This is a genomic window from Mesorhizobium sp. B2-4-13, assembly GCF_006658535.1.
Classification (GTDB): Bacteria; Pseudomonadota; Alphaproteobacteria; order Rhizobiales; family Rhizobiaceae; genus Mesorhizobium; species Mesorhizobium australicum.
On record NZ_VFVB01000001.1, the window covers coordinates 111,117 to 563,869 of the forward strand.

Annotated in this window: 414 protein-coding genes, 3 tRNA genes, 1 other RNA gene, 6 pseudogenes and 1 riboswitch (2 of these 425 cut by a window edge); of the genes and pseudogenes, 181 read left to right on the forward strand and 243 right to left on the reverse strand. The window is 63.7% G+C overall.

Annotated features, from left to right (window positions below; genetic code table 11):
- The 4 genes in view from def to truA are tightly spaced (at most 23 nt apart) and all read left to right on the forward strand, a layout consistent with a single transcriptional unit that may run on beyond the window.
- Positions 1-390, forward strand: partial view of a peptide deformylase gene (def, locus tag FJ936_RS00600; protein WP_141905996.1) — the 3' portion only. Its footprint begins 141 nt before the window's first position; only the last 390 of its 531 coding nucleotides appear in the window; its start codon lies off the left edge, out of view; the stop codon is at positions 388-390.
- Between the two features lie 4 nt (positions 391-394).
- Positions 395-1,348: a methionyl-tRNA formyltransferase gene (fmt, locus tag FJ936_RS00605; protein ID WP_140660150.1), complete on the forward strand. Its 954-nt coding sequence runs from the start codon at positions 395-397 to the stop codon at positions 1,346-1,348.
- Positions 1,345-1,851: an N-acetyltransferase gene (locus FJ936_RS00610; RefSeq protein WP_141905997.1), complete on the forward strand. Its 507-nt coding sequence runs from the start codon at positions 1,345-1,347 to the stop codon at positions 1,849-1,851. The genes fmt and FJ936_RS00610 overlap by 4 nt, the downstream gene beginning before the upstream one ends.
- A gap of 23 nt (positions 1,852-1,874) precedes the next feature.
- Positions 1,875-2,627 (forward strand): tRNA pseudouridine(38-40) synthase TruA, encoded by a 753-nt coding sequence (gene truA, locus FJ936_RS00615; protein WP_141905998.1) that lies wholly within the window; start codon positions 1,875-1,877, stop codon positions 2,625-2,627.
- A gap of 32 nt (positions 2,628-2,659) precedes the next feature.
- Here the strand turns inward: truA and FJ936_RS00620 are convergent, their stop codons facing one another.
- Both FJ936_RS00620 and dapE read right to left on the reverse strand, forming a co-directional pair.
- Entirely contained in the window at positions 2,660-3,292 is a 633-nt protein-coding gene (locus FJ936_RS00620) for a hypothetical protein (RefSeq protein WP_015314433.1), read from the reverse strand.
- Between the two features lie 5 nt (positions 3,293-3,297).
- Positions 3,298-4,491: a succinyl-diaminopimelate desuccinylase gene (dapE, locus tag FJ936_RS00625; protein WP_015314432.1), complete on the reverse strand. Its 1,194-nt coding sequence runs from the start codon at positions 4,489-4,491 to the stop codon at positions 3,298-3,300.
- A 125-nt stretch (positions 4,492-4,616) separates the two neighbouring features.
- On the opposite strand from dapE, the gene FJ936_RS00630 reads away from it, so the two are divergent.
- Positions 4,617-5,660 (forward strand): 2-dehydropantoate 2-reductase, encoded by a 1,044-nt coding sequence (locus tag FJ936_RS00630; RefSeq protein WP_141905999.1) that lies wholly within the window; start codon positions 4,617-4,619, stop codon positions 5,658-5,660.
- On the opposite strand, the gene FJ936_RS00635 is transcribed toward FJ936_RS00630, so the two are convergent.
- From FJ936_RS00635 to dapD, 4 genes are all read right to left on the reverse strand, one after another.
- Positions 5,560-6,336, reverse strand: coding sequence for a hypothetical protein (locus FJ936_RS00635; protein WP_140824198.1), 777 nt, complete (start codon positions 6,334-6,336; stop codon positions 5,560-5,562). The genes FJ936_RS00630 and FJ936_RS00635 overlap by 101 nt on opposite strands.
- A 68-nt stretch (positions 6,337-6,404) precedes the next feature.
- Positions 6,405-6,788 carry a DUF805 domain-containing protein gene (locus tag FJ936_RS00640; RefSeq protein ID WP_027143826.1) on the reverse strand — a complete coding sequence of 128 codons (384 nt, stop codon included), beginning with the start codon at positions 6,786-6,788 and terminating at the stop codon, positions 6,405-6,407.
- Complete coding sequence (locus tag FJ936_RS00645; RefSeq protein WP_140711703.1) at positions 6,781-7,143, reverse strand: DUF805 domain-containing protein; 363 nt, start codon at positions 7,141-7,143, stop codon at positions 6,781-6,783. The genes FJ936_RS00640 and FJ936_RS00645 overlap by 8 nt, the downstream gene beginning before the upstream one ends.
- Positions 7,144-7,214: 71 nt before the next feature.
- Positions 7,215-8,069, reverse strand: coding sequence for a 2,3,4,5-tetrahydropyridine-2,6-dicarboxylate N-succinyltransferase (gene dapD, locus FJ936_RS00650; RefSeq protein ID WP_015314427.1), 855 nt, complete (start codon positions 8,067-8,069; stop codon positions 7,215-7,217).
- 142 nt (positions 8,070-8,211) lie between these two features.
- Between dapD and FJ936_RS00655 the strand changes: the two genes are divergently transcribed.
- Positions 8,212-9,060, forward strand: a complete 849-nt coding sequence (locus FJ936_RS00655; protein WP_015314426.1) for an LOG family protein — start codon at positions 8,212-8,214, stop codon at positions 9,058-9,060.
- Positions 9,061-9,144: 84 nt separating this feature from the next.
- On the opposite strand, the gene FJ936_RS00660 is transcribed toward FJ936_RS00655, so the two are convergent.
- A complete protein-coding gene (locus FJ936_RS00660) occupies positions 9,145-9,846 on the reverse strand; it encodes a pyrimidine 5'-nucleotidase (RefSeq protein ID WP_141906000.1) in 702 nt (233 codons plus the stop codon).
- A 163-nt stretch (positions 9,847-10,009) separates the two neighbouring features.
- Between FJ936_RS00660 and FJ936_RS00665 the strand changes: the two genes are divergently transcribed.
- From FJ936_RS00665 to FJ936_RS00675, 3 genes are all read left to right on the forward strand, one after another.
- Complete coding sequence (locus tag FJ936_RS00665) at positions 10,010-10,771, forward strand: GGDEF domain-containing protein (RefSeq protein ID WP_140615443.1); 762 nt, start codon at positions 10,010-10,012, stop codon at positions 10,769-10,771.
- A 184-nt stretch (positions 10,772-10,955) separates the two neighbouring features.
- Entirely contained in the window at positions 10,956-11,141 is a 186-nt protein-coding gene (locus FJ936_RS00670) for a hypothetical protein (RefSeq protein WP_140615216.1), read from the forward strand.
- Positions 11,138-12,577: a GMC family oxidoreductase gene (locus FJ936_RS00675; protein ID WP_141906001.1), complete on the forward strand. Its 1,440-nt coding sequence runs from the start codon at positions 11,138-11,140 to the stop codon at positions 12,575-12,577. Before FJ936_RS00670 ends, FJ936_RS00675 begins: the two co-directional genes overlap by 4 nt.
- A gap of 225 nt (positions 12,578-12,802) precedes the next feature.
- Here FJ936_RS00675 and FJ936_RS00685 read toward each other — a convergent pair whose 3' ends face one another.
- The 3 genes from FJ936_RS00685 to FJ936_RS00695 all read right to left on the reverse strand — a co-directional run bounded on the left by FJ936_RS00685 (position 12,803) and on the right by FJ936_RS00695 (position 15,916).
- Complete coding sequence (locus FJ936_RS00685) at positions 12,803-13,771, reverse strand: amino acid ABC transporter permease (RefSeq protein ID WP_141906002.1); 969 nt, start codon at positions 13,769-13,771, stop codon at positions 12,803-12,805.
- Positions 13,768-15,072, reverse strand: coding sequence for an FAD-binding oxidoreductase (locus FJ936_RS00690; protein WP_141906003.1), 1,305 nt, complete (start codon positions 15,070-15,072; stop codon positions 13,768-13,770). The genes FJ936_RS00685 and FJ936_RS00690 overlap by 4 nt, the downstream gene beginning before the upstream one ends.
- Before the next feature lie 79 nt (positions 15,073-15,151).
- Complete coding sequence (locus FJ936_RS00695) at positions 15,152-15,916, reverse strand: transporter substrate-binding domain-containing protein (RefSeq protein ID WP_246671829.1); 765 nt, start codon at positions 15,914-15,916, stop codon at positions 15,152-15,154.
- 423 nt (positions 15,917-16,339) lie between these two features.
- Here FJ936_RS00695 and FJ936_RS00700 point away from each other — a divergent pair, with 423 nt between their 5' ends.
- Positions 16,340-16,786, forward strand: coding sequence for an Lrp/AsnC family transcriptional regulator (locus FJ936_RS00700; protein WP_210161497.1), 447 nt, complete (start codon positions 16,340-16,342; stop codon positions 16,784-16,786).
- 69 nt (positions 16,787-16,855) lie between these two features.
- Here FJ936_RS00700 and phhA read toward each other — a convergent pair whose 3' ends face one another.
- On the reverse strand, positions 16,856-17,692 hold the full coding sequence (phhA, locus tag FJ936_RS00705) for a phenylalanine 4-monooxygenase (protein ID WP_141906004.1): 837 nt from the start codon (positions 17,690-17,692) through the stop codon (positions 16,856-16,858).
- A gap of 134 nt (positions 17,693-17,826) precedes the next feature.
- Between phhA and FJ936_RS00710 the strand changes: the two genes are divergently transcribed.
- Together FJ936_RS00710 and bchE are read left to right on the forward strand one after the other, a co-directional pair.
- Positions 17,827-18,303: an Lrp/AsnC family transcriptional regulator gene (locus FJ936_RS00710; RefSeq protein WP_015314412.1), complete on the forward strand. Its 477-nt coding sequence runs from the start codon at positions 17,827-17,829 to the stop codon at positions 18,301-18,303.
- Between the two features lie 110 nt (positions 18,304-18,413).
- On the forward strand, positions 18,414-19,979 hold the full coding sequence (gene bchE, locus FJ936_RS00715) for a magnesium-protoporphyrin IX monomethyl ester anaerobic oxidative cyclase (protein WP_141906005.1): 1,566 nt from the start codon (positions 18,414-18,416) through the stop codon (positions 19,977-19,979).
- Positions 19,980-19,988: 9 nt separating this feature from the next.
- On the opposite strand, the gene argB is transcribed toward bchE, so the two are convergent.
- Together argB and FJ936_RS00725 are read right to left on the reverse strand one after the other, a co-directional pair.
- The gene (gene argB / locus FJ936_RS00720; protein ID WP_023772298.1) at positions 19,989-20,882 is read right to left on the reverse strand and encodes an acetylglutamate kinase; all 894 of its coding nucleotides are present in this window, start codon (positions 20,880-20,882) and stop codon (positions 19,989-19,991) included.
- A 155-nt stretch (positions 20,883-21,037) separates the two neighbouring features.
- Positions 21,038-22,537 (reverse strand): amidase, encoded by a 1,500-nt coding sequence (locus tag FJ936_RS00725; protein ID WP_141906006.1) that lies wholly within the window; start codon positions 22,535-22,537, stop codon positions 21,038-21,040.
- Positions 22,538-22,674: 137 nt separating this feature from the next.
- Here FJ936_RS00725 and FJ936_RS00730 point away from each other — a divergent pair, with 137 nt between their 5' ends.
- The 4 genes from FJ936_RS00730 to msrB all read left to right on the forward strand — a co-directional run bounded on the left by FJ936_RS00730 (position 22,675) and on the right by msrB (position 25,443).
- Positions 22,675-23,214: a sigma-70 family RNA polymerase sigma factor gene (locus tag FJ936_RS00730; protein ID WP_140615195.1), complete on the forward strand. Its 540-nt coding sequence runs from the start codon at positions 22,675-22,677 to the stop codon at positions 23,212-23,214.
- Entirely contained in the window at positions 23,211-23,933 is a 723-nt protein-coding gene (locus FJ936_RS00735) for an anti-sigma factor (protein WP_141906140.1), read from the forward strand. Before FJ936_RS00730 ends, FJ936_RS00735 begins: the two co-directional genes overlap by 4 nt.
- A 223-nt stretch (positions 23,934-24,156) precedes the next feature.
- Positions 24,157-24,714 (forward strand): fasciclin domain-containing protein, encoded by a 558-nt coding sequence (locus tag FJ936_RS00740; RefSeq protein ID WP_141906007.1) that lies wholly within the window; start codon positions 24,157-24,159, stop codon positions 24,712-24,714.
- A gap of 225 nt (positions 24,715-24,939) precedes the next feature.
- A complete protein-coding gene (gene msrB, locus FJ936_RS00745; RefSeq protein WP_141906008.1) occupies positions 24,940-25,443 on the forward strand; it encodes a peptide-methionine (R)-S-oxide reductase MsrB in 504 nt (167 codons plus the stop codon).
- Between the two features lie 117 nt (positions 25,444-25,560).
- Here msrB and FJ936_RS00750 read toward each other — a convergent pair whose 3' ends face one another.
- Together FJ936_RS00750 and FJ936_RS00755 are read right to left on the reverse strand one after the other, a co-directional pair.
- Positions 25,561-27,117, reverse strand: coding sequence for a DHA2 family efflux MFS transporter permease subunit (locus FJ936_RS00750; RefSeq protein ID WP_246680403.1), 1,557 nt, complete (start codon positions 27,115-27,117; stop codon positions 25,561-25,563).
- A gap of 124 nt (positions 27,118-27,241) precedes the next feature.
- Positions 27,242-28,429 (reverse strand): HlyD family secretion protein, encoded by a 1,188-nt coding sequence (locus tag FJ936_RS00755; protein ID WP_015314402.1) that lies wholly within the window; start codon positions 28,427-28,429, stop codon positions 27,242-27,244.
- A 127-nt stretch (positions 28,430-28,556) separates the two neighbouring features.
- Between FJ936_RS00755 and FJ936_RS00760 the strand changes: the two genes are divergently transcribed.
- On the forward strand, positions 28,557-29,291 hold the full coding sequence (locus FJ936_RS00760) for a TetR/AcrR family transcriptional regulator (protein WP_140615188.1): 735 nt from the start codon (positions 28,557-28,559) through the stop codon (positions 29,289-29,291).
- A 95-nt stretch (positions 29,292-29,386) separates the two neighbouring features.
- Here FJ936_RS00760 and yihA read toward each other — a convergent pair whose 3' ends face one another.
- The 3 genes from yihA to FJ936_RS00775 form a co-directional block, all read right to left on the reverse strand.
- Complete coding sequence (gene yihA, locus FJ936_RS00765) at positions 29,387-30,043, reverse strand: ribosome biogenesis GTP-binding protein YihA/YsxC (RefSeq protein WP_140711676.1); 657 nt, start codon at positions 30,041-30,043, stop codon at positions 29,387-29,389.
- Positions 30,040-30,678 carry a CatB-related O-acetyltransferase gene (locus FJ936_RS00770; protein ID WP_181172867.1) on the reverse strand — a complete coding sequence of 213 codons (639 nt, stop codon included), beginning with the start codon at positions 30,676-30,678 and terminating at the stop codon, positions 30,040-30,042. Before FJ936_RS00770 ends, yihA begins: the two co-directional genes overlap by 4 nt.
- A gap of 122 nt (positions 30,679-30,800) precedes the next feature.
- Entirely contained in the window at positions 30,801-31,142 is a 342-nt protein-coding gene (locus tag FJ936_RS00775; protein WP_246677784.1) for a hypothetical protein, read from the reverse strand.
- 150 nt (positions 31,143-31,292) lie between these two features.
- On the opposite strand from FJ936_RS00775, the gene FJ936_RS00780 reads away from it, so the two are divergent.
- Genes FJ936_RS00780 through FJ936_RS00790 form a run of 3 tightly spaced genes read left to right on the forward strand, consistent with a single transcriptional unit; the run spans position 31,293 to position 34,586 of the window.
- Positions 31,293-31,757: a MarR family transcriptional regulator gene (locus FJ936_RS00780; RefSeq protein ID WP_141906010.1), complete on the forward strand. Its 465-nt coding sequence runs from the start codon at positions 31,293-31,295 to the stop codon at positions 31,755-31,757.
- Positions 31,750-33,042: an HlyD family secretion protein gene (locus FJ936_RS00785; RefSeq protein ID WP_141906011.1), complete on the forward strand. Its 1,293-nt coding sequence runs from the start codon at positions 31,750-31,752 to the stop codon at positions 33,040-33,042. Before FJ936_RS00780 ends, FJ936_RS00785 begins: the two co-directional genes overlap by 8 nt.
- Positions 33,039-34,586, forward strand: a complete 1,548-nt coding sequence (locus tag FJ936_RS00790; RefSeq protein ID WP_141906012.1) for a DHA2 family efflux MFS transporter permease subunit — start codon at positions 33,039-33,041, stop codon at positions 34,584-34,586. The genes FJ936_RS00785 and FJ936_RS00790 overlap by 4 nt, the downstream gene beginning before the upstream one ends.
- 207 nt (positions 34,587-34,793) lie before the next feature.
- Here the strand turns inward: FJ936_RS00790 and FJ936_RS00795 are convergent, their stop codons facing one another.
- From FJ936_RS00795 to rpmH, 6 genes are all read right to left on the reverse strand, one after another.
- Entirely contained in the window at positions 34,794-35,354 is a 561-nt protein-coding gene (locus FJ936_RS00795) for a fasciclin domain-containing protein (RefSeq protein ID WP_141906013.1), read from the reverse strand.
- Positions 35,355-35,564: 210 nt separating this feature from the next.
- Positions 35,565-37,535: a protein-L-isoaspartate(D-aspartate) O-methyltransferase gene (locus FJ936_RS00800; protein ID WP_141906014.1), complete on the reverse strand. Its 1,971-nt coding sequence runs from the start codon at positions 37,533-37,535 to the stop codon at positions 35,565-35,567.
- Positions 37,536-37,670: 135 nt separating this feature from the next.
- The gene (locus tag FJ936_RS00805) at positions 37,671-37,889 is read right to left on the reverse strand and encodes a hypothetical protein (protein ID WP_015314392.1); all 219 of its coding nucleotides are present in this window, start codon (positions 37,887-37,889) and stop codon (positions 37,671-37,673) included.
- Between the two features lie 401 nt (positions 37,890-38,290).
- The gene (yidC, locus tag FJ936_RS00810) at positions 38,291-40,111 is read right to left on the reverse strand and encodes a membrane protein insertase YidC (protein ID WP_015314391.1); all 1,821 of its coding nucleotides are present in this window, start codon (positions 40,109-40,111) and stop codon (positions 38,291-38,293) included.
- 14 nt (positions 40,112-40,125) lie between these two features.
- The gene (gene rnpA / locus FJ936_RS00815) at positions 40,126-40,479 is read right to left on the reverse strand and encodes a ribonuclease P protein component (protein ID WP_015314390.1); all 354 of its coding nucleotides are present in this window, start codon (positions 40,477-40,479) and stop codon (positions 40,126-40,128) included.
- Between the two features lie 14 nt (positions 40,480-40,493).
- Positions 40,494-40,628, reverse strand: a complete 135-nt coding sequence (rpmH, locus tag FJ936_RS00820; RefSeq protein ID WP_008833937.1) for a 50S ribosomal protein L34 — start codon at positions 40,626-40,628, stop codon at positions 40,494-40,496.
- A 277-nt stretch (positions 40,629-40,905) separates the two neighbouring features.
- Between rpmH and FJ936_RS00825 the strand changes: the two genes are divergently transcribed.
- Both FJ936_RS00825 and FJ936_RS00830 read left to right on the forward strand, forming a co-directional pair.
- The gene (locus tag FJ936_RS00825) at positions 40,906-42,393 is read left to right on the forward strand and encodes a HAMP domain-containing sensor histidine kinase (RefSeq protein ID WP_140660125.1); all 1,488 of its coding nucleotides are present in this window, start codon (positions 40,906-40,908) and stop codon (positions 42,391-42,393) included.
- A gap of 258 nt (positions 42,394-42,651) precedes the next feature.
- Positions 42,652-42,728, forward strand: a tRNA-Arg gene (locus tag FJ936_RS00830).
- A 70-nt stretch (positions 42,729-42,798) separates the two neighbouring features.
- On the opposite strand, the gene FJ936_RS00835 is transcribed toward FJ936_RS00830, so the two are convergent.
- From FJ936_RS00835 to FJ936_RS00855, 5 genes are all read right to left on the reverse strand, one after another.
- Positions 42,799-44,457 (reverse strand): FAD-binding dehydrogenase, encoded by a 1,659-nt coding sequence (locus FJ936_RS00835; RefSeq protein ID WP_141906015.1) that lies wholly within the window; start codon positions 44,455-44,457, stop codon positions 42,799-42,801.
- A 39-nt stretch (positions 44,458-44,496) separates the two neighbouring features.
- Positions 44,497-45,483: a Gfo/Idh/MocA family oxidoreductase gene (locus FJ936_RS00840; protein WP_141906016.1), complete on the reverse strand. Its 987-nt coding sequence runs from the start codon at positions 45,481-45,483 to the stop codon at positions 44,497-44,499.
- 124 nt (positions 45,484-45,607) lie between these two features.
- Positions 45,608-46,183, reverse strand: coding sequence for a YceI family protein (locus FJ936_RS00845; protein WP_140615166.1), 576 nt, complete (start codon positions 46,181-46,183; stop codon positions 45,608-45,610).
- Positions 46,184-46,252: 69 nt separating this feature from the next.
- Entirely contained in the window at positions 46,253-46,825 is a 573-nt protein-coding gene (locus FJ936_RS00850; RefSeq protein WP_141906017.1) for a cytochrome b, read from the reverse strand.
- 59 nt (positions 46,826-46,884) lie between these two features.
- Positions 46,885-47,775, reverse strand: coding sequence for a LysR family transcriptional regulator (locus tag FJ936_RS00855; RefSeq protein ID WP_140789872.1), 891 nt, complete (start codon positions 47,773-47,775; stop codon positions 46,885-46,887).
- Between the two features lie 96 nt (positions 47,776-47,871).
- Here FJ936_RS00855 and FJ936_RS00860 point away from each other — a divergent pair, with 96 nt between their 5' ends.
- Complete coding sequence (locus tag FJ936_RS00860) at positions 47,872-48,867, forward strand: aldo/keto reductase (RefSeq protein ID WP_140789870.1); 996 nt, start codon at positions 47,872-47,874, stop codon at positions 48,865-48,867.
- Positions 48,868-49,108: 241 nt separating this feature from the next.
- Here the strand turns inward: FJ936_RS00860 and FJ936_RS00865 are convergent, their stop codons facing one another.
- The 7 genes from FJ936_RS00865 to infC form a co-directional block, all read right to left on the reverse strand.
- A complete protein-coding gene (locus tag FJ936_RS00865) occupies positions 49,109-49,711 on the reverse strand; it encodes a nucleotidyltransferase family protein (RefSeq protein ID WP_015314382.1) in 603 nt (200 codons plus the stop codon).
- 38 nt (positions 49,712-49,749) lie between these two features.
- A complete protein-coding gene (gene pheT / locus FJ936_RS00870) occupies positions 49,750-52,158 on the reverse strand; it encodes a phenylalanine--tRNA ligase subunit beta (RefSeq protein WP_140788530.1) in 2,409 nt (802 codons plus the stop codon).
- Between the two features lie 43 nt (positions 52,159-52,201).
- The gene (gene pheS / locus FJ936_RS00875; protein WP_224525363.1) at positions 52,202-53,254 is read right to left on the reverse strand and encodes a phenylalanine--tRNA ligase subunit alpha; all 1,053 of its coding nucleotides are present in this window, start codon (positions 53,252-53,254) and stop codon (positions 52,202-52,204) included.
- A gap of 300 nt (positions 53,255-53,554) precedes the next feature.
- A complete protein-coding gene (gene rplT / locus FJ936_RS00880) occupies positions 53,555-53,956 on the reverse strand; it encodes a 50S ribosomal protein L20 (RefSeq protein WP_006201247.1) in 402 nt (133 codons plus the stop codon).
- 88 nt (positions 53,957-54,044) lie between these two features.
- Entirely contained in the window at positions 54,045-54,248 is a 204-nt protein-coding gene (gene rpmI / locus FJ936_RS00885) for a 50S ribosomal protein L35 (RefSeq protein WP_006201248.1), read from the reverse strand.
- A gap of 183 nt (positions 54,249-54,431) precedes the next feature.
- The gene (locus FJ936_RS00890; protein ID WP_140788532.1) at positions 54,432-55,079 is read right to left on the reverse strand and encodes an isoprenylcysteine carboxylmethyltransferase family protein; all 648 of its coding nucleotides are present in this window, start codon (positions 55,077-55,079) and stop codon (positions 54,432-54,434) included.
- A 163-nt stretch (positions 55,080-55,242) separates the two neighbouring features.
- A complete protein-coding gene (infC, locus tag FJ936_RS00895; protein WP_023772325.1) occupies positions 55,243-55,779 on the reverse strand; it encodes a translation initiation factor IF-3 in 537 nt (178 codons plus the stop codon).
- A 222-nt stretch (positions 55,780-56,001) separates the two neighbouring features.
- Here infC and FJ936_RS00900 point away from each other — a divergent pair, with 222 nt between their 5' ends.
- The 4 genes from FJ936_RS00900 (at position 56,002) to FJ936_RS00915 (ending at position 59,390) form a co-directional block, all read left to right on the forward strand.
- Positions 56,002-56,787, forward strand: coding sequence for an alpha/beta hydrolase (locus FJ936_RS00900; RefSeq protein WP_140719148.1), 786 nt, complete (start codon positions 56,002-56,004; stop codon positions 56,785-56,787).
- Positions 56,788-56,789: 2 nt separating this feature from the next.
- Positions 56,790-57,932, forward strand: coding sequence for a benzoate/H(+) symporter BenE family transporter (locus tag FJ936_RS00905; RefSeq protein ID WP_140788635.1), 1,143 nt, complete (start codon positions 56,790-56,792; stop codon positions 57,930-57,932).
- A gap of 117 nt (positions 57,933-58,049) precedes the next feature.
- Positions 58,050-58,532, forward strand: coding sequence for a DUF2852 domain-containing protein (locus FJ936_RS00910; protein WP_127873324.1), 483 nt, complete (start codon positions 58,050-58,052; stop codon positions 58,530-58,532).
- Between the two features lie 99 nt (positions 58,533-58,631).
- A complete protein-coding gene (locus FJ936_RS00915; protein WP_015314374.1) occupies positions 58,632-59,390 on the forward strand; it encodes a M48 family metallopeptidase in 759 nt (252 codons plus the stop codon).
- 6 nt (positions 59,391-59,396) lie between these two features.
- Here the strand turns inward: FJ936_RS00915 and FJ936_RS00920 are convergent, their stop codons facing one another.
- Positions 59,397-59,615, reverse strand: a complete 219-nt coding sequence (locus FJ936_RS00920; RefSeq protein WP_041163587.1) for a hypothetical protein — start codon at positions 59,613-59,615, stop codon at positions 59,397-59,399.
- Positions 59,616-59,728: 113 nt separating this feature from the next.
- Between FJ936_RS00920 and FJ936_RS00925 the strand changes: the two genes are divergently transcribed.
- From FJ936_RS00925 to FJ936_RS00945, 5 genes are all read left to right on the forward strand, one after another.
- On the forward strand, positions 59,729-60,388 hold the full coding sequence (locus tag FJ936_RS00925; RefSeq protein ID WP_140788534.1) for a phosphoribosylanthranilate isomerase: 660 nt from the start codon (positions 59,729-59,731) through the stop codon (positions 60,386-60,388).
- 90 nt (positions 60,389-60,478) lie between these two features.
- Complete coding sequence (trpB, locus tag FJ936_RS00930; RefSeq protein ID WP_140615145.1) at positions 60,479-61,729, forward strand: tryptophan synthase subunit beta; 1,251 nt, start codon at positions 60,479-60,481, stop codon at positions 61,727-61,729.
- A gap of 61 nt (positions 61,730-61,790) precedes the next feature.
- Positions 61,791-62,630: a tryptophan synthase subunit alpha gene (gene trpA, locus FJ936_RS00935; protein ID WP_140660114.1), complete on the forward strand. Its 840-nt coding sequence runs from the start codon at positions 61,791-61,793 to the stop codon at positions 62,628-62,630.
- A gap of 48 nt (positions 62,631-62,678) precedes the next feature.
- A complete protein-coding gene (accD, locus tag FJ936_RS00940; RefSeq protein WP_015314369.1) occupies positions 62,679-63,605 on the forward strand; it encodes an acetyl-CoA carboxylase, carboxyltransferase subunit beta in 927 nt (308 codons plus the stop codon).
- Between the two features lie 165 nt (positions 63,606-63,770).
- Entirely contained in the window at positions 63,771-65,096 is a 1,326-nt protein-coding gene (locus FJ936_RS00945; RefSeq protein ID WP_140788536.1) for a folylpolyglutamate synthase/dihydrofolate synthase family protein, read from the forward strand.
- A 179-nt stretch (positions 65,097-65,275) separates the two neighbouring features.
- Here the strand turns inward: FJ936_RS00945 and FJ936_RS00950 are convergent, their stop codons facing one another.
- From FJ936_RS00950 to FJ936_RS01015, 13 genes are all read right to left on the reverse strand, one after another.
- Positions 65,276-65,566 carry a cupin domain-containing protein gene (locus FJ936_RS00950; RefSeq protein WP_140788538.1) on the reverse strand — a complete coding sequence of 97 codons (291 nt, stop codon included), beginning with the start codon at positions 65,564-65,566 and terminating at the stop codon, positions 65,276-65,278.
- Between the two features lie 131 nt (positions 65,567-65,697).
- Positions 65,698-66,021, reverse strand: coding sequence for a thioredoxin (trxA, locus tag FJ936_RS00955; protein WP_015314366.1), 324 nt, complete (start codon positions 66,019-66,021; stop codon positions 65,698-65,700).
- Positions 66,022-66,095: 74 nt separating this feature from the next.
- Complete coding sequence (gene addA, locus FJ936_RS00960) at positions 66,096-69,602, reverse strand: double-strand break repair helicase AddA (RefSeq protein WP_141906018.1); 3,507 nt, start codon at positions 69,600-69,602, stop codon at positions 66,096-66,098.
- Complete coding sequence (gene addB / locus FJ936_RS00965) at positions 69,599-72,733, reverse strand: double-strand break repair protein AddB (protein ID WP_141906019.1); 3,135 nt, start codon at positions 72,731-72,733, stop codon at positions 69,599-69,601. Before addB ends, addA begins: the two co-directional genes overlap by 4 nt.
- Positions 72,730-73,458 carry a nucleotidyltransferase family protein gene (locus FJ936_RS00970; protein ID WP_141906020.1) on the reverse strand — a complete coding sequence of 243 codons (729 nt, stop codon included), beginning with the start codon at positions 73,456-73,458 and terminating at the stop codon, positions 72,730-72,732. The genes addB and FJ936_RS00970 overlap by 4 nt, the downstream gene beginning before the upstream one ends.
- The gene (gene tsaE, locus FJ936_RS00975; RefSeq protein WP_140788546.1) at positions 73,455-74,966 is read right to left on the reverse strand and encodes a tRNA (adenosine(37)-N6)-threonylcarbamoyltransferase complex ATPase subunit type 1 TsaE; all 1,512 of its coding nucleotides are present in this window, start codon (positions 74,964-74,966) and stop codon (positions 73,455-73,457) included. The genes FJ936_RS00970 and tsaE overlap by 4 nt, the downstream gene beginning before the upstream one ends.
- Positions 74,967-74,974: 8 nt before the next feature.
- Complete coding sequence (locus FJ936_RS00980; RefSeq protein ID WP_140788548.1) at positions 74,975-77,515, reverse strand: PAS domain-containing sensor histidine kinase; 2,541 nt, start codon at positions 77,513-77,515, stop codon at positions 74,975-74,977.
- Positions 77,516-77,703: 188 nt separating this feature from the next.
- On the reverse strand, positions 77,704-79,104 hold the full coding sequence (gene ahcY, locus FJ936_RS00985; RefSeq protein WP_015314360.1) for an adenosylhomocysteinase: 1,401 nt from the start codon (positions 79,102-79,104) through the stop codon (positions 77,704-77,706).
- A gap of 192 nt (positions 79,105-79,296) precedes the next feature.
- Positions 79,297-79,593, reverse strand: coding sequence for an HPr family phosphocarrier protein (locus tag FJ936_RS00990; RefSeq protein ID WP_015314359.1), 297 nt, complete (start codon positions 79,591-79,593; stop codon positions 79,297-79,299).
- Positions 79,590-79,991 (reverse strand): PTS sugar transporter subunit IIA, encoded by a 402-nt coding sequence (locus tag FJ936_RS00995; RefSeq protein ID WP_010912939.1) that lies wholly within the window; start codon positions 79,989-79,991, stop codon positions 79,590-79,592. The genes FJ936_RS00990 and FJ936_RS00995 overlap by 4 nt, the downstream gene beginning before the upstream one ends.
- A 164-nt stretch (positions 79,992-80,155) precedes the next feature.
- A complete protein-coding gene (locus tag FJ936_RS01005; RefSeq protein WP_141906021.1) occupies positions 80,156-80,602 on the reverse strand; it encodes an HPr kinase/phosphorylase in 447 nt (148 codons plus the stop codon).
- A 24-nt stretch (positions 80,603-80,626) separates the two neighbouring features.
- Positions 80,627-82,411 (reverse strand): sensor histidine kinase, encoded by a 1,785-nt coding sequence (locus tag FJ936_RS01010; RefSeq protein WP_015314357.1) that lies wholly within the window; start codon positions 82,409-82,411, stop codon positions 80,627-80,629.
- An 83-nt stretch (positions 82,412-82,494) separates the two neighbouring features.
- Positions 82,495-83,196, reverse strand: coding sequence for a response regulator transcription factor (locus FJ936_RS01015; RefSeq protein WP_010912942.1), 702 nt, complete (start codon positions 83,194-83,196; stop codon positions 82,495-82,497).
- A 344-nt stretch (positions 83,197-83,540) separates the two neighbouring features.
- On the opposite strand from FJ936_RS01015, the gene FJ936_RS01020 reads away from it, so the two are divergent.
- Positions 83,541-85,151 (forward strand): phosphoenolpyruvate carboxykinase, encoded by a 1,611-nt coding sequence (locus FJ936_RS01020; protein ID WP_141906022.1) that lies wholly within the window; start codon positions 83,541-83,543, stop codon positions 85,149-85,151.
- A gap of 23 nt (positions 85,152-85,174) precedes the next feature.
- Here FJ936_RS01020 and FJ936_RS01025 read toward each other — a convergent pair whose 3' ends face one another.
- On the reverse strand, positions 85,175-86,002 hold the full coding sequence (locus FJ936_RS01025; protein WP_141906023.1) for an oxidoreductase: 828 nt from the start codon (positions 86,000-86,002) through the stop codon (positions 85,175-85,177).
- 80 nt (positions 86,003-86,082) lie between these two features.
- On the opposite strand from FJ936_RS01025, the gene FJ936_RS01030 reads away from it, so the two are divergent.
- The 3 genes from FJ936_RS01030 (at position 86,083) to lysM (ending at position 88,089) form a co-directional block, all read left to right on the forward strand.
- Positions 86,083-87,009 (forward strand): AraC family transcriptional regulator, encoded by a 927-nt coding sequence (locus FJ936_RS01030; protein WP_141906024.1) that lies wholly within the window; start codon positions 86,083-86,085, stop codon positions 87,007-87,009.
- 80 nt (positions 87,010-87,089) lie between these two features.
- Positions 87,090-87,527: an alternative ribosome rescue aminoacyl-tRNA hydrolase ArfB gene (gene arfB, locus FJ936_RS01035; RefSeq protein WP_140615117.1), complete on the forward strand. Its 438-nt coding sequence runs from the start codon at positions 87,090-87,092 to the stop codon at positions 87,525-87,527.
- A gap of 91 nt (positions 87,528-87,618) precedes the next feature.
- A complete protein-coding gene (lysM, locus tag FJ936_RS01040; protein WP_140660102.1) occupies positions 87,619-88,089 on the forward strand; it encodes a peptidoglycan-binding protein LysM in 471 nt (156 codons plus the stop codon).
- 70 nt (positions 88,090-88,159) lie between these two features.
- Here the strand turns inward: lysM and FJ936_RS01045 are convergent, their stop codons facing one another.
- Positions 88,160-90,358 (reverse strand): TonB-dependent siderophore receptor, encoded by a 2,199-nt coding sequence (locus FJ936_RS01045; RefSeq protein WP_141906025.1) that lies wholly within the window; start codon positions 90,356-90,358, stop codon positions 88,160-88,162.
- A 237-nt stretch (positions 90,359-90,595) separates the two neighbouring features.
- On the opposite strand from FJ936_RS01045, the gene FJ936_RS01050 reads away from it, so the two are divergent.
- Complete coding sequence (locus tag FJ936_RS01050; protein ID WP_141906026.1) at positions 90,596-91,225, forward strand: alpha-ketoglutarate-dependent dioxygenase AlkB; 630 nt, start codon at positions 90,596-90,598, stop codon at positions 91,223-91,225.
- Between the two features lie 59 nt (positions 91,226-91,284).
- Here the strand turns inward: FJ936_RS01050 and FJ936_RS01055 are convergent, their stop codons facing one another.
- The 7 genes from FJ936_RS01055 to FJ936_RS01085 form a co-directional block, all read right to left on the reverse strand.
- Positions 91,285-92,769, reverse strand: a complete 1,485-nt coding sequence (locus FJ936_RS01055) for a nucleotidyltransferase family protein (RefSeq protein ID WP_141906027.1) — start codon at positions 92,767-92,769, stop codon at positions 91,285-91,287.
- Positions 92,769-93,446, reverse strand: a complete 678-nt coding sequence (locus FJ936_RS01060) for a glycosyltransferase family A protein (protein WP_015314348.1) — start codon at positions 93,444-93,446, stop codon at positions 92,769-92,771. Before FJ936_RS01060 ends, FJ936_RS01055 begins: the two co-directional genes overlap by 1 nt.
- 1 nt (position 93,447) lies before the next feature.
- The gene (locus FJ936_RS01065; protein ID WP_015314347.1) at positions 93,448-94,200 is read right to left on the reverse strand and encodes a glycosyltransferase family A protein; all 753 of its coding nucleotides are present in this window, start codon (positions 94,198-94,200) and stop codon (positions 93,448-93,450) included.
- Entirely contained in the window at positions 94,197-95,246 is a 1,050-nt protein-coding gene (locus FJ936_RS01070; RefSeq protein WP_140711626.1) for a serine kinase, read from the reverse strand. The genes FJ936_RS01065 and FJ936_RS01070 overlap by 4 nt, the downstream gene beginning before the upstream one ends.
- A 32-nt stretch (positions 95,247-95,278) precedes the next feature.
- Positions 95,279-95,710, reverse strand: coding sequence for a PqqD family peptide modification chaperone (locus FJ936_RS01075; protein WP_140615104.1), 432 nt, complete (start codon positions 95,708-95,710; stop codon positions 95,279-95,281).
- Positions 95,711-95,851: 141 nt separating this feature from the next.
- Positions 95,852-96,952 (reverse strand): hybrid-cluster NAD(P)-dependent oxidoreductase, encoded by a 1,101-nt coding sequence (locus FJ936_RS01080; RefSeq protein ID WP_141906028.1) that lies wholly within the window; start codon positions 96,950-96,952, stop codon positions 95,852-95,854.
- Positions 96,953-97,029: 77 nt separating this feature from the next.
- On the reverse strand, positions 97,030-98,277 hold the full coding sequence (locus FJ936_RS01085; protein ID WP_140788561.1) for an aromatic ring-hydroxylating dioxygenase subunit alpha: 1,248 nt from the start codon (positions 98,275-98,277) through the stop codon (positions 97,030-97,032).
- A gap of 112 nt (positions 98,278-98,389) precedes the next feature.
- Positions 98,390-98,592, reverse strand: a riboswitch (cobalamin riboswitch).
- A gap of 493 nt (positions 98,593-99,085) precedes the next feature.
- Here FJ936_RS01085 and FJ936_RS01090 point away from each other — a divergent pair.
- From FJ936_RS01090 to FJ936_RS01105, 4 genes are all read left to right on the forward strand, one after another.
- Positions 99,086-99,286, forward strand: a complete 201-nt coding sequence (locus tag FJ936_RS01090; protein WP_015314343.1) for a DUF680 domain-containing protein — start codon at positions 99,086-99,088, stop codon at positions 99,284-99,286.
- Between the two features lie 69 nt (positions 99,287-99,355).
- The gene (locus FJ936_RS01095; protein ID WP_015314342.1) at positions 99,356-99,562 is read left to right on the forward strand and encodes a DUF680 domain-containing protein; all 207 of its coding nucleotides are present in this window, start codon (positions 99,356-99,358) and stop codon (positions 99,560-99,562) included.
- 69 nt (positions 99,563-99,631) lie between these two features.
- Complete coding sequence (locus tag FJ936_RS01100; protein WP_015314342.1) at positions 99,632-99,838, forward strand: DUF680 domain-containing protein; 207 nt, start codon at positions 99,632-99,634, stop codon at positions 99,836-99,838.
- 70 nt (positions 99,839-99,908) lie between these two features.
- Positions 99,909-100,157, forward strand: a complete 249-nt coding sequence (locus tag FJ936_RS01105) for a DUF680 domain-containing protein (RefSeq protein ID WP_015314341.1) — start codon at positions 99,909-99,911, stop codon at positions 100,155-100,157.
- Between the two features lie 74 nt (positions 100,158-100,231).
- Here the strand turns inward: FJ936_RS01105 and ugpC are convergent, their stop codons facing one another.
- The 5 genes from ugpC to FJ936_RS01130 form a co-directional block, all read right to left on the reverse strand.
- Entirely contained in the window at positions 100,232-101,344 is a 1,113-nt protein-coding gene (gene ugpC / locus FJ936_RS01110) for a sn-glycerol-3-phosphate ABC transporter ATP-binding protein UgpC (protein ID WP_015314340.1), read from the reverse strand.
- 29 nt (positions 101,345-101,373) lie between these two features.
- Entirely contained in the window at positions 101,374-103,038 is a 1,665-nt protein-coding gene (locus tag FJ936_RS01115; protein ID WP_015314339.1) for an alpha-glucosidase, read from the reverse strand.
- Between the two features lie 4 nt (positions 103,039-103,042).
- On the reverse strand, positions 103,043-104,197 hold the full coding sequence (locus FJ936_RS01120) for a carbohydrate ABC transporter permease (RefSeq protein ID WP_140788562.1): 1,155 nt from the start codon (positions 104,195-104,197) through the stop codon (positions 103,043-103,045).
- Position 104,198: 1 nt separating this feature from the next.
- Positions 104,199-105,212, reverse strand: coding sequence for a sugar ABC transporter permease (locus tag FJ936_RS01125; protein WP_015314337.1), 1,014 nt, complete (start codon positions 105,210-105,212; stop codon positions 104,199-104,201).
- A gap of 173 nt (positions 105,213-105,385) precedes the next feature.
- The gene (locus FJ936_RS01130; protein ID WP_140615090.1) at positions 105,386-106,741 is read right to left on the reverse strand and encodes an ABC transporter substrate-binding protein; all 1,356 of its coding nucleotides are present in this window, start codon (positions 106,739-106,741) and stop codon (positions 105,386-105,388) included.
- A gap of 364 nt (positions 106,742-107,105) precedes the next feature.
- Here FJ936_RS01130 and FJ936_RS01135 point away from each other — a divergent pair, with 364 nt between their 5' ends.
- Positions 107,106-108,128, forward strand: a complete 1,023-nt coding sequence (locus tag FJ936_RS01135; RefSeq protein ID WP_140788564.1) for a substrate-binding domain-containing protein — start codon at positions 107,106-107,108, stop codon at positions 108,126-108,128.
- 58 nt (positions 108,129-108,186) lie between these two features.
- Here FJ936_RS01135 and FJ936_RS01140 read toward each other — a convergent pair whose 3' ends face one another.
- Complete coding sequence (locus FJ936_RS01140; RefSeq protein WP_140788566.1) at positions 108,187-109,095, reverse strand: LysR family transcriptional regulator; 909 nt, start codon at positions 109,093-109,095, stop codon at positions 108,187-108,189.
- A gap of 99 nt (positions 109,096-109,194) precedes the next feature.
- Between FJ936_RS01140 and FJ936_RS01145 the strand changes: the two genes are divergently transcribed.
- Positions 109,195-109,728 (forward strand): hypothetical protein, encoded by a 534-nt coding sequence (locus tag FJ936_RS01145; RefSeq protein ID WP_141906029.1) that lies wholly within the window; start codon positions 109,195-109,197, stop codon positions 109,726-109,728.
- Here FJ936_RS01145 and FJ936_RS01150 read toward each other — a convergent pair.
- The 16 genes and pseudogenes from FJ936_RS01150 to puuE form a co-directional block, all read right to left on the reverse strand.
- On the reverse strand, positions 109,700-111,139 hold the full coding sequence (locus tag FJ936_RS01150) for a S8 family serine peptidase (RefSeq protein ID WP_140788569.1): 1,440 nt from the start codon (positions 111,137-111,139) through the stop codon (positions 109,700-109,702). The two genes, FJ936_RS01145 and FJ936_RS01150, sit on opposite strands and share 29 nt — an antisense overlap.
- Positions 111,129-111,797, reverse strand: coding sequence for an anti-sigma factor (locus FJ936_RS01155; RefSeq protein ID WP_140788571.1), 669 nt, complete (start codon positions 111,795-111,797; stop codon positions 111,129-111,131). Before FJ936_RS01155 ends, FJ936_RS01150 begins: the two co-directional genes overlap by 11 nt.
- Positions 111,794-112,360 carry a sigma-70 family RNA polymerase sigma factor gene (locus FJ936_RS01160; protein WP_140788572.1) on the reverse strand — a complete coding sequence of 189 codons (567 nt, stop codon included), beginning with the start codon at positions 112,358-112,360 and terminating at the stop codon, positions 111,794-111,796. The genes FJ936_RS01155 and FJ936_RS01160 overlap by 4 nt, the downstream gene beginning before the upstream one ends.
- Positions 112,361-112,540: 180 nt before the next feature.
- The gene (locus tag FJ936_RS01165) at positions 112,541-113,380 is read right to left on the reverse strand and encodes an alkaline phosphatase family protein (protein WP_140788574.1); all 840 of its coding nucleotides are present in this window, start codon (positions 113,378-113,380) and stop codon (positions 112,541-112,543) included.
- Between the two features lie 83 nt (positions 113,381-113,463).
- The gene (locus tag FJ936_RS01170) at positions 113,464-115,050 is read right to left on the reverse strand and encodes an ABC transporter substrate-binding protein (RefSeq protein ID WP_140660084.1); all 1,587 of its coding nucleotides are present in this window, start codon (positions 115,048-115,050) and stop codon (positions 113,464-113,466) included.
- Positions 115,051-115,271: 221 nt separating this feature from the next.
- Positions 115,272-116,930 carry an ABC transporter ATP-binding protein gene (locus FJ936_RS01175; protein ID WP_140615074.1) on the reverse strand — a complete coding sequence of 553 codons (1,659 nt, stop codon included), beginning with the start codon at positions 116,928-116,930 and terminating at the stop codon, positions 115,272-115,274.
- Positions 116,927-117,751, reverse strand: a complete 825-nt coding sequence (locus FJ936_RS01180; RefSeq protein WP_015314327.1) for an ABC transporter permease — start codon at positions 117,749-117,751, stop codon at positions 116,927-116,929. The genes FJ936_RS01175 and FJ936_RS01180 overlap by 4 nt, the downstream gene beginning before the upstream one ends.
- A 10-nt stretch (positions 117,752-117,761) precedes the next feature.
- Complete coding sequence (locus tag FJ936_RS01185) at positions 117,762-118,721, reverse strand: ABC transporter permease (protein WP_015314326.1); 960 nt, start codon at positions 118,719-118,721, stop codon at positions 117,762-117,764.
- A 16-nt stretch (positions 118,722-118,737) separates the two neighbouring features.
- On the reverse strand, positions 118,738-120,324 hold the full coding sequence (locus tag FJ936_RS01190; RefSeq protein WP_141906030.1) for an ABC transporter substrate-binding protein: 1,587 nt from the start codon (positions 120,322-120,324) through the stop codon (positions 118,738-118,740).
- A gap of 154 nt (positions 120,325-120,478) precedes the next feature.
- The gene (locus FJ936_RS01195) at positions 120,479-122,464 is read right to left on the reverse strand and encodes a CocE/NonD family hydrolase (protein WP_140788576.1); all 1,986 of its coding nucleotides are present in this window, start codon (positions 122,462-122,464) and stop codon (positions 120,479-120,481) included.
- Between the two features lie 79 nt (positions 122,465-122,543).
- Positions 122,544-122,900 carry a type II toxin-antitoxin system MqsA family antitoxin gene (locus FJ936_RS01200; protein WP_246680390.1) on the reverse strand — a complete coding sequence of 119 codons (357 nt, stop codon included), beginning with the start codon at positions 122,898-122,900 and terminating at the stop codon, positions 122,544-122,546.
- Positions 122,901-122,965: 65 nt separating this feature from the next.
- Positions 122,966-123,244 (reverse strand): annotated as a pseudogene (locus FJ936_RS01205) (type II toxin-antitoxin system MqsR family toxin); the annotation flags it as partial.
- 84 nt (positions 123,245-123,328) lie between these two features.
- Positions 123,329-123,922 (reverse strand): nucleoside deaminase, encoded by a 594-nt coding sequence (locus FJ936_RS01210; protein WP_141906031.1) that lies wholly within the window; start codon positions 123,920-123,922, stop codon positions 123,329-123,331.
- Positions 123,922-124,425, reverse strand: a complete 504-nt coding sequence (locus FJ936_RS01215; RefSeq protein ID WP_015314321.1) for an ureidoglycolate lyase — start codon at positions 124,423-124,425, stop codon at positions 123,922-123,924. Before FJ936_RS01215 ends, FJ936_RS01210 begins: the two co-directional genes overlap by 1 nt.
- The gene (locus tag FJ936_RS01220) at positions 124,422-125,285 is read right to left on the reverse strand and encodes a bifunctional allantoicase/(S)-ureidoglycine aminohydrolase (protein WP_140714382.1); all 864 of its coding nucleotides are present in this window, start codon (positions 125,283-125,285) and stop codon (positions 124,422-124,424) included. The genes FJ936_RS01215 and FJ936_RS01220 overlap by 4 nt, the downstream gene beginning before the upstream one ends.
- A gap of 10 nt (positions 125,286-125,295) precedes the next feature.
- On the reverse strand, positions 125,296-126,714 hold the full coding sequence (puuE, locus tag FJ936_RS01225; protein WP_140615062.1) for an allantoinase PuuE: 1,419 nt from the start codon (positions 126,712-126,714) through the stop codon (positions 125,296-125,298).
- A 204-nt stretch (positions 126,715-126,918) separates the two neighbouring features.
- Between puuE and uraH the strand changes: the two genes are divergently transcribed.
- The 4 genes from uraH to xdhC all read left to right on the forward strand — a co-directional run bounded on the left by uraH (position 126,919) and on the right by xdhC (position 132,215).
- Positions 126,919-127,293, forward strand: a complete 375-nt coding sequence (uraH, locus tag FJ936_RS01230; RefSeq protein ID WP_015314318.1) for a hydroxyisourate hydrolase — start codon at positions 126,919-126,921, stop codon at positions 127,291-127,293.
- A 3-nt stretch (positions 127,294-127,296) separates the two neighbouring features.
- Positions 127,297-128,778 carry a xanthine dehydrogenase small subunit gene (xdhA, locus tag FJ936_RS01235; RefSeq protein ID WP_140788582.1) on the forward strand — a complete coding sequence of 494 codons (1,482 nt, stop codon included), beginning with the start codon at positions 127,297-127,299 and terminating at the stop codon, positions 128,776-128,778.
- Complete coding sequence (gene xdhB / locus FJ936_RS01240; RefSeq protein WP_141906032.1) at positions 128,778-131,141, forward strand: xanthine dehydrogenase molybdopterin binding subunit; 2,364 nt, start codon at positions 128,778-128,780, stop codon at positions 131,139-131,141. The genes xdhA and xdhB overlap by 1 nt, the downstream gene beginning before the upstream one ends.
- A gap of 63 nt (positions 131,142-131,204) precedes the next feature.
- Entirely contained in the window at positions 131,205-132,215 is a 1,011-nt protein-coding gene (xdhC, locus tag FJ936_RS01245; RefSeq protein WP_141906033.1) for a xanthine dehydrogenase accessory protein XdhC, read from the forward strand.
- Here xdhC and FJ936_RS01250 read toward each other — a convergent pair.
- The 3 genes and pseudogenes from FJ936_RS01250 to FJ936_RS01260 all read right to left on the reverse strand — a co-directional run bounded on the left by FJ936_RS01250 (position 132,212) and on the right by FJ936_RS01260 (position 135,458).
- Positions 132,212-133,459, reverse strand: a pseudogene (locus tag FJ936_RS01250) (LLM class flavin-dependent oxidoreductase). The gene xdhC and the pseudogene FJ936_RS01250 sit on opposite strands and share 4 nt — an antisense overlap.
- Positions 133,456-134,448 (reverse strand): LLM class flavin-dependent oxidoreductase, encoded by a 993-nt coding sequence (locus tag FJ936_RS01255; RefSeq protein ID WP_141906034.1) that lies wholly within the window; start codon positions 134,446-134,448, stop codon positions 133,456-133,458. The pseudogene FJ936_RS01250 and the gene FJ936_RS01255 overlap by 4 nt, the downstream one beginning before the upstream one ends.
- Before the next feature lie 89 nt (positions 134,449-134,537).
- On the reverse strand, positions 134,538-135,458 hold the full coding sequence (locus FJ936_RS01260) for a LysR family transcriptional regulator (RefSeq protein WP_015314312.1): 921 nt from the start codon (positions 135,456-135,458) through the stop codon (positions 134,538-134,540).
- A 132-nt stretch (positions 135,459-135,590) separates the two neighbouring features.
- Here FJ936_RS01260 and FJ936_RS01265 point away from each other — a divergent pair, with 132 nt between their 5' ends.
- The 4 genes from FJ936_RS01265 (at position 135,591) to FJ936_RS01285 (ending at position 140,154) form a co-directional block, all read left to right on the forward strand.
- Positions 135,591-136,808 carry a urate hydroxylase PuuD gene (locus FJ936_RS01265; RefSeq protein ID WP_015314311.1) on the forward strand — a complete coding sequence of 406 codons (1,218 nt, stop codon included), beginning with the start codon at positions 135,591-135,593 and terminating at the stop codon, positions 136,806-136,808.
- A gap of 2 nt (positions 136,809-136,810) precedes the next feature.
- Positions 136,811-138,124: a guanine deaminase gene (gene guaD / locus FJ936_RS01270; protein ID WP_141906035.1), complete on the forward strand. Its 1,314-nt coding sequence runs from the start codon at positions 136,811-136,813 to the stop codon at positions 138,122-138,124.
- A 76-nt stretch (positions 138,125-138,200) separates the two neighbouring features.
- Positions 138,201-138,707: a heme-degrading domain-containing protein gene (locus tag FJ936_RS01275; protein WP_140714373.1), complete on the forward strand. Its 507-nt coding sequence runs from the start codon at positions 138,201-138,203 to the stop codon at positions 138,705-138,707.
- Between the two features lie 181 nt (positions 138,708-138,888).
- Positions 138,889-140,154 carry a glycerate kinase gene (locus FJ936_RS01285; protein ID WP_141906036.1) on the forward strand — a complete coding sequence of 422 codons (1,266 nt, stop codon included), beginning with the start codon at positions 138,889-138,891 and terminating at the stop codon, positions 140,152-140,154.
- Positions 140,155-140,163: 9 nt separating this feature from the next.
- Here the strand turns inward: FJ936_RS01285 and FJ936_RS01290 are convergent, their stop codons facing one another.
- The 4 genes from FJ936_RS01290 to FJ936_RS01305 form a co-directional block, all read right to left on the reverse strand.
- The gene (locus FJ936_RS01290; RefSeq protein WP_141906037.1) at positions 140,164-141,633 is read right to left on the reverse strand and encodes a UdgX family uracil-DNA binding protein; all 1,470 of its coding nucleotides are present in this window, start codon (positions 141,631-141,633) and stop codon (positions 140,164-140,166) included.
- Between the two features lie 2 nt (positions 141,634-141,635).
- Positions 141,636-142,871, reverse strand: coding sequence for a putative DNA modification/repair radical SAM protein (locus tag FJ936_RS01295; RefSeq protein WP_140714367.1), 1,236 nt, complete (start codon positions 142,869-142,871; stop codon positions 141,636-141,638).
- 84 nt (positions 142,872-142,955) lie between these two features.
- Positions 142,956-144,341: a glutamine synthetase family protein gene (locus FJ936_RS01300; RefSeq protein WP_141906038.1), complete on the reverse strand. Its 1,386-nt coding sequence runs from the start codon at positions 144,339-144,341 to the stop codon at positions 142,956-142,958.
- 32 nt (positions 144,342-144,373) lie between these two features.
- A complete protein-coding gene (locus tag FJ936_RS01305; protein ID WP_140788594.1) occupies positions 144,374-145,753 on the reverse strand; it encodes an aspartate aminotransferase family protein in 1,380 nt (459 codons plus the stop codon).
- Positions 145,754-145,910: 157 nt separating this feature from the next.
- On the opposite strand from FJ936_RS01305, the gene FJ936_RS01310 reads away from it, so the two are divergent.
- Positions 145,911-146,363, forward strand: coding sequence for a hypothetical protein (locus FJ936_RS01310; RefSeq protein WP_140788596.1), 453 nt, complete (start codon positions 145,911-145,913; stop codon positions 146,361-146,363).
- 13 nt (positions 146,364-146,376) lie between these two features.
- Here FJ936_RS01310 and FJ936_RS01315 read toward each other — a convergent pair whose 3' ends face one another.
- The 4 genes from FJ936_RS01315 to FJ936_RS01330 all read right to left on the reverse strand — a co-directional run bounded on the left by FJ936_RS01315 (position 146,377) and on the right by FJ936_RS01330 (position 149,377).
- Positions 146,377-147,351, reverse strand: coding sequence for a WD40 repeat domain-containing protein (locus FJ936_RS01315; RefSeq protein ID WP_140723408.1), 975 nt, complete (start codon positions 147,349-147,351; stop codon positions 146,377-146,379).
- 101 nt (positions 147,352-147,452) lie between these two features.
- On the reverse strand, positions 147,453-147,980 hold the full coding sequence (locus tag FJ936_RS01320; protein WP_140788597.1) for a GNAT family N-acetyltransferase: 528 nt from the start codon (positions 147,978-147,980) through the stop codon (positions 147,453-147,455).
- Positions 147,977-148,255 carry a DUF1778 domain-containing protein gene (locus FJ936_RS01325; protein ID WP_015314300.1) on the reverse strand — a complete coding sequence of 93 codons (279 nt, stop codon included), beginning with the start codon at positions 148,253-148,255 and terminating at the stop codon, positions 147,977-147,979. Before FJ936_RS01325 ends, FJ936_RS01320 begins: the two co-directional genes overlap by 4 nt.
- A gap of 78 nt (positions 148,256-148,333) precedes the next feature.
- Positions 148,334-149,377, reverse strand: a complete 1,044-nt coding sequence (locus FJ936_RS01330) for a GTP-binding protein (protein ID WP_140788599.1) — start codon at positions 149,375-149,377, stop codon at positions 148,334-148,336.
- Positions 149,378-149,512: 135 nt separating this feature from the next.
- On the opposite strand from FJ936_RS01330, the gene FJ936_RS01335 reads away from it, so the two are divergent.
- Together FJ936_RS01335 and FJ936_RS01340 are read left to right on the forward strand one after the other, a co-directional pair.
- The gene (locus FJ936_RS01335) at positions 149,513-149,797 is read left to right on the forward strand and encodes a hypothetical protein (protein ID WP_140615028.1); all 285 of its coding nucleotides are present in this window, start codon (positions 149,513-149,515) and stop codon (positions 149,795-149,797) included.
- Positions 149,798-149,799: 2 nt separating this feature from the next.
- On the forward strand, positions 149,800-150,270 hold the full coding sequence (locus FJ936_RS01340; protein WP_015314298.1) for a MarR family transcriptional regulator: 471 nt from the start codon (positions 149,800-149,802) through the stop codon (positions 150,268-150,270).
- 12 nt (positions 150,271-150,282) lie between these two features.
- Here FJ936_RS01340 and FJ936_RS01345 read toward each other — a convergent pair whose 3' ends face one another.
- The gene (locus FJ936_RS01345; RefSeq protein WP_140788601.1) at positions 150,283-151,152 is read right to left on the reverse strand and encodes an AraC family transcriptional regulator; all 870 of its coding nucleotides are present in this window, start codon (positions 151,150-151,152) and stop codon (positions 150,283-150,285) included.
- A 54-nt stretch (positions 151,153-151,206) separates the two neighbouring features.
- On the opposite strand from FJ936_RS01345, the gene FJ936_RS01350 reads away from it, so the two are divergent.
- From FJ936_RS01350 to FJ936_RS01370, 5 genes are all read left to right on the forward strand, one after another.
- Positions 151,207-151,614: a DUF2000 family protein gene (locus tag FJ936_RS01350; protein ID WP_140788603.1), complete on the forward strand. Its 408-nt coding sequence runs from the start codon at positions 151,207-151,209 to the stop codon at positions 151,612-151,614.
- 194 nt (positions 151,615-151,808) lie between these two features.
- A complete protein-coding gene (locus tag FJ936_RS01355) occupies positions 151,809-152,693 on the forward strand; it encodes a DMT family transporter (protein ID WP_041163585.1) in 885 nt (294 codons plus the stop codon).
- A gap of 66 nt (positions 152,694-152,759) precedes the next feature.
- On the forward strand, positions 152,760-153,782 hold the full coding sequence (locus FJ936_RS01360; RefSeq protein ID WP_141906039.1) for a LacI family DNA-binding transcriptional regulator: 1,023 nt from the start codon (positions 152,760-152,762) through the stop codon (positions 153,780-153,782).
- The gene (locus FJ936_RS01365; protein ID WP_140788607.1) at positions 153,779-154,762 is read left to right on the forward strand and encodes a 2-hydroxyacid dehydrogenase; all 984 of its coding nucleotides are present in this window, start codon (positions 153,779-153,781) and stop codon (positions 154,760-154,762) included. Before FJ936_RS01360 ends, FJ936_RS01365 begins: the two co-directional genes overlap by 4 nt.
- Before the next feature lie 76 nt (positions 154,763-154,838).
- Positions 154,839-155,246 (forward strand): hypothetical protein, encoded by a 408-nt coding sequence (locus tag FJ936_RS01370; RefSeq protein ID WP_140788609.1) that lies wholly within the window; start codon positions 154,839-154,841, stop codon positions 155,244-155,246.
- Here the strand turns inward: FJ936_RS01370 and FJ936_RS01375 are convergent, their stop codons facing one another.
- A complete protein-coding gene (locus tag FJ936_RS01375) occupies positions 155,247-156,038 on the reverse strand; it encodes a gamma-glutamyl-gamma-aminobutyrate hydrolase family protein (protein WP_224622904.1) in 792 nt (263 codons plus the stop codon). It abuts the gene before it with no gap.
- A 245-nt stretch (positions 156,039-156,283) separates the two neighbouring features.
- Between FJ936_RS01375 and FJ936_RS01380 the strand changes: the two genes are divergently transcribed.
- Positions 156,284-157,393, forward strand: a complete 1,110-nt coding sequence (locus FJ936_RS01380) for a TRAP transporter substrate-binding protein (protein ID WP_027142806.1) — start codon at positions 156,284-156,286, stop codon at positions 157,391-157,393.
- Positions 157,394-157,497: 104 nt separating this feature from the next.
- Here FJ936_RS01380 and FJ936_RS01385 read toward each other — a convergent pair whose 3' ends face one another.
- The 4 genes from FJ936_RS01385 to FJ936_RS01400 all read right to left on the reverse strand — a co-directional run bounded on the left by FJ936_RS01385 (position 157,498) and on the right by FJ936_RS01400 (position 161,998).
- Positions 157,498-158,526 carry a zinc-dependent alcohol dehydrogenase family protein gene (locus FJ936_RS01385; RefSeq protein WP_140788613.1) on the reverse strand — a complete coding sequence of 343 codons (1,029 nt, stop codon included), beginning with the start codon at positions 158,524-158,526 and terminating at the stop codon, positions 157,498-157,500.
- A 13-nt stretch (positions 158,527-158,539) separates the two neighbouring features.
- On the reverse strand, positions 158,540-160,327 hold the full coding sequence (locus tag FJ936_RS01390) for a TRAP transporter large permease subunit (protein ID WP_140788637.1): 1,788 nt from the start codon (positions 160,325-160,327) through the stop codon (positions 158,540-158,542).
- Positions 160,327-160,911, reverse strand: a complete 585-nt coding sequence (locus FJ936_RS01395; protein ID WP_015314287.1) for a TRAP transporter small permease subunit — start codon at positions 160,909-160,911, stop codon at positions 160,327-160,329. Before FJ936_RS01395 ends, FJ936_RS01390 begins: the two co-directional genes overlap by 1 nt.
- 181 nt (positions 160,912-161,092) lie before the next feature.
- The gene (locus FJ936_RS01400) at positions 161,093-161,998 is read right to left on the reverse strand and encodes a branched-chain amino acid ABC transporter permease (protein WP_140660062.1); all 906 of its coding nucleotides are present in this window, start codon (positions 161,996-161,998) and stop codon (positions 161,093-161,095) included.
- A 137-nt stretch (positions 161,999-162,135) separates the two neighbouring features.
- On the opposite strand from FJ936_RS01400, the gene FJ936_RS01405 reads away from it, so the two are divergent.
- The 10 genes from FJ936_RS01405 (at position 162,136) to FJ936_RS01450 (ending at position 174,435) form a co-directional block, all read left to right on the forward strand.
- Positions 162,136-162,744, forward strand: a complete 609-nt coding sequence (locus tag FJ936_RS01405; RefSeq protein ID WP_140723386.1) for a CGNR zinc finger domain-containing protein — start codon at positions 162,136-162,138, stop codon at positions 162,742-162,744.
- On the forward strand, positions 162,737-163,270 hold the full coding sequence (locus FJ936_RS01410) for a hypothetical protein (RefSeq protein WP_246671896.1): 534 nt from the start codon (positions 162,737-162,739) through the stop codon (positions 163,268-163,270). Before FJ936_RS01405 ends, FJ936_RS01410 begins: the two co-directional genes overlap by 8 nt.
- A gap of 217 nt (positions 163,271-163,487) precedes the next feature.
- Entirely contained in the window at positions 163,488-166,973 is a 3,486-nt protein-coding gene (locus tag FJ936_RS01415) for an indolepyruvate ferredoxin oxidoreductase family protein (RefSeq protein ID WP_140788618.1), read from the forward strand.
- A 138-nt stretch (positions 166,974-167,111) separates the two neighbouring features.
- Positions 167,112-169,427, forward strand: a complete 2,316-nt coding sequence (locus tag FJ936_RS01420; RefSeq protein WP_015314282.1) for an EAL domain-containing protein — start codon at positions 167,112-167,114, stop codon at positions 169,425-169,427.
- Positions 169,428-169,881: 454 nt separating this feature from the next.
- The gene (locus tag FJ936_RS01425) at positions 169,882-170,571 is read left to right on the forward strand and encodes an acyl-homoserine-lactone synthase (protein WP_224718899.1); all 690 of its coding nucleotides are present in this window, start codon (positions 169,882-169,884) and stop codon (positions 170,569-170,571) included.
- Positions 170,572-170,714: 143 nt separating this feature from the next.
- Positions 170,715-170,864 (forward strand): DUF3096 domain-containing protein, encoded by a 150-nt coding sequence (locus FJ936_RS01430; RefSeq protein WP_015314280.1) that lies wholly within the window; start codon positions 170,715-170,717, stop codon positions 170,862-170,864.
- 161 nt (positions 170,865-171,025) lie between these two features.
- Positions 171,026-171,250 (forward strand): aa3-type cytochrome c oxidase subunit IV, encoded by a 225-nt coding sequence (locus tag FJ936_RS01435; RefSeq protein WP_015314279.1) that lies wholly within the window; start codon positions 171,026-171,028, stop codon positions 171,248-171,250.
- A gap of 86 nt (positions 171,251-171,336) precedes the next feature.
- On the forward strand, positions 171,337-172,611 hold the full coding sequence (locus tag FJ936_RS01440) for a Re/Si-specific NAD(P)(+) transhydrogenase subunit alpha (RefSeq protein ID WP_140788628.1): 1,275 nt from the start codon (positions 171,337-171,339) through the stop codon (positions 172,609-172,611).
- Entirely contained in the window at positions 172,608-173,036 is a 429-nt protein-coding gene (locus FJ936_RS01445) for a proton-translocating transhydrogenase family protein (RefSeq protein WP_174361964.1), read from the forward strand. The genes FJ936_RS01440 and FJ936_RS01445 overlap by 4 nt, the downstream gene beginning before the upstream one ends.
- Before the next feature lies 1 nt (position 173,037).
- Complete coding sequence (locus FJ936_RS01450) at positions 173,038-174,435, forward strand: NAD(P)(+) transhydrogenase (Re/Si-specific) subunit beta (RefSeq protein ID WP_140788630.1); 1,398 nt, start codon at positions 173,038-173,040, stop codon at positions 174,433-174,435.
- A gap of 74 nt (positions 174,436-174,509) precedes the next feature.
- Here FJ936_RS01450 and FJ936_RS01455 read toward each other — a convergent pair whose 3' ends face one another.
- From FJ936_RS01455 to FJ936_RS01470, 4 genes are all read right to left on the reverse strand, one after another.
- Positions 174,510-175,427 (reverse strand): membrane protein, encoded by a 918-nt coding sequence (locus tag FJ936_RS01455; protein ID WP_015314275.1) that lies wholly within the window; start codon positions 175,425-175,427, stop codon positions 174,510-174,512.
- 9 nt (positions 175,428-175,436) lie between these two features.
- Positions 175,437-175,613 carry a hypothetical protein gene (locus FJ936_RS30410; protein ID WP_181171140.1) on the reverse strand — a complete coding sequence of 59 codons (177 nt, stop codon included), beginning with the start codon at positions 175,611-175,613 and terminating at the stop codon, positions 175,437-175,439.
- A gap of 29 nt (positions 175,614-175,642) precedes the next feature.
- Positions 175,643-178,114 carry a DNA topoisomerase (ATP-hydrolyzing) subunit B gene (gyrB, locus tag FJ936_RS01460; protein ID WP_140615003.1) on the reverse strand — a complete coding sequence of 824 codons (2,472 nt, stop codon included), beginning with the start codon at positions 178,112-178,114 and terminating at the stop codon, positions 175,643-175,645.
- Positions 178,115-178,600: 486 nt separating this feature from the next.
- The gene (locus FJ936_RS01470; RefSeq protein ID WP_141906040.1) at positions 178,601-179,170 is read right to left on the reverse strand and encodes an NADPH-dependent FMN reductase; all 570 of its coding nucleotides are present in this window, start codon (positions 179,168-179,170) and stop codon (positions 178,601-178,603) included.
- A gap of 212 nt (positions 179,171-179,382) precedes the next feature.
- On the opposite strand from FJ936_RS01470, the gene FJ936_RS01475 reads away from it, so the two are divergent.
- Positions 179,383-180,756, forward strand: coding sequence for a cytochrome P450 (locus FJ936_RS01475; RefSeq protein WP_141906041.1), 1,374 nt, complete (start codon positions 179,383-179,385; stop codon positions 180,754-180,756).
- Positions 180,757-180,769: 13 nt separating this feature from the next.
- Here FJ936_RS01475 and FJ936_RS01480 read toward each other — a convergent pair whose 3' ends face one another.
- The 7 genes from FJ936_RS01480 to FJ936_RS01510 all read right to left on the reverse strand — a co-directional run bounded on the left by FJ936_RS01480 (position 180,770) and on the right by FJ936_RS01510 (position 186,997).
- Positions 180,770-181,747 (reverse strand): complex I NDUFA9 subunit family protein, encoded by a 978-nt coding sequence (locus FJ936_RS01480; protein ID WP_141906042.1) that lies wholly within the window; start codon positions 181,745-181,747, stop codon positions 180,770-180,772.
- A 268-nt stretch (positions 181,748-182,015) separates the two neighbouring features.
- The gene (locus tag FJ936_RS01485) at positions 182,016-182,297 is read right to left on the reverse strand and encodes a hypothetical protein (protein WP_141906043.1); all 282 of its coding nucleotides are present in this window, start codon (positions 182,295-182,297) and stop codon (positions 182,016-182,018) included.
- A 243-nt stretch (positions 182,298-182,540) separates the two neighbouring features.
- Entirely contained in the window at positions 182,541-183,542 is a 1,002-nt protein-coding gene (locus FJ936_RS01490) for an Ldh family oxidoreductase (protein ID WP_141906044.1), read from the reverse strand.
- Positions 183,543-183,649: 107 nt separating this feature from the next.
- Positions 183,650-184,459 (reverse strand): ABC transporter permease, encoded by an 810-nt coding sequence (locus FJ936_RS01495; RefSeq protein ID WP_141906045.1) that lies wholly within the window; start codon positions 184,457-184,459, stop codon positions 183,650-183,652.
- Positions 184,459-185,124 (reverse strand): ABC transporter permease, encoded by a 666-nt coding sequence (locus FJ936_RS01500; RefSeq protein ID WP_041163582.1) that lies wholly within the window; start codon positions 185,122-185,124, stop codon positions 184,459-184,461. The genes FJ936_RS01495 and FJ936_RS01500 overlap by 1 nt, the downstream gene beginning before the upstream one ends.
- 204 nt (positions 185,125-185,328) lie before the next feature.
- Positions 185,329-186,126 (reverse strand): transporter substrate-binding domain-containing protein, encoded by a 798-nt coding sequence (locus tag FJ936_RS01505; protein ID WP_140614991.1) that lies wholly within the window; start codon positions 186,124-186,126, stop codon positions 185,329-185,331.
- A 55-nt stretch (positions 186,127-186,181) separates the two neighbouring features.
- Complete coding sequence (locus FJ936_RS01510) at positions 186,182-186,997, reverse strand: ABC transporter ATP-binding protein (protein WP_015314265.1); 816 nt, start codon at positions 186,995-186,997, stop codon at positions 186,182-186,184.
- A 214-nt stretch (positions 186,998-187,211) separates the two neighbouring features.
- Here FJ936_RS01510 and FJ936_RS01515 point away from each other — a divergent pair, with 214 nt between their 5' ends.
- The 4 genes from FJ936_RS01515 to FJ936_RS01530 all read left to right on the forward strand — a co-directional run bounded on the left by FJ936_RS01515 (position 187,212) and on the right by FJ936_RS01530 (position 191,326).
- A complete protein-coding gene (locus tag FJ936_RS01515; protein ID WP_140614989.1) occupies positions 187,212-188,084 on the forward strand; it encodes a dimethylarginine dimethylaminohydrolase family protein in 873 nt (290 codons plus the stop codon).
- Complete coding sequence (locus tag FJ936_RS01520) at positions 188,054-188,725, forward strand: TetR family transcriptional regulator C-terminal domain-containing protein (RefSeq protein WP_015314263.1); 672 nt, start codon at positions 188,054-188,056, stop codon at positions 188,723-188,725. The genes FJ936_RS01515 and FJ936_RS01520 overlap by 31 nt, the downstream gene beginning before the upstream one ends.
- A gap of 80 nt (positions 188,726-188,805) precedes the next feature.
- Positions 188,806-190,386 (forward strand): 5-guanidino-2-oxopentanoate decarboxylase, encoded by a 1,581-nt coding sequence (locus tag FJ936_RS01525; protein ID WP_141906046.1) that lies wholly within the window; start codon positions 188,806-188,808, stop codon positions 190,384-190,386.
- Between the two features lie 232 nt (positions 190,387-190,618).
- Complete coding sequence (locus tag FJ936_RS01530; protein WP_140614983.1) at positions 190,619-191,326, forward strand: SDR family NAD(P)-dependent oxidoreductase; 708 nt, start codon at positions 190,619-190,621, stop codon at positions 191,324-191,326.
- On the opposite strand, the gene FJ936_RS01535 is transcribed toward FJ936_RS01530, so the two are convergent.
- The 4 genes from FJ936_RS01535 to aroA all read right to left on the reverse strand — a co-directional run bounded on the left by FJ936_RS01535 (position 191,311) and on the right by aroA (position 197,373).
- Positions 191,311-193,179, reverse strand: coding sequence for a hypothetical protein (locus FJ936_RS01535; protein WP_141906047.1), 1,869 nt, complete (start codon positions 193,177-193,179; stop codon positions 191,311-191,313). The two genes, FJ936_RS01530 and FJ936_RS01535, sit on opposite strands and share 16 nt — an antisense overlap.
- Positions 193,180-193,310: 131 nt before the next feature.
- Entirely contained in the window at positions 193,311-195,008 is a 1,698-nt protein-coding gene (gene rpsA, locus FJ936_RS01540) for a 30S ribosomal protein S1 (protein ID WP_015314259.1), read from the reverse strand.
- 206 nt (positions 195,009-195,214) lie between these two features.
- Positions 195,215-195,865, reverse strand: a complete 651-nt coding sequence (gene cmk / locus FJ936_RS01545) for a (d)CMP kinase (protein ID WP_140614979.1) — start codon at positions 195,863-195,865, stop codon at positions 195,215-195,217.
- A 146-nt stretch (positions 195,866-196,011) separates the two neighbouring features.
- Entirely contained in the window at positions 196,012-197,373 is a 1,362-nt protein-coding gene (gene aroA / locus FJ936_RS01550) for a 3-phosphoshikimate 1-carboxyvinyltransferase (protein WP_140614977.1), read from the reverse strand.
- Between the two features lie 206 nt (positions 197,374-197,579).
- Here aroA and FJ936_RS01555 point away from each other — a divergent pair, with 206 nt between their 5' ends.
- Both FJ936_RS01555 and FJ936_RS01560 read left to right on the forward strand, forming a co-directional pair.
- Positions 197,580-197,969 carry a TIGR02300 family protein gene (locus tag FJ936_RS01555; RefSeq protein ID WP_015314256.1) on the forward strand — a complete coding sequence of 130 codons (390 nt, stop codon included), beginning with the start codon at positions 197,580-197,582 and terminating at the stop codon, positions 197,967-197,969.
- A gap of 173 nt (positions 197,970-198,142) precedes the next feature.
- Positions 198,143-198,218: transfer RNA gene (locus FJ936_RS01560), tRNA-Ala, on the forward strand.
- Between the two features lie 83 nt (positions 198,219-198,301).
- Here FJ936_RS01560 and FJ936_RS01565 read toward each other — a convergent pair.
- The 4 genes from FJ936_RS01565 to FJ936_RS01580 form a co-directional block, all read right to left on the reverse strand.
- Positions 198,302-198,529, reverse strand: a complete 228-nt coding sequence (locus FJ936_RS01565) for a hypothetical protein (RefSeq protein WP_140723339.1) — start codon at positions 198,527-198,529, stop codon at positions 198,302-198,304.
- An 8-nt stretch (positions 198,530-198,537) separates the two neighbouring features.
- Positions 198,538-198,783, reverse strand: a complete 246-nt coding sequence (locus tag FJ936_RS01570; protein ID WP_140723336.1) for a hypothetical protein — start codon at positions 198,781-198,783, stop codon at positions 198,538-198,540.
- A gap of 83 nt (positions 198,784-198,866) precedes the next feature.
- Positions 198,867-199,568 carry a Crp/Fnr family transcriptional regulator gene (locus FJ936_RS01575; RefSeq protein ID WP_140791568.1) on the reverse strand — a complete coding sequence of 234 codons (702 nt, stop codon included), beginning with the start codon at positions 199,566-199,568 and terminating at the stop codon, positions 198,867-198,869.
- Between the two features lie 190 nt (positions 199,569-199,758).
- Positions 199,759-200,433, reverse strand: coding sequence for a GntR family transcriptional regulator (locus FJ936_RS01580; protein ID WP_140791571.1), 675 nt, complete (start codon positions 200,431-200,433; stop codon positions 199,759-199,761).
- A 393-nt stretch (positions 200,434-200,826) separates the two neighbouring features.
- On the opposite strand from FJ936_RS01580, the gene ssuD reads away from it, so the two are divergent.
- The 10 genes from ssuD (at position 200,827) to FJ936_RS01630 (ending at position 211,907) form a co-directional block, all read left to right on the forward strand.
- Complete coding sequence (gene ssuD / locus FJ936_RS01585) at positions 200,827-201,999, forward strand: FMNH2-dependent alkanesulfonate monooxygenase (protein WP_140791573.1); 1,173 nt, start codon at positions 200,827-200,829, stop codon at positions 201,997-201,999.
- Positions 201,996-203,453: an FAD/NAD(P)-binding protein gene (locus FJ936_RS01590; RefSeq protein WP_140791575.1), complete on the forward strand. Its 1,458-nt coding sequence runs from the start codon at positions 201,996-201,998 to the stop codon at positions 203,451-203,453. Before ssuD ends, FJ936_RS01590 begins: the two co-directional genes overlap by 4 nt.
- 159 nt (positions 203,454-203,612) lie before the next feature.
- Complete coding sequence (gene sfnG / locus FJ936_RS01595; RefSeq protein WP_140714317.1) at positions 203,613-204,716, forward strand: dimethylsulfone monooxygenase SfnG; 1,104 nt, start codon at positions 203,613-203,615, stop codon at positions 204,714-204,716.
- Between the two features lie 124 nt (positions 204,717-204,840).
- Entirely contained in the window at positions 204,841-205,767 is a 927-nt protein-coding gene (locus tag FJ936_RS01600) for an ABC transporter ATP-binding protein (RefSeq protein ID WP_140791577.1), read from the forward strand.
- The gene (locus FJ936_RS01605) at positions 205,764-206,663 is read left to right on the forward strand and encodes a branched-chain amino acid ABC transporter permease (RefSeq protein WP_015314248.1); all 900 of its coding nucleotides are present in this window, start codon (positions 205,764-205,766) and stop codon (positions 206,661-206,663) included. The genes FJ936_RS01600 and FJ936_RS01605 overlap by 4 nt, the downstream gene beginning before the upstream one ends.
- 3 nt (positions 206,664-206,666) lie before the next feature.
- Positions 206,667-207,707, forward strand: coding sequence for a branched-chain amino acid ABC transporter permease (locus FJ936_RS01610; RefSeq protein ID WP_141906048.1), 1,041 nt, complete (start codon positions 206,667-206,669; stop codon positions 207,705-207,707).
- A gap of 78 nt (positions 207,708-207,785) precedes the next feature.
- Entirely contained in the window at positions 207,786-209,123 is a 1,338-nt protein-coding gene (locus tag FJ936_RS01615) for an ABC transporter substrate-binding protein (protein ID WP_141906049.1), read from the forward strand.
- Positions 209,124-209,190: 67 nt separating this feature from the next.
- Positions 209,191-209,982 (forward strand): ABC transporter ATP-binding protein, encoded by a 792-nt coding sequence (locus tag FJ936_RS01620; RefSeq protein WP_140821618.1) that lies wholly within the window; start codon positions 209,191-209,193, stop codon positions 209,980-209,982.
- A 24-nt stretch (positions 209,983-210,006) separates the two neighbouring features.
- Positions 210,007-211,254, forward strand: coding sequence for an SfnB family sulfur acquisition oxidoreductase (locus FJ936_RS01625; RefSeq protein WP_141906050.1), 1,248 nt, complete (start codon positions 210,007-210,009; stop codon positions 211,252-211,254).
- A 167-nt stretch (positions 211,255-211,421) separates the two neighbouring features.
- Positions 211,422-211,907, forward strand: a complete 486-nt coding sequence (locus tag FJ936_RS01630) for a hypothetical protein (protein WP_015314243.1) — start codon at positions 211,422-211,424, stop codon at positions 211,905-211,907.
- Between the two features lie 81 nt (positions 211,908-211,988).
- Here the strand turns inward: FJ936_RS01630 and FJ936_RS01635 are convergent, their stop codons facing one another.
- A complete protein-coding gene (locus FJ936_RS01635; RefSeq protein ID WP_181171369.1) occupies positions 211,989-212,648 on the reverse strand; it encodes a TetR/AcrR family transcriptional regulator in 660 nt (219 codons plus the stop codon).
- Positions 212,649-212,919: 271 nt separating this feature from the next.
- On the opposite strand from FJ936_RS01635, the gene FJ936_RS01640 reads away from it, so the two are divergent.
- Together FJ936_RS01640 and FJ936_RS01645 are read left to right on the forward strand one after the other, a co-directional pair.
- A complete protein-coding gene (locus FJ936_RS01640; protein ID WP_141906052.1) occupies positions 212,920-214,359 on the forward strand; it encodes an aldehyde dehydrogenase family protein in 1,440 nt (479 codons plus the stop codon).
- Between the two features lie 64 nt (positions 214,360-214,423).
- Positions 214,424-214,999 (forward strand): DUF1349 domain-containing protein, encoded by a 576-nt coding sequence (locus FJ936_RS01645; RefSeq protein WP_140614951.1) that lies wholly within the window; start codon positions 214,424-214,426, stop codon positions 214,997-214,999.
- Between the two features lie 153 nt (positions 215,000-215,152).
- Here FJ936_RS01645 and FJ936_RS01650 read toward each other — a convergent pair whose 3' ends face one another.
- The 5 genes from FJ936_RS01650 to FJ936_RS01670 all read right to left on the reverse strand — a co-directional run bounded on the left by FJ936_RS01650 (position 215,153) and on the right by FJ936_RS01670 (position 221,765).
- Positions 215,153-216,412, reverse strand: coding sequence for a glycosyltransferase family 4 protein (locus tag FJ936_RS01650; RefSeq protein ID WP_246680391.1), 1,260 nt, complete (start codon positions 216,410-216,412; stop codon positions 215,153-215,155).
- 205 nt (positions 216,413-216,617) lie between these two features.
- Entirely contained in the window at positions 216,618-218,147 is a 1,530-nt protein-coding gene (locus tag FJ936_RS01655) for a mercuric reductase (protein ID WP_141906053.1), read from the reverse strand.
- Positions 218,137-219,477 (reverse strand): glucoamylase family protein, encoded by a 1,341-nt coding sequence (locus tag FJ936_RS01660; RefSeq protein ID WP_141906054.1) that lies wholly within the window; start codon positions 219,475-219,477, stop codon positions 218,137-218,139. The genes FJ936_RS01655 and FJ936_RS01660 overlap by 11 nt, the downstream gene beginning before the upstream one ends.
- The gene (locus FJ936_RS01665) at positions 219,470-220,954 is read right to left on the reverse strand and encodes a glycosyl hydrolase (protein WP_140723306.1); all 1,485 of its coding nucleotides are present in this window, start codon (positions 220,952-220,954) and stop codon (positions 219,470-219,472) included. The genes FJ936_RS01660 and FJ936_RS01665 overlap by 8 nt, the downstream gene beginning before the upstream one ends.
- Positions 220,955-221,012: 58 nt before the next feature.
- A complete protein-coding gene (locus FJ936_RS01670) occupies positions 221,013-221,765 on the reverse strand; it encodes an SDR family NAD(P)-dependent oxidoreductase (protein WP_141906055.1) in 753 nt (250 codons plus the stop codon).
- Positions 221,766-222,227: 462 nt separating this feature from the next.
- Between FJ936_RS01670 and FJ936_RS01675 the strand changes: the two genes are divergently transcribed.
- Positions 222,228-223,526: an O-antigen ligase gene (locus FJ936_RS01675; RefSeq protein ID WP_140791599.1), complete on the forward strand. Its 1,299-nt coding sequence runs from the start codon at positions 222,228-222,230 to the stop codon at positions 223,524-223,526.
- A gap of 193 nt (positions 223,527-223,719) precedes the next feature.
- Here FJ936_RS01675 and FJ936_RS01680 read toward each other — a convergent pair whose 3' ends face one another.
- Both FJ936_RS01680 and FJ936_RS01685 read right to left on the reverse strand, forming a co-directional pair.
- Positions 223,720-224,976: a polysaccharide biosynthesis/export family protein gene (locus FJ936_RS01680; RefSeq protein WP_041163581.1), complete on the reverse strand. Its 1,257-nt coding sequence runs from the start codon at positions 224,974-224,976 to the stop codon at positions 223,720-223,722.
- Between the two features lie 85 nt (positions 224,977-225,061).
- Positions 225,062-225,739, reverse strand: coding sequence for a sugar transferase (locus tag FJ936_RS01685; protein ID WP_015314232.1), 678 nt, complete (start codon positions 225,737-225,739; stop codon positions 225,062-225,064).
- 599 nt (positions 225,740-226,338) lie between these two features.
- Between FJ936_RS01685 and FJ936_RS01690 the strand changes: the two genes are divergently transcribed.
- Positions 226,339-226,614: a hypothetical protein gene (locus FJ936_RS01690; protein WP_015314231.1), complete on the forward strand. Its 276-nt coding sequence runs from the start codon at positions 226,339-226,341 to the stop codon at positions 226,612-226,614.
- 22 nt (positions 226,615-226,636) lie between these two features.
- Here the strand turns inward: FJ936_RS01690 and FJ936_RS01695 are convergent, their stop codons facing one another.
- The 6 genes from FJ936_RS01695 to FJ936_RS01720 form a co-directional block, all read right to left on the reverse strand.
- Complete coding sequence (locus FJ936_RS01695; protein WP_140791601.1) at positions 226,637-228,481, reverse strand: ABC transporter ATP-binding protein; 1,845 nt, start codon at positions 228,479-228,481, stop codon at positions 226,637-226,639.
- A complete protein-coding gene (locus FJ936_RS01700; protein WP_140791603.1) occupies positions 228,474-229,451 on the reverse strand; it encodes a serine kinase in 978 nt (325 codons plus the stop codon). Before FJ936_RS01700 ends, FJ936_RS01695 begins: the two co-directional genes overlap by 8 nt.
- Entirely contained in the window at positions 229,448-231,370 is a 1,923-nt protein-coding gene (locus tag FJ936_RS01705) for a lasso peptide isopeptide bond-forming cyclase (RefSeq protein WP_140791605.1), read from the reverse strand. The genes FJ936_RS01700 and FJ936_RS01705 overlap by 4 nt, the downstream gene beginning before the upstream one ends.
- Positions 231,367-231,759 (reverse strand): lasso peptide biosynthesis B2 protein, encoded by a 393-nt coding sequence (locus FJ936_RS01710; protein ID WP_224584338.1) that lies wholly within the window; start codon positions 231,757-231,759, stop codon positions 231,367-231,369. The genes FJ936_RS01705 and FJ936_RS01710 overlap by 4 nt, the downstream gene beginning before the upstream one ends.
- A 108-nt stretch (positions 231,760-231,867) precedes the next feature.
- Positions 231,868-232,167, reverse strand: a complete 300-nt coding sequence (locus tag FJ936_RS01715; RefSeq protein WP_015314226.1) for a PqqD family protein — start codon at positions 232,165-232,167, stop codon at positions 231,868-231,870.
- A 135-nt stretch (positions 232,168-232,302) separates the two neighbouring features.
- Positions 232,303-232,455 carry a lasso peptide gene (locus FJ936_RS01720; RefSeq protein ID WP_015314225.1) on the reverse strand — a complete coding sequence of 51 codons (153 nt, stop codon included), beginning with the start codon at positions 232,453-232,455 and terminating at the stop codon, positions 232,303-232,305.
- A gap of 505 nt (positions 232,456-232,960) precedes the next feature.
- On the opposite strand from FJ936_RS01720, the gene FJ936_RS01725 reads away from it, so the two are divergent.
- From FJ936_RS01725 to FJ936_RS01760, 8 genes are all read left to right on the forward strand, one after another.
- Positions 232,961-234,091, forward strand: a complete 1,131-nt coding sequence (locus FJ936_RS01725) for a nucleotidyltransferase family protein (RefSeq protein WP_140614938.1) — start codon at positions 232,961-232,963, stop codon at positions 234,089-234,091.
- A 64-nt stretch (positions 234,092-234,155) separates the two neighbouring features.
- Entirely contained in the window at positions 234,156-235,178 is a 1,023-nt protein-coding gene (locus FJ936_RS01730) for a glycosyltransferase family 2 protein (protein WP_141906056.1), read from the forward strand.
- A 291-nt stretch (positions 235,179-235,469) separates the two neighbouring features.
- Positions 235,470-235,871 (forward strand): hypothetical protein, encoded by a 402-nt coding sequence (locus FJ936_RS01735; protein ID WP_015314222.1) that lies wholly within the window; start codon positions 235,470-235,472, stop codon positions 235,869-235,871.
- Positions 235,872-236,014: 143 nt separating this feature from the next.
- Positions 236,015-236,881 carry a family 16 glycosylhydrolase gene (locus FJ936_RS01740; RefSeq protein ID WP_141906142.1) on the forward strand — a complete coding sequence of 289 codons (867 nt, stop codon included), beginning with the start codon at positions 236,015-236,017 and terminating at the stop codon, positions 236,879-236,881.
- 50 nt (positions 236,882-236,931) lie between these two features.
- Positions 236,932-238,263, forward strand: a complete 1,332-nt coding sequence (locus tag FJ936_RS01745; protein ID WP_015314220.1) for a UDP-glucose/GDP-mannose dehydrogenase family protein — start codon at positions 236,932-236,934, stop codon at positions 238,261-238,263.
- A gap of 65 nt (positions 238,264-238,328) precedes the next feature.
- A complete protein-coding gene (locus FJ936_RS01750) occupies positions 238,329-239,771 on the forward strand; it encodes a GMC family oxidoreductase (protein WP_140821602.1) in 1,443 nt (480 codons plus the stop codon).
- 18 nt (positions 239,772-239,789) lie between these two features.
- A complete protein-coding gene (locus FJ936_RS01755) occupies positions 239,790-240,239 on the forward strand; it encodes a hypothetical protein (RefSeq protein WP_015314218.1) in 450 nt (149 codons plus the stop codon).
- Between the two features lie 67 nt (positions 240,240-240,306).
- Positions 240,307-241,386 (forward strand): glycosyltransferase, encoded by a 1,080-nt coding sequence (locus FJ936_RS01760; RefSeq protein WP_141906057.1) that lies wholly within the window; start codon positions 240,307-240,309, stop codon positions 241,384-241,386.
- 27 nt (positions 241,387-241,413) lie between these two features.
- Here FJ936_RS01760 and FJ936_RS01765 read toward each other — a convergent pair whose 3' ends face one another.
- Both FJ936_RS01765 and FJ936_RS01770 read right to left on the reverse strand, forming a co-directional pair.
- The gene (locus FJ936_RS01765; RefSeq protein ID WP_140660023.1) at positions 241,414-242,436 is read right to left on the reverse strand and encodes a phosphoribosyltransferase family protein; all 1,023 of its coding nucleotides are present in this window, start codon (positions 242,434-242,436) and stop codon (positions 241,414-241,416) included.
- Positions 242,437-242,490: 54 nt separating this feature from the next.
- Positions 242,491-243,987: a lipopolysaccharide biosynthesis protein gene (locus FJ936_RS01770; RefSeq protein WP_140614933.1), complete on the reverse strand. Its 1,497-nt coding sequence runs from the start codon at positions 243,985-243,987 to the stop codon at positions 242,491-242,493.
- Positions 243,988-244,172: 185 nt separating this feature from the next.
- Here FJ936_RS01770 and FJ936_RS01775 point away from each other — a divergent pair, with 185 nt between their 5' ends.
- The 6 genes from FJ936_RS01775 to FJ936_RS01800 all read left to right on the forward strand — a co-directional run bounded on the left by FJ936_RS01775 (position 244,173) and on the right by FJ936_RS01800 (position 251,762).
- On the forward strand, positions 244,173-245,345 hold the full coding sequence (locus FJ936_RS01775; RefSeq protein ID WP_141906058.1) for a glycosyltransferase family 4 protein: 1,173 nt from the start codon (positions 244,173-244,175) through the stop codon (positions 245,343-245,345).
- 15 nt (positions 245,346-245,360) lie between these two features.
- Positions 245,361-246,350 carry a glycosyltransferase family 2 protein gene (locus FJ936_RS01780; protein WP_141906059.1) on the forward strand — a complete coding sequence of 330 codons (990 nt, stop codon included), beginning with the start codon at positions 245,361-245,363 and terminating at the stop codon, positions 246,348-246,350.
- Complete coding sequence (locus tag FJ936_RS01785; protein ID WP_141906060.1) at positions 246,350-247,300, forward strand: glycosyltransferase family 2 protein; 951 nt, start codon at positions 246,350-246,352, stop codon at positions 247,298-247,300. The genes FJ936_RS01780 and FJ936_RS01785 overlap by 1 nt, the downstream gene beginning before the upstream one ends.
- Positions 247,290-248,258: a glycosyltransferase family 2 protein gene (locus FJ936_RS01790; protein WP_141906061.1), complete on the forward strand. Its 969-nt coding sequence runs from the start codon at positions 247,290-247,292 to the stop codon at positions 248,256-248,258. Before FJ936_RS01785 ends, FJ936_RS01790 begins: the two co-directional genes overlap by 11 nt.
- 74 nt (positions 248,259-248,332) lie before the next feature.
- Positions 248,333-249,229: a UTP--glucose-1-phosphate uridylyltransferase gene (locus FJ936_RS01795; RefSeq protein WP_023772481.1), complete on the forward strand. Its 897-nt coding sequence runs from the start codon at positions 248,333-248,335 to the stop codon at positions 249,227-249,229.
- 148 nt (positions 249,230-249,377) lie between these two features.
- Positions 249,378-251,762, forward strand: a complete 2,385-nt coding sequence (locus FJ936_RS01800; protein ID WP_015314209.1) for a polysaccharide biosynthesis tyrosine autokinase — start codon at positions 249,378-249,380, stop codon at positions 251,760-251,762.
- Between the two features lie 129 nt (positions 251,763-251,891).
- Here the strand turns inward: FJ936_RS01800 and FJ936_RS01805 are convergent, their stop codons facing one another.
- Both FJ936_RS01805 and FJ936_RS01810 read right to left on the reverse strand, forming a co-directional pair.
- On the reverse strand, positions 251,892-252,974 hold the full coding sequence (locus FJ936_RS01805; protein WP_140660514.1) for an acyltransferase: 1,083 nt from the start codon (positions 252,972-252,974) through the stop codon (positions 251,892-251,894).
- 146 nt (positions 252,975-253,120) lie between these two features.
- Positions 253,121-255,028, reverse strand: coding sequence for a propionyl-CoA synthetase (locus tag FJ936_RS01810; RefSeq protein WP_141906062.1), 1,908 nt, complete (start codon positions 255,026-255,028; stop codon positions 253,121-253,123).
- Positions 255,029-255,795: 767 nt separating this feature from the next.
- On the opposite strand from FJ936_RS01810, the gene FJ936_RS01815 reads away from it, so the two are divergent.
- From FJ936_RS01815 to FJ936_RS01825, 3 genes are read left to right on the forward strand one after another with little or no spacing between them, the layout of a single operon-like run.
- Positions 255,796-256,098 carry a PqqD family protein gene (locus tag FJ936_RS01815; protein WP_140660516.1) on the forward strand — a complete coding sequence of 101 codons (303 nt, stop codon included), beginning with the start codon at positions 255,796-255,798 and terminating at the stop codon, positions 256,096-256,098.
- Positions 256,098-256,535 (forward strand): lasso peptide biosynthesis B2 protein, encoded by a 438-nt coding sequence (locus tag FJ936_RS01820; RefSeq protein ID WP_140793534.1) that lies wholly within the window; start codon positions 256,098-256,100, stop codon positions 256,533-256,535. The genes FJ936_RS01815 and FJ936_RS01820 overlap by 1 nt, the downstream gene beginning before the upstream one ends.
- Positions 256,532-257,518, forward strand: coding sequence for a serine kinase (locus tag FJ936_RS01825; protein WP_140793533.1), 987 nt, complete (start codon positions 256,532-256,534; stop codon positions 257,516-257,518). The genes FJ936_RS01820 and FJ936_RS01825 overlap by 4 nt, the downstream gene beginning before the upstream one ends.
- 9 nt (positions 257,519-257,527) lie before the next feature.
- Here FJ936_RS01825 and FJ936_RS01830 read toward each other — a convergent pair whose 3' ends face one another.
- The 15 genes from FJ936_RS01830 to FJ936_RS01900 all read right to left on the reverse strand — a co-directional run bounded on the left by FJ936_RS01830 (position 257,528) and on the right by FJ936_RS01900 (position 271,621).
- Positions 257,528-258,532 (reverse strand): nucleotidyltransferase family protein, encoded by a 1,005-nt coding sequence (locus FJ936_RS01830; RefSeq protein WP_181171515.1) that lies wholly within the window; start codon positions 258,530-258,532, stop codon positions 257,528-257,530.
- A 70-nt stretch (positions 258,533-258,602) separates the two neighbouring features.
- Complete coding sequence (dhaK, locus tag FJ936_RS01835) at positions 258,603-259,589, reverse strand: dihydroxyacetone kinase subunit DhaK (RefSeq protein WP_140793529.1); 987 nt, start codon at positions 259,587-259,589, stop codon at positions 258,603-258,605.
- A 38-nt stretch (positions 259,590-259,627) separates the two neighbouring features.
- On the reverse strand, positions 259,628-260,050 hold the full coding sequence (locus tag FJ936_RS01840; protein ID WP_140714266.1) for a hypothetical protein: 423 nt from the start codon (positions 260,048-260,050) through the stop codon (positions 259,628-259,630).
- 11 nt (positions 260,051-260,061) lie between these two features.
- Positions 260,062-261,636: a phosphoenolpyruvate--protein phosphotransferase gene (gene ptsP / locus FJ936_RS01845; RefSeq protein ID WP_141906063.1), complete on the reverse strand. Its 1,575-nt coding sequence runs from the start codon at positions 261,634-261,636 to the stop codon at positions 260,062-260,064.
- A gap of 41 nt (positions 261,637-261,677) precedes the next feature.
- Positions 261,678-261,980, reverse strand: a complete 303-nt coding sequence (locus FJ936_RS01850; RefSeq protein WP_015314199.1) for an HPr family phosphocarrier protein — start codon at positions 261,978-261,980, stop codon at positions 261,678-261,680.
- Positions 261,981-262,001: 21 nt separating this feature from the next.
- Entirely contained in the window at positions 262,002-262,391 is a 390-nt protein-coding gene (gene dhaM / locus FJ936_RS01855; protein WP_015314198.1) for a dihydroxyacetone kinase phosphoryl donor subunit DhaM, read from the reverse strand.
- The gene (dhaL, locus tag FJ936_RS01860; protein ID WP_140614922.1) at positions 262,388-262,990 is read right to left on the reverse strand and encodes a dihydroxyacetone kinase subunit DhaL; all 603 of its coding nucleotides are present in this window, start codon (positions 262,988-262,990) and stop codon (positions 262,388-262,390) included. Before dhaL ends, dhaM begins: the two co-directional genes overlap by 4 nt.
- A gap of 72 nt (positions 262,991-263,062) precedes the next feature.
- Positions 263,063-264,706 (reverse strand): dihydroxyacetone kinase subunit DhaK, encoded by a 1,644-nt coding sequence (locus tag FJ936_RS01865; RefSeq protein WP_140793525.1) that lies wholly within the window; start codon positions 264,704-264,706, stop codon positions 263,063-263,065.
- Between the two features lie 69 nt (positions 264,707-264,775).
- The gene (locus FJ936_RS01870; protein WP_140723247.1) at positions 264,776-265,789 is read right to left on the reverse strand and encodes an ABC transporter ATP-binding protein; all 1,014 of its coding nucleotides are present in this window, start codon (positions 265,787-265,789) and stop codon (positions 264,776-264,778) included.
- Positions 265,782-266,894 (reverse strand): ABC transporter ATP-binding protein, encoded by a 1,113-nt coding sequence (locus tag FJ936_RS01875; RefSeq protein ID WP_140714262.1) that lies wholly within the window; start codon positions 266,892-266,894, stop codon positions 265,782-265,784. The genes FJ936_RS01870 and FJ936_RS01875 overlap by 8 nt, the downstream gene beginning before the upstream one ends.
- Positions 266,895-266,896: 2 nt before the next feature.
- A complete protein-coding gene (locus FJ936_RS01880; RefSeq protein ID WP_140660525.1) occupies positions 266,897-267,100 on the reverse strand; it encodes a hypothetical protein in 204 nt (67 codons plus the stop codon).
- Positions 267,101-267,317: 217 nt separating this feature from the next.
- Positions 267,318-268,268, reverse strand: a complete 951-nt coding sequence (locus FJ936_RS01885; RefSeq protein WP_015314192.1) for a carbohydrate ABC transporter permease — start codon at positions 268,266-268,268, stop codon at positions 267,318-267,320.
- Complete coding sequence (locus FJ936_RS01890; protein WP_041163577.1) at positions 268,265-269,212, reverse strand: sugar ABC transporter permease; 948 nt, start codon at positions 269,210-269,212, stop codon at positions 268,265-268,267. The genes FJ936_RS01885 and FJ936_RS01890 overlap by 4 nt, the downstream gene beginning before the upstream one ends.
- 123 nt (positions 269,213-269,335) lie before the next feature.
- Positions 269,336-270,667, reverse strand: a complete 1,332-nt coding sequence (locus FJ936_RS01895; protein ID WP_015314190.1) for an extracellular solute-binding protein — start codon at positions 270,665-270,667, stop codon at positions 269,336-269,338.
- Between the two features lie 264 nt (positions 270,668-270,931).
- Entirely contained in the window at positions 270,932-271,621 is a 690-nt protein-coding gene (locus tag FJ936_RS01900) for a PIG-L deacetylase family protein (RefSeq protein ID WP_140786927.1), read from the reverse strand.
- Positions 271,622-271,645: 24 nt separating this feature from the next.
- Between FJ936_RS01900 and FJ936_RS01905 the strand changes: the two genes are divergently transcribed.
- The 5 genes from FJ936_RS01905 to nhaA all read left to right on the forward strand — a co-directional run bounded on the left by FJ936_RS01905 (position 271,646) and on the right by nhaA (position 278,469).
- Complete coding sequence (locus FJ936_RS01905) at positions 271,646-272,536, forward strand: DMT family transporter (protein WP_140786928.1); 891 nt, start codon at positions 271,646-271,648, stop codon at positions 272,534-272,536.
- Between the two features lie 57 nt (positions 272,537-272,593).
- Positions 272,594-275,059 (forward strand): ATP-dependent helicase HrpB, encoded by a 2,466-nt coding sequence (hrpB, locus tag FJ936_RS01910; protein ID WP_140786930.1) that lies wholly within the window; start codon positions 272,594-272,596, stop codon positions 275,057-275,059.
- Positions 275,060-275,085: 26 nt separating this feature from the next.
- Positions 275,086-276,417 (forward strand): ActS/PrrB/RegB family redox-sensitive histidine kinase, encoded by a 1,332-nt coding sequence (locus FJ936_RS01915; RefSeq protein ID WP_140614913.1) that lies wholly within the window; start codon positions 275,086-275,088, stop codon positions 276,415-276,417.
- A gap of 64 nt (positions 276,418-276,481) precedes the next feature.
- On the forward strand, positions 276,482-277,045 hold the full coding sequence (locus FJ936_RS01920) for an ActR/PrrA/RegA family redox response regulator transcription factor (RefSeq protein ID WP_015314185.1): 564 nt from the start codon (positions 276,482-276,484) through the stop codon (positions 277,043-277,045).
- Positions 277,046-277,275: 230 nt separating this feature from the next.
- Positions 277,276-278,469, forward strand: a complete 1,194-nt coding sequence (gene nhaA / locus FJ936_RS01925) for a Na+/H+ antiporter NhaA (RefSeq protein ID WP_140786932.1) — start codon at positions 277,276-277,278, stop codon at positions 278,467-278,469.
- Positions 278,470-278,516: 47 nt separating this feature from the next.
- Here nhaA and FJ936_RS01930 read toward each other — a convergent pair whose 3' ends face one another.
- From FJ936_RS01930 to cueR, 3 genes and pseudogenes are all read right to left on the reverse strand, one after another.
- Positions 278,517-279,017 carry an MmcB family DNA repair protein gene (locus tag FJ936_RS01930; protein WP_015314183.1) on the reverse strand — a complete coding sequence of 167 codons (501 nt, stop codon included), beginning with the start codon at positions 279,015-279,017 and terminating at the stop codon, positions 278,517-278,519.
- Between the two features lie 330 nt (positions 279,018-279,347).
- Positions 279,348-279,817: pseudogene (locus FJ936_RS01935) on the reverse strand (nucleoside deaminase).
- A 108-nt stretch (positions 279,818-279,925) separates the two neighbouring features.
- Positions 279,926-280,411: a Cu(I)-responsive transcriptional regulator gene (cueR, locus tag FJ936_RS01940; RefSeq protein WP_140786934.1), complete on the reverse strand. Its 486-nt coding sequence runs from the start codon at positions 280,409-280,411 to the stop codon at positions 279,926-279,928.
- A 225-nt stretch (positions 280,412-280,636) separates the two neighbouring features.
- Here cueR and FJ936_RS01945 point away from each other — a divergent pair, with 225 nt between their 5' ends.
- A complete protein-coding gene (locus FJ936_RS01945) occupies positions 280,637-281,254 on the forward strand; it encodes a L,D-transpeptidase (protein WP_015314176.1) in 618 nt (205 codons plus the stop codon).
- A gap of 159 nt (positions 281,255-281,413) precedes the next feature.
- On the opposite strand, the gene FJ936_RS01950 is transcribed toward FJ936_RS01945, so the two are convergent.
- From FJ936_RS01950 to FJ936_RS01980, 7 genes are all read right to left on the reverse strand, one after another.
- A complete protein-coding gene (locus FJ936_RS01950; RefSeq protein ID WP_015314175.1) occupies positions 281,414-281,983 on the reverse strand; it encodes a NifU family protein in 570 nt (189 codons plus the stop codon).
- A 269-nt stretch (positions 281,984-282,252) separates the two neighbouring features.
- On the reverse strand, positions 282,253-282,744 hold the full coding sequence (locus FJ936_RS01955) for a universal stress protein (RefSeq protein WP_010913128.1): 492 nt from the start codon (positions 282,742-282,744) through the stop codon (positions 282,253-282,255).
- Positions 282,745-282,846: 102 nt separating this feature from the next.
- The gene (trpS, locus tag FJ936_RS01960; RefSeq protein WP_015314174.1) at positions 282,847-283,914 is read right to left on the reverse strand and encodes a tryptophan--tRNA ligase; all 1,068 of its coding nucleotides are present in this window, start codon (positions 283,912-283,914) and stop codon (positions 282,847-282,849) included.
- Between the two features lie 173 nt (positions 283,915-284,087).
- Positions 284,088-285,695, reverse strand: coding sequence for a murein biosynthesis integral membrane protein MurJ (gene murJ, locus FJ936_RS01965; protein ID WP_140786936.1), 1,608 nt, complete (start codon positions 285,693-285,695; stop codon positions 284,088-284,090).
- A 46-nt stretch (positions 285,696-285,741) separates the two neighbouring features.
- Entirely contained in the window at positions 285,742-288,543 is a 2,802-nt protein-coding gene (locus FJ936_RS01970; protein ID WP_140786938.1) for a [protein-PII] uridylyltransferase, read from the reverse strand.
- Positions 288,544-288,632: 89 nt separating this feature from the next.
- The gene (locus tag FJ936_RS01975; RefSeq protein WP_140786940.1) at positions 288,633-289,436 is read right to left on the reverse strand and encodes a glycosyltransferase family 25 protein; all 804 of its coding nucleotides are present in this window, start codon (positions 289,434-289,436) and stop codon (positions 288,633-288,635) included.
- Between the two features lie 323 nt (positions 289,437-289,759).
- The gene (locus FJ936_RS01980; RefSeq protein WP_140786942.1) at positions 289,760-290,572 is read right to left on the reverse strand and encodes a glycosyltransferase family 25 protein; all 813 of its coding nucleotides are present in this window, start codon (positions 290,570-290,572) and stop codon (positions 289,760-289,762) included.
- 201 nt (positions 290,573-290,773) lie between these two features.
- On the opposite strand from FJ936_RS01980, the gene FJ936_RS01985 reads away from it, so the two are divergent.
- The 3 genes from FJ936_RS01985 (at position 290,774) to FJ936_RS01995 (ending at position 294,666) form a co-directional block, all read left to right on the forward strand.
- The gene (locus tag FJ936_RS01985; RefSeq protein ID WP_141906064.1) at positions 290,774-293,287 is read left to right on the forward strand and encodes a heavy metal translocating P-type ATPase; all 2,514 of its coding nucleotides are present in this window, start codon (positions 290,774-290,776) and stop codon (positions 293,285-293,287) included.
- A gap of 43 nt (positions 293,288-293,330) precedes the next feature.
- Positions 293,331-293,723 (forward strand): DUF305 domain-containing protein, encoded by a 393-nt coding sequence (locus tag FJ936_RS01990; RefSeq protein WP_140786946.1) that lies wholly within the window; start codon positions 293,331-293,333, stop codon positions 293,721-293,723.
- Between the two features lie 97 nt (positions 293,724-293,820).
- Complete coding sequence (locus FJ936_RS01995; protein WP_140786948.1) at positions 293,821-294,666, forward strand: aldo/keto reductase; 846 nt, start codon at positions 293,821-293,823, stop codon at positions 294,664-294,666.
- Here FJ936_RS01995 and mutS read toward each other — a convergent pair whose 3' ends face one another.
- Entirely contained in the window at positions 294,667-297,399 is a 2,733-nt protein-coding gene (gene mutS / locus FJ936_RS02000; RefSeq protein ID WP_140786950.1) for a DNA mismatch repair protein MutS, read from the reverse strand.
- 160 nt (positions 297,400-297,559) lie between these two features.
- Between mutS and FJ936_RS02005 the strand changes: the two genes are divergently transcribed.
- Positions 297,560-298,753, forward strand: a complete 1,194-nt coding sequence (locus tag FJ936_RS02005) for a glycosyltransferase (protein WP_140786952.1) — start codon at positions 297,560-297,562, stop codon at positions 298,751-298,753.
- A 132-nt stretch (positions 298,754-298,885) separates the two neighbouring features.
- Positions 298,886-301,165, forward strand: coding sequence for an NADP-dependent malic enzyme (locus FJ936_RS02010; RefSeq protein WP_015314164.1), 2,280 nt, complete (start codon positions 298,886-298,888; stop codon positions 301,163-301,165).
- A gap of 25 nt (positions 301,166-301,190) precedes the next feature.
- On the opposite strand, the gene FJ936_RS02015 is transcribed toward FJ936_RS02010, so the two are convergent.
- Positions 301,191-301,394 (reverse strand): hypothetical protein, encoded by a 204-nt coding sequence (locus FJ936_RS02015; RefSeq protein WP_140786954.1) that lies wholly within the window; start codon positions 301,392-301,394, stop codon positions 301,191-301,193.
- A gap of 39 nt (positions 301,395-301,433) precedes the next feature.
- Here FJ936_RS02015 and FJ936_RS02020 point away from each other — a divergent pair.
- Positions 301,434-301,630 (forward strand): annotated as a pseudogene (locus tag FJ936_RS02020) (arginase family protein); the annotation flags it as partial.
- An 11-nt stretch (positions 301,631-301,641) separates the two neighbouring features.
- Here FJ936_RS02020 and FJ936_RS02025 read toward each other — a convergent pair.
- Positions 301,642-302,358 (reverse strand): antitoxin Xre/MbcA/ParS toxin-binding domain-containing protein, encoded by a 717-nt coding sequence (locus FJ936_RS02025; RefSeq protein WP_140660543.1) that lies wholly within the window; start codon positions 302,356-302,358, stop codon positions 301,642-301,644.
- Between the two features lie 272 nt (positions 302,359-302,630).
- Positions 302,631-303,623, reverse strand: coding sequence for an adenosine kinase (locus FJ936_RS02030; RefSeq protein ID WP_140786956.1), 993 nt, complete (start codon positions 303,621-303,623; stop codon positions 302,631-302,633).
- Between the two features lie 199 nt (positions 303,624-303,822).
- Here FJ936_RS02030 and FJ936_RS02035 point away from each other — a divergent pair, with 199 nt between their 5' ends.
- Together FJ936_RS02035 and FJ936_RS02040 are read left to right on the forward strand one after the other, a co-directional pair.
- A complete protein-coding gene (locus tag FJ936_RS02035; protein ID WP_140787266.1) occupies positions 303,823-304,725 on the forward strand; it encodes an EamA family transporter in 903 nt (300 codons plus the stop codon).
- A gap of 119 nt (positions 304,726-304,844) precedes the next feature.
- Positions 304,845-305,570: a sulfate transporter family protein gene (locus tag FJ936_RS02040; protein ID WP_140786957.1), complete on the forward strand. Its 726-nt coding sequence runs from the start codon at positions 304,845-304,847 to the stop codon at positions 305,568-305,570.
- Here FJ936_RS02040 and FJ936_RS02045 read toward each other — a convergent pair.
- From FJ936_RS02045 to FJ936_RS02065, 5 genes and pseudogenes are all read right to left on the reverse strand, one after another.
- Positions 305,562-306,560: a proline racemase family protein gene (locus FJ936_RS02045; RefSeq protein WP_140786959.1), complete on the reverse strand. Its 999-nt coding sequence runs from the start codon at positions 306,558-306,560 to the stop codon at positions 305,562-305,564. The genes FJ936_RS02040 and FJ936_RS02045 overlap by 9 nt on opposite strands.
- A 15-nt stretch (positions 306,561-306,575) precedes the next feature.
- The gene (locus FJ936_RS02050; RefSeq protein WP_140786961.1) at positions 306,576-307,379 is read right to left on the reverse strand and encodes an oxaloacetate decarboxylase; all 804 of its coding nucleotides are present in this window, start codon (positions 307,377-307,379) and stop codon (positions 306,576-306,578) included.
- A gap of 340 nt (positions 307,380-307,719) precedes the next feature.
- Positions 307,720-308,158: pseudogene (locus FJ936_RS02055) on the reverse strand (HAD-IA family hydrolase).
- Positions 308,159-308,213: 55 nt separating this feature from the next.
- On the reverse strand, positions 308,214-308,699 hold the full coding sequence (dut, locus tag FJ936_RS02060; protein WP_140723192.1) for a dUTP diphosphatase: 486 nt from the start codon (positions 308,697-308,699) through the stop codon (positions 308,214-308,216).
- A gap of 85 nt (positions 308,700-308,784) precedes the next feature.
- Positions 308,785-309,255 (reverse strand): Lrp/AsnC family transcriptional regulator, encoded by a 471-nt coding sequence (locus tag FJ936_RS02065; RefSeq protein ID WP_140660549.1) that lies wholly within the window; start codon positions 309,253-309,255, stop codon positions 308,785-308,787.
- Positions 309,256-309,369: 114 nt separating this feature from the next.
- Here FJ936_RS02065 and FJ936_RS02070 point away from each other — a divergent pair, with 114 nt between their 5' ends.
- Entirely contained in the window at positions 309,370-309,618 is a 249-nt protein-coding gene (locus FJ936_RS02070; protein WP_015314154.1) for a DUF6356 family protein, read from the forward strand.
- A 15-nt stretch (positions 309,619-309,633) separates the two neighbouring features.
- Positions 309,634-310,434, forward strand: coding sequence for a class II glutamine amidotransferase (locus FJ936_RS02075; RefSeq protein WP_140786967.1), 801 nt, complete (start codon positions 309,634-309,636; stop codon positions 310,432-310,434).
- 330 nt (positions 310,435-310,764) lie between these two features.
- Here FJ936_RS02075 and FJ936_RS02090 read toward each other — a convergent pair whose 3' ends face one another.
- Positions 310,765-311,838: an FAD-binding oxidoreductase gene (locus FJ936_RS02090; protein WP_140614887.1), complete on the reverse strand. Its 1,074-nt coding sequence runs from the start codon at positions 311,836-311,838 to the stop codon at positions 310,765-310,767.
- A 99-nt stretch (positions 311,839-311,937) separates the two neighbouring features.
- Here FJ936_RS02090 and FJ936_RS02095 point away from each other — a divergent pair.
- Together FJ936_RS02095 and FJ936_RS02100 are read left to right on the forward strand one after the other, a co-directional pair.
- Positions 311,938-312,060, forward strand: a pseudogene (locus FJ936_RS02095) (alpha/beta fold hydrolase); the annotation flags it as partial.
- Positions 312,061-312,220: 160 nt separating this feature from the next.
- Positions 312,221-313,813 carry a peptide chain release factor 3 gene (locus FJ936_RS02100; RefSeq protein WP_140614886.1) on the forward strand — a complete coding sequence of 531 codons (1,593 nt, stop codon included), beginning with the start codon at positions 312,221-312,223 and terminating at the stop codon, positions 313,811-313,813.
- Positions 313,814-313,901: 88 nt separating this feature from the next.
- Here the strand turns inward: FJ936_RS02100 and FJ936_RS02105 are convergent, their stop codons facing one another.
- A complete protein-coding gene (locus FJ936_RS02105) occupies positions 313,902-314,372 on the reverse strand; it encodes a VOC family protein (RefSeq protein WP_015314150.1) in 471 nt (156 codons plus the stop codon).
- A 268-nt stretch (positions 314,373-314,640) separates the two neighbouring features.
- On the opposite strand from FJ936_RS02105, the gene ilvD reads away from it, so the two are divergent.
- Positions 314,641-316,485 (forward strand): dihydroxy-acid dehydratase, encoded by a 1,845-nt coding sequence (gene ilvD, locus FJ936_RS02110; RefSeq protein ID WP_140723177.1) that lies wholly within the window; start codon positions 314,641-314,643, stop codon positions 316,483-316,485.
- A 76-nt stretch (positions 316,486-316,561) separates the two neighbouring features.
- Here ilvD and FJ936_RS02115 read toward each other — a convergent pair whose 3' ends face one another.
- Positions 316,562-318,316 carry an ABC transporter ATP-binding protein gene (locus tag FJ936_RS02115; protein WP_140786969.1) on the reverse strand — a complete coding sequence of 585 codons (1,755 nt, stop codon included), beginning with the start codon at positions 318,314-318,316 and terminating at the stop codon, positions 316,562-316,564.
- A 151-nt stretch (positions 318,317-318,467) separates the two neighbouring features.
- Between FJ936_RS02115 and FJ936_RS02120 the strand changes: the two genes are divergently transcribed.
- Complete coding sequence (locus tag FJ936_RS02120) at positions 318,468-319,748, forward strand: amidohydrolase family protein (RefSeq protein ID WP_140786971.1); 1,281 nt, start codon at positions 318,468-318,470, stop codon at positions 319,746-319,748.
- Positions 319,749-319,856: 108 nt separating this feature from the next.
- Positions 319,857-320,780, forward strand: coding sequence for a DMT family transporter (locus FJ936_RS02125; protein WP_140786973.1), 924 nt, complete (start codon positions 319,857-319,859; stop codon positions 320,778-320,780).
- Positions 320,781-320,798: 18 nt separating this feature from the next.
- On the opposite strand, the gene FJ936_RS02130 is transcribed toward FJ936_RS02125, so the two are convergent.
- Positions 320,799-321,701 carry a phosphotransferase family protein gene (locus FJ936_RS02130; protein WP_140714202.1) on the reverse strand — a complete coding sequence of 301 codons (903 nt, stop codon included), beginning with the start codon at positions 321,699-321,701 and terminating at the stop codon, positions 320,799-320,801.
- 91 nt (positions 321,702-321,792) lie between these two features.
- Between FJ936_RS02130 and FJ936_RS02135 the strand changes: the two genes are divergently transcribed.
- Complete coding sequence (locus tag FJ936_RS02135) at positions 321,793-322,425, forward strand: class I SAM-dependent methyltransferase (protein WP_140614880.1); 633 nt, start codon at positions 321,793-321,795, stop codon at positions 322,423-322,425.
- Here the strand turns inward: FJ936_RS02135 and FJ936_RS02140 are convergent.
- The 3 genes from FJ936_RS02140 to FJ936_RS02150 form a co-directional block, all read right to left on the reverse strand.
- Positions 322,422-324,875: an FAD-dependent oxidoreductase gene (locus FJ936_RS02140; RefSeq protein ID WP_140660559.1), complete on the reverse strand. Its 2,454-nt coding sequence runs from the start codon at positions 324,873-324,875 to the stop codon at positions 322,422-322,424. The genes FJ936_RS02135 and FJ936_RS02140 overlap by 4 nt on opposite strands.
- A complete protein-coding gene (locus FJ936_RS02145) occupies positions 324,872-325,759 on the reverse strand; it encodes a phosphotransferase family protein (protein ID WP_141906065.1) in 888 nt (295 codons plus the stop codon). The genes FJ936_RS02140 and FJ936_RS02145 overlap by 4 nt, the downstream gene beginning before the upstream one ends.
- A 75-nt stretch (positions 325,760-325,834) precedes the next feature.
- A complete protein-coding gene (locus tag FJ936_RS02150) occupies positions 325,835-326,161 on the reverse strand; it encodes a hypothetical protein (RefSeq protein ID WP_141906066.1) in 327 nt (108 codons plus the stop codon).
- A 16-nt stretch (positions 326,162-326,177) separates the two neighbouring features.
- Here FJ936_RS02150 and FJ936_RS02155 point away from each other — a divergent pair, with 16 nt between their 5' ends.
- Entirely contained in the window at positions 326,178-326,945 is a 768-nt protein-coding gene (locus tag FJ936_RS02155) for a DeoR/GlpR family DNA-binding transcription regulator (RefSeq protein ID WP_140614877.1), read from the forward strand.
- Here the strand turns inward: FJ936_RS02155 and FJ936_RS02160 are convergent.
- The 4 genes from FJ936_RS02160 to FJ936_RS02175 all read right to left on the reverse strand — a co-directional run bounded on the left by FJ936_RS02160 (position 326,942) and on the right by FJ936_RS02175 (position 330,396).
- Positions 326,942-327,841, reverse strand: a complete 900-nt coding sequence (locus FJ936_RS02160) for an NAD(P)/FAD-dependent oxidoreductase (protein WP_141906067.1) — start codon at positions 327,839-327,841, stop codon at positions 326,942-326,944. The genes FJ936_RS02155 and FJ936_RS02160 overlap by 4 nt on opposite strands.
- The gene (locus FJ936_RS02165; RefSeq protein ID WP_141906068.1) at positions 327,831-328,280 is read right to left on the reverse strand and encodes an Rrf2 family transcriptional regulator; all 450 of its coding nucleotides are present in this window, start codon (positions 328,278-328,280) and stop codon (positions 327,831-327,833) included. The genes FJ936_RS02160 and FJ936_RS02165 overlap by 11 nt, the downstream gene beginning before the upstream one ends.
- Before the next feature lie 69 nt (positions 328,281-328,349).
- Positions 328,350-329,711 carry a HAMP domain-containing sensor histidine kinase gene (locus tag FJ936_RS02170; RefSeq protein ID WP_141906069.1) on the reverse strand — a complete coding sequence of 454 codons (1,362 nt, stop codon included), beginning with the start codon at positions 329,709-329,711 and terminating at the stop codon, positions 328,350-328,352.
- 10 nt (positions 329,712-329,721) lie between these two features.
- Positions 329,722-330,396, reverse strand: coding sequence for a response regulator transcription factor (locus tag FJ936_RS02175; RefSeq protein WP_141906070.1), 675 nt, complete (start codon positions 330,394-330,396; stop codon positions 329,722-329,724).
- Between the two features lie 300 nt (positions 330,397-330,696).
- Here FJ936_RS02175 and FJ936_RS02180 point away from each other — a divergent pair, with 300 nt between their 5' ends.
- The 3 genes from FJ936_RS02180 to FJ936_RS02190 all read left to right on the forward strand — a co-directional run bounded on the left by FJ936_RS02180 (position 330,697) and on the right by FJ936_RS02190 (position 332,925).
- Positions 330,697-331,296 carry an rRNA adenine N-6-methyltransferase family protein gene (locus FJ936_RS02180; protein ID WP_015314136.1) on the forward strand — a complete coding sequence of 200 codons (600 nt, stop codon included), beginning with the start codon at positions 330,697-330,699 and terminating at the stop codon, positions 331,294-331,296.
- Entirely contained in the window at positions 331,293-331,910 is a 618-nt protein-coding gene (locus FJ936_RS02185) for a DedA family protein (RefSeq protein ID WP_141906071.1), read from the forward strand. Before FJ936_RS02180 ends, FJ936_RS02185 begins: the two co-directional genes overlap by 4 nt.
- 109 nt (positions 331,911-332,019) lie before the next feature.
- On the forward strand, positions 332,020-332,925 hold the full coding sequence (locus tag FJ936_RS02190; RefSeq protein WP_015314134.1) for a LysR substrate-binding domain-containing protein: 906 nt from the start codon (positions 332,020-332,022) through the stop codon (positions 332,923-332,925).
- Here FJ936_RS02190 and FJ936_RS02195 read toward each other — a convergent pair.
- The gene (locus FJ936_RS02195; protein WP_015314133.1) at positions 332,922-333,413 is read right to left on the reverse strand and encodes a helix-turn-helix domain-containing protein; all 492 of its coding nucleotides are present in this window, start codon (positions 333,411-333,413) and stop codon (positions 332,922-332,924) included. The genes FJ936_RS02190 and FJ936_RS02195 overlap by 4 nt on opposite strands.
- A 76-nt stretch (positions 333,414-333,489) precedes the next feature.
- On the opposite strand from FJ936_RS02195, the gene FJ936_RS02200 reads away from it, so the two are divergent.
- The 6 genes from FJ936_RS02200 (at position 333,490) to FJ936_RS02230 (ending at position 340,213) form a co-directional block, all read left to right on the forward strand.
- Complete coding sequence (locus FJ936_RS02200) at positions 333,490-334,335, forward strand: class I SAM-dependent methyltransferase (protein ID WP_141906072.1); 846 nt, start codon at positions 333,490-333,492, stop codon at positions 334,333-334,335.
- Positions 334,336-334,542: 207 nt separating this feature from the next.
- Positions 334,543-335,697, forward strand: a complete 1,155-nt coding sequence (locus FJ936_RS02205) for an ABC transporter substrate-binding protein (RefSeq protein ID WP_141906073.1) — start codon at positions 334,543-334,545, stop codon at positions 335,695-335,697.
- Positions 335,698-335,942: 245 nt separating this feature from the next.
- Positions 335,943-336,941 (forward strand): ABC transporter ATP-binding protein, encoded by a 999-nt coding sequence (locus FJ936_RS02215; protein WP_141906074.1) that lies wholly within the window; start codon positions 335,943-335,945, stop codon positions 336,939-336,941.
- A gap of 14 nt (positions 336,942-336,955) precedes the next feature.
- A complete protein-coding gene (locus FJ936_RS02220) occupies positions 336,956-337,906 on the forward strand; it encodes an ABC transporter permease (protein WP_181171021.1) in 951 nt (316 codons plus the stop codon).
- Positions 337,896-338,711, forward strand: a complete 816-nt coding sequence (locus FJ936_RS02225; RefSeq protein ID WP_140723137.1) for an ABC transporter permease — start codon at positions 337,896-337,898, stop codon at positions 338,709-338,711. The genes FJ936_RS02220 and FJ936_RS02225 overlap by 11 nt, the downstream gene beginning before the upstream one ends.
- 74 nt (positions 338,712-338,785) lie before the next feature.
- Positions 338,786-340,213: a gamma-aminobutyraldehyde dehydrogenase gene (locus tag FJ936_RS02230; protein WP_140786986.1), complete on the forward strand. Its 1,428-nt coding sequence runs from the start codon at positions 338,786-338,788 to the stop codon at positions 340,211-340,213.
- A gap of 179 nt (positions 340,214-340,392) precedes the next feature.
- On the opposite strand, the gene FJ936_RS02235 is transcribed toward FJ936_RS02230, so the two are convergent.
- From FJ936_RS02235 to FJ936_RS02285, 11 genes are all read right to left on the reverse strand, one after another.
- A complete protein-coding gene (locus FJ936_RS02235) occupies positions 340,393-340,707 on the reverse strand; it encodes a hypothetical protein (RefSeq protein WP_015314126.1) in 315 nt (104 codons plus the stop codon).
- A gap of 43 nt (positions 340,708-340,750) precedes the next feature.
- The gene (locus tag FJ936_RS02240; protein WP_015314125.1) at positions 340,751-341,113 is read right to left on the reverse strand and encodes a nuclear transport factor 2 family protein; all 363 of its coding nucleotides are present in this window, start codon (positions 341,111-341,113) and stop codon (positions 340,751-340,753) included.
- Positions 341,114-341,195: 82 nt separating this feature from the next.
- Positions 341,196-341,675 carry a carboxymuconolactone decarboxylase family protein gene (locus tag FJ936_RS02245; RefSeq protein ID WP_140660571.1) on the reverse strand — a complete coding sequence of 160 codons (480 nt, stop codon included), beginning with the start codon at positions 341,673-341,675 and terminating at the stop codon, positions 341,196-341,198.
- Positions 341,676-341,784: 109 nt separating this feature from the next.
- Positions 341,785-343,338: an alpha/beta fold hydrolase gene (locus FJ936_RS02250; protein WP_141906075.1), complete on the reverse strand. Its 1,554-nt coding sequence runs from the start codon at positions 343,336-343,338 to the stop codon at positions 341,785-341,787.
- Positions 343,339-343,448: 110 nt separating this feature from the next.
- Positions 343,449-343,760: a formate dehydrogenase subunit delta gene (locus tag FJ936_RS02255; RefSeq protein WP_015314122.1), complete on the reverse strand. Its 312-nt coding sequence runs from the start codon at positions 343,758-343,760 to the stop codon at positions 343,449-343,451.
- Positions 343,750-344,580 carry a formate dehydrogenase accessory sulfurtransferase FdhD gene (fdhD, locus tag FJ936_RS02260; protein ID WP_140714171.1) on the reverse strand — a complete coding sequence of 277 codons (831 nt, stop codon included), beginning with the start codon at positions 344,578-344,580 and terminating at the stop codon, positions 343,750-343,752. Before fdhD ends, FJ936_RS02255 begins: the two co-directional genes overlap by 11 nt.
- 2 nt (positions 344,581-344,582) lie before the next feature.
- The gene (gene fdhF / locus FJ936_RS02265) at positions 344,583-347,495 is read right to left on the reverse strand and encodes a formate dehydrogenase subunit alpha (RefSeq protein ID WP_140786988.1); all 2,913 of its coding nucleotides are present in this window, start codon (positions 347,493-347,495) and stop codon (positions 344,583-344,585) included.
- Positions 347,496-347,505: 10 nt separating this feature from the next.
- Positions 347,506-349,062: an NADH-quinone oxidoreductase subunit NuoF gene (locus FJ936_RS02270; RefSeq protein WP_140786990.1), complete on the reverse strand. Its 1,557-nt coding sequence runs from the start codon at positions 349,060-349,062 to the stop codon at positions 347,506-347,508.
- A complete protein-coding gene (locus FJ936_RS02275) occupies positions 349,059-349,538 on the reverse strand; it encodes a formate dehydrogenase subunit gamma (protein WP_023783362.1) in 480 nt (159 codons plus the stop codon). Before FJ936_RS02275 ends, FJ936_RS02270 begins: the two co-directional genes overlap by 4 nt.
- Positions 349,539-349,672: 134 nt before the next feature.
- Positions 349,673-350,572: a LysR family transcriptional regulator gene (locus FJ936_RS02280; RefSeq protein ID WP_015314117.1), complete on the reverse strand. Its 900-nt coding sequence runs from the start codon at positions 350,570-350,572 to the stop codon at positions 349,673-349,675.
- A 146-nt stretch (positions 350,573-350,718) separates the two neighbouring features.
- A complete protein-coding gene (locus tag FJ936_RS02285; RefSeq protein WP_140660575.1) occupies positions 350,719-351,096 on the reverse strand; it encodes a VOC family protein in 378 nt (125 codons plus the stop codon).
- Between the two features lie 146 nt (positions 351,097-351,242).
- On the opposite strand from FJ936_RS02285, the gene FJ936_RS02290 reads away from it, so the two are divergent.
- Positions 351,243-352,421 carry an Mrp/NBP35 family ATP-binding protein gene (locus tag FJ936_RS02290; RefSeq protein ID WP_140786993.1) on the forward strand — a complete coding sequence of 393 codons (1,179 nt, stop codon included), beginning with the start codon at positions 351,243-351,245 and terminating at the stop codon, positions 352,419-352,421.
- An 18-nt stretch (positions 352,422-352,439) separates the two neighbouring features.
- On the opposite strand, the gene FJ936_RS02295 is transcribed toward FJ936_RS02290, so the two are convergent.
- Complete coding sequence (locus FJ936_RS02295) at positions 352,440-352,889, reverse strand: carbon monoxide dehydrogenase subunit G (RefSeq protein ID WP_140786995.1); 450 nt, start codon at positions 352,887-352,889, stop codon at positions 352,440-352,442.
- A 151-nt stretch (positions 352,890-353,040) separates the two neighbouring features.
- Between FJ936_RS02295 and FJ936_RS02300 the strand changes: the two genes are divergently transcribed.
- The 4 genes from FJ936_RS02300 (at position 353,041) to FJ936_RS02315 (ending at position 357,846) form a co-directional block, all read left to right on the forward strand.
- Positions 353,041-354,846: an IlvD/Edd family dehydratase gene (locus tag FJ936_RS02300; RefSeq protein ID WP_015314113.1), complete on the forward strand. Its 1,806-nt coding sequence runs from the start codon at positions 353,041-353,043 to the stop codon at positions 354,844-354,846.
- 228 nt (positions 354,847-355,074) lie between these two features.
- Positions 355,075-355,893: a sulfurtransferase/chromate resistance protein gene (locus tag FJ936_RS02305; RefSeq protein ID WP_140786997.1), complete on the forward strand. Its 819-nt coding sequence runs from the start codon at positions 355,075-355,077 to the stop codon at positions 355,891-355,893.
- Positions 355,890-357,281: a chromate efflux transporter gene (chrA, locus tag FJ936_RS02310; RefSeq protein ID WP_140786999.1), complete on the forward strand. Its 1,392-nt coding sequence runs from the start codon at positions 355,890-355,892 to the stop codon at positions 357,279-357,281. Before FJ936_RS02305 ends, chrA begins: the two co-directional genes overlap by 4 nt.
- Before the next feature lie 244 nt (positions 357,282-357,525).
- Positions 357,526-357,846, forward strand: a complete 321-nt coding sequence (locus FJ936_RS02315) for a hypothetical protein (RefSeq protein WP_348642575.1) — start codon at positions 357,526-357,528, stop codon at positions 357,844-357,846.
- 27 nt (positions 357,847-357,873) lie between these two features.
- Here the strand turns inward: FJ936_RS02315 and FJ936_RS02320 are convergent, their stop codons facing one another.
- The 3 genes from FJ936_RS02320 to FJ936_RS02330 form a co-directional block, all read right to left on the reverse strand.
- Complete coding sequence (locus FJ936_RS02320; RefSeq protein ID WP_140614851.1) at positions 357,874-359,103, reverse strand: aromatic ring-hydroxylating dioxygenase subunit alpha; 1,230 nt, start codon at positions 359,101-359,103, stop codon at positions 357,874-357,876.
- Positions 359,104-359,161: 58 nt separating this feature from the next.
- Positions 359,162-360,745, reverse strand: coding sequence for a trimethylamine methyltransferase family protein (locus tag FJ936_RS02325; protein ID WP_141906076.1), 1,584 nt, complete (start codon positions 360,743-360,745; stop codon positions 359,162-359,164).
- 191 nt (positions 360,746-360,936) lie between these two features.
- On the reverse strand, positions 360,937-362,430 hold the full coding sequence (locus tag FJ936_RS02330; RefSeq protein ID WP_015314107.1) for a PLP-dependent aminotransferase family protein: 1,494 nt from the start codon (positions 362,428-362,430) through the stop codon (positions 360,937-360,939).
- Positions 362,431-362,734: 304 nt separating this feature from the next.
- Here FJ936_RS02330 and pgi point away from each other — a divergent pair, with 304 nt between their 5' ends.
- Both pgi and FJ936_RS02340 read left to right on the forward strand, forming a co-directional pair.
- Positions 362,735-364,411: a glucose-6-phosphate isomerase gene (gene pgi / locus FJ936_RS02335; RefSeq protein ID WP_181763085.1), complete on the forward strand. Its 1,677-nt coding sequence runs from the start codon at positions 362,735-362,737 to the stop codon at positions 364,409-364,411.
- A gap of 5 nt (positions 364,412-364,416) precedes the next feature.
- Entirely contained in the window at positions 364,417-365,139 is a 723-nt protein-coding gene (locus FJ936_RS02340) for an HAD family hydrolase (RefSeq protein WP_015314105.1), read from the forward strand.
- Here the strand turns inward: FJ936_RS02340 and FJ936_RS02345 are convergent.
- Together FJ936_RS02345 and FJ936_RS02350 are read right to left on the reverse strand one after the other, a co-directional pair.
- Positions 365,123-365,776, reverse strand: a complete 654-nt coding sequence (locus FJ936_RS02345; protein WP_246680405.1) for a 50S ribosomal protein L11 methyltransferase — start codon at positions 365,774-365,776, stop codon at positions 365,123-365,125. The genes FJ936_RS02340 and FJ936_RS02345 overlap by 17 nt on opposite strands.
- Before the next feature lie 71 nt (positions 365,777-365,847).
- Positions 365,848-367,872 carry a long-chain fatty acid--CoA ligase gene (locus tag FJ936_RS02350; protein ID WP_140787008.1) on the reverse strand — a complete coding sequence of 675 codons (2,025 nt, stop codon included), beginning with the start codon at positions 367,870-367,872 and terminating at the stop codon, positions 365,848-365,850.
- Between the two features lie 465 nt (positions 367,873-368,337).
- On the opposite strand from FJ936_RS02350, the gene FJ936_RS02355 reads away from it, so the two are divergent.
- From FJ936_RS02355 to FJ936_RS02375, 5 genes are all read left to right on the forward strand, one after another.
- Entirely contained in the window at positions 368,338-369,930 is a 1,593-nt protein-coding gene (locus FJ936_RS02355) for an ABC transporter substrate-binding protein (RefSeq protein ID WP_015314102.1), read from the forward strand.
- 50 nt (positions 369,931-369,980) lie between these two features.
- Entirely contained in the window at positions 369,981-370,988 is a 1,008-nt protein-coding gene (locus FJ936_RS02360) for an ABC transporter permease subunit (protein ID WP_015314101.1), read from the forward strand.
- Between the two features lie 70 nt (positions 370,989-371,058).
- Positions 371,059-371,913 (forward strand): ABC transporter permease subunit, encoded by an 855-nt coding sequence (locus FJ936_RS02365; protein WP_174361976.1) that lies wholly within the window; start codon positions 371,059-371,061, stop codon positions 371,911-371,913.
- Between the two features lie 2 nt (positions 371,914-371,915).
- A complete protein-coding gene (locus tag FJ936_RS02370) occupies positions 371,916-372,773 on the forward strand; it encodes an ABC transporter ATP-binding protein (RefSeq protein ID WP_015314099.1) in 858 nt (285 codons plus the stop codon).
- The gene (locus FJ936_RS02375) at positions 372,770-373,600 is read left to right on the forward strand and encodes a dipeptide ABC transporter ATP-binding protein (RefSeq protein WP_140614844.1); all 831 of its coding nucleotides are present in this window, start codon (positions 372,770-372,772) and stop codon (positions 373,598-373,600) included. The genes FJ936_RS02370 and FJ936_RS02375 overlap by 4 nt, the downstream gene beginning before the upstream one ends.
- 266 nt (positions 373,601-373,866) lie before the next feature.
- Here FJ936_RS02375 and FJ936_RS02385 read toward each other — a convergent pair whose 3' ends face one another.
- From FJ936_RS02385 to FJ936_RS02400, 4 genes are all read right to left on the reverse strand, one after another.
- Complete coding sequence (locus FJ936_RS02385) at positions 373,867-375,129, reverse strand: cysteine desulfurase-like protein (RefSeq protein WP_181170998.1); 1,263 nt, start codon at positions 375,127-375,129, stop codon at positions 373,867-373,869.
- A gap of 38 nt (positions 375,130-375,167) precedes the next feature.
- Positions 375,168-375,842 carry an amino acid ABC transporter permease gene (locus FJ936_RS02390; RefSeq protein ID WP_015314096.1) on the reverse strand — a complete coding sequence of 225 codons (675 nt, stop codon included), beginning with the start codon at positions 375,840-375,842 and terminating at the stop codon, positions 375,168-375,170.
- Positions 375,843-376,003: 161 nt separating this feature from the next.
- Positions 376,004-376,801 carry an ABC transporter substrate-binding protein gene (locus FJ936_RS02395; RefSeq protein WP_140787013.1) on the reverse strand — a complete coding sequence of 266 codons (798 nt, stop codon included), beginning with the start codon at positions 376,799-376,801 and terminating at the stop codon, positions 376,004-376,006.
- 429 nt (positions 376,802-377,230) lie between these two features.
- Positions 377,231-378,007 (reverse strand): HpcH/HpaI aldolase/citrate lyase family protein, encoded by a 777-nt coding sequence (locus FJ936_RS02400; protein ID WP_140787015.1) that lies wholly within the window; start codon positions 378,005-378,007, stop codon positions 377,231-377,233.
- 121 nt (positions 378,008-378,128) lie between these two features.
- On the opposite strand from FJ936_RS02400, the gene FJ936_RS02405 reads away from it, so the two are divergent.
- A complete protein-coding gene (locus FJ936_RS02405; protein WP_141906079.1) occupies positions 378,129-379,220 on the forward strand; it encodes an LLM class flavin-dependent oxidoreductase in 1,092 nt (363 codons plus the stop codon).
- Between the two features lie 242 nt (positions 379,221-379,462).
- Here FJ936_RS02405 and FJ936_RS02410 read toward each other — a convergent pair whose 3' ends face one another.
- From FJ936_RS02410 to FJ936_RS02475, 13 genes are all read right to left on the reverse strand, one after another.
- On the reverse strand, positions 379,463-379,858 hold the full coding sequence (locus FJ936_RS02410) for a RidA family protein (RefSeq protein WP_135916832.1): 396 nt from the start codon (positions 379,856-379,858) through the stop codon (positions 379,463-379,465).
- 76 nt (positions 379,859-379,934) lie between these two features.
- Entirely contained in the window at positions 379,935-381,083 is a 1,149-nt protein-coding gene (locus FJ936_RS02415; RefSeq protein WP_140787020.1) for an acyl-CoA dehydrogenase family protein, read from the reverse strand.
- 207 nt (positions 381,084-381,290) lie between these two features.
- Complete coding sequence (locus FJ936_RS02425) at positions 381,291-382,103, reverse strand: enoyl-CoA hydratase family protein (protein WP_140723091.1); 813 nt, start codon at positions 382,101-382,103, stop codon at positions 381,291-381,293.
- Positions 382,100-382,570 (reverse strand): MarR family transcriptional regulator, encoded by a 471-nt coding sequence (locus FJ936_RS02430; RefSeq protein WP_015314089.1) that lies wholly within the window; start codon positions 382,568-382,570, stop codon positions 382,100-382,102. The genes FJ936_RS02425 and FJ936_RS02430 overlap by 4 nt, the downstream gene beginning before the upstream one ends.
- Complete coding sequence (locus FJ936_RS02435; RefSeq protein ID WP_140714137.1) at positions 382,564-383,322, reverse strand: SDR family NAD(P)-dependent oxidoreductase; 759 nt, start codon at positions 383,320-383,322, stop codon at positions 382,564-382,566. Before FJ936_RS02435 ends, FJ936_RS02430 begins: the two co-directional genes overlap by 7 nt.
- A gap of 370 nt (positions 383,323-383,692) precedes the next feature.
- A complete protein-coding gene (locus FJ936_RS02440; protein ID WP_140787024.1) occupies positions 383,693-385,987 on the reverse strand; it encodes a bifunctional salicylyl-CoA 5-hydroxylase/oxidoreductase in 2,295 nt (764 codons plus the stop codon).
- A gap of 142 nt (positions 385,988-386,129) precedes the next feature.
- Positions 386,130-386,729, reverse strand: a complete 600-nt coding sequence (locus tag FJ936_RS02445; RefSeq protein ID WP_140660593.1) for a VOC family protein — start codon at positions 386,727-386,729, stop codon at positions 386,130-386,132.
- Between the two features lie 80 nt (positions 386,730-386,809).
- Entirely contained in the window at positions 386,810-387,643 is an 834-nt protein-coding gene (locus FJ936_RS02450; protein ID WP_140787026.1) for an ATP-binding cassette domain-containing protein, read from the reverse strand.
- Positions 387,636-388,514: an ABC transporter ATP-binding protein gene (locus FJ936_RS02455; RefSeq protein WP_140787030.1), complete on the reverse strand. Its 879-nt coding sequence runs from the start codon at positions 388,512-388,514 to the stop codon at positions 387,636-387,638. Before FJ936_RS02455 ends, FJ936_RS02450 begins: the two co-directional genes overlap by 8 nt.
- Positions 388,511-389,359, reverse strand: coding sequence for an ABC transporter permease (locus tag FJ936_RS02460; protein ID WP_141906080.1), 849 nt, complete (start codon positions 389,357-389,359; stop codon positions 388,511-388,513). Before FJ936_RS02460 ends, FJ936_RS02455 begins: the two co-directional genes overlap by 4 nt.
- Positions 389,352-390,359, reverse strand: a complete 1,008-nt coding sequence (locus FJ936_RS02465; protein ID WP_140787034.1) for an ABC transporter permease — start codon at positions 390,357-390,359, stop codon at positions 389,352-389,354. Before FJ936_RS02465 ends, FJ936_RS02460 begins: the two co-directional genes overlap by 8 nt.
- A gap of 88 nt (positions 390,360-390,447) precedes the next feature.
- Positions 390,448-391,977: an ABC transporter substrate-binding protein gene (locus FJ936_RS02470; protein ID WP_141906081.1), complete on the reverse strand. Its 1,530-nt coding sequence runs from the start codon at positions 391,975-391,977 to the stop codon at positions 390,448-390,450.
- Between the two features lie 112 nt (positions 391,978-392,089).
- Entirely contained in the window at positions 392,090-393,664 is a 1,575-nt protein-coding gene (locus FJ936_RS02475) for an NAD(P)/FAD-dependent oxidoreductase (RefSeq protein WP_140787040.1), read from the reverse strand.
- Positions 393,665-393,782: 118 nt separating this feature from the next.
- Here FJ936_RS02475 and FJ936_RS02480 point away from each other — a divergent pair, with 118 nt between their 5' ends.
- The 6 genes from FJ936_RS02480 to FJ936_RS02505 all read left to right on the forward strand — a co-directional run bounded on the left by FJ936_RS02480 (position 393,783) and on the right by FJ936_RS02505 (position 404,303).
- A complete protein-coding gene (locus tag FJ936_RS02480; RefSeq protein WP_140660600.1) occupies positions 393,783-394,574 on the forward strand; it encodes a cyclase family protein in 792 nt (263 codons plus the stop codon).
- A gap of 151 nt (positions 394,575-394,725) precedes the next feature.
- Positions 394,726-396,297 carry an NAD(P)/FAD-dependent oxidoreductase gene (locus FJ936_RS02485; RefSeq protein ID WP_140787043.1) on the forward strand — a complete coding sequence of 524 codons (1,572 nt, stop codon included), beginning with the start codon at positions 394,726-394,728 and terminating at the stop codon, positions 396,295-396,297.
- Positions 396,297-396,779, forward strand: coding sequence for a MarR family transcriptional regulator (locus tag FJ936_RS02490; RefSeq protein ID WP_140714119.1), 483 nt, complete (start codon positions 396,297-396,299; stop codon positions 396,777-396,779). The genes FJ936_RS02485 and FJ936_RS02490 overlap by 1 nt, the downstream gene beginning before the upstream one ends.
- A gap of 44 nt (positions 396,780-396,823) precedes the next feature.
- Positions 396,824-398,977, forward strand: coding sequence for an indolepyruvate ferredoxin oxidoreductase subunit alpha (locus tag FJ936_RS02495; RefSeq protein WP_140787047.1), 2,154 nt, complete (start codon positions 396,824-396,826; stop codon positions 398,975-398,977).
- Positions 398,970-400,547, forward strand: coding sequence for an indolepyruvate oxidoreductase subunit beta family protein (locus FJ936_RS02500; protein ID WP_140787050.1), 1,578 nt, complete (start codon positions 398,970-398,972; stop codon positions 400,545-400,547). The genes FJ936_RS02495 and FJ936_RS02500 overlap by 8 nt, the downstream gene beginning before the upstream one ends.
- A gap of 345 nt (positions 400,548-400,892) precedes the next feature.
- A complete protein-coding gene (locus tag FJ936_RS02505) occupies positions 400,893-404,303 on the forward strand; it encodes an acyl-[ACP]--phospholipid O-acyltransferase (RefSeq protein ID WP_140787054.1) in 3,411 nt (1,136 codons plus the stop codon).
- Between the two features lie 53 nt (positions 404,304-404,356).
- Here FJ936_RS02505 and FJ936_RS02510 read toward each other — a convergent pair whose 3' ends face one another.
- From FJ936_RS02510 to FJ936_RS02555, 10 genes are all read right to left on the reverse strand, one after another.
- Positions 404,357-405,595 carry a DUF1501 domain-containing protein gene (locus FJ936_RS02510; RefSeq protein ID WP_140787056.1) on the reverse strand — a complete coding sequence of 413 codons (1,239 nt, stop codon included), beginning with the start codon at positions 405,593-405,595 and terminating at the stop codon, positions 404,357-404,359.
- A 46-nt stretch (positions 405,596-405,641) separates the two neighbouring features.
- Positions 405,642-407,156: a DUF1800 family protein gene (locus FJ936_RS02515; RefSeq protein WP_141906082.1), complete on the reverse strand. Its 1,515-nt coding sequence runs from the start codon at positions 407,154-407,156 to the stop codon at positions 405,642-405,644.
- A 118-nt stretch (positions 407,157-407,274) separates the two neighbouring features.
- Positions 407,275-407,556, reverse strand: a complete 282-nt coding sequence (locus FJ936_RS02520) for a hypothetical protein (RefSeq protein ID WP_140787061.1) — start codon at positions 407,554-407,556, stop codon at positions 407,275-407,277.
- A 108-nt stretch (positions 407,557-407,664) separates the two neighbouring features.
- Complete coding sequence (locus FJ936_RS02525; protein WP_140787063.1) at positions 407,665-408,120, reverse strand: periplasmic heavy metal sensor; 456 nt, start codon at positions 408,118-408,120, stop codon at positions 407,665-407,667.
- Complete coding sequence (locus FJ936_RS02530) at positions 408,117-408,569, reverse strand: hypothetical protein (protein WP_140787065.1); 453 nt, start codon at positions 408,567-408,569, stop codon at positions 408,117-408,119. The genes FJ936_RS02525 and FJ936_RS02530 overlap by 4 nt, the downstream gene beginning before the upstream one ends.
- Positions 408,570-408,595: 26 nt before the next feature.
- The gene (locus tag FJ936_RS02535; protein ID WP_140714101.1) at positions 408,596-409,138 is read right to left on the reverse strand and encodes an RNA polymerase sigma factor; all 543 of its coding nucleotides are present in this window, start codon (positions 409,136-409,138) and stop codon (positions 408,596-408,598) included.
- Positions 409,139-409,183: 45 nt separating this feature from the next.
- Positions 409,184-409,654 carry an acid-shock protein gene (locus tag FJ936_RS02540; RefSeq protein ID WP_246680393.1) on the reverse strand — a complete coding sequence of 157 codons (471 nt, stop codon included), beginning with the start codon at positions 409,652-409,654 and terminating at the stop codon, positions 409,184-409,186.
- Positions 409,655-409,818: 164 nt separating this feature from the next.
- Positions 409,819-410,007, reverse strand: a complete 189-nt coding sequence (locus FJ936_RS02545; RefSeq protein ID WP_015314066.1) for a DUF2158 domain-containing protein — start codon at positions 410,005-410,007, stop codon at positions 409,819-409,821.
- A 148-nt stretch (positions 410,008-410,155) separates the two neighbouring features.
- Positions 410,156-410,365 (reverse strand): hypothetical protein, encoded by a 210-nt coding sequence (locus tag FJ936_RS02550; RefSeq protein ID WP_015314065.1) that lies wholly within the window; start codon positions 410,363-410,365, stop codon positions 410,156-410,158.
- A gap of 307 nt (positions 410,366-410,672) precedes the next feature.
- A tRNA-Thr gene (locus FJ936_RS02555) sits at positions 410,673-410,748 on the reverse strand.
- A 289-nt stretch (positions 410,749-411,037) separates the two neighbouring features.
- On the opposite strand from FJ936_RS02555, the gene FJ936_RS02560 reads away from it, so the two are divergent.
- Complete coding sequence (locus FJ936_RS02560) at positions 411,038-412,183, forward strand: hypothetical protein (RefSeq protein ID WP_140787070.1); 1,146 nt, start codon at positions 411,038-411,040, stop codon at positions 412,181-412,183.
- Between the two features lie 34 nt (positions 412,184-412,217).
- Here the strand turns inward: FJ936_RS02560 and FJ936_RS02565 are convergent, their stop codons facing one another.
- Both FJ936_RS02565 and FJ936_RS02570 read right to left on the reverse strand, forming a co-directional pair.
- Positions 412,218-413,819: a cisplatin damage response ATP-dependent DNA ligase gene (locus FJ936_RS02565; RefSeq protein WP_140787268.1), complete on the reverse strand. Its 1,602-nt coding sequence runs from the start codon at positions 413,817-413,819 to the stop codon at positions 412,218-412,220.
- Between the two features lie 4 nt (positions 413,820-413,823).
- On the reverse strand, positions 413,824-414,834 hold the full coding sequence (locus tag FJ936_RS02570; RefSeq protein ID WP_140787073.1) for a ligase-associated DNA damage response exonuclease: 1,011 nt from the start codon (positions 414,832-414,834) through the stop codon (positions 413,824-413,826).
- Between the two features lie 150 nt (positions 414,835-414,984).
- On the opposite strand from FJ936_RS02570, the gene FJ936_RS02575 reads away from it, so the two are divergent.
- The 3 genes from FJ936_RS02575 to FJ936_RS02585 all read left to right on the forward strand — a co-directional run bounded on the left by FJ936_RS02575 (position 414,985) and on the right by FJ936_RS02585 (position 416,817).
- Positions 414,985-415,905: a methyltransferase domain-containing protein gene (locus tag FJ936_RS02575; RefSeq protein ID WP_140787075.1), complete on the forward strand. Its 921-nt coding sequence runs from the start codon at positions 414,985-414,987 to the stop codon at positions 415,903-415,905.
- 100 nt (positions 415,906-416,005) lie between these two features.
- Positions 416,006-416,365, forward strand: coding sequence for a hypothetical protein (locus FJ936_RS02580; RefSeq protein ID WP_140787077.1), 360 nt, complete (start codon positions 416,006-416,008; stop codon positions 416,363-416,365).
- Positions 416,365-416,817 carry an AAA family ATPase gene (locus FJ936_RS02585; protein ID WP_246680394.1) on the forward strand — a complete coding sequence of 151 codons (453 nt, stop codon included), beginning with the start codon at positions 416,365-416,367 and terminating at the stop codon, positions 416,815-416,817. The genes FJ936_RS02580 and FJ936_RS02585 overlap by 1 nt, the downstream gene beginning before the upstream one ends.
- 203 nt (positions 416,818-417,020) lie before the next feature.
- Here FJ936_RS02585 and FJ936_RS02590 read toward each other — a convergent pair whose 3' ends face one another.
- From FJ936_RS02590 to FJ936_RS02625, 7 genes are all read right to left on the reverse strand, one after another.
- The gene (locus tag FJ936_RS02590) at positions 417,021-417,962 is read right to left on the reverse strand and encodes a glyoxylate/hydroxypyruvate reductase A (RefSeq protein WP_140787079.1); all 942 of its coding nucleotides are present in this window, start codon (positions 417,960-417,962) and stop codon (positions 417,021-417,023) included.
- Positions 417,963-417,992: 30 nt separating this feature from the next.
- Positions 417,993-419,624, reverse strand: coding sequence for an ABC transporter ATP-binding protein (locus tag FJ936_RS02595; RefSeq protein WP_015314057.1), 1,632 nt, complete (start codon positions 419,622-419,624; stop codon positions 417,993-417,995).
- The gene (locus FJ936_RS02600; RefSeq protein WP_140787081.1) at positions 419,621-420,766 is read right to left on the reverse strand and encodes an ABC transporter permease; all 1,146 of its coding nucleotides are present in this window, start codon (positions 420,764-420,766) and stop codon (positions 419,621-419,623) included. Before FJ936_RS02600 ends, FJ936_RS02595 begins: the two co-directional genes overlap by 4 nt.
- Positions 420,766-421,860, reverse strand: a complete 1,095-nt coding sequence (locus tag FJ936_RS02605; RefSeq protein ID WP_015314055.1) for a microcin C ABC transporter permease YejB — start codon at positions 421,858-421,860, stop codon at positions 420,766-420,768. Before FJ936_RS02605 ends, FJ936_RS02600 begins: the two co-directional genes overlap by 1 nt.
- A gap of 279 nt (positions 421,861-422,139) precedes the next feature.
- A complete protein-coding gene (locus tag FJ936_RS02615) occupies positions 422,140-424,008 on the reverse strand; it encodes an extracellular solute-binding protein (RefSeq protein ID WP_140787083.1) in 1,869 nt (622 codons plus the stop codon).
- Positions 424,008-425,882 carry an extracellular solute-binding protein gene (locus tag FJ936_RS02620; RefSeq protein ID WP_140787085.1) on the reverse strand — a complete coding sequence of 625 codons (1,875 nt, stop codon included), beginning with the start codon at positions 425,880-425,882 and terminating at the stop codon, positions 424,008-424,010. The genes FJ936_RS02615 and FJ936_RS02620 overlap by 1 nt, the downstream gene beginning before the upstream one ends.
- Positions 425,883-426,046: 164 nt before the next feature.
- Positions 426,047-426,685: a cytochrome c family protein gene (locus FJ936_RS02625; protein ID WP_140787087.1), complete on the reverse strand. Its 639-nt coding sequence runs from the start codon at positions 426,683-426,685 to the stop codon at positions 426,047-426,049.
- A 192-nt stretch (positions 426,686-426,877) separates the two neighbouring features.
- Between FJ936_RS02625 and FJ936_RS02630 the strand changes: the two genes are divergently transcribed.
- Both FJ936_RS02630 and FJ936_RS02635 read left to right on the forward strand, forming a co-directional pair.
- Entirely contained in the window at positions 426,878-427,606 is a 729-nt protein-coding gene (locus FJ936_RS02630; protein WP_140660621.1) for a 3-deoxy-manno-octulosonate cytidylyltransferase, read from the forward strand.
- A gap of 9 nt (positions 427,607-427,615) precedes the next feature.
- Entirely contained in the window at positions 427,616-428,479 is an 864-nt protein-coding gene (locus tag FJ936_RS02635; RefSeq protein ID WP_015314050.1) for a prephenate dehydratase, read from the forward strand.
- 1 nt (position 428,480) lies between these two features.
- On the opposite strand, the gene FJ936_RS02640 is transcribed toward FJ936_RS02635, so the two are convergent.
- The 3 genes from FJ936_RS02640 to FJ936_RS02650 are packed head-to-tail and all read right to left on the reverse strand — an operon-like array spanning position 428,481 to position 430,219.
- On the reverse strand, positions 428,481-428,780 hold the full coding sequence (locus FJ936_RS02640) for a Dabb family protein (RefSeq protein WP_140787089.1): 300 nt from the start codon (positions 428,778-428,780) through the stop codon (positions 428,481-428,483).
- Between the two features lie 23 nt (positions 428,781-428,803).
- Entirely contained in the window at positions 428,804-429,748 is a 945-nt protein-coding gene (nudC, locus tag FJ936_RS02645) for an NAD(+) diphosphatase (protein ID WP_140787091.1), read from the reverse strand.
- A gap of 51 nt (positions 429,749-429,799) precedes the next feature.
- Positions 429,800-430,219, reverse strand: coding sequence for an HIT family protein (locus tag FJ936_RS02650; RefSeq protein ID WP_015314047.1), 420 nt, complete (start codon positions 430,217-430,219; stop codon positions 429,800-429,802).
- A 144-nt stretch (positions 430,220-430,363) separates the two neighbouring features.
- Between FJ936_RS02650 and ffs the strand changes: the two genes are divergently transcribed.
- From ffs to FJ936_RS02710, 12 genes are all read left to right on the forward strand, one after another.
- Positions 430,364-430,460, forward strand: an RNA gene (ffs, locus tag FJ936_RS02655) — signal recognition particle sRNA small type.
- 104 nt (positions 430,461-430,564) lie between these two features.
- Positions 430,565-432,424, forward strand: coding sequence for a DNA polymerase III subunit gamma/tau (locus FJ936_RS02660; protein ID WP_140787093.1), 1,860 nt, complete (start codon positions 430,565-430,567; stop codon positions 432,422-432,424).
- 31 nt (positions 432,425-432,455) lie between these two features.
- A complete protein-coding gene (locus tag FJ936_RS02665) occupies positions 432,456-432,779 on the forward strand; it encodes a YbaB/EbfC family nucleoid-associated protein (protein ID WP_015314045.1) in 324 nt (107 codons plus the stop codon).
- 83 nt (positions 432,780-432,862) lie between these two features.
- Entirely contained in the window at positions 432,863-433,270 is a 408-nt protein-coding gene (locus tag FJ936_RS02670) for a hypothetical protein (RefSeq protein ID WP_140614800.1), read from the forward strand.
- A gap of 250 nt (positions 433,271-433,520) precedes the next feature.
- Positions 433,521-434,528 (forward strand): cell wall hydrolase, encoded by a 1,008-nt coding sequence (locus FJ936_RS02675; RefSeq protein WP_140787095.1) that lies wholly within the window; start codon positions 433,521-433,523, stop codon positions 434,526-434,528.
- Between the two features lie 78 nt (positions 434,529-434,606).
- Complete coding sequence (gene recR, locus FJ936_RS02680; RefSeq protein WP_015314042.1) at positions 434,607-435,212, forward strand: recombination mediator RecR; 606 nt, start codon at positions 434,607-434,609, stop codon at positions 435,210-435,212.
- 13 nt (positions 435,213-435,225) lie between these two features.
- Complete coding sequence (locus FJ936_RS02685; protein WP_140787097.1) at positions 435,226-436,485, forward strand: lytic murein transglycosylase; 1,260 nt, start codon at positions 435,226-435,228, stop codon at positions 436,483-436,485.
- Positions 436,486-436,745: 260 nt separating this feature from the next.
- Entirely contained in the window at positions 436,746-438,389 is a 1,644-nt protein-coding gene (locus FJ936_RS02690) for an ABC transporter substrate-binding protein (protein ID WP_140787099.1), read from the forward strand.
- A 19-nt stretch (positions 438,390-438,408) separates the two neighbouring features.
- The gene (locus FJ936_RS02695) at positions 438,409-439,470 is read left to right on the forward strand and encodes an ABC transporter permease (protein ID WP_140787101.1); all 1,062 of its coding nucleotides are present in this window, start codon (positions 438,409-438,411) and stop codon (positions 439,468-439,470) included.
- Positions 439,467-440,387, forward strand: coding sequence for a nickel transporter permease (gene nikC / locus FJ936_RS02700; RefSeq protein WP_140787103.1), 921 nt, complete (start codon positions 439,467-439,469; stop codon positions 440,385-440,387). Before FJ936_RS02695 ends, nikC begins: the two co-directional genes overlap by 4 nt.
- Positions 440,384-441,247, forward strand: coding sequence for an ABC transporter ATP-binding protein (locus FJ936_RS02705; protein WP_140614795.1), 864 nt, complete (start codon positions 440,384-440,386; stop codon positions 441,245-441,247). Before nikC ends, FJ936_RS02705 begins: the two co-directional genes overlap by 4 nt.
- Positions 441,244-442,005: an ABC transporter ATP-binding protein gene (locus FJ936_RS02710; RefSeq protein WP_140787105.1), complete on the forward strand. Its 762-nt coding sequence runs from the start codon at positions 441,244-441,246 to the stop codon at positions 442,003-442,005. The genes FJ936_RS02705 and FJ936_RS02710 overlap by 4 nt, the downstream gene beginning before the upstream one ends.
- Before the next feature lie 40 nt (positions 442,006-442,045).
- Here FJ936_RS02710 and FJ936_RS02715 read toward each other — a convergent pair whose 3' ends face one another.
- From FJ936_RS02715 to FJ936_RS02725, 3 genes are read right to left on the reverse strand one after another with little or no spacing between them, the layout of a single operon-like run.
- The gene (locus FJ936_RS02715) at positions 442,046-445,135 is read right to left on the reverse strand and encodes an efflux RND transporter permease subunit (protein WP_140787107.1); all 3,090 of its coding nucleotides are present in this window, start codon (positions 445,133-445,135) and stop codon (positions 442,046-442,048) included.
- Complete coding sequence (locus tag FJ936_RS02720; protein WP_141906083.1) at positions 445,132-446,202, reverse strand: efflux RND transporter periplasmic adaptor subunit; 1,071 nt, start codon at positions 446,200-446,202, stop codon at positions 445,132-445,134. The genes FJ936_RS02715 and FJ936_RS02720 overlap by 4 nt, the downstream gene beginning before the upstream one ends.
- Positions 446,199-447,182 (reverse strand): efflux RND transporter periplasmic adaptor subunit, encoded by a 984-nt coding sequence (locus FJ936_RS02725; RefSeq protein WP_246680395.1) that lies wholly within the window; start codon positions 447,180-447,182, stop codon positions 446,199-446,201. The genes FJ936_RS02720 and FJ936_RS02725 overlap by 4 nt, the downstream gene beginning before the upstream one ends.
- Here FJ936_RS02725 and FJ936_RS30770 point away from each other — a divergent pair.
- Together FJ936_RS30770 and FJ936_RS02730 are read left to right on the forward strand one after the other, a co-directional pair.
- The gene (locus FJ936_RS30770) at positions 447,181-447,504 is read left to right on the forward strand and encodes a hypothetical protein (protein WP_224593542.1); all 324 of its coding nucleotides are present in this window, start codon (positions 447,181-447,183) and stop codon (positions 447,502-447,504) included. The two genes, FJ936_RS02725 and FJ936_RS30770, sit on opposite strands and share 2 nt — an antisense overlap.
- Before the next feature lie 59 nt (positions 447,505-447,563).
- Positions 447,564-448,841: a 4-aminobutyrate--2-oxoglutarate transaminase gene (locus tag FJ936_RS02730; protein WP_015314032.1), complete on the forward strand. Its 1,278-nt coding sequence runs from the start codon at positions 447,564-447,566 to the stop codon at positions 448,839-448,841.
- A gap of 23 nt (positions 448,842-448,864) precedes the next feature.
- Here the strand turns inward: FJ936_RS02730 and FJ936_RS02735 are convergent, their stop codons facing one another.
- The 3 genes from FJ936_RS02735 to FJ936_RS02745 form a co-directional block, all read right to left on the reverse strand.
- Complete coding sequence (locus tag FJ936_RS02735) at positions 448,865-449,176, reverse strand: type II toxin-antitoxin system RelE/ParE family toxin (RefSeq protein ID WP_246680396.1); 312 nt, start codon at positions 449,174-449,176, stop codon at positions 448,865-448,867.
- Positions 449,176-449,433, reverse strand: coding sequence for a type II toxin-antitoxin system ParD family antitoxin (locus FJ936_RS02740; RefSeq protein ID WP_140787113.1), 258 nt, complete (start codon positions 449,431-449,433; stop codon positions 449,176-449,178). The genes FJ936_RS02735 and FJ936_RS02740 overlap by 1 nt, the downstream gene beginning before the upstream one ends.
- A gap of 79 nt (positions 449,434-449,512) precedes the next feature.
- Positions 449,513-450,766 (reverse strand): FAD-dependent oxidoreductase, encoded by a 1,254-nt coding sequence (locus FJ936_RS02745; RefSeq protein WP_140787115.1) that lies wholly within the window; start codon positions 450,764-450,766, stop codon positions 449,513-449,515.
- A gap of 432 nt (positions 450,767-451,198) precedes the next feature.
- Between FJ936_RS02745 and FJ936_RS02750 the strand changes: the two genes are divergently transcribed.
- Complete coding sequence (locus FJ936_RS02750; RefSeq protein WP_140787117.1) at positions 451,199-452,488, forward strand: imelysin family protein; 1,290 nt, start codon at positions 451,199-451,201, stop codon at positions 452,486-452,488.
- 48 nt (positions 452,489-452,536) lie between these two features.
- Positions 452,537-452,753 carry the 5' portion of a (2Fe-2S)-binding protein gene (locus FJ936_RS02755; RefSeq protein ID WP_140614790.1) on the forward strand. It continues 95 nt past the right edge of the window, so the window shows 217 of its 312 coding nt (coding positions 1-217); its start codon is at positions 452,537-452,539; its stop codon lies off the right edge, out of view.

The following is a 452,753-nucleotide window of genomic DNA, read 5'->3' on the forward strand; positions in this document are numbered from 1 at the left end:
GCGGCAATCCAGGTCGGCGAGCCTCTGCGCATGCTGGTGATCGATCTCGCCAAGGAAGACGAAACCTCGGCGCCACACGTCTTCATCAACCCGGAAATTCTCGAAAGCGCCGACGCGCGGTCCGTCTACGAGGAAGGCTGTCTGTCGATCCCTGATTACTATGCCGAGGTCGAGCGCCCGGCTTCGGTGAGGGTCAAATATCTGGACCGTGACGGCAAGCTGCAGGAGATCGAGGCCGAGGGGCTGATGGCAACCTGCCTGCAGCACGAAATCGACCACCTCAACGGCGTGCTGTTCATCGACCACATCTCGAAGCTGAAGCGCGACATGGTGGTGAAGAAGTTCAAGAAGCTCGCCAGGGACAAGGCGCCAGGCAAGCTGGTGGGATAGGGCAATGCCCCTTCGCGTCATCTTCATGGGCACGCCGGAGTTTTCGGTGCCGACGCTGCGCGCCATCGCCGAGGCTGGCCACGAGATTTCAGCCGTCTACACGCAGCCACCGCGCGCCGCCGGCCGGCGCGGGTTGGAACTGACGCCGTCACCGGTGCAGCGCGAGGCCGGGCGGCTTGGCATCGAGGCGCGAACACCGGCATCGTTGAAAAGCGAGGCCGAGCAGGCCGCTTTTGCCGACCTCGGCGGCGATATCGCCGTGGTCGTCGCCTATGGATTGCTGTTGCCCAAGGCAATTCTTGACGCACCCCGGCTTGGCTGCGTCAACGGCCACGCATCGCTTTTGCCGCGCTGGCGTGGCGCCGCGCCGATCCAGCGCGCCATCATGGCTGGAGATACCGAGACCGGCATGATGGTGATGCGCATGGAGGCGGGGCTGGATACCGGCCCGGTGGGACTGGTTGAAAAATGCGCCATCGGCCCCGATATGACAGCCGGCGATCTGCATGATCGGTTGATGAGTGTCGGCGCTGCCCTGATGGTGGAAGCGTTGGCGCGGCTGGAACAGAACACCCTGGCATTTACCGCGCAGGCGGCCGAAGGGGTGACTTACGCCAGGAAAATCGATAAATCCGAGACGCGCGTGGAGTGGACACGGCCCGCGGCCGAGGTTCACAATCACATTCGTGGCCTGTCGCCGTTTCCCGGCGCCTGGTCCGAGATTGAAATTGGCGGCCGTATGGAACGGCTGAAACTGCTTCGCTCGACGCTATCCGAAGGCGTGTCGCCTTCGGAAGATTTGGGCGAGTCGGGAGGAATTCTCGATGACCGGCTGACAGTCGCCTGCGGAAAAGGCGCGGTCAGGCTGGTCGAAGTTCAACGTGCGGGCGGAAAGCCCGCCGCCGCGTCGGAATTCCTGCGCGGAGCCAAGATCGAAAAAGGACTGAAATTCTCATGAGCATGATGTCGATACGCGCGGCGACGCCGCGGGACCGCGAGGCCATCCGCCTCGTCGAGGAACACGCTTTCGGCCAGCAGACGGAGGCCGGACTGGTCGACGCGTTGGTGACCGGCGGTGACGCCGTCGTCGAACTGGTGGCGGAAGAGGACGGCCAGGCCGTCGGCCATATCCTGTTTTCGCGGCTGTTCGTGCAGAACGGCGGCAAGAGCTTTGCCGCCGTGGCGCTTGCGCCGCTGGCGGTGGAGCCTTCCTTTCACGGCTCCGGCATCGGCGGCGCCTTGATCCGCGAGGCTCATATCCGGCTCAAGGACGCCGGCGAGACACTGGCCGTCGTGCTGGGCGATCCGGCCTATTACGGCCGTTTCGGCTATAGCCACGCCCGCGCAGAAAAGTTCGAAAGCGAATACCAGGGCGAGGCGCTGCAGGCGCTGGCCTGGGGCGAAGCTCCCGAATCCGGCAGGCTGGTCTACGCCTCCGCCTTCACCGCTCTCGCCGCCTAGGCGGGGGCGTATAGCCGACCGGCATGCCGCGTTTTCGCCTCGATATCGAATATGACGGCAGCCTGTTTGCCGGCTGGCAGCATCAGGCCGACCAGCCTTCGGTGCAGCAGGCGATCGAGCAGGCGATCGAGAAATTCTGCGGCGAGGCGATCCGGCTGCGGGCCGCCGGCCGCACCGATGCCGGCGTGCACGCGACCGCGCAGGTGGCGCATGTCGACCTTGCCAAGGCGTGGCCCGACGACAAGGTGCGCGATGCCATCAATGCACACCTGCAGGCGGCCGGCGCGCGCATCGTCATCCTGAAGGCCATGATCGTCCCGGACGATTTCGATGCCCGTTTCTCCGCCATCGGCCGGCACTATCTCTACCGCATCCTCAACCGGCGGGCGCCCTCGGCGCTGGACAAGGGTAAGGTGTGGTGGGTGCCGAAGCGGCTCGATGCCGCCGCCATGCACGAGGCGGCGAAGCTCCTGCTCGGCCGGCACGACTTCACCACCTTCCGCTCGACGCAGTGCCAGGCTAACAGCCCGATCAGGACATTGGAGCGGCTCGATGTGAGCCGGGCGGGCGATGATCTGATCGAGGTGAGGGCATCGGCACGATCCTTCCTGCACAACCAGGTGCGCTCGATGGTCGGCTCGCTGAAGCGGGTCGGCGACGGCGGCTGGACATCGGGCGACCTCAAGGCGGCGCTCGAGGCGCGAAACCGCGCCGCCTGCGGCCAAGTGGCGCCGCCCGACGGGCTTTTTCTCATTGGCGTCGATTATCCCGGGTAGAACCCTGGTTCTCCCGGGTAGAACCCCTGGTTCTATCCAGGATAAAGCCCGGAAAGGCTCTGGGCTCCGACATCGTCCGGCACGGAGATGCCAAGCAGCATCTGCAGCCCGAACAGCACCAGCAGCGAAGCGACGAACATGCCGACGAAAACGGCGGTGCCGAAGGCAGCGCCCCTGCCGATCGTCGCGTTGGTCATGCGCCAGGTCAGCACCATCGACAGGGAAAATAACAGCAGCGACACAAGGCTCGAGACCTGGCTTGCCGAGGACAGGAAAAGCCTGATCAGCGCCGAAGGCAGCATCAGCCAGGCGGTGATCGCCGAGGCCCAGTTGCTGGCCACGACATAGTGGACGAAGCGCCCGCCGATGCCGGCGCGCCGCGCCACCAAGGCGAGCGCCACCAGCGGCAGTACCCAGGAGCCGATATCGACTGTCGCCAGTCGCACCAGCATGCTGAAGCGGCCGGCGAAGGCATCGGGATCGCCGATCTCGTTGGCGATGCCGACCCAGCCGACGATCAGCGCCGGTGCCGCGACGATGATGGCGAAGAACGAATTCCAGAAGCCGTCGGCCGTGAGGTCGAGCAGGCGCAGGCCGTCGGCCTTGCCGAGCATCAGCCGCCAGGCGCCGGTCAGCGAAGCTTGGGTTTCGTCCGCCGAAAGCATGCTGATCAGCCCTGTCCGAACCAGTCGTCGATGAAGCGCTGGTAGATCCGCGTCAGCGTTTCCAGATCGGCGATGGCCACGCGCTCGTCGACCATGTGCATGGTCTTGCCGACCAGGCCGAATTCGACCACCGGGCAATAATCCTTGATGAAGCGCGCATCCGATGTGCCGCCGGAGGTGGATAGCGCCGGCTTTTTGCCGACCACCGCCTTGACCGAGCCGCTCAGCGTCTCGACCAGCCTGTCGTCGCGGGTCAGGAAGACGTGGCTCGGCCGGTCGCGCCAGACCAGCTCATAGTCGACTGGCGTCTTCTTGCCCGGCCGGTATTTCTTGCGCCCAGCCGCCTGATCGAGGCGGTTGTGGATTTCCGCCTGGACCGTCTCGGCCGTCCAGCTGTCGTTGAAGCGGATGTTGAAGGTGGCGGTTGCCTTGGCGGGAATGACGTTGGTGGCCGGGTTGCCGACATCGATGGAGGTCACCTCGAGGTTGGTCGGCTGGAAATCCTTGGTTCCCTTGTCGAAGACGGGATGCAGCAAGGCGTCCACCAGGCTCATCAGGCCGCGCACCGGGTTGTCGGCAAGCTGCGGATAAGCGGCATGGCCCTGGCGGCCATTGACGGTGATGCTACCCGACATCGAGCCGCGCCTGCCGATCTTGATCATGTCGCCGAGCGTGTCCGGATTGGTCGGCTCGCCGACGATCGAGGCGTCCCATTTCTCGCCTTTGGACGCGGCCCATTCGAGCAGCTTGACCGTGCCGTTGATGGCAGGCCCTTCCTCGTCGCCGGTGATCAGCAGCGAGACCGAGCCCTTCGGGCCACCATTCGCCTCGACGTGGCGCGCCACCGCGGCGATGAAGCAGGCAATGCCGCCCTTCATGTCGACCGCGCCGCGGCCGTACATTTCGCCGTTGGCGATGTCGGCGGCGAAAGGCGGATGCGTCCAGGCGGCTTCGTCGCCGACCGGCACCACGTCGGTATGACCCGCGAACATCAGATGCGGGCCATTGCCGGAGCGCCGTGCATAGAGGTTCTCGATGTCGGGCGTGCCGTCTTCGGAGAACACCGGCCGATCGACCAGGAAGCCGAGCGGCTTCAGCATCGCCTCCAGCGCGCTCAGCGCGCCGCCTTCGGCTGGTGTCACCGAGGCACAGCGGATGAGAGAGGCAAGGTTTGCGGCGGGGTCAGTCGGCAGCGTCATGGCAAAAGCGATAGTCGAAAGCGAATGGCCTGTCACGGCCAGACATAGGGCCAAGCCGATGGCCGACGATACCGCCGACATTATGGTTTTCATGTCGTATAGTTCTGGCTGATGCGGAGTAAGAGATGGCAAACGGCGAAAAAAGGATCGTCATTGCCGGCGCCGGCAGCATTGGCTGTTATGCCGGCGGCTGCGTGGCGCTCGCCGGGCGGCAGGTTGTCCTGCTTGCCAGGCCGCGCATCGAGGCAGCGCTGCGGCAGGGCGGATTGCGCGTCAGCGACCTCGAGGGCCGCGATCGCCTGATCAAGCCGGCAGAGCTTGCCGTCACCACCGATCCGGCCGCGGCCTTGCCGGAGGCCGATGTGATCCTGGTCACCGTCAAGAGTGGCGCGACGCGGGAAATGGCGGCACTCGTCAAAGCCCATGCCCGTCCCGATGCCGTGGTGGTGAGCCTGCAGAACGGCGTCGACAACGCTGACAGGCTGCGCGCGGCACTTGGCCAGCGAACGGTGCTGGCTGGCATGGTGCCGTTCAATGTCGTGCAATCAGCCGATGGAGAGCTGCCGTTGCGCGTCCACCGCGCCAGCGACGGCAAGGTTATGGTCGAAGAAGGCAATGCCGGCCTTGCCGATCTTCTCGACACCGAAGGCCTGGCTGTCGAAACGCGTGGCGATATGAAGGCCGTGCTGTGGGGCAAGCTTCTGATGAACCTGAACAATGCGCTGGTGGCGCTGTCAGGCCTGCCGCTGGCAACTGAACTCGCTGACCGGCGCTGGCGGCTGATCCTGGCCAGCCAGATCGACGAGGCCTTGCTGGCGATGAAAGCCTCCGGCATCGAGCCGGCGCGGATCGCCGGCCTGCGCCCGACGCTGCTGCCGAAGGTGCTCAGGTTGCCCGACTGGCTGTTCAAGCTCCTGGCCCGGCGCATGCTGGCGATCGATCTCGAGGCGCGCTCGTCGATGTGGGACGATCTGCAGCGTGGCCGGTCGACCGAGATCGACGACTTGCAGGGCGCTGTTTTGCGGCTCGCTGAAAAAGCCGGTACGCCGGCGCCGACGGTCCAGCTTATCAGCGCGCTGGTGCGCGCGGCGGAAGCCGAGCGGCTTGGCTCGCCAAGCCTGGTGCCGGGGAAGGTTGTGGCGCCGCCGTCCGGCCGTCGATCAACGTGATCTTCTGCCAGATCTTGCGCGACAGGTTGGACGCCAGGTTCTCGATGTCGTTGACGCCGTCGATGACGACGGCGTCATTGACGGATTGGGCGAACAGCGCCGCGATCTTGCCGGTGATCGACAGCATTTCGGAGCAATAGTCGAGATAGCGCGCGAGATCCGCGGCATTGGTGAGACGGGCCGGCGAATGCGCCGTCGGCTTGAAGCTGGCCGACAGCGCCGCCGGATCCTTGGTCAACTGGTGCATGTCGATGACATGGATCAGCGATCTGAGGCCGTGCAACTGGCGAAACACCTGCTTGCGCTTGATGCGCTCCTCGGTGCGGATCAGGGCCAGGAAGCCGAGCACGGCGAGGATGATCATGTTGATCGTGGCTTCGATGCCTTGCACCGACTGGACCGCGTCGTCGGCCTGGGAGATGTGAATGAGCGGCAGGATGGTGCCGACGAACAGGAAGATCAGCGCGCCCGCGATGACGGCGGCGACGATGATGCCACGCAGCCACCAGATAGGCGCTTCCAGGGCCTTGGCGGCCTTGGCCAGATCGCGCGACAGCGACACAAGTTCGGCGGCAACGCCGCGCAACCCGGCCTCCGGAAAACGGTCGGCCACACGCCCTTCCAGCCGCTCGGCGGTTTCGATGATCAGTTTCGGATCAAGCGTGCGGTAGCGCATGGCGATCCGATCGGCCCCCTAGGGCATGATGCCGAAAGTGTGAAGCGGTTTTCCGACGACGTCATGCTCTATTTCTTTGATTCTGCCGGCTCGTTGGTGCGCCGGCCATAACGGTTGGGTCCAGGCTGCCCTGGAAACAGGCACAACACAAGGAAGGCGACGATCGAGACGACCGGCACGAACAGGATCAGCGCTGCGATACCCGGCTTGTCGAGGTCGTGCAGCCGCTTCACCGCCAGCGCGATGTTCGACCACAGCGAGGCGATGAAGGCGATGAAGAAGATGAACGACCACATGTTGCTCTCGGCCGAACCCTCCGGCACCAGCGTGAAGCGGTACAGCGGAAATGCCTGGATGATGGCGACGAGCAACCCGCCGAGAAAATAGGCCGCGCGGCTGACGCGGCCCGAGGTCTTGAAGAAAAGCCAGTTGAGATCCGATCTTTCAGGCAAGCGGGTCCGATCCATATTGATTGGCACCCCTGGTGCCTTCGAGAATGCCGAGTTCGACCAGCAGCCAGATGCCACCGATGACGGGTACGAAGCCGATCAGCGTCCACCAGCCCGACTTGTTGCGGTCGTGCCAGCGTTTGGCATAGAGGGCAATCGCGAAATAGATCGATGCCAGCGCGAAGAGGATGCCGATGATGCCGATCTGGGCACCGCTGGCCGTGGTGAAACGCGTGCCGAGGATCGCATCGAGAATGAAAGCAATAATGCCGATAACGATGAATACGCCGATGCCGGCCCAGAACTTGCCCCGGTTGATGCGGCCATCAAAGCTTGTGAGCAGATATTTCCAGTCCATGTCACCCCTCCAGTTGAACCAGCGCGACCGATTGTCGCGCCGGCGGAAGGTGCGCCTGCCCGGCGGAAAGATCAATCGCGCAGCAATTCGTTGATCGAGGTTTTGGACCGGGTCTTGGCGTCGACCCGCTTGACGATGACGGCGCAGTAGAGACCTGGGCCCGGCTCGTTGTTTGGAAATGCCTTGCCCGGTAGCGAGCCGGCGACGACCACGGAATTCGGCGGCACCTCGCCATAGAAGATCTCGCCGGTGGCGCGGTCGACGATCTTGGTCGACTGGCCGATGAAGACGCCCATGCCCAGAACGGAGCCTTCGCGCACGATGCAGCCCTCGACCACTTCGGAACGCGCCCCGATGAAGCAATTGTCCTCGATGATGGTGGGGCCGGCCTGCATCGGCTCCAGCACGCCGCCGATGCCGACGCCGCCCGAAAGGTGCACGTTCTTGCCGATCTGGGCGCAGGAGCCGACCGAGGCCCAGGTATCGACCATGGTGCCGCTATCGACATAGGCGCCGACATTGACGAAGGACGGCATCAAAACCGCGCCCGGCGCGACATAGGCCGAACGGCGCACGATCGACGACGGCACGGCGCGGAAGCCCGCCTTCTCGAAATCGACGGCGCCCCACCCGTCGAACTTGGACGCCACCTTGTCCCACCACACGGCCTCGCCGGGGCCGCCCTTGATGATCTCCATCGGATTGAGCCGGAAGGAGAGCAGCACCGCCTTCTTCAGCCACTGGTTGACATGCCACTTGCCGTCGGCCTGCCGCTCGGCGACGCGGGCGGTGCCGCGGTCGAGCAGGTCGAGTGCCGACTGGATGGCGTCGCGCACCTCGCCGCGGGTCGCGGTCGAAATGGCGTCGCGTTCCTCGAAGGCCCTGTCGATGGTCTTTTCGAGGCTCGCCAGATCGGGCTTCGACATGAATTTGCTCCATTACCAAGCTGTTAAGGGCTGCGCCTTAACCTGTTTAAAAGTCGCGCGGACCCTATGTTAAGGTGGAATGGGGGTCAATCGCGCCAGCGTCATGGGACGGCGCAAGTAAAGGAATGGACGGGTGGATTCGATGACTCCCATGGAAAAGGCGGGATGGACGCCGCTGCCGCACTCGGATGAGGATCTGGAGCGGTCGAAAAGCGTGCCGGACACGCCGCAAACGCGGGCCGAGACCTACCGCCTGGCCTGGAACGATCCCGACTTCATGACCCGGCGCGAGCTGCGCGCCGTCAGGCTGCAACTGGAACTGCTGAAGCCGGAAATGATCCTCGCCGAGCGCGGCATTCGTTCGACCGTGATCCTGTTCGGCGGCGCGCGCCTGCCGGAGCCCGGCGGCGAGGCCTGGGCGGCCAAGAACGAGATGCAGAAGAAGAACCTTGAGGAAAACAGCAAATATTACGAGGAGGCGCGCAAATTCGCCCGCCTCTGCTCGCAGCAGTCGGCCACGTCATATTATCGCGAATATGTGGTGGTGACCGGTGGCGGTCCGGGCGTCATGGAAGCGGGAAACCGCGGCGCCGACGATGTCGGCGCGCCGTCGATCGGACTCAACATCGTGCTGCCGCACGAGCAGGCGCCGAACCCCTATGTGACGCCGGAGCTCTGTTTCAACTTCCACTATTTCGCGATCCGCAAGATGCACTTCGTCATGCGCGCCAAGGCCGTGGCGGTGTTTCCCGGCGGCTTCGGCACGATGGACGAGTTCTTCGAGACGCTGACGCTGATCCAGACCGGGCGCATGGAGCGCGTGCCGGTGATCCTGTTCGGCAAGTCCTTCTGGAAGCGGGCAATCGACCTCGACTTCCTCGCCGAGCAGGGCACGATCAGCCCGGGCGACCAGGACATCATCGATTTCGTCGACACAGCCGACGAAGCCTGGGGCATCATCAGCCGCTTCTACAAGCTAGGGAGTGAGTGAGTGAGTAGGCAGTAGGAATTAGTGAGTAGGGATTAGTCAGTAGTGAGCGAGCGAAAGGTGTGCTCCTCCACTACTCACTACTCACTACTCACTACTCACTATTCCCGTCAAAAATTCCGCGAGATCGTCGGTGACGTAGTCGACGTCTTCCTGCGCCGGGTCGCGTTCCCAGATTTCCGAGAAGGTCGGCTCGAAATTGCGCGGCACCACGAGAACCGTGGTCATGCCCAGCGACTTCGGCACGGCCAGGTTGCGGGCGAGGTCCTCGAACATCACCGCATTGTGGCCGGTGACGGCGTGCAGTTCGGCGAACTTCTCGTAGGTCTGGCGCGCCGGCTTGGGATTGAGGCCGGCAGCGACGATATCGAAAATGTCGTCGAAATGGTCGAGGATGCCAAGTTGGCGCGCGGTGCGCTCGGCATGCCTGCGGTCGCCATTGGTGAAGATGAACTTGCGGCCGGGAAGCTGGCGGATGGCGGTGCCGAGAACAGGATCGGGCACCAGCCACGAATAGTCGATGTCATGGACCTTCTCCAGAAAGTCGTCGGGATCGATGCCGTGGCGCGTCATCAGTCCGTTCAGCGTCGTGCCGTATTCGCGATAGAGCTCCTTCTGCAGCTTGCGCGCCTCCTCGCGCGGCAGCGCCAGCAGTTCCCCGACATAGGCGGTCATCTTGACGTCGATCTGCGAGAACAGATTCGAGTGATGCGGGTAGAGCGTGTTGTCGAGGTCGAACACCCAGTCGGTGACATGGGCGAAGCGGGCGGGATCGGGAAGCGTGGTCATGCGCTCCTTATGGCATGAAACAGGGATTCTGAAAGGGACTTTATCCACAACTTATGCGCGTCGAGAGTGGCGGAAATGGCCCCACGATTCAAATTTTAGCCATCCCGGAAAGGTGGCCTTCAGGGCTTGCTGGCACAGAGACAAGTCCTGTGGGGAGCCCGCGATGAACAGCATTATTCTCAAATCCGCCGCCATCGCCTTCGCCTCCGTCGCTGCCTCGCTCCTGCTGACATTGATCATAGTCCCAGCGATGGGATTCCCGGTCACGCGCACGATCTGGCTGACGTCGACGGTCTGTCCGCTGGTCCTTGCCTGGACGGCATGCGCCGGCACGTTCTGGCAGAGCGACAGGTTGAAAAATGCCCATCGCGAATTGGCCCGTGCCCATGCCCAACTCGCCGCGGCGCACCGCCGCCTGGCGGAAAAGGCGAGCCGCGACGACATGACCGGCATGCTCAACCGGGAAAGCTTCTTTGCCGCGTTGGACGGCTCCCGGCGCAAGTCCGACCGCGGCGCGCTGCTGATCATCGACGCCGATCATTTCAAGAAGATCAATGACAATTTCGGTCACCTGACCGGGGACGACGCGCTGCTGTTGATCGCCAGCGCCATCGAGCGCGGCGTGCGCAGCGGCGACGTGCTCGGCCGGATCGGCGGCGAGGAGTTCGGCGCGTTTCTGACCGGAGCCACGGAACAGGAGGCCAAGCGCGTTGCCGAACGGATCCGTCGCGAGGTCGAACTGATCCGCTTCCGACCCGTCGATGAGCGAACCATTCCGTTGACCGTTAGCATCGGCGGCACCGTGTGCGGCGAGGATGTCAACGTATCGGACCTGATGCGCGCCGCGGACCGGCGCCTCTACCAGGCCAAGCATGCGGGCCGCAACCTGACGATCCTCGATACCGACATTTCCGAAGCCGCATGAGCGGGTTGGCCAGCACACCCGGCCGGTTAAGAAATCTCTAACCCTGTTTGCATCCGGTTGTGCCGCTTGTCAGGCTTTTTACCGCCTTGAGGCCATGCTTGGCACGATACTGGCTTCCGTGACGATGCGTGTGCCGTTCGGGGAATGTCATACGCGCATCGAAGTCCCAGCCGAGAGGCCTGTCATGAGTTTCCTGATCAAAAAAATGTCGCGCCGCACGCTCGTGCAGGCGCTGATCGCCCTGCCTGCCCTGTCCTTGTTCCGCAAGCTGCCTGATGCCGACGCCACCCATGCCGGTTCATCCCGGGCCAATCCCGACGAGATCGTCGAGGTCAATGGCTGGATCCTGAAGCGGAGCGACCTGGCATGATCTTCGACAGCTACGACGCGTATCGCGCCGCCAATTTCGCGCCAAAGGTCTGTGTCCTTGGTTCCGGCCCCGCCGGCACCACGATCGCCAGGAAACTTGGCGCGGCCGGCATCCCGGTCGTGGTGCTGGAAGCCGGCTCGCGGGAATTCAGCGACGAGTCGCAGGATTTCTACCGCGGCACCACGGTCGGCGATTCCTACTTCGATCTCGATATCACGCGGTTGCGGTTCATGGGCGGCAGTTCCAATCACTGGGCCGGTTGGTGTCGCGTGCTCGACAAACAGGATTTCGAGCCGAAAGCCTGGGCACCCGACACCGGCTGGCCTATCCGGCGCGCCGACATCGAACCCTATCTTGCGGAAGTGCGCGATATCCTCGACCTTCCAGATTTCCGGCCAGATGTGCCGATCTCGGACGACATTCGCTGGGTGCAGCTGATCAAGAGCCCGGCGGTCCGGTTTGCAGAAAAGTTCGGCGACCAACTCGACCAGAGCAAAAACATCGCCGTCGTGCTCAACACCTACGCCACCGAGCTTGCCGGAGATGGCAAACGCGTGACTGGCGCCAGATTATGGTCCAACGGGCAGGACGCCGGCTCGTTCAGCGCCGACTATTTCATCGTCTGCACCGGCGGACTGGAGAATTCCCGGCTGCTTTTGTGGTCCAACCGGCGCTCCAACGGCGGCGTCGTGCCGAACGCGACGGCGCTTGGCCGCTACTGGATGGAGCATCCGACCTTCGAGGGCGGCAATGCCATCCTGGCCGACGACGGCGCGTTCGAGGTCGATGCCGTCAAGGAGGCCTTCTTCTCGCCGATGGCTGCCGCGATGGAACGGCTCAAGATCATGAATTTCGGCATCAGGCTGATCGAGACTCCCTATCCGGGCGTCAAGAGCCTGATCGCTGATCTTGCCTGTACGGCGCCGCACATGGCGGAATGGGTGTCGGGCAAGCTCGACCAGAACCTGCGTTGCGCCGCTCAGCTTTATGTCGCCTGGGAACAGGCGCCGCTAGCTTCGAACCAGATCGAGCTGTCGAAGACCGAGGTCGACCATGCCGGCGTGCCGCGCATCGAACTGCACTGGAAGAAATCGGAACTGGAACGCCGCACCCTTCTCGAAGGCTTGAGGCTGTTCGGCACGACGCTTGCCCAGAAGAACCTGGGCCGGGTGCGCATTGCCGACTGGATCTCGAAGGGCGATGATTATCCGACCAACGAAGAGACGGCGGGCCACCATCATATGGGCGGCACGCGCATGGGCACCGACGTCACCAGGAGCGTGGTGGACGCCAACTGCAAGGTGCATGGCATGGACAATCTCTATGTCGGCGGCTCTTCGGTCTTTTGCGCGTCGGGACAAGCCAACCCAACGACGACAATCACCGCGCTCGCCTGCCGGCTGGGTGAGCATCTGAGCAAGGTGATCACGGTCTGAGCGCAGTCGTCGTCCTGCTCGGATCACCACCTGTTCTGCCGACGCCAAGGATGGCGCCGGGAGAGGCTCAAAAGCCATAGAGGGCGATGCGCACCAGCACGGCGGCGGCTGCGAGCGACACCAGCCGGCGCTTCGTCACCGCCGCGCTCGACCTGCAGCGCGACCAGCTTGTGCGGCTGAAGGCCGAGGCACCGCAGCCGCGCTGATTTTAGGCGTCAAACCTACCTAGCGGTCCGATCGGCCGAAGCGCCGTTCGAGATAGGCCTGGCCGAATTCCAGCGCGATCGACAGGATCCAATAGATCATCGAGGCGGTGATCAGCATCTCGATATGGCGGAACTCCGTCTGGCCCATCGTGCGGGCGAGATACATGATCTCCCAGACGCCGACGACCGACACCAGCGAGGAATCCTTCAGCATGGCGATGAACTGGTTGCCGGTCGGCGGGATGATGACGCGCATGGCCTGCGGCAGGATGACCAGCGCCATGGTCTGGCCGGGGCTCAGGCCGAGCGCCGTGGCGCCTTCGCTTTGGCCGCGCGGGATGCTTTCGATGCCGGCGCGGAAGATCTCGGTCATGTAGGCGCCATAACACAGCGACAGGGCCACGATGCCGGCCGGCACCGCGCCGATCACATAGCCGACCTGCGGCAGGCCGAGATAGATGATGTAGATCTGCATCAGCAACGGCAGGCCGCGAAACAGCGACGTGTAGAAGGTGGCCAGCCCGTAGACGATGCCGTTGCCGGTCAGTTTGGCGATGGCCCCGATAAGCGCGATGGTCGTTGCGATGAGAATCGAGATCGCCGAAATGTAAAGCGTCGTGGTGACGCCCTGGGTGATCAGGAAGCCAACCTTCCTGGCAATGAAGGCAAAGGAGAGGTCGAAGGAATAGAAGAACAGCATCAGCAGCGCGAACAGCTCGATCCAGACGCCGGCGATCTGCTGGCGTCGGGGCAGGAGCAGCAGCAGCTTGCAATTCACCAGAACCAGGAGCGCGATCAACACGGCCGAGAGGGCGCGCGACAAGGCTGGATTGGCCTGCAACCAGTCGGATGCAAGCGGCATCACCGAGCCGATCCAGCTCGACTTGATGCCCATGGCGTAGAGGGCCGCGGCCAGCAGCGCGGGAAAAAGCGCGGCCGCCGCGTGGCGGGCAAGCCCTGGATGGGAGAGCATCAGCCTGCCGATCATGCCGTCACCTTGTCTTTGGTGGTGGCGCGGCGTTCCCGCCACCAGTCCTGCGCCTGCAGTTTCCAGTAGGTGAGCTGCGCGGCGGCAAGGCCACCGGCGCCGCCGGCCCAGCTCAGTCCGAATGGCGCGAACTGCCGATACCGGTCCGAAGCGCCCAGAATGCCCTCGGCGACTACTTTTCCGGCGATCGCCGTGGTGTTGAGGCCATGGCCACCAAAAGCGGTGCAGTACCAGACGCCTGATTGCAGCTCCCCGATCTGGGGCATCAGATGTCGGGCATAGGACATCAGCCCCGACCAGGCCAATTCGGTCTTGAGGCCGGCGAGCTGCGGATAGGTGCCAACCATTTCGCGGCGCAATTCGCGCCCCAGCGCGTCGGCGGAAGCGGCACGCGTGGTGATGCGCCCGCCCCACAAAAGGCGATTGCCGCTCTCGACCAGACGATAATAGTCGCCGGCCCGCCTGTTGTCGCCGACGGCATCGGTGGTGGCGACGGCTTGCGCGATGAGGCGGGGAGCCGCCTCGGAAACCATCACATAGGTCGCGATGGGCAGAAAGGCGCGGTAGAGCTGGCCGAACACCGGGCCGGTATAGCCGCCGGTCGCGAGCACGATCTGGGGCGCCCGAAGCGTGCCCTGGCTCGTGCGCAGCATCTTTTGCGGTCCCGACAGGTCGCATTGCACGACCTCGGAACTCTCATGGATCTTGCCGCCCAGCCGCTCGATCTCGTCGGCCAGGCAACGCAGATAGTTGAGCGGATGGATGTGAAAGGCGTTCGGGTCGCGCAGGCCCTGGTGGTAGCGAGCCGACTTCAGCACCGCGCGCACGTCTTCGCCGCGCAGATATTGAAGCTCGTAACCGTGGTCGCGTGCCATCTGGTCGGCATAGGCCTTCAGCGCATCGCCGCCGTCGTAGCGCAAGACGCTGAGCAGGCCGGCACGCGGCTGGGCGGCCGATATTCCGAGCGCTTCGATGGTGTCGCGCACGAATTCCATGCCTTCGATCGACAGCCGGTGCAGGTCGCGCGCTGCCTCCTCGCCGACACGTGCGGCGATAGTGTCGCCGCCGGTGGCGAAGCCGGGCGTGACGAAGCCGCCATTGCGTCCCGAAGCGCCGAAACCGACGACCTGGGCTTCCAGCACGACGACGTGCAATCCGGCGCGCGCCAGCTGCAGCGCTGTCGTCAGCCCGGCCAATCCGGCGCCGACGACGGCCACGTCACATCGCGTCTCGCCTTTGAGCGGGGGCCGCGTCTTCCGGTCGGTCAGGGTGCGGGCGTAATAGGTGTCCGGATAGGCCATCGACGACTTTGCGGTGAGGGGCATTCATGAGGTGGGGTGACGCCCGCCGGCTGCCGAGGAGGCAGCCGGCGGCATGACATTACTTGGCGCTGTAGTCCTTGCCGTACCACTTCGTGGTCAGCGCGGCGAGCGTGCCGTCCGTCTTCATTTCGGTGATGATGCCCCCGACCTTCGCGGTCCACTCGGGATCCTTCTTCTCGGCGATGACGACGAGCGGCTCGCGGAAGGCGTACTCGCCTTCCAGGATCTTCACGGGATAGCCGTTCTTGATGGCGTTCTGCGCCGTCTGTTCCGGCGCGATCACGGCATTCAGGCGCACGCCGTCGCCAAGCCGCAGGTCATCGAAGGGAAGCATGGAATCGGCGTAGGTGCGGATCTCGCCCGGCTCGAGCTTGTATTCGATGGGAGCCAGGCCAGGCGCGTCGATTTCGAGCTTGCGGCGGATGAAATCCTCCGAGGTGGTGGCAGTCTCGACGCCGATGATCTTGCCGTTGAGATCGGCGACCGACTTCGCGCCGCTGTCCTTGTGCAGGACATAGACGTAGGGGCTGTAATAATAGATGCCGACAAAGTCGATCACCTTGGAGCGGGCTTTTGTCGGCGTGACCGATCCGACGCCAAGGTCGTAGCGTCCCTGCCAGCGCCCGCCGGTCAGCGTCGCCCAGTCGGGCGTTTCGAACGAGACGTCGACACCAAGCCGCTTGCCGATCTCGCGCGAGACATCGATGTCGAAACCGGCGAGTTCGTTGCTGTCGTTGAGAAAGCTCTGCGGCGGCCAGGCCGCGTTGGTGGCGATGACCATCGCCTTTTTCGACGTGACGCGGTCCAAGGTTTCACCGGCCATGGCTGCCGTCGTGATGGCGAATGTCGCGGCGGCAAGAACGGCTAAATCGAGCAGTTTTTTCAAAGTTATCCCTCCCTTGTGGTTGAACTGATAGGTTGAGTGACCGACATCGAACCTCAGCGCTTTAGCGACGGGTTCAACCCGATCGGTTTCGGGTTTTGCCCATCACAGCCGAAGCTGATTCCCCCTGATGGACCGGCGTTCGTGACCCCAGACAGTCAGGTCGCAAAAAGAAGGGTTCCACCCGGCGAAATGCGGGATAATGGCGATCGCGCAGTCATTGCGTCCCTTGAGACGACAAAGTGCCGGATATGTTCGCCTTGTTCCGTTCGCCGCTGCCAGTATTGCGGATTGTCGCGGGGGCTGTTCAGCCGATAGGATCGCGCGGTGGTTACTAAGCGGATCTAGCGAGAGGTTTTGTTTGTGGAATTGACCGAGAAGGATCGTCAGTTGCTCGCGCTGATGCAGAAGAATGCGCGTGAGCCGGTCGCGTCACTGGCACGACAGCTCGGCGTGTCGCGGACAGCGCTGCAGGAGCGGATCCAGAAGCTGGAGGCCGGCGGCATCATCGAAGGCTATACCGTGCGGCTGGCCAAGACGGTGGCCCAGAACGCCGTCCACTGTTTTACCCTCGCCGCCCTGAACAACAAGAGCTATCCGGACGTCTCCAGAAGGATCAAGGCGATGCCCTCGATCCAGGCGGTCTATGCCATAACCGGTGAATGGGATCTGATCATCCATCTTGCCGCCGAGACGCTCGAGAAGCTGAACCGGGAGGTGAATGCCCTGAATGAAATCAGCGGCGTCGTCAAAACCGCTTCCCATGTGGTGATGGAGACGAAGTTCAACCGGACCATCTACGCTCTGTAGGAATGGCGGGATGTCCCGGCGGCGGAGGAGAACTCGGCCAGCCGGGACGTTGTGCCCATGCCGCCGAAATTACACCGTCGCCGGGTCGAGCGCTGGTTGGCCCTTGCGGCGCGCGACGATCGCTTCGAAATCCGCCGCCTGGAAGGCATCGCGCAAGGCGTCGAAGGACGGCAACACGAAATAGGCGCGCTGGAACTTGTCGATCTCGTAGCCGGTGCGCATCACCGTTTCCAGATCGAACGGTACATGGTGGGCGTCCTTGCTCTCGACAGCGAACTGCAACTCGGTGAACGACGACATCAGGCCGGCGCCAAACGCCTTCAGCTTCTGGCCGTCCTCCTGCATCAGGCCATATTCAGCCGTGTACCAGTAGAGCCGGGTGATCATCTCGTCGCCGCCCAGCGCAATAATGTCGCCGGCCTTCTTGCCATACATCTGCATGAAATCGGCAAACACCGGCTGCGACAGGACCGGCACATGGCCGAAGAAGTCATGGAACATGTCCGGCTCGACGATGTAGTCGAGTTCCTGCCTGGTCCGCAGCCAGTTGGTGACCGGGAAGCGGCGGTTGGCGAGGTGGTCGAAGAAAGGTGCGGCCGGGATGAGGCCCGGCACGGCGACGATTTCCCAGCCGGTCAGCTTGCGCAGTTTGGTGCTGACGTCCTCGAAATCGGGGATGCGGTCGAGCAGGCCGAGCTTCTCGACACCGTCGAGATAGGAGTGATGGGCGAGCTTTTGCGTCAGCTTGGTCTGGCGGTCGCACAGCGTGCGCCACACCGCCTGCTCCTCGGTCGAATAGTCATAAGCCTGCGCCACGGTGAAATCCGCGCGGCACACCGAATAGTCCCCGCGCAACCCTTGCGCCGCGCAGTCGCGGGCGTATTCGGCAACGCTCATCGTCGTCATGGGTTTTCTCCTCGCATCAATGGTTGACGTGCCGCAAGGCTAACCCGATCTGCCGAGGCAATTCGGTTTTGATGGTGGCTCCTCCGCCACATTCGAGATACTATTCACTCACAATTCGCATCGGATGAGTGAAAATGCCTCAATTCGACGATTTCGAGATCAAGATGCTGGATGTCCTGCAACGCAACGGTCGCAAACCCGTTTCCGAGCTGGCGCAGGAGGTCGGCCTCTCCACCACGCCCTGCGCCCGGCGCTTCGAGGCGCTGCAGGAAGCCGGCATCATCAAGGGCTTTGCCGCGGTGATCAGCCGCCGCGCCGTCGGCCTGATGGTCGAGGTATTCATCCAGGTGCGCCTCGTCAGCCACAGCGACGGCTCGCCCGAGAGCTTCATTGCAGCCGTTCAGCGCATGGACGAGGTTTCGTCGTGCTGGACCATGACCGGCGACCACGACTTTTTGCTGCATGTCATGGTGCCATCGGTCGACGAGCTCAACGCCTTCGTCATGCATAGGCTGATGCGGCTCGACGGCGTGCGCGACGTCCACACGCAGCTGGTGCTGCAGAACATCAAGGGACCCGGCCACGTGCCGCTCGCCCATCTCAGGCGGTGATGCGCATCCGCGTTTCTGCGGAAAAGCTGCAAGCAAACTGCTGAGCTCGGCCCTTTCGGTGGCCAGCTCTACAACCAGCATGCACGGACCATTCCTCCCGGAGGTCCGCCATGAAAATCGTCCTGATCAATCCGCCGCACACCGCCATCGGCAGCCGCGTGCCGGACGATCACTTGCCGCCGCTTGGCCTGCTGGCGATCGGCGGCCCGCTGCTCGATGCCGGTCATCAGGTGCGGCTCGTCGATGCCGAGTTCGGGCCGATGCCGCTCGCCTCGGTTGTCGCGGAGGCCCTGAAGGACTGTCCCGACTTCGTTCTGATAGGCCATTCCGGCTCGACCTCGGCACATCCGACCGCCTTGTTGATCGCCGGGATGATCAAGGCGCGCGCGCCGGCGACGATCATCCTCTATGGCGGCGTCTTCCCTACCTATCACTGGCGTGACATCCTGGCGTCAACCGACGCCTTCGACTTCATCGTGCGCGGCGAGGGCGAGGCGACCGTGGTGGCGCTGGTCGAGGCGCTGGAGATGCGCCAGCCGCCGGCAAGCGTGGCCGGCATCGCCTGCCGCGACGATCTTGACCGTCCCTTCGCCACGCAAGCGGCGATGACCATCGCCGACCTCGACGCCTACCGCGTCGGCTGGGAGCTGATCGACCACCGCAGATACAGCTACTGGGGAGGCAAGCGTGCGGTGGTCATGCAGTTTTCGCGCGGCTGCCCGCATCTGTGCAATTATTGCGGCCAGCGCGGCTTCTGGACCCGCTGGCGGCATCGCGACCCAGTCAAGTTCGCCAAGGAGATCGCCTGGCTGCACCGCGGGCATGGCGTCGAACTGATCAACCTGGCGGATGAAAATCCGACAGTTTCTAAAAAGGCCTGGCGCGCCTTTCTCGAAGCCTTGATTGCCGAGGATGTGCCGGTGCTGATCGTCGGCTCGACTCGCGCCGACGATATCGTGCGCGATGCCGACATGCTGCACCTCTACCGCCAGGCCGGTGTCATCCGCTGGCTGCTCGGCATGGAAAACACCGACGAGCAGACGCTGCAATTGATCCGCAAGGGCGGCAGTACCTCGTCCGACCGCGAAGCGATACGGCTGCTGCGGAAGCACGGCATCCTGTCCATGGCGACCTGGGTGGCCGGCTTCGAGGATGAGGGATTTCGCGATCTGTGGCGCGGCTTTCGCCAGCTCCTCGCCTATGACCCCGACCAGATCCAGGCGCTCTATGTGACGCCGCATCGCTGGACGCCGTTTTTCCGCATCGCGCGGGACCGAAAGGTCATCCAGAGGGATGCCCGCCTGTGGGATTACAAGCACCAGGTGCTGCACATGACCCGGCTGAAGCCGTGGATGCTGTTCTTCTCGGTCAAGCTGATTGAGCTCGCCGTGCAGTCGAGGCCGAAGGCGCTGGCGCGCATCCTGTTCCACCCCGATCCCGAGCAGCGGCATTCGATGCGCTGGTACACGCAGATGGGCCGCCGCGTCTGGTTCCGCGAGGTCTGGGGTTTTCTGGTGACCGACCGCCGTGTGAAAGGCGGCCCGACGCTCGCCGAATTCTGGGGCGCACCGCAGGACACTGAGGAGGAATCGATGGTTGTCCGGCGGCCGGTTACAAAGCCGGAGCTTCCCGCGCCCGTAAATCGCCGCCTGCCAGGCAGAAGATTAGCCGGCTGAAAAGAAGCATTATGGCACGATCAGTGTGCCGGCGCCGTGTTCGGTGAAAAGTTCGAGCAGCACCGAATGCGGCGTCTTGCCGTTGAGGATGACAACGCCTTCGACGCCACGCTCGATCGCCTCGATGCAGGTCTCGACCTTGGGGATCATGCCGCCGGAAACCGTGCCGTCCTTGATCAGCGCCTTGGCCTCGGCGACCGTCAACTCGTCGATCAGCTTCTTGTCCTTGTCGAGCACGCCCGGCACGTCGGTGAGGAACAGCAGGCGCGAGGCCTTGCATGCGCCGGCGATGGCGCCGGCGAAAGTGTCGGCGTTGATGTTGTAGGTATGGCCATCGCGGCCGGGCGCGACCGGCGCCAGCACGGGGATCATTTCGGAGCGCGCCAGAAGGTCTAGCAGCGTGCGGTCGACCTCGACCGGCTCGCCGACAAAGCCGAGATCGAGCACGCGCTCGATGTTGGAATCGGGGTCGATCATCGTCTTGCGCGCCTTTTCGGCGAACACCATATTGCCGTCCTTGCCGCACAGGCCGATCGCCCATTCGCCCTCGGCGTTGATCAGCGCGACGATCTCCTTGTTGATCGACCCGGCCAGCACCATCTCGACGATCTCGACCGTCTTCTGGTCGGTGACGCGCAAGCCGCCCTCGAACTTGGATTCGATGCCCATCTTGGCCAGCATGGCGCCGATCTGCGGTCCGCCGCCATGGACGACGATCGGGTTGACGCCGGACTGCTTGAGCAGCGCGATGTCGCGGGCGAAGGCCTTGCCGAGTTCGAGATCGCCCATGGCATGGCCGCCATATTTCACCACGACCGTCTTGTGCTCGTAGCGCTGCATGTAGGGCAGCGCGCGCGACAAGAGGGCGGCCTGCATTTCGGCGGTGGCGGCGACGTCCGTCATCGGCGTGGTTCCCTGGTATTTGGTTTTATGCATGTCGTTGTCCCAAACCGCTGGGCACTTTTGGGCGACATGCATCAGGTAAGGACGGCGGCGTCTTAGCCGGAATTGACGCGAGCCGCAAATGGCATTGCTGTCATAGTCGGTTCACGGTGTCGTCATTGTGACGGCACCATCAGCGGCGCCCGCCGCGTCAGCCAGCCCGCGATTTTCTCCATCTGCGCGGCGAGCGACAAAAGCGTTTCCTCGTCGCCCGGCCGGCCGGCGGCCTGGATGCCGAGCGGCAGGCCAGCGTCCGTGACATGGACGGGGAGCGCGATCGACGGCTGGCCGCTGACATTGTGGATCGCCGGCCAATGCGTGAACCAAAGGCTCTTGTCCATCAACTGGCCGAACAGCGGTTTGATCCTGAGCAGCGCGGTGAGGTGAAGCTTGTCGAGCAGGTTTTCGATCAGTTCATCGGCGCCTTTCGGATCCATGGCGCCGCAGGCGAGCGGCGGGTGCGCGATAACAGGCATCAGAACCGCATCATAGCGCGCGGTCTCCGTGATCAGTTGCCTCGAGGTGGCATGCAGGCGCTGCAGGCCGGCATAGGTTTCGCCGGCCGAGATCATCTCGCCCAACCGGCCGAGCACGCGCGTGGCGCGCTCGATATCGCCCGTCACCGAGCGGCCGACGCGCAGCGCTTCACCCCGCAACGAGCCGGCGACGGCGGAAGCGACCGTCGTGCAGAAATCGGCGAAGAAATCGCGGCCGATAAAAGGCAGATCGATGTCCTCGACCGAATGGCCGCCCTCGCGGGCAAGCGCCACGGCAATGTGGAGCGCCTTCAGCGTCTCGGCCGAAATCGGCAGGCCCAGCGGCGACTTGCGGTACACCGCCAGCGTGAGCTTGCCGGGATCCCGCGCGGCAGCGGCGGCGAACGAGCCCTTTGGCGGCCGCGCGGCATAAGGCGCGAGCGTATCGGGACCATGGGTGAGGTCGAGCAGCAGCGCGCAGTCGCGCACCGAGCGGGTGACGGCGTGATCGACGACCATGCCGTACCAGCTTTCGCTCACCAGCGGCGACAGCGGGACACGGCCGCGCGAGGTCTTGAGGCCGACAAGGCCGCTGCAGGCCGAAGGCACGCGGATCGAGCCGCCGCCATCCGACGCATGCGCCACCGGCACGACGCCGGCGGCGACCAGGGCTGCCGAACCGCCCGACGAGCCGCCGGTGGTGTGGCCGGTATTCCAGGGATTGCGGGTGACGCCAAAGGCCTTGGATTCCGTCATCAGCCGCAGCCCGTGCTCGGGTGACGTCGAGGTGACGATCGGAATCAGCCCGGCGGCGAGATAGCGCTCGGTCATCACCGAGTTGAAATCGGGTACCCAGGCCGGAATGCGGCTGCCGCCATGCGAGGGCACGCCCTTGATGGCGATGCCGAGATCCTTGATGGCGAAGGGGACCCCGGCCAGCGGCAGCGAACGGTCGATGCTCTTTGCCCGGGTCCGTGCCGCCTCGTAGAGCGGCTCGGCCGTGGCATTGATTTCGGGGCGGGTGGCCTCGGCACGGGCGATCGCCGCTTCGGTCAACTCGATCGCCGACAGTTCGCCCTTGCGCACCAGACCGGCAAGGCCGGTTGCGTCTTCTTCCCAAAGGATTCGTTCGACCGACATGTGCGCTCCCCCATTGCCGCCAAGCTAGTCAGCGGCAATTCCCTTGGCAATCGCAGCCTGCGCCCGGACGCCGAACTTTAGGTGCACAGCATATTTCCGGCGTTGCAAATACAGCGCAATTGCCTAATTTGGCGCGCATGACGCCGCAGGACATTACCAAGCTGATCGTCCGGACTTCGATGAAGGATCGGGCAGCGTTCGATCTGCTTTACCGGCACACCAGTGCGAAACTTTTCGGCGTATGCCTTCGTGTATTGAACGACCGGGGAGATGCTGAAGAAGCGCTGCAGGAAGTCTTCGTCAAGATATGGACGAAGGCGGATCGCTTTGCTGTCTCCGATCTGAGCCCGATCTCCTGGCTGGTGGCAATCGCGCGCAACCATGCGATCGATCGCATCCGAGCGCGGCGCAAGCCCGCCGCCGATATCGATGCCGCGCTCGACGTGGCCGATCCGGCGCCGGGACCTGAAGCGATGGTGGTGGCGGGCGACGAGACCGAGCGGATCCATCATTGTCTCGATGAATTGGAGAAGGACCGGGCGGCGGCCGTCCGGGGCGCCTATCTCAAGGGCGAAAGCTACGCCGAACTGGCGGAACGCCACGGCGTGCCGTTGAACACGATGCGCACCTGGCTGCGCCGCAGCCTGATGAAACTCAGGGAATGTCTGGAAAGATGACGCTGGCAGAGGACAACGGACCGGAACGTGGAGGCGACGACCTGTTTGCCGCCGAATACGTTCTTGGCGTGCTGCCGGTCGAAGAGCGGCAGATAGCCTCCAGGCGCATCGACGCCGAGACCGATTTCGCGCGGCTGGTCGACGGCTGGGAAGTTCGCCTGTCGCCGCTGGGCGCGGCCTATCTTGAAATCGAGCCGCCGGCTTCGGTGAAGCCGGTGATCGACCGCCGGTTGTTTTCATCCGCCGCCACCACGCCTGCCGAGCCGCGCGCCGGCCTGTGGTCCAGCCTCGCCTTCTGGCGCGGCCTTGCGGTGGCAGCTGTTGCCGCGCTGGCGCTCTACGTCGCAGTTCCCTATGTCAACCGGCCGGCTGAACAGCCGCAGGCGCGACTCGTCGCTTCGCTGGCCGCCGACGGCAGTGACGTCAAATATCTCGCCGTCTATGATTCCGAACGGCATGAAGTCAGCCTTTCGCATGTTTCCGGCGCGCTCGCCGCCGGCAAGGACTTCGAACTCTGGATGATCGAGGGCAAGAACGCGCCGGTCTCGATGGGCGTCATCCCGGCGGGTGCGACGGCGCATATTGGCGTCTCGCCCACCACGCAGCGGAAACTCGCGCAGGGCGCCGTGCTGGCCGTCAGCCTCGAACCCGCCGGCGGTTCGCCGACCGGGCAGCCCACCGGGCCGGTGGTTGCCGCGGGCGATTTGAAGGGCATCTGATCGAGCCTTCGCACTGGCGGCGCCTGGATAGAACAGGCTCAGTCTATATTCCATCGCATATGTCTAAAATGGACCGGTAAGCCGGCGAATGCCGAGGCGGAAATTTCTTCCGCAGCGAAAAATAAATAAAATCAGCGAAATATTCTGAAACTCACGCATCTGTGTTCCGTATCTCCTCGCGTCCCCAAAAATGGGAAGAGAAAACCCGAGGAGTTTTAATACAATGCGTAGATTCGCCACCTTTTTGCTCGCCGGTACGATCGCTGTTTCCGCGCTTGCCACGGCTGCTTATGCTGAAAACCCGATGGTCGGCGGCGCCGCCATGTTTGCCAACAAGACCATCGTCGACAATGCCGTCAATTCGAAGGATCACACGACGCTGGTCGCCGCCGTCAAGGCGGCCGGACTTGTCGAGACCTTGCAGGGCGCCGGCCCGTTCACCGTCTTCGCGCCGACCAACGAAGCCTTCGCCGCGCTGCCGGCCGGCACGGTCGAGACGCTGCTCAAGCCCGAGAACAAGGACAAGCTCGTCAAGATCCTGACCTGCCATGTGATCGGCGCCAAGGCGATGGCGGCTGATGTGATGTCCATGGCCAAGGCCGATGGCGGCACGCACAAGGTCAAGACGGTCGGCGGCTGCGAGCTGTCGCTGAAGGCCGACGGTGGCAAGGTCACCGTCACCGACGAGAACGGCAATGTCGCCAATGTGACCATCGCCGATGTCGAACAGTCCAACGGCGTCATCCACGTCATCGACAAGGTTCTGCTCCCGAAGATGTGATCGGGCGGAAGATGTAACGAGGCGCTTGTCGCGGACGAACCTGCTGCAAGAGCTCTCCGTCGATCGCGCCGTCTCGCTCCCGTGATCCGCAATCGACACGCGTGCTCCGCGCCGCCCACCATCGAAAGTGGACGGCGCGGAGTGTTGTTTGGGGCAACCGTCACCGGCTTTTGACTTTCGGGCGGCGGCATAGTTTGGCAAAACAGACGACAGGAGGAACTGGTCATGAACCGTCGCGACTTTCTTTTGAGCGGTGCCGCCGCTATCGGCGTCATCGGGGCAGCGGCAGCGATGCTGCGCATGGGCAGCCCGGAGGCCGCGCAGGCCGCCGAAAAATTCGAGGTCGCCAAGACCGAGGACGAGTGGAAAGCCATCCTGTCGCCGGCCGCCTTCAACGTCCTGCGCAAGGAAGGCACCGAATATCCAGGCACCAGCCCGCTGCTCAACGAATACCGCAAGGGCATCTTCGCCTGCGCCGGCTGCGACCTGCCGGTCTATCCCTCGGAGACGAAATTCGATTCCGGCACCGGCTGGCCGAGCTTCTGGCAGGAGATCGCCAATGGCATCGGCAAGACCGAGGACCGGTCGCTGGGCATGACCCGCACCGAAGTGCATTGCCGCCGCTGCGGCGGCCATCTCGGCCATGTCTTCGACGACGGTCCGGCGCCGACCGGCCTGCGCCATTGCATCAACGGCGTGGCGCTGACCTTCAAGCCCGCCACCGCCTGAGGACCCAAAGGCAATAAAAAACTCCGGGCTTTGCGGCCCGGAGTTTTTTGCGTGGGTCGGAGCTTTCGGGCGTGGACTGGAGGAGCTTCCCGAAAACCGCTGCCACGATTCCTTGCTTCAGTGCCCGCCGCCTCCGCCGCCACCGGGCGCGGTCGGCTTCTTGATCAGCATGGTGAAGAACCCAAGCGTCCCGAACAGCACCGTCAGCAGATAGAACACATCCATGAAGGACAGCAGCGCCGCCTGCTGGTGGACCATGCCCGACAGCTTGGAGATCGCGGCACTGGTGGCGTCGAGGCCGGTGGTCTGCTCGAAATTGAGCGTCATGTTCTGCAGCTTGGTCTGCGCGGCGGCACTGCCCCACTGCACATGCTCGGAGAGCCGGGCATAGTGGAAGGCATTACGGTCGATCAGCACGGTGTTGATGAGGGCGAGGCCGACGGCGCCGCCGAGGTTGCGGGTCAGATTGAACAGTCCCGACGCATTCTTCAACCGGTCCGGCGGCAAGGTGCCGAGCGCGATGTTGTTGATCGGCACCATGCACAGCATCATCGAACAGCCGCGCAGGATCTGCGGAATGAGCAGCTCGTAAAAGTCCCAGTCGGCGGTCAGGTGCGTCATCCACCAAGTACCGGTGGCGAAGCCGAACAGGCCGATCATCATCATCAGCCGCAGGTCCATCTTGCTCGACAGGATGCCGGATATGGGCGCGGTGACGAACATGGCCAGGCCGCTGACGAACAGCGCTTCGCCGATCATCATCGAATCGTAGCCGCGGATGCGTCCGAGGAAGACCGGATAGAGATAGGTCAGGCCATAGAGACCGATGCCGATGACGAAGGAAAACAGCGAGCCGAAGGCGAAGTTGATGTTGCTGAACGCCTTGAGGTCGACGATCGGCTCCTCGGCGGTGAAGACGCGCCAGAAGAAGATCACCGCGCCGATGGTCATGACGATGGCGCAGATGAAGACGGCCTGGTCTTGCAGCCAGTCATTGTTCGGGCCTTCTTCAAGCACGTATTCCATGCAGCCGAGGAAGGCCGCCATGCCGGCAAGGCCCCACCAGTCGAACTTCGAGAACAGCTTGAGATTGGGCTTGTCGAAATCGATCAGCGACCAGGCCGCGGTCGCCACCAGGATGCCGGGCACGACATTGACCAGGAACAGCCAGTGCCAGGAAAAAGCATGGCTGATATAGCCGCCGACGGTCGGGCCGATGGTCGGCGCCAGCGTCGCCACCAGGCCGATCATCGGCGAGACGATGGCGCGGCGCGAGGGCGGGAAAATGGTGAAGGCAGCGGCGAAAACGCTCGGGATCATGCCGCCGCCGATGAAGCCCTGCACGGCGCGGTAGACGATCATCTGGTCGATGTTGGTGGCGGTCGCGGCAAGGGCACTCGCCGCGGTGAAGCCCGCCGCCGCGACGGTGAACAGCACGCGCGTCGACAGCATGCGGCTGAGGAAGCCCGACAGCGGGATCATGACCACCTCGGCGATCAGGTAAGCCGTCTGCACCCACGGGATCTCGTCGGAGCTGGCGCTGAGGCCGGCCTGGATTTCGGCCAGCGAGGCCGAAACGATCTGGATGTCGAGGATCGCCATGAACATGCCGAACACCATCGCCAGGAAAGCGATGACGCGGCGTGTCGAAATCGTGTCGGGGGCAGCCGGCATTGCCGGCGGCGATCCTGCGGTGATGGTTGCGGTTGCCATTTCCTGGCCCTCCTTGGGGCCTCGTTGAGGCAGGCCGGGCGGCTCGGTGCTTCAGTCAGCCACCAAGCCGCCCTCCGAAAAGCGATCAGTTACTGGTGGCGGCAGGCGCGGTACGGCTGTCGACGGCGACGACGACGCTCAGGCCCGCGCGCAGCTTGCCGGTCTTCAGCGCATCGGCCGGCACGTCGATGCGGACCGGGACGCGTTGCACCACCTTGGTGAAGTTGCCGGTGGCGTTTTCCGGCGGCAACAGCGAGAACACCGCGCCCGAGGCCGGCGCCAGCGAGGAGACGGTTCCCTGAATGGGCTGGCCGTCGATGGCGTCGACCGAGATGTTGACCTTTTCGCCGGGCACGAGCCTGGCAAGCTGCGTCTCCTTGAAGTTGGCGACGATGTAAAGCTTGTCCATAGGCACGACCACGGCGAGCTTTTGGCCGGGGCTGACCAGATCGCCCTGTTCGACGGAGCGGTTGCCGACGACGCCGTCATAAGGCGCCTTGAGCACCGTGAAGGAGAGGTCGCGCGCGGCCTTGTCGCGGCCGAGCTGCAGGGATGCCAGCGTGCTGGCGGATTCCGCGCGCTGTGCCTCGAGCACACCGATATTGGCCTGCGCGGCGGCGATCTGTGCGTCGGCGCCGACGAGCGCGGCATTGGCCTGGTCGAGCGCGGTCTGGGCGTCGTCCAGCTGTGCCTGCGTGCCGACATGGGTCTTGACCAGTTGCGCGGCGCGCTGCTGGGCCCGGCCGGCATTGTCGGCGGCGGCCCGATCGGCGACCTTCTGCGCCTGCGCCTGCTGAAGCGAGGCCTGCGCGGCCTTGGTCTGCGCGTCGATGCGGTCGAGCGTCTTGGCCAGCGTGGCGATCTGCGCCTCGGCCTGGGCGACGGCGATCTTGTAGTCGCCGGCGTCGATCGTCAGCAATGGATCGCCGGCCTTGACCTGCTGGTTCTCGCTGACGAGGACCTGGTCGACATAGCCCGAAATTTTTGGCGAGACGAACGCCATGTCGGCCTGGACATAGGCGTCGTCGGTGGAGATCATGAAGCGGCCCGTGGTCCAGTAGTCATAGCCATACCAGGCGCCGCCGCTCAGAAGGGCAAGGCCGATGATCGGCAGCAGGAAGGAGCGCACCGAGCGCTTTTTCTTGGCCGGCGCTTCCGCCGGCGGCGGTGCGACGACCGGCTGGAGGGGAATTTCCGGAGCTTCCGTCGCCGGCGCGACCTTGGCGTTGGGGAAAGGGCGGACTTCGGCTGATGTTGACGCGGTCGAGGACATGACATCTCTCTAAAGTTATAATACTGAACCGTTCGGTTCGATCAGGCCGTTGACATAGCGCGTAAAGAAGACCATATCAAGAGGCAATCGAACCGATTGGTTCGAATTATTTCGAGGTCCGACTTTTATGGTTGAGATTGTACGCAACAGCGAAACCGATCCGTGCGAAGACCTGCTGGACGGTCTGCGCCGCGGCCGCCCGGCCGCTGGACAGGACCCGGTCAAGCGCAGCCAGATCATCGATGGCGCCCGTCGTGTCTTCATCGAAAAGGGCTTCGAGGCCGCCTCGATGAACGACATCACCCGCGAGGCCGGGGTCTCGAAGGGCACCATCTACGTCTACTTCGCCAACAAGGAAGAGCTGTTCGAAGCGCTGATCGAGGAAGAGCGCGGCACCATCTTCAAGAACATGTACGACATGCTCGACCGCGCCGACGACTTGCGCCAGACGCTGGTGAAGTTCGGCAAGGTTCTGTCGATGAAGATCACCTCGGCCAGGGTCATCCAGGCGCAACGCACGGTGATCGGCGCCTCCGACAGAATACCCGATATGGGCGCTCGCTTTTACGAACGCGGACCCAAGCGCGGCCATGACAAGGTGGTGACGTTCCTCAACGCCGCCATCGAGCGCGGCCTGCTGGAGATCGACGATGTCGACCTCGCCGCCTATCAGTTCACCGAACTGTGCCTGGCCGGTCTTTTCCGGCAGTGCATCTTCGCCTATCGCACCAAGGCCCCGACCCAGGACGAGATCGACCACATCGTCAGGTCGGGCGTCAACATGTTCCTGAAGGCCTACGGCACCGAAAGGCTGGCAGAGGAAGAAAGCCACGAGATGATTGCAATCGAGGCGAAACCTTAGAAGCAATCCAGGAAATTGCGTGCAGGTTTCCGTCCGAATGCGAGAAAACAGGGAGATAGAGCTGCCCGTTCTGATGGCCGACCTATCCCAGCTTTTTACCCGCCATTGGCGGCGAGCACGATCGCGGCCTGCAATTCCTCCAAGCCTTCGCCTTTTTCCGATGACGTCGCCAGCACGAACGGGAACGCCGCGGGACGCTTCTTGATCTTGGCCAGCGTCTCCTCGATCAGCCGCGGCACGCCGGCGGCCTTGATCTTGTCGGTCTTGGTCAGCACGATCTGGTAGGACACCGCCGCCTTGTCGAGCAGCGACAGCACTTCGTCGTCCTTGGCCTTGATGCCGTGGCGGGCATCGATCAGCACATAGACCCGCTTCAGCGTGACCCGACCCTTGAGATAATCGAAGACCAGCTTGGTCCACTCGTCCACCTTCTCCTTGGGCGCGGTGGCATAGCCGTAGCCCGGCATGTCGACCAGCGCCATTGGCGGCAGGTCGGTGCCCTCGCCCGAAAATCCATCCGGCACGAAATAGTTGAGCTCCTGCGTGCGCCCCGGCGTATTGGAGGTGCGCGCCAGGCCCTTCTGGTTGACCAGCGCATTGATCAGCGACGACTTGCCGACATTGGAGCGGCCGGCAAAGGCGATCTCGGGCGGCCCTTCCGGCGGCAGGAACTTCATGGCCGGCACGCCGCGGATGAAGATCCACCCGCGCGTGAACAGGTCGGTGCTGATCGCGGTGTTGGGAACGTTCAAGCTGCTGCCTCCAGAAGAGAAATATCGGCGCCTCTGATGGCGTCGAGGTTGCGGCCGATCTTGTCCACCGGCCAATCCCACCATGCCACCGCCAGCAGCCGCCGGATCGTCCTGTCGTCGAAACGCATCTTGACCACTTTCGCGGCGTTGCCGGCGACGATCGCATAGGGCGGCACATCGTGCGTCACCACCGATTTGGCGGCGACGATGGCGCCATGGCCGATTTCCACGCCGGGCAGGATCACAGCCTCCATGCCGATCCAGACATCGCTGCCGACCATTGTGTCGCCGCGCACTTCCTTCGACCACGTGGCTGGGTCAAAACCGTTTTCCCAGCCATGACCGAAGATGTTGAACGGATAGGTTGAAAAGCCGGACATCGCGTGGTTGGCGCCATTCATGATGAAGCGCGCGCCTTCGGCTATGGCGCAGAACTTGCCGATGATGAGCTTGTCGCCGATGAAGGGATAGTGATGCAGCACGCATTTTTCGGCGAACTTGTCCGGCCCGTCGGGGTCGTCATAATAGGTGAAGTCGCCGATCTCGATATTCGGCACTGTCACCAGAGGCTTCAGGAAGCCGACGCGTGTGTGCATCGGGATCGGGTGCTTGATGCCGGGGTTGGGTCCGTCCATGTCGAAGTCCGTCCAGGAAGTGACAGCCACGTGGATCCGCAATCCGCGCGCCTGGTCAAAATAACGTGATCCGCCCTATAGCACCAATCGGCTGACGAGCGAGCCTTCCTTGCTCGCCATGCTCATTTGTTGCCGCGGCAGATCACGATCGGATTGGACAGCGCGCTGTCGAACCCACTGCCCTGATAGACCTGAACGTTCGACGCTCCGGGCGGCAGCATGAAGCTGCCTTCGACGACCTTCTGATCGCCCGCCATCGTGTGGAGATCCCAGCTAAACGTGCAGAACTGCGGCGGCGCCTTGGATTCGACGTGGCTGCAGTTGAGCTGCGCGCCGCCCAGCATGGCGGCGCCGCCACAGCTGACGGCATCCTTGGCAGCCGCGGCGCCGGGGCACCCAACGAGAGCCGTGACGGCCGCGATCCCAATCCAATTCATCGCCAAAATCCTTGCCGGCAAATCCACATCGCCAGGCGCCCTTCGCGGTGCCGTGGCCCATGCGTTTTTTCCTGCCCGAGGCCTAATCGGTCTTGCGCGGGGCGTCCAGCAGGATTATGTGCATGATGATAATAAGCATGCTCACGAAAAATTGTCCATCGATCCCGATCTCCCGCCATGCCCTCTTCCCCCAATATCAGCTTCGTGCTGCACGACGTTGCGCGCCTGCTTCGCAAGCGGTTCGAACAGCGGTCGCGCGCTTCGGGGCTGACCCGCGCCCAGTGGCAGGTGCTGGCGTACCTTTCGCTGCATGAAGGCATCCACCAGAACAAGCTCGCCGACCTTATCGAGATCGTGCCGATCACGCTCGCCCGGCTGCTCGACAAGATGGAGGAGCGCGGCTTCATCGAGCGCCGGCCCGATCCCGCCGACCGCAGGGCCTGGCTGCTTTACCTGAAGCCGCAGGCCCGTCCGCTGCTCGAGATCATGCGCGGCAACGGCCAGAAAACTCGAGACGAGGCCTTCGCCGGCCTTTCTCCTGAGACACAGCAGCGTCTGCTGCAAACCCTAAGCTTGATCAAATCCAATCTGCTCGCGGCTTGCACCCAGCCGGCCGTCGACCGGGAGAAAATACATGGCTGACTCAACATATCCCAAAAAGCCCGCTGGAGACGAGACGCCAGCGGGTCGAAGCGACCAGATCATCCAGCTCGACAATGAGCGGGAGCAGCGGCGGGCCAACGTCGTCATCGACAATGACGAGCTGGAAACGCCGGTTGCCCTGCAGCCTGCGGCACTCGAGGCTCCGGCCAAGGAGCCGCAGCCACGGCAGGCCCCCGCTGCCGTCGCCCCTCCTGTTCCGGCCAAACCGAAGCGCAGCCTGACACGGCCGGTCCTTTTTGCCTTGCTTCCGGTCGCGCTCGTCGTCGGTGGCTATTACTACGTCACCGGCGGCCAGATCATGACGACCGACAATGCCTATATCCAGGCCCAGTCGCTCGGCGTCTCCACTGACGTCTCCGGCACGGTGCAGGAGATCGACGTGCATGAGAACCAGGCCGTGAAGAAGGGCGACGTTCTGTTTCGCCTGCGTCCGGCCTCCTTCGAGACCGCTCTCGCCGCCGCCCAGGCCCAGCTCGGCACCGTGCGCAACCAGGTGCTGACCCTGGAGGCGAGCTACCAGCAGTCGCTGTCGCAGATCGAGCAGGCGCAAGCCGACATCCCCTATTATGAGGCCGCCTTCCAGCGGCAGCAGGATCTGCTCAAGACCTCCACCGCCTCGAAGGCGTCTTTCGACAGCGCCCAGCACGACCTCGTCGCCGCGCGCCAGAAAGTGTCCGTCGCCAAGGCGCAGGCGCAGGCCACGCTGGCCCAGCTCGGCGGCGACGCCAACCAGCCGGTCGAGAAGAACCCCTTCTACCTGCAGGCCAAGTCGGGCGTCGACGATGCGCAGCGCAACCTCGGCGATTCCGTGGTCAAGGCGCCGTTCGACGGCATCGTCACCAATGTCGACGCACTGCAGGTCGGCAGGTACCTGCCGGCTTCGCAGCCGGCGTTCAGCCTGGTCTCGTCGACCGACCTGTGGATCGCGGCCGAGCCGAAGGAAACCGAGCTGACCTATGTCAGGCCGGGGCAGACGGCGACGATCAGCGTCGACACCTATCCGGGCGCCGTGTGGCACGGCACCGTTGCCTCGATCAGCCCCGCCTCCTCGTCGAGCTTCTCGCTGCTGCCGGCGCAGAACACCACCGGCAACTGGGTCAAGGTCGTGCAGCGCATCCCGATGCGCGTGACGATCGATGGTATCGACAGCAAGCCGCCGCTGCGCGGCGGCATGAGCGCGGTGGTCGACGTCGAGACGGGCCATGCACGCGGCCTGCCCGACTTTGTCACCAATCTCATCGGCCTGTTCGGACAAAAGTCATGACCAGCGCGTCCGCGACAGCTGCCACGCCGGTGGTCGCCAATCGCGGCGCCATCACTGCCTGCGTGATCCTGGCCGTCATCATGCAGGCGCTGGACACCACCATCGCCAATGTCGCGCTGCCTTACATCCAGGGCAGCGTCTCGGCCAGCGCCGACCAGATCAACTGGGTTTTGACCTCCTACATCGTGGCGGCGGCGGTAATGACGCCGCCTTCGGGCTACCTCGCCAACCGCTTCGGCCGCAAGCGCATCCTCCTGACCTCGATCACCGGCTTCGTCGTTGCCTCGGTGCTGTGCGGCTTCGCACAATCGCTGCCGCAAATCGTCGGCTTTCGCCTGCTGCAGGGCCTGTTCGGCGCGGCCCTGGTGCCGCTCTCGCAGAGTATCCTGCTCGATATCTACAGTGTGGAAGAGCGCGGCTCCGCCATGGCGCTGTTCGGCATTTCGGTGATGGTCGGGCCGGTGCTGGGACCGGTCATCGGCGGCTGGCTGACCGAAAATGTCAGCTGGCGCTGGGTGTTCTACATTAACGTGCCGATCGGCGCGCTGGCCTTCGCCGGCGTGTCGCTGTACGTCCTGGAAACCAAGCTGGACTTCAAGGCGAGGCTGGATTGGCTAGGTTTCGGCATGCTCAGCATCACCATCGCCGCCTTGCAGATGTTTCTTGATCGCGGCGAGCAGCTCAACTGGTTCTCGTCATCCGAGATCATCGTCGAGGCGGTGATCTGCGCATCGGCCTTCTACATCTTCCTCGTCCACACCTTCACCGGCCGCAACACCTTCGTCAATCCGAGGCTGTTCCTGGACCGGAATTTCGCCGTCGGCATGATCTTCATCTTCATCATCGGCATCACCTACTTGGCCTCGCTGGCGCTGATGACGCCCTATCTGCAGACGCTGATGGGTTACCCCGTGGTGACGGCCGGCATCGTCATGGGGCCGCGCGGGCTTGGCACGATGGCCTGCATGTTCCTGGTCGGTCGGCTGATCGGCAAGGTCGACACGCGCTGGCTGCTGCTCATCGGCCTGCTGATCACCGCCTGGGCGATGTACGACATGACCGGCTGGACGCCCGACGTTTCGCAATGGACCATCATCTCCACCGGGTTCATCCAGGGGGCGGGGCTCGGCTTCCTGTTCGTGCCGCTGACCACCATAACCTTCGCCACGCTGGCGCCGGAGCGGCGCGCGGAAGGAACCGGCCTCTACAATCTGTCGCGCAACATCGGCTCCAGCGTCGGCATATCGGTGGTCACCGCGCTCCTGACGCAGAATGTGCAGATCAACCACGCCAACATCGCCACCTATGTGACGCCCTTCAACCAGGCGTTCAACGATCCGGCGATCTTCCAGGCGATGAACCCCTACACCGCCGCCGGTCGCGCCGCGCTCGACGGCGTGGTGACGCTGCAGGCGACCGTTATCAGCTACATGAACGACTTCAAGCTGATGATGCTCCTGTCGCTGGCCGCCATCCCGCTGGTGCTCCTGCTGCGCAAACCGGGAACGCCGGCCAAGATCGACCACAGCGCTGTCCTGGAATGAGGCGGTGGAAGCGGTCGGAAGTTGAGCGCCGCTGACGCCCATTCGCCCTCACAGGACGCAAAAAGAAACCGGGGTCCTGTGAGGGACGACAGGACCCCGGCCTCGCCGATACGGCTTCCCAAGAAACATGGCACCTCGTCACGAGGCGGGGATGGCGGACCGAGAAAGCCCCAACGGCCTGCCAACGCCCCCTTTCGCCGGAAGCCGTTACTTCGGCAACAGCACCTTGTTGACGACGTGAATGACGCCGTTCGACTGGTTGACGTCGGCGATCGTCACCTTCGCCTCGCCTCCGGACTCGTCCATGATGTAGAGCTTGCCTTTCTTGATCTCGGCCGTGAGCGTGTCGCCCGAGACGGCCTTCATCTCGTATTTGCCGCCCATCGCCTTGGCCTTCTTCATCATCTCGGCACCTGAAATCTTGCCAGCCACGACATGCGCGGTCAGCACCTTGGTGAGCTTGTCCTTGTTCTCGGGCTTGAGCAGCGTATCGACGGTGCCGGCCGGCAGAGCGGCGAACGCCTCGTTGGTCGGGGCAAACACGGTGAACGGACCCGCGCTTTGCAACGTGTCGACCAGGCCGGCGGCCTTGACGGCGCCGACCAGCGTCGTGTGATCCTTCGACTTGACCGCGTTCTGCACGATGTTCTTGGTGGCGTACATCGGCGCGCCGCCGACATTCGGGTTCTTGGCGTGGGCTGGGGCGGCAATCGCCATGCCGGCGACAAGGGCTGATACGGCGATGGTCCTGAATGTGGGCAAGCGCATGTGGTCTTCCTCCGGGTGAGGGCTGATCGGAATTGATAGCCTTTGGAAACGCACAAGCAGTCACGCCGCGCGAGTGCTCGCAGTTTCGCCGATCACGGGAACGTGAACGGAGCCCTGCTCAAAGAAATACCTGGACGCACCAAGCTTTCGACAGGCCTCGCCATCGAGGACAGGCCGACCCGTCAGGCGCTGGAAGTGAGTCCCGGGCATTCAGATGCCGAAGGGAAATGTATCCGGTACCTTGCCGATGCTGTCGGCCGGCTTGCTGAGCGGCGTGACCGCGGACGTTCGATCGAACCAGACGAAGGCATCGAACTGGCGGGAGACGGACGAGTCCATGTAATGGCTGAGCCGTTCAGTCTCCGGCCTGTAGATGACGCCGATATAGCGTTCCGGCATCGGCGCCGCCAGATCGGCGCCGAGCTGGCCATGGCGCTCAAAATCCAGCAGGAACGATGGTTTGCCGCTTTCGTGACACAGCCGCTCGAAGCTGCCCGGCATCGAGGGATTTACGTCCTTTACCTCCATCTCACGGTCCCAATCCGAGGCACAGGCGACAGTACCGGTATCCGTCCCGAAGCCGATCAGCGCCGTCTGGGCACCGAAGCGCTCCCGGCAGAGCTGGCCGATGTTCAACTCGTCACGGACAGTGCCCATGTCGGTATGCCGCGCGTCCCCGATATGGGAGTTATGCGCCCACACCACGGCCTTCGACTCCGGCCCATGCGCTTCGAGAAGTTGATCGAGCGTTTCGAACATGTGCCGATCGCGGAGATTCCAGGTCTCGGCGCCACCATAATACATCACGCGGTAGTAGCGCTCGGCCGACGCGACCAGACGTGCACTCTGCTTGGCGTCGAGGAGATCGCCGTCGCCCTCCGTCATGGATCGCTCGAACAGGTCCATGCACTGTCGCACAACCGCCTCTTCGCAGGTTCTGTAGCCCGGCCGCAACGCCGCGCGTCCGTAGGTGGTGGGCTCGTTCTGCCAGGGCATTAGACAGCCATAGCGCTCGCGCGCGACGGCGGCCGCTTCGGGATCGACCTTGTCGAGGTAGGCAAGCACCGTGGAGATCGAGCCGCTCATATTGTAGAGATCGAGCCCATAGAAACCTGCTTTCCGCGTATGATCGGGCACACCCCGGTTGTATTCACGCAGCCAGCCGATGAATTCGGACACCTCGGCGTTGCGCCACATCCAGGTCGGGAAGCGCTGGAAGAGTGGCTGCGCATCCGACTGCCGCTCCCCTCCGCGAACATATCGATTGATCTGCGCCGCATCCGGCCAATCCGCCTCGACGGCCACGATTGTGAAGCCGTGTCGCTGGAGAAGGCGTCGGGTGACAGCCGCACGGGCACGATAAAATTCCGAAGTGCCGTGGCTCGCCTCCCCGAGCAGGACGACGCGCCGGCTGCCGAACCGGTCGAACATTGCGCCGAAGGCCGGATTGTCGATCTGCGGCAAATCTTCGGCCGCCCGGGCAATTTGCTGCGGCAATGGAGGAGCGCGCGCCTCGCGCACCGACGCGTTTTCGTCGTGCCCGCCATGCTCGCCGATCAGCGGCACGAACATGACACCACCGAGGTCCTCTTCCTCGAACTTGTTTGCAGCAATCCGCGTGACGCGAACGAGCCGCTGGGAGTAGAGGTCTTCACCGACCGGGATGATCAGCCTGCCGCCGATCTCCAACTGCTCCTGTAAGCCGAGGGGGATGGACGTTCCGGCGGCCGCGACGACGATGGCGTCAAACGGCGCCTTTTCCTGCCAGCCTTTTGTGCCGTCGCCGACCCGGACCTCGATATTTCGATACCCGGCGGCATTGAGCCGCCGCTCCGCCTGCCGCGCGAGCGATCGATGCCGCTCGATGGTGAAGACGTGTTCAGCAAGTTCGGCCAGCACAGCCGCCGCGTAGCCCGAGCCGGTGCCGATTTCCAGCACGCGATCGGTCGCCTCGATCTCGGCCGTCTCCGCCATTTTCGCCACCATGAAAGGTTGCGAGATCGTCTGTCCGCTGCCGATCGGCAGCGGACTGTCCTCATAGGCGAATTCTTCGAAACCCTCGTCGACGAATTGCTCTCGCGCAACCCGGCGTACCGCATTCAGAACCCGCCTGTCATGCACTCCACGGCGCGCGATGTGCGCCTCCACCATCCGATGCCTGGCGTGCTCGAAATCCAGCATGAGAGCCTCCAATCAGGCGATTGATCGGATCGACGTGATGTCATCTGAAGAGCGAAGGCGTTTCGGTGGCATTCGCTCTCCCTGCTCCGGCAGACCATCCGGTCTTCCTCGGTAGCCCACGTCGATCGCGCAGGCTTATTGGTTGGTTCGCCCGGTCTGCCGGGGATTGACGCCGCCTTGCGGCGTGGTGTCGTTATCGACATCTCCCTTGAAAGTGTTCTCGCCGTCCAGTTCCTCGTCCTCGTCGAGAAGATTGCCTCCCTTGATCGTGCCCCTGGAGGCGCCGATTCCGGGATTCTGCTTCAAATCCTTGTTGGTGGGCTTGGCCGTCTTTGGGTGAATGTTGCTGCTCATCGGAATGCCTCTCTGCAAGTTGCATGTGATGAGGTCGATCCGCTGCACTGCCTTGAATTTGGATGGGCGCGCCGACCTGATCCTCTCACGCGGGAGCTTAGGAAGCCTTTTGCGCGAACTCTTGAACGCCGGATAAGTTCCATGCGGAACAATCCGGCAGCGGCGAGGGCCGGCTGATTTGCCGGCAATGACGGAGACCAGGAATTGCCGACTCGGTGCCTGTTTTATCGCGTGCCGGACCACCGCATCGCTGAAACTAAAAGGCTGGGCCCTGTAGAACACAGGACCCAGCCGTCAACTGTAGAACACAGGACCCAGCCGTCAAATCTGTTTGCTTGCCGAGACCGTCCAACTTTATGGCTCAGTCGCTGGGGCGGGCTCTCTTGCCAAAGAGGCGCCGGCTATTCCGCCGGTGACGGTTTCTTGCGGAACAGCGCCACCAGATTGTCCCACAGCTCGATCTTGGCGCCCTGGCGCTTCATGATCACGCCCTGCTGCAGGATCGACAGCGTGTTGTTCCAGGCCCAGTAGATGACGAGACCGGCCGGAAAGCCCGCCATCATGAAGGTGAAGATGACCGGCATCCAGGTGAAGATCGCAGCTTGCGTCGGGTCCGGCGGCGTCGGGTTCATGCGCATCTGCAGGAACATGGTGACGCCCATGATCAGCGGCCACACACCGATCATCAGCATATGCGGCAGCGTGACCGGAACCAGCCCGAACAGGTTGAAGATCGAGGTCGGATCGGGCGCGGCCAGATCCTGGATCCAGCCGAAGAACGGCGCGTGCCGCATCTCGATGGTGATGTAGAGCACCTTGTAGAGGGAGAAGAAGACCGGGATCTGCAGCGCCACCGGCCAGCAGCCGGCGAGCGGATTGATCTTCTCGGTCTTGTACAGCTCCATCATCGCCTGCTGCTGCTTCATCTTGTCGTCCGCGTATTTCTCGCGGATCTCGAGCATCTTGGGCTGCACCTTCTTCATGTTCGCCATCGACGCGTAGGACTTGTTGGCGAGCGGGAAGAAAATGGCCTTCACGATGACGGTGGTGGCCAGGATCGCCAGGCCGAAATTGCCGAGGAACTTGTAGAGCGTGTCGATCAGCCAGAACATCGGCTTGGTGATGAAGTGGAACCAGCCCCAGTCGATCAAAAGGTCGAACCGCTTGATATGGCGCTCTTCGGCATAGGCGTTGATCTTGCCGACTTCCTTGGCGCCGGCGAAGATTTCGGTCTCGACGGTCGCCGACTGGCCGGCCTCGACATTGATCGGGTCGGTCAGGAAGTCGGACTGGTAACGGTGGCGGCCATCCTCGAAATACGCATAGCGCGGCTGGAACGGCTGCTTCTCGGTCGGCACCAGCGTGACGGCCCAATATTTGTCGGTGATGCCGAGCCAGCCGTCGGTCGACTTGCCGGGCTGGTACTGCTTGTCCTTCTCGACCGACGCGTATTTGTGCTCCTGCAGGCCTTCCGTGCCGGTGAAGCCGATCAGGCCTTCATGCAGCACATAGGTGCTGGCGACGGCCGGCTTGTCGTAGCGCGTGACACGGCCATAGTTGAACAGCGAAACCGCGCTCGAGCCGGAATTCTGCACCGTGTCCGACACCGTGAACATGTAGTTTGCGTCGACGGAGAAGGTGCGCTTGAAGGTCAGGCCCTTGTCATTGGTGTAGGTGAGCGTCACCGGCGTCGACGGGGTCAGCGTCGGATTGCCGTCCACGCTCCACACCGTCTCCGCACCCGGCACCGCGCCGGTCTTGTCGTTGCCGACAAAGCCGATCTCGGCGAAATAGCCGGTGGGCAGCGCCTGCGGGTTGAGCAGCTCGATCTCGGGTGAATTCTTGTCGACGGTCTCGGTGTAGTGCTTGAGCTTGAGGTCGTCGAGCCGCGCGCCGGTCAAATTGATCGAGCCCTCGAGGCTCGGCGTGTCGATCTTGACGCGCTTGGATGCCGCCAGCGCCTGATCGCGGCCGGCCACGGTGACCACGTCACCACCGGGCGCGTTGGGAATGGCGCCCGGGGTGGTCGCGCCTGGGGCCGGTGTCGATGCGCCCGGATTGGCCGCATCGGCCGCCTTCTTCTGTTCCTCGACGCGCTGCTGCTCGATCTTGGCGGCCTCGCGCTGCGCCTCGCTGCGCGGCAGCACGTAGAAGTACTGCCATACCGCCAGGATCAGCACCGACAGGGCGATGGTGATGAAGAAGTTCCGGTTGTTTTCCATCGAGAGCCCTTGGCCTATCGTGTTCCGCGAAGTCGGCGGGAGAGTTCGGCCTTCAACTGGCCGAAAGGGGCGCGCAGCGCATCATCGCGCCCGACGATGACATAATCATTGCCGGGCACCATGTCATCTGCGGCATGGACGCGGACGGCTTCTTTCAGCCGGCGCCTGACGCGGTTGCGCACAACGGCGTTGCCGACCTTCTTGGTGACGGTGTAGCCGACGCGCGGCACCCCGCCATCGCCGCGGTCGAGGACCTCGACGAGGAAAAACCGTCCGCGTCGCTTTTCACCACGACGGACGGCCAGGAATTCCGCGCGTTTCAGAAGCCGCTCGGGATTTTGCCCCACTGGCTTGCCGGTTGCGGGCAACGATCTCGTCTCGCTTAGGCGCTGAGCCGCTTGCGGCCGCGGTTGCGGCGAGCTGCGACGACGCCACGGCCACCCTTGGTGGCCATGCGGGCACGGAAGCCGTGCCGGCGTTTGCGGACGAGTTTGGACGGTTGGTAGGTACGCTTCATTTGTTTTAATACCGCGGGGTGCGGCCCTTCTTGATTCTGTCACTTTGTAACAGGAGCTTTGCCGGGCCGGTTTTGGCGCGATCGAAACCGCGCCGGGACGAATGGCCCGAGCGTGAGCGGGCTTATAGAAAGAAGGGTTTTGGAAGTCAATCCGGCGTCGGCGCCCTAAAGACGCACCTGTTTTGGAGCATCTATTTTTCCGACCAAGGGAGAAATTGGCAAAAAAGCCGTAATCGCCTAATCTTGGCTGATCAAGTGATTGTGAAGATCGAGTCGCATGAACGAAGCCAGCCAAGCAGGGGAAGGGACCGGACCGGCGTCAGCCGCTGTCCGCACGGTACCGCTGTCGCGTGGTCTGTCGACGAAGCTGCTGCTGCTCACCATCGTTTTCGTGCTTTTGGCCGAAGTGCTCATCTTCCTGCCCTGGATCGCCAGTTACCGGCTGAGCTGGCTCAAGGAGAGGCTGAGCACGGCCGCAGCCGTGTCGATCGTGCTGGTGCAGGGCGAGTCGACCTCGCTGTCGCGTACGGCCCAGAATGACGTGCTGATGGCGATCGGCGCCAAGGCGATCGCGGTGCGCGACGGCGGCGTGTCGCGGCTTCTGGTGGTGGCCGACATGCCGCCGCAGGTCGACGAACACATCGATCTCGCCAGCGTCGGCATGATCAAGGGCATGACCGGCGCGCTGGATACGCTGTTTTTCGGCGGCGACAGGATGCTGCGCGTCTTCGGGCCGGTCGGCGACAGCGACAAGGAGTTCGAGCTGATCATGCCGGACTATTCGCTCCGCAAGGCCATGCTCATCTATTCGCGCAACGTCGCTTTCGTCTCGCTATTGATCTCGCTGTTCACGGCCATGCTGGTCTATGCCGCGATCGACCTGATCATGATCGGGCCGATCCGTACCATGACGCGCTCCATGCTCTCCTTCTCGGAAGCTCCCGACGACCCTGGACGGATCATCCGCCCCGCTGCTCGTTCCGACGAGATCGGAGTGGCCGAGCGCGAACTGTCGCAGATGCAGGAGCGGCTGCAAAAGATGCTGGCCGAGCAGAAGCATCTGGCCGACCTCGGTCTCGCGGTGTCGAAGATCAACCACGACATGCGCAACATCCTGGCCTCCGCCCAGCTGATGTCGGACCGCCTTCGCCTGGTCAAGGATCCGACCGTGCAGGCCTTTGCGCCGAAGCTTCTGCGCGCGCTCGACCGCGCCGTCTCCTATTCGGAGGGCGTGCTTCATTACGGCCGCACGCAGGAGCCGCCGCCGTCGCGCCGCAGGGTGAGGCTGCGCCAACTGGTCGAGGACGTGCACGGCCTGCTCGACATCGAGCAGGGCATCGAGTTCATCAACGCGGTCGAGATGGCTTTCGAGGTGGATGCCGATTCCGACCAGCTCTTCCGGGTGCTCACCAATCTTTGCCGCAACTCGGTGCAGGCGATGGCGGCCGATACCGAAAGCGCCGTGGTGCGGCGGCTGGCGGTCTCGGCCGAGCGCATGGGCAGCGTAAGCCGCATCGCCGTCACCGACACCGGCCCTGGCCTGCCGCCCAAGGCGCGCGAAAACCTGTTCGCGGCCTTCCGCGGCTCGGCGCGCAGCGGCGGCACCGGCCTTGGCCTGGCGATCGCGCATGAACTGATCAGGGCGCATGGCGGCACGGTGGAACTGGTCGAATCGATCGGCGGGCGCACCACATTCGCCGTCACCATCCCCGACCAGCCGGTGCGGCTCGACCAGGCCCGTGGCAGCCTGCGCCGCCCGGCCTGACGGCTTCCGTGCCGTTTCCCGAGATTACCACCTTGCGGACCCGTCGCTCTCTCCAACAGTTCCCGATCGCCAGGATCAGGCCAGTCACAGCGGCTCAAATGGCCGGGATGAGCGCCGGCATCGCCGCATGACAGGCTTGCGACAAAACTTTTGCCGGATCGGCTTGCTTTTCGCGAATTCAGTCGTTAGGGAACTGCACACATTCGCGGCCGGTCTTTCGGACCGGATCGCGGGGCCGTCGAAAACATGGCCTGATGCGCGCCCGTAGCTCAGCTGGATAGAGCACCAGACTACGAATCTGGGGGTCAGGAGTTCGAATCTCTTCGGGCGCGCCAAATCTCCTAAGCCGCGGTTTATTGGGTCGATGGCAGCGGCTCAGCCAAATGCCGGCAGCACGCCGCTGTCTCACCCCACTGAGCGTGCCGCCGCCCGGCCGGCGCTGCGGCCCGAGAAGATACAGCCGCCCAGGAATGTGCCTTCGAGCGCCGCGTAGCCATGCACGCCGCCGCCGCCGAAGCCCGCCACTTCACCGACCGCATAGAGGCCCGGCACCGGCTGGCCGCCGGCATCGAGCACGCGGCTGTCGAGATCGGTCTGCAGGCCGCCCAGCGTCTTGCGGGTCAGGATGTTGAGGCGCACCGCGATCAGCGGTCCGTTCGCCGGGTCGAGCATCTTGTGCGGCTTTGCCGTGCGGATCAGGCGGTCGCCGAGATAGGCGCGCGCGCCGCGCAGCGCGGTGATCTGCATGTCCTTGGAGAACGGATTGTCGAGTTGCATGTCGCGGGCGCGGATCTCGCGTTCGACCGTTGCGACGTCAAGCAGCGGTTCGCCGCCGGCCAGCGCGTTCATGCGCGCGACCAGTTTCGAAAGATCGGCCTCGACGATGAAGTCCTCGCCCTTTTCCATGAACGCCTTGACCGGGCCGGGGATGCCGCTCGTGGCGCGGCCGAGCACCTGGCGCCAGCTTTTTCCCGTCAGGTCCGGGTTCTGCTCCGAGCCCGATAGCGCGAATTCCTTCTGGATGATCTTTTTCGTCAGGATGAACCAGGAATAATCGAAGCCGGTGCTCATGATGTGGCTGAGCGTGCCCAGCGTGTCGAAGCCGGGATAGAGTGGCACCGGCAGGCGTTTTCCCCGGGCATCGAGCCACAGCGAGGATGGGCCGGGCAGGATGCGGATCGCATGGTCTGTCCAGATCGGCGCCCAGTTCTTGACGCCCTCGACATAGTGCCACATGCGGTCGCGGTTGATGACCCTGCCGCCGGCGTGTTCCGATATGGCCAGCATGCGGCCGTCGACATGGTCCGGCACGCCGGTGATCATGCGCTGCGGCGCGTTGCCCAGCCGCTTGGGCCAGTTTTCCCGCACCAGCCGATGGTTGGCGCCAATGCCGCCGGAGGCGACGATCACCGCCTGCGCTTGCAATGCGAAACCGCCTGATACGTCGCGCGGGCTCTTGTGGCCGCGCTCGACAGGACTCGGTTGCAGGATGTCGCCCTGTACGCCGGTCACGGCTGCACCCGTCCGCGTCAGGGCATTGACCCGGTGACGAAACCTGAAGTCGATCAATCCCCGCTTTTGCGCCTCGCGCACGCGCAGCACGAAAGGCTCGAGCACGCCGGGACCGGTGCCCCAGGTGATGTGGAAGCGCGGTACCGAATTGCCATGGCCGATGGCGTTGCCGCCGCCGCGCTCGGCCCAGCCGACGACAGGAAAGAATTTCAGGCCGCGCTCGATCAGCCAGGAGCGCTTCTCGCCGGCGGCGAAGCCGACATAGGCCTCGGCCCATTTGCGTGGCCAGTGGTCTTCCGGCCGGTCGAAGGCGGCGGTGCCCATCCAGTCCTCGAGCGCCAGGTCATGGGAGTCGCGGATGCGCATGCGCCGCTGCTCCTGTGAATCGACGAGGAAAAGCCCGCCGAAGGACCAGAACGCCTGGCCGCCCAGCGATTGCTCCGGCTCCTGGTCGACGATGATGATTTTCTTGCCCGCTTCCGCAAGCTCGGCGGCGGCAACCAGCCCGGCAAGGCCGGCGCCGACAATGATCACATCCGCGTCGTCAGCCATTTTTCCTCCCCAGGATTAGCCGGCTATGTAATGCGGGTTTCAGACGGTCTCCCAGCCGCCTGTGTCGCCGGCGCGGAAGATGGCGTCGATGACTTTCTGGTTGAGCACGGATTCTTCCAGCGTGAAGACGCGCTCCTTGCCGCCAAGAGCTGCCCGCGCGAAGGTCTCGACCTCGAGCCTGTATTGCTGCGTGCCGGGGAAGCGGAACACCTGGGCCTCGGTGTGGTTCTGGTTGTGCAGTTCGACGCGGTGATGGTCGTAGAGCCCGGCATTGAAGGGCGAGAACAGTTCGATGAAACCCTTCTCGCCGTGGAACACCATCACCTGCCGCGCCGCCATCTGCGTCGACAGGTAGAAGGACAGTTCGAAATCGCCGAAATCGGCGCGGATCGAGGAATAGATGTCGGTGCCGAATGTCTTGTCGCGCTCGATCGTCGCCTGTACGCGCAGCGGCTCCTTGCCGGTCGAGAAGCGTGTCGACACGGTCGGGTAGACGCCGATGTCGGGCAGCGCGCCGCCGCCGAGATCGAGCTTGTTGCGCATGTTGTTGGGATCGACATTGTAGTAGGAAAACGCGCCCTGCACATGGCGCAGCCGTCCGATGGCCCCGCTGGCGATGAGATCGCGCACCTTGATCCACTGCGGGTGGTAGATGACCATGAAGGCTTCGCAGACCAGCACCTTCTTCTCGTCGCGCAGCTTGATCAACGGCGCGATGTCCTTGGCATCGAGTGCCAGCGGCTTTTCGACCAGCACATGCTTGCCCGCTTCGATGGCTTTTGCAGTCCATTCGACATGCTGCGAGGTCGGCAACGGGATGTAGACGCCATCGACCTCGTTGGAAGCGAGCAACTCCTCATAGGAGCCGAAGGCATGGCGCGCGCCAAAGCGGTCGCCCAATGCCTTGGCCTTCGACAGGTCGCGGCTGGCGATCGCCGACAGCACGCCGTTCTCCGCTTCGACGATTGCCGGCAACAGCTGCTCGCGGCCGATCTTGGCCGTCGACAACACACCCCATCGGAACATCACGCTTCTCCCTATAGATTACAGGCAAGGAGGTTTGCCTGAAATCGCTGGAAAAGCCAATGCAGGTCGCTCGGTTCCTCGCCCCACGAAAGCGGGCAAGGAACCCAGGTACCTCAGCCGCGCGCTAGCCCCTTTTCCCGGTCAGCGTCATGTCGAAATCGACGACGTTGGAATAGAGCGGCGTGCCGACATCCATGCCGTAGCGCGAGCGCAGCACCTTGCCGGTGACATGGAATTTGATCGTCCCGCCCTTCAACCCGTCGAGCTCGGCGGTGAATTTTTCCGGAAACGTCTTGCCGCGCGCCGTCAGCCTGCCGGTGACAAGGGCCGACGTGTCGCCGGTGCGGGTCACGCTGGTCGAGCGGAACTGGATTTCGGGACTGTTGGTCGCGTCGAACACCGCGTCGGAGCGCAGGAACGCATCGATGCGGCCTTGGCCGGTGCCGACGCTTTCGGGATAGATGGTCAGGTCGACTTTCGAGCGGCCGACATCATTGTTGTCGATGCGGATCATGCCCTTGAAACGGGCAAAGGCGCCGTCGAACCCGCCGCCGCCGGCCTTGCCGATGGTGAAGCGGATCGCGGAGCCAGTTTGGCTGATCGTATAGCTGCCGGCGGCATCGCCGAGCACGACCGCCGCATAAACAGGCATGGCAAGGCAGGCGGCGATAGCCGCCAATCCGAGGATTCGCGCACGCATTGGGTTGTTCCTTGTTAGGAGGAAGCGCTCTCTGGCGTCCTCACCCCACAAACGAGACCAAGGCGCCTTCTATTCCCCGGCTGACGAAGGCGTGATCATACGCGCGAGCACCCCGTCGCGGAGCAGGAAACGGTGGCGCAGGGCAGCCGCGACATGCAGGGCGACAAGCGCCGCGCCGGCATAGGCGAGATACCAGTGTGCCGACGTCCAAAAGCTTTCGGCGGCATCGGATTCGCCGAGCGGCAGGTTCGGCATGACGAACAGGTTGAACGGCATGCTGGGAATCTCCAGCGTCGAGACCGACACCAGCGCCCAACCCGACAGGGGCAGGGCGACCTGGAAGGCATAAAGCGCCAGATGCGCCAGCGGCGCCGAGCGGCGCTCCAGGGCGCCGACAGAAGGCGGCAAGGGCGGTGCCGCATTGCCGAGCCGCCAGGCGATACGCAGGATGATGAGCCCCAGCAGCAGGAAGCCCAGGGATTTGTGCAGCTGGATCAATTCGAAGGCCGTGCGTTGGCTCGGGGTCCTGACCATGACGAAGCCGAGCATGAACTGGCCGATGAAGATAATCCCGATCAGCCAGTGGAGGACGATGGTTGCCCATCCATAGCGGGTCGCGGTGTTGGTGATTGAAGCCTGCATGCGAGGCGAACGTTGGCGCGGCCAGCTTTCTTCCCCTTGCCGACGAGGAGGAGAGTTGCCTACCCACCCACCTTGAAGAAATCGACGAAAGCCCTCAGCGCCGGCCGCATCTGGCGGCGGCCCGGATAATAGACGAAGAATCCGTCAAAGGGTGGGCACCAGTCCTCCAGCACGCGGATCAGCCGTCCCTCGGCAAGCGGCGCGCGGACATAGTCCTCGAAAACGAAGGCGAGCCCGGCGCCGTCGACCGCGGCCTGGGCGATCAGATGGTCCTCGTCGAGGATCAGCGGCCCCTGCACCGCGATCTCGACCTCCTCGCCGTCCTTTTCGAATTCCCAGCGGTAAAGGATGCCGCTGGAGAAGCGGAAGCGGATGCAGCGATGCTCGGCAAGGTCGCGCGGATGGCGCGGCCGGGGCATGGTCTCGAAATAGGATGGCGCGCCCACCACCGCGCCGCGAATGTCCGGCCCGATGCGCACCGCGATCATGTCGCGCTGCAGGCTCTCGCCGAGCCTGACCCCAGCATCGAAACCGCCTGCCACAACGTCGGTGAAGCGATCCTCGATGATGATCTCCAGCACGATGTCGGGATAGGCCGATGCAAAGGCGCTGAGCCGTGGCGTCAGCACCAGATGCGCTGACGTGCGCGGCACGCTGAGCCGCAAGTTCCCGGCGGGCCGGTCGCGCGCCTCGACAGCCGTCTCCAGCGCCAGGTCGATCTCGGAAAGCGCCGGGCGCAATCGCTCCAGCAATTGCGCGCCTTCCTCGGTCGGAGCGACACTGCGCGTGCTGCGCGCCAAAAGGCGCACGCCAAGCCGTGCCTCCAGGCTGGAGACCGCGTGGCTCACGGCGGAGGGAGCTATCGCCAGTTCCCTGGCCGCACCGCGAAAACTGCCGCATTGGGCAACAGCTGCCAGCACCGCGAGCTGTGAGAGATGTGCTCGATTCATTGATCTATTTCATGGAACGACCCGTACGAAGAAGAGCCGATTATCGAACGTGCTGCAAGGCGTTATTTCCTAAGCATCACAACAAGGAGATGCGCGATGAAAACCCGCAAGCTAGGAACTGAACTCGAAGTCTTCCCGGTCGGCCTCGGTTGCATGGGCATGAGCTTTGCCTATGGCGGCCAGCCGGAAGCCGAGGCGATCGCCACCTTGCACCGCGCCGTCGAGATCGGGGTCAACTTCTTCGACACGGCCGAGGTCTACGGCCCCTACGAGAACGAGATCCTGCTGGGCAAGGCGCTGAAATCGGTTCGCGATAAGGTGACGATCGCGACCAAATTCGGCTTCAAGATCCTGGAGGAAGGCACCGGCATGGATCGCATGGCCGGTGTCGACAGCCGTCCCGAGCACGTCAAGGCCGTCGCCGAGGCGTCGCTGAAGCGGCTCGGCACCGATGTCATCGACCTCTACTACCAGCACCGCGTCGACCCGGACGTGCCGATCGAGGATACGGTCGGCGCCATGGCCGAACTGGTGCGCGAGGGCAAGGTGCGGGCGCTTGGCCTGTCGGAGGCAAGTGCGGCCACCATCCGCCGGGCACACGCAGTGCACCCGATATCAGCAGTGCAGAGCGAATACTCGCTGTGGAGCCGCGACCCGGAAGACGAGACATTCGCCGTCTGCCGCGAGTTGGGCATTGGCTTCGTGCCCTACAGCCCGCTCGGCCGCGGCCTGCTCACCGGCACCATCGCAAAGCCGGAGACCCTGAGCGACCACGATTGGCGCCGCACCTTGCCGCGCTTCCAGGCCGACGCCATGGAAGCCAATGCCAAGGTGATCGCCACGCTGGAAAGGATGGCGGTGGAGAAGGGCGTCACCTCGGCGCAACTGGCGCTGGCCTGGGTGCTGCACCAGGGCGACTTCATCGTGCCGATCCCGGGTGCGCGAAAAATCCGCCATCTGGAGCAGAATACGGCGGCGGCTGACATCGTGCTCAGCGCGGCAGAGGTCGCGGCGATCGGCGATGCGCTGTCGCCCGACAAGGTTATGGGCAAGCGCTATACGGAGGAGTTGCTCGCGCTGGTGAATGGGTGAAGGTGGAAAAGGGCGCGCCCTTTTATGCAGCGAATTAAAGGGCGTTGGCGCGAGGCACCCCCCTCTGTCCTGCCGGACATCTCCCCCGCAAGGGGGGAGATCAGATGTCAATTCGGCTTTCGCCAGTCTTCCACGCTGCAGGAAGGGCGTAGCGAGTGAAACTGCCAATCTCCCCCCTTGCGGGGGAGATGTCCGGCAGGACAGAGGGGGGTGCCTCGCGCCAACCTGAAACTCTGTTAGCTCACCACGGCACCACCGTAATCTCCGGCCAATACGCCCGCGCTCGCGCGCCCTTCTCCTCATGCGTCTTCCGGTTATCCATCAGCCGGCTGGGCGTAATTCGAAACGAAAAAAGGTCGTCGAGCCCGAACGGCGCCACGAGGTCCAGCTGCCCGTCGGCGTCGTAGCGCACCCCGACCGCATGCGTCTTCGAGGCAAAATAGCTGACGGATTGGCTGGCACTCGTATAGCGCGGGCACGGCTGCCCGAACTTTTGCGGATACCACAGATGCACGCGCGCCTGGTTGCGTACTTCCACCGGCAGTGGCAGTCCTTCGAAATGCCTGGCGGCCCGTTGGATCACCGCGTCTTCGGCCTCGTAGGACAGGTCGGAGTCGTCGAAATAAAACAGGTCGACATCCCTGATGCCGTAGCCCGATGGCTTGCCGGTCAGGTGGTTCCAGACGCTGTTGTAAAGCGCGCCGGAAACCACCAGCCAATCCGGCAGCGCAAGCGCGCGCACCCTCGCCAGCGTTTCGGCAAGCAGCGGGTCAGCCGCGACGATGTCGAGAAAAGCCGTACGCTGTTTCTCGAAGGAGAGCCCAGAATAGCGCAGATGGTCCATCGCCCCTTGGAGAGCGATTCGCCATCCGCTCGCAAGTCTCAGCCGCGCAGCACGCCGCCCGTCTGCTTGCCGACATTCTCGACGATGCGCTTGGCCAGCGCCTCGAAATCCTCGTCGGTCAACGTCTTCTCGACCGGCTGGATCGAGACTTCGATGGCGATCGACTTCTTGCCTTCGCCCAGCGACGCACCTTCGAACACGTCGAAGACCGAGACAGCCGTGATCAGCTTCTTGTCGGCGGCAAGCGCGGCACGTACCAGCGTGCCGGCCTCGACTCCCTTGTCGACGACGAAGGCGAAGTCGCGCTTCACCGCCTGGAAAGCGGACAGGTCCAGCCTGGGCTTGGTCTTGGTCGGCTTGGCCTTCGGCTCGGGCACGGCATCGACGAACACCTCGAAGCCGCAGAGCGGCCCCGAGACATCGAGCCCTTCCAGCGTCTTCGGATGGAACTCGCCGAACGTGCCGAGCACGGTCTTCGGGCCAAGCTTGATCGTTCCGGAACGGCCGGGATGGTACCAGGCGGGTCCGCCGGCCTCGATCTGCAGCCGGTCGACCGGTGCGCCACAGGCTTCGAGTGCGGCGATCGCATCCGCCTTGGCGTCGAACACGCCGACCGGGCCCGAATTGCCGGCCCAGTTGCGGCCGGAGCCGTCGAGCTTTGCCGTGCCGCGGCGCACGCCGGCGGCGACGCGCCGCTGCTGGTCGGCGCCGTCGCCCTCATAGGTGCCCGAGACCTCGAACAGCGCCACGTCGCCGATGCCCTTGTCAGCGTTGCGCTGCGCGGCCGAAATCAGCCCCGGCAGCAGCGAGGGCCGCATGTCGGACATGTCGGCGGCGATTGGGTTGGCAAGCTTCAGCGCCGTCTGGCCGCCGCCGAACAGTTCGGCGTGTTTGGCCGGGATGAACGACCAGGTAACGGCCTCCATCATGCCGCGCACCGCAAGCGAACGCTTGGCGGCACGGGTGCGGATCTGCAGCGTCGTCAGGATCTTGCCGTTGACCACGTCATGCGCGCCGAGCGGCTGCGGCGCGATGTTGTCGACGCCATGGATGCGCATGACCTCCTCGACCAGATCGGCCTTGCCGTCGACATCGGGCCGCCAGGACGGCACGGTCACGTCGACGACGTCGCCCGATCCCTGCGCGTGGAAGCCGAGACGCGACAAGATGTCGAGGCTCTCCGACCTTGGCACCTCGATACCGGTCAGCCGTTTCACTTCCGATAGCGGGAGCGACACGATCTTCGGCTGATGCCCGGCATAGCCGGCCACCTCGGCCTCGGTCGGCGTGCCGCCGCAGAAATCGATCACCAGCTTGGTCGCCAGTTCGATGCCCGGCACCATGAATTCAGGGTCGACACCGCGCTCGAAGCGATAGCGTGCGTCGGTGATGATGCCGAGCGTGCGGCCGGTGCGGGCCGTGGTGATTGGGTCCCAAAGAGCGGATTCGATCAGTACGTCCGTCGTGTTCTCGTCACAGCCGGAGTGTTCGCCACCCATGATGCCGGCAATGGACTCGACGCCATTGTCGTCCGCGATCACGCACATCTCCGGCGTCAGCGTGTATTCGCGCCCGTCGAGCGCCTGCACCTTTTCGCCATTCTTGGCGCGGCGCACCACGAGGTTGCCGGCGACCTTGGCGGCATCGAAGACATGCAGCGGCCGTCCGCGGTCGAAGGTGACGTAATTGGTGATGTCGACCAGCGCGCTGATCGGCCTCAGCCCAATGGCGATCAGCCGCTGCTGCAGCCATTTCGGCGAGGGTCCGTTCTTGACATCCTTGACCAGCCTGAGGGCGAAGCCGGGGCAAAGCTCCGGCGCTTCGATCGTCACCTTCACCGGGCACATGCCGTTGCCGACATGCGGCATGATCGCCCCGCCGACGAGGCGGCCAAGCCCGCTCGCCGCCAGATCCCGGGCGATGCCGTAGACGCTGGTGGCGTCGGGCCGGTTCGGCGTCAGATTGATCTCGATGACCGGATCGTCGAGATGCGCATAGGACGCAAAGCTGGTGCCGACCGGCGCATCCTCGGGCAGGTCGATGATGCCATTGTGCTCGTCGGACAGTTCCAGCTCGCGCTCGGAACACATCATGCCATGGCTTTCGACGCCACGGATCTTGCCGACCGTCAGCGTCACGTCGATGCCGGGGACATAGGTGCCGGGCGCGGCGAAGGCGCCGATTAGGCCGGCGCGGGCGTTGGGCGCGCCGCAGACGACCTGCACCGGCGGCTTGCCGTCGCCGGTATCGACGGTCAGCACCCGCAGCCGGTCGGCGTCGGGATGCTGCACCGCCGTCAGCACCTTGGCGATGACGAAGGGCTTCAGCCCCGCCTTGTCGTCGACATGCTCGACCTCGAGGCCGATCGAGGTCAGCCGCTCGACGATTTTGGCCAGCGTGGCGTCGGTTTCAAGGTGATCCTTGAGCCAGGAGAGGGTGAATTTCATTGGGCTGTTCCGTGGTAGCTGGCAGCAGGAGTCTTCAGGGCCGTCACGCGCTCAAGCCTCCGAACAACGTCGGCATGTCGAGCGGCCGGAAGCCGTAATGCGACAGCCAGCGCACATCCGCGTCGAAGAAGGCGCGCAGGTCGGGCATGCCGTATTTCAGCATGGCGATGCGGTCGATGCCCATACCCCAGGCAAAGCCCTGGTACTCGTCTGGATCGAGCCCGCCGGCCCTGAGCACATTGGGGTGCACCATGCCGCAGCCCAGGATCTCCATCCAGTCGGAGCCTTCGCCGAAGCGCACTTCGCCGGGCCTGGAGCGGTCGCACTGGATATCGACCTCGAGGCTCGGCTCGGTGAACGGGAAGAAGGACGGGCGAAAGCGCATCTTGACCTGCGGCACTTCGAAGAAGGCCTTGCAGAACTCTTCCAGCACCCACTTCATGTTGGCGACGTTGGCCGATTTATCGATCACCAGCCCTTCGACCTGATGGAACATCGGCGAGTGGGTGGCGTCGGAATCCTGGCGATAGGTCTTGCCCGGAATGACAATGCGGATCGGCGGCTTTTGCTTCTCCATGGTGCGGATCTGCACCGGCGAGGTATGAGTGCGCAAAAGCTTGCGCTCGCCCTTCTCGTCCGGCTGGAAGAAGAAGGTGTCGTGCATCTCGCGTGCCGGGTGGCCCTCCGGAAAATTCAGCGCGGTGAAATTATAGTAGTCGGTCTCGATATCGGGACCTTCGGCGATGGCGAAGCCGAGATCGCCGAAGATCGCGGCGATTTCGTCGATGACCTGGCTGATCGGATGGATGCGGCCGCGCTCGGCCGGCGACTGTCGCACCGGCAGCGTCACGTCGACCTTCTCAGCCGCCAGACGGGCGGCGATCGCCACATCCCTCAGTTCAGCCTTGCGGGCCGTCAGCGCCTCGGTGACACGGTTCTTGAGGCCGTTGATGGCCGGGCCCTTCACCTGCCGGTCCTCGGCGCTCATCGCGCCAAGCGTCTTCAGCATTTCCGAGATTGAGCCCTTCTTGCCAAGCGCCGAAACGCGCACCGCCTCGATCGACGTCTCGTCGGCGGCCGAGGCGATGTCAGCCATCAGGGTATTTTCGAGTGCATCAAGGCCAATGGTTGCGTCGTTCACGATCAAACTCGCTGCGTTGGAAGTCGGCTTAAGTGAAAGTCACTTTAAAAGTGAAATTTCAGGCAGAGACAAAAGAACCCGCGCCAGCCGTGCCAGCGCGGGTTCCCCAAATCAGAATTTCGAATGCTTGGGAAGCGCTGGGCTCGGAGCCCGATCCCGAAAAGTTGCAGACTTTTCGGAAAAGATCGCGCTCCCCGCTAATTTCCCTGGAGCATGATGTTGTCCAAAAAGTCAGAAACTTTTTGGCATCATGCTCTAGGCGACAGCGCTTTCAAAAGCATTCGGAGTGGTGTTCTTGAGGTACTCAAGAGCAACCTTGGCCTTGGCCACCAGGGCGGCGAAAGCCTGCGGCTCGTGGATGGCCATGTCGGACAGGATCTTGCGATCGATCTCGATGCCGGCCTTGTTCAAACCGTCGATGAAGCGGCCATAGGTCAGGCCATGCTCGTGCGTCGCGGCGTTGATGCGCTGGATCCACAGCGCGCGGAACGAGCGCTTGCGGTTCTTGCGGTCGCGGTAAGCGTACTGCAGCGACTTTTCCACCGCCTGCTTGGCGATGCGGATGGTGTTCTTGCGGCGGCCGTAGAAGCCTTTCGCGGCTTTCAGAACCTTCTTGTGCTTGGCGTGCGAGGTGACGCCTCTCTTTACGCGTGCCATGTCATGATCTCCTTAAAAGCAATTCCAGGTGCCTGGCGGCGTTCCGTTCGAAATTGCGTAAAACTGATGCGTGTCCGGACCGAATGCCTTAGAGGCCGTTCGGCAGAAAATTCTTGATGACCTTCTTGCCATCCGGTTCAGCCAGAACCATCGTGCCGCGGGCATTTCGAATGAACTTGTTGGAACGCTTGATCATGCCGTGACGCTTGCCGGCCGCAGCCGACAGGACTTTACCCGTACCTGTGATCTTGAACCGCTTCTTGGCGGCCGATTTGGTCTTCATCTTGGGCATTTTGCTACTCCGTATTGTTGGCGCACGATCGCGCTTCTTGTTCGCCCGGGCCGACCAAAGCCCGAAAGCAAATGAAACCGCCACGGCATGCCCTGCCGGGCGGTTTTCTTGGAACGGCGGTGCTATAGATCAAAGATGGCGCGGGCGCAACACCCTCAGCACCGTGCGACGCACTGTCCCCGGTCAGGGCAGCCTAAACCAGACCGGCAGCATGCCCGACAACTGCGCGCCGTCGATCAGTTCGAAAGCCGGCAGCGCGATCAGGAACACCAGCCCGTCGAGCAGTGTGGTCAAAAGCAGGCGCGGCTTGAAGCTGCCGGTGTCGCCTTCCTGGTAGAGCGAAAGCTTGGGGAAGAAGCGCGGCACGCGTGCCAGATAGTCGGCATAGGGTGTGCCGAGCGCTTCCTTGAGGAACTTCTCCTCGCGCAGGATGACGATATGGAAGGCGCCAGCGCACAGAACCGCGAAAAGGATGATGCCGGAGAACGAGCCGATCTGCGCGCCGACGCCGGCGGCGGCCACGGTCGAGAACACGTAGAGCGGGTTGCGGGTGATCGAGTAGGGCCCGCCGGTCACCACCTCGGAGGATTTGCGCCCGCCTATATAGAGCGTCGCCCAGAGGCGCCCGACGATGCCGAGGAAAATCAAGAGCACGCCGAACATCTCGATCGTTTCGTGCACCGGCGTGTCCGGCGGGAAGGTCGACTGGCCGAACAGCAGCGCCAGAAACAGCACCACCACGAGCACGGCAAGCACCAGCCGGCGCATCTGCTGGTAGTTGCCCAGCCCGTGTTTGACGTCCTTGACGTCCGAAACCTTGTCGTTGGCCATGCGGGAATCCGATCGTCGAAGAGCTTTGCCGGCGATCGCAGCTTTGAGCTAAGAAATAAGGCGTCCCGCCGATCGCCGGGACGCCCTGTAGCACAATTCAGGCGGATTTAGAGCGCGATGTCCGGGCCTGACGTCATCGTGATCCAAGTGGGTTCCGCAAACCTTAGCGCGGCGCCAGCACCATCATCATCTGGCGACCTTCGAGCTTCGGCTCGGCTTCCACCTTGGCGATGGTCGCCACCTCCTCGCGCACCTTGTTCAGAAGCTGCATGCCGAGTTCCATATGCGCCATCTCGCGGCCGCGGAAGCGCAGCGTCAGCTTGACCTTGTCGCCTTCCTCGAAGAAGCGGCGCACCGCCTTCATCTTGGTTTCGTAGTCATGGCTGTCGATGTTCGGGCGCATCTTGATCTCCTTGATCTCGATGACCTTCTGGTTCTTGCGCGCCTCGGCCGCCTTCTTCTGGTTGGCGTATTTCAACTTGCCGAGATCGAGGATTTTTACGACGGGGGGGACCGCGTTGGGCGATATTTCGACGAGATCGAGCCCGGCCTCTTCGGCGAGCAGCAATGCGTCGTTGATGGAAATATCGCCGCGATTCTGGCCGTCGGCGTCGATAAGCTGGACCCGGGGAACCCGGATGTCACGATTGGAGCGCGGCCCATCCTTGGTCGGCGCCGCTGCTTTGAAAGGTCTGCGAATGGTCGTGGTCTCCTTGGCCGTTTCGTTCGGGATTTGTCGGTCTTGATACGTGGACGCGCCAATGTGGTGAGCGCGCGGGCGGAGTCAATAGCACAGCATTGACAGAAAATCACCCTGATCGCTGGCCTGCACCAAACAAAGAAACAGCGCGAGTACTTTTCGCCACGCCTCCGGCTGTGCCACAAGGACCGCGTGCCAAAAGACGGGCCTGAGGAAAAAACCATGATCGCCACGCCCCCATCCTCTCTGGCTCCAACTTTTCTGGATGTCGACGGATCTGATATCGCGGTGCGCCATTCAGCCGGCTCGACGCCCGGCATCGTCTGGCTCGGCGGCTACAAGTCGGACATGCTGGGCACGAAGGCCGAGACGCTGTCGGACTGGGCGGCACGGGAAGGCCGGGCCTTCCTGCGGCACGACTATTCCGGTCATGGCGAATCCGGTGGCGCCTTCGCCGACGGCACGATCTCGAAATGGCTTGCGCAAAGCCTGGCCGTCTTCCGGCATTTCGCCAAAGGCGATCAGATCCTGGTCGGCTCGTCGATGGGCGCCTGGATCGCGCTGCGCATGGTGCAGGAATTGCGCAAGGCGGGCGACGCAAACGTCGTCGGCCTGGTGCTGCTGGCCCCGGCGCCGGATTTTACCAGCGACCTGATCGAGCCGGTGCTGACCAAGCCACAGAAGCGCGATCTCGCCGAAAAGGGCTTCTTCGCGGAACCCTCGGATTATTCCCCCGAGCCTTACGTCTACACCCGCGCCCTGATCGAGGATGGGCGCGATAACCGGGTGATGACCGGGCCGATCGACACGCATTGCCCGGTTCACATCCTGCAGGGACTGGCCGACGCCGACGTGCCGTCGAGCCATGCCTTGAGGCTGGTCAGTCTGCTGCCGGCCGACGATGTCACGCTGTCGCTGATCCCTGACGGCGACCACCGCCTGTCGCGGCCGCAGGATCTCGACATGCTGGTGCGGGCGGTCGGCGATATGGCCAGGCGAGGCCAGTGACGATGCGCCTGTCCATCCCGATCTCCGCCTTCGTCGCGGCCATCGTCGGTTTCGGCGGCACGCTGGCCATCGTCATTGCCGCCGCCAAGGCGGTCGGCGCGACGCAGGTCGAGACGGCAAGCGGTGTGACGGCGATCTGCCTGGCCATGACCGTCGAGTGCCTGTGGCTGTCATGGCGCACGAAAATGCCTGTCATCACCGCCTGGTCGACGCCAGGCCTTGCACTGGTCGCCGCCTCGAGCGGCTTCTCGATGGGCGAGGCCGTCGGCGCCTATATCGTCACGGGCGTGCTGCTGGTCGCTACCGGCCTGTTTGGGCCGCTGACCCGGCTGATATCGAGAATACCGGCTTCGGTCGCCTCCGGCATGCTGGCCGGCATCGTCGTCACCTTCGCCATCAATGCCATGAAGGCCATTCCGGCGGACCCTTGGCTCATCCTGCCGCTGATCGCGGCATTCTTCGTCATCCGGCTGTTCAATCCGGCGCTGTCGGTGCTGGCGGTGCTGGTTGGCGGTGGCCTTGCCGCCTTCCTTACGGGCCGTGTCGGCGGCCTGCCCGCGCCCGAACTGTCGACACTGACGTTTATCGCTCCCCATTTCACCGCCAAGGCGATCATCGGCCTGGCGCTGCCGCTCTACCTCGTCACCATGGCTTCGCAGAACCTGTCGGGGCTGGCGGTACTGCGGGCGGCCGGCTACCACCCTGAACCTGGCCCGCTGATCGGCGTCACCGGCCTGTTTTCGCTCCTGTCGGCACCATTCGGTGCCGGAACCACCAATCTGGCCGCGATCTCGGCGGCCATCTGCACCGGCCCTGACGTCCATCCCGATCCCGCCGAGCGCTGGAAGACCGGGCCGTTCTACGCGCTTGCCTACCTCGTCTTCGCGATTTTCGGGGCCTCGCTGGTGGCGATCTTCGCCGTCCTGCCGCAGAGCCTGATCGTGCTGGTGGCGGGACTTGCGCTGATGGGGTCGCTCGCCAACGCGCTGGCGATCGCGCTGAAGGACGAGGGCGAGCGCATGGCCGCAACCGTCACCTTCGTCGTCACCGCCTCCGGGCTGACGCTGTTCGGTGTCGGCGCCGCATTCTGGGGCCTGATCGCCGGGTTGGTCGTGCTTTTCCTCGATATACTCAAAAAGCGATAATCATTTCAGGCCCTTGTTCGGTTTTGGCGGACATTGTCTTGAATCGCCGTTTTCGCCTTCCCATTTCGATTCCACGCAGCCGGTTCTGGCTGTCTCCAACCGAAGGAATGGGAGAAAATGAACACATCTGCATTGATCCGTCCGGCCTGGACGCCGGCGACCATCGCGTTGATGGTGATCGGTTTCATGGTGTTCTGGCCGCTCGGCTTCGCCATGCTCGCCTACATCATCTGGGGCGACCGGCTCGAGGGCTTCAAGCGTGACGTCAACCGCGCGACCGACGGCATCTTCGCCGGCTGCCGCCGTGGCTCCGACAAGGCCGCGCGCTGGGGCAACGGCTCCGCCCGCACCGGCAACGTCGCTTTCGACGACTGGCGCGAAAAGGAGCTTGAGCGTCTGAACGAAGAGCGCCGCAAGCTCGACGAGATGCTGACGCAGTTCGACGAGTATGCCCGCGAATTGCGCCGCGCCAAGGATCAGGACGAGTTCGACCGGTTCATGGCCAACCGCAACAAGTCGACAGCGCCGGCCAAGACCGATCCGAGCACCGGAACGACCCCCACCAAGCGTGGCAAAGGCTCGAACCTGCTCGACGACTGAAGCCCGGCGACAGGGCCAAGGTATGATGACGGCGTCGCGCGAGCGGCGCCGTTTCTTTTTTGTTCTATTCGTTCTCCTCGAATCGCGTATCGTCCCGCCATGACCATCGGGTTCTTCCGCAATCTGACGAAGCCCAAACCCACGCCTGTGGTGGAGCGGGAATATTGCGTCGCCGGCCGCACGCTGCCGCTCAAGATCGTCGAGAGCGCCAGGGCGAAGCGTCTGACGCTGCGCATCGATTCCGGCGGACAGGGCCTGCGCATAACCGTGCCGCCGGGCCTGCGCCGCGGCGAAGTGGACAGGTTCCTCGACCGCCACCAGGACTGGCTGGAACAGCGGCTGGCCAAGGTGCCGACACGGCCGCAGGTGCGTCCGGGCATAAAGATTCCGGTGCGCGGCGTGGCCCACCGTATCGTGCATGAGCCGTCAAAGCGCGGCACTGTCACCATATCGCGCGACGACCGTGGCCCGCTGCTGATCGTGCATGGCGACCGCATCCATCTGCCGCGTCGCATCGCCGATTTTTTGAAGCGCGAGGCCAAGAAGGAAATCGAAAAGCTGGTCGTCAAGCATACGGAGGCGCTTGGCAAGCGCGCCAAGGCGATCCGCTACAAGGACACCTCCAGCCGCTGGGGCTCCTGCACTTCGGAAGGCAATCTGTCCTTTTCCTGGCGCATCATGATGGCGCCGCAGCCTGTCATAAACTACCTCGTCGCGCATGAGGTGGCGCATCTCAAGGAGATGAACCACGGGCCGAAATTCTGGAAACTATGCGAAAAGCTCTGCCCCGACACCGATCGCTGCAAGGATTGGCTGAAGCGCAATGGCGGCGCCCTGCAGGCGATTGTGTTCGAGTAGGGCGCCTCAATCATCATTCGCCGCATTGAGCTCATCCGGCCGCAACCCTTCGTCGCCATGGTGCGGCCAGGGTAGAAAGTTCCGGTCGAAAGCTTCGCCGCCGAAATAATCCAGCGCTCGATGCGCCTCGGCGCCATTGAAGGCGGCCCTGTCCATGAGGTGCGCTATGACCTCGCGCGCCTGCGCGATCTTCTGCTTCAGTTCGGCAACGGTCTGGTCGGCCATGGCTGTGCTCCCGCCTTGCATGCTGTCCAATCCATAGGTAGCGCCTTTGGCCTTGCCGGCAAACAGCATGCTTTTTCTCGACTCTTGGCGCTTTTCGTGCCAATTCCCGCGCCATGGCGCTCGACATCAAGATCTGCGGCTTGAAGACCGACCAGGCAATGGCCGCGGCCCTGGCCGGCGGCGCCAGCCATGTCGGGTTCATTTTCTTTCCAAAAAGCCCGCGTTATGTTGAGCCGGCCGAAGCCGGCCGTTTGCGCGAAGCGGCTCGTGGCAAGGCCTTGGCGATTGCCGTCACCGTCGATGCCAGAGACGCCTTCCTCGACGAAATCGTCGAAAGGCTGCAGCCCGACATGCTGCAACTGCACGGCTCCGAAACCCCCGAGCGAGTGGCTGAACTGAAAGCCCGCCATGGGCTGCCGGTGATGAAGGCGTTGCCGCTCAGCGAGGCCGCCGATCTCGAACGGTTAAAGCCGTTTGTCGGCATCGCCGACCGGTTTCTGTTCGACGCCAAGCCGCCAAAGGGCTCGGAACTGCCGGGCGGCAATGGCGTCGCCTTCGACTGGCGCATTCTCGCCGGCCTTGACGCCGGGATCGATTACATGCTTTCCGGTGGGCTCAACGCCGCCAACATCGGCGATGCCCTTAGGCTTGCCAATCCGCCCGCGATCGACATTTCGTCAGGCGTGGAAAGCGCCTCGGGCGTCAAGGATCCGGCGCTGATCGAACAGTTTTTCCGGGCCGTCAGGGCCGCGCGGGACGACCGCGCTGCCTGAACAAAATTTCGAACCCTGAGCATGTCCCGGAAAAGTGGGAACCGGTTTTCCGACAGGACATGCTCAAAGTACAGATCCAGGAGATCGGCGATGAACAAGCCGGCGACACCCAATTCCTTCCGCACCGGACCCGACGAACAGGGCATGTTCGGCATTTTCGGCGGTCGTTTCGTTGCCGAAACGCTGATGCCGCTGATCCTCGACTTGGAAAAAAACTGGAACGAGGTCAAGAACGATCCGGAATTCAGGGCCGAACTGACCGGTCTTTCGACCCATTATGCCGGACGGCCGTCGAAGCTCTACTTCGCCGAGGGCCTGACCAGGCATCTTCGTGAGGTTTCCTCGGCGAAGGGCCTCGGGGGCGGCGCGAAAGTCTATTTCAAGCGCGAGGATTTGAACCATACCGGTTCGCACAAGATCAACAACTGCCTGGGCCAGATCCTGTTGGCCAAGCGGATGGGCAAGAAGCGCATCATCGCGGAGACCGGTGCTGGCCAGCATGGCGTGGCGTCCGCGACCGTCGCGGCCCGCTTCGGTTTTCCCTGCGTCGTCTATATGGGCGCGACCGACGTTGCCCGGCAGAGCCCCAACGTCTTCCGCATGAAGCTGCTCGGCGCCGAAGTGCGGCCCGTCACCGCCGGCCACGGCACGCTGAAGGACGCCATGAACGAAGCCCTTCGTGATTGGGTGACCAATGTCGAGGACACCTATTATTTGATCGGCACCGCGGCTGGCCCGCACCCCTATCCGGAACTGGTGCGCGATTTCCAGTCGGTGATCGGAACCGAGGCGCGCGCGCAGATCCTCGAACAGGAGGGGCGGCTGCCCGACACCATCATCGCCGCCGTCGGCGGCGGGTCCAATGCCATCGGCATGTTCCATCCCTTCCTCGATGACAAGGAAGTTCGGATCATCGGCATCGAAGCCGGCGGGCGCGGCCTCGACGGCATCGAGCATTGCGCCTCGATGAATGCCGGCTCCCCCGGCGTGCTGCACGGCAACCGCACCTATCTCCTGCAGAATGCCGACGGCCAGATCATGGACGGCCATTCGATTTCGGCCGGCCTCGATTATCCCGGCGTCGGCCCGGAGCATTCCTGGCTGCGCGACTCCGGGCGTGTCGACTATGTGCCGATCCTTGACGACGAGGCGCTCGAGGCCTTCAAGCTGACGACCCGCGTCGAAGGCATCATCCCGGCGCTGGAATCCGCGCACGCCATCGCCCATGCGGTCAAGATCGTGCCCGCCATGGACAAGGACCAGATCGTCATTGTCAACCTGTCCGGCCGTGGCGACAAGGACGTGCACACGGTGGCCTCGATGCTGGGCATGGAGATCTAGGCCCTTTGGACCGTTCGACCTGGGAGTTGATTATGAGCAAAATTCGTCCAAAGGGCCTGACATGACAACCCGCATCGACCGCCGCATGACGAAGCTGAAGGCCGAAGGCCGCCCGGCCCTCGTCACCTATTTCATGGGTGGCGACCCCGACTATGCAACCTCGCTGTCGATCATGAAGGCGCTGCCCGGCGCCGGCTCCGACGTCATCGAGCTCGGCATGCCGTTTTCCGACCCGATGGCCGACGGCCCGGCGATCCAGGCGGCGGGCCTCAGGGCGCTCAAAGGCGGCCAGACGCTGGTCAAGACGCTGAAGATGGCGTCGGACTTCCGCGCCGGCGACGATGAAACGCCGATCGTGCTGATGGGCTACTACAATCCGATCTACATCTACGGCGTCGACCGTTTCCTGAAGGACGCGATCGCCAGCGGCATCGACGGGCTGATCGTCGTCGACCTGCCGCCGGAGATGGATGAGGAACTCTGCATCCCGGCGCTGAAGGCTGGCATCAATTTCATCCGGCTGGCGACGCCGACCACCGACGACAAGCGCCTGCCCAAGGTGCTGCAGAACACATCCGGCTTCGTCTACTACGTGTCCATGACCGGCATCACCGGCTCGGCGCTTGCCGACACCGGCAAGGTCGCCACAGCGGTCCAGCGCATCAAGGGTCACACCAACCTGCCGGTCTGCGTCGGGTTCGGCGTCAAGACCGCCGAACAGGCGCGCGTGATCGGGGCCAACGCCGACGGCGTGGTCGTCGGCACGGCGATCGTCAACGCGGTCGCGAACGTGCTGGGGCCGAACGGTGAAAAGACCGCCGATCCGGCGGAGGCAGTCGCCACGCTGGTCAGCGGCCTTGCGCAAGGCGTGCGTTCGGCCCGCCTTGCTGCCGCCGAATAGTTTCCCTACGTCTTTACCCAACTCTTCGTCAGGACAGGAGCCGAAGCGATGAACTGGATCACCAATTACGTTCGCCCGAAGATCAATTCGATGCTCGGCCGGCGCACCGACATGCCCGAGAATCTCTGGATCAAGGATCCCGAGACTGGCGAGATGGTGTTCCACAAGGACCTGGAATCCAACCAGTTCGTCATCCCGTCTTCCGGCCATCACATGAAGATCTCGGCCAAGGAGCGGCTGAAATTCTTCTTCGATGACGGCAAGTACGAGACCCTGGACAATCCCAAGGTCATGCAGGATCCGCTGAAGTTCCGCGACGAGAAACGCTATGTCGACCGGCTGAAGGACGCCAAGGCCAAGACCGGCCTGGAAGACGCCATCATCAATGCGCTGGGGACCGTCGAGGGCTTGCCGGTGGTGGTGACGGTGCAGGATTTCGCTTTCATGGGCGGTTCGCTCGGCATGGCTGCGGGTGATGCCATCGTGCATGGCTTCGAGGTCGCCTTGCAGCGCAAGCGGCCGTTGATCCTGTTCGCCGCCTCCGGCGGCGCGCGCATGCAGGAAGGTATTTTGTCCCTCATGCAATTGCCGCGCACCACGGTTGGTGTCGATAGGCTGAAGGAAGCCGGCCTGCCCTACATCGTCGTGCTTACCAACCCGACCACCGGCGGCGTCACCGCTTCCTATGCCATGCTGGGCGACGTGCACATCGCCGAGCCCGGCGCGCTGATCGGTTTTGCCGGGCCGCGTGTCATCGAACAGACCATCCGCGAGAAGTTGCCGGACGGCTTCCAGCGCTCCGAATATCTGATGGAGCATGGCATGGTCGACATGGTGGTGTCGCGGCTGGAGCTGCGCGAGACCATCGCCCGCCTGTTGAAGATGCTGCTCAAGATGCCGGAAGAGCAGAAGCCTCTGGAACCGGAAATCTTGCCGCCGGCCGTGGTTGCCGCCGAAGTCCGGCCGCAAGCTTGACGCTACATCGACATGACGCGAGACTGGCCTGACGCGAGACTGGCCTGACGCGACATTGGCCGCCGCGAACAGCGATTGCGCGGCATCCGTTGCACGCTGTAGCCTTTTGATAGCCGTGGTCTTTGCGGGAGCGATTCTGGCTCCAGGCCATGCACGGGATTTGCCATGACGACGCTTGCCGCGGACCGCGAAATCGAAGCCCTGATGGCGCTTCACCCGAAGGGCTTCGACCTTTCGCTCGACCGCATCACGCGGCTGTTGGAACGGTTGGGCAATCCGCAGGACCTGCTGCCGCCGGTCATCCACATCGCTGGCACCAACGGCAAGGGTTCCTGCGCCGCCTTCTCGCGGGCGCTGCTGGAAGCCTCCGGCCGGCTCGTCCATGTCCACACCTCGCCACATCTGGTCAGCTGGCACGAGCGCTACAGGCTGGCAGCCGAAGGCGGGGGCAGGCTGGTCGACGACGACATCTTCGCGGAGGCCATTGCCCGCGTTGCCAAGGCCAATGCAGGCCAGAAGATCACCGTCTTCGAAATTCTCACCGCCGTCACCTTCATCCTGTTTTCGGAACATCCGGCCGATGTCGCGATCATCGAGGTCGGTCTTGGCGGCCGTTTCGATGCCACCAATGTCATCGCGCGGCCCGCCGTGTCGGTGATCATGCCGGTGTCGATGGACCATGAGGCCTATCTCGGCGATCGCGTCGAACTGATCGCCGCCGAAAAGGCCGGGATCATGAAGCGTGGCTGCCCGGTGGTCATCGGCGCGCAGGAAAGCGAGACGGCGCTGCAGGTGCTGATCGACGCCGCCGAGCGGCTGGAATGCCCGACCCTCGTCTACGGGCAGGATTTTCTCGCCTTCGAGGAAAATGGCCGCATGGTCTACCAGGACGATGATGGGTTGATGGATCTGCCGCCGCCGCGGCTGCCCGGTCGCCACCAGTTCGCCAATGCGGCCGCCGCGATCGCCGCGGTCAAGGCGGCCGGCTTCGAGATCAGCCACCGCGCCGCCGAGAAGGCAATGACCAATGTCGCCTGGCCGGGCCGCATGCAGAAGCTGGCGCAGGGCCGGCTGGCGGAACTGGCGCCGAAGGGCGCCGACATCTGGCTCGACGGCGGCCATAATCCCGGCGCCGGCGTCGTCGTCGCCGAAGCGCTGGCCGAGCAGGAAGAAAAGAACCCGCGTCCGCTCTTCCTCATTTCGGGCATGATCAACACCAAGGACCAGGCCGGCTATTTCCGCGCCTTCAAGGGCCTCGTCCGGCATGTTTACACCGTGCCGGTGAGCATGAGCGATGCCGGTGTGCCGAATGACGAACTGGCGATCCGTGCCACGGAAGCCGGGCTGACGGCCGAGCCGGTAAGCTCCGTCGCCAGCGCCCTGATGCTGCTGCGCGACACCTGGGACGGCCCGACGCCGCGCATCCTGATCGGCGGGTCGCTCTACCTGGCCGGCGCGGTTCTCGCCGAGAACGGCACGCCCCCAACCTGAGGCCGCCCATTGCCTCGTTATCCCAGGGCGTAGCGAGGAGCGAAGCGAAGCAGCGGTGCGGAATTTCCTTCAGCTGCATTCGTCGAGGGCCGTCACGGCATGGATACCAAGGTCTTCGCGACGGAGCTTCGCTCCTGCTTCGCCCTGGTATGACGAAGTTAAGGAGGCTTCGGTCAACGTCAGGATTGCCGTTTCAGCTCAATCTCGATAAAAGCGTACTCGCCCTCATTGGCGCTGACGACGTCGTGTTCCACTCCCTCCTTGCGGAAATACGGCGCGCCTTTCTTCATCTCGGCGAAGGTTTCGCCGTCCTTGGTCACCAGCTTCAGCTTGCCGTCCATCAGTGGCACCACGACATAGTCGTGGCCGTGGCGATGCCAGCCGGTGTTGTCGCCCGGCTGGAAGCGGTACTCGGTGACGATGACGCGTTCGTTGTCGATGAAGACGGTGGCCTTGGCGGATCCGGTCATTTCTCTCTCCCTGCTTCTGCTGCCAACAGAGGACATGGAGTGGCCCGATGTGAGGGCCAGAGCGGCGCACCGATGACGCCAACAAAAAGCCCGGCGCGATGGCCGGGCTCAATGCTTCGAATCAGATGGCATCAGGCGAGATTGCCGTTGACCCAGTGCGACAGTGCGGTCTTGGGCGCGGCGCCAACCTTGATGTCGGCCACTTCGCCGCCCTTGAAGATCATCAGCGTCGGGATCGAGCGCACGCCAAACTGGGCGGCAAGCTCGGGATTCTCGTCGATATTCAGCTTGGCGATCTTGACCTTGGCGCCGAGCTCGGTGGCGATGTCCTCAAGCGCCGGTGCGATCATCTTGCAAGGGCCACACCATTCCGCCCAGAAATCAACCACAACTGGCACCTGGGCATTAAGCACGTCAGCCTGGAAATTGTTCTTGTCGACCTTGACGGTGGTCATGCTGAAATCCTTTCGAAATTTTTCGTCCCACCAAATGTGGTGGTTGTCGCGCCCTTCTTCAAGCAGTTCTTGTGTCACGCTCCCGTGAGTCGGGCAAGGGCGTCGTCCATGGCCCGGGACGGCAGTTCGATCAGCCTTGGCGCTTCGGTGAACAGCAGGGCTGCCTTGACCTCCCGTCCGGGATAAAGCGGCTGCAGCAGGGCGCGATAGAGCGCGAGCTGAAGCAGATAGGCCGGCGGGACTTCCGCCAGGGAGGCGGGTGCGGGCCGGTTGGTCTTGTAGTCGACGATCGAGACCGCATTCGGGGTCACCGCCAGCCGATCGATCTTGCCCGAAATGGAGCGGATTTTGCCCTTGACCTCCAGGCTGCCCATGATCGCGACCTCGGCGCGCGAGGAGGGCGCGAACAGCTGACCGAGGCCAGGGTCGGCAAGGATGGCGATGACCGATGCCAGGGCCTTTTCACGCTCGTCCTCGGACCACGCCGCACCCGTTCGGGAGAGATAACGCTTCGCAGCGTCCACCCGTGCGTCCTCGGCGATGCCGGGCAGCATCTGCAGCAGTTTGTGCAGTGCGAGCCCGCGCAGCACGGCAAAACCTGGCTCGGCAGCGGCGTCCAGCACCGGCGACGCCTTGTCGACCACCGCTTCCTTGCCTTCCTCGATCAGCGCCGAGGCGCCCGACGGCGACAGGGGACGCGGCAGGTCCTCGAAAGGCGGCAAGGGCCTGAACAGGGTCGTCGGCAAGGGTCCGAAAGCATCGGCCTGCCGTGCCTGTTCGCCCGGACTTGGCGCAACCGGCGGCAGTTTGGTGATGTGGAAACGGTAGACAGGCTCCCCGCCGGCAGGATGCGGACGCTGTTCGCTTTCGGGCGCGCCGCTCAGCGCGCGGCTGACGATCGAATGCCATGTGCCGGCGTTCGGCGCCCGCTTGCCGTGATAGCCGCAGACGATAAGCCGGTCCTCGGCGCGCGTCATGCCGACATAGAGCAGCCGGCGGTACTCGTCGTCGGCGAGTTCGCGGGCGCGAGCGGCGGCCGTCTTCGAGAAGCCGTTGGCGACGTCGCTGGCCGAACGCCAGAGATAGCCCCTGCCGTCCCAATGTCGGCCAGAGCCGTCGAAAGGCATCAGGCGCGGTAAATGCTGGTCGCTGAACGGAGCGGAACCGCCGTCGACCAGGAACACCACGGGCGCCTCAAGGCCCTTGGCCGCGTGCACGGTCATGACCCGGACCTCGTCACGGGTCTGATCCATCTCGCGCTTGATCTCGGGGCCGGCGTTTTCCAGTGTCGACAGGAAGGCTTCCAGCCCGGGCAGGCCAGTCCGCTCTTCGGCAAGGCAGAAGCTCAGGAACTCATCGAGGATATCGCCGGCTTCCGGCCCGAGCCGCGCGATCATCTTGCGGCGTACGCCATCGCGCGCCAGCAGGGCGGCATAGAATTCGAACACCGGCTTGAAGGCGGCCTCGTCAGCCCAGCCGTCGAGTTGCGCGACCACCGCCGCGAGCGTTTCGCTTCCGCCGGCATGCTGGCGTAGCGATGCCGCCAGCGACACGCCGGACGGCCGTTGCGCGGCGAGCGTGAACAGTGTCTCTTCCGGCAGGTCGAAGACCGGGCTGCGCAGCAGAGCGGCGAGTGACAAGTCGTCCTGCGGCTGGATCAAAAGGTGGCCGAGCGCGATCAGGTCCTTGACGGCAATATGGCCCGACAGGCTCAGCCGGTCGGCGCCGGCAACCGGGATGTCGCGGCGCTTGAGCGCGCGGGTCAGCGCGTGGACGAAGCTGTCGCGCTTGCGCACCAGCACCAGCACGTCGCCCGGCCGCAGCCGCTTGCCACGCCCCTCGATGATTTCGCCCTTGCCGATCCAGCCGGCAATGGTGACCGCGACGTTCTCGGCGACCCGCACCGCCGGCGCATGGGCATGGTCGATCGCTTGCGCCCAGTCGTCGGGCTCGTCGACGGCCTCGGCACCGATCGACGGCCAGACCTCGACATAGCCTGGCGCATCGGTGCGGATCGCCTTGTGGTTCAGTGGATCGGGATCGTGGCTGATGCCGCGCCGCACGATGGGATCGGCAAAGACCCGGTCGACGGCGGCCAGCACATCGTCCGTGGAGCGGAACGACCAGGTCAGCTTGAGGTCGGCGAAGGACGCTTCGGCATCGCGCACACGCCCGGCGAATAACAACCGGCTGTCGGCGAAGGAGTCGGGTGCCGCACCCTGGAAGGAGTAGATCGACTGCTTCTCGTCGCCGACGGCAAAGACCGTGCGGTGGACCCGCTCGCGGGCGCCGAAGCCGGCAAAGAATTCTTCCGCCAGCCGCTTCACCACCTCCCATTGATCCGGGCTGGTGTCCTGCGCCTCGTCGAGCAGGATGTGATCTATGCCCTGGTCGAGCTTGTATTGCACCCATGGGCCGGCATCGGGCCGCGCCAAAAGATTCACCGTGCGGGTGATCAGGTCGTTGAAATCGAGAAAGCCGCGGCCGCGCTTCAGCACTTCGTAGCGTGCGATCAGCCAGTCGGCGATGGTCAGGGCCGCGCGGGTGCCCTCCAGCATCCGGAATAGCGCCAGCCGGTCGACAGTCTCCATGATGGCGCTGGCGGCCGACACATAGCGCTCGGCCAGCTCAGGCAGCCGGTCGGTGAGCGCCTTTTTGAACGCCTTTGCCGGATCATAAGGATCGCCGTCGGTCTTGAGGAAGGCTCTTGCAAGCAACTGCAGCCGGCGGAGAGGGTCGCTCTCGGCGAAGGCCTGGCGCGCATAGGGCAGGATGTTGTTCAACACCGACCTGGCGTCGGTGGCTTCGGCTGCCTGGGCAAAGCCGGCAAAATAGTCCGGCAGGAAACCAGGCAGCGGCCATACAGATGCCGCTATGCCTTCGGCGGTCTGGCCGGGCTGGAAATGGAATTCATCGAACAGCGGCTGGAAGCCGTCACGCCCGACAGCATCGAGGAAATGGCGCAACCCGTCACGCTTGCGCACGATCTCGCCAAGCAAGGCGTCGAGACCGGCTTCACCGCCGCGTTCCAGGACAGTGGCGAAGGCCTCCGCCAAAGTCCTGTCGCCGGCGGCGGAGATCATCTCGCGGCGCGCAGCGGCAAAAAGCGAGGCCTCCATCTGGCTGTCGAGCATTTCGAAATGGGCGGGGATGTTGGCTTCCAGGGGGAACTGATGCAGAACGGATTCGCAGAAGGCGTGAATGGTCTGGATTTTCAACCCGCCAGGCGTCTCCAGCGCCTCGGCGAACAGGCGGCGGGCACGGCGCATGGTGTCGCGATCGGCCCGGCGCCCTTCCAGCGCCTCTATTCTGGCGGCCAGCTCCAGATCACCCAGCGATGTCCATTCCGACAGCGTGGAGAAAACCCGGTTCGACATGTTGGCGGCCGCGGCGCGCGTATAGGTCAGGCACAATATCTTCGAGGGATCGGTGCCGTTGAGCAGCAGCCGGATGACGCGCTGGGCCAGCACGTGCGTCTTGCCCGATCCCGCATTGGCCGACACCCAGGCCGAATTGCCGGGATCGGCGGCCCGGGCTTGGCTTGAAGCCGTATCGCTCGGGATCGGATAGGCTTTCTTCATGCCTCCCCTCCCTCATCCCCGGCGTCGCCGCCGGCGGACCATTCGAGCACGCGGGCGAGGTGGTCGTAATCGCCATCGGTTTCGCCTTCGCGAAACGGTAGCGCGCGCGACAGATAGCCGGTCGCCGGGTCGGCATAATGGATCAGCAGTTTTTCCAGCCGCGCCCAGGCCTCTTCGGCAAGATCGGCGGCGGTGCGTGGTTGGCGGTTGTGTTCGAGTATGGACTCCTCGAACACCTCGCCATTCGGCTTCAACCTGATGAAGGCCAGTTGCGACGGTTCGCGCGTGCCCAAATCCTTGAATGCGCCACGCCTGAGCAGCGCCCCTTCCAACGCCAGTTGCGGCGCCAGTAGCGTATGGGCCTGTGCCTTGGAAGGCGAGGAACCCGTCTTGTAGTCCAGAATGTCCGCCATGCCGCCGGCCAGCAGGTCGACACGGTCGGCATAGCCGGACAGCGTTACGCCGGACTGTCCGACCACAGTCTTGCCGGCGCGCTCCTCGGCATGCCGCTGGATGACCGCGTCGGCGCGCGTTCGCTCCCATTCGATGATGTTGGCGGCGAGCTTTTCGAACCGCGGCCACCACACCGCCTCGACATCGGCCGGAAGCGCCGCCTCGGCAAAACAGGCGCGGCCGGCGGCGATGAGGCCGGCCAATGCGTCCAGCGCGCGCGGGTCGGCCACCTCGGACGAAAACAGATGCAGGATGGCGTGAAACAGCGTGCCGCGCTCCGCCGCACCCGGATCGCGGACGAGCGGATCGAGCGGCGTCAGGCCAAGGATCCTCCGGGCATAGACAGCGTAGGGGTCGCGGCGCAGCGTCTCGACCTCGGTGACGGAGAAATGCGTCGGGCGAACCGAAAGCGGCGGCTTCGGTTGCGGTCGTGGCGCGAAATCCCGCTTCGGTCCCGTGTCGAGCGCGCGCGCCCAGGCAAGCAGCTCATCGCCGCGCCGGCGCAGTGCCGCCGCCTGATCGTTGCCGATGAAGGTGAGCAGCCGCTGCAACCAGCGCGACGGCACGGCAGGTGCGTCGCCGGCACGCGCCGAGCGGGCCAGCACCACATGTCTCGCGCCCATGGCCATCTGGAAATCATGCGCGGCAAGCCCGATGCGCCGCTCCGGCGGTTCCAGGTCGATGCCGGTCTTCATCAGCCGCGACATGAAGCGGTCGCTCTCCGGCTTGCGCGGCCAGACCCCTTCGTTGAGCCCGCCGATGACCAGCGTGTCGACATCCTGCAGCCGCGCCTCCAGCGCACCCCAGATGGCGATGTTCCTGTCGGTGCCTTGCGCTGGCTTGACGGTCTCGGGCGCGATCAGCGCCTCCATCACATCGGGCCATTCGATTGCCGCGAACGACAGCGGCGCCGAAGCCGCGACCAGCCCGCGCAGCAGTTCGGCGAGCTTTTCGCCGGCATCGCCGGCGTAGAGTTCGCCAAGACCACCGTCGGCGGAACGGCCGAGATTTTCCAGGGCAGCGACGCTGGCTTCGACCAGCGCGGCAAGGCCGGCCTCCGCCTGGCCGCGAAAGATCGAAAGCGGCGCCAGCGCGTCAGCCAGGCGTGCGAGAAGGGTCCGCGCAACCTCAATGGAGCGCACGGTCAGGCGGGCAAACCAGAACGGCGGCCGGCTGCCGTCGCCTAGCCCGGTGAGGCGGGCCTCGAAAAGATCCGGCAGCGAAGCGATGTCAGGGCGGCCGGTGCCGCCGCGCAGCGCCACCAGTTCGACCAATTCCGCCGCGTGGCGCACGTTGACCCGTTCCAGACCCAGGCCAAGCAGGGGATGCTTGAGCAGCGACAACAGGCCGACCGGATCGCCCGGCCGGAACACCGCTTCGAGCGCCAGCCTGAGCAGGCTGGCCGCCGGCGTGTTGGACAGCGGCGTGCCGCCGGAATCGTCGGCAACGACACCGAAGCGCTTGAGCTCGACCGAGACGCGGCGTGCCAGCGCGCGGTCGCCGGTCACGAGAGCGGCCCTTTGGCCGGGTTCTTCCACTGCCTGCTTGAGCGCGACGGCGATCGCGACGGCTTCGTCGCGCTCGCTTGCCGCCTCCAGCAGCGTCACGTCGGCGAAGGCGCCGGCAATATCGGACGCTGAAAACCCGTTTCGTGTTTCCGCCCATAATTCCGTGGTCTCGGCCGGCCGCAGCGCCTCGCCGACAAGGGCGGCGCGGCGCGCGAGCTTCGGCTCGGCCGCATCGATCTCCTCGACATCGCCGCGCAGCACGCCGATCTTGCCGATCAGCTTTGCCAGGCCGTATTGCGGATGGCCCAGTACGGCTGGACGCGCGCCGGGAGCGACGAGAGCCTGGAAGGAGGCTTCGTCGAGCATCTGGTCCAGGCCGGGCAGCACGATGGCACCGCCGGACAGGCCGGCGATGGTCGCAAGCAGTTCCGCCGTGGCGGGTATGGAGCCGGTGGACCCCGCGGCTATGACCGGCCCGGCGGGTGGATTGCGCCGCAGCCGCGCGGCCTCGGCACGGATCAAGGCGCTGCGATGCGCGGCTGGGTTGGAGCGGTCGCTCTCTGCGAGGAATTTCGGCCAGGCATCGGTGACGATGCCGAGGAATTCGAGCGTGACCTGCCACCATCCGGCAAGGTTGCCGCTGACGAGGCCGGCAAGTTTGGCCCAATCGGTGCCTTCCGTCTCGATCTCGTCCATCAGTCCGGCCAGATCGCGCGCCAGCCAGATCGCGTCGGCGGTGGAGGCCGGGACGACGATCTCCTCGGCGAAGAGGGCCGCGACATGGGCGGGCAACCGGCGTTTCCACGCCCGCACCAGCGGCGTCAGTAGCAACAGTCTCTCGGTGGCGGGGATCGCGGGCGCGAGATCGATTGCCGCCGTTGGATCGGTCTCGAATGCGGCCTCATCCTCGTCGAATTCGCCGAGCGGCCGGATCACCGGCAGGATCGCCGAACCGCCGCCGCCACGCGCCTTCAGGCTGTCGACGAAGACGCCGCGCAAGGCATGAGCGGCCCGGCGCGTCGGCACATAGATGGTAACATCGGCCAAAGCGAGGGGGTCACCGTCGAACCGAAAGCCGGGGACAAGGCGGCCGTCAAGCAGCGCCTCGGCCAGCGTCGGCAGAAACGGCGCTCCGGAGGGAATGGAGAAAACGCGGCTTGAGCCGCTCATTGCGATCCGATGAGTGCGCCGGCCACTGCGTCTTCGGCGAGCGGAATGGCATCGGGCGTGCCGACGGTTATCCAGTGGCCATGCATCGGCATGCCGAACAGGCGGCCGGCGGCAATCGCCTTGTCGAAATAGGCATTGAGCGAATGCGGTTCGGCGGGTGCGTTTTTGAACAGGCGCGGATGGATGATCGCGGCGCCGGCATAGATCAGGCCAGCGGGATCGCCTTTCGAACGCCGCAGGGCGCCATCCGGCGCCACCAGGAAATCGGTGCTGCCACAGTGCCCTGTCGCGTGATGGAGATCCGCCAGCATCAGCAGAATATCCATTTTCGTGGCGTCCCATGCAAGGGCAAGCCGCCCGAGATTGAGCGGGCCGTGGTCGATCCAGAATGTATCGGCGTTGAGAATGTAGAACGGCTCCTGGCCGAGTTCCGGCAGCGCCTTGACGATGCCGCCGGCGGAATCGAGCAGCCGGTCGCTCTCATCGGAAATGACGATGCGCGGCGCGCGGCGCGCGGCCACATGAGCGACGATCTGGTCGGGAAGGTAATGGACATTGACCACCGCCTTGCCGACGCCGGCCGCCGCCAGGCTGTCGAGGCCCCAGTCGAGCAGCGTCTTGCCGGCGATCCTGACCAGCGGCTTGGGGATAGCGTCGGTGATCGGCCGCATGCGCTTGCCGAGCCCCGCGGCAAGTACGATGGCGGTGTCCGGTTTCGTTGTCACAGCGCTCGTTCCTCCAGCAGCCCGTGCGCGTTGTAGAAATCCCGCAGGTCGGCGAGCGCGGGATGCGACAGCGCCCGCCTGAGATAATCGCGGATGCGCGGCAGGTGCCTGAGATAATAGGGCTTGCCATCACGTTTTTCGAGGCGCACGAAAATGCCCAGAATCTTGGAATTGCGCTGCGCGGCCATGATTGCATAGGCTTCGAGGAAGCGTGTTTCGTCGAAGCCGCCCGCGGCATGACGCGCGGCGACATAGGCGTCGAGCGTCCGCTTCTCGATCTCGGGTGCCATTGTGACGCGAGCGTCCATGGCGAGCGAGGCGACGTCATAGGCGCAAGGCCCGATCAGCGCGTCCTGGACGTCGACGATGCCGAGCCGGTCGAGGCCGGACCGCTCGCCGCGCCAGATGATGTTAGGCGAGTGGAAGTCGCGCAGCATCAGCGTGTATTCGCTGCCTTGCAGCCGGTCGAGAAGCGCGTTCCATGTCTTGTGGTAGCCGGAACGCAGCGCCTCGCTTGCCTGCTCGCCCGCTATCGCCGGCACATACCAGTCGATCAGCAGGTCGGCCTCGATCAGCATGGCGTCGCGATCGAAGGGCGGCACGTCATGAACGACGCCGGGAGCCGCCTCCATGCGGTGAGGCCAGGCCTTGCCGTGCATCACGGCAAGCAGTTCGGCCGCCGCCTCGTAGCGTTCGGCGACCGGCTCGCCATTGCCGTCGAGGAAACCTTCCGAGCCCAGATGCTCGAGCAGCAGGAAACCCTGGTCGAGATCCTGCGCGTCGATCCTGGGCACCGCGACCCCGGCGGCCAACAGCGCACGGTCGATGGCGACGAAGGCGGACACCGATTGCGCCGTATGGGCAATCACGGCATACGGTTTGCCGTCGCGCACGGGCGGGCCGAGTACCAGCCGCGGCGAGTTCATCAGCACGCGCGGCGCCTCGCCGGCAAGCGTTACGATCTCGTAGGAGCGGGCCGAGGCATCGCCGATGAAATGCCGGCGCCGCGCTTGCCCCCAGCCGGCGCTCTCCAGAAAGCCGCGCATGGCCAGCGAGCGCGCGACACGGTCGAAGGTAACGCCTTGCCCCGACAGTCGGGCCAGCCGGCCCTCGCCATGCTGGACGAGCTCGATCAGCACCGTCGCTTTGGGCAGATAGCCGTCAGCCCGTTCCGGCCATTCGATCAGGGCGGCACCTTGCGCCAGCGCCTCCTCGAAGCCGAGTTCGTCGAGCTCGGCCGCCGAGGACAGGCGGTAGAGATCGAAATGGTGAACCGGCACGCGGGTATCGTAGCTCTGTACCAGCGTGAAGGTCGGGCTCGGCACTTCGAGACCGGCATCGTCGGCCAGTGCCCGGATCAGTGCCCTTGCCAGCGTCGACTTGCCGGCGCCGAGATCGCCCTTGAGCGCCAGCACGTCGCCCACGCGCAGCGCCAACGCCAGATCCTCGCCCAGCCGCGCTGTCTGGGTCTCGTCGGCGAGCAAACGCTCCAGCACCGGTTCCGTCATCGAGCGCGCTACTCGGCCGCTGCGCGGATGCCCGGCATGTCGGGAAAGGTGCAGATGACGGTCGTGCCCTTGTCCTTGCCGGTTTCGATGCGAACGGCGCCGCCATGCAGTTCGACAAAGCTCTTGACGATCGACAGGCCGAGGCCAGCGCCGCGCCGGCGCCCGCCATTGGCGCGCGGTTCGAAGCGGCGGAACACCGAATCGAGCACATCGGGCGGCATCCCGGGTCCGTCGTCGTGAACCGAGAACTCGACCCCGTCCGCCAGCTGGCGGCAGGCCAGCCGGATGGTGCTGGCCTCCGGCGCGTAGTTGGCGGCGTTGCTGAGCAGGTTATAGAGGATCTGGCGGATGCGCGTTTCGTCGCCATGGAACGTCTTCGGCGCCGCGGCGGCATCGACCGCGAGCCGGATCGAATGCTCCTCCAGCCGGTCGGCGACAAGCTCGGCGGCAGCCGCGATGGTGCGGTCGACATGCACCTCGGAAATGTCGAGCTGCATGATGCCGGCATCGACGGTCGCCAGGTCGAGTATGTCGTTGACGATGGTCAGCAGCACCGAGGAGGACGAGCCGACATGTTCGACATACTCGCGCTGCTTCTGCGTCAGCGGGCCGGTCGCCGGCAGCGACAGCAGCTCGGTGAAGCCGATGATGTTGGTCAGCGGCGAACGCAGTTCGTAGGACACATGCTGGACGAAGTCGTTCTTGAGCTGGTCCGATTTCTCCAGCGCCTCGTTCCTGTCCTTGAGCGCACGTTCGACATGAACGCTGTCCGTGACGTCGACGAAGGTCATCATCACCTGCCCGTTGGGCAGCGGAATCACGGCGTAGCGCAGCACGGTGCCATTGTTGAGCTCGGTCTGGCCGTGGCGCTCGCGGCGCTCGTCGTCGAAGCCGGTGATGGCGGCGACAAAGCCGGGCCAGGGGCTCTCGACCGCCTGCCGATCTGAGAGCTCGCGTATGGTCGATACGTGCACATTGGGCTTGGCGACTTCCGTGCCCAACCCCCACAGCGTGGCAAAGGCCGGGTTCGACAGCCGCAGCCGGCCGTCGGGGCCGAACACCGCCACGCCTTCGGCCAGATTGTCGAGCGTTTCGCCCTGGACCCGGACCGCGGTGCGGTAGCGGCTTTCGAGATCCATTTTCTCAGTCAGGTTCTCGAACACCCAGGTGACGCCGCCCTTGGGTTGCGGGTTGGCGACGACGCGGATGGTCTTGCCGTCCGGCAGGTGCCACCAGTGTTCCTGCGATTCGACCGCTCGATAGGCGCCGAGCAGGCCTTCCTTCCAGCGGCGCCATTCCGGCTGTTCGGCGATCTTGCCTTCGCTGCGCAGCCGGTCGAGCAAAAGGGCGTTGTCGGGCGCGCTGTGCAGGAAGCCGCTGTCGAGCCCCCACAGTTTCTGGAAAGCCTGGTTGAAGAAGCGCAGCTTCTCGTTCGTGTCGAAGATGGCGACTGCCGTGTTGAGCTGATCGAGCGTATCGGCATGGCTGCGCACGGTCCGCTCATATTCGCCGCGGATGACCTCGATGGCGCTGGTGTCGCAGGCAAGGCCGGCCGAACCGTCGGCGCCGGCAAAGTCGGTCACGGCAAACACGCGGCGGTCGCCTTCGATCACCGTCGAAAGCGATTGCTCGAACACCGGATGCGATTTGTGCTGGGCGGCGATGGCCTCGCGGGCCTGGCCGCCGAGGAATTCCTGGGCGTCACGCACGGCGGCTTCAGCGTTCTCGGCTTCGACCGCGTCGGCATAGGCCCGGTTGACCCATTTCAGCCGGCCATGCTCGTCACGCAGCCATGCCGGCATCTTCAGCGCCTCGAGCAGGCCGATCATCGTGTCATGGTCGGCGGCCAGCCGCTGGTTGTCGATCTTGAGCCGGGCCTGGCTGCGCTGTGTCTCGGACAGCGAGACAAACCGCACCAGCACATGGGCCGCGCTCTTTCGGCCATGCACTTCCAACGGAGCGCCGGCCTGCGATTCCACCACCAGGTCGAACGCCCTGCCTTTTTCCCGCAAACCCGTCACGGCATGTTCGAGTGCCGCCGCCGAGCGCGGCATCAGCCAGCGCCCAAAGGCTAGGAATGCGGCCCGTTCCTCCGGCGCTCCGCTTTCGGTCGGCAATGTGCCGATGAGCTCGGGTTTCTTGTTTTCCGAGGCCCAGACCACCACACGCTGGTCGCGCAGATTGAGCAGCGCTTCCGAACGTCGCAACGCCGCGCTGATATCGGCGACGCGGCTTCTCAGCTCGACATTTTCCGCCGAGGTGCGCGCGCGTTCGCGAATGAGAACGATGGCCGACAGGAATGCCGCTCCCATCACTCCGGCAAAGACGGCTAGCTGCATGACCTCGATCGTGCTGACCGAAAGGCTGGCCGCCACTTCGGCGCCTTGGGCGCATGCAACCCCACCAAGCAGCGGACCGGCAAGTGTGGAGCCGGCAAGCAGCAGCCCCGCGCGGCCACGCCACGAAGGGCGCCGCGAGCCAGTGGTCTCCGAATCCTGATGGCCGCCGGAAACGGCCTGTCCCGCGTGAAGCGGGTTTTCCCCCGGCATGTCTTGGTCCTCTTCGCCGCCTGAATGCAAGACCGCCCTGACGCGTGCGCCGGTCCTCGCCCCTGGACCCGCGAATCACAACAATAGCGCCTGCTGGAATCGGCGTGAAGAATCATTCGGCGCAAAAATAATGCCGGGCGAAAAGTCAATCGCCCGGCATCAATATCTTGTAGCAAATTCGGCTTTGGTTAATAGCGGTAGTGTTCCGGCTTGAACGGCCCCTGCGGCGTGACGCCGATATAGGCGGCCTGCTCGCCCGACAGCTCGGTCAGGCGGGCGCCGAGCTTGTCGAGATGCAGGCGTGCGACCTTCTCGTCGAGATGCTTGGGCAGCACATAGACCTGGTTCTGGTACTGCTCGCCCTTGGTGAACAACTCGATCTGCGCCAGCACCTGGTTGGTGAAGGAGGCCGACATGACGAAGCTCGGGTGGCCGGTGGCGTTGCCGAGATTGAGCAGGCGGCCTTCCGACAGGAGGATCATGCGCTTGCCGTCCGGGAAGGTGATCATGTCGACCTGCGGCTTGACGTTGGTCCACTTCAGATTGCGCAGCGACGCAACCTGGATCTCGTTGTCGAAATGGCCGATGTTGCCGACGATCACCATGTCCTTCATCGAGCGCATGTGGTCGAGGGTAACCACATCCTTGTTGCCGGTGGTGGTGATGACGATGTCGGCGGTCGGCGCCGCATCTTCCAGCGTGACCACTTCAAAGCCGTCCATCGCCGCCTGCAGTGCGCAGATCGGATCGACCTCGGTGACCTTGACGCGGGCGCCCGCGCCCTTGAGCGAGGCGGACGAACCCTTGCCGACGTCGCCATAACCGCAGACGACCGCGACCTTGCCGGCCATCATCGTGTCGGTGCCGCGGCGGATACCGTCGACCAGCGATTCCTTGCAGCCATATTTGTTGTCGAATTTCGACTTGGTGACCGAATCGTTGACGTTGATGGCCGGGAAGGGCAGCAGGCCCTTCTTCTGCAACTGGTAGAGCCGGTTGACGCCGGTCGTCGTCTCTTCGGTGACGCCGCGGATCGCTTCCTTCTGCTTGGTGAAGAAACCCGGCGAAGCCTTCAGGCGCTTCTTGACCTGGGCGTAGAAATATTCCTCTTCCTCGCTCTGCGGATTGGACAGCACGTCCTCGCCGGCTTCGGCGCGGGCGCCGATCAGGATGTACATGGTGGCGTCGCCGCCGTCATCGAGGATCATGTTGGAGAGGCCGCCATCGGCCCACTGGAAGATCCTGTCGGTGTAGTCCCAGTACTGTTCGAGGCTCTCGCCCTTGACGGCGAAGACCGGAATGCCGGTCTCGGCGATGGCCGCGGCGGCATGGTCCTGGGTCGAGAAGATGTTGCAGGAAGCCCAGCGGATGTCGGCGCCGAGCGCCTTCAGCGTCTCGATCAGCACCGCCGTCTGGATCGTCATGTGCAGCGAGCCGGTGATGCGCGCGCCCTTGAGCGGCTTCTTGGCGCCGAATTCCTCGCGGCAGGCCATCAGGCCCGGCATTTCGGTTTCGGCGATATCGAGTTCCTTGCGGCCCCAGCCGGCAAGAGAGATGTCGGCGACCACATAGTCCTTGCTACCCGTCATGGCAGTGCTCCGATGCGAATTGTCTTGCTGTGAATTGATCGTTTGGCTTGCGAATTGGTTGCGGATGCGCCCGCGCCGGTCGGCGCGTCGAAGGGCGCGAATTGCCGGCCTGACTAGCAGATCGGGCTTCGCACGACAATGGGATATAAAGAAATCTTTATTCGTGCATGTCTCGGATGGCTGACTTCCGGGTCAGCACTCCTCGCCGAAACGGGAGGCGACGAGCTGCTCCAGCGCGTCCATGACCTCGAGCGCCTCCGGGCCGCTGGCGGTGACGCGGATCGAGTATCCAGGGCTGGCCGCCAGCATCATCAGGCCCATGATCGAGGTGCCGCCGACCTTGACGCCGTCCTTCTCGACATGGACCGAAGCGTTGAAACCGCTGGCAAGCTGGACGAATTTCGCCGAGGCGCGCGCATGCAGGCCGCGCTGGTTGACGATCGGAAACTCCCTGACGATCTGGTCCTTGTCAGGCGACAGCGTACTCATTTGCTGCTCAAAAGCTGGCTGGCGACGTTGATATATTTGCGCCCCGCGGCTTGCGCTTCATCGAGCGCGGCCGCCATGTTGTCGCCCTTGCGGATCGACGACAGCTTGATCAGCATCGGCAGGTTCATGCCGGCGATCACCTCGGTGCGGCCGGACTCCATTACCGAGATGGCAAGGTTGGACGGCGTGCCGCCGAACATGTCCGTCAACACGATTACACCCGCCCCCGTATCGACACGGGCGACGGCGTCGACGATGTCGCGGCGACGCTGTTCCATATCGTCGTCGGCACCGATCGCCACGGTTTCGAAATTGTCTTGTGGCCCGACGACATGTTCGACGGCATGTCTGAACTCGGTGGCCAGTTGACCGTGCGTTACAAGCACGAGTCCGATCATTCTTTGGTGGCTCCCGTCATCGCCGCTTCACAGGCGCATTTTATGCTCGCCAGCCAATCCAGGCGGCGGGAGCGCTATCTTGTCGACGCGCGGCCCGTTGACAAGCCCAAAATTGCGCCGGCCCACGCCATTTTGACGCATTGCAGCAAAAAACCCAGCGCGGATCATAGAAAAGGCGGGATCGACAGCCGCGCCATCACGGCGAGCAAGGCGGCCGCGACATTGCGCTCGGCCAGATCGATGCGCGCCACCGCGCAGCCGGCGATGTCGTCGCTTGCATCCTCCTGGAAGCGTGCGATTTCGCCGGCCGGCAACAGGCGCACATGCAGATCGACGACGCAGGCCGGTTCGAACGGCAGGGACCGTGGCCCATGTCCCGGCACCTCGGCAAGGCCTTCGATGGTGCCGGGCGCACGGCACACCAGCCGCCCGGCATGGGCTTCGACGAAGAGCTGATCGTCGCCGACGAGCCGTGAGAACAATCCGCGTTGCAGGCAATGGCTGATCAGCGTCAGAGCCAGCGTTGTCTTGCCCGACCCGGATGAGCCGCTGATGAGAATGCCGCTCTCGCCGATCAGCAGCGCCGTGGCGTGTATGTTGTCAGGCCGCACGTCGCGATTCCTGGCAATTGGCGGTCATCCCTCGGCCGGGAGCGTCACGACGAAGCGTGCGCCCTTGATCTCGCCGGGCTTGGTGCCTGGTATGTTTTCGGCGGTCAACGTACCGCCATGGGCCTCGACGATCTGCCTGGAGATGGACAGGCCAAGGCCGGAATTCTGGCCGAACGCCTCGCCGGCGGGCCGGTCGGTGTAAAAACGTTCGAAGATGCGGTCGATGGCGTCGGCGCGGATGCCGGGACCGTTGTCGTCGACGGTCAGGATGTTGAACTTGCCGGCGCGCGCCAGCGACAGGCTGATATGGCCATGGTCCTCGGGGACGAAGGAACGGGCGTTCTCGATCAGATTGGTGATGACCTGGCCGATGCGCAGATCGTGACCGACGACGACATAGCCCTTGGCGCCCTGCGGCAGCTTGGCGACCTTGAGCTCGATCTCGACCGCCTTCTTGTTGCGCGTGGTTTCACGCGAAACAGCGACGAGGTCGGTGACGAATTTCTTCAGGTCGACGGTGCCGGCATCTTCGCGCGCCAATTCCGCATCGAGGCGCGAGGCGTCGGAAATGTCGGTGATGAGGCGGTCCAGCCGTTTCACGTCATGCTGGATGATCTCCATCAGGCGCGCACGGGAGGTGTCATTCTTCGCCAGCGGCAATGTTTCGACAGCACTGCGCAACGACGTCAGCGGGTTCTTCAACTCATGCGAGACATCGGCCGCGAAGCTTTCGATCGCCTCGATGCGCGCATAGAGTGCGTTGGTCATGTCGCGCACGGCAATCGACAGATTGCCGATCTCGTCCTGGCGGTCGGAAAAGTCTGGGATTTCCTCGCGGCTCTTGACGCCGCGACGCACCCGTACGGCCGCCGCCGACAGCCGGCGCAGCGGGTTGGCGATGGTGGACGCCAAAAGCATCGACAGGATGGCTGTGACGAGCGCCGCGATGCCGAAGACGCGCAGGATCGCCTTGCGTTCGGCGGCGACGATCTTGTCGATATCACCGCCTTCGGTCGACAGCATCAGCACGCCGAGCACGGCGCGAAAACGCTGGATCGGCACCGCCACCGAGACGATCTGCTCGCCCTGTTCCGAGACGCGCACGATGGTCGACGGACTGCCCGTCAATGCCTTGACCACTTCCGGGAAGGCGGCGCCGTTGCCGCCGGGCTGTTCGTGATAGACCGGCAGGTCGGTGTTGCGGAAGAAGTCGAAGATGAATTTCTGGACGCGCTCTACAAGGTCGGGCTCCTCCTCCTCGACCGGCGGCAGGTCGTAGCGCAGGATCTGACCGCGCGAATAGAGATGGCGCGAATCGAGCAGCAAATTGGCGTCGCGGTCATAGATGCGGGCTCGGGTGCGGGTCGGCGAGATCAGCCGCCGCAGGACCGGCGCCACGCGTTCGGGATTGATCGGAAAATCCAGATTGTCGAGTTGGTCCGAGCCAGGCCCCAGGCTTTCGCCGGCCTGCAGCTCAAGCAGCTTTTCCGGGTCGATGCTGATCGAATCCGTCTCGACCGTCGCCGACGCCGCAATCGCGCCGGCGATGATTTCGCCCTGCGTCATCAGGCTTTCGACGCGCGCGTCGATCAGCCCGTCGCGGAAGGTGTTGAGATAGAGGATGCCGGTGACGAGCACCGCCAGCCCGGCGAGATTGAGGAAAAGAATACGCCGCGTCAGGCTGGAAAAGATATGGTGGCCGAGGAAGCGGCGCATCGGCACCGTGATTTTCGACACGAAGGAAGGCATGATGCGCGACGGCCGCCTGGCGGCGCCCGCCGGTCTTGTTCGCTGTGCTTCCACTGCCATCGAACAGCAGCTCCCGCTAGTCCCAGGTTTGATGTATGTCGCAGCCCCACACTGGGGACCGCTTTTGCTCGACATACATCAAATTACGCTTCGCGGAACCGATATCCGACTCCGTAAAGGGTTTCGATCATCTCGAAGTCGTCGTCGACAGCCTTGAACTTCTTGCGCAGCCGCTTGATGTGGCTGTCGATCGTGCGGTCATCGACATAGACCTGCTCATCATAGGCCGAATCCATCAGCGCATCACGGCTTTTTACCACGCCGGGACGCTGCGCCAGCGAATGCAGGATCAGGAACTCCGTGACGGTAAGCGTCACCGGCTCACCCTTCCAGGTGCAGGTATGGCGTTCCTGGTCCATGACGAGCTGGCCACGTTCGAGCGAGCGGGCCTGCTGACTCGGCGCTTTTGCCGCGGCCTCGCGGGCACTGGCACGGCGCAGCACGGCGCGCACCCGCTCCACCAGCAGGCGCTGCGAGAACGGTTTGCGGATAAAGTCGTCGGCGCCCATCTTGAGACCGAACAATTCATCGATCTCGTCGTCCTTGGAGGTCAGGAAGATCACCGGCAGGTCGGATTTCTGGCGCATCCGGCGCAGCAGCTCCATGCCGTCCATGCGCGGCATCTTGATGTCGAGGATGGCGAGATTAGGCGGCCTGGCCGCCAGGCCTTCCAGCGCGGACGCACCATCCGTGTAGGTCTCGACACGATATCCCTCGGATTCGAGGGCGATCGACACCGACGTCAGAATGTTGCGGTCGTCATCGACAAGCGCGATTGTTGCCATTTCAAGCGGCTCCCTCATGAGCTGTCCCTTCTGTCGTAGAGAAGGGGCTTTTGCAGGACAAATTAGGTACAAAATGTGGCATAGGCCTTAACCGCTGTCACGCGCGGGGTGCCGCCGGCCACAATCCGACCTCGACATGGATTGGACGAACGAACCTCGCCAATCCTTTGGGCAACCGTGAAACTTTTCGCATATATAAACGATTTAAACAACTTTCAAAATATTTAAATCGATTAATGATTTGATATCATTTGGCTTTTCTGGTTCTGACCATCCTAGCCTGCTTGGTGGGTGTGCCGGAAATACGCCGGCAAAGATGCGGCAAATCTTGAAAAGGGTCACCAATGTCGGAAGTCGGCAAACGCAATCCTGCCTGCGCGATCGATCGTGTCGGTCTGAAAACCTCTGGCACGGTGCGCTACAATTTCGGCGCGGCCGCGCTCTACGAGGAAGCGATCCGGCGCGGTGAAGCCCGGCTGACCGCGCATGGCGCGCTGCTCGCCGAGACCGGCCAGCACACCGGTCGCTCGCCCAAGGACAAGTTCATCGTCCGCGACGCCGCCACCGAGCCGCAAGTCTGGTGGGACAACAACAAGGCGATCTCGCCGGCACAGTTCGACGCCTTGCTCGCCGATTTCCAGGCCCTTGCCGGGGACAAGGACCTTTATGTGCAGGATCTGGTCGGCGGTGCCGACGCGGAGCTCAAGCTGCCCACCAGGGTGATCACCGAACTTGCCTGGCACTCGTTGTTCATCCGCAACCTGCTCATCCGTCCCGAGGCGGCCGAACTCGAACACTTCGTGCCCGGGATGACGATCATCGACCTGCCGTCCTTCCGCGCCGATCCCGGCCGCCACGGCAGCCGCACCGAAACGGTGATCGCCGTCGACCTGACGCGCAAGATCGTGCTGATCGGTGGCACCTCCTATGCCGGCGAGATGAAGAAGTCGGTGTTCACCATGCTCAACTACCTCCTGCCGGAGAAAGGCGTGATGCCTATGCACTGCTCGGCCAATGAGGGACCGGCCGGCGATGCCGCTATTTTCTTCGGCCTGTCGGGAACCGGCAAGACCACGCTGTCGGCCGATCCGTCGCGCACCTTGATCGGCGATGACGAGCACGGCTGGGGTCCGCACGGCATCTTCAATTTCGAAGGCGGCTGCTACGCCAAGACGATCAAGCTGTCGGCGGAAGCCGAGCCGGAGATCTTCGCCACCACGCAGCGCTTCGGCACCGTGCTGGAAAACGTCGTACTCGACGCCGATGGCATGCCGGATTTCAATGATGGCAGGCTCACCGAAAACACACGCTGCGCTTATCCGCTCGACTTCATCCCCAATGCCTCGAAAACCGGGCGCGCCAGTCACCCGAAGAACATCATCATGCTGACCGCCGACGCTTTCGGCGTGATGCCGCCGATCGCCCGGCTGACGCCGGCGCAGGCGATGTATCATTTCCTTTCCGGCTACACGGCCAAGGTGGCCGGAACGGAAAGGGGCGTGACCGAGCCGGAAGCGACTTTCTCGACCTGTTTCGGCGCGCCGTTCATGCCGCGCCATCCGTCGGAATACGGCAATCTTCTGCGCGAGCTCATTGCTCGCCACGGCGCCGATTGCTGGCTGGTCAACACCGGCTGGACCGGCGGTGCCCATGGCACCGGCAAGCGCATGCCGATCAAGGCGACGCGCGCCTTGCTCGCCGCCGCCCTCGACGGCTCGCTGAAGGCAGGCGTTTTCCGCACCGACGCCAATTTCGGCTTCGAGGTGCCGGTGGCGGTCCCGGGCATCGACGGCGCCATCCTCGACCCGCGATCGACCTGGGCCGACAAATCGGCCTATGACCGGCAAGCGGCAAGGCTGGTCGGCATGTTCGCCGTCAATTTCGAGAAGTTCGAAAGCCATGTCGACGCCTCCGTCCTCGGCGCGGCGCCGCACATGCAGGAAGCGGCGGAATAGGCGCAGGCAGGACGTCGGTGCCGTCAGCCGTCGGTCGAGACAGTGACAGACTTCCACACCTCGATTTCCTGCCGGAGACGTTCGATTCTGTCCGACACGAGCTTGAGAGCATCGCTGCCAAGCAGAAGCTGCGGCGGCGGATCACTGGCGTCGACCAAGCCTAAAACGGCGGCTGCCAGTTTATCGGGATCACCGAGCTGCTTGCCGCTCTTTACCTGTCGCGCCTCACGTATCGGATCAAAAAGCGCGTCGTAGTCAGTGATTGATCTCTCTGTGCGGACCATTGATCGCCCAGCCCAATCCGTCCGGAACGAGCCGGGGCAGACCGCGGTCACGCGGACACCGAACGGGGCCATTTCCGAACGCATCACCTCCGATATGCCCTGGAGCGCAAACTTGCTGCCGCAATAGTAAGCAATGCCGGGCATGGTAATCATGCCGCCCATCGACGTGACATTGACGATGAATCCACGACGTCGCTCCCGGAACCGGGGAAGAAAAGCCTTAGCGACGGCGACAGCGCCGAAGACATTCACGTCAAACTGACGCCGCATCTCTTCGATCGGCGACTCTTCAAGCACTCCCTCGTGGCCGTAGCCGGCATTGTTGATCAGCACGTCAACCGGTCCATGTTCGTTCTCCGCCTGCCTGACGACGTCGGGTATGGCGTCGAATTCCGTTACGTCGCACAGTACCGGTCGAGCTGCGGGAAGAACGTCGGCGAGCGCTGCGCGTGATGTCTCCGAGCGAACGGCGCCAATCACCTTATGGCCGATCTGGATAGCCGCGGAAGCTATGGCCAAGCCGAAGCCGGAATTCGCGCCGGTGATAAAGAAGGTCTTCTGTGACATGATCGCAAGCTTTCCTTGATTGGTGATGAGTTGACAAATATTATGAGGAACCGAGCGTTTCGATCGCGGATTCTCTGAATTTGTTGCCAAATCCTATTCCTCCCAAACACGGACGATCCAAGCTGGTCGAGTTGGCCGGAGCTCTCGCCCCTCGTTGCGGCTACAATCCGACCGCGTTCAACCGCGTCCGCATACTCCGGACGGAAGCCGTGCTTCACGACATCCCGGTCCTCTATAAGCCAGGCGCGGTGTTCGTATTACAGGGAAGCAAGCAGGGTATCCTCGAAAGGGAGATCTACCTCTACGACGAGGAGCACTATCTGGCGGTTTCGGTGCCCGTTCCATTCCGCATGAAATCGATGGCCAGCTCGGAGCGACCATTGCTTGCGGTCTATGTTGAGTTCGATATGCAGATGGCAGCCGAGCTCGCCATACAAGCTCAGATGCATGCCGAACCGGCGCGCGGCAAGCCGCGAGGTCTCGTGTCAAGCAGGATGGCCCCCGAAATAGAGGATGTCCTGCTGCGCCTCCTTGTGGCACTTCGCAGCCCCGTTGAAGCTCTCGTCCTTGGTGACGGCATTCTGCGCGAACTGCATTACCGGGTGCTGGTCGGCCCGCAGGGCGGTGCAATGCTCGCGGCGCTGCAGCAGAAAGGCACGTCTGGAAGGATTGTCCAGAGCCTGGCCTGGTTGCGAGAGAACTACGGTTCTGAAATTTCGATCGGCGATCTGGCAAAAGACGTGGGCATGAGCGTTCCTTCCTACCATGTCCATTTCAAGAGCCTGACCGGCAACAGTCCAATGCAGTACGTGAAGGCGATACGGCTCCACGAAGCACGATTGATGATAGCACGCCAGAACAGGACGATCGCAGAGGTCGCGGCTTTGGTAGGCTATGCGAGCCCGTCCCAATTCAGCCGCGACTTCAAACGGCATTTCGGGCGCACGGCGTCGGAAGAGACGAAATGGCTTCGTCGCCATCTTGGCGAACTCGCCTGGGCGTCGTGATCAGGATCGTATATGCCAGTTAGGGGCTGCGCTTTCGATCGGGCCTTTTCTTTTTCGGTCCGCCGCGCCATGACTGCGGCATGCCGATCGACGACGACATCATCATATCGGGCGAAGCCGTGATTCACCCGGGCGACCTGCACGAGGATTTCATCCGCTCGTCCGGTCCCGGCGGCCAGAACGTCAACAAGGTGGCGACGGCGGTGCAGCTTCGCTTCGACGCGCGGAACGCCGAGGGCCTGTCGGACCGCGTACGCGAGCGGACCATAAAACTTGCCGGCCAGCGCGCCACCAAGGATGGTGTCATCGTCATCGAGGCCGGACGCTTTCGCACACAGGAGCAAAACCGCGCCGACGCACGGACCAGGCTGGCGGCACTGGTGGCCAAGGCCGCAGAACCGCCGCCGCCGCCGCGCAAGAAGACACGGCCGTCGAAAGGCGCGGTCGAGCGTCGGCTGAAGAGCAAGGCCGGGCGCGGTACGATCAAGAAGCTGCGCGGTCGCGTGGAGAGCGATTAAGCAACACGCAAATCGTGCCCGCAAAACCACTTTCAATTTTGCGTTGCGGATGCGAGGTTTCCCTTATTGCCACAGCAAGGGAGACCTAGAGATGGGTATGTTCGATTTCGTCAAGAACGTCGGCAAGAAGCTCGGCATCGGCGGCGACGAGGAAGCCGCACCCACCGCCGACACGCTCAAGAAAGAGCTCGATTCACACAAGCTCGGTACCGATGGCGTGCAGGTTGTCGTCCAAGGCGATACGGCGGTGCTGAAGGGCGTCGTCAAGGACCAGTCGATCTTCGAAAAGGCGGTCATCGCCGTCGGCAACACGCTGGGCGTTTCCAAGGTGCAGGCTGACGAGTTGCAGGTCGCGCCGGCTTCCGGCACGGCGACCGCGGCCAAGGAGCCGACCTTCTATACGGTCCAGAAGGGCGACAATCTCTGGAAGATCGCCGAAAAGAGCTATGGCAAGGGCCAGGGCGCCAAGAACACGGTCATCTTCGAGGCGAACAAGCCGATGCTGACCCATCCCGACAAGATCTATCCGGGCCAGGTTCTGCGTATTCCAGAACTTGGCTAATCGCCGGGCATGGTTGTATCAAAACGCTGAAATCAGTGCGCCGCGCGTCCGAAAGGCGCGCGGCGTTGCCTTACCAGCGGCGCTTCAGCGAAGCCGTGATGTTGCGGCCCTGGCCCATGTAGCAATAACCGGAATTGCACACCGTCGCGCGGTCATCGGCAATGTTGCGGACGGCGAAAGCGGCCGAGACACCTTCATACCTCTTGTCGATGGCGCCGAAATCGTAGGACGCCGAGGCATCGAGATAGACGGCGGCATCGTTCTTGGCGGTGTTTGACGTGTCGGTATAGGTCGCGCTCTGCAGCCGCACGCCGGCTCCCACCGAAAGGCCGGGTGCCGCACTGCCCTGGTCGAATTTGTAGTTCGCCCAGAGGCTCGCGACATGTTCGGGGGTGACGGCGGGGACCTTGTCCAACTCCGTCGAGTCAGGGCCGGCGCCCGTGATCTCGGCATGGTTGTAGTTATAGGCCGCGATCACGTCGAGCCCGTCCATGACGGCCGCGCGGGCTTCCAGTTCAAAACCATTGCTGGTGACCTCGCCCAGTGAACGATAGGTGCCCGCATTGGGATCGACGACTACCGGCTTGTTCTTCTCGACCAGATGGTAAGCGACCGCGGACAGCAGGATATCCGTTCCCGGTGGCTGGTACTTGACCCCCACTTCGAACTGTTCGCCCTTCGTAGGCTGAAGAATGCCGCCGCCATCGGCCGAGCGGTTCGAGATCGGTTCGAATGACGTCGCGTAGCTGGCGAAGGGCGCGACGCCGCTATCGAACAGATAGAGGGCGCCGGCCTGCATGCTGAAGGCGTTCTTGTCCACCGCTTCGGAACCGCCCCCAAAATAGTCGCGCGTCTGCTCGACCCAGGTCTGGCGGCCACCGAGCGTGAAACGCCATTTGTCCAGTTCGACCTGATCCAGCGCATAGACGCCGGTCTGGCTCAGATCCGCGTCGGACGCAGAGAACGTGGTGTCCGGGGTCGGGCCGGAGAAACCGTAGGTCGGGTTGGCAATGTCGAAATCGTAAGCCGGATCGGTCGGATCGAACCCATAGCCGAAGGAAGAGGTCAGGTTCGTGTAGTCGAGGCCGAGAAGCAACGTGTGGGCGAGCGCCCCGGTGTCGAACCTGGCCTCGACCTGATTGTCGGCCTGGAAGACGTTCATTTCGTCGCGAATTGCGGTCGCATAACGATGCGCGACCGTACCTGTCCAACCGGAGACCGCGAGATAGCGCGACCTCAGGTCGAGATGGGAGTATCGTACATTCTGGCGCACCGTGATGCCGCCGCCGAAATCGTGCTCGAACTTGTAGCCGACCTGCTGCTGCCGGATCTTCTGATGGTCATAGTCGGGGTCGCTCTCGCGCAGGGTGTGGACCTTTCCCGACGGATCGGTGATCACGCCGACATTGGAATCGGTCTCGTCCGCCTGCACCAGCCCATAGATGGTGAAGGACGTCGCGGCGTCCGGATTCCAGGTGAACGACGGCTGCAGCAAATAGCGGTCGTCGGCGATGTCGAAATTGGTGTCGCCGTTTCGCGCCAGGCCGACGATCCTGTAGAGGAAATCGTCACTGCCCTTGGTGACCGGGCCGCCGAAATCGAAGGCGGCCTGCGCCCTGTCCTTCGTGCCATAAAGCAGTTCGACTTCCCTGATCCTGTCCTCGGTCGGCAGCTTGGGCACCTTGTTGACGATGCCTGCCGGCGTTCCCGCGCCGTAAAGCACCGATACCGGTCCCTTGATCACCTCGACGCGTTCGAGCGAATAGGGGTCGGTGCGGAACGTGCCGTAGTTGATATAGGGCTGGCGCAGGCCGTCCTTGTAGTCGCCGAGCGTGGTTGCGTCGTAGCCCCTGATATAGATCTGGTCGAATCGCGGGTCGAATCCATAAGCGCCGGTGCTGACGCCTGAGGAATAGCGCACCGCCTCGATAATGTCCTGCGCGCCGCGCTCCTCGAGTTCCTTGCGTGTCACCACCGAGACGGAGCGGGGCGTTTCGATGAGGGGCGTGTCCGTCTTGGTCGCACCGGAGCTGCGCTTGGCAGCCACCGTCCTGTCGTCCTCACGGGACGTGTCGCCGCCGGCCTCGCCGCTGACCGTAATGGGCTCGAGCACGGTGGCGCCGCCCGATGCCTGGGTGCCTGCCTGCTGGGCGGAGGCTTGGTAGGCACCAGCCAGCGTCGCCAGGCATGTCGTGGCAAGCAGTCCTCGCCGCGACCAGATGCAGCCCCGTTCGATCGCGTTGAAGCCTTGAAGAAATGTCACTTCCATGTCCCTCGCTCTCGTTGGCTGCCTGCGGCTTCGCTGGACGCGGAAGCTGAAAATTCTTGTGTCACCGGTCCGGTTTCTAAATCTTGACTATGTTAGTAATCTTTGTTCGTCAACCGCCATTTGGCCAAGACGAATTCGCTGCGGCGATCGCTCGTAAGAACCACGACCGCTTTCGGGTCGCCGTTTTCGTCTGGCGGTGGCATGCTAAGGCTCCGAACCATTCACATGAGCCAACCCATGCTCGTTCTGCCCAAAGGCATCCGTCACATGCCGGCCCATCTGTCCCGCGCCGTCCAGGAGACGCTGGTCGAGGAGGTGAGAAGCATTGTCCAGCAGGCGCCGCTGTTCGTGCCGGCCATGCCTCGGACCGGCAAGGAGATGAGCGTGCGCATGACCAATTGCGGTCCTCTCGGCTGGGTCACCGACAAGGAACGCGGCTATCGCTACCAGCCGACGCATCCGATGACCGGAGAGCCGTGGCCGCCTATCCCCGACAGTCTGCTAGACCTGTGGCGTCAGGTGTCGGGCTATCCCAATCCACCGCAGGCCTGCCTGATCAATTTCTACACGCCGGAAGCGAAGATGGGCCTGCATCAGGATCGCGACGAGGCCGATTTCTCGGCACCCGTCGTCTCCGTCTCGCTGGGTGACGATTGCCTGTTCAGGGTCGGCCAGACAACCCGCGATGGCGCCACCAAATCGTTCAGGCTCAAAAGCGGCGATGTCGTCGTGCTTGGCGGCGAGGGCCGTCTTGCCTTCCATGGCGTCGACCGCATCTACCCTTCGACCTCGGCGCTGCTCAAGAACGGCGGCAGGATCAATCTGACGTTGCGGCGGGTGACGAAGCCCGACGAGGGCGCCGTATAGGCGAGGGTTCGCGCCCCGCACGGCGCCGCCGACCTTTGGGCGACCAGCGATAGTTCAGTTCAGCGCAGCGGTGAAAAAATCGCCGAGACCAGATGGAAAGGCAAAGCGCCGTAGGCGGCGACCGTCGCCTGATCGTCCCATTGGCGGAACTGCCGGGACGGCCGCGCCTCCAGCGTCAGGGCATGCTGTCGGCCATCGAATGTAACCTTGCCGCGAAAGCGCAGCACCCGCTCTCCACCAGACCGGCTGATGGCCATCGCACGCAGACGCGCGACGTGGTCGTCGCCCACATTGATCTCCATTTCGATGCGGCGCCGGACCGGCGGGACGCTGATCCTGATCGTGATGTCCAGCATCATCTCCCCCGCCGTCGCAGGGCACGGTATGGTCTGCGAGAAGGCCAGGGGCGACTGTCCTTCCAGCGGCTCGCGAGGTGCCTGCCTGCCGCGCCATGCTCTGCCGCGCCATGCCCTGGCGGGCGGCTCCTGCCGCAGCCGACCGCTCTTGCGTCTCAGCCGCAACTGCTTGGCGAAGCCGCGCGACAGCCAGGTCAGCCTGCCGAAGTCGGTTCGCGGCTTGGCCTGCAGCACCGCCGACCAGCGTGCAAGGCCGGTGCGGTCGGCCATGTCCAGCACGCGCGCCAGCACCTTGTCAGGCACCGTCACGCCAACATCGAGCGCAAGGTAGGAAAGCGCCACCGCTGCGGCAACGGCAAGGCCACGCCTGGCGACGACATCGAGGAACACGTCCCAGTCGACGCCGCCGGTGCGAATGGCCACCGCGCAATCGACCAGCCAATCGCTGTGGGTATGGGCATCGAGCCCGCCATGCGCGATGGCGAGCGCGATGCGATCCGCGGGCGACGGCACCAGCACGCCGACACCGCTGAATTCGGCCGTCGCCGCGCGCTGCCAGATCGCCTGGTCATCCTCGTCGCTTTGCTGCGAGCCGTCATAGGCAAGCTGGTGCAGATCGATATCGCCATAACTGCCCTTGAAAAAATTCATCGAGCGCAGCGACGCCAGCCTTGTCCTCAGATATTGGGGACTCACCCCGGTGGCGATCTGCCAGTCGCCGTCGCGCAGCACGCCGAATGCCGCCGGCATGTCCTGCGGCCGCACCAATATGTCGATGTCGTGCGCCACCCGGCCACGCTGCGCCGAGGCGTTCAAGGCAATGCGGCTGGCACCCTTGATCAGCATCACCAGGCAGCCGGAATCCGTCATCGCCTGCAGCGCCGGTTCGGCCTCGCGCATCGCCATGCGCGACTTGGTCCACAGCATCTTTTGCAGGCCGACAAGGCGCGGATAGGCGGATTGGCCGGCCAATTTCCGGCCGAACCGATCGCAGATCGCGGCCAGCAGCCGGTGTTCCCTGAAGGAGACAAGGTCGATGTCGTTCGCGTTTAGCCACTGCATGGCGCAACCGGCGGCCGCGTCCTCATCGACAAGAAGGGCAGCCTTGAGCAGTTGGTCGAGCCCGCCCGTCGGCCAGGACCAGCCATAGTCCGGGAAACGTCGGCTGATGCGGCGAATGCCCGCCATCAGCCCGCGCCGGCCTTGTTCCGGGCCCGTCGCAGCATGGCGAGCCGCGCCACTTCGAGATAGCCGCGGTCGCGCGCCGCATCGCGGCCATAGGACAGGCTGCCGGGCCTGATGCGGCGCAGCGCCAGCACCTCCTCCACCATGTCGAGGGCAAGGCCCGTCTCGCGTGCCCGCGCGATCCAGTCGATCATTTCGCCGCGGCCGCCCGGCGGATCGACGATTGGTCCGACGGTCTCGGCGGCCTCGCGCCGGATCAGCATCGTGGTCCGCGACCAACCGGGTACGATCGCGTCCTCGGGTGCATCGGGCCGGTCATTGCGGAAGTTTCGCAAATGGCAAAAAACGCCCGACGTTGCGGGATGCCTTTCGAGATGCGCGAGCTGTGTTTCGGCCTTGCTCGGCAGCCACAGATCGTCGGCATCGAGCGTTGCAATGAGCGGCGTCGACAAGGCGGCGATGCCCCTTGTCGTGGCGCTGCCAGGTCCGGCATTTGCCTGGCGCAGCAATTGCAGCGGCAGGTCCGTTCCGCCGATCGCCGCCGCGAGATCGTCGCTGGATCCGTCGTCGACGATCACCACCAGCTCAGGCCGCACTGTCTGCGCCGCGACCGATCGGAGCGTCTCGGCGATGGTGCCGCTGGCGTTGAAGGCCGGTATGACGACGCCATAGCTCCGCATGCTACATGAAGCGCCAGTTGGCGAGTTCTTTGACATCGAAGATGCCTTCGATCCCGCGCAGTGAAGGGTCGGCCTTGCGCCGCTTCATCGATTTGTGGATGGCCCGCAAGAATTCCCGAAGGGATGTGTCGACCTGCTTCGTCATGTTGCCGGGATGACGTCGGTAGTAAAGCGACACGGTATCCGGCAGGACGAATCTGGGGCCGCTTTCAAAGGTGCGCAGCAGGTAGTCTGTGTCTTCGGCCTGGCCGAAGGCCTCGTCGAAGCCGCCGATCCGTTCGATGAGCTTACGCGAGAAAATGCCCGACGACAGATGAATTCCCCGCACGGTCATGAAATGGCTGCCGGGGCAGGGTTCCAGCAGATCGTCGTCGATGTGTTCGACCATCATCATCAGGGAATAGGTAAGCTCCAGAGCGGGGTCGGCGTCAAAGCATGCGATATCGGCCTTGAATCGTCCCGCAGGCGAGACATCATCCGAATCGAGGAACGACACGAGCTCCGTTTCCGGCGTGAGCAGTCTGAGACCAGCGTTGCGAGCCCGGGTCACGCCCATGTTCTCTTGCCGGAAAAGACGAATGCAGGGGTTCTCGGCCATCATCGAACGCACGGCCTCCGGCGACCCGTCGGTCGAGCCGTCGTCGATCACGATGATGTCGAGATCGGCGGCATCTTGCTGCCGCACGAGCGAGCGCAGCGCCGAGACGACATAGCGCTCGCGATTGTACACAGGCATGATCACGCTGAGCTTCACCGGGCGCCTCGTGTCAGGAAATCCTCGATCGTGCGGGCGATCTCTGCCGGGTCGATGCCGAGGGACAAACGGAAGCACGGCAGGTGGCGCGTCAATTCGCTGAAGAAGCGAAAGCCGCTTTCGCGCTCGCCCGGCATCTGGGCGATGCCGGACGGCGCCAAGGCAATCATGGCATCCCTGCGCGACACCGGCATAATCGAACTTGCTCCGCCTCCGCTGATATGTGGCACCACCAGCGCGACGATGTCCAGCATGGCGGGCACCGGCCGAGGCGCGATATCATGAATATGGAACGTGTGCTTGCCTTGCCAGTTCAGCGGGCCTTGCGCCGTTAGCCGCTGCCGCAGGCCCAGCCGGGCGAAACCTTCCGTGTCCTGCTTCAACGTCGAAAAAAGGGGGCGCGCGGTCACGCCGTCGGTGAGATCGATCAGCACATAGTCGTCGCCGACACTGTCGAGCCCGTTAAGCAGGCCGGCGGCGACAGTCCCCGATTTCCCGGCCCCGCCCGAGCCGGCAAGCAGAATACCGTTGCCGTCGATGCCAAGCGTGCCGGCATGCGTCAGCCGCATGCCGCGCGCGGCATATTCCCAGTGCAGGAAGGCGCGCAGCGGTGCTCCCGGCTCCCAGGGCGGAAAGGCATCGGCCGAGGCCATCAGCTGCACGCCGACGCGGCGGTGCGGATCGTAGACCTGCCAGAAATCCAGGTCGTGGAAATGGTGCCCGCGCAAACCGGCTTCGGCGAGCCGTTTGGCAAAACCGTGCTCGGTGAAATGGGCATCGCCCCAGTGCGCCGGCTCCGGGATGCCGTCAATGCCGGGATGCGCGATGAAGATGCGACCCGTGGACGGTGCCGGCTGGTCATGCCCGGGCTCGACAAAAGCATGGCCCAATGCATCGGCAAGCACGCCGTGACCGAGATGCACGGTCAGTTCAAGCCAGGGCAGGCGAACCTTTCGCATGGTCGGATAGCACGCGGCCGCGCCTTCAGCGGCGGCGATGAGATACCTGGCGTAATCCGGCAAGGTTTCGAGCGTGACGCGCGGCATCAATCGCCTTCCATCACGCTGCGGCCGCCCCGTCAGGAAGCCTGCTTGACCGCCGGCCAGCCGAGAGGTTCCTCGACCTCGTGGATGGGATCAACGACGATCAGGTCGGCGAGGTCGTCGTGAATGCTCACATTGAGCGGCTCGTTCGTGGCGGCAAGCTCGGCAGGCAAATCGCCCGGCAAAGGCTGCGCCGCCGCGTCCAAGCGCACCAGCAAACCCAATTCGAGCAATTGCGATATGAAGCGTTCGAGTTCGGCCTGGCCTATTGTCGAGCCGCCGGCGCTCAGCCCGACCAGAGCCTGGGCGTCCGCGCCGGATGAAAGCGCCTGCCATACCTTGCTGCCGGAATCGGAAAAGCCGAAATATTTGCCATTGGCAAGATTGAGCACCACGGCCTCGCCATCGAAAGATTCGAAAACGATATCCCGGCTCGCTACCGCATAGGCGTGGGAGTCATGCGTCATTGTTGCCCCGTCCTGCATTTCCTGCCCGCCAGCAGGACCGCTTCCACCAACAACGCCTGTAAACTTTCAGGTCTTCCTTGGCAAGGTAACCTTTGCCGGCAACGCGGGACCATTTCCGGGTTCAGTCGAAAGCCGGGCGGATCAAGCCTCGATTTCAAGCGGCGACAATGGCTTGGAACAACAGGCCAGGATGAAGCCATCATCGATCTCATGATCGAGGATGCCGCCATTGTGGCTCATCTCGACGCTGCCGGAGACTTTCTTCACTTTGCAAGTTCCGCACAGGCCGAATTCGCAGGCGGCCGGTATTCGCACGCCCGAGGCGCGCGCCGTCTGCAGCACCGTCTGGCCGGCGACACAGTCGGCGTCGACGTCCGAAAGCGCGAAGCGGATCGGCGTCGCGGCTTCGACGCAAATCGCCGCGCCGTCTTCAGCCGGCGAGGCAAACGGCGCCGGGATTTCCTCCACCGCCGGCGCGGCAAAGCTCTCCTGATGGTACTTTGCCATGTCGAACCCGGCTGCCTCCAGCATGCCGCGCACGGCGCGCATGAAGGGGTCGGGGCCGCAGCAGAAGATTTCGCGTTCGCGGAAATCGGGCGTCAGGAGCGGCAGCCGGATGGCGTCGATGCGGCCCATATGGCCGTACCAGCCCTCGCGGCTCGACCGCTCCTCAATCATGAAGCCGAGCGACAGCCCCGGCATATGGCCGCCGAGCAGTTCGAGTTCCTTGCGAAAGATGATCTCTTCCGGGCGCCGCGCGCAATTGACGAAGCCGACATCGGTCCATGGCGCGCAGTCGTTCAGCCAGCGCAGCATCGACATCATCGGCGTCACGCCCGACCCGGCCGAGATGAACAGGTATTTCGCCGCCGGGTGGCTGTGCAGCGAAAAGTCGCCGCCCGGTCCATAGGCCTTGACGTGCGAGCCGGGCGTCAGGTGATCGAACATCCAGCGTGTGCCGACGCTGCCCGCCTGCGCCTTCACCGTCACCGCGATCGAGAATGGCCGTGACGGCGATGATGACAGCGTGTAGGTGCGCATCAGCGGGCCGTCCGGTGTCGGCAATTCCAGCGTCACGAACTGGCCCGGCTTGTAGCGGAACCAGGTCTGGTTGTCGGAGCGGAAGGTGAAGGTCTTAACGTCGGGCGCCTCGTCGCTGACGCCGGTCACCTCCAGCACCTGCAGCCTGTCGTTCCACGGCGCCATCTGGTCGAGATGGCGATAGAGGCCAAGATCAGTCATGGCGTTCATCCCTGCATACCTTTCATTTTGGGCATGTCGTGATCCCAAAGCCGCTGCACAGTTTTGGCCGACATGCGCTAGGCGACACTGCGCAGAGCGGGCCGGCCGTCTTCGGAAAGCCGTGGGCCGATAAAGCGCGCGTACCAGTCGACGAACTGGATGACGCCGCCCTCGTGCAGCTCCGAATAGGGACCGGGCTCGTAGGCCGGCGACAGGATGCCGAAGGCGTTTTCCTCGACGATGCGGCGGTCCTGGTCGTTGGTCTCGGTCCAGACATGGGTGAGTTCGGCGAGATCGTAGTCGACGCCTTCCACGGCATCCTTGTGGACCAGCCATTTGGTCGTAACCGCTGTTTCCGTGGCGCTGACCGGCAGCACGCGGAACGTCACCGCATGATCCACGAGGATATGGTTCCAGGTTGTCGGGTAGTGATAGTGCATCAGCGTGCCGATCCGGTCGGCCGAGACGCTGTCGGACAGGTTCTTCTTCACCGCCCGCTTGCCGGTCATCGTGTAGCTCTGGGCATCGCGCAGCAGCGGCGCGCGGGTGGCGCGGTATTGTCCGGCCGGGTCGATGCGAAACTTGCTGGGCAGGCCAACAGCTTCGCACTTCGCCCAGTGGGCCAGCATCTCCGGATCGCTGTCGGCGCCTTGCACGCCGGTCACGGTCGGCGCTTCCGGGAAGGTCTTGCACAGCTCAGGATGGTTGCCCGCGCAATGGTAGCATTCGCGGTTGTTTTCCCAGACCAGCTTCCAGTTGCCCTTCTCGATGATCGTGCTCTCGAAGGCGATCTTGGCCTCGCTCAGCCGGTGCGGCTGGAGATAGGGCTCGATCATCGCCCGCATCGGCGCGAAGTCGGCGGGCTCCTTGGCCAGGCAGATGAAGACATAGCCGGCGACGCTTTCGCAGGCGACCGGCTTGAGCCCGAACTGGCTCTTGTCGAACCCATCGGCCATCTGGCGGGCGAACAGCAGCCGGCCGTCGAGTTCGTAGGTCCACTGGTGATAGGGACACACCAGTTTGGCGGCCATGCCCTTGTCGGTGTTGCAGACGCGGCTGCCGCGATGGCGGCAGGAATTGTGGAAAGCGTTGATCTTGCCCTGCTGATCGCGCACCAGCACGACCGGATAGTCGCCGATCTGCACGGTGATGAAGCTGCCCGGCTTGGGCAACTCGCAATCATGGCCGATGAACAGCCAGTCGCGATACCAGATCAGTTCCATGTCAAGCTTGAAGTAGTCCGGGTCGGTATAGAAGGGCTGTTCCAGCGAAAGGCCCTGTCTGCGGCCGTTCAAAAGCCTCAGCATGTCGTTGCGCGCGTCCATGTCCTGTCCTCATTTTCAAGGACTGAACTGGTGGTGATGGAGGAAGGACTGGGCGCAAGCCGGCGAAAGCCGGACAACACCATCCGCCCCTTGACCGCCCACCGCGATCAGTCGAGTTCTAGCGATCTCGGGCTGGTTTCCGGGCTCTGGAGTTGTCCTGGCGGACCATCGCGACACCTTCCCAAGCTTTCGCCCAGTGGTCTCCCGTTGCGACTTGAACTCCACCACCGTTGCGGGGGCAGCGCCGGAATCTGACCGGCTTCCCAATTCTCCGCTCCGTCGTCACGCAGCGGCACCTGAGATCGCTCGATCTAATCACGACAGGGTTTGCGACATCGGCACGAAAGCGACATCGCATCCATGCGGCGCGACACATACGCGGGATCGTCCCGGCGCGGTTGCAGCGGGGGAATCGCCTTTTCTCGCCAGGCGCGCGGGCACCGTTTTCGACCCTCAGCCGGGCCGGAAAAGGGTTAATGGTTTCGAAAAGTGACTATTAGCAGAGTCTAAAATCGAACCGAACGGTTCGTTTCTGTTGACGGTGCGTGCAGGACGGTGTGAACGCCCAGCCTTCCGACACAGTTGGTGATCGGGTCGTGATCTTAGACAACTATTTGATATCAAATGGAAAAATGAGACATGTAGAAGGCGTTGGTACAATTTCAAGTGGTGGAGTCATGGTCCACGCTGAACAACTTCGTGATTGGAAACGGCAAGGGGGCTCTCCCACATCGGGGCTGTCCGAACGACGCGATTTTAATCCCAAGACACGCCGCTAGACGGACGGGAAAAATACTGGAGTACAAAAATGAAAAAGATCATTCTCACTGCCGCCGCCCTTCTGGCTATTTCCGGCAGCGCCTTCGCTAGCAGCGACCATTATGGTTCGAACGCCGCGACCCCCACGGCTACTGTCGACAGCTCCTACACCGCTTCGACCAAGAAGTCGGAGCCGGCTGCCCAGACGCCTGTGACGGGCGCCGACCACAACCTCTTCGGCAACAATTAATAGCCATCCCCGGCACGCGGCGGGTGACCCTGCCGCGCTGGTGGACCCTACAAATTCAGGAGTATTAAAATGAACAAGATCCTCATTGCTGCCGCTGCCGTTCTGGCTCTCTCCGGCAGCGCTTTCGCCGGCAGCGACAACTATGGTTCCAACGGCGCCAACCAGGCTGCTGCCGCTTCGACCGACAATTCGAACACCGCGTCGATCGGCAAGTCGGCTCCGGCCACCTCGGCGCCTGTCCAGCAGGGCAGCGACCGCAACCTCTTCGGCCATTAACGGCCATCCCACGGCCGGTGGGCTCTGGCCCGCCGGCAGCCGGACTTCCAAAATTCAGGAGTACCTAACATGAACAAGATCCTTATTGCTGCCGCCGCCGTTCTGGCCCTTTCTGGCAGCGCTTTCGCCGGCAGCGACAACTATGGCTCCAACGGCGCCAATCAGGCTGCTGCCGCTTCGACCGACAATTCGAATACCGCGTCGATCGGCAAGTCGGCTCCGGCCACCTCGGCGCCTGTCCAGCAGGGCAGCGACCGCAACCTCTTCGGCCACTAATGGCCATCCCACGGCCGGTAGGCTTTTGTCCGCCGGTCTGCGGGACTTCCAAAATTCAGGAGTACCTAAAATGAACAAGATCCTCATTGCCGCCGCCGCCGTTCTGGCCGTCTCCGGCAGCGCCTTCGCCGGCAGCGACAATTATGGCTCCAACGGCGTCAACCAGCCCACCGCTTCGTCGACTGTCAATGTCGATACGTCGCATACAGGTGCGATCCGCAACAGCGATTCGCCTGTCTACAAGCTGCTCAACTCGTCCGGCGACGTGCAGAAGCCGGCCCATCAGGGTGCCGATCGCAATCTCTTCGGCAACAACTAACCAGCCTGTGCAGACAACAAGAGCGGCGGGCCAGGCCCGCCGCTTTTGTTCTTTGCATTACCGGACGGCCGTCTTCAGGCCGCCTTTGCTTCCGCTTCGTGGAGGGCAAAGGAGCGACCATCCGCATCGAAGATATGGAGATCGCCGGCATTGGCGGTCAGCCGCAGCGTCGAGCCGCGCTTGACCTCGACATTGCCCGGCAGCTTGGTCACCAGCGGCAGGTCGGCCCGGCCGATATCGACATAGACCAGCTGGACCTCGCCAAGCTGTTCGAGATAATCGACGGTCCCCTCGAACAGATAATCCGCACCGCTGGCGATCGCGAGATCTTCCGGCCGTACGCCGAAGCTGACCGCCGCTCCCTTTGCCGAAGCAGGTGTCGCGATCGGCACCGTCGCCTTGCGGCCGCCGACATGGCTGACGATGGTCGGATTGCCCGTCTTGTCGACCGTCGCCGGCAGGATGTTCATGGCCGGCGAGCCGATGAACTGGGCGACGAAGAGGTTGCCGGGGTTCTTGTAGAGTTCCATGGGCGTGCCGACCTGCTCGATGTGCCCGTCCTTCAGCACGACGATGCGGTCGGCCAGCGTCATCGCCTCGACCTGGTCGTGCGTGACGTAGATCATGGTCGTGTTGGGCATCGATTCCTTGAGCTTGGCGATCTCGATGCGCGTCGCAACGCGCAATGCGGCGTCAAGGTTCGACAGCGGTTCGTCGAACAGGAACACCTTCGGATTGCGCACGATGGCGCGGCCGATGGCGACGCGCTGCCGCTGGCCGCCCGACATCGCCTTGGGCAGACGGTCGAGATATTTGGTCAGCTGCAGGATCTCGGCGGCTTGCCGAACCCTTTTGTCGATCTCGGCCTTGCTTTCCCCACCGATCTTCATCGAGAAGGCCATGTTGTCGTAGACGGTCATGTGCGGGTAGAGGGCATAGGACTGGAACACCATGGCGATGCCGCGCTTCGAGGGTGGCACGTCGTTGACCACGTGGCCGTCGATCTTGAGTTCACCCGACGTGATTTCCTCGAGCCCGGCGATCGAGCGCAGCAAGGTCGACTTGCCGCAGCCCGACGGGCCGACGAAGACTATGAACTCGCCCGATTTGATGTCGAGGTCGATGCCGTGGAGAATGTTAAGATTGCCATAGGACTTCTTCACTTGTCTCAAATTGACATCGGCCATTGGTTTCCTCCAGTGATTCCTCGGATGTTTCAGCCTATGCGTCCGAACCAGGCGCCATAGCCGCCGAGCTCGACCGACCCGGTGCTCGCCTGCCCGGAGAACCCGTGTCCCGGCAAAGGTTGCAGGGTTCGGTTGCCGAGGTCAACCTTCGCCGGCCTTGCGCCCAGATTGAAGACGCAGACGATCTCCTCATTGCCCGACCGGCGGGTGAAGGCGACGGTGTCGCCCTGGCTTTCGATGAAGGCGATGTCCCCCTTGGCCAGCGCCGGATGGGCGCGGCGGAAAGAAAGAAAGCGCCGGTAATGCTCAAGCAGGGAGGTTTCGTCGCCTTGCTGCACGTTGACCGCCTGCGGCAGATGCTCGGCCGGTACCGGCAACCAGGGTTTTGCCTGGGAGAAGCCGCCATTCCTTGCATTGCCATCCCACACCATGGGCGTGCGGCAGCCGTCGCGGCCCTTGAATTCAGGCCAGAAACGGATGCCGTAGGGATCCTGCAGATCCTCGAAGCGCAGGTCGGCCTCGCCGAGGCCGAGTTCTTCGCCCTGGTAGATGCAGACCGAACCGCGCAGCGACATCAGCAATGCCGAGATGACCTTGAGATAGGCCGACGGGTCCGCCTCGTCGGCGGCCCAGCGCGAGGCCGGTCGCATCACGTCATGGTTGGAAAATGCCCAGCACGACCAGCCATCGCTGGCCACCCGGCCAAAAGCTTCCAGCACCGAGCGGACCTTGGCGGCACTGATCTTTTCCGGCGCCAGGAAGTCGAAGGAATAGCACATGTGCACGCGCTTGCCGCCGGCGGTATAGGCGGCGACCACGTCCAGCCCGCGTTGCGAATCGCCGACTTCGCCGACCGCTGCGGTCGCCGTGTACTCGTCGAGCAGCGCGCGGAAGCGCTCGAGGAAGGCGAGGTTTTCCGGTCGGCTTTTGTCGTAGATATGGTCCTGGTAGTTGTAGGGATTGACCGCCGGCGCCGTCTGGTCGTTGCGCTGTTCCGGCGGCAGCGGCGGGTTGTTTTCCAGCCCCTGGCTGTGGAAGTAAAAATTGATGGTGTCGAGGCGAAAGCCGTCGACGCCGCGTTCCAGCCAGAAGCGGGTGACGTCGAGCAGCGCGTCCTGGACTTCGCGGTTGTGGAAATTGAGGTCGGGCTGCTCGGCCAGGAAATTGTGCAGGTAGTATTGCTGGCGGCTGGTGTCCCATTGCCAGGCCGAGCCGCCAAAGATCGACAGCCAGTTGTTGGGCGGCGTGCCATCGGGTCTCGCATCCGCCCAGACATACCAGTCGGCCTTGGGATTGGTGCGGCTCGAGCGGCTTTCCTTGAACCAGGGGTGGATGTCGGCGGTATGCGACAGCACCTCGTCGATCATCACCTTGAGGCCCAGTCGGTGCGCCTCCGCCGTCAGCGCATCGAAATCCGCCAGCGTACCGAACATCGGGTCGACGTCACAATAATCCGAGACGTCATAGCCGAAATCCTTCATTGGCGATTTGAAGAAAGGCGAGATCCAGATGGCGTCCGCGCCAAGGGCGGCAATGTAGGGCAGCCTGCCGATGATGCCCTTGAGGTCGCCGATGCCGTCGCCATTGGAATCCTGATAGCTGCGCGGATAGATCTGGTAGATCACCGCGCCCCGCCACCAGTCGCGGTCGATGGCGGGGTCTGGTTTCGAAGTCGCCTTCAAAGCCGATTGCATGGTCTCAACCTCCTTTCACCGAGCCGGCCAGCAGCCCGCGGACGAAATAACGCTGCAGCGAGAAGAAGACGATCAGCGGCACGATGATGGTGATGAAGGCCGATGTCGTCAGGATCTCCCAGTTACCGCCACGCGAGCCAAGCAGAGCATTGAGCTTGGCCGTCAGCACGATCTGATCGGGCGCCGTTCCGAGGAAAACCATTGCCACCAGGAGATCGTTCCATACCCACAGGAATTGGAAGATGGCGAAGGAGGCAAGCACCGGGAAGGACAGCGGCAGCACGATCTTGACGAAGATCTCGAAATCGCTGGCGCCGTCGATGCGCGCCGATTCCATGATCTCGCGCGGCAGGCCGGCAATATAGCTTCGCAAGAGGTAGATGGCGAAGGGCAGTCCGAAGCCGGTATGCGCCAGCCAGATGCCGAGGTAGGTCTTGGACGGCACGCCGAAGAACGTGCCGACGCCATTGTAGAGCTTCAGCAGTGGAATGAGCGACATCTGCAGCGGCACCACCAGCAAGCCGATGACGACGGCGATCAGGAGCGCGCGGCCTGGAAAGCGCATCCAGGCCAGTGCGTAAGCCGCAAAGGCCGCGATCAGGATCGGGATGACGGTCGCCGGGATGGTGACCGTTAGCGAATTCATGAAGGAGCGGCCGATGCCTTCGGAAAACAGCACGGTCTGATAATTGTCGGTGGTGAATTTCGGCGGCGCCGACGAAGCGTAGTAGATGCGCTGGCCCCTGTCGCCCTCGAACGCCTTTGGCGAGGCCATGACGAAGCTGCCGTCGGCGTTGATCTGGAGGGTCACGCCGTCACCGAGATCGGCTGATGTGCCGGCAGGATACTGCGTCGGTGCCGCCGCCTTGACGCCGAAGGCGCTTATCGCGCGCTTGGCCCCGTCGCCGAAGATGTTGCCCTGGAGAACGAACTTGCCGTCCTTTTCTATTTGTGTGGAGGCGGCCGGCAGTCGCCCGGCTTCCGTCTGGCTGGAACTGGCGAAGGAATTCCACCAACCCGAGGCGATGATCTGGTCCTTGTCGCGCAGCGACGAGACGAGGATGCCGAGCGTCGGGATGGTCCAGATCACCACGAAGACGAGCACTGCGATATGGACGCCGAAACGGCTGGCGAAGGAATTTCCGGTCGCGACGGCCATCTCAGTGCCCTCCCGTCTCTTTGTTGGCCTGGCGGATGTTCCAGACCATGATCGGAATGACGGCAATCATGATGATGATGGCTATGGTCGCGCCGCGGCCGAAATCGCCGCCGCCGCGGAACATCCAGTCGAACATCAGATTGGCCAGCACCTGGCTGTTCCATTGACCGTTGGTCATGGTCAGGACGATGTCGAACACTTTCAGCACCAGGATGGTGATGGTGGTCCATACCACCGCGATGGTGCCCCAGATCTGTGGCACCATGATCTTCCAGAAGATCTGGAACGGATTGGCGCCGTCTATGACCGCGGCTTCCAGTGTTTCTTCGGGGATGCCGCGCAGCGCCGAGGACAGGATGACCATGGCGAAGCCGGTCTGGATCCAGATCAGGATGACCATCAGGAAGAAGTTGTTCCAGAACGGCAGCGATATCCAGACCTGCGGCTGGCCGCCGAAATACTGGATGATGGCGTTGAGCAGGCCGATCTGGATCTGGCCCTGGCCACGATACTCGTAGATGAACTTCCAGATCACGCTGGCGCCGACGAAGGAGATGGCCAGCGGCAGGAAGATCAGGCTCTTGGCGATCGTTCCCCACCATATTTTGTCGGTGAGCACGGCGATGATCAGGCCGAGGAAGGTGCAGGCCGCCGGCACCACCGCCAGCCACAATATGTTGTTGCGGATGGCGTTTCGCAGATCCGGATCGCGCAGCGCCCATTCATAGTTGGCGAATCCCACGAAACTCGTGCCGCCGCGATCGAAGAAGGACAGCCACAGCGTCGCGATCACCGGATAGACCAGATAGATGGTCAGGATGATCAGCGCCGGACCCACGAACAACCAGGGCCGCACCAATCCCTGCCGGCGCAGATTGTTGACGGCGGCCGTTCCGGACACCCCGCGCGCGGGGAAGATCAGGTCAAGCAGTTTGTTGGCGCCCCAGAAATAGGCGACGCAGCCGCCGACGCCGATGATGATGACGAATATTGCCGAGAAAATCTGAGCCGCCATGGGTCCCTCTCCCTGCGCGTGACCGGCCAGCGATGCTGGCGACCAATGCGCCGACTTTCAGTTATTCGGAACAATCGAAACGCGAAGCTTCCGGCGTGCCCCGCCGGTCGGATCCGGGCCGTAGCCCGAATCCAGTAGCAAGATGAGGAAAGATCAGGTCGCGCCGGAGCGGCCTATTTGATGGCGTCCCAGCTCTTCTGGATGTCGGTGGCGACGTCCTGGGCGGACTTGCCGCCGACCAGATCGATCATGCCAGTCCAGAACGAGCCGGCGCCGACCTTGCCGGGCATGAGGTCGGAGCCGTCGAAGCGCACCGTCGTGGCGCCGACCAGGATCTCGCCCTGCTTCTTCAGCGCATCGCTGCCATAGGCGTCCTTGTTGGCCCCCTTGAAGGGTGTGACGAAGCTCTTCTGTGCCATCCACAATTCATGCGCGAGCGGCATTTGCAGGAACTTGATGAATTCGCGCGATGCCTTGGAATCCTTGGTGATCATCACCAGCGTTCCGGCGACTTCCAGCGGCGTCCCGAGCTCCGGCTTGGAGCCGTAGGGCGGGTAGGGGAAGAAGTCCGCATCCTGGCCAAGCTTCACGCCCTCCGGGAAGAAGGAGGGGATGAACGATGCCTGATGGTGCATGTAGCACTTCGGCGGTACGGTAAAGAGGCCCTTCGGGCTGTCGCGGAAGTCGGTCGCCGCGACCGCCTTGGCGCCGCCGTCGACCATCTTGTCGTCGGTGGCGATCTTGCCGAAGATGTCGATAGCGTTGACCACGGCCGGGTCGTTGAACGGAATCTCGTTCTTCACCCACTTGTCGTAGACTTCGGGAGTCTGCGTGCGCAGCATGATGTCCTCGACCCAGTCGGTCGCCGGCCAGCCCGTCGCGCCGCCCGAACCAAGCCCGATACACCACGGCTTGCCGCCATCGGCGATGATCTTCTTCTCGAGTTCGGCAAGTTCTTCCTGCGTCTTCGGCACCTTGTAGCCAGCTTCCTCGAAATTGTCGGGCGAGTACCAGACCAGCCCCTTCACGTCGATCTTGTAGGGAAAGGCATAGAAGCCCGGCTTGCCGTCCTTGCCGTTGTAAGTTCCGAGCTTGGCCCAGGAGTCGCCGGCGGCGTAATTCTCCTTGACCCAGGCTGCGACGTCGTCGCCGAGCGGGGTCAGCACGCCCTTGGAAGCGAGGTCCTGGATGAGGCCCGGCTGCGGCAGGACGGCGATGTTGGGCGGGCTGCCGGCCTGGGTGTCGATGACGATCTGCTGCTCGTAGTTCTCGGACGAGGAATATTTGACCTCTGCGCCGGTGGCTTCGGAGAAATAATCGAGTACTGACCGGACAAGCGTCTCGTCCTCGCCACGCCACGGTCCGAAGATGGTCAGGGTCTCGCCCTTGAGGTCGACTTTCTTGAGGTCCTCGTAATTCGCCCAGTTGAAGCGCTTGTCCTCGCCCGGCTTGAACTTCAGTTCGGCATGCGCGGGCGCGCTCAGGGCGAATGCGGCAGACGCAACACCCAGCAAAAGCATTTTCTTCATCGGTATTCCTCCCAGTGGGTCATACACACCGGACGGAACCTCCATTCCGCCCGCCGACGCCGCAGGACTGTGACTCAGTCGCAAGGGAACCGCAACCTTTCGAACAGTCTTCCAAAGCGCTTTGGCTTTGTTGATCTCGCCACTGAATCGGACGGGTGTCAAGGGGGAGCAGGAACTAATCGATTTAGTCGCCGTCTGCCAGGGTCCAAAAATTTGCACCGCAACATGCTTTTTCGGCACTGCAGCAGCAATTTTCGTTTCAAACCGGGCCCCGGCACGCTTATGGTCCATGTGGAGTTGGCCACGCCCTTGTGGCGTTTGGGTCGATTCAATTTAAAAGCGCTTTGAGGCAGGGAGGCCTCTCGTGAACCTCAAGCAACTCGCGCATATGCTGGCGCTTTCCCAGACCACGGTAAGCCGGGCGCTGAACGGCTATCCCGAAGTCAACGAGGAAACCCGCAGGCGTGTCATGGACGCAGCCAAGCGCCACGGCTATCGCCCCAATCCGAGTGCGCGCCGGCTGGCCACGGGTAAGTCCGGAATGATCGGCTATGTCCTGCCGACGGGTGCAGCCGTCGACATCGATCCCCATTTCGTCGAATTCCTGTCCGGTCTTGGCGACTATGCCCGCTCGCACGAGCTCGACCTTGTCCTGTCACCGACCGATGCCGATGACCAGGAAACGACCTACCGCCGCATCGTCGCCAACCGGCAGGTCGATGCCGTCTACATCTCTTCGCCGAGGCCGCAGGACAGGCGCGTGGCGCTGGTCAACACGCTCGGCATTCCTTTCATCGTCCATGGCCGCAGCGAGGGCCTGAATTTCGACTATCCCTTTCTCGACATCGACAATGAAGGCGCCTTCCACGAAGCCGCGCGGCTGCTCGTCCAACTCGGCCACCGGCGGCTGGCGCTGATCAATGGCGACGACCGCGAGACCTTTGCCATCCACCGCGAGCGCGGCCTGCGCCGGGCGCTGGCCGCCAGTGGCCTGGCATTGGACGATCGCCATGTCTGCTCGCTCGTCATGACCGAGGAGAACGGCTATCGCGCCGCCCGGCGCCTGCTCGAACAGGAAGGCGCGCCGACGGCAATCGCCTGTTCCAGCCTGATCATGGCGCTCGGTGTCGTGCGCGCGGTGCGCGACCTTGGCCTCAGCATTCCCGGCGACGTCTCGCTGATTGCCCATGACGACGTTTTTCCCTGGCTGAAGCCGGAGAATTTTTCCGTGCCGCTGTCCACGACGCGCTCGTCGATCCGGCTGGCCGGCGCACGCATCGCCGAGCGGCTGGCGGCGCGGATATCGGGACTGGAGGAGGGCGCGCGCGGCGAGGTCTGGCCGGTCGACCTGGTGGTCAGGGGATCGGTCGCCGGCGCGCCGGCCTGACCACTCGCCAGCGGGGTCAATTGCTGGAACGACTTCTGCGCTGCCTCTGCCCGTTGTCTCAGCCCGCGGATTTAAGATGATCGATGAAGGCGCGCAGCTTCGGCAGGACCTGACGCTTGCCAGGATGATAGAGGAAGACGCCAGGTGTCGCGCCGGCAAAGTGTTCCAGCACCGGTTTGAGTTTCCCCTGTTCTATTGCGCCGTCGGCGACAGGCCGAGGCGTCTGCGCCAGGCCGACGCCTTGGATCGCGGCCCCCAGCAAGGTTGGATAGTCATGCGCGATCAGCGGGCCCGAGACGACCGCCTCGATCGCCCCGTTGCCGTCGGCGAAGGACCAGGGTGCGATGGCGCCGTTCGCGCGGCGCAGGCGCAGGCAGGCGTGGTGGCGCAGATCGGTGATCTGTTCTGGCTGGCCGTGGCGCTCGAGATAGTCCGGGCTGCCGACGACCACGAAGGAGAAGGGCGGCGTCAGCCGCACCGCGATCATGTCGGGCGCGATGAACTGGCCCAGCCGGATGCCGGCATCGAATCCGCCGGCGGCGAGATCGACCATCTCGTCGCTGGCGGCGATCTCCAGTTCGATCTCGGGATAGGCCCGGCAGAACGACGCGATCATAGGCTCCAGGATCAGCGGCACGACCGCGCGGGGCACGGACAGTCGCAAAAGCCCGGTCGGCCGCTGGCCGACATCGCGGGCGACCTCGCCCGCGGCCATGATCTCTTCGAAGGCAGGTCCGGCGCGGTCGAGGAACCGCTGGCCAGCCTCGGTCAGGCCGACGCTTCGGGTCGTGCGGGCAAACAGGGCCGCACCGATGCGGGCTTCCAGCGCGCGCACCGCCTGGCTCACCGCGGACGGCGTTACCGCCAGTTCGGCCGCGGCACGGCGGAAGTTACGATGCCGCGCGACGGCCAGGAACACCTCGACCCCGTCCAACGCACCGTGTCGGATTGTGTATCTCTGCTTCATAGGCTGTTCTGATTACAGCGGATGGCCGAACTATGAAAGCAGTCTTAGCTAACGATCGAAGTGTGCGGGACCGCATGGCCACCTGTTGCGAGGAAACCGATGTCAACGCCGATGCTGTTCCAGATCCAACTCGTCCTGGGCTATGTCGCATGGCTGCTTTGCTTCGGTGCATATGGCCTGCCATGGCTGGTCTCGATGGATCGGATGGCGGCGCAACGCGCCATTGCCACGCTGCACAGTTTCCGCTTCTTCGGTCTCGTGTTCCTGCTTCCGGGCGTCGTCGGCCCCAATCTGCCTGCCGGCTTCGCCATGTTCGCTGCCTATGGCGACTTCGCCACCGGGGTGCTGGCCATGCTGGCATTGCTGACGGTCAGAGTTCGCTTGCTCTTCTGGTCGTTCGTCGTCGCCTTTAATCTCGTCGGAATGGCCGACCTCGTCGTCGACTATTACCACGCGGTTCAGGAAGGCCTTCCCGAGCACGCGGAACAGTTGGGAGCCACCTACGCGATCCCCATCATCTACGTGCCGCTGCTGATGATCACGCACATCGCCGCGTTCTGGTTCCTGCTTCGTCCCGGCAAAGCGCCGCGTGAGCCGTCGCTGGCTATTCCTTCGCAGTCCCTGCAGCCTTGATGTCCAGCAGGCCGTAGCCGAAATCATTGTCGCGCCCCTTAAGCCCGAGATCCTTCGCGGTCGCCGCAAGCGCCTTCTCGATGTCGTCGGCCGAGCGGTCGGGCGTGGCATGGATGAGGTTGGCGATGGCGCCGCTGACGATCGCGGCCGCGAACGACGTGCCGGTAACGACATCCGAGCCGGCGCCGCTCGGCGCCACCATCTCGACGCCGGGCGCGGAAATGAACACATAGGCGCCGCGATTGGCCTGCGGCATCAGCGCATCCTTGGCGTCGGTGGCCGTCACGGCGATGACGCCGTCAAAGGCGGCCGGATAGCCGTAGGGCGCCTTCGGCCCGTTATTGCCGGCCGCCGCCACCAGCACCATGCCAAGCGCCCGTGCATTGCGGCAGGCGGTGCCGAGCAGGTCGTTTTTCGGTCCGACGAAGCTCATATTGATGATGCTGACATTCTGGTCCGCCGCCCAGTCGAGCGCCGACAGAATGACGTCCATGGTCGACTTGCCGCCCTCGAAGGCGCGCGCATGGTAGATCCTGGCGCCCGGCGCCATGCCTTCCAGCGGGCCGACGCCGGCAATCAGACCGTCGATCGAAGTGCCGTGGTCGCGCTTTTCGATCGGCACGTCGGGCATGGCGTCGAACTGCGCGGCGATGACGCCGGCAAGCGCCGGATTGCTGTCGTCGATGCCGGTATCGATGACGGCGACGCGCACGTTCTCGCCGCTGGCCTGTTTGGCGTCGAGCGCGATGCGGTCGAAGGCATAGTTGACGATGCCGGCCGCCTGCTGCAGCGAGTAGATGTGGTTGGGCTCGCGGCGCCGCGTGCGGCCGTCGGCGGCAAGCTGCGCCAGCACCACGCCGACAGGGCGGCCATCGGGAATGCCGAAACGCACCAAAGTGGCGCCAAGCAGCCGGGACTGGCGCTGCGAGCGTACTTCTAGGCCGAAGGAAGCGGCGATCTGCTGCACGGCACCGGCATCGCCATCGACCGTCACCAGCACCTCGTCCGGCACGAACTCCCCGGTCACGGCGCGCCGCGACTGGACGGTGATGAGATCGGTCGGCGAGACGATCGGTCCACTGGCTGGCGGGCCGGCCTGGTTGCCCCCGGGGGAAGTCGCGGGCTCCGGCCGTGGTGCCGGCACCGGTGTAGGAGGGGCGGCCGGATTGGGGAAAAGGTCGACGATCAAGGCGGGCAGAAAAACGGCGCTGGCCTGGGCCGCACCCGACCCGCCTTTGGTGGCGCCGCCGTCCTTGACGCAGTCGGCCGCCATTGCATTGGCGTCGTTGCTGCAATCGATTTTGGCCCGCTCGGGATTGCCGTCGTTGGTCTGCGCCGACACAGGCACGGCGGCGATTGTCATCGCCGCCGCAAGGACAGCCGCAAATCGAATGACCGCCTCAGCCGCCATCAACAGGTTTCCTTCCCTCGATCACAGTCTCGGCGAAAGGCTGGGCGGCAATAAGGCTGCGCGCCTTCTCGTAGTCGGCGGCTGTCGTCGCCGGAATGGCGAGCCTGAAGATGCCATCGGCGGTCGGTCCGCCGATGATCTTGAGCTTGTTGGCGTCGAGGAAGACGGCAATGTCGGCCATCCTGGCGTCCGGCTTGAACTTGACCAGCGCAAACGGCAATTTGGCCAGATCGTCTTGTGCGCCGGCGATCTCGAAATTGCCGCCCCTGCCGCCGGGCTGCACCAGCGACTGCACCGCGATCAAGGCCAGCAGAACCGCGGCCGCCGCCCAGGCGACGCCGACCGGCACCGCCATGAAACGGCCCCACGCCTGCGCCAGCCAGGACGATCCGGCCGGCCTGCGTGCAGGCCCGGCCTCCGCGTCCAGCGCCTTGGCGAAGCGGCTGAGCGCATCGGCCGGCGGGCGGATCGCCTCATTGGCCGCCGCCGTACCGGAGAACTCGGCTTCCGCCTCGCCAAGCGCGGCAAGTGCCGAGGGATCGTTGGCCAGCCATTCTTCGACGGCTTCCAGATCCGAACCTTCCAGCGAACCGTTCAGATAGAACGGCAGCAGCGTCTCCATTTCGTCGCGGCGCGACATCTTTTCAGCGGCGCTCATGGCCACCCCCTGTCGTAACCGGCGGCTTTCAGGGCTTCGCCGAGTTTCTTGCGGGCGTAGAACATACGGGTTTTGACGGTCGCGACCGGAATATCGAGCACCTCGGCGATCTCGGTCACCGACTGGCCCTGATAATAGGCGAGGTCGATCACCGTGCGGTGCTCCTCGGGCAGGGCGTCAATCAGGCGGCGCAAGGCGGCGGCCTTATCCTCCTTCATGGTGACGACCTCGGGCGTGTCGGCGCTGTCGGGCACCGCGGCGGCGGCCTCGTCGTCGATCCAGTCTTCCTTCTTCTTGCGCAGCAGCGACAGCGCCTTGAAGCGGGCGATGCCGAGCAGCCACGTCGAGACTTCGGAGCGCCCTTCGAAACCCGGCGCCTGGCGCCACAGTTCGAGAAACACCTCGTTGGCGATATCGTCAGCCATCATTTCCGATCCCGTCTGGCGCGCCACGAAGCGGTAGACCCGCGCGTGGTGACGCATGAACAGGAGCCGCACGGCGGCCCGGTCGCCCTTCGCGACCCGGTCGACAAGCGCGCGATCGGTCGCCGTCGCCGCTGTCATGGCCGGTCGAGCCGCCTGGCTCCTGTTTGCTCTGTCGCCGATCGGTCCAAAAAGGTTCATCCTCCGCCAAGGAATTTCGGGAGGCTAACCGAAGAGCGGGGCGGTTGCCAGAGCATCCCTTCGCCCCGTTTAGGGGGAGAAGGTGCCGGCAGGCGGATGCGGGAGGCGCCAGCCGCTCGATCAGGTGAGAAAAGCCTTCGCCTTCATCGTCGCCGGCACCGGCACGCCGAGCCGGCTCAACACCGTTGGCGCCAGTTGCAGCTGGTCGAGCAGCGTGTCGGCTTCCGGCCCTTTGCCTTGTCCGAAATAATACAGTGCGAAATCCTGCATCTCGTCGTCATGGCCGCCATGGTGACCGCGGTCGGTCTGGCCATGGTCGGCGGTGACCATGACCTCGTAGCCGGCTTCGATCCAGCCCGGCAGGAAGGCCGCCAGCATGCCGTCCATGGCGTAGCAGGCATGGTCCATCTCGTGGCAGTCGTGACCGAAGCGATGGCCCATCGAGTCCAGCGTGCAGGTGTGCAGGATGCCGTAGTCGATGTCATGGCGCCGGGTGAGCATGGTCAGCGTCGCGAACAGGTCGACATCGCTCGGCGTCATCTGGTTCTTGAGATTGTAGCCGGTCATCGTGTGGAAGCGGCCATGCGTGATCGGTCCGCCGGGCTTGTCATATTCCATGTCTTCGACGAGGTCGAAGGGGTAGGAACGGAAGAATTCAGACCAGTAGGAATGGGTAACCGCGCCGGTCCTGCCGCCGGCCTTGCTGACTTCCGAGAAGATATCGGGCTGTCCGACGCGAAACCGGTTTTCGTTGGACAGGATCCCGTGCACCTGCGGCGAAACGCCGGTGTGGATCGAGGCATAGCAGCAGGCCGAGGTCGACGGCAGCACCGAGCGCATCTTCCACACCCGCGCCTCGCCCGATTGCACCCAACCCTCGAGATTGCCCATCAGCCGGCGCCAGTTGCGGTAGGGAACGCCATCGAGGATGATCAGCAGAAGCTTGGATTGGATCGCCACCGGTTACTCCACGCGATTGTCTGTTGAAACGAGTGCGCCGCGTGTCGTTGGGACACGCGGCGCTTTTCAATATGAGACAGATGTCAGGCGTTCAGCCAGCATTCTCCCAGCGCGTACCCATCCATCATTTCGCCGATCGGGTTCTTGACCCATCCGCTGATCTTGTTGGTGGCGGCCGCGTCGATGAACTGGTTGAAGAAGGGCACGATCAGGCCGCCTTCGTCGCGCATCATGACCGCCATGTCGTGGTAGATCGCCTTACGCTTGTCCTGGTCGAGCTCGCCGCGCGCGGTGAACAGCATCTTGTCGAATTCCGGCCGCTTGAAGCGCGTGTCGTTCCAGTCGGCTGTCGAGACGTAACCGGTGGAATACATCTGATCCTGCGTGGCGCGGCCGCCCCAATAGGAGAGCGAGAAGGGCTTCTTGTTCCACACCTCGGACCAGTAGCCATCGCCGGGCTCGCGCTTGATCTCGATCTTGATCCCGGCTTTGGCCGCACTCTGCTGATAGAGCTGGGCGGCGTCGACGGCGCCGGGGAAGGCGACATCGGAGGTACGCAGCAGGACCGAGCCGCTATGGCCCGACTTCTTGTAGAGGGCGGCGGCCTTTTCGGGATCGAATTTGCGCTGCTCGATGGCGGTAAACAGCGGGTAGGCTTCGTTGATGGGGAAGTCGTTGCCCACCGAGCCGTAGCCGCGCAGAATCTTCTCCAGCATTTCCTCGCGGTCCATGGCGAGCTTGAGCGCCATACGCAGATCGTTGCTGTCGAAGGGTGCGGTGTCGCAGAACATGTTGAACGGGTAGTAGCCCTTGCCAGACACGTTCTCGATACTTACGCCGGCAATGCGCTTGACCAGATCGACAACCTTCGGCTCGACGCGGTTGATCATGTGGACCTGACCGCCCTGGAGGGCAGCGAGACGCGCCGTCGCGTCGTTGATGACGACGATCTCGACCTGGTCGGCATGGCCGGCCTTGTCGCCCTGCCAGTAGTTGGCAAAGCGTTCGCCGCCGTGACGCACGCCCGGCTGGTTGACGGTGACCTTGTACGGACCGGCGCTGATGCCGGCATTCGGGTTGTCCTTGCCGCCATTCGGCTGGATGACGAGATGGTAGTCGGCCATCAGATAGGGGAAGTCGGCGTCTGCATCGCCGAGCGTGACGATCACTTCCTTGCCGCTCGCCTTGACGCCCTTGATGTTCTTGAGGATGCCGAGTGCGCCCGACTTCGACTTCTCGTCGGCATGGCGCTCGATGGTGGCGGCAACGTCTTCGGCGTTTACCGTCTTGCCATTGTGGAATTCGATGCCGTCACGGACCTTGATCGTCCACGTCTTGGCGTCCTTGGAAGCGCCGATGTCTTCGGCGATCAGGTTTACCAGCTTGTTGTCTGGGCTTAGCCGGGCAAGATACTCGCCCCACTGCTTGCTGAAACTGTAGGTGACCTGGCTGAGGTTCAGGGCAGGGTCTAGGCTGTTGGTCGATTCACCGCCCTGCAGGCCGGCCTTGATGATGCCGCCCTTGACCGGACTCTGCGCGAAGGCCCTCCCCGCCAGCGTCGTTGCCAGCGCGGCGGACACGCCAAGCGCCGCGGTGCGGCCAAGAAAGTCGCGACGCGATATCCGGCCCTGGCCAGCGAGATCGGCGAGATGATCGAGTTCAGTCTTCATGTCCTACCCCTTGTTGAAAACAACGTCCCACCAGTGGCGCCCGTCCAAAGGACGTGTGGCGCCCTAGTGTTGCATGCGGATGACGATCGCCATCTCCCCTGGCTTGCGGATCGCTGGCTGGCGGGAGCAATTCGAGGAAAGTATGAACGGTCTTCCTTCCGAAATTGCGTAAAAACAAAGAGATAGAGCAGTTCACCGTTTCCGTGAAACGGTGAACTGCGCTAGTTCCCCGCGCTGGCCATGCGCCGCCCCTTGATCGCCTTTTCCAGCCAGCCGATCTCCATCTCCGGGACCGATGACAAGAGAAGGTCGGTGTAGTCGTCGAAGGGGGGCGTCAGCACCTTGCTTTTCGAACCATAGCGCACCACCTCGCCGCGATACATCACAGCGATCGAATCGGCGATCGACTTCACCGTCGCCAGATCGTGGGTGATGAACAGATAGGCGACGTTCTCCTCCTTCTGCAGTTCAAGCAGAAGCTTCAGGATGCCGTGCGCCACCAAGGGGTCAAGCGCCGAGGTCACCTCGTCACAAATGATCAGCTTGGGTTTTGCCGCGAGCGAGCGGGCGATGCAAACACGCTGTTTCTGGCCGCCGGAAAGCTCGGCCGGGTAACGGTCGACAAAGCCCTTGCCCATTTCGATCTTGTCGAGCAGTTCGGCGACGCGGGCATCGCGCTGTTTGCCGCGCATGCCGAAATAGAATTCGAGCGGCCGGCCGATGATGGTGCCGACGGTCTGGCGCGGGTTCATCGCCACGTCGGCCATCTGATAGATCATCTGCAGCTGGCGCAAATCCTCCTTCGGCCGGTCGGCAAGCCGGTTGGCCAACGGGCGTCCGTCGAACGTGACGGTGCCCTGCTCGGGTGGCAAAAGTCCGGTTATGGCGCGCGCCAGCGTCGATTTTCCGGAGCCGGATTCGCCAACCACGGCCAATGTCTGGCCGGGGTAGATATCGACCGAGACGTTCTTCAGCACCTTGACCTGGCCGCCGCCATAGGCAGCGGTGACGTTCTTGACCGACAGGAACGGCGTGGTGCCGGGGTTCTGCTCGGCATGTTCGATCTCGTGCACCGAAACCAGGGCGTTGGTGTATTCCTGGCGCGGTTCCTTGATGATCTGGCGGGTGCCGCCCCATTCGACCAGCCGGCCGTGGCGCAGCACCATGATCTCGTCCGAGACTTGGGCAACGACGGCCAAATCGTGCGTGATATAGAGCGCCGCCACATGGGTGTCGCGGATGGCGTCCTTGATCGCCGCCAGCACGTCGATCTGCGTCGTCACGTCGAGTGCCGTCGTCGGTTCGTCGAAGACGATCAGGTCAGGCTCCGAGCACAGCGCCATAGCCGTCATGACGCGCTGCAGCTGGCCGCCTGACACCTGGTGCGGAAAGCGTTCGCCGATGGCTTCCGGGTTCGGCAGGCTGAGCTTCTTGAACAGCGCGATCGCGCGTTTCTCGGCCTCCGCCCGTGTCGCCGTCCCGTGCAGCAGCGTGGCTTCCACCACCTGGTCCATCAGCCTGTGCGCCGGGTTGAAAGCGGCCGCCGCCGACTGCGCGACATAGCAGACCTCGCGGCCACGCAGCTTGCGGAAACCTTCCTTGCCGCCCTTCAGGATGTCGCGGCCGTTGAGCAGCACCTCGCCACCGGTGATGCGCACGCCGCCACGGCCATAGCCCATGGACGACAGGCCGATGGTCGACTTGCCGGCTCCGGATTCGCCGATCAGGCCGAGCACCTTGCCCTTCTCCAGCGTCAGCGAGACGTCGTGCACGAGCACGATATTCTTCGGCGCCTCACCTGGCGGATAGACCGTCGCCTCGATGCGCAAATTGCGGATATCGAGCAGAGGGGTGGACTTTGCCTTCACGTCGGCCGTCATCCGCGTCCTCCCTTCAGGCTTGTCGTGCGGTTCAGCACCCAGTCGGCCACAAGATTGACCGAGATCGCCAGTGCTGCGATCGCGGCCGCGGGAATGAGCGCGGCGCCTATGCCGAACACGATGCCGTCCTTGTTCTCCTTCACCATGCCGCCCCAGTCGGCGTCCGGCGGCTGCACGCCGAGGCCGAGAAAGGACAACGTCGACAGGAACAGCACCGCATAGATGAAGCGCAGGCCGAGCTCGGAGATCAGCGGCGACAGCGCGTTGGGCAGGATTTCGCGGAAAATGATCCAGGCGCTGCCTTCGCCGCGCAGCTTGGCGGCCTCGACATAGTCCATGACGTTGATGTCGACGGCGACCGCGCGCGACAGGCGATAGACGCGCGTCGAGTCGAGAATGCCCATCACCAGGATCAGCGTCACCAGGTTGGTTGGCAGCACCGAGAGCACCACCAGGCCCATGATCAATGTCGGGATTGACATCAGGAGGTCGACGAGGCGCGACAGGATCGTATCGAACCAGCCGCCGAACACGGCCGCCGAAAAGCCAAGTATGGCACCGAGCGAGAACGACAGCGCGGTGGCCAGCACCGCGATAAACAAGGTGATGCGGGCGCCATAGATCATCCGGGACAGCAAATCGCGGCCGAGATTGTCGGTGCCCAGCCAATGCGCCGCCGATATCGGCTCCCAGACATCGCCGACAATTTCGGCGTTGTCATGCGGTGAGATCCAGGGCGCGAAGATCGCCGCCAGCACGAACAGTGCCGTCAGGACGATGCCGATCAGCGCGGGGATGGGGATGCGTTTGATATCGAGCATATCAGCCCCCCTATTTCGGATGGCGGAGACGCGGATTGGCGACGATCGCCGCTATGTCCGCGATGATGTTGAGACTGATGTAGACGGCGGCGAAGATCAGGCCGACGGCCTGTACCACCGGTACGTCACGCTTGGTGACGTGATCGACGAGATATTGTCCCATGCCGGGATAGACGAAAATCACCTCGACCACGACGACCCCGACGATGAGATAGGCGAGGTTGAGCATGACGACGTTGATGATCGGCGCGATGGCATTGGGGAAGGCGTGCTTGCGGATGACGTTGAACGCCGACAGGCCTTTCAGTTCCGCCGTCTCGACATAGGCCGACTGCATGACATTGAGGATCGCCGCTCGCGTCATGCGCATCATGTGGGCGAGCACCACCAGCGTCAGCGCCGTCGCCGGCAGCGCGATCGCCTGCATCCGCTCACCGAAGGGCATGCCTTCGTAGACAGTCGAGATGCCGGGAAAGATCTGCCACTTCACGGCGAAGAAATAGACCAGCACATAGCCGATGAAGAATTCGGGGAAGGAGGTCGAGGCCAGTGCCAGCCCGGAGATCAGCTTGTCGACCCAGCCATTGCGGTAGCGCACCGCGATCAGGCCCAGGATGATGGCCAGCGGTACGGCCACGATCGCCGCCCAGAAGGCGAGGAACAGTGTGTTCCACAGGCGCGACTTGATCGAGGTTGCGATATCCTGCCCGCTCGACATCGCCGTGCCGAGGTCGCCGGTCAAGACGCCGCCGAGCCAGTGGAAATACCTGACATAGGCGGGGTCGTTCAGCCCGAGCTGCTCGCGCAGATTGGCGAGCGATTCCGGCGTCGCGGATTGTCCCAGAATTGCTTGCGCGACATCGCCTGGCAGAATCTGCGTGCCGGCGAAGATCAGGACCGAGATGGCCAACAGAAGGAGGATGCCCAGCGCAATGCGCTGGGCAATGAGTTTCAGGATGGGTGAAGACATCTCTGCAAAGCCGGACTCAGGCCTGCAGCCAGCACTTCGCCAGGGCGTAGCCGTTCATCAGTTCCTGGTGCGGATCATCCACCCAGCCATCGACCTTGGCGCCGGTGGCGTCGATGAACTGGTTGAACATCGGCAGGATCAGGCCGCCATCGTCGCGGACCATGACAGCCATGTCATGGTACATCTGCTTGCGCTTGGCCTCGTCGAGTTCGGCGCGCGCCGCCAGCACCATCTTGTCGAAGTCCGGGCGCTTGAAACGCGTGTCGTTCCAGTCTGCCGTCGACAGGTAGGCGGTCGAGTACATCTGGTCCTGCGTCGAGCGGCCGCCCCAATAGGAGGCGCAGAAGGGCTGCTTGTTCCAGACCTCGTTCCAGTAGCCGTCGCCGGGCTCTCGCTTGAGCTCGATCTTGATGCCGGCCTTGGCCGCGCTCTGCTGGAACAGCTGGGACGCATCCACGGCGCCGGGGAAAGCCACGTCCGAGGTCCTGAGCAGCACGGTGCCGTCATGGCCTGATTTCTTGTAGTGGAACTTGGCCTTGTCGGGATCGTACTTGCGCTGCTCGATCTCGCTGAACAGCGGATAGGACGCGTTGATCGGGAAGTCGTTGCCGAGCGAGCCGTAGCCGCGCAGCACCTTGGTCAGCATCTCCTCGCGGTCGATCGCCAGCTTCAGCGCCATCCTGAGGTCGTTGTTGTCGAACGGCGCCGTGTTGCAATGCATGATGAACACGTAGTGGCCGGGACCGGCGTGGTTGCGGATGGTCACGCCCGGCACGCGCTTGATCAGGTCGACGATCTTCGGCTCGACGCGGTTGATCATGTTGACCTGGCCGCCCTGCAGCGCTGCCGTGCGGGCGGTCGCGTCATTGATGACGATGACCTCGATCTGGTCGGCATGGCCCATCTTGTCGCCCTGCCAGTAATTGGCGAAGCGCTCGCCGCCATGGCGCACGCCAGGCTCGTTGGTCTTGACCATGTATGGCCCTGCCGAGATGCCGGCATCTGGCTTGTCCTTGCCGCCATTGGGCTGAACGATCAGGTGATAGTCGCTGAGCAAATAGGGAAGGTCGGCATTGGCCTCCTTCAGCGTCAGCACCACTTCCTTGCCGCTGGCCTTGATGGTGTCGATGCCCTTCATGTAGCCGAGCGCGCCGGATTTCGACTTCTCGTCCGAATGGCGCTCCAGCGTGGCGGCCACGTCCTCCGCGGTCACGGTCTTGCCGTTGTGGAATTCGACGCCGTCGCGGATCTTCAGCGTCCAGGTCTTGGCGTCCTTGGACGAGCCGATGTCTTCAGCGATGCGGTTCTCGAGCTTGCCTTCCGGCGACAGCTCGACGATCATTTCGCCCCAGCACTTGCCGAAGGCGAACGGCACCTGCGTCATCATCAGCGCCGGGTCGAGGCTGTTGGTGGATTCACCGCCGACCAGGCCGGCCTTCAGCGTACCGCCCTTGACCGGACCCGCTGCGCGCGCCGCGCTCGAAAGCAGCGCGTTGGCGAAGGGTGCGGCGATGCCGAGCGCTGCCGCCCGGCCGAGAAAATCACGACGGCTCAGTTTGCCAGACGCAACGCGCCGGCTAAGGAATTCTAGTTCATTTGACATTTGAGTTCCTCACTCTGTTGGTTCGACTCTGCGGTCGATTTTCTTGCTTCTTGTTAAAGGGAATAATGACCGCAAGGGAAAGCGGTAAGCAAGACCGAATGCGACATGCCGTGGCGTAAATCGCACGTCGCATTTGGATCAATGATTTCAACGCTCAAACAAGCGCACGCGGGACCTTTTCGTCGAAATCGCGCTCGAAGACGAGTTTTTCGCCCTCATAGGCTTCGATTCGGGCGCTGACGATGAAGTTTTGCGTGTCCGACCGCATCTGCGCCCATGTCTCGGTACGGACCGACCATCCATTTCGCGACAGGGTCTGCGTCCAGTGTGTTTTTCCCGAGGCTGACAGGGGATCGTCAGGTTGGATGGTCCAGGTTTCGCGGGCGATGCTGCCGTTGACCAGTCCGTGGTCGAGATCGCGCACTTCGCCGAAGTCGTCCGTTATCGACAGCGTGACAATCCCGGTCTTTTCGTCGCGGTCGACATGGCGTTCGGAATTGGCGGGCCGAACCGTCTCGGTCGCCCACGGCGTAGCACCTTCCGGCTCGGCGAAAACGGCTTCGTCGCCTGTTGCCAGCAGGCGCAACGGCACCGATAGCGTGGCCGCCGACACGGTCAGTCGTACCGGCTCGGGCGAGGGCCAGATAGCGGGCCAGTAGGCGGTCGAAACGGCGACGCGCAGACGATGGCCGGCCGGCACACGGTAGGCGCATTGATCGAGCACGACACGGACCGAAACCGTCTCCCCGGGGACCAGCGCCTCGGGGAATTCATGCGAGCTGCGGTGCGTCAGATTGAGCACGCCATAGGAGATCAGTTCCGAGGCGCCGTCGGGATGCACGTCGCAGAGCCGGACAGCGATGTTGGCCTGGGGCCGATCCGAGGCAAGCTGGACCTCAAGCTCCGGCGCGCCGACGATCTCGATCGGTTTGGTGAGCTCAGGCTGGTCGAAACAGGCCGACAGCCCATCATCAGGACGCTGATCGCCCGGCAGTTCCGGTCCGAAGGTGAACGGAAAGTATTCGCCGCCGGCAAGCCCACAGGTTTGCGGCGAAGCGACGGTTGAAGGCCCTGCACCCGGAGCCATGAGCTCGAGCGCTTCAATCGTTATGTTGGACGATGGCCACTCCTGCTCGGCTATCCAGCGGCCGGGCCGCTCCGGATGCCAGCGCGCGGGACGCACGCTGTCCATCACATAGGCGCGGTAGTCGGGATCGGCCTCGACGCCGGTCTCGGCGCCCTTCAGCCAGCGGTCCCACCAGCGCAGCGCTTCCTGGAGGAAGCCGATGGCTGGCTTGGGGCCGGCATAGTGCGGGTATTTGTGGATCCACGGTCCGACGATGCCCTTGACCGGTGCCTCGATGTTGGTGACGAGGTGCGAGATCGTGTTGCGGTAGCCGTCGTGCCAGCCGCCGATCGACAGCACAGCCGCCTTCACGGCCGAAAAATCCTCGCAAATCGAACCGCGCTTCCAATAGGCGTCGCGATGCTGGTGGCTGAGCCACAGCGGCGCCATGAAGGCCAGGTTCTCCAGCCGGGTCATCCAGAGGTCGCGCCATCTGTTGTCGCCGGCAATCAGCGGATCCGGCGGCCGCGACGAATAGGACAGCATGGTCGAGGCCCAGCCGAAATTTTCGTTCAAAAGGCAGCCGCCCTTGTAGTGGATGTCGTCGGCATAGCGGTCGACGGTCGAGCACAGGCTGATCACCGCCTTGAGCGCCGGCGGCTGTTTGGCCGCCACCTGCAGGCAGTTGAAGCCGCCCCAGGAAATACCCATCATGCCGACATTGCCGTTGCACCAGAGCTGTGCCGCCGCCCAGGCGATGACATCGCAGGCGTCCTGCAGTTCCTGCTCGGAATATTCGTCATCCATCAGCCCTTCGGAATCGCCATTGCCGCGCATGTCTACGCGGATCGAGGCATAGCCGTGGCCGGCGAAATAGGGATGGGTAAGCTGATCGCGAAAGATCGTGCCGTCGCGCTTGCGGTAGGGCAGGTGTTCGAGGATGGCAGGCACCGGATCGTCGCCCGCGTCCTCCGGCATCCACACCCGAGCCGACAGCCGGCAGCCATCGGGCATGACGATGCCCATATCGGGAAATTCGACAACCTTGCGGGGAAATTCGGTGATGATTTTCATGGCAGGCATAACGCTCCGCGGCATGAGAACTTTCAATCGCCATTCGCGACTGGAGCAGCGAAATATGCGACCTGTGCCGCTACCGCAACTCGTCGAGCAGTTCGGGATGTGTCTCCAGCAATGCCATCAATTGAATGGTCGGGCCACTCGGTTCGATCAAGCCTCTTTCATACTTGTCGAAGGCGTTCTCGCCGACCTTGAACAAGGATCCGGCCTCGCGCTGCGACAGCTTGAGCTTCCTGCGCATGCGGCGGATGGTTGACGGGGCCGGCACGCCGTCGATCTTCTCCTTGAGCGCGCGCAGCGCGGCATCAACGGCGGCCATATCGTCGCCGACATGCACACCCTCGCCATCCGATGGCGGATAGTAGCCGGGCAGGTCGACGATCATGCTCTCGCCCTTATAGGTCACGGTGAATGGACGGACTCCGCGCATCAACGTTTCTCCGGTTTCGGGGGAGACCATCCTATTCGTTTCACTGCTCTCCCTTGTCGCCATGGTCATGTCTCCTTGAATGACATGATCGTGAATTCGGTCACGACATCCGCCTGGAATTTCACATAGAGAAGCATGTCACGCGCTGGCACGTGATAGACATCCTGCCACACTCGATGATCCGCGAAAGTCGTCATCGACTTCACAAACATCTTCCGCCTCATGCTGTCGATCACCTCGATCAAACCGGCGCGATCGAAGCCCAGCCCAACAGCATCCCGCAGTGCGGACGTTGTGATCGCCAGCGTGTCGACAGACCCAAATGTCGTCTTGATTGCATCAAGATCGTAAGTGGGTCAGCGTTTATCCATAATCCAGTATGCCCCCATAAAGGGGGTAACACAAGCGGCGATTGTTGAGACGGAAGCTCAGTTCAGCGGAATGTAGTTCTCAGCCTTGCTCGCCTGGTAGTCGCCCGACAATTCGTCGTAGCGCGCCGAGATTTTCCCGATCCGCTCCTCCAGCCGCTGGCGTTCGGCCCCGGCCAGCGCCCGCACCAACCTGCGGATCGAAAAACTTTTCCAATAGGCGTTCTCGGCATTGTAGCCGCCGGGGTCGAGGGTGAAGACTTCTTTCAGAATTTTGAGATCATGCGGGATGGCAAAACTGTCACGCGAATCCTTGTGGCTGAACAAATAGTAGAAGTTGTCAAAGCCGGCCCAGGTGATCGCCGACAGGCAGAGCGAGCAGGGCTCGTGTGTGGCGAGAAAGATGGCGTCCTTGGTGTCGACGCGCTCGGCCCTGGGCATCTCGTAAAAGCGCTTCAGGCAATGCACCTCGCCATGCCAGAGCGGGTTTTCCATCTCGTTGTTGGTCTCGGCCAGTACCAGCGAATGGTTGTCCTTGCGCAGGATCGCCGCGCCGAACAGCTTGTTGCCGTGGGCGACGCCTTCTGCCGTCTTCGGCACGATGTCGTGCTCGATGACGTCGAGCAGGCGGTCGATCAGCGAGATGTCGGTCATCACAAGCTCTCGTCGGGGAGGTGGATTTCGTAGGCGTGCGAGAAATGGAATTCCTCGAGGTTGGAGCCGTCGCCGCCACGGTCGACGATCAAAAAGTCCTGAGGCTCTCCGAGCGGCGTCAGCACGCCGTGCCAGAGATTGCGGAAATAGTTGATGCCTTGCCCCGGTGCGGTGACGAAGGCATGCGGCTCGCCAGGCCCGTCCTTGCCGTCAGGGCAGACGACGACCAGGAACGGACGCGGCGACAGCGGTATGAAAGCCTGGCTGCCCAAGGGGTGGCGCTCCACCATGGTCAGCTTCAGCGGCATGTCATAGGGCGTGCCGCGCACCATCGAGATCAGCACGCGCGCATTCGGCCCCGTGGCTTGCGCGGTGGCGAGGTCATGGTAGCGCTCTGCCTTGCCGCCATTGATCGGATAGTGGTTGTCGCCGCCCATGTCGATGACATCGCCGAATTCGGCGAAGGCCCCACGGGTCAGCGGCCGCGCGACAATGCGGCTCATGACGTCCGCTTCGCGATGCCGGCCCCGCCGAGCTTGGCGTGCCGATTGACGTCCTTGTAGAGCAGATAGCGGAATTTGCCGGGGCCGCCGGCATAGCAGGCCTGCGGGCAGAAGGCGCGCAGCCACATATAGTCGCCGGCCTCGACCTCGACCCAGTCCTGGTTGAGCCGATAGACAGCCTTGCCTTCGAGCACATAGAGCCCGTGTTCCATGACATGCGTCTCGGCGAACGGAATGACCGCGCCCGGCTCGAGCGTGACGATGGTCATGTGCATGTCATGGCGCAGATCGGCGGGATCGACGAACCGCGTCGTTGCCCAGCGGCCCTCGGTGCCGGGCATCGGCGTCGGCGCGATCTCCTGTTCGTTGGTGAAGAAGGCTTGCGGAATCTCGAGGCCATCGACGACCTCATAAGCCTTGCGTATCCAGTGGAAGCGGACAGCCGCCTTGCCTTCGTTGCGGACTGTCCAGCCGCTGGCCGGCGGCAGGAAGGCAAAACCGCCGGGGCGCAACACATGTTTCATGCCGTCGAGCAGAACCGTCAGTTCGCCCTCGACCACGAACAGGGCGCCTTCGGCGCTGGCATCGGGCTCCGGCCGCTCGCTGCCGCCGCCTGGCGCGACCTCGACGATGTATTGCGAAAACGTCTCGGCGAAGCCGGACAGCGGCCGCGACAGGATCCAGACACGGGTCTTGTCCCAGAACGGCAGGGCGCTGGTGACGATGTCCTGCATCACGCCCTTGGGGATGACTGCATAGGCCTCGGTAAAGACGGCGCGGCCGGTCAGAAGTTCGCTCTGGCCGGAATGGCCGCCCTTTGGGGCATAATAGGTTCGCTCGGGCATCCTGATCGTATCCATGGGTTCAAACCTATTGTGGAAGCATGTCCTTGAGGCGCAGCAGCGCGATGCGCTCGACCTGTTTGCAGGCGGTTTCGAATTCGACGCCACGGCCGTTGCCGATGCGGGCTTCGAATTCGGCGAGGATTTCCTCCTTTGTCTTGCCTTTCACCGCGATGATGAAGGGAAAGCCGAAGGTGGTGACGTAGGCGGCGTTGAGCTTGGAGAACAGTTCGCGTTCCTTGTCTGTCAGCGCGTCGAGACCGGCGGAAGCCTGTTCCCTGGTCGATTCCGCCGTCAGTCGCCTGGCCTTGGCCAGCTTGCCGGCGAGGTCGGGATGGGCGTTGAGCACGCCGAGCCGTTCGGTCTCACTGGCGGAACGGAAGATGCGGCAAAGCGCATTGTGGAGGCCGCCCGCCGTGTCGTGCGCCGGGCCGAGCTCCAGCTCGTAGGCCCGCTCGGCGATCCAGGGCGAATGTTCGAAAACGCCGCCGAAGCTGTGAACGAACGTCTCGAATTCCATCTTCGAGGGGCGTAGCGCGGCCGGCTGATAGGGGTGGTTTTCCTGCCAGTGCTTGGCGATGTCGATACGCCGCGCCAGCCAGACCTTGTCGTGCGATTTGACATAATCGACGAAGCGCTTCAGCGCCGCCACCCGGCCTGGCCGTCCGACCAGACGGCAATGCAGGCCGATGTTCATCATGCGCGGCCGGCCGGCCTTGCCCTCGGCATAGAGCGTATCGAAACTGTCCTTCAAGTAGGCAAAGAACTGGTCGCCCGAGTTGAAGCCTTGCGGTGTGGCAAAGCGCATGTCGTTGGCGTCGAGCGTATAGGGAATGATGAGCTGCGTGCCGTCCTCATGCTCGAACCAGTAGGGCAGTTCGTCGTCATAGGTATCCGAGACGTAGTCGAAGCCGCCTTCCTCTGCCACCAGCCGCACCGTGTTGATCGATGTGCGGCCCGTATACCAGCCGGTCGGGCGCTGGCCGGTCACCTCGTAGTGCAGCTTGATCGCCGCTTCGAGGTCGCGGCGCTCGTCCTCGGCGTCGTGGTCGCGGTAGTCGATCCATCTCAACCCGTGCGAGGCGATTTCCCAGCCGGCTTCCTGCATCGCCGTGACCTGGTCGGGCGAGCGCGCGAGCGCCGTGGCGACGCCATAGCAGGTGACAGGCACTTGCTCTTCGCTGAACAGGCGCAGCAGCCGCCAGAAGCCGGCCCGCGCCCCATACTCGTAGATCGATTCCATGTTCCAGTGGCGCTGGCCCACCCAGGGCGCCGCGCCGACGATCTCGGACAGGAAGGCTTCAGAAGCTTTGTCGCCGTGGAGCACGCAGTTCTCGCCGCCCTCTTCGTAGTTGACGACGAACTGCACGGCGACATGCGCGCCGCCAGGCCATTTCGGATCCGGCGGATTGGCTCCGTAGCCACGCATGTCCCTGCTGTAACGCATCGTCCCTCCGCGCCCGGCATCACCGGAAGTATGATCAGGATATCGAAAGGGTGCTTCTCGCATTCCCCTCAAAATTTTTGAAAGTGTTTTTGTCGCACTCCGCTCGACCGGGACTTATGCATCGCCTTTAATTGGCGCACAATTCATCAGTAGTGCTCGATTGTACCGGCCAATTTGTTCGTATTGGAAAATGGGAGGCGGCCAATGGCAGAGACATCGAAAGCCGATGGCGGGCGTCTGACGACCCATGTCCTGGATACCGCGACCGGCAGGCCGGCGGCTGGATTGTCCATCGCGCTGTACCGTCTCGAGGGTTTGGCCCGCACGCTTCTGAAGACGGTCGTCACCAATGCCGACGGCCGCTGCGATGCGCCGCTGCTGGCCGGTGCCGACTTCCGCATCGGCGAATACGAACTGGTGTTCGCGGCCGGCGACTATCTGCGCGGCCAAGGAACGAAGCTGCCCGAGCCTGCCTTCCTCGATAGCGTGCCAATCCGCTTCGGCATGGCGCAGGCGCTGCACTATCATGTACCATTGCTGATCTCGCCATACGGCTATTCCACCTACAGGGGGAGCTGAGGCATGGCCAAGGGCAATATCCGCAACGAAATCCGCTTCATTCTGAATGGCAGGGATGTCGCGCTGTCATCCGTGGCGCCTGACGCGACCCTGCTCGACTGGCTGCGGCTCGACCGTTCGCTGCGCGGCACCAAGGAAGGCTGCGCCGAGGGCGATTGCGGCGCCTGCACGGTGCTGATCGGCAGACTTTCGGCCACCGGACTGGTCTATGAAAGCGTCAATGCCTGCATTCGCTTTCTCGGCTCGCTCGACGGCACCCATGTCGTGACGGTCGAGCACCTGCGCGGCGAAGCTGGCCAGTTGCATCCGGTCCAGCAGGCTATGGTCGATTTCCATGGCTCGCAATGCGGCTTCTGCACGCCGGGTTTCGTCATGTCCCTCTACGGCTTGTGGATGAAGTCACCGGAGCCTTCGGACGCCGCCATCGAAAAAGCCTTGCAAGGCAATCTCTGCCGCTGCACCGGCTATGAGGCGATCATGCGCGCCGCGCACGCCATATCGAGCTACGGCAAGGTGGCGAAGGACGTGCTGGCGGTGGAGCGCCGGGACGTCACCACACGGCTGCAGGCGTTGCAGGATGGCGCCAGGGTCGAGATCGGCGCCGGCGGGACGCGGCTGGTAGTGCCGGCCGATGCCGACGATTTCGCGGCTGTCTTCGAAAAAGAGCCGACCGCCACCGTCGTAGCCGGTTCGACCGACGTTGGCCTGTGGGTGACCAAGCAGATGCGCGACATCTCGCCGGCGATCTTCATCGGCAATCTGCCGGGGCTTTGCACCATCACGGAAGACAATGGTGTCATATCGATTGGCGCCGGCGTCACCTACACCGAAGCCTTTTCGACACTGTCGAAACGCATCCCGGCATTGGGGCCGTTGTTCGACCGCATCGGCGGGGAACAGGTCCGCAACATGGGCACGATCGGCGGCAACGTCGCCAACGGCTCGCCGATCGGCGACACGCCGCCACCGTTGATCGCACTCGGTGCGCGGCTGACATTGCGTAGGGGCAAGACACGGCGCACGATCCCATTGCAGGATTTCTTCATCGCCTATGGCAAGCAGGACCGCCAGCCAGGCGAGTTCGTCGAGGCCGTGCATGTGCCGGTGCCGGCAAAGGGGACAAAGTTCGCCGTCTACAAGGTCACCAAACGCCGCGACGAGGACATCACCGCGACCCTTGGCGCCTTTTATCTGGCCTTGGCCAAGGACGGCACGGTAGCCGATATCCGCATCGCCTATGGCGGCATGGCGGCAACGCCGAAGCGGGCGTCCTCTGTCGAAAAGGCGCTGCTCGGCAAGGCCTGGACCGAAGTGACGGTGGAAGCGGCTATGGCCTGCTATGCCAGCGATTTCACCCCGCTGACCGATATGCGCGCAACCGCCGAATACCGAGCTTTGGCGGCGAAGAACCTTCTGTTGCGCTTTTACGTGGAAACCACCGGCACCAAGGCGCCGTTCCAGGTATCACGCAGCGAGGCGGCCTGATGAACAAGCACGCATCATCAAACCTCAAGGCCGAGAAGATCGTCGGCGGCGTCGCCACCGACCAGCGGCACGATTCCGCCCACAAGCATGTCAGCGGCGGCGCGGTCTATATCGACGACATGCCGGAGCCGGCCGGCACGCTGCATGTCGGTCTTGGCCTGTCCAAGGTGGCGCATGGCGTCCTGAAGAGCGTCGATCTCTCGGCGGTGCGCGCGGCCCCTGGCGTCGTCGACGTGCTGACCTATGCCGACGTGCCGGGCGAAAACGATGTCTCGCCCAGCAACATGCATGACGATCCGGTGCTGGCGGAAGGCAAGGTGCAGTTCTTCGGCCAGCCGATCTTCGCGGTCATTGCCGAGACCCGCGAGGCGGCGCGTCGCGCCGTGCGCCTGGCTGGGATCGAGTATGACGAGCTTCCCGCCGTCGTCGACATATGGGACCTCGATCCGACCAAGGACAAGCAGGTCACCACGCCGCTGATCCTGAAGCGTGGCGACGCGGCCGCCGCAATCCAGGCCGCTCCCCGCCGCGTCAAGAACCGCATGTGGCTTGGCGGCCAGGACCATTTCTATCTCGAAGGCCAGGTGTCGCTCGCCATCCCCGGCGAGGACGACGAGGTGACCGTCTACTGTTCGACGCAAGGGCCGAGCGAGACGCAGCATCTGGTCGCCCACACGCTCGGCGTGCCGAGCAACGCGGTGACGGTGGAGGTGCGCCGCATGGGCGGCGGCTTCGGCGGCAAGGAAACGCAGGCCAACCAGTGCGCCGCGATCGCCGCCATCGCCGCCAAGAAGCTGAAGCGGGCGGTCAAGGTCCGGCTCGACCGCGACGAGGACATGACCGCCACCGGCAAGCGGCACGATTTCGCCATCGACTACGAGGTCGGCTTCGACGACGAGGGCAACATCCTCGGCGTCGATTTCACCTATGCCTTGCGCTGCGGCTTTTCCGCCGACCTGTCCGGCCCGGTCGGCGACCGCGCGCTGTTCCACTGCGACAACGCGTATTTCTATCCCGCGGTGTTGGCCAAGTCGGCGCCGCTCTACACCAACACCGTCTCCAACACCGCCTTCCGCGGCTTCGGCGGCCCGCAAGGCATGATCGGCGCCGAGCGGGTCATCGACGAGGTCGCCTTCGCGGTCGGCAAGGATTCGCTCGAAATCCGCAAGCTGAATTTCTATGACTCGATGGAGGCGATCGGCGCGCGCTGCGTCACGCCCTATCACCAGAAGGTCGAGGACTGCATCATCCAGCGCATCGTGGCGGAACTGGAAGAGAGCGCCAGCTATGCGCGCCGCCGCCGCGAGATTTCCGCGTTCAACGCCAACAGCCGCTTCGTCAAGCGCGGCCTGGCGCTGACGCCGGTCAAGTTTGGCATCTCCTTCACCAAGACCGAGTCCAACCAGGCCGGGGCGCTGGTCCATGTCTATGCCGATGGTTCGGTGCACATGAACCATGGCGGCACCGAAATGGGGCAGGGCCTGCACCTCAAGGTGGCGCAGGTCGTGGCCGAGGAGTTCCAGATCGACCTCGACCGCGTGAAGATCACCGCCACCACAACCGCCAAGGTGCCCAACACCGCGCCGACGGCGGCGTCCTCGGGCGCCGACCTCAACGGCATGGCGGCGCAGAACGCGGCGCGCCAGATCCGCCAGCGGCTGACCGACTTCGCCGCCGAGAGATATCAGATACCTGTCGACCAGGTGGTGTTCCTGCCCAACCGGGTGCGCGTCGGCAACCAGGAAGTCAGCTTCAACGATTTGGTCAAGCAGGCCTACATCGCGCGTGTGCAGCTCTCGGCCGCCGGCTTCTACAAAACGCCGAAGATTCACTGGGACCGCGGCAAGGGCCAGGGCCATGCCTTCTACTACTATGCCTATGGCGCGGCCTGCGCCGAAGTGTCGGTCGACACGCTGACCGGCGAGTATGTCGTCGAGCGCGCCGATATCCTGCACGACTGTGGCCGTTCGCTGAATCGGGTCATCGACCTCGGCCAGGTCGAGGGCGGCTTCATCCAGGGCATGGGTTGGCTGACCACCGAGGAACTGTGGTGGGACGACAAGGGCCGGCTGCGCACCCATGCGCCCTCGACTTACAAGATCCCGCTGGCCTCGGACCGGCCGAAGATCTTCAACGTCGCGCTGACCGACTGGTCGCAGGCCTATGAGCCGACCATCCATCGCTCCAAGGCGGTCGGCGAGCCACCGCTGCCGCATGGCATGGCAGTGCTGCACGCGCTGTCGGATGCCGTGGCCAGCGTCGCCGACCACAAGATCTGCCCGCGTCTCGACGCGCCGGCGACCCCCGAACGCGTGCTGATGGCGATCGAGCGGTTGAAGAAAGAGGTCAAGGCTGGCGCCTGAAGGCCGGCAAACGTGCAATTCCAGCCGAAAAAGCCTATATTTTGCATTCGGGAACCGTGAACCATGAACTCGAACGTGCAAAGCCTGAAAACCTTTCTCGGCAGCGCCGCGCGACTTGCCCTGGTCGAAGTGGCCGGTACCAAGGGCTCGACGCCGCGCGAGAAGGGCGCCTTCATGCTTGTTTCGTCGGCGGCGATCTTTGGCACGATCGGCGGTGGTCAGCTCGAATACATGGCCATCGACAAGGCGCGGCAGATGCTCATCTCCCCCCTCGAGGGGGAGATGGCCGCGAAGCGGCCAGAGGGGGGCCTCGCAGGAGGCACCGCAAGGGGGTCGAGCACTGCCGCAACGACCCCACCCGGCGGCTTCGCCGCCACCCTCCCCTCGAGGGGGAGGGGAACCCGCATCGAGGCCGACGAAATCTGCGCCTCGCTTGACGTCCCGCTCGGCCCCGAAATTGGCCAGTGCTGTGGTGGACGGGTCGAGGTGCTGATCCGGCTGGTCGATGCAGCGCTGGCCGCCGAACTGGTTGCGGCGGCGGAAGCCGAGGAAGCCCATCTGCCGCACGTCTACATCTTCGGCGGCGGCCATGTCGGCCAGGCGCTCGCGTCTACGGTAGCGCTTCTTCCCGTGCACGGTGTCGTCATCGAGACGCGGGCCGAGGCGCTGGAAGGCATGCCGGAAACCGTCGAGACGCGGCTGACGCCGATGCCGGAAGCCGAGGTTCGCGCCGCCCCGGCCGGCACCGCCTTCGCCATCCTCACCCATGACCACGCGCTCGATTTCCTGATCGTCGCAGAGGCGCTGAGACGCGGCGACGCTGCCTATGTCGGCATGATCGGTTCGAAGACCAAGAAGGCGACATTCAGAAACTGGTTCCTGAAATCGGCGGACGGCACGGAGGCTGAATTTGGCCGGCTCGTCTCGCCGATCGGTGGCGACGCCGTCAAGGACAAGCGCCCGCAGGTGATCGCCGCACTGGCGGCCGCCGAGATCATGACGGCTCTAGTCGTGCACGGGGCGGCCTCGAACCCAGGGCATCACGCTCCGCATGGCAAGGCGATGGCCGGCTAGCTCGGTCGCTTCAAGCCCAGATGCGCACGCAGCGTGGTGCCTTCATACTCCATGCGGAATAGGCCACGCCGCTGCAGTTCCGGCACCACCAGCGCGGCAAAGGCATCGAGCTCGCCAGGGAAATAAGCGGGCATGACGTTGAAGCCGTCGGCGGCACCGCCTTCGAACCGCGCCTGCAACTCGTCCGCGACTTGGGCCGCTGTCCCGACGATGCGCCAATGACCGCGCGCCCCGGCGAAATGCCGCGCTAGCTGGCGAATGGAAAGACCGTCGCGGCGCGATTGCTCGACGACCAGGGCCTGGCGGCTTTTCATGCCCTCGCTCTCGGGCAGTTCGGGCAGCGGTCCGTCGATCGGATAGCGCCAGAGGTCGGAGATGCTGAGATAGCTGGACAGCAGCGTTACGCCGACATCGTCCGGGATAAGTTCCTGCAGTTCCTCGAATTTCTCGCGCGCTTCGGCCTCGGTTTCCGCCACCACGGGCGCGACGCCGGGCATGATTTTGATGTCGTCGGGCTCGCGCCCATGGGCCGCCATGCGCCCCTTGAGGTCGTCGTAGAAGGCCTTCGCCTCCTCGAAGGTCTGTGCGGCCGTGAACACCACGTCGGCGGTGCGGGCGGCGAGGTCACGGCCGACATCCGAGGCGCCGGCCTGGACCATGACAGGCGCGCCCTGTGGCGAAGACGGCAGATCGAGCGGGTCGCGCACCGAAAAACTCTGGCCGACATGGCCTGATGCTTTGCCGTGCTACAGCCCGGTGACAACCTCGGCGAACTCACGCGCCCGCTCATAGCGGTCGGCGTGAGGCTTGAGGCCCGTCGCACCGAAATTGGCGGCTTCGATCGGGCTGGCCGACGTGACCAGATTCCAGCCGGCCCGGCCGCCGCTCAGATGGTCGAGGGACAGGAAGGTCCGCGCCAGGCCGTAAGGCTCGTTGTAGCTGGTCGATGCCGTGGACACGAGGCCGATGCGGCTGGTCTGGACGGCCAGCGCCGAAAGCAGGCTGATCGGCTCGAAGCCGATCGAGCGCGACGTCTGGCTGGCGATGCCGACATTGGCCTCGCGCAGGCCGGCGGCGTCCTCGCAGAAGATCATGTCGAACTTGGCGGCTTCCGCCGTGCGCGCCAGTGCGATGTAGTGATCGATGTCGATGCCAGCGGTCACATGCGTCTTGGGATGGCGCCAGGCGGCGATGTGATGGCCCGTCGCCCACAGGAAGACACCGAGCTTCATGCGCGCGCTCATCGGTCACCTCCGCCGGCAAGGCCGAGATGCGCGCGCATGGTTGTTCCGACGTGGTTCTCTCGAAACAAGCCGCGTCGCCGCAGTTCGGGCAAAACGTGATGGACGAAATCATCGAGCACCGCAGGCTCCGGTGACATCAAGATGTTAAACCCATCGCAACTTTTCGCCCGAAATTGTTCCTCCAGCCTGTCGGCCAGCCCGATGATGCCTGTGCTGGGAAGCGATATGCAGGTCAGCACCTTCACGGTATCCGGTTCGCTCCCGCACATGGAAACGCGGTGCCGGAAGTCGTCATAGCGTGCCTTACTCTCTACCGCCGGCCATTCGTCCCATACGATGATGTCCGCGGCGCGGGCGGCGATGTCGAAGTCGGCCTCCGACAGACCGGACAGCACCAGCACCGGCGTGTCCTGCGGCGAGCGTGCGACGTTCAGCGGGCCGCGCACGGAGAAGAATTCGCCCTTGTGGTCGAGGAGGTGCATCTTTTCGGGGTCGTGGAAGCGGCCGCCGCTCTTGTCGAACAGGAGCGCGTCCGCATCCCAGCCGTTCCACAGGCGCTGGACGACGGCGATATATTCCTCGGCGCGGCGGCGAAAATCGTCATCGGAGAACTCTTCCGGTCGGCTGAAATTGCCTGCTTCGTCTGGCGCTTGCGTCATGGTCGCATTCCAGCCGGCGCGGCCATGGCTGATGATGTCGAGCGAAGCAAAACGGCGCGCCAGATTGTACGGCTGGTGAGCAACGGTCGAGGCCGCGGCGACAAGGCCGATCTTTTCGGTCACGGTCGCCAGCGCGGCGACGAGGGTGGTTGCTTCGAACGGGCTGGTCGACCGCTCGCCGTCCGGCAAGGAATCCGAGATCATGACAATCTCGATACCGGCCGTCTCCGCCTTCCGCACGAAGGCGGAGATCTCACCGAATGTCAGACCGGCCTGCCCTGTGGCAGAAGCAATGTCGAGCGAAACGGCGAGATGCATCTTGCGGCCCATCTGGCTGCCAGCGACGTCGCACAGCCATCCGGCTCCAACCTAGGCCGGCTTTCGGGCAAGGCAACCGGATCCGATGGGCCAGGAGCCCGTCACTTGCCGGCCAGGATGTCCTTGATCAGCCGCTGGCAGCGCTCCGCCATGAAGTCGAGCAGCAGGCGCACCTTGGGATCCTGCAGCTTCTTGTGCGGATATACGGCAGCGAACTGCACCGGCGTAGGCGGGGTGCTGGCGAGAATGACCTTCAGCCGCCGGTCGCGGATGAACGGCTCGACCTCGAAGCGCGGCTTGTTGATGATACCGCGTCCCGACAGAGCCCAACCGGTCAGCACGTCGCCGTCATCGGTGTCGTAGGGCCCGTGCACTTCGAATTTTTGCTGGCCGGCCGGCGTTTGCAAGGTCCAGACATATTCGCGTGCGCCGGAATAGCGCAGCATCAGGCAGTCATGTCTCCTGCCGATCAATTCCTGCGGATCCATGGGCTCGCCGCGTGCCTCAAGATATTTGGGTGCGGCGACCAACACACGTTCGCATTCCATGATGCCGCGCATCCGAAGGCTGGAGTCCTCGATGATGCCGAGCCGGAAGGCGACATCGATGCCCTCTTTCATGATGTCGACATTGTGGTCCGAGAGCCTGAGCCGCACCTCGATATCAGGGTATTTGTCGTGAAAATCGGGAATGCCCGAGGCCACCAGCCGCCGGCCGAGCCCAAGCGGCGCCGTCACCTTGATGGTGCCGCGCGGCTGGCCGGACAGTGCCGAGACGGCCGCCTCCGCTTCAGTGATCGCCTCCAGAACCTGCTTCGCGCCCGAGTAGAACACGGTGCCGTGCTCGGTCGGCATCAACTGCCGTGTCGTGCGGTTGAACAGCCGGACGCCGAGATGCTTCTCCAGTTCCTTGATACGGTTCGAGGCGACCGCCGGCGAAATGCGCATGTCGCGCCCGGCCGCCGACAGATTGCCGAGCTCGACGACGCGGACGAAGACGGCGATGTTGTCGAGATAGGCCATGCGGAGCACCTTCGCCGGTTTGCAGGGATCAACCTAGTATTTTCCAATTTTTTTTGAAAGTCATCGCACACCTCGCCTCTTTCCGTTTACGCGCCACACCTTAAAGTCGCGTCATCGGCAGGGACGACTTCAATGATGGATTTCGCGATTTTCTGGGACTGGCTGAGCTTCGCCGTGCGCTGGCTGCACGTCGTCACCGGCATCGCCTGGATCGGCTCGTCCTTCTATTTCGTCGCGCTCGATCTGGGCCTGCGCCAGCGACCAGGCATGCCCGTCGGCGCCTTCGGCGAGGAATGGCAGGTGCATGGCGGTGGCTTCTACCACATCCAGAAATATCTGGTGGCGCCGGCCGAGATGCCCGAGCATCTGACCTGGTTCAAGTGGGAATCCTACGCCACCTGGCTGTCCGGTTTCGCCATGCTGTGCGTGGTTTATTACGCCGGAGCGGACCTGTTCCTGATCGATCCCAATGTGCTGCCGATGTCGGTGCCAATAGGCATCCTGCTGTCGATGGCGACGATCGGCGTCGGCTGGGTGGTCTATGATCTCCTGTGCCGCTCGCCGCTCGGCAAAAGCGACACCGGCCTGATGCTGGTTCTCTATTGCGTGCTGGTGTTCATCGCCTGGGGACTGACGCATCTGTTCACCGGCCGCGCCGCCTTCCTGCATCTTGGCGCCATCACCGCGACGATCATGTCGGCCAATGTCTTCATGGTCATCATTCCGAACCAGAAGATCGTCGTCGCCGACCTCATCGCAGGACGCAAGCCGGATCCGAAGTACGGCAAGATCGCCAAGCAGCGTTCGCTCCACAACAACTATCTGACGCTCCCCGTGCTGTTCCTGATGCTGTCGAACCACTATCCGCTGGCGTTCGGGACACAGTTCAACTGGGTCATCGCCTCGCTGGTGTTCATCATCGGTGTCTTGATCCGCCACTATTTCAACAGCGTGCACAAACGTGCCGGCAACCCGCACTGGACCTGGCTGGGCGCCCTTGTCCTGTTCCTCATCATCATCTGGCTGTCGACCGTGCCGAAGGTGCTGACCGGTGAACCCAAGGTTTCCGCCTCGGCGCAAGTCTATATCGCCTCGGCGCATTTCCCGGCGGTGCGCGACACCGTGCTTGGCCGCTGCTCGATGTGCCATGCCGCAGAGCCGGTCTACGAGGGCATCTACCACGCGCCCAAGGGGGTGATGCTGGATACGGACGCGGGCATTGCCGATCATGCCCGCGAGATTTACCTGCAGGCAGGCCGCAGCCACGCCATGCCGCCCGCCAATGTCACAGAGATCACCGACAAGGAGCGGGCGCTGCTGGTCGCCTGGTTCGAAGGCGCGGGGAAATAAGCATGACCTCGACACTTCTGCGCGGCCGCACGCTGTCCTTCGTGCGCTGGCCGCAAACCATCGACGACCACTCCGCCTGGCGCTACGAGGAAGATGGCGGCCTGCTGATAAGCGACGGCAGGATCGTTGCGTCGGGCGCCTACGCCGATGTCGAGAAACAGGCTGGCGAGGGGACGAAAAAGATCGATCACCGGCCGCATCTGTTGCTGCCGGGCTTCATCGATGCCCATGTGCATTTCCCGCAGATGCAGATCATCGCTTCCTATGGCGCCGAACTGCTAGACTGGCTGAACACCTACACCTTTCCCGAAGAAGCAAAATTCGCCAACGCGCAGCATGGCCGCCGCATCGCGCGCCTGTTCCTTGATGAGACGGTGCGCCATGGCACGACGACGGTCGCCGCGTACTGTTCGGTGCACAAGGCGTCGGCGGAAGCCTTCTTCGCCGAGTCGCACGCGCGCGACATGCTCAACATCGCCGGCAAGGTGATGATGGACCGCAACGCGCCCGAAGGCGTGCTCGACACGCCGCAATCCGGCTATGACGACACCAAGGCGCTGATCGCCGAGTGGCACGGCAAGGGCCGCCAGCTTTATGCCATCACGCCACGCTTTGCCATCACCTCCTCACCGGAGCAGATGGAGATGGCCGGCGCGCTGTGCCGCGAACATCCCGACCTGCACATGCAGACGCACCTGTCGGAAAACCACGCCGAGATTGCCTTCACGCAACAGCTCTACCCCTGGTCGCGCGACTACACCGATGTTTACGAACATTACGGTCTGCTTGGCAAAAGGAGCCTGTTCGGCCATTGCATTCATTTGTCGGAGCGTGAGGCGGACGCGCTGTCGGACAGCGGTTCGGTGGCTGTATTCTGCCCGACCTCCAACCTGTTCCTCGGCTCGGGCCTGTTCGACTATCAGCGCTTTCGCCGCCGCGACAAGCCATTGCGCATCGCGGCCGCCACCGATGTCGGCGGCGGCACCAACTATTCGATGCTGCGTACCATGGACGAGGGCTACAAGGTGATCGCGCTCAATGGTGAGAAGCTCAACCCGTTCCAGTCATTCTGGCAGATCACGCGTGGCAACGCCGAGGCGCTGTCGGTGGCGGACAGGATCGGCACGCTGGAGGATGGCACCGACGCCGATATCGTCGTGCTCGATGCCAGGGCGACGCCGGCGATGCGGCTCAGGATGGAAACGGTCGAGACGCTGGCGCAGGAACTGTTCCTGCTGCAGACGCTGGGAGACGACCGCGCGGTGCGCGAGGTCTATGTCGCGGGGCGGCCTGCCAAGAGCGACATCGCAATTTAGCGCTGCGGCGTGTTCCCCGCTTGACCCGGCGGCAGCCATCGGTCAAAGCGTGCGGCGAAGTTGACAGGGGAACGACATGGCCGTTGCTGACGACATCGCTCTGATCAAGAGACAGGAAGAGACGCTTGTCTTCACGGCCTTCGACGAGGCTGTCGCCTTCGAGATCGGTTCGGCCATCCGTCGTCGTGCAACAGCAGAGAACCTGCCGATTATAGTCGATATCAGGCTGTGGGACCGGCCCCTGTTCTATGCGGCGATGCCTGGTTCGAATGCTTCCAATCCCGACTGGGCGCGGCGCAAAATCAATGTCGTGAAGCGCTATCTCAGAAGCACTTACCGGCTGGTGCTGGAGCAGCAGCGCCCCGACCGCACCTTCAAGATCGGCGAGGGGCTCGATATTGCTGACTATGTGTTGGCCGGCGGCGGCTTTCCGGTTGCGGTCAAGGGCGTCGGTGTTATCGGCGTGATCGCGGTCTCTGGCCTGCCTGAGCGCCAGGATCATGGCGTGGTGGTCGATGCGCTGTGCGATTACCTGGCCATCGATGCAGGCAAGCTTGCTCTGCCGCCGGAAGAAAAATCGTGACGTCAGCGCTGCCCCTCACCCTCACCCTCACCCTCTCCCCGTATAGAGACGGGGAGAGGGGCGTACCAACGCTGGAGCGCTTCCCTTCTCCCCGTCACTATACGGGGAGAAGGTGCCGGCAGGCGGATGAGGGGCGGAGCCAGCCTTGCGGCTATTCGCAAATCGCCGATGGCAGCCAAGGATGACCGTGCTCGATCCCAAATCCTTCCTCATCTCCATCTTCGACGCCGCCGTCGCGGCCGCCGATCCGGAAAAGACCATTCGCGATCATTTGCCGGCAAAGCCGAAGGGCCGCACCATCGTCATCGGTGCCGGCAAGGGCTCGGCGCAGATGGCGGCGGCCTTCGAGAAGGTCTGGGATGGGACGATCGAAGGCCTGGTCGTTACCCGCTACGGCTATGGCGCCAAATGCGAGCGCATCGAGATTATCGAGGCCGCGCACCCGGTGCCGGACGCCGCCGGGCTCGAGGCCTCGCGGCGCCTGCTGGAGAAGGTGCAAGGGCTGACAGCGGACGATCTGGTCGTGGCGCTGATTTCCGGCGGCGGTTCGGCGCTGCTGCCGTCTCCGGCCGCCGGCCTGACGCTGGCCGACGAGATCGCCGTCAACGAGGCGCTGCTTGCCTCCGGCGCGCCGATCGCGGCGATGAATACCATCCGCAAACACCTCTCCACCATCAAAGGCGGCCGGCTGGCTGCCGCGGCCTGGCCGGCCAAGGTGGTGTCGCTGGTGGTTTCCGACATCCCCGGCGACAATCCGGCCCTTGTCGCGTCCGGCCCAACCGTTCCCGATGTCGGCAGCCGTGAGAATGCCCTGGCTTCGATATCAGCCTATGGCATGAAACTACCGGATGCGGTGATGGCGCATCTCCAGTCGCCGGCGGCCGACGCACCAGATCCCGGCGATCAGCGCTTTGCGCGCAACGAGGTGCATCTGGTCGCATCGGCCGGCGTGTCGCTGGAAGCGGCAGCGGTGGAAGCGAGGCGGCAAGGCATCGAAGCCGTCATCCTCTCCGATGCCATCGAAGGCGAAGCACGCGAGGTCGGCGGCGTCCACGCGGCAATCGCCCGCGAAGTGGCAACGCGCAACCGGCCCTTCCAAAAGCCGGTTCTGATCCTCTCGGGCGGGGAGACCACCGTCACGCTGCGGGCCAAAGGCAAGGGTGGCCGCAATTCGGAATTCCTGCTTGCGTTCGCCATTGGCATCAATGGCATCGAAGGCATTCACGCCCTGGCGGCCGACACTGACGGCATCGACGGCTCGGAAGACAATGCCGGCGCCTTCGCCGACGGCTCGACCGTTTCGCGCATGCGCGCGGCGGGTGTGGATGCCAAGGCGATGCTGGCCGGAAACAATGCCTGGACGGCCTTCAATGCCGTTGGCGATCTCTTCGTGCCCGGCCCGACCGGCACGAACGTGAATGATCTCAGGGCAATTCTCGTTCGCTAAACCGGCAGATCAAGCTGCCATCAGCTTCTTCACCTGCCTCATATCCTGCAAAAACCGCTCGCGTTCGGCTTCTTTGTCGGCGTGATCCCGAATGCGCAGGATGAAGGACGGATGGATGGTGAGGAAGACACGCAAGCCATCCTCGCGTTCGATCACCTGGCCCCGCATCTTGGTCACCGGGACCGCCTTGCCAAGCAGGGATAGCGCCGCCGTGGCGCCGAGCGCCACGGCGAGATTCGGCTTGATCAGGTCAAACTCGTGGTCTAGCCACCAGCGGCAGGCTTGAACCTCGCCGACATTCGGCTTGGAGTGGATGCGGCGTTTTCCGCGCGGTTCGAATTTGAAGTGCTTGACCGCGTTGGTGACGTAGACCTTCAGCCGGTCGACCCCGGCATCGTCCAATATGGCATCGAAAACCTTGCCCGCCGGGCCGACGAACGGCTGGCCGGCGAGGTCTTCCTGGTCGCCCGGCTGTTCGCCGACGAAAATCACCTTGGCGTTGTCAGGCCCCTCGCCGAATACGGTCTGCGTCGCATCGCGCCAAAGCGGACAGCGGCGGCATCCCTTGGCGGCCTCGCGCAATTCGGAAACCGTGTGCGCGTCGCGGTCATCAGGCGCTTCGGTAGGCTCATGCTTAGGCCAGTGCCTCGCCTGCACCTTGGCGTGGTGCGGCGCGGGCGTTGTCGGCATCTTCGCAATCATATCCCTGGCGGCCTCGTCCGCTCCTGCGATCAAGTCAGGAATGAGCGAGGCCTCGGGAAGGTTCCGCCAATATTTCTTCGGCATCTCCTTTTGCATGGCCTTCACCTTGAGGCGTGCCGGATTGAAGATGTGCTCGAAATAAGTCCTCCACAGCGTCTCGGTGTCGTCCTTGTCTGGCGCATCGCCCTTGGCCGCGCCCGGCCCGATCGCCAGCCTCTCGCCATCCCAATCGGCGGACGCGTAAGGCGTCAGGATCGTCCAGCGCATGCCGGTAAAACGCCTGATGAAGAAATCCGCATTGCGCTCGACGATGAAATGGTCGGGTTCGAACCAGGCGACATAGTGTTCATCCTCGCCGTCACCGATCTTCCGGAAGCGGACGAAGGCGTGCATCTTGTGGCTGTCGCGCCGCACCGCCTTTTCCATGGTTTCAAGCCGTTTGGTGTCGGGATCCGATGCGATCGCCAGCAATTTGGGCTCGGTGCGCAGCCGCCACAGCAGCCTGTAGAGAAAGGCGAAACGTCCGGGATCGGAATGGCAGAAGGCGGTCTCGGCGTGGCCGATGAAATCGCGTGGCACAATGAGCTCAGCGCCCTGCGGCACGTCAGGCAATTCGCTTGGCGGCCGGTCGAGACCGGCTACGACATGCCAGCTGATGTCCCCGGGGCTGACCTCATTCAACGCCAGCCGCCGAGCCGCGTCGCGCCAGCCGGCGAAATCGGTCTGGCTTTCAAGCCAAACGGTGTGGCGGGTGAGGTCGAGCTCGGCTGGCGGCATCGTCAAAACAGCGCCAGTTGTTCGCAGGATTGCACGATCTTGCCGCGCAGTCCGGCCTTGTCTGTGAGCGCGCCTGGCGACCAGCCTTCGGCGATGATGAAGGGCCTGAGCTTGGCGATCGAATGGCAGAGCCGGCCGACATCCTCGAGCCGCAGTCGCCGGTAGCGGCGGGTTTCGAGGATTTTCGCGACAACCTTGGTTCCCAGGCCAGGCACGCGCAGCAGCGCTTCGCGGTCGGCGCGGTTGACGTCGACGGGGAAGCGTCCCCGGTTGCGCAGCGCCCAGGCAAGTTTCGGATCGATGGCGAGATCGAGCATGCCATCGCTGCTGCCGGCCAGGATTTCAGGCTGCGAAAATCCGTAGAAGCGCATCAGCCAGTCGGCCTGGTAGAGCCGGTGTTCGCGCATCAGCGGCGGCTTCCGGAGCGGGAGCGATGACGAGGAATCGGGGATCGGACTGAAGGCCGAGTAATAGACGCGCCGCAAATGGTAGCTGCCATACAGCCGGGCGCTGGCGTGCAGGATGCCGTCGTCGGAGGTGTTGTCCGCGCCAATGATCATCTGCGTCGACTGGCCACCCGGGGCGAAGCGTTCGCGTTTTTTGGTCCGCAACGTCGGCTCGGCTTTTTCCTCCATCTTCCGGCGCAAATTGGCCATGGAAAGCCGGATTGTCTCCGGCCTCTTTTCCGGCGCCAGCTTCTTCACGCCCTCGTCGGTGGGCAATTCGACATTGATCGACAGGCGGTCGGCATAGAGCCCGGCCTTCTCGATCAGGTCCGCCGAACTCTCGGGGATGGTTTTGAGATGGATATAGCCGGAGAATTTTTCCTCCAGCCGCAGCCGCCGCGCCACCTCGACCATCTCGCCCATGGTCTCGTCAGGCGAACGGATGACGCCCGAGGACAGGAAAAGCCCTTCGACATAATTGCGCCGGTAGAAATCCATGGTCAGCTTCACCACCTCGTCGATGCCGAAGCGGGCGCGCCGCACATTCGAGGACGAGCGGTTGATGCAATAGCTGCAGTCGTAGATGCAGAAATTGGTCAGCAGGATTTTCAGCAGCGAGATGCAGCGGCCGTCCGGTGCGTAGGAATGGCAGATGCCCATGCCTTCGGTGGAGCCGATGCCGCCGGATTTCAAAGAATCCTTCTTCGCCGCGCCCGATGAGGCGCAGGAGGCGTCGTATTTGGCGGCGTCGGACAGGATTGCCAGTTTCTCACGAACAGGGAGTGCGCTCATTTGTTCATGATATGTTCTAGTAGGCCAATGCGCCATCTCATTTGATGGTGACGGCGAAAAAGTGATCGCCGCCGGTCTCCCGCATCAGACTTCGTGCAGATAGAGATGATAGTCCAGCTCGCTTACCGTGCGCGCCACGCGCAGGTACTCGGACTGCTTGATCGCCACAAAGGTGCGGTGCAGGTCCTCGCCGAGCGCGCCCTTCAGGAAGCTGGACGCCTTGGCCGCTTCGATGGCGGCCCGCCAATCGGCCGGCATCGTCGTGCGGGTGATTGCCGCTTCATAGCCATTGCCGGTCGTTTCGGGGCCGGGATCGAGCCCTTCGTCGAGGCCCTTGACGATGCCGGCAAGCACCGTCGCGGCAATCAGATACGGATTGGCGTCGACGCCTGATGGACGATGCTCGATGCGCCGGTTCTTTGCATCGCCGGCCGGCACGCGCAACGCTACCGAGCGGTTGTTGACGCCCCAGCTCGGCGCCACCGGCGCATAGGATTGCGAGACGAAGCGCCGCCAGGAATTGGCATGCGGCGCAAACACCAGCATTGATTCCGCCATGGTCTGGATCAGCCCGCCGAGGCCACGCAGCAGCGGCAGCGACCAGCTCTCGCCGGCGGCTTCCGCAAAGACGTTTCGGCCGTCCTTGTCCTGCAGCGAGACATGGAAATGCATACCGGAGCCGGCATATTTCTCGATCGGCTTGGCCATGAAGCAGGCGGTGACACCATGGCGGCGCGCCTGCGCCCGCACCAGCCGCTTCAGCATGACCAGATCGTCGGCCGCCCGCATCACGTCCTTGCGGTAATTCAGCGTCAGTTCGTACTGGCCGGGCGCATATTCGGAAATCACCGTCTCGGCCGGAATGCCTTGCGCCTTGGCGGCGGCGTAGATGTCGGAGAACAACGGCTCCATGCCGTGCAGATGGTCGACTGAATAAACTTCGGTCTTGCCCGAGACGCGGCCATCGAGCACCGCGCGCGCCGGCTGCACCTTGCCGTCGGCGTCGCGCTCATTGGCCAGCAGAAAAAACTCGAGCTCGAAGGCACCGGCGGGATAGAGTCCCTTGGCCGCCAATATGTCGACCTGCCGGGCAAGCGCCAGCCGCGGATCCGAAGACATTGGCTGGCCGTCGAGATGGTACATCGCCATCAGCAGTTGGCCGCGCGGTGGCTTCGTGCCGTAAAGCGGCACCAGCGTGCCCGGAATCGGCCAGGCCCTCAGATCGCCGTCGCCGCTGTCCCAGATCAGCCCGGTTTCGTGCACATCCTCGCCGGTGATGTCGAGGCCGAGAATGGAGATCGGCATGTGCCGGCCGCCCTCGAAAATGCTTTTCAGCTCATGCCGGCGCACGATCTTGCCGCGCCCCACACCATTGGCGTCGGTCAGCACGATATCGAAGGCCTCGATCTCGGGATGGGCGTCGAGGAAGGCTTGCGCCTCGGTGGGCGTCGAGCCCGAAGGTGAGGTCATGATCGCACTCAAGTTTGGCTTGGGCGCTTGTCTCACGCCGCAAGCTTCGCCGCAACCGCGCCGAACGCGGCGATCAGCCGGTTGACCTGGGTGCCTGACGTTGCCGGCGAGATCAGCATCATGTTGTGGAACGGTGCGATCAGCACGCCGCGATTGACCAATGCGACATGGATGGCAGCCTCCAGTTCCGGCGCATGCGCAACTTCCGCCTCGGCACCGTTGCGCAGCGGGCCGGGCGCGCAGATGAACTCGACGCGTGCCCCGACGCGGGAGACATGCCAGGGCAGATTGTAACGATCGATCACGCCGGTCAGCCCGGCATCGAGCCGCCGCGCCAGATGATCCATGCGGTCGTAATTCTCCTGCGTCATCACCTCCTCGAGCGTGGCGCGCATGGCGGCGAACTGCAGCGGGTTGGCCGACAGCGTCGTGCCCATGCCGGAATATCCCGGCTCTTTCGTTCTGTTATAGTCAGCGTAGCGCGAGGCGACCTCCTCGCTCATGCCCCAGACGCTCGCCGGCACGCCGCCGGCAATCGGCTTGCCCAGCACGAACAAGTCGGGCTCCAGCCCATATTTACTGGTGTAACCACCGGGACCGGTCGAGATCGTATGCGTCTCGTCGATCAAGAGCAGAGTGCCGGCTTCACGCGTCAATTTTCGCAGCGCATCATGGTAGCCAGGGTCGGCAAGTACCATGCAGGAATTGGTCAGCACCGGCTCGGCGATGACGCAGGCAACGTCCCTGTCCTTGAGCGCGGCTTCCAGTGCGGCAACGTCGTTGAACTCGATGACCTTGGCCGTGCGGGTCAGGTCGCGGAATTCGCCCGCCAGTCCCGGCCGGTTGACGGGCTTGCCGTCGATCAGCCGCACCATCGTCTCGTCCACCGAGCCGTGATAGCAGCCGTTGAAGACCAGGATCTTCTCCCTGGAGGTGACGGCACGGGCGACGCGCAGCGCGAAGCGATTGGCGTCGGTCGCCGTGGTCGCGATCTGCCAGAACGGCAGGCCGAAGCGCTGCTGCAGCAGCGGCCCGATGGCCAGCGCATCCTCGGAAGGCAGCATATAGGTCAGGCCGCGCCCCGCCTGGCGGCGAATGGCGCGCGCCACCGGCGGAGGCGAGTGGCCGAACATCGAACCGGTGTCGCCGAGGCAGAAATCGTCCAGCTTGTTGCCGTCCATGTCGGTGATCGTGGCGCCTCGGGCGCTGTCGACCAGGATCGGAAACGGGGTCGGCCAATCGTTCATCCAGTGCATCGGCACGCCGCCGAAGAAGCCGGGCAGGCCGTTGCCGACCTTGGTTTGCGATCTCGGCCGCGCCTCGCGAAAGGCTGCCCCTTCCGTCTCGCGCAATTGCGCGATGCGGTCGCGACTGATCCCGCCGATGGTCTTTGAACTGTCGCTGCCGTGCATGAAAATCCCTCTGGCTCATTCCTACTTACCCAATCCACCTCCGCAACGGCAATTGGCCGTGCGTCCGTTCTGCATTGGCTCAGCCGCCAGCGGCGGCGCTTGACCCCGCTTGCGAAGTCGGCGCCAATGCTGTCGGCAACGACAAGCGGGGGAAAGAATGCGGACGATCATCTGCGTGACCATGCTCTTCCTGTCGGCCGGTACGGCGTTCGCGACCGGCGGTATCTGGTGCACCGTCGATGATCCACAGGTCAAATTCCAGGTCGATGCCGGCGTCACCACGGGCATGGGCGGCCCGACTTTCAATTTCCGCGGCGACCTCGAAATCAAGGCAAGGCCCACGGGTGATCCATTGCGCAAGACGGTGTTCGAGGATGCGAACCTCACCCAGTATTGGCTCGACGACAAGGAACTGCGGCTGAACATCTACCACGAGCAGCAGGTCGCCAAGGTCTACAGTTCGGTCGAATTGACGATCCTGACCAGGGCCAGCGACGAGGGCGTCTATGACGGGCATTACAAGCTCGCTGTCTATGACAGCACCGCCGACAAGGAAAGCGACGGCAAGCCCGTCGATCTGACCGGCAAGGTCTCCTGCGGGGCCGAGTGATCGGCCATCCCGGCTAGGCCGTGATGTCGATGACGCCACAGTCGCCGGCGGCGCTGCCGAAGGCGACGCGGCGTTCTTCCCTGTCCCACATCATGGCAGTGATGGCGCCCTTGCCCGGTCGCCGCAAAAGCACCTCCTTGGCGTCGGAAAAGCGCACGGCCATCACCATGCCGTCGTCGTAACCGACTGCGACGACGTCCTGGCTCGGATGGCAGGCGACCGCCGTCACCATGGCATTGCCGCGCGTGCCGAGCTCCAGCGGCGCCTTGCCCATCGGGCCGTCCTTGCCCGAAAACGGCCAGACGATCGCCGCCGGCGCGCCGGAACTGGCCAGCCACTTGCCTTTCACGCTCCATGACAGGCTTTTGACCTTGCCGGGATAGCCGCTCATGCGCATGTGCTTGCCGTCGGCCAGCTTCCAGCCATGCAGGGCGTTTTCCTGCATGGTGGTGACCAGAAAGGCGCCGTCCGGCGAGAAGGTGATGCCGGTGTGCGCGCCCGCCCATTCCAGTTCCACCGGCTTGCCCTCGGCGGCGGGGAAATGCAGCGTCGCGCCATTGTAGCGGGCGACGCCGAAGCGCATGCCCTTGGGCGAGAAGGCCAGCCCCTCGACCGAGCGCGGATGGGCAAATTCCCGGGTCTTGCCATCGGCGAAGCGCACGAAGGCGGTCTTGCCCGTGGCATAGGCGATGGCTCCTTGCGGCCCGGCGGCAACGCTGGTGATCCATTTTTTTCCCGCGTTCGCCACCTCCTGGGTCTCGCCGCCGGCTTTCACGGCAAAAACCTTGCCGTCCTCGCCGCCGGTGATCAGCCGGTCGTTGGCCGCGTCATGGAAGGCGGCAAGCAGCCCGTCATTGGCCTGCACCGTCTTGTGGCCATTGTCGAGCCGATGGACAGCACCATCGGCCAGCGCGAAATGCGGCACGTCGCCGAGGAAGACGGCGGCGACGCAATGGCCTTCGAGGTCAAGCGGGGCAACTGTGGGCATGGGTTATCTTTGTTCGACTGGATTAGAATTGTAGAGGCGGCTTACTCGACGTTTGCGGTTCCGACAACCATCGGGATTGGCAAGTGATGAAGGGGCAGGCGTCAAAGCAGCCCCTTGGCTCGTAGATCCGCAGCGAATGCTGCCAACGGCATCACCAGAGTCAAATCCGATCCTGTGAGACGCTCGGCGCCGTAGCTTGCATACCACTTTGCCGCCCGCTCGCTCTTGGCGTCGATGATGAGCAGAATGCCGCCCCCTTCTCCCGCAAGCCGCAGGCAGCGCAATGCCGTCGCGGCAAGCAACTGACCTCCGAGGCCTTGCCCGGCGACGGTGCGATCGGTGGCAAGACGGCCAAGCTTGAAGCCGGAAACTTCGTGTCGTGCCAAGCCTCTCGTCAGGGCTGCGGGAACGGCTTCATGAGCGACGGCGGACGGCGCGATCGTATAAAAACCGAGTACACGTTCCGAAGCTGTATCGCCGATCGCGCAGAAGGTCTTGGCCGCATTCTGATCATGGCTCTGTCGCGCGAACCGCTGCAGAAATTCGTTCATCTGCAGGTCGCCACAATCGAAGGACGCTCGATCGTGGCGTTTTGCTATTGGCTCCTCGTGCCAGGACGGAAGAGTCACAAAGTGTCCGGCAAGGCCGCAATCGCCGCCTTGAGTCTGGCGTTGGGTTTTGGCGGGTGTTCCAGCAGGTCCAGGATGCGCTTAAAGTCGCGGTCGGACACCTTCGTCACTTCAGCCGCATCAATCACCGCCTGCGCCGCAGGCACGATCTTATCGAGGATGAAGTCTGCCATGTCTTTGTGCGAGAGCGCAGCGGCGCGCGCGATCATCGCCTTCTCCGAAGGGGGAATGCGGATTTGGTAGCGCTCGGTCTTGTTGTCCGCAGGTCTAGGCATGGTCATTCCTCATCGCGATACGTACACATGATATGTGTACGTATCGCACAATTCAAGCTTTGAATCGTGTGGCTGAACCTAGGCTTGGCAGGCGTCAAAGCTCTTCTTCAGCCGTTCAGCGTCGAGTTCGCGGCCGATGAACACCAGCCGGCTTTCGTGCTTTTCGCCGTCCTTCCAGGCGCGCTGGTGGTCGCCCTCGATGATCATGTGCACGCCTTGGATGACATAGCGCTCGTCATCGCCCTTGAGCGCGATGATGCCTTTCAGCCGCAGGATGTTGGGGCCTTCCATCTGGGTGACCTTCTCGATCCACGGGAAGAATTTCTTCGGGTCCATCTCGCCGCCGCGCAGCGACACCGACTGCACCGTCACATCATGGATGTCGGACGGATGAGCGTGATGGTGGTGGTCGTGCCCATCGTGGTGATGATGATCATGATCGTGGTCATGGTGATCATGTTCATCATGCGCTTCGAGGAAATGCGGATCGTTCTCCAGCGCCCTGGACAGGTCGAAGGCGCCGCGGTCGAGCACTTCCGACAGGGCGACGCCGGCGCGCGTCGTGCGGTGAATTTTGGCGGCCGGGTTGATGGCACGGATCGTCGCCTCGACCTTGGCGAGTTCTTCCGGGGTGACGAGGTCGGTCTTGTTGAGCACGACGACGTCGGCGAAGGCGATCTGGTCCTCGGCTTCCTTGGAATCCTTGAGCCTGAGCGGAAGGTGCTTGGCGTCGACCAGGGCCACCACGGCATCGAGCTTGGTCTTGGAGCGCACGTCGTCGTCCATGAAGAAGGTCTGCGCCACCGGCACAGGATCGGCGAGACCCGTGGTCTCGACGACGATGGCGTCGAAGCGGCCGGGCCGCCGCATCAGGCCCTCGACGACACGGATCAGGTCGCCGCGCACCGTGCAGCAGACGCAGCCATTGTTCATCTCGTAGATCTCCTCGTCTGATTCCACGATCAGGTCGTTGTCGATGCCGATCTCGCCGAATTCGTTGACGATGACGGCGTAGCGCCTGCCGTGGTTTTCCGACAGGATGCGGTTGAGCAGCGTCGTCTTGCCGGCGCCGAGATAGCCGGTGAGGACGGTTACGGGGATCTGTGTCTGCGCTTCGCTCATGGCTTGCCTCGAAATGACTAGGCCCTGAAATTCAGGCCGCGAAAAGGGATTGTCGGTTCCATATAGGATGTGCGCCGGGCTTTTGCACGGGGCAAACCATGGGCCAAAGCTGCCGACCGGGATTGTCCCGGCATCATGGCCGCGGAAGCGGCCGCCGTCCCCGGCGACGGAATGATCAACGGGCCTCTTGCCAGGGCTGTCCGGTCCTCGGATCGCATTCACGCAGTGGTCGCTCCGAATTCCCTTCACCCGAAACTCGTTTGTCATCTAACTGAAATAAACATCTGGCATCACCACGGCGGACACCGCGAATGCTTGCCGGCAAAGCTGTTTCGGATGCCGGAATCTTTTTCGATCGTCGATTGCCAACCGGCCGGCTGCGTCTATGCTGTGCGCACCGGTACGGCCGAAGAGGGATGACCATGGCCAAGGCGGACAAGACTGCAACGATGAGCCGGCTGCATTCTGCGGCAAGGCTGGCAAGGACCGCGCTGGCGGCACGGCTCCTGGCGCATGGCTTTTACGCCGGCCAGGACCAGATCATGCTGGCGCTGGACCGTGAGGACGGCCAGACGCCGGGCAATCTCGCCGGTCGTCTCGGCGTGCGTCCGCCGACCATCACCAAGACCATCAACCGGCTGCAGGCGCAGGGTTTTCTGGAGAAACGCGCGTCGGACTCCGATGCCCGCCAGGCCCATATCTTCCTCACCGATACCGGCCGTGAAACCATCCGCGCCATTGAGAAGTCGGTGAAGAAGACCGAAAAGCAGGCGCTTAAGGGCCTCGACAAGAAGGACCAGAAGGCGCTGTTCAAGCTGCTCGCCCGCATCGAGGCCAACCTCTCCAACGAGGAACTGGTGCTGATCGACGACGACGCCGAGTCGGATGACTGATCTCTCCGGCCGTCAGGCGGCCGCGGTATTTCCGTGGATCAAGGACGACCAACGGCCCGGCGTCATGCCGAACGCTTTCTTGAATTGCCTGTTGAAGTGGCTCTGGTCGCTGAAGCCGGCCTCGATCGCGATCTGTGCCAAGGGCACGCCGGCGGCGATCATCCTGCGGGCGCGCTGAAGCCGGCGCATTAGCAGGAAACGATGCGGGCTGGTCGAGAAGGCCGCGCGGAAATGTCTCGACAGGGCATAGCGGTCGAGACCCGTGACGGCTTCCAACTCACCCGAACGCACGGGCCGGTCGAGGTTTCCCGTGAGATACTCACCCGCCAGTGTCGCCGCCCGCCAGGCCGTCCCGGCTATTGGCTTTGCCGGCTTGCCGGCATGCCGGTTAAGACTTTGCATCAGTCGCGCCAGGAAGTCGTCGACGAACAGCTCGTCGAGTTCCTGCTCCAACGGCCCGAGCGCCGACAGCAGGGTCGCGCAGAAGGCCTCGTCCGTCACCACGCCGTCCCTGACGAAGGGCAGCGCCGTGCCGCCGAGACAGTCGAGCATCAGTGACGGCTCAAGATAGAGCATCCTGTAGCGCAGGCCTTCTTCCGTGCCGGCGCCGCCATCGTGCAACTCGTCCGGATGCAGCACGATGACCTGGCCGGGCAGGCTCAGCCGTGCCGCGCCGCGATAGCGGAAGGTCTGCACGCCGCGCAGCGTCACCCCGATCGCGTAGGTGTCGTGGCGATGCGGATCGAAGGCGCTGCCGTGAAACCGCGCCTCGATGCGCTCCATCCCCGCGGGGTCGCGAGCGGAGATGATGCAGTTTTCAGCGGCATCGGCGCACAAACGTCCAAGACCCTCGAAGGCCTGACGGTCTAGATCGAACGACATCGTCTCCTTCAGCCTCGCTACACGGGGCCTAACCTTGAAATGGCTCACTTTCCCATGTTCGATACGAAATTTGCAATCGTGCTGCGGCAAGACCTGGCCGTCTGGCAGAAACTCAACGTCACCGCCTTCCTGACCAGCGGCATTGTCGCCCAATTCCCCGACATCATCGGCGAGCCCTATCGCGACCGCGCCGGCAATCTCTACAATCCCCTGTCGATCCAGCCGGTCATCGTGCTCTCGACCGACCAGGCAACGATGAGTGCGATCCATCGGCGTGCGCTGGAACGCGGCGTCACCACCTCGCTCTATGTCGAGGAGATGTTCTCGACCGGCTTCGATGCCGCCAACCGCGCCGTCTTTGCCGAGTTCGCGCCCGAAGATGCCAAGGTGGTCGGCATAGCGCTGCGTGCCGAGAAGAAGGTGGTCGACAAGATAACCAAGGGCGCCCGCATGCACGCGTAGCGCCCGAAGGCTAAGCCTGACGCCGACTGTTGTTGTACCAGCGAGCTTAGGCGCGGCTGCGGGCGACAATTGGCTTGCCGGCAAGCCGCAATTCCCGCAAAGGTGGGGTTCCAGCCCAGCTTTTCCCCGGCCTGCACGTGAATCCTTCCCAAAGACATGTCGAAAGCGCGACGCCGCCGGTGGCGATCCTGTGCATGCTGACCACCTATGTCTTCTTCACCTTTCTCGACACCAGCAGCAAATATCTCGTCCTGGCCGGCGTCTCCGTCCTGATCGTCGCCTGGGTGCGCTTTGCCGTGCATGTCGTGCTGGTTGGAGCGCTGCTGCGTGGCTGGCGCGAACCGAGGCGATTTCGGCCGGTCAACCTGCCGGCGCATGTCATGCGCGGCGCGTTCCTGTTCGGCTCGACCATGTTCAATGTCCTGGCGCTGCGCTCCCTGCAACTGGCCGAGACGACCTCCATCTATTTCTTCGGGCCGATGGTGATCACCGCCCTTGCCGGGCCGCTGCTCGGCGAATGGGCCGGATGGCGGCGCTGGCTGGCTATCCTGGCCGCTTTCGCCGGGGTCCTGATCATCACGCGGCCCGGTGTCGGCGTTTTCGGCATCGGACATCTCTTCGCGCTCGGCTCGATGCTGTCGAACTGCTTCTATGTCATCATGACGCGCCGCATGTCGGCGACCGAGACTCCGGAGAGCCTGATCTTGTTCTCGGCGTTGGCGCCGACGGTCCTGCTGCTGCCCTTGCTGCCGTTTTCATTTTCCCTGCCGCATGATGGCTGGCACTGGTCCGTGCTGCTCATGCTTGGCGTGTTCGGCGGTGTCGGCCACTGGTTGCTGGTCCAAGCCTATCGGCTGGCGACGACCACAGCGCTCGCGCCATATCCCTATTCGCAAATGGTGTGGATGATCATTTCGGGCTGGCTTGTCTTCAAGCAGTTCCCCGACCGCTGGACGCTGGTCGGCGCCGCCATCATCGTCGCCAGCGGCCTCTACATCGTCCATCGCGAACATCGGCTCAGGCTGCGCAGCCGTGCGGCCTCGGATGTCGAGGCCGAGGCGCTGGCAAAAAAACTTTGATTTGGCCCGGATCGATGGCATAAGGCCGCCCTTAAACAGTTTAAAAAAACGACGGGGAGCGAAAGGCTGGCACAGAAGATCAAGCTGTCGACGATCGCGGATGCGCTCGGCGTGTCCACGGCCACCGTATCCTTGGCACTGCGCGACAGCCCGCTGGTTGCCGGCTCGACGCGCGACCGCATTAAGGAATATGCGCGCGCCATCGGCTATATCTACAACCGCCGCGCCGCCAGCCTGCGCACCTCGCGCTCGGGCATTGTCGGTGTCGTCGTCCACGACATCATGAACCCGTTCTTCGCCGAGATTCTGCGCTCGATCGAGAGTGAGCTCGACCGCAGCCGACAGACCTTCATCCTGTCCAATCACTACGATCAGCTCGAAAAACAGCGCACCTTCATCGATACATTGCTGCAGCTCGGCGCCGATGGCGTCATCATGTCGCCGGCTATCGGCACGCCGGCGTCCGATATCGTCATGGCCGAGGAGAATGGGCTGCCGGCGGTGCTGATCGCACGCACCGTCGAGGGCGCCGACGTACCGGTGTTTCGCGGCGACGATGCCTATGGCACGGGCCTCGCCACCAACCATCTGATCTCGCTCGGCCACAAGCGCATCGCCATGATCGGCGGCACCGACCAGACCTCGACCGGCCGCGATCGCTACCAGGGCTATGTGAACGCCATGGAGGCAGCCGGACTCGACGTCAGGCCGTCCTGGCGCATATCAGGCCCGCGCACCAAGCAGGCCGGTTTCGAGGCCGCCGGGCAGTTTCTGGCGCTGAAGGACAGGCCGACCGCGGCCTGCTGCTGGAACGACCTCGTCGCCATCGGCCTGATGAACGGCATTGCGCGTGCCGGCCTTGTGCCGGGCGTCGACATCTCCGTCACCGGCTATGATGACCTCGAAGAGGCGGCGATAGCCACGCCGGCGCTGACCACCGTCTGGAACGGCCAGCGCGAGGTCGGCCGCCGCGCCGCCAGTGCGCTGCTCGACAAACTCAACGGGCAGACGGTGCGGCCCTCGCAGGAATTGATCAAGCCGGAACTGCATGTGCGCCAGTCGACCGGCAAGCCGGTGGAGCGTGCATGACCAAGGCCGAACAATTGGGAGCCGTTGCCATTCTGGTGCCGGCCGATTTCAGCGACCACGCCGTCGCGCGTATCGACCAGACGTTCAATCGCATCGGCATCGAGCGCGCCGATCCCGCGCTGGTCACCGACGAGATGCGCCGCGCGGTGCGCGGCATCGCATCCTTTGCCGGCATCAGTGCGGCGATGATGGACGCGTTGCCGAAGCTCGAACTCATCGCCTCGTTCGGCGTCGGCTACGATTCGGTCGATGTCGGCCATGCGACGGCGAAGAACATCATGGTCACCAACACGCCCGACGTGCTGACCGAAGAGGTCGCCGACACCGCGATCGGGCTGCTGATCAACACGGTGCGCGATCTGCCGCGTGCCGAAACCTGGCTGCGTGACGGCAGCTGGGCGAAGAAGGGCAACTATCCGCTGAGCCGGCTGACCTTGCGCGCGCGCCGCGTCGGTATTTTCGGCATGGGCCGCATCGGACAGGCCATTGCACGGCGGCTGGAGGCCTTCGGCCTGCCGATCGCCTATCACAACCGGCGCCGGGTCGAAGGCCTGTCCTACCAATACCATGACACGCTGAAGGGCTTGGCCGAGGAAGTCGACACGCTGATTTCGGTGGCGCCCGGCGGTGCTTCGACACAGAAAGCGGTCAATGCCGGGATCCTGTCGGCGCTCGGCGCGAACGGCGTCTTCGTCAACATCGGCCGCGGCAGTACCGTCGACGAGGCGGCCCTTGCGGCCGCTCTCGCCGACGGCACCATCGCCGCCGCCGGGCTCGATGTCTTCGCCGACGAGCCGAATGTCCCCAAGGCGTTGCTCGACTTACCAAACGCCTCTCTGTTGCCGCATGTCGGCTCGGCCTCGGAGCACACACGCCGCGCCATGGCCGATCTATGCGTCGACAATCTGGTGTCGTGGTTCGGCGACCGCAGGCCGCTGACACCAGTGCCCGAGACGGCGCATGTGAAGGCTCGCCCTTGAGCGGTGGCACTGCCACACTTATTAACGTCCGCTTAACCCTTTGAAATCATTCTTCATCCTGTGTGCTGGATGAGGAATGATGAAAACGCTTTTCGCATTGATCGGTGCAGCCGCGCTGTTTGGCGGCGTTCAGCTGTTTCATGACGGCAGCGGGGAAAGCATTGCCAATGAGGCCACGCCTTCCAATGCCTACAGACTGATTGCCAATGGCGACGAAGGCGCATGCGCGGTCACGCGCGGCGCCTCGGTCTCGGATGGCCTGTCGCTGCTGACGGTGGCGCCGAATTGCCGACGGCTCCTGCCGGGCCTCGAGCGGGCTAAATTCTGGCGCGAGCAAAACGACGGAACCGTTGCCTTCAGCGCCAACGGCATCGATCCGATCGTCACCTTTGCCGTGGCTGATGGCGATGGCTACGAATCCTACGCGCCGGCCCTGCCGTTGCTGTCGCTGGCATCAGACGGTGGCTTGAAACCTAGAGACTGACTACTCCGCCGCCGCCCGCGCGCCGGCTTTCGCGGCGGCATGCAGGCGCACCGCATCGCCGAAAGCGCGAAAAATCTTGGCGGAATTGCTGTCCGACTTGACCCAGTATTCGGGGTGCCACTGGACGCCGACGGCGAAGGCGCGGGCACCCTTGACCGAAACCGCTTCGACCGTGCCGTCGGTGGCGACAGCCTCGATCTCGAGCTTCGATCCCAGCCGGTCAATCGCCTGGCGATGCAAGGAATTGACCTTGATGTCGCCGGCGCCGAACACGCCGGCCAGGCAACTGCCTGCCTTGATCGAAATGGTCTGGTGAATAGCGAAGCGCTCATCCTGTTTGTCGCTCACCGCCGCACGGTGGTCCAGCGACCCCTCGCGCTCCTGGATCTCGGTGCCCAGTGTGCCGCCGAGCGCCACGTTCAATTCCTGGATGCCGCGGCAGATGGCAAGCAGCGGCACGCCGCGCTCGATCGCCTTGCGGATCAGCGGCAGCGTCGTGGCGTCGCGCGCGGTGTCATAGGGGCCGTTCGCTTCGCTGGCATCGCCGCCATAGAGCGAGGGGTCGACGTTGGATTTCGAGCCCGTCAGCATGACGCCGTCGACCGACGACAGAAGTTCGTCGAAGTCCAGCCGGTCGCCGAACGATGGCACGAGCAGTGGGAAAACGCCGGCACCTACGATTGCTGCTTCCAGATATTGTTGAGGGGCGGCATGCCAGGTGTAGTTGTCGAACTGACGGACGTCGGTCGATATGGCGACGAGCGGCTGCTGCATTTTGGGTCTGTCTTCCATCTGGCAAGGGATATCCTGCCTTTAAAATAAGCGATCCCCGGCCATTTTTCCAGCCAAGTCTCAGCGTGTCGCATGGGCCACGAAACCGCCTGTTAGACTATAGTTGCAGGGTCGCATGGCTTCGCCATCAAATCCGGCCGGCGTGCTGGACTCGACTCCTTGCCCGTGTATTGTTTCGAGCGAACCGATGCGGGAGCCGAGGATTTCCCGAACGTCGGTTTGTTGGTCCAAAAGGGAGGAACTGCATGGATCGTCGTTCATTTATCCGCAAGGCCGGCGTCACCGGCGTCGGCGCAGCCGCGGCGGCGGCCACGCTCGCCGCACCGGCAATCGCCCAGTCCAACCCCAAGGTGACATGGCGATTGGCGTCGTCCTTCCCGAAGTCGCTCGACACCATCTATGGCGGGGCCGAAGTGTTCTCCAAGATGCTGTCGGAAGCCACCGACGGCAATTTCCAGATCCAGGTCTTTGCCGCCGGCGAGCTTGTTCCCGGCCTGCAGGCCGCCGATGCCACCACGGCCGGCACGGTCGAGGCCTGCCACACGGTGGCATATTATTACTGGGGCAAGGACCCGACATGGGCGCTGGGTGCGGCGGTGCCCTTTTCGCTCAACGCGCGCGGCATGAATGCATGGCACTACCATGGCGGCGGCATCGACCTGTTCAATGAGTTTCTCGCCACGCAAGGTCTGTTCGGCCTGCCGGGCGGCAACACCGGCGTGCAGATGGGCGGCTGGTTCCGCAAGGAGATCAACACCGTCGCCGACCTCTCCGGCCTCAAGATGCGCATTGGCGGCTTTGCCGGCAAAGTGGTGCAGAAGCTCGGCGTGGTGCCGCAGCAGATCGCCGGCGGCGACATCTACCCGGCGCTGGAAAAAGGCACCATCGACGCCGCCGAATGGGTCGGCCCCTATGACGACGAGAAGCTCGGCTTCTACAAGGTCGCGCCCTATTATTACTATCCCGGCTGGTGGGAAGGCGGCCCGACCGTCCACCTGATGTTCAACAAGGCGAAATACGACGAGCTTTCGCCGACCTACAAGTCGCTGCTGCGCACGTGCGCCCAGGCCGCGGACGCCAACATGCTGCAGAAATATGACTATGTGAACCCCCCGGCGGTGAAGCGGCTGGTGGCCGGCGGCGCCAAACTGCGCCCATTCAGCCAGGAGATCATGGCCGCCTGCTTCGAGAAGGCCAACGAGGTCTACGCCGAAATGGAAGCCTCGAACGCGCCGTTCAAGAAGATCTGGGAATCGATCAAGGGCTTCCGCAAGGAGCACTATCTCTGGGCGCAGGTGGCCGAATACAATTACGACACCTTCATGATGGTCCAGCAGCGCAACGGCAAGCTGTAGGCGATCGTACTTTGCTTTTCGAAAGCCTCGGGGCATTTTTGTTCCCCGGGGCTTTTCTTTGCTCGACGGCGACGGCAATCGCCAAATGCCGCGAAGCCTGAACCTCAGCCCATCGCTGGTACCACCAGCACCTTCACTTCACCCGGAGCCGGCGGATTGGCGATCACCCCTGGCGCCTCTTCGAGCGTGACTTGCCTAGATATCAACCGATCGATCTCGATCACGCCCGACGCGATAAGCTCGGCGGCGCGGCGATGCGTGTAGGGATTGAGGAATGAGCCCACTACCTTGAGTTCACGGAACAACAGGTCGAAGGGCTCGAATTCCACCTTCATGCCTTGCGGCGTCACGCCGACGATAACGACGGTGCCGCCCGCCCTTGCCAGCCGCATCGACTGCTCGACGGTCTCGCACACACCGGCGCATTCGAACACCACGTCGGCACCACCAGGCATCAGTCCGGCCGGACCGGCGATGGCCTCGATCACATCGGTGGCGGCGGGATCGACCGTCGCCGTCGCACCGAGTTCGCTGGCAAGCGCTCGCCGCGAGGCTTGCCGTGTCGACAGGATGATAGTGGTGGCCCCGGCCAGCCGTGCCAGTTGCACGGTGAGCAGGCCGATGACGCCGCCGCCGAGCACCACCACCGAGCTGCCTGGCTTGATCTCGGCAAGGTCGACGCCGTGCAGGCAGCAGCCGAGCGGTTCGCAGAAAGCACCATGTGTCGGCTTCAGATTCGCGGGAAGGACAAAGGCCTGTTTCTGCGGCATCACCACATAGTCGGCAAAGCCGCCGTCGCGGTGGATGCCGATGGCGGTGAGATTGCCGCACAAATTGACGCGGCCGGCATGGCAATGGCCGCAGCGCCCGCAGGCGATGTTGGGGTCGCCGGTGACGCGGTCGCCGACGGCAAAGCCGGAGACGGCGGTGCCGATTGCCTCGACGATGCCGGAGAATTCGTGCCCGGGTGTCACTGGCGGCCTGCAGGGGAACTCGCCGCGGAAAAGATGCCGGTCGGTGCCGCAGACACCGCAGGCTTCGATCCGCACCAGGAGGTCGTCCGAGCCCGGGACCGGTTTGGCGATCTCGCGCAACGAGATGCTGCCCACTGCCTCCAACCGCACGGCTTTCATGGCATCGTTTCCATCAATTGAAGCTCGGCGGTTGCGACAGGTCCGGCGCGGGTGCAGCCGGCTTGGCCGGCGGCGCATCGCCGAAATTCGGGGGCTGCGACAGATCGGGCGTGCCGGGCGCCGTCGGTGCGGCGCCGCCATTGGCAGGCACGCCGCCACCGTCCGGCGCGCCGAGCGGCGACAGGCTGGGCACCCCGGGCACCGTGTAGTCGATCGTGCCGGAATCGACGGCCGTGCCCTTGTAGCGCATCACCATTTGCGGGAAGGCGATGGTCAGGCCGATCATGATCACCTGGATGCAGACGAATGGCACCGCGCCCCAATAGATCTGGCCCGTTGTCACCGGCGCGATCTGCTTGCCGGTCAGGCGATCGAGATAGGGCACGCGGGCAGCGACCGAGCGCAGGTAGAACAGCGCGAAGCCGAATGGTGGATGCATGAAGCTGGTCTGCATGTTGACGCCCAGGAGCACGCCGAACCAGATCAGGTCGATGCCGAGCTTGTCGGCCGCCGGCGCCAGCAGCGGCACGATGATGAAGGCCAGTTCGAAGAAATCGAGGAAGAAGGCGAGGAAGAAGACGAGCATGTTGACGCCGATCAGGAAACCGACTTCGCCGCCCGGCAGCGAGGTCAAGAGATGCTCGACCCAGATCTGGCCGTTGACGCCGTAGAAGGTCAGCGAGAACACCCGCGCGCCTATCAGGATGAACAGCACGAAGGACGACAGCCGCGTCGTCGAGGCCAGCGCCTGCTTGATCACGTCCATCGACAGCCGGCCCTTCATTGCCGCCATAGCCAGCGCACCGACCGCGCCCATCGCGCCGCCCTCGGTTGGGGTGGCGATGCCGAGAAAGATGGTGCCCAGCACCAGGAAGATCAGCGCCAGCGGCGGGATCAGCACGATCACGACCTGCTGCGCCAGCCGCGACATCATGTTGATGTTCAGGCTGCGGTCGAGGATCGCGACGATGTAGATGAAGATGACGCCGACCGTCGCGCCGAGAATATCGGCGTTGTCGCCATGAGCGGGCACCAGGTAACGGTAGGCCGCATAGGCGATCGCAATGGCCGCTATCAACGCGATCAGCAACGACACCACGCCATGGCCGAGCGTCCGCGCCTCAAGCGGCAGGGCAGGCATCGACTTTGGCCGGACGATCGACATGATCACGATGTAGAGCGTGTATAGGCCGGTCAGCACCAGGCCGGGGATCAGGGCGCCGGCATACATGTCGCCGACAGAGCGGCCGAGCTGGTCGGCGAGAACGATCAGCACCAGCGACGGCGGAATGATCTGGGCGAGCGTGCCCGAGGCAGCGATGACGCCGGATGCCACCCGGCGGTCATAACCATAGCGCAGCATGATCGGCAGCGAGATCAGTCCCATGGCGATGACGGACGCCGCCACCACGCCTGTGGTCGCGGCCAACAGTGCGCCGACGAAGATCACCGCGTAGGCGAGGCCTCCGCGGACGGGTCCGAACAACTGGCCGATCGTGTCGAGCAGGTCTTCCGCCATGCCCGATCGTTCGAGCACGATGCCCATGAAGGTGAAGAACGGGATCGCCAGCAGCGTGTCGTTCGACATCACCCGGCTGCCGTAGAAATTGTCCGGCAGCGCATAGAGCAGCGGCCATGCGAGATTGATCGCGCCGCCCGAATAGGGCGTCAGAAGCACGCCGATAAAGAAGAACATCAAGCCGTTGGCGGCGAGCGAAAAGGCGACGGGATAGCCGATCAGCATGAACAGGATCAGCGAGGCGAACATGATCGGCGCCATGTTCTGGGCGATGAACTCCATCACGAACGCACCTCTTCGGCGAGCGCCTTGGCTTCGAGTTCAGCCTGTTCGTGCACGGAAATGAATGGGTTGGGATCCTCAATGACGCCGCGCATGATGGCGATCTTCTTGATGATCTCGGAAATGCCCTGCAGCGCGAGCAGGAAAAAGCCGACCAGCAGGATCGCCTTGGCCGGCCACACGATCAGGCCGCCGGCGTTGGTCGACATTTCGCCGCTGTGAAACGACAGCGACACGTAGGGCACGAAATAGAACACCATCAGCGTCACGAACGGCATCAGGAAAAAGACGTGGCCGAAGAGGTCGATCCAGTGCTGCACGCGGCGTGAAAACAGGCCGTAGACGATATCGATGCGGATATGCTCGTTCTGTTTCAGCGTGTAGGCGGCGGCCAGCATGAAGGCGGCTCCGAACAGGTACCATTGCAGCTCCAGCCAGGCGTTGGACGAGGTGTCGAACACCTTGCGGATGACCGCGTTGGCCGCACTCACCAGGATCGCCAGCAGGATCAGCCAGGATACCGATTTGCCGATGAACTCGTTCATACGATCGATCGTTCTGGATAGAGCGAGAAGCCCTGCCATGCATTCCTCCCTGATGCGGTGACGCGCGATCGCCCTTTTCGTCGCGCCGCCTGGCCCAACCGTATGCAGTGCGTGGTCCGGTTGGTCAACACGGGGACGAAGGATGCAGGCCAATCGGCGCTCGCGGCACGGTGGAAAACCGCGGCCTGAAGAGACGTCATGCAACCAAAGTCTGACGGGATCAGACGACCTTGCCGGTGTCGCGGCCGGCGCCGATCAGGATCAGCATGGCAACCAGGAACAGATACATCCAGGCATCGCGCCATTCGGCCGGGAAATAGCCGGCCCACAGTGATTCGGCCATGCCGAAAGCGGCCGCGCCCAGCGCTGCCCTTGGCGGTGAGAGATAACCGCCGACCGCCGTCACGAACAGGATCTTCAGGCCGTAGACAAGGCCGGAACCGAAGCTGACATTGCCGTAGTAGAGGCTGGCCATGACCCCGGCCAGCGCGGCGCAGAAGCCGCCGAACAGCACGGCACGCCGGAACACGCCGCGCACGTCGACGCCGCATAGGGCGGCGGCCCTGGGGTCGTCGGAGACGGCGCGCCAGCACCGGCCGAAGTTTGAGCGGGCAAATGCCCAGGTGGCGAGGGCGACCGCCGCCACGACCACGGCGCAGTCGAGCACCTGGATCAGCGTCAGCGTCGCCTTGAATCCGGAGGCTTCGGCGAAAACGACGGGCTCGGCCAGCATCGGCGGCAGCCACAGATCATGTGTGTCGGCGGCGATGCGGCTTGCTTCCGACAGGACGAGCAGGATGCCGAGCGTCGTCACCACGATGGCGTTGGGCGAGCGGTCGGCCAACGGCTCGAAGACGCTGCGCGACAGGACATGGCTGATGAGCGCCGCATAGAGGAACGCCGCGAGGACGCCGAACAGCACCGAAGCCAGCAGCGTCAGCCACAGCACTTGGTAGCCGAAGGCGACGCTCAGGATCATTGCCTGGCCGCAAAAGGCAAACAGCGCCCCATAGGCAAGGTTGGTGCGGTGCAGAATGCCGTTGGTCAGCACGTAGCCGAAGGCGAGCAACGCATAGAGCGCACCCGAATGCAGCCCGTTCAGCACCTGCTGGAAGAAGTAAAGCATGCTCGACAACACCAGAAGCATCCCGCCCAAGAGGGAATAGAACAAGCGCGGACAAAGGCGACGGTACCCTGCGCATCCGAGGTTTGCATCGTCGAATCTAACTTGTCAAACGCGATTTATCGGTTAGATGTTCGGGAATGACAGTTGCCTGGACTTCTCACCGCTTCACCGGCGGCCTGCTCGCGCTCGACACGGCGAACACCGTCGTGCTGCGCGGCGATCCGGAGCGCACATTCGACCGCTTCGACGATCCGGCCGAAATCGCCCGCTTCGCCGACGCGGCTAGCGGCTTTCGCGCCGCCGAGCTTGGCGACAGACGGCTGGCGGTGTCCTCGCCGGCGGCAATCGCGCCCGTCGTGCTGTCGATCCGCGAGACGACCGATAGGCTGTTTCGAGGCGCTGTGTTGAAAGGCGCGGTGGCCACCGCCGATCTGCCCGAATTCCTGCGGTCCTGCGCCGACGGCCTGGCCGCCGGCGGGACCGAGATTGGGGCGCAGGGACGGCCGTTCGGCGATCCGGCGACGCCGATCGCCTTCGAGGCGGCACTGGCGGTTTCGGCGCTTTCCCTGCTGCGTGACGACACCGTCGCGAGGCTCAGGATCTGTCCCAATTGCACCTGGCTGTTCGTCGACAGAAGCCGCAATTCCAGCCGCCTTTGGTGCGACATGGCGGTGTGCGGCAACAGGCAGAAGGCAAGCCGTCACTATCGCCGCCGCATGGCGGCCAATGAGGTCAGGAATGCCTAGAATTCTTTCCCGCTCGACGGTTGCTGGCGCGGCGCTGATCGCGGCGATGACGCTTGGCGCTTGCCGGGATACTGGCGGTGGAGGCAAGCTGTTCGAAGTTTCCGGCAAGATATTCGTCTTCAACTACCGCCTCGCCAGGGCGACCTATGTCGTGACGCTGAGGCCCTTGCGGCCGATGGGCGAGGGTCAGGTGGCGGTTGCCAGCTTCCAGAACCCCGCCGGTGGTGATCCCTTCGTGGTCGAGCAGAAGATCTGGCCGAAGCTCGACAAGGTGAGCCTGGAAAGCCCGGCGCTGACCTGCGTTGTCAAGAACAAACCCTATGCCATCGCCATCAGCATCAAGGGCGCCGATGGCGCGGTCCTGCAGGAGATCGACACCACGCTGATGTCGACGGAAGACCAGTCCATCCTGCCCGATCGGCCGCTGGTCATCGACCAACTCTACACGGCCAACCCCGACCTCGCCGGCCATCCCGACGGCAAGCTGCCGGGCGAGCCGAAGCCGGACTGCTCGAAAGCCGGCTGACACCTTCCGACGGCATCGATTTCGGCTGGAATTTTCGTATGCCATCGCGCTGTCGGCGCACCGTTTCATGCGTGATCCAGCGCCCGCCGAACTGCTTGTCGCGCGTTGGCTGGTCCTTTCGATTTTGTTTGACCTGCCTTGCAAGGGGAGAAAGGATGCGTCATCCGATCCCGACGTTGGCTGCTGCCCCGCGCGGCCTTCGCAGAGGAAATGCCTGATGACGCTGCACGATGTCGCGCTCGACGACAAGTTCGATCTTGGAAAGGAGCGCATCTTCCTGTCCGGCGCGCAGGCGGTCATCCGCATGCTCCTGATGCAGCGCGAGCGCGACCGCCGCGCCGGCCTGAACACGGCAGGCTTCGTCTCCGGCTATCGCGGGTCGCCGCTCGGCGGCCTCGACATGCAGCTGTGGAAGGCGAAAAAGCAGCTCGCCGGGGCCGACATCGTTTTCCAGCCCGGCCTCAACGAAGAGCTGGCCGCCACCGCCTGCTGGGGCTCGCAGCAGACGGAACTGGCGGGCGAGGGCACCCATGATGGCGTCTTTTCGGTCTGGTACGGCAAGGGGCCGGGCGTCGATCGTTCGGGCGACGTGTTCCGCCACGCCAATCTCGCCGGCTCGTCCAGACATGGCGGCGTCCTTGCGCTCATGGGCGACGACCACATGGCCGAATCCTCGACCAATGCGCACGCCACGGAATTCCTCTTCGTCGACACCATGGTGCCGATCCTCAACCCGGCCGGTGTCCAGGAGATCATCGACTACGGCCTGTACGGCTTTGCCATGTCGCGCTTCGCCGGCACCTGGGCGGCGATCAAATGCGTCAAGGACAACATCGAATCGACGGCTTCGGTCGATGCCTCGCTCCAACGGTTGAACATCGTCGTCCCAGATTTCGACATGCCGCCGGGCGGCCTCAACATCCGCCACGAGATCGACATGCTCGGCCAGGAAGAACGGCTGCATGAGCACAAGCGTGCCGCTGCCTCCGCCTTCATCCATGCCAATGGGCTGAACAGGATCGTCTATTCGGGCGGCCACAATCCGAAACTCGGCATCATCACGCTGGGCAAGAGCTATCTCGATGTCCGTCAGGCGCTGGAGGATATCGGCATCGACGAGGCGGCCGCCAACCGCATCGGCGTGCGGCTGTTCAAGGTCGGCTGCCCCTGGCCGCTCGACCTGCAGCACATCGCCGACTTCGCGCGCGGTCTCGACACCATCGTCGTCGTCGAGGAGAAACGCTCGCTGATCGAGGTGCAACTGCGCGAAAGCCTTTATGGCACGGCCTCGCAGCCGGCCATCGTCGGCAAGAAGGACGAGCGCGGCGACTGGCTGTTTCCGGCCAAGGGGGCGCTCGACCCCAACGAGATCGCCATTGCGCTCGGCGAGAGAATCCTCAAGACCATCGGCCCATCCGAAGAGATTTCGGCCAGGGTAGCCAAGCTACGCCAGTTCCAGGCGATGCTGGCCGATGCCACCGACATCGGCTCGCGCACACCCTTCTTCTGTTCGGGCTGTCCGCACAATTCCTCGACCAAGGTGCCGGACGGCTCGATCGCCGCCGCCGGCATCGGCTGTCACTTCATGGCGCTGTGGATGGATCGCAACACCGTTGGCTTTACCGCCATGGGTGGCGAGGGGGCGCAATGGGTCGGCCAGGCGCCGTTCTCCAGGCGCGACCACATCTTCCAGAATCTCGGCGACGGCACCTACAACCATTCCGGCACGCTGGCGATCCGCTTCGCCCTGTCGAGCGAGGCCAACATCACCTACAAGATCCTCTACAACGACGCCGTCGCCATGACCGGCGGCCAGCCGCATGAGGGCGGGCTGACAGTGGACATGATTGCCAGACAGGTGCGGGCAGAGGGCGTCGACCGCATCGCCATCGTCACCGACGAACCCGACAAATATGCCGGGAAGGCCGAATTCCCGGCCGGCGCCACTATCCACCACCGCGACGACCTCGACCTCGTCCAGCGCGAGCTGCGCGACGTCAAGGGCGTATCGATCCTGCTCTACGACCAGACCTGCGCCGCCGAAAAGCGCCGTCGTCGCAAGCGCGGCACCTTTCCCGATCCCGACAAGCGGGTGTTCATCAACGAACTGGTCTGCGAAGGCTGCGGCGATTGCGGCGTGCAATCGAACTGCGTCTCGATCCAGCCGGTCGAGACCGAATTCGGCCGCAAGCGCAAGATCGACCAGTCGAGCTGCAACAAGGATTTCTCCTGCGTCAACGGCTTCTGCCCGTCCTTCGTCACCGTGCACGGTGCCAAGATCCGCAAGGCCGAGGGCCTGGCCGGCGGGACCGACCCGCTTGAAGGCGTGCCGATGCCAGCCGAATTCCCGCTCGGCGTCGAGGGCTGGGCGGCGATCATCGACGGCGTCGGCGGCACCGGCGTCGTCACCGTCGGTGCCGTGCTCGGCATGGCGGCGCATCTGGAGGACAAGGGTTGCGGCATGATCGACATGGCCGGCCTGGCCCAGAAGGGCGGTTCGGTGTTCACCCATGTCCGCATCGCCCGCACGCCGGAGGACATCAATGCCATTCGCGTTTCGGCGGGAAAGGCCGACCTCGTGCTCGGCTGCGATCTCGTCGTGTCGGGCGCCAAGAAAGTGCTGACGGCGGTGCGCGAGGGGCATACGATCTTCCTCGCCAACACCGCCGAGATCATGCCGGGCGAATTTGCTCGATCGGCCGATTTCTCGCTGCCGATCGAGCGCCTGAAGAAGGCGATCCGCTCAGCGGCCGGTGACGACAAGGCGCATTTCTTCGACGCCACCCGCACCGCCACAGCCCTGTTCGGCAATTCGCTGGGCGCCAACATGTTCATGCTCGGCTTTGCCTTCCAGTACGGCGGTCTGCCGCTCTCGGCCGAAGCCGTCGAAAAGGCCATTGAATTGAATGGCGAAGCGGTGGCGATGAACATCGCTGCTTTCCGCTGGGGCCGCCGCGCCGCGCATCAGCCGGATTTCGTGTGCGGCCTCATCGCCCAGCCCGGCCCGACGATCGCCGGGAAGGCTGCTCCGGCCGCCGAGACACTCGACGATATCATCGCCCGCCGTGCCGCCTTCCTCACGGCCTATCAGAACGCTGCTTACGCTAAGCGCTACGCCGACAGGATATCGACGCTGCGAGGGTCAGAAACGAAGGCCGTGCCGGGTTCGACCGCCGTGACCGAGGCCGCCGCCAAAAGCCTGTTCAAGCTGATGGCGATCAAGGACGAATACGAGGTTGCGCGGCTTTATACCGACGGCTCCTTCGCCGCCGCGCTTGGCAAGCAGTTCCAGAGCTACGAGAAACTTGAATTCCATCTCGCCCCGCCGATCATGGGACGTCGCGGCAATGACGGCAAACCGAGGAAATCGAGCTTCGGCCCGTGGATGATGAAAGGCTTTCGCCTGCTGGCCGCGATGAAGGGCCTGCGCGGCACGGCCTTCGACCTGTTCGGCTACACCGCCGAGCGGCGCATGGAGCGGCAATTGCTCGCGCAGTACGAGGCCGATCTACAGCTCGTGGCCAGCTCGCTGGCGCCGGGCAAGATCGAGGCCGCGGTAGCCCTGGTCTCGGTCCCGGCGTTGATCCGCGGCTATGGCCATGTCCGGCAGGCAAGCGCCGGAAAGGCGGCGGGCGAGCGCTCCAGACTGCTCCAGCGACTGACCCAAACCATGCCGGTACCGGTTCTCAGTGCCGCTGAGTGATTTCTCCACCCATGCCCGAAGCCTGCTGCAAGGTCCTCTTGCCGAGGCGGGCCGGCCGAAGCCGTAGCTTAAGCCCCTCTGTCTAAGCCTTTCTTAAGGCGGTTGTGGCATGACAAGGCTTAGCGTTGGGCCGATCATATGGGCAAAACAAAGACCGAAAGCATCCCCGCGGATGTCTATATCCAATTTGTGCGGTCGTTGTTCGACAACGCGCACATGTTGGTGATCGGTGGCGCGTGCTACTGGATCCTCGGATTCATGATTTATCTGCGCACGCAAAATCCGTTGTTTCTGGCCTTTTCTTTTATTCTACTGCCGATCAGCCTTCTGCGTTATTTCGGTATTCGCAGCTTCCTGAAGACCGGGGGCGTGATTGCCGACGTCGAACACGCACACCGATTGGAGCGCAGTTACATCCTCAAGGGCTGCTTGCAGGGCCTCGGATTGGGCGCGCTGTGCTTCGTGTCGATCTATGTGTATCCCGACCCATTCGCCGAACTGGCGGCAATGTCGCTGACCCTGGCGACCTTGGTCACGGTTGTCGCCCGTAATTACGGGTCTCCGCGCATGGTGCGGATTTTTTCTGTAACCTTCATCGGTCCGGCGGCGCTAGCGCTCCTGCTGCGTTTGGATGCCCCGTCCGTCGTCCTCGGTCTGATGATCTTCCCGATGACGTTCATTACCATCAACAGCGCCGACCATGTTCGCAATGTGCTGTTTTCGGCGGTCATCGGCCACAAGCAGGCGAAAAGCATAACGCGCAAGTTCGACCGCGCGCTCAACACCATGTCGCACGGCCTAGTCATGCTCGGCCCTGATGGGCGCGTCGCGGTCGCCAATGCCGAGGCCGCCCACCTGATGTCGCTGAAATCGGCCGACGCGCTGCTCGGGCGTTCCATCCACGGGCTTCTGATGCGCGGCGTCGCCGGCGGCATGCTGGCGCCGAAGGACTGCCGCTACGTCGAGGCGCAGCTGACGCGCGCGCTGCGCGAGGGCAGGGACCGCAAGGTTCTTGTTTCGCTCGCCAACGGCCAGCATTACGAATTCTCCGCGCGCGAAGGCAGCCAGGAACTCGGCGTGATCACCTTCGAGGATGTCACGGCGCGCGTCGAAGCGGAGGAAAAGATCCGCTTCATGGCGCGCTACGACAATCTCACCGGCCTCCCCAACCGCGCCTACTTCCATGAACTGGTCGGCGAGCTGATGGCCTCCGGCGACCGCGATCGCCTGTGCGGCCTCGCCGTGATCGACCTCGACGATTTCAAGAGCGTCAACGACACGCTCGGCCATCCCGTCGGCGACGGGCTGATCTACGCCGTGGCCGACCGGCTGGCGGCCATCGCCGGGCAAGGCCTTACCGTCAGCCGCTTCGGTGGCGACGAGTTCATGCTGTTCTTCGACCGCATCGATGACGAGAGCCATCTGGAGAGCCTGCTCGACCAGATTTTCGCCGAGCTGCAGGGCGAGGTCGACGTGGCGGGCCATGGGCTGCGGATCCAGGCCAGCGCCGGCGCGGTACTGTCCAAGGTCGGCGGAACCGATGTCGACGCCATGATCGTCAAGGCGGACCTGGCGCTCTACAAGGCCAAGGAACTCGGCAAGAACGGGTGGCGGCTGTTCGAGGCGGCAATGGATGCCGCATTCCGCAATCGCCAGCTGATGAAGGCGGATCTGCGCAGCGCCGTGGAAGGCAGGGAACTGCGGGTCGTCTACCAGCCGATCGTGGCGATGAACACCATGCGCATCGCCAGCTGCGAGGCGCTCTGCCGTTGGGACCATCCCGATCTCGGACCGATTTCGCCCGGCATCTTCATTCCGCTGGCCGAGGAGATGGGCATCATCTCCGAGATCAGCACCTTTGTGCTGCATGCAGCTTGCACCGAATGCGCCAAATGGCCTGACCAGACCAGCGTCTCCGTCAATCTCTCGGCGAGGGATTTCCGCAGCCGCGACGTCATCCAAAAGGTGCGCGATGCGTTGGCTAACTCCGGCCTCGACGCTAGCCGCCTGGAGATCGAAGTCACGGAAACCGCGCTGCTCGACGACAAATCCCTGACCCGCCAGTATATCGAGGAACTGAAGCAGCTTGGCGTCCGCATCGCCCTCGACGATTTCGGCACCGGCTATTCAAGCCTGAGCTATCTGCACAAGCTTCCACTCGACAAGATCAAGATCGACCGGTCGTTCGTTATGGACGTCACCCACAATCCGCGCTCGCTCGAGCTGTTGAAGGGTGTCGTCGACCTGACCCGCGTCCTGGGACTCACCGTCACCATCGAAGGCGTGGAAACATTCGAGCAGCTTAAGGTCCTCATGCATTCGGTAAAGCCGGATCTTGTCCAGGGCTTTCTGTTCGGCGCGGCGCTCAGCGCGTCGGGCATCGAGACGATGTCGAACGTCACCTGGCCGTTTGCCGCGGATCTGCGTCTCGCCGCAAAGCGCACAGTCGGCTAACTTTCGTCCTCGCCGAGTTGATAATACGCGTTGCTTGGATCGTGCGGCAGGTACGAACCACAATATCCGGTTGTCGCGAAAAAACCCAAGCAAAGCGTGCAGTAGTTTTGGCCGAATTTGAAGAAGCGAAAGATTTGACCGGATCGACGCATCTGTCGAAGCGGAACGCTCCAGTGCTTTTCGCGCCCGAGTCTGCAGCGCGCCCTTCATGAGAATGAAGCCTTGGACTAGAACATCCAAGCTGCCCCTTCAGCAACCACTCCGCAGCCAAGAACCTCCGGCTGTTAAGGTTAACAAGTGGTAAACCAACGGGATCCAATTTTCGGCTTGTGTCTCATTTCAACTCGAATAGCCTGTTCACGGCGGATACGAGGACTTGAGAATGGATGCTGCGAGAAACGATGCGCGGGCTGGCGCCAGCTCCAATGCTGGGTCGGCGCTGAACCAGTCGATCATGCAATTGCTGGAGCATGTCGACTACCGTCTCATCACTGGAGGCGAGGATCTGGAGGCGATCTACCGCCTTCGCTATCAATCCTACCTGCAATCGGGCATGTGCGGCCCGATCGCCAGCGGGATGTTCGAGGACCGCTGGGACAATCTGCCGAATTCCTATCGTTTTGGCGTCTATTTCGATGGACACCTGGTCAGCACGTTACGGCTTCACTACATTTCGAGAGAGCACCCTCATTCGCCGTCCGTCGACGCCTATCCGGAAATATTGGCCGAGCGGCTTGCCCGCGGAGAGACGTTCATCGACGGGACTCGTTTCGCAACCGATGCCGACAGTGCGCCCGCGCCCGGAGTTCTGCCTTTTCTGACGCTCAGGCTTGGCATGGTGGCCGCCTCTTACTTTGGGCTCACCGCAGTGCTTACGCCGATCAAGATCGAGCATTCCGCTTACTATGCTCGTATCTTCCACGCCGTTCAGAGGACAGAGGGCAAGGTGTTTCCGGGTGTCCTCGCGCCGATCGCTCTGTTCGAAATCCCGTGCGGCGAAAACTTGCGCCAGACACTCGAACGGTTCCCGTTCTTTAAGTCGACAGCCGTGGAACAGCGAATGATGTTCGCCAATCCGGCCATCAACCGGCTGACGCCGCTGTCCATAGTGCCGACGGCGAAATACTACCGCGATGCTGCCTGAACGGGCGTCGTCCTTGCATCTGAACCTTCCCGCGGCTTCGCCGTTATAGGTAGCGGCATCGCCATCGAGTGTCGCCGCGCTCCTGCCCAACGGGCATTTCGCCCCGGGCTTCTGCCGCATTGTTCGTGGGAAGGAATACGGTCATGACCATCCACTCGCTCGCGCTCACACCGCTGATCTCGCTGATCGCCGGCGTGCTGATCCTGATCATGCCGCGGCTCCTGAACTACATCGTCGCGCTCTATCTGATTGTCGTTGGGCTGCTCGGGCTTTTTCCTCACCTTGCTGGCTGAGACGCTGGGCAGGGCTCGCGCAAGGCCATCCCTGCGGGCATCGGCCGCCAGTTTCAAGTTTCCCTTGAGGCAGTTGTCGGCTGCGATGCGGCAATAGCGCCATTGCCCTGCGCCCAGCTTTTCGGTATGTGCCTGAAAGATGTCTTCGAAGGGGTATTCCTATGGCTGAGCACACGCCGAGCGGTCCTGTAGAACTGGGCGCGAAGATGGACTATGCCGAGCATGACCGCACCTATGCGGGCTTCCTGGCGCTGGCCAAATATGGCTCGCTCTTCTGCGGCGCGCTTCTCCTGGCGATGGCTTTCGGCTTCTTCGCGGGCGGCTTCTTCTCCGCGCTGATCCTGTTCGTGCTTATTCTGGCAGTCGGCGCCTTCATTCTGCGATAAACCTTCCAAAAGTTCTTGCGAATGATGTCGCCGGACACCCCGGTCGACACTTCGCGCAGACAGGTTCCGGCCGAAAGGATCATGCGGTGGGACAGACGGTTTTCATCCCTCGTGAGCTCGATGCGAACGAACCGCGTGTCGCGGCTTCGCCCGATACGGTGAAGCGGCTGACGGCCCTGGGTTTCGACGTGGTCGTCGAAGCCGGTGCCGGCACCCGCTCGCGTATCCCCGACGAAGAGTTTGCCAAGACAGGTGCCGTCATCGGCAAGGCCTCGGATGTCGCCAAGGCCGATGTCGTGCTGAAGGTTCGCCGGCCAACGGATGCCGAGCTGAAGAGTTACAAATCCGGCGCTGCGGTGATCGCCATCATGGATCCCTACGGCAACGATGCGGCTGTCGCGGCCTTGGCCAAAGCCGGCGTCACCGCCTTCTCGATGGAGTTCATGCCGCGCATCACCCGCGCGCAATCGATGGACGTCCTGTCCAGCCAGGCCAATCTTGCCGGCTACCAGGCGGTGATCGACGGAGCCGCCGAATACGACCGGGCGCTGCCGATGATGATGACGGCGGCTGGCACGGTGCCGGCGGCGAAGGTCTTCATCATGGGCGTCGGCGTTGCCGGCCTGCAGGCGATCGCCACCGCCCGCCGTCTTGGTGCCGTCGTCACCGCTACCGACGTTCGCCCCGCCGCCAAGGAACAGGTCGCCTCGCTCGGCGCAAAGTTCCTCGCCGTCGAGGACGAGGAGTTCAAGGCGGCCGAGACGGCCGGCGGCTATGCCAAGGAAATGTCTAAGGAGTACCAGGCCAAACAGGCGGCGCTGACCGCCGAACACATTGCCAAGCAGGACATCGTCATCACCACGGCGCTGATCCCCGGCCGTCCGGCGCCGAAGCTGGTGTCGGCGGCGATGGTCGCTTCGATGAAGCCGGGCTCGGTGCTCGTCGATCTCGCGGTCGAGCGTGGCGGCAATGTCGAGGGCGCCGAGGCTGGCAAGATCGTCACCACGGCCAACAATGTGAAGATCGTCGGTCATCTCAACGTGCCAGGTCGCATCGCGGCATCCGCCTCGCTGCTTTATGCCAGGAACCTGTTCGCCTTCGTCGAGACGCTCGTCGACAAGACGACCAAGACGCTTGCCATCAATCGCGACGACGATCTGGTCAAGGCAACCATGCTGACCGACGGCGGCAAGGTCGTTCATCCGGCCTTCGCCAAGGCCGACCAGCAGCCTTATGTCGAGCCGGCCGCGATCCCGGCCACGACCATGATCGCCGATGCCACGGCCGCGCCCAGGAAGGCCGCGCCCGGGAAGACCGCCGCATCCAAGTCACCCTCGCCGAAGCCGAAAGGGACCGCGTGATGGACCAGACCTTGCAGAAAGCCTTGGATCAGCTCGACCAGGCAAGCGCTGCCGTTCGGCTCGCGGTGCAGAACCTGGCCAATGCCCCAGGCGGTGCAGAGGCGGCCGGTGATGCCGCGCATGCGCTCTCGGGCGGGGCCATCGATCCCTTCGTCTTCCGTTTCGCCATCTTCATCCTGGCGATCTTCGTCGGCTATTACGTCGTCTGGTCGGTGACCCCGGCACTGCACACGCCGCTGATGGCCGTCACCAACGCCATCTCGTCCGTCATCGTCGTCGGTGCGCTGCTCGCCGTCGGCATCGCGGCCTCCGGCGTCGCCGCCGGCTTCGGTTTCGTCGCGCTGATGCTGGTCTCGGTCAACATCTTCGGCGGCTTCCTCGTCACCCAGCGCATGCTGGCCATGTACAAGAAGAAGGACAAGTGACGTGACCGTCAATCTCGCCTCCTTCCTCTATCTGGTATCCGGCGTCCTGTTCATCATGGCGTTGCGCGGCCTCTCCCATCCGACCACCAGCCGGCAGGGCAATCTCTACGGCATGGTCGGCATGGGCATCGCCATTGCCACCACGCTGGCGCTGGCAACCCCGTCCGCCGGCCGCTTCGGCCTGATCGTGCTTGGCCTCGCCATCGGCGGTGGCGTCGGCGCCGTCACGGCCAAGCGCATTGCCATGACCTCGATGCCGCAACTGGTCGCCGCCTTCCACTCGCTGGTCGGCCTTGCCGCCGTCATGGTGGCGGCCGCGGCCATCTATGCGCCGGAAAGCTTCGGCATCGGCACGGATGGCGACATCCATGCCCAGGCCCTGATAGAGATGAGCCTTGGCGTCGCCATCGGCGCCATCACCTTCACCGGCTCAGTCATTGCCTTCCTGAAGCTCGACGGCCGCATGTCGGGCAAGCCGATCATGATCGGCGGCCGTCACGTCATCAACGCTGCCCTTGGCGTGGCGCTGATCGTGCTGATCGTGCTGCTGGTCACCACGGAATCGAAACTGGTGTTCTGGCTGATCGTTGCCGCCTCGCTGGTGCTCGGCGTGCTCCTGATCATCCCGATCGGTGGCGCCGACATGCCGGTCGTCGTATCGATGCTGAATTCCTATTCCGGCTGGGCGGCGGCCGCCCTTGGCTTCACGCTCGGCAATCTGGCGCTGATCATCACCGGCGCGCTGGTCGGCTCGTCCGGTGCGATCCTGTCCTACATCATGTGCAAGGGCATGAACCGGAGCTTCATCTCGGTCATCCTCGGCGGCTTCGGCGGCGAGACCGCCGCTGCGGCGGATGACGGCATCGAGCGCACCGTCAAGCAAGGATCGGCCGACGATGCCGCCTACCTCATGATGAACGCGCAGAAGGTCATCATCGTGCCGGGTTACGGCATGGCGGTCGCCCAGGCGCAGCACGCGCTGCGTGAAATGGCCGACAAGCTCAAGGCCAATGGCGTCGACGTCAAATACGCCATCCACCCCGTCGCCGGGCGCATGCCCGGCCACATGAATGTGCTGCTCGCCGAAGCCAACGTGCCTTACGACGAAGTGTTCGAGCTCGAGGACATCAACTCGGAATTCGCGCAGGCCGACGTCGCCTATGTCATCGGCGCCAACGACGTCACCAACCCGTCCGCGCGCGACGACAAGTCGTCGCCCATCTACGGCATGCCGATCCTCGACGTCGACAAGGCCCGCACCTGCCTGTTCGTCAAGCGCTCGCTCGGCTCCGGCTATGCCGGCATCGACAACACGCTGTTCTACAAGGACGGCACCATGATGCTGCTCGGCGACGCCAAGAAGATGACCGAGGAAATCGTCAAGGCGATGGATCACTGACCGGCAGGTCTTGACCGTCGAATGGAAAGAGCCCGGTCGATGCCGGGCTCTGTAATTTTGGCGTGATGCTGCCTTCAGCCGTTGGTCAGGAACACCGCTTCCTCTTCATCGCGCTGCCTGCCGCCGAGCGCCGCGGCCGCACTGGCGATGAAGGCGCCGATGACCAGCGACAAGGCGCCGAGAAGCGCAAAGGTGGCGCTTGCTTTCCTTGCCGTGTCGGCCGCCTGCTTCGCCTTGACCTTTGCGTCCTGCGCCTTCGCCAGCACCGTGTCGACACGCGTCTTGGCATCAGCCTCGGAAAGGCCGGTGCGCGCGGCGACCAATTGCGCAAGATAGGTCTTGTCTTCCGCCGAAACCTCGCCGGCGACGGCGCCGGCGATCAGGATCCGCGAGGCCTGCCCGGCCGCGGCGGCTTCGTCGGCGGGATTGGCGGTGGCGAGCTTGGCCGGATCGGCCGGGCGGAACAGGGAATCCACCAGATAGGAGGTCGCATTGTCGGTCGATGCACCGCTGGCATTCGCCGAGGCCCCGGCCGACGCACCCATGGCGGCTCCCGAGGCCACGGTGGACGCGGCCTGCACACCTGAACCAATCGCGGCGGAAAGTGCCGAGCCAAGCACGCCGGCGACCAGCAAGGTGGCCAGCGCCCAGGCGAGAAAGCCGTGCGCGGTGTCACGGAAATAGACTTCGTCGGTGTGGATGCCGACCCATTTGGTCCGCAACCGGCCCGCAAGGTAGCCGCCTACACCGGCGGACAGCCACTGCACGATCACCAGCCAGACGGCGGTGGAAACCGCGAAGGTGGTGATCGACGCGCCAGAGCCCGACCATGGTGAAACCATGCTGAGCCCAAGACCTGAGCCGAGCAACATGAGGATGAACGTCAACGTCGAGGCCGCGAAAGCGCCGGCTATGATCGGTCCCCAGCTGACGGCGGTGGAGGACGATTCCGTGGAAGCGGATACGTCGACAGCCGATAGGGTGGACTGCATCGACGCCCCCTACCGTACGAACAGCATGATGAGAATGATGATCGGAATCGGAATGCCGAGCAACCAGAGTAGAATGCCGCGTCCCATAAAAAGCCTCCTGCAAGAAATTGTGATGGACACTGTCACAATGTCTTCGAAGGCCTTCTGTTCCGGCGCATCCTCATTATTGGCGCGCGCACGGGCCATGCCAATCTGTCAAAAGGCTGGGCGAAACCTCAAATATCCAGGTTGGCGACCGACAGTGCGTTGTCCTGGATGAATTCGCGCCGAGGCTCCACCTCGTCACCCATCAGCCGCGAGAACAGGCTGTCGGCATCGGTCGCATCGTTGACCTTGACCTGCAGCAGCGAACGCACATTCGGATCGAGCGTGGTTTCCCAGAGCTGCTCGGCATTCATCTCGCCGAGACCCTTGTAGCGCTGCATGGTCAGCCCCTTGCGGCCGGTCGCAAAGACCGCGTTGAGCAGCGCCAGCGGTCCCGAGACTGTTTCGGACACCTCCTTGCGGCGCAGCACCGGCGGCGCCCCGTAGACTTCGCTGAGGCGCTGCGCGTAGCGATCGAGCTGGCGTGCGTCGGCGGAATTGATCAACGCCATGTCGAGATGGGCGTATTCCTTGACGCTGCGCACGGTGCGTTCGAAGACATAGCCGCCGATGCCCTCGTTCGAGGTCGACATGCGGCCGGTCCAACCGCGCTCGGTGTCCTCGGCGATGATGTCGAGGCGTTGCGCGATCCGCTCCGCCATCGCGTTGGCGCGGCCAAGATCGGCGAAGATTTCGGGATTGAGCCCGCCGGCGATCGCAGCCTGCTCGACGACGTCGCGGTTATAGCGCGTGTGCAAGCCGTTGATGAGCTGGCGCACGGCAAGCGCATCGGCGACGGCGCCGTGCAGATCCTGTCCGGTCCGCACTTCCCCTGAGCCGAGCGTAAGGGACGCTTCCTCCAACCCCGAATCGATCAGGAATTCTTCGAAGGCGCTCTCATTCTTGATGTATTGCGAGCTCTTGCCGCGCGTCACCTTATAGAGCGGCGGCTGGGCGATGTAGAGGTGGCCGCGCTCGATCAGCTCCGGCATCTGCCGGAAGAAGAAAGTGAGCAGCAAGGTCCTGATATGGGCGCCGTCGACGTCCGCGTCGGTCATCAGGATGATCTTGTGGTAGCGCAGCTTGTCGGCGTTGAATTCGTCCTTACCGATCGAGGTGCCGAGCGCGGTGATCAGCGTGCCGATCATGTCGGACGAGAGCATGCGGTCGAAGCGGGCCCGCTCGACATTGAGGATCTTGCCGCGCAGGGGAAGGATTGCCTGGTTTTGGCGCGAACGGCCGCCCTTGGCGGAGCCGCCGGCCGAGTCACCCTCGACGATGAAGATTTCGGACTTCGCCGGGTCGCGTTCCTGGCAATCGGCCAGCTTGCCGGGCAGCGAGGTGACGCCGAGCGAGGTCTTGCGGGTGATGTCACGAGCCTTGCGCGCCGCTTCACGCGCCGCCGCGGCCTGGATCACCTTGTCGACGACCACCTTGCCCTCGGTCGGATGCTCTTCGAGCCACGTGCCGAGCGCTTCGTTGACCAGTCCCTCGACCACGGGACGAACCTCCGACGAGACCAGCTTGTCCTTGGTCTGCGACGAGAATTTCGGATCGGGAACCTTAACCGACAGCACCGCCGTCAGGCCCTCGCGGCAATCGTCGCCGATCAGCGAGACCTTTTCCTTCTTGGTCAGCCCCGAAGATTCGCCATAGCCGGTGATCTGGCGGGTCAGTGCGCCGCGAAAACCGGCCAGATGGGTGCCGCCATCGCGCTGCGGGATGTTGTTGGTGAAGGCCAGCACATTCTCGTGGTAACTGTCGTTCCACCACATCGCCACTTCCACGGTGATGCCGTCACGCTCGGCCCTGATGGAGATGGGCTTCCCGATCAGCGGTTTCTTGACCCGGTCGAGATATTTGACGAACTCTTCCAGGCCGCCATCATAGTGCAGTTCGTGCTTCACGACGTCGGCATGACGTGCGTCTGTCAGAACGATGCGCACGCCGGAGTTCAGGAAGGCGAGTTCGCGCAGCCGGTGCTCCAGCGTGCCGAAATCGAATTCGACCATGGTAAAGGTCTCGGACGACGGAAAGAAGGTGACCTCGGTGCCGCTGCGGCCCTCATTGGTGCCTGGGCGCTTGTCCTGCTCGTAGCTGCCGATCGCCTTCAGCGGCGCATCGGCATTGCCGTGGGTAAAGCTCATCTCGAAGACCTGGCCGTTGCGGCGGATCTTGAGCTTCAACCAGGCCGACAGCGCGTTGACCACCGAGACGCCGACGCCATGCAGACCGCCAGACACCTTGTAGGAGTTCTGGTCGAACTTTCCGCCGGCATGCAGCTGCGTCATGATCACTTCGGCCGCCGAAATGCCTTCGCTGGGGTGAATGTCGGTTGGAATGCCACGGCCATTGTCGATAACCGTCACCGAACCGTCGGGATTGAGCGTCACCGAAACCAGGTCGGCATGGCCGGCCAGCGCCTCGTCGATGGCGTTGTCGACCACTTCGTAGACCATGTGATGCAGGCCCGAGCCGTCATCGGTATCGCCGATATACATGCCCGGCCGCTTGCGGACGGCGTCCAACCCCTTCAAAACCTTGATGGAATCGGCGCCGTATTCGGCTTCAGCGCCGTTTGTGTTCTCGGTCTGGTCGCTCATGAAAACCTGTTGTCTAGATGCCGCTTTTACAGCGCGAAAAATCAGCCCCGAATCGCGCTTCTGATATGGGGTAGATATAGGCGCTAAAGGCGGTTTTTCCAAGGTTTGCAGGCATTTCCGGCGCGAATGCCGAGCCGGCAGCCGGCTATTTTTTTCGGGCGCTGAATTTAGCCAGGAGGCCGCGCAAATATTTGACCGTGGATTTGTCCCTGGCGCCAGCCGGCCCGTCTGGTCGAGCTCCAGCGAAACCAAGTTTCTTCAGCGCCGCTTCCATGGCTTCGCCGTCATGGGAGGTGGCAAGCGGCCGGACCAGCCGGTAGTCGTCATTGGCCTGGCCGATGCACGCGCCGCTCGGCCGCGATAGCGGTGGTCGCAAGCATCAGCAGCATGGCAAACAGCAAACGCAGTCGAACCGCCCCCGGCTCAGTCGTTTGCCGACCATTCCACCTCTTTATGGCGCAAGCAAGCCGCGCTGAGGCGGCTCTCTCAGGCGGCGCGCATCGGTTTCAACGCCTCGCTCCAGCGCAACAGTTCGTCCAGCATGGTCTTGGTCCCGCCCCGCACTTGCTCGCTGGCATCGAAGGCGCCGTTCTCGTCGAGCGATTTCTGGTACAGCGGCAGCGCGACACCTTCCGGGATAGGCATGATCCCGACCGAGGTCAGCAGCGGCTTCAGCGCCTGCGCCGCACGCAGGCCGCCGGAGACACCGCCATAGCTGAAGATCGCAGCGGGCTTGTATTTCCATTCGCGGGCGAGATAGTCGATCGCGTTGATGATCGCGGGTGCGGCGAAGTAATTGTATTCCGGCGCCACGAACACGAAGGCGTCAGCGGCATCCATCGCCTTCGACCAGGCCTTGGTGTGGTCGTTCTGATAATTGCCGAGCCTTGGATGATGAGGTTCATCCAGGACCGGCAGGTTGAACGCGGCTATGTCGGTCAGCACTGGCTCGAATTTTCCGTGTTCGCGTACGAACGTCTCCAGCCATTCGGCGAAAACCGGGCCAGCGCGGCCGGGCCGCGTGCTGCCGATGATGATGTTCAACTGGTGCTTCAAGGCAGGCTCCTTTGTCAGGCAGTATCTGTTGGTGACTGCCACTACGGCAGAGCGTTCCAGCAGGCAAGGTTGGATCCCTGAAGGAACGGTCACGATCGGATGAACAGACTGTCCGCCCTGGCGTTCCCGCCGTCATCGGTCCGGTTTGCCGTTCGGTGACATGGACGCCCGAGGTGGCAGCCACTACATTGATGGGAACAGCGGAGCACTTCATGGACACGCAGCCCGCCCCATTCGTTCCTCCCGCCCCGAAGCCGCGCACGTCGCCGCCTTCGACGCTGGAAATGATCCGCATCGTCTATCGCAACCCGCTCGAACTCTGGGGCGAGCCGACCTACAACGAACCCTGGATTTCTGCCAAGGGCGCTGGTGGGCCGCTGGTCATCGCCAATGATCCGGGCCTGATCCGCCATGTGCTGGTCGACAACGCCAAGAACTACAAGATGGCGACGGTGCGCCAGAAGATACTGAGGCCGATCCTGCGCGACGGCCTGCTGACGGCCGAGGGCGAGGTGTGGAAGCGGTCGCGCAAGGCAATGGCGCCGGTGTTCACGCCACGCCACATTTTCGGCTTCGCCCAGCCGATGCTGAAACGGACGCTGGAGTTCGTCACCCGTTACGAGACCGGCGGCACGTCCGATATCGCCCATGACATGACGCTGCTCACCTATGACATCCTCGCCGAGACGCTGTTTTCCGGGGAGATCGCGGGCGAGCCCGGCAGTTTCGCCAACGAGATCGACCGCCTGTTCGAAACCATGGGCCGCGTGGATCCGCTCGACCTGCTGCGCGCGCCCGACTGGCTGCCGCGGCTGACCCGTATCCGCGGCCGCAAGACCATGGCCTATTTCCGCAAGATCGTGACCGACACGGTCAAGATGCGCGAAGAGAAGTTCAGGCGCGACCCCGATGCCGTGCCGCAGGATTTCCTGACGCTGCTGCTCAAGGCCGAAGGCCCCGACGGACTGACGCGCCCGGAAGTCGAGGACAACATCATCACCTTCATCGGCGCCGGCCACGAGACCACGGCGCGCGCGCTCGGCTGGACACTTTATTGCCTGGCCGAATCGCCGTGGGAGCGCGACCGGGTCGAACAGGAGATCGACCGGGTGCTGGCGCGCGAGCCCGATCCGGCGAAGTGGCTCGACGCCATGCCGCTGACACGCGCCGCTTTCGACGAGGCGCTTCGGCTCTACCCGCCGGCGCCATCGATCAATCGCGAGCCGATCGTTCCGGAAATGTGGAAGGATCTTTATATCCCCAAGCACGCCGCCGTGCTGGTGATGCCATGGGTCGTTCACCGCCACAGGAAGCTGTGGGAACGGCCCGACGCCTTCCTGCCCGAACGCTTCCATCCGGGAAACCGTGAAAAGATCGACCGCTTCCAATATCTGCCCTTCGGCGCCGGCCCGCGCGTCTGCATCGGCGCCAGCTTCGCCATGCAGGAGGCGATCATCGCGCTCGCCATCCTCTTGTCACGCTTCCGCTTCGACGCGACCGCTGAAACAAAGCCCTGGCCGGTGCAGAAATTGACCACGCAGCCGCAAGGCGGTCTGCCGATGCGGGTCACGCCTCGCCCTCGCTGAGGGCCGACGCTTCTTATACCGCGGGCTTACGCTGCTGGAACTGGCCGGCGGCGCGGAAGCGCCAGAGGTAGCTCGGCAGGATCGTCGCGATCGATTGCGGCTGGATGCCGAGCCCCGCCAGTATCCGGTTGGCCTTGGCGGCTTCGTCCGAAACGATGTTGTGCTCGCGCAACTGCATCACCTGGTCCTTGGTCAGCAGCGGATTGGGCAACAGGCCGAGGATCGAGGCCTGGATGTTTGCCATCCACCACGGCACCGGCACCAGCAGGCGCTTGCGCTCGATAACCGTGAGCAGTTCCTGCATGCACTCCTTGAAGGTGAGCACGTTGGGGCCGCCGAGCTCGTAAACCTGGCCGCCATCGATCTTGCCGTCGACCGAACGCGCGACAGCCTCCGCCACGTCACCGACATAGACCGGCTGGAACTTGGTCTGGCCGCCGCCGATCAGCGGCAGCACCGGCGAATAACGCGCCATGTTCGCGAACCGGTTGAAGAAGCTGTCCTCCGGCCCGAAATTGATCGACGGCCGCAAGATCACGGCATCGGCGATCGTCTCCAGCACGGCCTTTTCACCGAGCGCCTTGGTGCGCGCATAATCCGATTCGGAATCCGGATCGGCGCCGAGCGCCGAAATATGGGTGAGCCCGGCGCCGACGGAGCGCGCCGCCTCGGCGATGGCGCGAGCACCGAATTCGTGCACGGCGGAGAATTTCTGCCGGCCGTTCTCATGCAGGATGGCGACGAGATTGACGACATGGTCGGCACCTTGCACGGCGCGGTCGACCGACCAGCGCACGCGCACATTGGCCTGCACCGGCTGGATCTGGCCGACATTGCCGAGCGGCTGCAAATGGCCGGCAAGGTCGGGCCGCCGGCAGGCGACCCTGATGCGATAACCGCGCTTGGCCAGCGCCCGCACGACATGACGGCCGACAAAGCCTGACCCGCCAAAGACGACGACGAGCTTTGGGGTCTGCAGGATTTCGGTCATGGCGGGCTCCGGCGCGCGTTCCAGATGGCTTGGCTGAGCCGTTTCATAGTCCGTTTTGCGCCAAAGGCAAAGGGTGACGCGTCGTCGCGTCATTCTTGTTTTTCGCGCGATTCCAAGAAAAAGCAAGGCCCGGTATTCCTGCGACAAGCGCATCGATCATGTCTTGGCCCTGCGAGCGACAGACGCAGGAAACCCCGCCGAAGCGGGGTTTCCCGGATGACATCCATGAGGTGTCAGGGGCCGACGAGCGGCCTGACCTGAGACGGTATCAGGAGGGCGTGAAGCAAGTACGCCCACCCCAGCCCTGAACATCCGACATGGTGCCACCAACCTTCTTGCAGGCGGCGACGAAATCGGCGCTGCAGTTGGCGAATTTCGCATGGCCGTTCTTGCAGTAGTGGTCCTCGGTGGCGCCGGCACCCGGCGCGGTAATGACGCCCGGGTTGGCCGGCTTGACCGGTGCGGCCTTCAAATTGGCAGCCTGCGTGGCGCCCATGAAGGAACCGAGCAGGAGGACGGCGGTCAGCATGGTGGTCTTGGTGTTGGTCATGATGATTTCCCTTGATTTGAGGTTGGGTTTCCGGGACGCGAAGGGCGATGCCTTTCACGCGGAGTAGACTTTCGATTTGATTTTGCTGTTCCCGGTCTGGATCGGGCAAGCTCACCTTGCCCTGGACAAACGTTGGTCGCCCGGGCGCTCAAAAAGGTTCAGGACGCGCGCGAAAAAAAACGCGCACAACCGCGTGTCAGGCGGGGGCGGCCAAGTAACTGTCTGCAAAGAAAGGAGAAGAAATCAGGCCGAGTAGCGTTCGGCGAATTCGGAGATGCGCTGGATCACTGCCTTGGGCGCGGTGATGCCGCGCGCCTGCGCCTTTTCGGCCGCTTCGCCGCGGGCGCGGCCGGGCACATGAACGCCGAAGCGCCGCCGCAGCCGGTCGAGCTGGTCTTTCATGCGCTGTTCGAAACCCGGGTCGAGCAGCTTGGGCTCGACGGCAAGCACGAACAGGCCGGTCCCGGGGCTGTCCGGGCCGCCGCTGAACCATGGCGCGTCGAGTGACCAGTTGGCGCCCGACAGGCCGGCCGCCAGCACTTCGACCATCAGCGCGATGTTGGCGCCGCGCTGGCCGCCGAAGGCGAGCATGGCGCCCTTCATGGCCGCCGCCGGATCGGTGGTCGGGTTGCCGCTGGCGTCCAGCGCCCAGCCTTCGGGGATCTTCTTGCCTTCCTCGGCGGCCTTGCGGATGTTGACGAAGGCGGTGGCGCTCGACGACTGGTCGATGACCAGCGGCGCCCCGTCGGCGGCGGGGGCGGCGAAAGACATCGGGTTGGTGCAATAGACCGGCTTGACCGAGCCTGAGCCGGCCAGGACGGCCGGACCATTGGTGGCGGCGAAGGACACCAGGCCCTGCGCGGCCAGCCGGCCGGTGAAGTAGCCGAGCGCCCCGCAGGTGTAGGCGTTCTTCTGCGAGAAGATGGCGACGCCGAACAGTCTTGCCGCCTTGGCGAGGTCGTCGATGGTGCGGTCGAAGCCGGTATGCGCCAGCCCGCCGCGTGCGTCCGAGAGATAGACGGCCAGCGCCGGCCGGGTGATCACAGGATCGGCATTGCCGTCGATGCGTCCGGCCTCGAGTGCTTCGAGGTAGTCGATGAAATGTGTGAGCCCGACGGCTGCAAGTCCCTCTGCCTCGGCTGCGATGATCGAGGCGGTGAGCGATTGCGCTGCTTCCTCGTTGGCGCCGGCGCCAAGTGCCGCCATCCGGCACAGCCCTTTTGCCTGGTCGAGACTGAGTTGCATGGCGATTGCCCTTAGTGAGTAGTGAGTAGGGGTTGGTGAGTGGTGAGTTGTGGAGTGCGCGGCAGCCACTTCCTACTTACCAATCCCTACCCACCACTCACTTGGATCTAACCGATCTTGACCGGGATTCGTGCCTCGATCCGGCTGAAGGCGAAGACCAGAATGCCGGTGATCGCCATATAGATCAACGCCAGGAGCAGCAAGGGCTCGTAGGTGAGATAGGTGTCCTGCCGCACCTTGGACGAGACGGCGAAGATGTCGATCACGCTGATGGTTGCCACCAGCGGCGTCGATTTCAGCTGCAGCACGGTCTCGCCGGTCAGCGTCGGCAGCGCCCGGTAGAAAGCTTGCGGCAGCCAGACGCGGCGGAAGATCTTCCAGCGGCTCATGCCGAAGGCGCGGGCGGCTTCCAACTGCCCCTTGGGGACGCCGGCAAAGGCGCCGCGCATCACTTCGCCCTCGTAGCCGGCGAAGGACAAGGTCAGCGCCAGCACGCCGTACGGCCAGGCCTGCCTGAGATAGGGCCACATCCAGGATTCGCGGATCCATGGATATTGCGGGAAAAGCGAGCCCAGCCCGTAATAAAGCAGCCATAGCTGCAGAAGCAGCGGCGTGCCGCGGATGATGGTGCAGAAGACTTTCGCAGGTGCCGCGACCCAGATCGAGCCGGCCGCCTGCGCCAGCCCGACGGGCACGGCGATCATGAAGCCGAGCGTACAGGTGACGGCCAGGATCCACAGGGCACGCCAGATGCCCATCAGGCCCATTTCCCAATATTGCGGCAGCCAGTCCCAGCGCATGAAGAAGGCGGCCGACGCCACCAGCCCCAGCGCGATCAGGATCAGCACGATGCGATGCGGCTGCAGCCAGAGCGATGCGCGCGCCGCCGTGTCGATGATGACCGTTTCGCTGGTCATCAGCGTGCCTCCTTGATCGAAGGCATGCCGCGCCGCGCCCATTTCTCCGCGCGGCCAAGCAGGAGGTTCGAAACCAGTGTCACGCAGAGATAGAGCACGCCGGCGGCGAGGAAGAAAACCAGATATGCCTTGGTGACGCCCGCCGCCTGTCGTGTCGCCAGTGTCAGTTCGAAGAAGCCGACGACGGCCAGCAGCGCGGTATCCTTGGTGGCGATCAACCACAGATTGGCGAGGCCCGGAATGGCGAAAGGCAGCATCGCCGGCAGCGTGATGCGCCGCAACAGAAGGCCGGGAGACATGCCGAAGGCGCGGGCGGCTTCGATCTGGCCCTGCGGGATAGCGAGGATCGCGCCGCGGATGACTTCCGTCGAATAGGCGCCCTGGACGAAGCCGAGCACGGCGATGCCGGCCACCAGCCCGCTGATGTCGACACGCTGGTAACCCATCGCCGTCAGCACCTGGTTTATCAGGTCGGTGCCGGCATAGTAGAGCAGCAGGATCAGCACCAGTTCCGGCACGGCGCGCACCACGGTGGTGTAGACCGCGAACAGGTCGCGCACCACGGGTCCGCCGTAAAGCTTGCCATAGGCACCGCAGGTTCCAATCAGCAGGCCGACGATGGTCGCGCCGACGGCGATCTCTAGCGAATGCAGGAGCCCGAGCAAGAGCGTCCCGCCCCAGCCGACGGGAGCCGGCGAGAGCAGTTCGACGATGCCGGCCGCGGAGGCCGGAAGAAAGGATTCGATCAGCTTCGCCCCCGGATTGCTGGCTCTGTCCGCCGGCACCAGCAGCCGGCGGCAAGCATGCGTGGACAGGCCGGCTGGAGGACGAGGGCGTCAGCGCCCTGTCCTCCAGCCGATGCGAGGGTCTCAGTTCGACTGCGTGGCGCCGCCGTAAATGTCGAAATCGAAATATTTCTTCGAGATCTCGTCATATTTGCCGTTGGCGCGGATCGCCTTGATGCCGGCGTTGATCTTCTCTTTCAGGGCGGTGTCTTCCTTGCGCACGCCGGCGCCGACGCCCGGTCCGAGCACCTCGTCGTCAGGGGCCACCATGCCCTTGAGATCGCAGCAGGCCTTGCCCTGGTCGGTCTTGAGGAACTCCTTGAGCGCGATGGAATCGGCCTGCACCGCGTCGAGGCGGCCCGCGGCGAGGTCGTTGTTGGCTTCGTCCTGCGTCTGGTATTCCTTGATCTCGGATGCGGTGGGGCCGAAATGCTTCTTGGCGTAGACGGCATGCACCGTCGACACCTGGACGCCGAGGACCTTGCCCTTGAGATCGTCGGGCGTGGCGCCGAACTTCTGGTCCTTGGGGCCGATGATGGCGGTCGGGGTGTTGTAGTATTTGTCGGAGAAGTCGATGGTCTTCTTGCGTTCGTCGGTGATCGACATCGACGAGACGATGAGGTCGATCTTCTTGGTGGTCAGTGCCGGGATGATGCCGTCCCAGGCGACAGGGGTGATGACGCAGTCGAGCTTCTCTTCGGCGCACACGGCGTCGATGAAGTCGATCTCCCAGCCGACCCATTTGCCCGAAGCATCGGGCGAGGTGAAGGGCGCGTAGGGTTCGGCGGCGACGCCGATCTTGACCGGATCGGCCTTGGCCACGCCCATGGCGGCGACGCCGAGCAGCAGCGCCGCGGCGAATGTCTTCAGAACAGTCTTCATTTCAGAACTCCCAGTTTGTTGTTGGTTCCCGGTTTTCTTCCGTCCCGGCCTGTCCCTAGCCGATGTTGCGGATGAACTGCTTTAGCCTTTCGGACTTGGGCGCGCCGAAGATCTGCTCCGGCGGGCCTTCCTCCTCGACCAACCCGTTGTAGAGGTAGACGACGTGGGTCGCGACCTCGCGGGCGAATTTCATTTCGTGGGTGACCAGCACCATGGTGCGGCCTTCACGCGCCAGATCGCCAATCACCTTCAGCACTTCGCCGACCAGTTCGGGATCGAGCGCCGAGGTCGGTTCGTCGAACAGCATGACGCGCGGATTGATGGCCAAGGCGCGAGCGATCGCGGCGCGCTGCTGCTGGCCGCCGGAGAGATAGGCCGGATAGACATCGCGCTTCTCGGCCAGACCGACGCGCACCAGCAGCTTTTCGGCCTGGGCGACAGCCTGGTCGCGCTTGACGCCCAGCACATGAACGGGAACCTCGATGACGTTTTCGATCAGCGTCATATGGCTCCACAGGTTGAAGTTCTGGAACACCATGCCGAGCTTGGAGCGGATGCGTTCGATCTGCCTGCGGTCGGCCGGAATGGTATGGCCATGGCTGTCCGCCTTGAGCTTGATCTCCTCGCCATTGACCCGGATGATGCCGCTGGTCGGGTTTTCCAGGCAGTTGATGCAGCGCAGCAGCGTCGATTTGCCTGAGCCCGAGCCGCCGATGATGGCGATGACCTCGCCGTCGCGCGCCGACAGCGATACGCCCTTCAGCACATGCAGTTGACCGAATTTCTTGTGCAGGTTCTCGACATGGATGGCTTCTGCGGCGCCGTCCTGCGCCTCGCCGGATGGGACTTTGGCAGCTGCCACAGCGCTCACCAAATGACCTCCATATCGCCGCCGGCGGTTCGTCGAACGTCTATCCGGCTAATCAACATACGCTGTACTGCCTCGCTCCAGACCTCAAGCATGGACCCAACAGAGCGAGCCCGTCAATCCCGCTCATTACGGCACTTGCGGCCTTGTTGTGCAAGTGTATAAATAACCTCTCACGAAATTTTCTCGGTTTTTTTCAGCTTAAAAAAGGGCATCGATGAGCGCTTTCGGATCCCAGTCCATGGCGGCGCCGCTGCGGCGCGTGCTGATGCGGTCGGCGGCCAACGCCATGCGCGACGCCGACCGGGCTGCCTGGCACTATGGTCCGGGATTCAACCCGGCGAAAGCGGCCTCGCAGCACGCAGTCCTTGCTGAACTGGTGGCGGCGTCCGGCGCCGAGATCGAATGGATCGAGGACAAGGCCGACGGACTTTCGGATTCGGTGTTCACGCACGACCCTTCGCTGATGACCGACCGCGGTGCGCTGATCCTGTCCATGGGCAAGCCGCTGCGCGCCAGGGAGCCTTCGCTGCATGAAGAAACCTACAGAAGGCTGGGCATTCCGATCCTTGGTCGCGTCGAGGCTCCTGGCCAGGTCGAAGGTGGCGACTGTGTATGGGTGGATGCCCGCACGCTGGCGATCGGGCGCGGTGTCCGTTCCAACCAGGAAGGCATCCAGCAGGTTTCCAACCTGCTGTCGCCGCTGGGGATTTCCGTCTACGGCTTTGATCTGCCGCTGTGGCAGGGCGAAGAGGCGTGCCTGCATCTGATGTCGGTTATCAGCCCGCTGGCCGACGACCTGGCGCTGGTCTATTCGCCGCTTTTACCGGCCCCTTTCTATCAGACGCTGAAGGCACGCGGCATCCGGCTGGTCGAAGGCGACGCCGAGGAGTTCGCGGCTTCCAACGGCCTCAGCCTCAACGTACTGCCGACCAGCCCGCTCAAGGTCATTGCCGTCGCGGGCTTTCCCAGGACCAAGGCCGCCATGGAAGCCGCCGGATGCACGGTTGAAATCTTCGAGGCGGACGCGCTCTGCATCGCCTGCGAAGGCGGGCCGACATGCCTGACGCGACCGATCCTGCGCCAATGAATGGGCGCCGTAAGTTCCGTCGCGAGGGCGAGGAGCGGCGGCGGCAGGATCTGATCGAAGCGACTCTGGACAGCGTGGCGGAATATGGCCTGCAAGGCGCCAGCCTGCGCACCATCGCATTGCGTGCCGGCGTCACCGCCGGGCTGATCCGGCATTATTTCCCGGGCAAGGAAGAATTGCTGCAGGAAGCCTATACGGCGCTGGTCGACCGCATGACCGAGCAGGCGAAGGCGGCATTGGTCATGGATGATGCCTCGCCGCGCCAGCGTCTTGCGGCTTTCATCACCGCCAATCTCAATGCGCCGATCATCGACGCGCGGGTGTTTTCGCTCTGGGCAACCTTCATCGGCCGCGCCAGTGCGGATCCCGCCCTGGCCCGTGCCCACCGCGAAGGCTACCTTGGCTTTCGCAACGAGGTGGAAGCAGTTGTGGCCGACGTGCTCGCCGCCGAACAGCACAAGCCGGACGCAACCCAGTTGCGCCACCATGCCATCGCGATCAATGCGATCATCGACGGGCTCTGGATCGAAGGCTGCCTGGCCGGCGAGATGTTCTCGCCCGGCGAATTGGCGGCGATTGGCATCAAGGCTGTCGAGTCCGAACTCGGCCTCGCGCCGCTGGAGCAATTCCTGGAAAAATGAGAAGCGGTTTTCCCGGGAAAAGCGCGCAGCGCTTCCCCCTTGGGAATTGCGTAGAAACAAAGAGATAGGGGAGAAAACCAATGACCACTGTGGGCGAAGCGCTCATTTCGCTGCTCGAGGCGCATGGCGTCGACACCGTGTTCGGCATTCCCGGCGTCCACACGGTCGAACTCTATCGCGGTCTTGCGCGCTCGAAGATTCGCCACATCACGCCGCGCCACGAACAGGGCGCCGGCTTCATGGCCGACGGCTATGCGCGCGCCGGCGGCAGGCCGGGCGTCGCCTTCGTCATCACCGGGCCGGGGCTGACCAACACCATCACCGCCATGGGCCAGGCGCGCGCCGATTCGGTGCCGATGCTGGTGATCTCCGGCGTCAACGCCACCGACACGCTCGGCAAGGGGCTCGGCTTCCTGCACGAATTGCCCGATCAGCGCGGCATGATGGAGAAGGTAGCGCTGTTGTCGCTACGCGTGGCCGGGGCCAGCGAATTGCCCGGTGCGCTGGCGCGGGCTTTCGCCCTGTTTTCCTCGTCTCGGCCCGGCCCTGTGCATATAGAGATCCCGACCGATATCATGGTCAAGCCGGCGGACGGATTGTCGGCAGCCTTGAGCAATGCCGGGCCGCCGGCGCCAGAGCGTGCCACCATTGCCAGGGCTGCCGAACTCATCGCCACCGCACGCCGCCCGCTCATCCTTGCAGGCGGCGGCGCCAAGAAAGCCGATGCGGCGCTGCGGCGCCTTGCCGAAAGGCTGGGCGCGCCGATTGTCGAGACCACCAACGCGCGCGGTCTCATGCATGGCCATCCGCTTTGCGTGCCGGCAAGCCCAAGCCTCAAGGCGGTTCGCGCGCTCATGGCCGGGGCCGATCTGGTGATCGCCGCCGGTACCGAATTCGGCCCGACCGACTATGACGGCTATGGCGACGGTGGCTTCGTACTGCCTTCGAACCTGATCCGTATCGACATCGGCGCCGACCAGCTTGCGCGGCGTCCGGTGACGGTCGCCATCCAGGCCGATTGCGCCGAGGCGATCGAGGCGCTGCTTGCGGCGATCGATCCCGCCCACAGCGCTGGCGAAGATGGCCATGGCCGCGCCGCGGCGGCGCGAAAGGCCGCTTTTGCCGAGTTGAGCCCGGCCTATGCGGCGCAGGTGTGTGCCGTGGAAATGATCCGCGACGCTTTGCCCGGTGCCATCATCGTTGGCGACTCGACCCAGCCGATTTACGCCGCCAACCTCTATTACGACCACGACCGGCCCGGCGGCTGGTTCAATGCCGCGACCGGCTTTGGCGCGCTTGGCTACGGTCCGCCGGCGGCGATCGGTGCGGCACTTGCCGTGCCCGATGCGCCGGTTGTCTGCCTGACCGGCGACGGGGGCTTCCAGTTCACCTTGCCGGAGATAGCGGTGGCGCTCGATTCTGGAGCGCCCGTCATCTTCGTGGTCTGGAACAACAGAGGCTATCGCGAGATCGAGACCTCGATGCTCGATGTCGGCGTGGAACCTGTCGGCGTGTCGCCGGCGCCGCCGGATTTCTGCAAGCTTGCCGAAGCCTATGGCATTGGTGCCGAAAGGCTGGCCGACATCGACGCCTTGCCACAGGCGCTCAGGCACGCCCGGGCAACGGGGCTGCCGCGCGTCATCGAAGTCACGGTCGTCTGAAACATCCGGGCCGTCCTTGCCGACAGGAAGCGGACCATTTGCCGGCTTGGTTTTTGCAAGACCTGATCCGCTTCCGGGCGGCTTCGTTATTCGGCGATGCCCTGACGCATGCAAAGACGTGACGGCTGCCATGTCGAGATATCGGTTGAGTGAGCGACTGAAAGGGGCGACGCTTCGCGTCGGCGCGGCAAACCAACGACAAAAGTCATAAAAATGACAGGAGCGGTCCAGGATGACGGAAACACTTGAAGGCAGGCACATCGTTGTGACCGGTGGAACCGGCGCGCTCGGTGGGGCGGTGGTCGGCAGACTGCTGGAACAGGGCGCGATCTGCCACGTGCCGAACGCGCATGCCGCGGCACCTCAGCACTTCCCCTTCACCACGCACGACAATGTCAAACTGGCGCACAATGTCGATCTCTCGGACCCCGCCAAGGTCGAGGCGTTCTACAGCCAGGTTCCTGCCTTGTGGGGATCGATCCATCTGGCCGGCGGCTTTGCCATGGCGCCGGTGGAGAAGATCGAATCGGCGTCGTTTGCCGAGATGATGGACACCAACGCCCGCACCGCCTTCCTGTGCAGCCGCGCCGCCATCCGCTCGATGCTGGCGTCGGATACTGCCGGTCGCATCGTCAATGTCACGGCACGCGCCGGGCTCGACCCGCGCCGCGGCGCCGGCATGGTCGCCTATACGGCCAGCAAGGCGGCGGTCGCGGCCATGACGGTGGCGATGGCGGAAGAATTGAAGGCCCAGGGCATCCTGGTCAACGCGGTGGCCCCATCGACGCTCGACACGCCGGCCAACCGCGCCGACATGCCGGATGCCGATTTCACCAAATGGGTCAGCCTCGAAGCAGCGGCCGAGGCAATCGCCTATCTCGCCTCGCCGGCCAATCAGGCAATGAGCGGAACGCTGGTGCCGCTCTACGGCAGGGCCTGAGCGGAGAGCGTCGAAGCCGGGCAGCCGGCGTCGGATCCGTCGGCGTTGCGGTAGCTGTAGACACGCAGCGGCGATGAAGCGTCGGTGGGACACTCCCTCAACCAAGCCGGCGGCTTGCCTTCCATCAGGGCCGCCGCGAACGGGTAGGCGGCTTCGAGACCCGGCGACGGCGCGCCTCGCCAGGCACAGATCGCGACATGTGTCGCCTTCGACGTGTCGAGAATTGCGCGCGGGTCGGCGGTCATGGGGTCGAGAAAGCGGTAGCTCCGTTCGATGCCCTTGGCCGAAGGGTGGTTTGGGATCGTCACCACCTTGGGGCCGTCGGCCAGCGCGACGAAATGCGATCCGATGAGCGGTGGCGAAAAGACGATGGCGCCCGATGGCCAACCCCGTTGCGCTCCGAAATGATCAAGGTCGCAACTGTCGGCGAATTCAGCGGCGGGTATCGCCGCTTGGGAGGGTCTGACCGCCAGATGGTACAGCGCCATGGCCCCGGACAAAACCAGACCGGGCAGGATCAATGCGTATTTGCGCGATGGCGCCGGCACGGGAGATTTCAAGTAGCGCCGCAGCCCCGAACCTTGCGGCAGCAGGCTCTCCAGCACGAAGATCAGGCCGATGCCGGAGAAAATCGGGAGATAGCGGAAGTAGCGGAGATAGTCGATCGCCAGCACCAATCCGAGCAGCGAAAACAGAGCCAGTATGACCAGAGGCCGGCTGCGGCCATGCGACCCGGTGCAGATGACGACCGGCGCGAGCGCGCCGGCGAACAGCAGCAACATGCTGGGAAAGCCGGACGACAGGACGAAATCGGGGCGCCGAAACAGGCTCAATTCCTGAAGAATTCTGTTGAGCATGTTGTCGCGGACATAGGCGTCCATCGACGCGTAAGGGCCGTCCAGGCATTGCGGAAACAGTTTCACCAGCGCCACCAGGCTGATGGCGGCGAACACCAGCAGAAGCGAGGCCCGCATTGCCCAGCCGCCACGCGTGCCGACAAGCCGAGGTACGACGGCGAATGAGAGCCCGGCGGCGGTCAGCGCCAGCACATGCGGCGCGGAATAGGTATCGCATTTGACCGCGGCATAGGCCGAGGGCGCGACGGTAGCGGCGAACAGGCCGATCGCGCCGATCGCCAGGGCCACTCCAAAGCCGGTGATCCCTGTCGCACTCTCGTCGCGGCCGGCGATCCAGTCGAAGGCGTAGACGGCCATCACCAGGGCGAAGAACGGTGCGAACTCGGCGCTGATCGCGATTGCCAGGGCTGTCAGCAAGCCGTTGACGAAGGGCGAAAGGCGATTCCGCGACAGCAACAGGACCAGGGCCGCAAGCAGAAGCAATATCTGCAGATTGTGATAGTCGATCCGCCCCGGCGCGTATTCGAAGAAGGTGCGCGCGGCGAAGATCAAGGCCAACGGCAATGCAATGGCCGGATAGGCAAAGCCCATCGCGACAATCAGCCGGTTGTAGAAGTAGAGCGCGGGTACAAACAGGAGCAGCGGCACGACAAAGCTTGCTGCCATCAACGCCGGCTCGAAGCCGGCGAACGGCGCGAGCAGCCACGCAAAAGCGGCATAGGGCAGGTCCACGATCCATGGCCAGTGCGAGATGTAGGGCTCGGGCTGGGCAATGCCGGGCATTGTCCGGTCGAAGATATTCCCGGTCTCGAGCAAGGTGCGGATCTCGTGTATTTTGAGAAGGTCGTCCGCATCGGCATTGAGCCGGAAGCCCAGGGACCAGAGGACGATCATCACCGTCACCATGCCGCAGAAGCAGAAAAGGGCCGGTGCGCTCATATAAAGACGCGGCAGCCACGAAGATTGCGCTGCGGCCCTGTCGTCGTCATTGCTCATGGAAGGCTTCCCCGGGACGACTGCCAAATACGCGAGGAAGTTTATCTTGCCGTAAAGAAAGACCCCGCCGGATCGCTCCGGCGGGGTCTTTGTTCAAGCCGCACGAAAATCGTGCGGCAAGCGGTTAATCCTTAGTTGCCCTGCTTCTTCAGCGCGGCACCCAGGATGTCGCCCAGCGAAGCGCCGGAGTCGGTCGAGCCGTACTGTGCGACGGCTTCCTTCTCTTCGGCGATTTCCAGCGCCTTGATCGAGACCTGCAGCTTGCGGGTCTTCTTGTCGAAGGCGATGACACGGGCGTCGACCTTCTGGCCGACGGTGAAGCGCTCGGGGCGCTGCTCGTCGCGATCGCGGCTGAGGTCGGAGCGCTTGATGAAGGTCTCGATGCCGCTGTCGACCAGCCGCACTTCCAGACCGCCATCCTTGACGCCGATGACTTCGCAGGTAACGACGGCGTTCTTGCGCAGTTCGCCTGACGTCGCGGCTTCGCCGACCGTGTCCTTGGCCAGCTGCTTGATGCCGAGCGAGATGCGCTCCTTGTCGATGTCGACGTCGAGCACCTGCGCCTTGACCATGTCACCACGATTGTACTCTTCGATGACCTGCTCGCCCGGACGGGTCCAGTCGAGATCGGAGAGGTGCACCATGCCGTCCACGTCGCCTTCGAGGCCGATGAACAGGCCGAACTCGGTCTTGTTCTTGACCTCGCCCTCGACCTGGCTGCCGACCGGATGGCTCGAGGCGAAAGCCTGCCACGGGTTCTCGAGCGTCTGCTTGAGGCCGAGCGAGATGCGGCGCTTGGCCGGATCGACTTCGAGCACCACCACGTCGACTTCCTGCGTTGTCGACAGGATCTTGCCGGGATGCACGTTCTTCTTGGTCCACGACATTTCCGAAACGTGGATAAGGCCCTCGATGCCCGGCTCCAGCTCGACGAACGCGCCGTAGTCGGTGATATTGGTGACGGTGCCCTTGATCTTCTTGCCGATCGGGAACTTGGTGCCGATCTCGGACCACGGATCGCTCTCGAGCTGCTTCATGCCGAGCGAGATGCGGTGGGTTTCCTGGTTGATGCGGATGATCTGCACCTTGACCGTCTGACCGATGTTGAGGATTTCGGTCGGATGGTTGACGCGGCGCCATGCCATGTCGGTGACATGCAGCAGGCCGTCGATGCCGCCGAGGTCGACGAACGCACCGTAATCGGTGATGTTCTTGACGACGCCTTCGACAACCTGGCCTTCCTCGAGGTTCTGCACGATTTCCGAACGCTGTTCGGCGCGGCTCTCCTCAAGCACGGTACGGCGCGACACGACGATGTTGCCGCGGCGGCGATCCATCTTGAGGATCTCGAAGGGCTGCGGGTTGTGCATCAGCGGGGAGACGTCGCGGATCGGGCGAATATCGACCTGGCTGCGCGGCAGGAAGGCCACGGCGCCGTCGAGGTCGACGGTGAAGCCGCCCTTGACCTGGTTGAAGATGACGCCTTCGACGCGCTCACCCTTGGTGAACTTCTCTTCGAGCTTGACCCAGCTCTCCTCGCGGCGTGCCTTGTCGCGCGACAGCACGGCCTCGCCCAGCGCATTTTCGATGCGCTCGACCATGACTTCGACGGTGTCGCCGACCTTGAGCGTCGAGTCCTTGCCCTTTACGCCGAATTCCTTCAGCGGCACACGGCCTTCGACCTTGAGGCCGACATCGATGATGGCCATGTCTTTTTCGATCGCCAGAATCGTGCCCTTGACGACTTGGCCTTCGCCGGAATGACCGGTGGTAAATGATTCTTCGAGCAGGCTCGCGAAATCATCGCGAGTGGGATTTGCAGCAGACATTGTTTCTCCTGGAGTACCCCGCATTTTTCGCGGGGTGGGCGCCGTGGGTTAGCGTTGCGTTGGCCTGCCGGCGTTCCGGGCTGCAAAAGCCCTGGGCCGCTTTTCAAGCGGCAATTCCGGCGCATGAAGAATGCTGGCAGGCTGGTTCGTGCCCGATATGGGTATTTTCTTCGCCTCCGGCAACCGGAAGCAGCATGAAACCCGGATCAGGCCTTGTTTCTCTTGGCCAGCACGTCGTCGATGACGGACATGGCCGCGAGAAACGCGGCTTCTATAGCCATTTCGCTGGTATCAAGCAAGTGCGCGTCGGCCGCCGGCTTCAGCGGCGAGTCCGCCCGGCCCATGTCGCGCTCGTCGCGACGCTGGATATCGGCAAGGATTTCGGCGAAATCGGCGGTGCCGCCGATGCTTTCGATCTCAGCCAGCCGGCGCTTGGCGCGCACCTCGGCACTTGCCGTCACATAGAGTTTGATGTCGGCGTCGGGGCACACGACCGTGCCGATGTCGCGCCCGTCCAGCACCGCGCCCGGCGGCGTCCTTGCGAAGTCGCGCTGCTTTTCGACCAGGATGCGCCGCACGGTAGGGAAAACCGCGACCTTCGAGGCGGCCTCGCCAACCGCATGCGCCGACAGCACCGCGCGGTCGAGCTTTGCCAGATCGACCTGGCGGGCGGCGGTTTCTGCCGCCGAGACATTGTCGAGCGGTAGGCCCAGCCGCAGCAGCGCATGGGCGACAGCGCGATAGGTCAGGCCGGTGTCGAGCAGGTTGAGGCGGTAGTGATCGGCGAGACGGCGGGCGAGCGTGCCTTTGCCCGCGCCGGCCGGTCCGTCGATGGCGATGGTGAAGGGGTGGGTCATTGGCATGCAGACGCCTTATGCATGGAAGCAGGCCCCCGCGACTTCGTCATCCTGGGGTCTGCGCCGCGTCGCTGCGCTCCTTGCTTCGCCCCAGGATGACGAAGCACGGGATGTCGCCAGCCAATCCCCAAGGTTTGCGATTGCCACTATCGCTCGATCTCCGCGCCCAGCCCCGTCATCAAATCCATGAACTCGGGGAAGCTCGTCGCGATCATGGCGGCGTCATCGATGGTGACAGGCTTTTCCGTCGCCAGGCCCATCACCAGAAAGCTCATGGCGATGCGGTGGTCGAGATGGGTCTGCACCGTCGTATCCCGGCCGTTGGGGTGGCCGCCCAATCCCCTGCCGCCTGGTTTGCCGCGCACGGCAAGCGAAGCTTCGCCCTCGGTGCAGTCGACGCCGTTGAGCTTCAGCCCGTTGGCGACCGCCGACAGCCGGTCGGATTCCTTCACCCGAAGTTCCTCCAGCCCCTGCATCAGCGTCTCGCCCTCGGCGAAGCTGGCGGCAACGGCCAGCACCGGGTATTCGTCGATCATCGACGGCGCCCGCTCGGGCGGCACGGCGACGCCTTTCAGCTCGGAGTAACGAACGCGCAGGTCCGCGACATCCTCGCCGCCGGCATTGCGCGGGTTCAAGATGTCGATCTGGCCGCCCATTTCCTGCAGCGTGAGAAGCAACCCGGTGCGGGTCGGGTTCATCAGCACGTTTTCGATCGTGATGTCCGAACCCGGCACGATCAGCGCCGCCACCAGCGGGAAGCCGGCCGAGGACGGGTCGCCCGGCACGGCGATGGTCTGGCCGGTCAGCTTGCCCTGGCCTTCGATGAAGATGTGGCGCACGCCGCGTTCGTCGGTCTCGACCGACAGGTTGGCGCCAAAGCCCTTGAGCATCTTTTCCGTGTGGTCGCGCGTCATGACAGGTTCGATGACGGTGGTGATGCCGGGCGTGTTCAACCCGGCCAGCAGCACCGCCGACTTCACCTGCGCCGAGGCCATCGGCACGCGGTAGGTGATCGGGGCCGCGTGCTTCGGCCCATGCAACGTGATCGGCATGCGGTCGCCGGGCGTGGCTTTGAGCACCTGCACGCCCATCTGGCGCAGCGGTTCGAGCACGCGACCCATCGGCCGGCCCGACAGCGAAGCATCGCCGATAAAAGTCGTCTCCATGTCGTAGGTGCCGACAAGGCCCATGGTCAGCCGCGAGCCGGTGCCGGCATTGCCGAAATCGAGCGGACCTTCCGGCTGCAGCAGCGCGCCGTTGCCGGTGCCGCGGATCACCCACTCGGCGCCGCGTTTCTCGATATGCGCGCCCATCGCCTTCATGGCCGCGCCCGTGCGCATCACATCCTCGCCCTCGAGCAGGCCGGTGATGCGGGTTTCGCCGGAGGCGAGCCCGCCGAACATGAACGAGCGGTGCGAGATCGACTTGTCGCCCGGCACGCGGGCCGTGCCGGAAAGGGCTGGTGACTTGCGGGCAGTGGCCGGCTTGGCAGCGGCGGCGTGAGACATGGAATTTCCCTGGACGGATTGCCGGCGTGCCGACGCTTTTCATTTGTTGCGGCGGTCTCGTATCACGGCGGGACGAAATGGTCATCCCCATGCTCGTCACTTGGCGCGAGGCCTTTCAGTGCTTGGTTTTGTGACGCCGGCTTTTCGCTTTGACAGCGCTGCAAACTGTGGTTAAGGGGACCACTCTTTTATCGACGAGGCTTGCCGTGGCAAAAACCGAACTTGGCACAAAACGCATCGACCCGGAAACGGGCCGGAAATTCTACGACCTGAACAAGGACCCGATCGTCTCGCCCTATACGGGCAAGACCTATCCGCGCTCCTATTTCGAAGAAGGCAAGATCGCCGCCGTCGAGGAGGAAGAGGAAGTGGCCGAGAAGGAAGTGGACGCCGAGGAGGAAGAGGGCGTCGAGGTCGTCTCGCTCGAAGAGGCGGAAGACGACGCCAAGAGCGACGATCTTCCCGATCTCGGTGACGACGAGGATGACGTCGACCTCGGCGACGACGAGGATGACACCTTCCTTGCCGACGAAGAGGAAGAAGACGACGACGTTTCCGACATGATCGGCGTCGGCGACGACGACGACGAAGTCTGACAAAGGCCTCGAACGTAAGCGTTTGCCGGCTTTCACGCCCTGTGAAGAAAAAGCCGCCGATGAAGGCTTGATATCTGGGAATGGCGGGGTTAGAAGCCGCCTGCACTAACGGCGCGGTCTTCCAACCCGCGCCGATCTCTCGCCGGAAACGGCGCCGGCTGACCGCCGGGAGTGGGGCCATAGCTCAGTTGGGAGAGCGCTTGAATGGCATTCAAGAGGTCGTCGGTTCGATCCCGATTGGCTCCACCAGTTACCTTCCAGGCAAGGAAACGCTTTGTTTCGGCGGGACATCTCCGACCTGTTCAACCATTGGCGATGCCTGATTTGCGCGATCACGGAGCGTCAGCGCCGAACTCGACGGCAAATCCCGCGTCGATCGCGCTTCGCGCAATGAGATCGCCAAGTTCCCAATCCGTGAGTTCGCAAAGCGGGAACATTCTCCTCACCTCGTGGCTCACCTCGGATATCGAAATGCACGGCCTGTCGACGGTGTCGATCAGGCAGCGGACAATCGCTTGGCGAACGTCCGACAGGGTAGGTGTCTGCGCGAGCGCAGGCATCTCCGCCCCTACGAATGGAGCTGCGGCGCTACGCCATCGGCTAGGTTTGTGTCGAAGGCCACGGGTACGCCGTGAACGAGGGATGCGGTCGCCAGCAACTCCTCCAACTCGCGGTCGGTAGCCCTGCATGCGGGCATGAGTGTTCGGATGGCGCGTATTGCCTGCGCAACGGAGAGAAAGCGTGCCTTGCCCCTGGAAAGAACATAGGCTTCGGCGGCTCTTTCAACCGTGATGGAGTGAAAAGAGTTGGTCATCGAGAATTCCTCCCTGAATCCTGACCAACATGGTTTACGGCAGGACTTTGGTGGTCTTCAACCCTATGTCCGGTTCCAGACAATCAGCCAACCTCTGCGCTGAAGTGATGTTGCTCCTCCTCGCCATAGGCACCATCCGTGAGTTTAATCATTCCGGTGCGGTCGACGATCGTGATCTCGCCGCGCTTGGCATGAACCAGCCCCCGGTATTCGAGCATTTGGAGGGCGGTGGTAACGCCCGGGCGCCTGGAGCCAAGCATGGTCGCCAGAAATTCATGCGTCAGATAGATGATATCTCCTTCAGCGCGATCGTTGACCATCAGCAACCAGCGGGCGAGCCGTTCCTCGATTTTCGAATGGCCATTGACCAGCGCCGTTCGCGACGACTGGATCAGGAATGCGTGGGCGTAGCGAAGCAGCGACGGGCGGAGGGTCTGGCTCTCGGCAATCGCAATGCGCAGATGTTCAACCGGCAGGCACCAGCCGTCGCTGGCGACCTGGATATAGGTTTCATTGGGAGATCGGTCCTGGCCGAGAACGACCGCTACCCCCGTCATGCCGTCGCGGCCGATGATGCCGACTTCGCTTTGCCGCCCCCCGGTCATGGCGGCGACCACTGACGCGATACCCGTCTCGGGAAAATAGACCTGCTCGATCGGCTGGTACGCGATCTCCAGCCGGGCTTTGATGGCCAGTTCGACGTGATGCATCGACGGCCGTAAAAGCCCGAAATCCTCAGGCGTGAGGGTTTTCAGAACATGGTTGCGAAAGGTGGATTGAGGCATGGCTCTTCTCCCTATCGGGCAAGAGCATGTACCCTCTTACTGTCGGCTGCATCCGGACAAACGGCGGCCGATGGCTGATCTTACGCTTCATGCGCGGGCTTGGCAAACGACTGCGCCTGCGTGGAAAGCTAAGAGCATTGACCGTCAAGCATCTCCGGGAGCAGCAGCGCTGCTAGACGCCGAGGAGGCTTCAGCCGAGAAGGTCCGCGGCGACTTCGAGCGTGTTGCGGAACGACGTCTCGAGGTGGTGTTCCATCGCTTGTGCGGCGCCCTCGGCATCGTGCCGCCTCAGGGCCTTGAGAATGGCCCCGTGCTGCTCGATCGTCTGTTCGCCATAGCCGGGCTTTGGAATGGCGAGATAGCGGCCGCGGTCCATCTGCGCCTTGGAGATGTCGACCGCTCGCCAGATCATCGGCAGGCCGCAGATTTCGGCGATGGTGCGATGAAAGACATCGTCGAGTTGGATCGCGGTGGCATATCGGCCGCGCGCGATGGCGAGCTTGTGCGCCGCCATATTGTCCTCCAGCAATTCGGCGGATGCCGGCGTGAGCTTGATGGCCGCGCGCCTGGCGCTCTCCATTTCCAGCGCCCGCCGGATGACGTAGGCCTCCTCGAGGTCGGCGCGGCTGATCGGCGCGACATAGGTGCCGGTCTGCGCCAGGATATTGACCAGGCCTTCGTCGCTGATGCGCTTCACCGCTTCCCGCACCGGGGTGCGCGAAACGCCGAGCGCTTCGGCGATGGCCACCTCGTTGATCACTTCCCCCGGCTTCATCTGTCCGACGACGATCAGGTTGCGGATCTTCTGATAGATCTGATCGCGCAGCGGCAAAGCCCGATTGAGGGTCGAAGGGTCAAGGTCCATGGCAAATCCGTAGCGTTCGTTCACCAGAAATGATCGGATTATATTGGAACGTAAATTGGAATGCACCCAATGCGGAGGCGTCCCTGTCGACAATGGAGGGGGTGGCCAAGTCACTCGACGCCTGGAAGGAGGCCGCCAACCCTTCCAAGGCGGCGCAAGGACAACGTCAACGCGGTCGAGCCGGCCCTCTCCGCTCGCAGGCGGCGGGCATGAGGAAGAATTTCCAATTGCGTGCACGGATTTAGAATAAACTAACTCTACAGATTTTATAGAATAAGCAATCTGCATGGGCGATCTGTTTCCTGCACAGGACCACGCCATGCCAGCATTTTTGCGTCTACTCTCAACCGTGCCGGAGCCGGGCCGCTACCGCCGAACCACAGGAGGCAAGGCATGACCCGAGATGTCCCCGACCGCATCAAGGTTCTCTGGTTCCTGCCGACGCATGGCGACAGCCGTTATCTCGGCACGACCGAGGGCGGCAGGGCCGTCGATCTGCCCTATCTGTCGCAAGTGGCGAAAGCGGCCGACACGCTTGGCTATTACGGCGTGCTGTTGCCGACCGGCCGGGCCTGCGAGGATTCCTGGGTGATTGCCTCGGCGCTGGCGCCACTGACAGAGCGGCTGCGTTTCCTCGTCGCCGTACGGCCCGGCTTGCAGTCGCCGACGCTTGCCGCGCGCATGACAGCCACGCTCGACCGCATCTCCAACGGCCGCCTGTTGATCAATGTCGTCACCGGCGGCGATCCGCTGGAAAACAAGGGCGATGGGATCTTTCTCTCGCATGCCGAGCGCTATGAGGTGACGCAGGAATTCCTCCAGATCTACAAACGGGTGCTGAGCGGTGAGACGGTCGAGCACCAGGGCAAGCATTTCCGCATCGAGGACGGAAGGTTGCTGTTCCCGCCGGTGCAGGCGCCCTATCCGCCGCTCTATTTCGGTGGCTCATCGGATGCTGGATCGGCAGTCGCGGCGCAGGAAATCGACAAATATCTGACCTGGGGCGAACCCCCGGCCGACGTCGGACGCAAGCTCGATGCCGTGCGCGGACTGGCCGACAAGGCCGGCCGCAAACTCTCCTTCGGCATTCGTCTGCATGTCATCGCCCGTGAAACCACTGAACGGGCCTGGGCCGCCGCCGCCAGCCTGATCAGTCGGCTCGACGACGCGACGATCGCTTCGGCGCAGAAAGTGTTCGGCCGCATGGATTCGGTCGGCCAAGCGCGCATGAGCGCGCTGCATGGCGGCAACCGTGACAAGCTCGAGATCGCGCCCAATCTATGGGCCGGCGTCGGCCTGGTGCGCGGCGGTGCGGGAACGGCACTGGTCGGCGACCCGGATACGATCGCCGAGCGCATCGATGAATACCGTCGCCTCGGCATCGACACCTTCATTCTGTCCGGCTACCCGCATCTGGAGGAAGCCTATCGCTTCGGCGAACTGGTGCTGCCGAAACTGCCGACCGATCATCCGGTCAAGTCGGCCGGGTCGTCGGTCAATACCGGGCCGTTCGGCGAGACCATTGCCGGTGACCATCGGCCGAAGTCGCTCGCCAGCGCCTCGTGAACGCGCTGCCTCCGGTCCGCCGATCGCGCGTCGCCATAATCGGCGGTGGTTTTTCCGGCGCGGCGGTCGCTTGGCACCTTGCGCGGGCGCATGGGCCGGAGCGCCTGTCGATCTCGGTGATCGAACCGCGTTCCGCGCTCGGCGGCGGTCTTGCCTATTCCAGCGATGAGCCGTCGCACCGCGTCAACGTCCCGGCCGTCCGGATGAGCATGGTTCCCGAAGACCAGCAGCATTTTGCGCGCTGGCTGGAGGGCAGTGGCGAAATCGAGCGGGACCCGGATGCGCTGTGGAAGAACGGCGACGTATTTCCGCGCCGGCGGGTGTTCGGTCGCTATGTCGCCGAGCAGCTCGCACCTTGGCTCGACTCGGGCGCTATCCGTCATGTCGAAGCTCAGGCCACCCGGGTAATTCGAGCCAACGGCGCGGGCTGGACCGTACAGACCTTAGCCGGACCTGTCGCGGCCGACATCGTCGTGCTCGCCGCGACTCATCCTCTGCCGGCCATCCCGGCAGCACTTGCCCTGTTGGCTGAAGCACCTAGCTTCATCGCCGATCCCTACGCGCCGTCGGCACTCGCTGGGATCGGGCCGGAGGCGTCGGTCCTGATCGTCGGCTCCGGACTGACCTCGGCCGACATGGTGGCCGAGCTTGACCGCCGGGGTCATCGCGGCCGCATCCTGGCGCTGTCGCGCCGCGGACTGCGTTCGCGCGGCCACCCGGATATCAGACATGAGCCCTTCGGCGACTTTGCGTCGGTGCCGGCCACATCCGCACTTGGCCTGCTGAAGAACATTCGCGCCACGCTGGCCGCGGCGCGAGCCGCCAACGTCAACTGGCAGTCGGTCTTTGACCAATTGCGCATGCAAGGGCCGGTGCTGTGGTCCGCCCTCGCTCCGCAAGAGCAGGCAAGGCTGGTCCGCCAGCTGCGCGTGTTCTGGGACGTGCATCGCTTCAGGATCGCACCGCAGGTGGCTTCCGTCCTCGACCGCCGCCAGACCGCCGGCACATTCGACACCATTGCCGCCCGGCTTGTCGCGTCGAACGACGAGGGCGACAGCCTCGCGGTCAGCTTCCAACGGCGCGGACAGACGCGAATCGAGACGGCAAGCTTTGATGCCGTCATCAACACGACGGGGCCGGCCCACGGGCAGGCGCTCCAGTCAAATCCGGCGCTGCGTTCCCTGACTGAGGCCAGTCTGATCAGGGCGGACGCATACGGGCTCGGTATCGAGACGAGCTTCGATAGTCGCGCCGTCGGTGGCGATGACAAGGCGGTTGTCGGGCTTTTCGTCGCCGGTCCGCTGGCGCGAGGCACCTTTGGCGAACTCATGGGCCTGCCGGAGGTTGCTCGCCATGCCCAAAGGGTCGCAGTCGAGATCGCGGGGCTGCTCGACACATCTTCTTCAGGCGGAGCGGTTGGCCCCAATGCCGGGGGCGTTGCGGTCGCGGGCTGACAACCGCAAGCCGGCATGGCCGGGCAAAATTGGTATTTCCGTCCCGCAAGTGCGCCAAAAACGGAAAATCCTCCTTTGTATATAAATTCCCTAAACATAATAAATATAGCGACACCGGCTGCGGCTGGACCGATCAACAGCCTGACTGGGAGACAATTCATGGCACATGCAGGAACCGACGCGGTCAAATTCGCCTACTGGGTGCCCAATGTTTCGGGCGGCCTGGTGATCTCCGACATCGAGCAGCGCACCAGCCATTCAGCCGAGTACAACCGCAAGCTGGCACAGATCGCCGAAAAGGCCGGTTTCGACTACGCGCTGAGCCAGATCCGTTTCACCGCCGGCTACGGCGCCGACGAGCAGCATGAATCGGTGGCATTCAGCCATGACCTGCTGGCCGCCACCACGACGCTGAAGGTGATCGCCGCGATCCTGCCCGGCCCTTGGAATCCCGCGCTGGCGGCCAAGCAGATTGCCACCATCAGCTACCTGACCAACGGCCGTGTCGCCATCAATCTCGTCTCCGGCTGGTTCCGTGGCGAGTTCCACGCCATCGGTGAGCATTGGCTTGACCATGATGAGCGCTACCGTCGCTCCGAGGAATTCATCCGTGCGCTGCGCGGCATATGGACTGAAGACAGCTTCACCTTCCGAGGCGACTTCTACCGCTTCAACGAATACTCGCTGAAACCGAAGCCGCCGCGGCCGCTGCCCGAGATCTTCCAGGGCGGCTCGTCGCGCGCGGCACGCGACATGGCATCACGCGTCTCCGACTGGTATTTCACCAACGGCAACACGCCGGCCGAAATCGCCAAACAGGTCGATGATCTCAAGACCAAGGCAAAGGCCAGCAATCATTCCGTCAAGGTCGGCGTCAACGCCTTCGCCATTGTCCGCGAGACCGAGCACGAGGCCAAGGCGGTGCTTGCAGAGATCATCGCCAGGGCCAATCCGGAAGCGGTCAACGCCTTCGGCCACGAGGTCAAGAACGCCGGCAAGGCCTCGCCGGAAGGCGAGGGCAATTGGGCGAAGTCCTCCTTCGACGACCTCGTCCAGTACAATGACGGTTTTCGCTCCAACCTGATCGGCACGCCGAGACAGGTTGCCGAGCGCATCGTCGATTTGAAGAGCGCCGGCGCTGATCTCATCCTGCTCGGCTTCCTGCATTTCCAGGAAGAGGTCGAGTATTTCGGCAAGCATGTCATCCCGCTCGTTCGCGAGCTGGAGGATGCCGGGCAGGCGGCTTCGCTGGCAGCGGAATAGTCATCTCTCCAAGGCTGGCCGGGTAATCCGGCCAGCACCCGAATGAAGGTTTTCAAGCGCGCTCGATCTTTTCGGGCGGCATCGAGAATTCGTGCGCCTGCGGGCGAAATCGAGGACGATTGGAATGCCGTTGCCCAGCTATGCCATAGGCGTGATGGAAGCCTCGGTCTATGCGCCGGAAGTTTTCGCGCGCGGCCTGCCCTCGGCGCTGCAGCCGTCCGAAGGTCATACCGCACCGGTAACAGGCACTGCGGTGGCCACATCTCCGATGCTTTCACTCCAGGCCATCGGCCTGTCGTTCGGCGGCGTCGTCGCGCTGGCCGACATCGATCTGTCTGTTCGATCAGGTGAAATCCGCGCCATTATCGGCCCGAACGGCGCCGGCAAGAGCTCGCTGATCAATGTCATCAGCGGTGTCTACCGGCCGGATCGCGGCCAGGTCCAGCTTGCCGGAATCGACTATGCGCAGGTGCCGACGCAGCGGCTGGCGCATCTCGGCGTCGCCCGGACTTTCCAGAACCTTGCTTTGTTCAAGGGACTGAGCGTCCTCGACAATGTCGCCACCGGCCTTGCCTACAAGGTCCGTTCCAACTTCGCCGGCCAGGTGCTCGGCATCGGACGATCGCGCGGCGAGCGACGTGAGACACGCAGCCGCGCCGATCAGATTCTCGAATTTCTCGACCTCACCGCCGTGCGCGATCGTCTTGCCGGCACGCTGCCCTACGGGCTGCGGAAGCGGGTCGAACTCGCCCGGGCGCTGGTCGTGGAGCCGCGCCTGCTGCTGCTCGACGAACCGATGGCCGGCATGACATCAGGTGAGAAAAGCGAAATGGCTGCTTTCGTGCGCGCCGCGCGTGACCGCTTTGCCACCACCGTCGTCCTGATCGAACACGATGTCGGCGTCGTCATGGGCCTGTCCGACCGTGTCGCCGTTCTCGACCATGGCCGCAAGATTGCCGACGGCACACCCGACGAGGTCCGCAACGACCAGCGCGTCATCGATGCCTATCTGGGCGTCGCCTCAGACAATGAGGACGGGGCGGGCATATGATCGCCGACTTCGACTATCAGTTCTTCATCGAGGTGCTCGTCGGCGGGCTGCTCTCCGGCGTCATGTATTCGCTGGTCGCGATCGGCTTCGTGCTGATCTACAAGACCTCGGGCGTGCTCAACTTCGCCCAAGGCGCGATGCTGCTGTTCGCCGCCCTTACCTTCGTCAGCCTTGTCGAACGCGGTGTTCCGTTTGCACTGGCGTTGGTGGCAACGTTCGCCATCATGGTGGCGATCGGCATCGCCATCGAGCGCACGGTGCTGAGGCCGCTGACCAACAAGCCGCCGATCACCCTGTTCATGGCGACGCTTGGCCTGTCCTACATCATCGAGGGCGCCGCCCAACTGATCTGGGGGACGCAGGTCCATGGTCTTGACCTCGGCATCGAGGATGTGCCGCTGGAAGTCGGCGGCGTGCTGATCAGCCAGTTCGATATTTTTGCGGCGGTGGTCGCGGCCGGCATGGTTCTCCTGCTGTCGCTGTTCTTCCGCTACACCCGCATCGGCCTCGCCTTCCGCGCCGTCGCGGACGACCAGTTCGCCGCACTCGCGGTTGGCCTGCGTCTGCCACTGATCTGGGCCACCGTCTGGGCGGCGGCCGGCCTGGTCGCGCTGGTCGCCGGGCTGCTCTGGGGCGCCCGCCTAGGGGTGCAGTTCTCGCTGTCGCTGGTGGTGCTCAAGGCGCTGCCGGTGCTGGTGCTTGGCGGCTTCGATTCCATTCTTGGCGCCATTGTCGGCGGGCTCCTGATCGGCGCCAGCGAGAAGCTCGCCGAGGTCTATATCGGCGATTATTTCGGCGGCGGCATCGAGAGCTGGTTCGCCTATGTCGTCGCGCTTGTCTTCCTCCTGATCCGTCCTTCCGGCCTGTTCGGCCAGAAGCTCGTCGAAAGGGTCTGAGCCATGGCCGCGACTACAAGCGACTTTTCCGCCGTGACGGTGCTGCCGAAATGGGTGGCCCCCGTACTCCTGCTCGCCTTCGCCTATGGCGTCGTGCCGCTGATCGGCTCGAGCTACCTGTTCGAGGCCATCCTGCTGCCGTTCCTGGCACTCAGCCTCGCCGGTGTCGGCCTCAACATCCTGACCGGCTATGCCGGCCAGGTTTCGCTGGGTAGCGCCGCTTTCATGGCGGCAGGCGTCTTTGCCGCCTATAATTTCAACCTGCGCGTCGAAGGCCTGCCACTGATCGGCAGCATTTTCCTCGCCGGCATCGTGGCCGCCGCGATCGGCATCGTCTTCGGCTTGCCGAGCCTGCGGCTGAAAGGTTTTTATCTGGCGGTTTCGACGCTTGCCGCGCAGTTCTTCGTGCAATGGGCGCTGACCAAGTTCAGCTGGTTTTCCAACAACTCTGCATCCGGCGTCATCGACGCGCCCAGGCTGTCGTTTTCAGGCTTCACACTCGATGGCCCCGTCGGCCGCTATTTCTTTGCGCTGACCATCGTCGTCATCCTGACCTTCTTCGCCTATCGGCTGGTGTCGTCGCAGACGGGACGAAACTTCATCGCCATCCGCGACAACGAGACCGCCGCCCGCATCATCGGCATCCCGGTCTTGAAGACCAAGCTTCTGGCCTTTGCCATCTCGTCCTTCGTCATCGGCGTCGCCGGTGTCATCTGGGCGTTCGCTTATCTCAGGACCGTCGAGCCGGATGGCTTCGATCTCGACCGCTCGTTCCAGATAATGTTCATCATCATCATCGGCGGCCTCGCCTCGATCCGCGGCGCATTCTTCGGCGCCGCCCTGATCGTGGTCTTTCCGCTCGCACTGTCGCGCCTCGGCGGCTTCCTGCTTGGCGATGTCTTCGATTCGGGCGTGCTCGACATGAGCCAGCGCATCGTGCTCGGCGTCCTCATCATCCTGTTTCTGATCCTCGAACCCGACGGGCTGGTGGCCCTGTGGGACAGGATCCGAAGACGGCTCCTGTTCGCTTGGCAACCGACCTGAGCCCTCGCACTCCAGAATCCTATTCGAAAATGAACCAGAGGCCGGACCAAAGACGGCCCATACCGGGAGTACCTAGCCATGACCTTCCTCAGCACCATCAAGGCGGCGGCTTTGTCCGCGGCGATGATTGTGTCGGTGGCCTTGCCATCAGCTCATGCCGACGAACAATATTTCCCGCTGCAGAGCTATCGCGTCGGACCCTACGCGGCCGGCGGCACCGGCTTCTTCGGCGGCTTCATCGATTATCTCAACCTCATCAACATCCGCGACGGCGGCGTCAACGGCGTCAAGCTGACCTGGGACGAGTGTGAGACCCAGTATGAGGTCGAGCGCGGCGTCGAATGCTACGAGCGGCAGAAGAGCCATGCGGGTGCCGCTGCCTGGAACCCGCTCTCAGTGGGCATCGCCTATGCGATGATCGACCGTATCACCGCCGACAAAGTGCCGCTGATCACGGTCAACCATGGCCGCACCGACTCCACCGACGGGCGCGTCTTCCCTTACGTCTTCCCGCTGCTGCTCAACCCCTACAGCGAGACGTCAGGCATCGTGAACTATATCGCCGCCAAGGAAGGCGGCATCGACAAGCTCAAGGGCAAGAAGATCGTCGTGCTCTATCACGGCTCGCCCTACGGCAAGGAGACCATCCCGATATATGATTTGCTGGCGCAGAAATATGGCTTCACCGTGCAGCAGATCGAGGTGCCGCATCCCGGCAACGAACAGCAGTCGCAATGGCTGACCATCCGCCGCGCCAAGCCTGATTTCGTCGTCCTGCGCGGCTGGGGCGTGATGAACCCGGTGGCGCTGAAGACGGCGGTCAAGGTCGGCTATCCCGTCGACCACATCGTCGGCAATGTCTGGTCGAATTCGGAAGAGGACGTCATCCCCGCCGGCGATGCCGCCAAGGGCTACACCGCCATCACCACCCAGGCCTCGGGCAACACCTATCCGGTGGTGCAGGAGATCGTGAAGACCGTCTACGGCGCCGGCAAGGGCAATCTCGAAGACAAGTCGCGCATCGGCTCTGTCTACCACAATCTCGGCATCGTCAACGGCATCCTGAATGTCGAGGCGATCCGCGTCGCGCAGGAGAAGTTCGGCCATCGCACGCTGACCGGCGACGAAGTCCGCTGGGGCTTCGAACACCTCAAGCTCGACCCGGCCAAGGTCGAGACGCTCGGCGCCAAGGACCTGTTCCACTCGATCAATGTCAGCTGGGATAACCACGAGGGCGAGGGCTACGTGACCTTCCAGCAGTGGGACGGCAAGAAGTGGAACGTCGTTTCCGACTGGATCGCGCCGGATTGGGCGCTGCTGCGGCCGATCATCGAGAAGTCGGCCGAGGCCTATGCCGCCGAGAAGGGCATCAAGCTGCGCACCGCCGACGATGCCAACGCCGTGACCACCAACTGATCTCCGGGCCGGGTGCCGTGGACACCATCCGCGGCGCCCGGCCCATCCGCAAAGCACGGAAACAGCCATGCCGAACGACGACATCATCCTGGCCGTGGACGCGGTCCACGCCACCTATATCAACGCCATCACGGCGCTGCATGGCGTCAGCTTCGAGATCAGGCGGGGTGGGATTCTGGCGCTGCTCGGTGCCAACGGCGCCGGCAAGACCACGACGTTGAAGGCCGTCTCCAACCTGCTGCCGGCAGAGCGCGGCCAGGTCAACGCCGGCTCCATCCGCTATGATGGCTCGGATGTCTCGCGCCGCAAGCCGGGCGATCTCGTACGCGCCGGGCTGGTCCAGGTGCTGGAAGGCCGTCACTGTTTCAAGAGCCTCACCGTCGAGGAAAACCTGGTCGCCGGCGGCATCGGCCGCAGCGGCCGCCGAGCCGAAATCAACGCGGATCTCGAACGGGTTTATTCCTATTTTCCGCGTCTCAGGGAAAAGCGCCGGACATTGTCCGGCCTCACCTCCGGTGGCGAACAGCAGATGACTGCCATCGGCCGCGCGCTGATGTCGCGGCCGCGCCTGCTGGTTCTCGACGAGCCCTCGATGGGGCTTGCCCCGCTCATCGTGCAAGACATCTTTCAGACGCTGAAAAAACTCAACCGCGAGACCGGTCTGTCGATCCTGGTCGCCGAGCAGAACTCGGCGGTCGCGCTTCGCTATGCCGACCACGCCACTGTGCTCGAAAACGGCGTCTCGGTCCTGTCCGGCGCGGCCGCCGATCTTCGCCAGCGCGAGGATATCAGGGCGCTCTATCTCGGCCAGCAGCCGTCGCCCGCCGCCAAGCCATCCCGTCTCCACGCCGTTGCCTGAACCGAAATTTGAAGGAGCAATGAAATGACCGTCTCGACCGTCAAGACAGACCATGCTTCCGCCGCCGTACCGCCGGTCGCAAGGCCCTCGGCACCAGCACACATCATCAGGGACGATGCGGAGGCGATCGCCATCGCCCATGCGCTCGCCGCCGAATTCGTCAAGGGGGCGTCCACGCGCGACCGCGAGCGTATCTGGCCGGTTGCCGAGCTCGACGCCTTCTCCCAAAGCGGCCTGTGGTCGATCAATGTGCCGAAGGAATTCGGCGGGCCGGAACTGTCCTATGCGACGCTGGTCAAGGTGATCGAGATCATCTCGGCGGCCGATTCCTCAATCGGCCAGGTCGCGCAGAACCATCTCGGCGTCATCGCGGCCATCCGCACCGTGTCGGATGTGGACCAGCAGAAGCTGCTGTTCACCGAGGCGCTGAAGGGCACCCGGTTCGGCAACGCCTTTTCCGAGTTCGGTTCGAAGCGCGCCGCCGATTTCGAGACCCGCTTCACCGACGCCGGCGACCATGTCGTCGTCAACGGCCGCAAATTCTATTCGTCCGGCGCGCTGCTTGCCCATCTGGTGCCGATCGTGGCGCTCGATGACGAAGGTCGCGCCTGGTATGCCATCGCCGACCGTGGTGCGCCCGGCCTGACCGTTATCGACGACTGGTCGAGCTTCGGCCAGCGCACGACGCTCTCCGGCACCGTCATCATCGACAACGTCAAGGTGCCGAAGACGTATCTGGTGCCGGGCTACAAGGGCTACGACAAGCCGACCGCCGACGGCGCCATCTTCCAGATAATCCAGGTGGCGGTGGACACCGGGATCGCCCAGGCGGCGATCGACGAGACGGTTCACTTTGTCAGGACCAGGAGCCGCGCCTGGATCGACAGCGGCTTCGACAATGCCTGGGACGATCCCTACACCATCCAGGCTGTCGGCGACCTCACGCTGCGCCTGCACGCGGCGCAGGCGCTGCTCGAAAAGGCCGGCCATGCCATCGACAAGGCGGTGGCCGAGCCGACAGCCGAAACGGTCGCGCATGCCCAGATCGTCACCGCGGAAGCAAAAATCCTGTCGACCGAAATCGCCATCGCCGCAACGAACAAGCTGTTCGAACTGGCCGGCACGCGCTCGACGCTGGCCGAGCACAATCTCGATCGCCATTGGCGCAACGCCCGCACGCACACGCTGCACGATCCGGTGCGCTGGAAATATTCGATCCTTGGCAAATATTTCCTCAACGGCGAGAATCCGCCGCTGCACGCCTGGAGCTGATCTGCCGGAGGCGGACGGCGCGCGCTGCGGTCGACCTGGTCGTCGCCGAGTGGCTTTGCCCTGACGGTTATCCCCTTCGGGATGCCGGCGGCGGGTGAAAGCTTACGCGCAATTTACGACCATCGGTTACACCGGTTCCTGTCTGATTCGTTCGGGACAGGAACCCCATGAGCAAAGCCCTCACGACCTTCGCACTCGTCTCCGTCTTGACCGCCTTGCTCATGGCGCTGAGCCTTGCGGTGGCCCGTCACGGCTATCCCTATGGGGCGATCGGCGTCAAGCGTCTCGACGGCATCGCCGACGCCGGAACGTTCATTCCGCTTGCGGCAATTTTCTTCTTCAGCGCGCTGTTGATGATGATCCTGCCGATCCGCGCGGCCAGTATCGTCCTCCTCCATGCCGCCGATGCGATCTTCTGGACTGTCATTGTGCTGTTCGCCACCATCGTCGGCGGCCTGCTCGCCCGATGGGCCTTCGGTCAGGGCAGCGCTCTTCTGGCGTTGTTGAACTGGCGGTTCCTGTTTGCCGTGGCGGTCGTCGGTTGCCACTTCGTCATGAACGAGTTGCGCCGCAACGTACTGCTGCGCAGCTTGTTTTTCGTGATCTTTGCCGCCGCCACGCTGGCCTGCCTGTTCTGGTCGTTTACGCTTTAGCCGGAACCTACCATCCTATCGCCGCCTGTTCTTCGTTCCATGGCGAAGCGCTATCGGGATCACGAGTTCGGAGTCTTCGGGCTACCGGCCGCCGGAGACCGCTTTCGCGACGTAGCGCGAAAAATCCTCGACATCCGCAGCCGAAGGCTCCTGGCCGGTGAAGCTGCGCAGATACGCGGCAACATGCGGCAGGCGACTGCTCATCGGTTCGTTGAGTTCGAGCGAATAGTAGCCGATCTGCATGAAATAGAGCACGCGAGCGCGAACGAACGCGTCTTCCTCCTCATAGCCATGACGCAAGAACATGCCGCGGATGGCAGTGACGCGTTCTTCGTCGGCCTCGTCGAGCGCACGCCGGATGGTGGGGGAGCGGCGAGCCCATGCCCGGATGGCGAAATCCAGCCGGGGATCGAACAGCTTTTCGTCCACCCAGCATTCGAAAATGCTCATCACCCCGCGAATGACAGTCGTGGAAGGGCGTGCGGCACGCTCGACGATGAATCGGGTATTGGTCTGCCGCCAGTGGTCCAACAATTGGTCGAGCAGATCCTGCCGGCTCTTGAAATACCAGTAGAAGCTCGAGCGCGAGACATCGAGTTGCTGGCCAAGCGTCAGCACACGGACGCGTTCGACGCCGTCCGAGATCAGGGTTTCAAGCGCCAGCTTCAGCCAGTCTTCGCGGGTAGCCTTGACGTTGCCGGTGGCGCCGGCGCGCTGGATCGTCGTTTCGATTGCTGCCATCTTGACGACGCATGACACGCCACACCAGGCAAATCAAGATTGTGGACATGCCTGTACAGGCGATCCGGCCTTGACCCGGAGCGCTGCCCGCCCATGTTAGCCGGATTGCTTGGCGACGCGGCTCCGTCGCCGCCGCGAAGGCGTTGGTGCAGCCCGGGGACTTTTGTCGCGGTCTCCAGGCCCAGTGCGTGCTTTCCCGCAAGGCAATTGTCTGGCAAATACCACTTCAGACAGATGCCGCCGCGCGGCCAACAGCCAGGAAGGCAAGGACATGACAGCGTTTCGAAAAAACCTCATCGATGGTGAATGGATCGGCGATGCCGGCTCCCGCAACATCAACCCCTCTGATACCGGCGACGTCGTCGGCGAATATGCTTCGGCGGGGGTCGAACAGGCGGGCCAGGCGATAGCTGCGGCCAAGGCGGCGTTTCCGGCGTGGTCCCGCTCCGGTCCGCTGGCGCGCCATGCGGTGCTGAAAAAGGCGGCCGACGAGATCATGGCGCGCAAGGATGAACTCGGCCGCAATCTGGCGCGTGAGGAAGGCAAGACGCTGGCCGAGGGCATTGGCGAGACCATCCGCGCCGCCCAGATATTCGATTTCTTTGCCGGCGAAACATTGCGCCTGTCGGGAGAGGTGGTGCCAAGCGTGCGGCCGGGCGTCGGCGTCGAGATCACGCGCGAAGCGGTCGGCGTGGTCGGCATCATCACACCGTGGAATTTCCCTATTGCCATTCCCGCCTGGAAGATCGCTCCGGCGCTGGCCCACGGCAACACCATCGTCTTCAAACCGGCCGAGCTCGTTCCCGAAAGCGCCTGGTCCATCGTCGACATCCTGCATCGCGCCGGCCTGCCCAAGGGCGTGCTCAACCTCGTCATGGGCAAGGGCTCGGTGGTCGGCCAGGCGATGCTCGACAGCCCCGACGTCAACGCCATCTCCTTCACAGGCTCGGTGGGAACCGGCAAGCGCGTCGCGGCGGCAAGCGTCGAGCACATGCGCAAGTTCCAGCTTGAAATGGGCGGCAAGAATCCGCTGGTCGTGCTCGACGATGCCGATCTCGCGGTGGCTGTCGATTGCGCGCTGAACGGCGCCTTCTTCTCGACCGGCCAGCGCTGCACGGCCTCGTCGCGTTTGATCGTCACCAAAGGCATCCACGACCGTTTCGTCGACGCGCTCAAGGAGCGCATGGAGAAGCTGGTGATCGGCGACGCGCTCGACGCGCAGACACAGATCGGCCCGGTCGTCGACGCCACCCAGCTCAAGCAGGACGAGGACTATATCGCCATCGGCGTCCGTGAAGGCGCCACGCTCGCTTTCGGCGGCGAACGGCTCGACCGCAAGACGCCGGGCTTCTATCTCAAGCCGGCGCTGCTGACCGAGGCCACCAACGCCATGCGCAGTTCGCGCGAGGAGATTTTCGGCCCCGTCGCCAGTGTCATCCGCGTCCAGGATTATGACGAGGCGCTTGCCGTTGCCAACGACACGCCGTTCGGCCTGACCTCGGGCATCTGCACCACGAGCCTCAAGCACGCCACGCATTTCAAGCGCAACTCCGAAGCCGGCATGGTGATGGTCAACCTACCGACGGCGGGCGTCGATTTCCACGTTCCTTTCGGTGGCCGCAAGGGTTCGAGCTTCGGTCCGCGCGAACAGGGCCGCTATGCCATGGAGTTCTACACCACGGTAAAGACCGCCTATACGTTCGCGGGATGATCTGGCGCGCCGGCCGACCGCCGGCGGGCCGTCACCTCCTCTGGAAACGGACCGGTGCAAAGGGATGACATTGCAGGACCTGACCTGGCTCAACCCGCCGCCGCATCATGCCATCGAAGGTGATGGCGTGCGCGTGCGCACCGGCAAGGAGACCGATTTCTGGCGTGAGACCTTCTATGGATTCTGGCGCGACAACGGCCACTTCCTGTATCGGCGGGTCGAGGGCGATTTCACCGCCGAAGTGACCGTCAAGGGCGACTACGAGGTGCTTTACGATCAGGCCGGCCTGATGGTCCGGCTGAGCGAAACGCACTGGATCAAGGCCGGCATCGAATACACCGATGGCCTTGCCTATTTCTCCGTCGTCGTCACCAACGACACCTCGGACTGGTCGCTGGTGGCCATTGCTGCCGGCCCTGACGGCGTCAGGATCCGCCTGACCCGCCACGGCGAGGCGGTCCGCGTCCAGTATTTGGATGCTTCCGACGGCCATTGGAAGCCGGTGCGGCTCGCCTATTTCCCGACCTCGAAGATGGTCGATGTCGGGTTGATGTGCTGTTCGCCGCAGCGTGAAGGTTTCGAAGTCACGTTCTCCGGATTTTCGGTCGGTCCGCCGATTGCGCGGGATCTGCACGACTGACCCTGGCAACCGGGCTCCGCGTGGCGTGTGCGAACGGACCGGTAGGACATTGCGGCCCCAAGGCCCTTCCATCTCTCGGCATAGGCCTGGAAGCGTTCGGGAACGCTGTCCGTCTTCCACGTCCGGTGCAGGATCGGCGGGATAATCGGCGGCTCATGGGGTGATCCGAGACGGCTGGTCGTCATCGCCGTCATTATCCAGGGCAAGCCCGGCACGGACGGCATCGCGGATCGCCTGCGGGCCAAACCTTGCCCATACGGCCTGGTGGGCGCGCACGCGCTGCCTTGCCCGGCGCCCGGCGTCGCGTGAAAGTTGGACGGCCATGGCGGCCAAGCCTTCGTCGCTGGCCGACAGCAGCACCTCGTCGTTCTCGACCAGGCCCAGGCCCTCGGCCGCGAGCGGTGTCGCGATCACCGGCACCCCCCAGGCCATCGCCTCCAGAATCTTGATGCGCGTGCCCCCGCCCGCCCTGAGCGGGATGATGCTGAGATGCGCGCTGGACAGGAGCGGCCCCACGCTTTCGGGATCTTCAACGAGCTCGACATCGGGCAACCCGCGCAGGGCCAGCACGGCCGGTTCCGGGCCGCGTCCGGCGAGAACCAGCTTCGCGTCGGGCAAGGCCTGGCGGATGCGGGGCAATATGGTCCGGGCCAATCGCACGGCGGCGTCGACGTTTGGAGGATAGCCGAGATGACCGATGAAAAGGATCACCGGAAAGCCGCTATTGGCCGACGGTTCCGGGGGCAGCACATTGGGAATCGCCTCGACGTTGGGAATCCCATTGGGAACGACATCGATGGGCATCGCGCGCCCGCCAAAGCGCATCAGCTTCTCGCGATCCTCGTTCGAGCAGACCCAGACCCTGTCGACAAGGGCGAGCGCCTTTCTTTCGAGATGCCTGATGCCAAGCACCGATGCGGCAACGGAAAGGCGCGATGCGGTCGCTTCGGCGCGTTTCATCTGCGCGGACAAGTCGGACTCGACATTGTGCATGTCGAGGATGAGCTGCTTTGCCAGCGATCGCAAAGGCCGCAGCAGCTTGAACAGGCCGATGCTCTCGACCACCACGGTGTCAGGGCGGAATTCGAGGATCAGTGCTTCCAGCCGCGCCAGGGCCGCGCGCGAAATGCGATGCTCCTCCCTTATACGCCACCATCCGATGGAAGCCGTCCGGGGCTCTCCCTCGATCGACAGCGCCTCGGTGCGGATCAGCGGATTGGGCGCGGTCATGGCGATGGCCCTGGGCCGCACCGAGGCCAGGCAGACCGGTCCGAACGCGGCCGCCGCCACGGCATTGCGATAGTTGCGCAGATCCGCGCCGGAAGTCGGCGGAAACGCCGGCTCATGGCACACGATCAGCACGCGTCGCCCGCTGCCGCGCGCCGGCATGTCGACATTGGGCCGCGCGCTCAAGGCGGACGCCCGACGCTTCGCGCCAGGAGTTGCGCAAGCTCTTTCTCGGACGACATTAACGAGGCCCCCGCAGCCACAGAAATCAGCTTCGACTTGTTTAGCCGAACCGTGCTTTCGTCAAGCGCTGGATCACAGTCTGATGCCCGGCGCGCTTGCCTTGCGGATCGGTCGCAATGCGGATCCGGCTGGGACCGAGCGCAAAGGCCTATCGCCTGGACCAGGCCAGCCAACGGGCCGCCAGGCGCCTGCGCAATGAAGTGAACCGTGTCCGTCGGTAGGCGTCGCCCGCCATCTTGATGCCTTGCGCCTGTGTCGGGAAGGGATGGATGACATCGGCCAACGCATGCAATCCCATGCCCGAACGGATAGCGAGGGTCACGGCATTGATCATCTCGCCGGCATGGCTGGCGACGACCGTCGCCCCCAGGATGCGGTCGGATCCCTCCCTGACGTGGATCTTGACGAACCCTTCCTCTTCGCCGTCCATCACGGCGCGGGCGACATCGTGCATCAGGACCGTATAGGTCTTGACCGGAATGCCGTTGCGCCGCGCCTCCAGGGGATAGAGACCGACATGGGCGATCTCCGGATCGGTATAGGTGCACCAGGGGATAACGAGTTCGCTGAGCCTTTCGCGGCCGCGAAACAGGGCATTGCGCACGACGATGCGCGCTGTTGCCTCGGCGGTGTGGGTGAACTTGTATTCGAGGCAGACGTCGCCCGCCGCGTAGACATTTGGGTTGGTGGATCGCAGATAATCGTCGACCTTGATGCCGCTGGCGTCATAGGCCACGCCGGCTTCATCGAGGCCCAGGCCATCGACGTTGGGTGAACGGCCGACGCCAGTGATGATCTCATCGACCGTAATCGTCGTCGTGTCGCCATCCCGCATCAGGTCGGCGGCCTTCTTCTCGCCCTCCATCCGCACCGCCACCACTTCGGTGTTCAGCCGCACCTCGATCCCCTCGCGCGCCAGCGCATCCGAAAGGATCTGCGCGGCGTCGCGCTCCTCGCCGGGCAGGAACATCGGATCGCTCTGCGCCAGGATGACCTTGGCGCCGAGCAGGCAGAAAGCCTGCGCCGTCTCGCAGCCGAGCGGCCCGCCGCCGATGACGAGGAGCCGCGGCGGGCATTGCGTAAGGTCGTACATGGTCTCGTTGTCGAGATAACCGGCCTCGGCAAGCCCCGGAATCGCGGGCCCGCTCGCATGCGCGCCCGTCGCGACCAATGCCTTCTTGAAATGCAGGGTCCTGTCCGCGACCACGACGGTGTCCGGTCCGGCGAAGCGCGCTTCGCCGAAATAGAGGTCGATGCCCTCGGCTGCGACGGAAACGGCCGAATTGGCACGGCTGATCCGCTGCCGTATCTGCCGCATCCGTGTCATCGCCCGTTGAAAGTCGACACGAAGGTGGTCTGGCGGGTCGCCGCCAAAGCTCTCGGCATCGCGCATATCGGCATAGAGCCTGGCCGTGCGGATGATCGACTTCGACGGGATGCCGCCGACATTGACACAGGCACCACCGATCAGCCCGCGTTCGATCAGCGCGACCTTCGCGCCAAGGCTCGCGGCGTCACGCGCGGCGGTCAGCCCTGCCGGCCCGGCGCCGATGACAACGAGATTGTAGGGGCCGTTCGCGGTCGGGTTCTTCCAGTGCGCGGGATGCGCGCGCCTGATCAGTTCGACGTCGTTGTTGTCGACGGGGAAGATGGCGGCTCTCGTCGGTTCACGCGACATCGAGCCCTCCGGATACCGGCCGCGACAGCCATCCGCCGGTGAAACCCGCCTTGCCCAGGCCGCGACGGATATGGGGATTGGAACGCATCAGCTTCCAGATCAGTCCGGAACGGTGGTTTTCGATCATCATCACCGCGATGCCCTGGTCGAGCCCGTAATGGCCTTCCGACACCCAGCCGTTGCGGCCGAATTTGCGCCGGTTGGCCAATGTCGGATTGAAACCGCTCGGCAGCCGGAAATTCTCGAGCACCTCCGGGTAACGATCGACGAGGTGACGCAGCGCCGCCAGGCAAATGTCCGGCGCGAAAGGCAGCGACGCCGGATAGGACCATGGTGCGATTGTCCCGTCATCCGGTCCGAAAGGCGCGCCGCGCGCGGCATAGCCGGAAAACCGGTGGGTCCGCCGCTCCACGCTGGCGCGGAAGCCGCCCGGTCCGTCTCCGGCCGAAAGACCCCACAAATTCTCGCCATAGCCGTCAAAGCCGTAAGGGTTGTGCCGGGCGTAGTCGCGGTGAAGGTATGTCGAGCGGCGGCTGTTTTCGAAATAGTCCGAATTCTTCTCCCGCATGAAAGCGTCGCGGATGCCGGCGAAATCGATCCAGGCATGCGAGAACTGGTGCATGAACAGCGGCCCGCCATAGAGCACGTCGTGGCCGTAGATGTTTTCCCATTGATAGGTCGCCGTCCAGGCCTCGTAGCTGTCGTCCGAGGTCGGGCGGTCCGGAGAAGCCATCGACAGCACATAGAGGATCGTCGCCTCGTTATAGCCTTCCCAGCCATAATGCAGAAAGCCGCTCCTCGGCTTCCAGCCCTGGCGGAGCGTCGGGCTGCTGCCTTGCGCCCATCGCCAGTCGACGCGCCTGTAGAGCGCCTCGGCCAGGAGGCGGATTTCGGCTTCGTCGTCGTTGTCGTCGGAAAAATACGCGCTCGCCACCAGCATGCCGGCGATCAGCAGGGCGGTATCCACCATCGACAGTTCGCAGCGCCAAACGCGCAAGCCGCTCCTCATGTCGAGAAAGTGGTAGTAAAAACCCTTGTGGCCGGTGACGTCGTGACCGCTGCCTTGCGTGCTGGTCTGGAAAAAGCGTAGCGCCGCAAGGGTCAGGCGGGCAGCCGCGTCGCGCGTTATCCAGCCACGTTCGACGCCGATCGGATAGCAGGACAGGGCAAAACCGACGACGGCGATGCTGCACGGCGAACTGGGCCGCGACGTGTCGGCGACCAGCCCATTGTCGGGGTTCACGTTCTCCAGGAAATAGCCGAAGGCGGCGCGTTGACAGCGGTCCAGCAGTTCGTCATCGGCCAGCGCGGCGGGATCTGCTCTAAGCAATCGATAAAAACTCCAGCCTGATGGCAGCAACGCCCTGCGCAGGTACGGTGACATCGAACAGAACGGCATGATCGCTGAAGGCGATCGCTTGCGGTTGTTCCGGCATCGCCGAGGCCGCATGCAAATGCTCTACCATTGCTCGGCTCAGGTAATCGGGACTTCCCATTGTCACCCATAGCGCCTTGGGGTTGGCATTTACCGCATCGACGCGTCGGATGGTTACCATGTCGGGCCGCCGTGCATTCTCAAGTTGAATCTGCACGGTCTCGTTCGCGATCGGATGCCGCGGCAAGGCGAAGTTGGAAATCAGCACGGTCAACGAATTTCCGTCGCGCACACACCAACTGTCGACGGTGGGATGATTGCCTTGAGTCGAGAGGATTTCGGTTCCAAGGCCATGCAGCATTTCGAAGGCACGGTAAGCCGGTTTGGCTACGCCGTGAAGGTTCATCAGGCCGAAACCACCATGAAAGGGCAGGGATGGAAAATAATTCTCTTCGAAAATATCCGAAAAGGTCCAGTAGCTGTAGCCCTGAACCAGCCCTCTCGCCTCCATGACCGTCTTGACGATGAAGGCGGCGGCATAGGGCTCGTCGTGCATGGGATCGCGCGGGTTCGACGATGTGCACCATTCGGTGTAGTAGAGCGGACGGTCGCCTGCCTGCCGTCGCGCGGTGCGCGCCTCCTCGCGCAGGACGCTTCGCATGCTTTTCGAGAGCTGGGCTTCGGTGTCGTCGCCAGGCTGGCCGAAGGCATCGGTCGGATAATGGTGCGTGCTGACGAAGTCCGCGGGAAGACCGTTCTGGCCACAGTATGCGATGAACTCATCGACCCAGGCATTGTCGGCTGTGGCTGGTCCGCCGACCTTCAACTGCGTGTCGACGGATTTGATAGCTCTTGCCGTGTAGGCATACAGCTTGAAATAGTCCTCCTGTTTGCCGCTGCCGAACGCCTCGAGATTGGGTTCATTCCAGACCTCGAAGAACCATTGCCGCACCTCGTCGAGGCCGTAGCGATCAACCCAGTGAGCGACGAGCTTCGAAATCAGCGTCGACCACTGGTCGTAGTCCTTCGGCGCGCTGACATTGGCGCGATAACGGAAGACGATCTTTCCGGACGACGACAGCATCGTCGGCGTGAAACTCAGCTCGACGAAGGGGCGCATGCCGATCGACAGCAGGAAATCGAAGATCTGATCGGCATTGAAGAACGAATAGAGCGGCTTGTCGTCCTGGTCGATGAGCGTGCCCATGTCGTCATCGAGCAGCCCGTGAAAACGGACATGGCGAAAGCCGAGTTCGTCATGCGCCCGGCGCATCTGCGCCTGCCAGTCCGCGCGCAGGGCGAGCGTCGCGTGGCCGCTGCCGACCGTATGTTCCCAGAAGTGGGGGAATTCCTCGCCCTGGACGCAGAGGTCGCAGCGGAAGGTCACACCCGTGGAACTGTCTGAAATGTTTGCCGTTTCTACACCTTCCATCACCGACTATACGTCGGCGATGGCATATCGTTGCCTGCTCACGCGGATTTGTAGTGCATCAGTAGGTGGCGCGGCCGCCCGAGACGTCGAACACAGCGGCCGTGGTGAACGAGCATTCCTCCGAGGCGATCCATGAGATCAGCGCCGCCACTTCCTCGACCTCGCCGAACCGCGCCATCGGTATCTTGCAGAGCATGAAATCGATGTGCTCCTGTTTCATCTGCTTGAAGATCGCGGTGCGAACGGCGGCCGGCGTCACGCAATTGACCGTCACCTTGGTCTTGGCGAGTTCCTTGCCGAGCGACTTGGTCAGGCCGATCACCGCCGCCTTCGAGGTGCTGTAGGCGGAAGCGTTGGGATTGCCTTCCTTGCCGGCGATCGAGGCAATGTTGACGATGCGGCCATAGTTGCGCTCGAGCATGTGTGGCACCAGCGCCTTGTTGCAGTAGAAGACGCCGTTGATGTTGATGTCGATGACCCCACGCCAGTCCTCGACCGAATAGGACCAGGTGGTCATGTTGGGGCCGGTGATGGCCGCACTGGTGACCAGTATGTCGACCGCGCCGAAGGCGTCGATCGTCGATCGTGCGGCGACCTCCACACTTGCCGCATCCGCAACGTCCAACGTCACTCCACGCAGGCCGGGAACAATGGCTTTCGCCTGTTCGATCTGTGCGGGATCGCGATCCCAGACGCAGACGCGCCCGCCTTCGTCGACGATCCTCTGCGCGACCGCCAGTCCGATGCCCGAGGCGCCCCCGGTGATGACCGCCGACCGGCCTGAGAAGCGCCCCGCGAAATTCATTGGCATGTGTTCCCCCTGGTCATGTTGGCTGAAGCCGCCCGCGTGCTGGCCGGTCCTGGGACTGTGAGGTGACCGCCGACCGAGTTCAAGCCGGCATGCGGCCGGATCGTCTGGGCCAATCGGCCGGATTATGGCGCGGTTCCTTCGAGTTGGTCGCGCAGCGCTTCCACCATACCCACCACGGCGAGGCCGATTTAGGCATGCGCATGGACTAAGGAAACCTCAAGGGACGCGCCTCGTTCCTGATGGGCAGTCGGAGCACATGACCGATTGGCCCGTCCACGGCCGAGATCTCTCGGCGATCGCCGCGCTGTAAGACAAGGTGACCGGATTTGCCATTGAGCACGGGGTGCGATAGGTTATATTGCACTGCACAATGGAGGCGCCGTTTCTTGTACGACCTTGTTCGCGGATATGCCGGCTGGTTTGCGGCCTGCCGGTCCTGGGTCGTGTCGACGGGACCGTGAGATGAAAATTCCCAAATCCCTGCTCGTCGATCCCGAGAAGAATTCCGTCTATGGCAGCTTTGCCGTTGCCGTTTCGATCTGGGCGTTCTCCTATTCCGTCATTTTCGGCCAGGTGCTGATCCTGGCCTATTATGCCGTCTGGCTTCCGCTTATCCTGGTCGACTACCGGCGTTTCCTGCGGCAACTGTCCAGCGCCTGGCTGCCGCTGCTCTTCGCGGCCTATGTCTGCTTTTCCATATTCTGGTCGCAGGCGCCCGGCGTCACCGCCAGAACGGCGGTCCAGTACTTGTCCCATATCGCCTGCGCCTATGTCGCCGCACGCACCGTCAGCGTGCGCACCCTGACAATAGGCGCCCTGGTCGGCATATTCTTCGTCCTGCTCTATTCGCTGAAAGTCGGCGCCTATTCCGAGGACGTCCTCGACGGCACCTATAATTTCGTCGGCGCCTTCGCCTCCAAGAACCAGATCGGCTTCGTCGGCTCGCTCGGCATCTATTTCTCGGTCGTGTTCCTTGCTTTCCTTCGGCGTGGCCGGCTGAGTTTCATGCTGACCGTGCCGGTCGTGCTGTTGTCGGCCTATGTGCTGGTCGTCTCGCATTCCGCCACCTCGATGGCCTCGATACCGGCGGTTTTGGCGCTGGTGGCGCTTCTTGCGATGAGCAAGCTTTTATCGCGACGCTACCGCCGGGTGATCTTCTTGGTCGGCGCCGGCATGATCGTCGTGGTAGCCATCGTCGCCCTCAATCTCGGGCTCATGGACTTCGTGCTTGGCATCTTCGGCAAGGATTCGACGCTCACCGGGCGGACCTATCTGTGGGAGCAGGGCTGGAACGCCGCGATGCGATCGCCGATCCTTGGCGTCGGCTATGCCGCCTATTGGGTGCAGGGCTTTGCCGAGGCGGAGCGGCTGTGGAACGAATTCTACATCAGCACCCGCACCGGCTTCCATTTCCACAACACCTATGTCGAAGCCCTTGTCGAACTCGGCTTCACCGGGGCGGTGCTGATATCGCTGATCATGCTGCGCACGCTCCTCGGCCACATCGCGGCGGTGGTCTTCAAGACATGGCAGGCCGAATCGGTGGTTCTGATCGGCGTGATGGTGCTGCTGCTCATCCGCTCCTTCGTCGAGGTCGAGATACTCAACCCCTACATCATGGGTTCATTCCTGATGTATTTCAGCTTCTTCAAGCTGGCGAGGCTGCCGGTCACCCGCACGCGATGGTCACCGGCTTTCGAGCCGGCGGATGCCAAGGCCGGACAGGCAGCCTGGCCTCACCGTCCCGCGGCAGCCGAGTAATGATGAGAGTCCGCTAGTCTAAAGCCATCGCGGGAAAACCGCGTAGCGGTTCCGTTCGGGATTGCGTCAACAGCCATTCTGATTTTCCGGTGCTGAAAATCTATCAGCAAAAACCTCCGCCAAGCAGGCTTGGCTGAGGCTCAAAGTCTTGCGCTGTGGATAGAACGCGGCGAGCCCGCGATCTTCCGCGTTTCTACTGGCTGGCCAGCGGCGCCAGCTTGATCTTGATCACATCGCCAGGCAGTACCGGTGTGTCTTCCTTGGCGGCGATTTCGCTGGTCTTGCCGTCGACATTGCGCACCAGCGAATAGAGCAAGGTAGGTTGCTGGTCGTTGGTGATGGCGGCCGTCGTCGCCGGATCCGTGGCCTGGGCTATCAGGCCTTTTTGCATATTCACCTTCAGCGCGGCCTCGTTCAGGTCGGCTTCGGTCTGCTGGCGATCGGCGGCAAGGCTCGAACTCAAGGTGTTCTGGGCGTCGATGGCGTCCTGCGTCGCCTTGCTGATCGCCTGCTTGGCGGTCAGGATGGCTGTCTCGTAGTCCAGGATCTTGCCCTGCAGGTCGGTGACGGACTGCTGCGAATCCAGAAGCCGGGCATTGGCCACCAGGCCCTTCTGGGCCAGCGGACCGATGCTGGCCAGCTGTTGCTGGGCCAGGTCGACCTGCTTCTGCTGGTTGACGATCTTCTTCTGCAGCGATTCGATTTCGGCCTGCAGCACACCCTTGAGATCGTCGAGCGCCTCGAGCTTGAGCTTCAGCGCCTTCTGGTCGGCGGTAAGGATTGTCATCTCGTCGGCGACGATGGTCGGCAGCCGCGGATCGCCTTCGACCTCCTTGGGTGCCTCAAAACTCGTCTTGCCGGCCATATCGGCGTCGATGCGGGCGCGCTTGACGATCAGCCGAACGCGCTGGTCGTCGGAGATATCGAAATTGCCCTTGGCGGTGACCAGGTCCTTGCCGAGCTGGGGACCGTAGTCGGCGTTGCGCCTGATGCCTCCGGCGACGCTGATCGCTTTCAGCACCGTAAGATCGGGCACAAAGGGAAATTGCCCGGGATTCTGCACCTCGCCCGAAATGTAGAAGGGGCGGAACTGTGCCATTTCGACCGAGGCTTCAGGCTTGTCCGATAAAGCGAGCTTGTGCTGCAGCGCCTCGCCGATCGCCGCGGCGACCTCCGCCGTGGTCTTGCCGGCCGCCGGCAACTCGCCGACGAAAGGCACCGACAGCGTGCCTGCCGGGCCGATCGTATATTGGCCATTGACCGACGACCAGTCGCGGAACGTGCTTTCGACGGTCTGCCATTCGGCGATGCGGATGGTGAGCTTGTCCTGGGAGCCCAGACGGTAATCGTCGGCGGCGGCCATCTGGGGAAAAGCAAGCGACATCGCAAGGCAGGTCGCCACGAGCCGCGAGCGGCCGGAAAACGGGCCGCTGCCAAAGGCTTCGAAAATGTCTATCTTCAACTGAGCGTTCCGATCCGTTTTAGCCCCATCGCCCGATGAGCTTGCCGCCGGATGCCTTGATCCTGCCGGCCGATCAGTAAGAGCCGCGCGACATCCAGACGGCCGGCACTGTTCTGATGATGATGCGAACGTCCTCGAACAGCGACCAGTTCTCGACATAGTGGCGATCGAACGCGACGCGGCTGTCATAGGAAACGTCGTTGCGGCCGCTGACCTGCCACAGGCCGGTCAGGCCGGGCCGGGACTTCAGATAATAGACAGCCGCGCTGCCATAGATTTCCAGTTCGTCCCGGACCACCGGGCGAGGCCCGACAAGGCTCATGTCGCCCTGGAGGATGTTGATGATCTGCGGCAATTCATCGAGGCTCAGCTTGCGCAGCACCGTTCCGACGCGGGTGACGCGTGGATCGTTCTTCAGCTTGCGGGTCGCTATCCATTCCGCATTGGCCTCTGGATTGGTCGCGAGATAGGCCGCCAGCACCTTGTCGCCGTCCGGAACCATGGTGCGGAACTTGAGGCAGGAGAAGAGCCGTCCGCCGCGCCCGATTCGGCGGTGACCGTAGAAAACCGATCCGCCATCGGAGAATTTGACGAGCAGCGCTATCATGATGAACAGCGGGCTGAGCGCGATCAGTCCAGCCAGCGAACCGACGATGTCGAAACTCCGCTTGATGAGGCCGCCGATCGGCGGCGGAAAGTCGGTGTCGGCCTGCGAAAACCCCGCCGTGGCCGACTTGGCAATATCCCTCATACGGAAACTCCATGCGTTGAACGAATGGTTTACCGCACGATACCAAAAAAATGCTGCAGCGCAACACACAATTTCCCACGCCGCTGAAATAGTCGCGTCATGAATTGACTAAATAATAAGCTCGCGCTGCACAAATTTCGAAATGTTTAGCACATTTGTGACAATAAATGGGCAAGCATAAAAAAATTCAGACGTTTTTGGGGCGTTTTGTGGGCGGCGCGTTCGCATTGTCGGGATCCGGAGCATACGAGTCCTTAATGACGATGCTATATTCTGGACTATTCACCTAAAATACCATCTAATATTACGGGTTGTACTCCAGATTTACAATGGCTGCAGGTTGCGTGAAATGCGGCCGGGTGCGTTGCAGCATGGCAGAGTCGAACGCGTAAGCTCAATCAAAAATATGTGCGGTTGCCCTTGCCGCCTTCTGCTCGCCTTAATAGAATTGCAAATTATACCTGTCACGGTGGCGACAGGTTGAAAGGCCGGAAGCAACCGGTCGAGAGCGGGTGGTTTAACAAGCCCGCATCACAAGGGACGGCGCTCGGGTGGGGCTATCGTTGGATATACCCGAGCCGGTTTATGGGCTGTTGGGTATGTCGCTTCCAAAATTCATCGTTGGGATGCTGTTCGCGCTCGCGATCGTCGTCGCCTGGTCCTGGCTGGGTGGAGCTTCGCTTGGCACGACACTGCTGCGTGTCATCATCTGCGCGGTGGTCATCCAGGCCGGTTATTTCGCGGTCGTCTATGCCATGATCGCCAGGAGCGCGCCAACGCCGGCCGACAGGCTGCGCGAAGCCGAGAGAAAGCAGAACTCCACCGAAGTGCCCGAGGGCGAGAAGCTGGGCAGCGTCCGGCGGGGGCTGCATTAGATCCACGGGGACATCATCGTCCTCAGGCCACATCGGCGGGTTCGGTTTCCGACTGTTCTCCCGACAGCATCCGGGACAACCGGCTCCCCGGCTTCGCCTTCAACCGCTGATATTGCCCGACCTCCACCACACGACCATCCTCCATCGCCACCACCCAGTCGGCGAAGGCGATCATCGACGGCCGGTGCGCGATGGTCAGGATCGTCATTGCGCCGCGCAGGCCGTCGATCGACCGGGCGATAAGCGACTGGTTCTGCCAGTCGAGCGCGCTTGTCGCCTCGTCCAGGATGAGCAGTGACGGCTTGCGCAGCAACGCGCGTGCCAGCGCGATGCGCTGGCGCTCGCCACCCGAGAGGCGCACGCCGCGGTCGCCGACCACGGTATTCAGCCTCAGGTCCAGTCGGTCCACGAAGTCGCCGGCGTGAGCGGCGCGCAGTGCCTTCCACAAGTCGTCCTCGCTGGCCTGGGGCGCGGCAAGGCGCAGGTTCGCTGCGATCGTGTCATGCAGCAGGAACACGTCCTGCGGCACATAGGCCACCTGATCGCGCCAGCGGCGGCGATTGCCGGCATCGAGCTCGACGCCGTCGACGAGGATCTTGCCGGTGGTCGGCTCGAGCAGCCCGAGCAGCATGTCGGCGATCGTGCTCTTGCCTGACCCGGACGGGCCGATGAGCGCCGTGACCTTGCCGGCCGGAAGGCCGAAGGTGATGTCGCTCACCACTGCCTTGCCGGCGCCGTCGTCATAGACAAAGGAGACGTCGCGAATGTTCAGCCCCGTATCGAGGGTCAGGTTGCGGGCATCCGTGGATTCGAGGGCGCCAGGCTCCCGTTCGGCGTCGAAACGCGCCTGCAGGTTGCGCATTGCCGTATAGGCGGGCAGGTTGATCAGCACCTGCTGGGCCTGCGTCTGCATGTCCATGAAGCGCGGCGCGATGCGCATGAAGACCAGGAGCAGCACGACGATCTCGGCCAGCGACAGGTGGAAGCGGACCAACGCCACATAGATGAAGACGCTCAAGCCCACGACGCTCGCCACCTGGAACACGGCGGTGCCGATCGAAGAGTTGCGGACATAGGCGATATTGTCGGCCTTCATCTTTTCGAGCGTGACCTGCAGCTGCGCGAAATAGCTGGCCTCGACGTTCAGGCTCTTGGCCACCTTGATGCCGCCGAGAAATTCCGAGACCGTGCGGTACTGGTCCTGGCGATTGGTCGTCAGGATCCGGCCGAAGGCGGTGGCTCGCGAGCGAAATGGCTGCAGCGCTATGAACATGACGATGCCGATGACGACGGCAAACGCCGTCATGACCGGCGAGATGAACATGGAAATCACCAGATAGCCCGCCAGCAGCACGGCGATCTGCACCAGCATCAGCAGGGCAAAAGCCGCCCCCTGGACACGGTCTATGTCGCCGGTCAGGGCATGGTCGAGATCGGAGCCGCGCATGCGCGTGAACACGCCCCAGCGCGCCTTGCCGATGCTCTCGAACAGGTTCATGCGCAAGCGGTTGATGAAATCGAAGAGCAGCCTTGCCATGTACACCGACTTGAAGCGGTTGAAGGCTGCCTGCACGGCAACAAGCCCGACCAGCGCGCAAAGCACCGTCGTCAGCTGCAGCGTTCCGCCAGGCACCAGCCAGCGCACAAACTCGATATTGGGCAGCCTTACCGCGAAATCCTGGTCGGCACGGCCGACCAGGTGCAGCAGCGGCACCAGCAGCAGGATGGAAACGCCTTCCGTCAGGCTGCCGAGGATCAGGAACAGCAGCGCCGTCCAGGTTCGTCGTCCACCGATCCGGGCAATGACCGCGCCGAATGCCGCGACATCGCGAAACAGCGACAGGCTGAAGACCGATGACCTAGGCATCGCCAGCCAATTCCTTTTCGATCAGCGCCACAGCCTCGCCGATCCTGTCGATGCCCGTCGGAACGTCCAGCCGGCACACGCCGACATGGTTAGCGATCGCTGAACAATGGCGAAGATGCATCGCCGCGAAATCGCCGGAGAGCGCCGCGCGGCCAAACCGCGTCACGTAGGAGAATTTGATGATGGCTGGCAAGGCGGCGATTTGAGGCAGGAGGGTGATCCCCGCCCCTTCGCCGCGCTCGAGGATGTAAATCCTGGCCGCCGGCACCTTGTTGCCGGAGAAGGCGCCGTGCAGGCGATGCTGCATCTTCTCGATTGCCGGATGCACTTGCGGTCGCACTTGCGCTTGCCCAAGCGAGATTGCCGCCGCGGCATCGGCGGCAAGCTTGATCTGCGGAAATCCCGGAACGATCATCGGTTCGTCCGGGTTGGTGAGATCGAGCGCCACGACGTCGTCGGTGAGCAGGTCGTGTCCGGCCCGGATCAGCGCGCTTGCCGTCGTCGACTTGCCGGCGCCCTTGTCGCCCATGAAGATGGCGCCCCTGCCGGCCACCGCGATCGCGCTGGCATGCAGCACCAGCAGGCCGCGCTGGTGCAGCAGCAGCGCCAGCACCGGCCCCAGCAACGGGAAGGCAAGCAAGGCGTCGTCGACGCCGGGCGCCGGCTGGACATCGATGCGGCGGGCGTCGCTGATCAGGAATGCGCCGACGGCCTCCCAGGCCAGATACTGCCGGCCGGGCTCGAAACGGAAGACGGTCGCTGCCTCCGCCGAAGGCTCGGGCATATCGATCGGGCCGATGACGATCTCGATGTCGGCCGTTGCCGGGTCCGCCGGCTCCAGTTCGGGCAGCCACACGTCGGACGCGATGAGCAGGCCGTAGGCGCGGTAGTAACTTCGTTCTCCCGCTGTCCTGTCGCGGTTGGGAAGACGGTCGAGATCGCCGGCGAACGGCTCATGGCGAGACATCATGCGGGGCTCCCGCCATGCTGGACCTGCCGCAGCCACAGCGACAGCGACGCCGAGCGCCAGACATACTGGACATCGAGCGGTGCCGCCTGGTCCGGCTGGCGCAGCAGCCGCGCATAGGCGGCGTTTACTTCCGGCAGGTTGACATAGGGTGCGATGCGACCCGCATCGCCGACCAGCAACTGCTCCAGCAGGTCGCGATGGTTGCGCACCATGCCGTTGACCAGATTGGCGGTGAAATCGATCTTGTCGCGCCGCCACTGTACCGCCGCCGGCAGGATGCCTTCCATGGCCCGGCGCAGCACGTAGCGGCCAAACCCATGACGGAGCTTCTCCTCGCCCGGCAGCCCCAGGCAGAATTCCACCAGCGGCTTGTCCCAGAAGGGATACCGCGGCTCGACGCCGAAATTGGCGGCGGCCTTGTCCAAAACTTCGAAAGAGTGCGGAACATAGCCGTTGGACAGGATCCAGCGGTGGCTGAGTGCGTCGCTGGCTTGGACGCCGGGCGGCATGTAGCCAGCCCGATGGAACCGGTCGATGAGCTCGGTTCGCCTGGCAAGGTCCGGATTGATCAGGTCGCGCCAGCTGCGGCCACGCTTCGATCGGGCAGGCCTGCGCATCCTGTTCAGGGCTCGGTTCCCCAGCTGTCTCAGCCTGGCGATCCGCCAGGCCGGCCCGTAGATGGTCAGGAACTGGAAATACAGGCCGAGCGTGCTGTCGCCATAGGTGTTGGAGGCGCTTCGGACCTCGCGCCAAAGGTCCAGCCACCTGCCGCCATTGGCAAGCTCGTGCAGATGGCCATGTCCCTGTGAAACGACCTCGTCGCCGCCATGGCCGTCGAGGAGCACTTTGATGCCCTTGGCGCCAGCCGTCCGATAGATACCGCGGGTCAGCGTCAGGCCCGGCGCCAGGAACGTGCCTTCCTGTTCCTCCAGCACCCGTTCGAATTCAGCGAAGGGTGCATAATTGCCGACTGGGATGAACGTGGGATCGGCCTTCTGCTGATCGAGCACGGCATCGATGAACGGGCGCTCGTCCATCGACGAACCCTTTTCGAACACGAGCGAGAAGGTCGGTAGCCTCGGCTTGCGCTCGGCCGCATTTTGCACTCCCGCCACGCAGGTGATCGAGGATGAATCGAGGCCGCCGCTCAGCATCGCGCCGATCGACGGACTTCCTCGCATGCGGTTGCGGACCGATTGCGCGAACAGATGGGCGAATTCCTCCGCGGCATCAGGCCGCCGTGCTCGCTGCGATGGTTCGATCTGCCAGTACCGGCGCAGCACCAGACGTTGCGCGGCGACGGTGAGGCTGTGACGCGCCGGCAGGGCGAAGATGTCGCTGTAGGGCGTGGACTGCGGGTCATCGGGCAGCCCGGCCAGGAAGCCCGAAATCCGGTGCTCGCTGAGGCGCGCACCGACCCCGTCGAGGCCGAGCATTGGCCCGATCTCGGAGGCAAAGGCAAAGCGGCGTTCCGCTGCGTGGTAATAGAAAGGCTTGACCCCGAAATGGTCTCGCGCGCAAAACAAAAGCTGCCGCTCGGCATCCCAGATGGCAAAGGCGAAGTCGCCTTGCAGATGCACGGGGCACGTTTCACCCCAGCGCAGATAGGCCCGCATCAGCAACGCCGCATCGGCGACTGAGTTGTCCCTGATGCCGAGCCTTGCGAGCAGCTCGTCGCGGTTATCGAGCCGGCAATCGGCGGTGATGGCCAGCTTGCCGCCGGCCATGGTCAGCGGGCCGGGGCCGGTTTCGTCGGTGGTGTTGAGCCAGGCATGGCCAAGCGCGACGCCGCTGTCCTGCCACCACGAGGTTCCGTCGGGACCACGATGGCGCATGCGCGCCAGCATCTGCTGGATGTCGCTCGCCGCTTCAGCCGGCGCGGGGCCTTGTCGCAGCAGGATTCCGGCTACGCCGCTCATCGGCTGCCGTGGTCGATCAGGTGGGCGAAACCATCGACGGATCCGCCAAGCACGATGTGGTCATCGCTGACCAGCCAGGCATGCGCCTTCAATTGCTCGCCCGTGCCGCGCTCGATGCCGATGCGGATGTTCGACGCATTGCCCTGGCGCGCGAGGAGGTATTGGCCCGACAGCGCCTGGGTCAGGCAGGTGGCGCCCGGAACGAACCGTGCTGCGGCCGCAACCCCCCAGGCGACAAGCCGCAACTCGCCCATGCTGGCACACTGGTGCGCGTTGAGCCGCGTCACCATCCCGCGCACGCGGTTGTAGGAGAACAATGTCAGCCCGAGCCGGACGGTCGTGACCACCAGCAGGCAGCGGCACAGGAAAAGCGCTTCCGAGCCGCTCAAGGACAAGATCCTGGCCAGGCCGCGCCTGCCAGGCCGCTGCTTCATCGGCCGGGGATTTCTCTGCGTCACAGCTCTTTGCCGCGCAACCATGGCCTTCTGCAACACTGCCTAGACGAGTGCCTCATGCTCAAGCCTCGCAAGCCCGTTTTCCGCCAGGCCTTTCAGCAATGCGTCGACGTCGGCCTTGCAGCGTTCGGCGTCGACATTGTAGCGAGCGAGGACGGCGCTGCGGATGTCCGCGATCGGCTTGGGTTCCTGGATCAATTCCCAGATGAAGGCGCCGACACCGTTGAGGCTGTAATAGATATTGGACTTCAGGTTGAGAAGCGCGAGGCCATCGCCGAATTCGCAAGCAACGGCGTCCTTGGTGGCCTTTACGCAATCGTGCTCGGATGGGTTCCAGTTCATCCTAAAACCTCGTTTGCAACACACGGTCTACGCGTCATCAGGTTCAATGGAAAGTCGGGGATTTTCATCCCCGGCTCCATTTCATTGTCTTCGACCCCGGAGGCCCAACGTCATTCCTCCAGAATCAGGCTGGTCTCAGGAGAACGTCAAGTCGCCGATCGGGGTGTGCGCGGGAAACGACGCGTCGATTGCCGTGCTGCCACCACCGCCTTGGGTAATGGTTTCGATTGAACCATGTACTGTCAGGTTTGGCGTTTCGTACTCATGCTTTTCAACATTCTGTTCCATTTTACTCTCCATAAGGACTGGAAACGGCCTGTCGATTGCCGTCAGCACTTTCATGCTGCATCGCAATAGCTGCACAGCAACATTTATGAGTCAAGCCTGATTTACCGGTCGTTAATCAATTATGGGTTGCGGACGTCACCCCGCGTGTAAGAAGTCCACCTCTTTCGAGATGAAGCCGGGTGTGATTGCCCCTCGTCACAGGAGATTCCGTAAACCATTGATTTTGCATACAAGAGGAAGCCAATGCTTGGCCATTGCCATTGGACAACGCCGAAAGATACTCAACTTTCAGCTGATCCCATCGAAGGCCCGGCCGAAGCGCTGCGCTAGGGTAGGAATTCGTCCATACATCTCATCCCCTTCCGCGAAGCCGGCAAACGCTATGGTTGTAAAATTTCGCACTGCGAAAGGAAAGGCTTTACGGCGTCGCCGTTTTTGACGATGCTTTGCTTAGCAGCTGCAGCATACGCTTCGCGCAAACCGCTTTTTGGAGACTGTGCGCTCAATGGCCTTGCCGGAAAGCTCCTATGAAAGACTGCGCGCCACCGACTGCGCCGACGAGATCGCTTATGTGCGGGCCTGCTTACGGTTATATTTCGCGGGGCCGGCCGCCTCGGCCGGTGAAACGTGGACGCCGGGCCTTTCCGACGCTGTCGTCACTGATATCGCCAGGTTGAACAAGGTCGGTACCTTCGTCTTGAAGGCGCTGTCGCGTACGCCGGCGCATGAGAGGCCGGCCGAACTGTTCCAGTGGCTCGAAACCTATCGCAGGAGGACGGTGTCGATGAACGCCGCCTGCCTGATGGATTCGATCGCCATTCACGAGGCGCTGCTCGACAGGCGGATTGATTTCGTGTTCCTGAAAGGGCCGTTCCAGCAGCATCTGCTTTACGACGATCATTTCATGAAACCCTCGGGCGATATCGATATTCTGGTTTCGCCTGCCGGGTTCTTGAAGGCACGCGAAGCGTTACGCTCGATTGGCTACGAAGTATCGGGCAAGTCGCGTTCGGTCTGGTGGGTCCGCTTCCTCGGCGAACAGCACATGATCCGTGGCAATGGGTCGAAATCATCCACTGTCGACCTTCATTACCGGCTTCAGCAGCCCGGCTCGCCCAGTCCGCGCGATGCCGACGGGTTCCTGCGGCGAAAGCGGCTGGTCGAGATCACCGGCGCCGAAGTCCCGTTCACGTCGGCTGCCGACACGCTGATGCTGGCCTGCATCAGCGTCGCCAAGGCACTGTTCAACCGGGAGCCTTGCGCCGGCTACGTCTGCGATATCAGGGCCAGCGCCAGCCGTCTCGGCCACGCCGATCAGCAGCGTGTGCTCGATGCGGCGGTGAGCCAGGGGCTGGAGGACACGCTGCTGCTCGGCCTGCGTTCCGCCGATGTGCTGCTCGGCGGCACCGGCACGCTTCTGTCGGAGCGGGCCAAGCCGATCCTGTCGCGCATCGGCAATGAAGACCTGCTCAACATGGTCATCGCGCCATGGCTGTCGTCGCTGCGCTGGCCGCAGCGACGCACGGTGTTGTGGGAATTATGCGGCCGGGCTCCGGTCCGTTACCTTTCCGAGGCCGGTTGGGCGGCGTCGGCGGACATCAGCCGCCGCATCTTCGAACGGCCAGCCGGCCCGTGAAGGCGGCGAATATCGAACGCGTACAGGGCGAGGGCAGATCGGAACCTGTGCAAGAGGCAATTCCATGTCGATGACGAAATCCCAAGTCTGCGTGATCATCGCGGCCAAAAACGCGGCGCGAACGATCGCCGTCGCCATCGCGTCCGCGTTGCGCGAACCGGAAGTCGGGGAGGTCGTCGTCGTCGACGATGGCTCCACGGACAATACGGCCGAGGTCGCACGCTCCGCCGACGATGGCAGCGGCCGGCTTGCGGTGGTGCGCCTCGACGTCAATCGCGGCCCTTCTTTTGCCCGCAATGCGGCGATCGCCGGTTCACGAGCCCCGTTCATCAGCATTCTGGACGCCGACGATTTCTTCCTCGAGGGCCGGTTTCGCAACCTGTTTGTCGGCGCCGATTGGGATTTCGCCGCCGACAACATCATGCTCATCAGGGATGACGCGGCTGGCGATGCAACCAAAATCGTCGCCCCGGATTTTGCCGCCGATCCGGAATTCCTCGATTTCGAAGGATTCGTGGAAGGCAACATCTCCAGGCGCCGCGTCCAAAGAGGCGAACTCGGCTTCTTGAAGCCGGTGATCAGCCGTGCCTTTCTCGACCGCCACGGGTTGCGCTACGACGAGAGCCTGCGGCTAGGCGAGGACTACGAGCTTTACGCGCGAGCGGTCGCCCACGGGGCACGGTTCAAGGTCATCCGTTCCTGCGGCTACGGCGCCATCGTCCGCGCCGATTCACTCAGCGGCCGCCACAAGACGCAGGATCTGAAGCGGCTGGCCGATGCCGATCTGGCGCTGCTGGCGATCGACAGCCTGCCGGAAGGGTCGAAAGCAGTGCTACGGCGGCACGAGCGGCATGTGCGCGACAAATACCGGCTGCGCAATTTCCTCGACGTGAAGGCCGAGCGGGGCCTGGCTTCTGCCGCGGCCTACGCCTTCGCAAGCCAATCCAACCTCGTCCCCATCGTGCAGGGCGTGGCGTCCGACAAGATCGAGGCGCTGTTTCGCAGTGTTGGCCTGGTCTCCAGGAACAAGCACGTGCCGCCGCTCCGTTTCCTGATGGCTGGAACCAGTACCGGCAAAGGACGGTAAGGCGCGGTGTTACCTGCCGACCGCGAGGCCGCCACGCAACCATTTCCATCGGATTTATGAGTTTATGAATTGGGTGGTTGCCTCGCGGCTCTGGGGATGGCAGTCTATGTTGCGGTGCAACAAATTAAACGACCAGCCGAACTGGCCCCCGATCGGACTGGTGCGAAGTCTCTCTTCGTCAGAGGAGTTGGGCGACGCGGTTACGAGTTTTCAGCCCCGGTTGCGGGGCTCGGCCAGTGGCCTGGCCTGAAAGCCGGTCCAGGAAGCCGGCGATGACGGGAATTTAAGTTCATGGCCTCGATATTCGGCTTCAGATCAAGGGATCCGGCCCGCGACAGGCAGACCGACGTTGCGCGCCTGGACCGGCTGGCGAAGCTGTTCGAGCAGATCGCCGCCGAGATCGAGGCGGAGAAAACCGGCTTGGAGAGCCGCTACCGCAAGGAAGCGACCAACGCGGCCTTTCTGGTCGAAGCCATGGAAAACGGCTCCGCCTCCGATCGCCGCTCGTCCGAAGTCAGCGCGTTGACGCAGTCGATCCTGAACAGCGAGCGCCGCATCGCTGCGCTGTCGCGCCAGGGCGGCAGGATGCGCGAGCTCCGTCATTCGCTGGACGTGGTCTTCGACGAGAATACGACCACCGATCCGGCGGCGACGGTCGAACCGGTCAGGCAGGCGGGAGCCGGCCGAAATTGAAGGCGGCGGCGGGGGACCGTTACGGCGAAGGTGATGCAAGGCTGGACGTCGGGAGGGTGATTGAAAAGGTCAAGGTTGGCCCGTTTGGAAGCGGTTCGAACGTCGACTTTGGGTTGGGGACACAGCGCAAAGGTGAGTTAGTCATGAATTCGGATCCAAAGACCATGTCCACGACAGCAATCGACGCCCCTTCAGCCCTGTTTTCCTGGCGGCGGTCTGGTCTGGCTTTCGCTTTGCTGCTGGTCGCTCTTGGCAGCCTGCCGGCAACCCCGTCTCATGCGCAGGATATCCAGTCCGCGCCCTCTTTCGTCGACGATTTCAAGAATTTCGACCGCGAGCGCTGGTACGTTTCAGACGGCTGGACGAACGGCAGCCATCAGAATTGCACCTGGTCGAAAGGCTTGGTCAAGCTTTCCGATGGCGTTCTTTCGCTCGGATTCGCGAAGCAGAAGACCAAGGATCGCGAGTTTGCCTGCGGCGAGATCCAGACCAAGCAGCGTTTCGGCTATGGTACCTATGAGGCGCGGATGAAGACTGACACAGGCCCTGGCCTCAACGCGGCGTTCTTCTCCTATATCGGCCCATCCGACAAGCAGCCCTGGGACGAGATCGACTTCGAGATCCTGACCAAGGACACCTCCAAGGTGCAGGTCAATGCCTATATCGCCGGCAAGGGCAAGAACGAGAAGCTGGTCGACGTGCCGGGCGGCACCGACAGTGCCTTCAACGACTATGCCTTCGTCTGGGAGAAGGATAGCCTGCGCTGGTATCTCAACGGCCAGCTGGTGAACACCATCACCGATCCCGCGAAGCTGCCCAGCCATGCGCAGAAGATCTTCTTCAGCCTTTGGGGTAGCGACACCATGAAGGGCTGGATGGGAGCGTTTGCGGACCCGGGCCGCACGCTTTCGCTGCAGGTCGAACGGGTCGCGTTCACCGCGCTGGGTCAGCCCTGCCAATTTCCGGAATCGCTGGTGTGTAGTGTAAAAGAGCTGGGAAAGACGAATTGAACCGGCAGGGCCGAGAAGCGGTCCGCTGCCCTGGATGGGAATGAAACCGAATGAACTTGACGGTGTTTGGAATTGGCTATGTCGGCTTGGTGCAGGCGGCGGTGCTTGCCGAGGTTGGCCACCAGGTTGTTTGCGTCGATATCGACGCAAACAAGGTGGAGCGGCTCAATCAGGGCCTCGTTCCGATCTTCGAGCCGGGTCTTGAAACCATCGTCAGGGAGAATCACGCCGCCGGCCGCATCAAGTTCACCACCGATGCGGCGGCAGCCGTCAGGCACGGCGAAATCCAGATGATCGCGGTCGGCACGCCGCCGGGCGAAGATGGTTCGGCCGACCTCAAATATGTGCTGGCGGTCGCCGAGACCATCGGCCGCGAGATGGATACCGCCAAGATCGTCGTCGGCAAGTCGACCGTGCCGGTCGGCACCTGCGAAAAGGTGAAGGCCAGGATCGCCGAGACGCTGAAGAAGCGGGGCCGCGAGGATCTGAGCTTCGACGTCGCCTCCAATCCCGAATTCCTCAAGGAGGGCTCCGCGGTCGCCGACTGCATGAAGCCCGACCGCATCATCGTCGGCACGTCGAGCGAGGAAACCGAGGCGGTGATGCGCGAACTCTACGCGCCCTTCAACCGCAACCACGAGAAGATGATCGTGATGGACGTGCGCAGCGCCGAATTCACGAAATACGCCGCCAATTGCATGCTGGCGACCAAGATCAGCTTCATGAACGAGATGGCCAACCTCGCCGAGCAACTCGGCGCCGACATCGAGGAAGTGCGCCAGGGCATCGGCAGCGACCCGCGCATCGGCTATCACTTCATCTATCCGGGTCTCGGCTATGGCGGCTCGTGCTTTCCCAAGGACGTCCGTGCCCTGATCAAGACCGCCGAGGGCGTCAAGTACGACGCCAAGCTGCTGCGCGCCGTCGAGGAGCGCAACAATGACCAGAAATCCGTTCTGTTCGACAAGGTGCACCGCTATTTCAAGGGTAACCTCAAGGGCAAGACCTTCGCGCTGTGGGGCCTGGCCTTCAAGCCCAACACCGACGACATGCGCGAGGCGCCCGCGCGCGTGCTGATGGAGGCGCTCTGGAACGCCGGCGCGGCCGTGCAGGCCTATGATCCCGAGGCCATGCAGGAATGCCAGGCCATCTACGGGCTGCGCGACGACCTGCTGTTGTGCGGCACCAAGGAGGCGGCTCTGCGCGGCGCCGATGCGCTGCTGATCGCCACCGAATGGAAGAGTTTTCGCGCACCGTCCTTCGATGCGCTGAAGGATGCGCTGACCACGCCGGTCATCTTCGATGGCCGCAACCTTTACGATCCCAAGGTCGTGGCGCGCCACGGCATCGAATATCACTCGATCGGCAGAATGGCGGCATGAGATCGGGCGCGGAGAGCCGAAAGCAGGATCGGGCCAAACGCCCGGCGTAGAAGGAATTGTAGCTGATGGTGCTGGACGTAAAGCCCGAGCAAGTCACCAAAGATCATTTCGATGTTGTCGCGATCGGTTCCGGCTTCGGTTCGGCTTTCTTCCTGCATGAATTCGCCAGGCGGCGTAAGGCGCGCATCCTGGTTCTGGAGTGGGGTCGCCACAACACGCATGAATGGCAGCTTGACCAGAACGTCAACACCGACATAGACGACGAGACGACCTACAGCACCAATTCCGACAAGCCGTGGAATTACACGATCGGGCTGGGTGGCGGGACCAATTGCTGGTTCGCGCAGACGCCAAGATTCCACCCCAATGATTTCAGGCTGAAAAGCACCTACGGCGTCGGCAATGACTGGCCGATCAGCTACGACGATGTCGAGCCGTTCTATTGCGACGCCGAAGACATCATGTCGATCTCCGGCGATCCCGACATGGCGGCGATGCTGCCGCGCTCGAAGCCCTTTCCGCAGCCACCGCATCGCATGTCGACGCCGGACAGGATGATGAAGGCGGCCCAGCCCGACCAGCATTTCGTCATGCCGACCGCACGGGCGCGCGTGCCGACCGCGCAACGCAGCTCCTGCTGCGCCAATCTGCGCTGCTGGCTGTGCCCGGTCGATGCCAAGTTCACCGCCAATAACGGCCTGATGCATGTCTTCGAGCATCCCGACGTTTCGGTCTGCCTCGGCTCCGAAGTGCGGCGGCTCGACCATGTCGGCGGCACGGTCCGTTCGGTCGCCTTCGTGCATGAGGGCAGGGAATATCAGGTCAGCGGCGACCTCTTCGTTCTCGGCGCCAATGCCATCCAGAGCGCGGCGATCATGCTGCGCTCGGGCCTGGGCGATGAATTCGTCGGGCGCGGCCTGCATGAATCCTATGGCTGGAATTTCGAGGTCTATCTCGACGGCGTCGACAATTTCGACGGCAGCACCATCACCACCGGCCTGAATTTCGGCCTCTATGACGGTCCGCACCGGTCCGAGCACGCGGCGGCCCTCGTCTATTTCGAGAACCGCTGGCAGCACGGGATGCGCGCAGAGAAGGGCCGGCTGCGCCAGGCGCTGCCGCTGGTCGTGGTCACCGAGAACCTGCTCGATCACGAGAATTTCGTCACCCTCGACGAGGCTGACAACGCCTTCGTCTCCTTCAAGGCGCCGTCGGACTATGCCGTCAAAGGCATGGCCCGGGCGCTGGACAAATTGCCCGGACTGCTTGCCCCGTTGCCTGTCGAACGGCTCTTCGACCGCGGCATCCGCCCAACGGAATCGCATGTCCAGGGCACGTTGCGGATGGGCACCGGCCCGGCCGATTCGGTGATCGACAGCAACATGATCCATCACCGGCTGAGAAACCTAGTCGTCGTCGGCACCAGCACCTATCCAAGCTGCTCCTGCGCCAACCCGAGCCTGACCGCGGCAGCTTTGTCCCTGCGCGCGGCGAGCCGGATGGCGTGAGGGGGAAGGAGGTAACCGATGATGGAAATCTCACGGCGCTCGGTCTTGGCCATCATGGCTGGTGGAGTTGCATCGACTGGCGTGGCCTTCGCGGCGGTGTCTTCGTTTTCGGACGAGGACCTGGTTCGCGTCACGCTCGAAAAATACCTCGGCGGGTTGAACATGCGCATCGAGCACCTGCAGCAGTTCGTGCTGGAGTTCCGCAACCGCAATCCGTGGCTGTTTCCCAGCGAAAAACTGGGCGACGCCGTCACTTTGCTCGAGACGGCGAAGCTCGGCCAGGCACGCAAGTTGTTGCCCAAGCGGAAGCAGCGCGACCTCCGGCATTTCGACCGCTGGGTCGTGGCCGAATTTCACATGTTGACGGACTACGCCTCGCGCAGTTCGCCTAGTGATCCCATCCGGTTCACCGGATGGCAGCCATGCACAAATCCGTTCGCGACGCTTGATCCGCCAAAGACTGCGTGAGGCTGCACTTGACGCTGCCGTTCATCGGCCGTGGGCATTGAAACGCGATAGACGAGGAGCCAGGACCATGAAAGTTCTCTTTGCAGGCGGCAATGGCTACCCACCGGAGTTCAGCGGCGGCGTCCAGTCGAGCACTCATCATCTGGCCGAGCAGTTGATCGAGCATGGGCATGAGGCCGCGGTGCTCGCCGCGCTGTTTGGCGATGGTGTCTTCGGCTTCAAGGCGCGTGCCAAGATGAAGCTTCTGCGCCAGCCGGCGGTCGTCGACAGTTTTCCCGGCTACCCAGTGATCCGGGCGTGGTTTCCGTGGGAGGCGGCGGTCTTCGCCGTCAACAGGGTCAAGCCGGATGTGGCGGTGGTTCAGTGTCACAAGTCGGTTCCACTCGGCAAAGCGTTGCAGGCCAAGGGCGTGCCGCTGGTCGTCTACCTCCGCAACGTCGAGTTTCACGAGCTTGGGGGCGACCTGCGCGACCTGCGCTCGGCGCTCTACATCGCCAATTCCGAATTCACCGCGCGTACCTACGCCAGGGAGTTCGGCATCGAGGCGGCGGTGATCCCTCCGACCATCAATCCGGCCCACTACAGCACGCCGACTTCAGGCCAGTTCGTCACCCTGATCAACCCTTATGAGGAAAAGGGCTTCGAGCTTGCGGTGCGGATCGCCGCCGCGTGCCCCGAAATCCCGTTTCTGTTCGTCGAAAGCTGGAAGCTAGCGGACGATCACCGGGCACGCATCGAACAGACGATCACGCCGCTCGGCAATGTCACGCTGGAGAACCGCACCAGTGACATGAAGACGGTCTATGGCCGCACACGGATCCTGCTGGCGCCCAGCAAATGGGAAGAGGCCTGGGGGCGGGTTGCCTCGGAGGCCCATTGCAGCGGCATTCCGGTCGTCGGTTCGCGCCGCGGTGGCCTGCCGGAAGCGGTCGGCCCTGGCGGCACGGTGCTCGACTATGATGCCCCGCTCGCCGACTGGGTCGCGGCCGTCAGGCTCTTGTGGAACGACAACAAGGAATATCAGCGGGTCTCGGCACTCGCGCGCGGCTTCGCTGGCCGGCCGGAACTCGACCCCGACCGTCAGTTCGGCACCTTCTTCTCGATACTGGACAGGGCGGTGCAGCAGCGCGCACGCCAGGCCGCGTAGCCAAGCAGCGACCCGATCGGTTCTGCATCAGGCTGGGCGCTTGACCCTGTTCTTCAGCGTTTCATAGCCGCGTGCACCGAGCAGGGCGCGGGCAATGGTCTTGGCGGCGCTCTTGCGGCCCTCCTGCGAGTTGACCTGGCGCAGCCTCGCCGGCAGGTTTCGCGCGGCCTGGCCAAGTGCTGGCAGCGACAGCGCATCGGGAAAACTGACCATGTGCGTCTCGACGCACAGGACCGGTTTCCCCGACAGTTTGGCAATCCTCAGCGCCTGGGCATGTTCGCTTTCGATGAACAGGATGGCGTCGGATTTGCGATAGAAATCGGCCTTGAAACTGCCATGCGCGCCAAGCCGCTGGCGCTCCGCCTTGCTCGGCAGATCGAGCATGATCAGCTTGTCGTACTTGATCTCGTGCTTGGCGAGCCACGCCTCCGTCAACGCACGGTATTTCTCGAGCCGGCTGGTGACCAGCCAGCCGATCTTGTGGGTCACGGCATGAAGCGGCCGCGCCTCGCTGAGGAATTTTTCATAGGCCGGCCCGTCGTCGTTCTCGGCCTCGGTCGGATCGAGACACAGCACCCCGTCTATATCGACACAGCATCGCGCCAGGAATTTATGATGCATGAAGTTCCACTGGAACATGCGCGGATGCGGCACGACCTCGAACACCAGATCGGTCTCCTGATGCTCCGGCTCCAGGCCGAAGACGGCGGCGAAGGTGTAGTCAGCCTCGATACCGCCGCTCTTGATGCGGGCACGGGCGTCGCGCATCGCATTGCCGCCGGCGATGCTGTCGTCGATCACCAGCACCTTGCGCATGTCCGAAACCTTGCGGTCCAGGGCCGCGCGGCGCTTGGTGATGCCTGACGTGTAGACCCTGCCTTCGAGGAAGGAGTCCAGGTCGGTCATCGGAATGTTGGCCGCAAGGCTGACCAGCGTCGCCGCCAGCACGCCGCTTCTGGGAACGCCGACCACCAGGTCGATGTCGCGTGGCAGCCGATGAAGGTTGCTCACGATGGCGTCGTTCATGTCGGAGATCGATCGGTAATGCATGGATCAGGCCTGATGCTCGGGTGGGATATGGAATAGACGACAAAGGCGCCGAAATTATTGCGCCTCGCGCGGCGTCGCCGCCGGCGCCCTTGCAGGCAGCATTTTCAAGGCCTCCCGCAAGGCTTCGCGCCCGGCGGCGAAGGTCAGCGCGACGACGATGGTGATCGCGTAGGCCAGGATGACGCCGCTTGCCAAGGCGACGACATGCTGCTGCGGCAGCATCGGCTTGACCAGCCAGACCGCCCCAAGCGCCAGATGCGCGCCAAGCACGAACGGCGCTGCCGTGCGCAGCACATGGCTGGCTTGCAGCGGTCCGCTCTTGCCGACATAGAGCCATAGGAAGGGCGTGCGCAGATACTCGCTGACCGCATAGGCGACCGCCACGCCGAGCGCGCCGTAGGGCAGGCCGAGTGCGAAGGCAAGCACCGAGGTCACCGCCGTGATGATGCCCCAGCGCATGAAGTCGCCGGAGCGGCCCTGGCTGACGAAAAGCCAACCAGCCGGATTGTTGAGCGGCTGCAGCAGGCCGGCAAAGCCGAGCGCCAGGAAGATCGAGGCGCTGGCGCGCCACTGCTCGCCGAGCACGAAGGGGATCAGCACATCCGACATCGCGGTGGCGAAAGCGACGCCGGGCAGCGCCACCAGAAGGATCAGCGGCATCACGCGCAAATAGGCGCTGCGATAGCGGTCCGGCTCGTCCTTCAGTCGCGACAGCGCCGGCACCATCACCTTCGACAGCGGATTGGTGATCTGGCTGAGCGGGAACAGGAGCAGCTTGTAGGCGCGGTCGTAGAGCCCGAGCTGGGCCTCGCCCCAGTATTTGCCGATCAACACGTTGTCGAGATTGCGGGCGAAGAAATTGGCGAAATTGAAACCGGTGATCCCGGCACCGAAATTGATCAGCTCGCTGATCCCGACGACCTTGCGCGGCATGCCTGGGCGCCAGCGCGAACTGGCCCAGTAGCACAGCGTCGGCAGCACCGCGCCGGTCAGCGTGCCTGCAAACAGCGCCCAGTAGGAACGGTCGATGAAAGTCCAGGCGATCGAGACGGCCAGACCCGCGACGGCCCCGGCGACGTCGATGATCGCCAGGCGACCGAACTGCATGCGACGCGTCAGCAGAGCCAGATGCTGGGCGCCCAGGCCATAAGCCAGGATCTGCAATCCCAGTGCCGCCACCAGACCGGCGACGCGCGGCTCGCCATAGAACGCGGCGACCAGGGGTGCCGCGCCCGCGAGCACGCAGGCGAGGACCGCGCTGACGGCGACATTGATCCAGAAGAGGTAGTTCACCTCCTCATGCCGGATGCCCGATTTCTGGATGGTCGCCTGGGTCAGGCCGAAGTCCTGGAACAGGGCGATGAAGGCGAGCACAGGAGCGCACATGGCGACCACGCCGAAATCCTGCGGCGACAGGAGTCGCGACAGCACGATGACGGAAATGATCTGCGTAGCGACCCGCACCGATTGCGCCATTGCGGTCACGACGGCACCACGGCCGACCGATTTGCGCAGTGAGCCTTCCGGCGGATCGAATGGATTGGCTTCCAAATTCAGGATTCCTGATCTTTGCGCGGATTTCGGAGCCCCGAAATCCACAACCGCCGCCGACCACAAACTACGGCAATAATTTTGCAGTGCAACAGAAAACGTGGAACGGTGCGCCAAAAATGTTGCGATGCAGCAAGAGCTGTACTAGGCTTCCCCTGGGTGGGTCAAACAGCGGTCGAGTTTTCATGCTGCATGTCTTGTACCTGGTACATGATGTTTCCGACCCGGCGGTTCGCCGGCGGATCACGATGCTCAGGACAGGTGGCGCCCGGGTTACCCTGGCGGGCTTCCGCCGCGCCGCCACTCCGATTGCCGACATCGAAGGCTTGCGGCCAATCGACCTTGGCGCGACGCGCGACGGGCGATTCGCCCAGCGCCTGGTGGCGGTGGCAAAAACAGCGGTTTCGATAGGTTCGAAGCTCAGGGACGTGCCGAAGCCCGACATCATCATCGCGCGTAACCTGGAGATGCTGGCGCTGGCCCGCCGCGCCCGGTCGGCTTTCGGCGCCGCTGTCCCGATCGTCTACGAATGTCTCGACATTCACCGCCTGGTGCTTCGCGACGATGTCCTGGGCAAGGCGCTGCGCGCCACCGAGCGTCATCTGGCGCGGGATGTGCGGCTGCTGGTGACCAGTTCGCCCGCCTTCATCGCCAATTATTTCAAGCCTTTCCGCCAGGTCGCGGCGCCGGTGGAACTGGTCGAGAACAAATATTTCGAGGCGGCGGCGATTCTGCCCGCCGAGCGCGAGGCGGTGGAAGGACCTCTCGCCCCGCCGTGGCGGATCGGCTGGTTCGGGGCGCTTCGGTGCCGCCGCTCGCTCGAACTGCTGGCCGGTTTCACGCGTCACATGGAAGGCCGGTTCGAAATCGTGCTGCGCGGCCGCCCGGCACTTTCCGAGTTCCCGGATTTCCATGCCTTCATCGATGCAGAACCTTACATGTCGTTTCGCGGGCCGTACCGCAACCCGGAGGACATGGCGGCGATCTATCACGACGTCCATTTCTCCTGGGCGATCGATTTCTTCGAGGAGGGACAGAACTCCGAATGGCTGCTGCCCAACCGCCTTTATGAAGGCTGCCGCTTCGGCGCGGTGCCGATCTCGATGGACAACACCGAGACCGGACGGTTCCTGCGGCAGCGCGATATCGGCGTTTTGCTGCCGCAGGCCACGCCCGAGGCGCTCGAAACCGCGCTTGGCGGGATGGAACAACACCGCTTCGGCAGGCTGAAGGCGCGCGTGCTGGCCCACAATCCGAGGATGTGGAGCTACGATCGCAGCGACTGCGGCGTGCTGGTCGAAAAACTGCGCCGCCTGACCACAGTGCACGGGCCGCTCGCGACTGAGGCCCTGGCATAGGATGGAGATCGCCCGATGACGCAAGCGCTTGCCTCCACTCTGATCGTGATCCCGTGTCTCGACGAGGCGACTCATATCGGCGCGCTGCTCGACCAGCTTTGCCCGGCGGCGGAACGGCTTGGCGCGCGGATCGTGGTTGCCGATGGCGGCAGCACCGACGGCACGCTGGCCATTGTCGGCGAGCGCCAGAGGAACGATCCTCGCATCATCCTGCTTCACAACGAAAAGCGCATCCAGAGCGCCGCGATCAACCTGGCGGTGGCCAAATTCGGCGAGGGTGCGCACTATCTTATCCGCATCGACGCCCATGGCGGCTATCCCGACGACTATTGCGACCGACTGGTCGAGGAGGCGTTGGCGACCGGGGCGGATTCGGTCGTGGTGTCGATGCTGACCAGCGGCAGCGGCACCGTGCAGAAAGCGGCGGCGGCGGCGCAGAACTCCAAGCTCGGCACCGGCGGCTCCAAGCATCGCCATCTCTCCGCCGGGGAGTGGGTCGACCACGGCCATCACGCACTGATGCGGATATCGGCCTTCCAGGCCGTCGGCGGCTATGACGAGACGTTCAGCCACAATGAGGATGCGGAACTCGACTATCGGCTGAGGCAGGCAGGCTACAGGATCTGGATGAGCGGCAGGACGCAGATGGTCTATTATCCGCGGACCTCGCTGCGCGGCCTCTATGTCCAGTATCTCGGCTATGGCCGCGGCCGCGCCAAGAATGTGCTGAAACATCGTGTGATCCCGAAGGTCAGGCAGATGGTGCCGCTGGCGGTCTTCCCGGTGGTTCTGCTGGCGGCCTTCTCCTTCCTGCACTGGATCGCGGCGCTGCCTCTGGTGCTGTGGGTGGCGGTTTGCCTGGGCTACGGCCTGGTGGCGGCCATCAGCCAGCGCAATGCCGATATCGCGCTTGCCGGCGTCTCGGCGATGGTCATGCATTTCGGCTGGTCCGTCGGCTTCTGGCTGCAGCTTCTCGGCCTCGGCACGCGGCGGAGGGCGGCGTGATGGCGGTTGAGGTCAAGCATCGCAGCATCGACATCGGCGTGTGCACATTCCGGCGGCCGGAACTGGCCGACACGCTGCGCTCGCTTGCCGCCCTGGCCATGCCTGACGGCTTCGAGGTCGGCGTCATCGTCGCCGACAATGACGACACGCCGAGCGCCAGGGACCTGGTGACGGTGCTGTCGCAGGAATTGAAGTTGCCGGTCCGCTACCGGCATTGCCCGGCCCGCAACATCTCGATCGCTCGCAACGCTTGTCTCGAGGCCAGCGAGGCCGATTTCCTGGCCTTCATCGACGACGATGAGACCGCTACGGCCCACTGGCTCGCCGAACTGGTGGCAACGGCCGAAAAAAGCGGCGCCGCCGCGGTTCTCGGCCCGGTGCGCGCGCTCTATCGTCCGGATGCGCCGGAATGGATGCGCCGCGGCGATTTCCATTCCACCTTGCCGGTCCGCGTGCACGGCGAAATCCGCACCGGCTACACCTGCAACGTCCTGCTGCGCATGGCATCCGACAGCTTGCGCGGCCGCCGCTTCAGCCTGGCGCGCGGCCAGACCGGCGGCGAGGACACCGAATTCTTCGACCAGATGCACAAGGCAGGCGGCCGGATCGCCTTTGCGCCGGAGGCATGGGTCGACGAGGCGGTGCCGAGGGCCAGGGCCGCATTCGACTGGCTCAGCCGCCGCCGCTTCCGGGTTGGCCAGACGCACGGCCATCTCCTGGGCCGCGGCGCCAGCGGCATCGCGCGAGTAAAGCAGGCCGGCCTTGCCGCGGCAAAGGCCGCTTTTTGCTTCGCCGCGGCACTTCCGGTTGCAGCCAGTCCGGTCCGCAGGAACCGCAGTGTCTTGCGCGGCATCATGCATGTCGGCGTTGTCAGCGGTCTTGTCGGTATCCGCGAACTGCGCCTCTATGGCCAGCCTTCACCAGGGGAAGGAGGCAAGCGTGCAGCCTGACATTTCGTCCGTGCCCGATGTTTCCTTTGTGATCGCCGCCTACAATGCCGAGGCAACCCTTGATAGGGCGGTCGCCAGCGCCATCGCCCAGAAGGGCGTCAGCCTCGAGATCATCGTCGTCGACGACAAGTCGCGTGATGCCACGCTTGATGTGGCGAGGGCCTATCCCGAGCATGTCGTGCGTGTCGTGGCGCTGGAAAAGAACAGGGGCCCCGGAGGGGCCAGGAATGCCGGGCTCGACGCCGCCCGCGGCAGGTGGATAGCGGTTCTCGATGCCGACGACGCCGTCTTTCCCGGACGCGTCGCCGCCATGATCGGCCGCGCCGAAAAGGCGGGCGCCGAGATCGCCGTCGACAATCTCCAGGTCGTCCGTGAGGACGGCGTGGTCGAGGACGCGATGTTCCCGCGCCAGTATCTGGAAGGCCTGCGCGAGATTTCGCTGGCGACCTACATCGCCGGCAACGTCGTCTTCGAATCGAAGTTCAATCTCGGCTATCTCAAGCCGATCTTCCTGCGCCGGTTCCTTGACGAAAACCGGCTTCGCTATGACGAGAAGCTGAGGATCGGCGAGGACTACATCCTGTTTGCCGAAGCCCTCGCCATGGGCGGCAGATGCGTGGTCGAGCCTGAAATCGGCTATGCCTATCATATCCGCAGCGGCTCCATCTCGCGCGTGCTCGAGCCTCATCATGTCGAGGCGATGCGCAAGGCCGACGAGATTTTCGCTCAAACCCATTCGATGGACGTGGCCGCGCAGGCGGCATTCGCCCGGCGCGGCCGCAGCCTGCGCAAGGCGGCCTCGTTCCTGGCGATGGTCCAGCACATCAAGGCGCGGTCCCCGCTCAAGGCGATCCGGACGGCGCTCAGCGACCCGGCGGCGGTCAGGCATATGGGCATGCCGATCGCCGTGCGGTTGCGAAGAGTAGCGGCACAGTTTGCCGTCGGGGCGGGGAGGTGAAGATGCAGGCACATGGAGGGATTTTTCGTGGCCTGTGAATGGACTGTAGTCGATCTCCTCAGAAGGAATTTGCGATGAAGAAAATCAGGAAGGCCGTGATACCGGTGGCGGGGCTTGGAACACGGTTCCTGCCGGCGACCAAGTCGATGCCGAAGGAAATGCTTCCCGTCGTCGACAGGCCCGTCGTGCAATATGCGGTGGACGAGGCCTTCGAGGCCGGCATCGAGCACATCGTCTTCGTCACCGGCCGCAACAAGGCGGTCATAGAGGACTATTTCGACCTGCATCCGGAATTGATCGGAACCCTGGAGCAAACTGGCAAGAAGACTCAGCTGGAGACGCTCGAAAGCATGCTGCCGGTGGCCGGCGCCACCTCCTTCATCCGCCAGCAGTCGCCGCAAGGCCTCGGCCATGCCGTCTGGTGCGCCCGCGAGGTCATCGGCAACGAGCCCTTTGCCCTGCTTTTGCCTGACATGGTCTCCTTCGGCGGGCGCGGATGCCTGGCCGAGATCACCGACCTCTATGCACAGACCGGCGGCAACGTCATCGCCGTCGAGCGTTGCGATCCCACCGAGACCAACAAATATGGCATTGTCGGCCGTGGCGCCGACATTGGCGGCGGTTTCGAGGTGACGGCCATGGTCGAAAAGCCGGCGCCGGCCAACGCACCGTCGAATTTCTACATCAATGGCCGTTATATCCTGCAGCCCGAGATATTCCAGCTTCTGGGCAACCAGCAGCGCGGCGCCGGCAACGAGATCCAGCTGACCGACGCCATGGTTCGCCTGTCGCAGGAGCAGCCATTCTTTGCCCAGCCTTTCAAGGGGCGCATGTTCGACTGCGGGTCCAAGGAAGGGTTCATCCAGGCCAATATCGCCTTCGCGCTGGCGCGCGACGACATGAAGGGTCCGGTTTTCGAGATGCTCCGGGAGTTCGTCCGGACGCATGAACGCCAGGAAGAAGCCGCATAATGCCCATCTTTCGGGAGTATTGCCGGGTGGCTGACGGCGGAGGCGCCGGCCGGCTCCGCGCTGTCCGGCACCAAGCGTGTGTCGCGCCTGCCAATGCTCCCGATCTCTCCGGGGCCTGCGAGCGAGACAAGCCAGAATTGGACCGAAGATGAATTATGCCAATTTTCCTCTTGACAAGAGGATGCCATTGCCGAATTCGGAAGCAGGAGACGGCGACGACTTCATCGACATCGAGCGGCTGCTTGGCATGGCCGCACGGCAGGCCAAGGTGGTTGGCGTGTGCGCCATCATCGGCCTTTTCCTGGGCATGCTCTATCTGCAGACCACGCCGCCAAAATTCGTGTCGGTTTCCAGCGTGTTGATCGATGAAGGTCTGAACAAGATCGTCGACGACATCTCGGCGGCATCGACGACGATGCAGACCGATTCCGCGATTCTGAGCCAGATCGAGATCCTGACCTCGACGCGGCTTGCCGCCGTGGTCGTCGACAAGCTCAAGCTCGACCAGAACGACACGTTCATGAACCCGCCCCAGTCGGCCCTTGCCCAGGGCGTTGGCCTGGTCCGCGGTCTGATCCAGTATGTTCGTCCGAGCAGCCCGGTCATGCCGGGTGTCGGCGACATCACCAAGCTCGACCCCGCCGCGCGCGATGCGCTGATCGCCACGTCGCGCCGCGACTACGCCATCCTCAAACTGCAGAACGAGATCCGGGCGGATCGCGTCGGGCGAAGCTACGTTATCGCGCTTGGCTACCAGGCGACGGATCCGGCATTGGCGAAGGCCATTACCAAGGCCTATGCCGACGCCTATCTCGCCGACCAGCTCGACGCCAGCTTCGACGCCACCGAGCGCGCGGCGGTCTGGCTGCAGGGCCGATTGACGGAGCTGCGCGAGAGCTCGCAGCAGGCATCGCTGGCGGTCGAGAAATTCAGGGCCGAACACGGCCTGTCCGCCAACAGCGACGGCCAGCTGATGAGCGACAAGCAGCTCGCCGACCTGAACGCCCAGCTCATCGTGGCGCAGGCCGACACCGCGCGTGCCAGCGCCCGTTACCAGCAATACAAGTCGATCGTCGACAGCGGCTCGGACAACGCTTTCAAGGATGCCGCCATATCCAGCGACCAGCCAGCCAGCTCGGTCATTGCGGCGTTGAAGACCCGCTACCTCACGGTCGCCAAACGGCAGCAGGATGTCGAGGCGAATTTCGGCCCGCAGCATCCGCAGGCGGTGGCGCTCGCCAAGGAGAAGGCCGACATCTCGACGCAGATCTTCGGCGAACTGAAGCAGCTCACCGAAAGCTACCGCAACGAGTATGAGGTGGCGTTGGCGCGCGAGACCGCGCTCAGGGCCAATGTCGCCGCCGCGCAGGGCAAGAGTTCGATCGACAACCAGTCGCAGGTCCAATTGCGTGATCTCGATCAGAAGGCGACGGCACTCTCCACGCTCTACCAGACGTTCCTCGGACGCTACGAGGAAGCCGCGCAGCAGCAATCCTTCCCGGTCGGCAAGATCCGCATCATCTCGGATGCGTCGACGCCGCTTGCCGCCTCGAGCCCGCGCACCGTCATCGTGCTCGGCCTTTCGCTGGTGCTCGGGGTTCTGATGGGCGCCGGCTTCGGCGGCCTCAACGAGTTCAACGAGCGGTTCTTCAGGACCGGCGAAGAGGTCCGCGACCGCGTCGGCCTCAAATTCCTCGGTTACCTGCCGACCATCGGCAGCAAACCGAGCAAGGAAGACAAGCCAGCCGAACCCGATCTCAAGGTCGCCAGATCGCCGGCCGCGATCGAAAGGCGCGCACGGATGCGGGTGAGCATCGACGCTCCGGCATCGATGTTCTCCGAAACGCTGCGCAGCGCCAAGATCGCCTTCGATGTGGTGATGGAAGGGCAAGGCAGCCGCGTCATCGGCGTGATCTCGGTCCTGCCCGGCGAAGGCAAGTCGACGGTCGCGGCCAATCTCGCCGGGCTGCTCGCCGCCAATGGCTCCAGGACGCTGCTCATCGATGGCGATCTGCGCAATCCGGGCCTTAGCCGCAGCCTCGGCATGGAAGCCGAGCAAGGCTTGATGGAAGCGGTGGTGAGCGGCCAGACCTGGCAGTCCGTCGGCAAGATCGACAGGCAGACCAAGCTGGCGATCATCCCGGCTGTGCTGCGCGGCCATTTCTCGCACACCAGCGAGCTTCTCTCCTCGGCCGGCATGCGTCGTTTCATCGAAAACGCCAAGGAGACCTTCGAATACATCGTCGTCGATCTGCCGCCGCTTGGCCCGGTGGTCGACGCCAAGGCCTTCGCGCCGCTGGTCGACGGCTTCGTGCTCGTCACCGAATGGGGCCGCACGCCGCGCGCCATGGTGCGCTCGATGCTGGAATCCGAGCCCTATGTCGCCAACAAGATCGTCGGCGCGGTGCTGAACAAGGTCGACCTGAAGAAGCTCGCCAAATACGGGTCGTTCGGCGCGTCGGAGAAATTCTTCGACAAGTACTCGAGCTATTATCTCGACAAGTCGGAAGTGCGTTCGAAGGCGGCGGTCTGAGATAAGGCCGTTGCCATCATGTCTTGAACCCGCGCAGCGGTTCTCATTCCGAAATCGCACAAAGTTTCGGCACCGTCCGGCCGCCGTTCATGCGGCCGGACATGAGGCGGAGCGGCGTATAGCTCGAGGCTATGCCGCCTTCAGCCGGTAACGGAAAAGCGTGTGGTCGAGCAGCAGCCGGATGCGCGGTTCGGCCTCGGTTGCCACCAGCCAGCTTGCCGCGATCATGGTCGCGCCGACCATTGCCATCGACAGGAGATAAGGCAGCCCGGAGCGCACCATGGCGCCGAGCATCGCCGCGCCGATGACGTCGTGGATCAGATAGAGCGGATAGGTCATCAGGCCGATCCGGCGCCAGCCGCTCCATCTGAGATCAAGCGTGAGCGACCACGCCATCAGCGCGATGGCCGCGAGGAAGATCAAGATTGGCGGCCCGTACGGCATCACGGCTCCGACTTTGATGCTATGGACGTCGACGGAGCTGGCGATCTGCAGCACCCCACCGCCGAGGAACAGCAGGCAGAAGCCAAGGCGAGACGCCGTCACCGCCTTGAACCGCATCAGCCAGATGAGCACGCCGACCGCGAAGAATGAGCCATGATGCACCAGCACGAGCTGCAGCCACCGCGTCTCGGCGAAGGCGGACCAGCCGAGCGGATAATAAAGGCACCAGAACAGCGTGCTGACCATGCCGATGACGATGGCAACCCTTTCCATCAGGTTGAAACGGCCGAGCCGCAGCAGGATCCAGACGATGGCGTAGAAGGCGATTTCGATGCCGAGCGTCCAGTAGACGCTGTCCACCCAGGGACCATAAGGCGCGAACAGGCCGGTGCGCACGAGCCGAACCACCGCATCGGTCGGCCAGCTCAAGCCGATCAGCAGCAACAGCGCCGTGGTGATCGGGGCACAAATCCAGACCGCCGGCGCCAGCCTTTTGACCCTTGCCTCGAAAAACCGCAGCGGCGTCGAATTCTCGGCGCTGAAGGCAATGACGAAACCGCTGATGACGAAGAAGATCTCGACGCCGACCCAGCCAGACCCGACCCAGGCGCCGATCCCAGGCTGCGCCGGAACGCCACCAGTCGCTTGCGCCGAGATGCCGTCGGGATAGGCCCACACCCAGAAGCCGTAGTGATAGACCATGACCAGCACGGCGGCGAGAAACCGCAGGATGTCGATACCGCCAAAGGTTATTTTTTTCTGAGCCATGCGATCCAATCGAATGGCCCCCCGCGGGAACTGTAGGGCGGAATGTTGCATCGCACAATCTACGATTGCGCCCAGCGGTCATCACAAAATTCGCCGCGCCGCAACATCGCGGAACGGTAGCTCCAGTCAGGTCCCGGCAGTGCTCCTTAGACGCCGATTCCGCGCTCCGTCAGGGCAGCGGTGATCTCATCGAGGATGGCGGGGTCGTCGATGGTTGCAGGCATCATCCACGCTTCCTTGTCGGCGATCTTCTGCATGGTGCCGCGCAGGATCTTGCCCGAGCGCGTCTTGGGCAGGCGCTTGATCGTCACCACGGTCTTGAAGGCGGCCACCGGGCCGATGCGCTCGCGCACCAGCGCGACGACCTCCTTCTCGATGGCGGCGCCGTCGCGCGCGACACCGGCGTTCAGCACCACGAAGCCGAGCGGAATCTGGCCCTTCATCGCATCGGCGATGCCGACGACGGCGCATTCGGCGACATCGGGATGGGCGGCCAGCACCTCTTCCATGGCGCCCGTCGACAATCGGTGGCCGGCAACGTTGATGATATCGTCGGTGCGGGCCATCACGTAGAGATACCCGTCCTCGTCGATCATGCCGGCATCGGCCGTCTTGTAGAAGCCGGGGAACTCATCGAGATAGGCCTGGCGGAAGCGGGCATCGGCGTTCCACAGGGTCGGCAGGCAGCCCGCGGGCAGCGGCAGCTTGACCACGACATTGCCGAGCGTGCCGCGCGGCACCTCATGGCCGGCATCGTCGAGCACGCGGATATCGTAGCCGGGCATCGGTACCCCGGGCGAGCCGTACTTCACCGGCAACAGGCCGAGCCCAGCGGGGTTGATCGTCATCGGCGATCCGGTCTCGGTCTGCCACCAATGATCGACCACCGGCACGTTCAGCTTCTGCTCCGCCCATTTGATGGTTTCGGGGTCGGCGCGTTCGCCGGCCAGGAACAGGGTGCGGAATTTCGACAGATCGTATTTCGGCACGAACTCGCCTTTGGGATCCTGCCCCTTGATGGCGCGGAAGGCAGTCGGCGCGGTGAACAACGCAACCACGCCATGTTCCGCGATAACGCGCCAGTAGGTGCCGGCGTCGGGCGTGCCGATCGGCTTGCCTTCGAACAGGATGCTGGTGCAGCCATGCAGCAGCGGGCCGTAGACGATGTAGGAATGGCCGACCACCCAACCGACATCGGACGCCGCCCAGAACACTTCCCCGGGCTTCACGCCGAACTCGTTTTCCATCGTCCATTTCAGCGCTACCATGTGGCCGCCATTGTCCCGCACGATGCCCTTGGGCTGGCCCGTCGTGCCTGACGTGTAGATGATGTAGAGTGGGTCGGTGGCCAGCACCGGCACGCAGTCGACATTGGCGCCGGCTGCGCGCTCACGAGCGACGGCGTCGGCATAGTCGATGTCGAAATGGTCCTTCAAATCGCAGCGCAGCTGATCGCGCTGCAGGATCAGGCAGGCGTCCGGCTTGTGCCGGGACATCTCGATCGCCTTGTCGAGCAGCGGCTTGTAGGCGACGACCCGCCCCGGCTCCAGGCCGCACGAGGCCGAGATGATCAGTTTCGGTTTTGCGTCGTCAATGCGGGTGGCAAGCTCATGCGAGGCAAAGCCGCCGAACACGACCGAATGCACTGCGCCGATGCGGGCGCAGGCGAGCATGGCGATGGCCGCTTCCGCCACCATCGGCATGTAGATGATGACGCGGTCACCCTTGCCGACGCCGCGGTTCTTTAAAACCGAGGTCAGCGCCACCACCTCGCGCTTCAGTTCGGTATAGGTGAACTTTTTCACCGTGCCGGTGATGGCGCTGTCGTAAATCAGCGCGATCTGGTCCGCCCGCCCGCCGGCGACATGCCGGTCAAGGGCATTGTAGCAGGTGTTGCAGGTCGCACCAGTGAACCAGCGGCCGTAGACGCCGGCGGAGGCATCGAACACCCTGTTCCAGGGCGAATACCAGTCGATGGCGCCGGCCGCGTCGGCCCAGAATTTTTCCGGGTCGCGTTTCCAGCCGTCATAGATCTCGTGATAGCGTGAAGCCATCCGTACCCTCCCGGAAACCATTTGCCGTCTTTGCAAACAGCCTATGCTGTTTTTTCCGGCGCTGTCTTCCCTGATTTTCGTTTGAACCGGTCTTGTCCTGACCGGGATGCCCGCTGTCCGACGATATCGAGCGGGAGGATGTGAGCGCATGCGCCATCAATGGTCGATCGGGACCAGGCTCGAGGAACCGTCCGACCTCCTACAGCCTGTCGGAATCCTGTGAATACACACCGGCAGGCAAGCCGGCGGTAATCGTCGGGCTGTGCAGCGCTTCAGCCGGGGTTTTAAGGGTGCGATCGCCGCTTGATAGCGGTGACCGGACAACCCCGCTGAACAATCTGTCGATTGCCGTCTAACAAGCCGGATTCGTTGGGCGAATGTCGACGGCGCTAGATCGGCAAGGCCACCAGCATGAGGCCGACGCCGCCGAAGATCAAAATGGCTGTCGCCAGAGCTTTTCGATGACGTTCGAAAGTCGTCGGAGCCCGCTCCCAATTGTAACGCATACGCTATCTCCCCAAGACCCGGGGAGTTCTTACCTTACTGGAGGGAAGAAAAGCAACGGGCCTGCCGGTCAGCATGCTTGCCTGGCGCGCCATTCCGACGACTATTTTCTGGGACGATTTTCGACGCTGGATGGATGTTGCGGCCTGACAAGAGCGTGCTGCAAGCATAGAGCCACGCGAGCCATCCCGGCCGGCCAATAGACAGCGCCCCACCACCGCGCTATCTCATTTCCGGCTTTTGCATGGCTTTTGGGGTTCGTTATGGAAATTGCCTCTGGAACGGTTCTGCGACTGGCGGACGATGCCTCGGTTCAGCATGTCGGCGACGGCGCGGTGGTGCTTTTGGCGCGCAGCGGCCAGCTTTATACCTGCAACGGGACGACCGAAGCCTTTCTCGACAAGGTGGATGGCGTGCGCAGCCTCGGCCAGATCGTCGGCCTGCTTTGCGAGGAGTTCGAAATCGACAAGGGCACGCTTGACGAGGACATGGCGGCGCTGGCCAGCGATCTGGTCTCGGAAGGCATTCTCGCTGCTCCAGGCTTGATGGCTGAAGGCACCGCTTGATGGTGGACGGTCCTCTCCTGCGCGCCCTGTTCCGCTGCCATCTCTGGGCAAGCGCGCGGCTGATGCCAATTCTCATTGCCAATCGCAGCTTCGAGGAGGTGCTGAAATGGGCGCCGCTCGCCTCGCCGGCGCCCTATCGCGGCCTGCCCGCCCCCTACATTGTCGCCCGCGTCAACCGTGCCGTGCGTCATCCCTGGCTGATGCGCGACCGCAGATGCTTGCGGGAGGGCTTGCTCGGCCATCGCTTCCTGCGCCTTGGCGGTTTCGATCCGCAGCTGCGTTTCGGCGTCGATCCGAAGTCGCTGCAAGCGTCGCGGCTGGCGGCGCATTGCTGGGTGTGCCTGGACGGCAAGCCGGTGGTCAGTGACAGCCTTCCCGGCATGGTCGAGATCTACCGTCACCCCGCCACCGCCGCCACGAAGGTGCGCTCCGCTTGACCAGACCTTCAGTATTCTATGACCTCAATGGCCAGATCCTCGGCATATCGGCCGAGCGCCCCGGGCTCTGGCAGGATTTCGACGGGATGCTGGGCACCTTGCGTGTCACAGGTCCCGTCGAGCCGCATTTTCGTCTCGAGATCACAGAGGCGGACGTTCTGGACGAAGCGCCCGGCGGATCGCTCGTCTTCGAGGGCGAGATACCGGAGGACGGCTACTGCCGGATGATCGCGGATGGCGGCACGGTCCATCTCGTCTTTCCCGAACGCCAAGCCGTTGTCGTCAATGACGAGGAGGGTTGGGCCGAACTCCGGGTTCGCCCCGGTGCGAAGGCCGCCTGGACGCCATCGATGCTGGTGTTGGACGCAGCACTCGACGCAGGCGGCCAGCATATGCTGCACACGGCCGGGCTGACGCTGCCGGGCCGCGACGCCGTCGTGCTGGTCCATGCCCCGAGCGGCACCGGCAAGACCACCACATCGCTGGCCTTGGCAACGCAAGGATTCGGCCTGTGCTCCGACGACGCCATGATCCTGAATCTCGCTTCCCCCACGCCTGCCGCCTGGGGTTTGCCGCGCCATGTCAAGATCCATGAGAAGACCGCGCGGATGATCCCGCTTGTGGCGCCATGCCTCGGTCTGTCATGGGACCGCAATGGCGAACAGGCTGTTTCGCTGGAAAAGCTGAGTGGGATCGTAAAAATCGAAAGTCCGACCGCCCGTCCGGTCGCAGCGCTCCTGCATCTTGCGCGATCCGGCGACGAAGAGACCCGGCTCGCGCCCATGGCCCGGACCGACGCGATGGTGGCGCTGGCGATGGACAATGTCCGCACTGGCGCGACCGGTCTGCTGCCGCTGCAGAAGCGCAGGTTGGCGGCGATCCGCGGACTGGTGTCGTCGGTGCCGACCTTTACCCTGGAAGTAGGCGTGCGTCCGGCCGATGCGGCGGCTCTGATAAGCGCTACGTTGACATCACGGGACTGACGGTTCCCCTCAAGCCGCGTATGGCCGGGCCTTGGCCAGCCGCTGGATCCAGCGAAAGGCATCGCGGCGTAGGCGCGAGCCGATCTTCTCCCGGGAATTGACCCTGAGCAATGTGTTCGTCGTGATCAGCTTCTTGGCCAGCCGGATCGACAGGTCGGGCTTGATTCGCCCAGCGAGTTCGAGCGCATGCGGTTCGTCGAACAACTGGCCGGTCACGTTGAGCACGATCGCCAGTTCGAGCTCGATGCCGGTCATGCGCGCGGCGTCGAGCAGGCGGGTTTCCGAGACCGGGGATTGCAGCGCCCTCACACCTTGCAGCACGTCGACGCAAAGCTGCAGACGGTGGAATTTGTGGCCGCCGGCGGCATGCACGATGGCGATCGTCAGAAGGGCGGCCGGCGTATCCGTGGCGTCGCCATCGATGATGCCAAGCTCGCGAAAACCCAGCGACAGGCGTCGCCGCATGCCGGTGTCGTGCACAAGGTCGCCATGCAACTCGACCAGCAGGCTGGAATTCTCCTTTTCCAGCCATTTGAATTCCTGCAACCGGTAGGATTCGGCCTCGTTGCTGGCAAGCTCGAAGCCGCATGCCGCAATCACCCGGTTTGCCCGCGCAAGGTTGGCGGGCTCGACCAGGATGTCGATGTCGGTGAAAGGCCGGTCGGATACATTGCGATAGAGTTTTCGCGCGAAGACCGGCCCTTTGACGATCCGCGCCGGAATGCCTTCCGCCGCCATTCCCTTCATGACGCGGTCGCCATGGTACTGAAGCAGCATCGACTGGCCGGTGGCGATCGTCGCCCTCTGGCGCAGGTCGTCGAGTTTGTCCCGCAGGCCAGTATCCGACGGCTCCCCGAGCTTGCGCAGCATGATCGGCAGGACGCCGTGGAATTCGGCATTGTCGAGCAGGGCAGACAGGGCCTTCGCCGATAAATTGTCCCCGACCGCCGCAGCTTCCGGATCGGCGAAGCGCAGCAGCAGTTTTTCTTCAGCTGGAGTAAGAGGCGGCAGCATCGATCCGGACAAATCCATCGTTAAGTGGATTGTCCGGAATGGTTGCAGAAATGCGCGGCTGAAGCCAGCTTTATAGGCCCCAGCGCAGCGCGGCGGTGTGGACAGGTGCGTCCCACCATTCCGTCAGTTCGTCGTCGAGCAGGCTCAGCGTGATCGAGCAGCCGGCCATGTCGAGCGAGGTGACATAGGTGCCGACCAGCGACCGGGTAACCGTCACGCCATGTTGCTCGAAAATCCGGCGGGCGCTGTTGTACATCAGATAGAGCTCCATCAGCGGCGTGCCGCCGAAGCCGTTGACGAACAGCAGCGCGGGTCCTTTCGCCCTGTCGTCGAGATCGCCCAGGATCGCAGCGCAGATTTCTTCGACAATTGCATCGGCGCTTTTCAGCCTGTCGCGCCGGCGGCCGGGCTCGCCATGGATGCCGACGCCGAATTCCATCTCGCCTTCGCCGATGTCGAAGGTCGGTTTGCCGGCAGCCGGCACGGTGCCGCTGGTCAATGCCACGCCCATCGAGCGGGTGGCGTCGTTGACGCGGTCACCCAGCGCCTTCAACGCCGGCAACGCCACCCCGTGCTCGGCGGCGGCGCCAACGATCTTTTCCACCACCAGCGTACCCGCCACGCCGCGCCGCCCGGTTGTGTAGGACGAATTCTCGACGGCGACGTCGTCATTGGTGACGACCTGCAGCACGCCATCGGACATCTCCGCCGCCATCTCGAAGTTCATCACGTCGCCTTCGTAGTTCTTGACGATGAACAGGCAGCCGGCGCCGGTGTCGACGGCTTGCGCGGCCGCCAGCATCTGATCCGGTGTCGGCGAGGTGAACACCTGGCCGGGACAGGCGGCGTCCAGCATGCCACGGCCGACAAAGCCGCCATGCAGCGGCTCGTGGCCGGAGCCGCCGCCGGAGATCAGCGCCACCTTGCCCGGCTTGAGCATCTTGCGGCGGATGAATTTGTGCTCCTCGCCAAGCACAAGGATGTCGGCATGGGCGGCCGCGAAACCGTCAAGGCTCTCGGTCAGTACCGTGTCCACCGAGTTCATGAATTTCTTCACGGCCGTCTCCTCCCGAAATAGCCAGCATCAAGGGTCGTTCAGCCGCTCTTGCCGGTGATGCTGGTGACCTTCTGGATGAATTCGTTGATCGCTCGGTCGAGCGCCGCATTCTGCTTGTCGTCGCCGAAATCCGGCACGATGAGCGAAACGTGCCTTGTCTTGCGCGCGCCCGCGGCGACCGAGATCTTCCCGGGATGTGCCTGGTGGTAGGCGGCAAGAAACTGGTCCCGCTCGACCTGGCTGAAATGGCAGACGGAAAAGATGGCCGGCAGATGTTTCGACGGAATGGGAATCGAGTAGCTCGGGCTCGAAATCTGCGTGACGAAGCTGCGGTGCTTGCCAAGCGCATCGGCGAGCCGCTGGCGCATGCCGGACGGCCGCTGGTCGATGACTTGCGACAGGATCGTCTTGTAGGCGCGGATCGCTTCTTCGGAACCGGGTTCGGGTTTGATGTCGGCCATGCCTGCCGTGCCTAGACCGGAACGTCGGCTATGGCCGCCTTGGCCATGGCGAGTTGCGCCGGCGCCACGGAAAGATCGCGCAGACCGGCTTCCAGCAGCGAGGGAATAGAGGCCGGGTCGCCGCCGGCATCGCCGCACAGGCTGACGGCAATCCCGGTCTCCCGTCCAAAGGCCGCGACCGAGGCGATCAGCCTCAACACCGCAGGATGGCGGACTGAATTCAGGTGTGCCACAGCGGCATTGTCGCGCGCGGCCGCCATCACATATTGCGTCAGATCGTTGGAACCGATCGACAGGAAGGCGACGCCGGTAAACGCCTCCGGCGCGATGGCCACCGAGGGCACTTCGACCATGATGCCGAGCGGCGGCATTTTTTGCGCGATGCCGCGCGCGGCAAGGGCTACCCGCTCCTCGGCGAACAGGGCGGCGGCGCTCTCATACTCTGCTGATGTGGCGATCATCGGAAACATGATTTTGAGATTGCCGTGCGGCGCGGCGCGCAGCAATGCCCTGATTTGAATCCGGAATATGTCGGGCCTGGCCAGCGACAGCCTGATGCCGCGCAGGCCAAGGAATGGATTGCCTTCCTCGACGGTGAAGCCTGGCACCGGCTTGTCGCCGCCGGCATCGACGGTACGGACCGTCACCGGCTTTTCGCCGGCCCATTCCAGCACCTTGCGATAGGCACGATACTGCGTCTCCTCATCCGGCAGCGTCTTGCCGAACAGGAATTCGGTGCGCATCAGGCCGACACCGTCGCAGGTCGCGATGTCGATGGCATCGACATCCCCAGGATCGGCGATATTGACCTGTACGCGCACCGCCGTGCCGGTTTTTGTCACGGCCGGCCGCGCCAGAAAAGTCCGTGCCTTACCCTGGCCGGCGGTGAAGGAAGAGGATGACTGCCGGAACGAGCCGATCTCGGCCGGCGAGGGCGCCAGGACGATGTTGCCGTGCTCCGCGTCGAGCAGTGCCATGTCGGCAACGGCGGTGAGCGGCTCGCGCAGGCCCACGACCATCGGCACGCCACGCGAGCGCGCCAGCATGGCGACATGGCTGGCGGTGCTGCCTGCCTTCAGAGCGATGCCGCCGCCATGGCTCCAGTCGGTTTCGAGAAAGCGCGTCGGCGCGATGTCCTCGCCGTAGAGGATGGCGCCGGACGGCGCGGCTTGGTCACTGTCCTCGGTCAGGGCACGCAGCACCTGGTCCCTGATATCCCGAAGGTCCGTGGCGCGGGCGCGGAAATAATCCTGGTCCGAAGCCTCGTAGCCGGCGATCTCGGCATCGAGGGCCTGCCGCCAGGCCGTGTCGGCGGGTGTTCCGGAAGCGATCGATGCGAAGGCCGGCCCGCTCAGCGCGTCGTCTTCCAGCATGGCGATGTGGAATTCGAGTATGTCGGCCGCATCTTTCTCGGCGGTTCCGACCATGGCCACGAGCCGGTTCACCGCCTTGCCGATCGCGGCCTGCAGGGACGTCCTCTCCTCGACGGAGCTTGCCTTGCTAACGTAAATGCCCGCGGGCTGGCCGAGGTCGAACAGAGGTCCCTCGGCATAGCCGGCCGAGGCAGGAACACCCTCAATACGCATGGCACGCGTTCCCAGCGGGTGAGCGCAGGCGCGGATCGGCCTCAAGCCGAGCGGACATGGCCGGCGTCCTCGTCGAAATCGCGCTGCACCAGTTCGACCAGCGCCCGGATAGCATCATCGGCACCATCGCCATTGGCCCTGATGTGCAGCACCGTGCCCTTCGGCGCCTTGGCCGCCATCACCTTGACGATGCTTTTTGCATCGAACCATGGGCCGTTGGCGGCGAGTGCAATCTCCACCTCGGCGGCAAAGCTCTTGGCGAGCTTGGTGAACTTCACCGAAGGACGCGCGTGCAGGCCCACATCGTGGGTGATCAGGACGGTCGCTTCGGCGGTTGCGGACATGTGTTCAAAAATCCCATTCGCTCACGACGGCGACAATTCGTGCGCCGTCGCCACCACTTCCCGGAGCGAGGCGCCGCCGGATGCCTCGGTCGCCGCCATCACCGCGCCCTCGACGATCGGCGCGTTGCAGACGATGATTTTGTGCGCACGCGGCTCGCCGATCAATTCCACCGCCATTTCCGAATTGGTCTCGGCGCCGCCGAGATCGACAAGAATGGCGACGCCGGCGTCCGACCAGGCCTTGTCGATGGCGCCCATGATCGCCTCGACATTGGTGCCGAGCCCGCCATGGCCGTTTCCGCCGCACCACGCAAGCGGCACCTCGTCGCCGACCATTTGGCGTACCATGTCGGCCGTGCCCTCGGCGACCAGCGGCGAATGCGACACGATCACAATCCCGACATTGCTCATGCTTTGCCCCCGATGATTTGCGCCAGCGTGCGCACCAGCAGCGCGGTCGAGCGCGCGCCGGCATCCATATGGCCGATCGAGCGGTCTCCGAGGAACGAGGCGCGGCCGCGCAGTGCCTTCATAGGCACGGTGGCTTCGGCCGCGGCGTCGGCGACGTTGGCTATTTCAGCCGCCGTCCTTTCCCCGGCCAAGGCGTCATGCACCGGCCGCAGCACATCGAGCATGGTTTTTTGTCCTACCTGCGACTTGCCGCGCGCGGCCACCGCTTCGATCGCCTTGCCGAAGGCAGCCGTCAGATCGGCGCGGTCGGGTTCAACCGAAATCTCCTTGCCGAGCGCCATGAACAGCGTGCCGAACAACGGGCCGGAAGCGCCGCCCACCGTCATCACCAGCTTGGTGCCAATTGCCTTCAGGGCGTCCGGCAACGGCTTCGCGGCGAACACGTCGGCCTCGGCCCGTACGGCGTCGAAGCCGCGCTTCATGTTCAGCCCGTGGTCGCCGTCGCCGATCGCCTGGTCGAGCGCGGTCAGTTCCTCGGCGTGCGCGGCAATCGCATCCGCGGCGGCCGTGATAAGCCTCGAAAGGTCCAGCGCCGTCATGTCGCCCGAATTCCCGGTTTGCACCTTGCCGGCAGTAGCGAAAGAGCGGTCGTTCGACAACTGGTGCATGCGTCAGGCCGTGACAAGCAGTGTGGCGGCCGCCGCGAACACCTCTGCCACGGCATGAGCACCCGGATCGACCACGCCCTGCAATCCGGCACCGACATAGGCGGACCGCCCGGCTTTTGCCTTCTCCATGGCCGCGGTGGCCTCCGCACCGCGCCGGGCTGCTGTCGCCGCGTCGCCAAGGCCGTTGCCGTCGAAGGCCTTCAAGGCCGGCTCCAGCGCATCGACCATGGTGCGATCGCCGGGTTTGGCGCCACCGTAGAAGGTCATGCGTTCAAGCCCGGCGAGCAGGGCCTTGGGCACACTGGCGCCAGCGTCCAGGGCCCGTCCGGCCGCCGTGAAAAAGATCGACAGCAGCACCCCGCTGGAGCCGCCCATCGATGCGCTCAATATGTCGCCCACTGCACCTAGGGTCGCCGCGGGGTCGGCAAGCGGCAGCGTGTCGAGCCGATCAAGAACGCTTCGTGCGCCCGTCGCCACCGTCGAGCCGGTGTCGCCGTCGCCCGCCTTGGCGTCCAGTCCGTTCAATGCCGCTTCGAGCGAAATCAGCTTCTCGCAGACCGTGACGATCAAGCGCCTGGTGCCGGCATCCTGGCTGGCCCTGTGTGCCGCGCTTTGTCCGGCTGCTTTCGCCATCGGTACGACAGCGGGCGCAACGAGCGGCTTGGCGGGCATCCAGGCGTGCGGGCCGACCGGCGCCAGCAAGGCGGCCTCGCGTGCCGCATCGAGCCGGATCAGCGACAACGAGAACCCGTTCATGTTGAGTGCCGTCATCAACGGTCCGGGGCCAATTGTGAACTTCACTGTCTTTGCCAGCGGTGAGGCAAGCACCGCATTGGCAACCAGCGACATTTCGAGCGACGGCACGGAGCCGAGATTGTTGATCAGCAAGGCATGGCCGGCCTTCGCGTCGAGCCGCTCCGCGAGGCGCTCCGCCATGACAGCCACCAACTTGTCTGCGCTCTGCACCGCGATGCGCTCGACGCCCGGCTCGCCGTGGATGCCGAGGCCGAGCTCGCCATCGTTTTCGCCAAACCTGTCCTCGTGCGGCTGGCCGGGAATGGAGCAGGACGACAACGACATGCCGAGCGAGATGATATCCTTTGCCGCCGCACGCGCGGCCGCCGCGACGGATACCAGGTCCTTGCCGGCTTCCGACAGGTGGCCTGATATCTTGTGCACGAATAATGTGCCGGCAACGCCGCGCGGCTGGGCGATGTCGGGGAGCGCAATGTCGTCGGCGATGATCACCATCTCGACGGCAAAACCTTCGGCGCGCGCCTTCTCGGCAGCGAGGCCGAAATTGAGCCGGTCGCCGGTGTAGTTCTTGACGATCAGCAGGCAACCGGCTGGTCCGGTGACCGCGCGAATGGCCGCCAGCACCGCTTCGACGCTCGGCGAGGCGAAGATCTCGCCCGAGACCGCCGCCGTCAGCATGCCCTTGCCGACGAAGCCGGCATGCGACGGCTCGTGCCCGGCGCCGCCGCCGGAGACGACGGCAACCTTGGACTTGTCCCAATCGGCGCGCAGCACGACCTTGATGTCGGGATACCCGTCGAGGCGCGCGAGGTCGCCTGAGCCAATGGTGCGCAACAGGCCGTCCAGGGCCTCGGTAACGATCGTTTCCCTGCGGTTGAAAAAGTGCTTCATCGAATTCGTCCCGTATTCGCAATCTTCAATCAGAAGCCGGCGTCGCCTTGGCGGGGGCGCCGAAACCGCTCACATCAGTCGTTGTCCGTCGGCGCCGAAATAGAGCGGCGAGCGGTAGCGGATCACCACCTTGTCGCCTTGCGCCAGATCGGTGTCGGGATCGGTCAGCGTCACCAGCTTCTTCGGCCCCACCGTCACGTGCAGATGGTTCTGGTCGCCGAGATGCTCGACCCAGTCGACGACGCCATCAGCATGGCCATTCACGGCCTTCTCGATCGCCAGGTGCTCGGTGCGCGCGCCGATTGTCCTGGTGCCGGCCGGCGCGCCGCCATCGGGAAGTAGCCCCGTCGGCAAAAGATTGATCGCCGGCTGGCCGAGCCTTGCAGCGACATGCAGATTTGCCGGTTCCGAATAAATGGTTCGTGGTGAACCGATCTGCACCAGCACGCCGTCGGCGAGGATGCCAATGCGATCGGCCATGGTCATCGCCTCGATCTGGTCGTGCGTGACGTAGAGCATGGTGGCACCGAGCTCGGACTGGATGCGCTTCAATTCGAGCCTGAGATCCGCGCGCAGCTTGGCGTCGAGCGACGACAGCGGCTCGTCCATCAGGTAGATGGAAGGCTTGCGCACCAGCGCGCGGCCGATGGCGACGCGCTGCATTTCGCCGCCCGACAATTTGGTCGAACGGTTGGCAAGCTTGTGATGGATGCGCACCATCTTCGCGACCTCCTCGACCCGGCGGCGGATTTGGTCTTCCGGTATTTTCCGCGCCGGCGAGCGCAGTGGGAAGGCGAGGTTGTCGAACACCGACAGATGCGGATAGAGCGAATATTGCTGGAAGACGAAGGCTGTGTCGCGCTCGGCCGGTGACAGGGTCGTGGCATTGTGGCCGCCGATCTCGATCGTGCCTGCATCCGGCCGTTCCAGCCCTGCGATCAGCCGCAGTGTGGTCGTCTTGCCGGCGCCGGTCGGCCCCAGCAGCACGACGAATTCGCCGTCCGATATATGCAGGTCGAGCCCGCTGACGGCGACATGGTCGCCGAAGCTTTTGGTCACGCCTTTGATGTGCACGTCAGCCATGCTGCGCTCTCCCCAACGACGCTGTGTCGTGGATTGCCGTTCTCACCGCGCGCCCGGAGCCTTTTTCGAACAGCGACAGCCGCGCGCCGTTCAGTGTGAGGCCGACATGGTCGCCAGCATTGAGCCGGATTTCGGCCGGCACCCGAGCCTTGATGATGCCGTCCGCCGTTTCCACCGCGACGATCTGGGTGGTGCCGAGATATTCGGTGCCGTATATGGCGCCGCGCAGCTTGGATGCATCGTCGAAGCGGATATGTTCGGGGCGAATGCCGAGAGCCATGTCGGCAGGCGCTACGTCCTCGCGCACCTCTGGCACTGCCACTGTCGCCCCCTGGACGACCACCTCCTTCGCGCCTTTTGTGAGTCCGCCGCCAAACTTCAAAAAATTCATCGGCGGCGAGCCGATGAAGTCGGCCACGAACATGGTAGCGGGGCGGTCGTAGATTTCGCGGGGGCTGCCGAACTGCTCGATGACGCCATGGTTCATCACTGCGATCTTGTCGGCCATCGACATGGCTTCCATTTGGTCATGCGTGACGTACACGGTCGTCGCGTGGATGCGGTTGTGCAGTTCGCGCAGCTCATGGACCATTAGGTCACGGAATTCAGTGTCGAGCGTGCCGAGTGGCTCGTCCATCAGGAAGCATTTCGGCCGCCTCACGATGGCGCGGCCGAGCGCGACGCGCTGGCGGTCGCCGCCGGCAAGACCGGATACGGATTTGTTGAGCAGATGGTCGATGCGCAGAAGCTTCGCCGTCTCCTCGACGCGGGTGCGGATCTCGGCCGAGGGCATGCCTTGCGCCAAGAGCGGAAAACCGATGTTCTTGCGCACATTCATGTGCGGATAGAGCGCGAACAGCTGGAAGACGAATGCGATGTCGCGCTCGCGGGCCCTGAGCATGGTGACGTCGTCGCCGCCGAGCAGGATCTGGCCACCGGTCGGCAGTTCGAGCCCGGCGATCATTCTCAGTGTCGTCGTCTTGCCGCAGCCCGATGGCCCCAGCATGACGAAGAACTCGCCGTCCTCGACGACGAAGTTGGAATCCTGGACGGCGACGAAATCGCCGAAGGCCTTTCTCAGATGTTGGACGCGAATTTCGGCCATGATTATTCCGGGAACTTCGAGACGATGATGAACATCACCGTGCCGGCGAGCATGGTGATGAAGGAATAGGTATAGAGCGACAGCGCGAAGGGCTGGAACAGCATCAGGAAGCCGATGGCGATCAGCGCGGTGGCAATGTTTTCCATCAACCCGCGCCTGGCCCAGCGGGGCCAGCGCGATTTCCTGGAGATGGCGGGGCGCCTCATGCGTAGCTTCCTCCCTTTTCCCCGTTCAAAGGGAGAGATGGTTGCCAGGTGGTTCCCCCACTCCGTCGCTGCTCCGCAGCGCCACCTCTCCCCCCTCCGGAGGGAGAGGAAGGGAGCCTGGCTGAATCAAGTTCGCGCCCTTCCTCTACCCCGTCGATCGGGGGAGAGGTGTCGAGCGAAGCTCGACGGAGTGGGGGGCGACTTATTCCCACACTAATCATTTGCGCACCGCACCGAAGGTGATGCCGCGCAGCAATTGCTTGCGGAGCAGGATGGTGAAGACCAGGATTGGAACCAGGAAGATCGTCGTGCCGGCCGCCACGGCCGGCCAGTCCTGGCCGCCTTCGCCTATGATGGTCGGGATGAAGGGCGGCGCTGTTTGTGCCGTGCCGGAAGTCAGCAGTGCGGCGAAGGCATATTCGTTCCAGGCGAAGATCAGGCAGAAGATCGCCGTGGCGGCAATGCCGGTGGTCGCCTGCGGCAGCACGGTGCGCCAGAAGGCCTGCAGCCGCGTGTAACCGTCGATCATCGCCGCTTCCTCATATTCGCGCGGGATTTCGTCGATGAAGCCCTTGAGCAGCCACACCGCGAGCGACACGTTGACCGCCGTGTAGAGCAGGATCATGCCGAGGGCGGTGTCCGACAGGCCAAGCTCGCGGTACATCAGGTAGATGGGAATGGCGACCGCGATCGGCGGCATGAAGCGTGTCGACAGGATGAAGAACAGAAGGTCGTCGGCGAGCGGCACCTTGAAGCGCGAGAAGCCGTAGGCCGACAATGTGCCGAGAAAGACGGCGCAGAAGGTCGAGCCGAAGGCGATGATCAGCGAATTGATGAAGCGCGGCAGGAAGTTGGATGGTCCGGCGATCACCATGTTGCGCTTGCGCACGGTCTCGTCGCAGAAGCCCGTCGCCGGTCCGAGCGAGTTGATATATTCAGGCGTCTGCCTGGTGCGCGTCGTGAACAGGTTGCAGTAGCCCTCGATGCTCGGCTGGAACACGATCTTGGGCGGGTAGGCGATCGAATCCGGCGGCGTCTTGAAGCTGGTGGCGAAGATCCACAAGAGCGGCACGATCGAGATCAACGCGTAGGCGATGATGATGGCGCCGGCGATGCGCTTCGAATTCGACGAGGGCGCGACGACCGAATGGGCTGTGGTCAGGCTCATCTCTGCTTCACCTTGTTGAGCGCCTTGACGTAGATGTTGGCGAGACCGAACACCGCGACGAACAGGATGATGGCGAAGGCAGAGGAATAGCCGGTACGCCAGCTCTCGAAGGCCTGCCGTTTCAGCGTGATCGAGGCGACTTCGGTGGTCGAGCCCGGCCCGCCGCCGGTGAGCAGGTTGACCATGTCGAACATCTTGAAGTTCTCGATGCCGCGAAACAGCACCGCCAGCATGATGAAGGGCAGCGCCATCGGCAGCGTGATCGACCAGAACTGCCGCCAGTTGGAGGCGCGGTCGACCTCGGCCGCTTCATAAATATATTCGGGGATCGAGCGCAGGCCCGCGAGGCAGATCAGCATGACGTAGGGCGTCCACATCCAGGTATCGACGATGATGATCGACCACGGCGCCAGCGAGACGTTGGAAAGCATCTGGATGCTTGTCGGCGGAATGCCCGACACGAACGAGATGACATAGGAAAACAGGCCGATCTGCGGCTCGTAGAGGAAGCGCCAGAAATTACCGACCACCGCCGGCGACAGCATCATCGGCACCAGGATCAGCGTCGTCCAGAAAGCGTGGCCGCGAAACTTGCGGTCGATCAGCCAGGCCAGCGTGAAGCCGATCAGCGTCTGCAAGAGGATGGTCCAGAACACGAAATGCGCGGTCGTCTGCATGGCGATCCAGATGTCCTGGTCGCCAAGGATGCGCTGGTAATTGGCGAAGCCGAGGTTCTTCACCACCTCGTTTGGCCGGTTCGCGCGAAAATTGGTGAACGACAGGTAGATCGCCCAGAACAGCGGGAAGATGTTGATGGCGAGCAGCAACAGGATCGTCGGCGAGATGAACAGCCAGGCGAGGCCCTTGTCGCTGATGCCCCGGACCTTGCGGGCCAACGGTTCCGGGGTCGCCCGGGCAACGGTCTCCGCGGTCCGATTGAGCATGGTCAGTCCTGCTTCGGTCACTTCGTTCGTCTCTGTCATGGAATTTATCTGAACAGCGTCCCGTGCCAAGGGCGGCACGGGACGCGGGGTCATGGCTCGGGAGGAGCCTTGCGGTTGTCGCGGCTACATCTTGCCGTCGTCCTGGAAGACCTGCGTCCAGTCCTTGACCAGGCCATCGAGAGCATCCTTGGCCGAACCCTGGCCGGCGACGACATAGTCATGGAAGCGCTTCTGCGAGGCTTGCAGCAGTGGTGCGTAGCTCGGCTCGGCCCAGAAGTCCTTCACGATCGCCATCGAGTCGAGGAAGGTTTGCGCATAGGGCTGGCTGGCCGGGAATTTCGGGTCCTTGACCACCGCGTTGAGGCAGGAATAACCGCCGAGCGACCACCATTTGGCCTGGACGTCCTTGTTGGCGAACCACTTGATGTATTTCAGCGCCGATTCCTGCTTGTCGGAATAGGAGACCACCGAAATACCCTGGCCGCCGAGCTGGGCGAATTGGGCGCCGCCGGGACCCTTTGGATTGACGAAATAGCCGATCTTGTCGCCGCCGACATTCTCGTCCTTCTGCAGGCCCGGCCATGTGAAGGCGAAGTTCATGTGCATCGCCACCTGGCCGGATTTGAAGGCATCGACGCCTTCGCCCATGTAGCTGTTCGAGGCGCCCGGAGGGGTGCAGCAATCGTAGAGCGCCTTGTAGAATTCCAGGCCTTTGACGGCGTCTGGCGAATTGACGAAGCCTTCCATCTCGTAAGGCTTCTTCGGGTTCTCGTATTGGAAGCCGTAGCTGTAGAGCACGTCCATGGCGCCCATGGTGATGCCTTCCGAGCCGCGCTCGGTGTAGATCGAGGCGCCATAGACCGTCTTGCCGTCGACCTGCCGCTTCTGGAAAAATTCGGCGATCTGCTTCAGCTGGTCGAAAGTGGCCGGCGGGCCGAGGTCCCAGCCATACTTCTCCTTGAATTCCTTCTGCAGTTCGGGCTTGGAGAACCAGTCCTTGCGGTAGGTCCAGCCGACGACGTCGCCCATGGCCGGCAGCGCCCAGTAGTTGGGCGTGTTCTTCGGCCATTCCGAATAGCCGACGACGGTCGCCGGCACGAAGTCGTCCATGCTGATCTTCTCCTTGTCGAAGAAGTCGTTCAGCTTGACGTAATGGCCATTCTCGGCCGCGCCGCCGATCCATTGGCTGTCGCCGATGATCAGGTCGCAGAGCTTGCCATGCGAGTTCAACTCATTGAGGAAACGATCGGCGTAGTTGGTCCACGGCACGAACTCGAATTTCATGCCGATGCCGGTTTCCTTGGTGAAATCCTTGGACAGTTCGACCAGCGCGTTGGCCGGGTCCCAGGCGGCCCAGCATAGCGTCAGGTCTTCAGCGTGCGCGGCGCTCGAGACGGCTGTCGACGCTGCGATCGCCGAGGTCAGTCCCAACGCCAGTTTCAAGCTCGATTTCATGCCTTCCTCCCATTTGCGAAACACGTCCGGATGACGGTCTCAAGATCCCTCAACCTCTCTCCTCAGAGGCCCAAACATGGCGACGTCGTCGCGTCGCGGATGTTTAGTAATTTGTTTAGTGATGCAATTTTTACTAAACAAGGCAAGCGAATTCGTTGCTGCGCCGCAACATGCTGAAGCCGGTCTCTGAAAATGTTGGGAAAAGCGCCGGGCATCAGGCGGACGAGCGCGGAATGCGATACCCCTGGCCGATCGTCCGCGGGTTCAGTCGACCCGTTTGGTGCTCACCATCACCGTCCGGATCGGTGGCGCCGGCGGCAGCAGCGCGCGGATGTCGCCGAAGGGAAATGTCGGCTCGAAGCGGAAGGCTTCGGCCAGCGAACCTTGCGCGCCGTTGCACTGGCCCGAGCGAAAAAGGTTCTGCGTCAGTGCAATGTCGACGAAGCGGTCCGGGTCCTGCGACTGGTGCATGCGGATCGCTTCGGTCTTGATGTCGGCATGGGCGGAAATATCGACATAGTGCGTCGGCGAGAATCCGGTGCCGCCCATCGTATCGGCATGCAGCACCGGAACCCCGAACGAAGCAGCGATGCGCACGCCGTCCGACAGCGCGCGGTGGTCGGCATGATAGTCGTTGGGCGCGTGCGTGATCGCCAGGTCCGGCCCGATCTCGCTGATCAGTGTTTTCAGTGCATCGATCAGCGCGGCGTCGGCCACCAGCCCGCCATCGGGAAAGTCGAGGAAGCGGGCTGCCGCCCCGAGCAGCGCGGCCGCGGCCATTGCCTCCTCGCGTCGGACACGAGCCAGCACAGCGGGATCGCTGTTGCCGCCCCTGGCACCATCGGTAGCCACGGCAAAAGTGAGTTCTGCGCCTTGCGCGGCATAGGCGGCCATCGTACCGAACATGAAGATCTCGATGTCGTCTGGATGGGCAGCGAGCGCCAGTATTTTCAACTTTCTCTCCCGGAAATGAAAAACGTGCCGAACGGAATCCTGCTCGCCCTGATCGCCTATGCAAGCTATTCGGGCAGCGATGCCGTTATCAAGAGCCTGGGCGGCCAATTCACGGTGTTCGAGATCGGCTTCTTCTCGACTTTGTTTGCTGGCTGCTTCCTCTTCTTCAGCCGGCCGGCCAACGAGCGCTGGCGTGATTTCTGGCGTGCCAAACGTCCCTGGGCGGTGCAGGCGCGGGCCTGGGCCGGCATCGCGTCGGGCGTGCTCAGCGTCTATGCGTTCACCACCATTCCGCTGGCCGAAACCTATGCGCTCATCTTTCTGGCGCCGCTCTGCGTCACCATTCTGTCCACCGTGATCCTCAAGGAAAAGGTCGGGCCCTGGCGCTGGCTGGCGGTGGTCGCCGGCTTTGCCGGCGTCATGCTGGTTGTCAGGCCAGGCTTTCGCGAGCTGCACCTTGGTCACCTTGCCGCTTTCACCATCGCTTTCCTCGCCGCCACCAACGTCATCCTGATGCGGTCGCTGGCGCAGCAGGAAAAACGCACGACCATGCTCGGCGTGCTGATCGGCTATGGGCTGCTGTTCAACGGCATCGGTGCCGCCGCGACCTCCTTCACCGTCCCGGATGGAAAACAGCTGGCATGGCTGGTGATGGCGGGCGCCTTCACCGCCTGTGGACAATTGCTGCAGTTGCTGGCCGCCAAATACGCTCCGGCCAACCGGATCGCGCCGACGCATTATTCGCAGATCGTCTGGGCGGTCATCCTCGGCGCGCTGTTCTTCCAGGAATATCCGGACTGGCTGTCGCTTGTCGGCCTCGCCGTCGTCGGCGGATCGGGCCTGCTGACCATGGTGCGCGAGGAAGTGCGGCTGGGCACGGTGCGCTGGAATCCGTTTTCCCGCGCACGGCTCTAACCAGGCCTTGGTGCGATAAAGTTGCGCGGCGCCCGCGACCGCTGATATGCGGGCGTAATGACGACCAAACCCTTGCCGGAACTTCCGGTGTCCGCCGTGCTGCCGGCGCTGAGCGAGGCGCTCGGCACTGGCAGCAGCGCCGTGCTGGTCGCGCCACCCGGTGCCGGCAAGACCACGCTGGTGCCGTTGGCGCTGCTCGATGCGCCCTGGCTGGGCACGGGCAAGATCGTCTTGCTCGAACCGCGCCGGCTCGCCGCCCGCGCCGCCGCGCGCCGCATGGCCGAGTTGCTGGGGGAAGAGCCCGGCGCCACCATCGGCTACGCCATGCGCATGGAAAACCGCACCTCGGCGCGGACGAAAATCCTGGTCGTCACCGAGGGCGTGCTGGCGCGCATGATCCTCGACGACCCTGAACTGCCCGGCGTTTCGGCGGTCATTTTCGACGAATTCCACGAGCGCTCGCTCGACGGCGATTTCGGTCTCGCTCTCGCCCTCGATGTGCAAGGCGCGCTGCGGCCGGATCTGCGTCTGCTGGTGATGTCGGCAACGCTCGACGGCGCACGGGTCGCGAAACTCCTGTCGGGCGCGCCGGTGATCGAAAGCGAGGGCCGCGCCTTCCCCGTCGATGTCAGATACGACGAGCGGCCGGCCGGTGTGCCGATCGAGGACGCCATGGCCAAGGCGATCCGCGCCGCCCTTGCCGAGGAGAGCGGCAGCATGCTTGCCTTCCTGCCCGGCCAGCGCGAGATCGAGCGCACCGCCGAGCGGCTGGCCGGCAAGGTCGGCGCCGACACCGATATCGTCCCGCTCTATGGCCTGCTCGACGGCAAGGCGCAGGACGCGGCGATCAAGCCGGCACCGCCAGGCCGCCGCAAGGTGGTGCTGGCGACCTCCATCGCCGAGACCTCCATCACCATCGACGGCGTGCGCGTCGTCATCGATTCCGGCCTGTCGCGGCTGCCGCGCTATGAGCCGGCCAGCGGACTGACCAGATTGGAAACCGTGCGCGTCAGCAAGGCCTCCGCCGATCAGCGCGCCGGCCGCGCCGGCCGCACGCAGGCGGGCGTCGCTATCCGGCTGTGGCGTGCCGAGCAGACGGCGGCACTTCCCGCCTTCACACCCCCGGAAATCCTCGAGGCGGACCTGTCGGGCCTGCTGGTCGACTGCGCCGCCTTCGGTGTCGCTGATCCAGTCAGTCTTGCTTTCCTCGATCCGCCGCCGGCTCCCGCGCTCAATGAGGCACGGGCGCTGTTGCGGGCGCTTGGGGCCATCGATGAAGCAGGGCGGCTGACGGACGCCGGCGCTGCGATGCGCAAGCTCGCTCTGCCGGTCCGGCTGGCGCACATGGTCGCCGAGGCGGCCAGCAGCGGTCATGGTGGTGAGGCGGCGGCCATGCTTGCCGTGCTGCTGACCGAGCGTGGCCTTGGCGGTGACGGTGCCGACCTCGAACGGCGATTGATGCGCTTTCGCGCGGAAAGATCGCCGCGTGCCACGTCGGCGCGCCAGCTTGCCGAGCGCCTGGCCAGGCAGGTAGGCGGTACGAAGACCAGCGGAGCTGTTCCAGCCGGAACCCTGCTCATCCACGCCTGGCCGGACCGCGTCGCCAAGGCGCGCGGCGAGCGCGGCCGTTTCGTGCTGGCCAACGGTTCCGGCGCCATGCTCGACGCCGGCGACCCGCTGGCGGGCGAACCGTTTCTGGTCGTCGCGGACCTGCAGGGCAAGGCGCAGAATGCCCGCATTACGGCGGCGGCGGCAAGCAGTGAGGAGGACATCCGGGCAGTACTTGGCGGCAGGATCGAAACGCGCCGGCAGACGAGTTTCGATCGCGACAGGCGCGCCGTGCGGGTGCGCGAAACCGTGCGGCTTGGCGCCATCACGCTCGCCGAACGCATGCTGCCGCCGCCGGCCGGCGCCGATGCCGACCGCGCCATCATCGAGGCCCTGCGCGAGCATGGGCTTTCCCACCTGACCTGGAGCAAGGAGGCGCAGACGCTGCGCCACCGGCTGTCCTGGCTGCACAAGGGCTTGGGCGCGCCCTGGCCCGACATGTCGGATGAAGCGCTCATCGCGCGTCTCGACGACTGGCTGCTGCCTTTTCTGTCCGGTGCGGCCTCCCTGGCCGCCATCGATCCCGGAACTGTCGCGGCCGGGCTGGCGTCGCTCGTGCCGCATGACCTGCAACGCAAGATCGAAGCCCTGGCGCCGACTCATTTCGATGCCCCGTCGGGCAGCCATGTGCCGATCCGCTATGACGGCGAATGGCCGGTTCTGGCGGTGCGCGTGCAAGAATTGTTCGGCCTCGACCGCCATCCGTCGATCGCCAACGGCACCGTCCCCTTGACGCTTGAACTGTTGTCGCCGGCGCACCGGCCGATCCAGACCACGCGAGACCTGCCTGGCTTCTGGCGCGGCTCCTGGACCGATGTGCGCGCCGACATGCGCGGCCGCTATCCCAAGCATGTCTGGCCGGAAAACCCATTGCTCGCCGCCGCCACCGCCCGCGCCAAGCCGCGCGAGACCTAGCCTTTGCTGGTTTGCGGCTGTAATCCATGGCCATGATCAACATCCTGAACACGCCCGACTTCCAGCAAAGCCAGCGACTGCGCCTCAACACGCTGATCCGGCTGCGCTGGCTGGCCATTGTCGGCCAGAGCGTGACCGTGCTCGTCGTCGCCTACGGCCTGAAATTCCCGCTGCCGGTCAGTCTGTGTTTTGCCCTCATCGCCTGTTCGGCCTGGATGAACCTGTTTCTGGCCTTTCGCTTTCCGGCCGCGCACCGGCTCACCCCGTTCGCCGCCTTCGGCATCCTGGTCTTCGATAGCCTGCAGCTTGCCGGCCTGCTCTACATGACCGGCGGCCTGACCAATCCGTTCTCGCTGCTGATGACCGTGCCCGTCGTCATTTCGGCGACGTCGCTGCCCCTTCGCCTCACCGCCATCCTCGGCGGGCTGGTGATGATCGCGGCGACCTTGCTGGTCTTTCGCCATCTGCCGCTGCCCTGGTACGAAGGCGCGCCCCTGGTGATGCCCTTCATCTATGTCGCCGGCATGTGGATGGCGGTGCTGTCCTCCATCGCCTTCACCGCCATGTACGCCTTCCGGGTGGCCGCCGAAGCGCGGCTATTGGCCAACGCGCTCGCCGCCACGGAACTGGTGCTGCAGCGCGAACAGCACCTTTCCGCGCTCGACGGGCTGGCGGCGGCGGCGGCGCACGAACTCGGCACCCCGCTCGCCACCATCACGCTCGTCGCCAAGGAGATGGAAAAGGCGCTCGGCAGCGATCCGAAATACGGGGAAGACGTGAAGCTGCTGCGCTCTCAGAGCGAGCGCTGCCGTGAAATCCTTAAGCGCCTGACCAGCCTGTCGTCGGAGGGCGAGGCGCATCTGTCCCGCCTGCCGCTGACCTCGCTGGTCGAGGAGGTGACGGCGCCACATCGCGACTTCGGCATCTCGATCAAGCTTCGCCCTGGCGAGCGGACCGGGCCGGAGCCGGTCGGGCGCCGCAATCCCGGCGTCATCTATGGTCTCGGCAATCTGGTCGAGAACGCCGTCGATTTCGCCCGCAAGAGCGTCACCGTGCGCTGGAGCTGGGACGAGGCGACGGTCTCCTTCTCGATCACCGATGACGGCCCGGGTTTCCCGCCCGAGATCATCGACCGCATCGGTGAGCCCTACATGTCGACACGCCAGGGCACGGAAGCCGGAGGCGGCCTCGGGCTCGGCCTGTTTATCGCCAAGACATTGCTCGAACGTTCGGGCGCCACGCTCGACTTTCGCAATTCGAGCGGCCTCGGCGAAGGGGCCGTGGTGCGGATTTCGTGGCCGAGAAGCGTCTTCCTGAACCCGGAATCGGCCCCAGCCACCATGTTTGACACTGCGTAAATTGGACAATGGCCCCGCAAAACTATATCTGCGTAAAAATAAGGCAGCAGGAATTTTCGAGACGATGACAGGCGATGAGAACAGTGGGCCTATGGTTGAAGGCGAGGACACCTCGCTTCTGATCGTCGATGACGACAAGCCGTTCCTGACCCGTCTGGCCCGTGCCATGGAAACCAGGGGTTTCGTGGTCGAGACGGCGGAGAGCGTCGAGGAGGCCGTGGGCAAGGCGCGCGCCAATCCGCCCGCCTATGCGGTGGTCGACATGCGGCTGGGCGACGGCAACGGCCTCGACGTCGTCGCCGCCATCCGCGAGAAGCGTGAGGACTCCCGCACCATCATCCTGACCGGTTACGGCAACATCGCCACCGCGGTGACGGCGGTGAAGCTCGGCGCCGTCGACTATCTGTCGAAACCCGCCGACGCCGACGATGTCTTTGCGGCGTTGACCCGCACCACCGGCGAGCGCGCCGCGCCGCCGGAAAACCCGATGTCGGCCGACCGCGTGCGCTGGGAGCACATCCAGCGCGTCTACGAAATGTGCGAGCGCAACGTCTCCGAGACCGCACGCCGACTCAACATGCATCGCCGCACGCTGCAGCGGATCCTGGCCAAGCGCGCGCCCCGCTGAGAGACTGTTTGGAAATTCTGCTCTGGCGGCCATCTGGCGGCGTTTTCTGCGCTTCCCTTGCTCACGGACGAATGTCCGCTGCGCTACGGTTCTCAACCACCATATGACCAGTCAGAGCGAATTCGAAACAGTCTCCGAGGCGCTGAAAAGGGTCCCATGCTTGCCCGGCGGCCGGACTTTGCGCATCATTGCAAATGACGCACGCCGGCAGGCGGCATGACGGAGGCGACATGCAGGATTTGAAGCGACGGCCGGTTTCCGTCTTCCGCGAGTTCCTCGACAGCGAGGCGGCCGGCGGCATCATCCTGATGGTGGCCGCCGCCCTTGCCCTGATCGTCGCCAATTCGCCGCTCGCCGGGACCTACTTCTCGGTTCTCCACGCCTATCTCGGCCCGCTCAGCGTCTCGCACTGGGTCAATGACGGGCTGATGGCGGTGTTCTTCCTGCTCGTCGGGCTGGAGATCAAGCGCGAGATGCTGGACGGCCAGCTCTCGACCTGGCCACGCCGGGTGCTGCCCGGCATAGCGGCGGCCGGCGGCATGGTGGTGCCGGCGCTGGTCTATGTCGCCGTCAACAGCAACAATTCGGCCGCACTGTCCGGCTGGGCGATCCCGACCGCCACCGACATCGCCTTCGCGCTCGGCGTCCTGTCGCTGCTCGGCAGCCGCGTGCCGGCCTCGCTGAAGGTCTTCCTGACCGCGCTTGCCATCATCGACGACCTCGGCGCCGTCATCATCATCGCCATATTCTACACCAGCGGCCTGTCGCTGGCCTATCTCGGCGCGGCCTTCGCCGTGATTGCCGTGCTCGTCCTGCTCAACCGTATGCGGGTGATGAACCTTGTGCCCTATCTCGTGCTTGGCGCCATCCTGTGGGTACTGGTGCTGAAGTCCGGCGTCCATGCCACGCTGGCCGGCGTGGCACTTGCGCTGACCATTCCGCTCGAACGCTCGGCCGGCATCGGCCACGACCTTGACCATTCGCCGCTGCACCGGCTCGAGCACGGCCTGCACAAGCTGGTGGCGTTTATCGTCATCCCTATCTTCGGCTTTGCCAATGCCGGCGTTTCGCTCACCGGCCTGAGTTTTAGCGCCCTGATCGAGCCGCTCACGCTGGGCGTCGCAGCCGGTCTCGTCGTCGGCAAGCTGGTCGGCGTCTTCGGCTCCTCCGCGCTCGCCATCCGCTTCGGCCTCGCCGACCTGCCGGCCAACGCCGGCTGGCCGCACATGATCGGCATTTCGCTCCTGTGCGGCATCGGCTTCACCATGAGCCTGTTCATCGGCCTGCTCGCCTTCGCCAACGACGTGGCGCTGCAGGACGCGGTCAAGGTCGGCATCCTTGCCGGTTCCTTCATCGCCGCGCTTCTTGGCGCCGCGGTGCTGCTGATGGCGCCGGCTGTGGGTGGCGAGGAAGAAGCGGAGTAGCCGTTCCGGGCTGGAGCATCTGGCGGGCGTCAATTTCAGGGCTGCGATTACTCGCTCTCCCCCTCCAGCACCGGCACCGCGACACCCGCCAGTTCCGCCGCCAGCAGCCGCGCCGCGCCGGCGCGCGCGATGCGCAGCATCAGCGCCTTGCGCGTCGCCGCCGCCATGCGGTGCTCGGGCGCATCTCGTAAAATCTCGGCGCCATAGCCGTCGGAGAGAATGAAGCCGCATTCCTCGGGAAAGATTTCGGCCGGCACGCCGGGATGTGTGGCGAAAAAAAAGCGATCGGAATGCAGCCGGTAATCAGGCCATTTGCGGTCGACGCGAAAATCCTCGATCGAGGATTTGATCTCGATGATCCAGATATCGCCCTGCCGCGTCAGCGCCACGAGATCGGCGCGCCGGCCGGTGGCCAGCGACAGCTCAGGCAGCACATGCGCGCCCATCTGCATCAGCAACCGCTGCACGCCCCGCCGCACCAGCATGGCGCGCTCGGACTGGCGACCGTCGATCAGAGGGTTCAGGAGAATCGGGGAGATGATTGGCATGGCAGGCACCATGCCAGACTTTGTTCACGGTTTGAACCCGGTTTTTAGAGGCGATTATATATTTGATAGACCCAAGCAGAGGGAGTTTGCCGGCTGACCGGGGCGGCTCGGCGGTTTGGGGGGACATCAATACGGGCAAAACCGCCGAGCCTGACTGGCGGCGGCAAATTTGGGGATTTGGGAGTTCGCCGTCAGCTTTGACCAGGATATCGCAGGGTTGACGGGTTGGCGTCATTCGAACGAAGGGCGAGTCGATGTAGCAGTGGTCCGCATTGCGCCTATGTTCGGTTCGCTCTTTATGCCCTTTCGCGGGACGTGGGTCGAAGAACCCTACCGCTGCCAGAAGCGACGGTGCACCGATACAAGTTCATCCTCAATTTCGGGGAAGGGGCCGTGGACCTCGATCTTCTTCTGTCCAGAGCCGAGCACAATTCGCGCGGACAGGCTCATCGTCGGATTTTCGGGATGGTCGCCTGTCAGCGCGAGAAGCTCGGTCTCCTCGAAGCCATAGACCAGCTGGCCGATATTCGCCCAGTAGAGCGTTCCGGTGCACATCGCGCAGGGCTCGCCCGTCGAGACCAGCGTGCATGTCCAGAGAAACTCCGGCGGATAGGCTGCCGCCGCGCGCCGCGCAAGTTCGGTCTCGGCGTGATGCAGGGTGTCGGTATTGCCTTGGCGCATGAGGATTGCGTCGTCGGGGCCGACCAGCACCGCGCCGAACGGATGGTGGCCGTGCGCGGCAGCCTCGCGGGCGACCGCATCGGCGGCGCGAAGGTGGCGAGCATCTGGTCGCGGGTCATGCGCTCTCTCCGGTCATTGGGGTCACCGGCCGGCGACCAGCGGCCGTACTTTTACCCTACGCTGATATCAGAGCGCGCAATATACCACACGAACCCATGCTGGCGGCTTCACGAGCGCGTGGCAAGGCGGCTAACGCCGCCTTCGCCCAGGCCGCCCTCTTCAACAGGTGGTCTATCGCTTCCGCGGTTGGGTTTGCCGCTGCCTAAGGCCGCCCCCGCCATGTCATCCAAAATCGGGCAGTCCGGCCGCTCGTCGCCATGGCAGGCGTGAACGAGCTTCTGCAGCGTCGAGCGCATCGATTGCAGCTCGCGCACCTTCTCCTCGATGGCGGTGACATGGGCGGCGGCGATTGCGCGCACGTCGTGGCTGGCGCGGCCGCGATCCTTGTAGAGCGCCATCAGCTGGCGACAATCGTCTATCGAAAAGCCGAGATTGCGCGCGCGGCGCAGGAAGGCCAGCCGGTGGATATCGTCGCCCGAATAATCGCGATAGCCATTGGCGGCGCGCGCGGGCGCGATCAGGCCGATCTCCTCATAGTAGCGGATGGTCTTGGCCGGCAGGCCTGAGCGGTGGGCGGCGTCGCCGACATTCATGGCGGATCCTCGAGTTTCGCGGGCCTGCGATTCAGGCCCATTGAATTTCCTTCACAATCCGGTGAAGTATGTTGCCGAAATGCCATAGTGATACGCATACCAGCACGTAAGTCCCCGCATATAGGCATCGTGTGCTTGGCAAGCAAAGCAAATGCCAGCATGAATGATGGCGAGAAAGCGGCCGACTCGTGCCGCTCTAGTTTGGGCGGGGCACCGGATCACCACATGCGCATGAAGTCGCTTGCAATAATCGCCGCACTGGCGCTGTCCACTGCTATTGCCGGTTGCAGCACGATCGGCGGGCAGATGTTCTCCAACGACTATGGCGCGGTGACCGATGCCGGTTACCAGCTGCCACGTATCCCCATCGAGAAGGTGCCCTCGAAGTACCATCGCCAGGAAGTGAGTTACGACTCCAAGGAAAAGCCCGGCACCATCATCGTCGATACGCAGAACAAGTTCCTGTACTTCGTCGAAGGCGATGGCCGGGCAATCCGCTACGGGATCGGCGTCGGCCGCGAGGGCTTCGAATGGCACGGCACGGCCCATATCGCCATCAAGCGCGAATGGCCGACCTGGACGCCGCCTTCGCAGATGATCAAGCGCCAGCCCGAACTCGCCAAGTTCGCCGGCGGCATGGATCCGGGCCTGAAGAACCCGCTCGGCGCGCGCGCCATGTACCTGTTCAACAAGGGCGGTGACATGGGCTACCGCCTGCACGGCAGCCCGGAATGGAACTCGATCGGCAAGGCCATGTCGTCGGGCTGCATCCGGCTGATGAACCAGGACGTCATCGACCTCTACAATCGCGCCGAGGTCGGCGCCAAGGTCATCGTTCTTTAGACCCTGATCCCGGAAAGCCTGTCCGCTTTTCCGGCAGATCGTGGTTAAACTGGAAGTCGCCTTTCATACGCGGACCGTCTAGGCAACAACGGACGTCCCAAACAGAAAACCGGGCAATTCGGCCCGGTTTTTTGTTGTCCGTGGGTAGGAAATTGCCGTCTAAGAGACCTGCTCGACCTGCTGCACTTCCGGCACGAAATGGCGAAGCAGGTTCTGGATGCCGTGCTTCAGCGTCGCCGTCGAAGACGGGCAACCGGCGCAGGCGCCTTTCATGTGCAGGAACACGGTGCCGTTCTCGAACCCGCGGAAGGTGATGTCGCCGCCGTCCTGCGCCACCGCCGGGCGCACCCGCGTGTCGAGCAGCTCCTTGATGGTGATGACGAGTTCCTCGTCGGCCTTGTCATAGAATTCACCGGTCTGGCTGGTCTCGGCGGCGGGGCCGGCCTTGGCCATGACAGGCGCACCGGACATGAAATGCTCCATGATCGCACCGAGGATCGCCGGCTTCAGGTGCTGCCAGTCCGGGCCGTCCTTGGACACGGTGATGAAATCGTAGCCGAAGAACACGCCGGTGACGCCGGGAATTTCGAACAGCCGCCCAGCCAGCGGCGAGGCAATGGCCGCACTGTCGGCATCGCGGAAATCGGCGGTGCCTTCTAGGAGCACTTCCTTGCCGGGCAGGAATTTCAGCGTCGCCGGATTGGGCGTCGACTCGGTCTGGATGAACATGGCCGTCTCCATGCCCGTTTTGGGCAACTAGTTTGGAATAGTTCTAAATAGGCTCTATCGGCGGGACATTCAAGCGAAACGCATCGCCGGAACGGCTGGCTGGCGGAATGTTTTTGCGACTCATGCCAAGCACTGTGAAGTGCGTCGAGATTCGGGTCAGGCCGAGTCGAAAATGATGGTTTCCGAGAACCGGAGCGGAGCGTACTTGAAGTACGTGAGCACCGGAAGCCGCCATTTGCAGGCCGGCATCACCCGAATCTCGATACATTTCAGGCGAGGCTGTCGATCTCCTCATCCGACAAATTCTGTGGCACCACGGTCACCGGGATCGGAAAGGCAGCGCCTTTGCCGGCCACGGCGCCGACCAGCGGTCCTGGACCTTCCTTGCCGGCGCCGGCCGCCAGCACGAGGATGGCGATGTCCTGGTCTTCCTCGATCAGCTTGTGGATCTCTTCCGTCGGTTTGCCCTCACGCACCACCATCTCCGGTTCGATGCCGAGCTTCTGCCGCACCTTGTTGGCGTAGCCGTCCAGCGCCGCGCGCGCCGTGGCGTTCGCCTCCTCGCGCATGATCTTCTCGACCCCCAGCCAGTGCTGGAAGTCGTCCGGTACGATGACATAGAGCAGCACCAGCGTGCCGCTGGTGCTCTGCGCCCGCTTCGAGGCGTAGGCGACGGCGCGCTCGCATTCCGGCGTGTCGTCGATGATCGTCAGGAATTTCCTGCGGTGACCGGCTTCGCGGCTGAGGCGTTTGGAGACCATGTCTATCTACTCGGTGTCTTTTCGGCCGCAATCTGCCACCGCCGCTGACCGGCGGCAAGCCGCCGGCCTTGTGCCAGTGTTGTGCAGTGCACGGCGCCGCGATCAGCCCTGCAGCAGCCCGATAATGTCGCGCACCGTCTTCATCGTCGTTTCGGCGAGCACGCCGGCGCGTTCGCCGCCATCCCGCAGCACGGCGTCGACATAGGCGCGGTCGCCCTGGATACGGCGCATCTCGGTGGCGATCGGCGCCAGCCTCTCCACCGCGAGATCGGCCAGCGCCGGCTTGAATACAGAGAACTGCTGGCCGCCGAATTCCTTAAGCACATCGGCCTTCGACATCTCGGCGAGACCGGCATAGATGCCGACCAGGTTCTCCGCCTCGGGCCGGCTTTCCAGCCCGTCGACCTCGCTCGGCAAGGCCTCCGGGTCGGTCTTGGCCTTCCGGATCTTCTTCGAGATGGCGTCGGCATCGTCGGTCAGGTTGATGCGCGACAGGTCCGACGGGTCCGACTTCGACATCTTCTTGGAGCCGTCACGCAGCGACATGATGCGCGCTGCCGGCCCGCCGATGACCGGCTCGGTCAGCGGGAAATAGCCGTTCACCGTCTCCTCGCCTATCCTCATCTCGACGCCGACGCCAAGACCGGCGATGCGGTCGGAGAAATCGTTGTTGAATTTCTGCGCGATGTCGCGTGTCAGTTCCAGGTGCTGCTTCTGGTCCTCGCCCACCGGCACATGGGTGGCGCGATAAAGCAGGATGTCGGCCGCCATCAGCGAGGGATAGGCAAGCAGGCCCAGCGAGGCGTTCTCGCGGTCCTTGCCGGCCTTGTCCTTGAACTGCGTCATCTTGTTCATCCAGCCGATGCGCGCCACGCAATTGAAGATCCAGGCGAGCTCCGCGTGCTGCATCACCCGCGACTGGTTGAAGACGATGTGCTTCTTCGGGTCGATGCCGGAGGCGAGGAACGCCGCGGTGATCGACCGCGTCTGGTCGGCAAGGTCGTCATGGACGAGCTGGGCGGTCAGCGAATGCAGGTCGACGACGCAATAGATGCAGTCGGACGTATCCTGCAGGGCGACGAATTTCTTGATGGCGCCGAGATAGTTGCCGAGATGCAGATTGCCGGTCGGCTGGACACCGGAGAAGACGAGTGGCTTGAAGGCGGACATGGTTTTCCTCATGGCTTGTGGAGGGCCGTATAAGCGTGATTCCGAAAAGTTGCGGACTTTTCGGAGCCAATCATGCGGCTGGAAACCGCGCGCGGCGAAAGTCTTGCGACGGCGCGCTTATGGACGAGAGCGTCGGCGGGATCAAGACCGGCCAGGCGGGATGGCCGGCCGATTTATTCGTCGAGTTCTGATTTTGCCACGGACGGGCCGGCTTCTGTTCCCCTGCGCCCGACATTTCGCCGGATCATGCCGAAATCGGCGCCGCCGGTGGCGAAAGCAGTGATGAAATAGAGCAGCGCCCCTCCGGCCACCAATGCCAGCACCGTCGTCGCCTTGACGACCAGCGGCGAGCCGGGGCCGATCCTTGTCGCCAGCCAATGTTCGGCGAAATAGAGGGCGACACCCATGACCACCGCCGACAGCACCAGCCGTGGGATGCGCCTCAACAGCGGCACGTCGCGGCCCCAATGGCCGCGCCGGATCAGCACGGCAAGCAGCATCAGCGCGTTGACCCAGCCGGCGACGGCGGAGGCCACGGCGATGCCGGGTGCACCCATCCTCGGGAACAGCGTCAGCGCGGTGGCGACGTTCACCGCCACGGAGATTGCGGCGAAGATCATCGGCGTGCGCGTATCCTCGCGGGCGAAATAGCCTGGGGTGAAGGCCTTGATCAGCACGAAGGCCGGCAGGCCGAGACCGAAGATCGCCAGGATCGCCGCCACGACAGGTGTCGAATGGTTGGCGGCGAACGCGCCGCGCTCATAGACCAGCCGCACGATCGGCTCCGCCATTACCCAGAGCGCCGCCGCCGCCGGCAAGGTCATGAACAGGGTGAATTCGACGGAGCGGTTCTGCAGATTGGCTGCCTCGATCAGATTGCCTGACTTCAGCGCCCGCGACAGTTCGGGCAACAGCACGATCGCCACCGCGACGCCGACGACACCGAGCGGCAACTGGTAGACGCGGTCGGCATAAGCCAGCGAGGACACGGCACTGTCCTGCGCCGAGGCGATGGCCGTTCCGATCAGCTGGTTGATCTGGGTGATGCCACCGGTGATCGCCGCCGGCAGCGCCAGGATCAGGAGCCGCTTCACGTTCGGCGTCATCCGAGGCCGGCGGAAGCCGATCGAGATGCCCGCATTGCGCACCGCCACCCAGACGATGGCGAGCTGCACGACGCCGGCCGCCAGCACGCCCCAGGACAGGCCGAAGCCGACAGCGTGTGCATCCAGTCCGTGATACCAGGCATAGCCAAGCACGCAGATGAGGATGATGTTGAGGAAAGCCGGCGCGATTGCCGCGGCGAAATAGCGCCGCAAGGAGTTCAGCATGCCCGCCATCATGGCGGCGAGCGACATGCAGATCAGATAAGGGAACATGATCGTCGCAAGCGTGACGGTCGTCTCGAACTTGCCCGGCGTGTCGGCAAAGCCCGGCGCCACCAGGTAGCGCACGATCAGCGGCATCGCCAGTTCCATGGCGATGGTCAGCGCCAGGAGCGCGGTGAACAGCACCCCGAACACCTCTTCGGAAAAACGCTTGGCACCATCGGTGCCGTGCGTCTCGATCTCCTTGGCGAACAGCGGCACGAAGGCGGCATTGAACGCGCCCTCGGCGAACAGCCGGCGAAAGGTGTTGGGGAACTGGAAGGCGGCATTGAAGGCGTCCGCGACCGGTCCGGTGCCGAGTGCGGCCGCCATCAGCATCTCGCGGCCGAAACCGAGCGCACGGCTCATCAGAGTGCCGGACGCGACGGTAGCGAATTTCTTGACGAGACTCATGCGTTCGCAAACTGCCTGTGGGATCGGAAGAACGGGATGATGGCCGTCACTCGGTGGCTGCCTTGGCCTTGCCGCCGCGTTCGAGCGCTACACCCTCGAGCGTCGCAATCAGCCGGTTGCGGATGGTGGCGATGCGGGCCGGGTTGTCGATCTTCTGGCCGGTCAGGTCGGTGACATAGAAGGTGTCGATGACCTTCTCGCCGAAGGTGGTGATATGCGCCGATGCGATGTCGAGCGACAGGTCGGACAGTGTTCCGGTGATTTCCGACAGCAGGCCGGGGCGGTCGAGCCCCTCGACCTCGATCACCGAAAACCGGTTCGATAGCGCGTTGCGGATTTCAGCGCGTGGCGGGATCTTGAAAACCTTGGATCCGCGCCTTGGCTTGGTGCGTTTCTCGATCATCTCCGGCAGCCAGCTCTTGCCCGACAGCACGTCCTCGATCAGCCGGCCGACACGCTCGGCGCGCCGGCGTTCGTCCTCGTCGCGGTCGAATTCCCTCGAGATCAGGATCGTGTCCAGCGCGCGGCCGTCCGACGTGGTGAAGATCTGCGCGTCGACGATGTTGCCGCCGGCGCCGGCGCATGCCCCGGCAATGACCGAGAGAAGACGGGGGTGGTCCTGCGCCAGCACGGTGATTTCGGTCACCGCCTCGAATTGGTGGGTCTTGACCATGGTGGCGAGCTTGTTGCCCGCCGCGTCCGCCTCGCGGATGAATTCGGCGTGGCGAAGCTGGTCCGGCAGGTCCACCGTCAGGAGGTAGTTCTCATAATGCAGCCCGACATAGCGCTTGCGCGCCTTGTCGGGCCAGTCGGCGAGCGCCTCGGCCAGGCGTTCGCGCGCCGCCGCCGTGCGTTGGGCGCGCGAGACCTCCGAAAAGCCGCCGGTCAGCAGCAGTTCGGTCTCGTAGTAGAGCGTACGCAGCAACTGGCCCTTCCAGCCGTTCCACACGCCCGGTCCGACGCCCCTGATGTCGCAAACGGTGAGGATCAACAGCATCTTCAGCCGCTCTACCGATTGCACGATAGAGGCGAAGTCCTCGATCGTCTTGCGGTCGTTGAGGTCGCGGGTCTGCGCCGTCATAGACATGACGAGGTGGTTCTCGACCAGCCAGGCGACAGTTTCCGTATCGGCCGGCGAAAGCCCCATATGCGGGCAGATCCGCCTTGCGATCCTGGCGCCGGCCTCGGAATGGTCCTCTGGTCTGCCCTTGGCGATGTCGTGCAGCAGGACGGCGACATAGAGCGCCTCGCGGCTTTTCTTCAGCCCGGGCATCAGCGCATGCGACAGCGGATGCACCTTCTCGCCGTCGCCGCGCTCGATCTCGGCCAGCACGCCGATGCAGCGGATCAGGTGCTCGTCGACCGTGTAGTGGTGGTACATCGAGAACTGCATCATGGCGACGATCTTGCCGAAATCCGGGATCAGCCGGCCCAGCAATCCCGCCTCGTTCATCCGCCGCAGGTTGAGCTCGGCGTTGCGGTCCGAGGTCAATATGTCGAGGAACAGCCGGTTGGCTTCCTCGTCGCGCCTGAGCGACTTGTTGACCAGGCCGAGCGAACGGGTGAGGAGTTTCAGCGCATCGGGATGGAATTCCAGCCCGTGCTTGTCGGCAAACCAGAACAGCCTGAGAAGATTGACCGGGTCGCGCTCGAAGACGCCGTCGTCGGCGATGTTGATGCGATGGTTGTCGACGATGAAGTCCGACGTGCCGGCAAGCTTGCGCTTGCGGCGCTGGAAGGTGAGGAAGATGCGGTTGAAGCCGGGAACATGCTTGGCCTGCTCCTCCTCCAGCGCGGCGCAGAAAATGCGGGTCAGGTCGCCGACATCCTTGGCGACGAGGAAATAGTGCTTCATGAAGCGTTCGACCGCCGACAGGCCGGGATGGGTCGTATAGCCGAGCCGTTCGGCGATCTCGCGCTGAATGTCGAAATGCAGCCGCTCCTCGGCCTTGCCGGTGAGGAAGTGCATGTGGCAGCGCACCGCCCACAGGAAATCCTCGGCCTTCTGGAACTCGCGGTACTCGGCTTCGGTGAAGACGCCTTTTTCGACCAGTTCCTCGCCGGTGCGCACCCGGTAAAAATATTTGCCGATCCAGAACAGCGTCTGCAGGTCGCGCAGGCCGCCCTTGCCGTCCTTGACGTTGGGCTCGACCAGATAGCGGCTTTCGCCGGCCTTGGCATGGCGCTCGTCGCGTTCGGCAAGCTTGGCCTGCACATATTCCGGGCCGGTCGTGCGTACCACCTCATGGTCGAAGCGCAGCATCAACTCGTCATAGAGCTTGCGTTCGCCCCACAGGAAACGGGCTTCCAGGATCGAGGTGCGGATGGTGATGTCGGTGCGCGACAGCCTGAGGCACTCATCGATGTTGCGGGTGGCATGGCCGACCTTCAGCCCCATGTCCCACAGCATGTAGAGCATATATTCGACCGTCTGTTCGCCCCACGGGGTCTGCTTGTAAGGCAGCAGGAACAGAAGGTCGATGTCGGATCCCGGCGCCAGCGTGCCGCGGCCATAGCCGCCGACGGCAACGACCGCCATGCGTTCGGCCGAGGATCGGTTCTTCACCCGGTAGACATGGGTTGCGGCAAAATCGTAGAGCGAGCGGATCAGCTCGTCCATCAGGTGCGACAGCCGTTCGGCGCAGGCATTGCCGCCGCCATCTTGTCTCAGCATGGCCTCGGCTGTCTTGCGGCCCTCGGCGAGACGCCCCTTGAGAAGCTGAAGGACGGCCGAGCGGATGGCCTTGCTGGAACCGTCGCCGGCGCTGGCCGTGGTCAGCGCGGTCATCTCGCGGCGCAAGGCTTCGCCGTCGATCAGTTCATCGAGCTTCAGGGAGATTTTTGCCATAGATACCGGTCGGCCTTGCCTTTTGGGCGGCGTCTATAGCGTGTTTTCGCGGCGCTGGGTATGGGCCTGCTGTCAATCCCGCAAACGCTCTAGTCGTTTGCCTCGACTGGAGCGAGCGGGACGACAATCTGCCGCCGTAGCCTGCAGAGATCGGTGATCTGCCGCGCTGCCCGGCTGGCCTCCCTGCGGATACGCGCGAGTGCCCGTATCCTGTGTCCATTGGCGAGCCCGCTCGCGACCCACTCGGCCTCCCGACCCTGTTCGAGCAGGCTCGGTAACCTGTTGCCCACGAACTGGTCCTGCGCACAGAGCGCCGGAACAAGCTGGTAGATCGTCTTGCCGGTCGAGATCGCGAATGTGGGATCGAAGATGAGATTGTCCACCGCCACATTGACATCGGCGGTTGTCTCGAGAAGGGCGCGTGCCATCTGCCGGGAGAGCAGGTATCCGCCCGTCCCTATATGGTTCTTGCGGAGCCTGAACAGGGAAAACCCGCCGCCGACGGGAAACCTCTCCCGCTGGATCACGGTAGTGTGGAAGAATGTCTCGAGCTTGACGACATCTGCGTCGGCGGGAATCCAGCTCGTATCGGCAAGCAGCCTATCGGCTTTCGCGGAAAACACCATGTCGTCCTCGAAGACGGCGCCGTACGGCGCGTCGTCTTGCGCGATGATGGCCCAGCAGGCGCGATGGCTGTGCAAGCATGCGATCTCGCTGCCGGACAGACGTCGCACCGCATATCGTGCATGCTGGCGCTGCAGCGCGAGGTCTGGCCGGTCCCTTGCATCGATTGCGGCAACCCGCTCGAATCCGAGGCCGATGCGCGCAAACTCCGCCGTCATATGGGCAAGCCGGTCGGGGGATCTATCGAGGTTGATGACCAGACATTTCATTTCTTTAACAAAACTTTTTTCCTATGGCGCTCTATAGCACATGCGGAACCAGAGTTTTTATTTATGAGAAGGACTTGGTTTTTTGTAAATAAACAGGGAAACACGGATGTTTACCATCTCATGGCTGGAATCACTATCGATATTTTGGATAGAGCAGGATTCAATTTCTGTGTCCGCTCGCCACACGGCAAGGTGGAAGCAACGCGGAGCTCTATATTTATCTTGGCAGGCTTTGGAGCTTCCTGCCATAGATGTCGGTCGGGCTTGCCTTCCGGCGGAGCTCAAGCGCATTCCTGCGGCGCCGGATATGGACTTGCCGGCCGTCAGGCAAGATTAGTCGGCTTCCCAGTCGTCTCGAAGGGGACAACGATGTGTCGCCGACCTCTGCAGAAGCCGAGAACCCACCGCGCTGTCCGTCCGCCTTCCCTCATTATTCTTTCAGCCGTCGGGCTTCTGCGTTTCGCGGCAAGCTCATTACCGGTTCTTGCGGCATCCCGCTCCTCCCCAAGCAGGCTTGGCAGTCGGTCGCTGACGAACTGGTCCTGCACACACAGCGCAGGGACGAGCTGGTAGATCGTCTTGCTGGACGAAACTCCGAACGCCGGGGTGAAAAGTAGATCGTCGGCGGTGATATTGATCGTTTCGGTCGCTTCGAGGAGATCGCGCGCGGCCTGTCTGGAGATGATGTAACCCCCGGTCCCCGGATGGTTCTTGTAGAGCCTGAACGCGGAAAAACCATGACCGGTGGCGATCCTTCGTCGGTGAATGAGGGTCTTCTTGAAGTACGTTTCCAATTTGACAATGTCGGCATCTGGCGGAATCCAGCCGTCGTCAGCAAGCAACGGACCGGCCTTTGCTGAAAAAACCACGTCGTCCTCGAAGATGGCGCCGTAGCGAGCCTCGTCCTGCGCCAGCATCGTCCAGCAGACGCGGTGGCTGTGCAGGCAGGCGACTTCGCTGCCCAACAAACGCCGGGACGCATAAATCGGATGTTGCGGTTGCTGCCCGAGTTCAGGGTGGCTACGTGCATCGACCGCCGCAACGCGTTGGAACGCGACGCCGATCCGGGCGAACTCTGCACTTATGTGTGCAAGTCGGTCCGGGGACCGATCTAGGTTTATGACCAGGCACTTCATTGTCGACAAAGGTCCAGCGGGATGGCGGCGAACGATATATTAGAAGCGGCGCGCTTTTTAGTGTGGGCGCGCGGTTGTGTACAGTTTTCGCCATTTGGTCAATCCGCTGGGATCGGAGAACCGAATCCAAAACAGCCCTTGACCTTCCAGTTACTGGAAGCACTACCTCTGCTTCGAAGTAGGTGCATCGAGGCATTAGAAATGACGCATTCAGATCACGATCATCACACGCATGGCGCTCATGGCGGCTGCTGCGCGGCAAAGGGCACGGGCGGAGATTCGGATGCGGTTCTGCGCGATCCGGTCTGCGGCATGACGGTGGAGCCGCCCGCCGGCAAGCCGACATTCGAGCATGGCGGCCGCCTCTATCATTTTTGCAGCGAGCGCTGCCATTCGAAGTTCCAGGCCGAGCCGGACCGCTACCTGACCGCCGTCGACCCTGTCTGCGGCATGATCGTCGACCGCGCCGACGCCAGGTATTTCGTCCGCCATGAAGGCCAGGGCTTCTATTTCTGTTCGGCCGGCTGCAAGGCGAAGTTCGAGGCGGCGCCGCAAACTTATCTCGGCGACAGGCCGGCGCCGGCGCCGATGCCCAAGGGCACGCAATACACTTGCCCCATGCATCCGCAGATTCTCCGCGACAAGCCCGGCTCCTGCCCGATCTGCGGCATGGCGCTCGAGCCCATGGGCGTGCCGACGGGCGATGAAGGGCCAAATCCCGAACTGGTCGACTTCACCAGACGCCTCTGGGTGAGCGCGGTGCTGTCGGTCCCGCTGCTGATCGTAGCCATGGCGCCGATGGTAGGCCTGCCGCTTGAGGGCCTGGTCGAGGATCGCGCGAAGGTCTGGATCGAACTGGTGCTGGCGAGCCCGGTGGTGCTGTGGGCCGCTTTCCCGTTTTTCCATCGCGGCTGGGACTCGATGCTCAACCGCAGCCCCAACATGTGGACGCTGATTTCGCTGGGTGTCGGCGCCGCCTATCTCTACAGCGTCGTCGCCACGCTCTTCCCGGACATCTTTCCGCATCAGTCTCGCGGCCATGGCGGTGCGGTGCCGGTTTATTTCGAGGCGGCTGCCGTCATCGTCGCGCTGGTCTTCCTCGGCCAGGTGCTGGAACTGCGCGCCCGCGAGAAGACCGGATCGGCGATCCGAGCTTTGCTCGACCTCGCGCCGAAGACCGCGCGGCGGGTCGCCGAGGACGGCGCCGAGATCGATGTCGGGCTGGACGAGGTCAAGACCGGCGATCGCCTGCGCATCCGTCCCGGCGATGCCGTCCCGGTCGACGGCACGGTGCTCGAAGGCCGCTCCTCCATCGATGAATCGATGATCACGGGCGAGCCCTTGCCGGTCGAGAAGGCCGAAGGCGACGCCTTGACCGGCGGCACGCTCAACAAGAATGGCTCGCTGATCATGCGCGCCGAACGGATCGGCGCCGAGACGACGCTGTCGCGCATCGTCGAACTCGTCGCCAAGGCACAGCGCTCGCGCGCCCCGATCCAAGGCCTGGCCGACCGCGTTTCCTTCTACTTTGTCCCGACCGTCGTCCTGGTCGCGATCGCCGCATTCGTCGCCTGGGCGATCTTCGGCCCCGAGCCCAGCCTGATCTTCGCCATCGTCTCGGCGGTTTCGGTGCTGATCATCGCCTGTCCCTGTGCGCTGGGTCTCGCCACACCGATGTCCATCATGACCGCCACCGGGCGCGGCGCGCATGCCGGTGTGCTGATCAAGGAAGCCGCCGCGCTCGAGCGCTTCGCCTCCGTCGACACGCTGATCGTCGACAAGACCGGCACGCTGACCGAGGGCCGGCCGAAATTGACCGATGTCGTTGCTGCCAGCGGCTTTTCCGAGGACGAATTGCTGAGATGCGCCGCGACCCTGGAAAAAGGGTCGGAGCATCCGCTGGCCGAGGCCATCGTCGACGGAGCCGGCCAGCGCGGCGTGAAGATCGCCGAGGCCGGCAGCTTCGAGGCGGTTACCGGCAAAGGCGTTTCCGGCACGGTGTCGGACAAGAAGGTCGCGCTCGGCAATGCCGCGATGATGGCCGATCTCGCCATCGACGTTTCCGGGGTCCTGGCCAGCGTGGAAGCCTTGCAGGGCGATGGCAAGACGGTGATGTTCGTCGCTGTCGACGGCAAGCTGGCCGGCATCGTCGCCGTCGCCGATCCGGTCAAGGCGACCACGGCCGAGGCGATCAAGGCGCTGCATGGCAGCGGGCTGCGGATCATCATGGCGACCGGCGACAATGAGCGCACGGCCAGGGCGATCGCTGGACATCTCGGCATAGACGAGGTTCGGGCAGGTCTGTTGCCGGAACAGAAGGCAGCGCTGGTCGAGGAACTGCGCGGCAAGGGTGCCGCCGTCGCCATGGCCGGCGACGGCGTCAACGATGCGCCCGCGCTTGCCGCCGCCGATGTCGGCATCGCCATGGGAACGGGCGCCGATGTCGCGGTCGAAAGCGCCGGCATCACCTTGGTCAAGGGCGACCTCAACGGCATCGTCCGCGCCCGAACGCTGGCCCAGGCGACCATCGGTAATATCCGGCAGAACCTGTTCTTCGCCTTCCTCTACAATGTGCTTGGTGTGCCGGTCGCGGCCGGCGTGCTTTATCCGCTCACCGGCACGCTACTGTCGCCGATGCTGGCGGCGGCGGCGATGAGCCTGTCCTCGGTCTCGGTGATCGCAAACGCATTGCGCCTGAGAACGTTGAAACTGTGAGATTAACCCCCAGATACGAAATCCAACCGACAGGAGACCATGAATGACCTTGGCTAAAAAACTCGTGCTGCTGCTGATGGGCGCCGGAATGCTGCTTGCCGTCTTCCTCGAAAGCGTGCCGGCGCGGAGCGAGGAGATGAAGCACGACATGGGTGCCATGGCCATGGGGGCGGAAAGCCCTTCCACGGCGGGCTACAAGGCGGCGATGGACAAGATGCATACCGACATGATGGCCTCCCAATATACCGGCAACGCCGATGTCGATTTTGTCCGCGGCATGATCCCGCATCATCAGGGGGCGATCGACATGGCCAAGGTCGAACTGGCCAACGGCAAGGATCCGGAAATCCGCAAACTCGCCGAACGCGTCATCGCCGCGCAGGAAGCCGAAGTCAAGCAGATGCAGGACTGGCTCGCTGCCCATCCGGTGAAGTAAGGCATCAACGGCGGCGACCGGAGAACCCGAGCTCCATCCTGGATTTCTCCGTATGCTTGTGATGCCATGCGCCTCGATCGCTTACCCAGGAGCCCCCATGCCCACGACGACAAGAACCACCAAGCTGCCTTCGGGCGAAGCCGTCCAGGTGCTGGGACAGGGCACCTGGAAAATGGGCGAGGATGCCCGCCGTCGAGCCGGGGAGGTCAATGCTTTGAAGCTTGGGCTGGACCTCGGCATGACGCTGATCGACACCGCCGAAATGTATGCCAGCGGCGGCGCCGAGGAGGTGGTGGCCGAAGCCATCGCCGGCCGGCGCGAAGAACTCTTTCTCGTCTCCAAGGTGCTGCCGTCCAATGCTTCGCGCACCGGCGTGCCGGCGGCTTGCGAGAAAAGCCTGAAGCGCTTGCGCACCGACCGCATCGATCTTTATCTCCTGCACTGGCCGGGCAGCGTGCCTTTGGCCGAGACCGTCGACGCTTTCGAGGCTCTGAAGAAGGCCGGCAAGATCCGCCACTGGGGCGTCAGCAATTTCGATACCGATGAAATGGAAGAGCTCACCGGTTTGCGCTCGGGCGGCAATGTCCAGACCAATCAGGTGCTCTACAATCTGTCGCGGCGCGGCCCCGAATTCGACCTTGCACCATGGAGCCGCCAGCGCGGCATTCCGCTGATGGCCTATTCGCCGGTCGAGCAGGGCGCGTTGGCGCGCAATGCCAGGTTGGAGGCCATCGCCACCCGTCACAATGCGACCCCTGCGCAAATCGCCTTGGCCTGGGTGATGCATCAGGACGGCGTTATCGCCATTCCCAAGGCCAGCAGCCAGGAGCACGTCCGCCAGAATTTTGCCGCGCTGGACATAAAGCTTACGGCCGATGACCTCGCCGATCTCGACTGTGCATTCCCCCCACCGACGCGCAAGCGCGGACTGGAAATGATCTGACTATTTCTCCGCCAGCCCCTTCAGCCGGTAAAGCGCCTCCAGCGCTTCCTTGGGGGTCATCTCGTCGGGATTGATCTCACCGAGTGCCGCGCCCACAGCGTCGCTCTTCACCAGCTTTGGCGCTTCCCGCTTCATCGCCACCGAAAACAGCGGCAGGTCATCGACCAGCCGGTTGGTCTTGCCGGAGACCTCGCCTTCCTCCAATTGGTGCAGCACCGCCTTGGCGCGGTCGACCACCGCTTCCGGCAGGCCCGCAAGGCGGGCTACCTGGACGCCGTAGGAGCGGTCGGCGGCACCCTTGCCGACCTCGTGCAGGAAAACGACGTCGCCTTCCCACTCCTTGACCCGCATGGTGACGTTGGAAAGCCGCGCCAGCTTGCCGGCGAGCGACGTCATTTCGTGGAAGTGGGTGGCGAAGATCGCCCGGCAGCGGTTCTTCTCGTGCAGATACTCCACCGCCGCCCAGGCAATCGACAGCCCGTCGAAGGTGGCGGTGCCGCGGCCGATCTCGTCGAGGATCACCAGCGCCCGTTCGCCGGCCTGGTTGAGGATCGCCGCCGTCTCCACCATCTCGACCATGAAGGTCGAGCGGCCGCGCGCCAGGTCGTCCGAGGCGCCGACGCGTGAGAACAGCCGGTCGACGACGCCGATATGGGCCGATGTCGCCGGCACGAAGGAGCCGGTCTGGGCCAGGATGGCGATCAGCGCGTTCTGCCGCAGGAACGTCGATTTGCCACCCATGTTGGGGCCGGTCAGCAGCCAGATCGCGCCGTTCTTGGCATTGCCCTCCGGCGAGAGGTCGCAATCGTTGGCGACGAATGGGCCTTCGCCCGAACGGCGCAGCGCCTGTTCGACCACCGGATGCCGCCCGCCTGAAATCTCGAAGGCGAGGCTGGAATCCACCACCGGCCGGCACCAGGCCTCGCTTTCCGACAGAAGCGCAAGCGCTGCCGACACGTCGAGCACGGCGAGCGCGTCGGCGCCGGCGCGGATCGCCTCGGCCGCGCCGACCGCCTCCGCCGTCAGCGCATCGAAGGCGGCCAGTTCGATGCTCAGTGCCCGGTCGGCGGCATTGGCGATCTTGGTCTCGAGTTCGGCGAGTTCGGTCGTGGTGAAACGCATGGCGTTGGCCATGGTCTGGCGGTGGATGAAGCGCGCCTTGGCGCCATCGCTGCCAGTCATGACGGCGTGATGATTGGCCGTCACCTCGATGTAGTAACCCAGCACATTGTTGTGCCGGATCTTCAGGGAGCGGATGCCGGTTTCCTCGATCAGCGAGCGCTCCAGTCCGGCAATCACTTTTCGCGACTCGTCGCGCAACGCCCGCATCTCGTCGAGGTCCGGGTGGTAGCCGCCGCGAACGAAGCCGCCGTCGCGTTTGAGCAGCGGCAGCTCGTCGCCGAGCGCCTGGGTGAGATGTTGGGCAAGCGCCTTGGGCAGCGCCTTGATCGCGGCCATCGCGCCGGCCAACTCCTGGGGCAAGGCGGTCGCGGCAAAGGTTCCGGCGATGGTACCGGCCGCCTCGAACCCAGCGCGGAGCGCGCCGAGATCGCGTGGCCCGCCCCGGTTGAGCGCGAGCCTGGACAGAGCGCGCGGCATGTCGGCGACGCTCTTCAGGCTCATCCGCACGGCCTGGCAAAGCCTGACCTCGGAGCGGAAGAACGAGACGGAGTCCAGCCGCGCGCCGATGGCCGCCGGGTCGGTCAGCGGCGCCATCAGCCGGTCGGCGAGCAACCTTGCGCCGCCACCGGTCACCGTGCGGTCGATCGCCTTGAACAGCGAACCGTCGCGGCTGCCGGACAGCGTACGCAACAGTTCGAGATTGCCACGCGTCGCCGGATCGATGAACAGGGTCGAGCCCTGCTCCTCGCGCTCGGGCCGCGACAGCGGCGGTCGCTCGGCCTTTTGCGTTTTCTCGACATAGGCGATGGCGCCCGAGATGGCCGACAATTCGGCGCGCGAAAACGTGCCGAAACTGTCCGGGGTCGCCACCTCGAAGAAACGCGCGATCCGCCCCGTAGCCGAGGCCGAATCGAACAGGCTCGGCGGCTGTGGGCTGGCGACACGGCCGAGCACGTCGAACACCGGCTTCAGGTCGGGATCATGAAACACCGGCTCGGCGAGGATGAGTTCGCGCGGATCGACACGGAAGATGTCGGCCAGCAGCCGGTCGGCGGTGGTCTCGGCGACGCGGAAAGCACCGGTCGAGATGTCGATCCAGGCAATTGCAAAACTGTGCTCGCTGCCGCCCTTCACCCGACCCAACGCCATCAGATAACTCGATTCCGACGGCGCCAGCAGTTTGTCCTCGGTGATGGTGCCCGGCGTCACCAGCCGCACCACGTCGCGGCGCACGACCGATTTGGAGCCGCGCTTCTTGGCCTCGGCCGGATCCTCGATCTGCTCGCAGACGGCAACGCGGAAGCCCTGGCCGATCAGCTTCTGCAAATAGTCGTCGGCCGCGTGCACCGGCACGCCGCACATTGGAATGTCGTGGCCCTGATGCTTGCCGCGTTTGGTGAGCACGATGCCCAGCGCCCGGCTCGCCTTCTCGGCATCGTCGAAGAACAGCTCGTAGAAATCGCCCATGCGGTAGAACAGCAACGAATCCGGGTTAGCCGCCTTGATCTCGATGAACTGCTCCATCATCGGCGTGACGGCGGCAACGCCGGGCTGCGGCGGCGTCATCGCCTCGGGGGCGGCGTCGGGCTCGTTCGGGCTGTGCATGTTCATGGCGCGGCACGCTAGCAGATGTGATGGCGGGGTTTAATGCCAGGCCATCGAAAAGCAGGGGAAGACCGCGAGCCGTCTTCATGGAACGGCTGTTCAGCTGCATTGCCCGACGCGGCGATCGCGAATATCTGTCATCTTGGACAATAATGGCGGGGACGTCATGGACAAAGACGGGCACGAAACGTTCGAGGAGATGGTGGGACCGATCGACTCGGCGCTCGAGCGCTTCTGGCTCATGACAGCTCGGCACGCCAGCCAACGGTTGGGCAGGCTTAAATTTGTAGCAGCCAAGCGCCTTCCTTTCGCGCTGCCGCTCAGCGGTCCGTTGTCCCACCTGGATAGCGGCATTCGGCTTGCAGCTTACGTGCTCAGCCACGATCCGCTGCTGATCTACACGCCGATCGGCGGCGAGCGCCCCCTCAACTCAGTGGTGGCAATCGGCCGTCGCCTGGCCTCGCGCCGCGCCGTGTTCCTGCTGATGCCGAGTTGGACGCTTGAGCGGCCCCATGTCGTCGCGAAGCTTGGCAGGGATCTCGCCTGGTACCGTGAGAGCTTCTCGCTTCACGAACTGATCTTTCTTTGCAACACGCAAGAGGAGCGTCGTCTGGTCACTGCTGCCGGAGGAACCGCGATCTTCTCCAACCACAATCTGATGGTCAGCGAGGACATATTTCGACCACTGCCGGACATTCCTGTCGAGTTTGATGCGGTCTATAACGGCCGCATTTCGCACACCAAGCGCCACCACCTCGCCTTCGATATCGAAAGGCTCGCCCACATTACCTTTTCGATCGGCGAGCTGCCGCAGGCCGGCGACCGTGCCTTCATCCGTCGCTTGCAGGCGCAATCGCCGCTGCATCGTATCGCCAACCCGATCGTCAATGGCCTAACTGGCTGGCTGGCGCCGCAGGAGGTCAACCGCGTCTACAACCAGGCCGCGGTTGGGCTCTGTCTGTCGGCGGCGGAAGGGGCGATGTGCTCCAGCATGGAATATCTGATGGCCGGGTTGCCGGTGGTGAGCACGCCCAGCCTTGGCGGCCGGGATGTCTTTTTCGATCCGGACTATTGCATCATCGCCGAGCCCGATCCGGCGGCGATCCGGCGCGCTGTCGAGACGTTGCGCGACCGCGCCATTCCGCGCGAGGAGATACGCGACCGCACGCTGGCCGGGGTGCGGGCTCAACGGGAGGAACTCACAGTGTTCCTGTCCGACCTGTTGAAGAGGATGGGAAGCAGCCAACCGCCGCTGACGCAATGGCCGTTTCCCGGAACCAGGACGCTGCGGCGCTGGGCAACGGCCCGCCAGCATGCGGATGAAATCACGACATTGGGAACGGCGCGGAAAGGCTTCTGACCGGCCGTATCCGCTTTGAAGCAGCCTTGCCCAGCTTCGTGGTTTACACGCGGCGGCCCGTGGTCTTAATTCGCAAGCACACAGGTACCCGCTTCAAGGAGGTGCCGCACCGGCGAGGAAATCAAAAGCACCATGGCCAGGAAAACCGAGAACAACGGTCCGTCCGTCAGCGCGCAGGAAGCGCTCGAATTCCACGCCATGGGCCGGCCCGGCAAGCTGGAGATCGTCGCCACCAAGCCGATGACGACGCAGCGCGATCTCAGCCTCGCCTATTCGCCAGGCGTGGCAGTGCCCGTGCGCGCCATCGCCGAGGACCCATCCAGGGCCTTCGATTACACGACGCGCGGCAACATGGTCGCCGTCATCTCAAACGGCACCGCCATTCTTGGCCTCGGCAATCTCGGCGCGCTGGCCTCCAAGCCGGTGATGGAAGGCAAGGCGGTGCTGTTCAAGCGCTTCGCCGATGTCGATTCCATCGACCTCGAGGTCGACACCGAGGATGCCGACGAGTTCATCAACTGCGTGCGCTTCCTCGGTCCGTCCTTCGGCGGCATCAACCTGGAGGACATCAAGGCGCCGGAGTGCTTCATCATCGAACAGCGCCTGCGCGAACTGATGGACATTCCGGTCTTCCATGACGACCAGCACGGCACCGCCATCATCTCGGCCGCCGGTCTGATCAACGCGCTGGAAATAACCGGCCGCGACATGAAGACCACGAAGCTGGTCTGCAACGGTGCGGGCGCGGCCGGCATCGCCTGTATCGAGCTGATGAAGGCGATGGGTTTTTCGCCAGAAAACATCATCCTATGCGACACCAAGGGGGTTGTCTTCCAGGGCCGCACCGAGGGCATGAACCAGTGGAAATCGGCGCATGCGGTCAAGACGGAGGCGCGTTCCCTGGCCGAAGCGCTGGACGGCGCCGACGTCTTCCTCGGCCTTTCGGCCAAGGGGGCGCTGACCACCGCCATGGTGCAGTCGATGGCCAAGAACCCGATCATCTTCGCCATGGCTAACCCCGATCCCGAGATCACCCCGGAGGAAGTGGCCGAGATCCGCACCGACGCCATCATGGCCACCGGGCGGTCGGATTACGCCAACCAGGTCAACAACGTGCTCGGCTTTCCCTACATCTTCCGCGGCGCGCTGGATGTCAGGGCCACCACCATCAATGACGACATGAAGATCGCCGCCGCCCGCGCGCTGGCCGAACTGGCGCGCCAGGACGTGCCCGACGACGTCGCCGCGGCCTATCAGGGCAACCGGCCGAAATTCGGCCCCAACTACATCATTCCGGTGCCGTTCGACCCGCGCCTGATCTCGGCCATCCCGATCGCCGTGGCCAAGGCGGCAATGGATTCGGGCGTCGCCCGCAAGCCGATCCTCGATCTCGACCGTTACGCGCAGGAGCTTTCCGCCCGCCGCGACCCGATCGCCTCGACGCTGCAGCGCATCTACGACCGCGTGCGCCGCCAGCCCAAGCGCATCGTCTTCGCCGAGGGCGAGGAGGAGCAGGTGATGCGCGCCGCCGTCTCCTACGTGAACCAGCGGCTCGGCACCGCCATCCTGCTCGGTCGCGACGACGTCATCAAGGAGAACGCCAGGCACGCTGGCATCGACCTGAACAAGCAAGGCATCGAGATCATCAATGCGCGCCTGTCGCGCCGCAATTCGATCTACACCGACTATCTCTACGAGCGCATGCAGCGCAAAGGCTTCCTGTTCCGCGACTGCCAGCGGCTGATCAACAACGACCGCAACCATTTCGCCGCCTGCATGGTGGCGCTGGGCGACGCCGACGGCATCGTCACCGGCGTGACCCGCAACTATTCGACCGCGCTCGACGACATCAGGCGCGTCATCGACGCCAAGCCCGGTCACCGCGTCATCGGCGTCTCGATCGTGCTCGCGCGCGGCAAGACGGTGCTCGTCGCCGACACCGCCGTGCACGACATGCCCAACGCCGAGCAGATCGCCGACATCGCCGAGGAAGCGGCGGGCTTCGCGCGCCGCATGGGCTACGAGCCAAGGCTCGCCATGCTTGCCTATTCCACTTTCGGCCATCCACAGGGCGAACGTTCCGAGCGCGTCCAGGAAGCCGTGCGCATCCTCGACAAGCGCCGCGTCGATTTCGAATACGATGGCGAAATGGCCGCCGACGTCGCGCTCAACGCCCGCGCCATGGCGCAATACCCGTTCATAAGGCTGACCGGTCCGGCCAACGTCCTGATCATGCCGGCTTTCCACTCGGCCTCCATCTCGACCAAGATGCTGCAGGAACTGGGCGGCTCGACCGTCATCGGCCCGCTGCTGGTCGGCCTGAACAAGCCGGTGCAGATCGTGTCACTGAATGCCAAGGACAGCGATATCGTCAACATGGCGGCGATCGCCGCCTATACGGCGGGGGCTTGAGGGGCTTCCCCCCGTGTTGGACGCCTCACGCCAGCCGCATCACCTGCTTGTGGCTGGCGATCTCGGACAGCAGCCAATCCCGGAACAGCCTGGCGCTGATTGAAATGCGGTTGCCCGGCTTCTGCCACAGGCAGTAGCTCTGTGGGATTGCGTGGCGGATCGTGAAGGGCGCGACCAGCTGGCCGCTGGCCAGCAGGTCCTCGACCATGATGTTGTCGGCCAGCGCCACGCCGCCGCAATTGACGGCCTCACGGACAGCAAGCGCCGGGTCGTGGAAGATCGGGCTCGCGTCTGACCTTCGACATCGATTGCCTCGACCCGGCCTATCTCCCGGCACGGGCACTCATTGTCGGCGCCGACGTTGTCGAGGTGGCGCCCGCCTATGACCACGCCGATGTCACGTCGCTTGCCGGGGCGGCGGTGCTGCAGCACTATCTCGGCCTGCTCGCGGAACGAAAGGGATGACCGCGCCGACTTCACCCCGGCGCGAACGCCCGCGCCGCCTCCACGACTTCCTCCGCCTGGTCCTGCCGCAGCAGGTCGATGGGAATACGCCCATCAAGGTGCGCCGCTGGACGGGTCAGCCACAGCCATGCGAGTCTCGGATTGCCGATCAGCTCCAGCACGTCGCTTATGCCCGCGACCGGCCTGCCATCGACGAACTGCGCCAGCGGGAAGACGTGCTTGCGGCCGCCCTTGCGCAGAGCGATGACGTCGCCGCGCCTCTGCCAGCGGTGCAGGGTGGAGCGGGCGATGCGCAGGTTCTCTTCCAGATAGGTCGAGCCGGCGACGCGTCCGGCCCAGTCCTCGATCAGCATCGATTCGAGGTCGTCGGACTGGGGGAGCGCGGCAACTGTTTCAGCCTCTGCCGACAGCGTCGTGGCGGTCATGGCGCCGGCTTCGCCGCGGCGTGCGGCTTCCGCCGCCAGCGCCCGCACGAATTTCTGGGCCAGGCCCGGAAGGTCGGCATGGATGGCGTCGATGGCGCGCTGGTGCTTGGGCGACAGCAAGGTGACGGCGGACGCTATCGAGCCGGCGATCTTGCCGACCGAGACCATTGTGGGGCCGTTGATGGCTTCGTCATAGTGGGCAAGCGCACGCTCGACCCTTTCCGCCACCATGTCGGCGAAATCGTCCTGCGTGATGCCGGTTGTCTTGGTCTGAAATGTCGTCTTGGTCTGAAATCTTGTCATGCATCTGTTTTCTGGGCCGCGCGCTCTCCTCCCTTGGCCGCGGCCGGTTGTTGAACGGTTACGGCGGAAAGTGGAAAGTGCGACGGCAACGGATGCAGCGACCCGACAGGTTGCTGTCCTGCATTGCTTCACACCCCGATTAGCATGTCGAAATGTCAGTCACGGCACGCTCGCATTTGCGTGTAGGAGCGGTATGTGACAACTGCGCGACGATGAGAAGCTGTCCGCGCTTGCCTCCTTTCCCCAACAGCGAGCGAAGAGAAAGGGCGTTGTTACAGCAACCCCGCCCGCTCGGCCTCTTTGCGCAGGTTCTGCCTTGGCCTGGGGCCGATCTGCTGGATCACCAATCCGGCCGCCAGTGAGCCAAGATCGCCGCAGGTCTGGAGGTCGCGTCCCTGTGTGTAGCCATGCAGGAAACCGGCGGCGTAGAGATCGCCGGCGCCCGTCGTGTCGACCAGTTCCTTGATGGCGGTCGCCTGGATGACCACGGTCTCGTCGCCACGCACGATAACCGAGCCCTTTTCGGAGCGGGTAACCGCCGCGATCTTGCAATCCTTGCGGATCCGCGCCAGCGCTTCGTCGAACGACGACGTCTGATAAAGCGACTTGATCTCGTGGCTGTTGGCAAAAACGATATCGACCGTGCCCGAACGCATCAGGTCTAGGAACTCGTCGCGGTAACGGTCGACGCAGAACGAATCCGACAAGGTCATCGATACTTCGCGGCCGGCCGCGTGCGCCAGTTTCGCCGTCTGCCGGATGGCTTCCTTGGCGCGCGGCGGGTCCCACAGATAACCCTCGAAATAGGTCACCTTGGCGCCGGACGCCTTGTCGGCTTCGACATCTTCCGGCCCGAGTTCGACGCAGGCGCCGAGATAGGTGTTCATCGAACGCTCGCCATCGGGCGTGACGAAGATCATCGAGCGCGCCGTCGGCGGCTCGCCCTCGAGCGGCTTGGTGTCGAAGGCGACACCCTGCGCGTGGATGTCGTGCGCGTAGATTTCGCCCAGCGCATCGCTGGAGACCTTGCCGAAGAAGGCGGCGCGTCCGCCGAACGAGGCAACACCGGCCGCCGTGTTGCCGGCGCTGCCGCCGGAGGCCTCGATCGCCGGGCCCATGCGGCTGTAGAGCAATTCGGCGCGCTGCGTGTCGATGAGATTCATCGCGCCCTTGATGATGCCGTTGGTCTCGAGGAATTCCTCCTCGCACTGGGCGATGATGTCGACAATCGCATTGCCGATGCAAAGCACGTCATAATCCGGCATCAATGTCTCCGCCAAAAACCCGGGCCGGCTTCTTGCCATGCCCGCGCGGGTCTACAGCATGACCCTGAAAACTGGCAACCGATTTTCTGTCCTTGCCGCGCCAGCCAGGCGCTACGACAATTCGACCGTGGCCGAAACATTTCGTCGCGATGTCGCCTACATCTGCGCCTGTTCGATCACGGTCCGAAGGCGCGAGCCCATGCCTGCCAAAAGCAACACGACCATCGACCTGGCATTGCTCGGCGTGCTGGCGGTGCTTTGGGGAGCCTCCTACACCTTCATCAAGATCGGCGTAGAGACCATCCCGCCCATCACCTTCATCGCGGCCCGCACCCTGATCGCCGGCGCCATCCTGTTCGCCATCATCCGCTGGCGCGGGCTTGCCATGCCGGGCGATGCGGCAAGCTGGCGCCGCTTCGCCTTCCAGGCCTGCCTCAACAGCGTCGTCCCGTTCACGCTGATCGCCGCGGCCGAGCGTTCGGTCGACGCCGGCCTTGCCACCATCCTCAACGCCACCTCGCCGATCTTCACCTTCCTGCTGACGGCGCTTATCACCCGTCATGAGCCGGTGACCGTGCGCAAGCTGGTCGGCGTTGGCGCCGGCATCGCCGGCATCTGCCTCATCGTCGGCACGCAGGCGCTTGGCGGCATCGGCCACCAGCTCTGGGCACAGATCGCCATCGTCGCGGCGACGATCTGCTATGCCGGGGCCGCCATTTTCGGCCGAGGCTTCAAGGGCCTCGATCCGATGCTTCCCGCCGCCGGTTCGATGCTGTGCGGCGCTGTCATGCTGGTACCGCTCAGCCTGGCGGTCGACCAGCCATGGACGCTGGCGCCTTCGACGGCTTCCATCCTTGCCCTGCTCGGCCTGTCCGTGTTTTCGACGGCACTGGCTTTCGTCATCTATTTCCGCCTGATCCACACGCTGGGTTCGGTCGGCACCACGTCTCAGGCCTATCTGCGGGTGCCGATCGGCGTCGGCATCGGCGCCGTCTTCCTCGGCGAAAGCCTGGGGCCCACGGCCTGGCTCGGCATGGGGTTTGTCGTCGCCGGCGTGGCGGCCATGACCATACCGGTTCGTAAGCCGGGCTTAGCCCGATAGGCAGATCTGGGGAACATACGAAGGCAAGCAACGGCCCGCGCTTGTGCTCGCGGGCCGCACCGCCTATCTCGGAGGCGTCCTGCCTTGTGGCTGTGTCCGCTGACCTGGGGGTGAAGCACGTGATTTTCGACGCTGCCCGCACTGCGGCCCTTGAGCTGCTCTCGCCTCCGTTTCGCGCCGTGTTCATCAAGACGCTCGGCCTGACCCTGCTGGCGTTGGTCGCCCTGTGGTTCGGCTTGACCAGCCTTGTCGAATGGCTTGCCCTGCCGTGGCTGCAAACATTGTTGCCCGGCATGCCGTCCTGGGCCGGCTGGTTGGGCGGCATCGTCGCGGCCATCGCGCTGGCCTTCGGCATGGCGCTTCTGATCGCGCCAGTCACGGCGGTGATCGCCGGCCTGTTCCTCGACGATGTGGCCGAAGTGGTCGAGCGCACCGATTATCCCGGCGACCCAGCCGGACGCGCCATGCCGGTATTGCGCTCGCTGGTGCTGGCGATAAAATTCTTCGGCGTCGTCATCCTGGGCAACGTCGTGGCGCTGATGCTCCTGCTGGTGCCGGGCATCAACATCGCCGCCTTCTTCATCGTCAACGGCTACCTGCTCGGACGCGAATTCTTCGAATTCGCCGCCATGCGCTTTCGCGGGGAAGAAGAGGCCCGGGCCCTGCGCAGGCAGTATGCCGGTACGGTGTTTCTCTCCGGGCTGGTTGTCGCGGCCTTCCTCGCCGTGCCGCTGCTCAACCTGCTGACGCCGCTCTTCGCCGCCGCCATGATGGTGCACCTACACAAGGCGATCTCGGCACGGGAAGTCGCGCGCGCCTCGCGGCGCCAAATCTCTTCAGCGTAGCAGAAATCCCCGCCCCAACTCGTCGTCCGGCTCGACAATGAATTCGGCTCGTCCGGAATAATAGGCACGGCCGCCGACGCGGGCGACGATCGCTTCATGCGGGCCGGCCTGCGCTGTTCGCGCCACCGCACCGGAAAAGCGTGAGCCGGCGATGCTCTCGAACGTTCGCGTCTGCCCCACGGCGATCTCGCCCTTGGCATGCATGGCCGCCAGCCGGGCGGTGACGCCGGAACCGGTTGGCGAGCGGTCGACCTCCGCCTCGGCGAAGACGCAGACATTCCTGGTGGCCTCTCCGGAAAAAGCGTCCTTTCCATCCGTCAGGATGGTGCCATAGAGGAAGGCGAGGTCATCATGATCGGGATGCGACAGCGGAAACTCGGCCTTCAGCCGGTTCGTCAGCGCGGTTGCCGCATCGACGAAATCGCGCAGGCGGTCGTGGCCGAACTCCAGCCCGAATTGATGACAGTCGGCCAGCGCGTAAAAGGCGCCGCCATAGGCGATGTCGAAACCGATCTTGCCATAGCCCGGCAGCTCGATCTGTCGATCGCCGGCGAACAGGAAGGCCGGCACGCTCTCGAACGACACCGCGCCGGCCTTGCCATCGCTGACCGCGACCGAGGCGACGACCAGGCCGCACGGCGCCTCGATGTTCACGGTGGTGAACGGCTCCTGCTTCGCAACCAGCCCTTGATCGACGGCGTAGCGGCCGAGCGCAACGATGGCGTGGCCGCACATGGTCGAATAGCCCTCATTGTGCATGAACAGCACCGCGAGGTCGGCGCCGGGCAAATCGGGCTCGACCAGCAAAGCGCCATACATGTCATAGTGGCCGCGCGGCTCGAAGATCAGCAACTTGCGCAAATGGTCGAGATGGTCCCGCACATAGGCGCGCTTCTCAAGAATGGTGCCCTTGGGGATAGCGGGATAACCGCCCGTGACGATCCGTAGCGGCTCGCCACCCGTATGCATGTCGACAACGGTAAGGTTCATGCGGCCGAACCCATCCTAGCCCTGGGATTTGCCGAACAGCGCCTGCAGCTTGCCGAACGGCATGGCGGCGCGGGTGAAGCCGAACGTGCCGTCCTGCTGGATCTCGCGCGCCGCCGTCTCCAGCATGCCGTAGGCGAAATTGGTCAGCCATGGCCCAAGCGAAATCCGCTTGGCACCGGCCATGGCGAGGTCGGCGATGGTGAAGCCGGGCCTCGCCATGACATTGACCGGCTTGCCGACCGACGAACACAAGGTCCGCACCATCTCGACATCGCCGATACCAGGTGCATAGAGCACGTCGGCGCCGGCTTTTTCGAACGCCTGCAGCCGCTTGATCGTGTCGTCGAGATCGGACTTGCCCCAGAGGAAATTCTCGGCCCGCGCCGTGAAGACAAAGTCGCGCTTCAGCGCCCGCGCCGCCTCCACCGCTGCGGCGACGCGCTCGACCGCGTGCGAAAACTGGTAGATGGGTTTTTCAGGATCGCCGGTGTGATCCTCGATCGAGCAGCCGGCAAGCCCGGCCGCTTCCGCCGCGAAAATGGTTTCGGCGGCCTGCTCGGCGCTGTCCCCCTTGCCCTTCTCGAGGTCGGCCGAGACCGGCAGGTCGGTCGCGCCCGTCACCTCGCGGCAATGATGGATCATCTGGTCGAAGGTCACGGCCCCATCCGGCAGGCCGCGCGAAAAGGCAAAGCCGGCGCTGGTGGTGGCCAGTGCCTTGAAGCCGAAGGATCCGAGCAGCTTCGTCGTGCCCGGATCCCAGGGATTGGGCATGACGAAGGTCGAGGCATGCAGGTCGCGAAAAATCTTGCCCTTGTCCATGAATGCTCCCCCATAACGAGTATTGGGGCGGATGCTACCGCGCTGTTTGCGGCCGGGCAAACGAATGCGGTTGGTTCAGAAGCGTTTCTCGTTCTCTGCTGCCAATTTCTCGAAAGCGTCGATGTGGCGCATCTCGACAGGCACGGAGGTGGCATCCTTGTGACGGGCAGCGCGCTGCCGAGGTCAGGGAAGCTGACGGCTTGTGCAGAGGCCGCCATCCCCAAAGCCGCAGCAGCACCCCAGGTGAGGATGAAGCGAAGCAGGTACGTTGGCATGGCGGCGCCCCATTGTCGGGCGCGCGGAAGGTAGCACAGCGCTTCGTGGCGTCCAGTGCAGCGGATCAGTGGATCGGCACCAGCCCGGCGAGTTCGCGCATGTCGTCGAACAGGATGCCGCCGGCCTGGATCAAGCCGTCGCGGTCCGAATGGGGGTCGCCATGATAGGAGAACACGCGCATGCCGGCGGCGATGCCAGCCTGCGTGCCGGCGACGCTGTCTTCGATGACGATGCAGTCGGCGGGCGGGAAGCCCATCGTTTTGGCCGCATGCAGGAACAGGTCGGGGAACGGCTTGCCGCGCGACACCATGGTGGCGCTGAACATGGCATGTTCGAACAGCGGCAACAGACCGGTCTGGCCAAGCGTTATGTGCGAAGGTCGTTGGAAAACCGGCGTCGCTCAGCCATTCGGCCAGGCGCCGGTTGGCGAGGTTCTCGGTATCGACCAGGATCCCGTCGCAGTCGAAGATGACGAGCTTTGGCAGGGGGCGTGTTTCAGTCATGTTAGATCAGTCTACCCGGCAAAACGGTTCACTGTGCCGAAACACAGCCCAGGCATCAGGCGGTGCCGGTCGATCCGAATCCGCCCGAGCCACGCGCCGTGCCGCCGGCCAGCGAACGCTCTTCAACCGCCACCTGCGTCACCGCGGCGAAAACGATCTGGGCAATGCGCATCCCGCGCGTCACCGCGAAATCCTCGTCGCCGAGATTGACCAGCAGCACCTTCACCTCGCCGCGATAATCGCTGTCGACCGTGCCCGGTGAATTGAGGACGGTAAGGCCGTGTTTGAAGGCAAGGCCCGAGCGGGGCCGCACCTGGCCTTCCATGCCTTCGGGAATTTCCAGGATCAGCCCCGTCGCTACCAAGGCGCGCTTGCCCGGCAGGATCAGAAGCGGCCGGTCTTCAGGCACCGCCGCGCGCAAATCCATGCCGGCGGCGCCGGCGCTTTCATAGGCGGGAAGCGGAAGTCCCTCGCCATGCGGCAACCTGACGAAGCCGACGGTGGGACCGATGACGGAAGGTGTTTGAAGGGCTGCGCGCATAAAATCGATCCTATCGGCGCGAATGTCGATTCGGTCAACTCGACCGCGGCGCTATCAACGGCTTTCTTTCAGGCATCACTGTGGCCTAGCGGAGTTCCATAGGAACCACCGTCGTCTCCTTGATCTCCTCCATGACGAAGGAGGCGGAGACATCGGATAAAGCCACCTTGGCGATGAGCCGCTGGTAGAGCCGGTCATAGGCTTTCACGTCGGCGACGCGGGCGCGCAGCACATAGTCGAGATCACCGGACATCCGGTAGACCCCGATGATCTCGGAAAGACCGGTCACCGCCGCCCGGAACTTCTGCAGCCAGTCGGGGTCGTGATTGGATGTGCGGATCAGGATGAACACCGAAAGGCCCAGCCCGAGCTTCTCGGCATCGACCAGCGCCACGCGGCCGGTGATGACGCCATCTTCCTCCAGCCGCTTGACGCGACGCCAGCAGGCATTGCGCGACAAGGCCACGCGCTCCGACAGCTGGTCGACGGACAGCGTGCCGTCACGTTGCAATTCGGCGAGCAGTTTTCGATCAATTTCGTCAATGCCAAAGCTCATGTGGGATGTTTGTCCCATGGAATAGCAAAATACAAGGATATTTTGGGACCAATGAACCGGTGAGGCGTGTCAGGATACTCATATCGAAACGAAAAGCGCTGAAGGGGAAACAGCATGTCGGTCGCAAGGATTTTCACCTCTCATCCGGCCAAGGTCGGCGAAACCTATTTCAGCCATATGGCCTTCGCCGCCTGGTTTTCCTCGCGCCTGCTGATGGCGGCGGGAGCAGCTTTTGTTCACGCTTTCTTGCCATTTCTCTTCGAGACTACCGCCAGCCGAATCATTCGCGAGCTCTACGAGCGGACGCACAACAGAGGCACGCACGCGATCAACGAGCCCGCTGCTCTTCCGGATCGCGCCTAGAGGAAGACAGAAGCGATGTGCCGGTGGGCGGCCTATCTCGGTGAAGCGGTCTTTCTCGAAGACATCCTCACGGCGCCCTGTCACTCGCTGATCGCCCAGAGCCATTGCGCCCAGGAAGCGAAATCGCCCACCAATGGCGACGGCTTCGGCCTTGCCTGGTATGGCGAGAGGCCAGAACCCGGCCTCTACCGCGATATCCTGCCGGCCTGGTCCGATCCCAATCTGAAAAGCCTGTGCCGGCAGATCAAGTCCAGCCTGTTCCTCGCCCATGTCAGGGCCTCGACCGGCAGCGCCACCAGCCGCATGAACTGCCATCCGTTCATCTCAGAACGCTGGTCGTTCATGCATAACGGCCAGATCGGCGGTTTCGAAAAAATCCGCCGCGCGCTGGAGAACTCGCTGTCCGACGCCGTTTTCGACCAGCGCGAAGGCACCACCGATTCCGAACTCTTTTTTCTGCTCATGATCGACGAGGGTCTTTCGGCCGACCCGCAAGGCGCCGTCTCGCGCGCCACCAGCCGGGTGCTGGAAGCCTCGCGTCGTGCCGGTCTCGAGCCGGCGCTGAAACTGACCGCCGCCTTCTGCGACGGACAGGCATTGTATGCGGTGCGCTATGCCACCGATGGCCAGGCTCCGACGCTTTACACGTCCATTTTCCGCAAAGGGGCCGGCCGCTGCATCGTCTCCGAACCCTTCGATCGCGAGGGCGGCGACTGGCAGGCGATTCCGCCATCGAGCTTCGTCACCATGACCAGGGATGGCATCGACATACATCCATTCGCTCCGGTCGCGGCAAAACTGGCGCTGGTTGGATAGGCTTTCGTCGCATTGAGTAACGTCGCGGGACAGCGCCCCCCTCTGTCCTGCCGGACATCTCCCCGACAAGGGGGAGATCGGATGCCTCAATGGCTTTCGCCAATCCCCAGCGTTGCAGGACAGAGCGAAGCGCCGAAAACTGCCAATCTCCCCACCCGTGGGGGAGATGTCCGGCAGGACAAAGGGGGCGCCGTAGAGTGACGACCTCAATCATGGCGTGCAGCGTGATGATCGGCTTGCAATGGTCGGCAAACGCTGGTCGGAGGCGCGGCTGCTCGGCATCGCCAGGGCGATGATGCCCTTGACCAGCGGCTTTCGCCGTCCGCCCGGCTATTGAGCGAAGCGATCCAATCCATAGGGCGCCAGCAGCGTGTCGCGCTTGCCATCAAGAATTTCGCGCGTGGCGAACAGACCGATGGCTGGCGCCAGAGTGATGCCGGAATGCATGACCGCGATATAGACACCCTCCTTGCCTTTGGCGCGGCCGATGATCGGAAAGCCGTCGATCGGTGTCGGCCGGTAGCCAACGGTGTGGAAATCCAGCTCCAGCCCGTCGCTGTCGCGCAGCATGGCCTTCATGGCCGCGAACAATTCACGCGCCGTGGCTTCGGCGTCCATGCCGGGATCGGCGCCGCCGAAATCCGAGCCGGCGATGATTCGACCCTCGGCGGTCTGACGCATGTGCAGGCGCTCGGCCAGCACCAGCCCGTTGAGCAGTTTCTTGTAAGGCCGCGAGTGGACGATCAACCCGGGCGGTGTCTCGATCGGCAGGTTGATGCCAGCGGTCGCGGCAATGTCTGGCGAACCCACGCCGGCCGCGATCACCACCTCGTCGGCGGCAAACAGTCCATGCGATGTGTCCACGCCGGTGACCTTGCCGACGCTTTGGACAAGCGCCGTCACCGTGCTGAAGAGGATTCGCGCGCCGCGCCGTTCGGCATCGGCCAGCAGTGCCTTGGTGGCCGCGACAGGCTCGGCGACACCCTCTTCTGCGACATGCAGGGCGAAATCGGGAAGCTCGGTGAGATTGGGTTCGATGAGCGCCACCTCGCCGCGGTCGACGCGCTCGATTCCGTAGCCCCACTCAGAATGCTCCGCTGCATAGGTCTCCATGTCGGCCGCCGGCAGATCCCAGCACAGGCCGCCGCACCAATTGAGCGGCAGGCCGGGCAGGTCCCGCGCTAGGCGAGCCCACTCAGCCATGGCGCGGGTGCGCAGCCGGAAATACGGCTCCGGGTTACCCCAGCTTGCGTTGATCCAGGCAAACGAGTTAGGGGTCGCCACGCCGCCGCGTTCGCTTTCGGCAATGACCGTCACCTGCGCGCCCGCAATGGTCAGATGCCAGGCGATGGAAGCGCCGATGATGCCGGCGCCGATGACGATCACTTGTTTCGCCTCGGTCATGGTCGCTCCTTTGCCTCGTGATTGGGGGACGGTTCATCCCAGTGCCATTCCGGCGGCCCGTTGCCAACATTGGCAGCGCAAAATTATGCATCTTGACATCATCGCTTCTTCGACCATGTGCGCTATCTCGATGCCTTCCTCGACGCGCTCGGCATCCAGGACATGGTGCTGGTCGCCCAGGATTGGGGCACGGCCCTTGCCTTTCATCTCGCGGCGCGGCAGTGCCATGCCGGATGGCTTCCGGGGGTCGTTCAGGCAGGCCGCTTGAACGAGCCAGCCTGAAGCAAGCCCCGCAACCGGCGGTGTTCACGCCGCCGGACCGGTCGACAGCCCGGCGCTGCGCTGCTAGAAGCCCGGCCTGTCACACGGAAATCCCAAGAGAATGCCCGAAACTATCCCAGAGGAAGTGGCGCGCCGCCGCACTTTCGCGATCATCGCCCACCCCGACGCCGGCAAGACGACGCTGACCGAAAAGCTGCTTTTGTTCGGCGGCGCCATCCAGCTTGCCGGCGAGGTGAAGGCCAAGAAGGACCGTATCCAGACCCGGTCCGACTGGATGAAGATCGAGCGCGAGCGCGGCATTTCGGTCGTCACCTCGGTGATGACCTTCGAATATGAGGACAACGTCTTCAACCTGCTCGACACGCCGGGCCACGAGGACTTCGCCGACGATACCTATCGCACGCTGTCGGCGGTCGACTCGGCCGTCATGGTCATCGACGCCGCCAAGGGCATCGAGCCGCGCACGCTGAAATTGTTCGAGGTCTGCCGGCTGCGCGACATCCCGATCATCACCTTCGTCAACAAGATGGACCGTGAAAGCCGCGATCCGTTCGAGATTTTGGACGAGATCGAGCAGAAGCTGGCGCTGGACACAGCGCCCATCACCTGGCCGATCGGCCGTGGCAAGACCTTCTCCGGTACCTATCACCTGGCGCTGAACGCCGTGCGCAAGGGCGATGACGAGAAGGAACGCACCCCCGTCAACGGTCCCGATTCCAACCGCGTTGCCGGCCTTCTGCCGGAAAACGAGCGCGAGGCCTTCATCGAGGAACTCGAGCTCGCGCGAGAAGCCTGCCGTCCGCTCGACATCGAGGCCTTTCGCGAGGGCCATCTGACGCCGGTCTATTTCGGCTCGGCGCTGCGCAATTATGGCGTGCGCGACCTGATCGAGGCGCTTGGCGCCTTTGGCCCGCCGCCGCGCGCGCAGGAGGCCGATACCCGCACTATCGAGGCGACGGAGGAGAAAATGACTTCCTTCGTCTTCAAGATCCAGGCCAACATGGATCCCAATCACCGCGACCGCATCGCCTTCGTGCGCGTCTGCTCGGGCAAGCTCGAGCGCGGCATGAAGGCCAAGCTGGTGCGCACCGGCAAGCCGATGTCACTCTCGGCGCCGCAATTCTTCTTTGCCCGCACCCGCGTCACCGCCGACGAGGCGTTTGCCGGCGATGTCGTCGGCATTCCGAACCACGGCACGCTGCGCATCGGCGACACGTTGACCGAAGGCGAGGAAATCCTGTTTCGCGGCGTGCCCAACTTCGCCCCGGAAATCCTGCGTCGCGTCCGTCTCGGCGACGCGATGAAGGCGAAAAAGCTCAAGGAAGCGCTGCACCAGATGGCAGAGGAGGGCGTCGTCCAGCTGTTCTCGCCGGAAGACGGCTCGCCGGCCATCGTCGGTGTCGTCGGCGCCCTCCAGCTCGATGTGCTCAAAGAGCGGCTGAACTTCGAATATACGCTGCCGGTCGAATTCGAGATGTCGCGCTTTTCCATCTGCCGCTGGATATCGGCCGACGACAAGGGCGAGGTGCTTCGCTTCATCGAGGCGCATCGCGGCGACATCGCCCGCGACCTCGACAACGACCCGGTCTTCCTCGCCCAGCATGCCTTCTCGCTGAACTACGAAGCCGAACGCTGGAAGGCGATCCGCTTCGCCACGATCAAGGATTATCAGGTGCGAGACAAGGCGGCGTGATTCTAGTGAGTAGTGAGTAGTGAGTAGGTACGCCTCGTTCTCCCATCGCACTACTCACTAGCAACTACTCACTACTCTACTCTTATGATCACCCCTTGGCCGCCGCTTCGATCTCAGCGATATCGATCTTGCTCATCTGCATCATTGCCGACATCACCCGGCCGGCCTTGGCCCTGTCCGGATCCAGAAGCAGGCGCGGCAGCTGCTCCGGCACGACCTGCCAAGACACACCGAATTTGTCCTTTAGCCAGCTGCATTGCGAAGGTTCGCCGCCACCTTCGATAAGCTTCTCCCAGAAGTAGTCGACCTCTTCCTGCGTCTTGCAGTCGATCGACTGTGACATCGCCTCGTTGAACTTGAATTGCGGTCCGCCATTGAGCGCCTGGAACGGCACGCCGTCGAGCTCGAACGTGGTCATCAGCACTTTGCCCGCATCGGCGTGACCCTCGGGCCAACGCAGAACGCTCGTAACCTTCGAATTCTTGAAGATGGAGACGTAGAAATTCATCGCCTCTTCTGCCCGGCCGTCGAACCACAGGCAGGTGGTGATCTTTTGCATGTCGTGCTCCTAGGTTGCTTCCTGCTGTTACAAGTGAAACGGCTGACTCCGAGAATGGTGCCATTTCTTGCCGTCTGCCCAAGGACGGCCCTGATACGCCCGACCCGACATAGACATCGAATTTTTCTGAGACGCTCGTTTTTTCAGGAGAACCTGGCGCATTGCAAAAATGTGGCCAGACCATACTTGGCGGTCTATAAACCCTGCGATCAAAATTCAGCGCCGCCACGCTCCGCATCGAGCGCAGCCAGACAGCCAAGGAAAATTCATGCCCGCCTATCGCTCCCGCACCACCACCCATGGCCGCAACATGGCCGGCGCCCGCGGCCTGTGGCGCGCTACTGGCATGAAGGACAGCGATTTCGGCAAGCCAATCATTGCGGTGGTCAACTCCTTCACCCAATTCGTGCCGGGCCATGTCCATCTGAAGGACCTCGGCCAACTGGTGGCGCGCGAGATCGAGAAGGCAGGCGGTGTCGCCAAGGAATTCAACACCATCGCCGTCGACGACGGCATCGCCATGGGCCATGACGGCATGCTCTATTCGCTGCCGTCGCGCGAGCTGATCGCCGATTCCGTTGAATACATGGTCAATGCGCACTGTGCCGACGCCATGGTCTGCATTTCCAATTGCGACAAGATCACGCCCGGCATGCTGATGGCCTCATTGCGCCTCAACATCCCGACCGTCTTCGTCTCCGGCGGCCCGATGGAAGCCGGCAAGGTTGTGCTGGCCGGCAAGACGCAGGCGCTCGACCTCGTCGATGCCATGGTTGCGGCCGCCGACGACAAGATCTCCGACGAGGACGTCAAGGTCATCGAGCGCTCGGCCTGCCCGACCTGCGGTTCCTGTTCGGGCATGTTCACCGCCAATTCCATGAACTGCCTGACCGAGGCGCTGGGCCTGTCGCTGCCCGGGAACGGCTCGACGCTGGCCACGCATGCGGACCGCAAGCGCCTGTTCGTCGAGGCCGGCCATCTCATCGTCGATCTCGCCCAGCGCTATTACGAGCAGGATGACGAGAGTGCATTGCCGCGCAGCATTGCCTCGAAGGGCGCCTTCGAGAATGCCATGACGCTCGATATCGCCATGGGCGGCTCCACCAACACCGTGCTGCACATTCTGGCCGCCGCGCATGAGGGCGAGGTCGATTTCACCATGGAAGACATCGACCGGCTGTCGCGGCGGGTGCCGGTCCTGTGCAAGGTGGCGCCGGCCAAGTCCGACGTCCACATGGAAGACGTCCACCGCGCCGGCGGCATCATGGCGATCCTTGGCCAGCTCGACAATGCCGGGTTGCTCAACCGCGACCTGCCGACCGTGCATACGGCGAGCCTCGGCGAGGCGCTCGACCATTGGGATATTTCGCGCACCTCGAGCCAGAATGTGCGCGACTTCTTCCTCGCCGCGCCCGGCGGCGTGCCGACGCAGGTCGCCTTCAGCCAGGACCGCCGCTGGGACGAGCTCGACATGAACCGCGAGACAGGCGTCATCCGCTCGGCCAATACGCCTTTCTCGAAAGACGGCGGCCTTGCCGTCCTGAAAGGCAATCTGGCGCTCGACGGCTGTATCGTGAAGACAGCCGGCGTCGACGAATCGATCCTGAAATTCACCGGACCGGCTCGCGTCTTCGAAAGCCAGGACGCTTCGGTCAAGGCGATCCTTGCCAATGAGATCAAGGCTGGTGACGTCGTCGTCATCCGCTATGAGGGTCCGCGCGGCGGCCCCGGCATGCAGGAGATGCTCTATCCCACCAGTTATCTGAAGTCGAAAGGCCTCGGCAAGGCCTGCGCGCTGGTCACCGATGGGCGCTTCTCCGGCGGCACCTCGGGCCTGTCCATCGGCCATGCTTCGCCGGAAGCGGCGGAAGGCGGGCTGATCGGGCTGGTGCAGGAGGGCGATACGATCGAGATCGATATCCCGAACCGCACCATTCGCCTTGCCGTCGATGACGCGGAACTCGATGCGCGCCGGGCGGCGATGGAGGCCAGGGGCGCGGACGCCTGGAAGCCGCAGGAAAAGCGCAAGCGCAAGGTGACGACGGCGCTGCGCGCCTACGCCGCCTTCGCCACCAGCGCCGACAAGGGGGCGGTGAGGCACGTGCCGGAGTAAAGTTCGAATCTCGTCAGGCAGGCGCTGCGGCACAAACTCCGCAGGACTACCTGTCCTCGACTTGCGCCGCTCCACATTAAGGCATCAGCTGATATTCATACAGCTTCTGGTAAAGCCCGCCTTGCCCGAGCAGCATCTTGTGCGGCCCGCTTTCCACCACCTTGCCGGCTTCCAGCACCACGATCGTGTCGGCCTGGTGCACGGTCGAGAGGCGGTGTGCGATGACGATTGTGGTGCGCCCTTCCGTCAGCTGTTGCAGCGCGTCGCGGAACAGCGCTTCCGACTCGGCGTCGAGCGCACTGGTTGCCTCGTCCAGCAGCAGGATTTCGGCATTGCGCAGCATGGCGCGCGCGATCGAGATGCGCTGGCGCTGGCCGCCCGACAAGAGGCCGCCATTCTCACCGACATCCGTCTCGTAGCCTTTCGCCTGCGCGACGATGAAGTCATGGGCGTTGGCAGCCCTGGCCGCGGCGATCACCTCGTCGTCGGTCGCGTCCTCGCGCCCAAGCCGGATGTTGTGCATGATCGTGCCGGCAAACAGGAACGTATCCTGGCTGACATAGGCGATCTTTTCCCTGAGCGAGGCGAGCGTGGCATGGGAAATATCCTGGCCGTCAAGCAGCACCCTGCCGCTCTTCGGGTCATACATGCGCATGATGAGGTTCAGGATCGTCGACTTGCCGCCGCCGGAGGGGCCGACCAGCGCCGTCATCTTGCCGGGCGCCAGGGTCAGGTCGAACCGGTCCAACACCGGCGGACCGTTCTGATAGGCGAAGCTGACGGCATCGAACCGGATCTCGCCCGGTCCGGCCCGAAGCGGCTTCGCATCCGGCTTCTCGGCTAATGTCAGCGGCTGGTCGGCGAGCTCGAACATCATGCGCACGCCGACAATGCCGCTTTCCAGCGATATGCGCACCCGCGCGAGGCGCTTTGCCGGCTCATAGGCAAGCAGCAGCGCGGCGATGAAGGCCATGATATTGCCAGGCATCTGGCCGCCCTGCAGGACCAGCAAGCCGCTGACCATGACCGCGCCGGCGATCGCCAGGCCGGCCAGCGTTTCCATCACCGGATTGGTCACCGCTTCCAGCGCGGCGATGTTGTTGGCCCGCTCCTCGACGTCCGCCACCGCCCTGTACATGCGTTTGCGCATCAGGCCCTCGAGGTTGAAGGATTTGACCACGCGCACGCCGATCGCGGTTTCCTGCATCACCTGCACGATCTGGCCGACCGAGCGGAACTCCATGGCGGCGAACTTGCGCACGCGCTTCAGGATGCGGTTGACGCCATAGATGGCCAACGGACCGACGACGAAGCAGATCAGCGACAGCGCCGGCTGCTGCCAGACCATGACCCCAATCAGGGCAGCCAGCGTCACCAGATCGCGCACGTAGGAAGTGACGATGAGGTCGAGCACGTTGCGCGCCGCCTGGGCATTGTTGGTCATGCGGGTGATCAGGTCGGACGACGAGGTCGAATGGTAGAATTCGATGCCTTGCGCCAGGATGCGGTCATAGATCTTGCGCTGCCGTTCGGCGATGATGGCGTTGCCGACGCGGCTCATGAAATAGGCCTGGACGAAATTGGCGATGCCCTTGACGATGAAGATCCCGGCGACCGCCACGGCGATCATATTGACGCGGTCGACCCGTTTATCGATGACGAATTCATTGGTGATTTCACGCAGGATCCAGGCACTGGCGGCCGTCATGCCGGCCACCACGAGCATCGACAGGATGGCGGCGGCGTAGCCGGCCCTGTGTTGCCGGAACGATTCCCGGAGCAGCCTTGCGACGAGGCGCTGGTTCTCCGTCGAGCGGAAGAAGCGAAACAACGGCTGATCCTTGATGCCGGGATGACGAAGGCGGCTTATAGAGGGAGATGCCGCCGGAGGGAACCTTTCGCCGCCATGGAAAGAAACCGCTGCGGCGGGGTGTCTTTTGAGACACGATGCGGCAGTGATTCTTCAAGCAGGATGATGACAGATGGATTTCGATCTTATTGTGCGCGGCGGCACGCTTCCGGATGGCGGCATCGCCGACATCGGCATCAGCGGCGAGACGATCGCCGCGATCGAGCCGAAGCTCGACGGTTCCGCGCGGACCGAGGTCGACGCCCATGGCAATCTGGTGTCACCGCCCTTCGTCGATCCGCATTTCCACATGGATGCCACGCTGTCCTACGGTCTTCCGCGCATCAACGCGTCGGGCACGCTGCTCGAAGGCATAGCGCTATGGGGCGAACTGAAGCCGCTCCTGACGCACGAGGCCGTGCGTGACCGGGCGCTCGCCTATTGCGACTGGGCGGTGTCGATGGGGCTGCTCGCCATCCGAACCCATGTCGACGTCTGCGACGACCGGCTGCTGGCCGTCGAGGCGCTGCTGGAGGTCAAGAAAATCGTCGCACCCTATATCGATCTGCAATTGGTGGCCTTCCCGCAGGACGGCTTCTATCGCTCGCCGACGGCACGAAAAAACACCATTCGCGCGCTGGACATTGGCGTCGACATCGTCGGCGGCATTCCGCATTTCGAGCGCACCATGGCCGACGGCACACGCTCGGTTACCGAACTGTGTGAGATCGCGGCAAAACGCGGGCTCATGGTCGACCTGCATTGCGACGAGACCGACGACCCGCTGTCGCGCCACATCGAACAGCTCGCCTATGAAGCGCAGCGCCTCGGCCTGCAGGGTAGGGTGGCCGGTTCGCACCTCACCTCGATGCATTCGATGGACAATTACTACGTCTCAAAGCTTCTGCCGCTGATCGCCGAAGCCGGCGTTTCCGCGATCCCCAATCCGCTGATCAACATCATGCTGCAGGGCCGCCACGACACATTCCCGAAGCGGCGTGGCATGACGCGGGTCAAGGAGATGCTGGCGCTGGGCATCCGTGTCGGCTGGGGTCAGGATTGCGTGCTCGATCCCTGGTATTCGCTGGGCACCGCCGACATGCTCGACGTCGCCTTCATGGGCCTGCATGTCGCCCAGATGTCGAGCCCCGCCGACATGGCGCGCTGCTTCGACATGGTCACCAACGTCAATGCCGCGATCATGGGCCTCGACCATCTCGGCCTCGGCGTCGGCAAGCGCGCCAGCCTGGTGATCCTCGATGCCGGCAATCCGATCGAGGCTCTGCGCCTGCGCGCCGAGCGCATCTGCGTCATTGCCAGGGGCAAGGTGGTGGCGGAGCGGACGACGCAGGATACCAGGCTTTCGATCTCCGGCAGGCCGTCGCAGGTGAATCGCAGGCACATATCCACCTAGATGCAGCCGATTCCCGAAGCTGGTCTTACCTATTTCCCGATTTCTCCTCGTCAAAGCCGGCGCTTCCGTCTACGACGCGGCTCGGGCGAGGGAGGAATCGGGGCAGGCATGACGCAACCCGTGGCGCGGAATTCCACAATCAAGAATGTCCTCCTGGCCGGCATCCTGCTGATGCTGGCCGGCGACTTCCTGTTTGCGCTCAATGATGCGATGGGCAAGTGGCTGGTGGCCAGTTTCTCCGTCGGCCAGGTTGTGCTCATCCGCTCGATCGGCGCTTTCTTCGTGCTGGGTCCGATGATCGCCAACCAGGGCGCCGGCAGACTGTTCCAGCTGGAGCGGCCAGGGTTGCAGATCCTGCGCGTGGTGGCGACGACACTGGACACCGCCTTGTTCTACGCCGCCGTCGTCTACCTGCCGCTTGCCGATGTGATGAGCTTCTACATGGCCGGGCCGATCTATGTGGCGGCGCTGTCACATTTCCTGCTTGGCGAAAAGGTCGGCTGGCGCCGCTGGGTGGCGATCCTGCTCGGCTTCTGCGGTGTGGTGATCATGCTGAAACCGTCCTCTGCCGCGTTTTCGCTGTCATCGAGTTTCGCACTTGTCGGCAGCCTTGCCTTCGCCTTCGCCATCATCCTCAACCGGCGCCTGCGCGGCACCAGCGACACCAATCTGGTGACATGGCAGACGATCGGCACGCTGGCGGTCGGCGGCGCCCTCACCATCGGGGCCTGGAAGACGCCGTCTGCGCTTGATTTCGGCGCCATGCTGCTGCTCGGCATCGTTTCCTGCGGGGCGCATCTGATGATCACCAGGGCGCTGAAACTGGCGCCGGCCTCGACGCTGGCGCCGCTGCACTACACGCTGCTCTTGTGGGCGGTGGTGTTCGGGCTGGTGTTCTTCGGCGACGTTCCCGGTCCGCGCATCCTGATCGGCTCGGGCATCATCGTCGTGGCCGGCCTGTTCATCTTCCACCGCCAGAAGGTGGTAGACACCACGGTGCCGCCGGAGAACGTGCCGAAAGGTGTGAACTAGGGGCCAGATTTCTGGTGCCTAGCCCTTGCGTACCGCCGCCAGGTGCCGCGAAAATTCCTCTGTCTCCATCAGCGCCTTGCAGCGGGCGAAGCGGCCGTCGGCATAGGCGCGGAAATCGTCGACGGGATTTTCATTGGCAAGCTGGATCAGCCCCCACAGCGTCCACAACAGGTCACACATCGCCTTGTAGATGACGATGCGGCCGCGCTCCGCCGGCCTCGCCTCGCCGCCGAAATAGGCGCGCATCAGCTCCTCGTCCTGGGCGGCTTCGAACTTGCCTTCGACGCTGAGGTCGCCGAGGTCCCAGAGCGGGTCGTTCATCCCCGAATATTCCCAGTCGACGATCCACATCCGCTCGCCCGTGTCGAGGAAATTCTCGCACAGCGGGTCGCAATGGCAGGCGACGAGAGGCAAGGGGCGGACGGCCAAGGCCGAGCGTACGCTCTCGGCCTCGCGCACCACGTCATGATAGCCGGCGGGCAGGGCGACATCCCTGGTCGACAGCACCTTGAGATAGTCGTCGATCATCCAAAACAGTTCGAAGCGGAAGGGGAACACCGCGCCGGACGCGTGCAGCTTGCGGAAGGCCTCGGCCGCTCGGGCCGGGCTGCCCTGCCGCTCCCTGAACTTCTCCGGCGACATCGTCTCCGCACCGGCAATGTAGCGCGTCACCATCAGGCCGCTGGCGGCGTCGGCATGCAGCACTTCAGGACTTACCCCCGCGATTGCCGCCTCACGCGCGGCAATCGCCTCGTTGGCGCGGTTGATGTATTCCTCGGTGCCTTTGCCTGGAATACGCAGGCAGTAATCGCCGGCCTTGAAGACGAGGTTGGTCAAGCCGCCGAGCCGTTCCAGCGGCCCAGTATAGCCGGCCAGTACCGGAATGACGGCAAGTTTTGCCCGCGCCTCGTCTGTCCCCATGCCTGCGTCCCCACGCGTTATTTCTCGGCTGCACGGTTCCACAATTTTCGCCGTTTGGCTATCATCGCGGCGAGACGAGGGATGGTGGACAGTGGCGGACAGCAAACATCAAGGCGCGCTCGGCGAGGTCTACGCGGCCAAGCGCCCGGAAGAGGTGGCCGCACTGTACGACCGCTGGTCGCAAACCTACGACGCCGACATGTCGGCAGCCGGCTACCGCCACCCGACCATCTGCCTTGCTTTGCTCGCCCGCCATCTGCCGCGCGGGTCAGCCCCGCTGCTCGACGCCGGGGCCGGTACCGGGCTGATCGGCGAGTGGCTCGATATTGCCGGCTATCCCCAGGTCGAGGCGCTGGATATCTCGCAAGGCATGCTGGATCAAGCCGCGCGCAAGGGCGTCTATTCGGCGCTGCATTGTCTGGCGCTCGGCGGCGCCTTGCCATTTGCCGACAGCACTTATGCCGGCATCATCTCGGCCGGCGTCTTTACCTCCGGCCATGTCGGCGCCGAGGGACTGGACGAACTGATCCGCATCTGCCGGCCGGGTGGGGTGATCGTGCTGACGGTCAAGAACACGTTGTGGGATCACGGTTTTGCCGCGCGCATCGCCGAACTCGAGGCACAAGGCCTGGTCACGCGGGTCGAGGAAACACGACCATATGTCTCAATGCCAGGCGAGGCCGATACCGTCCCCAGCCGTGGCCTCGCCTTGCGCGTGAGTTAAGCCTTTACGCGCTCCATTGCCGGGTCGTATAGCGGCTCAAGATGGATTTGAGCCGGCGTCCGCTCCATCGCCACCACAAGTTCATAGCTGCCCGAGGCGAGAAAATCATCGCTTGCTCCGTCAGCGTTGCGCACATAACCGTAGCCGATGTTCTTTTCCACCGTGTAGCCATAGCCGCCGCTGGTGAGATAGCCGACCGGCTGGCCATCGCGCAGGATGGTCTCGCGTCCGACGAGCACGATCTCCGGATCATAGACCGTGAAACCGGCAAAGCACTTCTTCAGGGACTCGCCGCCAACCTTCTCGAGTGCGCGCCGTCCGACGAAGTCGGTGTTCTTGCGCAGCTTGACCGCCCAGCCGAGCCCAGCCTCCAGCGGTGTGTCGTTGGGCGTGATGTCGGAGCCCCAGGCGCGATAACCCTTTTCCAGCCGCAGCGATTCCAGCGCGCGGTAACCGACCGGCCGGATGTCGTGCTTCCCGCCGGCCGCCATCAGCACGTCGAAGACTTCGCCGGTGGCGGCGATCGGCACATGCAGTTCCCAGCCGAGTTCGCCGACATAGGTGACGCGCAGCGCCCGGACCGTGTGACCGGCTATTGTGATCTCGCGCACATGGCCGAACGGGAAGCCGGCATTCGACACATCCGCATCGGTCACCGCCGAAAGTACGTCGCGGGCGCGCGGTCCCATCAGCGACAGCGTGCCGAAGTCCTCGGTGACATCGGCGAGCTGTGCATCGAGGCCGTGGCCAATATGGTCGCTGATCCACGAGGCATCATGGGTGCGGAAACCGGTGCCGGTGACGATATAGAATTTTTCCTCGGCCAGCCGCGACACGGTTAGGTCGGCCTCGATGCCGCCGCGCGTGTTGAGGAGTTGCGTGTAGGTCAGCCGGCCGACCGGCTTGCCGACATCGTTGGCGCAGATCCAGTCCAGGGCCCTCGCCGCGTCGGGCCCGCTCAGCTCGCACTTGGCGAAGGACGACTGGTCGAAGATACCGACATGCTCGCGCACGTGCCGATGTTCGTCGCCGACGGCGGCGAACCAGTTCTGCCGGCCCATCGAATAGATGTCCTTCGGCTCGACGCCCTCCGGCGCGAACCAGTTCGGCCGTTCCCAGCCGAGCTTGGAGCCGAACACGGCGCGATGGTCTTTCAGTCTGTCGTAGAGCGGGGAGACGATGCGCGGCCGGCCGCTGGTGTATTCCTCATGCGGGAAGCCGATCGCGTAATGTTTGCCATAGGCTTCCAGCGTACGTTCGCTCACCCATTGCCGGTCGCGGTGCAGGTTGGAAAAACGCCTGATGTCGACCACCCAAAGGTCGAGCGGCGCCTCGCCGTCGACCACCCATTGCGCCAGCACCCAGCCGGCGCCGCCGCCCGAGGCGATGCCGAAGGCGTTGAAGCCGGCGCCGACGAACATGTTGGCGCATTCGGGCGCCACACCGAGGATGAAATTGCCGTCCGGCGTGAAGCTTTCCGATCCGTTGATCATCTGCTTGACACCGACCGTCTCCAGCGCCGGCACCCGCGCGATCGCCTGCGCCATGTGCTGCTCGAAATGATCGTAGTCGTCGTCGAACAGCCGGAACTCCCAATCATTGGGCACGTCGCCCCCGGGAAGATTGGTCGTCCAGGCTTGCGGGTTCGGCTCATAGCCGCCCATCACCAGCCCGCCGACCTCCTCCTTGAAATAGGTGCGCCGATCGGGGTCGCGCAGCGTCGGCGCGTCGGTTGCCAGCCCCGCGATTTTCTCGGTGATGATATACTGGTGCTTGACCGGCTGCAGCGGCACGTTGATGCCGGCCATCGCGCCGACCTGCCGCGCCCATTGCCCGGCGCAGTTCACCACCTTGTCGCAAGCGATGTCGCCTTGATTGGTCTTCACCGCCGTGATGCGGTCGCCCTTCATCTCGAAACCCGTGACGCGCACGTCCTCGTAGAGATTGGCGCCGTGCATGCGCGCGCCCTTGGCCAGCGACTGCGTGATGTCGGAAGGGCTCGCCTGGCCGTCGGTCGGCAGCCAGGAGGCGCCGACGAGATCGCCGGTCTCCATCAAGGGCCACATCGCCTTCACCTCCGCCGGAGACAGCAGCTGCATGTCCATGCCGAAGCTTTTCGCCGTGGTCGCCAGCCGTTTGTATTCGGTCCAGCGGTCGGCATTGGTGGCGAGCCTGAGGCACCCCGTCATCTTCCAGCCGGTGGCAAGACCGGTTTCGGCTTCCAGCCCCTTGTAGAGGTCGACCGAGTATTTCAGTACTCGCGTGATCGAGGCCGACGAGCGCAATTGGCCGACCAGGCCGGCTGCATGCCAGGTCGAGCCCGAGGTCAGCTTGCCCTGTTCGAGCAGCACCACGTCGGCCTTGTGGTCACGCGCCAGATGATAGGCCGTCGAACAGCCGATGATGCCGCCGCCGATGACGACGATCTCGGTCTGGCTAGGCAAGGTCATGGTTTCGGGATCCCGTATTTTATCCGGTAGTTTTCCAGCGCCGGATCGAGCCGCGCTAGGTTTTCCTCGGTGTAGGCGACGTAATCGATGCCGGGCGCGTCGAGATAGAGCTCCGACACCATGCTCCACATCGCCTCGCGCAGCAGCGAGGCACATTGCATGGCGGCGTGCGAGCGGCGGATCGCCTCGTCCGGTTCCTTCATGAAATAGGCGGTCAGGAAGGCGAAGGATTCCTCGTCGCTCATGCCCGCGTTCGAGGCGACGCCGGCAAGGTCGAACATCGCCGTATTGAAGCCGGCATATTCGAAATCGATCAGCCAAAGCCTGCCGCCGTCGTCCAGAATATTAGCCGGCAAAAGATCATTATGGCCAAAGACGATAGGCAGCAATTTCTGGGCGCGCTCCAGTTCGTCGGCCAACGCCAGAAAGCGTGGCAGGTCACCGCGCTTGCGGCTGTTGCCCTCGTCGAGCGTGCGCGCATAGTCCCGGATGACGTGGAACACCCAGAACATGAAGCCGGCGCCGGAGATATGGTTGGGCATCTCCCGGTGAAACCCGCGCATCAGCGTCGCGACGCGGCCGAGATTGGCGCGAACATCCTCGGCCAGATAGGTTCTGGCGCCAAGAAACGCCGTCACCATGATCCCCGGTTCGGCGTAACGGACCGCCGGTGCGAAGCCGGCCGCGTGAGCCGCCCGCGCGGTCATCACCTCGCGTTCGCGGAAGACATGGTGGAACGGATAATCCTGGCCGAAACGCACCACATGTTTGCCGGCCGCATCGGTGACCACATAATTGGCGTTGCTGAGGCCGCCGGGCAGCGGCGCGATCTCGATGGCGCCCGTCCAGCACGGCAGGGCGTGGATGCGGTCTTCGGCAATCACGGGATCACCCCTGGTTGGCAGGCCTGGTTTGCTGGGCTTCGACAAGGCGCCATGGGCCGCGCAACGGCGGCGTGGTTAAACGCAACCAATCTCGTCGGTGCGGGATGCCAGGATCGGTATCCCGCACCGCACCGACGAGCCCCTTGGCCAGGCTTTTGAGCCCGGCATCCGCCCCCGCGGATCTGAAAATCCCTTGCGCCAGACACGTTGCAGGCTGCCAGGGGTCAGTGAATTGCGGCTCTGCCAATTACCATCCCGCTGCAGTTCCGAATCCTGTTGTAGATGGATTTCACGCCGGGGTTGCTCTTCTGTCAATAAAAAGATGTGACTTTTTTTGGGAGTTTTGCCCGAAAGCATGGGCAATTCCTTTAAATGCGCTAGGAATGCCTTAGAAACGGTCATTCTTCGGGACGCCCATATGAACCACTCGAAACGGCATGGCGAGATCCTGCGGCTGCTCCAGGAAGAGGGAACCGTCACCATCGCCAGCCTGGCCGACCGGCTGGGCGTTTCGCTCGAGACCGTGCGCCGCGACGTCAAGCCGCTCACCGGCGACGGCTCGGTTCTGAAGATGCATGGCGCCATAGGCCTGCCGTCGATGGTCGGCGAAGCGCCGTTCGAACGGCGCATGCGTGAGCATGCCGATGCCAAGCGAAGCATTGCCCGCGCGGTCGCGGCCACCATCCGCGATGGCGAATCGATCATGCTCGACACCGGCACCACGACCTCGTTCCTGGCGCGCGAACTGCTCGGCCACCGGCGCCTGACGGTCGTCACCAACTCGTCCGACATCGCCCGCACCCTGGCCACCATCAACGGCAACAAGGTCTATATGGCCGGCGGCGAGCTGCGCAGCGATTCAGGCGCCGCGTTCGGGACGTCGGCCATCGAGTTCGTCAGCCGCTTCTCGGTCAGCCACGCCATCATCTCCACCGGCGCCGTGGATGCGCTGACCGGTGTCATGGACTTTGATCTGGACGAGGCGGAATTCGCCCGCATGGTGCTGTCGCGGGGCCAGCGCTCGCTGGTCGTCACTGACCACACGAAGTTCGGCCGCCAGGGCCTGGTCCAGGTCTGCGGCTTCGACGGCTTTTCCGAACTCGCCACCGACCGCGCGCCGCCGCACGACATTGCCGCGGCACTGGCGCAAGCCGGGGCGCGCCTCAGCGTCGCCGGCGGAATTTAGCCGAAGACCAGCGACTGGTGGGCACACACGCCCGCGAAGGTGCCGCCCGACACGGCGAAGGCGATGTTGTGCATCCCGCGTGCCGCGTCACCGGCGGCGTAGACGCCGGGAATCGTCGTTTGCTGCCGGTCATCGACTGATATCATCGGGCCGAGCAGGCCGTCCTTGAGGCCGCAGCCGAGTTGTTCGGCTAGCGGGCTCGCCATCGTGTTGCGTGGCGCGGTGAATATCGCCTTGACGCCAGCCTGCCGGCCATCGACGAGATGGACAACCAAGCCGCCGGAGCCATCATCGCTCAGTTCGTTGACCGTCGCGGGCTCGAACCCTACATTCTTGCTCTCAAGCGCATGCATCTCGTCGGCATCGGGCTCGACCAGCCCGTTGCCGAACAGCGTAACGTCGCCCCAATCGGAAATCAGTTGCGCCTGATGCATGGACATCGGGCCGGTCGCGAGCACACCGAGCGGCCCGGCGGAAACCTCGTAGCCGTGGCAATAGGGGCAATGCAGCACGGTCCTGCCCCATTGCTCGGCAAGCCCGGGAACCTCCGGCAGGATGTCGCGCACGCCGGTTGCCAGCACCAGTCGTGCGGCGCCGAATGTCTCGCCGCCATCGGTGGTGATTTCGAAATCGCTGCTGCTGTTGGCAATGGCTTTGTCCGCAAGTGCGGTCACAAGCCTGGCCGTCGGGTAGGCTAGCAATTGCCGCCTTGCATCGTCCAGTATCGCTCCAGGCGTGCGTCCGTCCTGGCCGAAAAAGCCGTGCGAATGCGCGGCAAAGCGGTTGCGCGGCTGGCCGGCGTCGATCACCAGCACGTTGCGCCGCGCTCGCGCCGCCTGCATGGCGGCGGACAGGCCGGCAAAGCTGCCGCCGATAACGGCAAGATCATACTGCATGGCTGGAAACTCCAATGAGGTCGAAACGACGGCGAAAATCGGCTGTCAGGTCGGCCAGCGTGATGCGGCTGAGCTTCTCGGCCAGTAGCTTCTCGGCCGCGATGCGAAAATCGTCGAGCACGGCGATCACCGCTTGCTCGACGAGACAGCCCGGGCTTTCCGGCTCGGTGCTGAACGGCAGCAGCGTCTCGCCAAGGGCAAGGCTGATCTCGGAAAGTGAAATGTTCTCGGGCGCGCGCCCGAGCAGCCAGCCGCCGCCATGTCCGCGTGACGAGGTGACGATGCCGGCGTCGCGCAAGCCCGCGATGGTCCGGCGCACCACCACCGGATTGGTGTGGATGAAGGTGGCAAGCTGCTCGGAGGTCAGCGCCTGCTCGGGCTTCTCGGCCATGTGAACGAGGATGTGCAGAGTGGAGGACAGTCGGCTATTGCGTTTCATGTAACCTAGTTAGTTACGATTTATCGCAATGTCAAACGCGCCAGCGGCGTTGCGAGGTTGGCGGCAAGGCTAAACGGGTAAAGCGCGAAAACTCATCCTGAAGCAGGCGCCGCTGGGCTTGCCATCGAGGATATCGATGCGGCCGCCATGGAGATACATGATTTCCTGCACGAGATTGAGGCCGAGGCCGGCGCCATGATCCTGCGGGCGCAGCCGGTAGAAGGGCTCGAAGATGCGCTCCCGCTCGCCCGGCGGGACGCCGTCGCCTTCGTCCCGGACCTCGATGATGGCGGGCGTTGTGACGCCGACGGTGATCTTGCCAGCGCGGCCGCCATGCTCGATGGCGTTCTGGACGATGTTGGTCACCGCGCGCTCGATGGCGGTGCGGTCTCCGGTGGCGAAAATCGTGTCCCGTTCCGGCTCGAACGACATTTCGTAACCGGCAGAAAACGCCATCGGCGCGAGGTCGACGATAACGCCGCGCGCGGTCGCCACGAGATCGACCGCTTCGAACGGCGACGTCTGCCGGTCGAGGCGCTGCAGGTCGAGCAACTGGTCGGTCAGCGTTGAAAGCCTAGCCGCGTCCTGCAGCAGCCGTGCCCGCTCCGGTGTCGGCGGCAGCGAGGCCAGGCGCGTGTTGAGGATGGCTACCGGTGTCCTGAGCTCATGGGCGGCGTCGGTGAGGAAGCGCTTGTGGCGCTCATAGCCCTTGTCGAGGCGCGCAAGAGCGGCATTCACGGCCTTGACCAGCGGCGTCACTTCCGTCGGCACGTCCTTCAGCGGCAGCTGCACGCCGCGCTGGTCGATGTCGATGCGCTCAGCCTCGGCCGCCGCATGGCCAAGGCCCGACAAAGCGCCACGCACCACCCATGGCGTTGCGAACAGCGTGGCCAGCGCCATCAGCCCGGCGAGCGGCAATATGCCCTGCAGGAAGAATTGCGGCGCCTGGCCGAGCAGACGCAGCAGCGAAAGCCCGCCCTTGGTGCCGCTGAAAATCTGGACGTTGCCGGCCGTCGTGTCGGTCCAGCGGATCTTTCCCTCCGGCGGCGCGGATTGTCCGATTGCATGGTCGATACGGGCGTCGCTGATCGTGTCCAGCAGTCCGGTGAAAGGCTGGAAGATGGGCGGCACGGTCCCCTCCTGCAGCCTTTGCCCCTGCTTGTCTCGAATAATGAACCAGAGGTCGGGAACACCCGACCGCAGCTTCGTCAGGTCCGAGGTCTCGCGCAGGACCAACTTGCCGCCGGCATCGCGTGTCACCGCATCCGCCAGCACGTCCATCGTGCCGTCCTCGTAGTCGTGCGGGATAAGGCCGGTGGCCAGCATGGCGCCGAGAATGCCGACGATGATCAGGGTCAGCATGGCGCATTGCAGCAAGGCGATGCGCAGCACCAAGCTCCATTTCAGCGAATGCGGGCGCTTGAGGCTCATCGCTTGGCGCTCATGTCGTCTCGCGCAGGAGATAGCCGACGCCGCGAATGCCGTTGATCGTCACCCCGGCATTGGCATCGGCGAGCTTGCGGCGCAGGCGCGAGACATGTGTGTCGAGCGCGTTGGACTGGATCTCGTCGTCGAGGCCGAACACCGCCTCCATCAGCGCCTCGCGCTGCACCATGCGGCCGGTGCGGCGCATCAGAGCCTCCAGCACAAGGAGTTCGCGGCGCGGCAGGCTGAGCGGTTCGGCACGGATCGACGCTTCGCGATGTCCGACGTCGAGCACCAGATCGCCGGCCCGGATGAACTGCGACTGCAGCGGCGCCGGGCGCCTGAGCAGCGCGCGCAACCGGGCAAGCAGTTCCTCGAACGCGAATGGCTTTGCCAGATAATCGTCCGCGCCCATGTCCAGCCCATCGACCTTGTCCGACGTGTCGCCTCTCGCCGTCAGCACCAGCACGGGCGTGGTATTCCTGGCCGAACGCAGTCTCGGCACCAGCGACAGCCCGTCGCCATCCGGCAACTGGCGGTCGAGCAGGATGGCGTCATAGCTGTCGACGGCAACGAACCCCTCCGCCTCCAGCAATGTGCCGGCGTGATCGACCACCATGTCGTGGCGCTTCAGCGCGGCACGCAGGGCCGAGACCATCTCGGGTTCGTCTTCGACCAGCAAGATACGCATCGACAATCCCTCAGAACATTGCGTCGGGCGCTACCGCGCCAACATTGCGTAAACATGGCAAAGCCGAAGGACTGCGGTCGACAGGCACTTTCTTAGCCTCAGCGAGATTGCGCAATGTCTATGCAACCCAGTCGCGGCAAACAACGCCGGGTCGGCACGAATCGCTCGCGCCGACGTGACGGCGTCAGGCCCGAATATGCAACAGGTCGGGCCTGACGCTCGAAACCAAATGGCGCTGAAACGAAACCACGTGGCCACACCAAACTGGTTGGCGTGATGTTGTCCGGGATCGAGGTTACCATGCCCGCAAATGATGCTCTGTCTTTTCTCATGGCGTGGACCGTCGCGCCGTTCAGGGTCGGCTCCGTCACGCCGTCCAGCTCCAGCCTGGCGGCATTGATGACCCGTGACATTGGACCCGAGACTGGCCCCGTGCTGGAACTCGGTCCGGGAACCGGGCCGTTCACGAGGGCGCTGCTGTCGCGCGGGGTGAAGGAGGAAGATTTGACGCTGATCGAATCCGATCCGGATTTCGCCGCACTGCTCATGCGTCGTTTTCCTGCTGCCCGGATTTTCGAAATGGACGCCGTCGGTCTGCGCCATCTCTCGCTCTTCCACCGGCCTGCGATTGGCGCCGCCGTCAGCGGCTTGCCTTTCCGGCTGATTTCGCCGCGCAGGACATTTGCCATTCTCGAAGGTGTTTTCGCCAACCTTCGCCCCGGCGGAGCGCTCTACCAGTTCACGCTCGGACGGCGCTGCCCATTCGACCAGTCGCTGCTCGACAGGCTCGATCTCGGGGTTACGCGGGTTGGCCATACCTTTCGCAACTTCCCGCCGGCGACGGTCTATCGCATCGCCAGGCTCAAGACGTCAGGAACCTACGACTGGCGCTTCGCATGACGGGACCATTGTCGGCCATTCTTGGCTTCGGCCTGTTCGGCGTCTTCTGCCTCGCCTTTACCGAGAAGATTCTGCCGATCCCGCCCTCGCATGTGCTGCTGCTGTTCCTCGGCATGACGGCGGCGCCTGACGATGCGACGCTGGCAATCCTGCTTGGCGTGACCACGCTGGCCTCAACGACAGGCTGTCTCGTCTGGTACACTGTCGGCCGCCGAATCGGAATCGATCGCGCCGACAGGCTGGTCGAGCGGTTCGGCAGATATGTCTTCTTGCGCCCCGAGACCTACCGCAAGCTTGGCCAGGCCTATCGCCGCAACCATGTCAGGGTTTCCCTGCTGGCGCAGTTCATTCCGACGGTGCGCAACTATTTGCCGATCGCGGCCGGCGCGCTCTGCCTGCCAGCCTTACCTTTCGTGGTCGCGACGCTAGCCGGAGCCACGCTCTGGAATGCCGGCTTTCTGCTTACAGGCTATGCGCTGCATGGCAGCGGCCAGAGCCCGCTCGCCGTCGGCTTTCGCATCATCGCTATTGTCGTGGCGCTGGAAACGGCATTCATGCTTGCCTTGCGCTACGGCCCGGCATGCTGGCGGCGCATCCGGCCGATGCTCGGCTGAGCCACGGCCAGACATCCAGCCATGGGACATCCAGCCATGGGACATCCAGCCATGGGATAAGAGTCGCCATCGGCTTTTCTTCGCGGTTGCGGCGGTGTTTAGTCCGGCCATGGCCTTCACCATCCGGCAGTTGCAGTTCTTCATCGCCGTCGCCGAGCAAGGCACGGTATCGCGCGCGGCGCAAAACCTCTCCATCTCGCAATCGTCGGTCACCGAGGCGATCAAGGAACTTGAAAGCGATCTTGGCGTCGAACTGTTCGAGCGCCATCCGCGCGGCCTCAACATCACCCACAAGGGTCACCAGTTCCTGCGCCACGCGACAAAGATTCTCGCCGATGTGTCCGACGCCCGCCGTTCTTTTTCCGGCGAGCAGGCCGTGGCGGGCGGGCGGCTGCAACTGGGCGTCACCTCGCTGGTCGCCGGCTATGTGCTGTCGGACCTGCTTTCACGCTACCGCCGCGCCTATCCCGGCGTCGAGGTCTCGGCCATCGAGGACAATGGCGACTACCTCGAACATCTCCTGATCGGCGGCAAGCTGGACATTGCCGTCATGGTCACCTCCAATTTGCGCGACCGCACTGCACTGCAATCGGAAATCCTCGAAGTCTCGGCTTACCGGCTGTGGCTGCCGCTCGGCCATCCCCTGGCTGGCGCCGACATTATCGGCATCGGCGATATCGCCTCCGAACCGCTGATCATGCTGACCGTTGACGAGATCGAGGAAAACACCGGCAAGCTGCTGACGGCGATCGGCGCCAGGCCGCATGTCGCCTTCCGCACCCGTTCCGTGGAGGCCGTTCGCAGCCTCGTCGCCACCGGGGCCGGCGTGGCGCTGCTGCCTGACCTCGTCTACCGACCCTGGTCGCTGGAGGGCGACCGCATCGAATCGCGCGACATTTCCGGTTCCTTGCCGGTGGTGCAGGTTGGCATGGTCTGGCGGCGGGGATCTGGCTTGGCCGCCGCGGCGCGCGATTTTGTGGGTCTTGCCCAGTCGCAGCGGACGGTGCGCCGCTAGTGTGGTCTGCTCCCGGCGACGCCGCCAGTCTTGCGCTTGCGCTTTGTGGCGGGAACCGGCTCCGCTTTGAAAGGTCCGAGCGGAGCAACCTCGAAGCGGCCAGCGCCGGCAAGCCTGACGGCGCGGCGAAACGTCGGACACTCCATCGGCCGAGCGGCGGGGCATCGGGCGGCGTGACGCAAAGCCTCCCGGATCGCGGTCAGGCGCTGGATGGTGTGGTCCAGTTCGTTGGCCTTCGCATCCAGGCGCGCCCGATCCATTTTCGGCAGGCCGTCGGGCGTCAGCATCGCGGAAATCTCGTCCAGTGCGAATCCGCCGGCGCGTCCAAGCCCAATCAAGGCGAGCCGTTCCAGGACAGCCGGATCGAACAAGCGGCGCAGGCCGCGACGGCCGATCGAAGCAATTAGGCCCTTCTCCTCGTAGTAACGAAGTGTCGATGCGGGTACGCCGGTGCGGCGCGACACTTCGGCAATGTCCATATCTTTCATGCTTGACTTCAAGTCGGCTTGAACTCGTAAAGTGATGGCGACGATTGGTGAGAGCAACAGAAAAGTGAGGTCCGTTATGTCGCGATCCGCACAGCCAAACACACGGCAAGCCGCGCTCTGGAACGACGCCAGCGGAAAGGCCTGGGTCGAAATGCAGCCGATCCTTGACGAGATTCTGGCGCCGTTCGAGCGGCTGGTAGTCGATGCCGGCTATCCCGGGGAAGGGGGCAACGTCCTGGACATCGGCTGCGGCGCCGGCGCGACAACTCTGGCGATGGCGCGCCGTGTCGGCAACAACGGACGTTGTGTTGGGCTGGACATTTCGCAGCCGCTTGTCGCTCTGGCGACAGAACGCACGCAGGCGGAAGAGGTGGCAAACGCAAGTTTTGAAGTGGGCGATGCCCAGACGTATGCGTTCGAATCAGGTCGCTTCGACGCTGTTGTCTCGCGCTTTGGTATCATGTTCTTCGATGATCCCGTGGCCGCGTTCTCCAACATAAGACAGGCAGCGAGGCGCGGTGGCAAACTCGCCTTTGTTGCCTGGCGCAGTCCGGCGGAGAATGATTTCATGACGACCGCCGCGCGAGCGGCTGCGCCTTTCCTGCCGACCGCGCCCGCGCCAGACCCCGATGCGCCGGGGCAGTTTGCCTTTGCCGACGGCGCCAAGGTGAAGCGGATACTTGAAGCGAGCGGCTGGTCGTCAATCGACGTCAGACAGGCGAACTTACCATGTAAGATCGCCGAAGGGGATCTGATGATGTATGCCACCCGGCTAGGGCCGCTCGCCGCCGCGCTGCGCGAGGTCGACCAGGCGACGGCCGAAAAAATTATCACGGTGTTGCCTGCTGCCTTCGCCCCTTTCGTAAAGGATGGTCAGGCTCGTTTCAACGCCGCCTGCTGGCTGGTGACGGCGCTGGCCTGAGGGAGTATATCGGAAAAACCGATATCGGCCTTCTGATAAATGAATTTGCGAAACCGGGATTTTCAAAGCACCTTCCGTTGGAAGGACCAAAGCTGCCATCAGAGTGGCGTCAAGTCCAACGGACGAGCTGACAAGTTTTTCAGTCCGCGCGTGATCTGGCGACAACCGGAGCGGTTTCAGGATCACGTGCCAAAATGGGAGATCGATATGCATTCATTCCTGAAGTCGTGCACTGCCTTGACGGTCGCGCTGACCTTCTCCGGTCAGGCCATCGCCCAGGTGAAGGAACTCGGCAAGGGCGAAGGTCAGGTCAACATCGTCGCCTGGCCGGGCTACATCGAGCGCGGCGAGACCGACAAGGGCTATGACTGGGTGAGCGCCTTCGAGAAGGAGAGCGGTTGCAAGGTCAACGTCAAGACCGCCAACACCTCGGATGAAATGGTCTCGCTGATGAACGAGGGCGGCTTCGACCTCGTCACGGCTTCGGGCGATGCCTCGCTGCGGCTCGTCGCCGGCAAGCGCGTGCAGCCGATCAACACCGATCTCATCCCGAGTTGGAAGACGGTGGACGACCGGCTGAAGGACGCGCCCTGGTTCACCGTCGACAAGGTGCATTACGGCGTCCCCTATCAGTGGGGTCCCAACATCCTGATGTACAACACCGAGGTCTTCAAGGAAGCACCGAAGAGCTGGAACGTCGTCTTCGAGGAGATGAAGCTGCCCGATGGCAAGTCCAACAAAGGCCGCGTCCAGGCCTATGACGGACCGATCCATATAGCGGATGCCGCCAATTATTTGATGTTCCACAAGCCGGAACTCGGCATCAAGGATCCCTACGAATTGAACGAGGACCAGTACAAGGCGGCGCTCGAATTGCTGCGCGTCCAGCGCACGCTGGTTGGCCGCTACTGGCACGACGCCGCCATCCAGGTGGACGATTTCCAGAACGAAGGCGTGGTTGCCTCCGGCTCATGGCCCTATCAGGTCAACACCCTGATAGCCGCCAAGAAGCCTGTCGCCTCGACCGTGCCGGAGGAAGGTGTCACCGGCTGGGCCGACACCACCATGATGGAGGCCGACGCGGCACACCCGAACTGCGCCTACATGTGGCTCGAGCATTCGCTGGCGCCGAAGGTGCAGGGCGATGTCTCCGCCTGGTTCGGCTCGCTGCCGGTCGTGCCGGCCGCCTGCAAGGGCAACGAGCTGCTCGGCGAGGAAGGCTGCAAGACCAACGGCTACGACAATTTCGACAAGATCAAGTTCTGGAAGACGCCGGTCTCGAAATGCGCCACGCAGAACGACCAGTGCGTGCCCTATTATCGCTGGGTATCGGACTATATCGGCGTCATCGGCGGACGGTAATCGCGCTTTGCTGAGAGCTTGGCGCTGCCCCTCATTGTCCTGCCGGACATTTCTCCCCGTATAGAGGCGGGGAGAAAGACGCTGTTATCAATGGTTTCGCCAACTACCAACGTTGCAGAATAAGCGCCAATATCGCGACCAGCTTCCTTCTCCCCGTCACTATACGGGGAGAAGGTGCCGGCAGGCGGATGAGGGGCGGCGCGATCGCCTGAAAATTTGATGAGCCTGAAAGATCAGGACACCCCATGACATCAGCCGTTTCCTTTCAAAAAGCCTCGCGCCATTTCGGCAGCGTTCGCGCTGTCGACGCTGTCGATCTCGACATCGCGCCGGGCGAATTCTTCGCCATGCTCGGGCCGTCCGGTTCGGGCAAGACCACGTGCCTGCGTCTTATCGCCGGCTTCGAGCAGCCGACGGCGGGTTCGATCTCGATCTTCGGCGAGCGGGCCGAGGGCGTGCCGCCCTACCGCCGCAACGTCAACACCGTGTTCCAGGACTACGCGCTGTTCCCGCATCTCAACGTGCTCGACAACGTCGCCTACGGGCTGATGGTCAAGCGTGTCGGCAAGGCCGAGCGGCACAAGGCGGCGGAAGAAGCGCTGTCGCTGGTGCGGCTGCCCGGCTATGGCGCGCGCCGGCCCGGCCAGCTTTCCGGGGGTCAGCGCCAGCGTGTCGCGCTCGCCCGTGCCCTGGTCAACCAGCCCAAGGTGCTGCTGCTCGACGAGCCGCTCGGCGCGCTCGACCTCAAGCTGCGCGAAAACATGCAGGAAGAGCTGAAATCGCTGCAGAAGGCGCTCGGCATCACCTTCGTCTTCGTCACTCACGACCAGGGCGAGGCGCTGTCGATGGCCGATCGCGTCGCCGTCTTCAACGATGGCAGGATCATGCAGATCGGCACGCCCGAGGATATTTATCAGCGGCCGAGCACGCGTTTCGTCGCCGATTTCGTCGGCTCCTCCAACGTGCTGCCGCCGGATTTCGTCCAGCGTTATTCCGGCCAGCACCGCTGGGGCAGCCTGCGCCCTGAATCCATTCGTGTCGGCCGCGCGGCGAGCGGCGAAGGCGTCGCCGCGCGCCTCGTCTCGACCAACTATCTCGGCGCCACGACAAGGCTGGCGCTCGATGCCGACGGGTTGAAACTGCACGCCGTAGTGCCTGCGGGAACGGCCCTGCCGGCGGAAGGTGAGGCGGTCATGCTCACCTTCAACCGCGAGCATCTGCACCTGATGGACGAGCCGGCATGAGCCTCGACGCTACCATGCCGCGTGCCACGGCGTCCGCCATCTTGCCCGGCAGCGGCGGCATGCGCGGCGCGCTCTCCGACCTTTTCTGGCGCCGCCCCCAACTGCTGCTGCTGCTGATGCTCCTGCCGCCGGTGCTGTGGCTCGGTATCGTCTATATCGGCTCGCTGTTCGCGCTGCTGGCCCAGAGTTTTTTCTCGATCGACGAATTCTCGGGCCTCATCAATCGCCAATTCACGCTGAAGACCTATGGCGACCTGCTCCAGGCGGCCAATCTCGACATCATCTTGCGCACGGTGACGATGGCCGCATTGGTCACGCTTGCCTCCGCCATCGTCGCTTTCCCGATCGCCTACTATGCGGCGCGCTATGCGCGCGGCCGCTGGAAGGCGCTGTTCTATCTCGGCGTCATGCTGCCGCTGTGGTCGAGCTACCTGGTCAAGATCTATGCCTGGAAGCTGATCCTGGCCAAGGAAGGTATTTTAACCTGGCTGCTCGCCAAGCTGCATTTGTTGTGGCTGCTCGACGCCTGGCTGTCACTGCCGGTCGTCGGCGGCAATTCGCTGTCGGTGTCGTTCACCGGCACTTTCATCGTGTTCGTCTATGTCTGGCTGCCGTTCATGATCCTCCCCGTTCAGGCAGCCCTCGAGCGGGTGCCTGGCAATCTGGTCGAGGCCTCGTCCGATCTCGGTGCTTCGCCGGGGCAGACATTCCGCAACGTCTTGTTCCCGCTGGCGCTGCCCGGCATCGTCGCCGGTTCGATCTTCACCTTCTCGCTGACATTGGGCGACTACATCATCCCGCAGATCATCGGCACCTCGCGCCTCTTCATCGGCCAGGCCGTCTACTCGCAGCAAGGCACCGCCGGCAACATACCGCTCGCCGCCGCCTTCACCGTGGTGCCCATCGTCATCATGGGCTTCTATCTCTGGGGCGCCAAGCGAATGGGGGCTTTCGATGCGCTCTGACCGTGGTCAATCCGCTCCCCTCGGCCTGAAGATCGCCGCCGCCAGCGGCCTGCTCTTCCTGCATCTGCCGATCCTGCTGATCTTCGTCTATGCCTTCACCACCGAGGAGAAGAGCTTCGTCTGGCCGCCGCCCGGGCTGACCACGCAATGGTTCGCCGTCACCTGGAACCGGCCCGATGTCTGGGAAGCGCTGTCGCTGTCGGTGCGCGTCGCCGCCATCTCGACCGCGATCGCGCTGCTGCTCGGCACGCTCTGCGCCGCAGCTGTCTCGCGGACGAAATTCTTCGGCCGCGAGACCATCTCGCTGCTGGTCATCCTGCCCATCGCGCTGCCCGGGATCATCACCGGCATCGCGCTGCGCTCGGCCTTTTCGCTGGCCGAAATCCCGTTCTCGTTCTGGACGATCGTGCTCGGCCACGCCACTTTCTGCGTGGTCGTCGTCTACAACAACGCGGTCGCTCGTTTCCGCCGCACCTCCGGTTCGATGATCGAGGCCTCGATGGATCTCGGCGCCGATGGCTTCCAGACCTTTCGCCATGTCGTGCTGCCCAACATCGCCACCGCACTGCTCGCAGGCGGCATGCTGGCCTTCGCCCTCTCGTTCGATGAGGTCATCGTCACCACCTTCACCGCCGGCCAGCAGCAGACCGTGCCGATCTGGATGCTGGAGGAACTGATCCGCCCGCGCCAGCGCCCGGTCACCAATGTCGTGGCCATGGTGGTTGTGCTGGTGACGCTGCTGCCGATCCTGGTTGCCTATTACTTGACCCGCGACGGCGACCAGATCGCCGGTTCGGGCAAATGAAAGTAGTGAGTAGTGACTACTCACTACTCACTAGTCACTAATTACCCCATTCGTTTCTGCCCCAAGGAGACACCATGGACACCCAGATGCTGATCGGCTCGAAATTCGAGAAGGGCACCGAGACCGAGGAGCCGATCCTCAACCCGAAGACCGGGGCGACCATCCTCAATCTGCCCGAGGCCAGCCAGGCACAGATCGAGGCGGCGGTGAGCGCCGCCGAAAAGGCGTTCGCCTTGTGGTCGCGCACCACGCCGGCACAGCGCTCCGGCTACCTCCTGAAGATCGCCGACCGCATCGAGACCGAGGCGCAGGAGTTCGCGACGCTGGAGGCGTTGAATTGCGGCAAGCCGATCAATGCGGTGCTCAATGACGAAATCCCGGCCATCGTCGACTGCTACCGCTTCTTCGCCGGGGCGGTGCGCTCTATGCCAGGTGTGGTCGCGGGCGAATACCTGCCCGGCCACACTTCGATGGTCCGGCGCGACCCGATCGGCATCGTCGCCTCGATCGCGCCATGGAACTATCCGCTGATGATGATGGCCTGGAAACTGGCGCCGGCTATCGCTGGCGGCAACACGGTGGTTTTCAAGCCGTCGGAGCAGACGCCGTTGACGGCGCTGAAGCTGGCGACGATCCTGGCCGATGTCCTGCCCGAGGGCGTCGTCAATGTCGTGCTTGGCCGGGGCGACAGCGTCGGCAACACGCTGATCAACCACCCCAAGGTCAACATGATCTCGATCACCGGCGACGTCGCCACCGGCAAGAAGGTGCTGCAGGCCGCCGCCAAATCGGTCAAGCGCACGCATCTGGAACTCGGCGGCAAAGCGCCGGTCATCGTCTTTGACGACGCCGACCTTGGCGCCGTCGTCAAAGGCCTGCGCGCCTTCGGCTACTACAATGCCGGCCAGGACTGCACCGCCGCCTGCCGCATCTATGCCGGCAAGAAGATCTACGACAAGCTTGTCGCCGATCTCTCCACCGCCGTCTCGACCATCAAATACAATCTATCAGACGACGCCGAGAACGAAATCGGGCCGCTGATCTCGCGGCGCCAGCGCGACCGCGTCTCGAGCTTCGTGGAACGTGCTTCGGAGCTGAAGCACATCGAGATCACCACCGGCGGCAAGCCGGGCGAGGGCACCGGCTTCTACTACCAGCCGACCGTCGTCGCCGGCGCGCTGCAGGAGGATGAGATCGTGCGCCGCGAAGTGTTCGGCCCCGTCGTTTCAATAACCCGCTTCACGGAAGTGGACGAGGCGGTGGCCTGGGCCAACGACAGCGATTACGGCCTGGCGTCATCCGTGTGGACCAAGGATGTTTCGCGCGCCATGGCGACCGCCGCGCGGCTGCAATATGGCTGCACCTGGATCAACACCCATTTCATGCTGACCAACGAGATGCCGCATGGCGGCCTGAAACAATCCGGCTACGGCAAGGACATGTCGCTCTATGCGCTGGAGGATTATACCGCCGTGCGCCATGTGATGGTTGCGCATGGGTGAGGAGCGGTCGCCGCTGGCGATCAATCGACAACGATTTGTCGATCGAAGCGACGAACGCCCGGAGCCATAGCGAAGGGCGGACGCCGGATCAGGGGCAGCGCAAGCTTCTGCGATGCCGGCGCTGCCCCTCATCTGCCTGCGGCATCTTCTCCGCGTGAAGGGGAGAAGAACTCCGGCCGCTACTCCACGATGCGATAGATGTTCCACAGGCTGGTGCCCGACACGACATAGGGCTCCATCTCCTTGCCCCATTTGGCGTGCGCGTCGATCTTGCCGATCTTGGCGAACATCGCCTCCAACTGGGCCAGGCTTTCGACCTGGTGATGCGACTCGACCGTCGCTTCACGGGCGCCGATCGATCCGGTCATGATCTGGAATTTGAGCTCGGTGAGGCCGACCTGCGAGCCGATCTCGCGTTCCCATTTCCGCATCAGCTCGAGCACCGTCTGCTTGTGCCCGAACTTGGCATCGATCTGCCATCTGGCGCTGAACATGTTGGTTCTCCTCCATCACTTGCGGCTCAGGCCGCGGGTTGATCTACTCGTCCCAGGCCTGCACGACGGTTTGGCGCGCGATCAGGCCGTTCTTCAGCTCCAGCATTGCCGCGCAGAACACCTTGGTGCCGTCCGGGTAGGCGCATGCCTGGGTGAATGCCAGGCTGTCGCCGTGGGCGATGGTGGTGTCGACCTTGTGGGTCATCGCCCGGCTGCAGATGTCGTCCCAGAACGTCGTGATCGCCGCGCGCCCGCGGATTTCGCGCGGCTTGCTCGGCGGATTGTTGCGGTCGATCACCCGCACCAGCGCATCATCGGCATAGAAGCTCGACAGCATCTTGCCGTCACGGCCTTCGATCGCTTTCTTGATCGCCGCGCCATCCACGGCTTGGGTCTTGGTCAGCATTTTATCCTCCCTATGCCCGTCTTCAAGATCGGGCGTTTGACGTTTGAGGTGTCGCCCGGCGCTCGCCGACGGGCGGTGTCTTTCACTGTGACTTGGCCTTAACTGCCGCAAACACGCCGTCGGTCTGCTTCTTGAAGGTGGCCAGATCGACCTGGCTGCCGTTGAGGATCGTCGACCAGTGGCGCACGATCGCGGCCATCGCGATTGTCTCCTTGATCTCTTCGTCCGATGCGCCGTTGAGCTTGGCCGCCTCGGTGTGGAAATAGATGCAATACTGGCACGGGATCTGCGACGCGACCGCCAGCCCCATCAGCTCCTTGGTCTTGCCGTCGAGCGCGGTCTTGGGATTGAGCTGGACGCCCTTGATCTCGGCCCAGGCGCCGGCGATGGCGACGTCAGGCAGTGTCTTGAACATATCCGGCACCGAGCCGAGCGTCGCCTCGATGTCCTTGTAGGCTGTCGCCGCCGACGCATCCTCGGCTTTCGCCGGGGTGATCGTGAACAGCGCGCCAATGCCCGCCGCGATCACGAGTGACCTGACATTCAGTTTTGACTTGGGCATTTCATCCTCCGTTCGCAGCGCCTTTCCGGCGATATCCGCCTTGGCCTGCATGGGGGAATTGATAGCGCCTATGGCAGTGTGCCTGCTTCGCCCGAAAGCGCCATGGCTCTCATGGCCCGTCCGGGCCAGTCTGCCTGGCGGAAAATGCCGCCGCGGCCGCTCGCGACGGCAGGTCGAGCTTCAGCAGTATGTTGGCGACGTGGCGCTTGACCGTGTGCTCGCTCAGCCTGAGTTCGGCGGCGATTGCCGCATTGCTCTTGCCGTCGGCGATCAAATTCACGACTTCGCTCTCGCGCGCGGTCAGGCAAGCCGGTTCGGCCGCTTTGGTCTTGGGCCGGCAGGACGGCTCCAGGTGCTGTTCGGACATCGCAAGCACAAACGCCAGCGGCTCGTCCAGCTCGTCGATGCCCACACGCCCGCGATCGACGAAATGAAGACCCGAGCCGACGGCCAGATCGGCGACCAGCCTCGACGCCAATATCTCGCCGCGCCCGGCGTGAGCGGCGAGTTGTATCGTCACGCGGCCCGTCAATCCTGCAGGAGGGCCGCGCGACTCGATCTCGCCGACATGCGCCCCTTGCGCGCTTGCCACCCCGATTTGCTGCGCCGCGTCCCGCAACGCCGCCGCGCAACGCAAGGCACGCCCAGGGCCGTCGAAGCGCGAAATCATCATCTCGGAGTGCATGTCCGCGCAGCGCCCGCCATGGCGCGTCACAAGGGTCCGCCATGTCTCATGGAAATGCTGGCTGCGTTCGCTCCACATCCGGTCTCCGAGGCGGGCCGTGTCGTAGATCCGAGTCACGAGAAGCGCAGCCAGAACGCGTTCGGCTTCCACCACGGCGCGCTCGCCGGTCAGGAACTCCTCGATCAGGTCGGCGACCCGGTCGACATCACCGGTCCAGATCGGGTGGTCGCGTCCAGGGATTTCGACCAGCCGCGCGTTGGGGATTTTCCTGGCCAGAAAGCGGCTGGCGTCGGGGTCGACCCGCACATCGTTGCGGCGATGGATCAGCAGCGTCGGCGCGCCGATTGCCGCCAGGATGCCGCGCACATCGATCCCCGCGTTCATCCGCGCCAGCGTCGCCGCCGCGGTAGGGCTTGCCGACAGCCGCTCGAAGCGCGCCCACCAGGTTGAAAAGCGGGTATCGTCGACCCTGCCCGGTGCGAAATTGGGCAAGGTGGCGCCTGTGCCCCAGGCCGTCTCGGCCGTCGCGATGAAGGCTTCCAGACGCTCCGGCGGCATCACCCATTTGTGGAAATGCGCGTAGCCGCCATAGAGCGCCAGTGCCCGCGTCCGCTCTGGATAGGTGGCGGCGAACAGCATCGCCAGCGGCGCGCCTTCCGAAGCCCCAAGGATCGACGCGCGGCCGCTGCCGACCGCATCCATCACCGCGCGCACATCATCCATGCGGGTCTCGAGGCTGGGCAGGTGATGGACATCGACGCGGTCGGAAAGACCCGTGCCGCGCTTGTCGAACAGGATCAGCCGCGAGAAGGCCGAAAGCCGCCTCAGGAGCCTGGTATAGCCCTCGTCTTCCCAGTGCAGGTCGAGGTTGGAGATGAAGCCGGGGACGAAGACGAGGTCGAACGACCCCTGGCCGACCACCTGATAGGCGATCCGCACCTCGCCGCTAAGGGCGTATCGGGTCTCGATCGGCCTCACGAGGGTGTCCGCCCGGCCTGACGATTTCTGATCGCCAACCATAGCAGAGCCGCGCCGGTTGCGGCAGCTTATATTTTAGCGGAAATGAATGTAGCCGGCGGCCGACGCGGTTACTTTTGCGACGCGGCGACGTCGCCAGGCGAGGCCGCGAGGCCGAGCTTGAGATCGGCCTCCGCCGGCGTGATCGGCCGTTTGATCCTGGCCGAAGCGACCACGACCAGTTCGTCGAAGCCTTCACCGCCGCTGTCCAGCATCTCGAAGAACTGGCGCCGCATTCTCGGCTCCCAGAACTTGTTGATATGCTCGGCGACGCCGGCAACGCCTTCCTCGCGTGGCCTGGAGTGGAAAAAGGCGGCGATCTGGTTGGCCATGCGCACCAGCTTTTCCCCTGTGCTCATGATGTGCTCTTCGTCATGCGACATGCTGGGCAACTCCCGAAATCACCCGGTCGGGGTGGGTAAAAACATCGAAATCGTCGCCACGCACCAGCGCCACCAGCGTCATGCCGGCCTCTTCCGCGGTGCGGATGGCAAGGGCCGTCGGCGCCGAGACGGCGATGATGAAGGCTGAACCGATCGCCGCCGTCTTCTGCACCATCTCGACCGAAACACGGCTGGTCACCACGACGGCGCCCGATGCGCCATCGATATTGGCCTTGGCCAGCGCGCCGGCCAGCTTGTCCAGCGCATTGTGGCGGCCGACATCCTCGCGCGCCATGACGACGCCCTTGCCATGGACGTAGAAGCCGGCTGCATGCACGGCGCCTGTCTCGGTATGCAGCGGCTGCACCTTCGACAGCAGCTTGACCGAGCGGGTGATATCGTCGGCCTCAAGCGTAAGTTTCGACGCACCCACCGGATCGACCGAGCGCATCGCTTCCTCGATCGATTCGATGCCGCACAGCCCGCAGCCCACCGGTCCGGCAAGCCGCCGCCGCCGCGCCTCGAAGCGCGTATTGGCCTGGTCCTTCAGCCGGATCTGGATGTCGATGCCGGCGCCATGATCCTCGACCTCGATGGCTTCGATCTCATCAGGCGCAGCGATGATGCCTTCGGTGAGCGAGAAGCCGAGCGCGAAGTCCTCGAAATCGGCGGGGCTCGCCATCATCACCGCATGCGTGGTGCCGGCGAAGGACAACGCCACCGGCGTCTCTTCCGGCACCATGCGGTTGGCCGCAGCCGTGCCGCTGGCGCGGTGCGCCAGTCGCGATATCTGCGTCGTCGCTCTGCGGCGCGCGGCCAAGACTACTCCGCCGCCTGCAGCGGAGCGATGCGACGGCTCTGCTTGGCCTGCTCGTCATAGTCGCGCTGCCATTCCGACGGGCCGTTGGAAGCGCCGACCTGCACCGCAGTCACCTTGTATTCCGGACAATTGGTCGCCCAGTCGGAGAAATCGGTGGTGATGACGTTGGCCTGCGTGTCGGGATGGTGGAAGGTAGTGTAGACCACGCCCGGCGACACCCGGTCGGTGATCAGCGCGCGCAGCGTCGTCTCGCCCGAACGGCTGGTCAGCCGCACCCAGTCGCCATCGCGCAGGCCGCGATTTTCTGCGTCGTGCGGATGGATTTCCAGCCGGTCCTCGGAGTGCCACATGACATTTTCGGTGCGTCGCGTCTGCGCGCCGACATTGTACTGCGACAGGATACGGCCGGTGGTCAGCAGCAGCGGGAAGCGCGGTCCGGTTCTTTCGTCGGTCGCCACATATTCGGTGCGGATGAACTTGCCCTTGCCGCGCACGAAGCCGTCGACATGCATGATCGGCGTGCCAAGCGGCGCCTTGTCGTTGCAGGGCCATTGCACGGAGCCGACCCGGTCGAGCAGGTCGAAGGAGACGTTGGCGAAGCTTGGCGTCGTCTTGGCGATCTCGTCCATGATTTCGGACGGATGCGTATAGTTCCAGTCGAGGCCGATCGCACGGGCGAGTTCCTGCGTCGCCTCCCAATCGGCGTAGCGCGCCTTCGGTTCCAGCACCTTGCGCACCATATTGATGCGGCGTTCGGCATTGGTGAACGTGCCGTCCTTCTCGAGGAAGGTCGAGCCCGGCAGGAAGACATGCGCGTAGTTCGCCGTCTCGTTGAGGAAGAGGTCGTGCACCACCACGCATTCCATCGCGGCCAAGCCGGCGGCGACATGCTTGGTGTCGGGATCGGACTGCAGGATGTCCTCGCCCTGGATGTAGATGCCCTTGAACGAGCCGTCGACAGCGGCATCCAGCATGTTGGGAATGCGCAGGCCGGGTTCGTCGTCGAGCTTCACGCCCCAGAGGCTTTCGTAGATGTCGCGCACCGCGTCACCCGAAATGTGCCGGTAGCCCGGCAGTTCATGCGGGAACGAGCCCATGTCGCAGGAGCCCTGCACATTGTTCTGGCCGCGCAGCGGATTCACGCCGACGCCAGGCCGGCCGATATTGCCGGTGGCCATTGCGAGGTTGGCGATCGCCATCACCGTGGTCGAGCCCTGGCTGTGCTCGGTGACGCCGAGGCCGTAATAGATCGCGCCATTGCCGCCCTTGGCGTAGAGACGGGCGGCACCGCGGATCAACTTCGGATCGACGCCGGACAGCTTGCCGACGATTTCGGGGCTGTTTTCCGGCAGGGCGACGAAGGACGCCCAGTCCTGGAACTCAGCCCAGTCGCAGCGCTCGCGGATGAAGGCTTCGTCGAAAAGGCCCTCGGTGACGATGACATGCGCCAGCGAGGTCAGCACGGCGACATTGGTGCCGGGCTTCAGCGGCAAATGGTAGTCGGCTTCGACATGGGCCGACTTGACCATCTCGGTGCGGCGCGGGTCGAGCACGATCAGCTTGGCGCCCTGACGCAGCCGCTTCTTCAGCCGCGAGGCGAACACCGGGTGCGCGGAAGCCGGATTGGCGCCGATGATGACGGCGACGTCGGTGAATTCGACGGAATCGAAGTCCTGCGTGCCGGCCGAGGTGCCGTAGGTCTGGCCGAGCCCATAGCCGGTCGGCGAATGGCAGACACGCGCGCAGGTGTCGACATTATTGTTGCGGAAGCCTTGGCGAACCAGCTTCTGGACGAGGTAGGTCTCCTCATTCGTGCAGCGCGAGGAGGTGATGCCGCCGATCGCGGTGCGGCCGTACTGGTACTGGATGCGGCGGAATTCCTTGGCCGTATGGGCGATCGCCTCTTCCCAGCTCACTTCGCGCCAGGGATCGCTGACCTTTTCGCGGATCATCGGCGACAGGATGCGGTCCTTGTGGGTGGCATAACCGTAAGCGAAGCGGCCCTTCACGCAGGAATGGCCGTGGTTGGCCATGCCCTCCTTGTAGGGCATCATGCGGATGACCTCGTCGCCCTTCACTTCGGCCTTGAACGAGCAGCCGACGCCGCAATAGGCGCAGGTGGTGACGGCCGAGCGCTCCGGCAGGCCCTTTTCAAGCACGGTCTTCTCGCGCAGCGCATCGGTCGGGCAGGCCTGCACGCAGGCACCGCAGGACACGCATTCGGAGGCAATGAAGTCCTCGTGCATGCCGGCGACCATGCGCGATTCGAAGCCGCGGCCCTCGATGGTCAGCGCGAAAGTGCCTTGCACCTCCTCGCAGGCGCGCACGCAGCGCGAGCAGACGATGCACTGCGCCGGATCATAGGTAAAATAGGGGTTGGACTCATCACGGGCGATGTAGTCGACCGCGAGCGAGCCATGGCCCGGCGCGACGCCATTTTCTTCCTTGACGTGGTTGCGGCCCTCAACGCCGTAGCGATTTTCGGTCAGGCCGACGGACTTCGCCACCACATCGAACTCGCTGGCGCCAGTTCCGGCCTTCTCGTGCCAGCCGGTCGGATGGTCGGAGACGTAGAGTTCCATGACGCCCCGGCGGATGGCGTCGAGCCTGTCCGACTGCGTGCGCACCACCATGCCTTCGCCGACAGGCGTCGTGCAGGAAGCCGGCGTACCGCCGCGCCCGTCGATTTCGACGAGGCAGACGCGGCAGGAACCGAAGGAGTCCAGCATGTCGGTGGCGCAGAGCTTGGGGATCTCCACCCCGCCTTCCATCGCCGCACGCATGATCGACGTGCCTTCAGGCACGCTGATGCTGCGGCCATCGACGGTGAGCGTGACCTGTTTTTGCGCCTTCGACTCCGGAGTTCCGTAGTCAATCTCTTCGATCAGCGTTGGGAAGTCGGCCTTGATGTTCATCTGCCAGCTCCTATTCAGCAGCCACGCGCGCTGGCGCGGGCTTGAAATCCTCGGGGAAATGCGTGATCGAGCTCATCACCGGGTAGGGCGTGAAGCCGCCCAGCGCGCAGAGCGAACCGAACTTCATCGTGTTGCAGAGGTCGGTGACCAGAGCGAGGTTCTTTTCCGGCTCGATACCGGCGGCGAGCCTGTCGATGGTTTCCACGCCCCGCGTCGAGCCGATGCGGCAAGGAGTGCACTTGCCGCAGCTTTCGATGGCGCAGAACTCCATGGCGAAGCGTGCCTGCTTCAGCATGTCGGCGGTATCGTCGAAAACCGTGATGCCGGCGTGGCCGATCAGCCCATCGCGCTTGGCGAATTCCTCGTAGTCGAACGGCGTGTCGAACAGTGCGCGCGGGAAGTAGGCGCCGAGCGGTCCGCCAACCTGCACCGCCTTCACTGGGCGCCCGGTGGACGTGCCGCCGCCGATCTCGTCGACGATCTCGCCCAGCGTCAGGCCGAAAGCGGTTTCGAACAGGCCGCCTTGCTTGACGTTGCCGGCGATCTGGATCGGGATCGTGCCGCGCGAGCGGCCCATGCCAAAATCCTTGTAGAAGGCGGCGCCCTTGTCCATGATGATGGGTACGGAAGCCAGCGAAATGACGTTGTTGATCACCGTCGGCTTGCCGAACAAACCCTGTATCGCGGGCAGCGGCGGCTTGGCGCGCACCACGCCGCGCTTGCCTTCCAGGCTGTTCAAGAGCGAGGTTTCCTCGCCGCAGACATAGGCGCCGGCACCGACGCGGATTTCCATGTCGAAGGCGTTAGGCGAACCCAGCACATTGACGCCGAGCACACCGGCCTTGCGGGCGATCTCGACGGCCTTGTTCATGACAGCCACCGCGTGCGGATATTCCGAGCGGATATAGACGAAACCCTTGGTCGCGCCGGTGGCGATGCCGGCGATGGTCATGCCTTCGATGAGCACGAAGGGGTCGCCCTCCATGATCATGCGATCGGCGAAGGTGGCGCTGTCGCCTTCATCGGCGTTGCAGACGATGTATTTGCGCTCCGATGTCGTATCGAGCACCGTCTTCCATTTGATGCCGGTCGGGAAGCCTGCGCCGCCGCGGCCGCGCAGGCCGGAGTCGGTGACCTGCTTGACGACGTCGGCGGGCGTCATGGCCACCGCGTTCCGCAGGCCGCTCAGTCCGCCGAGCGATTTGTAGGCATCGAGCGACAGCGGGTCGTTGATGCCACAACGTGCAAACGTCAAGCGAGTTTGTTTGGCCAGGAACGGAATCTTGTCCGGTGCGCCGAGCCAGCGCTTGTGATGGCCGCCGGTGAGAAAACCGCTGTCGAACAGGCTCTTCACGTCCGACGGTTTCACCGGCCCGTAGGCGACACGGCCATTGGCCGTCGCCACTTCGACCATCGGTTCGAGGAAATAGGCGCCGCGCGAGCCGTTGCGCACAATCTTGGCCTCGATGCCGCGCTCCGCGAGTTCCTTGGCGACGGCCTTCGCGACCTTTTCCGCGCCCAGCGCCAGTGCGCCGGAATCGCCGGGAATATAGATACGGGGGGTCATGAGCGCACCTCGGCGACGATCTCGTCGATCTTGTCGTCATCCAACCGACCGATCACCTCGCCATCCAGCATCGCAGATGGCGAGCAGGCGCACAGCCCGAGGCAATAGACCGGTTCCAGCGTAACCGATCCGTCACGCGTGGTCTCATGGAAGTCGATGCCGAGCAACTGCTTGACCTTGGCGGCGACCGCGTCCGAACCCATCGACTGGCAGGCTTCCGCCTGGCAGAGCTTGAGCACGTGCCGCCCGGCCGGGCGCGCGCGGAAATCATGATAGAAAGTCACGACACCATGCACCTCGGCCCTGGACAGGTTCAGGCCGTCGGCAATGACGGGGACGGCATCCTGCGGGACGTGGCCGAATTCTTCCTGGATGCCGTGGAGGATCGGCAGCAGCGGACCTTCGAGGTCCTTCAACTCCTGGATAATCGCCGCCGTGCGCGATGCGATCTCGGTACTTGCAGGCTGCATCGTCATGCAGCGCCCTCCCTGGTCGATAGCTTTTATCGCTAAGTCTTTACAAAATCAGAGGAAACCCGCGAAATCAATAAAGCTGTTTCGTTGCTCGATAGAAATCTTCTATCGACGAGCTGCGCTCAGCATTGTCTAGCCTAGCGGTGGGCGCGGAAATCGTCTGCCAGCGCCATCGCCTCGTCCAGCAGCGCCTGCACCAGCGGCGTGTGCGGCTCGCGCGGCGCGGCGACCAGCCCGACTGTGTGGCTGGCATCGGGCTCGACGATCGGAATGGCCCGGATCGGTTCGGAAAAACCGAATGTTTCCGCAAGGTTGAGTGGCATGATCGATGACCATTTGCCGGTCCGGATGTGCGAGAACAGCACGATCATCGAATTCGATTCCAGCGTCGGCCGCACCTGCACGCCGGCTTCCGCCAGGTGCTGGTCGATGATGCGGCGGTTCTGCATGTCCGGCGTCAGAAGGCACAGCGGCAACTGGCTGATCTCGGACCATGTCACTTTGTCGCGGTCGGAATAGGGATTGCCGATTGCGGTGATCAATTGGTAGCGCTCGTCATAGAGGGGCACGCTGGTCACCCGTCCCAGCGGTTCGTTGTCGAGATAGGTGATGCCCGCATCGACATCGAAATTGCCAAGCAGCGACAGCACTTCGATCGAGGTCCGCGACAGCACCGAAAAGGTGACGCCTGGGTGCTTGTCTCGAAAGGGCGTCGTCAATCTCGCGACCATCGCCAATGCCGTAGGGATTGCTGCAATCCGGATGCGGCCGGAAAGGCCATACCGGGCGGCGCGCATCTCCTCGCGCATGGTCCTGGAGTCGCCGACGATGCGGCGCGCCCAGACCAACACTTGCTTGCCCTCCGGGGTCAGCCCCTGGAACCGCGACCCGCGATTGACCAACATGACGCCGAGCTGGCCCTCGAGCTGCTTGATGCCGGCCGACAAGGTCGGCTGCGTGACCCCGCACGCCTCGGCCGCCCGGCCGAAGTGCTCTTCCTTGGCCAGCGCGATGAAGAATTCCAGCTTGTCGATCATTGGGGGAAGCTATCCGGCGCGGTGGCGTCGCGCCAGATGGTGTCGCGCTCAATCCTCCAATGCATGTCGCCCGAAAGTGACTTCGGTTTTGGGACAACGACATGCATAAAAAAGCGATCGCGCAGCGCTGCCTCGATCGCCGGGATCTACCGATCCACGAGATTGAGGATGTTGCCGTCCGGATCCTTGAACCATGCGACTTTCATGCCGCCGCCGACATGCAGGTCACCCTCCATCGTTAGGCCGGGCATCTCGTAATGCTCGAAGGCGACACCCTTCGACTTGAGGGCGTTGACGACATCGGCGATGGTGTCGCCGACCATCCAGGTTACCGCCGTCGCCTTGTTGGTCCCTGCGAATTCGGAGCGATAGACATTGATCGTGGTATCGCCGCTTTTGTAGACGATCAATTCGCCGCCCTCATCGTGCACCTGTTCCAGGCCGAGTGTTCTCTCATAGAAGGCCTTGGCCCTTGCCAGATCCTTCACGGCGAGGTTTGCCGATGCGTTGCTGTTTGCAAGCATGATCGTCTCCTTCCCTGGTTGTCATTCCCTCTGGTCATGGAAATAGGTCGCCCAGGCCGCTTGACGACCGCCATCATGCCTGGCGCTTGGAGCGGTCCGCGATCTGCACTATGTGAGCTGCAGCCGAACGCCAGGGAACAACAGCCATGTCCATCACCAAGGAAATCGTCACCGAGCGCCTGAAGACGGTGAACGGGCCGGACTTTACCGGCAACATCGTCGACCTCGGCATGGTTTCGGAGATTTTCATCGCCGATTCGAAAGTGTTCTTCTCGATCACCGTTCCCGCCGCGCGCGCTCAGGAGATGGAGCCGTTGCGCGCCGCCGCCGAGCGGGTGGTGAAGGCCATTCCCGGCGTCGCCGGTGCGGTCGTCGCGCTGACGGCTGAAAAGAAAGGCGGCGGCATGGAGGCGTCGGTTCCATCGCGTCCCGCACCCAGGCCGGCGCCGACGGCTCCGGTCGCTGCGGCACCGCGGGCGGCCCCGCATGCTCCCGCTTCGCAGAGCCAGGGCAAGCGTGGCGTGCCCGGCATCGAGGCGATCATAGCGGTTGCTTCAGGCAAGGGTGGCGTCGGCAAGTCGACCACGGCCGTCAACCTGGCGCTCGGCCTTGCCGCCAATGGCTTGCGGGTCGGCGTGCTGGATGCCGACATCTATGGCCCGTCGATGCCCAGGCTGCTCAACATCCATGGCCGGCCGCAGACGGTTGACGGCAAAATCCTGGAACCAATGGAGAATTACGGCCTCAAGGTGATGTCGATGGGTTTCCTCGTCGATGAGGAGACGCCGATGATCTGGCGCGGGCCGATGGTGATGTCGGCACTGACGCAGATGCTGCGCGAGGTTGAATGGGGGCGGCTCGACGTGCTCGTCGTCGACATGCCGCCCGGCACGGGCGATGCGCAACTGACCATGGCCCAGCAGGTGCCGTTGGCCGGTGCCGTCATCGTCTCGACGCCGCAGGACCTGGCACTGATCGACGCCCGCAAGGGCCTCAATATGTTTAGGAAAGTCGATGTGCCGCTGCTCGGCATCGTCGAGAACATGAGCTACTTCATCGCCCCGGATACCGGCAAGCGTTACGACATCTTCGGCCATGGCGGCGCGCGCCGCGAGGCGGAGAGGCTGGGCGTCACCTTCCTTGGCGAGGTGCCGCTTGAAATGGGCATCCGCGAGAGCTCCGACGCTGGCACGCCGGTGGTCGTCTCGAAGCCGGATGGCGCCGAGGCGAAAATCTACCGCGATATCGCTTCCAAGGTCTGGGACAGGGTCAACGAGGAACGCGGCGCGGCCGAAGCGGCCGTGCCGAGTATCGTCTTTGAGTGAACCCTCACGGGGAGTGCGTCAGCCGCCCACTTTCTCGCCGAAAGCCGAAAAGAACTGTCCGGCCAGTTTCTTCGACGTCGATTCGATCAGCCGGCTGCCAAGCTGCGCGATCTTGCCACCGACTTCTGCCTTGGCCGCATATTTGAGGATCGTCGCGTCTGGCCCGTCGGCGGTGAGCGTGACGTCGGCACCGCCCTTGGCGAAGCCGGCGATGCCGCCCTTGCCTTCGCCCTGGATGGTGTAGGCATGCGGCGGCTTGAGGTTCCTGAGCGTCACTTCGCCGTTGAAGGTGGCCTTGATCGGCCCGATCTTCAGCACCACCGTTGCCGCCATCTCGGTCGCCGATTTCATTTCCAGGCTCTGGCAGCCCGGAATGGCGCCCCTCAGGACGGTTGGGTCGTTCAGCGCTTCCCACACTTTCTGCACGGGTGCGGCGATACGTTCCTCGCCCTCGATCACCAAAGCCATCTAAACCTCCCGCATCGCCTATGTCGGATTGGTCGTAGCGTGCGGCTCGATAGCTGTCTATCGCACCAAAGTCCGGATTCAGATCACGCGTGCCCCTTGCCTGCATCCGCGCGTTGTCATATCGATTTGTCATACAAATACGGAGACCATGATGGCCGGCGCCCCCACGAAAAAGAAAAAGTTCCGCTCGCAGGAGTGGTTCGACAATCCCGACAATCCGGGAATGACGGCGCTTTATCTCGAGCGCTACCTGAATTACGGGCTGACACGCGCCGAGCTGATGTCTGGCAAACCGCTGATCGGCATCGCGCAGACGGGCTCTGACCTTTCGCCTTGCAACCGGCACCATATCGAACTTGCCAAGCGCGTGCGCGAAGGCATCGTCTCGATGGGCGGCATTCCTTTCGAATTCCCCTGTCACCCGATCCAGGAGACCGGCAAGCGGCCGACCGCCGCCCTTGACCGCAACCTCGCCTATCTCAGCCTTGTCGAGGTGCTCTACGGCTATCCGCTCGACGGCGTCGTGCTCACCATCGGCTGCGACAAGACCACGCCTGCCTTGCTGATGGCGGCGGCGACCGTCAACATCCCGGCCATCGCGCTGTCGGTCGGCCCGATGCTCAATGGCTGGCATAAGGGCAAGCGTACCGGCTCGGGCACCATCGTCTGGGAATCGCGCCAGCGCCTGTCGGCCGGCGAGATCGGCTATGACGAGTTCATGGACATCGTCGCGTCCTCGGCGCCGTCCACCGGCTACTGCAACACGATGGGCACGGCCACCACGATGAATTCGCTGGCCGAGGCGCTCGGCATGCAACTGCCCGGTTCGGCCGCCATTCCGGCGCCCTACCGCGAGCGCGGCCAGATCGCCTACGAAACCGGCAAGCGCATCGTCGACATGGTGCACGAAGACCTGAAACCGTCCGATATCATGACCCGCGCGGCTTTCGAAAACGCCATCGTCGTCAATTCGGCGATCGGCGGCTCGACCAACGCGCCGATCCATCTCAACGCCATCGCCCGCCATCTCGGCGTGCCGCTCGACAATGACGACTGGCAGACCATCGGCCTCAAAGTGCCGCTCATCGTCAATCTGCAGCCGTCAGGTGAATATCTGGGCGAGGACTATCACCACGCCGGTGGCGTGCCTGCCGTGGTCGCCGAACTGATGAAGGCCGGAATGCTGCCGCATCCCGATGCCTTGACCGTCAATGGCAAGTCGATCGGCGCCAACTGCGAGGGCGTCGCCAACGAGAATACCGACGTCATCCGCACGGTGGCCGAGCCGCTGAAGGCCAATGCCGGCTTTATCAATTTCAAGGGCAATCTGTTCGATTCGGCGATCATGAAGATGAGCGGCATTTCGCCGGAATTCCGCGAGCGCTATCTGTCGAACCCGAACGACCCGGAAGCCTTCGAAGGCAACGCCATGGTCTTCGACGGGCCCGAGGATTACCACGCCCGCATTGACGATCCGGCGCAAGGCATAGACGAGCATACCATCCTGTTTATGCGCGGCGCCGGTCCCGTCGGCTATCCCGGCGGCGCCGAGGTCGTCAACATGCAGCCGCCGGCCTACCTGATCAAGAAGGGTATCCACGCGCTGGCCTGCATCGGCGATGGCCGCCAGTCCGGTACGTCGGGCTCACCGTCGATCCTGAACGCCTCGCCGGAAGCCGCGGTCGGCGGCGGCCTGGCGCTGCTCAAGACCGGCGACCGCGTCCGCATCGACCTGCGGAAGGGCACGGCGAACATCCTCGTCAGCGATGACGAGATCACACGGCGACGCGCCGAGCTGCAGAAGGATGGCGGCTATCATTATCCCCAGCACCAGACGCCCTGGCAGGAGATCCAGCGCGGCATGGTCGACCAGTTCTCGACCGGCATGGTGCTGAAGCCGGCGGTGAAATATCAGGATGTCGCCCACACGATGGGGGTGCCTCGCGACAATCATTGATTATTCCCGGGAATAGTCATCGATTATTCCTGGCTGGTCACTGATGATGGATCACGACGACCGGCGGCCTTCGATCAGGCCGCCGTGTCACAGCCACGGGCCGGGAAACGCTCTGTCCTTGACAAGCCAGCCCAACAATTCCACCATCATCGCAAGGGGTGTATCGCGACGACCCCGTGAGGCGTCAGCCCAATGTTCGCGTCCAGGCTTCTTCAGGAGGTGGACGCCATGCCGTCAACAACCGCTATCACCATACAGCAACTATCCCGTCTGATTGGTCTTCCGGGCGCACCTTTGATCGTCGATGTCCGTATCGATGAAGACTACGACGCCGACCCGCGCCTGCTGCCGGCCTCTCACCGGCGCAATTTCAAAACGGTCTCGGCCTGGGCACACGACCTTGCCGGCAGCCAAGTGGCCGTCCTTTGCCAGAAGGGGCAAAAGCTTTCGCAAGGGGTTGCCGCGTGGCTGCGGCATGAAGGCATTGCCGCCGAATCCCTCGAAGGCGGCTTCGAAGCCTGGCGCGATGCCGGCGGGCTTCTGGTCCGCGCCGACAAGATACCGTCCCGCGATGAAAAGGGCCGCACCGTCTGGGTAACGCGGGCTCGCCCCAAGGTCGATCGCATCGCTTGCCCATGGCTGATCCGGCGCTTCATCGATCCCGACGCGGTGTTTCTCTTCGTCGAACCCGCTGAGGTTCCGGCTGTCGCAGACCGCTTTCAGGCCGTGCCTTTCGACATCGACAATGTGTTCTGGAGTCATCGCGGCGAGCGCTGCACCTTCGACACGATGATCGAGGAGTTCGGGCTGGAATCCCAGGCACTCGATCGGCTTGCCACGATCGTGCGCGCGGCCGACACCGCACGCCTGGATCTCGTTCCCCAGGCAGCCGGATTTCTGGCCGCCTCCCTTGGCCTGTCACGCATGTTCAGCGACGGTCTGGAGCAGCTGGAGGCCGGCACGATGCTCTATGACGCGTTCTTCCGCTGGTGTCGCGACGCCACTGACGAGACGCACAACTGGCCGGGCGGGGCAAAGCCGTCATGAGCAGCCTCATTTCGGGCAATGATGCCGACCTCGTCGAGGCGCCGGCGGTCCCGAGCTTCCGCGAAGCCACGAAACTCTGGGCGAAGATCGGATTGCTGAGCTTCGGCGGGCCGGCCGGGCAGATCGCGCTCATGCACAAGGAATTGGTCGAGGACCGGCGCTGGATCGGCGAACAGCGTTTCCTGCATGCGCTGAACTACTGCATGCTGCTGCCCGGTCCCGAGGCCCAGCAACTTGCCATCTATATCGGCTGGCTGCTGCACAGGACGATCGGCGGCCTTGTCGCCGGTGTTCTGTTCGTGGTGCCCGGCGCACTCGTCATGCTCACCCTGAGCATTCTCTATGCGCTCTATGGTGATGTCCCGCTGGTCGCGGCGCTGTTCTTCGGGGTCAAGGCCGCCGTGCTCGCGGTCGTGGTCGAGGCGGTGATCCGCATCGGCCGCCGCGCCTTGAAGAACCGGTTGATGGTGGCGATCGCGCTTTGCGCTTTTCTCGGCATCTATGTGCTCGCCATCCCGTTCCCGCTCATCGTCCTGATTGCGGGATCGGTGGGATGGGTGGGAAACCGTGTCGCGCCAGCCCTGTTTTCCGGCGCGGCGCACGGCAAGAACGACGCTCCCGATATCAGGGGCGCGGTCGACCTGATGTTCGAACGCGGCGAACTGGCCCATACCAGGCCGACACGATGGCATGCGCCGCGCACCATCGCGATCTGGCTGCCGATTTGGCTCGGGCCAGTTCTGTTGCTGTGGGCGCTCACCGGAAGGAGCAGCGTGTGGACGCAGATTGGCGGCTTCTTCAGCCTCATGGCGGTGGTCACCTTCGGCGGCGCCTACGCGGTTCTTGCCTATGTCGCGCAGGCAGCCGTGCAGTCCTTCGGCTGGCTCGCCCCTGGTGAAATGGTCGATGGCCTTGGCCTTGCCGAGACCACGCCGGGTCCACTCATCCTGGTGTTGCAATTCGTCGGCTTCATCGCCGCGTTTCGCCACTCCGGCTCGCTGGACGCACTGCTTGGCGGATCGCTTGGAGCGCTGCTGACGCTGTGGGTTACGTTCACACCCTGCTTCTTCTGGATATTCCTCGGCGCGCCCTACATCGAGGCCCTGCGCGGCAACAAGGCCCTGTCGGCCGCGCTGGGCGCGATCACCGCCGCCGTGGTCGGCGTCGTCATGAACCTTGCTCTGTGGTTCGCCTTGCACGTCGTCTTCCGCGAAGTGCGCATGACGGGCCTTGGCATGAACGTGCCGGTGCTTTCGTCGATCGACTGGCGAGCCGCGCTGCTTTCGGTCGCCGCCATGGTCGCCATCCTGAAGTGGAAAACCGGTGTGCTGCCGACGCTTGCGGGATGCGCCCTTGCCGGCGTGTTGCTGCTCGCCACGGGCGGCTAGTGGATGTCGCCCGGAAGTGTCTTCGGTTCGGGAAAACGACATGCATCGAAACAAGATCTAAGGCGCGTCGCATGAATCCGTTTCGACGCGACGCGCTTTAGATTTTCCGGCTCCTTTGTATTCCGCTTCCGAACCCCCTAACTGGTGGAAAACGGATTGGACCAGCAATGGCGGGACGACGCTCTTCCCTCGGCTTTCTCGGCATGTTCGGCCGCTCGGATGATTTGCGGCAGCTCGATGCCGCTTGCGTGGCGCCGACCTGCATCCCGCCCTTGTGCCCGAAGGGGTGAAACTAACCATCGTCAATCTGATGAAGGACCACTGGCCCGAGGAGCCGCCGCCGCAGGCCTATCCGCGGGTAGCGAACCTGTTCAGCTACTGCATCGCCGGACCGGAAACCTTCGAGCGTGCGCAAGGTCCGCAGCAGCGGCTCGACGCGGAGCGCCGGATCGGGGCCGCTCTCGAAACCGGCGACGATCTCGATGCGCAGATCGTGCTGATGGCACTGCACGCCAAGCTGATCAACGCCGAGGTGGTTGAGCGCTTCGGGCTGGGCGCCGACTGAGCGCTTTCGTGAAACGCTGAAACCGCTCTAAGCCCGGCTTATCTCCTGGAGATACCAGCCGATATAGCGCAACTCGTTGTACTCCATCGGCGCGATCGGTCCGGGCACGAAATAGTGCGAGCGTACGCCGCGCGCCGTATGCTCGATGATCTTCTTGTCCTCGTCCGTGGTGACCTTCCACAGCCAGGTCAGTTTTTCCAGATCGTAGTCCTGGCCTTCGACAGCGTCGCCGCGCACCAGCCAGATCAGTTCCATCTCGCAGGTCTGAGCCGTTTTCGGGATGAATCGGTAGATCATCCCGTGGTCGGGGTAGCAGACGAGGAAAGTCGTGCCGCCAAGATGGATGGAGGTGACGCCGCCGTCATAGTCGGTGAAGCGGCCCATCAGTGGCGCGACGGGGGAGCCGTCCCGGCTTCCGCTCGAAACGCCGTCGTAAAGCGCGTAGCGGAAGGTGTGGATCGCCTCCTGGCCGGCGGCCGAATTCTGCCAGCGATCACCGCTGCCGATCTCGATACCGAGAGCGCAGGTCCGCTGTTCCATCGCGGCATTGAGCTGCTCGATCATCTCCGCGGGCTTTTCCAGCGCGTGCGTCTGCGAATATTCGGGATGTGCCGGTCCGCAATGGTAGCATTCGACATAATTTTCGACGGCGAGCTTCCAGTTCGCGTCGAGCGGATAGCTTTGGCGATAGGCCACCTTGGCATCGCCCCAACCATATTGTCCGCAACTCGTGCGCAAAGATTGCTCGATCGGATCAAAATCGAGTGGCGTCTCGGCGAAGGAGATGAAGACAAGGCCGGTCGCGACGCGGACATGGAGCTTCTTCAGCCCGTGCGCGGTGCGGTCGAAATCCTTCGGCATCAGCCTGGCGGCGCGCAGCGAGCCGTCATTGGAATAGGTCCATGCATGATACGGGCAGACGAACACTTTCGCGTTGCCCTTCTCTTTGGTGCAGACCTCGGCGCCGCGATGGCGGCAGACATTGAGCATGGCATGCACGGTGCCATCCATGCCACGCGACAGGATGACCGCCTCGTCACCGAGCTTGAACAGTTCGAAGTCGCCGGGATTGGGAATGACGCTGGCATGCGCCAGGCAGTGCCAATGGCGGCGGAACAGACGTTCCATGTCCCGCTCGAAAATATCCTGGTCGTGGTAGAATGGGCGCGTCAGGCCGTAGCCTGGCCGGTGCGAGGCCACCAGCCGATCGATGGCATCTTCGGTATTTGCGGCTTGCTGGATAGGATAGACGCTCATTTGTCGTTCTGCCCAATGGTTGGTTCTGTCGGTGGCTATCTGTATGTCGGTCTTCTGGCTAGCCGCCCATGCTCGCGCGCGGCAGGTGGATCAGGTTGCCGAAGCGGGCGCGCAATCTGTCGTCGACCAGCTTGGGCACGTGCCGCGGAAATCGTTCCGCAAGGATGCGCTTCTTTTCGTCGATCGCCCGGGCCAATATATCAGGGCGGCCTTTTTCGTTCCATTCCTTCGGTGAGGAACGGTCGCCGAAGGCGGGATAAAAACGCTCTGCCCGGGCCGACTTGAGCGTTTGCTCGTGGTCAAGATAATGGCCCGGACCCTTGAGGCAGACATCGGCGATGGTGTCGATCGACAGCGCTTCGTCCGTCACTTCGATGCCGCGTGCGCAGCGCAAGCAATGGCCAAGCATGTCATTGTCGATGATCAGGCTTTCCAGGCAGAAGCCGAGCAGCGAGGCATGCATGCCGGCCGATTCGTAGACGAGGTTGAGGCCCGAGAGGCCGGCCATCACATTGGTGATGCCTTTCTCGTAGCCGGACTGGATATCGGGCAGTTTCGAGTCTGTCATGCCGGCGGCCGAGCCGCCGGGCAGGTCGTAGAATTGCGCCATCTGCGCGCAGGCCGCCGTTACCACCGCCTGTTCGGCCGAGCCACCGGCCATGGTGTTGGTGCGCAGGTCCGACATGAACGGCCAGGCGCCGAAGATCGCCGGATGTCCCGGCTTGAGTGCGTTGACATACACCAGGCCAGCCAGCACTTCGGCCACTGCCTGCGCGACCGCGCCGGCCATCGCCGCCGGAGCGGTTGTTCCGGACTGGCCGGTGGAGAGGAGCAGGATGGGGATGCCGCCTTCGACACAGGCCTCGAGCACGCCGCAGGCATCCTCGGCGAACTTCATCGGTGGCACGACGAAGGAGTTGGAGTTGGAAACGAACGGCCGGGCGCGGAAATTCTCCTCGCCACCGGCGATGGCATAGAGCATTTCGAGCGCCGGCTTCACATTCTCGCGCACGGTGAAGGACGTGCCGACATGCTTCGACGTCCCCATCACGCAGGCGTAGAGCGTGTTGAAATCCATATCGAGCGGGTCGGCGATGTCGCGCGCCACCATCGGCCGCTGGAAAAAATGGATGTTGCTCAGTCCATCGACGATGCGGGCGGCGTCATAGATGTCCTGCAGCTTCGATTCGCGATACTCGCGTTTTTCGAGATCCACCAGATGCACGGCGATACCCGCCGTGCCGTAATGGACGCGCTTGCCCTGGATCACCATGTCGTGCCTGGGGTCCTGGCCATGCAGCGTGAAATGCCGCGCGGCTCGCTTGATGGTGTCGAGTACGAGCGCACGGGGGAAACGGATGCGGCCATCGTCGCCATGGATGGCGCCAGCCTTGGTCAGGACTTTTATGCAGGACGGGATGGCGTTGGCGAAGCCGACCGTTTCCAGAAGCGTCAGCACGCCCTCATGGATGCGCTCGCAGTCGTTTCCGCGCAATGGCCCGTAACTGCCGCCTTCCATGGCTTGGTGTAGTGGCCCGTTTGGTGGAATAGCTGATTTCACCGCACGTCCCGTTTCGCGGTCGCCGGAGCGTTGTGGACGACGGTTCGCCGGCATGTCCTGCTTTTCGACAGCCACTGGCATGGAAGCACTCCACCTCTACCGGCAGGAGCTTGTGGCGGTTGGTCCACCATCAACCTGCTTCTTCTCTGACGCCGACTATGCCGCCGGCACTGGCCCATCCTATGAGCCAGCTGGCCCAGCTACATGTGCCAGACCTAAAACAAACCGGAGCCGCTGAGAAGCGGCTCCGGTCACGAAATCGGCTTGATGGATCAGGCGGCGGCCGGCCTGCGTCCGGCTGCGGTGGCGAGTTCCCGGATGCCGGGCTCGATGTGCTGCAGAGCGATAGAGGAAATGCCCAACCGCATGAAACGCGAAGGCTTCTCGGTGCGGTCGAAGAAGCGGTCGCCGGGCTCGATGATGACGCTGCGCGAGGCCGCGGCTTCGGCCAAACCGCGGGAATCGGTGCCGCGGGGCCCTTCCAGCCACAGCGACGTGCCGCCGGCCGAGTCGGTCGAGCGCCATTCCGGCAGGAAGGCCGAAATCGCATGGACCAGCCGCTTGCGCCGCTCGTCGAAGGCGCTCGACAGCCGCCGCACCAGCGCTTCGTGATGGCCGAGCGACAGGAAGAGCGCCACGGCGCGCTGATTGTTGGCCGGCGGATGGCGCAGCATGAAGCGGCGCAGCGCCCTGAGTTCGGCGATCAGTCCAGCGGAAGCCACGATGTAGCCAAGCCGCAGCCCCGGGGCCAGCGTCTTCGACATCGAGCCGACATAGACGACGCGGCCGGAACGGTCGAGGCTCTTCAATGCCTGCTGCGGCGCCTCGTCGAGAAGCTGGCTGTCATAGCCGTCTTCGATGATGATCTGGTTGTGCCGGTTGGCGCGCGCCAGAAGATCCTGCCGCCGCTCCGCCGACAACGGCACCATGGTCGGGCAATGATGACTGGGGGTGACGAAGACGAAGCCGGAATCATTGGGAATAGAAGAGGTTACGATACCGGACTGGTCCACTGGCACCGGCTCGATGTCGGCGCCCGCGAGCCGGAAGATCGAGCGTGCGTCGGGATAGCCTGGATCCTCCATCGCCACTTTCGAGCCCTTGGTCATCAGCAGCGAGGCCAGCATATAGAGCGCGTTCTGGGCGCCCAGCGTGACGATGATCTCGTCGGGATTGGCGAAGATGCCGCGCCGGGGCAGCAGCCGTGCCTGGATTTGCTCGATCAGCAGCGGATCGTCGCGGTCGACCATGTCGGACGCCCAGTTGCGGATCTCCAGCACGGCCAGCGCCATGCGGTTGCACTCGCGCCACTCGGCGGTCGGGAACAGCGCCGGGTCGAACTGGCCGTACACGAAGGGGTAGGAGGACTTGATCCAGTTCTCGTGCTTGGCGGGCGGCGGCATGTCGCTTGCCGCGATCTGCCGGCGCGCCTTCCAGTCGATCTCGTTGGCCTGGTCGGGTGCTTTCTGGTGCGGCTTGGCGGGTGTCGCCAGCACGTCCGGATTGACGAAATGGCCGCGCCGCTCGCGCGCCACCAGGAAACCCTGGTCGACGAGCTGCTGGAATGCCAGCACCACCGTTCCGCGTGCGACGCCGAGTTTTTCGGCCAGGATACGGCAGGAAGGCAGCGGCATCGAAGCGGCGATCTGGCGGTCGAGAATCGCGGCCACGATGGCTTGGCGGATCTGCGCCTGCAGGGTCTGGCCGGATTCAGCCGAAATCCGGAACAGGCCGGACCATATCGCCGTGTCGTTTCTCTGTGGCATGGAAGATGTTCCTCGATGGCCAGCTTTTTTCGCTTGGCTGGACCAGCCGAACGTAACCGTGGCACAAGGGGTTGCGCCAATCAATTTTTCTGATCTTTGGGATTTATGCCAGTGATCCTTCAAGCTCGAAATAAGGCGCGGCCCCTCGCTCTCGACACCACCTCGCTCCTCGATACCCACCTCCTTGCTCGATACATTGTGTCATCGCATCGTGATGTGCTGCGTCATCGCCGCGTATTGACCGGATGGATTTCGGCTCAATAGTTGGGGCGCGACGACACGCGCCGGAAACATCCGGTCTGATATGGTGCGTCGAAAAAGCCAGGAGTCCCCGCCAGTGGATCAGTCAGCCTTCCAGAAACAGCTTGCCGCCCTGCGCGACCATCGCGCCGCGGCCCCGGGCGACATGCGCCAGGCCTTTGCCGCCGATCCACAGCGCTTCAAGACATTCTCCGCCGCTGACGGCGACCTCCTGCTCGACTGGTCGAAATGCGCCGTCGACGCGACGACCATGGATTTCCTTGAGAAGCTCGCCGCCGCAGCCGATCTCGAAGGCCGTCGCGCCGCCATGTTCGCCGGCAAGAAGATCAACATCACCGAAGACCGCGCCGTCCTGCACACGGCGCTGCGCAACCTGAGCGGCAAGGGCGTCACGGTTGACGGCCAGGACGTCAAGGCGGATGTCATATCCGTGCTCGACGCCATGGGCGCCTTCGCCGATGCCATTCGCTCCGGCAAGGCAACAGGCGCCACCGGCAAGAAGATCACCGATATCGTCAACATCGGCATTGGCGGCTCCGACCTTGGTCCGGCCATGGCGACGCTGGCGCTCGCCCCATATCATGACGGCCCGCGCGCCCACTATGTCTCCAACATTGACGGCGCTCACATCCACGACACGCTGAAGGGGCTGTCCGCCGAAACCACGCTGTTCATCATTGCCTCCAAGACTTTCACCACGGTCGAGACGATGACCAATGCGCAGACGGCGCGCGACTGGGTGCAGAAGGCGCTCGGCAAGGAGGCCGTGGGCAAGCATTTCGCCGCCGTCTCGACCGCGCTCGACCTGGTGGCCAAGTTCGGCATCGAGCCGGATCGCGTCTTCGGCTTCTGGGACTGGGTCGGCGGCCGCTATTCGCTGTGGGGCGCGATCGGCCTGCCGGTCATGATCGCCGTCGGCCCAAGGAATTTTCGCGCTTTCCTCGACGGCGCGCACGAAATGGACGAACACTTCCGCACTGCGCCGCTCCAGAAAAACCTGCCGGCGCTCCTCGGGCTGGTCGGCTGGTGGCACCGCGTGGTCTGCGGCTATCTGGCCCGCGCGGTCATCCCCTACGATCAGCGCCTGTCCAGGCTGCCGGCCTATCTGCAGCAGCTCGACATGGAATCGAACGGCAAGAGCGTTACCCTTGACGGGACGCCGGTGACGACGCCGACCGGGCCGCTGGTCTGGGGCGAGCCAGGCACCAACGGCCAGCACGCCTTCTTCCAGCTGCTGCACCAGGGCACCGATTTGATCCCCGTCGAGTTCCTGGCCGCCGCCGTCGGCCACGAGCCTGATCTCAAGCATCAGCATGACCTGCTGCTCGCCAACTGCCTGGCGCAGTCGGAAGCGCTGATGAAGGGCCGTACGCTGGAAGAGGCGCGCGCGCAGATGCTGGCCAAGGGCATGAAGCCGGCCGATGTCGACCGTATCGCGCCGCATCGTGTCTTCTCCGGCAACCGGCCCTCGGTGACCATTCTCTACCGCAAGCTCGACCCGCGCACCTTCGGCCGGCTGATCGCGCTTTACGAGCACCGCGTCTTCGTCGAGGGCACGCTGTTCAACATCAACTCCTTCGACCAGTGGGGCGTCGAACTCGGCAAGGAATTGGCCACCGGCCTCCTGCCTGTCGTGGAAGGCAAGGAAAGCGCCGCAAACCGGGACGCCTCGACCAGGGGCCTTGTGGAACGCATCCACCAATTGCGTGGTTCGGAGTGAAGCGCTTGGCTGACATCAAGGGGATATTGTTCGACAAGGATGGAACGCTTGTCGACTTCAACGCGACCTGGCTCGGCGTCGCCGACTTCATGGCCATGGACGCGGCCGACGGCGACCGCTGGAAAGCCGACAGGCTGCTCGCGGCCGCAGGCTTCGATTTCGCCAACCGGCGCTTCAAGCCCGATTCCATCTTTGCCTCCGGCACCAATCTCGACGTTGTCGAACTGTGGTTCCCGCGCCTGTCCAACGAAGACCAGATGCTGGCCGTTGCCCGTTTCAACGAGATCACCTCGGTGCAGGGCTCGACGATGGCGGTGGCGCTGCCGGGCATCGCCGACACGCTGGCTCTGCTGCACAGGCGATCCTACCGGCTTGGCGTCGCCACCAACGATTCGACCAGCGGCGCGGAAAAGACGCTTGTCACGCTGGGTGTCGCGCAACTGTTCGAAGCCGCCTATGGCTATGACGCGGTGGCCAACCCCAAGCCCGCTCCCGACACCATCCAGGCCTTTTGCGATCTTACGGGGCTCAAGCCGTCTGAGATCGCCATGGTCGGCGACAACAGGCACGATCTCGAAATGGCGCGTGCCGGCGGCTGCGGCCTGGCGGTGGGCGTGCTCTCCGGCACCGGCACGCGCGAATCGCTGGCCGAGATCGCCGATGTCATCCTGGATTCGGTTGCCGATCTGCCGGATTTCCTTTCGACGCGGGTCAAGGAGACGGTCTGATCGGCAGGGCGGCGTACTGTTCGGGCTGGAGGCGAAAGACAGCGCTCGGCTTCAGCGCGGCGTCTTTCGCCTCGCCGAAATCCGGCACCTTGTATTCGGCAAGCAGCCGCAGCCGCGAGCGCGGCAGATAGGCCCGGCCCGGATCGCCGACCAGCACCTCGATGCCGGCGGCGAGGCAGCGGTCGAGGAAAGGCATCATCCCCAAGGCGACACCTTGTCCGTAGAACACGTCGCCGGCGAGCACCAGGTCCACGGCGGGCGGTGGCCCGGTGGTGATGTCGTTCCCCATTATCGTGATCGTGACGCCATTGGCCGCTGCATTCAGCGCCAGCGCGGCAACGCCGTTCCGATCGACCTCGGCGGCTATCACCTCACACGCGCCGGCCTTTCCCGCGGCAATGCCGACAATGCTGGAGCCTGCTCCAAGGTCGAGCACGCGGCGGCCCGCCACGATCTCCGGATGGTCCAGCACATAGCGCGCCAGCACGGCGCCGCCTGCCCAAGCATAGGCCCAATAGGGCGGCTGCGGCTCCTGCGAATCGGCGTCATCGCCTTCGACAAGGCGCCTCAGCCCGCTGCTCGGGTGGGCGGTATAAAGCCGGATTTCGGGAAGCGCCGGCACCGATGTCAGGCGCATGTTCGCCTTGATGAATTCCGCCGGGTCGAGGCGCGGGCGCCGGACCGGCGTATCGTCGTTGGCGAGATCCACTATTCGCGCAGCGCCCGCCGCAGGATCTTGCCGACCGGCGTCTTCGGCAATTCGGTCCTGAACTCGATGTATCTGGGCCGCTTGTAGCCGGTCAGGTTCTCGCGGCAAAAGGCGGTGATGGCCTCGGCGGTCAGGGCCGGGTCTTTCTTGACGATGAACAGTTTCGGCACTTCGCCCGAATGCTCGTCCGGCACGCCGATCGCCGCCACTTCGAGCACGCCGGGATGCGCCGCCACGACTTCCTCGAGTTCGGTCGGATAGACGTTGAAGCCGGAGACGAGGATCATGTCCTTCTTGCGGTCGACGATCTTGGTGAAGCCGCGATCGTCCATGAAGCCCATGTCGCCGGACTTGAAGAAGCCGTCCTTGGTCATCACCCTGGCGGTCTCGTCCGGCCGGTTCCAGTAACCGGCCATCACCTGCGGTCCCCTGATGCAGATCTCACCGACTTCGCCGAGCGGTACGTTGTTGCCGTCGTCGTCGCGAATGGCGATTTCGGTCGAGGGCAGCGGCAGGCCGATAGTGCCGGTGAACTCGCCGGAGCTGAACTTGTTGGCCGTCGCCACCGGCGAGGTCTCCGAAAGACCGTAGCCTTCGCTGATGGGGCAACCGGTCAGCGCTTTCCAGCGCTCGGCGACACCCTTCTGTACCGCCATGCCGCCGCCAAGCGTCAAGAGCAGCGGCTTGAAGTCGAGCTTGCGAAAGTCCTCATTGTTGAGCAGCGCGTTGAACAGCGTGTTGAGGCCCGGAAAGATATGGATCGGATACTTGCCCATTTCCTTGACGAAGCCGGGAATGTCGCGCGGATTGGGGATCAGTATGTTCTGGCCGCCCATCTGCATGCCCATCAGTGCATTCACCGTCAGCGCGAAGATATGGTAGAGCGGCAGTGCGCAGACTAGGTTGAGATGCGCCGGCTTTGGCTTGACGGTGTAGGCGTCCTGCAGCCAGAGCGCATTCTGCGCGACATTGGCCAGCACATTGCTGTGCGAGAGGGTCGCGCCTTTCGAGATTCCGGTGGTGCCGCCGGTATATTGCAGGAAGGCGACATCGCTGGCGGCCACCGTGGCCGGCTTAAACGTCATGCCGCGGCCAGTCTTGAGGGCCGCATTGAACTTGACATGGCCAGGCAATGACCAGGCCGGCACCATCTTTTTGACGCGGCGCACGACCAGATTGACGATCGAGCCCTTCAGGCCGCCGAGCAGGTCGCCCATTGCCGCGACGACGACGTGCTTGACCGAGGTCCTGGCGACGACCGCCTGCAGGGTGTTGGCGAAGTTTTCGAGGATGACGATGGCCTGCGCCCCGGAATCCTTGAGCTGATGCTCCAGTTCGCGTGGCGTGTAGAGCGGATTGACGTTCACCACCGTGAAGCCGGCGCGGGCGACCGCCATCATCGCTATGGGATATTGCAGCACGTTCGGCATCATCAGGGCGACACGGGCGCCCTTCTGCAATCCTGTGGACTGCAGGTAGGCACCGAAGGCCGCCGAAGACTGTTCGAGCTGCGCGTAGGTGATGGACTTGCCCATGCACGTGAAAGCCGGCTGGCCGGCGAACTGCTTGCAGGCGCCAACGAGGAAGTCGCCGATGGAACCGTAGGGAAGGGCGCCGATCTCGGCCGGCATGTTCTTGGGATAGCTGTTGAGCCATGGCTTTTGCGGCAGGCCGGCGGCGAGTTCGGTGAGCGCCTTCGGCAGCCGCTGGCTGGCCGCTGTCGCTGGCTTCGAGACCGGTGCAGCCTTCACTGGTGGCGAACTCTTCGTCGTCGCGGTTTTGCCCGTTCCGGCCTTGCCCGATCCGGCCTTGGTCGCGGGCGCCTTTGCCGGCGCGGCCTTCGTCGCCGGCTTCGCGGCGGTCCTGGCGGTGGCCACGGCTTTTGCCGCGGGTGCTTTCTTGCCGGCGGCCGCCTTCGCGGTCGCTGCCTTGCCCGCGACCTTGCCCTGCCCGTCGCCGCCGGCGGCTGGCCTAGGCCCCGCCTTGGCCGACGCTTTCACCGGCGCCTTCGATGCTTTTGCCACCCGTTCCTCCTCGACAACCCTGGTCGCCTGTTCTCGCTGGCCCCTACCGCGCCGCCTCCGGATTGATGGAGACGTCCCTCCGCTGTGCCGCCTGTCTATCTATGTATTGCCTCTATCGGCGGCGGTGCAAGTCTTGCCCTTGCGGCAAGATGCCGAAAGATTTGCCGCCGAAAACCTTCCCGCCGGCCGCGGCCGGAACCGGCATCTTTCCGCACCGGCGGCGGATGAATACTGGGCGCGGCATCCTTGTCGTCGGACGTCGGATCAATAAAAAAATGCAGTCGTTAATAATATCGTGAATAGAAAAAACTGCTAATTTTTTCTGCCATTTAGCAAAATCGCGGATTTTTTTCCTGCTTCCCGCGGGGTAAGCAAACGGGGTGTTCCAAACCCGGAAAAACGGTGCTTATATGCGCGCTTCGCGAGCCTGATAGAGGGGCTTGGAAGAACATCAGGGAGTGCTCAATGAAGAAGAAATTGACTTTTGCAGCCGCGTTGCTGGCTGCAAGCGTCCTGGGCGGCGTGGCCAACGCGAAAACTCTGGTCTATTGCGCTGAAGCGTCGCCGGAGGGTTTCGACCCGGCGCCGTATACCGCGGGCCAGACATTCGACGCGTCCTCGCGTACCGTCTTCAATCGCCTTGTCGAATTCGATCACGGCAAGACCTCGGTTTCGCCCGGCCTGGCGGATAGCTGGACCATTTCCGACGACGGCAAGGAATATACCTTCAAGCTGCGCAAGGGCGTCAAGTTCGCGCCCACCGACTACTTCACCCCGACCCGCGACCTGAACGCCGACGACGTGGTGTTCTCTTTCGAGCGCCAGGTCGACAAGAACGGCCCCTGGTTCCAGTACATACCGGGCATCGCCTACCAGTATTACAATGACCAGTTCGGCGACAACATCACCAAGGTCGAGAAGGTCGACGACCTGACGGTGAAGTTCACCCTCAAGGAACCGGCGATCACCTTCATTCCGACGCTGGGCATGGATTTCGCCTCGATCGTCTCGAAGGAATATGCCGACAAGCTGCAGGCCGACAAGACGCCTGAACTGTTCAACCAGAAGCCGGTCGGCACTGGGCCGTTCATCTTCGTCGACTACCAGACCGATGCCGCCATCCGCTACAAGGCCAACCCGGACTATTGGGGCGGCAAGCAGAAGATCGACGATCTGGTCTTCGCCATCACCACCGATCCGGCGGTGCGCGCGCAGAAGCTGAAGGCCGGCGAATGCAACATCATGTCCTATCCGGCACCGGCCGACATTGCCGGCCTGCAGGCTGATGCGAACCTGACGGTCGCGGAGCAGGAAGGCCTCAACGTCGGCGCGCTGATGTACAACACCCAGCAGAAGCCGTTCGACGACGTGCGTGTCCGAAAGGCGCTCAACATGGCCATCAACAAGAAGGCCATCATCGACGCCGTGTTCCAGGGCGCCGGCCAGGTGGCGATCAACCCGATCCCGCCGACCATGTGGTCCTACAACAAGGACGTGAAGGACGATCCGTACGATCCGGACGCGGCCAAGAAGATGCTTGAAGAGGCCGGCGTGAAGGACCTCAAGATGAACGTCTGGGCGATGCCCGTCTCGCGCCCGTACATGCCGAACGCGCGCCGCACCGCCGAGCTGATCCAGGCGGACTTCGCAAAGGTCGGCGTCACCGTCAACATCGTCAGCTACGATTGGGGTGAATACCTCAAGCGCGCTTCCGCGGTCGATCACGACGGTGCCGTCATCGTCGGCTGGACCGGCGACAATGGCGATCCGGACAACTTCCTCGGCGTGCTCCTGAGCTGCGCTTCCGTCGGTTCGAACAACCGCGCGGAATGGTGCAACAAGGACTTCGATGCGCTTATCAACAAGGCCAAGACGGTTTCCGACCAGGCCGAGCGCACCAAGCTCTACGAACAGGCCCAGGTCATCTTCAAGGAGCAGGCACCGTGGGCAACGCTCGCCCACTCCAAGGTGTTCATGCCGATGCAGAAGACCGTCTCCGGCTTTGCGATGGATCCGCTCGGTATCCATCGCTTTGACGGCGTCGATATCGCCGAATAAGGTTCGCGAAATGGGGCGGCGCCACAAGGCGCCGCCCCACCTCGCCCGCCATGCTGCGTTATATCCTCGGCAAGCTCGCCCTCATCATCCCGACCTTCATCGGGATAACCATCCTCGCTTTCGGCTTCGTGCGCATCCTGCCCGGTGATCCGGTGCTGGTGCTTGCGGGCGAACGTGGCCTGTCGCCCGAACGTCATACGGCGCTGATGCACCAGTTCGGGTTCGACCTGCCGATCTGGCAACAGTATCTGACCTATCTGACCAATATCCTCGGCGGCGATTTCGGCACCTCGTTTTCAACCAAGACGCCGGTGCTCAAGGATTTCCTGGTGCGGTTCCCGGCCACGGTCGAACTCGCCATCTTCGCCATGATCTTCGCCGTCATCTTCGGTGTTGCCTTCGGCATTTTTGCTGCCATCCGCCGCGGCTCCTGGTTCGACCAGCTGACCATGGGCACCGCGCTCGCCGGCTATTCCATGCCAATTTTCTGGTGGGGGCTGCTGCTGATCATCGTGTTTTCCGGCACGCTGCACTGGACGCCGGTCTCGGGCCGCATCGACCTTCTCTATTTCTTCAAGCCGGTGACCGGCTTCATGACCATCGATTCCCTCATCTCGGGCCAGAAGGGCGCCTTCCGCTCGGCGGTGTCGCACCTCATCTTGCCCACCATCGTGCTCGGCACCATTCCGCTGGCGGTCATCGCCAGGCAGACCCGCTCGGCCATGCTCGAAGTGCTGGGCGAGGATTATGTGCGCACCGCGCGCGCCAAGGGCCTGGCGCCGCGGCGCGTCATCGGCCTGCATGCCTTCCGCAACGCGCTGATCCCGGTCGTCACCACGATCGGCCTGCAGGTCGGCACGCTGTTGACCGGCGCCATCCTGACCGAGAGCATCTTTTCGTGGCCGGGCATCGGCAAGTGGATGATCGATGCCATTTCCAAGCGCGACTATTTCACCGTGCAGGGCGGGTTGCTTTTGATCGCGCTGATCGTCATGTCGGTGAACCTTATCGTCGACGTGCTCTATGCCGTCATCAACCCGCGCATCCGGGCGAATTGACATGACCAATGAAGGCCCAGCCACCATCGAAGCCGCAACCGTCGTCAAGCCGCAGGATGCGCGGCTGCAGATGTTCGCCGAATTCTGGCACTATTTCTCGATCAACAAGGGTGCGGTGATCGGCCTCTTCGTCTTCGCCCTGCTGATCCTGATCGCCATCTTCGCGCCGTTGCTCGCCCCGCATTCGCCTGATGACCAGTTCCGTGACTTCTTCCTGACGCCGCCGGCCTGGCAGGCGGGCGGCAACGCGCAATTCCTGCTCGGCACCGACGCCGTCGGCCGCGATATGCTTTCGCGCCTGATCTACGGCTCGCGATTCTCGCTCGCCATCGGCTTCGTCGTCGTCACCACGGCACTGATCTCCGGCGTCATCCTCGGCCTGCTCGCCGGCTACTGCCGTGGCTGGGTCGACACGCTGATCATGCGCATCATGGACATCATCCTGGCTTTCCCGTCGCTGCTGCTGGCCCTGGTGCTGGTCGCGGTGCTCGGCCCAGGCCTCGTCAATGCCATGATCGCCATCGCCTTCGTGCTGCAGCCGCACTTCGCCCGGCTCACCCGCGCCGCCGTGATGGCGGAGAAGACCCGCGAATATGTAGTCTCGGCCAAGGTCGCCGGGGCCAGCCATCTCAGGCTGATGCTGGTCACCATCCTGCCCAACTGCATCGCCCCGCTGATCGTGCAGGCGACGCTGTCCTTCTCCAACGCCATTCTTGAGGCGGCCGCCCTCGGCTTCCTCGGCATGGGCGCGCAGCCGCCGACGCCGGAATGGGGCACCATGCTTGCCGAAGCACGCGAGTTCATCCTGCGCGCCTGGTGGGTGGTGACCTTTCCCGGCCTCGCCATCCTGATCACCGTCTTTGCCATCAACCTGATCGGCGACGGCCTGCGCGACGCGCTTGACCCCAAGCTGAAGAGGTCGTGAGCATGTCCCTGCTCGAGATCAAGAACCTCACCGTTTCCTTCGACACCGCCGCCGGACCGTTCATGGCCGTGCAAGGCATCGACCTTTCGGTCGAGCCGCGCGAGGTGCTGGCGATCGTCGGCGAGTCCGGCTCCGGCAAGTCGGTCTCGATGCTGGCGGTGATGGGGCTGTTGCCCAACACCGCGACGGTCAAGGCCGACCGCATGGCTTTCGATGGCGTCGACCTGTTGAAGCTCAGCCCGTCCGAACGCCGCAAGATCGTCGGCAAGGACATCTCGATGATCTTCCAGGAGCCGATCGCCAGCCTCAACCCATGCTTCACCGTCGGCTTCCAGATCGAGGAAGTGTTGCGCTTCCACATGGGCATGGATCGCGCCCAGCGCCGGGCGCGCGCCATCGAGCTGATGAAGCTGGTCGGCATTGCCGATCCGGAAGAACGGCTGAGCTCGTTTCCGCACCAGATGTCGGGCGGCCAGTGCCAGCGCGTCATGATCGCGATCGCCATTGCCTGCAATCCGAAGCTCTTGATCGCCGACGAGCCGACGACCGCGCTCGACGTCACCATCCAGAAGCAGATCCTCGATCTCCTGGTCTCGCTGCAGGCCAAATACGGCATGGGCCTGATCATGATCACCCACAATATGGGCGTGGTGGCCGAGACCGCCGACCGCGTCATCGTCCAGTACAAGGGCCGCAAGATGGAAGAGGCCGACGTGCTGTCGCTGTTTGAATCGCCGAAAAGCAACTACACGCGCGCGCTGCTGTCGGCGCTGCCGGAAAACGCCGTCGGCGACCGGCTGCCGACTGTGTCCGATATGCTGTTCGAGCCTGCCCCTTCGGCAGCGGGAGCCTCGGCATGAGCACCACCGTCCTCGAAGGCAAGAACATCGTTCGCGACTACCATATCGGCGGCGGCCTGTTCTCCGGGCCGCGCACAGTGCATGCCGTTAAGGGCGTCTCCTTCACGGTGGACAAGGGCAAGACGCTGGCCATCGTCGGCGAAAGCGGCTGCGGCAAGTCCACGCTCGCCCGCATCATCACCTTGATCGATCCCGCGACGTCGGGCGAGCTGTTCATCGACGGCAACAAGGTCGATATCGCCAAAGGCGGATTGACCAAGGAGATGCGCCGCAAGGTGCAGATCGTCTTCCAGAACCCTTACGGATCGCTCAATCCGCGCCAGAAGATCGGCGATGTGCTGGGCGAGCCGCTGCTGATCAACACCGACAAGCCGGCCGCCGAACGGCGCGACCTCGCCATGAAGATGCTGAAGAAGGTCGGCCTCGGTCACGAGCACTATAACCGCTATCCGCACATGTTCTCGGGCGGCCAGCGCCAGCGCATCGCCATTGCCCGTGCGCTGATGCTCAACCCAAGCCTGCTGGTGCTCGACGAGCCGGTTTCGGCGCTCGATCTCTCGGTGCAGGCGCAGGTGCTCAACCTGCTCGCCGACCTGCAGGACGAATTCCAGCTGACCTATGTCTTCATCAGCCACGATTTGTCGGTGGTGCGCTACATCGCCGACGATGTGATGGTGATGTATTTCGGCGAGGCGGTCGAATATGGCTCGCGCGACGAGGTCTTCTCCGACCCCAAGCACAGTTACACCAGGACGCTGTTCGCCGCGACGCCGCGCGCCGATGTGGCGAGCATCAAGGCGAGGCTGGCGAAGAAGAAGGCTGCTTAACGTCGCAAAGCCATGCAAATGGCCGGACGTCAGCGCCGCCCCTCATTGTCCTGCCGGACATTTCTCCCCGTATAGTGACGGGGAGAAAAACGCTCTCACGGCCGGTTTCGCCAACCACCAAGATTGCGAGCAGGGTGCCGAGGGTGCGGCCAGCCTCTTCTCCCGTCACTATACGGGGAGAAGGTGCCGGCAGGCGGATGAGGGGCAGCGCGACGGCCCGAATCGATCGGAGCGATTGCCGCGACGATTGCCGCGAGCCTGACTCATCACGACAGCTTGGCGATGATGGCGCGCAAAGCCTCACCGAACTTGTGGATCTCCTCGACCGTATTGTAGTGCACCAGCGAGGCGCGGATGGCGCCGCTGTCCATGCTGAGGTTGAGGCGCTTCATCAGCCGCGGCGCGTACATGTGGCCGTCGCGGATGCCGATCTGCATCTCGGCCATTTCCTCGACGATCCGCTGCGGCGACAGCTTGCCGATATTGAAGCAGAAGGTCGGCACGCGCTCGTTGATGCGCGCCTCGTCGGCGACCCCGTAGATGGTCGCGCCGCAATCCTTCAGTACGCCCATCATCTCGCGCGCCAGCACCAGCTCATAATCGCGGATGGCGCCCATGCCGGCGACGATGTTTTCGCGTCGCGAGCGGTTGTTGGAGGGCGCCAGATTGCGGCCGATCAGTTCCAGATATTGCACGGCGGCATCCATGCCCGACACGTTCTCGTAGATGAAGGTGCCGGCTTCCACCTTGTAGGGAGGCTCGTCCGGAATGAAATCCTCGCGGAAGGTCGGCAGCCGCTCCAGCGTCTCGAAGCGGCCCCACAGAAAGCCCATATGCGGCGAGAAATTCTTGTAGCCGGAGCAGACGAGATAATCGCAGCCCCAGGCCTGCACGTCGATCAGCCCATGCGGCCCGTAATGCACGCAGTCGAGGAACACTTCGGCGCCGGCGGCCTGGGCGATTTGCGCCACCGACGCGACGTCGACGATCGAACCGATCGAGTGCGCCGTCACCGTGCAGGCGACCAGCCGAGTGCGGTCCGAAACCAGCGGCTTGAGATCGTCGACATGCAGGTTGCCATCCTCGCGCATGCGCCACCACTTGAATTTGGCGCCGGCCGATTCCAGCGCCAGCCAGGTGGCGATGTTGGCGTCGTGGTCCATGTCGGTGATGACGATCTCGTCGCGTTCTCCAAGCATCTGGCCGATGCCGAGGCTGACCAGACGGATGAAGGAGGTGGCGTTCATGCCGAAGCAGATTTCCGCCGGGCTGTAAGCATTGATCAACAGTGCGACGCTTGTCCGCGCATCGGCGACCGACTGGTCGACGGTGACGCTGCGGCCATAGCGGCCGCCGCGCTGCACATTATGCGAGACCAGGTGGTTGGTCACCGCGTCGAGCACGCTCTGCGGAATCTGCGCCCCGGCGGCGTTGTCCATGAAGATGAAATCGCCAGCCCGCTGCAGGGCGGGAAACATGGCGCGGATGGTGTCGACGGGAAAGCCGCCGGTGGCCTGGGGATTGCTCAAGGATATCTCCTGCGAAGTGCTTGCGGGGTGGTGAGTGGTCAGCGGGTCTTCTCGGTCTTGAAGCGGGCTTCAAGCAGGCTGACGAGACGAACCATCGGCCAAAGGAAGATGAGATAGACCAGCGCCGCGCCGATCAGCGGCGAGGGATTGGCGTAGAGCGACTGTGCATTGGTCGCTTCCTTGAGCAGTTCCGGCAGCGCCACGGTGGAGGCCAGCGACGTGTCCTTGAACATCGAGACGCAGTTGCTGGTCATCGGCGGGATGACGACGCGCACCGCCTGCGGCAGCACCACCTTGCGCAAGGTCAAAAGGAACGGCAGGCCAAGCGCCTGCGCCGCCTCGAACTGGCCGCGCGGAATGCTCTCTATGCCGGAACGGAACACCTCCGCCGAATAGGCCGACATGATAATGGCGAACGCGGTCACCGCCGACGCCCAGGACGATAGGCGTATGCCGAGGAAAGGCAGCGCGTAATAGATCAGGATCAGCACGACGAGGACCGGCAAGGCGCGGAAAATGTCGGTGTAACCGACCGCCAGCCAGCGCAGCGGCTTCGGCGCATAGAGCCGCAACAGGCTGATCACCAGGCCGATGGGAATGCCGATGCCGATGCTGAGCAGACCGAGCAGCAGCGTGTTCAGGAAGCCGCGCAGCAACGCCGGCAGGCTCGACGCGATGACGTCGGCGTTGAAGAAAGTGTCGATCAGCGACATCAGGGCATTCCCGAACGGTGTTGCGTCATCTGACGTCAGAGCCCGACCCGGAACATCAAGATCGGCTGTGCCGAACGGATGCTGGTCCCGGGAAGGCTATGCGTGAAAAACGGGACGTGCCGACCCCTTTGGGGCCGGCACGCATTCCGTCTGGCCGCCGCTCAGGCCTTGGGCATAGGCATTTCCTTGACGGTCGAGGAATCGGCCGGCGCGTCGCTGCCGAACCACTTCTTGTGGATCGCGGCCAACGTGCCGTCCTTCTTCATCGCCGTCAGCGCGTCGTTGAGTTTGCCGAGCAGCGGATGATCCTTGGTCATCATCAGGCCGTACTGCTCGCCGGTCTTGATGCGCTGCTTGACCTTCAGGTCCTTCATCTTCGTAAAGGAATATTCCATGCCGGGAATGTCGCTGACGGCGGCGTCGATCCGGCCGGCGCTGAGGTCGAGCAGCAAGTTCTGCTGCGTGTCATAGCCCTTTACATCGCTGAAGCCGTCGGCTTCCTGATGCGCCTTGACCCAGGTCTCGCCGGTCGAGCCCGAGAGCACGCCGACGATCTTGCCCTTGAGGTCGGCCTCGGCGTTGATCGCGCTGTCGGTCTTGGTCGCGATACCCATGTCGGAATCATAATAGGGCTGGGTGAACGACTGCGACTTCAGCCGCTCCGGCGTGATGGTGATCGAGGAGATGGCGACGTCGATGCGCTTCGAAGTGGTGGCGGCGAACAGTGCCTGAAAGCCGAGATCGGCGATGTCGGTGGTCATGCCGGCGCGCTTGGCCGCCTCGTTGACGATGTCGACTTCGAAACCCTCGAACGTGCCGCTCTCGTTCTTATATTCGAAGGGCGGATTGGTCGGGTAGGCGCCGACATTGAGCACATCGGCGGCATAGGCGGTTGCCGGTCCGGCCGCGATGCCGATTGCCGCGGCGACAAGGATGAGATTGCGACGGTTGAGCTTCATTGGTGGTCCCTCTGGGGTGTTCCCTCTGGTTGTTGATCGGGCGGGCTGGCCCGCACGGTTTCTTGCCGTCCCGCCTCCCAGCGGGGCGTCAATTCATGATGGCGGCCATGCGCTCGAGCGCTGCCGCGATTTTGTCGCGGTCGCACACGCTTTCACGCGCGAAAGGTTGGCGATGGTCTCGGTACGCAGGTCGTGGAGCTGAGCGCGCGCACCATCGAAAGCGTAGCGCGCGCTGGACGATGATTGGGGCTGCACAAACGACAAGGACTGAAACCCCTCCCACCCGGAGCACCATGATGACTGCCCGTAAAGCCCTCCAGGCCGACAGTCGCCATCCATCCTGAATGCTTATCCAAAGCGCGGCGCTTTTCAAGGCAAAAGTTTTAAGCTTAAAAAGTTTCCTGGCTTGATCGCTTGTGCAACCCGGCGCTAGCGCGGGTCCTCCCGCGCCAGTTCGGCCCGGGCGGCGGCATAATTGGCCGCGGCGCCCGCACCCAGGTACATTGTGTCGCTGGCCAGGACGAAGAAGCTGGCGCCGATTGCCGCCCATTGGCCGATGGCCTGCGGGCTGGCGCAGAATATGCCGGAGGTCTTGTCGTGCGCGATCGCCACGCCGATGATCCTGCGGATCGCGTCCGTGAGCTTGTCGGCGCCCTTCGGTCCGATCGCATCGATCGACACGGAGAGATCGCCGGGGCCGACGAAGATCACGTCGACGCCGTCGACATCAGCGATCGCCTCGATGTTGGCCAATCCCTCTGAAGTCTCGACCTGGACCGCCACGACGATCCTGTCATTGGCGCCGGCTAGATATTCGGGAATGCGATAGCCATAACCGGCCGCGCGACCGGGTCCGACGCCGCGCTCGCCCCGTGGCGGATAGCGGGATGCTTTCACGGCCATTGCCGCCTGTGCGGATGTCGAGACGCGTGGCACCAGCACGCCTTGCGCGCCGCTGTCCAGCGCCGCCTGGATGGCTTCGGGCGCGTGGCCGGGAACGCGCACCATCGCCGGCACGCGGTGGACATCGGCGGCGCGCACCATGGTCTCGATGATGTCGCGTGAGATCTGGGCATGCTCCCAGTCGATGCAGAGGAAGTCGAGGCCGGACAGCGCCATCACTTCAACCGCGACGGGGTGAGGAATGGCAGCGAAGGAGCCGACGAGGTTGGCCTTGCCGATGCAATTCTGGCGGAACTCGCTCATGCCTAGTCCTTTTCTCATCCCGCCAAACTCATATCGACAAACAGGCGCAGGGCGAAGCTATTTCATGCTTGAAATATTTTCGCGGAGCCGTAGCGTGCGATCTTCGCCGGGAGGTCGCGACATGAACAAAGCACATCCGCTGCACGGCTCCAACAAACTGAAGCTTGGCGTTTTCTCGACCAACGCCGATGGCGGCCTTGCCATATCGGATGTGCCGGAACGCTGGACGGCGAGCTGGCAGGACAATCTAACGGCCGCCCGGATCGCCGATCGCGCCGGGCTGGAGTTCATGTTGCCGATCGCGCGCTGGCGTGGCTTTGGCGGCCGCAACAAGGTGCGCGAGCGGTCCTTCGAGACCTTCACCTGGGCGGCGGCACTCAGCATGGCCACCGACCGGATCGGCCTGTTCATGACCGTGCACGTGCCGCTGGTGCATCCGCTCTATGCCGCCAAGGCGCTGGCGACGGTCGATCACATCAGCAAAGGCCGGGCCGGCCTGAACATCGTCTGCGGCTGGAACCCGAAGGAATTCGGCATGTTCGGCACGCCGCTGGTCGAGAAGGGCTACGACCAGGCGGCCGAATGGATCGAGATCCTCGAGAAGCTCTATGCATCGGCGGAGCCGCTGGACTACGAAGGCACCTATTATCACCTCAAGGAGGCGGTCAGCCGGCCGGCCAGCCTGCAGGTTCCGCGCCCCGTGACCATGAACGCCGCTTTCGGCGGCCCCGGCCGCGATTTCGCCGCGGCCCATTGCGACTACCTGTTCACGACCTTTTCCGAGATGGCCGATGCCGGCAAGCATGTCGCCGACATCAGCGAGCGAGCCGACAAGGTTGGCCGGCAGGTCGGCGTCTACACCGTGGCCCATGTCGTCTGCCGTCCGACCATGGAAGAGGCGCAGGCCTATTACAATAGATATGCCGTCGATCTGGCCGATCACGAGGCGGTCGATGCGCATATGGCCGGCAAGAAGGAATTCTCGCAGTCGCACGACCCGCATGCCTATGACCGCTACCGGCAGCGTTTCGCCGGCGGCGCCGGCACCTATCCGCTGGTTGGAACGCCGCAGACGATCGTCGCCGAAATGGCCGCCATTGCGGAGCACGGCTATCAAGGCATCGCCCTGTCCTTCGTCAACTACACGCAGGAGCTGCCCTATTTCTGCGATCACGTGCTGCCGCTGCTGAGGCAGGCTGGCCTTCGCGGGTAGCAGCGATGCCAAGGGGATGATCGGTGGCCTAGCCAGGATTTCAACGTCGTCATCCCTGGGCGGAGCAGGAGTGAAGCTCCGTCGCGGAGACCCTGGGATCCATGCCGCGATCTTAGCCACGGAGTGCGGCGGAGCAGAATTCCGGACCGCTGCAACGCTTTGATTTCACGGCATGGATCCTGGGGTCTGCGCCGCGTCGCTGCGCTCCTTGCTTCGCCCCAGGATGACGAAGCGATGGGCGTTTATTCCGGAATAACGGCGGTCGCCTGGATCTCCACCTTGGCGCGGTCCTCGACCAGCGCCACCACCTGCATGGCGGCCATCGCTGGAAAATGCCGGCCGATCACCTCGCGATAGGCCTCGCCGATCCCCTTGAGGTTGCCGAGATATTCGGCCTTGTCGGTAAAATACCAGGTCATCGAGGTGATGTGCCGTGGCTCCGCGCCGGCCTCGGCCAGCACCGCGACGATGTTCTGAAGCGTCTGCCGCACCTGGCCGGCGAAATCGTCCGTCTCGAACTGGCATTGCCCGTTCCAGCCGACCTGTCCGCCGACGAAGACGAGCCTGCCGCGCGCCGCCACGCCGTTGGCGTAGCCGACCGGTTTTGCCCAGCCTTCCGGCTGCAGGATCTCGTGCATGTCGTCTCTCCGCCTGTCCAATATCGGGTCCGCAATATCCGTCTCGAAAACATTTCAGTCCGTGGTCACGACCTGTTCAGGCCGCGCCCATCACTTGCCGCGCGATCACAACCTTCTGCACGTCCGATGCGCCCTCGTAGATTCGCAGCGCGCGGATCTCGCGGTACAGGCTCTCGACGATGTGGCCCTTGCGGACGCCATCGCCGCCATGCAACTGCACGGCTATGTCGATCACCTCCTGCGCCTTGTCGGTGGCGAACAGCTTGGCCATCGCCGCCTCGCGCGTCACCCGCGCAGCGCCCATGTCCTTGGTCCAGGCGGCGCGATAGACCAGAAGCGCCGCAGCATCGACGTCGAGCGCCATGTCGGCGACATGGCCCTGCACCATCTGCAACTCGGCCATCGGCGCGCCGAACAATTTGCGTTCGGCCACCCGCTTGATGCTTTCATCGAGCGCGCGTCGGGCAAAGCCGAGCGCCGCCGCGCCGACGGTCGAGCGGAACACGTCGAGCACCGACATGGCGATGCGAAAACCGTCGCCCGGCTTGCCGATCAGCGCCGAGGCCGGCAACCGGACATGATCGAACGAAAGCCGCGCCAGCGGATGCGGCGCGATCACTTCAAGGCGCTCGGCAATGCCAAGCCCCTCGGCGTCGCCAGGCACGAGAAAAGCGGATAGCCCCTTGGCACCCGGCGCCTCTCCGGTGCGGGCGAAGACGACATAGAGATCGGCAATGCCGCCATTCGAAATCCAGGTTTTTTCGCCCGTGAGAACGTAGCTATGGCCGTCACGGGTCGCCGTCATCTCCATGTTGGCGACATCAGATCCCGAACGCGGTTCCGATAGGGCGAAGGCTGAGATCGCCTTGCCGTCCCGTGTCTTCGCAAGCCATTGCTGCTGCTCCGGCGTCCCGAATAGGCTGAGCGCGCCGGTGCCGAGACCTTGCATGGCGAAAGCGAAATCGGCGAGGCCATCGTGGCGGGCCAGCGTCTCGCGCGTGATGCACAGGGCGCGCACGTCGAGTGGTGCGGGGTTGTCCGTATCGAGCGCCGTCGGCTTCAGCCAGCCGTCCCTGCCCAGTTTCGCGACCAGCTCGCGGCAGGCGGCGTCGACGTCATGGTGGTCGACCGGCAGGTTTTTCGCGCACCAGGCGTCCAGGTGCCCGGCGAGTTCGCGATGGCGGTCTTCGAAGAAGGGCCAGTTGAGGAAGGAGCGGTCAGGCATGGATATCTCCCGTTACGCCTCGTTCCGTCACACCCCCCTCTGGCCTGCCGGCCATCTCCCCCGCAAGGGGGGAGATTAGCGGTTTCACCGATGCCGCCCCTTCCTCAGAGCTGGTAATTGGCGAAAGCCAGAGTGACATCTGATCTCCCCCCTTGCGGGGGAGATGGCCGGCAGGCCAGAGGGGGTTGCCTACGCAACAAGCCATCCTCAATTCCCCTCGAACACCGGCTTTTCCTTGGCCACGAAAGCCCGATACGCCCGTTCGAAATCGCGCGTCTGCATGCAGATCGCCTGCGCCTGTGCTTCCGCCTCGATCGCCTGATCGAGGCCCATCGACCATTCCTGGTTGAGCTGCGTCTTGGTGATGCCGTGGGCGAAGGTCGGGCCGGAGACGATGCGGGCGGCCATGTCGAGCGCGTCGGTCTCAAGTACGTCTGCCGCTACCAGCCTGTTATAGAACCCCCAGCGCTCGCCTTCCGTCGCTGTCATGGTTCGGCCGGTGTAGAGCAGTTCGGCGGCGCGGCCCTGGCCGATGATGCGCGGCAGGATCGCGCAGGCGCCCATGTCACAGCCGGCGAGACCGACGCGGGTGAACAGGAACGCTGTCTTGGCTTCCGGCGTGGCGATGCGGATATCCGAACTCATGGCGATGATGGCGCCGGCGCCGACCGCCACGCCGTCCACCGCGGCGATGATCGGCTTGCCGCAATTCAGCATCGCCTTGACGAAATCGCCGGTCATGCGGGTGAAGGCCAAGAGCTGCTTCATGTCCATCTTGACCAGTGGGCCGATGATGTCGTGAACATCGCCGCCGGAGCAGAAATTGCCGCCATTGGAGAGGAACACCACGGCGTCGACGTCGTCGGCATAGACGAGATCGCGGAACGTGTCGCGCAGCTCGGCATAGCTGTCGAAGGTCAGCGGGTTCTTGCGCTCCGGCCGGTCAAGCCGGACCTTAGCGATCCTGCCCTCGACCTCCCACAGGAAATGCGTCGGCTTGAGGCCGGCCATTGCGGTCATTCGCGTCCCTCCCAGTTGCTGCGGAACGAGGTCAGCATGCCGGTCAGCCGGCGCGCATCCTCCTCGCTGACCTTGCCCAGCAATTCGCCGATCCAGCCCTCATGCGCGGCGGCGATGATGGCAAAGGACTTCGTACCTTCCTCGGTCAGCCGAACCATCGAGGTGCGGCGGTCGCCATTGCGGCGCGCGCGCGCCACCAGCCCTTCCGAAACCAGCCGGTCGACAATACCGGTGACATTGCCGTTGGACACCAGCAGGAAGCGCGACAGGTCGCTCATCAGCATGCCCTCCGGCGCGCGGTAAAGTGCTGCCATGACGTCGAAACGCGGCAACGTCGTGTCGAATTCCTTCTTCAGGCGCTCGCGCAGTTCGGCCTCGATCGTGCGCGACGCGCGCAGCAGCCTGATCCACAGGCGCAGCCGGTCCTTGCCGGGTCCCGATGGCAGGGGCAGGGGGCCGGCTACCATGTTTCACCTCCCGAGATCGAAATCGCCTGTCCGGTGATCGATTGCGCCGCGTTGCCACACAGCCAAAGCACGGCTTCGGCAATTTCCCGGGGCTGGATGAAACGGCCTTGCGGATTGGTCGAGGCAAGACTGGCCCGCGCCTGTTCTGCCGAGCGGCCGGTCTTTTCGACGATGCGCTGGATGGACTCCTCCAGCATGTCGGTCTCGACGAAGCCTGGGCACACGGCGTTGACGGTGACACCGGATTTCGCCGTCTCGGCGGCCAGCGCCCGCATCAGGCCGACGACGCCATGCTTGGCCGCGACGTAGGGCGCGACATAGGCGTAGCCCTTCAGACCTGCCGTGGAGGCGATGAACACGATGCGGCCTGCCTTGCGCGCGGCCATGCCGGCCAGCGCCGGTTTCACCGTCAGGAAGGCGCCGGTCAGATTGACGTCGAGCGTCCGCTGCCAGTCGGCCAGCGGGATCTTGTGCGCTGGCGTGCTGCCGGCCATGCCGGCATTGGCAATGACGATATCGAACGGCCCGCGCGCGGCTTCAGCCTGCGCGTAGAGCGCCGCCGTTTCGGTCTCGCTCGTGACATCGGCGGTAATGCCGAAGATGCGGCCGCTTTGGCCCGCGACCTTTGCGAGCTCCGTTTCCCGCCGGCCGCAGATGGTCACGTCAACGCCGGCGCCGGCCAGTGCCAGCGCGATTGCCCGGCCGACGCCGGAGCCGCCGCCGGTGACCAGTGCGTGCTTGCCCGCGATCATGTGGCAATCCTCGAAGGTCGGCGCTGCCTCTTGCGCCAGATCGAAGCCATGACATGCACAGACATTCTGGGACTGGCGATTGGCCCGATGCTTGGTTGCCAGGTGGTTCCCCCAATCCGTCGTTGCTTCGCAACGCCACCTTTCCCTCCTCCGGAGGGAAAGGAAGGGAGCCTCATGAGACGAGCATCGGCGGCAGAGGGGTCGCACCGTTCCTCTCCCCCGTCGATCGGGGGAGAGGTGGATCGGCGAAGCCGAGACGGAGTGGGGGTCGACCAGCGCAGTGCAAGACCATGCATGCGCGACGCCCCCCTGCATGCTGCGGGAAGGTGCCGGCAGGCGGATGAGGGGCAGCGTGGCGAACGAAAAATACTCATACTTTCAGCCCCGCCGCCGCATCGCGCTCGGCCAGCCGGTAGATCTGGTCGCGCCCGGGCAGATAGGGATCAGGCCATTTGACGCCGCGGTCGCCGAGCGACACCGCCGCATGCAGCGTCCAGTACGGATCGGCGAGATGCGGCCTCGCCAGTGCCACAAGGTCGGCGCGGCCGGCCATCAGGATCGAATTGACATGGTCCGGCTCGTAGATGTTGCCGACCGCCATCGTCGCCATGCCGACTTCGTTGCGGATGCGGTCGGAAAACGGCGTCTGGAACATGCGGCCATAGACCGGCTTTGCCAGCACCGAAGTTTGTCCTGCCGAGACGTCGCAAATGTCGACGCCGGCCTCATGCAACAGCCGCGCGATCTCGACCGCGTCGGCGGGTGTCACGCCTTCGATGCCGATCCAGTCATTGGCAGAAATACGCATCGAGATCGGCTTGTGCGCCGGCCAGGCGGCGCGCACCGCGTGGAAAACCTCGAGGGGATAGCGCATGCGGTTTTCCAGCGAACCGCCATAGGCGTCCGTGCGGCGGTTGGTGACCGGCGTGATGAAGGACGACAGGAGATAGCCATGGGCGGCGTGGATCTCCAACATGTCGAAGCCGCAGCGATCGGCCATCTGCGCCGAAGCCACGAACTCGTCGCGCACTCTGTCCATGTCGGCGCGATCCATCGCCTTTGGCACCTGATTGTCAGGCGACCACGCGACGGCCGATGCCGCCATGACAGGCCAGTTACCGGAGGCCAGCGGCACGTCGGTGCCTTCCCAACCGACACGGGTCGAACCCTTGGCGCCGGAATGGCCGATCTGGGCGCAGATCTTGGCTTCGGTTTCGGCATGGACGAAGTCGACCAGTCGCCTCCACGCCGCCTCATGCTCGGGCGCGTAGAAACCGGGGCAGCCGGGCGTGATGCGTCCTTCCGGGCTGATGCAGGTCATCTCGATATAGACGAGTCCGGCGCCGCCCTTGGCGCGCTCGGCATAATGGGTGAAATGCCAGTCGGTCGGGCAGCCGTCGACGGCCTTGTACTGCGCCATCGGCGAGACGACGACGCGGTTTTGCAGCCGCATGTCGCGCAGCTTGAACGGCGCGAACATCGGCGCCCTGCGCAGCCTGTTGCCACCGGCACCCGCCTGGCGCTGGAACCATTCTTCGGCGCCGCCCAGCCATTCGGCATCGCGCAGCCGCAGATTCTCGTGGCTGATGCGTTGCGAGCGGGTCAAAAGCGAATAGTTGAACTGCACCGGATCGAGGCCGAGATAGCGCTCGACCTCCTCGAACCATTCCAGTGAATTGCGCGCCGCCGACTGCAGCTTCAGCACCTCGGTGCGGCGGGCGTCCTCATATTTACGGAAGGCGGCCTCGAGGTCCGGTTCGGTCTCGACATAATCCGCCAGCGCGACCGCGCTTTCCAGCGCCAGTTTGGTGCCGGAGCCGATCGAGAAATGCGCCGAGGCCGCCGCGTCGCCCATCAGCGCCAGATTCTTGTAGGACCAGCGCTCGCACAGCACGCGCGGGAAGTTGATCCAGGCCGAGCCACGGATATGGTTGGCGTTGGTCATCAGCGCGTGGCCGCCAAGATGCTTGGCAAAGATGCGCTCGCACACCGCGATGGACTCCTGCTGCGTTATCGCGCCGAAGCCGAAGGCGGCCCAGGTCTGTTCGCTGCATTCGACGATGAAGGTCGCGGTCTCGCTGTCGAACTGGTAGGCGTGCGCCCACACCCAGCCATGCTCGGTCTTCTCGAAGATGAAGGTGAAGGCGTCGTCGAATTTCTGGTTGGTGCCGAGCCACACGAACTTGCATTTGCGGGTGTCGATGTCTGGCTTGAAGATGTCGACGAACGTGTTGCGTGCCTTCGAGTTCAGTCCGTCGGCGGCGACGACCAGGTCATGCGTCTCCATATAAGGGCGGGGATCGGCGATGTCGGTCTCGAACATCAGCTTGACACCGAGTTCGCGCGCGCGGCGCTGCAAGAGGACCAGCAGCCGCTTGCGGCCGATGCCGCAGAAGCCGTGCCCCGACGAGACCGTGCGCACGCCGTCATGGATGACGGCGATGTCGTCCCAATAGGCAAAATGCTTCTTGATCCAGACGGCGCTGACCGGATCATTCTCAGCAAGATTGTCGAGCGTCTCGGCCGACAGGACCACGCCCCAGCCGAACGTGTCGTCGGCGCGATTGCGCTCGAAAACCGTCACGTCGTGCGCGGCGTCCCTCAGCTTCATCGAAATGGCAAAGTAGAGGCCGGCTGGTCCGCCGCCGAGAACCGCAACCTTCATCCGTGCGATCTCCTCTTCGCTTACTATGCCTCAGTATCGCGCCGGAGGTAGGATATTTCAAGCTTAAAGTTTTATATCGAAATGATTATGCGAGCGTGGGTGGCGCGCTTGCCGGGACATCCTGCAAGCGCGCCGCGAGAGATCATTTCTCCGGATTCTTCGGGCTCCACAGCACGGTCTCGGCATCCTTCTCATAGGCCATGCCCGAGGGATAGCTGATCGCCTCGAGTTGCAGTCCCCACGGCGCCTGGAAATAGAGGATGGTCTGGCCGGCGGCGGGTCCTTCCTTGACCGGCAGCGGCCCCATCCTGGTCTTCACGCCCTTGCCATCGAGATAGGCTTTGGCCGCGGCGACATCGTCGACATAGAAGGCGATGTGGAAGCCGCCAATGTCGCTGTTTTTCGGTGTCAGATCCTTCTGGTCGGGCGCGGTATATTTGAACAGCTCGATGTTCGATCCATAGCCGCAACGCACCATGGTGACCTGCTCGATGACAGCCTTCGGATCGACGCCGAGCAGGTCCTGCATGAAGGTGCCCTTGTCGTCGGCGAACGGGCCGAACGACATCGCCTTCTTGCAGCCGACGACCTCGGTGAAGAAGTCGACCGCCTGCTTCATGTCGGGAACCGTGATGCCGGTATGGTCGTGCCCGCGCATGCCGGGGATCGAGCTCGCCGAGGCCATGCCGGCGCTGCCCAGAACAGTGGCGGCGAGCACCGCAAATCGTATTGTTGTCTTCATGTTTGTTCTCCTCCGTTTGGCGGGACTTGGTTAGCCTTCGATCGCACGTCCGAAGCCCGTTTTTCGGCGTGCGGTTGTTTTCATGTCGGGACCCTTGCCGTTGGGATGTTCAGCCAGTCCGGATCGATTTCCGGCAGCGGAATGGCGGCGAGCAGGTCGCGCGTGTAGCTCTGCCGCGGATTGTCGAACAAGGCGTCGGTGGCGCTCGCTTCGACGATGCTGCCTTCGCGCATGACGATCACCTGCCGGCACAGCCGCCGGATGACCGACAGATCGTGGCTGATGAAGGCGACCGTCAGGCCCATCTCCGCTGCAAGCTTCTCCAGCAAGGTGAGGATCTGGGCCTGCGTAGACACGTCGAGGCCCGAGACGATCTCGTCGGCCAGCACGAATTTCGGCGACAGTGCCAGCGCGCGCGCGATGCCGACGCGCTGGCGCTGCCCGCCCGACAATTCGTGGCGGTAACGGCTGGCGAAGCTCTGCGGCAGGCCGACGCGTTGCAGTGCCTCGGCGACGCGGGATTTCAGATTGTCGCCAAGCCCGTTCTGCTTGAGCGGAGCGGCGATAATGCTGGCAATGGTACGGCGCGGGTTGAGCGACGACATCGGATCCTGGAAGATCATCTGCAGGTCGCGGCGTAGTGGCCGCAGTTCCGCTTCCGGCAGATGGGTGATGTCGCGGCCTTCGAAACGGATGCTGCCGGCGCTCGGCTCCAGCAGCCGCACCAGCGCACGGCCAAGCGTCGACTTTCCCGAACCGGATTCGCCGACGATGCCCGTCACAGAGCCGCCGGACAGGTCGAAATCCAGACCTTTCAGAATCTCGGCCAAAGGTGCGCGGCCGATCAGCGGCTTGCGCGTCATGTCGGGCAGGGCGACCTTCAGCCCGCGCACGGAGAACAGCGGCTCAGCCATGCTGACGCCTCCAGGCCTGGTCGGCGGCAGCGATCTCTGCGGCGAGCCCGGCCAGTACCGCCTCGTCCACCGGCTTCAGCGAAGCATATGGATCGGTATAGCGCGGCGTCGCCGCCATCAGCGCTCGGGTGTACGGATGCCGAGGTGCCGCGAAAAGCGCCACGGTCTCTCCCTCTTCCACCACCTTGCCGGCATAGAGCACCGAGACTTTCTGGCTGATCTTGGCGACGACGCCGAGATCGTGGGTGACGAACAGGATCGCGGTGCCATGTTCGCGCTGCAACGCAGCGATGAGCCGCAGGATCTGCTTCTGCACGGTGACGTCGAGGGCCGTGGTCGGCTCGTCGGCGACGATCAGCCGTGGCTCGGCTGCGAAGGCGGCGGCAATCAGCACGCGTTGGCGCATGCCGCCGGACAATTCGTGCGGATAGCTCTTCAGCACGCGGTCGGGGTCGCGGATCTGCACCTCATCAAGCAACTGCCGGATACGCCGATCGGCCTTGTCTCCGCTCCAGCCGAGAATGCGCACCAGACGGTCGGTCATCTGGGGGCCGATGCGGCGCGAGGGGTTGAGTGCGGTCAGCGGATCCTGCGGGATCAGCGCCGTGCGCGCGCCGATCAGCGTGCGCCGCGCTTTTGGCGGGAGTTTGCCGAGGTCTTCGCCCTCGAGTCTCATGTAGCCTTCGACGATGCGCACGCTCGACGGCAACACACCAAGCACCGCCTTGCCGATCATCGTCTTGCCGGCGCCGCTTTCGCCGACCAGCGCGCGCACTTCACCGGGTTGTACCGAGAGCGATACCGAGCGCAGCACGCGCTGGCCGTTGGCCAGCACGGCGCTCAGATCGGCTATGTCGAGACAGGCGCTCATCGCAGCACCGGATCGAAACGCGTCTTCAGCGCTTCGCCGAACTGGCTGAAAGAGAGCACGGTGAGGATCAGCGTGATCTGCGGGAAGACCAGCACCCACCATGCCTGATGGATCGACAGCCGGCCCTCGGCGATGATGCCGCCCCAGGTCGGATCGTCGGTCGAGATCGACAGATTGACGAAGGACAGGATCGCCTCGACGATGACGGCGATGCCCATCTCCAGCGACAGCAGCGCCACGATCGACGGCACCACATTGGGCAGCACTTCGCGCAGCATGATGCCGACGCGGCCATAGCCGGCGATGCGGGCATTCTCGACATAGTCCATGCGCGACTGGCCCATCGCCTCGGCGCGGATCACCCGGCAGAAACGCGTCCAGTCGATGATGGCGATGGCGAGGATGACGGAGCTCAAGCCGGTGCCCAGCACGGCGACCAGGAGGATAGCGAACAGCACCGGCGGAAACGCCATCCAGACATCGACGATGCGCGAGATGATGCGGTCCGCCCAGCCGCCGAAATAGCCCGCGATCAGCCCTAATGTGGAGCCGACCACGCAGGCGGCGATGGCCGCCGCGAAAGCAACGATGAAGGCAATGCGGCCGCCGAAGATCAGGCGCGAGAGCAGGTCGCGGCCGAGACTGTCGGTGCCGAGCCAATAGCCGGGCTCGGCACCATCAATCCAGAACGGCGGCAGACGTTCCAGCATCAAATCCTGCGCCAGCGGATCCTGCGGCGCGACCAGCGGGGCGAAGATTGCTGCCAGAAGCGCCAGCAGCAGCCAGCCGCCGGCCAGCCACAAGCGCGGCGACACACCTCGCCTTCGTGCGCGACCCTCATCCATGGCGCAGCCTCGGGTTGAGCAGGGCATACATCATATCGACGGTGAGGTTGATCAGCACGAACAGCAGCGCGAAGACCAGCACGATGCCCTGGATCAGCGGCAGGTCGCGGTTGATGACGGCGTCGATCGCCATGTTGCCGAGGCCCTCATAGGAGAACAGCCGCTCGACGATGACGGTGCCGCCGATGAGGAAGGTGAACTGCACGCCGATGAGCGTCAGCGTCGGCAGCGCGGCGTTCTTCAGCGCCTCGCGCAAGATGACCTGCGTTTCCGAAAACCCCTTGACCCGCGCCAGCACGACATAGTCGAGGTCGAGCACCTCCTTCAGCGACTGCTTCAGGAGCTGCGCGATGATGGCCGCGAGCGGCAGCGCCAGCGCCACGGCTGGCATCAGCATGTGTTTCAGCAGGTCCCAGGTGAGGTCGAAGCGCAGCCGAAGCAGGCTCTCGAAGAAGTAGAACTGGGTGACGAAGGGCAGGTCTAGCTGCGGCGACACGCGGCCGGAAATGTCGAAGATCGGCACCAGCACGCCGAACAGCAGGATCAGCACCAGGCCCCAGAGAAAATCGGGGATGGAAAGCGCGGCACCGCTGGCGATGTCGATGCCTGCCTCGACCGCCGTGCCGCGTTCGCGGGCGCCGAGGATGGCCGTCGTCCCCCCGATCGCCACCGCCATGACAAGTGCGACGATGGCAAGCTCCAGCGTTGCCGGCAGCCGGTTGAAGACAAGCCCGAGCACATCTTGCCTGAGCGAGATCGAGGTGCCGAAATCGCCCCTGGCGACACCGGACAGCCAGATGAAGAACTGCTGCACGATCGTCTTGTCGAGCCCATAGAGCGCACGCAGACGGGCGATGTCGTCATTGGTGGCGCCGGGCGGCAGCATCATGGCGATCGGATCGCCGGGCGCGACGCGGATGACCACGAATACGACGACGGCCACGCCGAACAGCGTGATCAGCATCGTCAGCAGACGGATCAGGAATCGTTGCAGGAGCATGTAAATCTTTGCAGGAGCCCGCAGGCTCATATGCGTGTAGAAATGCGCGCCGTCGCTATGGACGGCGCGCGGTAAGCCCAGGCTGATATCAGGCCGGGGTCATCAGGGCCGGCAGCAGCGCGCCGGAAATATGCTGCACCACCTTGACGCCCTTCGCATGCACGATCGGTTGCGCATACTGCATAAGCGGCAGCACGTAGGCCTGCTCGGCGATGTATTTATCGACCGCCTTCCACCCGGCGATGCGCTTGGTCTCGTCCTTCTCTCCCCACAGCGGGTTGATCATGTCGATCAGGTCCTGGCTGTCCCAGACCGAATGCGGGCTCGGCCCATACATGGCAAAGCCGGTCGACGTGGTCGGGTCGCCAATGGCGTTGCCCCAATTGTAGAAGGCCGCCGGCGCGAGCTTGTCGGCGGCGCGCAGTTCGTAGTGCTTGGCGATCTCGTAGACCTCGATCGTCGCCTCGATGCCGACCTTGCGCCACATGCCGACGATCGCCTGGATCATCTCATAGTCCTTGGGCTTGAAGCCCTTGGTCGTCTGGATGGTGAACTTGACCGGCTTTTCCGGCGAATAGCCTGAAGCCGCCAGCAGCTCCTTGGCCTTTTCCGGATTGTGCTCGACCTTGATCGAGGCATCGTAGGCCGCGTATTCCGGCGTTTCCAGCGTGGCGAGCGGCTGGCCGTAGCCGCGCAGCAGCCGCTTGACCAGAAGCTCCTTGTCGACCGCCATGACGGCTGCCTGGCGCACGTTCTTGTCCAGCATCGCTTCGATGTCGTTGAAGAAGATCATGCCGATATCGGAAACATTCTTGATCGACCCGGCAAGCCCGTCCTTGGCGATCAGCCGGTCGTACTCTTCATAGGGGATTTCGAGCGTCACCTGCGAGGAACCGGATTCGATCTCGGCGACACGGCTCGCCGCGTCGGTGACGAATTTGATCGTCACGTTCTCGAATGCCGGCTTGCCGCCCCAGTATTTCGGATTGGCCTTGAGCCGCAGGAAGGCGTTGCGTTCGAACTTCTCGACCATGTAGGGGCCGGTTCCGATCGGAGCCTTCTCGAAACCTTCGGCACCGACCTTCTCGTAATAGGCCTTCGGCATGATGTAGCCGGTGAGGAACGACATCCATTTGAAATAGACCGGGTCGAACTGCACGACATCGCCCGTGATCTTGTTGCCGTCGATCTTGAAATTGTTGACGTTCTTCCACACGAACTGGATCGGGTTGCCGGTCTTTTCATCGCCCGCCCGCTGCAACGACCAGACCACGTCCTCGGGCGTGAACGGCGAGCCGTCATGCCAGGTTACACCCTCGCGCACCGTCATCATGATCTTGGTGCGGTCCTCGTTCCAGCCCCATTCGGTGAGCAGGCCCGGCGCGAAGGACAGGTCCGGCTTCTGCGGGATGAACTGGTCGAACACCGACTGGTAGAGGCCCTGGATGGTCGGGTTGACGGCCGACGGTCCGGTGGTCGGGTCCCAGGACGGCAGGTTGACATTATAGGCGATGGTCAACTCGCCGGCGGCGGCATTGGCCATCTTGGGCAGGCCGACAGCGGCCACACCAAGTGCCGCGGCACTGTATCCCAGTAATTCGCGTCTGTTGACTGTCATGGTCGTTCCCCTTGTTGGTTTATTTGTCTTTTGCGCGGCTTCGTCCGGTCATTGGTTCGGGCTTCGTCGGCAGCAGCGCTTGCCTCTCGTCGCCTTCATGAAATCGTCTGGCCTACCTCCCGCCAAGCTGTTGCGCGAGCATGAAGCCCGAGGCGGCACCCGTGCCGGCACCGGGCCATGTCGCGGCGCCGGTGAGATGCAGATTGCTGATCGGCGTGTCCCAGCCGGCATAGCCGCGCGCCGGACGGAACAAGAAGTTCTGCGCCAGATGATGGCTGCCGCAGACCTGGTCGCCGCCGACGAGGTTCGGGTTCTCGCGCTCGAGGTCGATCGGCGAAAACACGGCGCGGCCGAGGATCTTCGCACGCAGCCTAGGTGCGTAGGTCTCGATGATGTCGAGCACGCGGTCGGCATAGGCCTCCTTGACCTGGTCCCAATGCGCTGCTGCGATCTTGCCCGAGGCGTCGCCCACGATTTCGGCGGGCAGCATGCGCACCTGCACCCACAGAACATGTTTGCCTTCAGGTGCCCGGGAAGGATCGACCGCCGTCGGCTGGCCGACGACCAGCACCGGTTCGTCCGGCAACATGCCCGCCATCGCCTGCTGATAGGTGCGCGACATCTGCTCGAGCGATGGCGCCAGATGCACATAGGCGAACTGTCGAAGCTCTGCCCCGGCGCGCCAGTCCGGCAGGTCGTCTAGGGCCAGGTGGATCATCATCGTGCCCGGCGCATGGCGGAATTTTTGCATCGCCATGTCGAAGCCGGCGTCGCCCGAACCGACCGGCAGCAACTTGCCGGCCAGCGCCTTAGGCGCGACGCCGGCAATCACCGCCTTGGTAGCGGTATGCGTCTCGCCGGAAGCAAGCCGCACACCGGTCGCCTTGCCGCCGGAGACGGTTATCTCGGCGACATCGGCGCCGGTGACGATCCTGCCGCCGGCCGATGTCACCATGCCGGCCAGCGCCCGGATGATGGTGTCGGCGCCACCCTTGCCCAGCACCATGCCAAAACTCTGGTTGGTCACCGATTCCAGATAGGGGAACACCGCGCCGCCGGCGATGTCGGGCGCGAAGTCGAGATGCATGCCCCAGGTGGCGAGCGTCGCCCTGATGTGCGGAGACTCGAAATTTTCCTCCAGCCAGGCACGCGGCGACGACAGCAGCAGCCGGCCGGTGTCGAGCGCGCCGGAAACACCTTTTTTGCGCCACAGGTTCCAGGCGGTGCTTGCAAGCGCCCGGGCGCTCATCGGCGAGCCCAGCAGCTTGAACAAATGCTCCGCCTCGGCCGGGAAGGCGGCGACCAGCCTGCGCCACGTCGCGGCATCGGCGGCTGAAAAGGCCGCGATGCGGCCGGCGGTCTTTTCCAGGTCGTTGCTAACCCCGAACCAGCGACCATCCGGAAAGGCGCTGGCGAAACAGTCGGCGACAGGTGCGAATTCCAGCCCCTGCGCTTTCAATTCATTTGCATATTTCCGATGGAAGGCGGAGCCGGCGAACAGGCTCAGATTCATCGCGCCGAAATCGTGGCGGAAGCCCGGAAGCGTGAATTCGCGGGTCTGGACGGCTCCACCGATTGTCGTATTGCGCTCGAAAACCCCGGTTTTCCAGCCCTTGAGCGCCAGATGCGCGGCGCATGCCAGAGTGTTGTGGCCCGCCCCGACAAAGATGGCGTCGAACTCGCTCACGCCCCGTTCCCATTTCCTTTATGCTTAAAGATAATTGCAGATGCATATGTTTTCGTCTAGTAGGATATTAAGGGCCGAGACGAGCCTTGATCATGTCAGACAAGAGGGAACAGAGACCATGGATACCCAGAAACTCCTCGGCGAAGTTGCCGGCCAGCTCCTTTCCGGCGCCATCAAGGTGGTCGACCTGACGGCGCCGCTCGGGCCCGACACACCGCTGATCAAGCTGCCGCCGGAGCTTGCCGTCGACACGCCGAAGGTCGAGATCCACTCGATCTCTCGCTATGACAAGAACGGTCCATGGTGGGCGTGGAACTGGCTGAAGCTCGGCGAGCATTCTGGCACGCATTTCGACGCGCCACAGCATTGGATCAGCGGCAAGGATTATCCGGACGGCGCCACCGATACCATTCCGGCGCAGAATTTCATCGGGCCGGTGAATGTCATCGACTGTTCGAAAGAGGCCGCCGCCGATCACGATTTCCTGCTCACCGTCGACCACATCAAGGCCTGGGAGGCCAAGCATGGAGCGATCAATGCCGGCGAGTGGGTGGTGATGCGCACCGACTGGTACAAGCGCAACGGCTCGGAAGCCGAGTTCCTCAACGCCAACGAGACCGGCCCGCACACACCCGGCCCGACGGCGGAAGCCATCCAGTTCCTGATCGGCAAGGACATCAAGGGCTGGGGCTCGGAGACGATCGGCACCGATGCCGGCAAGGCCGGCGGCATGGAGCCGCCATTCCCGGCGCACACGCTGATGCACAAGGCCAACCGCTATGGCCTCGCCAGCCTCTGCAATCTCGACCAGCTGCCGCCGAAAGGCGCCATCCTGATCGCGGCGCCGCTCAAGATCGAGCACGGCACCGGCAGCCCGATCCGCGCGCTGGCGCTGGTGCCGGGGAAATAGAGCGAGGCGGTCTTCGGGAGAAGATCATGGCTGCAAATGGTACCGCGATGACGAAGTGGGCGCGGCGACCTCGTGAGGTTGCCGCTCTACGCCAAGGAACGCTACCGCGCGCAATTGAACATCATCCACCAAAGCGGGGGAGCACCCCTCGATGACCGCCCCCGATCACATCATCGTCGGCAGCGGCATCAACGCGCTGGTCTGCGCGGCGATGCTCGGCGGCAAGGGCGCCAAGGTGCTCGTGCTGGAGCGCAACGACCGTATCGGCGGTTGCATGCGCACCGAGGAGATCACCGCGCCGGGCTTCGTCCATGACGTGATGGCGACCACCTTCGTGCTGTTCATCACCTCGCCGGCCTTTGCAGCATTGGGCGGCGACCTCGCCCGGCACGGGCTGGAGTTCTGCCACACCGGCACGCCGACCGGCGTGCTCATGCCCGACGGCAGCCATGCCGTGCTCAGCACCGGCCGCGCCGCCAATGTCGCTGCGCTGAACGCGATCGCGGCCGGCGACGGTGACCGGCATGCGGAAGATGTCGGCGGCATTGAGCGCAATGCCGGCTTGCTGTTCGGTTTGCTCGGCGGCGCGCTTTGGTCATACCCGACGGCGAAGCTGCTGGCCGGCGATACCTGGCGGCGTGGTCCGCGTGGCCTAGCCGCCTTTCTTGGCGAAGCGCTGGTGCCGGCGCGCGGCTGGCTGGAGAGCAGCTATCGGTCCGAGACCGTCAGGGCGCTCTGGGCGCCCTGGGTGCTGCATGCCGGGCTTGGCCCGGAAGATGCGTTTTCCGGCCAGATCGCCAAGGTGATCGCCTTCGCGCTGGAGGCTGCCGGTGCGCCGATCGTCAAGGGCGGGGCGAAGAACCTGCTTGCCGCCTTCGAAGCGCTGATCAGGGAACGCGGCGGCGACATCCGCACCGGCGCCGACGTCGCTTCGGTCGTCCAGGCGGGTGGCCGCGCAGCCGGTGTGCGGCTGGCGTCGGGCGAAACGATCACAGCGAACAAGAGCGTCATCTGCTCGGTCACGCCGACGCAGCTTTACGGCCGTCTGCTCGGCAAGGACGCTTCGAAGGACGACGTCGAAGCGACGAGGAAATACCGCTATGGCAAGGGCAATTTTCAGATCCATTACGCGCTGACCAAGCCGCCGTCCTGGCGCGGCGAGGGCCTCGACAAGGTGGCGCTGCTGCATCTGACGCCCGGACTGGATGGCGTTTCGAAAGCCTGCAACGAGGCGGCGCGCGGCATGCTGCCGGAGGTGCCGACCATCTGCGTCGGCCAGCCGCACGCGCTCGACCCATCACGCTGTCCGGAAGGCCAGGCGATCCTGTGGCTGCAACTCCCCGAGGCGCCCCGTTACATCAAGGGCGACGCCGCCGGCAAGCTCGATGCGCCTGCCGACGGACTATGGACCGAGGCGCTGCGCGAGGCCTATGCCGATCGCGCTGAAGCGATACTCGCCGGCCATATCGACGGCTTCAAGGACAGCGTGATCGCGCGCCGCGCCTATTCGCCGGCCGATCTCGAAGCGATGAACATCAACCTGGTCGGCGGCGACCCTTACGGCGGCTCCTCTGTTGTCGACCAGTCGTTCCTGTGGCGGCCGTTCAAGACCAGCCGCAACCATCAGACCGGCGTCAAGGGCCTCTACCATATCGGCGCCTCGACCCATCCCGGTGCGGGCCTCGGCGGTGGCTCCGGCTTCCTGCTGGCAGGGAGGCTGTGATGGAACAGAAGGTCGTCGAAAAACGCCAGCGCATTTCCACCCTCGGCCAGATCGGCCTGCAGCAATTCGCGCCCTATCTGATGAACCGCATCATGGGCCGCTACAACGCCACCTTGCGCGACGATTTCCGCAAGCAGGGCCTGACCATTTCGCAGGTGCGCACGCTGGCGGTGCTGTCGGTCACCGATGGCGTCACCGTCAACGACCTCTCGGTCTATACGGTCATCGAGCAGTCTACCCTGAGCCGCACGCTCGACACGCTGGAGGGCCAGGGCTTCGTGCGGCGCGAGCAAGGCGTCACCGACAGCCGCATCCGCCACGTGTTCCTGACCGACGAGGGCCGCGCCGAGTTCACCCGCGCCTGGCCGGCCATGCATGACGCCTTCGAGGCGATGTTCGACGATATCGACGACGCCGAATATGCAGCACTCATCGCGACGCTTCTGAAGATGCTCAAAAACATTCGCAAGCACGACATCTAGATATAGGCGCCGCCTGCTGTCGGCGGCAACGGAAGGAGGCAGAGATGGCCGAACGGTCTTTTGCCAAGGAAGTCGAAAAACTGAGGCTCGGCGCCGGCGAGGAATTCGCCGGCGAGGGCATCCTCGCCATCACCAAGGCGCTGCTGCAGTGCGGGGTCGGCTATGTCGGCGGCTATCAGGGCGCGCCGATCAGCCATCTGATGGACGTGCTGGCCGACGCGCAGGACATTCTGGGCGAACTCGGCGTGCATTTCGAGGCGAGCGCCTCGGAAGCCACCGCCACCGCCATGCTCGCCGCTTCGGTGCATTACCCGATCCGGGGCGCGGCGACGTTCAAGTCGACCGTCGGCACCAATGTGGCTTCAGACGCGCTGGCCAACCTCGCTTCCGGCGGCGTCACCGGCGGCGCGCTGATCATCGTCGGCGAGGATTATGGCGAGGGCTCCTCGATCATGCAGGAGCGCAGCCATGCCTTCGCGATGAAGAGCCAGGTCTGGCTGCTCGATCCCCGTCCCAACCTGCCGTCCATCGTCAAGGCGGTGGAGGATGGCTTCGAACTGTCGGAAATCTCCAACACGCCGGTCATGCTGCAGGTGCGCATCCGCTGCTGCCACGTGCATGGCCATTTCATCGCCAAGGACAACAAGCGTCCGCCGATGACGGTCGCCGATGCGCTCGAAGCACCGCGCCGCGACACCGGCCGTATCGTGCTGCCGCCCGCCTCCTTCCTGCACGAAAAGGAGAAAGTGCAAAAGCGCTGGCCGGCGGCGGTGGATTTCATCGCCAGGAACAAGATCAACGAGTTCTTCGGCTCGGACCATGGCTCCGTCGGCATCGTCATGCAGGGCGGCATGTACAATTCAGTCATTCGTGCGCTGCAGCGGCTCGGCCTTGCCGACACCTATGGCGAGACCGACGTGCCGCTCTATGTGCTCAACGCCGTCTATCCCTTAATCGACGACGAATTCCTCGTCTTCTGCGAAGGCAAGCAGGCGGTGCTCGTCGTCGAGGAGGGCCAGCCCAATTATATCGAGCAGGCTTTTGCCGCGATGCTGCACAAGGCCGGGCGCGGCACCAGGCTGGTCGGCAAGGAGCACCTGCCGATGGCTGGGGAATATACCGGCCAGGTCATGCTCGACGGTATCGGCGCCTTCCTGCGCGCCGAGGCCCCGCATCTGCTGCCGGGCGAAGTGCGCGCACCCAACAAGGTCGGCGACGGCGTCGACACGGCGGACCTGATCAATGTCGTTCCAGGACGACCGCCCGGTTTCTGCATCGGCTGCCCGGAGCGGCCGATCTTCGCCGCGACCAAGCTGGTCGAGCAGGAGCTCGGCAAGCACCACATCGCTTCCGATATCGGCTGCCATCTGTTCTCGATCATGCCGCCCTTCGAACTCGGCGCCACCACCATGGGCTACGGGCTCGGACCAGCCTCGGCCTCGGCGTTCAACGCGCCCGATGCCAAGCGCCGCTCTATCTCCTTCGTCGGCGACGGCGGCTTCTGGCACAACGGCCTGACCTCATCGATCGGCAATGCGGTGTTCAACAAGAATGATGGCGTCATCGTCGTCGTCGATAATTTTTACTCGGCCGCCACTGGCGGGCAGGATATCCTGTCGTCGCGCGCCGGCAACAAGACCAAGTCGACCAAGCATCCGATCACCGAAGCGGTGAAAGGCATGGGCGTAAAATGGCTGCGCCATGTCGACCGCACCTACGATGTCGGCAAGGTGCAGGACACGCTGCGCGAGGCGCTGACGACGGACGAGAAGGGGCCAAAAGTCATCGTCGCTTCGTCGGAATGCATGCTCAATCGCCAGCGCCGCGAAAAGCCGCTGGTCGACAAGGCGATCAAAGGCGGCGAGCGTGTCGTCAAGCCGAAATTTGGCGTCGACGAGGACATCTGCACCGGCGACCATGCTTGCATGCGGCTCTCCGGCTGCCCATCGCTGTCGGTCAAGTCGCTCGACGATCCGTTGCGCGACGATCCGGTCGCGTCGATCGACCAGAACTGCGTCGGCTGCGGCAATTGCGGCGAGGTCGCCGATGCCGCGGTGCTGTGCCCGTCCTTCTACCGTGCCGACGTCGTGCACAATCCAAGCCGCTGGGACCGTTTCCTGGAGACGGCGCGCCGCGCGACGATCGGTTTCCTGCAGAGGCGGCGCGAAGGCCGGCGCCTGATATTCGCCGATGCTTGATCCCGTTCCTTCCTCGCGCCCCCGGTCCGGTGCTGCCGATGAGCCGGTGATCAAGCTCGCCGTTCTGGCCGTCGGCGGCCAGGGCGGCGGCGTGCTCGCCGACTGGATCACCGACGTCGCCGAGCGCAATGGCTTTGTCGCGCAATCGACCTCGGTCGCCGGCGTCGCGCAGCGCACCGGCGCCACCATCTACTATATCGAAATGGCCCGCGACACCGGCCGCCTGCCGGTCTTCGCGCTGTCGCCCTCGCAGGGCGATGTCGATATCCTGATCGCTGCCGAATTGATGGAAGCCGGCCGAGCCATCATCAGGGGCTTCGTCACCCCCAACCGCACGACGCTGATCGCTTCCTCGCACCGCATCGCCGCCGTGTCGGAAAAGATCGAACCGGGTGATGGCCGCGCTTCGTCGTCCAAAGTCCACGCCACCGCGGGGGCCGCGTCGAAGCGCTTCATCGCTTTCGACATGGAAAAGATCGCCGCCGACAACGGCTCGATGATCTCGGCCAGCCTGCTTGGCGCGCTGGCCGGCTCCGACGCGCTGCCGTTTACCCGTGAAAGCTATGAGCAGGCGATTGGCACCGGCGGCCGTGGCGTCAAGGCCAGCCTCGCCGCCTTCGCGGCCGCGTATGATCGTGCGCGCGGCATGGCGGCGCCGACGGCGAAACCGGCGGAGCCGGCGATTGTCGAATCTGCCCTGGGTGCGGGACATGTGAGTGGTCCGCGAAACCTGTTGCAGGGATGGCAGGCGCTTACCGCCCGCATCGACCTGCTGCCGGTGGCGGTGCGCGAGATGGCGCTCAGGGGCCTGAGAAAGGTCGTCGACTATCAGGACATCGCCTATGGGCGCGAATATCTCGAGCGGCTGGACAGGGCCGTCGCGATTGGCAGCGCGGATCCAACCCATGCGCTGTCAATCGCGGCCGCCAAGCATCTGGCCAACGCCATGTGCTATGACGACATGATCCGCGTCGCCGATTTGAAGACGCGCTCGACCCGCGACAGGCGGGTGCGCAAGGAGGTTGGCGTCAAGGACGGTTCGGTCCTGCAAGTGACCGAGTACTTCCATCCGCGCATCGAGGAGTTCTGCGGCACGCTGCCGGCGAGGCTGGGCAGCTACATCGAGGACCGGCCGAAATTGGCAGCCTTCCTCGACCGCCGCATCAACCGGGGCCGCCGCATCCGCACCGACAGCTTTGCCGGCTTCGCCGCTTTGTGGTTCATCGGCGGCCTGCGCCGCTGGCGCCGCCGCCTGCTGCGCCACAAGGTCGAGACCGCGCATCTTGACCAATGGTACACGCTCGCGCTTGGTTACGTGCCGGCGGATTACGCGCTTGCCGTCGAAATCCTCAATTGCCGCCGGCTGATCAAGGGCTACAGCGACACGCATGTGCGCGCCCAGTCGAAATTCAACCGCGTGCTGTCGGCACTTGATCTGCTCGAGGGGAGGGACGACGCCGCCGACTGGATCCGCCGCCTGCGCGAGGCGGCGCTGAAGGACGAGAAGGGCGACATGCTTGACGGCGCGCTGAAGACCGTGGCGACCTTGGGTCGGGCAACGGGCAACTGAGCCGCACGTCCCGACAGACTTCACCGGGCATCGGCCCCGTTGGTATGCTCGAAGCCTCGGAGGGTCACCCCGTGGCGCCCTCGGTCTTGCGAGGGCTGGTTTCGACATTCGGACCATCAACCGGTTTGGTGAACGCTGTTCATTTTTCCCCTTGAACGATGTTCAAAGCGTGATAGAGTGCGATTGTGAACGACGTTCATTTCGCAGCGGCCGAAAGCCGCGGATGGGCAAAAGCGCAGCAAGAAAGTTTAACCAGCTCAGGACTATCACTAAAACTGAACAGCGCCTGCAACCCGCAGGGCCTATCGGCACACTGTCGAAGGGTTCCGCCAGATGGAAATCGCCATGAACACGCATCTCATGCTTTCGCGGCGCTTCGCGCCACTTTTCTGGACGCAGTTCCTGTCCGCCTTCAACGACAATTTCCTCAAGAACACGCTGGTGTTCCTGATCCTCTTTACACTTGCCGCCGATCAGGCTGCCTCGCTGGTCACTTTGGCCGGCGCCGTGTTCATGGCTCCATTCCTGCTCCTGTCAGCGCTGGGCGGCGAGATCGCCGATCGCTTCGACAAGGCGCTCATCGCCCGCCGGCTGAAATTTGCCGAGATCGGCGCCGCTGCCGTGGCGGTCGTCGGCATCGCGCTGTCCTCCATCCCCGTGCTGATGACCGCGCTGTTGATGTTCGGCATCATCTCGGCGCTGTTCGGGCCGATCAAATACGGGATCCTGCCCGATCACCTCGAACGCAAGGAATTGCCGGGCGCCAACGCCTGGATCGAGTCGGCGACTTTCGCGGCCATCCTCGGCGGCACCATCGCCGGGGGCGTCGTCTCGGCCGATGGCATCGGCGTCTCGGTCTTCGGGCCGATCATGATGATCCTCGCCGTCGGCTGCTGGGCCGTCAGCCGCCACATCCCTTCAACCGGTTCCGCGGCGCCCGACCTCGTCATCGACAGGAATGTCTTTCGCTCGACCTGGCGCCAGGTCAGCGAATTGCGCACGGACTCACGGATCTGGCGCGCCGGCCTGATGACGTCCTGGTTCTGGCTGATCGGCGCCATTGTGCTTTCGATCCTGCCGACGCTGGTCAAGGATCAGCTCGGCGGTGGCGAGATCGCGGTCACCGCCTATCTCGCGGTGTTCGCTATCTCGATCGCCATTGGCTCGGCAATCGCCGCGTGGATGTCGCAGGGACGCATCGTGCTCTTGCCCGCACCGGTCGGCACGGCGCTGCTGGCGCTGTTCGGCCTCGACCTCGCATGGACCATCTGGAGCATGCAGCCTTCGCCCAGATCCGAAACCCTTGGCCTCTTCTTCGCCGGGCCAAACACGATCCGTGTTGCGATCGACCTCGCCGGCATGGCCATTTCCAGCGCCTTCCTCGTGGTGCCGACCTTTGCCGCCGTGCAGGCCTGGTCGCCCGAGGCGCGCCGCGCTCGGGTCGTCGCCGCGGTCAGCATCGTCAACGCCGGCTTCATGACCGTCGGCGGCTTGCTCGTCGCCATCATCCAGGCAGCCGGCGTCTCGACGGGAGGCATCCTGTTCGGCCTCGCCCTGGCCAATGCCGTCGCCGCCTGGCTGATGCTGAAATACCTGCCGACCAATGCCTTCCGCGATTTTGTCTCCATTCTTTTCCGCGCCTTCCATCGGCTGGAAGTCGAAGGCCTGGACAATCTCAAGGCCGCAGGCCCGGCACCCATCCTGGCACTGAACCATGTCAGCTTCCTCGATGGACCGCTGGCTCTGACGCTGACCAATGAGGAGCCGGTCTTCGCCATCGACTACACCATTGCGCAGGCCTGGTGGATGAAGCCGTTTTTAAAGCTGACCCGCGCGCTGCCACTCAATCCGTCCAAGCCGATGTCGACACGCACGCTGATCAAGATCGTGCAGAACGGCGACCCGCTGGTCATCTTCCCCGAGGGCCGCATCACCGTCACGGGCGGGTTGATGAAGGTCTATGACGGTGCCGCCATGGTGGCCGACAAGACCGGCTCGATGGTGGTGCCGATCCGCATCGAGGGGCTGGAGAAAAGCCCCTTCTCGCGGCTGACGGCGCAGCACGTGCGCCGCCGCCTGTTCCCGAAGGTCAAGGTGACCATACTGCCGCCGGTCAGGCTCAAGGTCAACGACGAGCTGAAGGGACGCAAGCGTCGGGCCGCCGCCGGTGCCGCGCTCTACCAGGTGATGTCCGACCTCGTCTTCCGCACCCAGCATATCGACAAGACCGTGCTCGAAAGGATCATCGAGACGGCGACCGAGCGCGGCATGAAGCAACTTGCCGTGCAGGATCCGGTCGCCGGTTCGCTGAGCTACGGCAAGCTGCTCACGGCTGTCGCCGTGCTCGGCGAGAAGTTCGAGACGCTTTATGCCGGACAGGACACGCTCGGCATCATGCTGCCCAACGCCAATGGCGCCTGTGCCGCGCTGCTCGGCGTCATCTCCGCCGGCAAGGTCCCCGCGATGATCAACTTCACCGCCGGTGCCGCCAACATCCTGTCCGCTTGCAAGGCGGCGCAGGTAACCACCATTCTGACCTCGCGGGCGTTTGTCGAGCAGGCCAAGCTTGGCGCGATCGTCGAGGAGATCGGCCGCTCGCTCAACATTGTCTGGCTCGATGATTTGCGCGCGACCATCGGCCTCAAGGACAAGCTGCTCGGCCTGCTGCGCAAGAGTACGCCCAGGGTTGCCCGCAAGGCCACCGACGCGGCCGTGATCCTGTTCACCTCAGGCTCCGAAGGGACGCCGAAGGGCGTCGTGCTCACCCACCGCAACATCCTGGCCAACGCCGCGCAAGCCGCCTCGCGCATCGATTTCCATTCGGGCGACAAGGTGTTCAACGTTCTGCCGATCTTCCATTCCTTCGGCCTGACGGCGGGCACGGTGCTGCCGCTGGTGTCCGGCGTCCCGGTCTATTTCTACCCGTCGCCGCTGCACTACCGCATCGTGCCGGAACTGGTCTATGCCTCGAATGCGACAATCATCTTCGGCACCGACACCTTCCTCAGCGGCTATGCGCGTACAGCGCATCCCTATGATTTCCGCTCGGTGCGCTATTGCTTTTCCGGTGCGGAGCCGGTCAAGGCCTCGACCCGCGAAACCTACATGGAGAAGTTCGGCCTGCGCATTCTCGAAGGCTACGGCGTTACCGAGACGGCGCCGGTGATCTCCATCAACACGCCGATGTACAACAAATCGGGCACGGTCGGAAAAATCATGCCCGGCATGGAATATCGTCTGGAACCGGTGATCGGCGTCGAGGGCGGTGGCCGGCTGTTCGTGCGCGGCCCCAACGTCATGGCGGGCTATCTCAGGGCCGAAAAGCCGGGTGTGCTCGAACCGCTGCAAGATGGCTGGCACGACACCGGCGACATCGTCAGCATCGACGATGCCGGTTTCGTCAGCATTCGCGGCCGCGCCAAGCGCTTCGCCAAGATCGGCGGCGAGATGATTTCGCTGGCTGCGGTGGAAGCTCTGGCGGGCGAGCTGTGGAAAGGTTCGCTCTCGGCGGTCGCGACCGTACCGGACCCGCGCAAGGGTGAAAAACTCGTTCTCATCACCGAGGCCGAGAAAGCGACGCGCGCCGAGTTTCTGGCGTTCGCCAAGGCAAACGGCGCCATGGACCTGATGGTGCCGGCTGAAGTGCGCGTCGTGACGCATGTACCGGTGCTTGGCTCGGGCAAGATCGACTTCGTCGGCGTGACCAGGCTGGTACGCGGCGAAGCCTTGCAGGCAGCCAAGGTCGAGGCCGCCTGATCGCCGGCGACAGCGAGACGGCGCCGCGGTAGGAGACGCGGCGCCGCCAGCCTTCAGGCGATCAGGTTCATCATCGGCTTCACCGCACCTGAGTCCGGAAACACTTTCTCGCCGAGCACCGAGGCCGAAAGTCCGAACTGGTCGGCGAGCAGGCCTTTCAGCACCGCCCTCACGTCGCTGGTCGGCGCAAGGTCGCGCTGCTGGTAAAGTTGCGCGGGCTTCAGCCCCGGCCAGTCGGCGATGACGCGGCCGCCCTTGATGGCGCCTCCGGCGAGCAGCACCACGGTGCCGGTGCCGTGGTCGGTGCCGACCGTGCCGTTGACCCGCGCGGTGCGGCCGAATTCGGTGATGGTGACGATTGCCGTATCCTTCCAGCGCTCGCCGAGACCTTTTTTGAATTCCTCGAAGGCACCGTCGAGGCCGCCGAGCAGGCTGGCGAGGCGGCCGGTCGCGCCGCCTTCGTTGACATGCGTGTCCCAGCCATCGAAGGCGAGTGCCGCGACACGCGGCCCGTCATCGGCGGCGATCAGCCTGGCGGCGCCTTGCGCGGCCTGCCGCATGCCGGCGGCGCTGTCGAGGCCGCCTTTCGGCTTCATCGTCTTGGCGCCCATCTGGTCGTCAAGCGCCATGCGATCGGCGTCGAGACCTTTTTGCAGCGCGACGGCCAGAACCGGATCGCGATGCTGGTAGAGATCGAGAACGCGCGCCGCGAGGTCGCCGGCCGGCGCCGGCAGCGATTGCGGCGCCCAGCCGAGCACGGGAGCCGCGCCACGGATCACCAGCGGCGTCGACGGTCCGACGGCCAGGCCGCCGAGCGTCGCCACGCGGTCGCCCGCCGGCAGGTTCTCCAGCGCCCGATTGAGCCAGCCGGTGGCGACATGGCCGGGACCGGCAAAGCCGCTTTCCAGCACATCCTGGCCATCGAAATGCGAGCGCTCGCGATAGCCGGTCGCGGCGGCGTGCACGACAGCCGCCTGCTTGTTCTTGAACAGCCGCGCAAACACCGGCATCGCCGGATTGACCGCGAAGAAAGCATCGAGCGGCAGTGCCGCGTGCGGGCCGGTGAGCGACAGGGCGATGTCGCCATGCAGGCCGGCATAGTCGGGATCGCCGACCGGACCGACGGTCGACAGGCCGTCCAGCGCACCGCGCAGCACGATGACGATCAGGCGCGGGTCGCGGTTGTCGGCGGCACGGGCGAAGCGCGGCAGATAGGACCAGGCAAACAGCGCGCCGCCGGTCGTCAGCACGGCGCGGCGGGAAGGGTGAGGGGTTTCGCACAGCAGGCTCATGACTTCGTCTCCATGGGAGTTGTCGACGCCGGACCTATCGTTCGATCTATCGTCGCTGGAATTCGGGCGCCATCAGCAGAAGCGCCAGGCCTTGCTGTTTGGACTCGGCGCGGGCGATCGCTTGGCGTGTTTCGGGCGAGGCGGAGGGACCGATGACCGCGTCGAGCATGCCGTTGGGGTTGCCGACGTCCTTCACTTGCCAGGCGGCCTGCCATGCGATGTCGAGGCGGGTCTTCATGCCTTCCGCCGATGCCCAGCTGTCCGCCTGGTCGGAAAAGCCGTTCGGTCCCGGCGGCCGCCAGAGCGGCTCGCCCAGCGCGTTGAGCCAGTTGAGCGACTGGCCAGGGTCGTTCGTCGGACCAGGGCCGGCCGCTCGGCGGATGGCCGCGATATAGTCGAACGGCGAGCGCATCTTGGCCAATGGCGTCGACCACGCTTCCGGCATGTCGACGAGCGCCGCCGCCAGTGCCCTGAGATTGCCGTCGCTCCTGGTGAACACCTTGGCGAGGCGGGCGACCGCCGCCGACGGCGGGTCGTCGGCTATGAAATGGCGGGCAAGTTGCGTGGCGATGTGTTGCGCGGTCGCCGGATGACGGGCGATGTCATTGAGCGCGGCCTCGGCCTGGCCCATGCCGCCAGCCGGATAGGTCTTGCCGAGCAGCACCGCGTCACCCGGCTCATGCGCATTGGCGTTGAAAACGGAACTGCCGGGTTCGCCCAGCCGTCCTTCCCGTCCGGCCATCATCCAGCCGGTCAGGATGCGCGCGAAGCTGGTCACGTCGGCTTGGCTGTAGCCGCTGCCGACACCGAGCGTGTGCAGTTCCAGGATTTCGCGGGCGAGGTTCTCGTTGAGGCCGCGCTGGCGGTTCTTGCCGGCGCGGGAGTCCGGGCCGATCGACTGCTGGTTGTCGAGATAGAACAGCATGGCCGGATGCCGCTCCACCGCCATGAGCATGTCGGCGAAGCGCCCGAGCACGAAAGGCCGGATGGCCTCCCGTTCGAACGCCCCGGCGCTGGCGCGCACGATGTTGTCCTTGGCGACGGAGACGCAGAAATGGTTCGACCAGAAATAGACCAGGCGCTCGACGAAGCCGGCCTCTGCCTGCATTGCCTTGTCGAAGCGCGCCTGTGCCTCGGCCCGGAACAACATAACCTCGACAGGCGGCACAGCGGCGGGTTTGGCCGCGGCCGCGGCCGGGGCGACGGGCGGCGACATGACCGGTGCGGCGGGTGGAGGCATGACCGAAGCCGCGGCCGACGTGGCCGCTGGCGGCTGCTCCGTCGCCATCCGCTGCCGGTCCCGCTTGCGCTGGAGATTTGCCGCCATGCTGGCCTGGATGGCCGGCGTGCTCCCCTTGAGGTCGGCATAGGCGGGATCGTCGAGCGATATCATGGCGACGTCGGGCCGCCGCAGCTCCGCCTTGAGATAACCGCGAGGGTCGCCGGCCAGTCTTTCGCGATCACCCGGCCGGGCTCCAAGGCCGAAGCGATTGAAGACTATCAAAGCGGGATCTGGCAGGGCGGGATCTGGCGTCATGGGCACTTTGGTCGCGACAGCCATGTCAACGCTCCATCGTTGGATCTCACGCGAGGCGCGCGACGCCCGATCGGCTGTTTCCCCAGCGCAAACCGGGGATAGGCGGCCGGGCAGGCGGATGCCGCCCGGCCCTCCCGCGCGCTTACCAGCGGTGCCAGCGGTGCCAGTGGCGGTGCGGATGCCAGCCGTAGTAGGCCGGGCGGTGCCAATAGCGGTAGCGCGGATACACCACGACACGATTGGGAACGCAGCGCCCCCAGTGATTGGGATGCCATCCAGGCCCGCAACCCCAGGCCACGTGCTCGATCAGCGCCGGGGCGGCCGGCTGCGCCACCATCGGCATGGCGGCGGAGGTCGCGACGGTCGCGGCGGTTCCGGTGAAGGCGAGGACGGCTGCCGCCGCATACTGTGTCAGACGGTTCATGATGTTACTCCGAATGTTCTCCGAGAATGAAAACCTGTGCGTACCGATTGGTCCGGCAGGCTGCCCTTCCTCTGGTTAAACGGCCTTGCGGTCGTTTTCCGTCGGTGGTCACGGCGATTTTTTCGGCTCTGCCGTCGATGGCGGCCCGGCCCGCCTGGCCAGCCCGTCCGCGAGCACGGCGCGATCCCAGGCCGAACCCACCGTCGCGAACTCGACGATGCGCTGCTCAAGCCGTGTGCGCACGGCGATATCGGCATTGCGCGCCCTTTCCAGCGCGGCCGACAGGGCCGTCGTGTCGAGGACGGGCTGGCGCAGCAGGTCGGCTGCCTCGCGCCTGGCCTGCTGGCCATCGAGGATGACCTGGCGGGATTCGCGCCGCACGTCGCGCAGCGCCTTTCGAAACAGCACGCGCTCCTGGTGGGGAAGCCGGCTCCCGGCGGCTTCCAGCGAATAACCCTGGCCGGGCTTGCCGCTTCTTATCCAGACGGCTCCGCCCGCAAGCGCGCCGGCCAGGAAGACATTCAGCGCCACGGATGCGATCACGAGGTTGCGGCGCGTGCTCATAGGTCCTCCTCGATCGTGTCGCCATCGGACCCGGCATCGCCGAACGCCGTCGCATTGGCATCGAGCACATAGCGGTCGGGCTGAAACTCTGGCGTGACGACGCTCACCAGGGTCAATCCGGCGATGGCGCCGGCCAGGCCGATGCCGGCGAGTCCAAGACCCAGCCACCAGGCCCGTCGGCGCCGGCGCTGGACGAGCAGCCGGTCGGCCATTCGCAGGATGCCGCCGTGCAGTGCCGCGCGAGGCGCCATGACGTCATAGCTGTCGAGCAAGGCGTCGAGTTTGCCTGCCTGCCCCAATATGGCCGCGCCCATCTCGGTCCTTGCGAACGTCGCGCCGGTCGTGCGGTTGGCCTGCGGCCACCGCCGCAAGTCGCCGCCATAGGCCGCCGCCAGAGCCGCAAAGCGCTCGGCATCCACTGCCGGTTCGTTCCTGGACCCATCAGACATCAGTCTGTCCTTTGATCGCGGCTTTCTCATTCATCGACACTATCCTTGGCCAGGATCACCTGCAGCGCCCGCCGGCCGCGCGAAAGCAGGCTTTCCAGGGCATCGACGCTGATCTCCAGGATCGCGGCCGCCTCTATGTTGGACATCTCCTGATAGTAGACCAGGAGGATCGCCTCGCGCTGGCGCGGCGCGATTGCCTGCAAGGCCTGCTCGACCCGATGCGCCTCCTTGCCGGGATGGGCATCGGGAAGCGGGGCGGGATCGACAATGTCCGGCAGGTCGTCGGTCACCAGCTCGCGGCGCCGGCGCAGCCGGTCGTAACAAAGGTTTAGCGTCACCCGGTGGATCCAGCTGTCGAAGCGTGCGTTGCCGCGCCGCCAGCCCGATGCGTGACGCCAGATGCGCATAAAGGTTTCCTGCGCGACGTCCTCGGCCTCCGCCGCATCGCCGAGCATGCGCGCGGCCAGCGAAAGGATGCGCGGCAGCTTGCGCGCGACGAGCGTCCGCACCGCCGCGGGGTCGCCGGTGCCGACCCGGCGAACCAGCTCCTCGTCCGGGTCGGGGCTCATGGGTTGGCGCACACCCAATGTCCATCATGCGTCATAGCCTCTTGGTCATTGCTCCGGCTTGGGAGCGGATTTGTGGCCCGGCATCTCGTCGCCCGTCAGAATGCCGTCGCCATTCTTGTCCAGCCTGGCAAAGCGCTTGGCGAATAACGCATCGAGCTCGGCCCGGTCGATGAAGCCGTCATGGTTGGAATCAATGCGCGCGAAGGATTTGGCGGGATCGCCCTTGACGTTGCGCTTGGCCTGAAAGGCCTCCCATTCCAGCAGGCTGATCTTGCCGTCGCCGTCCGTGTCGGCGGCCATGATCGCCTTCTCTCGCCGTTTCTGGAACTTGGCCAGCGTGATGTCGGACTTGGCGGCCGACGATGTCGCGGGGGCGGTGTGGCGGCCGGTGGCTGTGTCCCTGTCTGGGCCAGAGCCGCGGTGGTCAGCAGGCTCAGGGCAGCGGCAAGGATCGAACGGCGTATCATGCTTCACGTCTCCGGTTGGCGCATTGCCATGGCCCGATGCCATGGTCATGCTTCAACCGTTAAACGTCGTGATCGCAGAAATCCGTCGGTCGCCATGCCTATCACGCCGCTTGCCGGCGGTGATGGACTTTGGCGGCCCAGGGTACGGCAGAACACCTCGTCCGGCGCATCTGAATTGCGCCGGGCCGGCCCGCCCGTTGGCGAAGGCGGGAATTACGTCGATTGGTCGGCGGCTATCAACTGATCCGATTTGAAGCCGGCATGCTGCGGGGTCCACACATCGCCGTCTTTGTTGAACCAGTGGCACAGATACATGCCGGAAGCGGCGCCGTCGCTGACCGTCATTTTCGGGCCTCCCGACCTCAGCTTGACGACGTCTCCGGTCTTGAAAGTGTTGGGCATTTGGACCTCCCATGCTGACACCCGACATTTCATACCAAAACGGGGGTCCCGACAATGGCATATGGGTCTTCTGGGCTACTGTCTTATGCGGCAACGCGGAGACATCGCTGACGCGCCATCGGGGCGAACCGGGCACCCCCCCAACAGGTCAGTCCACCTCGATCACACGCCTGGCCGGCTTCCCAGTCGGCTCCCGTCGGCGCGCAGGCGGGGCCTTGTCCGCCAATGCCTCCTGCTGCAGTCTCTGCTCCCTCAGGCGGGTTGTCTTGGCGTCCCTTGCGTGACGCTCGGCATCCAGCACCAGCCTCGCCTCGCGGTCCGCTCTTGCCAGCTTTTCCTTGTCGACACGCCTTGGCAATTCAAAACCTCCTGTCATGGAACTGTCGGCAGGAAATGTGCAACCCAAGTGTCTGTTCCAAAAAAATAGAAATGCGCGGTCCATCATTTGTTATTGAGATTTGAAAATCCCGGATTGCTCGCTTTCGCGAGTTTTCCAAGCCCGGAGCAAGTCGCGACTTGCCTCGCGGGTCTTCGGCCAGATCTGCACCGCTCCCGAGTTGTTGTCGATCGACGGGCAGATCCTTGCATCCATGGCAAACGCAAACGGCCGGGGATTCGGGCCTCTTCCGCGCGTCCAGGCAGCTTCGACCATCGGTTTGAAAAACTGGTGCCGCTTAGGTGACTCGAACACCTGACCCCATCATTACGAATGATGTGCTCTACCAACTGAGCTAAAGCGGCCCGGGAGGCCAAGGCCTCCAAGATGGGCAGGGTGATAGACTCAACCGGCCGCGAATTCAAGATGCGACTTGGCAAATCATGCAAGAGCCGCGCCCCGATCGAAACCGGCGTTCTGGCGTCCCTGCATGCCCGGAATCGCCGACATGTTCCGATTTTGTTTGCCGGAACATCGTGAAAATAGACTTTGGACGGTCTGTCGAGGCAGAATGCGGCTGCCCGCCCGTTGATTGATTGGTCGCCTGCGGCTAACCATCATGAAAGCTTGGGACAATTTGCAGAGGGATCTCGCTTGGACGCGATCGAAAAAGCGATCCGGAACGCCCTGGAAAAGGGCAATGCCGAGGACCGTGCGTTCCGCGAGAGGGTCTATCGTTCGGCCTTCGCCGCGCTCGACCGCGCGCTCCAGGCCAATCCCGGCGTGACCGTGGAAGTCGCCATCAAGCGCCGCAAGGCAATCCAGGCAAAAATCACCGAAATCGAATCCGAGTACCTGCCGGCGGTGCCCGGTGTTGCCCCGCAGATCGACGCGCCGGCGGTCGAGGCCGCGGCCGGCGCGGCGCCCGCGGTCGAGGCGGGCCCAAGGGCGTCATCGCCCGCTGTCGCCGTCGACGGTCCCGGGCAGCCCGCTTCCGACGCACCGCGCTCGCGCGTGCTGCCGGTGGTTCCCGACATCATGCCGGATGCGACCCTGCCCGGTGCGCCAGCCATCGACATGTCGGTTCCAGCCTCTTCCGGTGCCGCCACGGAAGTCGCGCCCGATCGCGATGAGCGGCGCATTCGAGGCCGGCGGCTGCCGCTGACCGCCATTTTCTTCACGGTGACGCTGCTTGCGGCGATTGGCATCGGACTGTACTTCGCCATGCAGACCGGTGTGTTCAAGACCGCCGCGCAGCTCAATACCGCGCCGCCGGAAGCGCCGCCGACCGTAGAGGACGACGATTTCACCCCGACCGATGGCGCCAACGCGCCGGCAAAGCCCGGTGCCGCGGACCAGTCGCGCGACTGGATCAATGTGTTTTCACCGACCGACCCGACGCATGTCGCCGCTCCGTCCGACGCCAAGGCCGAGGTGATGAAGGACGACAGTGGGCCGTTCCTGCGCATCCAGTCCGGCGCCTCCGGCTCGGCGATCGCCTTCGATGTCGGACAGGGCGTGCTGGAAAAACTCGCCGGCAAGCACGCCGTGTTCGACATCATCGCCCGGGCCGAGGACGGCAAGGACACGCAGATATCCGTCGACTGCAATTTTGGCGAACTCGGCGATTGCGGCCGCAAGCGTTACGCGGTCGGCCAGCAGAAGAACGAATATCTGTTCGACGTGAAGTTTCCCGACAAGCATCCGGGCTCGGCCGGAACCATCGCCATCAATTCCGATTTCGACAAGCAGGGCAAGGCGGTCGACGTCTACGAGATCCGTGTCTCGGTCGAACCCTGAACTGAATTCGTTGCGACTGACACATCGACGGTCCCTAGCGGTCGAGCAGCGCCTGCAGGGTTTCTATGCGATCGGCCTCGTTGGCCGGCTTGTCCCAGCGCAATCGTGAAATCCTGGGGAAACGCATGGCCACACCCGATTTGTGCCGGGTCGAACGGTTGAGTCCCTCGAAGGCGACTTCGAGCACCAGGCCATTGTCGCGGTCGGCGCGCACCGAGCGCACCGGTCCAAAACGCTCGACGGTGTTGTCACGGACATATTTGTCGATCTGCTTCAGCTCTTCATCGGTGAATCCGAAATAGGCCTTGCCGACCGGCACGAGTTCCTCCTCGCCCTCGGCTCCGGACCAGACGCCGAACGTGTAGTCGGAATAGAAGCTCGAGCGCTTGCCGTGGCCGCGCTGGGCATACATCAGCACGGCGTCCACCGTGTGCGGATCGCGCTTCCATTTGAACCATGGACCCTTCGGCCGTCCGGCGACATAGGGCGAATCCCAGCGCTTCAGCATCACGCCTTCGATGATCGGATGCGGCGGCGCGCGGCGCAGGTCCTCGAGCGACCGCCAATCCGTAAACGCGACGAAGGGGGAGAGATCGAAGCGGCTCGGGTCGAGCGTCCCGATGAAGGCTTCGAGCCGGCCGCGTCGCTCGCGGAAGGACAGTCCGCGCAGATCCTCCGTGCCGATCTGCAGCACGTCGTAACAGCGCATGAAGGCTGGATATTGCTGCTGCATCTTCGGCGTTACCGTCTTGCGATTCAGCCGCTGCTGCAGGTCCGAGAAGGTTCCCGTCGCTTCTCGCGGATCGCCGACAAGCAATTCGCCATCGAGCGCGGCGGAAAAATGCATGGCGTCGGCGAGGTCTGGAAAGGCCCCTGAGACATCGTCGCCGGTGCGCGAATAGAGCCGGCGGATGCCGCCTTCGGCTACCGCCTGGACGCGGATCCCGTCCCATTTCCACTCCGCCGCGTAGTCGGCGGGATCGAGCTTTTCGAGGTCGCCGTCACCGATCGGGTTCGACAGCATGACCGGGCGAAACAGCGCCAGCGCCGTGTTGCGCGGTTTTTCGGCCTTACCTTCCAGCCAGGCGAACAGCGCCGTGTAGGGCGGCGATAGCCCATGCCAGAGCTCCTCGATCTCGGCGACGTGGACCTTGCCGAAATCGGCCAGCGCCTGTTTGGCCAGCCGCGCCGAGACGCCGATACGGAGGCCGCCGGTGACCAGCTTGATGATGGCAAAGCGTGCCGAGATACCGGCACTGTCGAGCAGCCCCGTCAGCACTTTCGCTCCATCCGAGCGGCTTGCCGCCTGCAGCTTGGCAACCACCTCGCCAAGCGTCGGCTCGCGGTTGGCGATCCTGCCAGGCGCTTGCGGCCAGACCAGCGACACCGTCTCGGCGAGGTCGCCCACATAATCGTAGGAATAACCGAACAGCACCGGGTCCATGCGTTCGGTGACCAGCGTGCGCAGCATGGCCGGCTTGACCGCGGCAATCCTGAGATCCCCGGTGATGGCCGCCAGCGCCAGGCCGCGATCGGGATCCTCGACGGTGCGGAAATAGTCGATCAAAAGGGTCAGCTTGCCGTTGCGCGACGGCGTCAGCACCAGGCGGTCGAGAAGCTCGGCGAAGCGGTTCATGACCTCAATCGCCCTCATCTTCATAGCCCACCAGATGCAGCGGGCGGGCGGCGATGCCTTCCAGTTCGCACCAGCGCACCAGGGCTTCCTCGCGGCCGTGCGTGACCCAGATTTCGGCTGCGCCGGTCTCCTTGATGGTGGCGGTGAGTTCGTCCCAGTCGGCATGGTCCGAGATGATCAACGGCAGCTCGACGCCGCCTTGCTTGGCGCGCTGGCGGATGCGCATCCAGCCCGACGCGAAGCACGAGATCGGATCGGGAAAGCGCCGCGCCCAGCGGTCGGCGAAGGCCGATGGCGGGCCGACCACGATGGCGCCGGCGAAATCTTGCTTGGCCCCGCTCCCCACCGTCGCCGGCTCGAGATCACCGAGATCGATGCCCTGGCTCTGGTAATACGCGCTGAGCCTGGCCAGCGCGCCATGGATGTAGAGCGGCTTGTCGTAACCGTCGTCGCGCAACAGCCGCATCACGCGTTGCGCCTTGCCCAGCGCGTAAGCCCCGACCAGATGCGAGCGCTCCGGGAATTGCGCCGCCGATTTCAGCAGCCGGGCGATCTCTTCCGTGTCTGGCGGATGGCGAAACACCGGCAGGCCGAAAGTCGCCTCGGTGATGAAGATGTCGCAGCGGATCGGCTCGAAGGGCGCGCAGGTCGCATCCCTCTGCCGCTTGTAGTCGCCGGAGGCGACGATGCGCCTGCCCTGGTGCTCGACCGATATCTGCGCCGAACCCAGCACATGGCCGGCCGGATGAAAGCTGACATCGACGCCGTTGAGGGCAATCGTCTCGCCGAGCCTGGCTGTCTGCGTCGTCCCCGCGAAATCCTCGCCGTAGCGAAGTCCCATGATGTCGAGCGTCTGCTGTGTCGCAAGCACCGAGCCGTGGCCGGAACGCGCATGGTCGGAATGGCCGTGCGTGATCAGCGCCCGGTTCACCGGCCGCACCGGGTCGATGAAGAAATCGCCCGGCGGGCAGTAGAGGCCTTCGGGCCGGGGATGAAGCAGGTCGCTGGCGCGCATGATGCCAAGATAGGATATAATTCCGCCGCGGGAAGCCTGTTGGCCGAGACTGCTGACTCCCGGGCAAAGCCTGTCCAATTCGGTTCAGCTTCGGCATTCCTTGCTCTACAGATATGGGCGGCCGGCTCCCTGCAGGTGGAAACCATCATCATGAAACCGCTTCAGACCTCGTCGGGCGACCCGAACGCCGATCGCCGTGCGGACTATGCCGAAATGCTCGTTGCCTCCGGCGATCATGCCGCTGCCGCCGAGTTGCTGCTCGGCGGGCTGGAACTGGCGCCGCAATGGGCAATGGGCTGGTTTCGCCTGGGCGAGATGCAGGAGGCATCAGGCAGGCTCGACCTGGCGGCGCAGGCCTGGAGGACGGCGTTGAAACTGGATCCGGCCGATCGTCAGGGCGCGGCTCTCAAATTGCAGCTGATCGGCAAAGGTCCGGTCTTTATGGCGCCGCCCAGCGCCTTTGTCGAAACGCTGTTCGACCACTATGCAGAGACCTTCGAGGCGATGCTGGTCGGCAAACTCGACTACCGGCTGCCCGAGGTGCTCGACGCGGCCATCCGCAAGGCAAGGCCGGGCCGCTTCCGCCTGGCGCTCGACCTGGGTTGCGGCACTGGGCTGATGGGCGAGAAGCTGAGGCCGATCGTCGACCGGCTGGAGGGGTTCGACATCTCGGCAAGGATGCTGAAGAAGGCGCGGGCAAAAGGCATCTACGACGCGCTGACGAAAGCGGATTTGCAGGATTTTTCCTATTCGGGCGACAAGGCCGATCTGGTGACGTCAGCCGACGTGCTGATCTACATCGGCGGCCTCGAAGGTCTGGTGGGAGTGGTCGCCGGCCTGCTCGCCGACGGTGGCCTGTTTGCCTTTTCAGTCGAGAGCCTGGCGGAAGGCGGTGGCGAGTTCGCGCTGCAGCCCTCCCGGCGCTACGCCCATTCGGATGGCTATGTCGTACGGACCCTCGAGGCCAACTGCCTCTCGGTCCTCGCGCTGGAGCCGACAACCATCCGCTGGGATCGCCGCGAGCCTGTCAAAGGCCTGGCCGTCGTGGCATGGAAAGCCGGTCCCCTGTGAGGGCAACTCTTTGCGCTGCTGCGAAAAAGTCCGATTTGCGTGCGCGACTGATATTTGCGATCTGGTCGCATCAGGGCGGTATATCAGGAGGAGCACTTCGATGCGCTGGAACGTGATGATTTTGGCGTCTTGCCTCGTAACCACCGGCTGCGTGGGCAATTCAGCGTCCGAGCGGCAGGACGCCAACGTCGAGTCCTCGCTGCAATATGACAGCGTGCCATGCGATCAGTTGCTGGCGCGGCGCAACGGATTGGCGCAGCAATATAGTCTCCCCACGACCGCCAAGCCGACTTTTTCCAATCCTGCCATGGGTTTTGGCCCGTTCACGCCCGACATGCGTTCCAAGGCTCAACGCGACAGCGACAAGGCGTCAGGCGAAATCGATGCCATGAACCGGTCGATCGATCGCCGCGACTGCGGCAAACCGGACAAGCAGAAGAAGTTCGCGCTGCCTGGCTGATGCGTGTTGCCCAAATGAAGCTCTCGGAGTTCGGCGACCGCATCTGTATCCTGGGCCCGTCGAACAGCGGCAAGTCGACGCTTGCCGACGCGATCGCGCGCAAGCGTGGCCTGACACCCATTCATCTTGATCTGCTCTTTCACCTGCCCAACACGGATTGGCTGCAGCGTCCGAGGGACGAATTCATTGCCTTGCATGACGCAGCGATCGCCGGCGAACGGTGGGTGATGGACGGAAATTACTCGGTTTGCATGCCGCAACGCTTCCAGCGCGCGACCGGATTGATCCTGCTGGACATTTCCACCCCGGCAAGTCTGCTGCGCTATTTCAGGCGTACCTTGTTCGAGAAGGAAAGACGCGGAGCCTTGGAAGGTGGGCGCGACAGCATCAAATGGGACATGATCCACCACATTGCCGTGACCACGCCGAAAACCGCTCAAGATACCGGGTGACGTTCGAGCAGGTCAACCTGCCGAAGCTGCAACTGTCGTCCGCCAATGCGATCAAGAAATGTTTTCAGGACTGGGATTTGGCCAGGTGACGAGGACGTCTGGCTAGAGCAATTCCAGGAAAAGTGCGTAGCGGTTTTCCGTCCGGAATTGCGTAAAACAAAGAATTAGAGCGGGTCGGCGATTCCATAAAACGCTGAACCGCTCTAGTATCCTGCCTTGCGGTCCACCAGATTGTCGAGCCTTTCGCCGCGTTCGAAAGCGTCCATCTGGCGCAGCATGAGCGGCGCCAGATGGGCTGGATCGGAAGTCGCCGCGGCATGCGGCGTCACGAACACCTTCGGGTGGTTCCACAACGGGCTGGTCTTCGGCAGTGGTTCCACCTCGAACACGTCGAGGCTCGCCTCCTTCAGCGTGCCGTCATCCAGCGCGCGCACGATGTCGGCGTCCTTCTGCAGGCGGCCGCGTCCGGCATTGATCAGCACCGAGCCGCCGAGGCCGTTGCGTTTCCTCAATTCCTTCAGCACGCCGTAGTTGATGATGCCTTGCGTGTCCGGCGTCAGCGGCAGAAGCACGACCAGAATGTCGGTGGCGTTGAGGAATGGGATCAGCCCGGCTTCGCCGCCATACGTCGCCACCCCTTCCATTGGCCGGTCCGTGCGCGACCAGCCATTGACCGCAAAGCCCAGCGACAGCAGCGCCGAGGCTGCCGCGCGGCCGAGACTGCCAAGTCCCATGATGCCGACGGAAATGTCACCGGCCGGCCTCTGCTGTGGCTCGTGCCAGATCTTCTTTGGCTGCTGCGACCGGTAGAGCAGGCCCTGGCGATGGTGATCGAGCACCCGCCAGACGACGTACTCGGTCATGTACTGGGTGAGGTTGTCGGCGACGACCTTGACGATCGGCACGTCGGGCAGGCCGGGATCGGCGAAGATATGGTCGACGCCGGCGCCGATCGAGAAGATGGCGCGCAGATTGGGCAGCGACGACATCAAATTGGGCTTCTGCTTCCACACCACCGCATAGGTGATCGAGGGATCCTTGGGGCCGTCCGGTTCCAGCACCACCTCGCGCTCGGCCGACAGCAGGTCGCGCCAGCGCTGCGGATGAAAGCCGGTGACGGCAAGCAGGATGCGGCCTTTTTCCATCGCGGTTCGTTCAGTCCTTCCTTGTGCGGATCACTCGCTGACCACGCCAGTCGGCGCCGTCTCGATCTTGAAGGCGGCCGAGATCAGCGCCCGAGTATAGTCGGTTTGCGGATTTCCAAAAATTTGTTCGGAAGGGCCGGCTTCGACGATCTGGCCGTTGCGCATGACGATGACGTCGTTGGCCAGCGCCCGGATGACCTTGAGGTCGTGGCTGATGAAAAGATAGGCGAGGTCGTGCTTGGCCTGCAAATTGCGCAGGAGATCGACGACCTGTGCCTGCACGCTCATGTCGAGCGCCGATGTCGGCTCGTCCAGCATGACGAAGCGCGGGTTGAGCACCATGGCGCGGGCGATGGCGACACGTTGGCGCTGGCCGCCGGAAAACTCGTGCGGATAGCGGTTGCGGGTCGCCGGATCGAGCCCGACTTCCTTCAGCACGGCGGCCACCTTGTCGTCGCGCTCGTCGGGCGACAGCTTCGGCTCGTGGATCTTCAGGCCTTCCTCGATGATCTCGGCGATCGACATGCGCGGGCTGAGCGAGCCGAACGGATCCTGGAAGACGATCTGCAATTCGCGCCTGAGCGGTCGCATCGCGTTGAAGGTGAGCTGGTTGATGTCGCGGCCGTTGAACTGGATCGTCCCGGTCGACGAGATCATGCGCGCCAGCGCCAGGCCGAGCGTCGTCTTGCCCGAACCGGATTCGCCGACCACGCCCAGCGTCTGGCCGGCGCGCACGGTGACGTCGATGCCGTCGACCGCCTTCACATGATCGATCGTGCGCCGGAAGAACCCCTGCTTGATCGGAAACCACACCTTGATGTCCTTGCCGGTCATGACAGGCTTGGCGTCGGCATTGGCGGCCGGCGGCTTGCCTTTCGGCTCGGCGGCCAGAAGATGGCGCGTATAGGGGTGCTGCGGGTTGGCGAAGATGTCCTTGGTCGGTCCGGTCTCGACGATCTTGCCCTTGGTCATCACGCAGACCCGGTCGGCGATCTTGCGCACGATGCCGAGGTCATGGGTGATGAACAGCATCGACATGCCCTTGCGGCTTTTGAGGCCCGCGAGCAGTTCGAGGATCTGTGCCTGCACCGTGACGTCGAGCGCGGTCGTCGGCTCGTCCGCGATCAACAGTTCCGGCTCGTTGGCGAGCGCCATGGCGATCATGACGCGCTGGCGCTGGCCGCCGGACAGCTGATGCGGATAGGCGTCCAGACGCTTCTGCGGATCGCGGATACCGACCTCGTTGAGCAGGGCCAGCGTGCGCGCCTTGGCCGGACGGTCGCCCATGCCTTGATGCAGCTTCAGGATTTCGACGATCTGGTGCTCGATCGTGTGCAACGGATTGAGCGAGGTCATCGGCTCCTGGAAGATCATGGTGATCTTGTTGCCGCGCACCTGGCGCAATTGCTTCTCGCTCATGGCGAGCAGGTCGGCACCCTGAAACAGGATCTTGCCTGAGGGGTGGCTGGCGCTGGGATAGGGCAGCAGCTTCAGCACCGACAGCGCCGAGACCGATTTGCCGGAGCCGGATTCGCCGACCAGCGCCACCGTCTCGCCCCTGGCGATGTCGAACGAAATGTGGTCGACGGCGACTGACTGGCCGCCGCCCTGGCTGAAGGCGACGCTGAGGTCCTGCACGCTGAGCAAGGGAGCATCGCTCATTTGAACGTCTTGCGCGGATCGAAGGCGTCGCGCGTCGCCTCGCCGACAAATACCAGCAGCGACAGCATCAGCGAGATGACGACGAAGCCGGAAATGCCGAGCCAAGGCGCGTTGAGATTGCGCTGCGCCTGCTTGAGCAGTTCACCGAGCGAGGCGGAGCCGGGCGGCAGGCCGAAGCCGAGATAGTCTAGCGAGGTCAGCGTCGAGATCGAGCCGCTCAGCAAAAAGGGCAGGAAGGTCAATGTCGCCACCATGGCGTTGGGCAGCAGATGCCGGAACATGATGGTGCGGTTGGGCACGCCGAGCGCGCGCGCCGCGTTGACATATTCGAAGTTGCGGGCGCGCAGGAACTCCGCCCGCACCACCCCGACCAGCGCCACCCAGGAAAACAGCAGCATCAGGCCGAGCAGGATGAAGAAGCCCGGCGGCAGGATGGCGGCGACGATGAGCAGCAGATAGAGCACGGGAATGGCCGACCAGATCTCGATGAAGCGCTGGAACAGGAGATCGGTCCAGCCGCCGAAATAGCCCTGCAAGGCACCGGCGCCGACGCCGATCAGCGCCGAACCCGCGGTCAGGATCAGGCCGAACAGCACCGAAATGCGGAAGCCGTAAATGACGCGCGCCAGCACGTCGCGCGCCTGGTCGTCGGTGCCGAACCAGTTCCAGTTGCCGACATTGCAGGCCGGGTCATCGGCTCCTCGTGGATATTGGTTGCAGCGCGTCTTGGCGTCATATTCCCATGATGGCTTGGCCGGCGCTGCTTCCGGAATGGCGTTATTGACGGTCTGGTAGGAATAGCGGATCGGCGGCCAGATCATCCAGCCATGGGCGTTGATCTCGTCCTGGATAACCGGGTCGCGGTAATCGGTGACGGCATAGAAGCCGCCGAATTTTTCCTCGGGGTAAGCGACCATCACCGGGAAAAGGATCTCGCCCTTGTAGGAAGCGATGATCGGCTTGTCGTTGGCGATCAATTCGGCAAACAGCGACAGCACGAACAGGACGAGGAAAATCCACAGCGACCAGTAGCCGCGCCGGTTGGCTTTGAAATTCTGCAGGCGGCGCTTGTTGAGCGGCGACAGGAACGGCCGTGGGAGCCGCTCCGGCAAGACACCGGCGGTTACGCTTGCCTCCGACATCAGATGTCTCTCCGCTCGAAATCGATGCGCGGATCGACCCAGGTGTACATCAGGTCGGACAGGAGCCCGACGAACAGGCCAAGCAGCGAGAAGATATAAAGGTTGGCGAACACCACCGGATAGTCGCGCTCGACCACGGACCGGAAGCCGAGCAGGCCGAGCCCGTCGAGCGAAAAGATGTTCTCGATCAGCAGCGATCCCGTGAAGAAGGCCGAGATGAAGGCACCCGGGAAGCCGGCGATGACGATCAGCATGGCGTTGCGGAAAACGTGCCCATAAAGCACCTGCCGTTCCGACAGGCCCTTGGCGCGCGCCGTCACCACATACTGCTTGCGGATTTCCTCCAGGAAGGAGTTCTTGGTCAAAAGCGTGGTCGTTGCGAAGGCCGACAACACCAGCGCCGTCAGCGGCAGCGTCATGTGCCAAAAATAATCGACGATCTTGGCCGGCCACGACAATTGGTCCCAATTGTCCGAGACGATGCCGCGCAACGGGAACCAGTCCCAGAACGAGCCGCCGGCGAACAGCACCATCAAAAGGATGCCGAACAGGAAGCCTGGAATGGCATAGCCGACGATGACGACGCCACTGGTCCAGACGTCGAAGGGCGTGCCGTCCTTCACCGCCTTGCGAATGCCGAGCGGTATCGAGATCAGATAGGACAACAAGGTGATCCAGAGCCCGATCGAAATCGATACGGGCATCTTTTCCAGGATCAGGTCGAGCACCGAGATATCGCGGAAATAGCTGTTGCCGAAATCGAACCTGGCATAATTCCACAGCATCATGCCGAAGCGCTCGAGCGGCGGCTTGTCGAAACCGAACTGCTTCTCCAGCTTCTTGATGAATTCCGGATCGAGGCCCTGGGCGCCGCGATATTTCGAGCTGACATCGCCGGCGACATCGAAATTGGAGCCGCCTGCATCGCCGCCACCACCGCCGAGGCGGTCGCTGCCGCCCTGGTTGGTCAGTTTGGCGATGACCTGCTCGACCGGCCCGCCAGGCGCGAACTGGATAACGGCGAACGATATCGCCATGATGCCGAACAGGGTCGGGATCATCAAAAGGATGCGGCGCAGTATATAGGCGCCCATCAGGTGTTATCCTCCTCGAGGAGAGCCACCGCGCCTTGCGGCACCCGCAAGGCAATCGCTCCGGGCCAAATGTCGACGCGGGCGCCGCCCCTCATTGTCCTGCCGGACATTTCTCCCCGTATAGTGACGGGGAGAAAGGGGCTGGCCGCAGTCTCGGCGTTCTTAATGCGACTCTCGTAGTTGGCGAAACCGTTGGTGAGAGCGCCCCTCGCCCCGTCGCTATACGGGGAGAGGATGCCGGCAGGCAGGTGAGGGGCAGCGCCAACACCCCCAAGGAATTCAGCCTTTGCCAATTTTTGCCGCCTTGCCTTTATCGAACCACCACAGCGTCTCGACCGGAAAGCCGTAATCGGGCTTTTGCTCGGGAAAGCCGAACATGTCCCAATAGGCAACGCGATGATTCGCCAGGAACCAACTAGGAATCCAATCGCATCGCGCACGCAAGACCCGGTCGAGCGCCCGCATCGCCACGGTCAGGTTTTCACGGTCCTTTGCCGCGCCCACGGCATTGATCAGCGTGTCGACAGCGGGATCGGAGATACCCGGCAAGTTGCGGGAGCCGGAGACGCCGGCGGTGCTCGAATGGAAGAAGACTTCGAGATCATCCCGAGTCGGCGTCGCGCTGAATGAAAAGGCAGCAGACAAGAGGTCGAAGTCGAAATTCGCCTGCCTGGACTGGTATTGCGCCGAATCCACCAACCGTATCGTGGCGTCGATGCCGATCGCCTTCATGTTGGCGACCCAAGGCGAATAGACCTGGACGAAGGTGTCGTCATCGACCATGAACTCGGCTGAAAGCCGGCCCCCCTTGTCGTTAACGACAAAGTCGCCTGATCGCTTCCACCCAGCGGCGGACAGAAGCTTTGCCGCTTGGCCAAGCAGCTTGCGGTCGCGACCGGAGCCGTCGGATGCGGGCTGGGTCACTGCCTCGCCGAAGACCTCTGCCGGCAACTGGCTTCGCAGCGGCTCCAGCAGAGCCAGTTCTTGCGGCGACGGTGTCCCTTCGGCGCGAAAGTCCGATTTCTCGAAGCAGGATTGCGAACGCTCGTACGAGCCGTAGAAGAAGTTGCGGCGCGTCCACTCGAAATCGAAACATAGCGCGAGCGCCCGCCTCACCCTAGGGTCGCGAAACTGCTCTCGCCGCTGATTGACCGCGGTGGCCTGCATCGAGGGTCGCTTTTCGGCCGGGAATTCATGCTTGGCCACTTTGCCCGCGGTCATTGCAGGGAAGTCATAGGCGGTGGCCCAAACGCGTGACACGAATTCCTCGCGATAAGTGATCTCACCTTTCTTGAAGGCTTCGAATCCGGCGTTGCGGTTCTGGTAGAACTCGATGCGGATACGATCGAAATTGTTCTGTCCGCGATTGAACGTGAGGTCACGACCCCAATAGTCCGCCACCCGATCGTACTCGATCCATGCGCCGGCCGAGAAACGCCCGACCTTGTAGGCGCCGGACCCGAGCGGCGGGTTCAATTGCGAGGAATCGAAGGGATTTGCCGTGTAGAAGGCCTTGGACAGGATCGGGAATTCCACCACGTTGAGCACGGTCCGGGCGGATTGCTTGCCGGAAAAAGTAAGCCGCAGTGTGCGGTCATCGACGGCAACGGCATCGGTCATGTGCGTCAGCGACAGCGATAGGTCGGGATGGCCCTTCTCCTTGTAGAGCTTGAAGGTGAAGGCAGCATCCTGCGCCGTCAGCGGCGTGCCGTCATGGAAACGCGCCTCGGGTCGAAGCGAGAAGGTGAAGCCATTGCGGTCGTCGGAGAGCGTCACGCCATCCGCGATCTGGCCATATACCGCGTCGGGTTCATCGAGCGCCCGCACCATCAGCGCGTCGAAACACATCTCCATGCGTGGCGGCGCATCGCCCTTGTTGGCGAAGGAGTTCAGCGTGTTGAAAGTCTGCGTATCCTGGTTGTAACCCCAATTCGGCGGCGAGAAATTGAAGATGCCGCCCTTGGGCGCATCGACTTTGACATAGTCGAAATGCGGGAAATCAGGCTTGTATTTGAGGTCGCCGAAGGCGGAAAGGCCGTGCAGCTTGGTGCCGGTCGCAACGTTTGCAAAGGCTTTGCCCGGCATCAGCGCTGCTGCAGCGGCAGCGCCACCCAAAGCCAGGAAATCGCGGCGGGGAAGAACCGCCATCAATTGCCGCCTCTGTATTTGGTCGCCAGCGCCTTTTCCTTGTCCAGGTCGATCCACCAGGAATCCGTGTCGACGCCGCGATAAGCGGGCTGCTTGTCGGGTATGCCGAACTTGTTCCAATAAGCCAGCCAGACCGCGGCGCGGTGGTATTGCGGAACGACGTAGAAATTCCACAGCAGCACGCGGTCGAGCGCATGAGTGGCGGCAACGAGGTCGTCACGGTCGGTGGCGAAGATGATGCGGTCGACCAGCGCATCGACGATCGGGTCCTTGATGCCCATCAGATTGCGTGAACCTGGCGTATCGGCGGCTCTCGAGCCCCAGAACTCGCGTTGCTCGTTGCCCGGCGAACCCGACTGTGGGAGAATCCCCGTCACTACATCGAAATCGAAATTGGTGACCCGATTAATGTACTGGGTCTGATCGATGATGCGCAGCGTGGCATCGACGCCGATCTTGCGCAAATTGGCGATGTAGGGGCTGGCGATGACCTGGTCGGTATCGTTCCAGCCGAGGATCTCGAATTTGAACGGCGCGCCGGTCTTGGCGTTGACCATTTTGCCGCCCTTGATCACCCAGCCGGCCTTGGCGAAAAGCTCGACGGCCTGCTTCAGGTATTTCCGTTCCGCTTGCGGCGAATCGTAGACCGGCAGCTTGAATTCCTGGGTGAACAGTTCAGGCGGCAGCTTGTCGCGGTATTTATCAAGGATTTCCAGCTCCTTGCCTTGCGGCAGGCCGCTGGATGCGAGTTCGGTGCCTTGGAAATAGCTCGACGTGCGGGTGTTGTAGCCGAAGAACAGCGTGCGGTTCATAGTCTCGAAGTCGAATGGGATGGTCAGCGCCTCGCGCACGAGACGATTCTGGAACAACGGCCGACGCTGGTTCAGGGCGAAGCCCTGCATCGGTTCCGGCGAATGGGTCTTGAATTCCTTTTTGATGACGTCGCCAGCCTTGATCGCCGGAAAATCATAAGCCGTCGCCCATTTCCGCGAACTGAATTCCTGATTGATGTCCTCGAACCCACCCTTGGTGAAGGCCTGCCAGGCGGCATTGTCGTCGAGGATATAAGTGAACCTTTGGCGGTCGAAATTGTTGCGTCCCACATTGATGCCGAGACCGGCCGCCCAGAAATCGGGAACCCGTCGCCAGACAATTTCCGAGCCCGGTTTGAAGCTCTCGATCTTGTATGGGCCAGAGCCGAGCGGGATCTCGAGGCTCGGCTGGGTAATATCACGCTTTTTGCCGTTGGCGTCGGTGCCCTCCCACCAGTGTTTCGGCAGCACCACCACATCAGCCATGATCAGCGGCAGCTCACGATTGCCTTTCTGGTCAAAACGGAATTCGACTTCCCGATCCGAAACGGCGACAGCTTCGGTGACATTGGCGAAATAGCGATTGAATTGCGGGCTTTCCTTTTTCAGGAAATTGAATGACCAGGTCACGTCATCGACGGTGATCGGCTGGCCGTCGTGCCATTTGGCACGGGGGTCGAGCCGATAAGTGGCGGACGAGAAATCAGCCGGGTACTTGTACGCCTCGGCGATCTCGGGGTGATTGACGCTGTCCTCGTCGATGGATTTCGCCATCAGTGACTGGTAGAGCAGCCCGCCCTGATAGTTCAATCCAGCGGCGGGCGTGCCACGTGCGATGAACGGATTGAAGCTGTCGAACGTGCCCAGTACCACCGAATTCAGCGTGCCGCCCTTGGGCGCGTCCGGGTTGACGTAATCATAGTGCTGGAAATTGCTGCCGTATTTGGACTCGCCGATCAGCGATGATGTCGTGCGCCACTCGTCGGCATGGGTCGTCTGCAATGCCGATACCAGGAGGGCTGCCGCCAGCAACGACTTGAGAAGCGTTCGGCCAACCGTCATGCACTGTCCTCTTCGCGATGCGTGCCAGATCATCAGAAAGGCAATCTAGATGATTTGGCGCCGGTGAAAACCGCCATGCGCGGCTTTGTCGCCATACATGCGCGTTTCCTAACGAAAAAGCCGGGCTGAACCCGGCTTTTTCAAGATCGTCAGTGATAATTCGGTTATTTGGCCGGTGCGGCGGGTGCCGCGGGCTTGGCTGGCGCGGCTCCTTCGGCAGGCTTTGCCGGCGCGCTCGCATCGGCGGCGGCGCCTGGTGCCGGCAACGGCTTGGGATTGTCCGAAAGCGTGCGCAGGTAGGCGATGACGTTGGCGCGGTCCTCGTCCTTGGGCAAGCCAGCGAAGCCCATGGCCGTGCCCTTCACGAATTTCTTCGGCGAGGTGATGAAGTGATTGATGTTGTCGTAGGTCCACTTCTCCGTGCCGCCCTTGGAAAACTCCTTCATGCCGGCCGAATAGGCGAAGCCTTCATGCTCCGCGACGGGACGGTCGACGAGATCCCACAGATCCGGGCCGACCTTGTTCGGGCCGCCCTTTTCGCCGGAATGGCAGGCCTGGCATTTCTTGAACACGGCGGCACCCGCCTCGACATTGGCGGTGGCCAGCAGCTCGGCGATCGGCTTGGCCGCCGCGGCCGGCGCCGCAGGGCCGCCTTCTGCCGGCTCGGCGGCTTCGATGGCGAAGCCTGGCTTTTCCGGAGCGGGCGAGGCAAACAGCGCGTCCGACACGATGCCGACCGAGAAGACCACGAAAACGGTTCCGAGCAATCCGGCGAGCAGCTTGTTGACTTCGTTGGAATCCATACGCCCCTTGCTCCCTTTTCCGGCGGACCGATCCGTCCACTCCGTCCGTCGGTATCGAGACCTGCCCTCCAGAGCCGGTCAAATCGGGCGGAAACTAGGTCTTTTGCTCCGGCGTTGCAACACCTATAAGGGCGCTTCCAGTGAGACCTTTTGCCACTTTCCCCTCCTCGTTTCGAACGCCTTGCCAGACCGATGTCAACCTTGATCCTGATCCCCGCCCGCATGGCCTCGACCCGGCTCCCGGGCAAGCCGCTGGCCGACATATCCGGCGCCCCGATGATCGTCCACGTAGCGCGCCGCGCCGCCGAGGCCGGGCTTGGTCGTGTGGTGGTGGCGACCGACACGCAAAGCGTGGCCGAAGCGGTGCGGGCGCATGGTTTCGAGGCGGTGATGACGCGCTTGGATCATGAGTCGGGTTCGGATCGCATCCACGAGGCACTGTTGGCACTCGATCCCCGGGGCGAAGTCGAAACGATCGTCAATGTGCAGGGCGACCTGCCGACCATCGATCCCGGCATCATCGCCGCTTCGCTCAGGCCGTTCGACGACCCCTTGGTGGATATCGCCACGCTCGGCGTCGAGATCGTCCGCGAGGGGGAAAAGACCAATCCTAACGTCGTCAAGATCGTCGGGTCGCCGCTCACCGGCACGCGGTTGCGGGCGCTTTACTTCACCCGCGCCACGGCACCCTGGGGTGAGGGGCCGCTCTATCACCACGTCGGCCTATACGCCTATCGACGCGCGGCACTCGAGCGTTTCGTCGCGCTGAAGCCGTCGCCGCTTGAGCGCCGCGAGCGGCTGGAGCAGCTGCGGGCCCTGGAAGCCGGCATGCGCATCGACGCCGAGATCGTGCAGTCGCTGCCGCTTGGTGTCGACACCCCTGAAGACCTGGACCGTGCCAGGCAAATCCTTTCCAACTGAGATATCAGCATGCCTGAAAAGACCAATAGAATATCCTTCCAGGGCGAGCCCGGCGCCAATTCCGACACCGCCAGCCGCAACGTCTATCCCTCTATGGAGCCATTGCCGTGCCCGACCTTCGAGGACGCGTTCAATGCCGTGGAGACCGGCAAGGCCGATCTTGCCATGATCCCGATCGAGAACACCATCGCCGGGCGCGTCGCCGACATCCACCACCTTCTGCCGGAATCGAAGCTGCACATCGTCGGCGAATATTTCCTGCCGATCCATTTCCAGCTGATGGTGCTGCCGGGCGTCAGGCGCGACGAGATCAAGACCGTGCACACCCACATCCACGCCCTCGGCCAATGCCGCAAATACATCCGCAAGAACGGGTGGAAGGGAGTGGTCGCCGGCGACACGGCGGGCGCCGCCAAGATGGTCTCCGAGGTCAAGGACCGCACCATGGCCGCGTTGTCGCCGGCGCTGGCAGCGACGCTCTACGGGCTCGACATCATCGAGGAGAATGTCGAGGACACCGACAGCAACGTCACCCGCTTCGTCGTCCTGACCAAAAGCAAGCAATGGGCCGAGCGCCCGTCACCCGACGTCAAGATGATGACGACCTTCATCTTTCGCGTCCGTAACGTGCCGGCCGCGCTCTACAAGGCCATGGGCGGCTTCGCCACCAACGGCATCAACATGACAAAGCTGGAAAGCTACCAGCTCGGCGCCTTCACGGCGACGCTGTTCTACGCCGACATCGAGGGCCACCCCGACGATCCGCTGGTCAAGCTGGCGCTCGACGAGCTGCGGTTCTTCTCGCGCGAAGTGCGGATCCTCGGCGTCTATCCAGCCAGCGAGTCACGCGAGCAGTGGAAGGTGGCGGATTGAGCTACCAGCCCAAGGGCACGTAGTCGATCTCCATGAAGGTCTCGACCTCCGGCACCCAGCGATCGCGCACGAAGGCGACATGGTCGGGATGTTCGTTGTACCTGGTGTAGGCGGCCTGGTCGGCGAACTCCATCGAGAAGCCGAACTGATAGTCGTTCTTGGGGCTGACCTGCCGCAATTGCTCGAAATGCGTGACGCCCCGGATCGCCGACAGGATTTTCCTGGCGTCGACGAGGAACCGCTTTTCGTCCAGCGAATGCGGTGGGTGCTTCAGCGTGAAGACGACGGTGTGACGGATCATTTGTCTCTCCTGCAATGACTTCGTTATTCGCTGTCGACCCAGGCGCGGATGAGGTGGTGCGCAATGGCGCCTTTCGGCGGCGTGACCAGATTGTCGGCGTGCGTTCGGTCCAGCATCAGGCGCACCTCGTCGCGCAAAAACCAGCGGCAGTCCTCCAGTTCGTTGAGATCGGCCTGGATGTCCTCGTTGAGCGGCTCGCCGAAGCATCCGATCATCAGCGAATAGGGGAACGGCCAAGGCTGGCTGGCGTGGTAGACGACGCGGCCGAGCCGGATGCCCGCCTCTTCCAGCGTTTCGCGGCGCACCGCCGCCTCGATCGTCTCGCCCGGCTCGATGAAGCCGGCAAGCGCCGAATACATGCCCGGCGCGAAATGCCGGCCGCGCCCGAGCAGGCATTTCTCCCGCGTCGTCGTCAGCATGATCGCTACCGGGTCGGTACGCGGAAAATGCTCAGTGCCGCAATTGGGGCAATGCCGCTTGTAGCCGCCGGCCCGCATCTGCGATTGCGTGCCGCATTTGCTGCAGAAGCGGTGGCTGGCGTGCCAGGCAAGCAGGGCGGCGCCCTGCGCCATCGCGCCGGCGGCGGCCTCGTCGATCAGCCCTTGCATATAGACGGAGCGGTAATCGATCGCCTTGACGGTTTCGGGCAGCTGTTCAGCATCGATGCCCGCCAGCACCGCCAGCACCGGCCCCTGTTCGGAAAAGCCGAGCAGCACGCCCTGGTCGACCGAAGGGCTGAAGGGCTCGCTTTCGGCGATGCCGAACCATGGGTCGAGGCGGCCGCCCTCGCCGGGCTTCAGCAGGAGCCTGCCGCCATTCATCAACAGCAGCCGCGTCGTCGGGTCGGCCAGCGCCTTGTCGACCGAATCGTCGGCGCGGTTCTCGGATTGCCGGTCGATCGTGTTGCCGGCAAAGCCGACGAACTGGCTCGGCTCGCGCACGGGCGCGTCAAACAGGCGGAAGGTCATGTGGACTCTGGTGTTGGGGGATGGACATGCTTGGGATGGACACGGCAAGGCTTATAGCGCTGCCCTTATCGTTTCGGCAAACCGGCGCAGGTCGGAACGCTGATAGGGCTCGCGCAGGCCATGCCCCCAGACTGGGCCGGGCCAGCCGGGATCGCCCTCGGACCGTGCGATGATGTGGACATGCAGTTGGCGCACGATGTTGCCGAGCGCACCGGTGTTGATCTTGGTGCAGCCGCTCACCTTCTTCAGCGCCTGCGCCACCATGTTGGTCTCGAAGGTCAGCATCGCCTGGTCGAGCGGCGTCATGTCGTGGATCTCCTCCGCACCCGGCCGCTGCGGGACCAGGAGCAGCCATGGCCAACGGCGGTCGTTCATCACCCGCAATTCGCACAGCCCCAGCCACATCAATTGCTCGCTGTCGGCCTCCAGCCGGGCATCCAGCGTGAATCCGGCCTTCAGGCCCGGCAGCATCGGCGTTTCCCTTGCTTTTCTTGGTTTCCTCAAACCATGAACGCTAAAGCGGCTGCACCGGTGCTGCAAGCGAATCTGGTGGTTCGCGGTGCCGATTTGCCTGCGCACTTGCATTTCGTCGCGCAATTGCCGATATGGACAGCGGGAGGTTGGTGGTGGACGATCCACTCGCCAACCGGGTCAGGTCCGGAAGGAAGCAGCCCTAACGAGCCCGGAACGGGTCATTGTTCCAGCCTCCCACCTCATCGGCCCTCCTCGCGACATTGACGACGCATTGCAGCGCGGGCGAGACTATGCGCAGGAATCGGCGCCTGTGGGCGCGGCCTTTTGGAGCTTAACGGGCGAATGAGCGAAGCCGGAAATTCGGGCCCCGATAGTCTGGCGACGGGCAAGGCCGCTGCCTACCGCGTGCTGGCGCGCAAATACCGTCCGTCGAATTTTTCCGAACTCGTCGGCCAGGAGCCGATGGTGCGCACCCTCACCAACGCCTTTGCCACCGGCCGCATTGCCCAGGCCTGGATGCTGACCGGCGTGCGCGGCGTCGGCAAGACCACCACCGCGCGCATTTTGGCGCGTGCCCTGAACTATAAAACCGCCACCACGGATCAGCCCTCGGTCGACCTCGCCGTGCTTGGCGAGCACTGCCAGGCGATCATGGAAGGCCGCCATGTCGACGTCATCGAGATGGACGCCGCCTCGCACACCGGCATCGACGACATCAGGGACATCATCGAGCGCGTGCGCTATGCGCCGGTCTCGGCCCGCTACAAGGTCTACATCATCGACGAAGTGCACATGCTGTCGACACAGGCCTTCAATGGCCTGCTGAAGACGCTGGAAGAGCCGCCGCCGCACGTCAAGTTCATCTTCGCCACCACCGAGATCCGCAAGGTTCCGATCACCGTCCTGTCGCGCTGCCAGCGATTCGACCTGAGGCGCATCGACGCCGGCGCGCTCGTCTCGCATCTCTCCTCGATCGCCGGCAAGGAAGGCATTTCGGTCGACGACGACGCGCTGGCGATGATCGCGCGCGCGGCGGAAGGTTCCGCCCGCGATTCGCTCTCCATTCTCGACCAGGCGATCGCCCATGGCGCCGGCTCGGTCAGCGCCGAGGCCGTGCGCGCCATGCTGGGCCTGGCCGACCGCGCCCGCATCGTCGATCTGTTCGAGCATGTGATGAAGGGCGATGTGGCGGCAGCGCTTGGGGAGTTTCGCGCGCAATACGATACCGGCGCCGATCCGGCCGCCGTGCTCACCGATCTTGCCGAGTTCAACCATCTCGTCACCAGGCTGCGCTTCGTGCCGACCGCGATGGACGATGCCTCGCTGTCGCAGGACGAGCGTCAGCGCGGCGCTGATTTCGCCAGGGCGTTGTCGGTGCGTGTGCTGTCGCGGACCTGGCAGATGCTGCTCAAGGGCATTCCCGAGGTACAGTCCTCCAACCGGCCGGTCAGCGCCGCCGAAATGGTGTTGATCCGGCTGGCGCATGCCGCCGACCTGCCGACATTGGACGAGGCGCTGAGATCGCTGGAGAGCGGCGCCTCGGCAACTGGCGCCGCGCCGCGCCCGAACGGCGCGCCGATGAGCCCCGGCCCCGTGAACCCCGGCCCAGTGAACCCCGGCAATGGCGGTGCTGGCGGCAATGGCGCCGGCGCCGTGGCGCAGGCGCGCATGCCTGGCGGCTCGGGCGGCGCGCAGACCATGCGGCTGGTCGAGGCCACGCCTACTCCGACTGCGTTCGTCGCGCCTCCGCAACCGGCGCCGGAGGTGCAAACCGTACCGCTGAAATCGCTGGCCGACATCGTTGCCCTTGCCGACGCGAAACGCGACATCGCCTTCAAGGTGCTGATCAAGAGCTGCATCCGCCTCGTGCGCATCGAACCGGGCCGCATCGACGTAAGCCTGACCGACGATGCGCCCAAGATGCTGCTCAACGACCTGACGACGAAGCTACGCGCCTGGACCGGCCGCAACTGGCTGGTGTCGCTGTCGAAGGAGGAGGGCGGCCAGACGCTGGCCGAGATGGAATCGACGAAGCGTGAAAACGCTTTCCTCGATGCCAGGAACGACCCGACCGTGGCCTCCATCCTGGCCCGCTTTCCCGGCGCCAAGATCATCGATGTGCGCATTCCCGACACGCCCGACGCCGACGCGAGCGAGGCCGAAATGCCGGTCGAGCCGCCGGCCGATGACGACGAACCCTGATATCCAGCACTAATCCGCAAAGGATCGGACCATGAAAGATCTTCTCGGCCTGATGGGCAAGGCGAAGGAAATGCAGGCCAAGTTCCAGGCCATGCAGGATGAGATTGCGACGGTCGAAGCCCTCGGCCAGGCCGGCGGCGGCCTGGTCAGCGTCACGCTGAGCGGAAAATTCGATATCAAGTCGCTGAAGATCGACCCGTCCTTGTTCAAGGAGGACGACGTCGAAATCCTCGAGGATTTGATTCTTGCCGCGCACAATGACGCCAAGGCCAAGGTCGAGCAGATCATGCAGGAAAAGACCAAGGCGCTGACCGCCGGCCTGCCCATTCCCCCGGGAATGAAACTGCCTTTCTGATGCACGTCGCCCAAAAGCATGCCCACGGGCTCGGCCCTGAGGTGCGCAGGCAACGATATGCATGAAAGCTGAGACCGGCGCCCATGATCGACGAGCCGTCCGAAAGACTGATCGAGCAGCGTATCCGCAACAGGATCTACGAGATTCTGGAAATCCTCGCCGATTGCGACGCCGGTGTCGATCTCGTCGGCATCAAGGGCTACTTCAACCTGTTCGAGGATTTCGTGCATCGGCCGTCGATCGAGGCCGGCACGTCGGCGCTTTCAAGGGACGAACGCGCGATCGTGCTGGAAATCGCCGAATTCCTGGAGGCGGCCTCCGAAACAAATCCTGATTTCACCAAGGCCGAGTTCATCGACAGCGACTGGCCGGGCAAGATCGCGCCGACGGCCAGGGAGGCGCGGGCGCTGTTTCTCAGGCGCGGCCTGTTTTCAGAGAAGATCGAAGAGATCGAGCCCGGCCGGCCGGCAGCAATCGCCGCCGGGCAATAGGCCGTTTTGGAACGCATGGCGCGGTCTTGCCGGGAAAGCACTTGGCGTTTCCCCAAGGGAATTGCGGCAAAACGAAGAGAGAACGGTCACCACCCGTGTGAAACGATGGCTCGATCTATCTGGAAAGCCTCGATTTTGTGTCAATTCGGCAACAGTATGCCGTTAATAACGTTTTGGCCATCATTTTGCCCGAAAGTGTCTCATTCTTGCCGCAGCCTGGGGGCGGGCGTTGAAGTGAGAGGGTTACCTGTTGATCGCGATGCGATGGAAGACGCCGCTGTTGCTCGGCGTCATTACGTCTCCCCTTTTCTTGGCCGCTTGCAGCCAGACAACCTCGCACGGCATGTCCGTCGCCAGCCTGACCGACGCCATCACGCCGAGCTTTCTGAGTTCGCGCACCTACAGTCACACGCCGAAGGACAGGGAATGCCTGGAACGGGCGATGTTCTTCGAATCCAACCGGTCGAGCCGCGACGGCATGATCGCGGTCGGCACGGTGGTGATGAACCGGCTGCGCTCGGGCAACCATGGCAACACCATCTGCCAAGTGGTCGGTGAGCCCGGGCAGTTCGCGCCGGGCGTCATGACCAGATCGATGAATTCGCGCGCAATGCCCGATGTCGAAGAGGCCGCCGACGCCGTGCTCAAGGGCGAGCGCAAGACCAAGCTCAAGAACACGATGTATTTCCACACCGCCGGCCTGCGCTTCCCCTACAAGAACATGCACTACACCATGGTAGCCGGCGGCAATGCCTTCTACGAGAAGCGCGGCCGCAACTGGCAGCCGCTGCCGGATGAGCCGATGATTGCCTCGGCCGAGCAGCCGGCGGCGTTGCCGGGGGTACCCGCGACACGGCTCGCATCCATCGAGACAGTGCGCCCGGCCAAGGCATCAGTTCGCAACGCTCCAGCCCAGCAAGTCTACATGACCGCCGCGGCGGAACCGGCGGCCAAGCCGGAGCCCGTCCGTACCGCCCCCGCGCAGCAGACCTATCTGACCGCGGCCGCGGCGCCGACGGCAAAATCCGCGCGGGTCTCGGCGAAGCCGGTGGAAGTTGCCATGCAGGAGCCGATGGAAGAGCCGGATGCCGCCCGTTTTGGCGGAACCCTGAACAGCGGAACCTCGAACAAACGGGTCATCTCCTCGATCCAGGACGCTCCACAGGAAGCCTCGATGGGATTCCAGTCGACGCCTGAAAACACCGATGCCATAGGCGCGATGATTGTCAGCCAGGGCCGCCCGCTCGAAACAAACTAATTCTCGCATGGCAGCATGGCGAACCGTGCGTCGACGGGGGATGTTTCAAAGCGCTCTGAAAAATCCTAGATCAGAGCGATGTCCAAGCGAATCGCCGGTCCCGAGATCGAACGCCTGATCCAGCTCCTGGCCAAGGTGCCGGGGCTTGGCCCCCGTTCGGCCAGGCGCGCCGCGCTGCACCTGATCAAGAAGAAGGAACAGCTGCTTTCGCCGCTGGCCGCCGCCATGGGCGAGGCCGCCGACAAGGTGCGCATCTGCTCGACCTGTGGCAATGTCGACACCTCGGACCCCTGCATGATCTGCACGGACCCACGCCGCGATGCCGCCACCCTGATCATCGTCGAGGACGTCTCTGATCTCTGGGCGCTGGAGCGGGCGGCGGCGATGAACGTGCGCTACCATGTGCTCGGCGGCACGCTGTCGCCGCTCGACGGCATCGGCCCGGACCAGCTCAACATCCGCTCGCTGATCGATCGCGTCGCCGGCGGCGAAATCAAGGAAATCATCCTCGCCGTCAACGCGACGGTCGAGGGCCAGACCACCGCGCACTACCTCACCGATCAGCTCTCCGGTTTCGAGGTCAAGATAACGCGGCTGGCGCACGGCGTGCCGGTCGGCGGTGAACTCGACTATCTCGACGAAGGCACGCTGGCCGCGGCACTGCGCTCGCGGACGGCGTTTTGAGGCGTTCCTGGAGATGATTGCCACAGAACGCGACCTTCGCAAATTTAGTCTTGCATTCTTTCTAGCCGCACTCCTCGCCGTCTTCCTCACCATCCCCGCTTCCGCCGCCAAGATCGACGACCAGTTCCGTGCCTGGCTTCAAACCGACCTCTGGCCGGACGCCAAGGCGAAAGGCGTCTCCAAGCAGACTTTCGACGCCGCCTTCAGCGGCGTGAAGCCGAACCTCAAACTCCCCGACCTTGTCATGCCGGGCGAGAAGCCGAAGACGCCGCAGAAGCAGCATCAGGCCGAGTTCGGATCGCCCGGCGCCTATTTCGCCGAGAAGACGGTTCGTGCGGTGACATCAGGTGGACGCGCCCGCGAAGCCGCCAACGCCCGCACGCTTGCCTCGATCGAGAAGCGCTATGGCGTGCCGGGCGAAGTCCTTCTGGCGATCTGGGGCCGCGAAACCGGCTTCGGCGCGGCGAAGATGCCCTACGACGCCTTCGAGGTGCTGGGCACCAAGGCGTTCATGTCGACGAAAAAGGATTTCTTCCGCACGGAACTGCTGGCGGCGCTGGAAATCGTCGAGCGTGGGCTGGCGCCGGTCGGCGCGATGAAATCGTCCTGGGCCGGCGCGCTCGGCCAGCCGCAATTCATGCCGACCTCGTTGCTCAAGCATGCCGTCGATTTCGACGGCGACGGCCGCGTCGACATCTGGAATTCGACGCCCGATGTGCTGGCCTCGATCGCCAATTATCTTGTCCACTACGGCTGGGTGAGGGGACGCAGCTGGGGTTTCGAGGTGATGGTGCCCCAGAGCGTCTCCTGTTCGCTGGAGGGCCCGGACCAGGGCAAAAAGATTGCACAATGGGCTGCCATGGGCGTCGAGCGCGTCGGCGGCAAGGCGTTCCCGGCAAGCGAGCTGAAGGCGGAAGGTTTCCTGCTGATGCCGGCCGGGCGCAGCGGTCCGGCCTTCATCGCGACCCCCAATTTCTACGTGCTGAAGCAATACAACACCAGCGACCTCTATGCGCTGTTCATCGGCCATGGCGCCGACCGCATCGCCCATGGCGATCAGAATTTTACCGGTGGCTGGGGTCCCGTCGGCGATCTCCACCGCTCCGACATTGCCGCCCTGCAGCGGGCCCTGGAAGCCAAGGGCTACGATGTCGGCAGCGCCGACGGCCTGCCTGGCTTCAAGACCCGCCGCTCGATCGGCAGATGGCAGGAAAAGAATGGCCAGGCCGCCACCTGTTTTCCCGATGCCGGCCTCGTCGCGGCGCTGAAATAGCTTCTAATTTAGCAGATTTTTTCTCGATCGGTGCCTCGATTGGCTGATGTATGCGTCGACACGCCCGCCCGCCATTCTGGTCCAATGAACCATCGCATAAATGCTCGTTGCCCACCGCTGGGCCGCCGGATATGCTGTTGACCAACTGGACAAAAACCACGACGTTAGTGGGGCAGAGGCTCTCGTCGAGCCTTGAAAGAACACCGTAACCTTGAGCCGGGAACTCAGGTCAACCAACAACAAAACAGGGAACAATCATCATGATGATGGAAAAGCTTGCTCTACGATCCCGTATCCTGCTTGCGGGCGCCGCCATGTCGGCGCTGCTTCTGGCCGGAGCGCCGGCTGGCGCGGTCACCCCCGCCGATACGCTTGTCGAAGGTTTTGCCATCGACGACATCATCTCGATGGATCCGGGCGAGGCGTTCGAGCTGTCGACCGCCGAAGTCACCGGCAACACCTATGATCTTCTTGTCCGCCTCGACCTCAGCGACACTTCCAAGGTCAAGCCCGATCTCGCCGAAAGCTGGACCGTCTCCGACGATGGCCTGACCTATACGTTCAAGCTCAAGCCGGGCCTGAAATTCGCCTCCGGCAACCCGATCACCGCCGCCGATGTCGCCTGGTCGTTCGAGCGCGCCGTCAAGCTGGACAAGAGCCCGGCCTTCATCATCGATCAGTTCGGCATCAGCGGCGACAACGTCACCGAGAAGGCCAAGGCGGTCGACGACACAACCTTCCAGTTCACCGTCGACAAGGCCTATGCGCCAAGTTTCGTGCTGAACTGCCTGTCGGCCACCGTCGCTTCCGTCGTCGACGCCAAGCTGGTCAAGGAACATGTCGCGGCGGTGACGCCGAGCGCCGACTACAAATGGGACAACGACTTCGGCAACGCCTGGCTGAAGACGGGCTACGCCGGCTCGGGCGTCTACAAGCTGCGTGAATGGCGTGCCAACGAGGCGGTCGTCATGGAGCGCAACGACAATTATTACGGCGAAAAGGCCAAGCTCGCCCGCGTCATCTACCGCAACATGAAGGAAAGCTCGGCGCAGCGCCTGGCGCTCGAAGCCGGCGACATCGACGTTGCCCGCAACCTCGAGCCGAACGACCTCGACGCCATCGCCAAGAATGCCGACCTCACCACCACCAGCGCGCCGAAAGGCACCGTCTACTACATCAGCCTCAACCAGAAGAACCCGAACCTCGCCAAGCCCGAGGTCCGCCAGGCCTTCAAATACCTGGTCGACTATGATGCCTTGAGCACGACCATCCTCAAGGGCATCGGCGAGATCCACCAGACCTTCCTGCCCAAGGGCGTTCTGGGCGAACTGGACGAGAACCCGTTCAAGCTCGATGTCGCCAAGGCCAAGGAACTGCTGGCCAAGGCCGGCCTGCCCGACGGCTTCAGCGTCACCATGGACGTGCGCACCGGCCAGCCGACCACCGGCATGGCGGAATCCATCCAGCAGACGCTCGGCCAGGCCGGCATCAAGCTGGAGATCATCCCCGGCGACGGCAAGCAGACGCTGACCAAATACCGTGCCCGCAACCACGACATCTATATCGGCCAGTGGGGCCAGGACTATTTCGATCCGAACTCCAATGCCCAGACCTTTGCCTCGAACCCGGACAATTCGGATGCTGGCAAGTCGAAGACGCTGGCATGGCGCAATGCCTGGGACATTCCGGACCTGACCAAACAGACGGAAGCAGCCCTGCTCGAGAAGGATTCTGGCAAGCGCGCCGACATGTACAAGGATCTCGAAAAGAAGATCCTCGACACCAGCCCCTTCGTCGTCATCCACCAGCAGCTGGAAGTCGCCGGTCTGCGCAAGAACCTCAAGGGCTTCGCGCTTGGTCCGAGCTTCGACACCAACTTCGTCGGGCCGGTCTCCAAGGAATAGCGTTCGCGGACACGCCCGCATGAGCGCGATTGAAAACGAAGGCGGGCGCGGCAGCGCCCGCGCCGTAGCCCTTGCATCTTCCCTTGGCCGATTCCTGGTCATTGCGGTGACGACCTATCTTGGTCTTCTCGCGGTCACCTTCTTCATTGGCCGCGTCATCCCGATCGATCCGGTGCTGGCCGTTCTGGGCGACCGGGCACCCGCCAATGTCGTGGAGCGCACGCGCCGCGAGATGGGCCTCGACCTGCCGTTGATCGAGCAGTTCTACATCTATGTGAAACATGCGCTGAGCGGCGATTTCGGCACCTCGGTTCTGACCACCAACCCTGTCATGACCGATATCCGCCGCGCCCTTCCGGCAACCACGGAACTGGCTACATTGGGGACACTGATCGGCGCGTTGTTCGGTGTGCCACTCGGGGTGCTGGCCGCGGTCAAACGCGGCAGCTTCGTCGACCAGGTCGTGCGCATCATCGGCCTGATCGGCTATTCCGTACCCATCTTCTGGCTGGGTCTGCTGGCCCTGGTGCTGTTCTACGCCAAACTGCAATGGGTGGCCTTCCCTGCACGGCTCGATGTCGTCTACGAATACACTTTCACGCCGATCACCGGTTTCTACCTGCTCGACTCCTCCATGCAGGGACAGTGGGACGTCTTCTACGACGCCTTCCGTCACATCATCCTGCCGGCCTCGCTGCTCGGCTATTTCTCGCTGGCCTACATCAGTCGCATGACGCGCTCGTTCATGCTCAACGAACTCGCCCAGGAATATGTCGTCGCCGCGCGCGCCAAGGGCCTGTCGGAAACCCGCATCATCTGGGGCCACGCGCTGCGCAATGCCGCCGTGCCGATGGTGACCGTGATCGCGTTGTCCTATGCCGGGCTGCTCGAGGGCTCGGTGCTGACCGAGACTGTCTTCTCCTGGCCGGGCATCGGCCTCTACATCACCAACTCGCTGCAGAACGCCGACATGAACGCCGTTCTCGGCGGTACCATCGTCATCGGCTCGGTGTTCATCGCCATCAATCTTCTGTCCGACCTGCTCTACCGTGTGCTCGACCCGAGGACGAAGACAGGATGAGCGCCGAAGCGATCCAGAGCCGTCGCGAATGGTTGCTATCAGAGCGGCCGGCATCGCGCTTGCAGGCAAGGCTCGGCCGCGCCTATGTCGCGTGGCGGCGCTTTTCCGCCAACCGGCTGGCCTTTGTCGGCCTGCTGATCATCATCGCGCTGCTGCTCGTCGCCGTCCTCGCCGGTGTGCTGGCGCCGTATTCGCCGACCTTCGGTGACCTGAAGAACGCGCGGCTGCTGGCGCCGAGTGTGCAGCACTGGTTCGGCACCGACGACCTCGGCCGCGACATCTATTCGCGCATCCTCTACGGCTCCCGCTGGACGCTTTATGTCGTCGTCCTGGTCGCCATCATCGCCGCTCCCATCGGTCTCCTGGTCGGCACCGTCGCCGGCTATGCCGGCGGCTGGACCGATGCCATACTGATGCGCATCACCGACATCTTCCTTGCCTTCCCCAAGCTGGTGCTGGCGCTGGCCTTCGTCGCCGCCCTTGGCCCCGGCATCGAGAACGCCGTGCTGGCGATCGCCATCACCTCCTGGCCGCCCTATGCGCGCATCGCCCGCGCCGAGACGCTCACCGTGCGCAACTCGGACTACATCAAGGCCGTGCAATTGATGGGCGCCTCGCCTTTCCGCATCGTGCTTCGCCACATCATGCCATTGTGCATCTCCTCGCTGATCGTCCGCGTGACGCTCGACATGGCGGGCATCATCCTGACGGCCGCGGGCCTCGGCTTCCTCGGCCTTGGCGCGCAGCCGCCGCTGCCGGAATGGGGCACCATGATCGCTTCGGGTCGCCGCTTCATCCTCGACCAATGGTGGGTGGCTGGTGCGCCGGGCTTCGCCATCCTCATCGTCAGCCTCGGCTTCAACCTGCTTGGCGACGGCCTGCGCGACGCACTCGATCCCCGCAGCGGTGACCAATGAGTGGCCCCCCTGATCAGCAGCGATCCAAGAGCACGCTTCTCGACGTCGAGGATCTGCGCGTCACCTTTCCGACCCGCACCGGCATGATCGAGGCGGTGCGCGGCGTTTCCTTTTCGCTTGGCCGCGAACGCCTCGGCATCGTCGGCGAGTCCGGCTCGGGCAAGTCGCAGACAGGCCGCGCCATCATGGGCCTGACACCGCCGCAGGCCCGCATATCGGCCAATAGATTGACTTTCGACGGCATCGACCTGCTCGGCATCTCGCCGCGCCAACGCCGGGCGCTGCGGGGCAACCGCATCGCCATGATCCTGCAGGACCCGAAATATTCGCTCGATCCGGTGATGAGCATCGGCCGCCAGATCGTCGAGACGCTGCGCACCCACGAAAAGGTCGGCAAGGCCGAGGCGCGCGAGCGCGCGCTGGCCATGCTCGAGGCGGTGCAGATCCGCGATCCCAAACGCGTCTTCGACCTGCATCCGCACGAAGTGTCGGGCGGCATGGGCCAGCGCGCCATGATCGCCATGATGCTGATCGCCGGACCGGAAATGATGATCGCCGACGAGCCGACCTCGGCGCTCGACGTCACGGTGCAGCTCGACGTGCTAGGCATCCTCGACAGGCTGGTCGCGGAGCGCGGCATGGGCCTGATCTTCATCTCGCACGATCTGCGCTTGGTCTCGTCCTTCTGCGACCGCGTCATCGTCATGTATGCCGGCAAGGTCGTCGAGCAGCTCAAGGCGTCGGAATTGAGTCAGGCCCAGCATCCCTACACGCGGGGGCTGCTCAACTGCATGCCAAAAATCGGCGCCGACCGTCACCCGCTGCCGGTGCTCGACCGCAAGCCGGAGTGGGCGGCATGACTTCTGCGATTGCCGTCGACAGGCTGGAGGTGATCTTCGACCGCTTCCGCGCGCTGAAGGGCGTCAGCCTCGACGTGCAGCAGGGCGAATCCTTCGGCCTGGTCGGCGAATCCGGCTCGGGCAAATCGACATTGCTGCGGGCCATAGCCGGCCTCGCGCCGGTCGCCTCGGGCAGCATCACAGTCAATGGCAAGACGCTCGGCGCGCGCCGCGACAAGGCCTTTTACCGCGAAGTGCAGATGGTCTTTCAGGATCCTTACGGCTCGCTGCACCCGCGCCAGACCGTCGACCGCCTGCTGCAGGAGCCGCTCGCCATCCATGGTTTTGCCGATGGCGAAAAGCGGATCGAACGCGCGCTCGACGAGGTCGGCCTCGGCAACGGCTTTCGTTTCCGTTACGCGCACCAGCTTTCCGGCGGTCAGCGCCAGCGCGTGGCGATCGCGCGCGCGCTTATCCTCGAGCCCTCGATCCTGCTGCTCGACGAGCCGACCTCGGCCCTCGACGCCTCGGTGCAGGCGGAAGTCCTCAACCTGCTGGAGGAAGTCCGCCGGCGGCGCAAGCTGACCTTCCTGATGGTCAGCCACGACCTCGCCATCATCACCCATATGTGCGAGCGGCTGATGGTGATGCAGGGCGGCGAGGCGGTGGAGAATCTGGTGGCCAACGATCTCGTCGAGCGCCGTGTGACGAAGGATTATACGCGCAACCTGTTGCGGGCCAGCGACGGGTTTGTGAGAACGGCTCCGAAGCAGATCTGACGATAGTTCTCCGCTTCACGCCAAGGAGCTCGACCTCGGCTTAAGTTTCCGCAACAGCGGCGACCTCTACTTCGCCGCCCTGTTCCCGCTTCGGCTCCTTGATCCTGAACCACGTCACATAAAGCGCCGGCAGGAACAAGAGCGTGATCGCGGTACCCGCGATGATGCCGCCCATCATCGCATAGGCCATCGGCCCCCAGAACACTTCGCGCGCGATCGGGATCAGCGCCAGGCTGGCCGCGGCCGCCGTCAGCGCGATCGGCCGCATGCGGTGCTCCGTTGCCTCGATGACCGCGGCCCAGCGATCCCTGCCCTCGGCGACAAGATCCTCGATCTGCACGATCAGAATGACCGAGTTGCGGATCAGGATGCCGATCAGCGCCAAGACGCCGAGAATGGCGACGAAGCCGAGCGGCGCTCCGCTCGGCACCAGGGCCGCGACCACGCCGATCAGCCCGAGCGGCGCCACCGCCACCACCAGGAACAGGCGCTGGAAGCTCTGCAACTGCACCATCAGGATGGTCGCCATGACGAACAGCATCAGCGGCACCACGGCCGCGATCGGCCCCTGGCTCTTGGCGCTTTCCTCGACCGAGCCGGCGGTCTCGACCGAATAGCCGGCCGGCAGCTTGGCGATGAAGGCGTCGACCGACGGTTTCAACTCGTTGACGACAGTCGCCGGCAGCACGTCGCCGACCAAGCCGGCGCGCACGGTGATGGTCGGGATGCGGTCGCGTCGCCATACGGTGGGCTGCTCCAGATCGTAGCGAAAATTGGCCACCGCGGCGAGTGGGATCGCCTCGCCATTTCCGGTCGGCAACTGGATGTTTTGCAGCGTCTCGATCGAGCCGCGCTCGGCCTCGCGCGAGCGAGCCACGACGTTGATCAGGTACGTCGCGTCGCGCACCTGCGTGATCGTCGCGCCGCCCACCGTGCTGTTCAGCGTGCTGGCGATGTCGGACGAGGTGATGCCGAGTTGGCGCGCCTTGTCCTGCAGCACGTCGACCCTCAGCACACGCTGCGGTTCGTTCCAGTCGAAAGTCGGCGCTGCGAGTTTCGGATTGGCCGAGATCACGCCGGCGAATTGCTGCGCCAGTTCTCGCACCGTCTGGATGTCAGGGCCGCCGACGCGGTACTGAACGGGTCGTCCGACCGGCGGTCCGAGTTCAAGCGGCTTGATGAAGGCGTCGGTGCCGACAAACTCCGCGCGCAGCAGCTTCTCCAGCGCCGGCTTCACCCGGTTGCGCGCCTCGATGCTCTTGGTGACGATCACCGTCTGGCCGAAGTAGGGATTGGCCGGCTGCACATCATAGGCCAGCACGAAGCGCACGGCGCCCTGACCGATATAGGAGGAAAAGTGGTCGATGTCGGGATTGCCGACCAGCGCCCGCTGTTCGAAGCGCTCCATCTGGTCGCGCGTCTCGGTAATCGAGGAGTTCTGCGGCAGGTTCCAATCGACGATCAGCTCCGGCCGGTCGGAAGGTGGGAAGAACTGCTGCTGCACCAGGCCGAAGCCGGCGATCGAGGCGGCGAACAGAAGCACGGTCACGACGATGGTCAGCCAGTGATGGCGCACCGAGCCGACAAGGACGCGCCGGAACAGCGACGTGAGACGCCCTGGCTGGTCGTGATGCTTGGTCTTCATCGTCGCCGGCAGGATGGTCACGCCAAGCAGCGGCGCGAACAGCACCGCCACGATCCATGACACCAGCAGCGACACCGCGATGACGACGAACAAGGTGAAGGTATATTCGCCGGCAGCACTCGAGTTGAGCCCGATCGGGATGAAGCCCGCGACCGTCACCAGCGTGCCGGTCAGCATCGGGAAGGCGGTCGAGGTGTAGACATAGGTCGCCGCCTTGCGCAGGCTGTCGCCGACCTCCAGCCGTGCCACCATCATTTCGACCGCGATCATCGCGTCGTCGACCAGCAGCCCGAGCGCGATGATCAGAGCGCCGAGCGAAATGCGCTGCAGCGATATCCCCAGATACTCCATGACCGTGAAGGTGATGGCCAGCACCAGCGGGATCGACAGCGCCACCACGAAACCGGCGCGCATGCCAAGGCTGATGAACGAGACGGCAAGCACGATCGCCACCGCCTCGAACAGCGCACGCGTAAACCCTGAGACCGCCTCCTCGACGATGACAGGCTGGTCGGCCACCAGATGCACGCCGACGCCGACCGGCAGGTCGGCCAGCACCTTGTTCATCTCCTCATGCAGCGCCTCGCCGAATTTGAGCAGATTGGCGTTGGGCTTCATGCCGATGGCAAGCCCGATCGCGTTCTGGCCGTTGAAGCGGAACAAGGCCGTCGGCGGGTCGGCATAACCGCGCGTGATCGTCGCCACGTCGCTCAGCCGGAAGAACCGATCGTTGACGCGCAGGTTGATGGCGCGCAGGCTCTCCTCGGAGGTGAACTGGCCGCCGACGCGCACGCTGATGCGCTCCGGCCCGGACTGGATGACGCCGGACGGGGTGATCGCATTCTGGGCCTGCAGGCTGGCGACGATTTGCTGCTGGTTGAGGCCAAGCGCCGCTATCTGGCGCGTCGAGAATTCGAGATAGATGGCCTCGTCCTGCGCGCCGACTAGATCGACCTTGCCGGCATTGGGCACGGTCAGGATCTTGGTCCTGACATCCTCCACATAGTCGCGCAACTGTCGTGGCGTCAGCCCGTCTGACGTGAAGGCATAGATGTTGCCGTAGACATCGCCGAAGCGGTCGTTGAAGAACGGTCCCTGCACGCCTTGCGGAAATTGCGCCTTGATGTCGTTGACCATGTTGCGCACCTGAAGCCAGTTCGGCACGACGTCGCGCGCCTTGGTGGTGTCCTTCAGGTTGACGAAGATGACGGTCTGGCCGGCGGTGGTGACGGATCTGGTGAAGTCGAGGCTGTCGAGCTCCTCGAGCTTTTTCTCGATGCGATCGGTCACCTGCTGCACCGTCTCCTTGACCGAGGCACCCGGCCAGTTGGCCTGGATGATCATGGTCTTGATGGTGAAGTTGGGGTCTTCCTCGCGGCCGAGATTAAGATAGGAAAATACGCCGGCCACGACGAAGACCAGCATGAAATACCAGACCAGCGAGCGGTGATTGAGCGCCCAGTCGGAGAGGTTGAAGCCCTTCATGAGGCCCCTCCCGCGGGCACTTTTACCTTCTGGCCGTCGACGAGGCTGTGAACGCCGGCGGTGACGACGCGCATGCCGGCTTCGAGCCCTTCCGCCACGGTGAAAGTGCCGCCAGCCTTCCACGCGACCTTGATATCGCGCGCGCTCACGCTCGACGTCTTTGGATCGACGATCCACACTTTTTCAGAACCGTTTTTTTCGAGCAGCGCCGAGATGGGCAGTTCGATCGTTGGTACGACCTTGGTCATCCGGGTCGCGGTTACCGTCGAACCGAGCCTGAAGGCTTGCGGCGGATTGGTGAGCGTCAGCTTGACGCGCCGGGTGCGGGTCGAGCCTTCGGACTGGGGCGCGATCTCGCGCAGCTTGGCCTCTGTCTGGATTGTCGGCAGCGACTGCAAGATGACCTGGAAGGGCGTGCCGGCCGAGAGATCGCTGGTCAACTGGTCGGGAATATCGACAACCGCTTCACGCGGGTCCGAGAGTGCCACGGTGACGACCGTCTGGCCCGGTGAGACGGTTTGGCCGACCTCCGCGCCGACGGCGGTGACGACGCCGTCGAAATCCGAGAACAGCCTGGCGTAGCCGAGCTGCTCCTGGGACTTGGCCAGCGAAGCCTTGGCCCGCTCGACGCTGGCTTCCGCGGCTTTGCGTGCCTGCTGCGCGGCATCGAAGACGGACTGCGACGTATTGGCCGAGGTGAGCAACTGGCGCTGGCGCTCCTCGCTGGCGGCGGCATTGGCGAACTGCGCCTGCGCATTGGAGAGTTCGGCCCTGGCCGCCTGGACGGCCAGCTCCAGCGCGGTTGGATCGAGTGCCGCGATCGTCGTGCCCTTGCTGACGATGTCGCCGACCTTGACGTCACGAGAGACGACGCGACCGAGCAGTCGGAAGGCAAGATCGGCACTGACCTGTGGTTCGACCGAGCCGGCGAAACCGAAGATCTGGGTGGTGCGCGGCTCGACCACGACCGACAGCACCGGCCGGACGATCTCCGGCGGTTTTTCCTCCGATTTCGAACAGGCTGCGAGCGTGCCAAGCGCGGCAAGGCCAAGCAGGAGCCGCTTCATTGCGCTGCTCCCGATATTTCGACTGTCTGGCCGGGGTTGAGCAATTGCCCGCCTGATGTAACGACGCTCTGGCCTTCGTTAAGTCCCTTGGCAATGACGACGGTACCCGAATCGAACGCCAGCACCTCGACCGGCGTCGTCGCGACTGCCTTGGTCGCGGGATCGACGATCCAGACCGCCGGCTTGCCGGCGCTGGATGTCAGGGCCTGCCAGGGCAACAGGATCGCCTTCGCCGGCTTGGCGCCGACCGAGCCGATGACGGCCGCCCCCAGCGGCATGCCGGCGGGCGTCTCGGGAATGGCGACCTTGACCCTTATCGAGCCCGAAGCCGGGTCGACCGCCGGCGAGATCTCGCGCACCTTGCCCGTTGCTCTGACCTGCGGATCGGATAACAGCGTGATCGTCACCGCCGGCGAGGCCGGTGTCCTCGCGACCAGCGTTTCCTGCACGTTGAACACGGCGTCGCGGTCGCCGTCCTCGGCAACGGTGAAGACGGTCTGCGCCGCCTGCACCACCTGGCCGGCTTCGACCTGGCGGGCGGTGATCACGCCGGCGGCACCGGCCTTGAGTTCGGTGAAAGACAGGTTCTGCCGGGCATTGGCGAGTGCGCTCTGCGCGGCATCGACGCTGCCTTGCGCCACCTTCAGTGCCTGGTCGGCCGCGTCGTAATCGCGCCTGGTGGTGAAGCCCTGGGCAAGCAGCGTCTTTTGCCGCTCGAAAGTGGCCGCGGCCTGGGTCAGTTGCGCCTGCGCGGCATCGAGATCGGCCTGCGCCGATCGCAGATCGGATTCCTGCTCCTGCGGATCGATGCGGGCAAGCACTGTCCCCTGATCGACATGCTGGCCGACATCGACAAGCCGCTCGGCGACGCGTCCGCCAACCCGGAACGAAAGATTGTTCAGCGTGCGCGCCGCGATCACCCCGGTCAGCGAGGTTCTCGGCGCATAGTCGGCCATCGCCACCGTTTCGGTGCGTACCATGACCGGCAGCTTCTTTTCCGCCGCCGCCTGCTTTTGGCAACCGGCGAGCAGCGCCAGGGCCGTGCAGGCGAGAATTGAAGCGGCTGGAAAAGACAAAAGGCTAGGAGTTTTGGCGGATGGCGGCGAGACGGACGATGTCACGTTCCTGCTCATGGCTCCCCTCGGCCGCGCGCCGGTCGCTGATCGCGGTCCCTCGCGGATAGTCAGGAGGATAGTCGATCCCGAAAAAAAGGAAACCGGTCTCGTAGACGTATCGCCGGACTGGTTAAGTCAGGCCCAATCGACCCTGCGATGGTGCCGGCTTGAGGAAAACCTGAAATAGGGCCAGAAGGGAACTCAACGGCATCAAACAGAACGGGCGCCGGCCCGGTGAGGGATACGATGAAGAACTCCGCCATTTCCGAACGCAAGAACCAATCGATCTCGCGCGGCGTCGGCATGACCACGCAAATCTACGCCGATCGGGCCGAGAATTCGGAGATCTGGGATGTCGAGGGCCGCCGCTATATCGACTTCTCCTCGGGCATCGCCGTCGTCAACACCGGCCATCGCCATCCTAGGGTGATCGAGGCGGTCAAGGCGCAACTCGACCGCTTCACCCACACCTGCCACCAGGTCGTGCCTTACGAGAGCTATGTGCGGCTGGCCGAACGGCTGAACGCCATGCTGCCCGGCAAGTTCGAAAAGAAGACGATCTTCGTCACCACCGGCGCCGAGGCGGTGGAGAATGCCATCAAGATCGCTCGCAACGCCACCGGCCGCCAGGCCGTCATCGCCTTCGGCGGCGGCTTCCACGGCCGCACCTTCATGGGCATGGCGCTGACCGGCAAGGTCGTGCCCTACAAGGTTGGCTTCGGCGCCATGCCGGGCGACGTCTACCACGTGCCGTTCCCCGTGCAACTGCATGGCGTCTCGGTCGCCGATTCGCTGGCGGCACTCGACAAGTTGTTCAAGGCGGATGTCGATCCGGCCCGCGTCGCCGCGATCATCATCGAGCCGGTTCAGGGCGAGGGCGGGTTCTACGACGCGCCGCGTGAACTCCTGACGGCGCTGCGCAAGCTGTGCGACCAGCACGGCATGCTGCTCATCGCGGACGAAGTGCAGACCGGCTTTGCCCGCACCGGCAGGATGTTCGCCATGGACCATCACGAGGTGGCGGCCGACATCACCACGATGGCCAAGAGCCTGGCCGGCGGCTTCCCGCTTGCGGCGGTCACCGGCCGCGCCGAGATTATGGATGCGCCCAGCCCCGGCGGGCTCGGCGGCACCTATGGCGGCAGCCCGATCGGCGTCGCCGCGGCACACGCCGTCCTGGATGTCATCGAGGACGAAAAGCTCTGCGACCGCGCCAACACGCTGGGTGCGCGGCTGAAGCAGCGTCTGCAGTCGATCCGTGACGACGTGCCCGAGATCGTCGACATCAGGGGTCTGGGCTTCATGAACGCGGTTGAGTTCAACGACGTCAAGAAGGGCCTGCCGTCGGCCGAGATCGCCAACGCGATCCGCCTGAAGGCTCTCGACAAGGGTCTGATCCTGTTGACCTGCGGCGTCTACGGCAACGTCATCCGCTTCCTGGCGCCGATCACCATCCAAGACGAGGTCATGAACGAAGCGCTCGACATTCTGGAAAGCTCGATCCGCGAAGTCTGCGCAGCCTGATCGACAAGGACGAGCGTTCCGATTCACATGTCTTTGGGCATTCTTTTCTTCCTCGAAGATGCCCTCAATATCGCGCGCGCCGTGCAAAATGCGCTCGACGCGCACGTCGTTGCCCTGGGCGGTGTAGAAAATTGTATATTTTTGGACGCGACGGACCGCAGATCAGGCCAAAGCTCGGAACGAGGTGCGCCTCCGCGTGGCGCATTCTCTATGCGGCCACATCGTCCGCGAAGCGCCGCTATAAAACGGTGAGCGGCGGGCGAATTTTCAGCATGGATGTAATCGCCGATCTCCTCGATGTCCTGCACCGCGGCAGGCGCAAAACTGAGGGCCATTACTTGTGGGTTCCACCGCTGTATTTTTTCTCCAGCCGGTCAAAAACGCTGTTGGCCTGAATGCCCGGTCCGCTTTCTACACCCTTGCGGATGTCCTCACGCAGTGCCGCAAGTTTCGTTTGCCGCTGCTCCTCGCGTTCCTCCAAGAGGCGCAGGCTATCACGCACAACTTCGCTGGCGCTGGCATAGCGGCCGCTTTCAACCAGTTCGCGCACGAACGTTTCGTAGCGAGGTCCGATGCTGTAGCTCGCAGGCATGGGGACGGCCTTCCATTTTATCCGAGATTATCAATTTATGATAAGCTCATTGATTTTTTTGGCAAGATCCCGGCCTGCTTTAGCCCGTAACCCGGGCAGGCTCGTCCTGGTGAAATTGTGCCAATGCCGCCTTCAGCCCTTCGGGACCCGTGGCCACCGTCTGCGGTGTCGGCGAGAAGCCGGCACCGAGCATCTTGCGGCCAAGCATGTGGTCGCCGGGGCGGTTGACGGACTCGATGCCGAGCAGCCGGTCTCCCGCGTAGTGGTAGATCGAGAACTTGTTGTCGGGCAGGTCACCGAGCACGACATGGCTGTCGCCGCCTGATGTCAGCCCGACCATCTGCAATTTCATGTCGCCAATGTCGGACCAGAACCATGGCACCGCCGAATAGGCGTCGGCGTGGCCTGATATGGTGCGCGCGGCGAGCCGCGCCTGGTCGGTGGCGTTTTGCACCGATTCCAGCCGCACGTCGCCGCCGGTGAACCAGTGCCGGTACGAGGCGGCGTCGCCGATGGCGAGGATGTCCGGTACCGAGCTGCGCATCTGGTGATCGACGCGGATGCCGTTGGCGATGGTGAGGCCGGCTTCCTGCGCCAGTTCGACATTCGGCACGGCACCGATGCCCACCACGACCATGCGCGCCGGCAGCCTTTCGCCTGAGGTGGTGATCGCTGCGGTGACATGGCCGTCTTCGCCTTCGAGCCTTGCAATCGAGGTGCCGGTCAGGATGCGCACGCCTGTCGATTCCAGCCTTTGCCGGACATGGCTGGCCACCACCGGCGCCACGGCGCGGCCAAGCAGCCGGTCGACCGCCTCGACAACGGTGACGGTGCGGCCCGCCGCCCGAAGCGTCGCGGCGATTTCCAGTCCGATGAAGCCGCCGCCGAGAATAACGACATCTTCGCTGTGCGCGCTCAAGTCCCGGATCAGCCGGGCATCGGCCAGCGAGCGCAGCGACACCACGCCGAACAGCTCCGCGCCGGGTAATGGCAAGGCACGCGGGCGCGATCCGGTCGCCAGGATCAGATGGTCGAAGGCAAGTGCACCACCGCCGGCAATGTCGAGACTGCCGCGGCCGGTATCGATGCGCTCGATCCGGATGCCCGGCCGGTAGTCGATGGCGCTGCCGGTGTAGAAGGCTTCGCCGCGCAAGGGCTGCGGTTTGGCCGTGGCATCCTTGATGAAGGTCTTCGACAGCGGGGGCTTGTGATAGGGCAGTTCATTCTCGTCGCCCACCAGGATCACCGGCCCATCATAGCCATCCTCGCGCAGACTGGCGGCCGCCTGCACGCCCGCATGACCCGCACCGACAATGACCACGCCGTTCTTCATCGCATTCCGATCCCGATTCGATCCTAGGACGTCTCGCCAAGCGGCAATTGCCTGGCACCGCCGCAAGAGAATGTCTGCGGGTCGCACCCGGGATGGCGACTGTCAATCGTACAGTTCGGCCGCAAAGTCGGTGCAAGGGAACGCGTAAAGTTGACAGTTGTAGTTTAGAATAATTCTAAACTGTTGTTTCGATTAGGTTTTTCAGCAATTTCCGTTGACTCCATCGAACTCGAAGTTTTAAGGAAGCTTGCGCATTGGCGCATCCCTTTGATGTCTGGGCCTTGAACCCGTTCGATTGGAGGCATTTTGGTGTCTGTCTTCCCTGAGCCGCGCGGCAGCGCGGCATATCTTGCGGCCGGTGGCATGCACACGGCCTGGTGCCGGTTGCCGCGCGCGCCGTTTGCGGAATTCCCGAGAAACTGGAGAGCGATAATGACGGCACGATATGGCGGTAGGCTTGTGGCGATCGGCGCCACGGCGCTGCTGACGGCGGCGGTGTTCGTGCTGCCTGCAAAGGCGCAAACCGATGCGAAGGCGGTGATCAAGACCTATTCCGACATCGCGCTTGCCAAGTACGAGGATTCGCTAACCACGGCGCGGGCGCTGGACAAGGCGGTCGACGCGCTGCTGGCCAACCCGTCGGCGGAAACGCTCAATGCCGCCCGCGACGCCTGGAAGGCGGCGCGCGTGCCCTACCAGCAGACCGAGGTCTATCGCTTCGGCAACAAGATCGTCGACGACTGGGAGGGCGAGGTGAATTCCTGGCCGCTGGACGAAGGCCTGATCGACTATGTCGCCAAGAGCTACGGCACGGAATCGGACGCGAATTCTCTCTACACCGCCAATGTGATCGCCAACAAGGAGATCGAAATCAACGGCAAGAAGATCGACGCCTCGACGCTTTCGCCGGAATTCCTCTCCGGGACCTTGCAGCAAGCCGGCGGTATCGAGGCCAACGTCGCTACCGGCTATCACGCCATCGAGTTCCTGCTCTGGGGTCAGGACCTGCACGGCAGCGGTCCAGGCGCCGGCGAGCGTCCCTATACGGACTACGACCTCAAGAACTGCACCGGCGGCAATTGCGACCGCCGCACACAGTACCTGAAATCGGCAACTGACCTTCTGGTCTCCGACCTGCAGAAGATGGTCAACGACTGGAAGGAAGACGGCGCCGCGCGCAAGAACCTCGTCGATGGCGAGCCGAACACCGCGATCTCGATCATCTTCACCGGCATGGGCTCGCTCTCCTACGGCGAACTGGCCGGCGAGCGCATGAAGCTCGGCCTGCTGCTGCACGATCCCGAAGAGGAGCATGACTGCTTCTCCGACAACACCTACAATTCTCATCTCTATGATGCAGTCGGCATTCGCGCCGCCTATCACGCCAGCTACACACGGCTGGATGGTACCGTCGTTTCGGGTCCCTCGGTGCACGACATGGTCAAGGCAGCGGATCCGGCAATCGACAAGGAACTGTCCGACAAGCTCGATGTTTCGGTCGCCAAGATGGAAGCCATCAAGGCACGGGCATTGGCCGGCGAGGCCTACGACCAGCAGATCGCCGAGGGCAATACGGCGGGCAATGCCACCGTGCAGGCGGCAATCGACGCATTGATCGACCAGACCAAGTCGATCGAACGCGCCGTCGGCGCCTTGAAGCTGAACAACATCGCCTTCGAAGGCTCCGACAGTCTCGACGCGCCCGACAAGGTGTTCAAGTAAGCCCCCAGCCAAACGGCGCATCGGAGCGCCGTCAGCCAGAGCGACGAAATGCTGATCTGCCATTGCAACATCATCACCGAGAAGGAGATCGAGCAGACGATCATCGGCCTGCTGGATCAGGATCCCTGGCAGCTCATCGTGCCGGCAAAGGTCTATCACGCCATGCACAAACGGGGTCGCTGTTGCGGCTGCTTCCCAAATGTGGTCGAAACGATCATTCGGGTCACCGAGAACTACCACGCCCGCTCGCAGGCAAGCGGCGTGG

What these genes read in the sequence shown, in the direction of transcription:
- murJ (WP_140786936.1), bottom strand. Translation starts at nt 285,695, where the DNA reads ATGAGTCTCGTCAAGAAATTCGCTACCGTCGCGTCCGGCACTCTGATG.
- FJ936_RS02215 (WP_141906074.1), top strand. Translation starts at nt 335,943, where the DNA reads ATGACATCAGCCGTTTCCTTTCAAAAAGCCTCGCGCCATTTCGGCAGC.
- FJ936_RS01950 (WP_015314175.1), bottom strand. Translation starts at nt 281,983, where the DNA reads ATGTTCATCCAGACCGAGTCGACGCCCAATCCGGCGACGCTGAAATTC.
- FJ936_RS01600 (WP_140791577.1), top strand. Translation starts at nt 204,841, where the DNA reads ATGCCGTTGCCCAGCTATGCCATAGGCGTGATGGAAGCCTCGGTCTAT.
- FJ936_RS02280 (WP_015314117.1), bottom strand. Translation starts at nt 350,572, where the DNA reads ATGATCGACAAGCTGGAATTCTTCATCGCGCTGGCCAAGGAAGAGCAC.
- FJ936_RS02105 (WP_015314150.1), bottom strand. Translation starts at nt 314,372, where the DNA reads ATGCAAAAGATCACCACCTGCCTGTGGTTCGACGGCCGGGCAGAAGAG.
- FJ936_RS01890 (WP_041163577.1), bottom strand. Translation starts at nt 269,212, where the DNA reads ATGCTCAATCGGACCGCGGAGACCGTTGCCCGGGCGACCCCGGAACCG.
- FJ936_RS01350 (WP_140788603.1), top strand. Translation starts at nt 151,207, where the DNA reads ATGTTCGATACGAAATTTGCAATCGTGCTGCGGCAAGACCTGGCCGTC.
- FJ936_RS01120 (WP_140788562.1), bottom strand. Translation starts at nt 104,197, where the DNA reads ATGGCCGTCGCGACCGGAAATTCCTTCGCCAGCCGTTTCGGCGTCCAT.
- FJ936_RS01570 (WP_140723336.1), bottom strand. Translation starts at nt 198,783, where the DNA reads ATGACCAACTCTTTTCACTCCATCACGGTTGAAAGAGCCGCCGAAGCC.
- FJ936_RS01415 (WP_140788618.1), top strand. Translation starts at nt 163,488, where the DNA reads ATGACGCTGCACGATGTCGCGCTCGACGACAAGTTCGATCTTGGAAAG.
- FJ936_RS02505 (WP_140787054.1), top strand. Translation starts at nt 400,893, where the DNA reads ATGAACACGCATCTCATGCTTTCGCGGCGCTTCGCGCCACTTTTCTGG.
- FJ936_RS02120 (WP_140786971.1), top strand. Translation starts at nt 318,468, where the DNA reads ATGGATTTCGATCTTATTGTGCGCGGCGGCACGCTTCCGGATGGCGGC.
- FJ936_RS01945 (WP_015314176.1), top strand. Translation starts at nt 280,637, where the DNA reads ATGCGCATGAAGTCGCTTGCAATAATCGCCGCACTGGCGCTGTCCACT.
- dapD (WP_015314427.1), bottom strand. Translation starts at nt 8,069, where the DNA reads ATGTCGAAGCCCGATCTGGCGAGCCTCGAAAAGACCATCGACAGGGCC.
- FJ936_RS02725 (WP_246680395.1), bottom strand. Translation starts at nt 447,182, where the DNA reads ATGGTACGCACCGAAACGGTGGCGATGGCCGACTATGCGCCGAGAACC.
- FJ936_RS02395 (WP_140787013.1), bottom strand. Translation starts at nt 376,801, where the DNA reads ATGAAGCTCAACCGTCGCAATCTCATCCTTGTCGCCGCGGCAATCGGC.
- FJ936_RS02190 (WP_015314134.1), top strand. Translation starts at nt 332,020, where the DNA reads ATGGCCTTCACCATCCGGCAGTTGCAGTTCTTCATCGCCGTCGCCGAG.
- arfB (WP_140615117.1), top strand. Translation starts at nt 87,090, where the DNA reads ATGCCGATCGACGACGACATCATCATATCGGGCGAAGCCGTGATTCAC.
- FJ936_RS02185 (WP_141906071.1), top strand. Translation starts at nt 331,293, where the DNA reads ATGACGGGACCATTGTCGGCCATTCTTGGCTTCGGCCTGTTCGGCGTC.
- yidC (WP_015314391.1), bottom strand. Translation starts at nt 40,111, where the DNA reads ATGGAAAACAACCGGAACTTCTTCATCACCATCGCCCTGTCGGTGCTG.
- FJ936_RS01605 (WP_015314248.1), top strand. Translation starts at nt 205,764, where the DNA reads ATGATCGCCGACTTCGACTATCAGTTCTTCATCGAGGTGCTCGTCGGC.
- FJ936_RS02535 (WP_140714101.1), bottom strand. Translation starts at nt 409,138, where the DNA reads ATGAGCCCCGACCCGGACGAGGAGCTGGTTCGCCGGGTCGGCACCGGC.
- FJ936_RS02740 (WP_140787113.1), bottom strand. Translation starts at nt 449,433, where the DNA reads ATGCCTGCGAGCTACAGCATCGGACCTCGCTACGAAACGTTCGTGCGC.
- FJ936_RS01140 (WP_140788566.1), bottom strand. Translation starts at nt 109,095, where the DNA reads ATGAAGCAGAGATACACAATCCGACACGGTGCGTTGGACGGGGTCGAG.
- FJ936_RS00685 (WP_141906002.1), bottom strand. Translation starts at nt 13,771, where the DNA reads ATGATCGGCAGGCTGATGCTCTCCCATCCAGGGCTTGCCCGCCACGCG.
- FJ936_RS01645 (WP_140614951.1), top strand. Translation starts at nt 214,424, where the DNA reads ATGACATTGCAGGACCTGACCTGGCTCAACCCGCCGCCGCATCATGCC.
- rpsA (WP_015314259.1), bottom strand. Translation starts at nt 195,008, where the DNA reads ATGTCTGCTGCAAATCCCACTCGCGATGATTTCGCGAGCCTGCTCGAA.
- FJ936_RS01210 (WP_141906031.1), bottom strand. Translation starts at nt 123,922, where the DNA reads ATGACCGACATCTCGCTGATCGACCGCCTGCTCGACGTCATCGAGCAC.
- FJ936_RS01330 (WP_140788599.1), bottom strand. Translation starts at nt 149,377, where the DNA reads ATGAGCGAAGCGCAGACACAGATCCCCGTAACCGTCCTCACCGGCTAT.
- FJ936_RS01475 (WP_141906041.1), top strand. Translation starts at nt 179,383, where the DNA reads ATGGACACGCAGCCCGCCCCATTCGTTCCTCCCGCCCCGAAGCCGCGC.
- FJ936_RS00825 (WP_140660125.1), top strand. Translation starts at nt 40,906, where the DNA reads ATGAACGAAGCCAGCCAAGCAGGGGAAGGGACCGGACCGGCGTCAGCC.
- FJ936_RS02460 (WP_141906080.1), bottom strand. Translation starts at nt 389,359, where the DNA reads ATGGATGAGGGTCGCGCACGAAGGCGAGGTGTGTCGCCGCGCTTGTGG.
- FJ936_RS01865 (WP_140793525.1), bottom strand. Translation starts at nt 264,706, where the DNA reads ATGAAGCACTTTTTCAACCGCAGGGAAACGATCGTTACCGAGGCCCTG.
- FJ936_RS00915 (WP_015314374.1), top strand. Translation starts at nt 58,632, where the DNA reads ATGACCATCGGGTTCTTCCGCAATCTGACGAAGCCCAAACCCACGCCT.
- FJ936_RS00635 (WP_140824198.1), bottom strand. Translation starts at nt 6,336, where the DNA reads ATGCGCTACCGCACGCTTGATCCGAAACTGATCATCGAAACCGCCGAG.
- FJ936_RS02470 (WP_141906081.1), bottom strand. Translation starts at nt 391,977, where the DNA reads ATGACAGTCAACAGACGCGAATTACTGGGATACAGTGCCGCGGCACTT.
- FJ936_RS02565 (WP_140787268.1), bottom strand. Translation starts at nt 413,819, where the DNA reads ATGAACCGCTTCGCCGAGCTTCTCGACCGCCTGGTGCTGACGCCGTCG.
- FJ936_RS02595 (WP_015314057.1), bottom strand. Translation starts at nt 419,624, where the DNA reads ATGAGCGATGCTCCCTTGCTCAGCGTGCAGGACCTCAGCGTCGCCTTC.
- FJ936_RS00925 (WP_140788534.1), top strand. Translation starts at nt 59,729, where the DNA reads ATGGCGCTCGACATCAAGATCTGCGGCTTGAAGACCGACCAGGCAATG.
- FJ936_RS01655 (WP_141906053.1), bottom strand. Translation starts at nt 218,147, where the DNA reads ATGTCGCGTGAACCGACGAGAGCCGCCATCTTCCCCGTCGACAACAAC.
- FJ936_RS01830 (WP_181171515.1), bottom strand. Translation starts at nt 258,532, where the DNA reads ATGCTGCCGCCTCTTACTCCAGCTGAAGAAAAACTGCTGCTGCGCTTC.
- FJ936_RS01105 (WP_015314341.1), top strand. Translation starts at nt 99,909, where the DNA reads ATGAACAAGATCCTCATTGCCGCCGCCGCCGTTCTGGCCGTCTCCGGC.
- ssuD (WP_140791573.1), top strand. Translation starts at nt 200,827, where the DNA reads ATGACCCGAGATGTCCCCGACCGCATCAAGGTTCTCTGGTTCCTGCCG.
- FJ936_RS01175 (WP_140615074.1), bottom strand. Translation starts at nt 116,930, where the DNA reads ATGACGGCCGACGTGAAGGCAAAGTCCACCCCTCTGCTCGATATCCGC.
- FJ936_RS01015 (WP_010912942.1), bottom strand. Translation starts at nt 83,196, where the DNA reads ATGGCAACAATCGCGCTTGTCGATGACGACCGCAACATTCTGACGTCG.
- ptsP (WP_141906063.1), bottom strand. Translation starts at nt 261,636, where the DNA reads ATGCGTATTGAGGGTGTTCCTGCCTCGGCCGGCTATGCCGAGGGACCT.
- FJ936_RS00785 (WP_141906011.1), top strand. Translation starts at nt 31,750, where the DNA reads ATGGCTGACTCAACATATCCCAAAAAGCCCGCTGGAGACGAGACGCCA.
- FJ936_RS02010 (WP_015314164.1), top strand. Translation starts at nt 298,886, where the DNA reads ATGGCCAGGAAAACCGAGAACAACGGTCCGTCCGTCAGCGCGCAGGAA.
- FJ936_RS00755 (WP_015314402.1), bottom strand. Translation starts at nt 28,429, where the DNA reads ATGTCCTCGACCGCGTCAACATCAGCCGAAGTCCGCCCTTTCCCCAAC.
- FJ936_RS02030 (WP_140786956.1), bottom strand. Translation starts at nt 303,623, where the DNA reads ATGCCGGATTATGACGTGCTTTGCATCGGCAATGCGATTGTCGACATC.
- FJ936_RS00665 (WP_140615443.1), top strand. Translation starts at nt 10,010, where the DNA reads ATGAACAGCATTATTCTCAAATCCGCCGCCATCGCCTTCGCCTCCGTC.
- accD (WP_015314369.1), top strand. Translation starts at nt 62,679, where the DNA reads ATGAACTGGATCACCAATTACGTTCGCCCGAAGATCAATTCGATGCTC.
- FJ936_RS01995 (WP_140786948.1), top strand. Translation starts at nt 293,821, where the DNA reads ATGCCCACGACGACAAGAACCACCAAGCTGCCTTCGGGCGAAGCCGTC.
- FJ936_RS01370 (WP_140788609.1), top strand. Translation starts at nt 154,839, where the DNA reads ATGATGAAAACGCTTTTCGCATTGATCGGTGCAGCCGCGCTGTTTGGC.
- FJ936_RS00905 (WP_140788635.1), top strand. Translation starts at nt 56,790, where the DNA reads ATGCGCCTGTCCATCCCGATCTCCGCCTTCGTCGCGGCCATCGTCGGT.
- FJ936_RS00850 (WP_141906017.1), bottom strand. Translation starts at nt 46,825, where the DNA reads ATGCAGGCTTCAATCACCAACACCGCGACCCGCTATGGATGGGCAACC.
- FJ936_RS00845 (WP_140615166.1), bottom strand. Translation starts at nt 46,183, where the DNA reads ATGCGTGCGCGAATCCTCGGATTGGCGGCTATCGCCGCCTGCCTTGCC.
- FJ936_RS02485 (WP_140787043.1), top strand. Translation starts at nt 394,726, where the DNA reads ATGACCGCCCCCGATCACATCATCGTCGGCAGCGGCATCAACGCGCTG.
- phhA (WP_141906004.1), bottom strand. Translation starts at nt 17,692, where the DNA reads ATGACGACGATGAGCGTTGCCGAATACGCCCGCGACTGCGCGGCGCAA.
- FJ936_RS02240 (WP_015314125.1), bottom strand. Translation starts at nt 341,113, where the DNA reads ATGCTGACCAAGACCCAAGCCGTGGATGGCGCGGCGATCAAGAAAGCG.
- FJ936_RS00760 (WP_140615188.1), top strand. Translation starts at nt 28,557, where the DNA reads ATGGTTGAGATTGTACGCAACAGCGAAACCGATCCGTGCGAAGACCTG.
- FJ936_RS00655 (WP_015314426.1), top strand. Translation starts at nt 8,212, where the DNA reads ATGACTCCCATGGAAAAGGCGGGATGGACGCCGCTGCCGCACTCGGAT.
- FJ936_RS02200 (WP_141906072.1), top strand. Translation starts at nt 333,490, where the DNA reads ATGTCGCGATCCGCACAGCCAAACACACGGCAAGCCGCGCTCTGGAAC.
- FJ936_RS01395 (WP_015314287.1), bottom strand. Translation starts at nt 160,911, where the DNA reads ATGGCAGGGCTTCTCGCTCTATCCAGAACGATCGATCGTATGAACGAG.
- FJ936_RS01060 (WP_015314348.1), bottom strand. Translation starts at nt 93,446, where the DNA reads ATGCGGAGCTATGGCGTCGTCATACCGGCCTTCAACGCCAGCGGCACC.
- FJ936_RS02065 (WP_140660549.1), bottom strand. Translation starts at nt 309,255, where the DNA reads ATGAGCTTTGGCATTGACGAAATTGATCGAAAACTGCTCGCCGAATTG.
- cmk (WP_140614979.1), bottom strand. Translation starts at nt 195,865, where the DNA reads ATGACCCACCCCTTCACCATCGCCATCGACGGACCGGCCGGCGCGGGC.
- FJ936_RS01045 (WP_141906025.1), bottom strand. Translation starts at nt 90,358, where the DNA reads ATGGAAGTGACATTTCTTCAAGGCTTCAACGCGATCGAACGGGGCTGC.
- bchE (WP_141906005.1), top strand. Translation starts at nt 18,414, where the DNA reads ATGAAAATCGTCCTGATCAATCCGCCGCACACCGCCATCGGCAGCCGC.
- FJ936_RS02495 (WP_140787047.1), top strand. Translation starts at nt 396,824, where the DNA reads ATGGCCGAACGGTCTTTTGCCAAGGAAGTCGAAAAACTGAGGCTCGGC.
- FJ936_RS01335 (WP_140615028.1), top strand. Translation starts at nt 149,513, where the DNA reads ATGGCCGCGGAAGCGGCCGCCGTCCCCGGCGACGGAATGATCAACGGG.
- FJ936_RS02365 (WP_174361976.1), top strand. Translation starts at nt 371,059, where the DNA reads ATGTTCGCCGAATTCTGGCACTATTTCTCGATCAACAAGGGTGCGGTG.
- FJ936_RS01075 (WP_140615104.1), bottom strand. Translation starts at nt 95,710, where the DNA reads ATGACGCATGACTCCCACGCCTATGCGGTAGCGAGCCGGGATATCGTT.
- FJ936_RS00980 (WP_140788548.1), bottom strand. Translation starts at nt 77,515, where the DNA reads ATGCCGGGGGAAAACCCGCTTCACGCGGGACAGGCCGTTTCCGGCGGC.
- FJ936_RS00630 (WP_141905999.1), top strand. Translation starts at nt 4,617, where the DNA reads ATGGCAAACGGCGAAAAAAGGATCGTCATTGCCGGCGCCGGCAGCATT.
- FJ936_RS02165 (WP_141906068.1), bottom strand. Translation starts at nt 328,280, where the DNA reads ATGAAACGCAATAGCCGACTGTCCTCCACTCTGCACATCCTCGTTCAC.
- FJ936_RS01810 (WP_141906062.1), bottom strand. Translation starts at nt 255,028, where the DNA reads ATGGCTTCACGCTATCACGAGATCTATGACGGCTGGAAACGCGACCCG.
- FJ936_RS02235 (WP_015314126.1), bottom strand. Translation starts at nt 340,707, where the DNA reads ATGTTCAGCGCCAGATGGCAGATCGATGCCAAGTTCGGGCACAAGCAG.
- FJ936_RS01815 (WP_140660516.1), top strand. Translation starts at nt 255,796, where the DNA reads ATGGAAATTGCCTCTGGAACGGTTCTGCGACTGGCGGACGATGCCTCG.
- FJ936_RS02170 (WP_141906069.1), bottom strand. Translation starts at nt 329,711, where the DNA reads ATGAGCCTCAAGCGCCCGCATTCGCTGAAATGGAGCTTGGTGCTGCGC.
- FJ936_RS02500 (WP_140787050.1), top strand. Translation starts at nt 398,970, where the DNA reads ATGCTTGATCCCGTTCCTTCCTCGCGCCCCCGGTCCGGTGCTGCCGAT.
- FJ936_RS02370 (WP_015314099.1), top strand. Translation starts at nt 371,916, where the DNA reads ATGTCCCTGCTCGAGATCAAGAACCTCACCGTTTCCTTCGACACCGCC.
- FJ936_RS01285 (WP_141906036.1), top strand. Translation starts at nt 138,889, where the DNA reads ATGACCGTGCTCGATCCCAAATCCTTCCTCATCTCCATCTTCGACGCC.
- pheT (WP_140788530.1), bottom strand. Translation starts at nt 52,158, where the DNA reads ATGAAATTCACCCTCTCCTGGCTCAAGGATCACCTTGAAACCGACGCC.
- pgi (WP_181763085.1), top strand. Translation starts at nt 362,735, where the DNA reads ATGGTGCGTCGAAAAAGCCAGGAGTCCCCGCCAGTGGATCAGTCAGCC.
- FJ936_RS02320 (WP_140614851.1), bottom strand. Translation starts at nt 359,103, where the DNA reads ATGAGCGTCTATCCTATCCAGCAAGCCGCAAATACCGAAGATGCCATC.
- FJ936_RS00740 (WP_141906007.1), top strand. Translation starts at nt 24,157, where the DNA reads ATGCGTAGATTCGCCACCTTTTTGCTCGCCGGTACGATCGCTGTTTCC.
- FJ936_RS01275 (WP_140714373.1), top strand. Translation starts at nt 138,201, where the DNA reads ATGGCCGTTGCTGACGACATCGCTCTGATCAAGAGACAGGAAGAGACG.
- rplT (WP_006201247.1), bottom strand. Translation starts at nt 53,956, where the DNA reads ATGGCACGCGTAAAGAGAGGCGTCACCTCGCACGCCAAGCACAAGAAG.
- FJ936_RS02295 (WP_140786995.1), bottom strand. Translation starts at nt 352,889, where the DNA reads ATGGCTTTGGTGATCGAGGGCGAGGAACGTATCGCCGCACCCGTGCAG.
- trpB (WP_140615145.1), top strand. Translation starts at nt 60,479, where the DNA reads ATGAACAAGCCGGCGACACCCAATTCCTTCCGCACCGGACCCGACGAA.
- FJ936_RS02150 (WP_141906066.1), bottom strand. Translation starts at nt 326,161, where the DNA reads ATGACCGTTTCTAAGGCATTCCTAGCGCATTTAAAGGAATTGCCCATG.
- FJ936_RS02430 (WP_015314089.1), bottom strand. Translation starts at nt 382,570, where the DNA reads ATGGTAGCCGGCCCCCTGCCCCTGCCATCGGGACCCGGCAAGGACCGG.
- FJ936_RS00995 (WP_010912939.1), bottom strand. Translation starts at nt 79,991, where the DNA reads ATGATCGGACTCGTGCTTGTAACGCACGGTCAACTGGCCACCGAGTTC.
- FJ936_RS02520 (WP_140787061.1), bottom strand. Translation starts at nt 407,556, where the DNA reads ATGAACCGTCTGACACAGTATGCGGCGGCAGCCGTCCTCGCCTTCACC.
- FJ936_RS02665 (WP_015314045.1), top strand. Translation starts at nt 432,456, where the DNA reads ATGAAAGATCTTCTCGGCCTGATGGGCAAGGCGAAGGAAATGCAGGCC.
- FJ936_RS01385 (WP_140788613.1), bottom strand. Translation starts at nt 158,526, where the DNA reads ATGAAAGCCGTGCGGTTGGAGGCAGTGGGCAGCATCTCGTTGCGCGAG.
- FJ936_RS00840 (WP_141906016.1), bottom strand. Translation starts at nt 45,483, where the DNA reads ATGTTCCGATGGGGTGTGTTGTCGACGGCCAAGATCGGCCGCGAGCAG.
- FJ936_RS01735 (WP_015314222.1), top strand. Translation starts at nt 235,470, where the DNA reads ATGGCCTCGATATTCGGCTTCAGATCAAGGGATCCGGCCCGCGACAGG.
- FJ936_RS02710 (WP_140787105.1), top strand. Translation starts at nt 441,244, where the DNA reads ATGACTTCTGCGATTGCCGTCGACAGGCTGGAGGTGATCTTCGACCGC.
- FJ936_RS02720 (WP_141906083.1), bottom strand. Translation starts at nt 446,202, where the DNA reads ATGAAGCGGCTCCTGCTTGGCCTTGCCGCGCTTGGCACGCTCGCAGCC.
- FJ936_RS01895 (WP_015314190.1), bottom strand. Translation starts at nt 270,667, where the DNA reads ATGAAATCGAGCTTGAAACTGGCGTTGGGACTGACCTCGGCGATCGCA.
- FJ936_RS01575 (WP_140791568.1), bottom strand. Translation starts at nt 199,568, where the DNA reads ATGCCTCAATCCACCTTTCGCAACCATGTTCTGAAAACCCTCACGCCT.
- FJ936_RS01730 (WP_141906056.1), top strand. Translation starts at nt 234,156, where the DNA reads ATGTCGATGACGAAATCCCAAGTCTGCGTGATCATCGCGGCCAAAAAC.
- lysM (WP_140660102.1), top strand. Translation starts at nt 87,619, where the DNA reads ATGGGTATGTTCGATTTCGTCAAGAACGTCGGCAAGAAGCTCGGCATC.
- ilvD (WP_140723177.1), top strand. Translation starts at nt 314,641, where the DNA reads ATGCCCGCCTATCGCTCCCGCACCACCACCCATGGCCGCAACATGGCC.
- FJ936_RS01220 (WP_140714382.1), bottom strand. Translation starts at nt 125,285, where the DNA reads ATGGATACGATCAGGATGCCCGAGCGAACCTATTATGCCCCAAAGGGC.
- sfnG (WP_140714317.1), top strand. Translation starts at nt 203,613, where the DNA reads ATGGCACATGCAGGAACCGACGCGGTCAAATTCGCCTACTGGGTGCCC.
- FJ936_RS01405 (WP_140723386.1), top strand. Translation starts at nt 162,136, where the DNA reads ATGACAGTTGCCTGGACTTCTCACCGCTTCACCGGCGGCCTGCTCGCG.
- FJ936_RS01505 (WP_140614991.1), bottom strand. Translation starts at nt 186,126, where the DNA reads ATGAAGACTGTTCTGAAGACATTCGCCGCGGCGCTGCTGCTCGGCGTC.
- FJ936_RS01720 (WP_015314225.1), bottom strand. Translation starts at nt 232,455, where the DNA reads ATGGAACAGAATGTTGAAAAGCATGAGTACGAAACGCCAAACCTGACA.
- FJ936_RS00710 (WP_015314412.1), top strand. Translation starts at nt 17,827, where the DNA reads ATGCCTCAATTCGACGATTTCGAGATCAAGATGCTGGATGTCCTGCAA.
- FJ936_RS01780 (WP_141906059.1), top strand. Translation starts at nt 245,361, where the DNA reads ATGACGCAAGCGCTTGCCTCCACTCTGATCGTGATCCCGTGTCTCGAC.
- FJ936_RS01130 (WP_140615090.1), bottom strand. Translation starts at nt 106,741, where the DNA reads ATGAAGAAAATGCTTTTGCTGGGTGTTGCGTCTGCCGCATTCGCCCTG.
- FJ936_RS02695 (WP_140787101.1), top strand. Translation starts at nt 438,409, where the DNA reads ATGAGCGCGATTGAAAACGAAGGCGGGCGCGGCAGCGCCCGCGCCGTA.
- FJ936_RS02440 (WP_140787024.1), bottom strand. Translation starts at nt 385,987, where the DNA reads ATGAAGGTTGCGGTTCTCGGCGGCGGACCAGCCGGCCTCTACTTTGCC.
- FJ936_RS00950 (WP_140788538.1), bottom strand. Translation starts at nt 65,566, where the DNA reads ATGACCGGATCCGCCAAGGCCACCGTCTTCATCGACAACGAACGCGTC.
- cueR (WP_140786934.1), bottom strand. Translation starts at nt 280,411, where the DNA reads ATGAATGTCGGCGACGCCGCCCACCGCTCAGGCCTGCCGGCCAAGACC.
- FJ936_RS02360 (WP_015314101.1), top strand. Translation starts at nt 369,981, where the DNA reads ATGCTGCGTTATATCCTCGGCAAGCTCGCCCTCATCATCCCGACCTTC.
- FJ936_RS01375 (WP_224622904.1), bottom strand. Translation starts at nt 156,038, where the DNA reads ATGGAAGACAGACCCAAAATGCAGCAGCCGCTCGTCGCCATATCGACC.
- ugpC (WP_015314340.1), bottom strand. Translation starts at nt 101,344, where the DNA reads ATGGCCGATGTCAATTTGAGACAAGTGAAGAAGTCCTATGGCAATCTT.
- FJ936_RS01515 (WP_140614989.1), top strand. Translation starts at nt 187,212, where the DNA reads ATGAGCGCTTTCGGATCCCAGTCCATGGCGGCGCCGCTGCGGCGCGTG.
- FJ936_RS02690 (WP_140787099.1), top strand. Translation starts at nt 436,746, where the DNA reads ATGATGATGGAAAAGCTTGCTCTACGATCCCGTATCCTGCTTGCGGGC.
- FJ936_RS02575 (WP_140787075.1), top strand. Translation starts at nt 414,985, where the DNA reads ATGAAACCGCTTCAGACCTCGTCGGGCGACCCGAACGCCGATCGCCGT.
- FJ936_RS01740 (WP_141906142.1), top strand. Translation starts at nt 236,015, where the DNA reads ATGAATTCGGATCCAAAGACCATGTCCACGACAGCAATCGACGCCCCT.
- FJ936_RS01400 (WP_140660062.1), bottom strand. Translation starts at nt 161,998, where the DNA reads ATGCTTTACTTCTTCCAGCAGGTGCTGAACGGGCTGCATTCGGGTGCG.
- FJ936_RS02445 (WP_140660593.1), bottom strand. Translation starts at nt 386,729, where the DNA reads ATGAAGACAACAATACGATTTGCGGTGCTCGCCGCCACTGTTCTGGGC.
- FJ936_RS01490 (WP_141906044.1), bottom strand. Translation starts at nt 183,542, where the DNA reads ATGCAACTCAGTCTCGACCAGGCAAAAGGGCTGTGCCGGATGGCGGCA.
- FJ936_RS02405 (WP_141906079.1), top strand. Translation starts at nt 378,129, where the DNA reads ATGAACAAAGCACATCCGCTGCACGGCTCCAACAAACTGAAGCTTGGC.
- trpS (WP_015314174.1), bottom strand. Translation starts at nt 283,914, where the DNA reads ATGTCCGCCTTCAAGCCACTCGTCTTCTCCGGTGTCCAGCCGACCGGC.
- FJ936_RS02230 (WP_140786986.1), top strand. Translation starts at nt 338,786, where the DNA reads ATGGACACCCAGATGCTGATCGGCTCGAAATTCGAGAAGGGCACCGAG.
- FJ936_RS01705 (WP_140791605.1), bottom strand. Translation starts at nt 231,370, where the DNA reads ATGAGCGGCGTAGCCGGAATCCTGCTGCGACAAGGCCCCGCGCCGGCT.
- FJ936_RS01760 (WP_141906057.1), top strand. Translation starts at nt 240,307, where the DNA reads ATGAAAGTTCTCTTTGCAGGCGGCAATGGCTACCCACCGGAGTTCAGC.
- FJ936_RS00690 (WP_141906003.1), bottom strand. Translation starts at nt 15,072, where the DNA reads ATGGCCTATCCGGACACCTATTACGCCCGCACCCTGACCGACCGGAAG.
- FJ936_RS01090 (WP_015314343.1), top strand. Translation starts at nt 99,086, where the DNA reads ATGAAAAAGATCATTCTCACTGCCGCCGCCCTTCTGGCTATTTCCGGC.
- FJ936_RS01340 (WP_015314298.1), top strand. Translation starts at nt 149,800, where the DNA reads ATGGCCAAGGCGGACAAGACTGCAACGATGAGCCGGCTGCATTCTGCG.
- FJ936_RS00735 (WP_141906140.1), top strand. Translation starts at nt 23,211, where the DNA reads ATGACGCTGGCAGAGGACAACGGACCGGAACGTGGAGGCGACGACCTG.
- FJ936_RS01170 (WP_140660084.1), bottom strand. Translation starts at nt 115,050, where the DNA reads ATGAAGACTGAACTCGATCATCTCGCCGATCTCGCTGGCCAGGGCCGG.
- FJ936_RS01355 (WP_041163585.1), top strand. Translation starts at nt 151,809, where the DNA reads ATGCTGACCACCTATGTCTTCTTCACCTTTCTCGACACCAGCAGCAAA.
- FJ936_RS02605 (WP_015314055.1), bottom strand. Translation starts at nt 421,860, where the DNA reads ATGGGCGCCTATATACTGCGCCGCATCCTTTTGATGATCCCGACCCTG.
- FJ936_RS02590 (WP_140787079.1), bottom strand. Translation starts at nt 417,962, where the DNA reads ATGGAAAAAGGCCGCATCCTGCTTGCCGTCACCGGCTTTCATCCGCAG.
- FJ936_RS00890 (WP_140788532.1), bottom strand. Translation starts at nt 55,079, where the DNA reads ATGGCCAACGACAAGGTTTCGGACGTCAAGGACGTCAAACACGGGCTG.
- FJ936_RS02355 (WP_015314102.1), top strand. Translation starts at nt 368,338, where the DNA reads ATGAAGAAGAAATTGACTTTTGCAGCCGCGTTGCTGGCTGCAAGCGTC.
- FJ936_RS02490 (WP_140714119.1), top strand. Translation starts at nt 396,297, where the DNA reads ATGGAACAGAAGGTCGTCGAAAAACGCCAGCGCATTTCCACCCTCGGC.
- FJ936_RS01100 (WP_015314342.1), top strand. Translation starts at nt 99,632, where the DNA reads ATGAACAAGATCCTTATTGCTGCCGCCGCCGTTCTGGCCCTTTCTGGC.
- FJ936_RS01610 (WP_141906048.1), top strand. Translation starts at nt 206,667, where the DNA reads ATGGCCGCGACTACAAGCGACTTTTCCGCCGTGACGGTGCTGCCGAAA.
- FJ936_RS01115 (WP_015314339.1), bottom strand. Translation starts at nt 103,038, where the DNA reads ATGCAATCGGCTTTGAAGGCGACTTCGAAACCAGACCCCGCCATCGAC.
- FJ936_RS01850 (WP_015314199.1), bottom strand. Translation starts at nt 261,980, where the DNA reads ATGTCCGCAACCGCCGAAGCGACCGTCCTGATCACCCACGATGTGGGC.
- FJ936_RS01520 (WP_015314263.1), top strand. Translation starts at nt 188,054, where the DNA reads ATGCCTGACGCGACCGATCCTGCGCCAATGAATGGGCGCCGTAAGTTC.
- FJ936_RS01305 (WP_140788594.1), bottom strand. Translation starts at nt 145,753, where the DNA reads ATGCACGGCAGCGACAGTTCAAAGACCATCGGCGGGATCAGTCGCGAC.
- nhaA (WP_140786932.1), top strand. Translation starts at nt 277,276, where the DNA reads ATGCAGGATTTGAAGCGACGGCCGGTTTCCGTCTTCCGCGAGTTCCTC.
- FJ936_RS02415 (WP_140787020.1), bottom strand. Translation starts at nt 381,083, where the DNA reads ATGCCTGACCGCTCCTTCCTCAACTGGCCCTTCTTCGAAGACCGCCAT.
- FJ936_RS01055 (WP_141906027.1), bottom strand. Translation starts at nt 92,769, where the DNA reads ATGGCGGGCATTCGCCGCATCAGCCGACGTTTCCCGGACTATGGCTGG.
- FJ936_RS02435 (WP_140714137.1), bottom strand. Translation starts at nt 383,322, where the DNA reads ATGATCGCGGGCAAGCACGCACTGGTCACCGGCGGCGGCTCCGGCGTC.
- FJ936_RS02025 (WP_140660543.1), bottom strand. Translation starts at nt 302,358, where the DNA reads ATGACAAGATTTCAGACCAAGACGACATTTCAGACCAAGACAACCGGC.
- FJ936_RS00855 (WP_140789872.1), bottom strand. Translation starts at nt 47,775, where the DNA reads ATGAATCGAGCACATCTCTCACAGCTCGCGGTGCTGGCAGCTGTTGCC.
- FJ936_RS01495 (WP_141906045.1), bottom strand. Translation starts at nt 184,459, where the DNA reads ATGACCAGCGAAACGGTCATCATCGACACGGCGGCGCGCGCATCGCTC.
- FJ936_RS01095 (WP_015314342.1), top strand. Translation starts at nt 99,356, where the DNA reads ATGAACAAGATCCTCATTGCTGCCGCTGCCGTTCTGGCTCTCTCCGGC.
- FJ936_RS01265 (WP_015314311.1), top strand. Translation starts at nt 135,591, where the DNA reads ATGATGGATTTCGCGATTTTCTGGGACTGGCTGAGCTTCGCCGTGCGC.
- FJ936_RS02515 (WP_141906082.1), bottom strand. Translation starts at nt 407,156, where the DNA reads ATGGCTGTCGCGACCAAAGTGCCCATGACGCCAGATCCCGCCCTGCCA.
- FJ936_RS02345 (WP_246680405.1), bottom strand. Translation starts at nt 365,776, where the DNA reads ATGCGCCTGACATCGGTGCCGGCGCTTCCCGAAATCCGGCTTTATACC.
- FJ936_RS00660 (WP_141906000.1), bottom strand. Translation starts at nt 9,846, where the DNA reads ATGACCACGCTTCCCGATCCCGCCCGCTTCGCCCATGTCACCGACTGG.
- FJ936_RS02670 (WP_140614800.1), top strand. Translation starts at nt 432,863, where the DNA reads ATGATCGACGAGCCGTCCGAAAGACTGATCGAGCAGCGTATCCGCAAC.
- FJ936_RS01920 (WP_015314185.1), top strand. Translation starts at nt 276,482, where the DNA reads ATGACAGGCGATGAGAACAGTGGGCCTATGGTTGAAGGCGAGGACACC.
- addB (WP_141906019.1), bottom strand. Translation starts at nt 72,733, where the DNA reads ATGAGCGGCTCAAGCCGCGTTTTCTCCATTCCCTCCGGAGCGCCGTTT.
- FJ936_RS01635 (WP_181171369.1), bottom strand. Translation starts at nt 212,648, where the DNA reads ATGGCAGCAATCGAAACGACGATCCAGCGCGCCGGCGCCACCGGCAAC.
- tsaE (WP_140788546.1), bottom strand. Translation starts at nt 74,966, where the DNA reads ATGACGGAACCGGTGCTGGAGCGTTTGCTCGCCGACGAGACCCAGACA.
- FJ936_RS30410 (WP_181171140.1), bottom strand. Translation starts at nt 175,613, where the DNA reads ATGGCCCGTGCGCGCGCCAATAATGAGGATGCGCCGGAACAGAAGGCC.
- FJ936_RS01530 (WP_140614983.1), top strand. Translation starts at nt 190,619, where the DNA reads ATGACGGAAACACTTGAAGGCAGGCACATCGTTGTGACCGGTGGAACC.
- nikC (WP_140787103.1), top strand. Translation starts at nt 439,467, where the DNA reads ATGAGCGCCGAAGCGATCCAGAGCCGTCGCGAATGGTTGCTATCAGAG.
- FJ936_RS02530 (WP_140787065.1), bottom strand. Translation starts at nt 408,569, where the DNA reads ATGTCTGATGGGTCCAGGAACGAACCGGCAGTGGATGCCGAGCGCTTT.
- FJ936_RS02545 (WP_015314066.1), bottom strand. Translation starts at nt 410,007, where the DNA reads ATGCCCAACACTTTCAAGACCGGAGACGTCGTCAAGCTGAGGTCGGGA.
- FJ936_RS00920 (WP_041163587.1), bottom strand. Translation starts at nt 59,615, where the DNA reads ATGGCCGACCAGACCGTTGCCGAACTGAAGCAGAAGATCGCGCAGGCG.
- FJ936_RS01195 (WP_140788576.1), bottom strand. Translation starts at nt 122,464, where the DNA reads ATGAAAATCATCACCGAATTTCCCCGCAAGGTTGTCGAATTTCCCGAT.
- mutS (WP_140786950.1), bottom strand. Translation starts at nt 297,399, where the DNA reads ATGAACATGCACAGCCCGAACGAGCCCGACGCCGCCCCCGAGGCGATG.
- FJ936_RS02035 (WP_140787266.1), top strand. Translation starts at nt 303,823, where the DNA reads ATGCCTGCCAAAAGCAACACGACCATCGACCTGGCATTGCTCGGCGTG.
- FJ936_RS02160 (WP_141906067.1), bottom strand. Translation starts at nt 327,841, where the DNA reads ATGCAGTATGATCTTGCCGTTATCGGCGGCAGCTTTGCCGGCCTGTCC.
- xdhB (WP_141906032.1), top strand. Translation starts at nt 128,778, where the DNA reads ATGAACAAGCACGCATCATCAAACCTCAAGGCCGAGAAGATCGTCGGC.
- FJ936_RS00770 (WP_181172867.1), bottom strand. Translation starts at nt 30,678, where the DNA reads ATGGACGGACCCAACCCCGGCATCAAGCACCCGATCCCGATGCACACA.
- FJ936_RS01695 (WP_140791601.1), bottom strand. Translation starts at nt 228,481, where the DNA reads ATGCCTAGGTCATCGGTCTTCAGCCTGTCGCTGTTTCGCGATGTCGCG.
- chrA (WP_140786999.1), top strand. Translation starts at nt 355,890, where the DNA reads ATGAGCAGCCTCATTTCGGGCAATGATGCCGACCTCGTCGAGGCGCCG.
- dapE (WP_015314432.1), bottom strand. Translation starts at nt 4,491, where the DNA reads ATGACGCTGCCGACTGACCCCGCCGCAAACCTTGCCTCTCTCATCCGC.
- dhaM (WP_015314198.1), bottom strand. Translation starts at nt 262,391, where the DNA reads ATGAGCAATGTCGGGATTGTGATCGTGTCGCATTCGCCGCTGGTCGCC.
- FJ936_RS02305 (WP_140786997.1), top strand. Translation starts at nt 355,075, where the DNA reads ATGCCGTCAACAACCGCTATCACCATACAGCAACTATCCCGTCTGATT.
- FJ936_RS00675 (WP_141906001.1), top strand. Translation starts at nt 11,138, where the DNA reads ATGATCTTCGACAGCTACGACGCGTATCGCGCCGCCAATTTCGCGCCA.
- dhaL (WP_140614922.1), bottom strand. Translation starts at nt 262,990, where the DNA reads ATGACGGCGCTGGACCTTTCGAGGCTTATCACGGCCGCCGCGGATGCG.
- FJ936_RS02580 (WP_140787077.1), top strand. Translation starts at nt 416,006, where the DNA reads ATGCGCTGGAACGTGATGATTTTGGCGTCTTGCCTCGTAACCACCGGC.
- FJ936_RS01485 (WP_141906043.1), bottom strand. Translation starts at nt 182,297, where the DNA reads ATGACCAACACCAAGACCACCATGCTGACCGCCGTCCTCCTGCTCGGT.
- FJ936_RS02220 (WP_181171021.1), top strand. Translation starts at nt 336,956, where the DNA reads ATGCCGCGTGCCACGGCGTCCGCCATCTTGCCCGGCAGCGGCGGCATG.
- FJ936_RS02685 (WP_140787097.1), top strand. Translation starts at nt 435,226, where the DNA reads ATGATTGCCACAGAACGCGACCTTCGCAAATTTAGTCTTGCATTCTTT.
- FJ936_RS01050 (WP_141906026.1), top strand. Translation starts at nt 90,596, where the DNA reads ATGCTCGTTCTGCCCAAAGGCATCCGTCACATGCCGGCCCATCTGTCC.
- FJ936_RS00945 (WP_140788536.1), top strand. Translation starts at nt 63,771, where the DNA reads ATGACGACGCTTGCCGCGGACCGCGAAATCGAAGCCCTGATGGCGCTT.
- msrB (WP_141906008.1), top strand. Translation starts at nt 24,940, where the DNA reads ATGAACCGTCGCGACTTTCTTTTGAGCGGTGCCGCCGCTATCGGCGTC.
- FJ936_RS01010 (WP_015314357.1), bottom strand. Translation starts at nt 82,411, where the DNA reads ATGGCAGTGGAAGCACAGCGAACAAGACCGGCGGGCGCCGCCAGGCGG.
- FJ936_RS02275 (WP_023783362.1), bottom strand. Translation starts at nt 349,538, where the DNA reads ATGACGATGCAGCCTGCAAGTACCGAGATCGCATCGCGCACGGCGGCG.
- FJ936_RS01215 (WP_015314321.1), bottom strand. Translation starts at nt 124,425, where the DNA reads ATGAGCCGCATTGTCGCGCGGCCGCTGACCCGTGGGGCCTTCGCCGAA.
- FJ936_RS01975 (WP_140786940.1), bottom strand. Translation starts at nt 289,436, where the DNA reads ATGAAATGTCTGGTCATCAACCTCGATAGATCCCCCGACCGGCTTGCC.
- FJ936_RS02130 (WP_140714202.1), bottom strand. Translation starts at nt 321,701, where the DNA reads ATGGGGACAGACGAGGCGCGGGCAAAACTTGCCGTCATTCCGGTACTG.
- rpmI (WP_006201248.1), bottom strand. Translation starts at nt 54,248, where the DNA reads ATGCCCAAGATGAAGACCAAATCGGCCGCCAAGAAGCGGTTCAAGATC.
- FJ936_RS02660 (WP_140787093.1), top strand. Translation starts at nt 430,565, where the DNA reads ATGAGCGAAGCCGGAAATTCGGGCCCCGATAGTCTGGCGACGGGCAAG.
- FJ936_RS00795 (WP_141906013.1), bottom strand. Translation starts at nt 35,354, where the DNA reads ATGCGCTTGCCCACATTCAGGACCATCGCCGTATCAGCCCTTGTCGCC.
- addA (WP_141906018.1), bottom strand. Translation starts at nt 69,602, where the DNA reads ATGAAGAAAGCCTATCCGATCCCGAGCGATACGGCTTCAAGCCAAGCC.
- FJ936_RS02070 (WP_015314154.1), top strand. Translation starts at nt 309,370, where the DNA reads ATGTCGGTCGCAAGGATTTTCACCTCTCATCCGGCCAAGGTCGGCGAA.
- FJ936_RS02635 (WP_015314050.1), top strand. Translation starts at nt 427,616, where the DNA reads ATGCCTGAAAAGACCAATAGAATATCCTTCCAGGGCGAGCCCGGCGCC.
- FJ936_RS01875 (WP_140714262.1), bottom strand. Translation starts at nt 266,894, where the DNA reads ATGGCCGAAATTCGCGTCCAACATCTGAGAAAGGCCTTCGGCGATTTC.
- FJ936_RS02625 (WP_140787087.1), bottom strand. Translation starts at nt 426,685, where the DNA reads ATGGATTCCAACGAAGTCAACAAGCTGCTCGCCGGATTGCTCGGAACC.
- FJ936_RS02330 (WP_015314107.1), bottom strand. Translation starts at nt 362,430, where the DNA reads ATGCCACAGAGAAACGACACGGCGATATGGTCCGGCCTGTTCCGGATT.
- FJ936_RS02290 (WP_140786993.1), top strand. Translation starts at nt 351,243, where the DNA reads ATGTCCATCACCAAGGAAATCGTCACCGAGCGCCTGAAGACGGTGAAC.
- uraH (WP_015314318.1), top strand. Translation starts at nt 126,919, where the DNA reads ATGGCAGAGACATCGAAAGCCGATGGCGGGCGTCTGACGACCCATGTC.
- FJ936_RS01200 (WP_246680390.1), bottom strand. Translation starts at nt 122,900, where the DNA reads ATGCGCGGAGTCCGTCCATTCACCGTGACCTATAAGGGCGAGAGCATG.
- fmt (WP_140660150.1), top strand. Translation starts at nt 395, where the DNA reads ATGCCCCTTCGCGTCATCTTCATGGGCACGCCGGAGTTTTCGGTGCCG.
- FJ936_RS01625 (WP_141906050.1), top strand. Translation starts at nt 210,007, where the DNA reads ATGACCGTCTCGACCGTCAAGACAGACCATGCTTCCGCCGCCGTACCG.
- FJ936_RS01870 (WP_140723247.1), bottom strand. Translation starts at nt 265,789, where the DNA reads ATGGCTGACGTGCACATCAAAGGCGTGACCAAAAGCTTCGGCGACCAT.
- FJ936_RS00645 (WP_140711703.1), bottom strand. Translation starts at nt 7,143, where the DNA reads ATGGACTGGAAATATCTGCTCACAAGCTTTGATGGCCGCATCAACCGG.
- FJ936_RS01535 (WP_141906047.1), bottom strand. Translation starts at nt 193,179, where the DNA reads ATGAGCAATGACGACGACAGGGCCGCAGCGCAATCTTCGTGGCTGCCG.
- FJ936_RS01955 (WP_010913128.1), bottom strand. Translation starts at nt 282,744, where the DNA reads ATGGTCTCCAAACGCCTCAGCCGCGAAGCCGGTCACCGCAGGAAATTC.
- FJ936_RS00990 (WP_015314359.1), bottom strand. Translation starts at nt 79,593, where the DNA reads ATGAGTACGCTGTCGCCTGACAAGGACCAGATCGTCAGGGAGTTTCCG.
- xdhC (WP_141906033.1), top strand. Translation starts at nt 131,205, where the DNA reads ATGAACTCGAACGTGCAAAGCCTGAAAACCTTTCTCGGCAGCGCCGCG.
- FJ936_RS02630 (WP_140660621.1), top strand. Translation starts at nt 426,878, where the DNA reads ATGTCAACCTTGATCCTGATCCCCGCCCGCATGGCCTCGACCCGGCTC.
- FJ936_RS02570 (WP_140787073.1), bottom strand. Translation starts at nt 414,834, where the DNA reads ATGCGCGCCAGCGACCTGCTTCATCCCCGGCCCGAAGGCCTCTACTGC.
- truA (WP_141905998.1), top strand. Translation starts at nt 1,875, where the DNA reads ATGCCGCGTTTTCGCCTCGATATCGAATATGACGGCAGCCTGTTTGCC.
- FJ936_RS01430 (WP_015314280.1), top strand. Translation starts at nt 170,715, where the DNA reads ATGACCATCCACTCGCTCGCGCTCACACCGCTGATCTCGCTGATCGCC.
- FJ936_RS01435 (WP_015314279.1), top strand. Translation starts at nt 171,026, where the DNA reads ATGGCTGAGCACACGCCGAGCGGTCCTGTAGAACTGGGCGCGAAGATG.
- rpmH (WP_008833937.1), bottom strand. Translation starts at nt 40,628, where the DNA reads ATGAAGCGTACCTACCAACCGTCCAAACTCGTCCGCAAACGCCGGCAC.
- FJ936_RS01290 (WP_141906037.1), bottom strand. Translation starts at nt 141,633, where the DNA reads ATGCCGCCAGCCGAGCTCGACCTCACCCGCCACACCGTTTGGCTTGAA.
- FJ936_RS02300 (WP_015314113.1), top strand. Translation starts at nt 353,041, where the DNA reads ATGGCCGGCGCCCCCACGAAAAAGAAAAAGTTCCGCTCGCAGGAGTGG.
- dut (WP_140723192.1), bottom strand. Translation starts at nt 308,699, where the DNA reads ATGCGCGCAGCCCTTCAAACACCTTCCGTCATCGGTCCCACCGTCGGC.
- aroA (WP_140614977.1), bottom strand. Translation starts at nt 197,373, where the DNA reads ATGTCTCACGCCGCCGCTGCCAAGCCGGCCACTGCCCGCAAGTCACCA.
- FJ936_RS01795 (WP_023772481.1), top strand. Translation starts at nt 248,333, where the DNA reads ATGAAGAAAATCAGGAAGGCCGTGATACCGGTGGCGGGGCTTGGAACA.
- xdhA (WP_140788582.1), top strand. Translation starts at nt 127,297, where the DNA reads ATGGCCAAGGGCAATATCCGCAACGAAATCCGCTTCATTCTGAATGGC.
- FJ936_RS00805 (WP_015314392.1), bottom strand. Translation starts at nt 37,889, where the DNA reads ATGAGCAGCAACATTCACCCAAAGACGGCCAAGCCCACCAACAAGGAT.
- FJ936_RS02255 (WP_015314122.1), bottom strand. Translation starts at nt 343,760, where the DNA reads ATGTCGCATGACGAAGAGCACATCATGAGCACAGGGGAAAAGCTGGTG.
- FJ936_RS02450 (WP_140787026.1), bottom strand. Translation starts at nt 387,643, where the DNA reads ATGGCTGAGCCGCTGTTCTCCGTGCGCGGGCTGAAGGTCGCCCTGCCC.
- trpA (WP_140660114.1), top strand. Translation starts at nt 61,791, where the DNA reads ATGACAACCCGCATCGACCGCCGCATGACGAAGCTGAAGGCCGAAGGC.
- FJ936_RS01750 (WP_140821602.1), top strand. Translation starts at nt 238,329, where the DNA reads ATGGTGCTGGACGTAAAGCCCGAGCAAGTCACCAAAGATCATTTCGAT.
- puuE (WP_140615062.1), bottom strand. Translation starts at nt 126,714, where the DNA reads ATGCGTTACAGCAGGGACATGCGTGGCTACGGAGCCAATCCGCCGGAT.
- FJ936_RS01125 (WP_015314337.1), bottom strand. Translation starts at nt 105,212, where the DNA reads ATGGCGGCTCAGATTTTCTCGGCAATATTCGTCATCATCATCGGCGTC.
- gyrB (WP_140615003.1), bottom strand. Translation starts at nt 178,114, where the DNA reads ATGAGCGACCAGACCGAGAACACAAACGGCGCTGAAGCCGAATACGGC.
- FJ936_RS01715 (WP_015314226.1), bottom strand. Translation starts at nt 232,167, where the DNA reads ATGAACTGGAACCCATCCGAGCACGATTGCGTAAAGGCCACCAAGGAC.
- FJ936_RS01150 (WP_140788569.1), bottom strand. Translation starts at nt 111,139, where the DNA reads ATGGCGGCTGAGGCGGTCATTCGATTTGCGGCTGTCCTTGCGGCGGCG.
- FJ936_RS02465 (WP_140787034.1), bottom strand. Translation starts at nt 390,359, where the DNA reads ATGCTCCTGCAACGATTCCTGATCCGTCTGCTGACGATGCTGATCACG.
- FJ936_RS01820 (WP_140793534.1), top strand. Translation starts at nt 256,098, where the DNA reads ATGGTGGACGGTCCTCTCCTGCGCGCCCTGTTCCGCTGCCATCTCTGG.
- FJ936_RS01190 (WP_141906030.1), bottom strand. Translation starts at nt 120,324, where the DNA reads ATGTCAAATGAACTAGAATTCCTTAGCCGGCGCGTTGCGTCTGGCAAA.
- FJ936_RS01525 (WP_141906046.1), top strand. Translation starts at nt 188,806, where the DNA reads ATGACCACTGTGGGCGAAGCGCTCATTTCGCTGCTCGAGGCGCATGGC.
- FJ936_RS01185 (WP_015314326.1), bottom strand. Translation starts at nt 118,721, where the DNA reads ATGTCTTCACCCATCCTGAAACTCATTGCCCAGCGCATTGCGCTGGGC.
- FJ936_RS02125 (WP_140786973.1), top strand. Translation starts at nt 319,857, where the DNA reads ATGACGCAACCCGTGGCGCGGAATTCCACAATCAAGAATGTCCTCCTG.
- FJ936_RS02270 (WP_140786990.1), bottom strand. Translation starts at nt 349,062, where the DNA reads ATGACCCCCCGTATCTATATTCCCGGCGATTCCGGCGCACTGGCGCTG.
- FJ936_RS01315 (WP_140723408.1), bottom strand. Translation starts at nt 147,351, where the DNA reads ATGCCCACAGTTGCCCCGCTTGACCTCGAAGGCCATTGCGTCGCCGCC.
- FJ936_RS01615 (WP_141906049.1), top strand. Translation starts at nt 207,786, where the DNA reads ATGACCTTCCTCAGCACCATCAAGGCGGCGGCTTTGTCCGCGGCGATG.
- FJ936_RS01685 (WP_015314232.1), bottom strand. Translation starts at nt 225,739, where the DNA reads ATGAGGGATATTGCCAAGTCGGCCACGGCGGGGTTTTCGCAGGCCGAC.
- FJ936_RS02050 (WP_140786961.1), bottom strand. Translation starts at nt 307,379, where the DNA reads ATGGACAAGGGCAAGATTTTTCGCGACCTGCATGCCTCGACCTTCGTC.
- FJ936_RS00900 (WP_140719148.1), top strand. Translation starts at nt 56,002, where the DNA reads ATGATCGCCACGCCCCCATCCTCTCTGGCTCCAACTTTTCTGGATGTC.
- FJ936_RS01420 (WP_015314282.1), top strand. Translation starts at nt 167,112, where the DNA reads ATGGGCAAAACAAAGACCGAAAGCATCCCCGCGGATGTCTATATCCAA.
- FJ936_RS01785 (WP_141906060.1), top strand. Translation starts at nt 246,350, where the DNA reads ATGGCGGTTGAGGTCAAGCATCGCAGCATCGACATCGGCGTGTGCACA.
- FJ936_RS02205 (WP_141906073.1), top strand. Translation starts at nt 334,543, where the DNA reads ATGCATTCATTCCTGAAGTCGTGCACTGCCTTGACGGTCGCGCTGACC.
- FJ936_RS01180 (WP_015314327.1), bottom strand. Translation starts at nt 117,751, where the DNA reads ATGCTCGATATCAAACGCATCCCCATCCCCGCGCTGATCGGCATCGTC.
- FJ936_RS01805 (WP_140660514.1), bottom strand. Translation starts at nt 252,974, where the DNA reads ATGGCTCAGAAAAAAATAACCTTTGGCGGTATCGACATCCTGCGGTTT.
- FJ936_RS02540 (WP_246680393.1), bottom strand. Translation starts at nt 409,654, where the DNA reads ATGACCATGGCATCGGGCCATGGCAATGCGCCAACCGGAGACGTGAAG.
- FJ936_RS02175 (WP_141906070.1), bottom strand. Translation starts at nt 330,396, where the DNA reads ATGCGTATCTTGCTGGTCGAAGACGAACCCGAGATGGTCTCGGCCCTG.
- argB (WP_023772298.1), bottom strand. Translation starts at nt 20,882, where the DNA reads ATGACGGACGTCGCCGCCACCGCCGAAATGCAGGCCGCCCTCTTGTCG.
- FJ936_RS01620 (WP_140821618.1), top strand. Translation starts at nt 209,191, where the DNA reads ATGCCGAACGACGACATCATCCTGGCCGTGGACGCGGTCCACGCCACC.
- FJ936_RS00860 (WP_140789870.1), top strand. Translation starts at nt 47,872, where the DNA reads ATGAAAACCCGCAAGCTAGGAACTGAACTCGAAGTCTTCCCGGTCGGC.
- FJ936_RS02005 (WP_140786952.1), top strand. Translation starts at nt 297,560, where the DNA reads ATGGACAAAGACGGGCACGAAACGTTCGAGGAGATGGTGGGACCGATC.
- FJ936_RS02640 (WP_140787089.1), bottom strand. Translation starts at nt 428,780, where the DNA reads ATGATCCGTCACACCGTCGTCTTCACGCTGAAGCACCCACCGCATTCG.
- FJ936_RS02705 (WP_140614795.1), top strand. Translation starts at nt 440,384, where the DNA reads ATGAGTGGCCCCCCTGATCAGCAGCGATCCAAGAGCACGCTTCTCGAC.
- FJ936_RS02180 (WP_015314136.1), top strand. Translation starts at nt 330,697, where the DNA reads ATGCCCGCAAATGATGCTCTGTCTTTTCTCATGGCGTGGACCGTCGCG.
- FJ936_RS01025 (WP_141906023.1), bottom strand. Translation starts at nt 86,002, where the DNA reads ATGTCACAGAAGACCTTCTTTATCACCGGCGCGAATTCCGGCTTCGGC.
- FJ936_RS02510 (WP_140787056.1), bottom strand. Translation starts at nt 405,595, where the DNA reads ATGAGCCTGCTGTGCGAAACCCCTCACCCTTCCCGCCGCGCCGTGCTG.
- FJ936_RS01700 (WP_140791603.1), bottom strand. Translation starts at nt 229,451, where the DNA reads ATGATGTCTCGCCATGAGCCGTTCGCCGGCGATCTCGACCGTCTTCCC.
- FJ936_RS02715 (WP_140787107.1), bottom strand. Translation starts at nt 445,135, where the DNA reads ATGAAGGGCTTCAACCTCTCCGACTGGGCGCTCAATCACCGCTCGCTG.
- FJ936_RS01775 (WP_141906058.1), top strand. Translation starts at nt 244,173, where the DNA reads ATGCTGCATGTCTTGTACCTGGTACATGATGTTTCCGACCCGGCGGTT.
- FJ936_RS02585 (WP_246680394.1), top strand. Translation starts at nt 416,365, where the DNA reads ATGCGTGTTGCCCAAATGAAGCTCTCGGAGTTCGGCGACCGCATCTGT.
- recR (WP_015314042.1), top strand. Translation starts at nt 434,607, where the DNA reads ATGTCCAAGCGAATCGCCGGTCCCGAGATCGAACGCCTGATCCAGCTC.
- FJ936_RS01755 (WP_015314218.1), top strand. Translation starts at nt 239,790, where the DNA reads ATGATGGAAATCTCACGGCGCTCGGTCTTGGCCATCATGGCTGGTGGA.
- FJ936_RS01690 (WP_015314231.1), top strand. Translation starts at nt 226,339, where the DNA reads ATGTCGCTTCCAAAATTCATCGTTGGGATGCTGTTCGCGCTCGCGATC.
- FJ936_RS02620 (WP_140787085.1), bottom strand. Translation starts at nt 425,882, where the DNA reads ATGACGGTTGGCCGAACGCTTCTCAAGTCGTTGCTGGCGGCAGCCCTC.
- FJ936_RS02600 (WP_140787081.1), bottom strand. Translation starts at nt 420,766, where the DNA reads ATGTCGGAGGCAAGCGTAACCGCCGGTGTCTTGCCGGAGCGGCTCCCA.
- FJ936_RS00835 (WP_141906015.1), bottom strand. Translation starts at nt 44,457, where the DNA reads ATGGCTGACGACGCGGATGTGATCATTGTCGGCGCCGGCCTTGCCGGG.
- FJ936_RS00730 (WP_140615195.1), top strand. Translation starts at nt 22,675, where the DNA reads ATGACGCCGCAGGACATTACCAAGCTGATCGTCCGGACTTCGATGAAG.
- FJ936_RS02090 (WP_140614887.1), bottom strand. Translation starts at nt 311,838, where the DNA reads ATGACCGAGGCGAAACAAGTGATCGTCATCGGCGCCGGCATCATCGGC.
- FJ936_RS30770 (WP_224593542.1), top strand. Translation starts at nt 447,181, where the DNA reads ATGACCGGCAGCTTCTTTTCCGCCGCCGCCTGCTTTTGGCAACCGGCG.
- FJ936_RS01640 (WP_141906052.1), top strand. Translation starts at nt 212,920, where the DNA reads ATGACAGCGTTTCGAAAAAACCTCATCGATGGTGAATGGATCGGCGAT.
- FJ936_RS01455 (WP_015314275.1), bottom strand. Translation starts at nt 175,427, where the DNA reads ATGCAGTCCACCCTATCGGCTGTCGACGTATCCGCTTCCACGGAATCG.
- FJ936_RS01325 (WP_015314300.1), bottom strand. Translation starts at nt 148,255, where the DNA reads ATGCCTAGACCTGCGGACAACAAGACCGAGCGCTACCAAATCCGCATT.
- FJ936_RS01080 (WP_141906028.1), bottom strand. Translation starts at nt 96,952, where the DNA reads ATGACTGATCTTGGCCTCTATCGCCATCTCGACCAGATGGCGCCGTGG.
- FJ936_RS02745 (WP_140787115.1), bottom strand. Translation starts at nt 450,766, where the DNA reads ATGAAGAACGGCGTGGTCATTGTCGGTGCGGGTCATGCGGGCGTGCAG.
- FJ936_RS02615 (WP_140787083.1), bottom strand. Translation starts at nt 424,008, where the DNA reads ATGGCGGTTCTTCCCCGCCGCGATTTCCTGGCTTTGGGTGGCGCTGCC.
- guaD (WP_141906035.1), top strand. Translation starts at nt 136,811, where the DNA reads ATGACCTCGACACTTCTGCGCGGCCGCACGCTGTCCTTCGTGCGCTGG.
- FJ936_RS01155 (WP_140788571.1), bottom strand. Translation starts at nt 111,797, where the DNA reads ATGAGCGCCGCTGAAAAGATGTCGCGCCGCGACGAAATGGAGACGCTG.
- FJ936_RS02390 (WP_015314096.1), bottom strand. Translation starts at nt 375,842, where the DNA reads ATGTCGCTGATCGACACTTTCTTCAACGCCGACGTCATCGCGTCGAGC.
- FJ936_RS02285 (WP_140660575.1), bottom strand. Translation starts at nt 351,096, where the DNA reads ATGCTTGCAAACAGCAACGCATCGGCAAACCTCGCCGTGAAGGATCTG.
- FJ936_RS01345 (WP_140788601.1), bottom strand. Translation starts at nt 151,152, where the DNA reads ATGTCGTTCGATCTAGACCGTCAGGCCTTCGAGGGTCTTGGACGTTTG.
- FJ936_RS01565 (WP_140723339.1), bottom strand. Translation starts at nt 198,529, where the DNA reads ATGCCTGCGCTCGCGCAGACACCTACCCTGTCGGACGTTCGCCAAGCG.
- FJ936_RS02225 (WP_140723137.1), top strand. Translation starts at nt 337,896, where the DNA reads ATGCGCTCTGACCGTGGTCAATCCGCTCCCCTCGGCCTGAAGATCGCC.
- FJ936_RS01260 (WP_015314312.1), bottom strand. Translation starts at nt 135,458, where the DNA reads ATGGCCTATCTCGACAACATCGCCGTCTTCGTCCGCGTCGTCGAGCTC.
- FJ936_RS01425 (WP_224718899.1), top strand. Translation starts at nt 169,882, where the DNA reads ATGCAATTGCTGGAGCATGTCGACTACCGTCTCATCACTGGAGGCGAG.
- FJ936_RS02140 (WP_140660559.1), bottom strand. Translation starts at nt 324,875, where the DNA reads ATGACCTTGCCTAGCCAGACCGAGATCGTCGTCATCGGCGGCGGCATC.
- FJ936_RS02155 (WP_140614877.1), top strand. Translation starts at nt 326,178, where the DNA reads ATGAACCACTCGAAACGGCATGGCGAGATCCTGCGGCTGCTCCAGGAA.
- FJ936_RS01665 (WP_140723306.1), bottom strand. Translation starts at nt 220,954, where the DNA reads ATGGAAGGTGTAGAAACGGCAAACATTTCAGACAGTTCCACGGGTGTG.
- FJ936_RS02410 (WP_135916832.1), bottom strand. Translation starts at nt 379,858, where the DNA reads ATGCACGAGATCCTGCAGCCGGAAGGCTGGGCAAAACCGGTCGGCTAC.
- FJ936_RS00800 (WP_141906014.1), bottom strand. Translation starts at nt 37,535, where the DNA reads ATGCTGGATTTCGAGCACGCCAGGCATCGGATGGTGGAGGCGCACATC.
- FJ936_RS02400 (WP_140787015.1), bottom strand. Translation starts at nt 378,007, where the DNA reads ATGAGCGAGTTCCGCCAGAATTGCATCGGCAAGGCCAACCTCGTCGGC.
- FJ936_RS01800 (WP_015314209.1), top strand. Translation starts at nt 249,378, where the DNA reads ATGAATTATGCCAATTTTCCTCTTGACAAGAGGATGCCATTGCCGAAT.
- FJ936_RS02650 (WP_015314047.1), bottom strand. Translation starts at nt 430,219, where the DNA reads ATGCTGCCGGGCCTGAAGGCCGGATTCACGCTGGATGCCCGGCTGGAG.
- FJ936_RS02375 (WP_140614844.1), top strand. Translation starts at nt 372,770, where the DNA reads ATGAGCACCACCGTCCTCGAAGGCAAGAACATCGTTCGCGACTACCAT.
- FJ936_RS01915 (WP_140614913.1), top strand. Translation starts at nt 275,086, where the DNA reads ATGGCCATGATCAACATCCTGAACACGCCCGACTTCCAGCAAAGCCAG.
- FJ936_RS01980 (WP_140786942.1), bottom strand. Translation starts at nt 290,572, where the DNA reads ATGAAGTGCCTGGTCATAAACCTAGATCGGTCCCCGGACCGACTTGCA.
- fdhF (WP_140786988.1), bottom strand. Translation starts at nt 347,495, where the DNA reads ATGAACATCAAGGCCGACTTCCCAACGCTGATCGAAGAGATTGACTAC.
- pheS (WP_224525363.1), bottom strand. Translation starts at nt 53,254, where the DNA reads ATGGCTGACATCGCCTCGGCCGCCGACGAGACGTCGATCGAGGCGGTG.
- FJ936_RS01300 (WP_141906038.1), bottom strand. Translation starts at nt 144,341, where the DNA reads ATGACCTCACCTTCGGGCTCGACGCCCACCGAGGCGCAAGCCTTCCTC.
- FJ936_RS01480 (WP_141906042.1), bottom strand. Translation starts at nt 181,747, where the DNA reads ATGACCGAAATCCTGCAGACCCCAAAGCTCGTCGTCGTCTTTGGCGGG.
- FJ936_RS00790 (WP_141906012.1), top strand. Translation starts at nt 33,039, where the DNA reads ATGACCAGCGCGTCCGCGACAGCTGCCACGCCGGTGGTCGCCAATCGC.
- FJ936_RS01985 (WP_141906064.1), top strand. Translation starts at nt 290,774, where the DNA reads ATGACGCATTCAGATCACGATCATCACACGCATGGCGCTCATGGCGGC.
- nudC (WP_140787091.1), bottom strand. Translation starts at nt 429,748, where the DNA reads ATGACCTTCCGCCTGTTTGACGCGCCCGTGCGCGAGCCGAGCCAGTTC.
- FJ936_RS02045 (WP_140786959.1), bottom strand. Translation starts at nt 306,560, where the DNA reads ATGAACCTTACCGTTGTCGACATGCATACGGGTGGCGAGCCGCTACGG.
- FJ936_RS00620 (WP_015314433.1), bottom strand. Translation starts at nt 3,292, where the DNA reads ATGCTTTCGGCGGACGAAACCCAAGCTTCGCTGACCGGCGCCTGGCGG.
- FJ936_RS02075 (WP_140786967.1), top strand. Translation starts at nt 309,634, where the DNA reads ATGTGCCGGTGGGCGGCCTATCTCGGTGAAGCGGTCTTTCTCGAAGAC.
- FJ936_RS01365 (WP_140788607.1), top strand. Translation starts at nt 153,779, where the DNA reads ATGACCAAGGCCGAACAATTGGGAGCCGTTGCCATTCTGGTGCCGGCC.
- FJ936_RS00695 (WP_246671829.1), bottom strand. Translation starts at nt 15,916, where the DNA reads ATGGCCGGTGAAACCTTGGACCGCGTCACGTCGAAAAAGGCGATGGTC.
- FJ936_RS01145 (WP_141906029.1), top strand. Translation starts at nt 109,195, where the DNA reads ATGTCAACGCCGATGCTGTTCCAGATCCAACTCGTCCTGGGCTATGTC.
- FJ936_RS01840 (WP_140714266.1), bottom strand. Translation starts at nt 260,050, where the DNA reads ATGGCCGACATCAAACCCGAACCCGGTTCCGAAGAAGCGATCCGCGCC.
- FJ936_RS02525 (WP_140787063.1), bottom strand. Translation starts at nt 408,120, where the DNA reads ATGAGCACGCGCCGCAACCTCGTGATCGCATCCGTGGCGCTGAATGTC.
- FJ936_RS01880 (WP_140660525.1), bottom strand. Translation starts at nt 267,100, where the DNA reads ATGAGGCGCCCCGCCATCTCCAGGAAATCGCGCTGGCCCCGCTGGGCC.
- FJ936_RS01630 (WP_015314243.1), top strand. Translation starts at nt 211,422, where the DNA reads ATGAGCAAAGCCCTCACGACCTTCGCACTCGTCTCCGTCTTGACCGCC.
- FJ936_RS01930 (WP_015314183.1), bottom strand. Translation starts at nt 279,017, where the DNA reads ATGCCAATCATCTCCCCGATTCTCCTGAACCCTCTGATCGACGGTCGC.
- FJ936_RS00865 (WP_015314382.1), bottom strand. Translation starts at nt 49,711, where the DNA reads ATGGACCATCTGCGCTATTCTGGGCTCTCCTTCGAGAAACAGCGTACG.
- FJ936_RS00780 (WP_141906010.1), top strand. Translation starts at nt 31,293, where the DNA reads ATGCCCTCTTCCCCCAATATCAGCTTCGTGCTGCACGACGTTGCGCGC.
- FJ936_RS01580 (WP_140791571.1), bottom strand. Translation starts at nt 200,433, where the DNA reads ATGGACCTTGACCCTTCGACCCTCAATCGGGCTTTGCCGCTGCGCGAT.
- FJ936_RS02100 (WP_140614886.1), top strand. Translation starts at nt 312,221, where the DNA reads ATGCCCGAAACTATCCCAGAGGAAGTGGCGCGCCGCCGCACTTTCGCG.
- FJ936_RS01085 (WP_140788561.1), bottom strand. Translation starts at nt 98,277, where the DNA reads ATGGACGCGCGCAACGACATGCTGAGGCTTTTGAACGGCCGCAGACAG.
- FJ936_RS01765 (WP_140660023.1), bottom strand. Translation starts at nt 242,436, where the DNA reads ATGCATTACCGATCGATCTCCGACATGAACGACGCCATCGTGAGCAAC.
- FJ936_RS02245 (WP_140660571.1), bottom strand. Translation starts at nt 341,675, where the DNA reads ATGCCCAAGTCAAAACTGAATGTCAGGTCACTCGTGATCGCGGCGGGC.
- FJ936_RS01670 (WP_141906055.1), bottom strand. Translation starts at nt 221,765, where the DNA reads ATGCCAATGAATTTCGCGGGGCGCTTCTCAGGCCGGTCGGCGGTCATC.
- FJ936_RS00750 (WP_246680403.1), bottom strand. Translation starts at nt 27,117, where the DNA reads ATGCCGGCTGCCCCCGACACGATTTCGACACGCCGCGTCATCGCTTTC.
- FJ936_RS02735 (WP_246680396.1), bottom strand. Translation starts at nt 449,176, where the DNA reads ATGGCCCTCAGTTTTGCGCCTGCCGCGGTGCAGGACATCGAGGAGATC.
- FJ936_RS01070 (WP_140711626.1), bottom strand. Translation starts at nt 95,246, where the DNA reads ATGCCGCGCGTCACGCTCGAAACCTTGCCGGATTACGCCAGGTATCTC.
- FJ936_RS00670 (WP_140615216.1), top strand. Translation starts at nt 10,956, where the DNA reads ATGAGTTTCCTGATCAAAAAAATGTCGCGCCGCACGCTCGTGCAGGCG.
- FJ936_RS01380 (WP_027142806.1), top strand. Translation starts at nt 156,284, where the DNA reads ATGGATCGTCGTTCATTTATCCGCAAGGCCGGCGTCACCGGCGTCGGC.
- FJ936_RS01745 (WP_015314220.1), top strand. Translation starts at nt 236,932, where the DNA reads ATGAACTTGACGGTGTTTGGAATTGGCTATGTCGGCTTGGTGCAGGCG.
- FJ936_RS01310 (WP_140788596.1), top strand. Translation starts at nt 145,911, where the DNA reads ATGCGGACGATCATCTGCGTGACCATGCTCTTCCTGTCGGCCGGTACG.
- FJ936_RS02425 (WP_140723091.1), bottom strand. Translation starts at nt 382,103, where the DNA reads ATGACCGCAATGGCCGGCCTCAAGCCGACGCATTTCCTGTGGGAGGTC.
- hrpB (WP_140786930.1), top strand. Translation starts at nt 272,594, where the DNA reads ATGACGACCAAACCCTTGCCGGAACTTCCGGTGTCCGCCGTGCTGCCG.
- FJ936_RS02325 (WP_141906076.1), bottom strand. Translation starts at nt 360,745, where the DNA reads ATGCCAGTGGCTGTCGAAAAGCAGGACATGCCGGCGAACCGTCGTCCA.
- FJ936_RS02750 (WP_140787117.1), top strand. Translation starts at nt 451,199, where the DNA reads ATGACGGCACGATATGGCGGTAGGCTTGTGGCGATCGGCGCCACGGCG.
- FJ936_RS01295 (WP_140714367.1), bottom strand. Translation starts at nt 142,871, where the DNA reads ATGAGCGCACTCCCTGTTCGTGAGAAACTGGCAATCCTGTCCGACGCC.
- FJ936_RS02730 (WP_015314032.1), top strand. Translation starts at nt 447,564, where the DNA reads ATGAAGAACTCCGCCATTTCCGAACGCAAGAACCAATCGATCTCGCGC.
- FJ936_RS02480 (WP_140660600.1), top strand. Translation starts at nt 393,783, where the DNA reads ATGGATACCCAGAAACTCCTCGGCGAAGTTGCCGGCCAGCTCCTTTCC.
- FJ936_RS00610 (WP_141905997.1), top strand. Translation starts at nt 1,345, where the DNA reads ATGAGCATGATGTCGATACGCGCGGCGACGCCGCGGGACCGCGAGGCC.
- FJ936_RS02195 (WP_015314133.1), bottom strand. Translation starts at nt 333,413, where the DNA reads ATGAAAGATATGGACATTGCCGAAGTGTCGCGCCGCACCGGCGTACCC.
- FJ936_RS01255 (WP_141906034.1), bottom strand. Translation starts at nt 134,448, where the DNA reads ATGGGCCGCAAGATGCATCTCGCCGTTTCGCTCGACATTGCTTCTGCC.
- FJ936_RS01970 (WP_140786938.1), bottom strand. Translation starts at nt 288,543, where the DNA reads ATGGCAAAAATCTCCCTGAAGCTCGATGAACTGATCGACGGCGAAGCC.
- trxA (WP_015314366.1), bottom strand. Translation starts at nt 66,021, where the DNA reads ATGACCACCGTCAAGGTCGACAAGAACAATTTCCAGGCTGACGTGCTT.
- FJ936_RS01885 (WP_015314192.1), bottom strand. Translation starts at nt 268,268, where the DNA reads ATGAGCCTGACCACAGCCCATTCGGTCGTCGCGCCCTCGTCGAATTCG.
- FJ936_RS01020 (WP_141906022.1), top strand. Translation starts at nt 83,541, where the DNA reads ATGTCGGAAGTCGGCAAACGCAATCCTGCCTGCGCGATCGATCGTGTC.
- FJ936_RS01160 (WP_140788572.1), bottom strand. Translation starts at nt 112,360, where the DNA reads ATGACAGCGGCGACGGCGACCGATCGCGCGCTTGTCGACCGGGTCGCG.
- FJ936_RS02455 (WP_140787030.1), bottom strand. Translation starts at nt 388,514, where the DNA reads ATGAGCGCCTGTCTCGACATAGCCGATCTGAGCGCCGTGCTGGCCAAC.
- FJ936_RS01410 (WP_246671896.1), top strand. Translation starts at nt 162,737, where the DNA reads ATGCCTAGAATTCTTTCCCGCTCGACGGTTGCTGGCGCGGCGCTGATC.
- FJ936_RS00910 (WP_127873324.1), top strand. Translation starts at nt 58,050, where the DNA reads ATGAACACATCTGCATTGATCCGTCCGGCCTGGACGCCGGCGACCATC.
- FJ936_RS01390 (WP_140788637.1), bottom strand. Translation starts at nt 160,327, where the DNA reads ATGGAGTTCATCGCCCAGAACATGGCGCCGATCATGTTCGCCTCGCTG.
- ahcY (WP_015314360.1), bottom strand. Translation starts at nt 79,104, where the DNA reads ATGACGGGTAGCAAGGACTATGTGGTCGCCGACATCTCTCTTGCCGGC.
- FJ936_RS01675 (WP_140791599.1), top strand. Translation starts at nt 222,228, where the DNA reads ATGAAAATTCCCAAATCCCTGCTCGTCGATCCCGAGAAGAATTCCGTC.
- FJ936_RS01990 (WP_140786946.1), top strand. Translation starts at nt 293,331, where the DNA reads ATGACCTTGGCTAAAAAACTCGTGCTGCTGCTGATGGGCGCCGGAATG.
- FJ936_RS01725 (WP_140614938.1), top strand. Translation starts at nt 232,961, where the DNA reads ATGGCCTTGCCGGAAAGCTCCTATGAAAGACTGCGCGCCACCGACTGC.
- FJ936_RS00725 (WP_141906006.1), bottom strand. Translation starts at nt 22,537, where the DNA reads ATGTCGGTCGAACGAATCCTTTGGGAAGAAGACGCAACCGGCCTTGCC.